The sequence below is a fragment of the Pseudomonas urethralis genome, assembly GCF_021602465.1.
Taxonomy (GTDB): domain Bacteria; phylum Pseudomonadota; class Gammaproteobacteria; order Pseudomonadales; family Pseudomonadaceae; genus Aquipseudomonas; species Aquipseudomonas vlassakiae.
This window is the reverse complement of record NZ_BQIJ01000001.1, coordinates 1-461,373: the sequence shown is the minus strand read 5'-3', so window position 1 is coordinate 461,373 and position 461,373 is coordinate 1. Positions and strand designations below refer to the sequence as shown.

Below are 461,373 nucleotides of genomic sequence, written 5' to 3'. Positions count from 1 at the left end.
CTGGACCCGCCCGGTCACCTGGCCGGCCCTGCAGCCGCTGGTGGCTGAATACGGCCTGGGTTTGGGCTATGACCTCGGCGTGATTCGCAATGACCGCTACAACGGCGAGTACCACGGCCGTGCCAGCAGCCATTCGCTGGAGCTGTTCGCCCGTGGCCAGCACCTGGCCGCCAGCGTGACCTTCGCCCACAGCCTGGAACGCCCCGGCGTGCTGACCGAAAAGGAACGCCCGGTGTACTTCCGCCTGGACTTCTTCATTTAAGCATCTGATTGACGAGACCTGACATGGACGTTCGCCTGTTCGCCTTCCTGGCCCGCCAACGCTCGGCCCGCATTCAGCCGCGCGAGTACTTCTGCGGCCTGCCCAAACGTGCCCTGGCGCTACTGCTGGCCAACGTCATGTTCTGGCAGCCGTTGTGGGCGCAGGCCGAAGGCATCGCGGTCAGCGGGGCCGGTACCAGCCTGGGGCAGGCAGGCAACGGCGTGCCGATCGTCAACATCGCCGCGCCCAACGGCAGCGGCCTGTCGCACAACCAGTTCAGTGACTACAACGTCGGCCAGCAGGGGTTGATCCTCAACAACGCCACCGATCGCACGGCCTCCACGCAGCTGGGCGGGATCATCCTCGGCAACGGCAACCTGCAGGGCAGGGCCGCGCAGATCATCCTCAACGAAGTCAATGGCGCCAATGCCAGCCAGCTGCGCGGCTACACCGAAGTGGCCGGGCAGGGCGCCCATGTCATCGTCGCCAACCCGCACGGCATCAGCTGTGATGGTTGCGGCTTCATCAATACGCCGCGGGCCACACTCAGCACCGGCACACCGGTGATCAGCAACGGCCAGCTCACCGGTTACCGGGTCGACCAGGGCCAGATCGCCATCGAAGGCGCAGGCGTCAACGCCAACAACCTCGACAGCTTCGAGCTGATTGCCCGCAGCGCCAAGATCAACGCCGAGATCCAGGCACGCAACCTGACGATCATTGCCGGGCGCAACGACGTCGATGCGCATACCCTGGCGCCCACCGCGCGGGCCGATGACGGCAGCGCCAGGCCGGCGCTGGCGATCGACTCCAGTGCCCTCGGCGGCATGTATGCCGGTGCGGTGAAACTGGTGGGCACCGAGGCCGGCGTGGGCGTGCGCCTCGATGGCCAGATGATCGCCAGCGGTGGCGACATCCAGCTCGATGCCAACGGTCAGTTGCGCATGAACCAGGCCAGTGCCAGCGGCAATGTACGGGTCCAGGCCCGGGCCATCGATGCGCAGGGCCCCGTGCATGCCGGGCAGCAGTTGCAGATGAGCAGCCAGGGCGACCTGGTCAACCGCCAGGGGCTGACAGCGGCCGGCCAGGTGCAATTGAGCGCGGGTGGCCAGCTGAGCAACCTGGGCGGTATCCAGGCGGGTATTGCAACCGATGGCAGCCGTGTTGCCGGCGCTGACCTGGAGATCTCCGCAGGCGCGGTGGACAACCGCAACCAGAAGCTGATCGCCAGCCGCGACCTGGCGGTGAACGCTGGTAGCCGTCTGGACAACCAGGGCGGCAGCGTCAATGCCGGGCGTAACGTCGTCGCCAATGCTGCGACCGTGGACAACCGCAAGGGCCGCATCGCCAGCCAGGCTAACTTGAGCCTGTCCGGCGGCAGCCTCGACAACAGCAGTGGCCAGCTTTACAGCGACGCCGCGCTGACCGTCCGCCTCGACCAGGTGCTCGACAACCTCGATGGCGTGGTTTCCGGCGAAGGGTTGAATATCCACGCCCTGGCCCTGAACAACCAGCGTGGGGTCGTGACCAGCGACGCGGGCCTGGTATTGGTCACCGGTGCTGGTATCGACAACCAGCAAGGCGAAATTTCCAGCAGCGGCGACAGCCAGCTGCGTGCCGCCAGCCTCGACAACCGCAAGGGTGTTCTCAGTAGCAACCAGACGTTGCAACTGGACCTCAACCAGGCCCTGGACAACCGCAATGGGGTCGTGGCCTCGGGTCAGGCGTTGGCGGTGAATGCCGCCAGCCTCGACAACCGCGAGCAAGGCAAGGTACTGGGCGAAGGCTCCGTGACGGCCAAGGTGGCCGGGCTGCTCGACAACCAGGGCAACGGCCTGATCAGTGGCCAGGGCGCCACCGAGATCGACGCCGGCCAGCTGGACAACCGGGGTGGGCGCCTGGTGGGCAAGGCGCTGCTGACCCTCAAAGGCCAGCAATGGGATAACCGCGGCGGCTGGATCAATGCTGCCGGCGCGCTGACGCTGACCGTCGACCGCCTCGACAACCGCGACCAGGGCCTGGTCAGCGGCCAGGCCCTGGTGCGCTACAGCGGCACCGAACTGCTCAACCGCCTGGGCGTGTTCGGCGCCCAGGGTGACCTGTACTTGCAGGCCGAACACCTGGATAACAGCGGCGGCAGCCTGACCAGTGCTGGCGACCTCGACGGCCGCATCACCCGTGTCGAGCAACTGGGCGGCAAGCTCTCTGCCAATGGTCAACTGAGCCTGCTCGGCAGCTCGCTGGTGAACCAGCAGGGCGGCGTGGTGGGCGCGGGACAAGGCCTGCGCTTGACGGTTGCCAACGTCGACAACCGCGGCGGCGAACTGTCGGCTGCCCAGTCGATCGGCATTGACGGCCAGCAGTTGGACAACAGCGGCGGCCAGGTGCTGGCCGGTACCGACCTGGCGCTGACCGTCGGCCAAGTGATCAACCAGGCCCAGGGCCTGCTGCGTGCCACCCGACAGCTGACCCTCGACGGGCAGGCGCTGGACAACCGCAGCGGGCGCCTGTCCGGTGTGCAGAGCACGCGCCTGCAACTGAGCCAGGCCTTGGACAACGGCAAGGGGTTGATCACCACCGAGGGCAACCTTGCCATCGGCGCGGCCAGCCTCGACAACCGCGACGCCACCTTGACCAGCGCCGGCACACTGACCCTGGAGAGTACCGGTGCGCTCGACAACCAGCGCGGCTCGATCACCGCCGACGGCGCCCTCGACCTGCGCAGTGGCAGCCTCGACAACCGCGCCGGCGAGCTCGGCGCCCAGGGCGCGATCGACCTCGCCACCGGTGCGCTGGACAACCGCGACAATGGTCATGTGGTCAGTAACGACCGCCTGACCCTCAAGGCCGGCCAGGTCAGCAACGCGGGCAGCGACAGCCGTATCGACAGCGTCGGAGCCTTGTCGCTCAGTGCCAGCGGTTTCGACCAGCAGGCCGGGCGCCTGCTGAGCAACACCTCGATCACCCTCGACCTGGGGCAGGGCGCGCTGGTCAACCATGGCCTGATCAAGGCGCCGGTGCTGGTGCTGAACCACCTCGGCAGCGTCGACAACCAGCGCGGTATCATCGCCAGCCCGCAAGCCTTCAGCCTGGCCGCGACCACGCTGGACAACCGCCAGGGCCAGGTGCTCAGCGACGCCGGCCTGACCGTGCGCATCGCCCAGGCCCTGGCCAACGCCAAGGGCCTGGTCTCGGCCAATGGCCTCGATCTGCGCGCCGCCAGCCTGGACAACCAGGGCGGCGTGGTCAGCAGCCGTGGCAACCTGGCCCTGGCCATCGATGGGCGCCTGGACAACCGCCAGGGCACGCTGGTGAGTGATGCCGCCAGCCAGTTCAGCGCCGCAGTGCTGGACAACAGCCAGGGCCAGGTGTCGAGCAAGGGGCGTCTCGATATCGACGCCGGCACGCTGGTGAACACGGCCGGCACGCTGATCGGCCTGGATCAGTTGCAGGTCAAGGGCGCCCAGCTGGACAACCGTGCCGCGGGCCTGCTGGGCAGCAATGGCGCGCTGACCCTGAGCGTAGGCCAGGTCGACAACCGTGGCGGTGAAATCACCGGCAAGGCCGGCGTCGAGGTCACCGGCAGCCTGCTGGACAACAGCGACGGCGGCCTGCTGGTCGCCGGCAGCGGCCTGACCCTGGCCTTGCAGCAACTGCTCAACCGCAACCAGGGCGCCATCGAAGCCCAGGGTGGCCTGACGCTCAGCGGCGCGACACTGGATAACGATGGCGGGCGCCTGACCAGCCAGCAGGACATGACCCTGACCTTGACCGGTGAAGCGCTCAACCGCCTCGGCATGGTCAGTGCCGAGGGCCAACTGGCCCTGATGGCGCAACGGGTGGACAACAGCAGCGGGCAGATGAGCAGCGCCGGCCAGCTTCGGCTGACCAGCCAGGGCGAGCTGCTGAACCTGGGCGGCGAGCTGCTCGGCGACGCCGACATCGTGCTGGCCAGCTCCAGCCTCGCCAACACCGACAAAGGCGTGGTATCGAGCAAAGGCGCGCTGGCCATCAACACCGGCCACCTCGACAACAGCCGCCAGGGCAGCCTCGGCAGCAACCGTACCCTCGACCTGCGCGCCGGCCAGCTGGACAACCGCGACGGCGGCCGCATCGGCAGCCGCGAAGCGCTCACCGCGACGCTGACCGGCCTCGACCAGCAGGGAGGCAAGCTGTTCAGCGACACCTCGGTACACCTGGACCTCAACCAGGGCCAGCTGGACAACCGCGGCGGCCTGATCAACGCCCCGTTGCTGGTGTTGCACAACCTGAACGGAGTGGCCAACCAGGGCGGCGAGATCTCCAGCGCCCAGGCCTTCAGCGTGGACGCCAAGCAGCTGGACAACAGCAACGGTCGGTTGCTCAGCAACCAGGGCCTGATGCTGCGGGTCAAGCAGCGGCTGGATAACCTCAAGGGCCTGATCGGCGCCCAGGCGCTGGATGTTCACGCCGGGTCGCTGGACAACAGCGGCGGCACCCTGAGCAGCCAGGGCGGCATGCAGTTGGCCATCGATGGCCTGTTGACCAACCGCGGCCTGATCGAGGCCCGCGGTGCGCTGGCCCTCTCCAGCCAAGGTCTCGGCAATCGCGACGGCAAGGTACTGGGCAGCGCGATCGACCTGACGCTTGGCGGTGGCGACCTCGACAACACGGGTGGCCTGATTACCACGGCCGGGCAGTTGACCGTCAAGCAACTGGGCACGCTGATCAACCCGAATGGCGAACTCTCGACGGCCCAGGCGCTGCAACTCGATGCCAGTGCCGTGGACAACCGCGCAGGCAAGTTGATCAGCGAGCAAGCGCTGGCGCTTACCAGTGGTGCAATCGACAACCAGGGGGGCCTGATTTCCGGTTGGCAGGGGCTGACGGTCAGCGGCCAGCGTCTCGATAACCGCCAGCAAGGCACCTTGTCGAGCCGCGCGGGGTCAGTGCAGGCCAACATCGCCGGCGCGCTGCGCAATAGCGAGGGTGGCGCCCTGGTCGCCCAGCAGCGCCTGGACGTCAGTGCCGCCAGTCTCGACAACAGCGCCAAGGGCGTGCTGTCCAGTGCCGGTGCGCAACACCTGGCGGTCACTGCTGCGCTGGACAACCATGACGGTGGCCTGATCGATGCGGGCGAGCAGCTCGACATCGATGCCCAGGCCCTCGACAACCGTGGCGGGCGCGTGGCCGCCCAACAGGCGCTGAAGCTGAGCGCTTCACGCCTGGACAACAGCGCCGGCAGCTTCATCGCCCAGGGCGACCTGACCCTCGACCTGCTGGGTGACCTGATCAACCGCCAGGGCAAGCTGGCCAGCGGCAAGGCGCTGCTGATCCAGCGTGCCAACCAAGTTGATAACCAAGGCGGCGAGATCGCCAGCCAGGGCCTGCTGAAACTGCTGGCCGCCAGCGTCGACAACAGCCAACACGGCACCCTGGCCGCCAGCGGCCTGCTCACCCTCACCAGCAACGGGGCGGTGAACAATGCGGCCGATGGCCTGATCTACAGCCAGCAAAGCGATGTGAACCTGCAGGCTGCCAGCCTCGACAACAGTAACGGCACCGTTCAGGCAAGCGGTGCGCTCAGCGTCAAGAGCCTGGGTGATTTCGCCAACCAGCGCGGCAAGCTGATCGCCCAGGACGGCATCCTCGACCTCGGCGCGGCCAACGTCGACAACCGTGGCGGCACCCTGGCCAGCCTCAAACGCTCCCTGGCCGTGCGCACCACCGGCGTGCTGCGCAACGGCAGCGACGCGGCCGGCCAGCGTGGCATCCTCCAGGCCTTGAGCCTGGACCTGCAGAGCGCCAGCCTCGACAACCACGGCGGGCGCATCGCCGCGCTGACGGGCGATGCCCTGATCCGCACCGGCCAGCTCGACAACCGCGACGGCGGCGTATCGGCCGGCGGCCTGCTGAAGGTGACTGGCAGCAGCCTGCTCAACGGCGGCGATGCCCGTGGCGAGATGGTTGGGCAGCGTATCGAGCTGGGGCTCAGCGACGCCCTGGACAACCGTGCCGGCGTGATCGAAAGCTCGACCACTTTCGCCATCAGTGCCGCCAGCCTGGACAACCAGGGCGGCCAACTGCGCGCACTGGGCACCAGCGGCCAGAGCCAGTTCGCCATCGGCGGCCTGTTCGACAATCGCGCCGGCGTGGTGGAAGTCGGCAACACCGACCTGACCCTAGGCGCCGGCGTACTGCAGAACGTTGGGGGCAGGGTGCTGCACGCGGGCAGCGGCGTGTTCGACATCGACACCCTCAACCTAACCCGTGCCGGCGGCAGCCTGATCACCCGCGGCGGCCTGACCTTGACCGCCGACACCTGGACCAATGGCAGCGCGATCCAGGCCGGGCGCCTGACCGTCAACGTCAACAACCTCACCCAGACTGCCGACGGCCAGCTGTTGGCGTTCGACAGCCTGGTGGGCAATGGCGGCAACTGGAGTAACGATGGCCTGATCGCCAGTGACGGTGACCTCCGCCTCAACCTGGGCGGCCTGTACAGTGGCAATGGCCGGGTCAGCAGCCTCGGCACCCTGGGGGTAAGCGCGGCGCAGATGGACTTGGGCAGCAACGCCAGCATCACCGGCGTAGGCAACACCACGGTCAACGTGACCGGCCAGCTGAACAACCAGGGGCGGATGAGTACGGCAGGGGACCTGCTGGTCAATGCCGGCATCCTGAACAACCTCGGTACCCTAGGCGGCAACCAGCTGGTGCGGGTCACCACGGTCAGCCTGCGCAATGATCATGGGTTGCTGTTCAGTGGCCAGGACATGCAGCTGTATACCGGTAGCCTGACCAACTTCTATGGCGATGTGTACAGCCTCGGTGGGCTGACTGTGGCGCGGGATGGGGCGGGTAATCTGGCGGATCTGCTGGACAATGTTTCCGGCAGCCTGGAAAGCGACGGGGACATGCGCCTGAGTGCGACGCGTGTCGACAATCGCAAGGAGTACATCAAGACCTCCAGCAAATTGGTGTCGAGCGCGATCGGTCTGCGTTCAACTGCTGCAACCAGCGGGCATTTCGTGTTGCAGGAGCACTACGAGAACGTGCTGGAAGCGGATTCGCAGGCGGCTAGAATCGCCGCTGGGCAGGATCTGGTAATGAATGGCGGTGATTTCACCAACGATGCTTCGGTGGTCACGGCAGGACGCAATTTGCTGGCTAATTTCGACGACTTCAATAACGTCGGTCGTGCGTTGGGCAGCTACTCGACACTGAGGTCTTTCAACCTCCAGGGCCAGAACCCAGACTTCTGGTCGGAGGCGGTGCACTACAACGCCGCCAACGATCCTGGCTATCGCCTCCAAGTGGTTGACGGGTCTCGTTATCGAGGTGGCGTTGGGACATTTCGACATTGGGATGCAGGTTGGAATGAATCGACCGTTGCTCCTCGGCTGACCAGTTCTCCACAAGCGGGTGAAGAGACCATGAGCGTTGGGTGGTATCGTTCATGGGGTTGGAGAAAAGGTGTTGAGTTCTTCCATGTTGCGCCCTCATACAACAGCGGTGTGCGGGCAGCACTGCCCGCGTCGGTAGCCAATGCCAGCTTCTTCGATACCCGGACTCTTTCCGATCCAAACACGGGCACTGCAATCAATGCCGTGGTCCAGGCCGGCAATCTGGTCCAGATCAACGCTCGACAGAACCTGAGCAACAGTGTCGTGCAGCAGGGCCAGCTGGTCGGCACTCCAACCGGCAGATCATTCGATCCTCAGTTACCAAGTGCTGGCAACAACACGGTCATCACCGTTCACAGCCAACTGCCACCCGACCTGGCACGCCAGCAGGTCAATCCGCTGGACCTGGGCGGTTTCACCTTGCCCATCGGGCAGAACGGCTTGTTCCGCCTCAGCGGGCAAGGTGGTAATGCTGCGACCGTATCGGGCCAGCAATGGGACCTCGGCACGGGCAGTGTCACCACCCAGAGTCGTCAGGGCAACGTACCCGGTTCGATGCCGGGCGGATTGCAAGTGGCAAATGCGGCCGCTTACAACCTGACTGACAGCGACATCGCTAATGTCGCTCACCAAGGCCGGACGGTTGGTGGCCGTGCCAGTGCCCTCGGGGTAAACGCGCCGGGAGATACCGCAGTCGATTTCGCGATGCCGCAGCGGCACGCAAACACCGGTGGCGATCTGGGTATCAATATCCCGGGCGTCACTCGCTTCCCGGCCAGCCAGTACGTCAGCAAACCCCAAAAGTACTTGATCGAGACCAATCCGGTGCTCACCGAACTCAAACAGTTCATGAGCTCCGATTACCTGCTCGGTAGCCTGGGCTACGACCCGGATAACAGCTGGAAACGCCTGGGTGACGGCCTATATGAGCAACGTCTGGTCCAACAGGCAGTGGTGGCCCGTACCGGTCAGCAGTTCATCGATGGCAAGACCTCGGGTGAGCAGCAGTTCAAGTACCTGATGGACAACGCCATCCGTAGCAAGGACGAACTCAACCTGAGCGTCGGCGTAGGCCTGACTGCTGCCCAGGTGGCGGCGCTGACTCACGACATCGTGTGGATGGAGCAACATGTCGTCAACGGTGAAGCAGTCCTGGTGCCGGTGCTCTACCTGGCCAATGCCGACAACCGCTTGGCCCCCAACGGCGCGCTGATCGCCGGCCAGGATGTCGAGTTGATCGCCGGCGAGGACCTGAGCAACGTCGGTACCCTGCGCGCCAGCCGCAACCTCACCGCCACGGCGGGCAACGACCTGGTCAACGGCGGCCTGATAGAGGCCGGCGAGCGCCTGGACCTGCTGGCGGGCAATAACCTGGTCAACAGCGCCGGCGGCATCATTGCCGGGCGCGATGTCAGCCTGACCGCTGTCAACGGTGACATCCTCAACCAGCGTGACCAGCAGCGTCACAGCATGACCTATGGCGGCATCACCAACCAGTGGGGCTATCTCGACAACGCCGCGCGCATCGAGGCCTCAAATTCCCTGGAGTTGAAGGCCGGCCAGGACATCAAGAACATCGGCAGCGTGATCCAGAGCGGGGGGGACTTGTCGCTCAGTGCCGGGCGCGATATCAGCGTTCTTGCGGTGGAGCAGCGTGAAGGCTTCTATTCCGGGTCCCAGCGCAACAGCACCGTGCAGCAGTCGGGCGCGACCCTTGAAGCCGGGCGGGACCTGAGTATCGGTGCCGGACGCGATATCTCCGCAGTCGCCAGCCAGATCGACGCAGGCCGCGACATCGCCATGGCTGCCGGTGGCGACCTGAACCTGACCTCGGCCGCCGACGAAGCGCACAGCTTCAGTCGTAGCAAGAAAGTCACCCAGTCCAAGGACCTGGTCACCCAGGTCTCGACCACGGTCAACGCCGGTGGCGATATCTCGCTCAGCGCCGGCCAGGACATGGCCGTCGTCGCCAGCCAGGTCAAGGGCAAGGGGGATGTCGACATCGACGCCGAGCGCGACCTGACCATCGCGTCCGACCAGGACGAAAGCGCCTCCTACTACCTGAAGAAGAGCAAAGGCTCGTTCGGCCGCAGCAGCTCGACACAGAAGGAGAGCTACCACAGCACCAACGTCGCCTCGGTGATCGAGGCCGGCGGCGACCTTACCGTCAACGTCAGCAAGACCGACAGCGGCGGCATCAGGCTGGACGGCGGCCGCGATGTCAGCGTGATCGGCAGTCAGCTCAAGGCTGGCGGCGACCTGATGCTCGGCGCCACCGGCGATGTGGCGGTGCTGTCTGGGGTCGAGGAGCATGGCGAGTACAGCAAGAAGACCAAGTCCGGCTTCCTCGGCCTGTCGAAGAGCGGCAAGAGCCAGCTCAAGACCAGCGCCACCCAGGTCGGCAGCGAGCTGGACGCCGGCAACGACGTGGTCATCGCCGCCGGCAGCGACGTGCGCCTGCGCGCCAGTGAAGCCAATGCCGGCAACGACGTGGAGTTGCGCGCGGGGCTGATCGACAAGGAAGGCGACATCAACCTGGTGTCGGCCAACGACGCCGCTTATAGCTACAGCGATTCCTATAAGAAAAAAGTCGGCATCTCGGTTTCATCTGGGGCCGTCGTCATTCCTTCGGTATCGGTGGCGTCGGCAAAAAAAGCTGGCCAGGAAGCACGCAGCAGCACCAGTGTCGCCAGCCAGGTCTTAGCCGAGCGTGATGCCACACTGCAGGCCGAGCGCGACATCAACCTGCTGGGCAGTGGTGTCAACGCCGGGCGCAACGTCAGCTTGAATGCCGGGCGCGACGTCAACGTGGCGGCGGCGGAGAACCAGAGCGATACCCGCAACTGGTCGCAGACCTCGAAAGTCGGCCTGAGCACCAGTGCCGATGACAACGGCATCAAGGCCTTCGCCGGTGTCGAAAAGGAAATCGCAAAGGACCGGCTGCGCGAGCAATTGGCGTCGGCCAGCCAGATCAAGGCCGGGCAGGATCTCGACATCAAGGCCGGTCGCGACATCAACCAGACCGGTTCCGACCTGGTGGCCGGGCATGACATCAGCCTGGATGCCGGCCGCAATATCAACATCGACGCAGCGCGCGAAACCCGTGTGCTCGAGCAGGAGCGCGAGTACGCCAGCCAAGGTGTTGGCGGTTCGATCAATCACAACTTCGGTAAAACCAAGGACGCCCTGAGCAACGCTGGCAAGGGCGAGAACGCGGTCAGCCAAGGGTCCAGTACCCTTCAGGCAGTGGACTCGCTCAACCAGTTCCTGGCCGGCCCGACGGGTGATGTCAAAATTGGCAACAGCTCGCAAAAGAGCCAGCAGACCAGTATCGAGCAAAGTAACCGTGGCTCCAGCCTGGACGCCGTCAACGACATCCGATTGCAGGCCGGCAACGATGTCACGATCACCGGCAGCGGCGTCAAGGCTGGGCGTGATATCGACATCAAGGGTCGCGACATCAACATCGATGTCGCCCATGGCAGCAGCAGCCAGTCGAGCCGTGAGTCGCAAAACTGGGCTGGTATCAGTGGTGGTAGCAGTGGCGGGCTCAAGGTCGGTATCGGGGCCAGCCATGGCGCCGCCGGTGCCGATGGCACCCAGGGGACTTCGTCGCCAAGCCAGCTCGAGGCAGGCCGCGATATTCGCCTCGATGCCAGTCACGACCTCAACATCGTAGGTTCCGAGATCAAGGGCGGGCGCGACGTCGACCTGGCCGCCGGTAATGACCTGAACATCCGCGCTGCGCAGAACGATTCCAGGTACGAGCAGAATCGCCACAGCGGGGGCGGTGAAGTGGGGCTGGCGTTTGGCTCGGAAGGTATCGGCGTCTATGCCAGCGTCAATCTGGGCAAAGGCAACCTCGAGCGCGAAGCCCAGCGCCATCAGGAGGCCTATGTCTATGCCGGTGACCAACTGAAATTCACCAGCGGCAAGGACACCAACATCCAAGGTGCCCAACTGCGCGGTGACGAGGTCATCGGCCGGGTCGGCGGCGACCTGAACGTGGCCTCGGCGGTCGATACTGGCAAGGTCAAAGGCAAGGAATTTGATCTCAGCGCGACTGTCACGATCGGCCCCGGCGCAGGCATCAGTGGCTCGGTCGGCTATGGCAAGACCACCGGCAAGACCGAATGGGTCGAGGACCAGACACGTATCACCGGCCGCGACAAGGTCGATATCCGCACCGAGCACCACACCCAGCTCGACGGCGCGTTGATCGCCGCCGACAACGGCAACCTCAAACTCGATACCGGCACCTTGGGCTACAGCGACATAGCCGGCAAGGACCAGGAGCACGGGTACTACCTGAATGTTGGGGGGAGCTGGAAGCAAGGCTCCGGGACGACGCAGCAGGATGCCAGCCAGCAAGGGAAGGGCGAAAAAGGCGAAAACGGCTGGAGCGTCAGCGGTTGGGAGTATGAGAAAGACCGTGAGCAGATCGTGCGGGCGACGGTGGGGGCGGGAGAGATCACCGTTCGCGAGGATGCCGCGACGGGGCAGGATTCTATCGTCGGCCTGAATCGCGACCTGTCCAAAGCCTACGAGATTACCCGCGATAAAGAGTCGCGCACCGATCTCTATGTCACCGGTAGTTCGCTGCATGATGCGTTGAATCCGAAGGAAACGTTACAGAAGTGGAGCGACGGATTGCTCAACTATGACGATACAGCACTGAAGAATTTCGAAGCGGCAAGTGTTGGTATCAATGCCACGCTCAACCGCCTGGATCGCTTGATGGGGCGGCAGTGGGCGCCAGGTGTCATGGGTGTTACAACTCGTGAGTTCGCTGAACAGACCCTGGAGCAATTGATTCTCAGTGGTAAGAGTCGCAGCGAAGCCATGGCGCTGATGGCGGATGAAAACTTTCAGAACAATGTGCTGGGTGAGTTGAGCCGCTTCTGGAACATCAAGCCTGAGACCATAACAGAGGCAAAGGAAATTGTTGACCAGGCCATGAAGCCGATGGGTGTTGCGGGCACCGTTTTACTACCTGAGACAACCGTCTATACAAAGGAATTGACCCTGCTGCAGGACAGCCTGCGCTCGATGTCGTACATCAACGATTACATCGAAAATAATCCGGAAAAAGCCCAAGCGATTGGTATTATTCTGGCTCTGACGCAAGGTCCCAAGGGGGTCGTCCAAGCGGTAGCGATGAGCGCTGCAGAGCAGACTCCGTTGGGCCAGGCACTGATGGAGCGGCTGCAGGGATATCAGGACTATGTAGGACAGAAAATTGCTGAATACATGGAAGGTAAGGATCTTAGTAAAGATGAGAAATTCGATCGGCTGCTGATGGGCGGCGGTAACCTCATTGCCAGCATCATCGGAACGGGCATCTCGTCTATGCACAAAGGGGGCACTGAGAAAGCACCCAATGAGGGGCATGCGCATAAGCCGGACGGGAAGGATAGACCAGAGGCCAAGGGAGGGGAAGCTCCGGATCCCCAGGCGGGAGATACACCAAAGCCACTCTCAAAGCTGGAAAAGCTCGCGAATGAGCGTATGGATGAGATAATTTCGCAGTTTGCGGATAAATCACAGCATCCTAAGGATTTCAAACTGACGATTGATGGTAAAACGCTGAAAACTGATCCTAAGGTTAGTGACAATGCACCCGTATTTATTGGCGCTTCTGACGATATGGTGAAGTCCTACTTCCTGCAGCTTGGTGGAGTAGAGCATTTGCCGCCTGTACAAACGATCAGTATCCGGGGGGAATCAACCAACCTCTATGTGCTGACGCGGGAAGATGGTGTAAAAATTAATCTGCGCGACAGGTCAAGCTCCGGGATGGAGACCGGTGCGAACTGGACTATAGATATTATAAAACATCCAGATCTGAAAGCTAAAAAGGTAGAGGTAAAGTTCAAATGATTTCTTGTTCTCGTGATTCGGAAGAATTTAAAGAAATTGTAGGGCGGAGTGAAGGTTTTGCGGTGGATGCGCTTTGGCTGAATGTGTGTGATATATATTCACATGCAAATTATGAAGACCAAAAAAGAATTTTTCTGCAGGTGCTAAGATATCTTCTCTTAGACAGTCGTGTGTATTTAGCTGCAAAAAAACCTTTGACTGGCACACTTGAGGAACAAATAGCAGAATTTGAGTCGGCTTGGCCTGCTGAGGAGGATATTCACGACGATATTTTCTGGGCAACTAAAGCCGGAGAGTGCTGGGTTCCAGGAGGGCTTGTCTGGGTTTACGAGGATGGCCATGAGGTTCCGACATGATCGAATCGCCCCCCATAGCGGCCTCACGGATCAAGTTATCAACTGGCTGCTTGGCATTCCATTCAACATGCATAACTAAAATGGATGCCACGTTTGGCAGTTTGGATGTCAGCAAATGTGACTGTCGTTTGCGCCTTTGAGCGTTACCTAAGTATAAGTCATTAAACTCTGCCTTCTTCCTCGCGTCCTCCCAGTCCTTGATCCGCTTGCCATGCATGCCGAGGAGCTAGGTGGAGCCAAACGGATATGCACTCAATCCAGCCACCGGTGTGTGGGAAACTATCACGATTTTCCCGGTGAGATGATAGTTATGAATAAATATTCATCAGTTGAAAATGCGCTCGAGTCACTGTTTTCCGTAGAGGTGGGGTTGAGCGACGAAGATGCCTTTACGCTCTTCGATGGAATGTTGGCTAATAAGGACTATCGAGATAATTTCGAGGCAGAGTTGCGGGCGATATTTGCAGATCCGTCGGTCATCATAGATGATGCTTCTAGAAAATCAGCATTACTGTGTTTATCCCGCTGACAATGAGAGCAACGAAAAGATTCTTTATAAATTTGATATGGAGCAGAGTGGTTCCCCCGCAAACTCTGCCTTGAAAATATTTCAGGCGTATAGTTGTTTATCGAGTAGAGGCTCAACAGGGTTGGCTGCTTCAGCAGGTTTTATTAAGCCTGCTGAAACAGTGCTCGCTTGTAGCAGTGGTCCAAAAGCAACGACAGCGGCTGGGGAGCTTGCTGGCGTACCTCCCAAAAACCCCCGTCAGTACCTTTCAAATAAATTTTTCAGGTGAGGTTGTTGTTCCTCGGAGTGCACTTAAGTGAAATTAAATATCGACTTCCCTGAAAACATGATGACGGATGAATTACTCAGACAGGAACGAATACCCTGCTTTTGCAAGGTTTCAAAAGAATTTGAGATTTCGTTTTCGGATACTGTTCCTGAGTCATCGGGGGTGGTATCAGAATGGGATCGTAGAGAGCTGGAATTGAGAGCCGTTGCAGGGGCGGGCGGTCGGTATACGCATTTTGCTAATGGTTTGATTACATTGCAGAAGATTAATGAAAGCATTTACAAGATCCTTGATCTTGAGATGTTTTATAGAAGTTACGGCTGGTGCGCTGTCTTACGTGGTGGGGAGTATGCGCCTCCTGGAAATTTTTGGGATGAAGAGTAAAGATTTTCTGATGAATGCTAGGCTAGGGATTCAATTGCATGAACGGACTCTCCTAGTCGAATTTCGAATCCAGTCATTGATATGGTTTAACTGAAGCTCCCTAACTTTGTACCACGCTAACACCGGCTTTGTGCCGGTGTTTTTGTACCCGGTCTGCACCCCTTTTGCCGCCTTCCTGCACCCATCCTGTAGCCCTTTTGCACTCAAGCTGCACCCTTTCTGCAGTCAAGTTGCACCCCTGTTAGCTGGGCACGCTCGACGGCATCGCAGGTTTTAGCCTTCAGGCCGGTGTCACTGGTGTCGCGTCGGGGGGGACGCAGACCGTCATCAAGGGCGGAAGCCTTGGCGACAACCTGATGCAGAGCCTGGTGTCGCAGGCCGGCAGTGTGGTTGCAGCGGTGGCCTTCAATAGCGTCGGCAGTTATGCCCTGGAGCAGCAGATCAAGGCCGAGGGCCTCGGGGACAGCACCGGGGCGGCCTTCTGGCGCGAAGGTGGCGAGGGCCGGATTGCCCTGCATGCCCTGACCGGTGGCGCGATCTCGGCTGCCACCGGTGGTGACTTCACCACTGGCGCAGTTGCGGCCGGGGCCAACCAGGCCATGGCCAACGTGCTCGACCAGACCTTCAAGAGCCAGCCAGCGTTGCGCCAGGCGTTCTCTCAGCTGGTGGGCGCCGCCGCCGCTGGCTTGGCCGGTGGCGATGTGAACAGCGGGGCGTGGATCGCCCAGATGGCCGACCAGTACAGCCGCCAGGCGCACCCCGACGAAACGCGCCTTATCAAGAAGGAGGCGCAGGCACTGGCCGACGCGGCCGGCATCAGCCCCGCCGAGGCCGAGCAGCGCATGGCCCAGGCGTTCGCCTACTACACCGACAGGCAGTGGCAGGAAGTACTGACCAAGCAAGGCCTGGTGATCGATGCCGTGACCATGGACTACCTGGCCAGGGCGCTGACACCGATGGCTTCCGATTACGATGCGGCGCAAGCGGTGGGCGACGTTCCTGTTGCCGAGGGGGCCAGCAAGCAGTACACCCCTGAACAGACGTTGGCGTTGCTCAAGGGGTATGCGAGCAACCATAGCGGCTACTTCAACGACAACAAGATGTACGGTGAGTACCTGCTGGCGGGCAAGGAGAATGAGGACTACTACAACCGTAACCTGAATTTCGGCAAGCTCGACCCAAATGCCCAGGTGCTGGGCGCGGGGAAGGGCATTGCCGACTCCGTGGTGGAACAGATCAAAGGCCTGTACGGGCTGGGCGAAGGCCTGGTGACGAACCCGGAAGGTACCACCACCGGCGTCTTGCATGAACTGATCAAGTCTGCGAGCAACCCGCAGGATGTGGTCAAGGCGTTCCTGCAGGCCGAGCAGAATGCCGACATCCAGGCACGGCTCTTCCGGCTGCAAGGTGAGCCCGGGAAGGCAGCCGAGGTAGAGGCGAAGTGGGCAACGGATTTCGTTTCGACTTTTGTTGCCGTCAACGGTGCTGCTAAGCTTGGGCAGGTCGCCGAGTCGCTCATGAAGCGGGAAAGTGCGGCGCGGGTGGCTGCGGAAGGTAGCAGTGGTGCAAAAGGGGGAGCTGTTAGCTCCGGCGCTGAAAATGCGGCCTTGTATCCAAAGCTGAAGGATCAACTGATACAAGAAAATCTGAGCAATATTGCGGCCCAGGACTCAAGGTTAGCTGCTGCTGTGAACGGCAGCGGAACGAGAAATCCGAATTTCTCCATAGGTACTGGTTCCGCCGCTGAGGCTGACAGCCTCGGTCAGATATGGGTTGGTGACGGTGCTAGACCTATTTCGGGTGTTCCTGGAGGCTTAATTAGTGCCGATGGAGCCCGTGTGTATAGACCCCCAACGGCAAAACCTAATGCTCCTGCTCAATATAATCCAACAGGGGTGCAGGCTAATTTTCAGACGTTGCAAGACGGAAAAGTTGTTGGTAATGGCCAGTTGAGTGTTACGAACTAATGAAGGCAGTCATAAAATCAATCGACCTGAACGATGCCATTGGTTTTGATCAATACTGGCCCGATGACGAAAAAATCTTTGGGATATGGCTGACAGTTCAAATTGGACCTGATGATCAAGAGGGCGGGCATCTGTTTCAGATACTTGTATGTACTCCCGACTGGATTAAAAACAAGTATTGCTCCCAGGGGGCTGTGTGGGGGCGACATATGCTGATCGTTTTTGAATACGACAAGGATCTGATAGTCAAAGAAATTTCAAACTACGTTGATGGTTGCTCGGGAAAGGAGTTTTGGGATGTAGCCCAAAAACTATCTCGTATCGGGGCATGGGAATTTGAAGATTACGAACCATAGCTAACAAATATATGCATGCATACCTGACACCGGCCCTGTGCCGGTGTTGTTTTATCTGCTTACTGCAAAGTTTCCCTTCCTTCGCTGCTCGCCTTGGTCGTGGCCTGAGCGATCAGGGCATCGAGCATCTGCGCAACAAATTTCTGCTGGCTCTTGGGCAGTTGGTCGATGGCTTCCAGTTGCTGTTGCCATTTTGGAGCCGGGCCACGCTTACGCACAGTGGTTTCCTGCTGCTGACCAAACAGCTCTTCGCATGCTTCAAGATGATTTCCCGTGTTCAGCAGGAGCCCCATATCGATTTGTACTGCTTACGTGATTATTGCATCCGGCCGGTGTACCCGTCTGGTCCGCCTAACGCTTTAACAGAGGGGCCTTGTGGCAGTACTGTCGTGCAAGAAATACTCTGCACTGCTTGAATGTAACTTGGATGCAGAGCTTTATGTTCCTCATTGGGATTAAACTCTGTGATAAAGCTGATTCAGATGGTTGTGTTTATAGTTTTGGAGCCGTTGTGAATTTAGTAGAGCTACAAAGGCTTTCGGATACTATCGCAGCCGATGCCACCCTGCCCTACAAGGCGCCCCGAGACTTGTAAGCGATTTGAGAAGTTCAGGCTACCTATGAGTACAATAGCGCCTCCAAAAACGTGGAAGCAGTCACGATTCTTCCGGTGAGATGATATATGAGTAAATATCCTGCTATTGAGAATATCCTCCAGTCTATATTCTCTGTCGAGGTAGGCATTGGAAAAATGCGAGGCTCTCGACTCTTTAGGGCGTGAACTGGGCAATGAAAGACATAGAAGTCAAATTGAGGAAGAGTTGCTCGCGCTTCTAAAAGATTCTTCCATTTCATGGGTGAAGTTTCTGGACAATGATGGTTACTGCGTATACCCCGCTGACGATGAGGTTGACGCTAAACAATTTTTTATAGAGCTTATCTGGAATAGAGTATTCCCCGAGAAAACTCCGCCTTAATAATAATTTTTCAGGCGTTCTTTAGTTTTTTCGACGGTACCACCACCGGCGTCTTGCATGAACTGATCAAGTCGGCGAGCAACCCGCAGGATGTGGTCAAGGCGTTCCTGCAGGCCGAGCAGAATGCCGACATCCAGGCACGGCTCTTCCGGCTGCAAGGTGAGTCCGGGAAGGCAGCCGAGGTAGAGGCGAAGTGTGCAACGGAATTTTTTGCCGTTAACGGTGCTGCTAAGCTTGGGCAGGTCGCCGAGTCGCTGATGAAGCGGGTAAGTACGGCGTGGGTAGCTGCGGAAGGTAGCAGTGGTGCAAAAGGAACAGGGCAGGCTCTACGCGAAGTAGAGGTTAGCTCTGGTGGCAAGGGTCGTGAACGAAGGAACTCAACAAACCGGAGCCGAACACAATTTATAGTAGGCGGGAACAAGACCTATCAAACCGATAGTCTTGGGCGTATTGATAAGGTTGAGTCCAATCTCTCGCTAACCAGAAATGACAGAAATACATATCAGCAGTGTGTCGCGGGAAAGTGCGGGGTCAGTAGTGATGAAGCCGGTCACTTAATTGCGGTTTTTTTAATGGGTCAGGTGAGAGGCTGAACTTGCTCCCATGAATGGCAACCTGAATAAGGGCGCATGGAAGGCAATAGAGAACACTTGGACATCTGCTCTAAACAAGGCCAGACGGTTGGCGTGAAAATCGAATCAGTCAATTTAGGCTCTTCTGTACGCCCAGATTGATTTACTGTCAGATACTATATTGGTAGTGGGTGTCCAGTGTTTGTTGATTTCAAAAATTTCCCAGGTGGTATCTGATGAGTGATCAAGAGATATATCAGAAAATTGGACAGTTCTTAGTTGATGCGGGGCCGTCCGGTGCTCAAAAATTAATAGTTAGAGCTGAGCTTTTTCCTGAGGGGGATGGAGGGACGTATGAGTTTGACTATGTTAACGGGGTAGGCGAGTTGAACTGGTTTGATCCAGATGGTCGAGCAGTGGGGGATTTGACAGAGTTATTGGTTCGGCTGCGTGAATACTTTGCTACGAATAGTTTGACGGCCGGAGCAGGTACTTGGACTGGCTGTGAGATTAGTTTAAGTGTTGATGAAATGAATCTCGGAATTAAATTTACATATAGTAAGTAGATCAAGTGCCTATTCATTCCGAGCGCGACATCAGTCGAGGCATGAATCGCTAAATTGGGCCGGTATCAGTGGTGGTAGCAGTGGCGGGCTCAAGGTCTGTATCGGTGCCGGCCATGGCGCCGCCGGTGCCGATGGCACTCAAGGGACTTCGTCGCCAAGCCAGCTCGAGGCAGGCTGCGATGTTCGCCTCGATGCCAGTCACGACCTCAACATCGTAGGTTCCGAGGTCAAGGGCAGGCGCGATGTCGAACTTGCTGCCGGTAATGAACTGAACATCCGCGCTGCGCAGAACGATTCCAAGTACGAGCAGAATCGCCACAGCGGGGGCGGTGAAGTGGGGCTGGCGTTTGGCTCGGAAGGTATCGGCGTCTATGCCAGCGTCAATCTTGGCAAGGGCAACCTCGAGCGCGAAGCCCAGCGCCATCAGGAGGCCTATGTCTATGCCGGTGACCAACTGAAATTCACCAGCGGCAAGGACACCAACATCCAAGGTGCCCAACTGCGCGGTGACGAGGTCATCGGCCGGGTCGGCGGCGACCTGAACGTGGCCTCGGCGGTCGATACTGGCAAGGTCAAAGGCAAGGAATTTGATCTCAGCGCGACTGTCACGATCGGCCCCGGCTCAGGCATCAGTGGCTCGGTCGGCTATGGCAAGACCACCGGCAAGACCGAATGGGTCGAGGACCAGACACGTATCACCGGGCGCGACAAGGTCGATATCCGCACCGAGCACCACACCCAGCTCGACGGCGCGTTGATCGCCGCCGACAACGGCAACCTCAAACTCGATACCGGCACCTTGGGTTATAGCGACATAGCCGGCAAGGACCAGGAGCACGGGTACTACCTGAACGTCGGCGGGAGCTGGAAGCAAGGCTCCGGCACGACGCAGCAGGATGCCAGCCAGCAAGGGAAGGGCGAAAAAGGCGAAAACGGCTGGAGCGTCAGCGGTTGGGAGTATGAGAAAGACCGTGAGCAGATCGTGCGGGCGACGGTGGGGGCGGGGGAGATCACCGTTCGCCAGGATGCTGGGACCGGGCAGGACTCCACGGTTGGGTTGAATCGGGATCTGGATAAAGCCTATGAGATCACCCGGGATCATGAGTCGCGTACGGACCTGTACGTCAGTGATAGCTCGATCAAGGGTGCCCTTTCCCCGGTAGAGACGGTGCAAAGGTAGTCTACTGATCTACGCAACTATGACGAGACTTCACGGAAGAATTTCGATCAGGCAGGCAATGCAGTCTATGCTCTGGCCAACCGATTCGATCGCCTTCTCGGATGCGAGCTGAATGCAGGCGCGATGGAAATCGGCGGAGTCGAGCTTGCGCAACAGACCGAAGATGCCTTGATTCTGGCCGGTCTCTTGTCCGACGAAGCCAGGGCGCTGATGGGGGATCATGAGTTCCAGCAATCGATTCTTGTGCAGCTTCACAACATCGAGCAGCTATACGATGAAACGCAGTCTTCGACGAAAGCGTTTGCGGATAAGTGGTCAGCTGTAGAGCTTGATCCGAGCTATGTCTCTGGAGAGCGTGGTCGCGTGCAGATGGCGCTCACGTATGCCTCGTTGATCAATGAGTACTTGAGTTCCGACCCTGAGCGCGCTGAGAAGCTGACGCTGGCATTGGCGATGATCCAAGGTCCCAAAGCCGTAATCCAACTCGCGGTAGCGCAAGCTATCGGCTCGACTGACGTCGGTCAGTACTTTAACGAGCAGGCTGACCGTGTTTTGACTGCGGTAGGGAAAAAGCTTGCGGAGAAGATGGAAGGCGTCGACTCCCTGGATGGGAAAACTGACGACGATAAGTTTTTGATCGGTGGTGGTAAACTGGTCTTCAGCATCATTATGGGGGCCGTCGGTGGTGCAAAAGGTGTAGGAGCCGCAGGCCAAAAGCTGCCATCTGCTTTACCAGATAATTTGACTGGTTATGCGAATCCGAAAGATATCCGGTTCACGCAGACAGCGTTTCGAATACTTTCAAAGATGGCCAAACTCTCCTGTCAACAATTGATGGGCTAAAATCAGGGGAAGTTTCTCCAGATGACTTGCCTCCTATCCGGATATTTGAGAAGGACGGAGCGGTTTAGAGCTTGGATATTAGACGATTGCTTGCTGCGTCAGAGGCGGGCGTTCCAGTCAAAGTTGTTCCGGCTACGCCAGCAGAGGTCGCCAAGGAAGGATGGAAAATGACTACACCCAATAACGGTTCGATTATCTGTGTTCGCGGCGTTTGTAAGTGAGGTTTGTATGAGTTTTGAACGGGTTCGCGATATAAAGACAAAAGAAGATTTTGCAGATTTTATTGGGGAGTTCAGAGAGGGACTGGTGCTTAATCGCGATGACTGGGAGAATCCGGACTTAGAAAGGTTTTTAGCTGCAATGGAAGCCTGGATTAGGTCAATAGATATGTATGCAAAAAGCTCTGGCGATAGTGATGTTACTAGTCCTAGCTGGAGTACTTTTGCAAAAATATTGTGTGCATCGAAAGTTTATGAGTAATTGTTCTGCATAGACCTCACTCAACACCGGCCTCGCGCCGGTGTTGTCTTTTCCGCTTACTGCAAAGCTTCCCTTCCTTCACTGCTCGCTTTAGCAGCGGCCTGAGCGATCAGGGCATCCAACATCTGCGCAACAAATTGCTGCTGGCTCTTGGGCAGTTGGTCGATGGCTTCCAGTTGCTGTTGCCATTTCGGAGCAGGTCCAGACTTACGCACAGTGGCTTCCTGCTGCTGACCAAACAGCTCTTCGAGTGTGGTGCAAAAGACGTTATAAATTCCGTGGAATGTGTTCCTAGTCGTGTACAGTCGCGTATAATAGTTGCTAACGGTCGTACAGAAGCCCCCGTCTACGGGACAATGGCGATCCAGTATCGGCGGGGTTCGGCCATGTTCTTAATGGTCATTTCGGTAGAAAAATTTCCAACTCACGTTCAGTGTTTACGATTGCTCCTGATGAACTGAAAGGAATCTTACAGAGCAGTGATGTCGTCACGTCAGCGCATCGTAGTGGGGAAGGGCGGTGAAATGTATTACACGGCAGATAACTATGAGATAATTATTCCAATTGCACATTGAGGGTTATTAATTTGTTGCCTTTTGAATATTCTGATCAGTCGCCTTCTTGCGATGCGGCTCAAGTTTTCTACGTGCGCATAGATCCTGATGTGGTTGGCGCGGAGGAGCTTTTAAAGTCTTTGTACTATCTTCTCTGGTTTCCAGGTTATTTTGGTTTCAACTGGGATGCTCTATATGACTGTCTGAGGGATTTGGCATGGATTCCTTGCTGTGAGGTTTTTTTGGTTCATCAGGTATTGCCAAAGCTGCCGAAGGAAGATTTGAAGACCTATCTGGAAATCCTCAGAGATGCCGCTCTCGACTGGTCGGATGATTGTGAACATCAGCTGAGAATCTGCTTTAACTCTCATGATCGGTCGACAATAGAGGATATTCTGAATGAGACGGTATAAGCAGGGTTGCTGAACTGTTCCAAAGAATCCCAATTCTACTAGCGCGTTGACTGATGCCGAGGCAGGAACTAGTAGTTTGCCAAAGATCGGTTCTTTGAAAGGGGCGCCTGAGCTCCCACCCAAGAATGCGAGTTCGAAGATGGTGCGATCTATTGATCGGCAGAACGAAGCTGCGAAATCGCTTGCTCAGGCTGGGTATGACATCGAGCAGTTACCAAATATAAAGAAAAACGCAGCGAACCTTGATCTTAAGATAAATAGAGAGTTTGCAGATGTGTTCTCCCCTAGAACCAATAACCCGATTTCAGTACTAATGACTGTTGCTGAAAAAGTCGAGAAGCAGGCTCTGAATATTGTAGTGAACTTGGCAGATTCACAGTTGACCTTCAAGCAGATAGAAAATGCGTTGAGCGCCAGGCCAGTTGATGGTTTGAAAAGTTTGTATCTTCTGAAAGATGGTCAGTTTAAAGTGATTGAGAGTGGGCGATGAGCATAGCGATGACGCTTGAGATTCAAATTGGAGCTACGCTGGAGAGTATAGCTACCACGCTGTCGTCTATAGGGGAAAGCTGCCTTCTAGGCAATGCTAGATTGGACGCAAGCTTCAAGAATTCAGGTTGCCAATTTTTAATTCGTACTTTAGAACATCCTGAGGATATCGTGGCTGAAGGGGGCTCTATGAGCTGGAAAGTTGGGTTGAGAGGGGCCTTTCATTGTCGAGGAAGCAATCTTTCTGAAAGCTGGGTTGATATAAAATTATTTCTTCAGGAGCTCTCTTTGAAAATTGAGTCTGGCTTTGTTTTGTCTTTTCGGTATGAAAGTATTTACGCGGTTAGAAATTTTGATGGGTTGTCTTTCGAGAGGAGCATGATTAATTAAAGCCTGCAAGAGGGGTTATGGCTACCCAATCTCGGCTCTACGGGTGGGTTCGATGATAATGCATGCTTTGACTGCCTCTTTGGCAGAGTAGCCAGTAATCCCATAATGCTTCTCGTTCGAATCAGCTTGCGCTGGAAATGAAGAGGCTTGGTGTTCCTGACAATGCCGCTGGTCGTCAGATGCTAACGGATCACTTGGCGCTTTCGGCTAAAACTGAAGGTAATGTTATACATACTTTCTCAAACCAGTATGAAAAATTCAAGGTTAAGGAGTCATTATTCGTGGGCCCGTCGGGCAAGGCTGCTAGCTTCCAAGGCACGTTCCAGATACTTGGTGATGGAACTCGTAAACTAAGCACGGTCGTACCGCTTCACTGAGGATTCAGTAATGGAATTTCCTAGCGAAAATGATTTTTTAGAGGAGTTTGGTATCGAACCTATAGAGGTTGACCAGGATTTAAACATTTTTGCGTAGACGGTTTTTGCCGAGGTAAGACTGGTTCGTTGCTGCATAAGGCGCAGGAGCCCTCGGATTTGAAAATGCTAATGGTGGGCCAATGGACCCGACAACGGGCAAGCCACCGCAATCATCGAAAAGTCTAAGGCTGAAAGAAAACAGATGGATTAGAGAAAGCACTCATATTGAGCCGGTGGGCTAGTGAATGATTTTTTAAAAAATTGCTGTGTCATTCCTCCTGCTCTCAATAAAAAAGATTGAGGGGGTGGTGACTCCTTGATCCTCTCAGGTGGCGAGTGGAGTTTTGTTATCTGCAGTGCGTGGAGAGTGTCGCAAGATAAAAACTATTGTTTGCATGCCGGGGTAGTCATGAAGATGTATGCATTGATGAGCTGGCGGGTTTTTCAGTTGTCGATATTGCATGGCTCGTCGACGATCAGCCGATAGACCCTTCATTTGCTTTTTCTGATGGTCGAAGAGTGGGTGTATTTTTTTATTCCTCGTCTGAGCCTTGGATTATGAGTTTGCTAGATAATCGCGTTTATGTTGGTAATGCATAGGTACATAAGGCATAGTGGCTGTCTGGGCAACGTTGCCAGAAACATTCATACTGGGCAGCAAGGCAAGCATGTTCTGGAACCGCCATGAAGGGGTGATTATGGAATGGGTTACACTACTTGGCTTGGTGGGCAAGGAGCAGGATGACCAGGCTTTCGTGAATCTGGTCAGCGCACTTGGTGAGGAACCGCAGGTGAGCATGTCACCATTAATCCGTGACGATCCCGATGATCGGACGGTTTATAAAAAATTTCTAAAGAGTGGGATTGAGTTGGGTTTCCGTGCCCGACGCCTCAATCAGATTCATCTTTTCGTACAGCGTCACGAAGGCTACTCTCGATTTACAGGGGAAGTGCTCGATTTGCCTGCTCATCTTTGGACGCGAGATAACCTTGTAAAAGCTCTGGGGAAGCCGAATGCACACGGTGGGGACAAGATGGATGGTCTGTTGGGCTATATCCGGCCTTGGTTACGCTATGAAAAAGTTGGCGTGGCGTTCCATGCTGAATTTTCTCAAGATGGACGGCTCTGGAAGTTTACTCTCATGCTCGAGTAGCGGAGCATCCTTGGTTTAGCGCGTGCTTTTTGCCGCGCCTTTTAAGGGTATCCATTCGACCGGTACTGTTCACCGGCCCGGTCGGCATGGGCGGTGGTCCGTTAACCGGCTTTGTGATCCACCTTTCTCAGTTCTTGATCCGCTTGTCGAACTGACACTTGGGCGCAGCACAGTGCGGTGGCACAGGCGATCCTCAGCAGCAGCTTTATCCTTTCCGCCTCCGGCGGTGGTGTTGCCGATTGAGGCCAACATACGGCGGTTGATCCGGCCACAACGACCGACGGCTATACCTCTGCGTATTATATTTATTACGCTCCCTCCTCGGCTCCGGCCAGTACGATGCTGCTATCGAATAAATGTTAAGGTACGCAGAAACACCTCGATCCCAAGGATTCTATCAAGGGTTGAACTTATGAAACTTACATACTGCGCCCGAAACGGGCTGCAGGTTTTCGCGGGAGTTCGCGCGCGCGACGACGTGAGAGCGAGGCTAGGACTGCCGTATAGGATATTTGCCAAAACCACATTTTCCGAAAATTCGACTGATGCCTTCGGCGGCGTTTTGCTGCAGGCATGGTATGACAAGAATGATTACGTGACAGGCGTGCAGTTGTACGAGCCAGAGGCTAGATTTGAGTTTCGAGGTCAGTCAATTCTTGGCGCTTCAGTGCGTGAGGTGGAAAGGGCGCTGCAAGGCCTCAATGCTCATTACGAATTCGAGGAGGATGGTTCTGGTCTGAAGCTGCTTGCCGATGGTTTGGAATTAGGTCTATATGCTCCGGATGCGAAAGATGATAAAGAAGCCAAAGTAGAAGCAGTTTATATCCCTATTCCCCGCTTGATGGACGATGATGCAGCTTTTTCTACACAACGATAAATCAGGCGAAGCCTCCGTTGAGTAAGACCAGAGGCCTCGCCGCTGCTCTGCATGCGAGGTTCGTTTTTTCCACGTGATGATTACTCACTCAGCCTTCTTCCCTGCCTCCTTCAACTCCTTGATCCGCTTGTCGATCAACTGACACTTGTCCGGCAAATCCCTACTCGCCGTCCCCAGCTCCATCCCCTGGAGCTCATCATTGATCTCCTTGGCCTTCTGCGGGTTCTGCTCGGTCATCTGACTGACCAACCCCGCCAGCTCTTCGCGTTTCTGCGTCGCTTCTTCCGGCGTGCAAGCCCAGGCGGGCAGTGCGCAGCACAGGGCGGTGGCACAGGCGATCGTCAGCAGCGGTTTCATCCTTCCTACCTCCGGCGGTGGTGTTGCCCGGTGGAGGCCCGCATTCGATGGTTGGTTCAGCGCCAATGACCGACGGCTATCCCACTGGGTGCCCTCTAGTCTCGCCCTCAAGCAGAGGATCGAGGGTTGAAGCATTAATGGGCCAGATGCGGTTTTGCAGCCATGTCGATACCCAGAGCCTTCATCACTGCCAGAAAAGATTTCAGTGTAGGGTTGCCGTGCTCGCTGAACGAGCGATAAAGCTGTTCACGTGAAAGGCCAGTCTCTTTTGCCAACTCACTCATGCCCTTGGCCCGTGCCACGACGCCTACGGCTTTTGCAACATAGCCAGCATCGCCTGTCTCCAATGCATCTGTCATGAAATGCGCTATGGCCTCAGGTGTGGTGAGGTAATCCGCTGGATCGAATTCGAAGAATTGTTCAGTCATTTTGCATCCTCCACGAACGCAGAATCTGGTGGGCAGCCCTGATGTCTCTTTGTTGGCTGCTCTTGTCTCCACCACAGAGAGGATCACCCAAGTATCGCCCGATTGGTGAAAGTACACCCGGTAACCCGGACCATAGTGAATCCTGAGTTCACTAACGCCATGGCCAACGGGCAAGACATCGCCAGGCAAGCCTTCAACGAGCCGGTTGATGCGAGAGATGATCCTGAACCTGGCATTGGCATCTCGAAGCCCGACCACCCATTTTCTGAAACTGCTGGATTCGATTTTTTTCATCGGGCGAATGTAGTTTATAAAATACATTCGTGGGATACAGCAAATAGTTTCTACCTTTTGCCACCTGATACACGATGTGAGCGACCTGGTTTCAGCCCACTCCAGTTGCGGACTCAGCCGTAGTCCAATTCGGAACGTTCGTGTCTAGATAACTTTTGGAACACTCCCGCATGCCAACAGGTCCCAACCTGTGTACCCCCTTCGTCCACAGCAGGAGGCCATCTCCATGAGCAGCACCTACGACTGGGACCTGATCGAGCGTTTGCTGCACGAAGTGCAGAACGGCGCCGGTCACAGCTTCACGCCACGCCCCTATGCCGAGCAGCACGCTGCGGCGCTGGCCGCCAAGGGCCAGCCTGTGGGTGACCTGGACCATTTGAAGACCCGTGCGTGCGAATACGAGAAGCTGCTGTTCGAGCGCGGTTTCATAGAAACTCGGCCGCCGGAGGATGGCGGCAATGGCGAAAACTTCGTGCTCACCGAGCGTGGTTCGCGCTTGCTCAGCCTGATCGACAGCAGCATCCCCGGCTTCGAGCACCCGCGCCAAGTGCTGGATGAACAAGAAGACGCACTGGATGAAACCACCTTCGAGCAGGTCTCGGCCAAGGCACAGATCGCTTGAGGTCGTTTTGAGGCTGGCAAGGGCGGGCCGGGAAACCCGATAATCGGTATTCCTTGACCACTGCCGAGCCCTTGCCGATGCCCTCGACCACCCAAAAGGCCCGCCCATGAGCGCGGCCCGCAAGAACCCCGACGCCTTTGCCTTCCAGGTGATGCTGGGCCTGTGCCTGATCTGGGGCTGCCAGCAGGTGCTGATCAAGACGGCGGCGGTGGACATCGCGCCGGTGATGCAGGCGGCCCTGCGTAACTGCATCGCCGCGGTGCTGGTGGGGCTGATGATCTGCTGGCGCGGCGGCTGGGAACAGGTGGGCAGCACCTGGCGGGCGGGGCTCGTGGCCGGTGCGCTGTTCGGCCTGGAGTTCCTGTTCATCGCCGAGGGCCTGAAGTTGACCTCGGCAGCGCACATGTCGGTGTTCCTCTATACCGCACCCGTTTTCACCGCGCTGGGCCTGCACTTCATGCTGCCCAGCGAGCGGCTGCGGTGGTTGCAGTGGCTGGGTATCCTGCTGGCGTTCGGCGGGATAGCCGTGGCCTTTGCCGGCGGCCTGTCGTTCGCTGACATGGATGGGCGAATGTTGCTCGGCGACGCCTTTGGCGTGCTCGCCGGGCTGGCCTGGGGCGCGACTACGGTGGTGGTGCGTGGCTCGCGCCTTTCGGAAGCTCCGGCGACCCTGACCTTGTTCTATCAACTGGCTGTAGGCTTTGCCGGATTGCTGCTGATCGCCCTGGTCAGCGGGCAGATTGGCGATGTGACATTGACGCCGCTGGCGGTGGGCAGCGTGCTGTTCCAGGGGATCGTCGTGTCGTTCGTCAGTTACCTCACCTGGTTCTGGTTGCTGCGTAAGTACCTGGCCTCCAACCTGGCGGTGTTTTCCTTCATCACTCCGTTGTTCGGTGTGACGTTCGGCGTCGTACTGCTGGGTGAGCCGTTGAGTCTGAACTTTGTGCTTGGGGCGGTGATGGTGCTGCTGGGGGTGATCCTGGTCAGTGCCGAGCCATGGGTAAAGCAGCAACTGCGCAAGTTTGTCGGTTAAGCGGCGCTCTGAGGCTCAGCCTGGCAAGCTTGGAGGCTGCGGCCACTGGTCAGTACCAGCGCACCCGCTACCCCCAGGCCCACTGCCGCCAGCACCAGCGCCGGCTGCAAACTCCCGCTGTAGTGGTTGCTCAGCGCCGCCAGCAACGGCCCGCTCAACTGCCCCAACGCAAAGCACGCGGTCAGCAGCCCGGCATTGCGTTGGGTGGCATGCGGCGCCAGTTCCCGCGAGCGCTGCATCACCAGCTGCATGCACGCCAGGAAGGGCCCGCCGCACAGCACTACGCCCAGGGCCAGGCCAACGCCACCCCCCATCAGGCAAGCCAGTACGCCCAACCCTTGCAGCCAAAGTGTGACAGTCAGCCAGGCCGAAGTGCGGCCCGCCCGGCGCAGGCTCACCAGTACCACACCCAGCGCGGCTGCCAGGCCGAACGCTGGCCAGAACAGGTCAGCCATCCAGTGGCCGCGAAACTGCTGGTTGGCCATCTGCGACAGGAAGGTGGCCGGCAGGATGTAACCCACGCCATACAAGGCATAGACCAAACCGAGGCGACCGATGCCGACGCTACGGGTCGGGCCCTGCTGCGCGGCAGTGGGCAGCACGGCAGGCTGCAAGGCGCGAGGCAGCCAGGGGCGCACGGCCAGCAGCATGACCAGCGCTGCAACGGCATAGATCAGCCAGAGTGCCGCCGAGCCAAGCCCCAGCAAATGCGCAGCCAGTGCCAGCAAACCGGTCAGCGCAATGCCCAACCCAGGCCCGGCGAACACCATCGCCCCAAAGCGTTGGCGGTTGTGGGCATTGGCCACTTGCTGGCTGAGGCTGGTGATCATCACCAGTACCCAGGCACTGGCCACGCCCGTGCCGAAGCGCAGCAGCAGGTGGCTCCAGAAGCCATCGGCAGCCCAGGAGGCCAACGTCAGCAGCACGCACAGCCACAGGCCACCATGCAGGCGCAGTTTCACCTGGTTGGGCCGACGGGCGTACATGGCGTCGACGGCGCCGAGGAAGTAACCCAGGTAGTTGGCTGCTGCGACCAGCCCGGCGGCAGTCAGGTCGAACTGCCCTTCGGCGATCAGTTGCGGCAGTTGCGGGGTGAGGGCGAAGCGGCCAATGCCCATGGCCATCATCAGGGCGACGGCGCTGGCCAGCAATTGTACGAGCGGCGACATGAGGACTCTCCTGCGCGAATCGATGCGATGGATGGCAGGTTAGGGCGGATTGACTTTCAATAAAATTGAATAATGATGATCAAGTTGTTCTGTTTTGGAGAATGTCATGGAGTTCAGCCAACTGCGCATCTTCCAGGCCGTGGCCGAGGAAGGTTCGGTGACCCGCGCCGCCGAGCGGCTGCATCGGGTGCCGTCGAACCTGTCGACGCGCCTGCGCCAGCTCGAAGAGCAACTGGGGGTGGATTTGTTCCTGCGCGAACGTCAGCGCTTGCAGCTGTCACCCGCTGGCAAGGTGCTGCTGGATTACGCCAACCGCCTGTCGGCGCTGCGTGATGAAGCGGTGGCGGCGGTGCAGGGCGGCCAGCCGGCCGGTGATTTCGTGCTGGGCACCATGTACAGCACTGCCGCCATCCATTTGCCGGCGCTGTTGGCGCGCTACCACCAGCAATACCCGGCGGTGAACCTGCAGGTACAGGCAGCCCCCAGCGGCGACCTGCTGGAAGGCCTGCTCAGCCATCGCCTGGATGCCGCACTGGTGGACGGCCCGCCAAGCCTGGCCGGGCTGGATGGTGTCCCGCTGTGCGATGAAGTGCTGGTCTTGATCACCAGCCCGGAACACCCAGCGGTGCGCAGTGCCAGGGACGTGGCCGGCAAGGCGGTGTTCACCTTCCGCCAGGGCTGTTCCTACCGTATGCGCCTGGAGGCCTGGTATGCCCATGACCACACGCCGATGGGGCGGGTGATGGAAATCGAGTCGTACCAGAGCATGCTGGCCTGCGTGATTGCGGGTGCGGGCGTAGCCTTGATGGCGCAATCGATGCTAGACAGCCTGCCTGGGCGTGATCGAGTCAGCGCGCATCGGTTGCATTCACCCTTCGATCACGCAGAAACCTGGTTGATGTGGCGCCAGGGCATGCGCGGGGCGAATTTGCAGGCCTGGATCGATCTGCAACAAACCGAAACGATTAACCAGTCGTCGGAATGCGCCGTTTCCGCTTGATCCGCGTCAATCTAGCCCATATCTGTAGGAACAAGAGCATGCGTAGTACAGGACATCGGACTATGATCTGTATGAAACATCGCAAGATTGAATTTGCCGTGAGGCTGACCCGTCAAGGGGGCATTATGAAAAACCCAATGTTCAACTGGCTCCACGACCTGGCCGTCGCCTTGGGGCTGATTCCACCACCTTTGCAGCCGGTGCCGATCCCGACTGATGAAGAGCAGCGCAAGCGCCAGCCGCGTCGTCGCTGACATGCAAAAGGCCGCAGCATCTGTCCGATGCCGCGGCCTTTTCGTTTCTGCAATTTTTGTTTCGCCTGTGCGGGCCTCTTCGCGGGTAAACCCGCTCCCACAGGGGCCGCATCGCCTTCAAGGCCTGTTGCGATCCTGTGGGAGCGGGCTTGCCCGCGAAGAAGCTGACGCGATCGATCAGGCCAGCTTCACTTCACCCAGCGGCTTGCGCGACAGCACGCTCACCAGCACGAAGCTCACCAGGCCAACCGCCAGGCTGTAGTAGATCGGCGTGTTGGCATCCAGCCCGTCCTTGAACATGAAGAACAGTGCGGTGGCAAAGCCCAGCGACATGCTGGCGATGGCGCCTGCGGTGGTTGCACGCTTCCAGAAGATCGCCCCAATCAGCGGGATCAGCATGCCGCCGACCAGCAGGTTGTAGGCCAGGGTCAGGGCGCTGATCACATCGTTCACCGCCATGGCGATGCCCAGCACCACCAGGCCGGTGATCAGGGTGAACAGGCGGCTGACGCCCAGGCTCGACTGCTTGCCGCCACGCAGCTTGGGCAGCAGGTCTTCGGTCAGGGTGGTCGAGGCTGCCAGCAAGCCGGCACTGGCGGTCGACATCATGGCCGCCAGCGCGGCTGCCATCAGCAGGCCACGAATACCTTCCGGCAACTGGCCCTTGATCATCTCGGCAAAGGCATTGTTCGGGTTGGCCAGGTCCGGCATCAGCACATGGGCGGACATGCCGATCAGGGCGCAAGCCAGGCCGTACAGCACGCAGTACACACCGGCGGTGGTGCCGGCGCGCTGGCAGACCTTTTCGTCACGGGCGGTGAATACCCGCTGCCAGATGTCCTGGCCGATCAGGATGCCGAAGAAGTAGATCAGGAAGTAGGTGATGATGGTGTCCCAGCCGATGGTGGTCCAGCTGAAGCTGGCCGCCGGCAACTTGGCCACCAGGGTATCCCAGCCACCGGCCTTGTACAGGCAGATGGGCAGCAGGATGAACATCAGGCCAACGGTCTTGATCACGAACTGGACGATGTCGGTGAGGGTGAGCGACCACATGCCACCGATGGTCGAATAGATCACCACCACACCGCCGCCGAGCAGCAGCGACGCCCAGAAGGGCAGGTCGAGCAGCACTTGCAGCACGGTTGCCATGGCCAGGGTCGAGGTGACGCCGATCATCAGCGCATAGGCCAGCATGATCGCCGCGCTGGCCTGGCGGGCCATGGGGTTGTAGCGGCGCTCCAGCACCTGGGTCACGGTGAAGATCTTCAGGCGCAGCAGGGGTTTGGCCAGGAACAGGTTGAGGGCGATGATGCCCAGGCCCAGGGCGGCACACAGCCAGAAGCCGGAAATGCCGTGGACGTAGCCCAGGCGCACGGTGCCGACGGTGGAGGCGCCGCCGAGCACGGTGGTGGCCATGGTGCCCATGTACAGGGTCGGGCCGAGGTTGCGCCCGGCCACGAGGTAGTCTTCGTGGGTTCTAGCGCGCCGCATGCCATACCAGCCCAGCCCGAGCATGCCGACGGTGTAGATCATTACAACAATGATGTCCAAGGCCATTGGGGGTCTCCCGATTATCTTTATTATGGCGAGATCGACCGCAAGGCGGGTTCACGGCGCCCGGCGGTCTTGTCTTGTGTTGGCGGGCCTCTATGGCCCTCCCTCATGGCTCCTGCCGGGGTACTTCAGGCAAAGCTGATCAGCGACGCACGACGCCCGGCAGCACGCAGAGCATCTCGAACAGCAGGTTGGCGCCAAGCAGCGAGGTGTTGCCGGTGGTGTCGTAAGGCGGGGAGACTTCGACCAGGTCACAGCCGATCAGGTCCAGGCCGTGGCAGCCGCGAATGATCTCCATCGCCTGGATGGTGGTCAAGCCGCCGATTTCCGGGGTGCCGGTGCCTGGGGCCCAGGCCGGGTCGATGCCGTCGATGTCGAACGACAGGTACACCGGGCCACCGCCGACCTTTTCGCGCACTTCGGCCATCAGCGGTTCCAGTGACTTGTGCCAGCACTCTTCGGCCTGCACCACGCGGAAGCCCTGGCGGCGGCTCCAGTTGAAGTCGTCGGCGGTATAGCCCTGGGCGCGCAGGCCGATCTGCACCACACGGTCGCAATCGAGCAGGCCTTCTTCAACGGCGCGGCGGAAGGTGGTGCCGTGGGCGATCTTCTCGCCGAACATGTGGTCGTTGACGTCGGCGTGGGCATCGATGTGCACCAGGCCGATCTTGCCGTGCTTCTTGTGCAGGGCGCGCAGGATCGGCAGGGTGATGGTGTGGTCACCACCCAGGGTCAACGGGATGACGTTATGCTCGACGATCTCATCGTAGGCCTGTTCGATGATGCGCACGGCGTCGAGCAGGTTGAACGTGTTGATCGCCACGTCACCGATGTCGGCCACCGACAGCGAATCGAACGGGGCGGCACCGGTGGCCATGTTGTACGGGCGGATCATCACCGATTCGGCGCGGATCTGCCGCGGGCCGAAGCGGGTGCCGGAGCGCAGCGAGGTACCGATGTCCAGAGGTACGCCGATGAACGCGGCGTCAAGGCCTTCGGCGCTTTGCAGGTGGGGGAGACGGAGCATGGTGGCGATGCCGCCGAAACGCGGCATTTCGTTGCCGCCCAGTGGTTGGTGGAGAACTTTGTCCACGGTGGGCCTCATCAGTCGGTCGATTGTTCTGTTTGTTCGAACCTGTGCCGCCGCACGCCTTTCAGCTTTGTATATGCCGGCGGGCAGGGCCATTTCGGCCAAGTCTGCGCAAGGTAGTGCGTGAGAAAAATCGCTACCGGCAAATACTTACTTCAGGAATTTCTGAACTATCGCCCACAGGAGCGGTTAGACTGCGCGCAGATACCTTGCGGAACCGTTGCCCATGGCCTCGACCTTGCCCGACCTGAAACTGCTGCGCATCTTCGTCAGCGTGGTGCGCCACCAGGGGTTCGCCAATGCCCAGCGCGAACTCAACCTGTCGACCTCGGCCATCAGTACCTACATGAGCCAGCTCGAAGGCGCCCTGGGGATCGTGCTGTGCCACCGTGGCCGGGGCGGCTTCAGCCTGACCAGCAAGGGCGAGCTGTTCCATCAGGAGACCCTGCGCCTGCTGGCCGAGCTGGACGGTTTCGAACAGTACGCCGCAGCGCTCAAGGGCGAGCTGCGCGGCACCCTCAACCTGGGGGTGATCGATTCCACCGTTGGCGACCAGGCGCTGCCCTTGGCCGAGGCCATCGGGGCCTATAGCCAGGAACACCCGGCGGTGCACCTGCACCTGTCGGTGTCCAGCCCCTACGAGCTGCAACTCGGTGTGCAGGACAACCGTCTGGACCTGGCCATCGGTGCGTTTTCCTCGCGCATGAGTGGCTTGCTCTACCTGCCGCTTTACCGCGAACAGCATTGGCTCTATTGCAGCAGCCGCCACTCGTTGTTCGCCGAGCGGCGCATCCCCGAGCAGGTGGTGACGCAGCAACGCATGGTGGGGCGTGGCTACTGGAGTCAGGCCGAACTGGCCCGGCACGGCTTCAAGCACAGTGCGGCGACCGTGGAAAGCATGGAGGCGCAGCTGATCCTGATTCTCTCGGGCGCCTACATCGGCTACCTGCCCGAGCACTACGCCCAGGCTTGGGTCGACAAGGGCGACCTCAGGGTGCTATCGCCGGCGACTTTCGGGTATCAGGCGCCATTCTCGCTGATCGTGCGCAGGGGGCGTAGTCGTGAGCCGCTGATTCAAACATTCCGGGACCTGCTCAAGAGCCAGTTGAATGTCGGTTGAAGGGTGAGCTTCGTAGGACAATCCGACTGAGTGCGCTAAATAAATTTCTAAATTAGCCGCTAACCCCTCCACGCTCTGCTAGATATTTAGTTGCGCTGCACCCTCAATACCCCCTCTGCGAAGGACCGTTCAAGATGCGCATGAACTTGCCCGTCACTGAGCACGAAAGAACCTTTCCCCACGAGCAGCGCCTGATCTCCACCACGGACCTCAATAGCCGCATCACCTACTGCAATGACGCCTTCGTCGCGATCAGCGGTTTCACCTACGACGAACTGGTCGGCCAGCCACACAACCTGGTGCGTCACCCTGACATGCCCCCCGCCGTGTTCGGCCATATGTGGGAGACCATCAAGCAAGGCAAACCCTGGATGGGGGTGGTCAAGAACCGCGCCAAGAACGGCGATCACTATTGGGTCAGCGCCTATGTCACGGCGATCTACGAGAATGGCCGCATCAGTGGCTACGAGTCGGTGCGTTCGGTGCCGACCCGCGGGCAGATCCGCCGTGCCGAAGCCCTGTACGCGCGGCTGCGCGCGGGCAAGTCGCCGGCGCCCTGGGCAGCCCGGTTGGCGCGTGGCGTGGCCCACGGCGGGCCGTTGATCGGCGCCGGCCTGCTGTCGGCTGCCGGCTACCTCTGGTTGCCGCCTCATCTGGCGCTGGGCGTGCTGATGACCAGCTTGCTGGTGGCCTGGTACCTGATCGAACGCCAGCAAGGCCAAACGATCCGCCGCACGCTTGCGGAGCACCCGAAGGCGTTCACCAGCCCTCTGGTGGCCCTGACCTACAGTGACAATCCTGGGCTGCTGGGCCAGCTCGACCTTGCCATCATCAGCGAAGAAGCGCGCCTGCAAACCGCGCTTACTCGCCTGGTGGATGCCGGCGTCGGGGTCAAGTCGCGGGCCGCTCAGTCGGCCGACCTGTCCGATGCCCAGGCGCAGATGCTCGACCGCCAGCGTAGCGAGACCGACCAGTCGGCCACGGCCATCGCCCAGATGGCCGCAACCATCCAGGAGGTCACCCACAACGTACAAAGCACGGCCCATGCCGCCGGTGACGCCGACCAGTTGGCCCAGCACGGCAGCGAGCTGGCGCAGCAGAGCCTGAAGGCCATGGGCAGCATGAACGAGGCGGTCAGTGACATTGGTCAGGCGGTCAACGCCCTGGCCGAGCAGACCCAGTCGATCGGCAGTGTGGTCGATGTGATCACGTCGATTGCCGAGCAGACCAACCTGCTGGCGCTCAACGCCGCGATCGAGGCAGCCCGCGCCGGCGAGCAGGGCAGGGGCTTTGCCGTGGTCGCCGACGAGGTGCGTTCGCTGGCGCAGCGCACACGTGCTTCCACCGACGAAATCCACCAGATCATCGCCTCGCTGCGTGCTGGCGCCGAGCATGCAGTGAGCACTGCCAGCCGCGGCGAGCAGATTTCGCGCGACAGTGTGCAAAGTGTCGAGGCGGTGCAAACGGCGCTGGCCGGCATTGCCCAGGCGGTCAGCCGCATCACCGGCATGAGCCAGCAGATGGCCACGGCGTCGGAGCAGCAGAGCCATGTGGCCGAGGATATCAACCAACAGATCGTGCGCATTGCCCAACTGTGCGACCAGTCGGCGGGGCAGGCCAAACAGGGGGCCGAGATCAGTCAGGACCTGGAACGGATGGCCGAGTACCTGCATAGCCTGGCAGAGCGGTTCAACCGCTGAAGACGTTGGGGCCCGCAAAGCGGGCCCAAATTTCCAGCCTGTGGCAAAATCCCTCCGCCAACGGAGACCCCCATGCCCAGACCCCGCTGCGAACGCTGCCAGCGCCCGCTCGACCATTGCCTTTGCCCGCTGATCCCCAGCCTCGACAGCCGCACCCGCGTGGTCCTGCTGCAGCACCCCAGCGAAACCACCCACGCGCTGAACACCGCCCGCCTGGCCGCCCTGGGCCTGGTCAATGCCGAACTGCGGGTCGGGGAAGTGTTCACTGACCTTGGCGAGCTGTTGGCCAGCCCAGGCTACCGGCCTGTGCTGCTGTTCCCGGGCGAACAGGCGCAAGCGCTGACGGCGTACGGCGAAACGGACGACAGGCCATTGATGCTGATCGTCCCCGACGGCACCTGGCGCAAGGCACGCAAGCTGCTGTACCTGAATCCGCTGCTCGACGCGCTGCCTCGCGTGACCTTGGCCGAGGTGGCGCCTTCACGCTACCGCCTGCGCAAGGCACCGGAGCCGGGGGCGGTGTCGACGATCGAGGCGGTGGTGCAGGCGTTGAACGTGCTGGAACAACCCGTGAATTTCGATGACCTGTTGCGGCCGTTCGAAGCGTTGATCGAAGGGCAGATCAAGGCGATGGGTGTTGATGTATTCGAGCGAAATCACGTTTGCTGAAGCCAGTTGGGCCGCTTTGCGGCCCTTCGCGGGCTCGTCCGCTCCCACATGTACGGCGCTAAACTCAGCAAATGCGCGGTTCCTGTGGGAGCGGGCGAGCCCGCGAAGGGCTGCAAGGCAGCCCCAATCAAGGCGGTATATTTAACTGACCGGCATTAGGCTTCAGCGCATCATTTTTTCAATGCCAGGCTGATGCCCCCATCCTTGCTCTCGTATCGGCAAATGATCGAGGTTGTGGTCTCTTTCTGATTTAGCAGTTTGAATTCATTGGCCTTCGATTCTTCTGCCTCGGGTGTGAAGCCCAACCATTGGCCGTCCGCATTGGTGGCGCTGTAAGCAATCCCGTCCATGTCGTCTTGTGTATCAGCTTTTTGGCTGATGCTAGATGGCTCTGGACATGTAGCTGCAAGTGCGTTCCCCACTCCCAGTACGCTTGCAATACCTACAATCGCAAAAAATCGCATGTGACCTACTCCTTCAGGTAATTGGAGCCGTCAGCATGCAACCCTTCGCGAGTTGGCACTACTGGCAAAAATGCTAGGTCTTCAGCAGCGTGACACTGTGCAAGGCCGCTGCTATTAGAATTGAAAAAGTGCGATTTCCTACATGTTTAATAGGCAATCGAAGTGGTTTCGCCGCTTGCGGTAAAGGCGTTGGAGGGATAAATTCCCTCTGTCGCGGCAAATTCCGCGACCGGGTTTGGCGACCCGGATAACTTGGCGCAACAGCGCCCCACACGATTGCAGGCGCTTTTTTTGTGCCCGCAGCCTCGTGCCATGGCGGCTGTGCGTGGGAGACCTTCGGGTCTGCCGGGTTCCAAGTTCCCGGTTCGCCAACCTGCGTACAGCTGCCACCCAATTGTTTGGCGACGATGTGTGGCAGCTCCAACCTAACTTGGAGTTTCATGCATGCTTACCTTGAGCCCTGCCAGGATCCTCGCATTCGTTCTCCGCCGGCGTGATTTGCCAGCGCTAGATCACCACCGTTTCTGCCCGGTGATCAGTCAATTCTGTTCTGCCTGCGTAGCAAGGAGGAGGATCGATGACTGATCAGGAGCGTTTGCTCAACATACGAAGCTATGCCTGGACACTTGAATTGCTTGGCGAGGCACTCGTTCAGCACGATGAGATGCTGGAGTGTGAGCACAATCCTCAGCTGAGCTTTCGCAACACTGCGGGGATTCATCAGGCAATCCGTATCATCAGTCGATTGGCCAGTGAGCATTGTGGGAAGTTGAGTCAGTTGCAGGAAGACTTTGCTCCGGATTGAACGCCTGTGCGGTGAGGGGAAGAGATTGTGAGAGGGCATGTATGTGCATGCCATGGCATCTTCAGCTGTGAAATCGAGCGCCGCCCGCGCGGCGCTCGATCTCCCAGGCGCTGAAAGTATCAAGGCATCCACCTGGCAACCCAAACGCAATCCAAACCAATCACCGCTCCCGCAACGCCTCGGTCCGTGCCTTGAGCACCGGCTTGAGCAAATAATCCAGCACGCTCTTCTGCCCAGTGATGATATCCACCGTGGCCACCATCCCGGGGATGATCAGCAGCGGCTTGTTGTCCCCGCCCAGGTGGTTCTTCTCGGTCCTCACCTGGATCAGGTAGAACGCATTGCCCTTGTCATCGGTGACGGTGTCGGCGCTGATCAGCTCCAGCTTGGCCTTGAGCCCGCCGTAGATGGTGTAGTCGTAGGCACTGAACTTGACCATCGCCGGTTGCCCCGGGTGCAGGAAGGCCACATCTTGCGGGCGCACCTTGGCCTCGATCAGCAGGTTGTCCTCGATCGGCACGATCTCCACCAGGTCGCTGCCCGGCTGCACCACGCCGCCGATGGTGTTGACCTTGAGCAGCTTGACGATGCCGCGCACTGGCGACACGACCGTGGTGCGGTTGACCCGGTCGTCGATGGCGATGCTGGTGGCGGTGATCTTGGACAACTCGGTGCGCTTGTCGTTGAGCTCCTTGGCAGCATCCGAGCGGAAGCTTGCGTCGGACTCTTCGATCTTGCTCTTGATCTCGGCAATCGCCGCCTCGGCGCGGGGGATGGCCAGGCTGGTGGCATTGAGCTGGCCGCGGGCTTCTACGGTGCGTTGCTTGAGGCGCAGGATCTCCACCGGGGAGATGGCGCCTTTGCTCACCAGCGGCGCCGACATGTCCGTTTCCTGCTGCAGTAGTGCCACGGCCGAGCGGTATTGGTCGACCTTGGAGCGGAACTCGGCCAGCTCCTGGTTCTTCTGCCGCAGTTGTTCGTTGAGGGTCTGTTTTTCGCTGGCCAGGCGCCGCTGGCGCGAACCGTACAGGGCGATCTCGTCTTCGGCGACCTGCGGCGCCTTGGCACGTACTTCATCCGAGGGCACGAACGGGCGGCCCTCGGCTTCCGCCGAAAGGCGCTCGACCTGCACGGTCAGGGCATAACGGTCAGCCTCGCTTTCGCCTTTGTTGGACTTGAAGCGGGTGTCGTCCAGGCGCAGCAACGTGGCGCCTTTTTCGACCATCTGCCCTTCGCGCACGAAAATCTCGGTCACGATGCCGCCTTCGAGGTTCTGCACCACCTGCACCTTGCTCGACGGGATGGCCTTGCCTTCGCCGACCGTCACTTCGTCGAGCACCGCCAGGCTGGCCCAGACCAGCGCCACCAGCAATAGCGCGGCGGCCAGCCACACGGTCAGGCGCGACAGGCGTGGCGAGTCCTGCAGGGTGGCGCCGGCCAGTTCCGGCATGTAGTCGCGTTCGGCCCGTTTGTCGGTACCCTGGCTGCTGCGTACGCTTTGCATGAGAGGCATGGTGAGCTCCTACAGGGCCGAGCCGATACGGCCCTTGCGCAGGGCGTCGACAACCGCATCCTTCGGCCCGTCGGCGACGATCTTGCCGTTGTCCAGCACCACCAGCCGCTCCACCAGGCTGAGCATCGCGGTGCGATGGGTGACCAGCAGCACGGTCTTGCCTGGCACCCAGCTCAGCAGGCGCTGGCGCAGTTGCTCTTCGCTGCTGTTGTCCATGTGGCTGGTGGGCTCGTCGAGGATCAGGATCGGCGGTTCCAGCAGCAGCGCGCGAGCCAGCAGCACAGCCTGGCGCTGGCCGCCGGAGAGCAACTGGCCGCGCTCGCCTACCGGGCGGTCGAAACCATTGGGGTGTTGCCGGGCCAGCTCGCTGACGCCCGTCAGTTCGGCCACTTCGAGCATGCGCGCATCGCTGATGTGGCGGGCGCCGAGGGTCAGGTTGTCGCGCAGGCTGCCGGCCAGCAGTGACAGGTCGTGTGCCACGTAGCCGATCTGGCTGCGCAGGTCGGCGATGTCCAGCTGGCGCAGGTCAAGGTTGTCCAGCAGCACCTGGCCTTCGTCGGGGTGATGGAAGCCCATCAGCAGGCGCCCGAGGGTGCTCTTGCCCGAGCCGCTGCGGCCGATGATGCCGACGCGCTCGCCGGGGGTGATGGTCAGGTTCACATCGTGCAGGGCCGGGCTGACTTGCCCCGGGTAGCGGAAGGTGATGTGGCTCAGCGCCAGGCCGCCCTTGAGCGTGGTGTGCTCCAGGGCCTGCTGATCGAGCTGGCGTTCCTGGGGCAGGGCCATCAGTGCATCGGTACTGCGCATGGTCAGCTGCGCCTGTTGGTAGCGGGTGATCAGCCCGGCGATCTGGCCGAGCGGGGCGAGGACGCGGCTGCCGAGCATGTAGCTGGCGACCAGGGCGCCAACGCTGAGGTTGCCGGCGATGATGCTGTACACCCCGGCAACGATGGTGGCCATGCCGCAGAACTGCTGGATGAACAGCGTGCCGTTGCTGGCCAGCGACGACAGGTTGCGGGCGTGGGCGTCGAGGCGGGCGATGGCGGCGTTGGTGTGCTCCCACTGGTACTGGCGTTCGCTTTCGGCGCCGCAGGCCTTGAGGGTTTCCAGGCCGCCGAGGGTTTCGATCAACAGCGCCTGGCGCACGGCGCCGAGGCTCAGGCTTTTCTGCACGGTGTCGCGCAGGCGGGCCTGGATGGCCAGGGCAAAGCCTACGGCTAGCGGGAAGGCGATCAGCGGGATCAGCACCAGCCAGCCACCGAGCAGGCCGATCACCAGCAGCATCAGCGCCACGAAGGGCAGGTCGATGATGCTGGTCAGGGTGACTGCGGTGAGGAATTCACGCAGGCCCTGAAAGTCATGGATGCTTTGGGCGAAACCACCGATGGTGGCGGGCTTGGCCTTCATCGCCATGCCGGTGATGCGCTCGAACAGGGTAGCGGAGAGGATCAGGTCGGTCTTCTTGCCGGCCTGGTCCAGCAAGTGGGCGCGGACCATGCGCAGCACCAGCTCGAAGGCGGTGCCGATGAACAGGCCAGCGACCAGCACCCACAAGGTCGACAGCGCCTGGTTGGGGACCACGCGGTCGTACGTCTGCATCACGAACAGCGGCACCATCAGGCCGAGCAGGTTGATCAGCAGGCTCGCCAGCAGGGCGTCGCCATACAACCAACGGGAATGGCGCAGGGTGTCGCGGAACCAGGCGTTGACCCGCGGCAACAGCGGTGAGCGCACGTCTTCGAGGGTATGCCGTGGGCGGGCGAACAGGGCGTGGCCGCTGTAGGCCTGCTGCAGTGCTTCGCGCTCGACCCATTGCTCGCCGCCTTCAGCTTCGCAGGGCAGAATCAGCGCGCGGCCGTCATCGCCCCAGCGCTGCAACACCGCGCTGCGGCCATTGTCGAGCAACAGCAGCACTGGCAGGTTGAGCGCCGAGATATCATCCAGCGCCCGCTCCAGCACCCGCGCTTGCAGCCCGGCACGCGCCGCAGCCCGCGGCAGCAAGTCGGCGCCCAGACGTTGCCGGGCCAATGGCAGGCCGCTGCACAGGCTGGCGCGGCTGGCCGGGCGGCCGTGCAACCGGCAGAGGATCAGCAGGCCATCGAGCAGTGGGTCATCGACATCCGGGCGCGGTTGCGCACTTTGCATACTGGTCACGATGGCCTACTCCCGCCAGGTGGATGGTTTTGCTGTGCAGGCGATCCGTGCCAGTGCGGGCGACGCTCAGCGCATGTCGGGCAATCTGGCTTCGGTCCGGACGTCGTTGTTGGCGATAGCCTCTGGTGGTAACGAAATGCGTTGTTTGCTGAGCAGTTCACCCATGGTCGCCAGTACCCGGTACATCGAATACTCTTCGGTATAACGCACTTCGGTGTAACGGCGGTTGGCGTTGTACAGCTCGTTTTCGCTGTCGAGCACGTCGAGCAGGGTGCGCTGGCCCAGGCCGAACTGGTCCTGATAGGCGGCGCGCACGCGCTGAGTGGTCTCGGCGTATTCGCGTGCGGTCGGGGTCTGCTTGCGGGCGTTGTTCATCGCGTTCCAGGACAACCGGAGGTTTTCGGTCAGCTCGCGCAGGGCATTGTTGCGGATGTCCAGGGCCTGGTTGATCTTGTGCGCGTCAGATTGCAGCCGGGCTTTGTCACTGCCGCCACGGAACAGGTTGTAACTGAGCTCGACGCCGGCCTGCCAGTCGTTGTTGCTATGGCCTCGCTCGCCGCCGATGTTGTTGTTGGCACCGGTGGCCAGCACCGCGTCCAGACGCGGGTAGAACGGCGACTTGGCCACTTCGTATTGCTGTTCCGCGGCATTGACGTCGGCCTGGGCCGACTTCAGGTAAGGGTTGTTCTGGCGCATGGCTTCGCGTGCTTCGTCCAGCGTGCCTGGCACATCAACCTTGATCGAGCGTGGCCCTTCCAGTTCGTCTGGCACTCGGCCGACCACACTGTAGAAGTTGGCTTCGGCGTCGGCGAGGTCGACTTCGGCAGTGTCCAGGTTGTTTTCTGCCAGGGCGCGACGGGCGCGGGACTGGTCGAGGTCGGCGGTGCTACCGACACCTCGTTCGCTGCGCAGGCCGATCTGGTCGTTGACGCGCAAATGCGCCTGCAGGTTGTTCTTGGCCAGGTCCACAAGCTCCCGGCGCTTGAGCACTTCCAGATACACCTCCACGGTACGCAGGGCGACATCCTGGGCGATGGCCTGGGTGTAGTAGGCGCGAGAGGTCGCCACCGCCTCGGTGCGGCCCACTTCATTGGCGGTGTTGAAACCGTCGAAGATCATTTGCCGCAGGCGCAGTTCCGACTGTGTGTAGTTGAGGGTTTCCTTGTCGTGGTTGGTCGTGCCGTCCGGGTTGATACCACGGGTGTTGAGGTTGTCCGAGCGCTGACGCCCGTAACCTGCCACCAGATCCACGGTCGGGTAATAACCACCGCGGGCGAATTTGACATCCTCATCGGCCGAAAGCTTGCTGTTGCGATTGGAGCTGATCTGCGGGTGGTAATCCACGGCACTCTGGATGGCTTCGTTGAGGGACATCGCCTCGACGTTCGTGCATGCCATGGCTACCAACATTGCGCTGGCGAGGGGGGTTAAAACGCGCATGGGGCTACTTCTCCCTGGTCACAAAAATTTCCTGCTTTTCGCCAAAAAAATGACGAAATTTATTATCCAAACCGTTTCATGTTTGTAACAACTGAGCTAAGAACATTTGACGCGCGATCTAAGAAGATTTTTTCATAATGGCTATGCGAAAAAAAACTTATGCGGTCTATGGAAAGCAAGACATTGTTTCATCCAAGCGAATTCGCGAGTCGTTACAGAACGCGAGTTACAAGCACTGCAGCAAGTTCCATATTTTTTGCAGCTAAGGACGAAGAGGGGTTAGGTGAAAGCAGTATTTGGCGACAAAAAATTGGCACGGATTGATGGCCAACTTACATTATTACTATCGCCAAAGTAGTGCCTGAGCGTACGCGTCTTACAGTCGAGCGGTTTCGTACCTCATGCCCGCACCTGCCTGCGCAATGTCATTGGCTGATGTAGCCCACCAGTAAGGGGAGGCGTGCGCTCATGGCTAAGTATGTCGGTGTGGTCAGCAAGGTGATTGGCCAGGTATTCGCAGTCGCCAGCGATGGAAGTCGGCGCCCTTTGATCGAAGGTGACCGCCTGTTCGTGGGCGAGCAGCTGAAGACGGGGGCTGCTGGGGCCGTGGCGGTGCGCCTGCAGAACGGTGCCGAGTTGACCCTGGGCCGCGACAGCAGCCTGGAGATGACGCCGGACCTGCTTGCCAACCGGGCGCCCCATGCACCGGCCCACGACGTAGCGCCGAGCGACGCACAATTGAGTGATGTGGAGCGTATCCAGCAGGCGATTGCCGCAGGCGACGACCCGACCCAGAGCGCCGAGGCGACCGCCGCCGGCTCAGGCAGCCCTAGTGTCTCCGGGGCGCTGGGGGGTGGTCACAGTTTCGTCATACTTGATGAAGTCGGCGCCCGTGTCGATCCCGTGGTGGGCTTCCCGACGGCAGGTTTCAATGGTTTTCCCGAACTCGCCAACCGCGAAGTAGGCGGCCTCGACCCCAGCAATGGCGGTACGCTCAACGGTCGGCCTGTGGCAGGTGACAACGGCAATGGCGGCACGGGACTTGCGGAGCCGACCATCCCGTCAGTAGACGAAAATCATCCTGTCACCTTGCTGGGCCTGAACATCGCCCCGGGTGAACTGAGCCTGAACGAGGCGAATCTGCCACTGGGTTCTGCCAGTGATGCGGTGGCACTGACCCAACAGGGCCGCTTTACCGTGGTGGCACAGGATGGCGTGTTCAATCTCAGTGTCGGTGGCATCAATGTGGTGACGGGCGGTGTGGTGACAGGCGTTGGACAGTCGATCGCCACCGGGCTAGGTAACATCCTGACGATTACTGGCTACAACCCTGACACTGGCGAGGTCAGTTACAGCTATACGCTCACTGCATCCGGACAACATATCGAAAATGATGGGGCCAAGTCGTTGACCGAGCATTTGCAGGTGCTCGTCAGTGACAGTGACGGTGATGTCGCCCAAGGCTCGCTCGATGTGATCATCCATGATGATGCGCCGCAGGCTTTCGATGATGGCAACGCGGTGACGGCAACCGAACAGCACGTCGAGCTGACCGGTAACGTGCTGAGCAATGATATCCAGGGCGCTGACCGCGTTGCGGGTGGCCCGGTGATCGCCGGTACTTACACCGGCACCTACGGCACGTTGGTCCTGGCCGCAGACGGATCCTACACCTACACGCTCAACCCCAACGCCCCGGACTTCACGAACCTGGGCGGTGGCGGCGAGGGTGTGGAGCATTTCACCTACACCATCAAGGACGCTGACGGCGACACCAGCACGGCGACCCTGACGTTGAACATCAGCAACCTCAACGACCCGGTGACCCTCAACGGCCTGGACGTGCAGAACGGCGAGCTGAGCGTCTACGAGAAGAACCTGAGCGACGGCACCTCCCCGGATGCGAATGCACTGACCCAGCAAGGCACCTTCAAGGTCACTGCACCGGATGGCCTGCAAAGCCTGAGTGTGGGCGGTATCGCCGTGGTCACCGGCGGCGTGGCCGTCGGCTTCCCGCAATCGGTGGTCACGCCGCAAGGCAACACCCTGACCATCACCGGTTACAACCCGAGCACCGGGGTAGTGAGCTACAGCTACACCCTGACCGACAATGGCAACCACCCAGACGGTGCTGGTACCAACAGCATCAGCGAACACTTCGACGTGGTCGCCAAGGATGTCGATGGCAGCACTGCCACCGGCAGCCTGGACGTGAACATTGTCGATGACGTGCCGAAAGCGGTGGACGACAGCAACGCGGTGACGGCAACCGAACAGCACGTCGAGCTGACCGGTAACGTGCTGAGCAACGATATCCAGGGCGCTGACCGCGTGGCGGGTGGCCCGGTGATCGCCGGTACTTACACCGGCACCTACGGCACATTGGTCCTGGCCGCAGACGGATCCTACACCTACACGCTCAACCCCAACGCCCCGGACTTCACGAACCTGGGCGGTGGCGGCGAGGGTGTGGAGCATTTCACCTACACCATCAAGGACGCTGACGGCGACACCAGCACGGCGACCCTGACGTTGAACATCAGCAACCTCAACGACCCGGTGACCCTCAACGGCCTGGACGTGCAGAACGGCGAGCTGAGCGTCTACGAGAAGAACCTGAGCGACGGCACCTCCCCGGATGCGAATGCACTGACCCAGCAAGGCACCTTCAAGGTCACTGCACCGGATGGCCTGCAAAGCCTGAGTGTGGGCGGTATCGCCGTGGTCACCGGCGGCGTGGCCGTCGGCTTCCCGCAATCGGTGGTCACGCCGCAAGGCAACACCCTGACCATCACCGGTTACAACCCGAGCACCGGGGTAGTGAGCTACAGCTACACCCTGACCGACAATGGCAACCACCCAGACGGTGCTGGTACCAACAGCATCAGCGAACACTTCGACGTGGTCGCCAAGGATGTCGATGGAAGCACTGCCACCGGCAGCCTGGACGTGAACATTGTCGATGACGTGCCGAAAGCGGTGGACGACAGCAACGCGGTGACGGCAACCGAACAGCACGTCGAGCTGACCGGTAACGTGCTGAGCAACGATATCCAGGGCGCTGACCGCGTGGCGGGTGGCCCGGTGATCGCCGGTACTTACACCGGCACCTACGGCACATTGGTCCTGGCCGCAGACGGATCCTACACCTACACGCTCAACCCCAACGCCCCGGACTTCACGAACCTGGGCGGTGGCGGCGAGGGTGTGGAGCATTTCACCTACACCATCAAGGACGCTGACGGCGACACCAGCACGGCGACCCTGACGTTGAACATCAGCAACCTCAATGACCCGGTGACCCTCAACGGCCTGGATCTGCAAAACGGCGAGCTCAGCGTCTACGAGAAGAACCTGAGCGACGGCACCTCCCCGGATGCGAATGCACTGACCCAGCAAGGCACCTTCAAGGTCACTGCACCGGATGGCCTGCAAAGCTTGAGTGTGGGCGGTATCGCCGTGGTCACCGGCGGCGTGGCCGTCGGCTTCCCGCAATCGGTGGTCACGCCGCAAGGCAACACCCTGACCATCACCGGTTACAACCCGAGCACCGGGGTAGTGAGCTACAGCTACACCCTGACCGACAACGGCAACCACCCAGACGGTGCCGGTGCCAACAGCATCAGCGAACACTTCGACGTGGTCGCCAAGGATGTCGATGGCAGCACCGCCACCGGCAGCCTGGACGTCAACATCGTCGATGACGTGCCGCAGGCGAGCGCGGATACCACCAGCGTGGTTGAAGGCGGGACAGCCACAGGCAATGTCTTGTGGAATGACAAACTGGGTGCGGACCAGGCGGGCACCGGCAATGTCGTGGTCGGTGCGCGTGCCGGATCCGATACGTCGACATCGGCCATCGGCAATCTCAATGCCGCGATCGTGGGCCAGTACGGCACCTTGACCATTGATGCGGCGGGTAATGCGGTCTATCACGCCAACCCGAATGCGGTGCTGCCGCAAGGCGCCAGCGACGTTTTCGTCTACACCATTCGCGACACTGACGGTGACGAGAGCACCACGACCATCACGATCAATGTGCAGGACTGCTCGCTCGTTGCCGGCCCCGTGGGCGGGGTAACGGTCCACGAGAGCGCTCTGGATACCCATCAGGATGGCGGTGACCTGGCGGCAGGTAGCGTCACCGGCAGCGACCCGGACTCGACTCATGAAACCGCTTCCGGCAGCTTGGCAGGCTCAGCCAGCGGCGGTGTCGGTGCGTTGACCTACAGCCTGGTGAGCGATGCCACGGGGCAGTACGGCCAGCTTCACCTGAACGCCGACGGCACCTACACCTACACCCTGACCTCGCCGGCCAACTCGCCGACCCACGCCAACGACGGCCCCAACACTGTCACTGAAAGCTTCACCTACGAGGTGAAAGACGCGGTCGGCAATTCGACCACCAGCACCCTTGTCATCACCATCGTCGACGACGTGCCGCAAGCCCACAGCGATTACACCAGTGTGTACAAGGGCGACGTAGTGCGCGGCAATGTGATGTACAACGATGTGGTCGGTGCGGATGTGCGCACTGATGGCAACTATGTGGTCGGTGTGCGCGCTGGCAGCGATACCTCCACCTCGGCCATCGGCCAGCTGAACACCCAGGTGAATGGCCAGTACGGCTACCTGACCCTCGATGAAAAGGGCAATGCGGTTTACCACTCCAACCCGGACGTGGTGTCGCCGCGCGATGCCGTTGACACCTTCGTCTACACCATTCGCGATGCCGACGGTGACGAAAGCACCACGACGATCACCATCAACGTCCACAATTCGCTGATGGCCTGCGAGGACCGTGATGTCACGGTGTACGAAAACGCCCTGGACCTGCACAAGGACGGCAACGACCTGGCCGCCGGCAGTGTCACCGGCAGCGACCCGGACTCGAGCCGCGAAACCGCCTCCGGCACCCTGGTCGGCTCAGCCAGCGGCGGTGTCGGTGCGCTGACCTACAGCCTGGTGGGCGATGCCACGGGCCAGTACGGCCAGCTTCACCTGAACGCCGACGGCACCTACACCTACACCCTGACCTCGCCGGCCAACTCGCCGACCCACGCCAACGACGGCCCCAACACTGCCACCGAAAGCTTCACTTACCAGGTGAAAGACGCGGTCGGCAATTCGACCACCAGCACCCTTGTCATCACCATCGTCGACGACGTGCCGCAAGCCCACAGCGATTACACCAGTGTGTACAAGGGCGACGTAGTGCGCGGCAATGTGATGTACAACGATGTGGTCGGTGCCGATGTGCGCACTGATGGCAACTATGTGGTCGGTGTGCGCGCTGGCAGCGACACCTCCACCTCGGCCATCGGCCAGCTGAACACCCAGGTGAATGGCCAGTACGGCTACCTGACCCTCGATGAAAAGGGCAATGCGGTTTACCACTCCAACCCGGACGTGGTGTCGCCGCGCGATGCCGTTGACACCTTCGTCTACACCATTCGCGATGCCGACGGTGACGAAAGCACCACGACGGTCACCATCAACGTGCATGACCCGCGTATCGAAGTGTGCATGGACGGTGGCGTCACGGTGTTCGAAAAAGCGCTGGACTTGAACAAGGACGGCAGCGATCTCGCCGCAGGTACCGTTACCGGCAGCAACCCGACATCGTCCCTCGAAACCGCGTCTGGCAGCTTGGTCGGCCTGGCCAGTGGTGGTTTGGGCGCGTTGTCCTACAGCCTGGTCAGTAATGCTGTCGGGCAGTACGGCCAGCTTCATCTGAATGCCGACGGCAGCTACACCTATACCCTGACGTCTCCGGCCAACTCACCGACCCATGCCAACGACGGCGCCAACACCGTGACGGAGTCCTTTACCTATCAGGTCCAGGACGCCTATGGCCATTCGGCCACCAGCACCATCGTCATCTCCATCGTCGACGACGTGCCCCAAGCCCATTGCGATTTCGTCAGCGTGTACAAGGGTGACGAGGTGCGCGGCAATGTGATGTACAACGACGTGGTCGGGGCCGATGTGCGCAGCGATGGCAACTATGTGGTTGGCGTGCGTGCCGGTAACGACACCAGTACCTCGGCCATCGGCCAGCTGAACACCCAGGTCAATGGCCAGTATGGCTACCTGACCCTCGATGAAAAGGGCAATGCGGTCTACCACTCCAACCCGGACGTGGTCTCGCCACGGGACGCGGTCGACACCTTCGTCTACACCCTGCGCGATGCCGACGGTGACGAAAGCACCACGACGATCACCATCAACGTGCACGATGCCACCCTCGTGGCCTGCGGGGACCGTGATGTCACGGTGTACGAGAAAGCCCTCGACCTGCACAAGGATGGCAACGACCTGGCTGCGGGCACCACCGTTGGCAGCGATCCGACATCGACCGGCGAAACCGCATCCGGCTCGCTGGTTGGGTCGGTTTCCGGTGGCGTGGGGGGGCTGACGTACAGCCTGGTGGGCAATGCTGTCGGCCAGTACGGGCAGATCAGCGTCAACCCTGACGGCAGCTACACCTACACGCTGACTTCACCCGCCAATACCCCGGGTGCCGTTTCGGCGGTCGAAAACTTCACCTACAAGGCCACCGACGCGCTGGGCCACAGCGTCACCAGCAACATCGCCATCACCATTGTCGACGATGTGCCCAATGCGGTCTGCGCCGAACGCAGCATCACACCGGGCAAGCTGGATTCCAACATCCTGTTGGTGATCGATGTGTCCGGCAGCATGGATTGTGCTTCAGGCATACCCGGCCTGACCCGCCTGGACGCGGCCAAACACGCCATCGCTGCGCTGCTCGACAAGTACGACGGCATGGGCGACACCAAGGTGCAGATCGTCACCTTCAGCGGTGGGGCGCAGATCCAGTCGGCGGAGTGGGTCAGCATCGACGTCGCCAAGTCGATCGTCAGCGGCTTGCAGGCTGGCGGTTCGACCTACTACGACAGCGCGGCTACGGCTGCCCAGACGGCCTTTGCCCAGAATGGCAAGCTGGCCGGTGCACAGAATGTCAGCTACTTCTTCTCCGATGGCGAGCCCAGCTCCGGGCATGCCATGACCGCGTCCCGCGAAACCAGCTGGGAGACGTTCCTCGACAGCAATGGCATCAAATCCTACGCCATTGGCCTGGGCCAGGACATCAACGCGGGCAACCTGAACCCGTTGGCCTATGACGGCAGCAGCCATACCGACACCAACGCGGTAATCGTCAACGACTTCAACCAACTTTATGGCGTGCTGTCGGGCACCGTACAGGGTTCGCCGATTACCGGCAGCCTGCTCAGCGATGGCACCTTCGGCGCCGATGGCGGCTTCATCAAGGCCCTGCTGGTGGACGGCACCACCTACACCTATGACCCGAAAGCCAACGCGGGGCAGGGCGGTTACCTGGCCAGCGGTGGCGCCGACAGCGCCAGCTTCGACACTACCGGCCACACCCTCACCATCAAGACCAGCCTGGGCGGCAGCCTGCTGGTGAACATGGACACTGGCGAGTTCACCTATACGCCACCCAATGGCAATGACAGCAGCCCGCCCGAGCGTATCGGCTTCATGGTCAGCGACAATGACGGTGATACCAGCAGTGCTGACCTGCTGATCATGATCAATGGCAACCATGCACCGGTGGCGGTGGCCGACCATGTCATTACCAACATCACCGGTTCCAGCATCACCTTGCCGTCCGAAGTGCTGCTGGCCAATGACAGTGATCCGGACAACGACCACTTGAACGCGGCGCCGATCACCGTCAACACCCACTTTGCCGACAAGGGAGCCGGCTTCACCCTCGGCAATGGCGTGCCTGCCATCACCTTCGATGGCCAGGGCAATACGCTCGACAACCAGTTCAAGGCCCTGGACCGCAGTGCCTTCACCACTGCCGCCGGCAGCATGACCGCGGCACTCGTGGTGCTCGGCTACCTCGGCAACATCAGCAGCAGCAACGCAAATGGCGAGGACGTGATCACCGTCAGCCTGCGCAAGGGCGAGACCCTGCAGTTGGACCATGATCGCCCGGACGGCAACCTGAGCCTGGAGTGGAAGGATGCCAGTGGCAGCTACCAGCCCATCGCCGATGGCGGCAGCTTCACTGCCAGCCATGACGGGGTGTACAGCATCCATGTGGTCAATCAGGCCAACCCGTCGGACTACAGCAAGGCCGCCGAAAACTACAAGCTGAGCCTGGTGGTCGACTACAGCAATGCCGTGAACGAAGTGCATCAGGCCAGCTATACGGTCAGCGATGGTCATGGCGGCAGTGCTATTGGCGCGGTGGATATCACCTACCACGCCGGCACTACCCTGAATGGCACGGCAGGCAATGATGTATTGATGGCAAGCAACGTCGACACGCTCCTCGATGGTAGTGACGGCCATGATGTGCTGGTAGGCGGTTCGGGCAATGACACCCTGCACGGCGGCACTGGCAATGACCTGTTGATCGGCGGCCTTGGCAACGACCTGCTCGATGGCGGGGCGGGCAACGACACCGCCAGTTATGCCTCGGCCACCGGAGGGGTGACGGTCGACCTGAGCCATATTGGCCCGCAGGATACCGGTGCCGCTGGTATCGATACCTTGACCGGCATCGAGAACCTGATCGGCTCCGACTACAACGACACCCTGACCGGTGATGCCGGCGACAACCTGCTCAACGGTGGCCTGGGCAATGATGTGCTCAAGGGCGGCGATGGCAATGACATCCTCATCGGCGGGCCAGGCGACGACATCATGACCGGAGGCAACGGCAACGACGCCTTCGTCTGGCAAAAGGGCGACACTGGGCATGACACGGTGACCGACTTCACCCCGGGCAGCGACCACCTGGACCTGTCGCAACTGCTGCAGGGTGAGAATGCCACGGCGGCCTCGCTGGATGACTACCTGCACTTCAAGGTCAGCGGCAGCGGTACCAGCGTGGTCTCGACCATCGAAGTGAGCAGTGTGGCAGGGGCGGCGCCGACCCAGACCATCGACCTGGCGGGGGTCGACCTGGCCCAGCATTACGGGGTGACTGCGGGGGCAGGCGGCGTGATTTCGGCGGGGCAGGATACTGCGACCATCATCAACGGCATGATCAATGATCATTCGTTGAAGGTGGATACCGTGTAATAGCTGCCCTCCATGGCCGGCACAGGCGATAGCAGGGCTCAGCCCGGCCTGCGCAAGGTCTTTTGCTTGAGGATATACAGGCTCACCAGCACCGCACTGGTGAGCATGAACGCCCTGGCCCAGAACAGCGGCACCAGGTAGCAGGACAGGCCGATGCTCGCCCACATCAGGCCGATGGCGTAGACCTTGCCCTTGAGCGGTATGCCTTCGCCGCTCAGGTAGTCACGGATCCACGGTCCCAGCTTGGGGTGGTTGACCAGCCAATCGTGAAAGCGCGGCGAGCTGCGGGCGAAACAGGCCGCCGCCAGCAGCAGGAACGGGGTGGTGGGCAACACCGGCAAGAAGATCCCCAGCACCCCCAGCGCAACACTGAGCCAGCCGATGGCCAGCAGCAGGTAGCGCACGGCCGACTCAGTGGTGGCGTGGCTTGAGCAGCGCCGGCTTTTCGTCTGGAGCGTGCAGCAGCAGGAACAGCGCGCTCAGCGCTTCCGGGATTTGCACGATCATGTCGTCCTGCAGGTTGGCATTGCTGGCGATGTCGGCGAACTCAGGCTGTTCGTCGAACAGACCGGAACCGACCATGATCGGCAGCAGCATCTCGCTGACTTCTTCCTCGGCGTCCTCGAACCAGGCCTCTTCGCGCAGGAACACGCCTTCCATGAAGCCGATGCACCAGCCACGCAGGTCGGAATCGTCCGGCTCGTCGGTCAGGTCCAGGTCGCAGGGCAGGTCGAATTCCTCGTCGCTGGCCAGCTGGCGGGCGATGTGGCCTTTGAGGGCCACCAGCGTCGCTTCGATCTCGGTGCGCTGGGCATCGCTGGCGTAATGGGGCTCTTCGGCAAACAGCGCGTCGATCCATTCACGCTCGGGGACGTCCTCGGAGCAGATCGACAGCGCGGTCAGGTAGCCGTGTGCGGCGACGTAGTCCAGCGCTTCTTCGTGCAGCTCATCGGCGTCGAGGAAGGCTTGCAGGCGGGTCAGTTGCTCGGCGAAGGACATTACAGGGCTACCTTGGGGAATAAACGATAGTGAATTCTAGCACCTTGCGGCGGCAGCGGGGCAAAGGGAACGTCTGTCACCGGGCATCCTGTGCGGGCCGTCACTACGGTATACTCCGCCGTTTTTCATCCAGGGCCGGGTTTTCCCCGGCCATCTGGCAAAAGCCGCTTACGCTTTTAGCGTGTGCGGAGCGGGTTTATCGTCCAGCCTGTGTCCAGGATGGTACGGCGATTTGTGGAGTTGCACATGCTCGAACAGGCTCAGCGCGTTCTCAAGGATATCTTCGGTTACGACAGTTTCCGTGGGCGCCAGGCAGCGATCATCGAATGCGTGGCCAATGGCGGCGATGCCTTGGTGCTGATGCCTACCGGCGGCGGCAAGTCCCTGTGCTTCCAGGTGCCTGGCTTGTTGCGCCCGGGCCTGACGGTGGTGGTGTCGCCGCTGATCGCGCTGATGGACGACCAGGTCGCCACCCTCGACGAACTCGGTGTCGCCGCCGCAGCGCTCAACTCCACCCTGAGCCCGGAGCAGCAGCGTGACCTGGCCGGGCGCCTGCGCCGTGGCGAAGTGAAGATGCTCTACCTGGCGCCGGAGCGCCTGGTGCAGCCGCGCATGCTGGACTTCCTGCGCGGCCTTGACATTGCGCTGTTCGCCATCGATGAAGCCCACTGCGTCTCGCAATGGGGCCATGACTTCCGCCCGGAGTACCTGCAGCTCGGGCAACTGGCCGAACTGTTCCCCCATGTGCCGCGCATCGCCCTGACCGCCACCGCCGACATGCGGACCCGCGAGGAGATCGTCCAGCGCCTGCACCTGCAGGGCGCCGAGCGCTTCCTGTCGAGCTTCGACCGGCCGAACATCTTCTACCGCATCGTGCCCAAGGAGGCGCCACGCAAGCAGTTGATGGCCTTCCTCGGCGAGCGGCGTGGCAACGCCGGCATCGTCTACTGCCTGTCGCGCAAGAAGGTCGATGAAACCGCAGCGTTCCTCTGCGAGCAGGGTTTCCCGGCGTTGCCCTACCACGCCGGCCTTGCCGCCGAGACGCGCGCCGCCAACCAGCATCGCTTCCTCAACGAGGAAGGGCTGATCATGGTCGCCACCATTGCCTTCGGCATGGGGATCGACAAGCCCAACGTACGCTTCGTTGCCCACCTCGACTTGCCCAAGTCGCTCGAGGCCTATTACCAGGAAACCGGCCGTGCCGGCCGCGACGGCTTGCCATCGGATGCCTGGATGGCCTACGGCCTGCAGGACATGGTGATGCTCAAGCAGATGCTGCAGAACTCCGAGGGTGACGAGCGCCACAAGCGCATCGAGCAGCACAAGCTCGACGCCATGCTGGCCCTGTGCGAAGAAACCCGCTGCCGCCGCCAGGCACTGCTGGCCTATTTCGACGAGATCCTCGAGCAACCCTGTGGCCACTGCGACAACTGCGTCGACCAGATCCAGACCTGGGACGCCACCGAGCCGGCCCGCCAGGCGTTGTCGGCCGTGTTCCGCACTGGCCAGCGCTACGGCGTTGGCCATCTGGTCGATGTGCTGCTGGGCAAGGACACCGAGAAAGTACGCAACTTCGGCCATGAGAAGCTATCGGTGTTCGGGGTCGGCAAGGGCCTGGCCGAAGCCGAATGGCGTTCGTTGTTCCGTCAGCTGGTGGCACGCGGCCTGGTCGACATCGACCTGGAAGGCTACGGTGGCTTGCGCCTGTCCGACAGCTGCCGGCCGCTGCTGCGCGGCGAGGTTAACCTGCAGCTGCGCCGCGACCTCAAGCCACAGACCGTGGCCAAGACGTCGACCAGCGGCGGCAGCCCGGCCAGCCAGCTGGTACGCACCGAGGAGCGCGAACTGTGGGAGGCGCTGCGCACCCTGCGGCGCAAGCTGGCCGAAGAGCACAGCGTGCCACCCTACGTCATCTTCCCCGATTCCACCCTGCTGGAAATGCTCCGCAGCCAGCCGACCAGCCTCAGCGACATGGCACAGGTCAGCGGCGTCGGTGCGCGCAAGCTGGAGCGCTATGGCCAGGCCTTCCTCGAAGTGCTCAACGGTGCGGGTGGCACCGAAGAGGCGCCGAAGGTGGTGCTCGACCTGCGCCACGAACTGGTCAGCCTGGCCCGCGCCGGCATGACCCCGGCGCAGATCGCCGGGCAGCTCAACTGCAGCGAGAAGAATGTCTACAGCCTGCTGGCCGAGGCCCTGGGCCGCCAGGAGCTGAGCCTGGAGCAGGCGCTGGACTTGCCGGAAGACCTGATGATGGAGGTGCAGGACGCCTTCCTCGACGGCGAGGGCGAGCTGCCGCCGGTATCGGCGATTGCCCCGTTGTTCGGCGCACGGGTGCCGGAAGGCGTGCTGTACTGCGTGCGTGCGGCATTGGCAGCGGAGTTCGAGCTTTGAAGGGCGGCATTTCCGTCAACTGCTGATGTTTGTCATCCTTTTTGACGATTATCAGACGTTTCCGCGGCGGCCAGCCTTGCCTGATGCCCCGGAGCATGGTTAGCTGACTAATAATTAGTTCTAGTCTATGAGTTGCCTATGCCCCTGACTGACAACCAACACCGCTTCGGCATGCAGCTGGCGCAGATGTCCCGCGGCTGGCGTGCCGAGCTGGACCGCCGCCTGGCCGGGCTCAACCTGTCACAGGCACGCTGGCTGGTGTTGTTGCACCTCGCTCGCTTCGAACAAGCGCCCACCCAGCGTGAGCTGGCGCAGAGCGTGGGCGTCGAAGGCCCGACCCTGGCGCGGCTGCTCGACAGCCTGGAAAGCCAGGGGCTGGTGCGTCGCCAGGCGGTGCTGGAGGACCGGCGGGCGAAGAAGATCCTGCTGTGCCCACCGGCCAAACCGCTGATCGAGCAGATCGAGACCATCGCCAATGCCCTGCGCCTGGAGCTGTTCACGGGCGTCGATGAGGCCGATCTTGAAGTGTGCATGCGGGTGCATGCCAAGATCCTCGCCAACCTGGAAAAATCCTGACTCCCGAGGGGGCCGCCAGGCGGCCCCGGCGATCTAGAAGGTATGCCCCAGGTTCAGGTACACCGCCTGCTCGTTCGCCGTGTTGGCCCCATAACTCAGGTTCAACGGCCCCAACGGCGTCTCCAGCCCCAGGAAGATGCTCGCGGCATTGATGTAACCACTGTCGAATTCGTTGTCGTTGTTCCACACCCGCCCACGTTCCAGCGACCCGCCGATATACAGCGGGAAGTCCAGCGGCAGATAGGCCCGCGGAGTCAGGCGCCGGTAGTACACCATCCGCAGCAGGCTCACGTTCTGCCCTGACACCGAGTCCTGGCGGAAGCCGGAGAGTTCCCTCGCGCCGCCCATCACGAAGCTTGAGATCACCACCTCGGTAGCGTCCAGCGTACGCCCATAGCGGCCACCCAGCACGAAGGTGTTCGGGCCAATGCTGAATGCCTTGTCCAGGTTCAGCAGCCACTGGCGGTAGTCCTCGTCCGAATCCAGCGACTTGTCATATTTGCGCACGGTCAGGCCGATGTCCTCACCGTTGTGCGGGAAGTACACGTTGTCGAGGGTGTCGAACGAGTATTTCAGCTCGTAAAAGCCTTCGTTGAAGCTGACCGAGGGCAGGTCCTGATCGCCGATACGCACTTCGGCCTCGCCCCAGGCCTTGCCGACACCCAGGCGCACTTCGCCGGAGGTGCCGATCTGGCGACCCACATTGAGGCCGAAACCGTAGCGCTCGAGCCGGTATTCGGCAATCGGGTCGTTGTCCAGGCTCGCTTCGATGTTCTGTGAGCCAAGGTCCAGGTAAGGCGCGACGAAGTAGCGCGAGCCTACATCCAGCGGCTGGTAGAACTCACTGTAGAGCTCCTGCTGGTCGCCGATCTGGGCGCGTGTCAGCCACTCCGCGCCCAAGCGGTTGATGCCGTTCATGCGGTAGCTGGCGCCGAGGTTGAAGGCACTGTCACCGCGCAGGTCGTCGGACAGGTTCAGGCCCAGGCGCAGGTAGTCGGTGCCGCCGCGCTTGCCGCGGGCATTGATCACCAGGGTGTTGTCATCGCCCTTGTGCACCACGCGGTACTGCACCCGGTCGAAGTAGTCCAGGCCATACAGGGTGCCCATGTCGGTCTGCAGACGGCCCAGCGCCAGCGGCTCGCCGATGGGCTGGCGGATGTAGTAGCGGATCACGTCATCGCTGACTTTCGAGTCGTTCTCTATCCTGATCGCAGTGATCACCGGCGTGCGCTGGCCCGGTGAGCGGGCCACGGCCAGGCTGGCGTCATGCTCCGGTTGGCGCAACGCGGCCAGGCGCGTATCGAGCAGGCGAGTCGCGCGGTAGCCGGCGTCGATCATGTCGTGGGCACGGCCGAAATCGGTGACGCCAAAAGCTGCCAGCTGCGGCTGTATGAGGATGTCGTCGCGGTGCAGGCTGGCCAGCTGCTCCTCGGAGTTGCGCCGGGTCATGAGGGTGATCGACTGGTTGAGCACGTCGACCACCGTGGCCAGTTGCTTGCGGTCACGCAGCGGGGTGCCGATGTCGACCACGATGGCCAGGTCGACGCCCATTTCCCGGGCCACGTCGAGCGGGATGTTGTCGACCATGCCGCCATCCACCAGCAGGCGACCGTCGAGTTCGACCGGGGCGAATACCGCCGGGATCGACATGCTGGCGCGAATCACCTGCGGCAGGTGGCCACGGCTGAACACCACCTTTTCGCCGCTGGCGATGTCGGTGGCCACGGCGCGGAAGGGGATTGGCAGCTTGTCGAAGTCGCGGGTGTCGGCAGTGTGGGCAAGCTTGCTTTCCAGCAGCAGCGCCAGGTTCTGGCCCTGGATCACCCCCAGCGGCAGGCCGAGGCTGCCGTCGTCGCGAAAACTCAGCTTCTGCTTGACCAGGAAGTCACGGTCATCCTGCTTGCGCCGGAACGGCACGTCCCTGCGCGGTGGCGCATCGGACAGCGCCTGTTGCCAGTCCAGCGTGGTGGCGAGTTTCTCCAGTTCCTCGACGCTGTAGCCGGAGGCGTACAGCCCGCCCACCACCGCGCCCATACTGGTGCCGGCGATGGCGTCGATGCGCACGCCCTGTTCCTCCAGTGCCTTGAGCACGCCAATATGAGCCAGGCCACGGGCCGCGCCGCCAGACAGCACCAGGCCGACCTTGGGGCGGGCGGGCTCGGCGGCAAATACGGTGAGGGTGGTGAGCGTCAGCAAAAAGCAGAGCAGCAGGCGGCGCATCGTGAGTCTCAAACCGAAGGCTAAAGACCGCTAGTATAAGCGGCCCCTCACCTGGAGATGCTTCAGCATGGCCGACAACAAGCCGGAAATCGTCATCACTTATTGCACGCAATGCCAATGGCTGCTGCGCGCCGCCTGGCTGGCCCAGGAACTGCTCAGCACCTTCGGCGACGACCTTGGCCGGGTGGCGCTGGAGCCTGGCACCGGCGGCATCTTCCGCATAACCTGCGATGCCGTGCAGATCTGGGAACGCAAGGTTGACGGTGGCTTCCCCGAGGCCAAGGTGCTGAAGCAGCGTGTGCGCGACCAGATCGACCCGCAGCGCGACCTGGGCCATAACGATCGTTGATCAGGCGCCCTCGGCCGCGACCTTGTGCCGCGGCGGTTGCTCGGCGGCCATGCGGCTCGACAGCACGATGGCGAAAATGATCAGCACGCCGCCCAGCAGCATGCGCAGGGTGGGCGTTTCGGCGAACACCGCCCAGGCCACGGCGATGCCGTAGACCGGTTCCATGGCAAAGACCACGGCGGCGGTGCGCGCCTTGATCACCCCCAGGCTGGCCACGAACAGGCTGTGGGCGACGCCGGTGCAGAAGATGCCGAGCAGGGCGATCCACAGCCAGTCCATGCGTTCCACCTGGCTCAAGCCTGGGCCGGCGAAAGGCAGCAGGCACAGGCCGACCACCAGGTTTTGCCACAGCGCTGCCTGCACGGCCGGCAAACGGCCGGAGCCGGCGCGGTTGGTCAGTGACAGCAGCGAGAACAACAAACCGGAGAGCAAGGCCCAGAGCAGGCCACCGGTGGCCTGGCTGGCCAGGTCGAACTGTGGGGTGACCAGTATCAGGCCGATGCTGACCAGCACCACCAGCACACCTTCGTTGCGGCGGATGCGCTCGCGGAACAGCAGGCCTTCGAGGATCACGGTGAACGCCGGGAAGCTGGCGAAACCCAGGGTGGCGATGGCCACGCCGCCGACCTTCACGGCGATGAAGAAGCTGACCCAATGGCCTGCCAGCAGCACGCCGCCGAGCAGCAGGCGGCGTATGTCATGGCCATTCAGGCGTCGCCAGCCGGGGCCGGTGAGGCTGGCGAACAATGCCAGGGCCAGCACGGCAAAGGCGGCGCGGCCGAAGACGATGATCGTCGGGCTGGCACTGGTGGCCAGTTTGCCGAACACCCCGGTCAGGCCGAAGAACAGCGCGCCGATGTGCAGGGCGCCGAGGGCGGTGCGATGGTTCATGCTGAGTCCTTGCTCAAATCTTTAACGGCTGTGCCGGCCTCATCGCGGATAAATCCGCTCCTACACGGTATCTTCAGGCGCGGATTCATCCGCGATACACGGTGCCTTCAGACGCGGGTTTATCCGCGATACACGGTGCCTTCAGGCGCGGATTCATCCCCGATACACCGTACCTGTAGGAGCGGATTTATCCGCGATGAGGCCGGTGCAGCACAGTGTAAGGCCACAGGCGATCCCTTTCTGTCGCCATCCTGTCGTCAGTTGTCGCCAGGCGCTCGCCGCATGGCCAGCGGCGAGCAACCAAACGCCCGCAGCATCGCCGCTGAAAATGCACTCTGCGAGCTGTACCCCACCTGCGCCGCAATTTCCCCCATCGGCAGCAAGGTCTGCGTGACCAGCCGCCTGGCCTTGAGCAGGCGTCGCTGGCGAATGTAGTCCATTGGCGTCATGCCACATTCGGCGCTGAACCGTGCATGCAACCGGGTACTGGACAAGCCGGCGATGCGCGCCAGGTCGGCCACCTGCAATGGGTACGCTGCGTGCTGTTCGATATGCACATCGAACGCGGCGTAGGGCAGGCGACGGCTGGGCGTGACGATGGCCGAAGCGCTGGGGTTGAGGCTGGCCAACAACAGTACCGCGCCTTGCCGGGCAATCAGCGGGTCGTCCATGGGGCTCGCTGCCAGCCAGTCCACCAGTTGCTGCTGGCGCTCGTTCAGCCCGCGTGCGCCAGGCTGGTCGAGCAGGCGCCGGCTGGCATCGGCATGCGCCCCCAGCTGCTCGTGCAGCCAGTGTTCGTCCGGTACATCCAGCACCAGGCAATCGCTGCCGAGGTCACTGCCGCACGTGTGGTGAGCGCCAGCGGGCACCACCACCAGCCCCTGGCGGGCGACCTTGGCGCTGTGGCCCTGCACCTCGAAGTCCAGGCGGCCGTGCAGGCCGAACACCAGCTGCGGGTGTGCGTGACTGTGGGCGATCAGCTCATCGCGGTAATGACGCATGGATAGTATCGGGCCGGCCATGGGGCTTCCTCGTGGGGCTGCCCGCCATTGTGCCGCATTCCTGGCAGACCATCACTCGTCACATCCCTGCCACCAGCCTGTCACCTGCGCCTGCCAGTCTCCAGCAAACAGCGCCGGAGCCTGCCCATGACCCATGTCGAACTTTCTCGCCCGTCACGCAAGCAGCGCGTGCGCACGCTGTGGATATCCGATGTGCACCTGGGCACGCGAGACTGCCAGGCCGAACACCTGTCGCAGTTCCTCAAGGGTTACCAGGCCGACCGTATCTACCTGGTGGGCGATATCATCGATGGCTGGAAGCTGCGCAGCGGCATTTATTGGCCGCAAGCCCACACCAATGTGATCCGCCGCTTGCTGACCATGAGCAAGCGCGGCACCGAGGTGATCTACGTCACCGGCAACCATGACGAATTCCTGCGCCGTTACTCGAAGCTGATGCTGGGCAACATCCAGCTGGTGGACGAGGCCGAGCACCTGACCGCCGATGGCCGTCGCCTGCTGGTGGTGCATGGCGACCAGTTCGACGTGATCACCCGCTATCACCGCTGGCTGGCCTTTCTTGGCGACCGTGCCTACGAGTTCACCCTGGTGCTCAACCGCTGGCTCAACCATTGGCGTGCCCGCTATGGGTATGGCTACTGGTCGCTGTCGGCGTACCTCAAGCACAAGGTCAAGGGGGCGGTGAACTTCATCAGCGACTTCGAGAATGCGATTGCCCATGAATGCACCCGTCGCGGTTTTCACGGGGTGGTGTGCGGGCATATCCACCATGCCGAGATCCGCCAGGTGGGGGAGGTGGAGTACCTCAACTGCGGCGATTGGGTGGAATCGTGCACGGCGCTGATCGAGCATTGGGATGGCAGCATCGCGTTGTATCGGCTGGCCGATGCCCAGGCGCGGCTGGCCGCGCAAGCTGCTGCGGTGCGCGAGCCGGCATGAGCCGGCTGCGCCCTCAGGCTAGAGGCTGATCCTGCCGAGCAGGATGTCGCGGAACATGGCGAAGTCGCCAATCAGGCTGTACCAGGGGTGACTGAAGGTCGCCGGCCGGTTCTTCTCGAAAAAGAAATGCCCCACCCAGGCGAAGCCGTAGCCGCAGATCGGTACCGCCAGCAGCAACAACCACTTGCCACTGCCAAGGGTGTAGGCCAGCAAGGCAATCACCAGGCTGGTGCCGACAAAGTGCAGGCGCCGGCAGGTGGGGTTGCTGTGCTCGCCCAGGTAATAGGGATAGAACTCGGCAAAACTGCGAAACTGCGCTGTGCGGGTCATGGGCAGTGCTCCGGGATTATCACTTTTGGACAGGATACACGGCGTGGAGCCTGAATCGAGTCTAGAGTCATTGGCGGGGCCGGCCAGTGACAATAGGCGCCAAATGAGTATCCTTGAGGTTCACCGCATGAAGCGGTCCGTACAAGAAGCCTGCCATGAGTGAGAGAACCACGTCAGCCAGCTGGGCATCAGGGATTGTGAAGGCGCTGGAGCTCGAAGGGCTCGATTGCCCGGCGATGTTCGAGCAGCTGGGGTTGGATTTCGCCGCACTCGACGATCCGGATGCACGCTTTCCGCAGGACGCCATGACCCGCCTCTGGCAGCTCGCGGTCGAACTGTCGGGCAACGAGGCGATTGGCCTGAACATGGCGCGGGTGGTGCGCCCGGCTTCGTTCCATGTGGTGGGTTACGCGCTGATGTCCAGCCGCACCCTGGCCGAAGGCTTCGAGCGGCTGGTGCGTTACCAACGCATCATTGCCGAAAGCTCCGACCTGAGTTTCACCCTTGGCCCTGAAGGCTATTCGCTGATTCTGACCGTGCATGGCGATCACCTGCCCCCCACCCGCCACAGCGCGGAAGCGTCACTGGCCTGCGCGCTGGCCTTGTGCAAATGGCTCAGTGGCCGGCCGGTGCAGCCGCGGCGGGTGCTGGTACAAGGGCCGCAGCCGAAGGATATCGAGCCGTACAAGGTGGCCTTTCATTCCCCGCTGGTATTCGGCGCTCCGCACGATGCCCTGGTATTCGAACGGGCCGACATGGAAGCGCCATTGCCCACTGCCAACGAAGCCATGGCCATCCTGCATGACCGCTTTGCTGGCGAGTACCTGGCGCGTTTTTCCGAAAGCCGCGTGACCCATAGGGTGCGCCAGGTGCTGTGCCGTATCCTGCCCCAGGGCGAACCCAAGCGTGAAACCCTGGCCCAGGCCCTGCACCTGTCCCAGCGCACCCTGCAGCGCCGTTTGCAGGAGGAGGGCACCAGCTTCCAGGCATTGCTCGACGACACCCGTCGTGAGCTCGCCGAACAGTACCTGGCCCAGCCAGGCATGACCCTGCTGGAGACCGCCTACCTGCTGGGCTTTGCCGACCCGAGCAACTTCTACCGGGCATTCCGCCGCTGGTTCGATGAGACCCCCAGCGAATACCGCGCCCGGCTGGGCGCGGAGCCTGCCGAGGTCAGTGACGCCAGAACGCCGGCATGCACAACACCAGCACGGTGATGATCTCCAGGCGGCCCAGCAGCATACCGGTAGCGAGAATCCACTTGGCGGCATCGGGCAGCGTCGAGTAGTTGCCCGAAGGACCGACCACTTCGCCCAGGCCCGGGCCAACGCCCGACACCGTTCCGGCGGCACCGGTCAGCGCGGTCATCCAGTCCACGCCCAGCAATGACAGCAGCAGCGCCATTACGCAGATGGTGATGGCGAAGAAGAACGAGAAGGTCAGGATCGAGCGCACGATCTCTTCGTCCAGGCGATGGCCGTTGTATTTCTGCTTGATCACCGCGCGCGGGTGGATCAGCTGGTTGAGGCTCGCCTTGAGCAGGATGTAGGCGACCTGGAAACGGAAGATCTTGATGCCGCCGGCCGTCGAGCCAGAGCAGCCACCGACGAAGCCCAGGTAGAAGAACAGCATCAGCGAGAAGTTGCCCCACAGGCTGTAGTCGCCAAGCGCGAAACCCGTGGTGGTGACCACCGAGGTCACGTTCAGTGCCACGTGGCGCAGGGCATCGAGCCAGTGCAGGTTGGTGGTGTACCAGTACCAGGTGCCGAGCACGATCCAGGTCACCACCAGCATGCCCAGCAAGCCCTGCACCTGCTGGTCACGGATCAGCGCCTTGCGGTTGCCGCGCAGGGTTGCCACGTACAGCGTGAAGGGCAGGCTGCCGAGGATCATCACCACCACCGCGACCCAGTGCACGGCGGGGATGTCCCACTTGGCCAGGGACTGGTCAGAGGTGGAGAAACCGCCGGTGGAGATCGCTGACATGGCGTGGTTGATGGCATCGAACGGGCTCATGCCGGCCCACCAGAAGGCCAGTGCGCCAAAGATGGAGAAGCCGACGTACACGCCGACGATCGATTTGGCGACCATGTGCGAGCGCGGCATGACCTTTTCCGAACGGTCCGACGATTCGGTCTGGAACAGGCGCATGCCACCGATGCGCAGCAGCGGCAGGATCGCCACCGCCATGGCGATGAAGCCGATGCCACCGAGCCAGTGCAGCATCGAGCGCCACATCAGGATGCCCGGCGACATGCTGTCCAGCCCGCTGAGCACCGTGGCGCCGGTGGCGGTGATGCCGGACATGCTTTCGAAGAAGGCGTCGGTGTAGCTGATGTGCTGGGTCAGCAGGAAGGGCAGTGCGGCGAAGACGCACACCACCACCCAGCTGCTGACGGTGAGCAGGTACATGTCGCGAGGGCGCAGGTGGACGTGCTCGGGGCGCCCCTGCAGCACCATGGCCAGGCCGGCGATGAAGGTGATCAGGCTCGACCAGAGGAACGACGGCATGTCGCCGGCGCGTTCGAACACCACCAGGGTGGCCATGGGCACGACCATGCTGACCGCCAGGGTGATCAGGAAGATGCCGATGATGAAACCAATGATCCTTAAGGTCGGCAACGCCATGTGAACTGCTCTGACTCGAAACGGAAGGGCGCCATTCTACCTATGGGTCTGGTGATGTAAACGCTAGAATGGCCGCACATTTACCTGCCAGGAGGGTAGCCGATGGAGGCTCTCGACGCATTGCTCAACCGTGTTTCCGTGCCACGCCTGACCGACCCTGCACCCAACGAGGCCCAGCGTGAGGCGCTGTTCCAGGCCGCCTTGCGCGCACCGGACCACGGCCAGCTGCGGCCATGGCGCTTCCTGACCATCGAGGGCCAGGGCCGCGTCAAGCTGGGTGAGCTGTTTGCCGAAGCGTTGCAGCACAAGGGTGATGCCAGCCAGGCTGCACTGGACAAGGCGCGGGCCATGCCGCTGCGCGCGCCATTGCTGATCGTGGTGATTGCCAGGCTGCAGGACCACTACAAGGTACCGAAGTCCGAGCAGCGCCTGGCGGCAGGGTGCGCGGCCCATGGCATCCTGATTGCGGCGCATGCCCAGGGGATCGGTGCGGTTTGGCGCACTGGCGACATGGCGTTCGATGCGCATGTGCACAAAGGCTTGGGGCTGGCGGAGAACGAGGAGCTGATCGGCTACCTGTATGTCGGTACGCCGATGGCCGAGCCGCGCACGGCGCCTATCCTCGAGACTGCCGAGTACGTCAGCGCCTGGGGCGAATAACGCGCCGGATTGTTCGCGGGCAAGCCCGCTCCCACAGGTACAGCGCGGGCTTCGGGCCTGAGGCGATCCCTGTGGGCGGGTTTACCCGCGAAAGGGCCGGTAGCCCGCTGTCACTTCAACTGCCAGTCACAACTGCCAGCGGCAACTCCAGGCGGGCCACGAACCCACCCTGCGGGTGATTCTCCAGTAGCAGGCTGCCGCCATGGCGCTCCGCCGCCTTGCGCGCAATCGCCAGCCCCAGCCCATGCCCTGCCGCTTCCTGCCCCGGCGCCCGGAAGAATGGCTCACCCAACTGCGCCAGGTGCTCCGGCGCCGCCCCCGGCCCATGGTCGCGCACACTCAGCACGATCTTGTCCTGCTCGCGCTGCGCGCTGATCTCGATCGGCTGCCCTTGCGGGGTGAAGCGCAGGGCATTGCGCACCAGGTTGTCCACGGCACGCTCGATCAGCGTCGGCCAGCCTTGCAGCGTCAGCCCCGGCTGCGCCTCCAGCTTCACCTCCTGCTCTGGAGCACTGAGCTGAGCGTCCTTGCGCACGCTGCCGAGCAAGGCGTTGAGGTCGACAGGCTCGGCGTGGGCCTGCTCGGCATCGACCCGGGCCAGCGTCAGGATTTCGCTGATCAGGTCTTCCAGGCGGTCGCATTCACGGGTCAGGCGTGGCCACAGGGCCTGGCGCTGCTCGGTCTCGGCTCGCTCGGCCAGGGCCAGGGCAATGCGCAGGCGCGCCAGCGGCGAACGCAGCTCGTGGGACACGTCACGCAGCAACTGGCGCTGGCTGCCGATCAGGCTCTGCAGGCGCGCACCCATCTTGTTGAAGTCTTTGGCCAGCACACCGAACTCGTCACGCCGGGCAGCCAGGCGGGCCAGGCTGTTCTGTTGGTAGCTGGTTTGGCCAAGGTCGTGCACGGCGCCGCGCAGGCGGTTCAGGGGGCGGGTGATCGACAGGGTCACCAGCAGGCTGAACAAGGTCAGCACCACCAGGGCGATGCCCAGCGCACTCAACGGCCAGAGCAGGCTTTCACGGTGCCAGGCGTCCAGCTCCGGGTGCGGGATGCGGTAGATCAGCAGGTAGGTGTTGCCGGTGTCGGGGCTGGTGTATTCCTCGGTCAGGCGCCGCCACGGCAGGTGGCGCTCGTCATTGTGCTGGCGCGCCTCGAACGCCGCAGCGCGGCGCGGGAACGTACCGGGCACCACCGCATCGCCGCTGTCGTCCAGCACTTGCACATCGATCTTGTAGCGCTGCTTGCGTCGCTCGAGGAAGGCCTGGGCAGACTCCAGGCCCTCTTGCTCGTAATGCTTGGCCCAATGGCTGGCCATGGTCTTGAGGCCCGGGTGGCGGCTGAGGATCCAGGCGTCCTGGTTAAGCACGTGGCCCAGCAGGAGCGACAGGCCCGCGACCAGGGCGATAGCCAGCCAGAAACTGGCCAGGATGCGCCAGAACAGAGAACGCAAGAGCACCTCCTGAAAACGGGAAAAGCCCGGCCCGCTTGAACGCGGGCCGGGCATCGGGATCACAGCTTACTGGGCCTTGCCAGCTTTTTCAGCTTTCCAGGCCTGGAACTCCTTCCATTCAGCCTTGCGTGCTTCGCGTTCTTTCTGCAGTTCATCGAACTTCTTCTGCTGGTCAGGCTTGAGCAGCGCGCGGACTTGGCTGTCGGTCTTGTCGTGGCTGGCCTTGAGTTCGTCTTTCATGGCCTTCTGCTCGGCGGCTGGCAGCTTGTTCAGGTAGCGCTCGGTGATTTCGCGGCGGTTCTGCATCTGCTCGCCCATCAGCTTGCCGATCTGCTGGCGCTGGTCGCGGCTCAGGTCCAGTTGGGCGAAAGGCGCATCACCGCGATGATGCGGGCCGTCGTGACGCGGGCCGCCGTCAGGCATGGCCATGGCCACGGTCGGCAGGGCGGCGGCGAACATCAGGGCGATAAGGGTCTTGCGCATGGTGTCTCTCCTGTCATGGGCCGGTGGTTACCGGATGAGCTCAGTCTAGGGAGATCAAGGTCAAGCGCAGTCAGCTGACGGTAAAGGCAGGGTAAAGATGGGGCGCGGGCGGCCCCATGCTGGCTTACAGGCAGTAGTAGTAACCACGGCTACGCAGCGCGACGATCCGCGCCCGCCCATCGGCATGCGGGCCAATCTTCTTGCGCAGGTTACTGACATGCATGTCCAGGCTGCGGTCGTACAGGGTCAGCTTGCGCCCCAGGGCGATCTGCGCCAGTTCCTGCTTGTCCAGCGGCTCGCCCGGTTGGCGCAGCAGTGCTTCGAGGATGCGGCTTTCGGACAGGGTCAGGCTCATGTCGCGGCCATCGATGCTGACCACGCCGCGCACCGGGCTGAACGCCAGGTCACCGATCTCCAGCTGGGTGGTGGTGGCGGTGGGGTGGCTGCGGCGCAGCACGGCGCGCAGGCGCGCGGTGAGCTCACGGGGGTCGCAGGGCTTGGCCAGGTAATCGTCGGCGCCCAGCTCCAGGCCGAGGATGCGGTCCAGCGGTTCGCCGCGGGCCGACAGCATCAGCACCGGCAGCTCGGCATGCTCGCTGCGCAGTTGCTTGAGTAGCTCCAGGCCACTGCCATCGGGCAGCATCACATCCAGCACCACGGCCGCCGGGGCATGCTCGGCCAAGGCCTGGCGCGCGCTCACGCCATCGTGGCAGGCGCGTACCGCAAACCCTTCCTGGGTCAGCCAGCTGCCGAGCAGCTCGCAGAGTTCCTGGTCATCATCAATCAGTAACAGCTCGCTCATGACTCACTCAATTCAACCATTGACGGCGTCTTCTGTGTCCGCCAGTGGCAAAGATACCGCAGACTGAGGACAAGCGTGCACTTCGAGCCTGCAATTAGAGCGGGGCAGGCCGCGTCGCCGGCTCGATCGGCGACGCGGTGGCAATCAAGGCAGGACTTGCTTGAACGGCTTGACGACGACCTTGTCGTACACGCCGGCGGCGATGTACGGGTCGGCATCGGCCCAGGCCTGGGCGGCGGCCAGGGAGTCGAACTCGGCGACGATCAAGCTGCCGCTGAAGCCGGCTTCACCCGGGTCGTTGCTGTCGATGGCCGGGTGCGGGCCGGCCAGTACCACGCGGCCTTCGGCCTTGAGCTGCTGCAGGCGCTCAATGTGCGCCGGGCGTGCGGCCAGGCGTTTTTCCAGGGAGTTCGCGACGTCGCTGGCGATGATGGCGTAGAGCATGTCAATCCTTGGGTTTGGAGGTGGAGGGGTCGTCGTGCAGGTGACGCGACAGGTAAACACCCTGCGCCACCAGGAAGATCACGGTCATGCCCAGGCTGCCGAACACCTTGAAGTCGACCCAGAAGTCCTGGAAGGTAAAGGCAACGAACAGGTTGGCGGCGCCGCAGAACACGAAGAAGGCGACCCAGGCCACGTTCAGGCGCGACCAGATGGCGTCGGGCAGGGTCAAGGCGTGGCCCATGATGCGCTTGATCAGCACCCGGTCGCCGATGAAGTGACTACCGGCGAAGCCCAGGGCGAACAGCCAGTTGACCACCGGCGCCTTCCACTTGAGGAAGGTTTCGCTGTGAAAGGTCAGGGTCAGGCCACCGAACACCAGGCAGGCGATCAAGGTCAGCCACTGGCCCTTCTCCAGTTTGCGCTGGCGCAGGAACAGTGCGCCGTAAACCACCAGCGAGCTGATGATCAGCATCGCCGTGGCGCTGTAGATGCCGCCGAATTCGAAGCTGTGACCGGCGACGTCCACCGGGCGCGGGTCGAGCTTGTAGACGATGAAGAACAGCAGCAGCGGGATGAAATCGATGAATTGTTTCACAATGGCAGCCAGGATCGGGATGTGACGGCATAATAACAAACATCGATTCCAGCGAAAGCGCTCCTCCATGAATGTTGATCTGCACTGTCACAGCACGGCCTCCGACGGCGCCCTGTCGCCTGCGGACCTGGTCGCCCGGGCCCACGAGCACGGGGTGCAAACGCTGGCCCTGACCGACCACGATACCCTCGAAGGGCTGGCCGAGGCGCGCCTGGCCTGCCACGCGCGTGGCATGCACTGGGTCAGCGGCGTGGAGCTGTCGTGCACCTGGGGGGGCGCGACCATTCACGTGCTGGGCTACAACTTCCCGCTCGAAGCGCCGCCCTTGCTCCAGGCCATCGAGGCCTTGCACCGCGGCCGCTGGTTGCGCGCCGAGGAAATCGACAAACGGTTGGCGGCCAAGGGCATGCCGGGCGCCCTCGACGGCGCACGGGCCGTGCAGCAGGAACTGGGCGACAGCGGCAACGCCCCGGCGCGGCCGCACTTTGCCGAGTTCCTGGTGCGCGCCGGCCATGTCAAGGACCGCGCCGAGGCGTTCCGCAAGTGGCTCGGGGCCGGCAAGCTGGGCGACGTCAAGCAGCACTGGCCGACGCTCGATGAAACTGTCGCCACCCTGCGCCAGTCCAACGCCTGGGTGAGCCTTGCGCATCCCATGCATTACGATCTGACCCGCAGCAAGCGCAGGCGCCTGATTGCCGACTATATTCAGGCAGGCGGGCAGGCACTTGAAGTGGTCAACGGGATGATGCCGGCCGAGCAGGTGGGCACGATGTCCATCCTCACCCGTGAGTTCGGCCTGCTGGCAAGCGCTGGCAGCGATTTCCACGGCCCCGGCACCTGGGGCGAGATCGGTGCCTACCGGCCATTGCCCGAGGACTTGCCACCTCTGTGGCGTCGATTCAGCCATGAACAGCCTATGGCGCTATGAACAGGACGACTTTGTGAGCCAATTTTTCCAGATTCATCCGGAGAACCCACAACCGCGCCTGATCCGCCAGGCGGTGGAGATCATCCGCAAGGGCGGCGTGGTGGTCTACCCGACCGACTCGGCCTATGCCCTGGGTTGCCAGATCGGCGACAAGGCGGCGATCGAGCGCGTGCGCCGCCTGCGCGGCCTGGACAAGACCCACAACTTCACCCTGATGTGCTGCGACATGTCGCAACTGGGGCTGTACGCCAAGGTCGACACCGGCACCTTCCGCCTGCTCAAGGCCCATGTGCCCGGGCCCTACACCTTCATTCTCAACGGTACCCGCGAAGTGCCGCGCCTGCTGCTGCATGAAAAGCGCCGCACCATCGGCCTGCGCGTGCCGGACCACGGCATCACCCTGGCGCTGTTGGCCGAACTGGGCGAGCCGCTGATGAGCGTGAGCCTCATCCTGCCGGGCGACACCGAGCCGATGACCGATCCCTACGAGATCCGCGAGCGCCTGGAGCACCATGTGGACCTGGTCATCGACGGCGGCTTTGGCGACCTCAAGGCCTCGACCATCATCGACCTGTCGGGCGATGAACCTGAGCTGATCCGCGAAGGCTGCGGCGACCCCACGCCGTTCATGGTCAACGCGTGAGTCAGGTGGAAGTCGCCGAGGCGCCGGCCGAGCAGGCCGCTTCGCCCCAGCAGTTGCAACTGGCGCTGGTCTACGGCGAAGCACTCACCGAAATGCCGGTGGACCTGTACATCCCGCCGGACGCCCTGGAGGTGATCCTCGAAGCCTTCGAGGGGCCGCTGGACCTGCTGCTGTACCTGATCCGCAAGCAGAACATCGACATCCTCGACATCCCCGTGGCGGAGATCACACGCCAGTACATGGGCTATGTCGAGCTGATGAAGAGCGTGCGCCTGGAGCTGGCCGCCGAATACCTGGTGATGGCCGCGATGCTCGCCGAAATCAAGTCGCGCATGCTGTTGCCGCGCTCGGCAGAGGTCGAGGAAGAGGAGGGCGACCCGCGCGCCGAGCTGATCCGCCGCCTGCAGGAGTACGAGCGCTTCAAGGCTGCCGCCGAAGGCATCGACGAGTTGCCACGGGTGGGCCGTGAGATCGTCGTGCCGTGTCTTGAGGCCCCCCAGGCCAAGGTGCGCAAGCTGCTGCCGCAGGTCAGCCTGGAAGAGCTGCTGGTGTCCATGGCCGAAGTCATGCGCCGCAACGATCTGTTCGAGAGCCACCAGATCACCCGCGAGACGCTGTCCACCCGCGAGCGCATGAGTGATGTGCTGGAGCGCCTCAAAGGGGGGGCTTTCGTGCCGTTTGTCGAGCTGTTCGCTTCAGACGAGGGTAAGCTTGGCGTGGTGGTGACCTTCATGGCGATCCTCGAGCTGGTGAAGGAATCGCTGGTCGAACTGGTGCAGAATGCGCCCTTTGCGCCGATCCATGTGCGGCTGCGTCCCGAGTCTGTCGAAGAACCTGATGAACCTGAATGAACCCCGCGACCTGGCGTCGCTGATCGAAGCCTTCCTGCTCGCTTCGGGCAAGCCGCAGTCCCTCGAACGCCTCTACGAGCTGTTCGAGGAGGCCGAGCGCCCCGAGCCGAAGGTGTTCAAGAAGGCCCTGGAAGTGCTCGCCAAGTCCTGCGCCGGGCGGGCGTTCGAGCTCAAGGAGGTGGCCACCGGTTACCGCCTGCAGATTCGTGAAGACTTCGCGCCCTGGGTCGGACGGCTGTGGGAAGAGCGCCCGCAGCGATATTCCCGTGCGTTGCTCGAAACCATGGCGCTGATCGCCTACCGCCAGCCGATCACCCGTGGCGAGATCGAGGATGTGCGGGGTGTGGCGGTCAACAGCAACATCATCAAGACGTTGATGGAGCGCGAGTGGATCCGCGTGGTCGGCTACCGCGAGGTGCCCGGGCGCCCGGCGATGTTCGCCACCACCAAGGCATTTCTCGATCACTTCAATCTCAAGAGCCTGGACGAGCTGCCAGCGCTGGCCGAACTGCGCGAGATGGAGCCTCAACCGGTGCTTGATCCGGATGAGGCCCCGGTGCCGGCGCACATACAGGCCCTGGCCGATGCCAGCCTGGGCGAAGAAGAAGAGGTGGGTGAGCCCAAGCAAGAGACCAGCTTCCGCAGCCTGCTGGTGGAACTGGATGCCATGGAGGAGGGGCTGAAGACCGACTTCGACGACCTGCGCGAGGAAGAGCCCGAGGCCTCGGTAGAGGAAGAGGGCAAGTCGCAGCCCTGACTCTTCTGCTGCCTGCGCCGGCCTCTTCGCGGGTAAACCCGCTCCCACAGGGAAATCACAGTGCCTGGATGCGGCACGGTACCTGTGGGAGCGGGTTCACCCGCGAAGAGGCCGGTACTGCCTACTCATCACCATTAGGCAGAATTCACTCCCAAAGCCCACAAAACCCTCTACCCTGCAGTGCGTTCCCCCAGCGAACCGCGTATGATGCGCGGCCCTTTGGCGCGTTCGTCGCCAAGACCCTGATTTCATTCCTACACCGGGAGGTGCCCAGATGAGTGAGCAAGACCTGCAAAATACCGAAATTACCCCACCAGCCGGCGAAAAGCTGCAGAAAGTGCTGGCGCGCATTGGCGTCGGCTCGCGCCGTGACGTCGAAGCCTGGATCAGTCAGGGCCGCATCAAGGTCAACGGCGTCGAGGCCACCCTCGGCCTGCGTGTCGACCTGCACGACGCCATTACTGTCGATGGCAAGCTGATCAAGCGTGAAGAGGCCGCCGAGGCCACGCGCCGGGTAATCATGTACAACAAGCCCGACGGCGAGATCTGCACCCGTGACGACCCGGAAGGCCGCCCGACCGTGTTCGACCGCTTGCCGCGGCCAAAAGAAGGCCGCTGGATCAACATCGGCCGCCTCGACATCAACACCACTGGCCTGCTGCTGTTCACAACCGACGGCGAACTGGCCAACCGCCTCATGCACCCGTCCTACGAGATGGACCGCGAGTACGCCGTGCGTGTGCGTGGTGAAGTCGATGACGAAATGATCGATCGCCTCAAGGCCGGCGTGATGCTCGAAGACGGCCCGGCCAAGTTCACCGACATCCAGAAGGCACCAGGCGGCGAAGGCTTCAACCACTGGTACCACTGCGTGGTGATGGAAGGCCGTAACCGTGAAGTGCGCCGCCTGTGGGAATCCCAGGGCATGGTGGTCAGCCGCCTGAAGCGCGTGCGCTTCGGCCCGGTGTTCCTCAACTCCGACCTGCCGATGGGCCGCTGGCGTGAAATGACCCAGGGCGAAATCGACATCCTCGCCGCTGAAGTCGGCCTGCAGCCGGTTGCGCTGCCAGCCTTGAATCTCAAGGCCAAGGACAAGATGGAGCGCCTGCAGCGCAAGTCGAGCCGCCCGCTGGGGCGCAACGAGCGCGTGCGCAGCCTGCGTCCGGCCCATGAGGGTGCCGCGGCCGAGCGTCCAGCTCGCCAGTCGCGTGACGAAGCACCGCGCAAGGGCAACCGTGGCAGCGCCGTGGCCGAGCGCCCGAGCGAGATGCGCAAGCGCCCAGGCAAGCCTGACGGTGATAAGCCGGCCGGCCGTGGTCGCGGCAAGCCGCGGGGTTGATTGCCCTGTGCAGCCATCAGGAACCAGCCTTCGGGCTGGTTTTTTTATGCCTGTCACAATTCGGGCCGCCAGGCGGCCCCAACCTATTGAACAAAAAGAATTTTTCGGACGACTGGCAAGTTTTCGAACCGTGCTGTAAAGAAAACTATACATAACGGCCCGAATTCTGCCTGCAATTCGGAATTTTCCCGCTCGTGTAAACAGAACTTGCCGCTGCGTCCGCCGCGAGGCCACTGCTCCGATCCCGCCCGGTCTTGCTCAAACCCCCGTACCACGGTGATATAGCGCTCATTGCCATGTGCAAAAGCCCGTCCACAGAGCCGGGCCAACAGAACAACAAATGGAGGCGCCATGTACGCCGATCACTTCGCCTTTTCAGGCTCCTACCACAGGATCGCTGCGTTTTTTCCCAAGGAAACGATGCAACGCGTTGACGCCTGCGCGTTTGCAGGGGTATACAGTGCGCCGCGTTTTACCTGTGACCCTCTTGCGTACCGCGCACTCCTGCCCACACCTGGCTGATCCGCCCCGGCGGTATCCGTTGGCAGGAAACCCAAGGTAACCACCTTGCCCATTCCGCTGCGCCACGAGCGCGGTGGGTCCGATTCCGTCACAGATAAAAACAATGCAGGTGACTTCGTTCATGAGTGGACAAAACATGCATTCAGGCGAGCTCAAGCGGGGCCTGAAGAACCGCCACATCCAGTTGATCGCCCTCGGCGGCGCGATTGGTACCGGCCTGTTCCTCGGCTCGGCAGGCGTGATGAAATCCGCCGGCCCGTCGATGATCCTCGGTTACGCCATCTGCGGCTTCATCGCCTTCATGATCATGCGCCAACTCGGCGAGATGATTGTCGAAGAGCCGGTGGCCGGCTCGTTCAGCCACTTCGCACACACCTACTGGGGCGGCTTCGCCGGTTTCCTGTCGGGCTGGAACTGCTGGGTGCTGTACATCCTGGTGGGCATGTCGGAGCTGTCGGCGGTAGGCAAGTACGTGCATTACTGGTGGCCGGAGATCCCGACCTGGGTCACGGCAGCAGCGTTCTTCGTGCTGATCAACGCCATCAACCTGATGAACGTGAAGTTCTTCGGTGAAGCTGAATTCTGGTTTGCCATCATCAAGGTCGTGGCCATCGTCAGCATGATCGGCCTGGGTGCCTACCTGCTGACCAGCGGCAACGGCGGCCCTGACGCCTCGGTGAGCAACCTGTGGAGCCACGGCGGCTTCTTCCCGCATGGTGTCAGCGGCCTGGTGATGGCCCTGGCGTTCATCATGTTCTCGTTCGGTGGCCTGGAAATGCTCGGCTTCACCGCCGCCGAGGCCGACAAGCCAAAGATCGTGATCCCGAAAGCGATCAACCAGGTCATCTACCGCATCCTGATCTTCTATGTCGGCGCTCTGGTCGTGCTGCTGTCGCTGACCCCATGGGACAACCTAGTCGCCAGCATCGATGCGTCCGGCGGCAGCTATGGCAGCAGCCCGTTCGTCCAGGTGTTCTCGCTGCTGGGCAGCGATGTGGCGGCCAACCTGCTGAACTTCGTGGTGCTGACCGCAGCGCTGTCGGTCTACAACAGCGGCACCTACTGCAACGCCCGCATGCTGCTGGGCATGGCCGAGCAGGGTGATGCCCCGGCCTCGCTGGCCAAGGTCGACAAGCGCGGCGTGCCGGTGCGTTCGATCCTGGTGTCGGCGGGTGTGACCCTGATCGCCGTGCTGCTCAACTACCTGATGCCGCAGAATGCGCTGGAGCTGCTGATGTCGCTGGTAGTGGCAACCCTGGTGATCAACTGGGCGATGATCAGCTACTCGCACCTGAAGTTCCGCCAGCACCTTGACCGCGTTGGGCAGAAGCCGCTGTTCAAGGCGCTGTGGTACCCGTACGGCAACTACCTGGTGCTGGCCTTCGTGGTGCTGATCCTCGGCATCATGCTGATGATTCCGGGCATCCAGGTGTCGGTGTATGCGATTCCGGTGTGGCTGGCGGCGATGCTGCTGGCGTACCTGGCCAAGGGGCGTCGTCGGCCGCTGGCCAATGGCACTGCTGGTACCGTGGCCAAGTAAATCCTTGGCTGCTTGAAGAAACCCGATGTCAGGTGACTGGCATCGGGTTTTTTGTTGCCTGTTCCGGCCTCTTCGCGGGTAAACCCGCTCCCACAGGAAATCACTGGCCTCGAGAAGTGCGCTGTACCTGTGGGAGCGGGTTTACCCGCGAAGAGGCCGGAACAGGATTCAGATCTGTTCCAGCAACCAGCTGCGAAATGCCCTGAGGGAAGGCAGCGCCTCATTGCGCGGCGGATAGATCAGGTAATAACTGCGCTGACTGGCAAACGCCGCCCCAGGGCTGAATAGTTCACCCTTGGCCAACTCTTCTTCCACCAGAATCCGTGGTACCAGGCCAATGCCGATCCCGGCCCGCACCGCCTGAATCAGGTGCGAGGTCAGTTCGAAGCTCGGCCCCAGGCGCATCGCCCGGTGCGCCAGGCCATGGTGGGAAAACCACTCGCCCCAGGCGTGGGGGTTGTTGGCCACGTTCAGCAGCACCTCTTCACTGATCCGCGCCGGGCCCCAGCCTTGGGCATCGCCACACGCTTCAGGCGGCAGGATCACCACCAGCTCCTCGGCATGCAGGCGATGGCAGATCAGCCCGGGCAGGTCGTGGCTGGCCACGCCGATGGCGGCGTCGATCTCGCTGGTGTCGAAGTTGATCGCTTCGATGCGTGAATGAATGTGCACCAGCATGCCCGGGTGGGCACTGTAGAACGCATGCAGGCGCGGCAGCAGCCACTTCGAGCCGAAGGTGGGCAGGGTGGCCAGGCGCAGGGTGCCGACCCCGGACTGGTAGGCCAGCGCCTGCAAGGTGGCGCTGCGTATGCGCCCCAGCGCCTCGCTCAGCTCGCGCTGGTACAGCCGGCCGACGTCGGTCAGCTGCACCTGGCGGCCCTCGCGGCGGAACAGGGTCAGGCCCAGTTGCTGTTCCAGTGCCTGCACCTGACGGCTGACCGCGCTCTGGGTCAGCGACAGTTCGGCGGCGGCGCGGGTGTAGCTTTCATGCCGGGCCGCCGCTTCGAAAGCCAGCAGCAGCGACATGGACGGTGTCAGGTGGCGGTAATTCATTCATAAAAGTCATTGATAGCGGCAGGATTATCCGTTTGCCCCTGAAGCGAAACTACAGGAACATTGGCCTATACGTCATCCCTGCATGAAGCAATGCATGCCGGAGCGACAGGATTCCCGTGAAATAGCCATTATCAAGAGGCCATCCTTCGATGATCGCCCAGCTGTCGACCGTTGCGCCGAGCGCCAACTACCCCGAATTCCTCGAAGCCCTGCGCAACAGCGGCTTCCGTGGCCAGATCAGCGCTGACTACGGCACCCGTACGGTGCTGGCCACCGACAACTCGATCTACCAGCGCCTGCCCCAGGCGGCGGTGTTCCCGCTGGACGCCGATGACGTGGCGCGTGTCGCCACCCTGATGGGTGAGCCGCGTTTCCAGCAAGTCAAGCTGACCCCGCGCGGTGGTGGTACCGGCACCAACGGCCAGTCGCTGACCGACGGTATCGTCGTCGATTTGTCGCGGCACATGAACCAGATCCTCGAAATCAACGTCGAGGAGCGCTGGGTGCGGGTCCAGGCCGGTACCGTCAAGGATCAGCTCAATGCCGCGCTCAAGCCCCACGGCCTGTTCTTCGCCCCTGAGCTGTCGACCTCCAACCGCGCCACCGTCGGCGGCATGATCAACACCGATGCCAGCGGCCAGGGCAGCTGCACCTACGGCAAGACCCGCGACCACGTGCTGGAACTGCACAGTGTGCTGCTCGGCGGCGAGCGCCTGCACAGCCTGCCGATCGACGACGCCGCGTTGGAGCAGGCCTGCGCCGCGCCTGGCCGGGTTGGTGAGGTCTACCGCATGGCCCGGGAGATTCATGAAACCCAGGCCGAACTGATCGAGACCACTTTCCCCAGGCTCAACCGCTGTCTGACCGGCTACGACCTCGCGCACCTGCGTGACGAACAAGGCCGCTTCAACCTCAACAGTGTGCTGTGCGGTGCCGAAGGCTCGCTGGGCTATGTGGTCGAAGCCAAGCTCAATGTGCTGCCGATCCCGAAGTATGCCGTGCTGGTCAACGTGCGCTACAGCAGCTTCATGGACGCCCTGCGCGACGCCAACGCACTGATGGCGCTCAAGCCGCTGTCGATCGAGACGGTCGACTCCAAGGTGCTGATGCTGGCAATGAAGGACATTGTCTGGCACAGCGTTGCCGAGTACTTCCCGGCCGACCCCGAGCGCCCGACCCTGGGCATCAACCTGGTGGAGTTCTGCGGCGACGAGCCGGCCGAGGTCAACGCCCGGGTCCGGGCATTCATCGACCACCTGCAGCGCGATACCAGTGTCGAACGCCTGGGCCATACCCTGGCCGAGGGCGCCGAAGCGGTGACCCGCGTCTACACCATGCGCAAGCGTTCGGTGGGCCTGCTCGGCAACGTCGAAGGCGAGGTGCGCCCGCAACCGTTCGTTGAAGACACCGCCGTGCCGCCAGAGCAACTGGCCGACTACATCGCTGAATTCCGCGCGCTGCTTGACGGCTACGGCCTGGCCTATGGCATGTTCGGCCACGTCGATGCCGGCGTGCTGCACGTGCGCCCGGCGCTGGACATGAAAGACCCGGCCCAGGCTGCGCTGGTCAAGCCGATCTCCGACGCCGTGGCCGCGCTGACCAAACGCTATGGCGGTCTGCTGTGGGGCGAGCACGGCAAGGGCCTGCGCTCGGAATACGTGCCGGAGTACTTCGGCGAACTGTACCCGGCGTTGCAGCGCCTGAAGGGCGCCTTCGACCCGCACAACCAGCTCAACCCTGGCAAGATCTGCACGCCGCCGGACAGCGCCGAAGGCCTGACCAAGGTCGACGGCGTGACCCTGCGTGGCGACCTCGACCGCACCATCGATGAACGCGTGTGGCAGGACTTCCCCAGCGCCGTGCACTGCAACGGCAACGGCGCCTGCTACAACTACGACCCCAACGATGCCATGTGCCCGTCGTGGAAGGCTACCCGCGAACGTCAGCATTCGCCCAAGGGCCGTGCCTCGCTGATGCGCGAATGGCTGCGCCTGCAGGGCGAGGCCAACATCGACGTGCTGGCGGCGGCGCGCAACAAGGTGTCGTGGCTCAAGGGGCTGCCGGCCCGGCTGCGCAACAACCGCGCCCGCGACCAGGGCCAGGAAGACTTCTCCCATGAGGTGTATGACGCCATGGCCGGCTGCCTGGCCTGCAAGTCGTGCGCCGGGCAGTGCCCGATCAAGGTCAACGTGCCGGACTTCCGTTCGCGCTTCCTCGAGCTGTACCACGGCCGCTACCAGCGCCCGCTGCGTGACTACCTGATTGGCTCGCTGGAGTTCACCATTCCGTACCTTGCCCATGCGCCTGGCCTGTACAACGCGGTGATGGGCTCGAAGTGGGTCAGCAAGCTGCTGGCGGACAAGGTCGGCATGGTCGACAGCCCGCTGATCAGCCGTTTCAACTTCCAGTCGACCCTGACCCGCTGCCGCGTCGGCGTGGCCAGCGTGCCGGCGCTGCGCGAGCTGACCCCGGCCCAGCGCGAGCGCAGCATCGTGCTGGTACAGGATGCCTTCACCCGCTACTTCGAAACGCCGTTGCTGGCCGCGTTCATCGAACTGGCCCATCGCCTGGGGCACCGGGTGTTCCTCGCGCCTTACAGCGCCAACGGCAAGCCGCTGCATGTGCAGGGCTTCCTGGGTGCCTTCGCCAAGGCGGCGATCCGCAACGCGACCCAGCTCAAGGCCCTGGCTGACTGCGGCGTGCCGCTGGTGGGGCTGGACCCGGCGATGACCCTGGTCTACCGCCAGGAGTACCAGAAGGTGCCGGGCCTCGGAGAATGCCCGCAAGTGCAGCTGCCACAGGAATGGCTGATGAACGTGCTGCCGGAGCAGGCGCCTGCTGCGCCGGGCAACTTCCGCCTGATGGCGCACTGCACCGAGAAGACCAACGTGCCGGCCAGCACCAAGCAGTGGGAACAGGTGTTTGCCCGCCTTGGGCTGAAGCTGGTGACCGAGGCGACCGGCTGCTGCGGCATGTCCGGTACCTACGGGCACGAAGCGCGTAATCAGGAGACTTCGCGGACCATCTTCGAACAGTCGTGGGCGACCAAACTGGACAAGGAAGGCGAGGCGCTGGCGACCGGTTACTCGTGCCGCAGCCAGGTCAAGCGCATGACCGAGCGGCAGATGCGCCACCCGCTGGAAGTGGTGTTGCAGTACGCCAAGCGCTGACCTTCAGGGCCCCGGGGGGGGGCTGCTTCGCAGCCCACTCGCGACTAAAGCCGCTCCCACAGGAATATCACCGCCCTCAGGCCTGGTGAAATCCCTGTAGGAGCGGCTTTAGCCGCGAGAGGCCCTCAAGGGCGCCACAGCTATCAGTTTTCCAGGCGCCGGCGGGCCTGCTTGTAAAGATACAGGCTCAGCACCAGCCCACAGCACGCCGCCGCTGCCGCAAACAGAAACATCGAAGCAAACCCGAACCCCGACGCCACCGCCCCCACCAGCGGCCCGGTAATGCCCAGCGACAGATCGATGAACAGCGAATACGCTCCCACCGCCGCCCCGCGGTTGGCCGCCGACACCTGGTTCACTGCCTCCACGCCCAGCGCCGGGAACACCAGCGAGAAGCCGAACCCGCTCAGCGCCGCCCCCGCCAATGCCAGCTCGGCATTCGGTGCCAGCCACAGCATCAGCAGCCCCAGCGTTTCCACGGACAGGCAAACGATTGCCACCCGGAACCCACCTATCCGGTTGATCAGGTTGCCAAACAGCAACCGCGCGCAGATGAAACTGGCGCCGAACAGGCTCAGGGTCAGCGCCGCATTGGCCCAGCCGCGGCTGGCGTAATACAGGGTGATGAAGGTGGCGATGGTGCCGAAGCCGATCGAGCCCAGGGCCAGCCCCGAACCATGCGGGAACACCTTGCCCAGCACCTGCATGAACGGCAGGCGCTTGCCGCTGACCACCGGTGCAGCGCGTTTTGGCCAGGCCAGCAGCAGGCCCAGCGCGCACAGCAGGAGGATGCTCGTCCCCATGCTCCACAGCCCCAGGTTTTTGACCATCAGCACGCCCAGTGGCGCACCGATGGCCAGCGCGCCATAACTGGCGATGCCGTTCCAGGAAATGACCTTGGCGGTGTGCTCGGCACCGACCCGGCCGATGCCCCAGCCGATCGAGCCGGAACCCACCAGGCTTTCCGCGCTGCCCAGCACCAGGCGGCCGACCAGCAGGCAGCCGAGGCTGACCCAAGGCAGGTGGGTGAGGAAGGCACAGGCCAGCATGAACACACCGCTCAGGCCGCAGCCTGCCAGGCCATACATGACCGCCTTCTTGCTGCCATGGTTGTCGATGATACGGCTGGCGGTAGGGCGGCTGAGCAGGGTGGCGAGGTACTGCACGCTGATCACCAGGCCCGCGATCACGGCGCTGAAGCCGAGGTCGTTGTGCACATAGCCGGGCAGTACGGCGAGGGGGATGCCGATGTTCAGGTAGCCGATGAAGGTGAACAGGACGATGGAAACGACTTGCAGGGTGACCGCAAGAGGGCGCGGTGAGTCAGGCATGGGGGTCTTCGTGGCAGAGGTTCGTGACGGTGTGAAAACGTGATGACGGGGGTAGCCCGCAGGTCAGCCGTTTTCACACAGTCGGAGGGTTGCGCGGTTTATTCCTGGTCAGCGCTGGATTGGTCGTCACCATCCTGATCGACGGCAGGCGCCGGTTCAGCGTGGACGGTAACGGATGGCTCTTCGGGGTTCAGGCTTGGGAAGGGAAGATTCGGGATTTCATGCATCTCGTCGTTCCTCGCAAGTGTGAGTGAAAAGTCTGCGCCAGGCGCGTTTGGAGCTTCGTGAAGCGTGGGCAGGATACACAAGTCTGGATGACAGTTTGTAACTTTTCCCCGTCACTTGTCGGTTTTGCGGGCGGATACCGGACGGATTGCGGGCAAAAAAACAGGGCCATCAGGCCCTGTCGTTGGGGGTTACTTGCGGCCTTCAGCCGTCTCGGCGACCTTGTCGGTGCGTGCGCACATGATGAAGTCATTGCGGTGCAGGCCCTTGATCGAGTGGCTCCACCAGGTCACGGTGACCTTGCCCCACTCGGTCATCAGGCCAGGGTGGTGGCCTTCGGCTTCGGCGATTTCGCCCACGGCATTGGTGAAGGCCAGGGCCTGCTTGAAGTTCTTGAACAGGAACACGCGCTCCAGTTCCATGTGGCCATCGCGGATTTCGATGTTCCAGTCCGGGATCTCGCGGATCAGTACCGCCAGTTCCTCGTCGGTGACCTTGGGTGCATCAGCGCGGCAGGCTTCACAGTGGGCTTGGTTCAAGGCATTCATGGGTGTGTTTTCCGCTTCGAGTTGTTATCGGCAAGGTGCTCAGGCAGCGACCTTGGGTGGAAATTTCGGTGCGTGCAGCCCCAGTTGCATGGCTTGCTGGACCATGGCCATGATGTCTTCGTGGGCCAGGTCGAACAGGCGCTTCATGTTTGGCAGCACGAAGTACAGCGGCTGCAGGATGTCGATACGGTACGGCGTGCGCATGCACTCGATCGGGTCGAAGGCCTGGTGCTCAGGCTCGCCAGAGAGACTGTAGACGGTCTCCTTCGGCGAGGAGAGGATGCCGCCGCCATAGATCTTGCGGCCCTGCGCGGTTTCCATCAGGCCGAACTCGATGGTCATCCAGTACAGGCGGGCCAGGTAGACGCGTTGTTCCTTGGTCGCGGCCAGGCCGAGCTTGCCGTAGGTGTGAGTGAATTCGGCGAAGAACGGGTTGGTCAGCAGCGGGCAGTGGCCGAAGATCTCGTGGAAGATGTCCGGTTCTTGCAGGTAATCCAGTTCTTCCGGGGTGCGGATAAAGGTGGCGACCGGGAAGCGCTTGCTTGCCAGCAGCTCGAAGAATGTCTGGAAGGGAATCAGCGCCGGTACGCGGGCAACCTGCCAGCCGGTGGTGGCACCCAGCACCTTGTTGATTTCGCCCAGCTGCGGAATGCGCTCATGGGGCAGTTTGAGCTGGTCGATGCCGTCCAGGTATTCCTGGCACGCGCGGCCTTCGATGACGTTCAGCTGGCGGGTGATCAGGGTGTTCCATACCGCATGCTCTTGCTGCGGGTAGTCGATAAAACCATGCGCATCGGGCTCGCGTGCCACGTATTGCGTCTGTTTCATGTGGCTCTCCTGGTGAGGCTTTTCTTGTTATGTCCACGACATGACCTAGGAATATCCCTTCACTGGATGATTTGCACGGGGGTAAGCGCCGCTGCTGGATGCTCCTTGGCCTGCGTCGCGTAACGATTATTTTACAAAATGCCGCGCATGCCGGAAAATCCGGCTCATCGAGCTGCCCTTGATGGGGTTTTTGTCAGCTTATCTTTACGACTTTTCTGTGCGAGGTTGAAAATCTCGCCGCTTCGAGAGCATCCATGCGTATCAAAGTGCACTGCCAGAACCGCATCGGCATTCTTCGCGACATCCTCAACCTGCTGGTGGAATACGGCATCAACGTGCTGCGCGGCGAGGTGGGGGGAGACCATGGCAACGCCATCTACCTGCATTGCTCGAACCTGATCAATCTGCAGTTCCAGGCATTGCGGCCCAAGTTCGAGTCGATCGCTGGCGTATTTGGTGTCAAGCGCGTCGGCCTGATGCCCAGCGAGCGTCGGCATATGGAACTCAACGCACTGCTTGGCGCGCTGGATTTCCCGGTATTGTCGATCGACATGGGGGGCAGCATCGTCGCGGCCAACCGCACTGCGGCGCAGTTGCTCGGGGTGCGCGTCGACGAAGTGCCAGGCATGCCGCTGGCGCGCTATGTCGAGGATTTCGACCTGCCTGAACTGGTGCGTGCCAACAAGTCGCGCATCAATGGCCTGCGCATCAAGGTCAAAGGTGACGTGTTCCTGGCCGATATTGCGCCGCTGCAGTCCGAGCACGATGACAGCGAGGCCCTGGCCGGTGCCGTGCTGACCTTGCACCGCGCCGACCGCATCGGGGAGCGCATCTACAACGTGCGCAAACAGGAATTGCGCGGCTTCGACAGCATCTTCCAGAGTTCGCGGGTAATGGCGGCGGTGGTGCGTGAGGCGCGGCGCATGGCGCCGCTGGATGCGCCCCTGCTGATCGAAGGCGAGACCGGCACCGGCAAGGAATTGCTGGCCCGAGCCTGCCACCTGGCCAGCCCACGTGGCCAAGCGCCTTTGATGGCCCTCAATTGCGCTGGCCTGCCCGAGTCGATGGCCGAGACCGAGTTGTTTGGTTATGGCCCAGGGGCTTTCGAGGGGGCACGTGCCGAGGGCAAGTTGGGGCTGCTGGAGTTGACCGCCGGCGGTACCCTGTTCCTTGATGGGGTGGGGGAGATGAGCCCGCGCCTGCAGGTCAAGTTGCTGCGCTTCTTGCAGGACGGTTGCTTCCGCCGCGTCGGCAGCGACGAAGAGGTGTACCTGGATGTGCGGGTGATCTGCGCCACCCAGGTGGACCTGTCCGAGCTGTGTGCCCGTGGCGAGTTCCGCCAGGACCTGTATCACCGGCTCAACGTGCTGTCGCTGCACATTCCGCCACTGCGCGAGTGCATGGATGGGCTGGAAGGGCTGGTGCAGCATTTCCTCGACCAGGCCAGCCGGCAGATCGGCTGCGCCATGCCACGCCTGGCACCGGCGGCCATGGACAAGCTCAGTCAGTATCACTGGCCGGGCAATGTGCGGCAGTTGGAGAACGTGTTGTTCCAGGCGGTTTCGTTATGCGAAGGCGGGGTGGTGAAAGGCGAGCATATACGCTTGCCGGACTATGGTGTGCGGCAACCGTTGGGCGAGTTTTCGCTGGACGGGGATCTTGCGCAGATTGTCGGCCGATTTGAAAAGGCGGTACTGGAAAGTCTGATGAGCGAGTTTCCCAGTAGCCGGGCATTGGGTAAACGGCTGGGCGTCTCCCACACGACGATTGCCAACAAGTTAAGGGATTATTCCCTGGGCAAGTCGGCAGATTAAATAACTTTTAGTTAATGGCCTGTTAACTTTGCAGGGGCGCAGAAGTTGCGGGGCGGACCAGCACGCGAACGGGGCCCGCAAGGGCCCCGGTTCGAGGTATCAGCCGTTGGAGCAGCCGTTGCCCATCACGCGGTATTCGAGAATGTGCTTCTGGCCCTTGGAGTCCTCGTAGGTCATGCGGGCGGGCACGACTTCACACACGTTGGGCACTTCGCTCATGGAGATGACCCGAGCAATGTCCAGGTGCTGCGAGTAACTGTACTGTTCAACCGGAATCTGCTCGACATTGTTTGCTTCGTCGGCCATCGCCGCGCCGCAAAGACCGCCAAGTACCAATACCAGTAAAGCTTTCATTTTCATTTTACCTGTCTAAGGTCGTGAGGGGGCACGCGACGCTTGTGGCGCCGCGAGTACTGCATAAGTTCAACTATCGGGATGAGAGGGGGATTAACTGATTGCCTTCGTGGGGGCTGTTTCAGTAGTTAATCGCCTTGCCGTTGCTGGCGAGGTGAATCTTATGCCTGGGCAACTAAGGGAAACAGATGGCGTTTTGATAAAGTTTTTTTGCCTTTTTCCATAATCTGTAACAATCCGCTGGCAGGCGTTGTCGCATTTTTCCCTTGCCGGGCCGATAGCTGCGGGCTAGAGCCTTCTGTGCCGTTCGCATGAAGATTTTGCTGTCGCGCTACTACCATCGTCGTATGGTTTTTCCCGCTCTGGTACAGTTACAAACGGTTCCATACAAAAACAACTATTACACCGAGGTAACACAGATGAGTGCGGCTCCACTGTATCCCGTTCGTCCCGAGGTTGCGGCCACTACCCTGACCGACGAGGCCACCTACAAGGCCATGTACCAGCAATCGGTGATCAACCCGGACGGCTTCTGGCGTGAGCAGGCCCAGCGGCTGGACTGGATCAAGCCGTTCACCAAGGTCAAGCAGACCTCGTTCGACGACCACCATGTCGATATCAAGTGGTTTGCCGACGGCACTCTGAACGTCTCCTCCAACTGCCTGGACCGCCACCTCGAAGAGCGCGGCGACCAACTGGCAATCATCTGGGAAGGCGACGACCCTTCCGAGCACCGCAACATCACCTACCGTGAGCTGCACGAGCAGGTCTGCAAGTTCGCCAACGCCCTGCGCGGTCAGGACGTGCACCGTGGCGATGTGGTGACGATCTACATGCCGATGATCCCCGAGGCCGTGGTCGCCATGCTGGCTTGCGCCCGCATCGGTGCGATCCACTCGGTGGTGTTCGGCGGCTTCTCCCCGGAAGCACTGGCCGGCCGCATCATCGACTGCAAGTCGAAGGTTGTCATTACCGCCGATGAGGGCCTGCGTGGTGGCCGTCGTACCCCGCTCAAGGCCAACGTCGACCTGGCGCTGACCAACCCGGAAACCAACAGCGTGCAGAAGATCATCGTGTGCAGGCGCACCGGTGGCGAGATCGCCTGGCACCAGCACCGCGACATCTGGTTCGAAGACCTGATGAAGGTTGCCTCCAGCCACTGTGCGCCGAAGGAAATGGGTGCCGAGGAGCCGCTGTTCATCCTTTATACCTCCGGCTCCACCGGCAAGCCGAAGGGCGTACTGCATACCACCGGTGGTTACCTGGTGTACGCCGCGCTGACCCATGAGCGCGTGTTCGACTACCGTCCGGGCGAAGTCTACTGGTGCACTGCCGATGTCGGCTGGGTGACGGGCCACAGCTACATCGTCTACGGCCCGCTGGCCAACGGCGCCACCACGCTGCTGTTCGAAGGCGTGCCGAACTACCCGGACATCACCCGCGTGTCGAAGATCGTCGACAAGCACAAGGTCAATATTCTCTACACCGCACCGACCGCGATCCGCGCCATGATGGCCGAAGGGCAGGCAGCCGTAGCGGGCGCCGACGGTTCCAGCCTGCGCCTGCTGGGCTCGGTGGGCGAGCCGATCAACCCTGAGGCGTGGAACTGGTACTACAAGACGGTTGGCAAGGAGCGTTGCCCGATCGTCGATACGTGGTGGCAAACCGAAACCGGTGGCGTACTGATCAGCCCGCTGCCAGGTGCCACGGCGCTCAAGCCGGGCTCGGCGACCCGTCCGTTCTTCGGCGTGGTGCCGGCGTTGGTGGACAACCTGGGCAACCTGATCGAAGGGGCCGCCGAAGGCAACCTGGTGATCCTCGATTCCTGGCCGGGCCAGTCGCGTTCGCTGTATGGCGACCATGATCGTTTCGTCGACACCTACTTCAAGACCTTCCGCGGCATGTACTTCACCGGTGACGGCGCACGTCGTGACGAGGATGGCTACTACTGGATCACCGGCCGCGTGGACGATGTGCTCAACGTGTCCGGCCACCGCATGGGCACCGCCGAGATCGAAAGCGCCATGGTCGCCCATGCCAAGGTGGCGGAAGCTGCAGTGGTTGGCGTGCCGCACGACATCAAGGGGCAAGGCATCTATGTCTATGTCACCCTCAATGCCGGCATCGAGCCGAGCGAGCAGCTGCGCCTGGAGCTGAAGAACTGGGTGCGCAAGGAGATCGGCCCGATTGCCTCGCCGGATGTGATCCAGTGGGCGCCGGGGCTGCCGAAAACCCGCTCGGGCAAGATCATGCGGCGTATTCTGCGCAAGATCGCCACGGCCGAATACGATGCCCTGGGTGATATCTCGACCCTGGCCGACCCGAGTGTGGTGCAGCACCTGATCGACACCCACAAAGCGATGAGCCTGGCTTCGGCCTGATAAGCCGCATAGACGATGGATGGTGCAAAACCCCGCCAGGGCAACCGGCGGGGTTTTTGCTTTACTGTTACCCGACAATCATCGGTAACTGTTCTGTCACCGATTTCGCACAGGATCGGGGCGCAGGGAAACAGGTCCGTGTCATTTCGGTGCGTTCGCTTGGCTGTTTTCAGCAAGGTGAAACGCTGCACTTGCCGTATCGCAAGGGTTTGCCAATAATAGGCCCGGTAATTGCTTGGCTTACAGGTTATTTCTCTCGAGCTCTTGCATGTTTTGCAAAAGCTGTCAACATCGCCCGCCGCGATTTCAAGCGCTTCTGTAAGTAGTTGTCGCTTTGAAGAAATATCGACTACCGGGCTGTCGTTAAAATGCCACTCACTCGCTCGTGGTCTGCGACCTTGGTCGAAACCTGCGCGGCTCGCGTTGTACCCATTCGCATATCGGGCAGTTGTTACCCCTGCCTCGTATTGCCCCGTACCGATGGAGTTACCTGATGAAGAAGCTCGCACTGCTTGGCGCCCTGGCGCTTTCTGTGTTTTCCCTGGTGTCGCAGGCCGATGAAAAACCGTTGAAGATCGGCATCGAAGCCGCCTACCCACCGTTCGCCTTCAAGCAGCCAGACGGCAGCATCGCCGGTTTCGACTACGACATCGGCAACGCCCTGTGTGAAGAGATGAAGGCCAAGTGCACCTGGGTCGAGCAAGAGTTCGACGGCCTTATCCCGGCGCTGAAGGTGCGCAAGATCGACGCCATCCTGTCTTCGATGTCGATCACCGACGACCGCAAGAAGTCGGTCGACTTCACCAAGCGCTACTACCTGACTCCAGCACGCCTGGTCATGAAGGAAGGCACCACCGTCAGCGACAGCCTCGACGAACTCAAGGGCAAGAAGATCGGTGTACAGCGCGGCTCGATCCACGACCGCTTCGCCAAGGAAGTGCTGGCTCCCAAGGGCGCCACTGTCGTGCCTTATGGCACCCAGAACGAAATCTACCTGGACGTTGCCGCCGGTCGCCTTGACGGTACCGTGGCCGACGCCACCCTGCTCGAAGACGGCTTCCTGAAAACCGATGCTGGCAAAGGCTTTGCCTTCGTCGGCCCATCGTTCACCGACGTCAAGTACTTCGGTGACGGCGTCGGCATCGCCGTGCGCAAAGGCGACGATGCCAACCGCGAGCGCATCAACAAGGCTATCGACGCCATCCGCGCCAACGGCAAGTACAAAGAAATCGAGAAGAAGTACTTCAACTTCGACATCTACGGTCCAGACTCGAACTAAGGCGTCGGGTTTCACCTGTGCAATGGTGCAAACAGCAGAAGCTCTGAGGTTTGCACCATTTTTCATTCCCAAGCCCTGAGGAATCCCAATCATGTTGAAAGGCTATGGGGCAGTCATCCTCGACGGGGCGTGGCTGACGCTACAGCTCGCCTTGTCGTCGATGGCCCTGGCCATCGTCCTCGGCCTGATCGGCGTGGCGCTGCGCTTGTCGCCGGTGCGCTGGCTGGCCTGGCTGGGGGATCTGTATTCCACGGTGATCCGTGGCATCCCCGACCTGGTCCTGATCCTGCTGATTTTCTACGGCGGCCAGGACATCATCAACCGGGTGGCGCCGCTGCTCGGCTATGACGACTACATCGACCTGAACCCGCTGGTGGCCGGTATCGGCACGCTGGGCTTCATTTTCGGTGCGTACCTGTCGGAAACCTTCCGGGGTGCGTTCCTCGGTATCCCCAAGGGCCAGGCCGAAGCCGGCGTGGCCTATGGCATGAGCGCGCGCCAGGTGTTCTTCCGCATCCAGGTGCCACAGATGATCCGCCTGGCCATCCCGGGCTTCACCAACAACTGGCTGGTGCTGACCAAGGCCACGGCGCTGATTTCGGTGGTCGGCCTGCAGGACATGATGTTCAAGGCCAAGCAGGCGGCCGACGCCACCCGCGAGCCTTTCACCTTCTTCCTGGCCGTGGCTGCGCTGTACCTGGTGATCACCAGTATTTCGCTGCTGGCGCTGAAGTATCTGGAGCGCCGCTACTCGGTTGGCGTCAAGGTGGCTGAACTATGATTTTCGACTACAACGTCGTCTGGGAGGCCATGCCGCTGTATCTCGGCGGCCTGCTGACCACCCTCAAGCTGCTGGCGCTGTCGCTGTTGTTCGGGCTGCTGGCGGCGATTCCGCTGGGCCTGATGCGGGTATCCAGGCAGCCGCTGGTGAACCTGGTCGCCTGGCTGTACACCTACGTGATCCGCGGCACGCCGATGCTGGTGCAGCTATTCCTGATCTACTATGGCCTGGCCCAGTTCGAGACGGTGCGCGAAAGCATCTTCTGGCCGTGGCTGTCCAGCGCGACCTTCTGTGCCTGCCTGGCCTTCGCCATCAACACCAGTGCCTACACCGCGGAAATCATCGCTGGCAGCCTCAAGGCCACGCCCCATGGCGAGATCGAGGCGGCCAAGGCCATGGGCATGTCGCGCATGAAGATGTACCGCCGCATCCTGCTGCCATCGGCCCTGCGCCGGGCCCTGCCGCAGTACAGCAACGAAGTGATCATGATGCTGCAGACCACCAGCCTGGCGTCGATCGTCACCCTGATCGACATCACCGGTGCCGCGCGCACGGTCAATGCCCAGTACTACCTGCCTTTCGAGGCCTATATCACGGCGGGCGTATTCTACCTGTGCCTGACCTTCATCCTCGTGCGCCTGTTCAAGATGGCCGAACGCCGCTGGCTCGGCTACCTGGCGCCGCGCAAGCACTGAACGCTCTGTGAGAACCGACAGCATGTACAAACTCGAAGTCCAAGACCTGCACAAGCGCTACGGCAGCCATGAAGTGCTCAAGGGCGTGTCCCTGGCGGCGAAAGCAGGCGATGTGATCAGCATCATCGGCTCCAGCGGTTCGGGCAAGTCGACCTTCCTGCGCTGCATCAACCTGCTCGAGCAGCCCCATGCAGGCAAGATCCTGCTCAACAATGAAGAGCTCAAGCTGGTACCTGGCAAGGATGGCGCGCTCAAGGCCTCGGACCCGCGCCAGCTGCAGCGCATGCGCTCGCGCCTGTCGATGGTGTTCCAGCATTTCAACCTGTGGTCGCACATGACCGCGCTGGAGAACATCATCGAAGCGCCGGTGCATGTGCTGGGTGTGAACAAGAAGGAAGCCCTGGAGAAGGCCGAGCACTACCTGGCCAAGGTCGGCGTGGCGCACCGCAAGGACGCTTTCCCCGGCCACATGTCCGGCGGTGAGCAGCAGCGTGTGGCGATTGCCCGGGCCCTGGCCATGGAGCCAGAGGTCATGCTGTTCGACGAGCCAACCTCGGCGCTCGACCCGGAGCTGGTGGGGGACGTGCTCAAGGTGATGCAGGCGCTGGCCCAGGAAGGCCGCACCATGGTGGTGGTGACCCACGAAATGGGCTTTGCCCGCGAGGTGTCGAACCAGCTGGTGTTCCTGCACAAAGGCCTGGTCGAAGAAACCGGTTGCCCGCGTGAAGTGCTCGCTAATCCGCAATCGGAGCGGCTCAAGCAGTTCCTCTCCGGCAGCCTGAAGTAAAGGCTGCACCTTTGCACCAGAATAGGGCATGCTGCGCAGCGAGCGCAGTGTGACCCGGCGCCACAGACTCGAACGAACCCAGGTTTCGGACCGCACCCTATGACCACCCAGCGAATCGGTTTTCTCATCTGGCCAAGCACCAAGCCTTTGACCCTGGCGCTGGCTGAGGAAGTGTTGCTGGTGGCCCAGCGGGTGCACCCGGAGGTGGTCTACGAGATCGCCTTCCTTCAGGCGGAGCGCGCCGGGGAGGGCGCCTGGCGCCTGCCGGGCGAGCCGTGGAACGGGCGCCTGGAGGGCTGCCACAAGCTCTTTCTGCTGGCCGACGACCTGCCTCAGCCAGTGGGTTCGGCGCTTTCGGCGGCGCTCAAGCAGCTGGCACGCAGTGGTTGCATGATTGGCGGCCTGTCCGCCGGGGTCTACCCGCTGGCCATGCTCGGCCTGCTCGACGGCTACCGCGCTGCGGTGCACTGGCGCTGGCAGGACGACTTTGCCGAACGATTCCCCAAGGTGATTGCTACCAGCCACCTGTTCGACTGGGACCGTGACCGCCTGACGGCCTGTGGTGGCATGGCGGTGACCGACTTGCTGCTGGCGGTGCTGGCCCGCGATCACGGGGCCGAGCTTGCCGGGGCGGTGTCCGAGGAACTGGTGGTCGAGCGCATTCGCGAAGGGGGCGAGCGCCAGCGCATTCCGCTACAGAACCGCCTGGGGTCGAGCCACCCGAAGCTGACCCAGGCGGTGCTGTTGATGGAGGCCAACATCGAAGAGCCGCTGACCACCGACGAAATCGCCCAGCATGTCTGCGTATCGCGTCGGCAGCTGGAGCGGATTTTCAAGCAGTACCTGAACCGCGTGCCGAGCCAGTATTACCTGGAGCTGCGGCTGAACAAGGCGCGGCAGATGCTGATGCAGACCAGCAAGTCGATCATCCAGATTGGCTTGTCCTGTGGCTTCTCCTCGGGGCCGCATTTTTCCAGCGCCTATCGCAACTTCTTCGGCGCCACGCCGCGGGAAGACCGTAACCAGCGGCGTAGCAGCAGTCCGTTCGAACTGAGCTCGGCGCCTGCCGAGAAGGGCTGAGTTTTCTACTGCCTGTGCCGGCCCTTTCGCGGCTAAAGCCGCTCCCACAGGGACCGCACAAGCTTCAGGGGCGGCACAGGTCCTGTGGGAGCGGCTTTAGCCGCGAAAGGGCCGGCACAGGCAGCCATCTTTGTTAATGTGCACACCCGTTCACCCAGCCCCCTCTCTCCCGTACACTGCGCGATTGCGACAGTGTTTGTCGCATTGCCGAAAGCCTGGGTAAAACTGGGTTTTGCGCTGTAACAAGTTGTCGCTTGGCCGCAAGGACAGGCGCGGTTCAGTCCTTACAATCCCCCCATCGCTCGCCACTTCCAGGCCAGCGTTCCTCTTCAGGAGACTCAGATGTCCGTTGAGCAAGCCCCGGTGCAACGTGCCGATTTCGACCAGGTCATGGTCCCCAACTATTCTCCGGCGGCCTTCATTCCTGTGCGAGGCGAGGGTTCCCGCGTCTGGGACCAGTCGGGCCGCGAACTCATCGACTTTGCCGGCGGCATCGCGGTGAACGCCCTGGGCCATTGCCACCCGGCCCTGGTCAAGGCGCTGACCGAACAGGCCAACACCCTCTGGCACGTATCCAACGTATTCACCAACGAACCAGCCCTGCGCCTGGCGCACAAGCTGGTCGACGCTACCTTTGCCGACCGGGCGTTCTTCTGCAACTCCGGCGCCGAGTCCAACGAGGCCGCCTTCAAGCTGGCCCGTCGCGTCGCCCACGACCGCTTCGGCCCTGAGAAGCACGAGATCATCTCCACCGTGAACAGCTTCCACGGTCGCACCCTGTTCACCGTCAGCGTCGGTGGCCAGCCCAAGTACTCCGACGGCTTCGGCCCGAAGATCACCGGCATCAGCCATGTGCCCTACAACGACCTGGAAGCGTTGAAGGCGCAGATTTCCGACAAGACCTGCGCCGTGGTGATCGAACCGATCCAGGGTGAAAGCGGTGTGGTACCGGCCGACAAGGCTTACCTGGAAGGCGCGCGCAAGCTGTGCGACGAGCACAATGCCCTGCTGATCTTCGACGAAGTGCAGACTGGCGTGGGTCGCACCGGCTCGCTGTACGCTTATCAGCACTTCGGCGTGACCCCGGACATCCTGACCAGTGCCAAGAGCCTGGGCGGCGGTTTCCCCATCGGCGCCATGCTGACCACCACCGACATCGCCAAGCACCTGGCTGTCGGCACCCACGGCACTACATACGGCGGCAACCCGCTGGGCTGCGCCGTCGCCTGCGCGGTGCTGGACGTGGTCAATACCCCGCAAACCCTGGCGGGCATCAAGGCCAAGCACGAGCGCTTCAAGTCCCGTCTGGAAAAGATCGGCCAGCAGTACGGTCTGTTCAGCCAGGTACGTGGCGTCGGCCTGCTGATCGGCTGCGTGCTGTCCGAAGCCTGGAAGGGCAAGGCCAAGGACGTGCTCAACGCTGCTGAAAAAGACGGCGTGATGGTGTTGCAGGCCGGCCCGGATGTGGTCCGCTTCGCGCCAAGCCTGGTGATCGAAGATGCCGACATCGACGAAGGCCTCGATCGCTTCGAACGCGCTGTGGCGCAACTGACCCAGGGCTGATCGGCCTGCGGTCCGTTCACCGGCCGGCGCCGTTCGAGGCCTCGGGCCGGTGAACCTCGAATTCCAGTGCGGGGGCTGATGCGCCCGCCGATTTTCCGTGCCGTCATGAATGGCCCGTTTTTCCAAAGGAGTGACACCATGCTGGTGATGCGCCCCGCGCAAATGGCTGATCTGAACGAAGTGCAGCGCATGGCTGCCGACAGCCCCGTTGGTGTCACCTCGCTGCCGGACGATGCCGCCCGCCTGGGCGACAAGATTGCCGCCTCGGAAACCTCCTTCGCCGCTGAAGTCAGCTTCAACGGTGAAGAAAGCTACTTCTTCGTGCTCGAGGACAGCGAGACGGGCAAGCTTTCGGGGTGTTCGGCCATCGTCGCCTCGGCTGGCTATTCCGAGCCGTTCTACAGCTTCCGCAACGAAACCTTCGTGCATGCTTCGCGTGAGCTGAAGATTCACAACAAGATCCACGTCCTCTCGTTGTGCCACGACCTGACCGGCAACAGCCTGCTGACCAGCTTCTATGTGTTGCCGGAACTGGTGAACAGTGGCTGGGCCGAGCTCAACTCCCGTGGCCGCCTGCTGTTCATGGCCTCGCACCCGGAGCGCTTCGCCGACTCGGTGGTGACCGAGATCGTCGGCTACAGCGACGAACAAGGCGAATCGCCGTTCTGGGATGCCATCGGTCGCAACTTCTTCGACCTCAACTATGCCCACGCCGAGCGCCTGTGTGGTCTCAAGAGCCGCACCTTCCTCGCCGAACTGATGCCGCACTACCCGATCTACGTGCCACTGCTGCCCGACGACGCGCAGGAAGCGATGGGCCAGGTGCACCCGCGGGCACAGATCACCTTCGACATCCTCATGCGCGAAGGCTTCGAGACCGAGCACTACATCGACATCTTCGACGGCGGCCCGACGCTGCATGCGCGTACCTCGGGCATCCGCTCGATCGCCCAGAGCCGCGTGGTGCCGGTCAAGGTGGACGACACCCCGGTCAAGGGCGGTCGTCCTTACCTGGTGTGCAACGGCCAATTGCAGGATTACCGCGCCGTGCTGCTGGAACTGGACTGGGTGCCGGGCAAGCCGGTCAGCCTCAGCAGCCAGGCGGCCGAAGCCCTGGGTGTTGGTGAAGGCGCCAGCGTGCGCCTGGTCGCCGCCTGAGCCACGGTGCGCTAGCCGGGAGAACCGGCAGGTATAGAGAGTCATGCGGCAGGCACTGGCCACCGCACAAGGAGATAGCATGATCGTTCGTCCTGTACGCAGCAGCGATTTACCCGCGCTGATCGAATTGGCCCGCAGCACCGGCACCACCGGGCTGACCACCCTGCCGGCCAACGAGGAGCGCCTTGGCCACCGCGTCGGCTGGGCCGAAAAGAGCTTCCGCGGCGAAGCCGAGCGTGGCGACACCGACTACCTGTTCGTGCTGGAGAACGATGAGGGCCTGGTGGTTGGCATCAGCGCCATCGCCGGCGCCGTCGGCCTGCGTGAGCCTTGGTACAACTACCGGGTCGGCCTCACGGTCAGCGCCTCCCAGGAGCTGAAGATCTACCGCGAAATCCCCACGCTGTTCCTGGCCAACGACCTGACCGGCAACTCCGAGCTGTGCTCGCTGTTCCTGCGCAGCGATTACCGCTCCGGGCTCAACGGCCGCCTGCTGTCGCGTGCGCGCATGCTGTTCATTGCCGAGTTCCCTGAACTGTTCGGCAACAAGATCATCGCTGAAATGCGCGGCATGTCCGACGAGCAAGGACGTTCGCCATTCTGGGAAAGCCTGGGCCGGCACTTCTTCAAGATGGAGTTCAGCCAGGCCGACTACCTCACTGGCGTGGGCAACAAGTCGTTCATTGCCGAGCTGATGCCCAAGTTCCCGCTGTACACCTGCTTCCTGTCCGAAGCTGCGCGCAATGTCATCGGCCGTGTGCACACCGACACCGAACCTGCGCTGGCGATGCTCAAGCAGGAAGGCTTCAGCTACCAGGGCTATGTCGACATCTTCGACGCAGGCCCGGCCATCGAATGCGAGACGTCGAAGATCCGCGCCGTGCGCGAGAGCGAGACCCTCGTGCTGGCCGTGGGCACGCCGGGTGATGACGCGACCCCTTACATCATTCACAACCGCAAGCGCGACGACTGCCGCATCACCGCAGCCCCCGCGCGCCTCGCCGCGGGCACCCTGGTGGTCGACCCGCTGACCGCCAAGCGCCTGCGCATGGGCGCCGGCGACAACGTACGCGCCGTGCCGCTGTCGGCAAGCCGGGAGGCCCAGTAAATGACTACGCATTACATCGCAGGCAGCTGGCTGGCAGGCCAGGGCGAAGCCCTGCAGTCGCTCAACCCGGTGACCCAGGCGGTCGTCTGGCAAGGGCAGGGGGCCGATGCCGGCCAGGTCGACGCAGCCGTCAAGGCGGCCCGCCAGGCATTCCCGGCCTGGGCGCAACTGAGCCTGGACGCCCGCATCGAGGTGCTGGAGAAGTTCGCCGAGCAGCTGAAGCAGCATGCCGAGGCATTGGCACATTGCATCGGTGAGGAAACCGGCAAACCGCTGTGGGAATCGGCCACGGAAGTGACCAGCATGGTCAACAAGGTGGCGATCTCGGTGCAGAGCTACCGCGAACGTACCGGCGAGAAGAGCGGCCCGCTGGCCGATGCCACCGCTGTGCTGCGGCACAAGCCCCACGGCGTGGTGGCGGTGTTCGGCCCGTACAACTTCCCCGGCCATTTGCCCAATGGCCACATCGTGCCGGCACTGTTGGCGGGCAATTGCGTGGTGTTCAAACCCAGCGAGCTGACCCCCAAGGTCGCCGAACTGACGGTCAACTGCTGGATCGCCGCAGGCCTGCCGGCCGGTGTGCTCAACCTGGTGCAGGGGGCTCGTGAAACCGGTGTGGCGCTGGCCGCCAACCCGGGTATCGATGGCCTGTTCTTCACCGGCTCCAGCCGCACCGGCAACCTGCTGCACCAGCAGTTCGCCGGCCGGCCGGAGAAGATCCTTGCCCTGGAAATGGGCGGTAACAACCCGCTGGTGGTGGATGAGGTCAAGGACCTTGATGCCGCGGTGTACACCATCATCCAGTCGGCATTCATTTCTGCCGGCCAGCGCTGCACCTGCGCGCGCCGTCTGCTGGTGCCGCAGGGCGCCTGGGGCGATGCGCTGATCGCGAGGCTGGTCGCGGTGTGCCGCAGCATTACCGTCGGCGCCTTCGACCAGCAGCCGGCACCTTTCATGGGCTCGGTGATCTCGTTGCAGGCCGCGCAGGCATTGATGACGGCCCAGGCCGAACTGCTGGCCAAAGGTGCGGTGGAACTGCTGGCAATGACCCAGCCCCAGGCCAACGCCGCGCTGCTCACGCCGGGTATTGTGGATGTGACTGCGCTGGCCGAGCGCCCGGACGAGGAGTTCTTCGGCCCGCTGCTGCAGGTTATCCGCTACGCCGACTTCGATGCCGCCATCGACGAGGCCAACAATACCCAGTACGGCCTGGCCGCCGGCCTGCTGTCCGATTCCCGGGCGCGCTACCAGTACTTCTGGCTGCGCAGCCGCGCCGGTATCGTCAACTGGAACAAACAGCTGACCGGCGCCGCCAGCAGTGCGCCGTTCGGTGGGGTCGGTGCCAGTGGCAACCACCGCGCCAGTGCCTACTACGCAGCCGATTACTGCGCTTACCCCGTGGCTTCGCTGGAGACCGCCAGCCTTGCCCTGCCGGCGACCCTGACGCCGGGCGTCACTCTATAACAACAGGTCACGGAGCCTAGCCGATGAAATCCTATGAAGTGAATTTTGATGGCCTGGTGGGGCCAACCCACAACTACGGCGGCCTGTCCTACGGTAACGTGGCTTCGCAGAGCAACAGCCAGCAAGGGTCAAACCCGCGGGAAGCGGCGCGCCAGGGCCTGGCCAAGATGAAAGCGCTGGCCGACCTGGGCTTCAAGCAGGGCGTGCTGGCGCCGCAAGAACGCCCGGACGTGGCTGCCCTGCGCCGCCTGGGCTTCAGCGGCAGCGATGCCGAGGTGATTCGGCGTGCCGCCAAGGAGGCCATGCCACTGCTGGTCGCCAGCTGCTCGGCCTCGAGCATGTGGGTGGCCAACGCCGCCACCGTCAGCCCGAGCGCCGACACGGCCGATGGTCGCGTACATTTCACGGCTGCCAACCTCAACTGCAAGTACCACCGCAGCATCGAGCACCCGACCACCAGCCGTGTGCTGGCGGCGATGTTCAACGACGACAAGCACTTCGCCCACCACGAAGCGCTGCCCGCGGTGGCGCAGTTCGGCGATGAAGGCGCGGCCAACCATACGCGCTTCTGCCGCGAATACGGTGAAGCCGGGGTGGAGTTCTTCGTCTATGGCCGCAGCGCCTTCGATAGCCGCTACCCCGCGCCGCAGAAGTACCCGGCCCGGCAAACGCTGGAGGCCTCCCAGGCTGTGGCGCGGCTGCACGGCCTGAGCGAGGACGGTGTGGTCTACGCTCAACAGAACCCGGCGGTGATCGACCAGGGCGTGTTTCACAACGATGTGATTTCGGTCGGTAACGGTGAAGTGCTCTTCTATCATGAGGACGCTTTCCTCGAGACCGACGCGGTGCTTGGCCAGCTGCAGGCTAAACTGGCCAGCAAGGGTGGCAACTTCCAGGCCATCCGTGTGCCGCGTGCGGCGGTGACGGTAGAAGATGCCGTGCGCTCCTACCTGTTCAACAGCCAGCTGCTCAGCCGTGACGATGGCTCGATGCTGCTGGTGGTGCCGGAGGAGTGCCGCAACAACGAGCGGGTCTGGGCCTATCTGCGGCAGTTGACCGCCCAAGGCGGTGCGGTGAAGGAGGTCAAGGTGTTCGACCTCAAGCAGAGCATGCAGAACGGCGGTGGCCCGGCTTGCCTGCGGTTGCGCGTGGCATTGAAGGAATCGGAACTGGCAGCGGTCAATCCAGGCGTTATCATGACCGCCCCGCTGTACGACACTCTGCTGCAGTGGGTCGACAAGCACTACCGCGATCGCCTTGGCGAAGCCGACCTTGCCGACCCGCAGCTGCTGCTGGAGTGCCGCACCGCACTGGATGAATTGACCCAGATCCTGAAGTTGGGCTCGGTGTACCCGTTCCAACGCCAACCTTGAAGAGAGAATTTGCAATGACCGACGCCCTGCGCCTGATCCTCGAAGATGTAGACGGCACCCAGCTGGAAACCTCCTGCACCCGTTTTGCCATTGTCTGGCAAGGCAAGGAAGTGTGGGTCCAGCAGGACGGCCGTGGCCAGCTGCTGATCGGCGTGGATGTCGAGGAAGGCGATGTCGAATACGCCAACCTGCTGCTGCGTCCGATGGCCACCAACCTGGTCAGCCTGCAGCTGGAAATGGAGCCGGCGGAAGTCGGCGAAGAGGACGATCATGTCCATGGCCCTGACTGCGGCCACCACCACTAAGGAAGCGCCTATGCTCGCCCTTGGCAAATTGCTCGAGCTGACCCTGACCGATCACGAACCGGCCGAGAAGACCCAAGTGACAACCAAGGGCGTGCGCTTGCGCTGGTTGGGGGAGGGCGCACTGGAGGTGCGTCCGCCCGAAAACGAGGATTGTGGGCTCGACCTGCTGCTTTCGGCCGGTATTCACGGTAACGAAACAGCACCGATCGAACTGCTCGAAAGGCTCCTGCATGGCGTGGCCAACGGCAAGATCAAGCCGCGTGCGCGGATTCTGTTCCTGTTCGGCAACCCGGTCGCCATCCGCAAAGGCGAGCGTTTTGTCGAGCAGGATATCAACCGGCTGTTCAACGGTCGCCATGAGCTCTCCAGTGGGTTCGAGGCATTGCGTGCCGCCGAGCTGGAACAGTTCGCCCGGGTGTTCTTCGGCAAGCCTGGGCGCACCCGCCTGCATTACGACCTGCATACCGCCATCCGTGGCTCGAAGATCGAGCAGTTCGCTCTTTATCCTTACAAGGAGGGGCGCAAGCATTCCCGTCGCGAGCTGGCCCGCCTGGCTGCTGCCGGCATGGAGGCGGTGCTGTTGCAAAGCAAGTCATCCATCACCTTCAGTGCCTTCACCTACGAGCAACTGGATGCCGAGGCGTTCACCCTGGAGCTGGGCAAGGCGCGGCCGTTCGGGCAGAACGAGCACGTCAACCTCGACAGGCTCGAAGAACGGTTGATTCATATCATCGAGGATACCGAGCCTGAAATCGACGGCTCGCTGGACGGCCTCAAACTGTTCAGCGTCGCCCGCGAGATCATCAAGCACAGCGACAGCTTCCACCTGCACCTGCCGGCGGACATCGAAAACTTCTCCGAGCTGAGCAAAGGGTACTTGCTGGCCGAAGACCTGGCGGAGATGCGCTGGGTGGTCGAGGAGGAGGGGGCGCGGATCATCTTCCCCAACCCCAGGGTCAAGAATGGCCTGCGCGCCGGCATCCTGATCGTGCCTGATTCGGGGCAGCGCCTGGGCTGAGACCGTGGCCGCCGCTGAAAACGGCGGCAGGTTTTCGGATCCGATCGCTGATGAAAACCTTTTAATTCACCGCCTGTTCCATTTTCCCTTCCCTTGGGCGGTAATTGGCTTGCCAGTGGCGAAAGGCTGCAATTAGCATCCGCTCATGTCATTTTCGTTTGCAAGCGCCTTAAAAGCCGTCCAATCGACGCTTTCTATCGCATAAACACACTGCACCTTGCTTGCAGGACCGATATAATGCGGCCCTTTGCCGTCGTTTCGTCGACGTGTTTGCCCCCAAGGGCCGCCGTTTCCGTGGAAGAACCTATGAAAAGCGCAGAAATCCGTGAAGCCTTCCTCCGCTTCTTCGAAGAGCAGGGCCATACCCGAGTCGCCTCCAGTTCGCTGATCCCGAACAACGACCCGACCCTGCTGTTCACCAACGCTGGCATGAACCAGTTCAAGGACTGCTTCCTCGGTGCCGAGAAGCGTGCCTACACCCGCGCTGTCAGCAGCCAGAAGTGCGTGCGTGCCGGTGGCAAGCACAACGACCTGGAAAACGTCGGCTACACCGCGCGTCACCACACCTTCTTCGAAATGCTGGGTAACTTCAGCTTCGGCGACTATTTCAAGCGCGATGCGATCACCTTCGCCTGGACCTTCCTGACCTCCGAGCAGTGGCTGAACCTGCCCAAGGAAAAGCTCTGGGTCACCGTCTACGCCTCCGACGACGAAGCCTACGACATCTGGACCAAGGAAGTCGGCGTGCCGGCCGAGCGCATGGTGCGCATCGGCGACAACAAAGGCGCCCCATACGCCTCCGACAACTTCTGGACCATGGGTGACACCGGCCCGTGCGGCCCTTGCACCGAGATCTTCTACGACCACGGCGCCGACATCTGGGGCGGCCCACCCGGCTCGCCGGAGGAAGACGGCGACCGCTACATCGAGATCTGGAACAACGTCTTCATGCAGTTCAACCGCACCGCCGACGGCGTGCTGCACCCGCTGCCAGCGCCGTCGGTGGACACCGGCATGGGCCTGGAGCGCATCAGTGCGGTGATGCAGCACGTGCACTCGAACTACGAGATCGACCTGTTCCAGAACCTGCTGACTGCCGCGGCCAAGGCCATCGGCTGCAGCAACGACGGCCAGGCTTCGCTGAAAGTGGTTGCCGACCACATCCGTTCCTGCGGTTTCCTGATTGCCGACGGCGTACTGCCGTCCAACGAAGGCCGTGGCTACGTGCTGCGCCGCATCATTCGCCGCGCTTGCCGTCACGGCAACAAGCTGGGCGCCAAGGGCAGCTTCTTCTACCAGATCGTCGCTGCCCTGGCCGCCGAGATGGGCGAGGCCTTCCCCGAGCTGAAGAGCCAGCAGGCGCATATCGAGCGCGTGCTCAAGGCCGAGGAAGAACAGTTCGCCAAGACCCTGGAGCAGGGCCTGCGCATCCTCGAGCAGGACCTGGCCCAGCTCAAGGGCGACGTGGTCCCGGGCGACGTGGTGTTCAAGCTGTACGACACCTACGGGTTCCCGATGGACCTGACCGCCGACATCGCTCGCGAGCGCGAGCTGACCATCGACGAAGCCGGCTTCGAGCGTGAAATGGAAGCCCAGCGCGAGCGTGCCCGCTCTGCCAGCAGCTTCGGCATGGACTACAACAGCCTGGTCAAGATCGACAGCGCCACCGAGTTCCTCGGCTATGACGCCACCGAAGGCCAGGGCAAGATCATCGCCCTGTACAAGGACGGCCAGTCTGTCGACCAGTTGGGTGAAGGCGAGCAGGGCGTCGTGGTGCTCGACCGCACCCCGTTCTATGCCGAATCCGGTGGCCAGGTCGGCGACAGCGGCTTCCTGCAGGCCGGCGCTGCACGCTTCGACGTGCGCGACACCACCAAGACCGGCGGTGCCTTCCTGCACCACGGCGTGGTCGCCAGCGGTGCGCTGGTCATCGGCTCGCCTGTCGAGGCCAAGGTCGATGCCGACGTGCAGCACGCCACCTCGCTGAACCACTCGGCCACTCACCTGCTGCACGAAGCGCTGCGCCAGGTGCTGGGCGAGCACGTACAGCAGAAGGGCTCGCTGGTCGACAGCCAGCGCCTGCGTTTCGACTTCAGCCACTTCGAGGCGGTCAAGCCGGAGCAGATCAAGGCCCTGGAAGACATCGTCAACCGTGAAGTGCGCAAGAACACCCCGGTTGAAACCGAGCTGACCGATATCGAAACCGCCAAGGCCAAGGGCGCCATGGCCCTGTTCGGCGAGAAGTACGGTGACACCGTGCGCGTGCTGAGCATGGGCGGCGATTTCTCCGTCGAGCTGTGCGGCGGTATCCATGCCAAGCGCACCGGCGATATCAGCCTGTTCAAGATCATCAGCGAAGGCGGCGTGGCCTCGGGTGTGCGCCGTATCGAAGCGGTTACCGGTGCCGCTGCGCTGGACTACCTGAACGCTGCCGAAGAGCAGGTCAAGGAAGCCGCGCAACTGGTCAAGGGCAACCGTGACAACCTGATCGACAAGCTGTCGGCTGTGCTCGAGCGCAACCGCCAGCTGGAAAAGCAGCTCGAGCAGCTGCAGGCCAAGGCCGCCAGCGCCGCCGGGGACGATCTCTCCAACGCGGCCGTTGAGGTCAAAGGTGCCAAGGTGCTTGCCGCCCGCCTGGATGGGCAGGATGGCAAGGCACTGCTGGCGCTGGTCGATCAGCTGAAGAACAAGCTCGGCCACGCAGTGATCCTGCTGGGCAGCGAGCATGAGGGCAAGGTCGTGCTGGTGGCCGGCGTGACCAAGGACCTCTCCAGCCAACTCAAGGCTGGTGACCTGATGAAACAAGCCGCTGCGGCAGTGGGTGGCAAGGGCGGTGGCCGTCCGGACATGGCCCAGGGTGGTGGCGTCGACGTCGCTGCACTGGACCAGGCGCTGGCGCTGGCCGTGCCGTTCGCAGAGCAGGGACTTTGAGATGAAGGGGCCGGCGGTCTAGTCGCCGGCTCCTTCATGTTGGATGTTTTTTTTGAGGCCCGGTACGGGCTGAGGCACCATTGAAATGGCGTTGATCGTACAGAAATTTGGCGGCACCTCTGTCGGTTCCATCGAGCGGATCGAGCAGGTAGCCGAAAAGGTCAAGAAACACCGTGAAGCGGGCGACGACCTGGTGGTTGTGCTGTCGGCCATGAGCGGTGAAACCAATCGCCTGATCGATCTGGCCAAGCAGATCACCGATCAGCCGGTTCCGCGTGAGCTGGATGTGATCGTGTCGACCGGTGAGCAGGTCACCATTGCCCTGTTGACCATGGCCTTGATCAAGCGTGGTGTGCCAGCGGTGTCCTACACCGGCAACCAGGTGCGCATCCTCACCGACAGCGCGCACAACAAGGCGCGCATCCTGCAGATCGACGACCAGAAGATCCGTGCCGACCTCAAGGAAGGCCGCGTGGTCGTGGTGGCCGGTTTCCAGGGTGTCGACGAGCACGGCAGCATCACTACCCTCGGCCGCGGTGGCTCCGACACCACCGGCGTGGCCCTGGCGGCTGCGCTGAAGGCAGACGAGTGCCAGATCTACACCGACGTCGATGGCGTCTACACCACCGACCCGCGCGTTGTGCCGCAAGCGCAGCGCCTGGAGAAGATCACCTTCGAAGAGATGCTGGAAATGGCCAGCCTTGGTTCCAAGGTGTTGCAGATCCGCTCGGTGGAGTTCGCCGGCAAGTACAACGTTCCGCTGCGCGTGCTGCACAGCTTCAAGGAGGGTCCAGGTACCCTCATTACCATTGATGAAGAGGAATCCATGGAACAGCCGATCATTTCCGGTATCGCCTTCAACCGTGATGAGGCCAAGCTGACCATTCGTGGCGTACCGGACACCCCGGGCGTTGCCTTCAAGATCCTCGGCCCGATCAGCGCTTCGAACATCGAGGTGGACATGATCGTGCAGAACGTTTCCCACGATAACACCACCGACTTCACCTTCACCGTGCACCGCAACGAGTACGAGAAGGCCTACAGCGTGCTGGAAAACACCGCGCGTGAAATCGGTGCCCGTGAAGTGATCGGCGACACCAAGATCGCCAAGGTGTCGATCGTCGGCGTTGGCATGCGCTCCCACGCGGGCGTTGCCAGCCGCATGTTCGAAGCCCTGGCCAAGGAGAGCATCAACATCCAGATGATCTCCACCTCCGAAATCAAGGTCTCGGTGGTCATTGAAGAGAAGTACCTGGAGCTGGCCGTACGCGCGCTGCACACCGCGTTCGAACTTGACGCTCCGGCCCGACAGGGCGAGTAACGCCTTGCCTGGAGGGCGCGGCTTAGCCGCGCCCTTCGCGTTTCTGGTCGCCACGCAGGCCTTGTCCTGCCAGCGGGGCGATCATCCAGGCCATGTGCGTCGTCCGCGCTCAGGCCTGACATCCCAAGACTGTAACCCCTGAATGTTTTGCGTAAGGAGAAAGCTATGTTGATTCTGACTCGTCGGTGCGCCGAGAGCCTGATCATTGGAGACGGCGAGATCACCGTGACGGTGCTCGGCGTGAAAGGCAACCAGGTGCGTATTGGTGTCAGCGCCCCTAAAGAAGTGGCCGTTCACCGCGAAGAAATCTACCTGCGGATCAAGAAAGAGAAGGACGAGGAGCCAAGCCTTTAATTTTTTTGAAGTTTTTTTCAAAAAAAGGGTTGCAAACGAGGAAGAGCCTGTTTAATATTCGCCTCGTGTTGCGGTGAGGTGGCCGAGTGGCCGAAGGCGCTCCCCTGCTAAGGGAGTATACCTCATAAGGGTATCGGGGGTTCGAATCCCCCCTTCACCGCCATTATTTGCGTAGGGCGCTGTAAACGGTAAGAACGCTAAGTCGTTGAAGTTAAACGAAAAAGTTCTTGCAAAAATGTTTCAGCGAACTATCATGCGCGGCAAGACACGGACTCATAGCTCAGCTGGATAGAGTACTCGGCTACGAACCGAGCGGTCGCAGGTTCGAATCCTGCTGAGTCCGCCACTTTTGAAGTGGCTTTGCATGCAAGGCTGCTTCAAATCACCAGTGGTAACCTGGTCTAAAATTACCAATCGCGGACTCATAGCTCAGCTGGATAGAGTACTCGGCTACGAACCGAGCGGTCGCAGGTTCGAATCCTGCTGAGTCCGCCACTTTTTGAAGTGGCTCTGCTTGCAAAGTCGCTTCATTCACCAGCGGTATCTGGTTTGAAACTGCCAACCACGGACTCATAGCTCAGCTGGATAGAGTACTCGGCTACGAACCGAGCGGTCGCAGGTTCGAATCCTGCTGAGTCCGCCACTTTTGAAGTGGCTCTGCTTGCAAAGTCGCTTCATCACCAGCGGTATCTGGTTTGAAACTGCCAACCACGGACTCATAGCTCAGCTGGATAGAGTACTCGGCTACGAACCGAGCGGTCGCAGGTTCGAATCCTGCTGAGTCCGCCATACACGATAAGAAGCCCGCTCATTTGAGCGGGCTTTTTGTTTTTCTCTTTCACTGTTTTGTCAGTGATGCCTGACTAGACTGCACAGTAACCAGCCCGACAGACTTTTGCGCGGTGAATGTGTTCTTTATCACGCGCATGCCGTCGCACAGGTGGCATCGAGCGTTGTCCCAGCTTTATCTCGCAAACGATTGTTCTGGCCGAAATTTTAAGCGATCTGACAGCTTAGGCAGTGTATGATTGCGCCCGTCAGCCCCGCCGGGGCTTGTGGAAAACCACCATGGACTTACCCAGTAGTTACTCCCTAACAAGATTCATACAGCTAGATCTGACTGATTGATTCTCCCGGCGTGCTCCGCTGCTGGGAGTGGAGTTCGCCTATGACTGAAGTAGAAGTAAAGAAAGCTCAAGAGAGCCTGCAGGATCGCCTGGCCCAGGTGGTCGAACTGCTGCAGCGCCAACGTGTGGTGGAAGACCTGACCCATCGTCAGGAAGGTCAGCACAACGACCTGGTGGAAAACCTCGTCCACCGCCAGAACCTGGTCGACCTGCAGCGCAAGCTGGACGACCTGCACCCAGCCGACGTCGCCTACATCCTCGAAGCCTTGCCCTTGCAAGACCGTCTGACGGTCTGGCAGCTGGTGCGCTCGGACCGTGACGGCGACATCCTCCTCGAAGTATCCGACTCTGTTCGTCAGTCGCTGATCGCCGACATGGACGATCACGAGATCCTGGCTGCCGCCAAGGAAATGGACGCCGACGAACTGGCCGACCTGGCGCCAGAGCTGCCGCGTGACGTGGTTCACGAGCTGATGGAAAGCCTCGATGCCCAGCAGCGCGAGCGGGTCCGCTCGGCACTGAGTTACGACGAGGAGCAGGTCGGTGCGCTGATGGACTTCGAGATGGTCACCATCCGCGAAGACGTCAGCCTGGAAGTGGTGCTGCGCTACCTGCGCCGCCTGAAAGAGCTGCCCAACCATACCGACAAGCTGTTCGTGGTCGACTATGAAGGCATTCTCAAGGGCGTATTGCCAATCAAGCGCCTGTTGGTCAACGACCCAGAGAAGAAAGTGGCGGAGGTCATGGCGACCGACCCCGTGTCTTTTCATCCTGAGGAAGATGCCTACGACGCCGCTCAGGCCTTCGAACGTTATGACCTGGTTTCGGCGCCAGTGGTCGACAAGGGTGATCGTCTGATCGGCCGTCTGACAATTGACGAGATGGTTGACCTGATCCGTGAGGAGAGCGAAAGCGAAGTCCTCAACATGGCGGGTCTGCGTGAAGAGGAAGACATCTTCGCCTCGGTCTGGCGTTCGCTGCGCAACCGTTGGGCCTGGCTGGCGATCAACCTGATTACCGCCTTTGTCGCCTCGCGGGTGATCGGCTTGTTCGAAGGATCGATCGAGAAGCTGGTGGCGCTGGCTGCGCTGATGCCCATCGTTGCCGGTATTGGTGGCAACTCGGGCAACCAGACCATCACCATGATCGTCCGTGCCATGGCACTGGACCAGGTGTCGCCGGGCAATACCAGCCGGCTGATGCGCAAGGAGTTGGCGGTGGGGCTGCTCAATGGCCTGGTCTGGGGCGGGGTTATCGGCGCGGTGGCCTTCTGGCTCTATGGCAGCTGGTCTCTGGGCGTGGTGATGACCGCCGCCATGACGCTGAACCTGTTGCTGGCGGCCTTCATGGGCGTGCTGATTCCCATGACCCTGACGCGCCTGGGGCGCGATCCGGCCATGGGCTCGAGCGTGATGATCACCGCCGTGACCGACAGCGGCGGCTTCTTCATCTTCCTGGGCCTGGCGACACTGTTCCTGCTCTGAAGCGCCAGCAGAAAAACAAGCCCAACCAAAAAAGCCAGCATACGCTGGCTTTTTCGTGTCTGCTCGCTGTCGGCCTCAGGAGGCGTCGGCGGCCATTTCCACATCGTGAGCGATGAGGGCCACCAGCGCATTCTGCTGGCGGTGCGACAGCTGGCGGAAACGTTGCAGGAGCTCGCGCTCATGCAGCGACAGCTCCGGGCTGTCCAGGCGCATGCTCAGCTCGTCGCCCAGCGCACCTTCCTGGATAAGGCTCTGCTCCAGGCGCGCGATGATCTCGGAGTTCATGCTGCGGTGATGGTTGCGCGCTACCTCGGCAATGCGCTCACGCATCCCGTCTGGCAGGCGGACGACGAACTTGTCAGCGGTGCGGCTCGAATAAATAGCCTGTTTCATTGGGCGCATATAAATTGACCGGATTTACTGGTTCAGGGGAAGCGGTTCTCAAATTGGCCGCACGGGGTGGAAGTACGACCGTGGCGACGACAAAATGTTCAACCGTCATGAATATTTGGAAGGTCATCTTGCCTCATGGTCGCCGTTTCCTTGGCGTCAATTCTGTGACAAATAGTGAGCCGGATAAAGGCTTTTTGCCAGTACCAATTATCAGAAATGAGTACTGGTTTGAAAAGTTTTACATCATCCGGCCCGTCGCACCGTCAGCCTTTTGCCGCCAAAAACCTGTAAAACGCAGCAAAGGACGCAGAAAACACCTAGAATGCGCAGGTTTCCTTCCATAGAGCATAGTGGCTATGCAACATGACGCAAGCGCCCGAGATGGAGCCTCAGGCCGCCTGATATTCCTGATAGGACCCTCCGGTTCGGGAAAAGATTCCCTGATCGATGCCGCTCGTGCGCAATTGTCTGCGGCAGGCGTTGAAATAGCCCGTCGCATCATTACCCGTTCCGCCGAAGCCAAGGGTGAAGCGGCCCATGGCGTCAGCGCGGAGCGGTTCGCGCAGCTGCGCGAAGAGGGCGCGTTCGCCATGCACTGGCGAGCCAATGGCCTGGAATACGGGATACCGGCCCAGGTGGACGCGTGGCTGGCGCAGGGGCGCTCGGTGCTGGTCAATGGTTCCAGGGCTTATTTGCCAGAAGCCCAGGCGCGTTACCCTGGTCTTTTGGCCGTGTGCCTGGACGTGCAGCCCGCCGTGCTGCGTGAACGCTTGCTGGCCCGTGGGCGAGAGACCCCGGAGCAAGTCGACCAGCGCCTGGCGCGCAATGCGCTGCTGCAACTGAACGCTGGGCCATCGCTGCACCACCTCGACAATTCAGGGGCGTTGGCCACGGCGGTGGCGGCCTTGCTCGATCTGCTGCGCCAGGAAAAGTTGCTTGGCTGAACGGCTTTCAGAAACACCCTACGTGCAAAAAGCCCGATTCAGGCATGACAAACGGTGGCGCGCTGGTTAACATGCTCGCCGTCCCGCTGCTGCTGCATTCAGTCAGCACATGGCTGGCGGGTTTCAGTCCCTGTAGTTTAATGGATAGAACGGGGTCCTCCTAAGACTCTGGTGCAGGTTCGATTCCTGCCGGGGACGCCATCCACGCTAAATCCCACCCTCTGCCCCTCGTTTCCTTTGCACAAGGCCGACGTGCGCCGTACGCGCCACCGGAGCTTGCTGTCTTTTCATCGAGGGTCGAAGGATGCTTGCCGCCATTTGTTTCAAGGCCAGCCAGGTGCTGCCTGTTGCCAATCAGTTGCTGCTCAACCCGCTGCGGCCAGCTGCCGCGAGGGGGAGGCCATGAGTGCCATACTGGAACTGCTGGCCCGGCCCCTGCTGCCAGGCCAGCGCAGCCTGCCCTTACTGGTCGAGGCACCCCATGCCGGCCTGGACCTCAACGAGGCGCTGGAGCCGATCCGTGCGTTGGTAGACCGCCATTTGCTCGATGCCGGTGGCATCCTTTTTCGCGGTTTCGACGTGGGCGGCGCCGAGGCTTTTCGCAGCTTTGCCGGCGGCTTTGGCCACCCGCTGCTGAACTATGAGTTCGGCTCTACCCCGCGCAGTAACGTTACCCAGGGCGTGTACACCTCTACCGAATACCCGCCGCACCAGAAAATCCCGTTGCACAACGAGCAGGCCTACACCCGTGAATGGCCGATGAAGATCTGGTTCTACAGCATGATCGCCGCCCAGAGCGGCGGGGAAACGCCCATCGCCGACAGCCGCGAAGTGTTCCGCCGGATCGCCCCGCGTATCCACGAGCGTTTCAATCGTCATGGGCTGATGTACGTGCGCAACTTCGGCAATGGCCTGGATGTGCCTTGGGAGCAGGTGTTCAACAGTGACGACCCGGCAGTGGTGCAAGCCTACTGCCAACGCCATGCGATCACCTGCGAATGGAAGGACGACGGCGAACTGCGGACTCGCCAGACCTGCCAGGCCGTGGCCCGCCACCCGCGAACCTTTGAGGATGTGTGGTTCAACCAGGCGCACCTGTTCCATGTGTCCAACCTGCCGCCTGAGGTGCGCGAGAGCTTGCTGGAAATCGTCGACGAGCAAGACCTGCCTCGTAATGTCTATTACGGCGACGGGTCACCGATCGAAGACTCGATCCTCGACGAAGTACGCGGTGTGCTGGATGAGTGCACCATCGCCTTCCCCTGGCAGGAAGGCGATGTGCTGATGCTCGATAACATGCTCGCCGCCCACGCCCGCAGCAGCTTCACCGGCAAGCGCAAGGTCATCGTGGCCATGGCCGAGGGGCACGGCGCAGGTTGAGCCGCGCAGCGCGGCCGTCAGCGCAGGCGCGCTGCCGCAAAAGCGCTGCGACGGTTTTACCAACAGCACCTAAATGCAAGCCGGAACCATTCGTTCAACAGGTATCGCGGAGCCCAGGGCGGCTCCCATCACCGGTTCGGACGACCTATGAGTACCCTCGATCAATCCCTGAAGCTGGCGCGCCGCTTCATTGAACTGCCGCTGGAAAAACGCCGTGTCTTCTTCGCCGCCCTGCGCGACGAGCAAGTCGATTTCACTCAATACCCCATCCCCGACTGCAGCGGCATTACCGGTCGCGACCAGCTCTCCTATGCCCAGCAGCGCATGTGGTTCCTCTGGCAGCTGGAACCCGGCAGCGCTGCCTACAACCTGCCAGGGGCCGTGCGCCTGCGAGGCCGCCTCAACCACCAGGCGCTGGACCTGGCCTTTGCCGACCTGGTGCAGCGCCACGAGTGCCTGCGCACCACCTTCGAGGAAGTCGACGGCCAGGCCGTGCAGTGTGTGGGTGACGGTGCGCAGGTGCGGGTGCGCCATGTCGACCTGTCCACGCTGGATGCCGATCAGCGGTTGCAACAGACGCGTGAGGCGGTCGCCCGCGAAGCCGCACAGCCGTTCGACTTGCGACATGGCCCGCTGCTGCGGGCCGCGCTGCTGCAACTGGCTGCGGATGACCATGTGTTGCTGCTGACCATGCATCACATCATTGCCGACGGCTGGTCGATGAACATCCTGATCGACGAGTTCATGCGTTGCCTGGACGCCCGCAGCGCCGGAAACCAGGCCCAGTTACCGGCGCTGGCCGTGCAGTACCGTGACTACGCCCTGTGGCAGCGCAGCTGGATGGAAGCCGGTGAGCAGGCCCGTCAGCTCGACTACTGGCGAGCTCAGCTGGGCGAGGAGCATGAACCCCTGGAATTGCCCACCGACCGGCCACGCCCGGCACAGCCGAGCCATGCCGGTGCGCGCCTTGAATTCGCCATCGACGCCGAGCTGCGCAGCGGCCTGAAGGCGCTGGCCCAACGTCAGGGTACGACCTTGTTCGTGGTGCTGCTGGCAGCCTTCAAAACCTTGTTGTACCGCTACAGCGGGCAGGGTGACATCCGCGTCGGAGGCCTGATTGCCAACCGCAACCGCGGCGAGGTCGAGGGACTGATCGGTTTCTTCGTCAATACCCAGGTGCTGCGCAGTCAGCTGGATGGGCAGCAGACGTTCGAGCAGCTACTGGCAGCGCTGCGTCAGACCGCCCTCGGCGCCCAGGCCCATCAGGAGCTGCCATTCGATGCGCTACTGGAGGCGCTGCAGCCCAACCGCAGCCAGAGCCACAACGCGCTGTTCCAGGTCATGTACAACCATCAGCCGCTGGTCACCGACATCCAGGGCATGCGCCTGGGTTGCGGCTTGCAATTGGCGCATCTGGACGCTGAACAGAGCGCGGCCGGCGCCCGCAGCCATGCCGCTGCCAGCGACCTGATGCTGGAAACCCGCGAGGAAGGCGAACGCCTGCTGGCTGCCTTCACCTACGCCACGGATCTGTTCGATGCCGCCACCGTCGAGCGCATGGCCGGCCACTGGCGCAACCTGCTGCGCAGCGTGCTGGCCGACCCGCAACGTCGAATCGGCGAGCTGGAATTGCTCGATGCGGCTGAATCCCGCCAACTGCAGGCTTGGGCACTGCAAGCACCTGCACCTCAGGCAGCGGCGTTGGCCCACCAGCGCTTTCAGGCCCAGGCAGCGCGTACGCCCGAAGCGGTCGCGCTGGTACTGGCTGGCGAAGGGCAGGGCGCCAGCCTGAGCTATGCCGAGCTGGAGCGTCGCAGCAACCGCCTGGCCCAGCGCCTGGTGCAGGCGGGTGTCGGCCCCGAGGTGCTGGTCGGTGTGGCGCTTGAGCGTTCGCTGGACATGGGGGTCGCCCTGCTGGCGGTGCTCAAGGCCGGCGGTGCCTATGTGCCGCTGGACCCGCAAGCGCCCAGCGAGCGCATCGCCCAGGTGTTCGCCGACAGCGGCCTGCGTCTGCTGTTGACCCAATCGACCCTGCTGAGCCAACTGCCTGAAGCCGGCGGTATCGAGGTCGTCTGCCTGGACCACGCGCAGGGCGAGCAACCTGAGCATGCACCGCAGGTATCACTGCAGCCGGGCAACCTGGCCTATGTGATCTACACCTCCGGCTCCACCGGCCGTCCCAAGGGCGTCGCCATCAGCCACGGCGCGCTGGCCGAGTTCTGCGAACTGGCCAGCGACTATTCGCGCCTGACCGCCGATGATCGCGTGCTGCAGTTCGCCACCTGCAGCTTCGACGGTTTCGTCGAGCAGTTCTACCCACCGCTGTGCGTCGGTGCCCGTGTGGTGCTGCGCGACCGGCACCTGTGGGACAGCACCCGCTTCCTGCACGCACTGCAACGGCACGGCATCACTGTCGCCGACCTGCCGGCTGCCTATTGGCACATGCTGGTGCAGGACTACGCGCGCGACACGCCACCGGCATTTGCCGCATTGCGCCAGGTGCATGTTGGCGGCGAAGCCATGGCGGTGGACGGGCTCGACCTGTGGCGCCGCGCCGGCCTGGCCGGTGTGCGCCTGCTCAACACCTATGGCCCGACCGAGGCCACGGTGGTGTCCAGCATCCACGACTGCACGACGCTGGCCTCGCGGGATGTGTCCTGGCGCGGTATCCCCATCGGCCAGGGGCTGGCCGGCCGGCGCCTGTGCATCCTCGACGGCGAGATGCAGCCCGTACCGGCTGGCGCCATTGGCGAGCTGTACATCGGTGGCCCGGGCCTGGCGCGCGGTTACCACGGCCAGCCCGCACTCAGCGCCGAACGCTTCCTGCCCGACCCAGGCGTGCCCGGTGCGCGCTTGTACCGCACGGGCGACCGTGCCCGTTTCGACGCCAATGGCGCCATCGAGTACATCGGCCGGGTCGATCATCAGGTGAAGGTGCGCGGCTTCCGTATCGAGCTTGGCGAGATCGAGATGCGCCTGCAGCAATGCCCCGGCGTGCGCGAAGCGGCGGTGCTGGCCCTGGACATGGCCGGTGGGCGGCAACTGGTTGCCTATGCGGTCACCGACGCCGACGGCACCGATGCCGAGGCACAGCGCCAGGCGATCCGCCAGGGCCTGCGTGCGACGCTGCCGGACTACATGGTGCCGACGCATCTGGTGCTGCTGGGCCGCCTGCCGCTGACCCCCAGCGGCAAACTCGACCGCAAAGCCCTGCCCGCGCCTGACCCGAGCCAGTTGCAGGCCGGCTTCCGTGCGCCAGTCAGCCAGCCGCAGCAACGCCTGGCGGCAATCTGGATGGAAGTCTTGCAGGTGCCCCGCGTCGGCCTCGACGACAGTTTCTTCGACCTGGGCGGGCATTCGCTGCTGGCAGCCCAGGTCATTGCCCGGATCAAGTCCGAACTGGGCGTCGCGCTGCCCATGCGCAGCCTGTTCGAACGCCCGCACCTGGCTGCCCTGGCCGAAGAGCTGGAGGCCCTGGGCGGTACCGCCGACGAGGACTGGGCCGACATGGAAGCGTTCATGAATTCACTGGAGGAGGTTTGAGCATGACCCGCAACACGACGCTGCGTATCGCCGAGAAGTTCATCGGGTTGCCGCTCGAACAACGCCGCCAGTTCCTCGCCAGGCTGCGCCAGGATGGCAAGGACTTCGGCCTGCTGCCGATCCCGGTCAGCCGCCACGGCCATGAAGCCATTGCGCTGTCCTACGCCCAGCAGCGCCTGCTGTTCCTCTGGCAGCTCGATCCGCAGAGCGCGGCCTATAACATGGCTGCCGGCCTGCGCATGCGCGGCGATCTGGACCAGAGCCGTCTGCAAGGCGCTTTCGACGCCCTGATCGAGCGCCACGAAGCGCTGCGTACGGTGTTCCAGGTCGACGGCGAGCAGCCGCTGCAACGGGTGCTGGCGGCCGAGCCCCTGGCCTTGCGGCATGTCGACCTTGGCAGCGCCGGCGAGGCTGAGTTGGCCCGACAGGTAGAAGAGGAAGTCAGTCGCCCGTTCGACCTGCTCAAGGGCCCACTGCTGCGCGCCAGCCTGTTCTGCCTGGGCCAGGACGAATACGTGCTGGTGGTGTGCATGCACCATATCGTCTGCGACGGTTGGTCGATGGACGTGATGGTCCGCGAGTTCGTCCAGTGCTACCAGGCCGGGCCTCAGAGCCTGCCAGCGTTGCCGTTGCAGTATGCCGACTATGCCGTGTGGCAGCGCCGCTGGCTGGAAGCCGGCGAGGGCGAGCGGCAGTTGCAGCACTGGCGCGAGCAGCTCGGCGATGACCACCCCTTGCTCGAGGTGGCGGCCGACTTCCCGCGCCCGCCAGTGCAGAGCCTGCAAGGCGAGACCCTCAGGTTCGATTTCGGCGGGCCGCTGTCACAGCGCCTGCGCGACGCCGCCCGGGCGCAGGGGGTGACGCTGTTCATGCTGATGCTGACCGGTTACGCCGTGTTCCTCTCGCGCCACTCCGGCCAGCGCGACATCCGCATCGGCGTGCCCAACGCCAACCGCGGGCGCGAAGAGGTGGAGGGGTTGATCGGCTTCTTCGTCAACACCCAGGTGTTGCGCTGCGTGGTCGACGAGCGCCTGTCGCTGAGTGAACTGCTGGTGCAGGTGCGCGAAGCGACCTTGGCCGCCCAGGCCAATCAGGAGCTGCCCTTCGAGCAGTTGGTGGAGGTGCTCGCGCCCGAGCGTAGCCTTGGCCATAACCCGCTGTTCCAGGCCAAGTTCAACCAGAACGTCGGCGTGCAGAAGCAGACCGCCTTGCAATTGCCGGGGCTGACCGTCAGCGAGTATCCGCTGCGCAAGGAGGGCACCCACTTCGATCTGGCTCTGGACATCACCGACGACGGCAGCCTGGTGCACGGCGAGATGACCTACGCCAGCGATCTTTACCAGCGCGCTACCATCGAAGGGTTCATCGTTGCCCTGCGCGAGCTGTTCGAGACGCTGCTCGATGCGCCCGATACGCCGCTGCATGCCCTGGTCAAGGCGCCTGACGCAGAGGTTGCCAGCCAGCGTGCGCAACCGGCCCTGGTCCTGCAGCGTTGGGACGAGCAGGTCCGTCGCCAGCCTGATGGCATTGCGCTGGCTTGTGCCGGGCAGCGCCTCAGCCATGCCGAGTTGGACCACCAGGCCAATCGCCTGGCCCACCACCTGCGCGACCTGGGCGTCGCTGCGGGGCAGCCGGTCGCGGTGCTGATGGAGCGCTCGCTGGGCTGGCTGGTGTGCCTGTTGGGCATTCTCAAGGCGGGTGGCGTGTACATGCCGCTGGACACCAAGGCGCCAACCGAGCGCCTGCACGGCATGCTGCAGCGCAGTGGCGCGCAGGCGCTGCTGTGCGATGCGGCTGAGCCGCGCCAGCAGGCGCTGGCATCGTCCGGCTGCCAGGTTCAGCCTTACGCACCGGAGCGCTGGGCCGCCTTGCCGGGCGATGCGCCACCTATCCGGATGCTGCCGGGTGCACCGGCCTATGTGATCCACACCTCCGGTTCCACCGGCCAACCGAAGGGGGTGGTGGTCAGCCATGGCGCGCTGGCCAGCTATGTCGACGGCCTGCTGCAACGCCTGGATCTGGCCACGGACGCGAGCATGGCGCTGGTCTCCACCATCGCCGCCGACCTTGGTCACACGGTAGTGTTCGGCGCCCTGTGCTCCGGGCGCACGCTGCACGTGTTGCCAGAGACGCTGGGCTTCGACCCGGATGCCTTCGCCGCCTACATGGCCGAGCAGCGCATCGGCGTGCTGAAGATCGTCCCCAGCCACCTCAACGGCTTGCTGCAGGCGGCCAATGCTGCCGACGTGTTGCCCGAACACGCGCTGATCGTCGGTGGCGAGGCCTGCTCACCCGCGTTGTACCAGAAAGTGCGCGAGCTCAAGCCAGGCTGCCGCTTCATCAACCACTACGGCCCCAGCGAAACCACGGTCGGTGTACTGACCCATGAGCTGCAAGGTGCAGTGACCCAGGCGGTGCCGTTGGGCACTGTGCTGCCGGGGGCCAGCGTGCGGGTGCTGGACGATGTGCTCAACGGGGTGCCGGCGCGGGTCGCTGGCGAGCTGTACATTGGCGGCGACAGCCTGGCGCAAGGCTATCTTGGCCAGGCGGCACTCACCGCCGAGCGTTTCGTGCCCGACCCGTTCGGCGCGCCGGGCACGCGCCTGTACCGCAGCGGTGACCGGGTGCGTTGCGACAGCGCCGGCTTGCTGTACTTCCTCGGGCGCGCCGACGACCAGGTGAAGATCCGTGGTTATCGTGTCGAGCCCGGGGAAGTCGGCCGCGTGCTGCGTGGCCTGGCCGGGGTGCATGACGCGGTGGTGCTGGCCGTCCCGCAAGGGGACGACGCGGCGCAACTGCAACTGGTCGGCTGGTGCGTGCCGGGTAACCCCGCGCCGAGCGTCGAGGCCCTGCGCGAGCAGTTGCAGGCGCTGCTGCCAGACTACCTGGTGCCGGCCCATCTCATGCTGCTGGAGCGCCTGCCACTAACCGCCAACGGCAAGCTGGACCGCCGGGCGCTGCCGCAGCCGCAGGTACACCTCAAGCGCCATGTCGCCGCCAGCACACCACTGGAGGAGCAACTGCTGCACATCTGGCAAGCGGTGCTCAAGCGTGAAGACATCGGCGTCGAGGACAACTTCTTCGAGCTCGGGGGCGATTCCATCCTCAGCCTGCAGATCATCGCCCGGGCCAAGCGCCAGGGCATCAGGCTGAGCCCGCGCCAGCTGTTCGAGAGGCAGACCATCGCCCAGCTGGCCCAGGTCGCCAAGCTGATCACTGCAGCGGCCAAGCCTGCCGCTGTCGCGCAGGTCAGCGGCGGCATGCCGCTGCTGCCGGTGCAGGCGCGCTTCTTCGAACTGGCGCTGGTTCAGCCTGGGCATTACAACCAGGCGGTCATGCTGCAGCCGCGCCAGGCGCTGACGGCGAGCATCGTCGAACAGGCCCTGGCGTTGCTGGTCAGCCAGCACGACGCACTGCGCCTGGCATTCAACAGGGTGGACGGCAGCTGGCATGCCGAGCACCGCACCAGCGTGCCAGGTGGGCTGCTCTGGCACCGTCAGGCGGCCGATACCGCGCAACTGCTGGCCATCGCCGAAGAGGCCCAGGGCAGTCTCGATCTCGCTCAGGGGCCGCTGCTGCGCGCCGTGCTGTGCGACCTCGCCGAAGGTGGGCAGCGCCTGCTGCTGGTGATTCATCACCTGGTGGTCGACGGTGTGTCCTGGCGGGTGCTGCTGGACGACCTTGAGCAGGCTTGCCTGGCCCAGCTGGCCGGGCGCACGCCCGCGCTGGCGGAAAAGAGCACGGCGTTCAAGGCCTGGGCCGAACGCCTGGTGGGCTGGGCCGCGGAGCCTGCCCGCGAGGCAGAACTGGCCTACTGGCAAGCGACCCTCGCCGGGCTGAGCGGTGACCTGCCGACGGCACGCCGCGACGCCGGGTTGCAGGTGCGTCACGCCCGCACCGTGCACTGCCGCCTGGATGCCGACACCACGCATAACCTGCTGCAGCAGGCGCCAGCGGCCTATCGCACGCAGGTCAACGATCTGCTGCTGACCGCCCTGGCACGGGTGCTGTGCCGCTGGACCGGGCAGGGCAGTGTGCTGGTCCAGCTGGAAGGCCACGGCCGCGAAGACCTGTTCGACGGCGTGGACCTGAGCCGCACGGTGGGTTGGTTCACCAGCCTGTTCCCGGTAGCGCTGACCCCGACCGACGCCCTGGGCGGCTCGCTCAAGGCCATCAAGGAGCAGTTGCGTGGCGTGCCCGGGCGCGGCATCGGCCATGGCGCGCTGCGTTACCTTGGCAGCCCGGCGCAGCAGGCGGCGCTGCAGGCGCTGCCGCAAGCGCGGGTAACATTCAACTACCTCGGCCAGTTCGACCAGGGCTTTGCCGAGGACCGCTTGTTCGCACCCGCCCTGGAAAGTGTGGGCGCCACCCAGGCGGCCGATGCGCCGCTGGGCAACTGGCTGAGCATCAACGGCCAGGTGCTGGGGGGCGAGCTTGAACTGGGCTTCACCTTCAGCCACGCGATGTTCGACGAGCCGGTGATCGCTAGCCTGGCTGATGACTACGCCCAAGAGCTGGCCGCGCTGGTCACCCATTGCCTCGACGAACAGGCCGGCGGTGCCACCCCGGCCGACTTCCCGCTGGCCGGCCTGACTCAGGCCCAGCTGGATGCGCTGCCGGTCGACCTGCGCCAGGTCGAGAACATCTACCCGTTGGCACCGATGCAGGAAGGCATGCTGTTCCACAGCTTGTACGACGGCCAGGCCAGCAGCTACGTCAACCGCCTGCGCCTGGACCTCGACGACCTCGACCCGCAACGTTTCATCCAGGCCTGGCAGCAGGCACTGGACCAGCATGAGTCGCTGCGCGCCGGTTTTGTCTGGGAGCAGGGCCTGGAGGCGCCGCGCCAGGTGGTGCTGCGCCATGTCGAGCTGCCGGTGGAGCGCTTCGACTGGGCAGGCGAGGCTGATATCGACGCACGCCTGGAAACCCTGGCGCAGGCCGAGCAGGCACGCGCCTTCGACCTCGGCCAGGCACCGCTGCTGCGCCTGGTGCTGGTGCGCACCGGGCCGCAGCGCCATCACCTGATCTACACCAGCCACCACATTCTCATGGACGGCTGGAGCAATTCGTTGCTGTTCGCGACGGTGATGCAGGCCTACGCGGGGCAGCCGGCCGCGCTGGCGCAGACCACGCGCAGTGATTATCTCGACTGGTTGCAGCAGCAGGATCGCGCGGGTGCCGATGCCTTCTGGAAAGCCCAACTGCTCGACCTGGACGGCCCGACACTGCTCGGTGGCACACGCGATGCCAAGCCGTCCGGGCAGGGCGCGCTGGTGCTGGAACTGGGTGAAGCATTGAGCCAAGCCCTGAAGCACTTTGCGCAGGCCCAGCAAGTCACCCTCAACAGTGTGCTGCAGGCCGCCTGGGCACTGCTGTTGCAGCGTCGCACCGGTCAACCTCGGCCGTGCTTCGGTGCTACCGTGTCCGGGCGCCCGGCGGAGTTGTCGGGTATCGAGCAGCAACTGGGCCTGTTCATCAATACGCTGCCGGTGGCCGCCGAGCCGCAAGGGCACATACCGGTCGCCGACTGGGTGCGTGAAGTGCAGTCACTCAACGTACGCCTGCGCGATTACGAATACCTGCCGCTGTACGCTATTCAGGCAGCAGCAGGGCGCCCTGGCGAGGCGCTGTTCGACAGCCTGCTGGTGTTCGAGAACTATCCGCTGGCGCAGAGCCTGTCGCAGAGCTGTGCTGGTCTGCGTTTGTCCGGCCTGGATTATCAGGAATACAGTGGTTACCCGCTGACCCTGATTGCTGAAGCACGGGATCAGGTGCAGCTGACCTTCGCCTACCAGCGCCAGGCCTTCGATCACGAGCAGGTGCAGCAGATTGCGGCCGAGCTGCGTCATCTGCTGCAGGGCTTCGCCAGCACGCCGCAAGCCTTGCTGGGCAGCTTCGGGTTGGTCGATGCAGCGGTTTATTCGCGAATCGTGAACGGCTGGAACGCCACGGCACGCGACTACCCGGGCACGCCGTACGTGCATCAGCTGTTCGAACAGCAAGCCGCCCGTCAACCGCAGGCGCCGGCCGTGACCTTTGCCGAGCGTACCTTGAGCTATGGCGAACTCAATGCCGAGGCCAATCGCCTGGCTGAGTATCTGCGTGGCCTGGGCGTGGGCCCGGACGTGCTGGTCGGTATCGCCGCCGAGCGCTCGGTGGAAATGGTCGTCGGCCTGCTGGCGATCCTCAAGGCTGGTGGCGCCTATGTGCCGCTCGACCCGGAATACCCGCAGGACCGTCTGGCCTACATGTTCGAGGACAGCGGCATCGCCTTGCTGCTGACCCAGTCGCACCTGCGCGATGGCCTGCCGATCCCTGAAGGGCTGGCCGTGCTCGATCTGGACCGGGCCGAGGCGTGGCGTGCCCTGGACGCGCGCAACCCTGAAGTCCAGCTGCACCCGGAAAACCTCGCCTACGTCATCTACACCTCGGGTTCCACCGGCAAACCGAAAGGCGCCGGCAACCGCCATGTCGCCTTGCACAACCGCCTGGCCTGGATGCAGGAGGCTTACCCACTCACTGCCGATGACAGCGTGCTGCAAAAGACACCGTTCAGCTTCGACGTCTCGGTGTGGGAGTTCTTCTGGCCCTTGATGGAGGGCGCATGCCTGGTCATGGCGCTGCCGGGTGACCACCGCGACCCGGCGCGCCTGGCCGAGCTGATCAGCCGCGAGCAGATCAGCACGCTGCACTTCGTCCCGTCGATGCTGCAAGCCTTCGTCGGCGACGAAAACGCCGCCCGCTGCACCTCGCTGCAACGGATCATCTGCTCCGGCGAAGCGCTGCCGGTGGAACTGCAACGCCAGACCCTGGCGCTGCTGCCACAGAGTGGCCTGTACAACCTTTACGGCCCGACCGAAGCGGCCATCGACGTCACCCACTGGACCTGTGTCGAGGAAGGCAAGGACAGCGTGCCGATCGGCCAGCCGATCGCCAACCTGCAAACCTACGTGCTGGACGGCGAACTGAACCCGGTCAGCCCCGGCGTGACCGGTGAACTGTACCTGGGCGGTATCGGCCTGGCGCGCGGTTATCACCGTCGCCCGTCGCTGACCGCCGAGCGTTTCGTCACCAGCCCGTTCGGCGCAGGCCAGCGGCTGTACCGCACCGGCGACCTGGCGCGCCAGCGCGAGGACGGGGTGATCGAATATGCCGGGCGCATCGACCATCAAGTGAAGATCCGCGGCCTGCGCATCGAACTGGGCGAGATCGAAGCCCGTCTGCAGGAGCTGGAGGCGGTACGCGAAGCCGTAGTGGTAGCCGGCGAAGGTCAGCTGGTGGCGTATCTGGTAGCTGAGCAGGCCGACAGCCTGGCGGCGATCAAGGCTCATCTGGCCGCTGTACTACCGGACTACATGGTGCCGAGCCAGTGGCAACTGCTCGAGCGCATGCCGCTGTCGCCCAACGGCAAGCTCGACCGCAAGGCCCTGCCGAAACCGGAGCTGGGCCAGTCGCGGCGCGAGTACGTGGCGCCGCAGAACGAACTGGAGCAACGTCTGGCCGCGATCTGGCAGGAGGTGCTGCAGGTCGAGCGGGTCGGTCTCACTGACAACTTCTTCGAACTGGGCGGGCACTCGCTGCTGCTGGTGCGCCTGGTGTCCCGAATCAAGACCGAGTTTTCCGTGGAATTGCCGATCCAGGACGCCTACCTCGCCGACGACCTCGGTGCCCTGGCCGCCCTGGTGACGCGTAACGCGAGCCCGGCGGAACAAGACTACGACGCCATTTTTGACGCCTTGGACGAACTGGAGGCATTTGATGCTTAAGCAAGGGACCCAACAGGGCAATGAGCTGGTCCAGCGGATCAGCGGGCTGAGCCACGACAAGCGCGTGGCCCTGTTCAAGCGCCTGCTGGAGAAAGGCGTCGATCCGGGCCGGCTGCCCATCGTGCCAATGGCTGAAGGCGAAGTGCCGCACCTTTCCCATGCCCAGCAGCGTCAGTGGTTCCTCTGGCAGTTGGACCCGCAGAGTGCCGCCTACAACATGCCGGCAGCGCTGCGCCTGGAAGGCACGCTGAACCTTGCCGCGTTGCAGAGCAGCTTCGATGCCCTGGTAGCGCGGCACCCGCCGCTGCGCACCACCTTCGAGGCAGGTACAGGTGAGCCCCAGCAGCGGATCCACCCAGCAGGCCCGGTGGCGATCGAGCGCGTGGCCTTGCCCGGTGCCGACGACCTGGCCATTGCCGAGGCTGTGAGTCGTGAAGTGGTGCGCCCCTTCGACCTGCAGCGTGGCCCGCTGCTGCGGGTACTGCTGCTGGAAATCGGCGCGACGGACCGGGTGCTGGTCATGACCCAGCACCACATTGTCTCCGATGGCTGGTCAATGCAGGTCATGATCGCCGAACTGATCCAGCTCTATCAGGCAGCCTGCGCGGGGCGTGAGGCCAGACTCCCGGCATTGGCCATCCAGTACGCCGACTTCGCCGCCTGGCAGCGCCAAGTGCTCGAAGCGGGCGAGGGACCGCGACAGCTGGCCTATTGGACCGAGCAACTGAGCAATGCCCCTGCGGTACTGGAACTGCCCACCGACCGGCCACGCCCAGCGGTACCAAGCCACCGTGGCCAGGCAGTGAGCGGCACGCTCGACGCGCCGCTGCGCCAGCGCCTCGTCGCGCTGGCACAGGCGCACGGTTGCACGCTGTCGATGGTGCTGCTGGCGTCGTTCCAGCTGCTGCTGCGCCGCTACAGCGGCCAGAGCGATGTGTGCGTAGGCATGCCGTCGGCGGGGCGCAACCGGCCGGAGGTGCAGCCCCTGACGGGTTTCTTCGTCAACACCCTGGTGTTGCGCGGCCGGCTTGAAGATGGCCTGAGCACCGTGCAGCTGCTGCAGCACACACGCACCACCTTGCTTGCCGCCCAGGCCAACCAGGACCTGCCGTTCGAAGCGCTGGTCGATAGCCTGGTGGCGCACCGCGACCTCAGCCACAATCCGCTGTTCCAGGTCATGTTCAACCACCAGGTCCTGGGCGATGGCCTGGGCACCTCGGCGCTTGCCGGCTTGTCGCTGAGCCTGTTGCCAGCGCCGACATCGCGAGCCAAGTTCGACCTGGCGCTGGACACGCAGGAGCATGGCGGCCAGCTCAGTGCCAGCCTGACTTACGCCACTGATCTGTTCGATACGGACACCGCCGTGAAGATGTTCGCGCACTGGCAGAACCTCTTGCGGCGCATGAGCGCCCAGCCTGACCAACCGATCGCCGAGTTGTGCATGCTCAGCGAAGACGAGCGCCATTGGCAGCTTGTGGCCTTGAATCCAGGCCTCGGCCAGCCGGCCGAAACGCGCACCGTGCATAGCCTGATCCAGCAACAGGCCCAACTGCGCCCGACCGCCCCGGCCCTGATCGTGGCAGGCAGGCAGCTTGATTACCAGCAGCTCAACCAGTGGGCCAACCGGCTGGCGGCGCGCCTGCATGAAGCGGGCGTAGGCCCGGAAGTGCGCGTGGGGATCGCGCTGGAGCGCTCCGTCGAAATGCTGGTCGGGTTGCTGGCCGTGCTCAAGGCGGGCGGTGCCTATGTGCCGCTGGACCCGACCCACCCGCATGAGCGGTTACGCTACATGCTCGAGGACAGCGGCGTTGCCCTGGTGCTGGCCCAGCCACATCTGCTGGCCGCACTGCCGCTACCGACGGGCGTCGAGGTCTTGCCGGTGAGCGCTGATGGCGCCGAATTGCAAGGCTACCCCGCGCACGATGCCCACTACCCGGTGGCAGCGGACAACCTGGCCTATCTGATCTACACCTCTGGCTCTACCGGCCGGCCAAAGGGGGTGGCGGTCACCCATGGCCCGCTGGCCATGCACTGCCTGGCGATTGCCGAACGCTACGGCATGACGCCTGAAGATCGCGAGCTGCAGTTTGCCTCGATCAACTTCGACGGCGCCCACGAGCGCTGGCTGGTGCCACTGGTTTCCGGTTCGATGCTGATGCTGCGCGACAACGATGCCTGGGATGTCGAGCGCAGCGCCCGCGAGATTGCCGAGCATGGCATCACCATCACCTGCTTCACCCCAAGCTACCTGCAGCAGTTGGCCGAGCATCTGGGCGATGATGGGGCAGGCTTGCCCATCCGTTCCTACACCGTGGGCGGGGAAGGCACCAGCCGCGCCACCTTCCAGCAAATCCAGCAGGTGTTGCGCCCGCCGCGCATCATCAATGGCTATGGCCCGACCGAGACCGTGATTACGCCGCTGCTGTGGGCGGCCCACCTCGGCAGCAGCTTCGATGCGCAGTACATGCCGGTGGGCACTCCGGTCGGTGCGCGCTCGGCCTATGTGCTGGGCAGCGATCTGCAACTGTTGCCGGCGGGCGTGCCCGGCGAGCTGTATATCGGCGGTGAGGGGCTGGCACGCGGCTATCACCAGCGCCCGGGCTTGACCGCCGAGCGCTTCGTCGCCGACCCGTTCGGGCCACCGGGTGGCCGCCTTTATCGAACCGGCGACCTGGTGCGCCTGCGTCAGGATGGCGTGGTCGAATACCTTGGCCGGGTCGATCACCAGGTCAAGGTGCGTGGCTTCCGCATCGAACTGGGCGAGGTGGAATCGTGCCTGATGGGCATGGAGGAAGTGCGCGAGGCGGTGGTCGCCGTGGCAGGCGAAGGGCGAGGTTCGCGCCTGGTGACCTACCTGGTGCTGGCGCCGGAGATGCAGTGGGATGCCGCGTTGCGTGGCCAGGTGCTCGCCCGGCTGCGCCAGGCCTTGCCCGAGTACATGGTGCCCGCGCACTTGCTGGTGCTGCCGACCATGCCATTGAACCCCAACGGCAAGCTCGACCGGCATGCCTTGCCAGCCCCGGTGCTGGACCGTTCCGAGCACTATCGGGCGCCGGTCACGCCGCTGGAAGTGAGCCTGGCGAAGCTCTGGGGTGAGCTGCTGGAAGTGGAAGAGGTCGGGCTCGATGATAGTTTCTTCGAACTGGGCGGCAACTCGCTGCTGGCCATGGAGCTGGTGCGCCGGGTACGGTTGGCAGCGCTGGACGGCTTCACCATGACCCTTCGCGATCTGATGACCACGCCGCGTATTGGCGAGTTGGTCGGGCGCCTGCAAAGCGCTGCCAGCCAGGCCCCGGTACTCTTGCTGAACACCCCGGCACAGGGCGCCACACCGCTGTTCTGCCTGCACGGCGTGCATGGCTCGGTGTTCGATTACCTGCCGCTGGCCAGGCGGCTGCAGCCGCAGTGGGCGGTGCATGGGATCCAGTGCCGGATGCTGTTCAATGCCGCCTGGGTCGACGTGGATGTCGAGTCCATGGCCGTCGACTACTGTGATTACATCCGCGCCGTGCAGCCGCAGGGGCCGTATTTCCTGCTCGGTTGGTCGCTGGGTGGCGCCTTGGCGTTGCAGGTGGCCAGCGAGCTGGAGGCCCAGGGGCAGGTGGTGGCCTTCGTCGGGCTCCTGGACAGCTACTTGCCACAGGCCGATCAACAACAGCAATGGGATGAGCGCTTGCTGAGCCTGCTGCTGGCGCTGGGGGCCGATGAGGGCGCCAGTCGGGCGCTTTGCAGTGGATGGCAGGGGCCTGAAATGGATGAACGACTGTTGTTTGGTGAGCCAATGGTGGCCGTCCTGAGCAACCTGTCGGCGCCGGTGCTGGCCAACCTTGCCATTGGCGAGCGGGTGGCTTTCGTGCGGACCACGTTGCAGTTGGACCGGGTGGCGATGGCTATGAAGGGGCTGCCAGGCACTCAAGTGAAGCCGACCTGCTGGTGGGCGGTAGGGCGCGAAGTGTCGGCGCAGTCGAGCCTTGATAGTCACTACGGTGCGGCACTGCGGCACCTGAGCAGCGACCGTGGCCATTTCGACCTGCCGCAGGATGCCCAACTGATCGAGACGGTGGCCGGGCAGCTGGAGGGTATCGGCGCCATGTGCCAGGAGGCTCTATTCGAAGTTTGACTTAGTTGCGTGGTATTGCGCACTGCTATTGCGGGCACGTCCGTTGAGCATAATTTTCTTTACGCCATTTTCCCCCCGTTATAAGTGATGGCAAAATGATATATACAAGGAAGTTACCACCCTGAGGGGCGATGTAATCAACGAGCGTTCGGACCAGCCAGGTCACCGACGCTTCCCGCCTGCACATGCGTACCGACTACGTCGACAGCGCCGCGCGCATCGAGGCCGCCAACGACCTGAGCATCAACGCCGGGCGAGATTTCGTCAGCGCCGGCGGGGTACTGCAGAGCGGTCGCGACACCTCGATCGAGGCCGGTCGCGACATCCTGCTGGGTTCCGCCGAGGCCATTGACAGCGCCGCCTATGGGCGCACCACCACCCAGACGGTGACGCAGAACGGCTCCAGTGTCAGTGCCGGGCGCGATTTCACCGCCGTGGCAGGGCGCGACCTCAGCGCAGTGGCCAGCCAGATCGAGGCGCAGCGCGCCATCGATATCAGCGCCACGGGTGACGTGACCTTGATGTCCGCGGCGGACGAGAGCCATTCGGCATACACCTCGAAGAAGCTCAAGACCCAGCAAGACCATGTCAGCCAGGTGTCCACCGTGCTGACAGCCGGTGCCGATGTCTCCATCAGCGCCGGTAAGGACCTGGCCCTGAGCGCCAGCCGCATCAGTGCCGGCGATGAAGCCTACCTGGTGGCCGGCGGCCAGCTTGCCTTGCTGGCGGCGGAGGATCTGGACTACTCGCTGTACGACAAGAAAAAGAAGGGCAGCTTCGGCAGCAAGTACACCAAGCGCGATGAAGTCACCCAGGTCACCAACATCGGCAGTGCGATCAGCACAGGTGGCGACCTGACGCTGGTCAGCGGGGGCGACCAGCTGTACCAGGCGGCCAAGCTCGACAGTGGTGCAGACCTGGTGCTGAGCAGTGGTGGTGAAATCACCTTCGAAGCGGTCAAGGACCTGCATCAGGAGAGCCACGTCAAGAGCAAGACCAGTCTTGCCTGGAACAGCGCCAAAGGCAAAGGCAACACCGATGAGACACTGCGTCAGAGCCAGTTGCTGGCCAGTGGTGATGTGCTTATCAAGGCCGCCGATGGCTTGAAGATCGATATCAGGCAGGTCGATCAGACGAGCGTGAGCGAGACCATCGATCTGATGGTCCAGCAAGACCCACAGCTGGCTTGGCTCAAGGAGGCAGAGGCTCGAGGTGATGTTGGTTGGCGGCAAGTCAAGGAAGTGCACGATTCCTTCAAGTACAGCCAGTCGGGTATGGGGGTTGCGGCACAGTTGGTCGTTGCGATCATCATCACTTACCTTACTGCAGGCGCAGCCAGCGCTGCCCTGGGTTCTGCGGCGGGTGCGACTGCCGGATCCGGTACGGCCATGGCGGCAAGTGGAACGGCGACCGCCAGTGCCGTGGCGAGTGGCGCCGCGACAGCCGGTTCAACCGTAGCGGCGGGATGGGCTAACGTCGCGCTGACGTCAGTGGCGACCAGTGCTGCAAGCGGTGCAGCGATCAGTACCATCAACAATCGTGGCAACTTGGGCCTCGTGCTGAAGGATGTCACCTCGGTAGATGCGCTTCGTAATTATGCGGTTAGTGGGGTTACCGCAGGGCTGACCACCGGCGTGTTCGATGACTGGACAGCGACCGAAACGGGAACTTCAAGCGCGCTGCCTAATAGTGGCGCCGTATTGCCAGCGGGAGGGCTTTCCACCTGGGACGGCATTGGTCGCTTTGCAGGCAATCAGCTGCTTCAGAATGGTACTTCGACCGTGCTGGACCGTGCCCTCGGTGGCGACAGCGCATTGAGTGATGCGCTGCGAAGCAGCCTCGCCAGTACATTCGCAGCTGCTGGGTTCAACCTGGTTGGCGATTTGGGTAGCCGCTTCGAACTTCAGCCGGGAGGCGCCGCCAAAGTTGCACTGCATGCGATGATGGGCGGGCTGGCCGCGGAGGCGGCTGGAGGCGATTTCAAAACCGGTGCAGTTGCAGCCGGGCTCAATGAGGCGCTAGTGGATACGCTTGCGCAGCACTATGCCGAAATGCCGCCTGAGAAGAAGCAGCAGTTGCTGATAATGAATTCACAGTTGCTGGGTGTTATGGCCGCTGCTGCGGTCAACGGTGATGGCGACAGTTCGCAGATGGGCGCGTGGGTCGCGAGCTACTCGACGCAATATAATTACCTTACACATGAAGAAGTTAAAAATAAGGACGCGGAAGAAAAAGCCTGCCTGGATGAGGGGTGCGTTCAGGATACGAGAGAGAAATATGCACAGTTGGATGAGACTCGCAATAAAGAGTTGGCCGACGTGTGTCGTAATAACCCTGGGCGGTGCGAGGACATTTCCGCGAAGCTCAGTGCCGACGAACCGAAACTCAGAGCGTTGGCTAAAGAAGCATCTGCTCGAGGTGAATTTGGCGCGTCCGTTGTCATCGGGTATGTGATTAGCAGTAGTAATCAAGACGCGCAGAATACCATCGCCAGTGAACTGAGCGCACTCAAGGGAGGGGATGGGGGTCGGTTCCTTTCCGTGTTAGGCTCGACGTTGCTGAGTGCGACCATGGGCGGTCGCTCGGTTGTCACTAAACAACCGGTGTACAGGACGACCAAGGAGGCTAAAGTAGCGGCAGAGGAGTTAGGTTATCAGAAAATAAGCGAAACAGTTCATGGCGGCCAAGCCGTATTCCGCAAGGGCAAATCTTACATCACCCGAGACCTGGATGGGCACAACGGAGGTGCATGGAAAATGGCCAGTTCAGTCAAAGCTTTGGAAAGTAGAACAACACGTGACGGGACTTTTGACAAGAATTTGAATCGTATCGGTGATTGAATGAGCAAGAGAGTAGACTGGGAGCGTCGAGGCAAGACAGTGGCGGAGCTTATCGCTGAACTTAAGACGTTTGGCGATCAGCACCTTAAGGTGGAAATGTCCTTTGATGAAGGGCAAACAGCGAAGCCCATTAGTCTCGTTGTTAAACGGGATGGTAAATGTCTTTTGTTGCATATAGATTCATCGGGTGATTGATGATAGGGGTGATGGTTTATCGTAAGTAGGGTGATGTAATACTGATTTATGAAGTTTCCCGGCAAGCTCACTTTATTTCATTCAAGGTCAACGGCGATGGTGTCTATTTAAAAATACGTGGGCTCCATTGCCTTGATCATTAGGCTCCGGTGATGGGCGGGCTGGCCGCGGAGGCGGCTGGAGGCGATTTCATAACCGGTGCAGTTACAGCCGGGCTCAATGAGGCGGCAGTGATACGCTTGCACAGCTATGCCGAAATGCAGCCTGAGAAGAAGCGGCAGTTGTTGATAATGAACATACAGTTGCTGGATCTTATGGCCGCTGCTGCGGGCAACGGTGATGGCAACAGTTCGCAGATGGGCGCGTGGGTGGCAAGCTACTCGACGTAATTACCTTCCAGAATAAACAATGACTAGTATTTCGGAGTTGAATGACTTGCTTGTCGCTCATAATTGCTTGCATGCAATCAGTATTCAGTTGAGTGGGGAAGGAATGGCTTATGACTTGTCTCTGTCAATTTCATCCTCTGAAGAGGTAGGGTTTGATGTCTTGCGTATCAGATTCCTTGACATAGCCCAATTCGCGTGCCGTGATTTTGGCGGCGGATTGACTCAGCTGATGCACATGAGCGTGGATAAGCTGGATTCCGGCTTTGACAGAATACGTTATCAATTGAGCGATCTTGAGGAAAATAAGTTATCGTTTTGTTTTTCATCATTTTCAGTTGATTAAATGCTGCCTAAGGAGGTCCGCTGGGTCTCCATGATAGTGACGGTGGTTCGTATGTCACAACCGCATGAAAAAAGCCCCCAGGTGCATCACGCCAGGGGGCTTTTTCATACCGTCAGCGTCAGAAGTCGGCTTTGAGCGTCACCGTGTAGTTGCGCGGTTCGCCATACACGTTGCTCGCGTTCAACCAGCCGATGGAGGAGTAGTACTTCTTGTCGAACAGGTTGTTGCCGTTGAGGGCGACGCTGAAGTTCTGGTTGATCTGGTAAGCCACGCGGGCGTTCCAGATGGCGTAGCCGGCCTGCTCGATCTTGTCGATGCCGTTGGTGCCACCCTGGTTGGTGTTGTGGTTCTTGCTCTGGATGCTGGCGCCGGCGCCGACGGTCCACTGGTTCAGCTCGCCAGGCAGGTTGTAGTCACCCCAGAAGCGCAGCAGGTGGCGTGGCGTGTAGCTGTTGAAGGTGGCGCCGGACGCCGTGCTGCCATCACCCGGGTCGTTGAGAAACTTGGTCGAGGTGTAGGTGTAGCCGGCAAACAATTGCAGGCCGGCCAGCACTTCGCCGCTGATTTCCGCATCGAAGCCTTCGGCGCGTACCTTGCCGCCTGCCACGTAGCAGTTGGTTTCACCGTCCTGCCCGCATACCGACGAGTAATCGTATTGGGCGCGGTTTTTCTGGTCGACGCGGAACACCGCGAAGCTGGTGTTGACCCGGCCATCCATCAGCTCGCCTTTCAGGCCGATCTCGTAATTGGAGCCTTCGATCGGCTTGAGTGGGGCGAGGTCTTCGGTCAGTTCGGTCTGCGGCTTGAAGATGTCGGCATAGCTGACGTAGGCAGACCATTGATCGTTCAGTGCGTAGATCAGGCCGCCGTACGGGGTGACTTCGCCGGTTTCCTTGGCATGTGACGGGTCCGGCGATGCCGTGGTGAAGCGCGTCAGTTCATAGTCGTACTTGTAGTTGCTGACCCGTGCGCCGAGCACCAGGGTCAGCGGGTCGATCAGCTTGTAGCGCATCACGCCGTACACGCCGTTCTGGCGAATCTTGGCCTTGGAAACACCGGCGTAGGTGGTGCTGAGCATTTCATCCAGGGTGGGTTCGCGAGGCGAGACCGGGTCGTAGATGTTCATCGGGCCGAGGTTGAGCAGGCCGCCTTGCAGGTCGTCGGTGCGCAGGTCGCTGGCGTTGGCACCCACCACCACCTCGTGCTCCAGGCCGAAGGCGCGCCATTTGCCGGTGAGGTTGATGTCGGCGCCCTGGTTGATGTTCTCGAAGTCGTACAGGTAGGCACGCGACTGCATGCCGCTGCCGGTGGCCGGGTCGACGGCGCCGCGGCCGAAGCTGTAGAAAATGTCGTTGGTTTCGCGGATGTAGCTGCCAGAGGCTTTCAGGCGCCAGTCTTCGTTGAAGTCGTGGGTGATATCGGCGAAGTAGGTGGTCTGCTTGTTGTTCCACTTGTTCCAGTCGGCACCGGTGAAGGTGGAGCGGCTGACGTTCACCGCACTGCCATCCTTGTTGCGCGGCAGGCCGCCGAAGTAGGGCGTCGAGTGCAGGTCTTCGACACTGGCGCCGGCGGCGACCGTGGTGGAGTCGCTGAGGTCGTATTCGAGAATCCCGTACAGCACGTTCTTGCGGCTTTCTGCCGTGTCGTAGAAGTAGTCGCGGTCTTCATGGCCGGCGACCAGGCGCCCGCGCAGCCGGCCATCGGCAGTCAGTGGACCGCTGGCGTCGAGGGTCTGGCGATAGGTGTCCCACGAGCCTGCGCTGGCGGTGATCGACAGGGACGGCTCGGCTTTCGGACGTTTGCGCACCAGGTTGATCGCCGCACCGGGGTTGCCGCTGCCTTGCAGCAGGCCGTTGGCGCCGCGCAGGATCTCGACGCGGTCGTACAGCAGGGTGTCGGAGGTGAAACTGCTGCCGATGCCATAGTAGCGGCGGTCCAGCGGCACGCCGTCGTACTGGATGGTCTCCACCTCGAAGCCGCGCGAATAGATGTACTTGCCGCCAGACGGGCTCTGGTAGGTGGTGATGCCGGTGGTCTTCTCCAGCACCTGGTCGAGGGTGTCGAGGCGCTGGTCGTCCATCGCCTTGCGGGTGACCACGCTGACCGACTGCGGGATGTCCTTGAGGCGGTGGGTGCCCTTGCCGATGGTCACCGCATTGGACGTGTAGCTCCCCGAGTCCTCGGTGGTGGCATCGAACTGGCGCCCGGAAATGTTCACCGGCTCCAGGTTCAAGGCGGAAGTGTCTGCTGGCCCGCTCAAGGTGATGGTGTGGCCATCGAGCTGGTAGGTCAGGCCGCTGTCGCGCAGCAGCAGGCGCAGTGCCTGCTCGGGCTCCATGTTGCCCCTGACCGCCGGTGCCGGGGTGTTGTGCACTGCGTCCGGGCTGTACAGCAGCTGCAGATTGGCCTGCTTGGCCAGGGTAGTCAGTGCCCCCACCAGCCCTTGCGAAGGGATATCCAGCGCGACCGGCTCGGCGTGCGCTGCCATGGACGCCGCCAGGGCACAGGCCAGCAGCGACGGTGGGAGAATGGCCAGTGTCTTCCTGCGTACCGCCCGGGCGAGCGGCGTAAGCGTGGTAATGGTCATGCGGATACTCAGTGTTGGCAGATAGATTACTTATGAGATTTATTTGCATTTATGTAACGTGCCGGCCGCCCAGAACCGGAAAGATCACAGTGAAAATTCTGTAATTTCTTGTTCCACCCGCTTGCCGTCATGCAGGCGCAGCAGGTGATCGGCCACATCGAAGTAGCGGTCGTCGTGGCTGATGACGATGATGGTCTTGCCCAGGCGCTTCAGTTCCGGCAGCAGTTCGGTGTAGAAAATGCGTCGGAAGGTCGGGTCCTGGTCGGCGGCCCATTCGTCGAACACCAGCACCGGGCGTTTCTCCAGCCAGGCATTGACCAGCGCCAGGCGCTTGCGCTGGCCGGTGGACAGGTCGGTGGTGGTGAAGGCGCCATCGCGGATCTGCACCTTGTGGGCGATCTCCAGCCGTTGCAGGTACTTGCCGGCATCCTCGGGCAAGGCCTCGCCGCCCTGCAGCAGGTCATCGAACAGGTAGTAGTCGGCGAACACCGTGGTGAACAGCTGGCGGTAGTCGTCGCGGTTGCTGGCGGTGACAGGTTCGCCATCGAGCACGATCTCGCCTTCATGGGGGGCGTACAGGCCCAACAGCAGCTTGATCAGCGTGGTCTTGCCGCAGCCGTTCTCGCCGACGATGAACAGGATGTCACCCCGCGCGACGCGCAGGTTGATCGGCCCCAGGGCAAACGGCGCGGCACCGTCCACCGGCGGGAACGCGAAGCGCACGTTACGCAGCTCGAGGCTGCGGATCTGCCGGTCAGGGACTTCAGGGGCGTCGAGCAGCAGGTGCGGCTCGGGCGACGAGAACTGGGTCGACAGCTCGGCGATGCGGCGGAAGGCGATTTGTGCGCGGCTGACAATGGGCAGCGTCGAGACCAGGTGTTCCAGCGGCCCTTTCATGAACAGCAGCACCAGTACGAAACCGCTGGTGACCTTGGGGTCGGTGATCAGCCCGGCCTGTTGCAGGGCCAGCACCAGGCCGATGACCACGAAGAACAACATCGAGCCAAGGCTCTTGGCGACCACGAAGATGTTGATCGAGCGGATATGAGTGTCGCGAATGAAATTGGCGGTGCGGCTGATGCGCTCGTCGAACATGCGCTGGCGACGTGGGCGGCTGATGCGCAGCTCCTTGGCCCCGGAGGCGACACCGCTGTAGTGCCGCTGCATTTCGTCTTCGGCCTCGCGGGCGGCATGGAAACCGCGGATGCCGCGCACGCGGGCGATGTACTGCACGGCGGTGCCGATCAGGATGGCGCAGGCGGTGATCAGGAACATCGGCCAGGACAACTGGGCCAGGTAGCCGAGGCAGCCCAGGGTCACCGACAGGGAAATGGCCAGCGGTGCGAAGGCGAAGGCGAAGTCGCTGATGGTGTCGACATCGTGGGTCAGTACCGGGATCAGGCGGTGGCTGCGGTAGCGTTCGATCTGTTCTATGGGGGCGCTCAGCACCTTTGCGCCGAGGTCGCGACGCAGCTTGGCGATCACATGCTGGCCGACATGGTTGGTGCCGATGTCCGAGGCGATGGAGGCGCACAGGGCGAGCAGGCAGATGCCGGCGAACGCAAGCACCACGCCCCAGGTGATGGTGCCGGGGGCATGCAGCAGGTTGTTGATGTTGGCGAGCAGCAAGGTGATGCACAGGCCGCCGACGATCCCCAGCACGACGGCCAGGGAGACGATCAGTCGGTAAGGCTTGAGCAGGCCGAGGAGTTCGCGGAGTGCGCCAGGGGTCGATCGGTTCATGGTGAGTTCCTGGTGGGTACGCGGATGCGGTTCTGGCGCTGCGCGCGGCGAGCACCGTGTGGGCGGGTTGCCCAGTGAAAAGACGTGTGAGGGGGGCTGTGATTTAGCCGGCCCGGGCCGTGTGCCCGGGCCAGTCAGGTAGTGCGCAGAGGGGTGTCGCTCAGAGCTCGCGGGCTACCCGGAAGCCCAGCCAGTCGCCGCGTACATAAGGTTCGCGGTAGTTGCGGTTGCCGGAGCGGGAGAACACCGGGGCTTCGCTGTAGTCGTTGCCGCGGATGTGGTTGTATTCGCAGCTTGCTTCCATCCACGCGCTGCCATCGGTGGGGGCACCGACATAGTTGTCGTGCCGGCAGTCGGCGACCCATTCGTAGACGTTGCCGTGCATGTCGTACAGGCCGAACGCGTTGGCCGGGAAGCTGCCGGCGGGCGAGGTGTAGTTGTAGCCGTCGGCGGCGCCGTAGGTGTTGGCGTGCTGGGCGATGCTGTAGTCCTTGCCTTCATCGAAGGGGAACGGGAACGGGCCGCTGGAGCCTGCGCGGGCGGCGTACTCGCGCTCGGCTTCGCTGAGCATGCGGTAGTGCTTGCCGGTCTTCTTCGACAGCCAGGCGACGTAGGCCTTGACCTCGTCGTAGCTGATGCACACCGCCGGTTGGTCGGGGCCCTGCGGGTAGCTGGGCTTGCCGTTGGTGCAGCGCCGGCCGGGGCGGTCGTCGCCGTCGGGGAGGGTGACCTTGGCGTCGCGCTGCCAGGCCTGCAGCTGTTTGGCTTGCACCTGGAACTGGCTGATGGCGAAGGGTTTGGCGAAGGTCACGGTGTGCATTGGGCCTTCGTCCGGCTGGCGGCCGACTTCATCGTCAGGCACGCCCATGGTGAAGCTGCCAGCGGGCAGCACCACCATGGGCGGGCAATCCTTGCAGTCCTTGAACGTCTGGCCGGGTGCGTGGGCATCGGCGGCCAGGGCCGGGGCGCTGGCGAGCAGGGCGGCCACCAGGGCCAGGGGGGGGAACGTGTGCATGGCGGTTCTCTTGAAAGGCAAAAGGTCAGGCGAGTTGCGGGGCGAGAATGGTCATCACCCGATCGATCTCGGCCTCGTCGTTGAGCAGGCTCGGGGCCAGGCGCACTACCGGGCCGACGTCACGGTCGACGGCGTCGCTGATCACCTTGTTGGCCATCAGGTGACGGGCGACGGCATCGCAGTCGCGGCCCTCGACGCGGAAGAAGGTGAAACCGGCAGAAAGCTGGCTGCTGCGCGGCGTCACCAGCTGCACCTTGGGGTGCTCGGCGAGGCGCTGCTTGAGGTAGCCGTTGAGCTGGTGCACGCGGGCCTGGACATCGGCCTTGCCCAGTTGCAGGTGCAGTTCGAACGCTTTGCCCAAGGCCAGGCGATGGTCGAAGGCGTGGTAGCCACCGGGGGTCATCACGGTGCCGAAGTTATCGCCCTTGGTGAAGGTCGGCAGGCTCGGCACCAGGTAGGGCTGGGGCTTGGCTTCGCGAGCGATGATCACGCCGGTGCCGCGTGGGCCGAACAGCCATTTGTGGGTGCCGGCGATGAAGTAGTCGCAGTGGAAGTCGGCGAAGTTCACGTCCTCGATGCCGAAGCCGTGCACGCCGTCGACCACGTAGATGATCTGGTCCTGCTCGTCACGGCTTTGGTTAAGCGTTTTGACCAGTTCACCGACCTCGCGGATCGGCAGCTTGACGCCGCTGCCGGATTGGACCCAGGTCATGCCAAGCACGCGGGTTTCCGGGCGGATGGCCTGGCGGAGGTTGCCGAGCATTTCGTCCACCGAGGCCAACTGCGGCTCCTTGAACAGCGTCACGCGGCGCACCTGGGTGCCCATCAGCCGCTCGCGGTAGGCGAGGCGGGTATTGGTGGAGTAGTGCTCGTGGGCGCTGACCAGGATCTCCTTGCCTGGCGCCACCTGCAGGCCGCCGTAGATCATCGACAAGCCTTCGGTGGTGCTGCCGGTCAGGGCCACCTGGCCTGGCTGCACGCCGAAGTAGCGGCCGGCCCAGTTGCGCACTTCATCTTCATAGCCCCAGAGCTCCTCGCGGTCCCAGTCGACCATTTCGCCCGGGTTCTGGTCCAGCCGCGCACGGAAGCGGGCAATGGCCTCGCTGACCACACGGGGGTGGGAGGCGAGCAGGAAATTGCAGAAGTGCAGGTAGGCCGGGTCGAGGTCGAACTGCTGGCGCAAGGCCTGCCATTTGTTCAGGCCGGTTGTTGCCACAGGCGCGGCCGCCATGGCGGTCTGGGCAAAACTGCCGGTCAGGGGCAGGGCGGCGGCGAGCAGGCCGGCCTGCTTGAGAAAGCTGCGACGGTCGTTCATCAGCCACGCTCCGCTTGGCGGTTGCCACCAGGCTTGGCGAGGCGTTGCACCTCTTCCCACACCCGCAGGAAGTTGCCACCCCACAGCTTGGCGATGTCAGCGTCGGAGTAACCGCGCTGGATCAGCTCGGCGGTGACATTGCGCGACTCGCCGACGTTCATCCAGCCGGTGACGCCGCCACCGTCGTTGAAGTCGGAAGCAATGCCGACATGGTCGATGCCGATCTTGCGCACGGTGTAATCGATGGCGTCGACCAGGTCCTTGACCGTGGCGCGGGGCTCTTCGTCGAGGATGGCGTACAGCGCGCTGGCGTACTCGCCGAACTTTTTCTCGGGCCAGATCGAGATGATCGCGTCACCGGGCATCAAGGCATTGGCCAGGCCATTGAGCGGCTGCAGGTCGAAGCGCTTGCGCAGGGCATTGAGCTTGTCCAGGGTGGCCTGGCTCAGCGGCTTGAGGTAGGCCGGGAAGCCTACTACCTGCACCACGCCGCCGCTGTGCTTGATCGTTTGCAGCTCGTGGTCGCTGAGGTTGCGCGGGATGTCCACCAGCGCCCGCGGTGCCGAGTGGGAGGCGACCATCGGCGCGCGGCTCAGGCGGGCGACGTCTTCCAGGGCCAGGGTGGACATCTGTGACACGTCGATGATCACCCCCAGGTCGTTGAGCCGGCCCACCGCCTGCTCGCCCAGCGGCGACAGGCCACCAAGGGCATCCGGGGTGTCGTTGAGGAACGGCAGCGGGCGCGAGGAGTCGGCCCAGGCGTTGTTGCCCACGTAGCTGAAGCCGAACATGCGCATGCCGCGTGCGGCCCAAGTGTCCAGGGCATCGAGGTCGTGGCCCAGCGGGTAGGCATTGAGCATGCTGAGGAAGATCGCGAACTTGCCTTCGCCATGCAGGCGGCGGAAGTCGGCGGGGGTGTAGGCGATGGCGACCTGATTTGGGTAGTCGCGGACCATGCCGGTGAGGATCTTGTAGCGCATCTCCTGCTGCTGGCGTGCTTCGTCGACGAAAGCGGCGGTCGGGCGATGGGGGGCGTTCGCGCCGTTCCAGATTTCCGGCCAGCCGAAGATCGTCAGCGCCGCGCCCGAGAGCCGGCCGCGGCCGGCCTTGACCAGGTCGAACTGGCCGCTGCCATCCTTGTCGGCTTCCTTGCCTTCGGTGCCGAAGTTCAGCGGCACGGTGATATGGCTGTCGAAGGAGAGGATGCGCTCCTGAAGTTCTTCGGCATGTTTCACCACCTCACGCGGGTAACCGGCCGGCAGGTAGATGAAGAAGTACCAGGCCGCGGCGCCCGCGAGCGCGAGGATCAGCGCCAGGGCAGCGAGGTAGGGGGCCTTGCGCAAGCGTGTCGTGTTCATTGCCATCCCGTTGGTTGCAGGGTCGATGCGGTTGCGGCAGCCGCGATCACGGGGCTTGCCTGTCACGGAGGGACGAGAGCGGCAGGGGGAAATTTAGCGGCGCGCCGCCGGTAAATTTGCCGGGCAGCGTCTCGTTCTAGCTCGATAGGCGTGGCTGACACGGATACGGATGTGGCGATGAGGTTTTCCAGGCGTGGGTTCATGGTGGGGCTGGCGGTGGCCGGGGCAGCGGGTTCGGCAGCGTGGTATGCGCGCCAGCCGCGCGACCATGATGAACAACTCAACAAAGACGAAGTGGAGACCCCCGGCGAAGCCACGGTAGAGGCTGCCGCAGGGAACGGCGTGCGCATCGCCGACAAGCTGCGCGGCATCTGGGATGTGCGCTTCAGTGGTGCCGATGCCGGCCTGGACGGCCTGGCGCTGCAGGGCCTGCAGATGCTGCTCGATGTCGGCCCGACCGGCCGCTCGCTGCGTGGCTGCATCGACGTGGCTGAGCGCCTGCGTGGCAATGATCAGCCGCGCTACCGAGTGCTCGGCGAGCTGGTCGCCGCCGATGTCGGCAAGGTCCGCTGGCGCCTGGTGCCGGCCGGGGCATCAGCGCCGAGCCATGAACTGGAGGCGACCCTCGACGAAGTCTGGGCGTCCTGGGGCAACGCGGGTGCCGGCACCCTGACCGGGCGCATCCGTCGCCTCGACCGGCCATTGTTGATGACCGAACCGGACAATCACTTCGTCGCCAGCAAGCGCGCCTTCCCCGAGGCCCGCCAGGTCGCGCCGCTGGCGCCGGCGCTGATGGCCTGGCTGAACTCGCCCGAGCACCGTCTGTTCCACCAGGTGTGGCATGCCACCCGGGACAAGTGGCACCGCCTGGACGATGACAAGCGTGATGCCCTGCGTGGTGCCGGCTGGCAACCCGGCCCGCGTGACGCCGAGCGCGGCGCACGTGGGCGGCGCAAGCACCTCAATGGCTCAGGCGAGGACTTCTTCTTCATGCACCGGCACATGCTGGGGCACGCCCGCGGCCTGCAGCCTGACCTGCCGAACTGGACGCAACTGCCGCTGCCGTCACCGCAACTGGAATACGACCGGCTGGGCTTCATCCGCTATCAGGAGAACCATGACGGCAATTCGGTACCGCCTGCCTGGGTCGCGGCCGATGATGAAGAACTGAGCCAATGGCTGCATGGCATCAAGGCGGCGGAAACGTTCTTCAGCAACTTCCAGGTCTGGGAGTCGCAATACCAGGACCCGGACTACCTCAGCCGCCTGACCTTGGGGCAGTTCGGCTCGGAAGTGGAGCTGAACATCCACGACTGGCTGCACATGCGCTGGGCGACCGTCACTCGCGACCCCTCCAACGGCGCGCCGGTGATGGGCGATCGCAACCAGACGGACTACGCGGCGCGCTGGTTCCGCGAGGAAAACGACTTTCTCGGTGATCCGTTCTCGTCACACGTCAACCCGGTGTTCTGGCGCTTTCATGGCTGGATCGACGACCGCATCGAGGACTGGTACCGAGCCCACGAGCGCGCCCACCCGGGTGAGGTGCAGCGTCGCGAAGTCAACGGTGTGTCGTGGTTTGCTCCGGGGCGCTGGGTGCAGGTTGGCGACCCTTGGCTTGGGCCGATGACCCATGGCTGCGGGGGGATTTCCGATGCCGGCGGCGGGGCGGGGGAGATGGAGGTGGAGGCGATGAAGCTGGCGTTGCGCATTGCCTTCAGTGGCGAGCGGGATGTTGATGAGCTGCTGCGGCGTACGCCGCGCAGGCCTTGGTATGCGCGGCATATGAAATTGCCGGAGGGGGCGTGATTTTTGGGCGGGAGGTTGTGTAATGGCTTACAGGTGCTCGCCATGACAGGTGCAGCGCCTGTGAGATCGAGCGCCGCCCGCGCGGCGCATCGCGGGTAAACCCGCTCCCACATCTGTTTCGGGCCATTCACTCCTGTGCCGCCAACAGGGACTGCCTTGTTGGCATGGCGATGCATCTCGGTGGAAGCCATCAGGGGCATGGCGATGCATCTCGGTGGAAGCCAACAGGGGCATGGCGATGCATCTCGGTGGAAGCCAACAGGGGCATGGCGATACATTTCGGTCGGCGCTTATGCTGCTCCACCTGTCTCCAGTCATGCACCAAAGCGGTCCCTGTTGGCAGGTCAGGAGTGACTGGCCCGAAACAGATGTGGGAGCGGGCTTGCCCGCGATGCGCCGCGCGGGCGGCGCTCGATCTCACAAGCGCAGATGCTCTTATGGCGAACACCTCCCGGCCCTCACACAACCTTCATTCCGTTACTTACAATTCCCCGCCTTGCGATACCCAGCCGCCTGCGCCTCGGCCTCACTACCAAACGCCACCTGGTTCTTCTGCGAAACCTGGCTGTACCCCGGGCAACCGCTGGCCAGGTGATACACATGGCTATTGCGGTTTCCCAGCACCGCACCGCCAGCCGCCGTGCTGGCCAGCGTCGGCTTTGCCGCTTCTTTCACCGCCGTTGCCGGCACCGCAGCCGCGCCCTGCGGCGTATACCCCAGCGCCCACTTGCGCTCACCGGTCACGAACGGGTTGTTGTGCCCCATGATCGCGGCAATGCGCTGGTCACGCTGCTTCTCCCAGGCCGTCACCGGGTGCTGCTTGTCCCAAGCCATCAGCACCTGCTGCTGCTGGCGCGACATGCTCAGCTTGTAGCGATCGAACATGTAGAACGTGGTGCGTGCCACCAGCCCCTTCACCTCGTCGCGTGGCTCGGCGGTTTTCTGCTGGAAGTCGATCCTGGTGGTGCACTGGCCGTACTGCGGCGCAACGCCAGAGACCATGCCGTAGTTGAAGTTGCTGCGGTCTCCGTTCACTTCGCCCACGGACGGGTAGAGGTTGAACAGGTCGGCCTCCATGGCGCGGAAGGTCGGGTCGCTGTCGACGCACTGCTCGCGCCCGCCGTTCTGCCAGCACTGGCGCTGGTGGCCGAAGGTCCAGGCCGGGACGATGTGCTCCCACTCGGTACGTTCGGCGCGGGTCTGCAGCTTGCGGGTTTCATAACCACAGGATTTCAGGTCGACCCGGCCGCCAGACTTGCCCACCCAGGTCCATTTGCAGCCACAGTACAGCTCGCCCATGGCGCTGTTGCCCTGGTCCTGGTAGATCTTCTGTTTGGCGACCACCTTGGCTTCGGTGAAGGTGGCGGGTGGGGTAGCGAAGGCGGCGGGGATGGCAGCGAAGGCGAGGGCGACGGCGCAAAGCAGTTTCTTCATGAAATACGTCTTAGGCTTACAAAAAGACGCGATTATACGGCTTGCGCAATTTCATAGAAGAGATGAAAGGCTTGCACTTGAGCGCTGCGGCGCTATCGATTGCGGGTCATGATCTAGTCGAGCGCGTTGTCATGCAAATTGCCCCGTCGCCTCTCAATGAGGCAGCCCGCCTGTGTTTCCTCGAGAGCCTGAACATTCTCGATACCCCGGCCGAGGAAACCTTCGACCGCATTACCCGGTTGGCCAGTGTACTGATCAATGTGCCCATGGCCCTGGTGTCGCTGATCGACATGAACCGCCAGTGGTTCAAGTCGCGCCAGGGCATCGATGTCGCCGAGACCACGCGCGATGTGGCGTTCTGTGCCCATGCCCTGCATGCCGAAGACATCCTGGTGATCCCGGATGCCAGCGCCGACCCGCGTTTCGAAAACAACCCGCTGGTGACCGGTGGGCCGTGCATCCGCTTCTATGCCGGTGTGCCGCTGCGCTTTGCCGGCGAGCTGACCGTGGGCACGCTGTGCGTGCTGGACTCGCGCCCCCGCCAGGTGTCGGATACCGAACTGGCGCACCTGCGCGACCTCGCGCGGATCGTCGAGCGCGAGATGTTGCACCGCAGCCTGGCCATCGACTCGGGCAGCGCAGTTCAGCAGGCGGAGCAGGGCGCCCTGGCGTCTTCCGAGGCGCGTTTTCAACGGGTGTTCGACAGTAGCCCGACGAGCAAGGCGCTGGTGGGCCTTGACGGGCGCATCCTCGAGCCCAACCGGGAATTCTGCCAGTTGCTGGGCAGGGCCAAGGAGTGGCTGGTGCTGACCCGGTTGGGCGAGCTGATCGACCCTCAAGACCTGGCCAAGCTGGACGAGCCCTGGCAGCAGATCGTTGCCGGCGAGCAGGATTCTCTGGTCATCGAGGTACGGCTGATGACCCCCGGCAATGCCGCGCTGTGGAGCGAGCTGAGCGTGTCGGCGCTGCGCAACGAGCGTGGCGTTACCGAGCAATTGGTGGTGTTCGTGCGCGACATCAGCGAGCGCAGGCGCCGCCAGCAGCAACTGCAGCGCTACCAGGCGACCCTGGAGCAACAGGTGGCGCAGCGCACCGAAGAGCTGGCACGCAGCCAGGAAACCCTGCAAGCCATCGCCGACAATATCCCGGTGCTGATCGCGCATATCGGCCCCAACCTCGAATACCGCTTCAACAACGCCGTGTACCGGCAGATCTTCGACGTCGAGCCGACCCAGCTCAAAGGCCGCAAGGTGCAGGATGTGCTGCCGGCGGATGTGTATCAGCAGCTGTTGCCTTGCTTCCAGAAAGCGCTGGCCGGCGAGCGGGTGGAGGTTGACAACGTGCGTTACAGCCTCGACGACCCGCGGATCTGGCACGCCACGTACGTGCCCGATATCCGCAACGGCAAGGTCGAGGGCTTTTTCGTCATGTCGCTGGATGTGACCGAACGCAAGCGCAAGGAAAAGACCCTGCTCGATCAGGCCACGCTCGACCCGCTGACCGGGCTACCCAATCGCGCGGCATTGCATGAGGAGCTGGACTTCGCCTTGAAACAGCGGACGGCGTTTGCCTTGTTCTTCATCGACCTGGATGGCTTCAAGCAAGTCAACGACCAGCATGGCCACGAAGCGGGCGATGCCGTGCTGCAGACGGCTGCGGGGCGCATGCTGGCGGCCATGCGCGCTGATGACACGGTGGCCAGGCTGGCCGGTGACGAATTCGTGGTCATCGCCCAGGCCGTGAGCAACCAGGCGTCAGCCCGTGATATCGCGGGTAAACTGTGTGATGTGCTGTCGGCACCGATCACGGTGGAAGGGGCTGAGGTGGCCGTTGGCGCCAGCATTGGCGTGTACCTCAACCATTCCGGGCATGACCCGCAAACGGCCGAGGATGCCCTGGCGCTCGCCGACAAGGCCATGTACGAGGCCAAGCGCGGCGGGCGCAACCGCTTCAGTATGGTGCCCGACCGCTAGAAGCCCCAATGCTGCAGCGCCCATAGCCCGCCCATGCCCACCGCCAGGGTCAGCAGTGTGCTGCGCGTGCGCCAGGCGACCAGCCCGGCCACGATCGCGGCCGGTATCTGCGGGTTGCCCCAGTCGATCCCGGGCTGGCCGGCCTTGAACACCACGGCCGGCAGCACCAGCGCGGCCAACACACTGGCCGGCACATACACCAGCGCGCGGCGTAACATCGGTGGAATGCGCAACGTACCGTAGAACTCGATGAACGACAGCCGTATCGCAAAGGTGCCCAGGCCGATCAGGGCGAAGGTGATCCATGGGTTGATGTCGGTCATGGCGCCTCCGTTGCCACGGCTGCGTCTTTGCGCAGCTGTTCGATGCACAACCCACTGAGCACACCGCCCAGCGAGGCGACCAGCAAGCCCAGGTTGTAGGGCAGGTCGTGAGCCAGTACGGCCAGCGCGCCGCCGACCACCGCTGCGCCCAGCATTGCCGGGTTTCGGATGCCCGGCACCAGCAGTGCCAGGAATGACAGAGGAATGGCAAAGCCCAGTGACCAGGACTCCGGAATGCCGGTCCCCAGGTACACACCCGCCAGCACCGCCAGGTTCCAGCCGAGCCACATCGGCAAGGCGGTGCCCAGGTAGTACGGGAAAGCGAATCGGCCGAGGTCGCCAGCGCCGAACTTCAGGCTGCACAGGGCGAACGACTGGTCGGATAGCAGGTAGGACAGTGGCCAGGTCTTGCGCCGTGGCAGGCTGCTCAGATGCGGGGCCAGGGCTGCGCTGTACATCAGGAAGCGCAAGTTGATCACCAGCGCGGTGGCCACCATGGTCAGCGGTAGCGCGCCGCTCTGCATCAGCTGCAGCACCACCATTTGCGCAGAGCCGGAATAGAACAGCAGGGTCATGCCCATCGCTTCGAACGGGGACATGCCCACGCCGATGGCAGTCACCCCGGTAATCAGACCGAACGGCAACATGCCGGTGGTCAGCGGTAGAACGGCGCGGACTCCGTCGTTGAAAGCGTGCATCCCGCTTTTGTAGTGCATGAGGGCTCCTTGAAGGTTCATCAGCCATGCCGGCGCGCAAGTGGAAATACAATGCCCGTACTATTCCAGTGGTCAGCCGCGCGGCCTATGCTTGGCTGTCTGAGAAGCACGTTGCCGTTTGCGGCAAACACAAGCACTGTCGGCAGCACCTTGTTCGGGGCGCAGTTGCTGGACATCAGGGAGAGCGTCCATGAATCAGGAAGCACAGCCGGCTCCGGCCGGTTTCAGTGAACAGCAGATCGCCACGCTGTTCAATTTGATCAGCGATGGGATCTGGGACTGGAATGCCAATACCGGTTACGTCTATCGCAACCCCGGCTGGTACGCGATGCTCGGTTACCCAAGCCATTCCAAGGCCAACACCGTGCTGACCTGGGAAAGCATCATCCATCCTGAAGACTATCCACGCGTGATGGCGCACTTCGAAGCCTACATCAACCAGCACAGTGAGCACTATCTCATCGAGTACCGTTGCCGTTGCGGCGACGGCAGCTACCTGTGGGTGGAAGACCGTGGCCACATCATCGATCGCAATGAGGACGGCTCGGTGGCGCGCGTGCTGGGTGCGCACCGCAACATCGATGCGGGCAAGCGCCTGGTGGCGCAGCTGGAGCAGAGAAACCTTTCGCTGGAAGCCTTGGTGGCCGAGCGCACCCGCGAGCTGTCATGGGTCAACCAGCAGCTGCAGCGCCAGCTGGACGAGAACCGCATCCTGGCCGAGCGCGACGCGCTGACGCGGCTGGCCAACCGTTACCGGCTGGAGAAGACCTTGCAGGATGAATGCGAGCGGGCCAGGCGCTTCCGCCAGCCGCTGTCGCTGATTGCCATGGACCTGGATGATTTCAAGCCGATCAATGATCGCCATGGCCACGCCCGAGGTGATGCGGCACTGATCCAGGTGGCGGACAACCTGCGTGCCTGCCTGCGCGAGCCCGACCTGCTGGCGCGCTGGGGCGGCGACGAGTTCGTCATGGTGCTGCCACAGACCACCCTGGGCGATGCGCTCGACCTGGCGAGGCAGTTGCGCCAGGTGATGGAGCGGCTCGAACCGGTGGCTGAATGCCGGCTGACCATGAGCTATGGCGTGGTGCAATGGCAGCAAGGCGAAGGCCAGGAAGCGCTGCTGGCCCGGGCTGACAAGGCGTTGTACCGGGCCAAGGAGGCGGGCAAGAACACGATTTCCGAATGAGCGGCAACTGATGAAAAAAGACCCGCGGCGCCAGGGGCGCAGCGGGTCAAATCGGCCTCGGCCGCTTCAGTGTCAGATATGCAGTGCGTGGCCCAGTGCGCGAAGTGCCGCTTCCTGCACCGCCTCGCCCAGCGTCGGGTGAGCATGGATGGTGCTCGCCACATCTTCCAGCCGTGCGCCCATCTCCAGCGACTGGGCAAACGCCGTGGACAGTTCCGAAACCGCCACGCCAACCGCCTGCCAGCCGACGATCAGGTGGTTGTCACGCCGCGCCACCACCCGCACGAAACCGCTTTTCGATTCCAGGCTCATGGCCCGGCCATTGGCGGCGAACGGGAACTGCGCGACGATGCAGTCCAAGCCTTGCTGGCTGGCTTGCTCCGGCGTCTTGCCCGCGACCACGACCTCCGGGTCGGTGAAGCACACCGCGGCAATCGCTGCGGGTTCGAAACGGCGGGTCTTGCCGGCAATGATTTCGGCAACCATCTCGCCTTGGGCCATGGCGCGGTGGGCGAGCATCGGCTCGCCGGCCACGTCACCGATGGCCCAGACGTTGCGCATGCTGGTCTGGCAGCGCTCGTCGATGGCGATGGCGGCGCCGTTCATTTTCAGGTCCAGGCATTCCAGGTTGAAGCCTTGGGTCCGTGGCCGGCGGCCGACGGCCACCAATACCCGGTCGGCCTCCAGGCGCAGTTGCCCGCCCTGGCCATCGCTGGCCAGCAGGCAGCCGTCCTCGTAGCCTTCGACGCTGTGGCCCAGGTGCAGGGCGATGCCCAGCTTCTTCAACGATTCGGCCACCGGCGCGGTCAGTTCACTGTCATAGGTCGGCAGAATGCGCTCGCGCGCTTCCACCACACTGACCTGCGCGCCCAGCTTGCGATAGGCGATGCCCAGCTCCAGGCCGATGTATCCGCCGCCCACCACCACCAGGTGCTTGGGCAGGGCCTTGGGCGCCAGGGCTTCGGTGGAGGAGATGATCGGCCCGCCGAGCGGCAGCATCGGCAGTTCGACGCTGTTCGAGCCGGTGGCCAGCAGCAGGTGTTCGCACTGGATGCGCTGGCCGTCGACCTCGACCTGCTTGCCGTCGAGAATATTCGCCCAACCGTGAATCACCTTGACCCCATGCTTTTTCAGCAAGGCGGCCACGCCGGTGGTCAGGCGGTCGACTATGCCGTCCTTCCAGGCCACGCTCTGGCCGAGGTCCAGGCGTGGGCTATCGACGCTGATGCCCAGCGGCGACTGCCCGGCAAAGCGAGTGGTCTGGTGGAACTGCTCGGCCACATGGATCAGCGCCTTGGACGGGATGCAGCCAATGTTCAGGCAAGTGCCGCCCAGAGCCTGGCCTTCGACCAGTACGGTGGGGATGCCCAGTTGCCCGGCGCGGATGGCGGCGACGTAGCCGCCCGGGCCGCCGCCGATGATCAGCAGGGTGGTGTCGATTTTCTGTGACATGCTCACTCCGGCTCCTTACAGAAAAAGACAGGCAGGTTGTTCGAGCAGGCCACGCACGGCCTGGATGAACTGCGCGGCATCCATGCCATCGACCACCCGGTGGTCGAACGAGCTGGACAGGTTCATCATCTTGCGCACCACGATCTGGCCATCGATCACCACCGGCCGCTCGACGATGCGGTTGACGCCGACGATCGCCACTTCCGGGGTGTTGACCACCGGGGTGCTGACGATGCCGCCGAGTGCGCCGAGGCTGGTCAGGGTGATGGTCGAGCCACTCAGTTCTTCACGGCTGGCTTTGTTGCTCCGTGCGGCGTTGGCCAGGCGCGAAATTTCGCTGGCATTGGCCCACAGGCTGCCAGCCTCGGCATGGCGCAGCACCGGCACCATCAGGCCGTTGTCGCCCTGGGTGGCGATGCCCACATGCACAGCACCATGGCGGGTGATGACCTGGGCTTCGTCGTCATAGGTGGCGTTGATCTGCGGGAAATCGCGCAACGCCACGACCATGGCGCGGACCAGGAACGGCAGCAGGGTCAGCTTGCCCCGCGTGTTGCCGTACTGGGCATTGAGCTGCTGGCGCAAGGCCTCTACGGCGGTGACGTCGATCTCTTCCACGTAGCTGAAGTGCGCGACACGACGCTTGGCGTCCTGCATGCGCTGGGCGATCTTGCGGCGCAGGCCGATCACCGGCACCTGCTCGCTGTCGGTGCGCTTGGCATAGCCCCCCGGCGCCTGGCCGGCAGGGCTGTGCGGCTTGCTCATGAAGGCGTCGAGGTCTTCGTGCAGGATGCGCCCGGCCGGGCCACTGCCATGCACGTAGCGCAGCTCGATGCCGACATCCAGGGCGCGCTTGCGCACCGCTGGCGAGGCCAGCGGCTTGTCGCCCGGCTGGCGCGGCACGATCGCCGCTTCGACGTGATGCTCGGGGGCCTGGTAGGCCGCCGGCTGCGGCGCTGGCGCTGCTGGCTTGGGTACAGCAGGCGCAGCGGGCGCGCTGTGCGCTTCCACCGGCTTCGCCTGTGGCGCATCGACATGGTTGCCGCTGCCTTCCACCTCGATGCGGATCAGCTCGCTGCCAACCGCCATCACTTCACCTGGCTGGCCGCCCAGGGCCAGCACCTTGCCGCTGACCGGCGAAGGGATTTCCACGGTGGCCTTGTCGGTCATGACATCGGCTACCACCTGGTCTTCGGCGATCACGTCGCCGACCTTGACGAACCATTCCACCAACTCGACCTGCGCGATGCCTTCGCCAATGTCCGGCATCTTGATGACGTGCGTGCCCATTCAGACCTCCATGACCCGTTTCAATGCCGCGCCTACCCGCGAAGGGCCTGGGAAGTAGGCCCATTCCTGTGCGTGGGGGTAGGGGGTGTCCCAGCCGGTGACGCGCTCGATCGGCGCTTCGAGGTGATGGAAACAGTGCTCTTGCACCAGCGCCACCAGTTCGGCGCCGAAGCCGCAGGTGCGGGTCGCTTCATGCACGACCACGCAGCGGCCGGTCTTCTTCACCGACGCGACGATGGTCTCCAGGTCCAGCGGCCAGAGGCTGCGCAGGTCGATCACTTCGGCGTCGACGCCGGTCTCCTCGGCGGCTACCTGAGCCACGTAGACCGTGGTGCCATAGGTCAGCACGGTGACATCGTTGCCCGGGCGGGTGATCGCCGCCTTGTCCAGCGGCACGGTGTAGTAGCCGTCCGGCACGGCGCTTTGCGGGTGCTTCGACCAGGGCGTGACAGGGCGGTCGTGGTGGCCGTCGAACGGGCCGTTGTACAGGCGCTTGGGCTCGAGGAAGATCACCGGGTCGTCGCATTCGATCGAGGCGATCAGCAGGCCCTTGGCGTCATACGGGTTGGATGGCATCACGGTGCGCAGGCCGCAGACCTGGGTGAACATCGCTTCCGGGCTCTGGCTGTGGGTCTGGCCACCGTAGATGCCGCCGCCGCAGGGCATGCGCAGGGTCAGCGGGGCGATGAACTCGCCGGCCGAACGGTAGCGCAGGCGGGCCATCTCCGAGACGATCTGGTCCGAGGCCGGGTAGAAGTAGTCGGCGAACTGGATTTCCACCACCGGGCGCAGGCCGTAGGCACCCATGCCGACGGCAGTGCCGACGATGCCGCTTTCCGAGATCGGGGCATCGAACACCCGCGATTTGCCGTACTTGCTCTGCAGGCCCTCGGTGCAACGGAACACGCCGCCGAAGTAACCGACGTCCTGGCCGTAGATCACCACATTGTCGTCGCGCTCGAGCATGACATCCATGGCTGAGCGCAGGGCCTGAATCATGGTCAGTGTGCTGGTGGCCATGGCGGTTTCCGGGTTGATGCTGTTGTTGTGATCGTTCATCTCAGACCCCCAGTTCCTGGCGCTGACGGCGCAGGTGATCAGGCATTTCCTTGTACACGTCCTCGAACATCGAGGCCGCGCTCGGGATATGGCCGTTGGCCAGGGTGCCGTACTGTTCCGCTTCCTTCTGCGCAGCGATGACCGCGGCTTCGAACTCGGCAGTGGTGGCCTGGTGTTCTTCCTCGGACCAGTGGCCGATCTTGATCAGGTGCTGCTTCAGGCGGGCGATCGGGTCGCCCAGCGGGAAGTGGCTCCAATCATCGGCCGGGCGGTACTTGGACGGGTCGTCCGAGGTCGAGTGCGGGCCGGCGCGGTAGGTGACCCACTCGATCAAAGAGGGGCCGAGGCCGCGGCGGGCGCGTTCGGCGGCCCAGCGCGAGGCGGCGTAGACAGCGACGAAATCGTTGCCGTCGACCCGCAGCGACGCGATGCCGCAACCCACGCCACGGCCGGCGAAGGTGGTCTGCTCGCCACCGGCGATGGCCTGGAAGGTGGAGATCGCCCACTGGTTGTTGACCACGTTGAGGATCACCGGGGCGCGGTAGACGTGGGCGAAGGTGAGGGCGGTGTGGAAGTCCGACTCGGCGGTGGCGCCGTCGCCGATCCAGGCCGAGGCGATCTTGGTATCGCCCTTGATCGCCGAAGCCATGGCCCAGCCGACCGCTTGGACGAACTGGGTCGCCAGGTTGCCGCTGATGGTGAAGAAACCGGCTTCGCGCACCGAATACATGATGGGCAACTGGCGGCCCTTGAGCGGGTCGCGCTCGTTGGACAGCAGTTGGCAGATCATCTCGACCAGCGACACGTCGCGGGCCATGAGGATGCTCTGCTGGCGATAGGTGGGGAAGCACATGTCGGTGCGGTTGAGCGCCAGCGCCTGGGCGCTGCCGATGGCTTCTTCGCCCAGGCTCTGCATGTAGAACGACATCTTCTTCTGGCGCTGGGCAACCACCATGCGGCTGTCGAAGATGCGCGTCTTGAGCATTGCGCGCATGCCCTGGCGGAGGATTTGCGGGTCGATGTCCTCGGCCCAGGGGCCTTGGGCGTTGCCTTGCTCGTCGAGCACGCGGACCAGGCTGTAGGACAGGTCGGCAGTGTCGGCAGCGTCGACATCGATCGGCGGTTTACGGACTTGCCCTGCGTCGTTCAGGCGCAGGTAGGAGAAATCGGTCTGGCAGCCTGGCCGGCCGGTGGGCTCGGGCACATGCAAACGCAGGGGGGCGTACTCGTTCATGCTTTTTACGCTCGCTCGGATGTTGTTTTTGTGAGCTCTGAAGCGGCCGCCGCTGAGTACCGGCTTGTGACTGGCAGGTCAGCGTCATCTACATCTTAGTGGCAGGGCAGGAGAATTTTTCTCTCAAGTTGATTGCCTTTGCCTGGCGGTGGAGATAAACATTCCGGATAAACACAAAAATCCGGTGAATTTGTCTCATGCGCAAGCTCGATCGTACCGATATCGGCATTCTCAACAGCCTCCAGGACAATGCCCGCATCACCAACGCGGAACTGGCGCGCTCGGTGAACCTGTCGCCGACGCCCTGTTTCAACCGGGTCAAGGCCATGGAAGAGCTGGGCGTGATCCGCCAGCAGGTGACCTTGTTGTCCCCGGAAGTGCTGGGGCTGGATGTGAATGTGTTCATCCATGTCAGCCTGGAGAAGCAGGTCGAGCAGGCGTTGCACCGCTTTGAAGAAGAAATCGCCGAACGGCCCGAGGTGATGGAGTGCTACCTGATGACCGGGGACCCGGACTATCTGCTGCGCGTGCTGTTGCCGAGCATCCAGGCGCTGGAGCGGTTTCTCGATTACCTGACGCGGTTGCCGGGGGTGGCCAATATCCGCTCCAGCTTTGCCCTCAAGCAGGTGCGCTACAAGACGGCGTTGCCGTTGCCTTCGAATGGCATGACCTTGCGCGAATAGCTTTCACCCGTACCGGCCCTTTCGCGGGTAAACCCGCTCCCACAGGTACAGCGCAAGCCTCACACAGGGTGTGATTCCTATGGGCGCGGGCGAGCCGGCGAAGAGGCCGGCGCTGCCATACACAGGGTGCTTGATATTTTAAACACCCTCAGCCTATGTTGTTGTCAGCCTATAACAACAAGGACAAGCGTCATGACCACCGCCGCCCACCGCTCGCCTGCCGAGCTCCTCCAGGGCATCGACCAGATCGAATGCGTCACTCCCGACCTCAACGGCGTTCCCCGCGGCAAGGTGATGACCGCCGAGGGCTTCCTCGAAGGCCGCCGCCTGCAAATGGCCCGGGGGGTGCTGTTGCAATGCATCATGGGCGGCTACCCGCCGGCGCGTTTCTATGGCAGTGATGACGGCGACCTGGCGCTGGTGGCGGAGCCCTCGCAGATTCACCGGCTGCCCTGGAGCGAAGAAGGGCTGGCGCTGGCCATCTGTGACGCCAATGAGCTGGATGGCCGGCCCTCGGCGCTGTCCACCCGTGGTCAACTCAAGGCGGTGATCGCCCGTTACGCCGCCTTGGGCCTGGCACCAGTGGTGGCGACCGAACTGGAGTTCTTCGTCTTCGCCCCCAACACCGACCCGCAGCAACCCTTCCTGCCACCGGTTGGCAAGGATGGCCGCCGCGAGCTTGGCCATTCGGCATTCAGCGTCAGCTCCAACAATGGCCTGCGTGCGTTTTTCCAGGAGGTCTACCAGTGCATGGCGGCCTTGGGCCTGCCACGTGACACCTTCATGCATGAAATGGGCGTGAGCCAGTTCGAGATCAATTTATTGCACGGCGACCCCTTGCTGCTGGCCGACCAGACTTTCCTGTTCAAGCACCTGCTCAAGGAGGTGGCGCTCAAGCACGGTCTGAGCGTGGTGTGCATGGCCAAGCCATTGGCGCACACCCCGGGCAGCTCCATGCACATTCACCAGAGCGTCGTGGAAATCGCCAGTGGGCGTAATGTGTTCAGCGACGAGCAAGGCCAGCCGACCGATGCCTTCTACCACTTCATCGGCGGCCAGCAGGCGTGCATGGCCGACTTCACCGCGCTGTTCGCGCCCAACGTCAACTCCTACCAGCGTCTGTGCCACCCCTACGCTTCGCCGAACAATGCCTGCTGGTCCGAAGACAACCGCGCGGCCGGCCTGCGCATTCCGGCCAGTGCCCCGGTGGCGCGGCGGGTCGAGAACCGCCTGCCGGGTGCCGACGCCAACCCCTACCTGGCCATTGCGGCCAGCCTGGCCGCCGGCCTGCACGGTATCGAGCAGCGCCTGCAGCCTGCCCCGGCGATCCAAGGCGAGTTCGAGGTGCCGCAAGCCCTGAGCCTGCCGTGCACCCTGCATGCGGCGCTCGAACGTCTCAAGCGCAGCGCCTTGGCGCGGGAACTGTTCGGCAGCGAGTTCATCGAAGGCTACATTGCCAGCAAGACCCTGGAACTGACCGACTTCTTCAACGAGATCACTCCCTGGGAGCGGCGCGTGCTGGCAGCACAGGCCTGATCGCGACACAATCGGCACTGGACGCGCCCCTGTCCGCTTATTTGGCGGGTAGGGGCCTGCGCCGTGGCCATTTTGCTTTTATGCTTGCCAGCAAGCCAACGCCACCTGATCACGGAGCTCGACGGGACGTATGCGAAACATCTGGAAGCCCTTTCAGTCGTTGTATTTCGCCGCCTTGATGATGTTGATCGGCTCGGGCCTGCTCAGTACCTACCTGGCGCTGCGCCTGGCGGCCGATCATGTCGATAGCCTGTGGGTCGGTGCCTTGATGGCTGCCAACTACTTCGGCCTGGCCGTGGGCGGCAAGGTCGGCCACCGGCTGATCGGCCGGGTAGGGCACATCAGGGCCTATGCCACGTGCGCTGGCATCGTCTGCGCGGCGGTGCTGGGGCATGGCATGACCAGCTGGTTGCCGGTGTGGGTCGGGCTGCGGATGATCGTTGGCCTGGGGATGATGTGCCAGTACATGGTGATCGAGAGCTGGCTCAATGAGCAGGCCGAGGCCAAGCACCGAGGGGCGGTGTTCAGTGGCTACATGATTGCCTCCTACCTTGGCCTGGTGCTTGGCCAGCTGATCCTGGTGGTGCACCCGCAACTGGGCCCGGAACTGCTGATGCTGGTGGCCATGTGCTTCGCCCTGTGCCTGGTGCCGGTGGCGATGACCCGGCGCATCCACCCGGCGCCCCTGCGTCCGGCACCGATGGAGCCCAAGTTCTTCATCAAGCGGGTACCACAGTCGCTCAGTACGGTGCTGGGGTCAGGCCTGATCGTCGGTTCGTTCTATGGCCTGGCGCCGCTCTACGCCTCCAGCCAGGGCTTGTCGACCGAGCAGATCGGTCTGTTCATGGGTTGCTGCATCTTTGCCGGGCTGCTGGTGCAGTGGCCTTTGGGCTGGTTGTCCGACCGCTACGACCGGGCGGTGTTGATCCGCAGCGTTGCGATAGGCCTGGCGCTGGCTTCGGTGCCGCTGGCGTTGCTGCCAAGCGTGCCGCTGGAGGTGCTGTTCAGCATTGGCTTCGTGATTTCATTGTTGCAGTTCTGCCTGTACCCGCTGGCCGTGGCGTTTTCCAATGACCATGTGGAGAGCGAGCGGCGGGTGTCGCTGACGGCCATGCTGCTGGTCACCTATGGCGTCGGTGCCTGTATCGGGCCGCTGGCGGCGGGGGTACTGATGAAGGTGCTGGGCGCGCAGATGCTCTATGCGTTCTTCGCGTTCTTCGCGTTGGTACTGGTGTGGCGCATCCGGCCGAAGGCGGTGACCGGGCTGCACCAGGTGCAGGATGCGCCGTTGGGGCACGTGGCGATGCCGGCGGCGGGTTCGCCATTGTCGGCAGCGCTTGACCCGCGGGTGGATGAGCAGACCGTGCAGGACGTGATGCAGGCGCCGGTGGCGGCTGAGGATACCGAGGATGAGCAGAAGGCTGAGCCGGTGGTAGAGGCTCGGCCTGAGGATGAGGTCAGCAAGTCGGTTTGAGCGTTGTACTGACCTGTACCGGCCTCTTCGCGGGTAAACCCGCTCCCACAGGGACCGCACCGTTTTTTGAAACTTGTATGCAACCTGTAGGAGCGAAGAGGCCGCTCCTGCAAACCTCAAACAAAAACGCCACCCGGTGGGTGGCGTTTTGCATTCAAGGGCCGATCAGTAGTCGTCCTTGTCGAACCGCCGCGCCTCACGTTGCAGCTGGTAGACAAAACTCTCGACCTTGCGCTGTGCCTGGCCATTGAGATTGTGGAAACGCACACCGGCGAAGGTCGTGTTGATCCGCTCTTCATAGTGCAGATGGCGCAGCTCGACCATGGTGTCTACCAGGCCCAGCGGGTTGCTGGCCTTGAAACGCTCGTACACCTGGCCCAGTTGCAGACGGTCCTCGACATCGCCCTCGAAGCGCAATTTGCAGCCGGTGGCAGAGATGTCCAGCAGCTTGCCGCGCAAGGCGCCGTTACCCTTGAGGTAGCTGCCGTCGAGAATGATGTCGACCAGTTGCGACAGCTTCAGCGCGGCGCGGAAGGCATTGCGACGCTGGTGGTAGGTCATCTCTTCGGGCATCGCGCCACGGTAGCAGCGGTGGCCGTCGACTTCGCTGATCTTCAGTTCATGGTTGCACTCCCACGCGATGCGCACACCGTCATGGAAGCCTTCGACGCGGAACGGTTCGCCGTTCTCGATGAATTTTTCGCCGTCGCGCGGGATCATTTCGTCCAGCGCCAGGACATTGCTGTCACGGTCCACATGCACCACATAGCTCTGGAACCGCTGGCTGCGCTCGTGGAAGGTGATGATCAACGGATCATGGCTTTCTTGTAGCTGGCGCAGGTTGGCCGCGATCTCCAAGGGCGTGTTCAGCACCTTCGGCGGTTGCGGGGCATCGGTTTCATTGAACACGGGTTTTCAATCTCCAGGCAAAAACGACACACGCAAGTAACGGCATTTTGCCAGTATGTTCCGTGCCTTGATAGAAGTAATCACACTTGGCTGAGCGCCCGGGGCTTGGCAAGTGGAGAAGTGGCGCCACGGCTGTCGTAGAGCGACGGTGCTTCGCCACCCTGAAGGATTCTGATCTGGTTGGCCGTGACGTGTTGCTGCACCTGGATGATCCGGCCATTGGTCTCGTTGACCTTCTGGCAGGCATCCATCAGCTGGGTCAGCACATCGAGCTGCTGCATGATCAGCTCGCCGTTGTCCGATTGTGCCGCCAATGCCTGCACGCCGGCACGGTTGGCGCTCAGGCCAAGGCTGGCAAGCAGGTTGTTGCGACGCATGCCTTGCTGCTCGAGCAGAACGATCAGCGACTGCTTGCGGGCGAGGATGCCCTCCAGCGGCGCCATGTCGCGACCGTGCAACGCCACTGACTCCTGCTGGAGCAGGTCGAGCAGTTCCTGGGTCGGAGCGATGTCGTCTTCGATCAGTTGCAGCAAAGTGATGTCGTGCATGGCTAACTCTTGGCTTTACATAGCGTCCGTGAAGTCAGCGCGCCGAACGGTCAGCGCTGGGCTTCGAAATCGAGCAGTTTGCTGGCGACGCGGCCGGCATCGACCTGGTAGCTGCCGTCGGCGATCGCCTGCTTCAACTGGGCCACCCGGGCACTGTTGACGACGGGCTGGTCGCGCAGCTTGTCGCTCACCTTTTGCAACTGCTGGGCCTCTTGGCTGAGGTGTACCGCTTCTCCGCTGGCGCTGGCGCTTTTTGGCGCTTCTTGGGTTTCGCCGGTTTTCTCGGCGTTGCCGGACGTGGTGTTGCCACGAACGCCGCCCGTGATGGACGGAGAATTATTCAAACGACTGAAGTCGATGACCATGATCAGAAACCTCTGGGTATTTGGACGCTTGCCTTGTTTTCGGCCAACCCGAAAGAAACTTTAGGCGTAAATGCATAGCCGCCTGTCAGCAAGCTCGCGAACCCGTGTTCTGACACAGTTTAGGAAAAGCGGTTCCTCACCGCCAGCGCAATCTACATGGCGACCTCGACCTGCCCGGGGCCGGTGACACGGGCTTTTACCACGCGCTGCGAATTGAGGTTGCGCACGCGGATCTGTTCGCCCTGGCCACCCTTGGCCAAGGCTTCGCCAGGCATGCGCACGCTCAAGGTGCCGCTGCGCGCGGTGATCACCACATGATCGCCTTTACGCACCACTTCGGCTTGCTCCAGGTGCTGCGGCGTGAGGACCTGGTCGAGTACGGTCGGGCGCAGCATCTTCATGCCGACCGCCTGGTCGAGGTCGGTGAGAAAGCCTTGGGGCAGCGTGCCGACGTCACGCTCGCGCAGGGCCACGTCAGCTTCGCCAACGACGTTGTCGCGCTTGAGCGGGCGGGTCACCACCACCACATCGCGGAACAGCTTCACGGTTGCCGGCACAAAGATGGTCCACGGCGCGCTGCCGTCACAGCGGACCCGCACGGTGACCCGGCCCAGCGGTTGCGCCGGGCTCTCCAGCGAGGCGTCCAGCTGCTGGCTGCACAGTGGCATGCGCAGACGCGGATCGAGCGGGTTGACCTGGATTTCGTAGCGCCCGGGCGTCTGGGTGGTGGCCAGGTAATCCTCGACACTGAATTCAAGAAACCCTTGGGTGACACCGATAAGCTGTTCAGGCAAGGTAACCGCATCCGCCAGCGTGCGAACGCCGGGTGCCAGCAGGCACAGCACGGCGAGCGTGCCGCTCAGCAGGCGCGTCAGTCGTCGGAAATTTGTCGTTTTCGTGTACATGGCGCTCAAAAAAGCAAAGCCCGTGCCGACTTGGTGGTCATGTAGCACCAAAAAGGCAGAACGCATAAGGAGTCAGGCATGGCGGGGGTAATGGATTCAGTCAACCAGCGCACGCAGCTGGTTGGGCAGAATCGCCTGGAATTGCTGCTGTTCCGTCTCAACGGGGCGCAGCTATACGGCATCAACGTGTTCAAGGTTCGCGAAGTGCTGCAGTGTCCGGAGCTGACCGTGCTGCCCAAGTCGCACCCGGTGGTGCGAGGCGTGGCCAACATTCGCGGGGCGACCATTCCGATCCTCGACCTGTCGATGGCGACCGGCCTGCCGGGGTTGCAGGAAGACACGCGCAACAGCTTCGTGATCATCACCGAGTACAACACCAAGACCCAAGGCTTCCTGGTGCACTCGGTCGAGCGCATCGTCAACATGAACTGGGAAGAGATCCATCCGCCACCCAAGGGCACGGGCCGCGACCACTACCTGACCGCCGTCACCCGGGTCGACAACCGAATGGTCGAGATCATCGATGTGGAGAAGGTGCTGGCCGAAGTGGCGCCATCGTCCGAGTCGGTGTCTGCCGGCGTGGTCGACGCCGAGGTGCAGGACAAGGCCACGCTGCTGCGGGTGCTGACCGTCGACGATTCGTCGGTGGCGCGCAAGCAGGTCAGCCGCTGCCTGCAGACGGTGGGGGTGGACGTGGTGGCGCTCAACGATGGCCGACAGGCGCTCGACTACCTGCGCAAGCTGGTGGAGGAGGGCAAAAAGCCGGAAGAAGAGTTCCTGATGATGATCTCCGACATTGAAATGCCGGAAATGGATGGCTATACGCTTACCGCAGAGATCCGCAGCGATCCGCGCATGCAAAAATTGCACATCTGCCTGCATACTTCGCTGTCCGGGGTATTCAACCAGGCGATGGTCAAGAAGGTCGGGGCGGATGATTTCCTGGCCAAGTTCAAGCCGGACGACCTGGCCCAGCGCGTGGTCGACCGGATCAAGGCAGCGAATTGAAGCAGCCGGGGCATGTTTCCGGCACCAGTGATTTAAAAGAGGCGGCAGTAGTGTCTACGGGTAATTTGGAGTTCGAACAGTTCAGGGTCTTCCTGGAAAAAGCCTGTGGCATCCTGCTGGGCGAGAATAAGCAGTACCTGGTTTCCAGCCGTCTCAACAAGTTGATGGAGCAGCAGGGCATCAAGAGCCTGGGCGAGCTGGTGCAGCGGATCCAGACCCAGCCGCGGGGTGGCCTGCGCGAACAGGTAGTGGATGCGATGACCACCAACGAAACCCTGTGGTTTCGCGATACCTACCCGTTCGAAGTGTTGAAGAACAAGGTCATTCCCGAGTTCATCAGGAACAACCCCGGGCAGCGCCTGCGCATGTGGTCGGCGGCTTGCTCGTCGGGGCAGGAGCCGTACTCGATCTCGATGGCCATCGATGAGTTCGAGCGCAGCAACCTGGGCCAGTTGAAGATGGGGGCCCAGATCGTTGCCACCGACCTGTCCGGCTCGATGCTGACCAACTGCAAGACCGGTGAGTACGACAGCCTGGCCATCGCCCGTGGCCTGTCCCAGGAGCGTCTGCAGCGTTACTTCGACGCCAAGGGGCCGGGGCGCTGGGCAGTCAAGCCGGCAATCCGAAGCCGCGTCGAGTTCCGCTCGTTCAACCTGCTCGACAGCTATGCGAGCCTGGGCAAGTTCGACATCGTGTTCTGTCGCAATGTGCTGATCTACTTCTCGGCGCAGGTGAAGAAGGACATCCTGATGCGTATCCATAGCACCCTGAAGCCTGGGGGCTACCTGTTCCTCGGCGCTTCGGAAGCGCTGAACGGGTTGCCGGACCATTACCAGATGGTCCAGTGCAGCCCGGGGATCATCTACCAGGCCAAGTGAATGGGTGGGTCGAGCGCCGCTCGCGCGGCGCATCGCGGATAAATCCGCTCCCACAAGCCATGCGCCGAGGCAGGCGACCGTGGCGTAACAGGTTCGGCGCGTTGCAACAAACTGTAGGAGCGGATTTGTTCGCGAAGCGCCGTGCGGGCGGCGCTCGATTTGTGCCTCACCGTAAAACTGAAGGCAGTCTCCCGCGCTGACGTCAATTTTTTGTTTTGCCGCTTTTGCCGCCCGGCAATTGCCGCTTTCGCTTCGCCAGGCGGAAGCAGTTTGCCGCTTTTCTGGCATCACGCCATCAGCTAGCAGCGTCGAAGCCCAGCATTTCCGGGCTTTCGGAATTCTGGCACAGCCCTTGCTATACCTTGCTCAACGAAATTCCGGCCAACCTTCGAAGGTTCCCCGACATGAGCATCAGTTTCGACAAGGCGCTTGGCATTCACGAAAAGGCACTGGGCTTCCGCGCCCAGCGCGCCGAAGTGCTGGCCAACAACATCGCCAACGCCGACACGCCCAACTACAAGGCGCGTGACATGGACTTCTCGTCGGTGCTCGCCGCCGAGAGCCAGAAGCAGCAAAGCGGCCGCTTCGCCATGGACCGCACCAACAGCCGCCACATCGAGGCCGAAGGCCTGGCAATGGCCGACGACACCTTGCAATACCGCGTGCCGACCCAGCCATCGATCGACCAGAACACCGTGGACGCCCAGATCGAGCAATCGAACTACACGGAGAACGCCATCGGTTTCCAGGCCAGCTTCACCTTGCTCAACAGTAAATTCAAAGGGCTGGTTTCGGCCCTGCGCGGAGAGTAATTCATGTCCCTTTCCAGTGTTTTCAACATTGCCGGCAGTGGCATGAGCGCGCAGAACACCCGCCTCAACACCGTCGCCTCGAACATCGCCAACGCCGAGACCGTGTCGTCGAGCATCGATCAGACCTACCGTGCGCGCCACCCGGTGTTCGCCACCACCTTCCAGAACGCGCAAAGCGGCGTCAGCCAGTCGCTGTTCGAGGACCAGGGCGAAGCAGGGCAGGGTGTGCAGGTCAAGGGTATCGTCGAAGACCAGAGCAACCTGGAAGCGCGCTACGAGCCGAATCATCCGGCGGCGAACAAGGACGGCTACGTCTATTACCCGAACGTCAACGTGGTCGAGGAGATGGCTGACATGATCTCCGCCAGCCGTGCGTTCCAGACCAACGCCGAGCTGATGAACACCGCCAAGAACATGATGCAGAAAGTACTGACCCTGGGTCAGTGATAAGGAATCCAGACCATGGCAGTCGATAGCACCAGCGGTGTGAACCTCAACGACGTCATCGCGGCGTCCGGTGTCAGCTCCAGCACCAAGAAAACCACCGCGACCAATTCTGCGACCAGCTCCGCGACCGGTGGGCAGGCCCTCGGCAAGGATGCGTTCCTGCAGTTGCTGGTCACCCAGATGCAGCACCAGAACCCGCTGGATCCGCAGGACAACAGCGAATTCGTCGCCCAGTTGGCGCAGTTCAGCAGCCTCGAAGGCATCACCTCGCTGAACCAGTCGGTCAGTGCGATCACCGGCGCCATGGCGTCGTCCCAGGCACTGCAGGCGTCCTCGCTGGTCGGCCGCTCGGTGATCGTGCAGAACGACAAGGCGATCGTCGATACCGCCGACAGCTTCAACGCACAGTTCGTGGTGCCGCAGGCGATCAGCGAGGCCAAGATCACCATCACCGACAAGGATGGCAACACGGTCAAGACCATCGAACTGGGCGAGCAGAAAGCCGGTTACAGCGACTTCATCTGGGACGGTACCAACAACAAGGGCGAGAAGGTCGACCCGGGTACCTATACCTTCGCAGCCACCACCACGGTGGACGGCAAGGCGGTGCAGATGAACACCCTGCTGCCGGCCAAGGTCACCAGCGTCAGCTTCAACACCACCGGCGAGATGGTGCTGAACCTGGCCGGCGTGGGCAAGGTATCCCTGTCCGACGTACAAACCATCGGTATCTAAGGCCGACAGAACGGCAAAAGGAGCAACAGCATGTCTTTCAATATCGGCCTTAGCGGTCTGTACGCAGCCAACAAGCAGCTGGACGTTACCGGCAACAACATTGCCAACGTCAACACCACCGGCTTCAAATCCTCGCGCGCCGAGTTCGCCGATGTCTACGCCGGCGCCAACCGCCTGGGTGTGGGCAAGAACCAGGTCGGCAACGGCGTGCGCCTGGCGGCGATTTCCCAGCAGTTCAGCCAGGGTGACGTCAACAACACCGGCAACGTGCTGGACATGGGTATCCAGGGTCAGGGCTTCTTCGTGCTGTCGGACAACGGTGCGCGCGTATACACCCGTGCCGGTGCCTTCCAGAACAGCAAGGACAACTACGTGGTGACCTCTGACGGCTTGCGCCTGCAAGGCTATGCCGCCGACGAGAACGGCAACATCAAGCGCGGCGCGCTGACTGACCTGAAGATCGATACTTCGGCACTCGCGCCCAAGGCCACCACACTCATCGACCAGGGCATCAACCTCAACTCCGAGGCGACTATCATCCCGCTGCCGAGCGCCACGCCAGCCGGTCCGACGTTCGACCCTGCGGATGACACCACCTACACCAAGTCCTTCCCGACCAAGGTGTATGACAGCCAGGGCAACGAGCACACCATGGAGCAGTTCTACCGCAAGACCGGTACGAACCAGTGGACCATGTACACCCTGATCGATGGTCGCAACCCGATGGATCCGACTTCCACCGCACCGCTGGAAGCGTCCATGACCTTCAACTCCGACGGTAGCGTGGCGTCCATGGCCACCGACCCGGCGAGCATCCCGGTGGGTGCCCCGGCGGGTGCGCAGTGGGATGTGACCAACAACACCTTCACCCTCAAGGGCTGGATCCCTGCCGCCAAGGATGCCTCGGGCAACTGGGCCTCCAATGGCTCGGCGGAAAACACCGCTGGCATGCGCCTGTCGATGAACAGCACGACCTCCTACAACACCGAGACCGCGCGCATGTCGCAGTCCCAGGATGGTTATGCCACCGGCATCCTGTCGAGCCTGTCGATCGACTCCACCGGGGTGATGTTCGCCAGTTTCAGCAACCAGCAGTCCCGCGCGATCGGTCAGGTGGCCCTGGCCAGCTTTGCCAACGAGCAAGGGCTGCAGCAGATCGGCGGCACGCGCTGGACCGAGACCTACTCCTCGGGGATTCCGGGTATCGACTCGCCGAAGACCGGCACCTTGGGCAGCGTCGAGTCCAACTCGCTGGAGGCCTCGAACGTCAACCTGACCCAGGAGCTGGTCGAGCTGATCAAGGCGCAGAGCAACTACCAGGCGAACGCCAAGACCATCTCCACCGAAAGCACCATCATGCAGACCATCATCCAGATGACTTGATGGTCGCTGGCTGAGCGTGTGTGGACTGACCCCTTTCCTGGAAAGGGGTCAGTCGTATTTGCAGGAGGGATCATGAAAAGGCTGGTTGTCACATTGATCGCCGCTTTCTGTCTGTACCAGGCCCACGCCGGCACCGCGCCCTGGTGGCGCTGGGAGAGTCAGGCGGATGGCCGGCTGGTGTGCTCGCAATGGTCGCCGGGCGATGGCTGGAAAAAATTCGCCGGCCCATTCAGCAATGGCGGTTGCCGCGAGCCCTGAATCTTGCCGCCAGCGGCAATCCGGCGCCGGATATCCGGCGTCCACCCTTTGGCAAAACCCCGAAAAAGCCCGTAATCACGGGCTTTTTCATCAATTCAGAAAGTTGGTTCGGAACTTGCTTTAGAGCCTGCACAGCAACGGCGAGCGGCAAACGATCGTCAGTGCAGCGGAGGATGACTGTGGACAAGATGCTTTACGTGGCCATGACCGGCGCCAGCCAGAACGCGCTGGCGCAAAAGGCCCACGCCAACAACCTGGCGAACGTTTCCACCAATGGTTTCCAGCGCGACCTGGAGCAGGCGCGCTCGATGCCGGTGTTTGGTGACAGCTTTCCGTCGCGGGCGTTTGCCATGACTGAACGCCCGGCTACCGACTTCAGCGAAGGGCCGATGGTCGAGACCGGGCGTGACCTGGACGTGGCCGTGTCCGGGCAGGGCTTCATTGCCGTGCAGGCGCCCGATGGCAGCGAAGCCTACGTGCGCACCGGCAGCCTGAACATCGACGCCCTCGGCGTGCTGCGTGCCGGCAACGGCATGCCGGTGATCGGCAATGGTGGCCCGATCGCCATTCCACCAGAGCAGAAGGTTGAAGTGGGTGCCGACGGCACCATCAGCATCCGCTCGATGGGTGAAGACCCACGGGTGATGGCCGAGGTCGACCGCATCAAGCTGGTCAACCCGGACATCAAGAGCATGACCAAAGGCCTGGACGGGCTGATCCACACCCAGAACGGCCAACCGGCTGCTGCCGACGTCAATGTGCGGGTGGTGTCGGGCTTCCTCGAAGGCAGCAACGTCAACGCCGTTGAAGAAATGACCTCGGTGCTGGCGCTGTCCCGCCAGTTCGAGCTGCACGTGAAAATGATGAACGCGGCCAAGGAAGGCGATGAAGCCATGGCGCGTGTTTTGCAAATCGGCTAACCAACTATGAACGGGTGCCGTAAAACAGGCGCACGAGGAGAATACTGATGCTTCCGGCTCTTTGGGTCGCTAAAACCGGCCTGTCCGCCCAGGACACCAACCTGACTGTCATTTCCAACAACCTGGCCAACGTCTCGACCACCGGCTTCAAGCGTGATCGTGCCGAGTTCGCCGACCTGCTGTACCAGATCAAGCGTCAGCCAGGCGCGCAGTCGACCCAGGACAGCGAGCTGCCGTCGGGCCTGCAGGTCGGTACCGGTGTGCGCATCGTCGGCACCCAGAAAAACTTCCAGACCGGCAGCCTGCAGACCACCGAGAACCCGCTGGACATGGCGGTCAATGGCCGTGGTTTCTTCCAGGTGCTGCAGCCGGACGGTACCGTCTCGTACACCCGTGACGGTACCTTCCACCTGAACTCCGACGGCCAGATCGTCACCGCCCAAGGCTTTGCCCTGGAGCCGGCGATCGTCGTGCCGAACGATGCCCAGACCTTCACCGTCGGCCAGGACGGCACCGTGTCGATCACCACCGCCGGCAACCCGGCTGCACAGGTGATCGGCAACCTGCAGACCGCCGACTTCATCAACCCGGCAGGCCTGCAGGCGATCGGAGACAACCTGTTCCTGGAAACCGCTGCCAGCGGCGCGCCACAGGTCGGCACTCCAGGCCTGAACGGCTTCGGCACCACCCTGCAGCAGACCCTGGAAAACTCCAACGTCAGCACCGTGGAAGAGCTGGTGAACATGATCACCACCCAGCGTGCCTACGAGATGAACTCCAAGGTCATCTCGACCGCCGACCAGATGCTGTCGTTCGTGACTCAGCAGCTCTAAAAGCCCAAGTTCAGGTTCTACTCCCGTTACACCGTGAGGTAAGTGTCATGAAGCGTCTGTTGTCTGTATTCGCCCTGGGGGGGGCGTTTGTGCTGGCTGGTTGCGTCGCGCCGACGCCCAAGCCGAACGACCCGTATTACGCGCCGGTTCTGCCGCGTACCCCGCTGCCGGCTGCAGCCAACAACGGTTCGATCTACCAGGCCGGTTTCGAGCAGGGCCTGTACACCGACCGCAAGGCGTTCCGCGTGGGTGACATCATCACCATCACCCTCAACGAACGCACCTCGGCGAGCAAGAACGCGGGTTCGCAGATCCAGAAGAACAGCAAGGCCGACATTGGCCTGACCTCGCTGTTCGGCTCCAACCCGAACACCAACAACCCGTTCGGCAGCGGCGATCTGTCGCTGGAAGCCGGCTACAGCGGTGACCGCACCACCAAGGGCGACAGCAAGGCCACCCAGGGCAACACCCTGACCGGCTCGATCACCGTCACCGTGGCCGAGGTGCTGCCCAACGGCATCATTGCCGTGCGCGGTGAAAAGTGGATGACCCTCAACACCGGTGAAGAGCTGGTGCGTATCGCCGGCCTGATCCGTGCCGACGATATCGCCACCGACAACACCGTGCCGTCGACTCGCGTGGCCGATGCGCGCATCACCTATTCGGGCACCGGTTCGTTCGCCGATGCCAGTCAGCCCGGCTGGCTGGACCGCTTCTTCATGAGCCCGCTTTGGCCCTTCTGAGTACGGATGAACATGTTCAACGTTAGGCAGCTGATAGCCGCGACCCTGCTCTTGTCCTGCGCGTTCGGTGCCCATGCCGAACGCCTCAAGGACATTGCCAGCATCTCCGGCGTGCGTTCCAACCAGTTGATCGGCTATGGCCTGGTGGTGGGGCTCAACGGCACGGGTGACCAGACCACCCAGACCCCGTTCACCCTGCAGACCTTCAACAACATGCTGTCGCAGTTCGGCATCAAGGTGCCGGCCGGCTCCGGCAACGTGCAGTTGAAGAACGTCGCGGCGGTGTCGGTGCATGCCGACCTGCCGGCCTTCGCCAAGCCGGGCCAGGTGGTGGATATCACCGTTTCGTCGATCGGCAACTCCAAGAGCCTGCGCGGCGGCAGCCTGCTGATGACCCCGCTCAAGGGGATCGACGGCAACGTCTACGCGATCGCGCAAGGTAACCTGGTGGTCGGCGGCTTCGATGCCGAGGGCCGTGACGGTTCGAAGATCACCGTCAACGTTCCGTCGGCCGGCCGTATTCCCGGCGGCGCCTCGGTCGAGCGCGCCGTGCCGAGCGGCTTCAACCAGGGCAACAGCCTGACCCTGAACCTCAACCGCCCGGACTTCACCACGGCCAAGCGCATCGTCGACAAGGTGAACGACCTGCTCGGCCCGGGTGTGGCGCAGGCCGTTGATGGCGGCTCGGTGCGGGTCACCGCGCCGATGGACCCGAGCCAGCGGGTCGACTACCTGTCGATCCTCGAGAACCTCGAGATCGACCCGGGCCAGGCGGTGGCCAAGGTCATCATCAACTCGCGTACCGGTACCATCGTCATCGGCCAGAACGTCAAGGTCTCGCCGGCGGCGGTGACCCACGGCAGCCTGACCGTGACCATCACCGAAGACCCGATCGTCAGCCAGCCGGGGCCGTTCTCCAATGGCCAGACCGCAGTGGTTCCGCGTTCGCGGGTCAATGCCGAGCAGGAAGCCAAGCCGATGTTCAAGTTCGGCCCTGGGACCACGCTGGATGAGATCGTTCGCGCGGTGAACCAGGTCGGCGCGGCACCGGGCGACCTGATGGCCATCCTCGAAGCACTGAAACAGGCCGGCGCCTTGCAGGCCGACCTGATCGTGATCTGAGGACGCCACGGATGAATTCGAAAAGCCTGGTCTCCAGCCACGCCGACAGTGGTGCCTACACCGACCTCAATCGCCTGAGCTCGCTCAAGCACGGTGACCGCGACAGCGATGCCAACGTGCGCAAGGTGGCCCAGGAGTTCGAGTCGCTGTTCATCAGCGAGATGCTCAAGGCCTCGCGCAAGGCCAGTGAGGTGCTGGCCGACGACAACCCGATGAACAGCGAGACGGTCAAGCAGTACCGCGACATGTATGACCAGCAGCTGGCCGTGAGCATGTCCCGCGAGGGCGGCGGTATCGGCCTGCAGGATGTGCTGGTGCGCCAGCTGTCGAAGCACAAGAGCACCCCGGCCAACACCAGCCCGTTCCCGCGTATCGACGGCAGTGCGCCGACGCTGTGGGGCAACAAGGTGGCCGACCCGGTGCAGGCTACCCAAACCACGGCCACGCGCAACGACGTCGCCGCGCTCAACTCGCGGCGCCTGGCGTTGCCGGGCAAGCTCACCGACCGCCTGCTGGCCGGTATCGTGCCCTCGGCCACCAGCCCCGCTGCGACCACCAATAGCGCCGCCGTGCCGGCCCGTGACGGGCAGCAGGTGGCCAAGGCCATCGCCATCCCGGACAACGGCCTGCGCATCACCGGCCGTGCCGTGGCGCAGCCGCCGCTGGCGCCGAAGAAGGCCTTTGCCGACAGCGACGAATTCGTCGCCACCATGTTGCCCATGGCCGAGCAGGCCGCCAGGCGCATTGGTGTCGACCCACGTTACCTGGTGGCCCAGGCCGCCCTGGAAACCGGTTGGGGCAAATCGGTCATGCGCAACAGCGATGGCAGCAGCAGCCACAACCTGTTCGGCATCAAGGCCAGCAGTAACTGGCAAGGTGATTCGGCGCGGGCGATCACCAGCGAATTCCGCGACGGCCAGTTCGTCAAGGAGACGGCGGCGTTTCGTTCCTATGACTCGTACCAGGACAGTTTCCACGACCTGGTGAGCCTGTTGCAGAGCAATTCGCGCTATCAAGATGCGGTGAAGTCGGCCGATAACCCAGAACAATTCGTGCGAGAACTGCAAAAGGCCGGGTACGCCACCGACCCGAACTACGCCAGCAAGATCTCGCAGATCGCAAGACAGATGAAGTCGTACGAGAGCTACGCAATGCTCGGTACCACAACGAAACTTTAAGGGTATGGAACCATGGCGAGTCTGATCAATATTGGTATGTCGGGGCTTGGCGCCGCGCAGTCGGGGATGTACACCCTCGGTAACAACATTGCCAACGCCGATGTCGAGAGCTACTCGCGCCAGCAGAACGTGCAGAAGACCAAGGGCGGCCAGCAGGTCGGCCAGGTGTTCATCGGCACCGGCACCACCCTGGCCGACGTGCGCCGGGTGTACAACGCGTTCCTCGAGAACCAGCTGCGCACCACGACCTCGCTGAGCAGCGACGCCACTTCCTACCTGAACCAGATCACCCCGCTGGACACCGCGCTGTCGAGCAGCGACACCGGTATCACCGCCGCGCTGCAGAGCTTCTTCAGTGCCCTTCAGGACGCCTCGGCCAAGCCGACCGAAGACGCTTCGCGCCAGCTGTTGCTGACCAGCGCCCAGTCCCTGGCCAAGCGTTTCAACACCCTGTCCTCGCAGCTCAACCAGCAGAACAGCAACATCAACAGCAACATGGCCTCGATTGCCGAACAGGTCAATGCGCTGTCCAAGACCATCGCCGACCTGAACGGCCAGATCTCCAAGGTAGGCGCGGTGACCGGCCAGCCCAACGACCTGCTCGACCAGCGCGACGGCGCGGTGCGCAAGCTGTCGGCGCTGATCGGTGCCGACGTGGTCGAGCAGAAGAACGGCAACTACGACATCTACCTGAAGAACGGCCAGGCCCTGGTGCTGGGCAACACCACCCAGACCATCGGCGTCGAGGCAAGCGCCACCGACCCGACCCGCATGAGCCTGATCCTCAACCGCGGCTCGACCAAGATGGACATCACCAACAGCACCTCCGGTGGTGAGCTTGGCGGGCTGATCCGCTACCGCAAGGACACCCTGGACCCAGCGCTCAACGAGCTCGGCCGGGTGGCGCTGGTGGTGGCCGATGCCATCAACAGCCAGCTGGCACAGGGTATCGACAAGAACGGTGAGTTCGGCTCGGCAATGTTCGCCGACATCAACAGTGCCGCCGCCATCGGCCAGCGCAGCATCGCCAAGTCCGGCAACAGCGCAGGTTCCGGCAACCTCGACGTGACCATCAAGGACACGGGCAAGCTGACCACCAGCGACTACCAGGTCACCTTTACCAGCGACAAGCAGTACACCGTGCGCAAGCTGCCAGACGGCACCGACATGGGCAGCTACAGCCTGGACGATGACCCGGCACCGGTCATCGATGGCTTCAGCCTGTCGCTCAATGGCGGTGCCCTGAGCGCCGGCGACAGCTTCAAGATCATCCCGACGCGCAATGCCGCTGCCGGCATCGAAGCCACCCTGACCGATCCCAAGCGCCTGGCCATGGCCGCGCCGCTGACCGGTACCAGTGCCTCGGGCAACAAGGGCACCGGCACCATCACCCAGCCGACCCTGACTTCGAAGCTGGATATCTATGATGCCGCCCAGCGTGCCGACCTGCAGACCGGCATCAAGTATTCGACCCCGGTCAAGCTGGTGTTCGGCGACGATACCGCCTCGCCGCAGGCGTACACCCTGTACGACTCGAAGGGCACGGCCATCGGCAGCGGCACCATCGTGCCCGGCCAGGACAACAAGCTGCAGCTGTCGGTGCCCATGGTCGATGCCAGTGGCAACCCGATCATGGACGGCGCCACGCAGAAGACCTTTACCTTCGAGATGGATGTATCCGGCTCGCCGAAGAATGGCGACAGCTTCACCGTGGCCATGACCGCATCCGGCTCTGCAGACAACCGCAACGCCCAATCGGTGCTTGACCTGCAGACCAAGTCCACGGTCGAGGTCGGAGCCGATGGCAAGGGCATCAGCTTCACCGACGCCTACGCCAAGCTGGTTTCCAATGTCGGCGGCAAGGCCGGCCAGGCGCAGATGGACAGCGATGCCACCGGCGCGCTGCACACCTCCGCCCTGGACAGCCGCAATGGGCTGTCGGGGGTGTCGGTCGATGAGGAGGCCGGCAACCTGATCAAGTTCCAGCAGTACTACACCGCGTCGTCGCAGATCATCAAGGCGGCCCAGGAAACCTTCGCCACCCTGATCAACAGTCTTTAAGGAGCCGTAGATCGTGAGCGTACGCATCTCCACTTCGCAGTTCTACTCGACCACCCAATCCAACTATCAGAAGAATTTCGCCAATGTGGCGAAATCGCAGCAGGACGCCAGCGACAATATCCGCGTGCGTTCCGCCAAGGACGACCCGGTTGGCGCGGCGCGCCTGCTGCAGCTCGAGCAGCAGCAGAACCTGCTCGATCAGTACAACGGCAATGTCACCAGCATTCGCAATGCCCTGGGTACTACCGAAAGCACCCTGAATGCCATCGGTACCATCCTGCAGCGGGTCAATGAACTGGCGGTCAGTTCCGGCAACGCCGGCTTCACCGACGCCGACCGCAAGGCCAATGCCGCCGAGCTGGACTCGCTGGAGAAGCAGCTGTTCACCTTGATGAACAGCAGGGACGAGAATGGCAAGTACCTCTTCTCCGGCTCCAAGGGCGACACTCAGCCCTACGTGCGCAACGCTGACGGTACCTACACGTACCAGGGTGACCAGTCGCAGCTCAAGCTGCAGGTTGGCGACATGCTCAGCCTGGCCGCCAACGAGACCGGCTACGATGCCTTCGAGCAGGCCTTGAACACCAGCCGCAGTGAGACCCGCCTGACCGCACCGGCTACCGATGACGGGCGTGTCAGCCTGTCCAATGGCCAGGTATCGGGCAGCGCCACCTACAACGACCGCTTCCGCAGTGGCGAGCCTTACAGCATCGAATTCACCAGCAGCACCGAATTCAAGATCACCGATGCCAGTGGCAACGACGTGACCCTCGAAGCGACCCAGGGCGGCAAGTTCGACCCCAAGGGGGAAAACACCCAGATCTCCTTCCGGGGTGTCGACCTGCGCCTGGAAATCAGCTTCCAGGCAGGTGATTCGGCCGACCCGGACGCGGCCATCGCCGGTCACACTTTCAGCCTGTCTTCCAAGCCGGACCAGATCAGCGGCACGCGCAGCCCGGGCAACAGCTCATCGGCCCAGGTCACCGGGGCCACTGTAGTCGACCAGTCGGCGTACAAGGCCGCCTTCCCTGAAGGTGCGGTGCTCAAGTTCACCAGCGCCACCGATTTCGAATTGTATGCGGCACCGGTCAGCGCCAACAGCAAGCCGATCTCCACCGGTACCCTCAGTGGCACCACGGCCACGGCCATGGGCGTGCAGTTCGACCTCTCGGGCGCGCCGAATGCGGGTGATTCCTTCGCGGTCAAGGTCGACACCCACCAGACCCAGAACATCCTCGACACCATCGGCCAGTTGCGCGCCGCGCTGAACACGCCTGTCGACGGCGATCCGGCGGCCCGGCAGAACTTCAAGGCGGCGCTGGATTCGGCAATCGGCAACATCGCCAGCGCCAGCAACCAGGTGACAGCGTCGATCGCTTCGATCGGTGGCCGTGGCCAGGCGCTGGACGTGCAGGCGGAAACCAACTCGGCGTTGAGCGCAGAGAACACCAAGACCCAGAGTTCGATCCGCGAAAGCGACCCGGCCGAGGTGATGATCCGCCTGACCATGCAGACCAACATGCTGCAGGCCTCGCTGCAGGCTTATGCCAAGGTCGCCGGCCTGTCGCTGATCAACTACATGTGATCACGCTTCTGGCGTAGTCAACCGTGCGCCGCCACCGTCAGGTGCGGCGCACATTTTTTTTGCAAGGTCGTCACCGTGAACCAAAAGCCGCTCGTCAGTATCGTCATTCCTGCCTTCAATCCCCGGTTCTTCGCCATGGCCCTGCACAGTGCCCTGGGCCAGACCTATGACGCCCTCGAAGTGCTGGTCTGCGACGACAGCGAGGGTGACGAGATCGAGGCGATCGTCAATGCCATAGACGCCGAGCCTCGCCTGCGCTATGTGCGCAACGCCCGGCGCCTGGGGTTCGTCGGCAATCTCGTGCAGGCGGTCGGGCAGGCGCGTGGCGAGCTGGTGAAGGTGCTGTGCGACGATGATCGCCTGTTCCCGCAGTGCCTGGCACATCAGGTCCAGGCGCTGCAGGGCCACGAGGAAGTCGGCCTGGTGCTGTCGCAACGGGTGCTGTGCGACGAGAACAATTTCATCCTGCCGATGCGCATTGCCAATGCGCGCTTCGCCAACGTCGACAGCCTGTTCAAGGGCGAAGACATGCTGGCGATGCTCGACGGCCGGCCAGTGAACTTCCTCGGCAACTTCTCGGCTGCGCTGATGCGCCGCGAGCAGGCGCTGCAGTGGCTGCAAGCGCTGACCGGCGATGGCCTGAGCTTTGTCGCGCTGCTTGACCTTGCGCTGTTCGCCTGCCTGATGCGCCGTGGCAACATGATCATGCTCAGCGAGCCCGGCCTGATCGAGCGCCTGCATCCGCAGCGCCTGAGCAAGCAGGATGCGGTGGTGCAAGGGGCGCCGCAGGAATGGCGCTGGATGATGCAGATGCTCGCCGCACGCAGCGGTGAAGCGGCACCGGCCAGCGGCTGGGTGCGCTATGTACCGCTGACCGAGGCGCAGGAGCAGCCGCGCCAGTGGCAGGAATTATGCGTGGCGCGGATCATCAGCAACTGGCAGACCCGCCTGGGCGGCCGGGTCGGTAGTGACTGCGAGAGCTATGCCGAGCTGTACCAGCAATGGCTGGCGGCGCGCCGCTTCAGTGACGTGCAGCGCGGCCTGCTGCCGCAGGCGATCGCCGCCTGGCCGCAGCAGCCGCGCATCGTGCCGCTGGTGCTGGATGTCGCAGGCGATGCCGGGGCGCTGGAGCAGACCCTGCAAAGCCTGGCACGGCAGTTGTACCCGGTGCACGCCTGCGTGGTCCTGAGCGATACCGCGCCCGCCAGCACGCTAGCGCTGGTGCAGCAACCGCTGCAGGCCGACTGGCCGCAGCAGCTCAACCAGCTGCTGGCCTCGCTGCAGGATGCCGACTGGGTCTACCTGCTGCGTGCTGGCGACCGCCTGAGCGAGTCGGCCACGTTACTGCTGGCCGAGCGCGCGGCCGTGTTCCCGAGCCTGGCCTGTGCCTACAGTGACGAAGGGGCCTGGCTGGATGGCTTGCCGGGTGAGCCGGTCTTCAAGCCGGACTTCAACCTCGATCTGCTGCGCAGCTACCCCTACGTTGGCCGTACCCTGGCCTTTGCCCGCGAGGCGATTCTCGACCTGGGCGGCTTCGATGCCGGCTTCACCGAGCTGGCACCGCATGACCTGCTCTGGCGCCTGGTCGAGACCCGCGGCCCGCAGGTCATCGAACACATTGCCGAAATCCAGGTGCAGTCGAGCTTGAGCTTTGCGCAGTGGTTGTCGCTGCCTGAGGTGATCACCCAGAGTGAGGCGGTGGTTGCCGCGCACCTGCGGCGCCTGGGTGTGGCGCACCGCATTCAGCACGACGACCTGGCGCTGCTCAATCGCGTCCACTACCTGCACGGCGACACCACTTTGACCTCGATCATCGTTCCGGTGGGCCGCGACCTGGCCAGCTTGCAGTCGTGCGTCGAAGGCCTGATCGAGCGTACCGCCCAAGGGCGATACGAAGTGCTGATGGTGGCGGGGGCTGCCGCCGAGGGTGACATGGCTGCCTGGCTGCAGGCCATGGACGAGCTGGGGGCCGACATGCTGCGGGTGATCCGCAGCGCTGGCGATTCCCGCATCCAGTTGATCGACGCTGCCGCCGCGCAGGCGCGTGGTGACTACCTGCTGTTGCTCGACCCCAGCGTGCAGGTGCTCGACGGCCATTGGCTGGACGAGATGCTGCAACACGCTCAGCGCCCGGAAGTAGCGGTGGTCGGTGCCCGGCTGGTCGAGGGCCAGGGGCGGGTGGTCGAGGCGGGCTGGGTGTTGGGGGCGTCCAGCGTGGCCGGCCCGGCGTTTGCCGGCGAGGACATGCAGTCGCGCGGCTACCTGCAGCGTTTGCAGGTGGCACAGAACTGGAGCGCCGTCGGCGGTGCCTGCCTGATGGTGCGCAAGCGCGTCTTCGATGACCTCGGTGGCTTGGCTGCGCAGCCGCTCGGCCAGGGCATGGCTGAGCTCGACCTGTGCCTGCGTGCTGGCGCCCAGGGCTATCTGGTGGTGGGCACGCCGTATGCCACCCTGCTCAAGCGCGAGGTGCCGGCCGAGTCCGACGGCCTCGACCGGCAAGTGCTGCTGGAACAGCAACAGGTGTTCTGCGAGCGCTGGCTGAGCAAGGTGATCCGTGACCCGGCCTACAACCCGAACCTTGGGCTGGCTGCCGCCGACTTCAGCCTCGAACCGAGCCTGCGCGGCAGCTGGAGCCCGCTGTGCGCCCGTGCCCTGCCGTCGGTGCTGGGCTTGCCGATCAACGACAGCGCCGTTGGCCACTACCGTGTCGAGCAGCCGTTCAAGCAGCTGGAAGCGGCCGGGCGTGTAGTCGGACGGGTAGTCTACGAGTCGCCAACCGTGGTCCAGTTGGCACGCATGGACCCGGATGTGATTATCCTGCAATTGCGGCACAACGATGACTCGGTCCGCGACATCGAGCGCATCGCCCGTTTTTCCAATGCCCGACGCATCTTCGAGATCGACGACTACGTGCTCAGCGCCCCGCAGAAGAACACCCATGCGCGCAACAAGCCGGCCGACATCGAGCAGCACCTGCGCCGCGGCATCAGCCTGTGCGACCGTGTCGTGGTGACCACCCAGGCGCTCGCCAACGCGCTGTCGGACATGCACCACGACATCCGCGTGGTGCCGAACATGCTCGCCCCGCACCTGTGGACCCAGCTGCCGGCCAGCCGCCGGGGCACCTCGAGCAAGCCGCGGGTGGGCTGGGGAGGCGGCACCAGCCACAGTGGCGACCTGGAAATCATCGCCGACGTGGTGCGCGAGCTGGCCGACGAGGTGGAGTGGGTGTTCTTCGGTATGTGCCCGGATGTGCTCAGGCCGTACATCCACGAATACCACCCGGGCGTTCCGCTGGCGCTGTACCCGGCCAAGCTGGCCAGCCTCAACCTCGACCTGGCCCTGGCGCCGCTGGAGTTCCACATCTTCAACGACTGCAAGAGCAACCTGCGCTTGCTGGAATATGGCGCCTGCGGCTACCCGACCATCTGCACCGACACCGAGGCCTACCGGGGCTACCTGCCCTGCACGCGGGTCTATGGCAATGGCACCGAGGAATGGCTGCGGGCGATCCGTTCGCACCTGGCCGACCCGGTGGCCAGCTACCGCATGGGTGACGAGTTGCGCGAGGCGGTGATGCGCGACTTCGTGTTGCGCGACGACAACCTGCGTCATTGGGAATGGGGCTGGTTGGCCGACTGATAGACGCCAAAGAACTTTCGGGGCCGCCAAGCGGCCCCTTTATTTTGCAGATTGGCGCATTTCCTGCAGTAGCCCTCGATATCGCCATAAATCCTTCGCCCTGGCGTTGCCGGGGGCGCGAAGTACATGAGGAAATCGATGAAGGCAGTCATTCTGGCGGGTGGGCTCGGCACGCGGATCAGCGAAGAGTCGCATCTGAAGCCCAAACCGATGATCGAAATCGGTGGCAAGCCAATTCTTTGGCACATCATGAAGCAGTATTCGGCGCACGGTATCCACGACTTCGTGATCTGCCTGGGCTACAAGGGCTACGCGATCAAGGATTTCTTCGCCAACTACTTCCTGCACACCTCCGACGTCACCTTCGACATGCGCGCCAACCGCATGGATGTCCATCAGAACTACAGCGAGCCATGGCGCGTGACACTGGTCGACACCGGCGAGGAGACCATGACCGGCGGCCGGCTGCGCCGCGCGGCCCGTTACCTGGAAGGTGAAAAGGCGTTCTGCTTCACCTACGGCGACGGGGTTTCCGACATCGACATCGGTGCGCTGGTCGACTTCCACCATGCCCACGGCCGGTTCGCCACGGTCACTGCCGTGCAGCCGCCGGGGCGTTATGGCGCCCTGCAGCGCGACGGTGACCAGGTGCTGGGCTTTACCGAAAAACCACGCGGCGATGGCGGCTGGATCAACGGCGGGTTCTTCGTGCTGTCCCCTGAGGTGCTGCCCTATATCGACGGCGACGCCACCTCTTGGGAAGCCGAGCCGCTGTCGCGGTTGGCCAGCGAGGGGCAGTTGCATGCCTTCACCCATGAAGGTTTCTGGCATCCGATGGACACCCTGCGCGACAAGAATCACCTCGAACAGCTGTGGAGCAGCGGGGAGGCACCATGGAAGCAATGGGCCTGAGCCCTGCGTTCTGGGCGGGCAAGCGCGTCCTGGTCACGGGCCACACCGGTTTCAAGGGCAGCTGGCTGGTGCTCTGGCTGCAGAGCCTGGGTGCCAAGGTGACCGGCTTCGCCCTGGATCCGGCGACCGAGCCAAGCCTGTTCGAACTGGCCCGGGTCGGCGAGGGCATCGATGACCGCCGTGGCGACGTACGTGATCTGGGCGTGTTGCTGGAATTGATCGCCGAGGTGCAACCGGAAATCGTCCTGCACCTGGCGGCCCAGCCGCTGGTCCGGGAAGGCTACCGGGACCCGCTGGGGACCTACTCCACCAATGTCATGGGCACCCTCAACCTGCTGGAGGCGATCCGCCAGGTCGGGGGTGTGCGTGCCTGCGTGGTGGTCACCACCGACAAGGTCTACGCCAACCAGGAATGGGCCTGGCCCTATCGCGAGAACGAAGCGTTGGGCGGGCACGACCCCTATAGCAGCAGCAAGGCCTGCTGCGAGCTGCTGGCCCAGTCCTACGCGGCTTCGTTCTTTCCACTCGATAAGCATGCCGAGCACGGCCTGAGCCTGGCCACCGCCCGCGCCGGCAATGTGCTGGGCGGCGGCGACTTCTCCCCTGAGCGGCTGATCCCCGATGTGCTCAAGGCGTGGTCCGCCGGGGAGCCGGTGACGCTGCGCCTGCCCCAGGCGGTACGCCCCTGGCAGCACGCCCTGGAGCCGCTGGCGGGCTACCTCGCGCTGGCGGCTGGCCTGTATCAGCAAGGCCCGCGCTTTGCCGGCGCGTGGAATTTCGGCCCCGGTGACGACGACATGTGCAGTGTCGGCGAGGTCGTCCAGTTGCTCGCCGGGCAATGGCCGCAGGCGCCGGGGGTGGAACTGCAGAAAAGCGAGATGCACGAAGCCGGGCTGCTGCGCCTGGACAGCTCGCGCGCACGCCAGCTGCTTGGCTGGCGCCCGCGCTGGACACTCGGCGAATGCCTGGAGCAAACCCTGAACTGGCACCTGGCCTGGCGCAAGGGCATGGACATGCGCGCGGTCTGCCTGACCCAGCTGAGCCTTTATCAGGAGTCGCTGTGAGTCAGTACAGCTTGCATGCCTTGCCGCTGTCGGGCCTTGCCCGCATCGAGCACCGCCGCGCTGAAGACGCCCGTGGCGCCTTCTCGCGGTTGTATTGCGAAGACAGCCTGGAGCGCTTCGGCGCGCCGTTCCACATCCGCCAGATCAACCGTTCGCTGACCCGCCAGCGAGGCAGCGTGCGTGGCCTGCACTACCAGGCCGGACCGCAGCCGGAGAGCAAGTACATCACCTGCCTGCGCGGTGAGGTATGGGACGTGGTAGTCGACCTGCGCGCCGGTTCGCCGACGTTCCTGCACTGGCACGCCGAGCATCTGCAGGCCGGCGACGCGAGCAGCCTGCTGGTGCCGGCAGGCTTCGCCCACGGCTTCCAGGCCCTGAGCGACGATGCCGAGCTGCTGTACCTGCACAGCGCCGACTATGCCCCCGAGCATGAGGGCGGGCTGTCGGTGTTCGACCCGCGCCTGGCGATCGCCTGGCCGTTGCCCGTGATCAACCTGTCGGCCCGGGATGAGCTGCATCCTTGGCTGGACGACTGCTTTACCGGAGTGACCGTATGAATTGCCGTGGTTGTGGCAGCGCCTTGCACCTGCCGTTGATCGACCTGGGAACCTCGCCGCCTTCGAACGCCTACCTGCGTCCCGAGCAACTGGCCGAGGCTGAACAGTGGGTGCCGCTGAAGGTGGCGGTGTGCGAACAGTGCTGGCTGGTGCAGACCGAAGACTACACGCGCGCCGAGCAGCTGTTCGACGCCGATTATGCTTATTTCAGCTCCTACTCCAGTTCCTGGCTGGCGCATGCCGAAACCTACGTGGCGGGCATGGTCGAGCGCTTCGCACTGGGCCAGGATAGCCGCGTGGTCGAGATCGCGGCCAATGACGGTTATCTGCTGCAGTACGTGGCGGCACGTGGCATTCCGTGCCTGGGCGTCGAGCCGACCCGCAGCACGGCTGCGGCGGCGCGGGCCAAGGGCCTGGAGATCCGTGAAGTGTTCTTCGGCCGCGAGGTGGCCGCGCAGCTGGCCGCCGAAGGCTGGAGCGCCGACCTGATGGCGGCCAACAACGTGCTCGCCCATGTGCCGGACATCAACGATTTCCTCGGGGGCTTCGCGACCTTGCTCAAGCCAGCCGGGGTCGCCACCTTCGAATTTCCCCACCTGCTGTCGCTGATTGCCGAGCACCAGTTCGACACCCTGTACCACGAGCATTACTCCTACCTGTCCCTGACCGCAGTGCAGGGCCTTTGCCAGCGCAATGGCCTGGAGATTTTCGACGTGCAGGAACTGCCCACCCATGGCGGTTCGCTGCGGGTATTCGTGCAGCGCGCCGACGGCCAGCGCCGGACTGCGGAAGCGGCCGTCGCCAGCCTGCTGGCCCTGGAAGAGGATGTGGGCGTGCGCAGCGCCGGGTTCTATTCGAGCCTGGCGCCGGCCGCCGAGCGCATAAAGCTGCAGCTGTTGCGATTCCTGCTCGATGCCAAGGCCGCGGGCAAACGCGTGGTCGGCTATGGGGCGGCCGCCAAGGGTAACACCTTGCTCAACTACGCCGGTGTCAAGGCTGACCTGCTGGCTTGGGTGGCCGATGCCAACCCGCACAAACAGGGCAAGTTCCTGCCGGGCAGCCGTATACCCGTGGTGGCGCCGGCGCGCCTGGCCGAAGAGCAGCCGGACTATGTGCTGGTGCTGCCGTGGAACCTGCTGCGCGAGGTCAGCGAGCAGCAGGCCGGCATTCGCGAGTGGGGCGGCAAGTTCGTGATCGCCGTGCCTGAGCTGACCGTGCTATGACCGGTCTGCATGTGCTGGTGACAGGCGCCACCGGGTTCGTTGGCCGCCACCTGGTTGCCGAACTGCTGGCCCGTGGCTGCCGGGTGCGCGCCATGGCCCGCGACGTGCAGCGCGCACGCAGCATGCCGTGGTTCGACCAGGTGCAGTTCGTCGCCGGCGACCTGCACCTGGCCGATGCCGAGCAAGTGGGGGGCTGGGTCGAGGGCATCGATGCCCTTGCCCACCTGGCCTGGCCAGGGTTGCCCAACTATCAGGCGCTGTTCCATCTGGAGCAGAACCTGATGGCCGACTACCGCTTCATCAAGTACGCGGTCGAGGCGGGTGTGCGCCAGGTGCTGGTCACCGGCACCTGCTTCGAGTACGGCATGCAGAATGGCCCGCTGGACGAGCAGTGCCCGGCGCGCCCGAGCAATCCCTACGGGCTGGCCAAGCACAGCCTGCATCAGTTCCTCCAGGCGTTGCAGTTGCACATGCCGTTTGTCCTGCAATGGGCGCGGCTGTTCTACCTGCATGGCCAGGGGCAGAACCCCAGCAGCCTGCTGGCCGCCCTCGACCGCGCCATCGACAGCGGTGCGACGGCCTTCGACATGTCTGCCGGCGAGCAGCTGCGCGATTTCCAACCCGTCACCGAGGCCGCGCGGCAGCTGGCCGGGCTGCTGCACTGCCGGGCATTCTCCGGCGTGGTCAACTGTGCCAGCGGCCAGCCGCTGGCGGTGCGCAGCCTGGTCGAGCAGCGCCTGCGCGAGCGCGGCGCCAAGCTGGCGCTCAACCTCGGCCATTACCCCTATCCAAGCCACGAGCCGATGGCATTCTGGGCCGTGACCGAGCGCCTCACGCAACTGCTGGCCGCCCAAGGAGAACCTGATGGCCTATGAACTGTATCGTGCGGTCGGCTTGCCCGTGCTGCAGAATCGTACCTTCGCCGATGCCGCCAGCGCGCAGGCATCCGCCAGCGGCGACCTGTGCCTGGTTCAGGACGAGCGTACCGGTCTGGTCTACAACCAGGCCTTCGACGCGTCCCTGCTCAGCTACGACAGCGACTACCAGAACGAACAGGCCCTGTCGCCGGCGTTCCAGCGTCACCTGGACGCGGTGGAGCGCCTGGTGGCCCGGCACTTCGCCGGCCAGCGCCTGATCGAGGTGGGGTGTGGCAAGGGCTACTTTCTCGAACTGCTGCGCCAGCGTGGCCACCAGGTGACCGGCATCGACCCGGCTTACGAGGGCGATAACCCGGACGTGATCAAGGCGCCGTTCACCCGCGCCCTGGGGCTTGCCGCCGATGCGGTGGTGCTGCGTCACGTACTGGAGCATATCGCCGACCCGCTGGCCTTCCTCGGCGCTATCGCCGACGCCAACCAGGGCGGCCTGATCTACATCGAAGTGCCATGCCTGGATTGGATACTCGAGCACCGTGCCTGGTTCGACCTGTTCTACGAGCACGTCAACTACTTCCGCCTGGACGACCTGCGCCGCTGCTTCGGCAAGGTGCTCGAATCCGGGCACCTGTTCAACGGCCAGTACCTGTACATCGTCGCTGACCTGGCCAGCCTGCGCGAGCCGGCCTTCGATGGCCAGCGCCTGCAACTGCCGTCTGGCTTCAGCGCCAGTCTCGAACGTGGCCAGGCCCTGGTGCGCGAACACGCCGGGCGCGGCGCGGCGATCTGGGGCGCCTCGTCCAAAGGGGTGATCTATTCGCTGTACCTGCAGCGCGCTGGCGTACAGGTCGACCATGTGATCGATATCAACCCGGCCAAGCAAGGCCGCTATCTGCCGCTGAGCGGCCTGCGCGTGTCCTCGCCTGAGGAAGCGCTGGCCAGCCTGCCCGATGGTGCGCAGGTGTTCGTGATGAATTCCAACTACCTGGACGAGATCCGCCGTGACACCGGCAACCGTTTCGTCTACCACGCGGTCGATGACGCCGCGTTCCAATGACCTTTGCAGAGACCGCCTCCATGACTGACACCAACGTCCACCAGGCCTTCGTCGCCGAGTGCAACGAGCAGATCGCCGCCCAGGGCCAGGACCAGAAGCTCCAGGGCCTGGCACGCGACCTGTTCAACGAATCGGCCAAGCACAAGTACAGCTACCACTTCTCGTGGATGGGCCGGCCGATCATCCAGCTGCCGCAGGACATGGTCGCCATGCAGGAACTGGTGTGGCGGATCAAGCCGGACCTGATCATCGAGTGCGGCATCGCCCACGGCGGTTCGATCATCTACTACGCCTCGCTGCTGCAGCTGCTGGGCCATGGCGAGGTGCTCGGCATCGACGTCGACATCCGTCCGCACAACCGCAAGGCCATCGAGGAGCACCCGATGGCGCACCGCATCAGCATGCTCGAAGGGTCGAGCATCGCGCCGGACATGATCGCCAAGGTGCGCCAGTTGGCCGAAGGCAAGAAGGTCATCGTCGTGCTCGACTCCAACCATACCCACCAGCACGTGCTCGACGAGCTGCGGGCCTATGCGCCGCTGGTATCGGTGGACAGCTATTGCGTGGTGATGGATACCGTGGTCGAGGACATGCCGGCCGACTTCTTCCCGGACCGCCCCTGGGGCCATGGCGACAACCCCAAGACTGCCGTGTGGCAATACCTGAAAGAGAACAGCGACTTCGAGATCGACCGCCAGGTGCAGGACAAGCTGTTGCTGACCGTCGCGCCGGACGGCTATCTGCGCCGCGTGCGCTGATTCTTCCTCAAGGTCCCCAGGAACACCCTTATGCAGCTTGAAAAGAACACGCCCATCGACAGCGGCCTGCGCGAGCGCTTCACGCTGGTGTTGATCACCCATAACCGCCCGGCGTTCCTGCGCCGGACCTTGCATTACTACCGCGACTTCCCGGCGAGCATCCTGGTGCTCGACTCGTCGAACCAGGCCGATGCCACGCTGCAGGCGGACTACCCGCAGGTGGATTACCGCCACCTGCCGCAGTACACCTATCGCGGCCTGCAGGAGAAGCTCAGCTATGGCGTGAACGAAGTGCGCACGCCGTTCATGACCTTTGCCGCGGACGACGATTTCCTGTTGTTCGATGCCATGGCGCAGTCGGTGGAGTTTCTGACGCAGAATCCGGACTACGGCGTCTGCCATGGTTACGGCATGATGTACGTGGCGCACGGTACCGAGGTGCATTTCTATCGTCGGGACAAGCGTGTGCAGGAGGATTATTGCAGCGACGATCCGGCTCAGCGCCTGGTCGAGTTCATGGGCCAGTTCCTGCCACCGTTCTACGCGGTCACCCGTACCGACCTGCTGCAGCAGTGGTATGCGCTGTTGCCGCCGGGCACCAGCTTCGAATGGCAGGAGATTGGCCACACCTTCTATCTGCTGGCCAACGCCAAGGCGCGCATCCTGCCGATCCCCTACGCGGTGCGGGAGGCCAACCTGGGCGGCTCGGACCACAACACCAATGTGCTCACCGTGCTGGCCAACCGCGATGAGCGCAGTTGCCAGGAGCGCGAGCAGTTTGCCGAATTCCTCGCCTCGGTTCCCAGTGCGCTCGGCGCGCTGGGCGTCGAACAGGCCAAGCAGGTGGCCCTGGCCGGCTTCCAGGCCATGAGCGAAGGCCTGCTCAGTGGCCGGGCCCTGCACGGTTGCATGATCGTCACCTCGCGCTGGAATGTGCCGACCCCTGAGCCGCAGCGGATCTTCGGCAAGCAGCAGTTCGTCGAGATGCCGTTCTACAACCAGCCGATGTTCGACCTGCTGGCAGAGCTGGAATTTCTTATCCATGCCATGCCGTGCGGGCGCCTGCAGCTGCGTGAGCTGGAGGCCATTCTGGTGCGCCAGCAGGCGCTGCTGCAGGTCAACGACAACGACAACGACCGCACGCTGCGCGCACGGCTCTGGCAGGCGCTGGCGCTGAGCCCGTTCAACCGGGTGGTGGTGCAGCGTCTGCTGGCCTCGCTCGAGGCCGCCGGTGACGAGGCCGAGGCCGCGCCCTTGCGCCCTTGGCTGGCGCGTCTGGAGGCCCTGCCGAGCTACGACAGCCAGGCGTTGCTCGATGCGCTGCCGTCCGGCCAGCTGCTGACCTGGCTGGCGGCACGTGCGCCGGATGGCGTTCAACTGAACCTGGCCAGGCAACGCCTGGCCGCCGCCAACGGCGGGCCGAGCTTCGGCATCGTGCTGCTCGATCTGGATGCGCAGATGGACAAGCTGCAGGCTACTTTCGACAGCCTGATGGCCGGGCCATGCCGTCATTTCAAGGTCGTGGTGCTGACCAGCGGCGACCTGCCGATGGCCACCCATGCGGGGCAGACCGTGCATTTCGTCAAGGCCGACGGCAAGGACTACGTGCGCATCATCAACCAGGCGGTTGCCGAGCTGGGCAGCGACTGGGTCATCCTCGCCGAGGCCGGCGATCGCTTTACCGCCAGCGGGCTGCTGCGAGCCAGCCTGGAGCTGCTGGAGGTCGAGGGTATTCGTGCGGTGGCCATGGATGAGGTGCAAGTACAGGCCGATGGCCGCCTGCGCGAAGTGCTGCGCCCGGGTACCAGCCTCGACCTGTTGCAGAGCGTGCCAGGGGCGATGGCGCGGCACTGGCTGCTGCGTCGTGATCTGGTGCTGGCCGCCGGCGGGTTCGACAGCCAGTATCCGTTGGCACTGGAGTTCGACCTGCTGCTGCGCCTGATCGGCGATGAGGGCCTGGCCGGCCTGGCGCACCTTGCCGAACCGCTGCTGATCTGCGCCGCGCCAAGCGCCGACAGCCAGGACCAGGAGCGCGCGGTGCTGACCCGGCGCCTGGCCGAGCGCGGCTATACCGCCACCGTCGGCTCGGTGCATCCGGGCACTCACCAGATCGACTACCGTCATCCTGAACGGCCCGTGGTGTCGGTGCTGTTGCACTGCCAGGACAATGCCGATGAGCTGCAGCGCTGCCTGGTCAGCGTCCTGCAGCGCACCCGTTACCAGAACCACGAAATCGTCATCGCCGACAACGCCAGCCAGTCGCCACCGCTGCGCGAGTGGCTGGCCAGCCTGGCGGCCGCTGGCAGCCGCGTGCGGGTGGTCCGCAGCGAACAGCCGCTGGCACCTGTGGCCATGCTCAACCTCGCCAGCCGTGAGGCCCGGGGCGAGTACCTGGTCCTGCTCGACAGCGCGGCCGAGGTGCTCAACGCCAATTGGCTGGAAGGCCTGCTCAACCAGGCTCAGCGCCCCGAGGTCGGGGTGGTCGGCGGCAAGCTGCTGGGGGCCGATGGCAAGGTGGTCGAGGCCGGGCTGGTGCTGGCGGGACAGGCGGGCATCCGCCCGGCGTTCCAGGGTGCGGCCAAGGATGCGCCGGGTTACTTGCAACGCCTGCAGGTGGAGCACAACGTGGCGGCGGTCTCCGGCTGCCTGATGGTGCGCACGCAGGTGCTGCACGCTCTGGGTGGCCTGGATGAGCAACTGGCCACCCTCCGCGCCGCGCAGGTGGACCTGTGCCTGCAGGTTGCCGGGGCGGGTCTGCTGGTCGTCTGGACCCCGCAGGCTCAGGTGGTGCGCCATGGTGACGTGGAGCAACTGGCGGCCCCGGCGCATGCGCAGGATCCGTTCTACAACGCCGCCCACAGCCGCTGCGCGGCATTGTTCACCCTGGATCCGCACAGCCGGGTGGAGTGGCAGGCGCTGTGCAGCTGAACGCTGCCTGCTGAGCGATGAACGCCATGGGCGCCCCCGCGCCCATGGCGTTTTCGTTTGCGTCAGCCAGGCGCTTTGCCCATTCGACAAAAAGAGCGTGACTTGAGAGTCAGAACGCGCATCTTCACTGTATATTGTCGAAACCGGGAACCGCCGCGTCGCCCCCGGACAAACCGCCAAGGATCGGATCAACCGTATCGCTTGGCGTTTTGCCGTTCGGCCCAGGCGGGTATTTCGCTGTTACTGAATTGGGAAGCCATATGATTGGCATTAAAAGCATCGCCAGTTACGTGCCGGTTGAAGGCGTGGACAACTACGCCCAAGGCGCGAAATTCGGCAAGGACCAGGATTTCATCTTTGGCAAGATCGGTTCGACCTTCTTGCCACGCAAGGAAGCCGCGCAGGAAACCTCCGACCTCTGCGTAGAGGCCGTGAACAACCTGTTCGCCGCCAATCCGTCGCTGGACCCGGCAAGCATCGATGCGGTGATCGTGGTCACCCAGAACGGGGATGCCGAAGGGCTGCCGCACACTGCGGCAATCGTCCAGCACAAGCTCGGCCTGTCGACGGCCGTCGCCGCTTTCGATATCTCCCTGGGTTGCTCGGGCTACGTGTATGGCTTGTATGCCATGAAAGGCTTCATGGAAGCCGCTGGCCTGAAGAACGGCTTGCTGATCACTGCCGACCCCTATTCGAAGATCGTCGACCCCGAAGACCGCAACACCACCATGCTGTTCGGTGATGCCGCCACCGCCACCTGGATGGGCGAGGGCGCAGCCTGGCAACTGGGCAAGTCGCTGTTCGGCAGCGACGGTGGTGGTGCCGAGCATCTGCGTACCACCGATGGCAAGTTCTTCATGAATGGTCGCCAGGTCTACAACTTCGCCCTGGTCAAGGTACCGGCGCACCTGCAGCAACTGCTCGAAGCCAGCGAGCTGCAGGCCGGCGACATCGACCTGTACTGCCTGCATCAGGGCAGCGCGGCGATCGTCGATGCGGTGTCGGCGCGCTTCATCGAAGGCGAGCACAAGCAGAAGTTCGTCAAGGACATGGTCGAGACCGGCAATACCGTGTCGTCGAGCATTCCGCTGCTGCTGGAAAAGCACGTGCTCGGCTCCCAGCACAAGCGCGTGGCCCTGAGCGGTTTCGGCGTCGGTCTGTCCTGGGGCTCGGCAATCATCGAGCGCCGCGATTGAGCGAACAGTGCTGAAGCAGGCGCCGCCGTTTCCAGGCGGCGTTTTCTTTTCTGCGTGGCTGCCGCCAGTGCCTGCATTCTGGCGTCAAGACCTTGATTTCATTGAGCTGGCAGGATGCCAGCAAATTTTTTCGAAAATCCGCTAAAGAAACCCGCCCTGACGAAGATAACTATTACGAAGGTTCTCTGTGCCACACCCGGCGAATTGCCAAGGCCGGAAGCCGTAGTACCCAATCCAACGAGGAATTCGTCATGGCTTTGACCGTTAACACCAACACCACCTCTCTGGGCGTTCAGAAAAACCTGAACCGTGCTTCCGATGCTCTGAGCACCTCGATGACCCGTCTGTCTTCCGGCCTGAAAATCAACAGCGCCAAAGACGACGCCGCCGGCCTGCAGATCGCTACCCGTATGACCTCGCAGATCCGCGGTCAGACCATGGCAATCAAGAACGCCAACGATGGTATCTCGGTTGCCCAGACCGCTGAAGGCGCGATGCAAGAGCAGACCAACATCCTGCAGCGTATGCGTGAACTGGCCGTCCAGTCGCGTAACGACACCAACAGCAAGGACGACCGCGACGCTCTGAACAAAGAGTTCGCCCAGATGTCCGACGAACTGAGCCGTATCGCCAAGTCCACCCAGTTGAACGGCAAGAACCTGCTGGACGGCAGCGCTGGCGTACTGACCTTCCAGGTCGGTTCCAACTCCGGTGCCAACAACCAGATCAGCATCCGTCTGGACAGCGGTTTCGATGCCCAGACCCTGAGCGTCGACTCGGCCGCCATCGCCATCACCGGTTCGACCAGCGCCGAAGCTGAAGCCAGCATGAACGCTGCGCTGGACGCGATCGACAAGGCTCTGCAGACCATCAACACCACTCGTGCCGACCTGGGTGCTTCGCAGAACCGTCTGACCTCTACCGTCAACAACCTGCAGAACATCAACGAGAACGCCGAAGCCGCTCGTAGCCGTGTTCAGGACACCGACTTCGCTGCTGAAACTGCTCAGCTGACCAAGCAGCAGACCCTGCAGCAAGCTTCGACTTCGGTTCTGGCCCAGGCCAACCAGCTGCCTTCCGCTGTACTGAAGCTGCTTCAGTAATCGCTGATGGCGACCGGCGGGGGAGTGCACGTTGAGGCGCTTCCCCGCCTTTTCATTGCGAGGTGGTAAGTCATGGACATGAGCGTCAAGCTGAACCTGTCCTACCCGACTGCTCGTCCGGCCGAACCGGCCGCCGACAAGCCGGTTGCGCGCACGGCTGAAGCGCCGCGTGGCAGTGGTATGCTGGAGGACAAGGCAGTCACGGCTGCCGAGCAGGCACACGATGCCGAAAAGGTGAAAAACGCCGTTTCGGAAATCGAGAAGTTTCTCAGTTCGACCCGACGCAACCTGGAGTTCTCCACTGATGAGGAATCCGGCAAGATCGTGGTCAAAGTCATCGCCAGCGAGACTGGAGAGCTGATTCGCCAGTTGCCCTCGGAAGAGGCCCTGCGAATCGCCCACAGCCTGAGCGATGTAAACAGTCTTTTGTTCGACGCCAAAGCCTGACCGGCGGCGAATGCCGGAAGGCGAGATTCATGTCAGTCTTGCAGGAGCAGGGCTGACGCTTCGAAAAGAGGGATAACGTTATGGCGAGCACACTCGTTTCCAGTATCGGCCAAGGTACTGGTCTGAACATCACTGACATGGTCACTGCATTGGTCACCGCCGATACTGCCGCCAAAAAGGCGCAGATCACCCGGCAGACCAGCAACAACTCGGCCATGATTTCGGGTGTGGGCTCGCTGCGCAGTGCCCTCACCGCGTACCAGGACGCGATGAAGAAGCTCAACGACCCGAAAGCGCCGTCGTTCAATGCTTATGCAGCGAAGTCGGCCAACGAGTCGGTGGTCAAGGTAACCGCAGGCAACACGGCAGTCGCCGGCAGCTACGACATCATGGTCAACAAGTTGGCCACTGGCTCCAAGGTGGCCAGCCAGTCGTTCGCCGGGGGCTCGACCTCGGCCATCAGCGCCGGCCAGCTCAGTGTCAGCCAGGGTGGCAACACCTGGAAGCTCGACATTGCCAGTGGTGCGACCCTGGAAAGCGTGCGCGACCAGATCAACAAGGAGCTTGGCGTCCAGGGTATCTCGGCCAACATCGTCAACGGCGAAGGTGGTGCGCGCCTGGTGCTGAGCTCGACCACCACCGGTGCTGGCTCCGACCTGTCGCTCACCGGGATCCCCGAGCTGGAGATCGATGGCACCCAGCAGATGACCGCTGCCGGTGGCGCGGGCTACATCACTGGCCTGGCTCAGGATGCCGAGCTGACCATCGACGGGCTGAAGGTGACCAGTGCCAAGAACACCGTCGACAGCGCCATCAGCGGCATGACCCTGGAACTCACCGGTACCACGCCGGTTGGCAGCACCACCGGGACCAGCGTCACGGTGTCGGCGGACAACGATGGTTTGCAGAAGTCGATCCAGTCGTTCGTCGATGCTTACAATACCTTGCAGAAGGCGATCACTTCGCTGACCTCGACTTCCAAAGATGACAACGACAACCTGGTGCTCGGCCCGCTGACCAACGACCCTACCACCCGTTCGTTGGTCAACGATATCCGCAAGGTGCTCTCGGAAGTGGGGGCGGGCAGCCAACTGACCACCCTGAGTCAGCTGGGCATCAACACCACCAAGGATGGCACCCTGGAGTTCAACTCGACCAAGTTCACGGCCGCGATGAGCGACAAGAAGCTGGGTTCGGAAGTGCAGGAGCTGTTCACTGGCACCAACGGCATCTTCGATCGCATGAACAAGGCCATCGATCCCTACAACTCCAGCGATGGCAGCCTTGCCACGCGCAAGGCCAGCCTGGACAAGGTCGCCAAGAACCTGGCTGACCAGCAGCTGGCATTGGACCGTCGCACCGAGTCGCTGACCGAGTCGCTGACCAAGAAGTTCGTGGCAATGGACACTGCGGTGGCCAAGCTCAATGCCCAGGCCAATCAGATCAAGTCGGTGTTCGATGCGCTGAACGCCCAGGCGAAGAACTCCTGATCGGCATCGCGACGCGAAATCACGAGCAAAGCGACAAAAGCCCGGCAGCGCCAGCAAGCGCGCCGGGCTTTTCGTTTTGCCGCTAAAGTTTTTTGACGTCTCGGCGATACACAGGGTACAAGCAACCTTTTTCGCAGCAACGAGGTAGATCCATGAACCCGATGTTGGCCCTTCGGCAATACCAGAAAGTCAACGGCGTGGCCCAGACATCCGAAGCCAGTCCTCACCGCCTGGTGCAGATGCTCATGCAGGGCGGGCTGGACCGCATGGCACAGGCCAAGGGTGCGATTGCGCGCAACGATATCGCCCAGAAAGGCATCCTGATCGGCAAGGCCATCGACATCATCGGCGGCCTGCGCGAGGGCCTGGATCTGGAAAACCACGCCGACAGCCTGGCCGAACTGGACAGCCTGTACACCTACATGAGCCGCCGCCTGATCGAAGCCAACGCCAAGAGTGACCCGGCCATCATCGATGAAGTGGCGCGCCTGCTGATTACCGTCAAGGAAGGTTGGGACGCCATCGGCGAGCAGTCGTCGGCTTCCTGAGCCAGGAGGAGGGTGCCATGAGCGATGTAATCGCCCGAATCGAACAGACCCGCCGGTTGTTGCTGACGGCGCTGGAGAAGCGCGACTGGGATGCAGTGGGTGAACTGGATCTCGACTGCCGCTTGCGCATCAACGATGTGCTGGGCGAGGCGCACGGCCAGGAAGCCGACGTTCGCGACAGTCTTGAGCAATTGTTGGCCGTTTACCGGCAACTGATTGAAGTTGCAAGTGGGGAGCGTCAATCAATAGTCGACGAGATGACACAAATCCGTCAGGCGAAAAATGCCGCTAAGGTATACCATCTGTTCAGCTGACCACAGATGTGCAAAAAGCCGGGCGCCATTAATTTGACTGCATCGGCTTTTTTGACTTTACTAGTGGCTGTTTTCGAATTCCAGACGTCCGAACACTGACCATTCAGTCGGAGATGTCGAGCATGCCCTGAAAAGGGCGCCGATATGACTAGGGAAGTTGCTATTGCATGTGGCGTGAAACCAAGATTCTCCTGATCGATGACGACAGTGCACGCCGCCGCGATCTGGCGGTGGTCCTGAACTTTCTCGGCGAAGAAAACCTCCCTTGCTCCAGCCAGGACTGGCAGCAAGTCGTAGGGAGTCTGTCTTCGAGTCGTGAAGTGCTCTGCGTGCTGATCGGTACCGTCAATGCCCCGGGCAGTGTCCTTGGGTTGCTTAAGACAGTGGCTGGGTGGGATGAGTTCCTTCCGGTTTTGCTGATTGGTGAAATTTCTTCTGTGGAGTTCCCGGAAGAGCTGCGCCGTCGGGTCCTGTCCAACCTCGAAATGCCGCCGAGCTACAGCCAGTTGCTCGATTCGCTGCACCGTGCCCAGGTCTATCGCGAGATGTACGACCAGGCCCGGGAGCGCGGTCGTCAGCGCGAGCCCAACCTGTTCCGCAGCCTGGTTGGCACCAGCCGTGCCATCCAGCACGTGCGGCAGATGATGCAGCAGGTGGCCGATACCGACGCCAGCGTGTTGATCCTTGGCGAGTCCGGCACTGGCAAGGAGGTGGTCGCGCGCAACCTGCACTACCACTCCAAGCGCCGCGAAGCGCCGTTCGTGCCGGTCAACTGCGGGGCGATCCCTGCCGAATTGCTGGAAAGCGAACTGTTCGGCCATGAGAAGGGCGCCTTTACCGGCGCGATCACCAGCCGTGCCGGGCGCTTCGAGCTGGCCAATGGCGGTACGCTGTTCCTCGACGAGATCGGCGACATGCCGTTGCCGATGCAGGTCAAGCTGCTGCGTGTGCTGCAGGAGCGTACCTTCGAGCGCGTGGGCAGCAACAAGACCCAGAGCATCGACGTGCGCATCATTGCGGCGACCCACAAGAACCTGGAAACCATGATCGAGGGTGGGACGTTCCGCGAAGACCTGTATTACCGCCTCAATGTGTTCCCGATCGAGATGGCGCCACTGCGCGAGCGTGTGGAAGACATCCCGTTGCTGATGAACGAGCTGATCTCGCGCATGGAGCACGAGAAGCGCGGTTCGATCCGCTTCAACTCCGCCTCGATCATGTCGCTATGCCGGCATGGCTGGCCGGGCAACGTGCGGGAGCTGGCCAACCTGGTCGAGCGCATGGCGATCATGCATCCGTATGGGGTGATCGGGGTGTCGGAGCTGCCGAAGAAGTTCCGTTACATCGATGACGAGGACGAGCAGCTGGTCGACAGCCTGCGCAGCGACCTCGAAGAGCGCGTGGCGATCAATGGCCATGCGCCGAACTTCAGCAATCATGCGATGTTGCCGCCGGAGGGCCTGGACCTGAAGGACTACCTCGGTAGCCTCGAGCAGGGCCTGATCCAGCAGGCGCTGGACGATGCCAACGGTATCGTTGCGCGGGCGGCTGAACGTTTGCGCATTCGCCGGACCACCCTGGTCGAGAAGATGCGCAAATACGGCATGAGCCGCCAGGGCGGCGAGGATCAGGCGGAAGACTGATTGCGCTTGGGGTGCAGGGCTTGAGGTTGATGTTGAGGCGTAGATCGAGCGCCGCCCGCGCGGCGCATCGCGGATAAATCCGCTCCTACATCTGTTTCGGGCCAGTCACTCCTGTGAAGCCAACAGGGACCGCCTTGTTGGCATGGCGATGCATCTCAGGGGGCGCTGATGCCGCTCCACCTGTCTCAAGTCATGTGCCAAGGCTGATCCTGTTGGCGGCACAGGACAGACTGGCCCGAAACAGATGTGGGAGCGGGCTTGCCCGCGATGCGCCGCGCGGGCGGCGCTCGATCTACGCCTCGCCACAGGGCTAAAGCCATCCACTCTCAGCCAATCCCCCATCCCCGGCACGGCTATTGCTACACCGCTGGCAACACACCGTTTTTATGACGGTCAGCCACGCGAGAGAGCACGATGCCCCAGGCCGCCCACTTTTCCCGAGTCCCTGATCCGCAGGGGCGTACCCCGGTCGAACAGGAGAGTCGACAGGGGCTGGACCAGGCATTCGCCCTGTTCGATCAGGTGTCCACCCAGCTCAACCAGTCCTACAGCATGCTCGAAGCCCGCGTCAGCGAGCTCAAGGGCGAGCTGGCGGTGGTCGGCCAGCAGCGCATGGCCGAACTGAACGAGAAGGAGCGCCTGGCCAACCGCCTGCAGAACCTGCTCGACCTGCTGCCGGGCGGGGTGATCGTGATCGACGACCAGGGCCTGGTGCGAGAAGCCAACCCGGCAGCCTGTCAATTGCTCGGCGAGCCCCTGGTCGGCCAGCTGTGGCGCCAGGTGATTGCCCGCAGCTTCGCCCCGCGCAAGGATGATGGCCATGAGGTCTCGCTGCGTGATGGTCGGCGCCTGTCCATTGCCACGCGCTCGCTGGACGCTGAGCCCGGCCAGCTGGTGTTGCTCAACGACCTGACTGAAACCCGTCGCCTGCAGGATCAGCTGGCGCGCCATGAGCGCCTGTCGTCGCTGGGGCGCATGGTCGCCTCGCTGGCGCATCAGATCCGTACGCCGTTGTCGGCGGCCATGCTCTATGCCAGCCATCTGGCCGACAGCGAGCGTGAACTTGCGCCAGAAACCCGCCAGCGCTTCGCCGGCAGCCTCAAGGAGCGCTTGCACGAACTGGAGCACCAGGTACGCGACATGCTGGTGTTTGCCCGCGGCGAGCTGCCATTGAGTGATCGGTTGACCCCGAAGGGCCTGTTCCAGGCCCTGCAGCAAGCTGCCCAGGCCCATGTGCAAGGCCACGCGGTGCGCTGGCAGTGTGACTGCCATCTGGGTGAGTTGCTGTGCAATCGCGACACCCTGGTGGGCGCCTTGCTCAACCTGATCGAGAACGCTTTGCAGGCCAGCGACAGCCCGGCGCGGCTCAAGGTGCACCTGTTCCGTCGTCAGCACACCTTGCATCTGACCGTCAGCGATGCCGGCAGCGGTATCGATGCGCAGCTGCTGGGGCGCCTGGGTGAACCGTTCCTGACCACCAAGGCCACCGGTACCGGGCTCGGCTTGGCGGTGGTCAAGGCCGTGGTGCGTGCGCACCAGGGCACGCTTGCGCTGCGTTCGAAAGTCGGGCGTGGCACCTGTGTAAAGGTGGAGCTGCCGTTGATAAGCGGGCAGGCAGCGGAGGTCGTGTGATGGCAATCAAGGTGCTGCTGGTCGAGGACGACCGCGTGTTGCGCCAGGCGCTGGGCGATACCCTGGAAATCGGCGGGTTTGCCTTCGATGCGGTCGGCAGCGCCGAAGAGGCGCTGGAAGCGGTGGCGGGCGAGGCTTACAGCCTGGTGGTCAGCGACGTGAACATGCCGGGCATGGACGGCCATCAGTTGCTGGCCCAGCTGCGACGGCAGCAGCCACAGTTGCCTGTGCTGTTGATGACCGCCCACGCGGCCGTCGAGCGCGCGGTGCAGGCCATGCGTGAGGGGGCTGCGGATTACCTGGTCAAGCCGTTCGAGCCCAAGGCGTTGCTGAGCCTGGTCGAGCGGCATGCCGCCGGGCGCCTGATTGCAGCCGACAGCGAGGGGCCGGTGGCGTGCGAGGCCGCCAGCCGGCAGCTGCTGGAGCTGGCAGCGCGTGTGGCCCGCAGCGACTCGACTGTGCTCATTTCCGGCGAATCGGGCACCGGCAAGGAAGTATTGGCGCGCTACATCCATCAGCAGTCGCCGCGGGCGGCGCAGCCATTCGTTGCGATCAACTGCGCGGCGATCCCGGACAACATGCTCGAGGCCACGCTGTTCGGCCACGAGAAGGGCGCCTTCACCGGGGCCATCGCTGCCCAGGCCGGCAAGTTCGAGCAGGCCGAGGGCGGCACCTTGCTGCTCGACGAGATCTCCGAAATGCCCCTTGGCCTCCAGGCCAAGTTGTTGCGGGTGCTGCAGGAGCGCGAGGTGGAGCGGGTCGGTGGGCGCAAGCCGATCGCCCTGGACATCCGCGTGCTGGCTACCAGCAACCGCGACATGGCGGGCGAAGTGGCGGCGGGGCGCTTCCGCGAAGACCTGTATTACCGCCTTTCGGTGTTCCCGCTGGCCTGGCAGCCACTGCGCGAGCGTGCTGGCGATATCCTGCCGCTGGCCGAGCGCTTGCTCGCTCGCCACGTGGCGAAGATGAAGCATGCGCCGGTGCGGCTGTCGGCCGGGGCGCGTGCCTGTCTGCAGGCGCATGCCTGGCCGGGCAACGTGCGCGAGCTGGACAATGCTGTGCAGCGGGCGTTGATCCTGCAGCAGGGCGGGGTGATCGAGGCGGCAGATTTTTGTCTGGCAGGCGCCATTCCATTGTCGGCTGCAGGGGTGACCGCAGTTTCGCCATCGCCTGCACAGGTGACGCAGGACTCCGGTGGCCTGGGTGACGACATGCGTCGTCATGAATTTCAGATGATCATCGACACCCTGCGCGCCGAGCGGGGGCGGCGCAAGGAAGCTGCCGAAAAACTGGGCATCAGCCCGCGTACCTTGCGCTACAAGCTGGCGCAGATGCGTGATGCCGGGCTCGATGTGGAAGCCAGCCTGTTCGGCTGAAACAGTCATTTATAGGTTTGCGGGGCGGGCTGGCACATGAGTTGCTAGTTCAGCGCTATCCGCCGCATGAGTGTCAAAAAAATGCGGCCGCCGGAGAGAGAAGGTCATGAGCCAAGGTGTTGAATTCAATCGTCTGATGTTGGACATGCGGGCCATGCAGGCCGATGCCATGTCGTTGCCCAAAGCCACTGTCGCCCCCGAACTGGCGCCTGGCCAAAGCAGCTTTGCCGACATGCTTGGCCAGGCCATCGGCAAGGTCAACCAGACCCAGCAGGCGTCGACCCAGCTCGCCAATGCCTTCGAGATCGGCAAGAGCGGCGTCGACCTGACCGACGTGATGATTGCCTCGCAGAAAGCCAGTGTATCCATGCAGGCATTGACCCAGGTACGCAACAAGCTGGTCCAGGCGTACCAGGACATCATGCAGATGCCGGTTTGAGGGCGGAAGTAAGTCATGGCTGAAGCAGTCGTCGAAAACGCCCCCGCCAAGAGCGGTGCGCCAGGTTCCAAGCCACCGTTCCTGAACATGGCGTTCCTGGAGAATATCTCGCAGATGCCCATGCTGCGTCAGGTCGGCCTGCTGGTCGGCTTGGCAGCCAGCGTGGCGATCGGCTTCGCCGTGGTGCTGTGGTCGCAACAACCGGATTACCGGCCGCTGTACGGCAGCCTGGCTGGCATGGACACCAAGCAGGTCATGGACACCCTGGCCTCGGCAGACATCCCCTATCACGTCGAGCCCAACTCCGGTGCTCTGCTGGTCAAGGCCGACGACCTCTCCCGTGCGCGCCTGAAGCTGGCGGCTGCCGGCGTGGCGCCGAGCGATGGCACTGTCGGTTTCGAACTGCTCGACAAGGAGCAGGGGCTGGGCACCAGCCAGTTCATGGAAACCACCCGTTATCGCCGCAGCCTGGAAGGTGAACTGGCGCGAACCGTTTCCAGCCTGAACAACGTCAAGGCCGCCCGCGTGCACCTGGCGATCCCGAAAAGCTCGGTATTCGTGCGTGACGAGCGCAAGCCCAGTGCCTCGGTACTGGTCGAACTGTACCCGGGCCGTTCGCTGGAAGCGGGCCAGGTCATGGCTATCGTCAACCTGGTCGCCACCAGTGTGCCCGAGCTGGACAAGTCGCAAGTGACCGTCGTCGACCAGCGCGGCAACCTGCTCTCCGAGCAGTTGCAGGACACCGCGCTGACCATGGCCGGCAAGCAGTTCGACTACAGCCGCCGCATGGAAGGCATGCTGACCCAGCGTGTGCACAACATCCTGCAGCCGGTGCTGGGCAATGACCGTTACAAGGCCGAGGTCTCCGCCGACCTGGACTTCAGTGCGGTCGAGTCGACCTCCGAACAGTTCAACCCGGACCAGCCGGCGCTGCGCAGCGAACAGGCAGTCAATGAACAGCGCGCCAGCAGCCAAGGCCCGCAGGGCGTGCCGGGCGCGCTGAGCAACCAGCCGCCAGGGCCGGCGTCGGCGCCGCAAACCACCGGGGGGGCCGCCGGGGCGGCCGCTGCCATCCAGCCTGGCCAGCCGCTGGTGGATGCCAACGGTCAACAGATCATGGACCCGGCCACCGGCCAGCCGATGCTGGCGCCGTACCCGTCGGACAAGCGTGAGCAGACCACCAAGAACTTCGAGCTGGACCGTTCGATCAGCCACACCCGTCAGCAGCAGGGTCGCCTGACCCGCCTGTCGGTGGCGGTGGTGGTCGACGACCAGGTCAAGGTCGATGCCAATGGCGAAACCACGCGTGCGCCTTGGGGGGCCGAAGACCTGGCGCGCTTCACGCGCCTGGTGCAGGACGCGGTGGGCTTCGATGCCAGCCGTGGCGACAGTGTGACCGTGATCAACGTGCCGTTCGCCGCCGACCGTGGCGAAGAGATCGCCGATATCGCGTTCTACCAGCAGCCGTGGTTCTGGGACATCGTCAAGCAGGTGCTGGGCGTGCTGTTCATCCTGGTGCTGGTGTTCGGCGTGCTGCGTCCGGTGCTCAACAACATCACCGGTGGCGGCAAGCAGGCTGCTGCGGACAGCGACATGGAACTGGGCGGGATGATCGGTCTGGATGGCGAACTGGCCAACGACCGTGTCAGCCTCGGTGGCCCGTCAAGCATTCTGTTGCCGAGCCCGACCGAGGGTTACGAAGCACAGCTCAACGCAATCAAGGGCCTGGTGGCCGAAGACCCGGGCCGTGTAGCCCAGGTCGTCAAAGAGTGGATCAACGCCGATGAGTGACAATCGAGCCATTACCGCCAAGCTGAGCCGTGTCGACAAGGCAGCCATCCTGCTGCTGTCGCTCGGTGAGACCGATGCAGCACAAGTGCTGCGACACATGGGCCCGAAGGAAGTGCAGCGGGTCGGTGTGGCGATGGCGCAGATGGGCACCGTGCACCGCGAGCAGGTCGAGCAGGTGATGAGCGAGTTCGTCGAGATCGTCGGCGACCAGACCAGCCTGGGCGTCGGCTCTGACGCCTATATCCGCAAGATGCTCAACCAGGCCCTGGGCGAGGACAAGGCCAACGGCCTGGTCGACCGCATCCTGCTCGGTGGCAACACCAGCGGCCTGGACAGCCTCAAGTGGATGGAGCCACGTGCCGTGGCCGATGTGATCCGCTACGAGCACCCGCAGATCCAGGCCATCGTGGTCGCCTACCTCGACCCCGACCAGGCCGGTGAAGTGCTGAGCAACTTCGACCACAAGGTGCGCCTGGACATCGTCCTGCGCGTGTCGTCGCTCAATACCGTGCAGCCGGCGGCGCTCAAGGAGCTGAACCAGATCCTCGAGAAGCAGTTCTCGGGCAACTCCAACGCTGCGCGCACCACCCTGGGTGGCATCAAGCGCGCCGCCGACATCATGAACTTCCTCGATAGTTCGGTGGAAGGTGCGCTGATGGACGCGATCCGCGAGATCGACAGCGACCTGTCGGAGCAGATCGAAGACCTGATGTTCGTCTTCAACAACCTGGCCGACGTCGACGACCGTGGCATCCAGGCACTGCTGCGCGAGGTCTCTTCCGACGTGCTGGTGGTGTCGCTCAAGGGCGCCGACGAGCGGGTCAAGGACAAGATCTTCAAGAACATGTCCAAGCGTGCCTCCGAGCTGCTGCGCGACGACCTCGAGGCCAAGGGCCCGGTGCGCGTGAGCGACGTGGAAACGGCGCAGAAGGAAATCCTCACCATCGCCCGCCGCATGGCCGAGGCCGGCGAGATCGTACTCGGCGGCAAGGGTGCCGAGGAAATGATTTAAGGTCAGCGAGTTCTCCCGGCCGACGCTGCCCTCTGTGGGAGCGGGTTTGCCCGCGAAGGCGTCAGCCTGGGAGAGTCCGGTTGCCGCTGCCGACGCATTCGCGGGTAAACCCGCTCCCACAGGGATCGCGTTGGCTGAACAGGGTTTTGAGAACAGCACAGCATGCCCAGCAGAGAATCCCACCCCAGCGACCTGATCCGCGCCCGCGACCTCGAGGGGTTCGATGTCTGGGCGTTGCCCAGCTTCGACCCGGAGCCTGAGTCGGAACCCGAGCCAGAGCCGGAAGTCATCGAGGAAGAAGTCGAGGAAGTACCGCTGGAAGAAGTCCAGCCCCTGACCCTCGAAGAACTCGAAGCGATCCGCCAGGAGGCCTACAACGAAGGCTTCGCCACCGGCGAGCGCGAGGGCTTCCACAGCACCCAGCTGAAAGTGCGCCAGGAGGCCGAGGAAGCGCTTGCCGTCAAGCTGGCCAGCCTGGAGCAGCTGATGGGGCATTTGCTGGAGCCGATCGCCGAGCAGGACACGCAGATCGAACGCAGCCTGGTGCATCTGGTTGCGCATATGGCGCGGCAGGTCATCGGCCGTGAACTGCGCAGCGACTCCAGCCAGATCACCCAGGTGCTGCGTGAGGCGCTGAAGCTGCTGCCGATGGGCGCCGACAACATTCGCATCCACCTCAACCCGCAGGACTTCGAGCAGGTCAAGGCGTTGCGCGAACGCCATGAGGAGCGCTGGAAGCTGCTCGAAGACGAGGCCCTGCTGCCGGGCGGCTGCCGCATCGAGACCTTGCACAGCCGCATCGACGCGACCATGGAGACGCGCATCGAGAAAGCCGTGGCGCAACTGTTCGACCAGCTGCACGACCAGGCCCTGCACCCGGCGACACCAGACCTGTCGATCGAACTGGACGCCCGCGATGCGCCTTGACCGCACCAGCTTCGGCAAGCGCCTGGGTGGCTACGCCGAGGCGATCGGGCTGCCGGTGCAGCCGGTGGTCGAAGGCCGCCTGTTGCGCATGGTCGGCCTGACCCTCGAAGCCGAAGGGCTGCGCGCTGCGGTGGGCGGGCGTTGCCTGGTGATCAACGACGACAGCTACCACCCGGTGCAGGTCGAAGCCGAGGTGATGGGCTTTGCCGGCAACAAGGTATTCCTGATGCCGGTGGGCAGCATTGCCGGCATCGCACCGGGTGCCCGCGTGGTGCCGCTGGACGACAGCGGCCGCCTGCCCATGGGCATGAGCATGCTCGGCCGGGTGCTCGATGGTGCCGGCCGCGCCCTCGATGGCAAGGGCGGCATGCGCGCCGAGGACTGGGTGCCGATGGACGGCCCGGTCATCAACCCCCTCAACCGTGACCCGATCAGCAAGCCGCTGGACGTGGGCATTCGCAGCATCAACGGCTTGCTCACCGTCGGTCGTGGCCAGCGCCTGGGCCTGTTCGCCGGTACCGGCGTGGGTAAATCGGTGTTGCTGGGCATGATGACCCGCTTCACCGAGGCGGACATCATCGTGGTCGGGCTGATTGGCGAGCGGGGGCGCGAGGTCAAGGAATTCATCGAGCACATCCTCGGCGAGGAAGGGCTCAAGCGCTCGGTGGTGGTGGCATCGCCTGCTGACGATGCGCCACTGATGCGTTTGCGTGCCGCCATGTACTGCACACGCATTGCCGAGTACTTCCGCGACAAGGGCAAGAACGTCCTGCTGCTGATGGACTCGCTGACCCGTTTCGCCCAGGCCCAGCGCGAAATTGCCCTGGCCATCGGCGAACCGCCGGCCACCCGTGGCTACCCGCCGTCGGTGTTCGCCAAGCTGCCCAAGCTGGTCGAGCGCGCGGGTAACGGCGAGCCCGGTGGCGGCTCGATCACGGCGTTCTACACCGTGCTGTCCGAGGGTGACGACCAGCAGGATCCGATCGCCGACTCGGCGCGGGGTGTGCTCGACGGCCACTTCGTGCTGTCCCGGCGCCTGGCCGAGGAAGGCCATTATCCGGCCATCGACATCGAGGCCTCGATCAGCCGGGTCATGCCGCAGGTGGTCGATGCCGACCACCTGCGCCAGGCCCAGAAATTCAAGCAGCTGTGGTCGCGCCTGTCGCAAAGCCGTGACCTGATCAATGTGGGCGCCTACGTCGCCGGTGGCGATCCGGAAACCGACCTGGCCATTGCCTTGCAGCCCAAGCTGGTGGATTTCCTGCGCCAGGGCCTGGACGAGAATGTCGGCATGGGCCAGAGCCGCGACGAGCTGGGGGCGATCTTCACGCCCCCGGCCAAGGGCTGATAGCCCATGAGCCAGCCCGGTCGCGCAGCGCGCCTGGCCCCGGTGGTCGACATGGCCGAAGAGGCTGAGCGCAAGGCTGCCCAGCGGGTGGGGCACTTCCAGCAGCTGGTGGTCCAGGCCCAGGCCAAGCTGGCCGAGCTGGAATCGTTCCGCGAGGGGTATCAGGCGCAGTGGATCAATCGTGGCGGGCAGGGCGTGAATGGCAGCTGGCTGCTCAACTATCAGCGCTTCCTGGCCCAGCTGGAAACGGCCATGACCCAGCAGCGGCAGAGCCTGGCCTGGCATGAGAACAACCTGAAGAATGCCCGTGGCGCCTGGCAGCAAGCCTATGCCCGGGTGGAAGGGCTGCGCAAGCTGGTGCAGCGCTACATGGACGAGGCACGGCGGGCCGAAGACAAGCGTGAGCAGCGCTTGCTGGACGAGTTGTCGCAGCGCTTGCCGCGGCAAGGCCATCTATAGCCTGCACTGGCCTTTTCGCGGCTTTACCCGCGAAGAGGCCAGTGCAGGCTTACCTTGATAGTCCAGCCCCGGGCTGCTAAACCTTGAAGAGTTGCATTCGCCATCATCGAAGGAATCGCTAGCATGGCAGTCGAGACTGATTTTTCGCAGGACGGGAAAAAGCTCACGATCAAGGTCAAGGGGCGCTTCGATTTTGGCAAGCATCAGGAATTCCGTGATGCCTACGAGCGCCAAGAGAACAAGCCCGATTCGGTAGTGGTCGACCTGAAGGAGGCGACCTACCTGGACAGCTCTGCGCTGGGCATGCTGCTGCTGTTGCGTGATCATGCCGGGGGTGACGATTCGGACGTGCGCGTGGTGCATGCCAACTCCGACGTGCGCAAGATCCTGGCCATTTCCAATTTCGAAAAACTGTTCGATATCAGTTGAGTGTCCAGATGCCGGCCGAGCATGCGTTGACCGTACTGGTGGCGGAGGACAGTGCGGTCGACCGCTTGCTGCTGGCGCAGATTGTACGTCGCCAGGGCCACCACGTGTTCACTGCGGAAAATGGCGAGCAGGCCGTGGCGCTGTTTGCCGAGCAGCGTCCGCAACTGGTGTTGCTCGACGCCTTGATGCCGGTGATGGATGGTTTCGAGGCGGCGCGGCAGATCAAGGCACTGGCCGGCGAGGCGCTGGTGCCGATCATCTTCCTCACCTCGCTGAGTGAAGAGGATGCCCTGGTGCGTTGCCTGGAGGCCGGCGGTGACGACTTCATGGCCAAGCCCTACAGTGCGGTGATCCTCGCGGCCAAGATCCGCGCCATGGACCGCCTGCGCCGTTTGCAGGCGACCGTGCTCGAACAGCGTGACCAGATCACCCGCCACCATCACCACCTGCTCAACGAGCAGCGGGTGGCCAAGGCGGTGTTCGACAAGGTCGCGCATTCCGGCTGCATCACCGCGCCGAACATCCGTTACCTGCAGTCTCCCTATGCGCTGTTCAATGGTGACCTGCTGCTGGCTGCGTTTACCCCGGCCGGTGACATGCATGTGCTGCTGGGGGATTTCACCGGCCATGGCTTGCCGGCGGCAGTGGGGGCGATGCCGCTGGCGGAAGTGTTCTACGGGATGACCGCGAAGGGCTATGGCTTGGCGCAGATGCTGCGCGAGATGAATGCCAAGCTCAAGCGCATCCTGCCGGTGGACATGTTTTGCTGTGCGCTGCTGCTCAACCTGAGTGTGCAGCGCGGGGCGGTGGAAGTGTGGAATGGCGGCATGCCGGATGGCTACCGGCTGTCGGTAGACGGCGAAGTGCTCGGCAGGCTCAGGTCGCGTCATCTGCCGCTGGGCATCCTCGCGCCGGAGCGCTTCGATGACAGCACCGAAGTGCTGCCGATGGCGGCGGGGGAGCGGCTGTTGCTGCTGTCCGATGGCGTGGTCGATACCGCAGACGAGCACGAGCGCCTGTTTGGTGTCGAGCGCTTGCGCGAGGTGCTGGCCGCCAATCGTGACCCGGCGCAGTTGTTCGATGAGGTGATGCAGGCCCTGGCGCGTTTTGGCGGCAGCCCCCGGGATGACATCAGCCTGTGCGACATACGCATGTTCAGTGGCGATGACCGGGTGCCCGCGCCGACCCTGTACTCCGACAGTGGGCGCTCCAGTCCGCTGGACTGGGCGTTGGCGTTCGAATTGCGCGGTGAAAGCCTCAAGCGATTCAACCCGGTGCCTTACCTGGTGCAGTTGTTGCAGGAGATTCACGGCCTGCGGCCGCGCACTGGCGCTTTGCACAACGTGCTCAGTGAACTCTTCACCAATGCACTGGAGCATGGTGTGTTGGGCCTGGATTCGCAGCTCAAACGGGATGTGCAAGGTTTTGCCGACTACTATGAGGAGCGCGCCCGGCGCCTGGTGACACTGGCCGATGGCTTCGTGCGTATCGACCTGAAGGTTGAACCCTCAGGGCCGGGCGGGCGTCTCACCATCGAGGTCCGTGACAGTGGCGCGGGGTTCGATGTGCAGCGTGTGTTGTCGCGTCCGTCGGTGGAGCAGGAGTTGAGTGGGCGCGGGCTACACCTGGTGCGGCGGCTTGGCAGCCATGCCGAGTGGTGCGAAGGTGGCCGCTGCGCCCGCGTGCGGTTTGATTGGTGAGGTGTCTGGAGGGCCGCAGGGCGGCTCAGGCATAATCCGGCTTGATCAAGGAGTGAGCAAGTGACTGACATGCATATTGACCACAAGGTACTCAGCGACCTGCAGGAGGTCATGGAAGATGGCTACCTGCAGCTGCTGGACACCTTCCTGGAAGACTCCGAACAGCGTTTGAACCAGCTGCATGAGGCCAAGAGCGCCGATGAGCTTGGCATGGCCGCGCACAGCTTCAAGGGCAGCAGCAGCAACATGGGGGCCATTGGCCTTTCCCGCTTGTGCCAGCAATTGGAGGAGCGGGTCAAAGAGCGGCCGCTGTATGGCATCGAAGACCTGATCAACCGGATCGACCAGGAATACCTGGAGGTGAAAGGCTTCTATCGTGGCGAGCGTGAGCGCGTTTCGGCGAGCTGATGGCAAGTTGGCGCGACTTTTGCCTCTCAGTGTCCAGATGATATTCCAGTTTCTGGCGCGGAGACCGCTCAATGCCTGTCGCATCCAACCCTTTGTTGCAAGCCAACACCCTGAGCAAGCCGTCGAGTGCGAGCTCCTCGCGGGTGGACAAGCCGCTGCAGGCGGCGGGCGGGCAAGGCGCCGGCTTCGATCAGGTCATGGCTGGGCAGGGGCGTGACAAGGTACCTGCACGCAACGACAAGGCGGCCCAGCCCGTCGCGAAGGACAAGCCTGACGTTGCCCAGGGCGGCAAGAAGGAGGCCGCCGACAAACCGGCGGTTGCCGATGACGGCAACCTATTGCCAGCAGACGATGCGCCACCTGCCACTGCCGACACTACCGTGCCCAGTGACGTGGGGTCGCTCGATGCCAGCCTGGTGGCGGGCCAGGTGACCGACGCGCAGCCCGGCGCGCAGTTGCTGCAGGCCCAGGCCGAAGCCGTGGCGCCGGTGTTGCAGGCGGCTATCCAGCAGCCGCCCGTGGCCGAGGTTGCCAAGCCACTGCCGGAACAGCCGGAGACCGAGGCGTTTGATCCGGATGCCGACCCTCTGGCCAACCTGCCGACGTTGCGTCTGGCCCTGGAGCAGAGCGCCCAGGCCAAAGGCACGACGTCGACGCACGCTGCAGAGCCAGGCAAAACCCAGTCCGATGACAGTCAGGCAGCCGTCAATCCATTGGCGACCCTGATCGACAAGGTCGAGGGCGAGGCCGGCAAGTCCGAGACCGGCGACAAGGCCTTCGGTGCCTTGCTCGAAGACGGGCTCAAGGACACCAAGAGCGCCAGCAGCGACACCCGCGTCGATGACTTTGCCAATCGGCTGGCCAGCCTGACCCAGGCGGTGACTGCCAAGACCGCCAATGCCGTGCCGGTCAATGCCAATCCGTTGCATCAGCCGCTGCACATGAACCAGGGCGCATGGGCCGAAGGCCTGGTCAACCGGGTCATGTACCTGTCCAGCCAGAACCTCAAGTCGGCGGATATTCAGCTGGAGCCGGCTGAGCTCGGCCGCCTCGATATTCGCGTCAATGTGGCGACTGACCAGTCCACGCAAATCACCTTTGTCAGTGGTCATGCCGGTGTGCGCGATGCGCTGGACAGCCAGGTGTATCGGCTGCGCGAGCTGTTTGCCCAGCAGGGGTTGGCGCAGCCGGACGTCAACGTGGCCGACCAGTCGCGTCAGCAACAGCAACAGGCGCAGCAGGACGGCTCGCAGTTGTCCGGGGTAGCTGCGCGCCGGGCGCAGGAGGGTGGGGGCGAGCCAGGTGAGCCAAGCGAGATGTCCCGGCCTGTCGAGCAGCAGGTGGTGATTGGCGACAGTGCTGTCGATTACTACGCCTGATGGTCCTGTCCTGGGATTTTCAGCGCCTGTGAGATCGAGCGCCGCCGGCGCGGCGCTCGATCTCACAGGCGCCACACCTCTCCAGCCAAACATGGCATAACACTTGCTCAAGCCACGTCATCCTTCTTTGAAACCCCGATGGACGACGGATTATTGGCATGGCGAAGAGCGACGCAGTGAAAGACCCCGCCGCAAAAGGCAAACTCAAGCTGATCCTGCTGCTGGTGCTGGCCCTGTTGCTGGCAGTCGGCCTGTCGGTGGGCGCCACCTGGTTCATCATGCACAAGACTGAATCGGCACCCGCCCCGGAAGCAGCTGCCACCAACGGCAAGGCTCCCGCGATCTACGTGCCGCTGGCGCCCGCCTTTGTGGTCAACTTCAACCAGAACGGCCGCCAGCGCTACATGCAGCTGAGCATCACGATGCAAGGCCGTAGCCAGGCCGACCTGGACGCGCTCACGGTGCACATGCCGGTGATCCGCAACAACCTGGTGATGATGTTCTCCGGGCAGGGCTTCGACACCCTGGCGGCCAGTTCGGTGGGCCAGGAGATGCTGCGTCAGAAAGCCACCGCGGTGGTTCAGGAAGTGGCGCAGAAGGAAGTCGGCAGGCCGGTGGTCGACCAGTTGCTGTTCACCAATTTCGTATTGCAGTAGGAGTCCGCAATGGCCGTACAGGACCTGCTGTCCCAGGATGAGATCGATGCCCTGTTGCATGGCGTCGACGATGGGCTGGTACAGACCGAGAGCGCTGCCGAGCCTGGCAGCATCAAAAGCTACGACCTGACCAGCCAGGATCGGATCGTGCGGGGTCGCATGCCGACCCTGGAAATGATCAACGAGCGTTTCGCCCGCTACACCCGCATCAGCATGTTCAACCTGCTGCGCCGCTCGGCCGACGTGGCTGTCGGCGGCGTGCAGGTGATGAAGTTTGGCGAGTACGTGCATTCGCTGTACGTGCCGACCAGCCTCAACCTGGTGAAGATCAAGCCATTGCGTGGCACTGCGCTGTTCATCCTTGACGCCAAGCTGGTGTTCAAGCTGGTGGACAACTTCTTTGGTGGTGACGGCCGTCACGCCAAGATCGAGGGCCGCGAATTCACCCCCACCGAGTTGCGCGTGGTGCGCATGGTGCTGGACCAGTGCTTCGTCGACCTCAAGGAGGCCTGGCAAGCGATCATGCCGGTCAACTTCGAGTACATGAACTCTGAGGTCAACCCGGCCATGGCCAACATCGTCGGCCCGAGCGAGGCGGTGGTGGTGTCGACCTTCCACATCGAACTGGACGGCGGTGGCGGCGACCTGCATGTGACCATGCCGTACTCGATGATCGAGCCGGTGCGGGAGATGCTCGACGCCGGCTTCCAGTCCGATCTCGACGACCAGGACGAGCGCTGGGTCAAGGCCCTGCGCGAGGACGTGCTGGACGTCGCCGTGCCGCTGACCGCCACGGTTGCCCGCCGCCAGCTGAAGCTGCGCGACATCCTGCACATGCAGGCCGGTGACGTGATCCCGGTCGAGCTGCCCGAGCACCTGGTACTGCGCGCCAATGGCGTGCCGTCGTTCAAGGCGCGCCTGGGTTCGCACAAGGGCAACCTGGCCCTGCAGATCATCGACCCGATCGAACGCCGCTGAGCGCGTGCCGGTCGCTCTCTACGAATTGAATGCCTGTCGAGGACATCATGGCTAACGAAAACGAGATCACTTCCCCGGAAGACCAGGCTTTGGCCGATGAATGGGCTGCGGCCCTGGAAGAAACCGGTGATGCCGGCCAGTCCGACATCGATGCACTGCTCGCCGCTGACAGCGGCAAGCCAAGTGCCGGTCGCCTGCCGATGGAGGAGTTCGCCAGCTCGCCGCGGCCAAACGAGAACGTCAGCCTCGAAGGGCCGAACCTGGATGTGATCCTGGATATTCCGGTGAGCATTTCCATGGAAGTGGGCAGTACCGAAATCAACATCCGCAACCTGCTGCAGCTCAACCAGGGCTCGGTGATCGAACTCGACCGGCTGGCCGGTGAGCCGCTCGATGTGCTGGTCAACGGCACGCTGATCGCCCACGGTGAAGTGGTGGTGGTCAACGAGAAGTTCGGCATCCGCCTGACGGACGTGATCAGCCCCAGCGAACGTATCAAGAAGCTGCGCTGAGTGAAGGGCACGATGCGGGCCGTGTTGGCCCTGGCCACACTGCTGGTCAGTGACCTGGCCATCGCCGCTGCCACGCCTGCTGCCACTCCGGCTACGGTACAGGCCACTGCGCCCGGCAGTTTGGGCGGGCAGTTGGCGCAGATGGTGTTCGGCCTGTTGCTGGTGGTGGGGCTGATCTTCTTCCTGGCCTGGGCGCTGCGCCGCATGCAGGGTGCCACGCCCAAGGGTGGGCAGGTGATCGAGATCGTCGGTAGCCGCGCCATCGGCCCGCGTGACCGGCTGCTGCTGGTGCAGGTCGGCAAGGAGCAGATCCTCATAGGCCACACGCCAGGCAGCATCGAAGCCCTGCATGTCATGGCCGAACCCGTCGAAGTGCCCGCCAGCGCCCGCCAGGCGACGCCGGAATTTGCCCAGCGGCTGATGGAGCTGATGGGCAAGGATCAGAAGGACAAGAAGTGATGAATGGCGCGTTGCGCATTTTGTTGAGCACCTTGTTGCCAATCGCGCTGCTGCTGGCAGCGCCGCTGGCCCAGGGCGCGGACCCGCTGTCGATCCCGGCCATCACCCTGTCCAACACTGCGGACGGGCAGCAGGAGTATTCGGTCAGCCTGCAGATCCTGCTGATCATGACGGCGCTGAGCTTCATCCCGGCGTTCGTCATCCTGATGACCAGCTTCACCCGCATCATCATCGTGTTCTCGATCCTGCGTCAGGCCCTGGGCCTGCAGCAGACGCCGTCGAACCAGGTGCTGACCGGCATGGCCCTGTTCCTGACGATGTTCATCATGGCGCCGGTGTTCGACCGGGTTAACCAGGATGCCCTGCAGCCGTACCTGAGCGAGAAGATGACCGCCCAGCAAGCCATCGACAAGGCCCAGGGCCCGCTCAAGGACTTCATGCTGGCGCAGACCCGGCAAAGCGATCTCGACCTGTTCATGCGCCTGTCCAAACGCACCGACATCGCCGGCCCCGAGCAGGTCCCGCTGACGATCCTGGTGCCGGCATTCGTTACCTCGGAATTGAAGACCGCGTTCCAGATCGGCTTCATGATCTTCATCCCGTTCCTGATCATCGACATGGTCGTGGCCAGCGTGCTGATGGCCATGGGCATGATGATGCTGTCGCCGCTGATCATCTCGCTGCCGTTCAAGATCATGCTGTTTGTCCTGGTCGATGGCTGGGCGCTGATCATGGGCACCTTGGCCGGCAGTTTCGGCGGCGTGTGACGCTGCCAGGGAGAGCCTACGCATGACACCTGAAGTCGCTGTCGACCTGTTCCGTGACGCACTGTGGCTGACCACCCTGATGGTTGCCATCCTGGTGATACCGAGCCTGCTGGTTGGCCTGGTCGTGGCGATGTTCCAGGCTGCCACGCAGATCAACGAACAGACCCTGAGCTTCTTGCCACGCCTGCTGGTGATGCTGGTCACGCTGATCGTCGCCGGGCCCTGGCTGGTACAGAAGTTCATGGAGTACATCACCGGCCTGTACACCAGCATCCCGCAGCTGATCGGTTGAGCCTGCCATGCTGGAGCTGACCGACGCGCAGATCGGCACCTGGGTCGCCACCTTCATCCTGCCGCTGTTCCGGGTGACGGCGGTGCTGATGACCATGCCGATCTTCGGCACCCGCATGCTGCCGGCGCGGATTCGCTTGTATGTGGCGGTGGCGATCACCGTGGTGATCGTGCCGGCCCTGCCGCCCCTGCCGGAATTCGACCCGCTGAGCTTGCGCGGCCTGCTGCTGTGTGGCGAGCAGGTCATCGTTGGCGCGTTGTTCGGGTTTTCCCTGCAGCTGCTGTTCCAGGTCTTCGTCATCGCCGGGCAGATTGTCGCCGTGCAGATGGGCATGGCCTTTGCCTCCATGGTCGACCCGGCCAACGGGGTCAACGTGGCCGTGATCAGCCAGTTCATGACCATGCTGGTCAGCGTGCTGTTCCTGCTGATGAACGGCCACCTGGTGGCGTTCGAAGTGCTGACCGAAAGCTTTACCACCTTGCCGGTAGGCAACGCCCTGGTTGTCAGTCACTTCTGGGAGCTGGCCGGGCGCCTGAGCTGGGTGTTCGGTGCCGGATTGCTGTTGATCCTGCCGGCCATCACCGCGCTGCTGGTGGTGAACATCGCGTTTGGCGTGATGACCCGCGCAGCGCCCCAGCTGAACATCTTTTCCATCGGTTTTCCGCTGACGCTGGTACTGGGCATGGGCATCTTCTGGGTCGGTTTGGCCGACATTCTCTCCCACTACCAGGCGTTGGCCAGTGACGCGTTGCAGTGGCTGCGTGAACTGGCAAGGGCGCGCTGAGCATGGCTGAAAGCGAGAGTGGGCAGGACAAGACGGAAGACCCCACCGACAAACGCAAGCGCGATGCGCGCGAGAAAGGTGAGATTGCCCGTTCCAAGGAGCTCAACACCGTAGCCTCTACCCTGGCCGGTGCCGGCGCGCTGCTGGCCTTTGGCGGCAACCTGGCGGAAACCTTGATGACGCTGATGCGGATGAACTTTTCCCTGACCCGGGAAGTGCTGACCGACGAGCGCTCGATGGGCATGTTCCTGCTGGCGTCGGGCAAGATGGCCATATGGGCGGTGCAGCCGGTGCTCATGCTGCTGTTCGTGATCGCCTTCGTGTCACCCATCGCCCTTGGCGGGTTCATCTTTTCCGGGAGCCTGTTGCAGCCCAAGTTCAGCCGGATGAACCCGTTGTCAGGTATCAAGCGGATGTTTTCGCTCAACTCGCTGACCGAGTTGCTCAAGGCGATGGCCAAGTTCTTCGTGATCCTGATCGTTGCGCTGGTGGTGCTGGGCAATGATCGCCAGGCGTTGTTGGCGATCGCCAACGAGCCGCTGGAGCAGGCGATCATCCACAGCGTCCAGGTGGTCGGCTGGAGTGCCTTGTGGATGGCGGCCGGGTTGCTGTTGATCGCGGCGGCGGACGTGCCGTTCCAGCTCTGGCAGACGCACAAGAAGCTGAAGATGACCAAGCAGGAGGTCAAGGACGAGTACAAGGACAGCGAAGGCAAGCCCGAGGTCAAGCAGCGCATCCGCCAGTTGCAGCGCGAGGTGTCGCAGCGGCGCATGATGGCGGCTGTGCCCGAGGCCGACGTGATCATCACCAACCCGACGCACTATGCCGTGGCCCTGCAGTACGACCCGGAGAAGGGCGGGGTAGCGCCGTTGCTGGTGGCCAAGGGAACTGACTTCATTGCCTTGAAGATTCGTGAGATTGGTGTCGAGCACAAGGTGCAGATCCTCGAGTCGCCGGCGCTGGCGCGGGCGATCTACTACTCCACCGAAGTCGAGGGGGAGATCCCGGCGGGGCTTTACCTGGCGGTGGCGCAGGTGCTGGCTTATGTGTTCCAGATTCGTCAGTACCGCTCGGGCAAGGGCAAGCGGCCGGAGCCTTTGAAGGAAGATCTGCCGATTCCGCCGGATCTTCGGCGTGATAGCTGACAGGCGCTAAATCCCTCAAGGCGAACAAAGTTGGAAAGCTTCTTGCAAAGCCACGCCCAAGCGCCCCTTGGGCGTCAAAGTTTTGCATCAAGAGGACTCGCGGTGGATCGCACTCAGTTAATCAGCAACGCCCGCAACAACCTGGCCGGGCTCGGCCGGGGCAACCTGGGCGTGCCGTTGCTGCTGCTGGTGATGTTGGCAATGATGATGTTGCCGATACCGCCGTTCCTGCTCGACGTGTTCTTCACCTTCAACATCGCCCTGTCAATCGTGGTCCTGCTGGTCTGCGTGTACGCCCTGCGCCCGCTGGACTTTGCCGCGTTCCCGACCATCCTGCTGGTGGCAACCTTGCTGCGCCTGGCGCTGAACGTGGCCTCCACGCGGGTGGTGATGCTCCATGGTCAGGAGGGCCATGGCGCTGCCGGTAAAGTGATCCAGGCGTTTGGTGAGGTGGTGATCGGCGGCAATTACGTCGTGGGTGCGGTGGTGTTCGCCATCCTCATGATCATCAACTTCGTGGTGGTGACCAAAGGTGCCGGGCGTATTTCCGAGGTGAGCGCGCGCTTTACCCTCGACGCCATGCCGGGCAAGCAGATGGCCATCGACGCCGACCTCAATGCCGGCCTGATCGACCAGGCCCAGGCCAAGGCGCGTCGTGCCGAGGTGGCCCAGGAGGCCGAGTTCTACGGCTCGATGGACGGTGCCAGCAAGTTCGTCCGGGGTGACGCCATCGCTGGCCTGCTGATCCTGTTCATCAACCTCATCGGCGGCATGCTGATCGGTATGCTGCAACACAACATGTCGTTCAGCGATGCGGGCAAGGTCTACGCCTTGCTGACCATCGGTGACGGTTTGGTGGCGCAATTGCCATCACTGCTGCTGTCCACCGCCGCCGCGATCATGGTGACCCGTGCCTCGGGTTCCGAGGACATGGGCAAGCTGATCAACCGCCAGATGTTCGATTCGCCCAAGGCGCTGGGGGTGTCGGCGGCGCTGATGATCATCATGGGCCTGGTGCCGGGCATGCCACACATTGCCTTCCTCAGCCTCGGCCTGCTGGCCGGTGGCGGCGCCTACCTGGTATGGAAGAAGCAGCAGAAGGCCAGGCTCGACGCACAGAAGGAGGCGCAGCGCCAGCAGGACTTGCTGCCGTCGCCGCAGCGCGCGCTGGAGACCAAGGAGCTGGGCTGGGATGACGTGACGCCGATCGACATGATCGGCCTGGAAGTGGGCTACCGCCTGATTCCGCTGGTCGACCGCAACCAGGGTGGGCAACTGCTGGCGCGGATCAAAGGGGTGCGCAAGAAACTGTCGCAGGACCTGGGTTTTCTCATGCCGACCGTACACATCCGCGATAACCTCGACCTGCAGCCCAGCGCTTATCGCCTGACGCTGATGGGGGTGATCCTGGCGGAGGCCGAGATCTATCCGGACCGCGAACTGGCGATCAACCCCGGCCAGGTGTTTGGCACGCTCAACGGTATCGCCGCGCGCGACCCGGCATTCGGCCTTGAGGCGGTATGGATCGATATCGGCCAGCGCGCGCAGGCCCAATCGCTGGGGTACACCGTGGTCGACGCCAGCACCGTGGTTGCCACCCACCTCAACCAGATTCTGCAGAAGCACTGCCACGAGCTGATCGGCCATGAGGAGGTCCAGCAACTGTTGCAGGTGTTGTCCAAGGCATCGCCTAAACTTGCAGAAGAGTTGGTGCCGGGTGTCATTTCCTTGTCGGGGCTGCTCAAGGTCCTGCAGGCATTGTTGTCCGAGCAAGTGCCGGTGCGTGACATCCGCAGTATTGCCGAGGCCATCGCCAACAATGCCAGCAAGAGTCAAGATACCGCCGCGCTGGTGGCAGCGGTGCGCGTCGGATTGTGTCGCGCCATCGTCCAAAGCATTGTCGGCGTTGAGTCCGAGCTTCCCGTGATCACCCTTGAACCAAGGTTGGAACAGATTTTGCTCAATAGTTTGCAAAGGGCCGGGCAGGGCCAGGAAGACGGTGTTCTTCTTGAGCCGAGCATGGCCGAAAAGCTGCAGCGCTCGTTGATCGACGCCTGCCAGCGCCAGGAAATGCAAGGCCAGCCGGCCATTCTCCTGGTCGCTGGCCCGATCCGTGCCATGCTGTCGCGCTTCGGCCGCCTGGCTGTACCGAATTTGCATGTTCTGGCGTATCAGGAAATACCGGATAACAAGCAAGTCACCATCGTTGCCACAGTGGGCCCCAACGGCTGAGGTAGTGGGTTATGCAAGTCAAGCGTTTTTTCGCCGCCGATATGCGTCAGGCCATGAAGCTGGTCCGTGATGAGCTGGGCTCCGATGCCGCCATCATTGGCAACCGCCGCATCGCCGGGGGTGTCGAGCTGACCGCCGCGCTGGACTACAAGCTGTCTGCGCTGGCCCCCCGCGTGCCCAACGTCGCGCTGGAAGAAGAGCTGCGCAAGACCCAGTCGCGTATCGCCACAGCCCAGGCCGAGCTGGACAACCGCGCCGAAGCCAGCGAAGGCAACCGCCAATTGTTCGCCGGCCAGTCGCTGACCGCGGCCGAGCCGTTGATCGAGCCGCACGTGGAGGCGCCGGCACCCGCTGCCGCGCCCGCCCCGGCGCCGGTCGACCCGCGCCTGTTCGACGCCATGCGCTCGGAGCTCTCGGGCCTGCGCGAACTGCTCGAAGTGCAGCTCGGCTCGCTGGCCTGGAACCAGCTGCAGGGCAGCAAACCGGCTCAGGCCAACCTCTGGCGTCGCCTGCAGCGCATCGGCCTGTCCGGCCCGATCGCCCGCGAGCTGCTCGACCTCACCCAGGAGATCGAAGAACCGCGTCAGGCCTGGCGCATGCTGCTGGCGCACCTGGCGCGGATGATCGAAGTGCCGCAGATCGAGCCGATCGAAGAGGGCGGGGTCATCGCCATGGTCGGCCCTGCCGGCATGGGCAAGACCACCACCCTGGCCAAGCTGGCGGCACGCTATGTGCTCAAGTACGGCCCGCAGAACCTGGCCCTGGTGAGCATGGACAGCTTCCGCATCGGTGCCCAGGAACAGCTCAAGACCCTGGGGCGCATCCTCAATGTGCCGGTGACCTACGTCGACCCTGGCCAATCGCTGGCTGCAGCGCTGGAGCCGCTGCTGCGCAAGCGTGTGGTACTGATCGACACCGCCGGCCTGCAGGCCAGCGACCCGGCCCTGCGCATGCAACTGGAAAGCTTGGCCGGGCGTGGCATCGCCGCGAAGAACTACCTGGTACTGGCCACCACCAGCCAGAAGCAGGTGCTGACCGCCGCCTACCATAGCTACAAGCGCTGCGGCCTGGCCGGCTGCATCCTGACCAAACTCGATGAAACGGCGAGCCTCGGCGATGTGCTGAGCCTGGCCATCAGTCATGAACTGCCCGTGGCCTACCTCACCGATGGCCCGCGTATTCCTGACGACCTGCACCTGCCACGCCCGCACCAACTGGTGACCCGCGCGGTCAATGTGCAGTTGCAGGACGAGCCCAGCGAAGAGGCGATGGCCGACATGTTCGCTGATCTCTACCACAACCCGCGGCGCGCGGGTTGAGGATGAAGCGTATGCAAAGTACCTACATTCCGGGGTTGGCAGTCTTGCCCCGCGTGTGGCTTGGGTCCAAGCGAGACAAGGTAAACAACGAACATGGGTAGCATGCATCCCGTACAGGTGATCGCCGTCACCGGTGGCAAAGGTGGCGTCGGCAAGACTAACGTTTCAGTGAACTTGTCCCTGGCGCTGGCTGAACTCGGCCGCCGGGTGATGTTGCTGGACGCCGACCTTGGCCTGGCCAATGTCGACGTATTGCTGGGCCTCACCCCGAAGCGCACCCTGGCCGATGTCATCGAAGGGCGCTGCGAGCTGCGCGACGTGCTGTTGCAGGGGCCTGGCGGTGTGCGCATCGTGCCGGCCGCCTCCGGCACGCAGAGCATGGTGCACCTGGCCCCGGCGCAGCATGCCGGGCTGATCCAGGCCTTCAGCGAGATCGGCGACAACCTCGATGTGCTGGTGATCGACACCGCTGCGGGTATCGGTGACTCGGTAGTCAGCTTCGTGCGCGCCGCCCAGGAAGTGCTGCTCGTGGTGTGCGACGAGCCGACCTCGATCACCGACGCCTACGCGCTGATCAAGCTGCTCAACCGCGACTACGGGATGAACCGTTTCCGCGTGCTGGCCAACATGGCGCAAAGCCCGCAGGAAGGGCGCAACCTGTTCGCCAAGCTGACCAAGGTCACCGACCGCTTCCTCGACGTCGCCCTGCAATACGTCGGTGCCGTGCCTTACGACGAAAGCGTGCGCAAGGCGGTGCAGAAGCAGCGCGCGGTGTACGAGGCCTTCCCACGCTCCAAGTGCGCCCTGGCGTTCAAGGCCATTGCGCAGAAGGTTGACAGCTGGCCGCTGCCTGCCAACCCGCGCGGCCACCTTGAGTTCTTCGTCGAGCGCCTGGTGCAACCCACCAGCGCAGGGCCCGTGCTATGAACGCGAGCGGCTTCAAGATGTACAGCAAGGCGTCGAAAGACGCCCAGTTCGAGCTGGTGGAGCGCTATGCACCGCTGGTCAAGCGCATTGCCTACCACTTGCTGGCGCGCCTGCCGGCCAATGTCCAGGTCGAAGACCTGATCCAGGCCGGCATGATCGGCCTGCTGGAAGTGGCCAACAAATACGACGCCAGCAAGGGCGCCAGCTTTGAAACCTACGCGGGTATCCGCATCCGCGGGGCGATGCTCGACGAGGTCCGCAAGGGCGATTGGGCACCGCGTTCGGTGCACCGTAATACGCGCATGGTCAGTGACGCGATGCGCGCCGTGGAAGCAAGAACTGGCCGCGACGCTAAAGATCATGAAGTTGCTGCCGAACTCCAATTGAGTCTCGATGATTACTACGGGATCTTGAACGATACCTTGGGCAGCCGCCTGTTCAGTTTCGACGACCTGTTGCAGGACGGCGAGCACGAAGGGCTGCACGAGGACGGCGCCAGTAGCCAGGTCGAGCCGTCACGCGATCTGGAAGACGAGCGCTTCCAGGCCGCCCTGACCGATGCGATCGCCAACCTGCCGGAGCGTGAGCGCCTGGTGCTGGCGCTGTACTACGACGAAGAGCTGAACCTCAAGGAAATCGGTGAGGTGCTGGGGGTCAGCGAATCGCGTGTCAGTCAGTTGCACAGCCAGTGTGCCGCGCGCCTGCGCAGCCGCCTGGGGGAATGGCGGGCGCGTTGAGCCGGGGGTCGTTGCAGTCGTTTTCCACGTTGTACCGAATTGAATGAATACGCGCGCTCGGGGCCGAGCGCGTTTGAGACTGCTTGGAGGTCTACTTGAACAAAGACATGAAAATCCTCATCGTTGACGACTTTTCGACGATGCGGCGGATCATCAAGAACCTGTTGCGTGACCTGGGCTTCACCAACACCGAAGAAGCCGACGACGGCACCACTGCGCTGCCGATGCTCGAAAGCGGCCACTACGACTTCCTGGTGACCGACTGGAACATGCCGGGCATGTCCGGTATCGACCTGCTGCGCAAGGTACGTGCGCACGAGCGCTTGAAGACCATGCCGGTGCTGATGGTGACCGCCGAAGCCAAGCGCGACCAGATCATCGAAGCGGCCCAGGCCGGCGTGAATGGTTATGTGGTCAAGCCGTTCACTGCCCAGGTGCTGAAAGAAAAGATCGAGAAGATCTTCGAGCGCGTCAACGGCTGAGTCACGTCAGGGGGGCGCCATGGAATCATCAAATACGTCATTGGGGGAGTTCGAGTCGACCCTCAAGAAGCACGCGCAAGAATTGGTCTCGAGCCTGGAGAAGGGCCACTTCGGCGATGCCGTGCAACTGATCCACCAGCTCAACCAGACCCGAGACCGTGGCCTGTACCAGGAGGTCGGCAAGCTCACCCGTGAGCTGCACAGCGCGATCGTCAGCTTCCAGATCGACCCGCGCATGCCGCAGGCCGAGGAAGTCTCGCAGATCACCGATGCCACCGAGCGCCTGTCCTATGTGGTCAAGCTCACCGAGGGTGCGGCCAACCGCACCATGGACCTGGTGGAGGAGAGCACCCCGGTGCTCAACGAGCTGGCAGCCGAGGCACAAGGCCTGAGCGTCGACTGGCAGCGCTTCATGCGCCGTGAAGTCGCAGCGCCGGAGTTTCGCGAACTGGTCAAGCGTGTCGACAGTTTCCTGACGCACAGCGCCGAGGGCAACCGCAAGGTCGCCGGCCACCTCAACGACATACTGCTGGCCCAGGACTACCAAGACCTGACCGGCCAGGTGATCAAGCGCGTCACTGCGCTGGTGACCGAAGTGGAAAGCAATCTGCTCAAGCTCGTGCTGATGGCCAGTCAGGTCGACCGTTTTGCCGGTATCGAACATGACCACCAGCAGCTGCGCGCTGAAAAAGATCAAGAAAAACATCCGACTCGGGGTGAAGGTCCGCAGATTCATGCCGATAAGCGTGAAGACGTTGTGTCCGGTCAGGACGACGTCGACGATCTGCTGTCCAGCCTGGGTTTTTAAGGAGCACGTTTAATGAGCTTCGGCGCCGATGAAGAAATCCTTCAGGATTTCCTGGTAGAAGCCGGCGAAATTCTTGAGCAACTGTCCGAGCAACTGGTCGAGCTGGAAAGCCGGCCCGACGATGCCGACCTGCTCAATGCGATCTTTCGCGGTTTCCACACTGTAAAAGGGGGCGCCGGCTTCCTTCAGCTGAATGAGCTGGTGGAGTGCTGCCACATCGCCGAGAACGTGTTCGACATCCTGCGCAAAGGTGAGCGCCGGGTCGACGCGGAACTGATGGACGTGGTGCTCGAAGCACTGGACACGGTCAACAGCATGTTCGGCCAGGTGCGTGAGCGCAGTGCAGTCACCCCGGCCACCCCGGAGCTGCTGGCGGCCCTGTCGCGCCTGGCAGAGCCTGCCAGCGCCGATGCCCCTGCGCCGGTGGTCGAGGCAGCGCCCGAGCCTGTGGCGGCCGAGGCGGACATCACCGACACCGAGTTCGAACAGCTGCTCGACTCGCTCGATGCGGTCAAGGCAGAAGCTGCCGCTGCCCAAGCGCAAATGCAGGGCGAGAGCCTGAGCGGCTCGGGTGACGACATCACCGACGCCGAGTTCGAATCGTTGCTCGACCAGTTGCATGGCAAGGGCCAGTTCTCGCCCGAAGTCGCCGCCGCCGAAGCGGGGGGCGATGCCAGTGCGCCGGTGAGCGACGAGATCACCGACGAAGAATTCGAGTCGCTGCTCGACCAGTTGCATGGCAAAGGCACCTTCCAGGCCGACGCCTTGCCGGCTGCCGCCGCTACGGTGGAAAACGTGGCCGCGCCCGCCAGCAGTGACGAGATCACCGAACACGAGTTCGAAGCGTTGCTCGACCAGTTGCACGGCAAGGGCAAGTTCACCGGTGAAAGCGCTGCCAGCGAAGCAGCGGTTGCCGCGCCAGCGCCGGTTGCGGCGGTGGCCGAAAGCAAACCGACCGCCAAGCCTGCAGCAGCACCGGCAGCCGCTGCACCGGCAGCCGCTGCACCGGCTGCGGCTGCCAGGCCAGCGGCGCCAGCCCGTACGCCGGCCCCGGCCGCGGAAAAGCCTGCCAGCGAAGCGGAAACCACCGTGCGCGTCGATACTGCGCGCCTGGACGAGATCATGAACATGGTCGGCGAACTGGTGCTGGTGCGTAACCGTCTGGTGCGCCTGGGCCTGAACAGCGGCGACGAGGCCATGTCGAAGGCGGTGTCCAACCTCGACGTGGTCACCGCCGACCTGCAGACCGCGGTGATGAAAACCCGCATGCAGCCGATCAAGAAGGTGTTCGGCCGCTTCCCGCGCCTGGTCCGCGACCTGGCTCGGCAGTTGAAGAAAGAGATCAACCTGGAGCTGGTCGGTGAAGAGACCGACCTCGACAAGAACCTCGTCGAGGCCTTGGCCGACCCGCTGGTGCACCTGGTGCGCAACGCCGTCGACCACGGTGTCGAGATGCCGGACGAGCGTGAAGCCGCCGGCAAGGCCCGCACCGGCCGCGTGGTGCTCTCGGCCGAGCAGGAAGGTGACCACATCCTGCTGTCGATCTCCGATGATGGCAAGGGCATGGACCCGAGCATCCTGCGCGCCAAGGCCGTGGAAAAGGGCCTGATGGACAAGGACGCTGCCGACCGCCTCAGCGAGTCGGACTGCTACAACCTGATCTTCGCCCCGGGCTTCTCGACCAAGACCGAGATCTCCGACGTGTCTGGCCGCGGCGTCGGCATGGACGTGGTGAAGACCAAGATTTCCCAGCTCAACGGCTCGATCAACATTTTCTCGGCCAAGGGCCAGGGTTCCAAGATCGTCATCAAGGTGCCGCTGACCCTGGCGATCATGCCCACCCTGATGGTGATGCTGGGCAACCAGGCATTCGCCTTCCCGCTGGTCAACGTCAACGAGATCTTCCACCTCGACCTGTCGCGCACCAACGTGGTCGACGGCCAGGAAGTGGTGATCGTGCGCGACAAGGCGCTGCCGCTGTTCTACCTCAAGCGCTGGCTGGTTCAGGGCCAGGTGCACGAGGAGCAGCATGAGGGCCATGTGGTGATCCTCTCGGTCGGCACCCAGCGCATCGGTTTCGTGGTCGACCAGCTGGTCGGCCAGGAAGAGGTGGTGATCAAGCCGCTGGGCAAGATGCTGCAGGGCACCCCGGGCATGTCTGGCGCCACCATCACCGGTGACGGCCGCATCGCGCTGATTCTCGACGTGCCGAGCATGCTCAAGCGTTACGCGGCACGGCGTATCTGATTTTCGGCGGCGCACCCTGGCGGGTTGCGCCGCCTAATGGAGTGTTTATGGCAGTCAAGGTCCTGGTGGTGGATGATTCCGGTTTCTTCCGCCGCCGCGTTTCGGAAATCCTCTCGGCGGACCCGACGATCCAGGTGGTTGGTACCGCGACCAACGGCAGGGAAGCGATCGACCAGGCACTGGCGCTCAAGCCCGATGTCATCACCATGGACTACGAAATGCCCATGATGGATGGCATCACTGCAGTGCGGCACATCATGCAGCGCTGCCCGACGCCCGTTTTGATGTTCTCCTCGCTGACCCATGAAGGCGCCCGCGTCACCCTCGACGCGCTGGATGCCGGTGCAGTGGATTACCTGCCGAAGAACTTCGAAGACATCTCGCGCAACCCAGAGAAGGTCAAGCAGCTGCTGTGCGAGAAGGTGCATACCATCTCGCGCAGCAACCGCCGTTTTGGAAGCTACGCCAGCCACGCGCCGGTCAGCGCACCTGCGCCGGCCGGCAGCCATGCACCCGCCAGCAGCCTGGCCAGCGCCGCGCCGGTGCGTGCTGCTGCGCCTGCCCGTGTGCCAACGCCGGCACCGGCTGCATCACATGCGCCGGCGCCCAAGCGCAAGCCTTACAAGCTGGTGGCGATCGGTACCTCCACTGGCGGCCCGGTGGCCCTGCAGCGGGTGCTGACCCAGTTGCCGGCCAGCTTCCCGGCGCCGATCGTGCTGATCCAGCACATGCCCGCTGCCTTCACCAAGGCATTTGCCGAACGCCTCGACAAGCTGTGCAAGATCAGCGTCAAGGAAGCCGAGGATGGCGACGTGCTGCGCCCGGGCCTGGCGCTGCTGGCCCCTGGCGGCAAGCAGATGATGATCGACGGTCGTGGCACGGTGAAGATCCTGCCAGGCGACGAGCGCCTGAACTACAAGCCGTGCGTGGACATTACCTTCGGCTCGGCCGCCAAGTCCTATGGCGACAAGGTGCTGTCGGTGGTGCTCACCGGCATGGGCGCCGATGGCCGTGAAGGCGCACGCCTGCTCAAGCAGGGCGGCAGCACCGTGTGGGCCCAGGATGAAGCCAGTTGCGTGATCTATGGCATGCCCATGGCCATCGTCAAAGCCAACCTGGCCGACGCGGTGTACAGCCTGGATGAAATCGGCAAACACCTGGTCGAGGCTTGCGTCTGATGGATGTGCTCAGCCTGATTGGCCTGATCCTGGCGTTTGTCGCCATCGTCGGTGGCAACTTCCTCGAAGGTGGCCACGTGGGGGCCTTGCTCAACGGCCCGGCCGGCCTGATCGTGCTCGGTGGCACCCTGGCGGCGGCCTTGCTGCAGTCGCCGCTGCCGGCATTCAAGCGCGCTTTGCAGATCTTGCGCTGGATTTTCTTCCCGCCGCGGGTCGACCTCGCCGGTGGTATCGACCGTGTGGTCAACTGGAGCCTGACGGCGCGCAAGGAAGGCCTGCTCGGCCTGGAAGGCGTGGCCGATGCCGAACCTGACCCATACGCGCGCAAGGGCCTGCAACTGTTGGTCGACGGTGCCGAGCCGGAATCGATCCGCAGCATCCTCGAAGTCGACTTCCTGACCCAGGAAAGCCGTGATATCCAGGCCGCCAAGGTGTTCGAGAGCATGGGCGGCTATGCCCCGACCATCGGTATCATCGGTGCGGTCATGGGCCTGATCCACGTCATGGGCAACCTGGCTGACCCGTCGCAGCTGGGCAACGGCATCGCCGTGGCCTTCGTCGCCACCATCTACGGTGTGGCCAGTGCCAACCTGATCCTGCTGCCGATCGCCAACAAGCTCAAGGCCATCGTCCTGCGCCAGTCGCGCTACCGCGAGATGCTGCTCGAAGGCCTGCTGTCGATTGCCGAGGGTGAAAACCCGCGCTCGATCGAGCTGAAGCTACAAGGCTTCATGGAGTAAGCCATGCGCCGTCGCCGTCATACCGAGGAGCACGAGAATCACGAACGCTGGCTGGTGTCGTACGCCGACTTCATCACCTTGCTGTTCGCCTTCTTCGTGGTCATGTATTCGATCTCCTCGATCAACGAGGGCAAGTACAAGGTCATCTCGCAAGCGCTGCTCGGGGTGTTCAACGACCCTGAGCGCAGCATGAAGCCGATCCCGATCGGGGATGAGCAGCCGCTCAGCGTGAAACCGGCGCAGCCGCTGATCAAGGACAGCGAGCAGACCGATGCCGGCCTGGCGCAGACCAACGTCGACCCCTTGAAAACCATCAGCGACGATGTGCGCGATGCCTTCGGCGATTTGATCAAGTCCGACCAGATGACCGTGCGCGGCAATGAGCTGTGGGTGGAGATCGAGCTTAATTCATCGCTGCTGTTCGGCAGTGGCGATGCCATGCCCAGCGACCAGGCGTTCGCCATCATCGAGAAGGTCGGCAAGATCCTCAAGCCGTTCGCCAACCCGGTGCATGTCGAGGGCTTCACCGACAACCTGCCGATCCGCACGGCGCAGTACCCGACCAACTGGGAGCTGTCGGCAGCGCGGGCAGCGAGCATCGTGCGGCTGCTGGCCATGGAAGGGGTCAACCCGGCGCGCATGGCCTCGGTGGGCTATGGCGAGTACCAGCCGGTGGCCAGCAACGACAGCGCCGAAGGGCGTGCGCGCAATCGTCGGGTGGTGCTGGTGATTTCCCGTAACCTCGAAGTGCGCCGCAGCCTGACCGGCTCGGGCAGTGCCAACGCCACTGCGGATGCTGCGCTGCGTCGTGCTGGCACACAAAGTGCACCGCCAGCCCCAGCAGCGACGACGGCGAGGTGAGCCGTCAATTCTCCGTCACCGCATGCCTTGGGGCAGCTGGCGACACCAATGAGACAAGAGTTGTCCTATGAGAGTCTGGGCAGTAGCCAATCAAAAAGGTGGCGTGGGCAAGACCACCACCACTATCGCCCTGGCCGGCCTGCTGGCCGAGGCGGGCAAGCGCGTGGTCGTCGTCGACCTCGACCCGCATGGCTCGATGACCAGCTATTTTGGGCACAACCCGGATGCCCTGGAGCACAGCTGCTACGACCTGTTCCTGCACAAGGGCAGCGTGCCCGAGGGCCTGCCGGGGCAGTTGCTGTTGCCGACCAGCGATGAGCGTATTTCGCTGCTGCCTTCGAGCACGGCGCTGGCGGTGCTGGAGCGTCAGTCGCCAGGGCAGAGTGGCTTGGGGCTGGTGATCGCCAAGAGTCTGGCGCAGTTGTGGCAGGATTTCGACTTTGCGCTGATCGACAGCCCGCCATTGCTTGGCGTGCTGATGGTCAACGCCCTGGCTGCGAGCCAGCAGCTGGTGATTCCCGTGCAAACCGAGTTTCTTGCAGTGAAGGGCCTGGAACGCATGATCGGCACCTTGGCCATGGTCAACCGTTCGCGCAAGCAGGCGTTGCCGTACCAGATCGTGCCGACCCTGTTCGACCGCCGCACCCAGGCCTCGCTGGGCACGCTGAAGGTGCTGCGCGATACCTACGAGCATCAGGTGTGGCAGGGCTACATCCCGGTCGACACGCGCCTGCGCGATGCCAGCCGCAATGGCGTCACGCCGTCGCAGTTCGATGGCAAGAGCCGCGGGGTGATCGCCTATCGGGCACTGCTCAAACATATGCTGACCTACAAGCCCGCCGCGCAGGTGGCCACATGAACCGACCTGTCGGCACCAAGCCGCAACTGGCCCTGCAGTCCTACCTTGACGGGTTGCTGCAGGAAGCCACCGAGGCCGAGGATATCCTCGAATTGCCAGGCTCGGCTGCAGAGCCCGTAGCGGATGATGAGTTCGCCGCCGCCGTGCGTGAAGAGCAGGCACGCGACGCGCACACGCAAACACTTGCCGCCAGGCCTTTTGCCGAGCCGCAGGTGAAGGTGCTGCCCGCCGTGCTGCCGGTCGAGCAGCCTGTGGTGGCGGTGGTCGAGGCGCAAGTGGTGGCTGAAGCCAGCATCCCGGTGCTGACCGAAGCCCCCACGCCGGAGCCGGTAGCACCGTTGGTGGACGTGCACCTGCCAGCGGCGAGCATGGCTGACATACCGACACCGCCGGCCAGCGTAGATGGCCGCCCGGCCTGGGCGGCCGAGCCGTTCGAGTGCCTGCTGTTCGACGTTGCCGGGTTGACCTTGGCAGTGCCGCTGGTATGCCTGGGCTCGATCTACAGCCTGGAGGGCCAGGAGTTGACGCCGCTGTTCGGTCAGCCGGACTGGTTCCTCGGCATCCTCACCTGCCAGGCCGGCAACCTCAAGGTGCTGGACGCCGCGCGCTGGGTGATGCCCGACCGCTACCGCGACGACTTCCGTCAGGGCTTGAACTACGTGATTTCCGTCCAGGGCTACGAATGGGGCCTGGCGGTCCATCAGGTCAGCCGCTCGCTGCGCCTGGACCCGGCCGAGATCAAGTGGCGCAGCCAGCGTGGCCAGCGCCCCTGGTTGGCTGGCACGGTCATCGAACACATGTGTGCACTGCTCGACGTCGCCGAACTGGCCGAGCTGATCGCCAGCGGTGCGGTCAAGCAGTTGCATGGCAAACAGAAATAACACCGAACACAACCGCCAACAGCGGATTTAGAGGGCTAGGGGAATGAAAAAGTCGTCTGCGCAAGGTTCTGAAGATCCGATCCTGCAGTGGGTAACCTTCCGTCTGGACAACGAGTCCTACGGCATCAACGTCATGCAGGTACAGGAAGTGCTGCGCTACACCGAGATCGCTCCGGTGCCGGGCGCGCCAAGCTACGTGCTGGGTATCATCAACCTGCGTGGCAACGTGGTGACGGTGATCGACACCCGCCAGCGCTTTGGCCTGATGCCATCGGATGTAACCGACAACACCCGTATCGTCATCATCGAGGCTGACAAGCAAGTGGTCGGCATCCTGGTCGACAGCGTCGCCGAGGTGGTGTACCTGCGCCAGTCGGAAATCGAAACGGCGCCGAACGTGGGCAACGAAGAGTCGGCCAAGTTCATCCAGGGCGTGTGCAACAAGAACGGCGAACTGCTGATCCTGGTCGAGCTGGACAAGATGATGACCGAAGAAGAGTGGTCCGAGCTGGAGAACATCTGAGTTGATCTTCGAGGTGGCGGTAATCTTGCTGGCGTTGCTGTGGGCCCTGAGCCTGTGGTTTTTCCTGAACTACAGCAAGCGCCAGCGCGAACTGGCGGCGCAGCAGGCCGTGGGCGATGCCCTGCGCGACCAGCGCATCAAGGACCTGGCCAAGCGGCTGGATGACTACCAGAACGGCACCGTGCGCATGGGTGAGGCGCTCCATGAATTGCGCGCGACCGTGGCACCGCTGCCCGAGAGGCTTCAGCAACTGGAGCAGCGCGACCCCAACAGCGTGACCTTTACCCAGGCCGCCAAGCTGGTGGGAATGGGCGCCAGCGTAGCGGAGCTTACCGAAACCTGTGGCCTGACCCAGGCTGAGGCGGAGTTGATGAGCAAGCTGCACCGCGGCGAGTGATGAAGAAGGCGACCCCAGGGTCGCCTTTTTTCATCTAGTGGGTCAGGGGCGCGCCCAGGCGTTGAAGCTGCCGACACGGGCGAAGCGGTTCAGCGGCAGCAGTTGACCCAGCGCCGCTTGGTAATGCTCGACGTTGATGAACTGCCAGGAGTTGATGCGCGGCACGGCATAGAGGATGGTGACCTGGCGCAGGGTATGCAGGGCCGGCAGGTGCTGGTCGACCACGGCAGTGAGCAGCGCCGGCCCGGTGAGCCGGCTGAGGCGGCTGGCATATTGGTAGAAGCCTCGCGGATCCTCCTGGCGGTTCGGCCGGTGGTCGTAGAAGTCCGGTTCGTTCAGGTAGCGGGTACGCATTTCCTCGGAGATCGCCAGTAATGTGGGGTTGCCCGGGTGGCTGCCGATGATGCTGGTGTTGTAGAGGCAATTCATGCTGAGCGCTTCATTGGACTGCGGCGGTGCCAGCAGCAGGCCATTCGGCGTGGCGAGCAGTGGCACCTGATCGATGTGTTCGCCGGGCTCGCCAGGTGCCAGCAAGGTATCGTCGACATCCATGTACAGCCCCCCCTCATGGTGCAACATCGGATAGCGCAGCACATCCGACGCCGAAGAGAAGTTACTGGCGACCCCGCCGTTGCCGTCCAGGGCTGCCTGATACTGGGCATGGTAAGGGCCCAGGCGGAAATCACGGAAGAATGGCTGTTCCTCAAGCGGCAGCACCTGCAGGCCTGGCGCGTGCTCGGTGAGCAAGCGCAGGTTCTCAGCGTAGGCGGCGGGCGATGCGTTGGACAGAAACAGGCGTATGCCATAGTCACTGTCGGCCAGGCGAGCGGCATTGTTGGCCAGGTTATTGATCAGGCTCTGGCTGATCACCCGGTCGCCAACCCACAGGCAGCTGATCTGTCGGCGTATCGGCGTGCTCTGCGGCGCCAGGCCAGGCAGCTCGACCGGTAACGGCAACTCGACGCCCAGGGCGCGCAGGCTGCTGGTACGCATGGCGTCGTCGACTGCGCGCGGGGTCGCCAGGGGATACAGCTGGGCGCTCCCCGGGCGGGCAACGTAAGCCACGGGATCGACATCATTGATATCGCGGTCGTTGATGAATACGTCCGCCTCCATGTCGTAGATCACCTGGGCTTGGTAGCCGTCGATGGCCGTGTTGAGCAAATCCGGGCCGCCATCGTAACGAGGGACGCGGATCACCGAACCGGCAATCGCCTGATCACCACCGGGCAGGGGCGCGATTGGGTCATGGATGTGGAAGTAAGGCGCCACATCGATGTCCGGCAGGTGCGGCGCCATCATCGGGCTCAACGGATAACCGATCTGCTCGTTGATGCGGCTGGGTGTTACGAAGCGCTCGCTTTTGGTTTCGAAAAGCACTTTGCCTCTGGCTGCGCCATGCACGATCAGGGGCACGGCGTTGAGCAGGCCCCAGGTGATGTTGGCGACACCGTCCTGTTTGTCCTGCAGGTGCTTGCCGTTGATTGCCTGGTCCAGGCCAAGGCCGAGCTGGGCAATGCCACCCAGGGCAAGCAGCGGTGCCAGGCCTGGCACCACCAGGCTCAGCGGTGCCACCAGATTGAGCGTGGTGGCCAGGTAGCCGCGCCAGCGTGCCTTGGTGATCTCGCTGTCGGCGGTGATGATGAAGTCGGCATCGTCGTAGCTGCGCTGGCGTTGCCGCTCGGCCAGCGCCTGGAACAGGTCACCGGTAATCCTGGGGTTGTACTTGCCCGGTCGGTAGTTCACATAAGTCTGCGGTGACCAGACGCCATCGTCGTTGAAAAAGCCATGTTCCGGCGGCAGGCGATGGCTATGTGGGTACTCGGCCAGGCCCGCCAGAGCGGTGTCCAGGCCACTGAAATCCAGGCCTTGAGGGCCATCGGCCAATCTGAAATGCTGCCTTAGCGCCTGGCGCCGGGCGGGGTCCTTGCATTGCTGGCCGACCCAGTCCTTGAGCAGCGCTTCGCTGGCGAACTCCAGTAGCGGTGCGCTGTTGCCCGGGGCGTAGAGCAGTGTCAGGTCGGTGTTGGCGTCGTTGATGTAGAGCAGGTCGGTAGCTGCGTAGCCATAGATGCTCAGCGTGCTCAGGCGCAGGCCGTTGCCTCGCGGCAGCAGGTCGGCGGCGCGCCAGGCCAGCTGGCGTGCGGCGTCGCTGAGGCTGCCCTGCTCGACTTGAAGGTTGCAGGCGGCGACGAAACTGAGCTTGCAGGACAACCGATAGGCCTGCAGATGGTTGCTCCAGTAGCGGTCAAGCATCGCCTTGAACGGCGCCTGGAAGTCCAGTTGCTCGATGAACTGCTGGAACGCCTCTGCGCTGATCGGCAGGTGTGTCGAGGCGTCATAACGGGCCGGCTCGGTGCGCCTGAACAGGCCATTGAACACGGCATGGTCGGCACCATAGTGATTGAACCCGGGGGCAGGGAGGGTCTCGACGAGGCGAATCGACCCATTGGGCAGGGTGCCGGCCCAAGGCGCGGCAAACAGCGCACCGAACAGATCGTTGTTCGATTCGCCTTGCCAGTTGCCCAACAGGGCCTGGACCAGGTCCAGTCGTTGGGTGACGGCGGCCAGGTGACCGCCCTCGCCATCGGCGCGGTAGTGCAACGTCACCACGTCGATCTCTTGCGGGTCCAGGTCGAAGCCGCGTTGCGCGAGCCATGCGCGGATCAGACGGTTGGCCTCGCGATCAGGGCGAGGCAGGTTGCTCAGGTGGTCGCGGACGTACTGCACGCCGCTGGCATTGATGTTTCCGGACATGGGTATGGCCTTGCTTGGCGGAGGAGCTGGCAAGGCTGCTGCGTTGTAACCGGCTAACGGTGGTAGATATCTAGGCTTTGTACGTAAAGTGCCTGCGCGACGATCATGCTGCGTTGAAAACAGGCTCGGAATGCTCATTTACAACCCGTAAAGTCGTGCGCGACTCCGACCGTTCCTCGCCTGTTTTCGCCTTGCCTGATCGCCGCTCGGCGACTTTTCGTACAAAGCCTAGCGAGCCTGGCCTGGCGGCAGGTGCAGCAGTTCGGGGGTGATGTCGCGTTCGCCCGCTGGCTCGTCGTTGAAGCCAACCGGCACCTTGCCGCGCAATTGCCAGGCAAAGGCGATGATTTCGGCAATGGTCAGGTACAGCGCTTCGGGGATCTGCTCGCCCAGTTCAAGCCGCGCCAGCAATCGCACCAGCTCGGCGTTTTCGTAGATCGGCACTTCGTGCTCGCGGGCCAGGGCCAGAATCGTCTCGGCCAGTTCGTCGTCACCCTTGGCCGTCAGCGTGGGGGCCTGCTGGCCGTCGTAGTTCAGGGCGACGGCCTGACGCGGTGGCTTGCTGCTCATGCGGTTTCATCCACCCAGCGTTGTTCCACCCGCGTGCGCGGGCCCTGTGGCGGAATGCCGGGGTGGCATTCCAGGTCGCCGACTTCCAGGCCACGGGCCAGCAGGCGTTCGCGCAGCGCACCGAGCTGGCTGTCGATCAGCCGAGCGGTCTGTTCGCGCTCGGCCCACAGCTGACCGGACAGCCGCCCCTGGAGCAGCTGCGCCTGCACCTGCAAAGGCCCCAGTGGCGCCAGGTCGAATGCCAGGTCGATGCGCCACAGCGCTTGCAGCGGATCCTGCTGTTCGCGCTGCTGGCGTTCGGCCTGTTGTTCCGGGGTTTCCTCGCGCTGCAGTTTGACTTGCAGGGGAACGAACTCCTGGCCGTGGCGGATCGGTACTTCGGTCTGCCAGGTGGTCTGCAGGTTGCCGTTTTCCAGCGTGCCGGATTGCTGCAGGCTGCTCAGGGCGTGGCTCTGCAAGCGCGAGATGGCGGCGGCGGCCAGGCGCAGCAGCTGTTGCAGGTCACCTTCGTTTTCCATGGCCTGCAACAGCCTCGAGGGCAGGGGAAAGGGCCCTGGCGGTGTCCTTGGGCTGACCCGGTCGAGCATGCCCAAGGCACTGCGGGCCATGGCCGGTAGTGCCTGGGCCAGGGTGGCGGAGGCGATCATCGGGCCGCTGGGGGCACTGATCGAAGCCTGCGCCACCAGCCTGACCAGCTGCGCCTTGAGGTCAGTGACCACGCTGGCGCCAAGGCCGCCGAGCAGCTTGGCCTCAAGGAACGCCCCACTGTTGTTCAGGGCCTGGGCGAGGGCCTTGCCGTCACTGAGTTGGCGGGCATCCGGCAGGGTGGCCAGCAGGCTGTTGGCGGTGTTGCGCAGCTCGCTGTCGCTGCTCGGGCTGTTGGCGATCTGCTGCAGCGCACTGAGCAGGCCGGGCAAGGAAGCCTGGCGGCCTTGCTGGGCAAGCAGCTGCTGGGCGATGTTCAATTGCTCCTGGCGCCCGCTGAGCGGCACGAACCGCAGCGACTGGTCGCCTTGCACCAGGGCGCTGAGCAGGCTGCCGATCGGCAACGGGCGCGGACTGTCGACAGTCAACGTGGCGCCGGCCTGAGCGGTATTGAGCAAGCTGACCAGCGAGCGGAAGGTGGCCGCTTCCCCCACGGTCTGGGGCAGCGCCTGGCTGGTCAGGACCTTGCCCTGCAGCAGGGTACCGACCGGCACCTTGCCGGTGTCCAGTTGGGTGAGGGTGGCGATGTTGCTGGCGTTGGCTTGTTGCACCATGACGGCCAGGCGATTGCTCTGCGGCTGGCTGACGGTGAACTGGCTGCCTGGCAGGATCGGCTGGTTGGCAGTGGCCTGGACCTGTGTGCGGCTGCCGCTGCCCTGGATCACTTGCAACACCAGCTGGAAGGTGCTGCCGCTCTGGCGCATCGTCAGCACTTCGGCCTGAGCGGTTTCGCCTGGCTTGAGCAGGCCCGGCTGCGCCTGGGTCAGGTTGAGCAGTTCACCGGTCAGCTGGGCCTTGATCGCTTGCGCAGTGATCGCGGTTTGTGCGCCGAGACTATTGATTTCAGTCATGATTGTATACAACCTGTGGAACCCGCCCTCTTGGCAGCGTGGCAGCACATGTAATAATGCCTGCCGCCTGTCACTGCCAGTATAACGGCAGCGAGGTGGGCGACTTGAGAAGCTATAGATAAGGCGAACCCGTGACCCTTCACCTCCAAGCCGTGGGCCTGGCCTGCGAGCGCGACTGGCGCCTGCTGTTCGAGCAACTCGATTTCCAGCTGCGCCCCGGCGACATGCTGCAGATCAGCGGCCCCAACGGCAGTGGCAAGACCAGCCTGCTGCGCCTGTTGGCCGGGCTGATGCAGCCGACTGCCGGGCAGATCCTGCTGGGTGGCCAGCCGCTTGGCGACCAGCGCCATGCCCTGGCCAGTATCCTGCTGTGGATCGGCCACGCTGCGGGTATCAAGGACCTGCTCACGGCGCAGGAGAATCTCACCTGGCTCTGCGCCTTGCATCAGCCGGCTACCCCTGAGGCCATCTGGTCGGCGCTCGAAGCGGTCGGCTTGCGCGGTTTCGAAGACGTTCCCTGCCATACCCTGTCCGCTGGCCAGCAGCGCCGCGTGGCCCTGGCCCGGCTGTATCTGCACAGCCCGCCGCTGTGGATCCTCGACGAACCCTTCACTGCCCTCGACAAGCAGGGCGTGGCCCAGCTCGAAGCGCACCTGGCCGCTCACTGTGAACAGGGCGGCACGGTGGTGCTGACAACGCACCACACGCTGGAACGCAAGCCGTCCGGCTACCGCGAACTCAACCTGGGGCAATGGGCGGCATGAGCGTATTCATCCTGTTGCTGCGCCGTGAAGCACGCCTGCTGTTCCGCCGCCCGGCGGAGCTGGCCAACCCGCTGGTGTTCTTCGCCATCGTCGTGGCGCTGTTCCCGCTGGCGGTTGGCCCGGGAAGCCAATTGTTGCAAACCTTGTCGCCTGGCCTGGTCTGGGTCGCGGCCTTGCTCGCCGTGCTGCTGTCGCTGGACGGCCTGTTCCGCAGCGATTTCGAGGACGGTTCGCTGGAGCAGTGGGTGCTGTCGCCGCACCCGCTGGCCATGCTGGTGCTGGCCAAGGTTTTGGCGCACTGGATCTTTTCCGGGCTGGCGCTGGTATTGTTGGCGCCGTTGCTGGCGCTGATGCTGGGCTTGCCCAGCCACTGCCTGCCGGTGCTGCTCGGTTCACTGCTGCTGGGCACCCCGGTGTTGAGCCTGCTGGGCGCTGTTGGCGCCGCGCTGACGGTCGGCCTCAAGCGCGGTGGTTTGTTACTGGCGCTGCTGATTCTGCCGTTGTATATCCCTGTATTGATCCTGGGCAGTGGTGCGTTGCAGGCGGCGTTGCAGAATATGCCTGCCACCGGCCATTTGCTCTGGCTCGCCAGCCTGACGGCCCTGGCGGTTACCCTGGCACCCTTTGCGATCGCGGCCGGGCTGAAGATCAGCGTCGGCGAATAACGAGTCCCGGGCTCTCAAGCCCGGCTAATACCCTGGATGTACCTGATGAAAATGAGCTGGACGTGGTTCCACAAACTGGGTTCGCCGAAATGGTTCTATGCCATCAGCGGCCGCATGCTGCCATGGCTGGCCGTTTCCGCCGTGCTGCTGCTGGTGACCGGCGTGGTCTGGGGCCTGGCCTTCGCCCCTGAGGACTACCAGCAGGGCAATAGCTTCCGCATCATCTATATCCACGTGCCGGCGGCGATGCTGGCGCAGTCCTGCTATGTGCTGCTGGCGGTGGCCGGTGTGGTGGGGCTGGTGTGGAAGATGAAGCTGGCCGATGTCGCCCTGCAATGCGCAGCGCCCATCGGCGCCTGGATGACCGCCGTGGCGCTGGTCACCGGGGCCATCTGGGGCAAGCCGACCTGGGGCAGCTGGTGGGTCTGGGATGCACGGCTGACGTCGATGCTGATCCTGCTGTTCCTGTACTTCGGCATCATTGCCCTGGGCCAAGCCATCAGTAACCGCGACAGCGCGGCCAAGGCCTGCGCGGTGCTGGCCATCGTCGGCGTGATCAACATCCCGATCATCAAGTATTCGGTGGAGTGGTGGAACACGCTGCATCAGGGCGCGACCTTCACCCTTACCGAAAAACCGGCGATGCCGGCCGAGATGTGGCTGCCGCTGCTGTGCACGGCGCTGGGCTTCTACTGTTTCTTCGGTGCCGTGCTGCTGCTGCGCATGCGCCTTGAAGTGCTCAAGCGCGAGGCACGCGCCAGTTGGGTCAAGGATGAAGTGTTGAACAGCCTTGGGCGGAGGGCCACGCGATGAGTTTCGCTTCCTTCGGCGATTTTCTCGCCATGGGCCACCATGCCCTGTACGTCTGGTCGGCCTACGGCATCTGCCTGGCGGTGCTGGCGCTGAATGTCGCTGCACCGGTGCTGGCCCGCCGTCGCTACCTGCAAGATGAGGCGCGCCGTTTGCGCCGGGAGAACAACCAGTGAATCCGCAGCGCAAGAAACGCCTGTTCATCATCCTCGGCCTGCTGGCCGGGGTAGCGGTTGCCGTCGGCTTTGCCTTGAGCGCGCTGCAGCAGAACATCAACCTGTTCTACACACCGACCCAGATCGCCAACGGCGAAGCGCCGCTGGACACGCGCATTCGCGCCGGTGGCATGGTCGAGAAGGGGTCGGTGCAGCGTTCCTCCGATTCGCTCGACGTGCGTTTCGTGGTCACTGATTTCAACAAGTCGGTGCCAATCACTTACCGCGGCATCCTGCCTGACCTGTTCCGTGAAGGGCAGGGCATCGTCGCCCTTGGCAAGCTCAACGGCGACGGCGTGGTAGTGGCCGACGAAGTGCTGGCCAAGCACGACGAGAAGTACATGCCACCGGAGGTCACCAAGGCCTTGAAGGAAAGCGGCCAGGCGGCCAGCGGTGCGGAGGCCAGGCCATGAATGCAGCCCTGGTGATCCCCGAGCTCGGCCAGCTGGCGATGATCCTGGCAATCTGCTTCGCTGCCGTGCAGGCCACGCTGCCGCTGCTCGGTGCCTGGCGTGGTGACAGCCTGTGGATGAGCCTGGCACGCCCGGCCGCCTGGGGCCAGTTCAGCTTCCTGGCCTTTGCCTTTGCCTGCCTGACCCATGCGTTCATGACCGACAACTTCTCGGTCGCCTACGTGGCCAGCAACTCCAACAGCGCCTTGCCGTGGTACTACAAGTTCAGTGCGGTGTGGGGTGCCCACGAAGGCTCGCTGCTGCTGTGGGCGCTGATCCTCGGTGGCTGGACCTTTGCCGTGTCAATCTTCTCGCGCCAGTTGCCGCAGGTGATGCTGGCCCGCGTGCTGGCGGTGATGGGCATGATCAGCGTCGGTTTCCTGAGCTTCCTGATCATCACTTCCAACCCGTTCCAGCGCCTGCTGCCGCAGGTGCCGACCGATGGCCGTGACCTCAACCCGTTGTTGCAGGACTTCGGCCTGATCGTCCACCCACCGATGCTGTACATGGGTTATGTGGGCTTCTCGGTGGCCTTCGCCTTTGCCATTGCCGCGCTGCTCGGCGGGCGGCTGGACGCAGCCTGGGCGCGCTGGTCGCGGCCCTGGACCATCGTCGCCTGGGCCTTCCTCGGCGTGGGTATCACCCTGGGTTCGTGGTGGGCCTATTACGAACTGGGCTGGGGTGGCTGGTGGTTCTGGGACCCGGTGGAGAACGCCTCGTTCATGCCCTGGCTGGTGGGTACCGCGCTGATCCACTCGCTGGCAGTGACGGAAAAACGCGGGGTGTTCAAGAGCTGGACCGTGCTGCTGGCGATTGCCGCGTTCTCGCTGAGCCTGCTGGGGACCTTCCTGGTGCGTTCCGGGGTGCTGACCTCGGTGCATGCGTTCGCTGCCGACCCTGCGCGTGGCGTGTTCATCCTGATCTTCCTGCTGTTCGTGGTCGGTGGCTCGCTGACCCTGTTCGCCCTGCGCGCCCCGGTGGTCAAGAGCCAGGTCGGCTTTGCCCTGTGGTCGCGGGAGACACTGCTGCTGGCCAACAACCTGATCCTGGTGGTGGCCGCTTCGATGATCCTGCTGGGCACCTTGTATCCGCTGGTGCTCGATGCCCTGACCGGTGCCAAGCTGTCGGTCGGCCCACCTTACTTCGATGCCCTGTTCCTGCCGCTGATGGCGCTGCTGATGGGGGTGCTGAGCGTGGGTGTGGTGGTGCGCTGGAAGGACACCCCCGGCAAATGGCTGGCGAACATGATGACCCCGGTGCTGATCGGCAGCGCGGTGCTGGCGCCGATCGCTGGCTTGATCGTCGACGATCTCGACTGGCCGGTCCTGAGCGCCTTCGCCCTGGCGGCCTGGGTGGTGCTGGGCGGGCTGCGCGACATCGTCGACAAGACCCGCCACAAGGGCCTGGCCAAGGGTGTGCGTGGCCTGACCCGCAGCTACTGGGGCATGCAATTGGCGCACCTGGGCCTGGCGGTGTGTGCCCTGGGCGTGGTGCTGTCGAGCAACAACAGCGCCGAGCGTGACCTGCGCATGGCGCCGGGCGAGAGCGTCGAGCTGGGTGGTTATCACTTCCTGTTCGAGGGCGCCAAGCACTTCGAGGGGCCGAACTTCATTTCTGACAAGGGCACCATCGTCGTCACCCGCGATGGCCGTGAAGTGACGACCTTGCACCCGGAGAAACGCCTGTACACCGTGCAGCAGTCGATGATGACCGAGGCCGGCATCGATGCCGGCTTCACCCGTGACCTGTACGTTGCCTTGGGCGAGCCGTTGGAAAACGGCGCCTGGGCAGTGCGCGTACACATCAAGCCTTACGTCCGCTGGATCTGGCTGGGCGGTCTGCTGACCGGCCTGGGTGGGTTGCTGGCGGCCTTCGACCGGCGCTACCGCGTCAAGGTCAAGACCCGGGTGCGTGAAGCCCTGGGCGTGTCTGGAGCTGCTGCATGAAGCGTTGGATCATGGTCGTGCCACTGGCGGTATTCCTGCTGATGGCGGTTTTCCTCTACAAGGGGCTGTTCCTCAAGCCCGACGAGCTGCCGTCTGCGATGATCGGCAAACCGTTCCCCGCGTTCGCCCTGGCGTCGACCCAGGGTGACCGCAACCTGACCCAGGCTGACCTGCATGGCCGGCCGGCGTTGGTCAACGTGTGGGCCACCTGGTGCCCGTCGTGCAAGATCGAGCACCCGTATCTGAACCAGCTGGCCCAGCAGGGCGTGGTGATCCACGGCATCAACTACAAGGATGACAACGCGGCCGCGCAGAAGTGGCTGGCCGAGTTCCACAACCCCTACCAGCTGGATATCCGTGACGAGCAGGGCAGCCTGGGGCTGGACCTGGGCGTGTACGGTGCGCCGGAAACCTTCCTCATCGACGCCAAGGGCATCATCCGCTACAAGCACGTCGGCATCGTCGACGCCGACGTCTGGCGCCAGCAGCTGGCGCCGCTGTACCAGGGGCTGGTCGACGAGGCCACGCCATGAGGCGCTGGGTGGCAGCCGCCGTGCTGGGCATGAGCCTGGCCGGTGTGGCCAAGGCGGCTATCGATACCTACCAGTTCCGTGATGACGCCGAGCGCGAGCGTTACCAGCAACTGACCAAGGAACTGCGCTGCCCCAAGTGCCAGAACCAGGACATCGCCGATTCCAACGCACCGATCGCCGCCGACCTGCGCCGCGAGATCTTCCGCATGCTCGGCGAAGGCAAGAGCAACCAGCAGATCGTCGATTTCATGGTCGACCGCTATGGCGACTTCGTGCGCTACAAGCCGGCGCTCAGTGGCCGCACCTGGCTGCTGTGGTTCGGCCCGGGCATCTTGTTGGCCGGTGGTTTCGTGGTGCTGGCGGTGATTGTCCGCCGTCGCCGTGGCCCGGCGGCCCAGGCTGCCGAGGAACTGTCCGTCGAAGAACGCGAGCGTCTCGCCAAACTGCTGGAAAAAGAACAGACCCATGACTGAATTCTGGCTTAGCGCGGGCCTGCTGCTGCTCGCCGCCCTCGGCTTCTTGCTGATTCCGATCCTGCGCGGCCGTCGCCAGCAGCAGGAAGAAGACCGCACCGCATTGAATGTCGCGCTGTATCAGGAACGCGTCGCAGAGCTGGCCGCCCAGCAGGCGGCCGGCGTGCTCGACGAGGGGCAGATGGCCAAGGGCCGCGATGAGGCTGCCCGTGAGCTGCTGGCTGACACAGAGGGGGCGGAACCCGTGCGTCAGGGCCACCTGGGCAAGGCCCTGCCATTGCTGGCGGCAGTGCTGGTGCCTTTGCTGGCACTGGGGCTGTACCTGCACTTCGGTGCGGCGGACAAGGTCGAGCTGACCCAGGAATTCGCCGCCGCACCGAAGACGATGGACGAAATGACCACGCGCCTGGAGCGTGCCGTGAAGGCGCAGCCCGACTCGGCTGAAGGCCTGTACTTCCTTGGCCGGGCCTATATGGCCCAGCAACGTCCGGCCGACGCGGCACGCGCCTACGAGCGCGCTGTCGCCCTGGCCGGTCGCCAGCCCGAGCTGCTGGGCCAGTGGGCCCAGGCACTGTATTTCGCGGCAGACAAGAAATGGAGCCCGCAGGTGCAGGCGCTGACCGACGAAGCACTCAAGGCCGACCCGAATGAAGTCACCAGCCTTGGCCTGCGCGGTATCGCCGCCTTTGAAGGTGAGCGCTACCAGGCAGCCATCGACTACTGGAACCGCCTGCTGGCGCAGCTGCCAGAGGGCGATGCCTCGCGGGCGGCACTGCAAGGCGGCATCGACCGTGCGGCAGAGCGCCTGGGCAGCACCGGCGGCAAACCGCAGGCCACAGCGGTAGCCCGGTTGAAGGTGCGGGTGGAGCTGGCGGCGGCGCTCAAGGACAAGGTCAAGCCTGACGACACCGTGTTCATCTTCGCCCGTGCCAGCAACGGCCCGCCCATGCCGCTGGCGGCCAAGCGGGTCACCGTGGCGCAATTGCCGCTGGAAGTGGAATTGTCCGACGCTGACGCTATGCTGCCGCAGATGAAACTGTCACAGTTCGCCGAAGTCCAACTGGTCGCACGTGTATCCCGCGCCGGCCAGCCGACCCGCGGCGAATGGGTCGGCCAGGGCGCACCCCTGGCCAATACCACCCAGGCCACCCAGCACTTGACCATCGACAGCCCCGACCAGTAAGAGAACAACACCATGCATAGCACCGTCCGCCTGACCCTGATCACCCTGGCCCTGGGTTTGTCCGCGTGTACGGTGCAGCAGCCGTACGAGCAGCCGTCGCCGCCGGTCGAGAGCGTGCCACCGCACCAGGGGCCAGCGGTGAAGCCGCTGCCGGGTGGCCAGCCGTCGAAGCCGAGCAAGCCAGCGGCGATACCCAAGCCAATGCCACGGACCTCCGCCAGCTTCGCACCACCGCCGGGTGGCGCCAGCCACTGGGACCCGAAGCTTGGGGTGTATGTGCTGGAGAACAAGACCAATGTCTTTTACCGGCAGCGTACCTACTACCGCTATGACAATGGCTGGAGCTGGTCGCTGAACCCGGATGGGCCATGGCAGGAGACTGACAGCAGTGGTGTGCCGGGTGGGTTGGGGCGAGCCTACGGGCAGTAACTTTTAGGCCGGTACAGTACAGTTTCAGCTGGATATTTCAGTTGACTGTACTGGCTGGTGACTCCGCATAATGCCCCTTCGAATTGACTCGGAGGTGGCATGCGCAAGACTGTCCTGGTACTGGTAGAAACCGTCGACGATTATCTGCCGTTGCTCGAACAGGCCGGCTACCGCCTGATTCGTGCCCCGTCCCCGCAGATGCGCAGCGACGCCATCCAGCGCCATGCCGGCGAGATTGACGCCGTGCTGACCCGGGGGCCGTTGGGCCTGACCGCCGCTGAAATCGCCGCCTTGCCCAAGCTACAGATCATCTGCGTGATCGGTGCTGGTTACGAGCAGGTCGACCTGGCCGCCGCTGCCGCCCGTGGCATCACCGTCACCAATGGCGCCGGCGCCAATGCCGCGGCTGTTGCCGACCACACCATGGCCATGCTGCTGGCGCTGTTGCGCGATATTCCTCGCGCCGACGCCAGCACCCGTCGTGGCGAGTGGAACCGGGTGATCAGCCCTTCGGTCAGCGGCAAACGCCTGGGCCTGCTGGGCCTCGGCGCGGTTGGCCAGGCCATCGCCAAGCGCGCCAGCCTGGGCTTCGACATGAACATCAGCTACCACAGCCGCACCCCACGTACGGACGTGCCTTACACCTGGTACGACAGCCCGTTGCACCTGGCCGAGGCCATCGACATCCTGGTCGTGGCCACCCCCGGTGGCGCCAATACCCGCCATCTGGTCGATGCCCCGGTGCTCGAGGCGCTGGGCGCGCAGGGGTACCTGGTGAATATCGCCCGGGCCAGCGTAGTCGACACCCAGGCCCTGGTATCAGCCCTTGAACAAGGCCGCCTGGCGGGCGCCGCGCTCGATGTGTTCGATGACGAGCCGGCCGTGCCAGATGCCCTCAAGGCCCTCGGCAATACCGTGCTCACGCCCCATGTGGCCGGCCAGTCGCCCGAGGCCGCACGCGACACCGTGACCTTGGTGTTGCGCAACCTGCAGGCCTTCTTTGCCGGCGAACCGGTACTCACGCCAGTCCGCGCATGACCCTTCAATACCCCGGCATGGCCGGACCACAAGGAGTGTTTGATGCAACTCGATATTTTTCAGGTCGATGCCTTCTCCGCCGAGCCTTTTGGTGGCAACCCGGCGGCGGTGATCCCGTTGCAAAGCTGGCTGCCGGACGATGTGCTGCAACGCATCGCCGAAGAAAACAACTTGTCTGAAACAGCCTACTTCGTACGCAATGGCGCCACCTTCGACCTGCGCTGGTTCACCCCTGCCGTCGAAGTCGACCTGTGCGGCCATGCCACGCTGGCCGCAGCCTACGTACTGTTCGAGCAGCTGGGTGAGCAAGCCGAAGTGCTGCGCTTCAACACCCGCAGTGGCGAGCTGCGGGTCAGCCGCGGCGCCGACGGGCTGCTGGCGATGGACTTCCCGGCCAAGCAGCCGCAAGCCGTGGACGTTCCAGCCGGGTTGCTGGAGGCGCTTGGCCTGAGTGCGGCCAAGGCGGTGTATCGCTCCGACGACTATGTGGTGGTGGTCGATGACGCCACGCTGCTCGCGCCGCTGAAGCCCGATTTCGTTGCCTTGTCGGCATTCGACGTGCGTGGCATCGCGGTCACTGCCGCTGGCCGTGGTTTCGACTTCGTCACCCGCTGGTTCGGCCCGCGGGTCGGCGTCAATGAAGACCCGGTTACCGGCTCGGCACACACCTCGCTGGCGCCGGTGTGGGCCGAGCGGCTGGGCAAGACGTCGCTGAGCTGCGAACAGGGTGGGGCACGCAAGGGGCAGCTGCACTGTGAGGTGCCTGGCAATGGCCGGGTGATCATCAGCGGGCGTGCGGCGCTGTACCTGCGCGGCAGCGTGTTCATCTGATCGAACGCGTGGGGCTGCTCGCTCTGTGGCATGGGGCCCGATCTATACTTGCAGGCCCAACCTGCAAGGAGCCCCAACATGACCCTGGAAAAAAGCGGTAGCTGCCTCTGCGGTGAGACCCGCCTGCGCGCCACAGTCGACAATACCCATATCAGCGCCTGCCATTGCAGCATGTGCCGCAAGTGGACCGGCGGTCCGCTGCTGGTCGTGGACTGCAGCCAGGCGCCGTTCTTCGAGGGGCGGGCGCCGGCAGTCTACGACTCGTCCGAATGGGCCCAGCGTGGATTTTGCAGCCGTTGCGGCACGCACCTGTATTACCGCCTCAAGGACAAGGACCATTATGCGGTCCCGGTAGGCCTGCTGGACGGCGACGAGGCCTGGGATTTCGACCTGCAGATCTTCGTCGAGCAGAAGCCCGCCTGGTATTGCTTCGCCAACCAGACCAAGGAGCTGACCGGCGAGCAGGCGTTCGAGCAGCTTGGCTGAGCCATTGCTCATGCGAGCTTGCCAAACCGGTGCATTCCTGAGAAAAGGGCGCCCTTGAATTTCAGCGTTGGAGCATGCCCATGAGCAGCGAACTGCAGATCACCGACCTCGTCGAAGGCGACGGCAAGGCCGCCGTCAAAGGCGCCCTGATCACTACCCAGTACACCGGCTGGCTGGCCGACGGCAGCGAGTTCGACTCGTCGTGGTCGCGCGGCAAACCCTTCCAGTGCGTGATTGGTACCGGGCGTGTCATCAAAGGCTGGGACCAGGGCCTGATGGGCATGCGCGTGGGTGGCAAGCGCAAGCTCCAGGTGCCGTCGCACCTGGGTTATGGCGAGCGCAGCGTGGGGGCGATACCGCCGAATTCGGACCTCACCTTCGAGATCGAGTTGCTGGAAGTGCTGACGCGGGATGACTGAGGCGTCCGAGTCCTACAGCGGGCGGAAAAGGACTACACAATTTGTCGGCTTGCATCTGATTGTGGTGTTTTCAGCTGACGACTACCCTTGCAGCTCTCAACGAGTCAAGAGGGTGGCATGCCCATGAAATCGCATTTTTCCTCAAAGGTTATTCGCGAAGCGAACGCTCTGCTGGTGGCTTCGGGTGGACGATTGGAAATCCCCTTGCCAAGGGAGCTTGCAGGCGTCGTAACCAGTACCCGGAAAACCCGTTCAGAGCTGAATGCTGCATTTGAAAGCGCATACATGCGTTTACGCAAGGACTAGCAGCCTTCATGGCCGATGGCTGCTACAACCACATCTACTCGGTCCTTGTGGAGAATGACCAGGATACGCTCGGGATCATTGCCTACTCGCTGTACAAGCGGCAGAAAATCGAGTTTATCCAGTCGTTCAAGGTCAAGCATGACAGAGAACCCAAAGACACAGACCTGGCGCCGTTTCACGATGTCAGTAACAGCCCTACACAGCTGGAAAGCTATCGCAATCAGGCGAGCCAGCTTGTTCAGGGGTTCCTGGACGCATCGATTGCCACCCAGGCTGCTGAACTCGATCGCTACTACTCCGAAAAGGCCAGCAATGAAATCAAAAATGCCAGGCCTGGATTTTGGTTGGGCGTCGCTCAGAGTCTCGTCGGCTCTGTACTCTTCGTCTTCTTGCTCGGGTTTCTCGTGTTTTTTACCTGGAGTCTGAACCAAGGGCCGAAACAAGTGATCGAGCAGGTCTTCGATGTGGTCATCACCGATTCGCACTCGACATAATTCCGCAACACGCCTGCTCTAGCGTATTCCTTGCCTAGGGAACGGCATCCACACTCAGGGAGGAACCAAACGGGTTGAGGACACTCTGAGTCCTGCTCGTTGCCAGGGATGGCAATCACCAACACGGATGCCCTGCGGCATGGGCCGCTGGGCAATGTGGCGGGTACCCAGATACCTTTTGCTACAAGAGCCTCCTACATGAAGTTGCCATCTTTCATCCGACGTCGCCGCCGCCTGATGCTCAGCCTGGCCCTCGTCGCTGCGGCTGTGCCGCTGGCACTGGAAGTGGTCGAAAGCCGCGCGCAACCGGTCGATGGCACCCAGACGCTGGTATTCCTGCGCCATGCCGAGAAGCCTGGTGAAGGCCTGGGGCAATTGAACTGCCAGGGGCTCAACCGCGCGCTGGACCTGGCCACCTTGTTGCCAGAGCGTTTCGGCAAGGCGGATTACGTGTTTGCGGCCAACCCCTCGCGGCATGTCGAGGAAGGCAGCCAGGACCAGAGCTACAGCTACATTCGCCCGCTGATGACCATCACCCCGAGCGCCATCCGCCTGGGTTTGCCAGTCAACATCGACTTCGCTGCCAACGACACCGACGAACTTGCCGATGAACTGCTCAGCGACAAGTACCGCAATGCCACGGTTTATACCGCCTGGTCCCATGGCTATCTGCCGGAATTGATCAACACCGTGGCCGGCAAGGCGTTGGGCGATGAGCGGGTGATCACCGAAGACTGGAATGGCGACGATTTCGACACCCTCTACGTCCTGACCCTGACCTGGCATGACGGCAAAGCCAGCCTGCTCAGCCGTAACGTTCGTCAGGGCCTGGATGGCGGTGCCCATAGCTGCCCGACCTGATCCGCTGTTACTGTCGTGGCAGGGCAGTCAGACAGGGATGAACAATGACCCAGCGGGTGACGGTGATTGGCGGTGGCGTGGTAGGCCTGGCGACGGCTTATGCGCTGGTGCGCGAAGGCATGTCGGTGGTGCTGGTCGAGGCGCGAGACCAGTTGGCCTCGGCGACCAGCTTCGCCAATGGCGGGCAGCTTTCCTATCGGTATGTAGCGCCGTTGGCCGATGCCGGTGTGCCGTGGCAGGCACTTGGCTGGCTCTTGCGCGGCGACTCGCCGCTGCGCCTGCGCTTGCGCCTGGACCCTGCCCAATGGCGCTGGTTGCTGCAGTTCGTGATGGCTTGCCGCAGCAGTGTCAATCGGCGTAACGCGGCGCAGCTGCTGGACTTGGCCTTGCACAGCCAGGCCACCCTGGAACGCTGGCGTGAAGACGACGGGCTGAGTGACTTCGCCTGGCGGCAGAACGGCAAGCTGGTGGCATTTCGCAGTGAGCGGGCGTTCGCCCATGGCCGGGCGCATCTGCTCGACCCCGATCGTCAACGGGTGCTCGGTGCCAGCGAAGTCAGGGCGTTGGAGCCGGCGTTGGCCGACGCGCCCTTTGTTGGCGGCGTGCTGACTGCGGATGAAGAAGTCGCCGACTGCCATCGCTTCTGCGAGCGGCTGGCAGAGCGTCTGCGCGCATCCGGGCAGTGCCGGTTCCTGCTCGGCAGCCCGGTCACGCGCCTGATCAGCCGTGATGACCAGGTGATGGCAGTGCAACTGGGGCGTGAGCAGGTGGACGTCGAGCGCCTGGTACTGTGCGCCGGCCATCGAAGCGCCGGGTTGGCACTACCGGGGTTGCGGCTGCCGGTCTACCCGCTCAAGGGCTACAGCCTGACGGCACCGATCGCCACGGCGCACCGGGCGCCGGAGATCAGCATCACGGACTACGAGCGCAAGATCGTCTATGCACGGCTTGACCAGCGGCTGCGGGTAGCGGCGATGGTGGATATCGTTGGCTATGACGAAACAGTGGATGCGCGCCGGCTCGACAGCATGCGGCGGCAGGCGCTGGAGACCTTGCCACAGGCAGCGGACTATACCAAGGCGGTGGAGTGGGCGGGAATGCGGCCTGCGACACCGACCGGGGTGCCCATCATCGGGGCTTCAGCTTATCGCAACCTGTGGTTGAACCTCGGGCATGGGGCCTTGGGGTTTACCTTGGCGTGTGGCAGCGGGGAGCGACTGGCTCGGATGCTGTGTTGACGGGGCCGGCCCTTTCGCGGGTAAACCCGCTCCTACAGGTATCGTGTACCACTGTAGGAGCGGGTTTACTCGCGAAGAGGCCGGCACAGTCAACACAGCACTAGCGCCCGAATTTCATCGGCCAGCCCACCACTTTCTTCGTCCGCGGAGTTGCATAGGTTCGCACCTTGGAGGTGCTGAGCCCCATCCGCACCAGCGACTCGGCAATGGTCACCGCCGCGCTCACCCCATCGACCACCGGCACCCCGGTGCGCTGGCGGATCTGTTCATCCAGCCCGGCCATGCCGCCACAGCCCAGGCAGATCACCTCGGCCTTGTCGTCACGCACGGCACGCTCGGCCTGCTCGACGATCGCCGCCACGGCACGTTGCGGGTCTGCTTCGAGCTCCAGCACGGCCAGGCCACTGGCGCGCACGGAGGCACAACGGTCATACAGCCCGGACAGCTTCAGGCGGTCTTCGATCAGCGGCACGGTGCGGTCCAGGGTGGTCACTACCGAATAGGCGTGGCCCAGGTACAGGGCGGTACTGGCGGCGGCATCGGTGATATCGATCACCGGCACGTCGAGCAGTTCCTGCAGGCCTTCGCGGCCATGTTCGCCGTAGCCGGCCTGGATCACCGCATCGTACGGGCCGTCATAGGCCAGCACGCGGTCCATCACGGCGATGGCGGCCAGGTAGCTCTCGAAATTGCCCTCCACCGACTCGGCGCCGAACCAAGGGGTCAAGCCGATGATTTGCGTGCCCGGCGCGGCGACGCTGCGCGCCTGTTCGGCAATGGCTTCGGTGATGGCTTCGGTGGTATTGACGTTGGCAATCAGAATACGCATGGGCAATCCTCCTTGATCAATGGCTGCTGTGGTCGACGGCGATGCACTCGCCGCTGATATCGTGGTATTGGCGGTTACGCGGGGCGATCAGCAGGTATACCGCGGCCGCGATGCCGGCGCCGATCAGCCAGGAAAACGGCGCAATGCCGTGGAAGTTCGGCACCAAGGCCAGGATGATGGCCAGCAGTGCTGCCGGTACGAAGGCGGCCACGGCACGCAGGTTGATGCCTTTGCTGTAGTGGTAGGCGCCGGCCGGGTGCTCGGTGTACAGCTCCGGCACGTTGATGCGGCCTTTGCGCAGCAACCAGTAGTCGGCCATGATCACCCCGTACAGCGGGCCGAGCAGGGCGCCCAGGCCAGACAGGAAGTACACGATCACCAGCGGGCTGTTGTAGAGGTTCCACGGCAGGATCAGCACCGCCAGGGTCGCGCTGATCAGGCCGGCGCGGCGGAAGTTGAGGTGGCGTGGCGCCAGGTTGCTGAGCACGAAGGCGGGCGCGACGAAATTGGCCATGATGTTCACCGCCACGGTGACGATCAGAAACGCCAGGCAGCCAAGCACCAGGAATGGCGTGCTGGGGATGCTGGCGACGATCTGGGTCGGGCTGTCGATGATCTGGCCGTTGATCTGGAACTGCGCACCGCACAGCACCACGGTGATCATGGCGAACACCAGGATGTTCACCGGCAGGCCCCAGAAGTTGCCGACGCGGATGGTCTTGCGGCATGGCGAGGAGCGGGCGAAATCACAGAAATTCAGCACCAGGGTGCCGTAGATCGCCAGCCACAGGGCGCCACCGGCGAAGATGTTGCGCCACATCTCATAGCCGGATAACGGTTCGGCTACCGACCAGGCGATGCGTGCGTCGGCCTGGACGAACATGAACACTGCCAGGCTGGCCACGGTCAGCAGGATCACCGGGCCGGCGAAGGCCTCGTAACGGCGCACCATCTCCATGCCGTAGGCGAGGATCACCAACTGCACCAGCCAGATCGCCACGAAACACACCCAGCCCAGGCTCGACAGGCCGAGGATGCTGTCGTGGTCGTAGCCGGCCACTTGCGGCCACACGGCGGTGAGCAGCACGCGCAGTACCACCGATGCCAGGTAGGTCTGGATACCGAACCAGGCGATGGCGATCACCGCGCGGATCAACGCCGGAATCTGTGCGCCATGGATGCCGAAGGCGATGCGGCTGATGACCGGGAATGGCACGCCGGTCTTCTGCCCCATGTAGCCGGACAGGTTCATGAAGAAGTACACCAGTGCCGCGCCGATCGCCAGCGACAGCAGGATCTGCCAGCCACCCAGGCCAAGGGCGAACAAGCCCATGGCGAAGGAGTAGTTGGCGATGTTGTGCACATCGTTGGTCCACAGCGCAAAGATGCTGTAGCGGCCCCAGCGGCGGCCTTCGATACGGGTGGGCGCGAGGTCGCGGTTATGCAGGCGTGGGCTGAGGCCCAGTGGCGGCATATCGCCTGCAAGGGTGGAAGACGGGGTGGTGCTGGCGACGGATAGTTCAGGGGCAAGGTCGAGGCTGGTACTCATTCCGGCAGGCTCCTGATGCACGTGGACTGCGATGAGCGGGCATGCGCACGGGCTCGCCATCTCGTCGGTGCAGCTTGGCATCACTGGGTTCTGGGCGCGGCGGGCGGCGTTGGGCCGGCGTCGCGAGTTCTTGTGTATTTATGTTTCGTATAATTTGTATACAAAACACGAACACACAAAAGCGAGTTCCATGCCAGAGAAAAACGAAATTCAGAGTGCCACTAATTTGAATCTAAGCAGTTGAAAATTAAGTTTATGAAATGAAGGGAATATAAGTTGACCAATTGAACAGGTTTAATTTTTTAGTTGGATTATTAGTTGATCATATGGTCAGAATTAGTGGCGCGGGATGTGTAACGTATTGGGGCGTTACCCGGAAAAGTGCACACAAAAATGGCACCTATGGTGACATTCTTGTGTACAAAAAATAGCCAATTAGCCATGTGAGTGGATACATTCAGTCCATCGGCGGCAACCGCCGCTTCACCGGACTTTTCTTGATGATTGCGGTGTTGGTTTCGGCCAGCACATTGATCCGGTCGAGCAAGGTGTCGAGTTGCTCCATCGAGCGCACATGCAGCCGCGCGATGAAACAGTCCTCGCCCGTGACCTTGTCGCATTCGGTGAACTCAGGGATGGCGATGATCTGTCGCTCCACTTCCTGCAATTGCCCCGGCAGCGGGCGAATGCGTACGATCGCCTGCAGCTGGTAGCCGAAGCTGCGCGGATCGATCTCCACCGTGTAGCCGCGCAACACACCGCGTTCCTCCAGGCGGCGCAGGCGCTCGCTGACGCTGGGGGCTGAAAGGCCGCTGATCTGCGCCAACGCCTTGAGCGAGCGGCGGGAGTCTTCCATCAAGGCATTGATCAGCAGCTGGTCGATAGCGTCGGTCATGCGTACCTCGTCAGGCAAATCGGGAATGTTGCCTTGATAGTAAAGGCGAACTGGCTGATATGCCTTCGATATCCGCTGGAAGGCTTGCGGCGACCCTCCGCATACTATGACCATCATCCAAAAAGGAGGTGTGAGATGGACAGTTCACTACGCCGGGGCTCGCTGGAAATGATCGCGGCCATGCTGATTTCCGGGACCATTGGCTGGTTCGTGCTGGTCTCGGGGCAGCCGGTGCTGGAAGTGGTGTTCTGGCGCTGCGTGTTCGGTACCGGCACGCTGCTGGCGATCTGCGCGGCGTTCGGTTTTCTCAAGCCAGGCGTGATAACCCGTAGCGCATTGCTGCTGGCCATTGCCAGTGGCGTGGCCATCGTCGGCAACTGGGTATTGCTGTTCGCCTCGTATTCGAAGGCATCGATCGCCATCGGCACAGCGGTGTACAACGTTCAGCCGTTCATGCTGGTGGGGCTGGCGGCGCTGTTTCTGGGCGAGAAGATCACCCTGGCCAAGGTCACCTGGCTCAGTGTGGCGTTCCTCGGCATGCTGGCCATCGTCAGCGCCCATGGCGCGGGGCAGGCCAGTGGCGAGGACTACCTGCAAGGCATCGCCCTGGCGCTGGGCGCAGCGTTTCTCTATGCGATTGCGGCGTTGATCATCAAACGCCTGAAAGGCACGCCACCCCACCTGATCGCACTGGTCCAGGTCGCCACCGGGGTAGTGCTGCTGGCGCCCTGGGTGAAGCTGGGCGGGCTGCCCGGCGAGCCGTCGGCGCTGGCCAGCCTGGTGACCCTGGGCATGGTCCACACCGGGTTGATGTATGTGCTGCTGTACAGCGCCATCCAGCGCCTGCCCACGGCGTTGACCGGTGCGTTGTCGTTCATCTACCCGATTGCCGCGATCCTGGTCGACTGGGTGGCCTTCGGGCACCGCCTGGCGCCGTTGCAGTGGCTGGGGGTAGTGTTGATCCTGCTGGCGGCAGCAGGCATGCAGCAAGGCTGGTGGTTCCGATCTGCACAAGTACCGGCCAAGGGGTAGAATGGCGGCCTTTTCACTTGCTTGCGACCCGCCATGACCTCGCCGATGCACACCCTCGAACAGCACCTGCTCGCTGCCCTTGACCCTGCTCCTGCCGAAACCCGCCGCTTGTTCCACGGCCGCGGCCGCTGCTGGGAGGGCCTGGAGCAGGTCACGGTGGACTGGCTGCAGGGTGTGCTGTCGGTGGCGCTGTTCCGCGAACCGCCAGAGGGCCAACTGGCCGAACTGCAAGCCATGCTGCGCAACCTGGCCGAACGCCCACAATGGACTGGCCAGGCGATCCTCATCCAGCACCGTTACCTGCCTGACAGCCCGGGCCAGTGGCTGCTGGGCGAGCCCTGCCAGCAGCGCGAGGTGGTCGAGGACGGCCTGACTTATCTGCTCGACCTGGGTGTACGCCAGAACAACGGCTTGTTCCTCGACATGCGCTACGGCCGGCGCTGGGTGCGCGAGCAGGCGACGGGCAAGCGGGTATTGAACCTGTTCGCCTACACCTGCGGCTTCTCGGTCGCGGCGATTGCTGGCGGTGCCGAGCAGGTGGTGAATCTGGACATGGCCAAGTCGGCGCTGTCGCGCGGGCGCGATAACCACCGGCTGAACGGGCACGATGCCTCGCGGGTCGCCTACCTGGGGCATGAGCTGTTCAAGTCCTGGGGCAAGGTGCGCAAGTACGGGCCGTATGACCTGATCATCATCGACCCGCCGACCTTCCAGCGCGGCAGCTTCGTACTGACCCAGGACTACGCCAGGATCCTGCGGCGCTTGCCGGAGTTGCTCAGTGACGGCGGGACGGTTTTGGCGTGCGTCAACGACCCGGGGATCGGGCCGGAGTTTCTGATCGAGGGGATGGCGGAGCAGGCGCCTGAGCTGGCGTTTGTCGAGCGGCTGGAGAATCCACCGGAGTTTCCTGATGTGGACCCGGCGGGCGGGCTGAAGGCCCTGGTGTTCCGCCAGCTGTGATGTCACCTGTGCCGGCCTCTGCGCGGCTGTAGGAGCGGATTTATCCGCGAGAGGCCGGTCCTGCCTACATCAATTACTGTTGATTGGTGTAGATCTGGTCAAACACCCCACCATCGTTGAAGTGGGTCTTCTGCACGGTGCGCCAGTCACCAAAGGTTTTCTCCACCGACAGGAAGTCAACTTTCGGGAAGCGGTCAGTGTACTTGGCCAGCACTGTCGCATCACGCGGGCGCAGGTAGTTCTGCGCGGCGATTTCCTGGGCCGCCGGCGACCACAGGTATTTCAGGTATTCCTCGGCCACGGCCTGGGTACCTTTCTTGGCCACCACCTTGTCGACCACGCTCACCGGCGGTTCAGCCTCGGCCGACACGCTCGGGTAGACCACTTCGAACTGGTCGCGGCCGAACTCGCGGGCGATCATCTCGGCTTCGTTCTCGAAGGTCACCAGCACGTCGCCGATCTGGTTGGTCATGAAGGTGGTGGTGGCGGCACGGCCACCGGTGTCGAGCACTGGCGCCTGCTTGAACAGTTTGCCGACGAATTCGCGGGCCTTGGTTTCATCGCCACCTTGCTTGAGCACATAGCCCCAGGCCGACAGGTAGGTGTAGCGGCCGTTACCCGAGGTCTTGGGGTTGGGCACGATCACCTGCACGCCGTCCTTGAGCAGGTCGGGCCAGTCCTTCAGGGCCTTGGGGTTGCCCTTGCGCACGATGAACACGGTGGCCGAGGTGAACGGCGCGCTGTTGTTCGGCAGGCGGGTCACCCAGTTGTCTGGCACCAGCTTGCCGTTGTCGGCCAGGGCGTTGATGTCGGTGGCCATGTTCATGGTGATGACATCGGCCGGCAGGCCATCGATCACCGCACGCGCCTGCTTGCTCGAGCCGCCGAAGGACATCTGCACATTGACCTTCTCTTTGTGCTCGGCGTCCCAGTGCTTCTGGAATGCCGGGTTGTAGTCCTTGTAGAAATCGCGCATCACGTCGTAGGAAACGTTCAGCAGGGTCGGGGCAGCCTGGGCCAGGTTGCCGAGCGTCAGGCCGGCGGCGAGCAGCGAGGCGGTGAAGAGTTTTTTCACGTTGCGTCCTTGTGATTGTTGGCAGTTTGCCTGCGACTATAGCGGGTGGGTTTGTAGGGAATAAAGAACAAAAAAGACTTTGGTTATGCCGAGAGGTCGAGATTGGCGAGCCTATCAAAATTGCCAGGTTTCGCATCTGGAAAATGGAGGCAGACTCATGCACACCGTCTTTCAAGAGCTGCTCAAATGGAAAATCTCGGCCTGGGTCATCATGTTACGGTCTATTCACCTTACGGTTTTTCGTCCCATGCTGAAACGCTATTTCTAGGTTTCAATGGAGGTTGGGTTGAGACCTGCATCAGGGCTTATGCGCTTGGAAATGGGTACCGTTTTTATCAACCTCGATTGTCACGTTTCATCTCTGCGGACAGTTCAAGCCCTTTTGGAAAGGGCGGTGTCAATGCGTACTGTTATTGCCTGGGAGACCCGATCAACCGGCACGACCCGTCGGGGCGCGCCTCAGCGCTCTGGACGCGCGCCATGGATGCATTCCGCAGATCAAGGATCCAGCGGTTGCCGAATGAGCTACTTGAGCATGTGGCTAAGCAACTTCCGGGGCGAGATCTTGCAGCTTTTTCGCAAAGTTCGAAACGTTTGAAAGGAGTGGTATCGCCGCTGCTGGAGAAGTCTCAAGACCGATTCTGGCACAAGCTCCTCAATGAGCCCGATACTCAGGACAAGATGGTATTCGCGCTGAAAGTGAGTTTTGGATTGGAGGAAGATATTCATCCAGGTGCGGCGAACCGCTTAGGGATCACGAGGCCGCAGATGAACGATTTGATTCTGGAGTCCAATAGAAACTATTACCAGCCTCAAGTCGCCGCAATTACTGCACGTCAGGCCACCGAGGCTGCCAACCAGGCGGCGCTTCTGCGGCAGGCGCTTTTGCAACATCGGCCTATTGGGGGGATCCGCTAGAGTGCTTTCGAAATAGCGCATTTCCACACCTCGAGCAAAACGCTGCGCCAGGTTCATGCGTCTTCTTGTGGCAGGTCGGACAGGCATGTTGCAGCTGCTCGCCGCGCATGGCATTGGCCAATTCTGCAGTAAAGATCCCGGTCGGTACGGCAATGATCGAATAACCGGTGATCATCACCAGCGACGACAGCACCTGGCCCAGCGGCGTCTTCGGCACGATGTCGCCGAAGCCCACCGTGGTCAGCGTGACGATCGCCCAGTAGATGCCTTTCGGGATGCTGGTAAAGCCATGCTCGGGGCCTTCTATGACGTACATCAAGGTACCGAACACGGTGACCAGGGTCGACACGCTGACCAGGAACACGATGATCTTCTGCTTGCTGCCGCGCAATGCGTCCAGCAGGTAATGCGCCTGCTTGAGGTAGGGGCTGAGCTTGAGCACGCGGAAGATCCGCAGCATCCGGATCACCCGGATCATCAGCAGGTACTGGGCGTCGCTGTAGTACAGGGCGATGATCCCCGGCACGATCGCCAGCAGGTCGACCAGGCCGTAGAAGCTGAACGCATAGCGCAACGGCTTGGGCGAGCAGTACAGGCGGGTGAGGTATTCGGCCAGGAAGATCGCGGTGAAGCCCCACTCGATGGCGGCCAGCAGGCCGGCGTAGCCCTGGTGGACCTCGTCGATGCTGTCGAGGATGACCGTGACCAGGCTGGCCAGGATGATCAGCAGCAGGATCTTGTCGAAGCGCCGGCCGGCTACGGTGTCGGTCTGGAAGACCATGATGTAGAGGCGTTCGCGCAGGGATTGTCGAGTACTCATGGGCGTTGTTCCGAAAGCTTGGATGGCAAGACTAGATCGTCAGGAGTGGCGACAGGAAGGCTTGAGTTCAGCCTGATAAAAATGCCAGTACCGTATTGGGCAATACCTCCTCAAGATGCATGAAAACCATCACGTGGAAAAGAAGATGAATGACGTCATGCCGCATGGGGGGCAAAGAACACTTGCCTACTCAGTTTATGGCTATGTGGAGCAGAGGAAGAGCGGTTTATTGTGGTTCAACGGCCAGTTCCTGGAGAGAGGCGTGCAAGGGTATCTGCTGGGGAATGGCTATCGGCTTTATAGCCCAGTTTTGATGCGCTTTTTAAGCCCTGACAGCTTCAGCCCCTTTGCTGAAGGCGGCTGCAACGCCTATGCATACTGTAACGGCGATCCGGTAAACAAGATTGATCCGACTGGGCGGGCAGGGGGCAAGACCGGCCTGACCAAGCTGCTCAAGACCTATGGATTACCCAAAAAAGACCTCAAGCCTCACTTGAAGATGCTGACCGACCCTCGTATGAGTAAAAAGTCCATCGAAGTGGTCAGAGTACACGAACAGCAGGCAACGACTTTTGTATTTTCTTTTGATGCCGGGCGGTTCAAGGCAACAGTTGTTTCCGAAGCTCCATTTGGTGAGATCTCGGGGCACCACTTCGTAAAAGGACACATTTATGTGCCAGCCCCGCCAGGAGCAACCTATCCATTGTTGCAGTTGAGAGGGTTCACCGAGGTCGATCTGATACCTGATACCCACGCCATTTTGCCAATGCCATCATCAGTTGATCCTTCGGCAAGTTCCAGCAGCACGAGAGGCGGTACAGGTGGCTATCTGAATCTCTCTGACGCGATTTCGGGTACTCGACAGAACAGGTAAAGGCTTATCCTCGTAGATCTGCTGCGCCGTGTTTATGGGCTCGTTGTAGTAGGTGACTGCCCAAGTGCATCAGCCAGCAGGTAGCGACGAAGGGCGCGGTCAGGCCGGCCACCGGCATTAGCTTGAACAGCGGTTGCAGTAGCAGGGCCAGTGCGATTGCCAGCAACGTCACCCAAGGTTTTTCACCTTGCCTGCTGAACGCCAGCGCTGCCAACGCGGCATTGAAGCCGAACAAACCCAGCCAAGCAGCTTGCGCCTGGTCGGCGAGCAGTGCCACACCGCCGCCAATGGCCGAGCCGAGCACGGCCCACATTGCGGCATAGGGGTTGGCAATGAACATCCCGATAATGATCAGCAACCCGGCCAGCGGCTGGTCGAGCAAAAAGATCTGCCCCACGCCACGCGCCAGGGCATACGCCGGTTCTGCCTCGACGAAACCGCTGGGCGCGGGGCTTGCGAATAGCAGGACAGCCCAGCCGAGCAGCACGAACGGCGCGGTATAGGCAACCAACAGCTTGCCGCCGCGCTTGCGCCATTGGTGGGTGATGATGCTCGACAGGCCGCCGGCGGCGATGATCAGCGGCGGCAGGATCGCCGACCAGGGCAGCACGGCGCTGATCAGGATGCCGATCAGCACGCCGTTGTAGCAATACAGCCCGGCCTGGCGGTCGGCGCGGTCGTAGCCGCGGCGTTGGGCAGTGAGCAGGCCGGCGAGGGCGCCGAGCAGGGCGCCGCCGACCAGGTCGGGGGCGGTCAGCAGGATGGCCAGCAGGCAGCACAGGCCGCACAGGGGGTTGCGCAGCAGCAGCACCTGGCTGAAGCCGTTGAGCAGCGCCGTGGCCCAGTCGGGGCACGGGTTGACGAAATTCTTGGTGTACATGGGCAGTCAGCAAGGTTGATGGGGGAGCGGTGGGCCTCTTTGGGCCTCGATTTTCCGCAGTGATGTGTCACACCACCGACCCTGTTGGAGCGGGCATGCCCGCTCCAACAGGAAAGGGGTGGTGGCTTAGATCAAGTTCTCGATCCGCAGCGTGTTAGTCGAGCCCGGCTTGCCGAAAGGCACACCGGCGGTGATCAGCAGCGTGTCGCCCCGGCTGGCCATGCCTTGCGCCTGGGCGATCTCCAGGGCGGTGGACACCACCTCGTCGACCTGGCGCAGGCGGTCGTTGACCACCGAGTGCACGCCCCATGCCACGCTCAGGCGGCGGGCAGTGGCCAGGTTCGGTGTCAGGTTGAGGATCGGCGCCCGTGGCCGCTCACGCGCGGCACGCAGGGTCGATGCGCCTGACTCGCTGTAGTTGACCAGCACCGCCACCGGCAGGATGCCGCTGATACGGCGGATCGCGCAGCTGATGGCGTCCGACACAGTGGCCTCGGCCTTTGGCCGGCCGACGTCGAGCTGGGCCTGGTAGTCCGGGCCGTTCTCCACCTGGCGGATGATCTTGCTCATCATCTGCACGGCTTCCAGCGGGTAGTCACCGGAGGCGGTCTCCGCCGACAACATCACCGCATCGGCGCCTTCGGCCACCGCGTTGGCCACGTCGGTGACTTCGGCACGGGTCGGCGCTGGCGAGAAGCGCATGGATTCGAGCATCTGGGTGGCCACCACCACCGGTTTGCCCAGCTGGCGGCAGGTGCCGATGATGCGCTTCTGGATCTGCGGCACGCTTTCGGCCGGCACTTCCACGCCCAGGTCGCCACGGGCCACCATGATCGCATCGGCCAGTTCCGCGATGGCTTGCAGTTGTTCGACGGCCGATGGCTTCTCGATCTTGGCCATCAGGTAGGCGCGGTCACCGATCAGCTGGCGCGCTTCGACGATGTCTTCCGGGCGCTGCACGAACGACAGGGCCACCCAGTCCACACCCAGCTCCAGGCCGAAGGCCAGGTCGCGGCGGTCTTTCTCGGTGAGCGGGGAGAGGTCGAGCACCGCTTGCGGCACGTTGACGCCCTTGCGGTCGGACAGCTCGCCACCGTTGAGCACTTCGGTATCGATGGCGTCTGCGTGCTTGGCGGTTACCCGCAGGCGCAGCTTGCCGTCGTCGAGCAGCAGGTCCATGCCCGGCTCCAGCGCCGCGATGATTTCCGGGTGGGGCAGGTTGACCCGGCGGCTGTCACCCGGGGCCTTGTCCAGGTCCAGGCGCAGGGCCTGGCCGCGTTGCAACTGGACCTTGCCCTCGGCGAAGCGGCCGACGCGCAGCTTCGGCCCTTGCAGGTCCATGAGGATGCCCAGCGGGTAGTTCAGCTGCTGCTCGACTTCGCGGATCCACTGGTAGCGCAGGGCGTGGTCGGCGTGTTCGCCGTGGCTGAAGTTGAGGCGGAAGATGTTCACACCGGCTTCGACCAGCTGGCGGATGTCGTCGATGCCTTTGATCGCAGGGCCGAGGGTGGCGAGGATCTTTACTTTTTTATCAGGCGTCATGGTTGGGCAGTCTCGAGGATCAGGATGGCGCGGAAGTCGTTGACGTTGGTACGGGTCGGCTCTGTGACGATCAGGGCATCGAGCGCGGCGAAGTAGCCATAGCCGTTGTTGTTGTCCAGCTCATCGCTGGCCGACAGGCCCAGGGCTTCGGCGCGTGCGTAGCTGCTCGGGGTCATGTAGGCGCCGGCATTTTCCTCTGAACCGTCGATGCCGTCGGTATCACCGGCCAGGGCATACACGCCGGGCAGGCCTTTGAGGCTTTCGGTGAGGCTGAGCAGGAACTCGGCATTACGCCCGCCACGGCCATTGCCGCGCACGGTGACGGTGGTTTCACCGCCCGAGAGGATCACGCAGGGCGCCTTCAGCGGCTGGCCGTGCAGCACGATCTGCCGGGCAATGCCGGCGTGCACCTTGGCCACTTCGCGCGATTCACCTTCCAGGTCACCGAGGATCAGCGGGCTGAAGCCGGCCTGGCGGGCTTTGACCGCCGCGGCTTCGAGCGATTGCTGCGGTTTGGCGATCAGCTGGAAGTGGCTGCGGGCCAAAGCCGGGTCATCGGCCTTGACGGTTTCCGAAGCGGGGTTGTTGAGCCAGTCGATGACGGCTTTCGGCGCTTCGATGTCGTAGCGCTTGAGGATTGCCAGGGCATCGGCCGAGGTGCTCGGGTCGGCCACGGTCGGGCCGGACGCGATGACGGTGGCCAAATCACCAGGCACATCGGAAATGGCATAGGTGTAGACGGTGGCAGGCCAGCAGGCCTTGGCCAGGCGGCCGCCCTTGATCGCCGAGAGGTGCTTGCGCACGCAGTTCATCTCGCCGATGGTGGCGCCGGATTTGAGCAGCGCCTTGTTGATCTGTTGCTTGTCAGCCAGGGTCAGGCCTGCGGCTGGCAGTGCCAGCAGGGCGGACCCACCGCCGGACAGCAGGAAGATGACGCGGTCTTCTTCATTAAGGTTGCTGACCAGCTCCAGCACGCGCTTGGCCACGGCCAGGCCGGCGGCGTCGGGGACCGGGTGAGCGGCTTCGACCACCTCGATCTTCTGGCAGTTGGCGCCGTGACCGTAGCGGGTCACGACCAGCCCGGAGACGTCGCCCTGCCAGCTTTTTTCGACCACTTCGGCCATGGCGGCTGCGGCCTTGCCGGCGCCGATGACGATGACCCGGCCGCTACGGTCGGCGGGCAGGTAGGGTTCGAGCACCTGGCGTGGGTGGGCGGCGGCGATGGCTGTGTCGAACAGGTCGCGGAGAAGTTTTTGCGGATCGACCGACATGGCAGGCTCCCATTTATTGTTGTTCTGCAGAATCAAAAACGCCCCTGGAACTGCCTCCGTGCAGGCCGAACCAGGGGCGGGTGTTGCTCGGTACCACTGATGGGCCTGTGGTCGCAGGTTCATCAGTGCTGGCTGCTTCGCGGGTGAACCCGCTCCCACAGAATGACCGCAGCCCTCAGGCCTGTAGAGCACCTGTAGGAGCGGGTTTACCCGCGAAGTGGCCAGTAAGGCTTGACGATTATTTGTCGTCGCGGATCGAGAAGTTGGCCATGTGCTCCAGGCCTTTGATCAGCGCCGAGTGGTCCCAGTTGCCGCCACCCAGGGCCTGGCAGGTGTTGAACACTTGCTGGGCATTGGAGGTGTTGGGCAGGTTGATGCCCAGTTCCTTGGCGCCTTGCAGGGCCAGGTTGAGGTCCTTCTGGTGCAGGTTGATGCGGAAGCCTGGGTCGAAGGTGCCTTTGATCATGCGCTCGGCGTGCACTTCGAGGATCTTCGACGACGCGAAGCCGCCCATCAGGGCTTCACGCACCTTGGCTGGGTCGGCGCCGTTCTTGGCGGCGAACAACAGGGCTTCGGCAACGGCCTGGATGTTCAGGGCGACGATGATCTGGTTGGCAACCTTGGCGGTCTGGCCGTCACCGTTGCCACCGACGCGGGTGATGTTCTTGCCCATGGCTTCGAACAGCGGCAGGGTGCGCTCGAAGGCTTTCGGGCAGCCGCCGACCATGATGCTCAGGGTCGCGGCCTTGGCCCCGACTTCGCCGCCGGACACCGGGGCGTCCAGGTAGGCAGCGCCAGTGGCTTTGATCTTCTCGGCGAAGGCTTTGGTGGCGGTAGGGGAGATCGAACTCATGTCGATCACTACCTTGTTCGGGCCCACGCCTTCGGCGACGCCGTTTTCACCGAACAGGACGCTTTCGACCTGTGGGGTATCCGGCACCATGATGATGATGAACTCGGCTTCCTGGGCCACTTCCTTCGGGTTGGCCAGGGCCACGGCGCCAGCGGCGATCAGGTCGGCCGGTGCCGCGTCGTGGTGGGTGGAAACGAAGATGCTGTGGCCTGCTTTCTGCAGGTTCTGCGCCATGGGCTTGCCCATGATGCCAGTGCCGAGGAAACCGATTTTAGCCATGAGAAATTACCTCTTTTGTATTTGTTGAATCTCGATTGAGCAAGCGGTGCAGGCCCTTTGTGGGAGCGGGTGTCTCACAGAGGCTGTCGCTTGGCGCTCAGATCGCGTTGTGCGTTTTCAGCCAGCCCAGGCCCGCTTCGGTGGTGGTCAGCGGCTTGTATTCCGCGCCCACCCAGCCTTGGTAGCCGATGCGGTCCAGGTGCTCGAAGAGGAAGCGGTAGTTGATCTCGCCGGTGCCGGGTTCGTTGCGGCCCGGGTTATCGGCCAGCTGGATGTGGTTGATCAGTTTCAGGTTGGCTTCCATGGTGCGAGCCAGGTCACCTTCCATGATCTGCATGTGGTAGATGTCGTATTGCAGGAACAGGTTGTCGCTGCCGACTTCGGCCTGGATTTCCAGCGCCTGTTTCGTGGTGTTCAGGTAGAAGCCAGGGATGTCGCGGGTGTTGATCATTTCCATGACCAGGCGGATACCCGCAGCTTTCAGCTTGTCGGCGGCGTAGCGCAGGTTTTCCACGAAGGTCTTGCGCACGTCGGCGCACTGCAGGCCTTGTGGACGAATGCCGGCCAGGGCGTTGACCTGGGTGTTGCCCAGGACCTTGGCGTATTCGATGGCCTTGTCTACGCCGGCGCGGAACTCTTCGACGCGGTCTGGGTGGCAGGTGATACCACGCTCACCTTTCGACCAATCGCCGGCCGGCAGGTTGAACAGCACCTGAGTCAGGCCATTGGCGTCCAGTTGCTGCTTGATTTCGGCAGCACTGAAATCGTATGGGAAGAGGTATTCGACACCGCTGAAACCAGCGTCGGCGGCAGCCTTGAAGCGGGCCAGGAAGTCCTGTTCGGTGAACAGCATGGACAGGTTGGCAGCGAAGCGAGGCATGGGTTGTCTCCTTGCGATGAAGGCCCCCGGGGCAAGCCTGGGGGCGTCAGGCGATCAGTCCAGCAGCGAGATGGCGGTTGGCGCGTCGTTACCGACCAGGGCCAGGTCTTCGAACTCGTTGACCGCATTGATCTCGGTGCCCATGGAAATGTTGGTCACACGTTCGAGGATCACTTCGACCACGACCGGTACGCGGAACTCTTCGGCCATCTTCTGTGCCTTGAGCAGGGCTGGGGCGATCTCAGCCGGCTCGAACACACGGATGGCCTTGCAGCCCAGGCCTTCGACCACGGCGACGTGGTCGACACCGTAGGTGGCAGCGTCGGTCGAGTTGATGTTCTCGAACGCCAGTTGTACACAGTAATCCATGTCGAAGCCACGCTGTGCCTGACGGATCAGGCCCAGGTAGGCGTTGTTCACCAGCACGTGAACGTACGGCAGGTTGAATTGCGCACCGACGGCCAGTTCTTCGATCATGAACTGGAAGTCATAGTCACCCGAGAGCGCGACCACCTTGCGCTTAGGATCGGCTTTGACCACGCCCAGCGCGGCAGGGATGGTCCAGCCCAGCGGGCCGGCTTGGCCGCAGTTGATCCAGTGGCGTGGCTTGTACACGTGCAGGAACTGCGCACCGGCGATCTGCGACAGGCCGATGGTGCTGACGTAGCAGGTGTCCTTGCCGAACACCTGGTTCATCTCTTCGTACACGCGCTGCGGCTTGACCGGCACGTTGTCGAAGTGGGTCTTGCGCTGCAGGCTCGCCTTGCGCTGCTGGCAGTCTTCCAGCCAGGCCTTGCGGCACTTCAGCTTGCCAGCGGCTTTCCATTCGCGGGCCACTTCGAGGAACACGTCCAGGGCCTTGCCAGCGTCGGAAACGATACCCAGGTCCGGCGTGAACACGCGGCCAATCTGGGTCGGTTCGATGTCCACGTGCACGAACTTGCGGCCTTCGGTGTAGACGTCGACGGAACCGGTGTGGCGGTTGGCCCAGCGGTTACCGATACCGAACACCAGGTCGGATTTCAGCAGGGTAGCGTTGCCGTAGCGGTGCGAGGTCTGCAGGCCGACCATGCCGACCATCTGTGCGTGGTCGTCCGGGATGGTGCCCCAGCCCATCAGGGTCGGGATTACCGGTACGCCGGTCAGTTCGGCGAACTCGACCAGCTTGTCGCTGGCGTCGGCATTGATGATGCCACCACCGGCTACCAGCAGCGGGCGCTCGGCGTCATTGAGCAGGGCCAGGGCTTTTTCGGCCTGTACACGGGTGGCGGACGGCTTGTTGATTGCCAGTGGCTCATAGGCGTCGATGTCGAATTCGATTTCGGCCATCTGCACGTCGAACGGCAGGTCGATCAGCACCGGGCCTGGGCGGCCGGTGCGCATTTCATAGAAGGCCTTCTGGAAGGCGTAGGGCACTTGGCCCGGCTCCAGAACGGTGATGGCCCATTTGGTGACTGGCTTGACGATATTGGTGATATCGACCGCCTGGAAGTCTTCCTTGTGCAGGCGGGCACGGGGTGCCTGGCCAGTGATGCAAAGGATCGGGATGGAGTCGGCCGAGGCGCTGTACAGGCCGGTGACCATGTCGGTGCCGGCTGGGCCGGAGGTACCGATGCACACGCCGATGTTGCCTGGGTTGGCCCGGGTGTAGCCCTCGGCCATGTGCGAGGCGCCTTCGACGTGACGAGCGAGGACGTGATCGATGCCACCGACTTTCTTCAGGGCCGAATACAGCGGGTTGATGGCAGCCCCCGGGATGCCGAACGCGGTATCTACACCTTCACGGCGCATGACCAGAACGGCTGCATCGATTGCTCTCATTTTGCTCATGGTTTGTGCCTCATTGATTTTGTAATTGTATACAACTTGCTTTGTGCCAGAGTGTATTCATGGCTGACCGCTCAGGTCAACGGGTTTTCGTCGGACACGATTCCTTTCGTTCGAGCGCCCGTGAAAACGATGGTTTGCGGTCTCGCATACGATCGTTTCAATTTATTGTATACAAAAAATAATCCAGTTGTGTTCTATTGGCTCATCGATTTTTCACCTGCCCTCAGGGCTTCTCACAACAAGAAGAGGACCTTTCCATGAACGCTTTGAACCTGAAAGTCGCTGTCAGCCTGGTGAACGCCGCGTTGGCGGCGGGCCGCGCGATCAATGCCGCACCCCTGACCGTGGCCGTGCTGGATGCCGGCGGGCACCTGCTGGCCTTGCAGCGCGAGGACGGCGCCAGCTTGATTCGCCCGGAAGTGGCCACCGGCAAGGCCTGGGGTGCGATTGCCCTGGGCAAGGGCTCGCGCCTGCTGGCGCTGGATGCGCAGCAACGGCCGGCGTTTTTCGCCGCGTTGAACGGCTTGGGCGAGCGGCCGGTGGTGCCGGCGCCGGGTGGCGTGCTGATTCGTGATCAGGATGGCAAGGTGCTGGGCGCTGTGGGGATCAGCGGCGATACATCGGATATCGACGAGCAATGCGCGATCAGTGCGATCGAAGAGGTGGGGCTGAAGGCGGATGCGGGGGTAGCGGCTTAATTCTCTGCTGCCTGTTCCGGCGTATCGCGGATAAATCCGCTCCTACAGGCCTGCTCGGGCGTATCGCGGATGAATCCGCTCCTACAGGCCTGTTCCGGCGTATCGCGGATGAATCCGCTCCTACAGGCCTGTTCGGGCATATTGCGGATAAATCTGCACCTACAGGCTGTGGTGATTCTTGTAGGAGCGGATTTATCCGCGATGAATCCAGCGCCGTCTTTCAGGCTGCCTCAGGCTCACAGCCCTTGAGCACCATGCGAATGATGGTATCGGCCGCAGCATCGTAATCGCTGTCGGCCAGCCTGGCCTTGCCGGTCACCGCCGAAATCTGCCAATCGAAATCGGCATAGGTCTGGGTCGCGGCCCAGATGCTGAACATCAGGTGGTGGGCATCGACATGGGCGATCTGCCCGCGGTCGATCCAGCGCTGGATGCACTCGATGTTGTGCCGGGCTTGCTCGTTCAACTGTTCCACCTGGCTTGGCGACAGGTGCGGTGCGCCATGCATGATTTCGCTGGCGAACACCTTCGAGGCATGGGGCAGGTCACGCGAAATGCGGATCTTCGAGCGGATGTACGCACTCAATACTTCTTTCGGATCACCGTCGGCATTGAACGGCGTCGATGCCTGCATGATCGGCGCGATGATGCTCTCCAGGACCTCGCGGTAGAGATTGTCCTTGGATTTGAAGTAGTAATACACGTTCGGCTTGGGCAGGCCGGCCTTGGCGGCGATGTCACTGGTCTTGGTGGCGGCGAAGCCCTTGTCGGCGAATTCTTCACTGGCTGCGCGCAGGATCAGTTCCTTGTTGCGCTCGCGAATGGTGCTCATGGTCAGGGATCTTCCTCGTGTCTGGCCACCTCTAAGAGGGATCGGGCATGGTAGCACCGCGCCCGACGGGCGCTCAAGGCAGGGGCTTTGGGCTAGAATCCGGCAAATCGACTCATTCGGATGCAAAAAAATGGCAGGAAGCAGTTTACTGGTACTGATCGACGATATCGCCACGGTGCTCGACGATGTGTCGGTGATGACCAAGGTTGCGGCGAAGAAGACCGCAGGCGTGCTGGGCGACGACCTGGCCCTCAATGCCCAGCAGGTCACCGGTGTGCGCGCCGATCGCGAGCTTCCGGTGGTTTGGGCGGTGGCCAAGGGCTCGTTGGTGAACAAGGCGATTCTGGTGCCGGCGGCGCTGTTGATCAGCGCGTTCATCCCTTGGGCGGTGACGCCACTGCTGATGCTTGGCGGCGCCTACCTGTGCTTCGAAGGCTTCGAGAAGCTGGCGCACAAGTTTCTGCACAGCAAGGAAGAGGACGCGCTGCATCACGAGGCACGCAAGGAGGCTGTGGCCGATGCCGCTGTCGACCTCGTAGCGTTCGAGAAAGCCAAGGTCAAGGGCGCGGTGCGTACCGACTTCATCCTCTCCGCCGAAATCATCGCCATTACCCTGGGTATCGTCGCTGACACGCCGCTGACGCAGCAAATCATCGTGCTGTCGGGCATCGCGGTGGTCATGACCATCGGTGTGTATGGCCTGGTGGGGGGGATCGTCAAGCTGGACGACCTGGGGCTGTGGATGACCCAGAAGTCTTCAGCGCTGTCTCGTTCGATCGGCAATGGCATCCTGCGAGCCGCGCCCTACATGATGAAGAGCCTCTCGGTGATCGGTACTGCGGCGATGTTCCTGGTCGGCGGCGGGATTCTGGTACACGGCGTGGTGCCCCTGCACCATGCGATCGAGGCCTTCAGCGAGGGGCGCGGTGGGTCGCTGACCAGCGGTTTGCTCAACGGCCTGGCCGGTGTGCTGGCCGGGGGTGTGGTGCTGGCGGTGGTGGCTGTTGCGGGTAAACTGTGGCGGGCGCTGCGGCCCGCCACATGAGGGCTCACTTGCCGGCAGCGATGCCTTGCTCTTCGGGTTTCCAGGTCAGCAGGCCCTGGCTGAAGCCGTAGGCCGCACTCTGGTAATAGGCGATTGCCCGGCGGATCAGAGGGTTGTCGCTGGCAACCATGGTTTCCCGGCTCTTGCCAAGCGCGTCTTCATGCACACGCATGCCGCCACGCGGGCTGAGAATGGCCAGGTCGTTGCCGTCGAATAGCCCCAGGTGCTGGTAGTTGCCGATCAGCACCCGTGGTGGCAGGTCATCTTGCTTGAGCAGGTCGCGGCCGAAGAAGGTCGAGGTGTAGTCGAAGTTGAGCAGGCCCAGCAGGGTCGGGGCCAGGTCGATCTGGCTGGCCAGCTTGCTGTCTTCGCGGGGCTCGATCATTTTTGGCGCATAGATCCACAGCGGGATCTGGTAGTTGTTCACCGGCAGGTCCTCGACCCCGGCACTGCCGGCCGTGTGGTCGGCGACAAACACGAACAATGTGTTGTCGAACCATGGCTTGCCCTTGGCTTCCTTGAGGAACTGAGCGATGGCATGGTCGGTGTACTTCACCGCGCCTTCGCGGCCGTCGCCTGACGGAATGTCGATGCGGCCGTCCGGGTAGGTGTAGGGGCGGTGGTTCGAAGTGGTCATCAGCTGCAGGAAGAACGGCTTCTGCCGGGCGTAATCGGCATCGGCCAGCTTGAGGGTCTGCCGGTACAGGTCCTCGTCGGCCATGCCCCAGGCATTCTTGAAACTGATTTCGCTTTCATCGACGCTGCTCTGGTCGACGATGCGGTAGCCGTTGCCGCTGAAAAACGCATTCATGTTGTCGAAGTAGCCGCGCCCGCCGTAGACGAATACTGCGTCATAGCCTTTGGCGGTCAGTTGCTGGCCAAGACTGGCGTAGCCGCTTTCGCGGCCGATGCGCTTGACGATCGAGCGGCCCGGGGTAGGCGGGATCGACAGGGTGATGGCTTCCAGGCCGCGGTCGGTACGGGTGCCAGTTGCATAGAAATTGTTGAAGTACAGGCTCTCGCGGCGCAGGGCATCGAGGTTCGGCGTGAGGTTGCGCGCATCACCGTTGCTGCCCATGTACTTGGCGCTGAAGCTTTCGATGGTCACCAGGATGATGTTGGGCGTGCGCTGTTCACCGTTGGCATTGATGTGGCGGCGGATGTCCTGGGGTTCCTGGCCCTGGAACTGTGCATGGGGTTCGGCCAGCTCCTGGTGCATCTGCGCGCCGACTTCACCGGCGCCGAGGCTGGCGTAGAACTGGCTGTAGTCCAGTTCGTTGTTACGGAAGGCGGCGAAGAACTGGTACGGGCCGTTGCTGGCCAGCTCGCGCTGATAGGCATTGCCGCCCTGGCCGCGTGGGAACTGCTGGTCGATCACCACGATGTTCAGGCCGACCAGTACGGCCAGCACAGCCAGCCCGGACACGCGCTGGCGCGAGGTGGCGGCGGGTCCGGCGAGGGCCTGGGCCAATGGCTTGCGCAACACCAGGGCAAGCAGGACCGCAGCCACCGCGATGCCGCTGAGCAATGCGGGCAGTGGGTAGGATTCGCGGATGTTGTCCAGCACTTCCTTGGAATAGACCAGGTAGTCGACAGCGATGAAGTTGAAGCGTACGCCGAATTCGTCCCAGAACAGCCACTCGGCCACGGCAACGAACAGCATCACGAACAGGCTGACCGCCAGCAAGCCGCGAAGCAGCCAATGGTGGGCACGCGAGCGCCACAATCTGTTTGGGCACAGCGCCAGGTACAGGCCCAGCGGCAAGGCCGTGTAGATGAGGAAGCTCAGGTCGTAGATCGCCCCGTCAAAGAAGATCGAAAAATAGTTGCCGCTGAACTCATTCATATGAGTGAACAGCAATAACAAGCGTGTCAGCAGGAAGATGCCGAACCAGGTTGAGCAAAGCAACAGCAGATAGCGCCAGGGCGCAGGTAGGGGAGTACGCATCTAGTTAACCTGTTTTCTTTCTTGGGGGTGCGAGGTCAACTAGTCTAGTGGAAAAATTGCAAAAATATTGTCAAAAATTCTTCGTGCAGGCGAAAGCGATGGCTTTATAGTCGTAACTTGCGATTTCAGAGTTGATGGGAAGGAAAACACATGTTTGGTGTGCTGACTTACGACGCCTATCACCTGGCCCTGTACCTGCTCACGGCGCTTGCCTGGGGGGCTCTGGGGCTTGGCGTTCAGGCGCTTTGGAAGTGTTGCGCGATGCTCGGCTTGGTCTTGGCGATCAAGTCGATAGTGCTGTTGCTGGATATCTCCAGGGTCATACCGCACCACCACGTGGAGTTGGTATTGCTGGTATTTGGAATCGTGCTGCCGGTGGGAATTTTTCTGACCTGTAAGGCAATTTCTATTTTAAGTAAGACAGTGCTGAAAAGATTGTAAGTTAAAGCTTACAAATCAGGACTATGACGGCGCCGTCAGGTAACGGCGCGGTCACGTTTCAGCCGATCAGAAGTGCACTTTCACCAGGAAACTCATGGTGTTCTGGTCGGTGGTGAAGCCATCACTGTCCTTGATGCCGTACTTGTCTTTCCAGTAATCGTATTCGACACCGACATACAGCTGCTTCTCGCCCAGGTGCAGGGCCTTGCCCAGGTCGTACTTGATCTGCGGGTTGAAGTGCAGGTTGGCGTGGTAAGTACCGTGACGGTTCTCGTCGTTGTCGACGACCCAGTCCATGAAACCGTCGATCAGCACATCGGAGTCACCGACCGGAATGGTGTAGGACCAGACCGGAGTGATCTGCCAGACATTGTTACCCGCGCGGCTGCCTTCAGGCATGCGGTTGTAGAAGTTGAGCTGGAAATAGTCGAAGCCCGGAATGTTCAGGTCGAAGCCCGGGCCGATCAGGTACGACTCGACGTCACCCTCACCAAACTCGTAGGTCGCGGCCAGCAGCACGTCCTTGACCGGGCCAAACTCAAGCTTCTGGTCGAAAATCTTGCCAAACGACAGGCGCGGGCTGAATTCGCCGTAGTAGCTGTTGGGGCCGTTGTTGGCGTCCTTCTTGCCCTGGTAGAAAATCTTGTCGACGAAGAAGAAATTGTCGCCGTACTTCCAGCCATCGGCATGCTCGAAGGTGAAGGTTTGCTGGATCTCTGGGTTGACCTTGAAGTTCTTGCCCCACAGGTAGGTCAGGCTGTTGTTCTGCCACTGCAGCAGGTCGCCGGCGAAGGTGGTGCCGCAGGCCAGCAGGCCGCCCGCGAGAATCAGGCTGTTGATGGTACGCATTGCGAGTGTCGCTCCCTTGATTGATCTGTTGTCAGCGCTCGTTGGCGCTTTTTTGTCTTTTGAGTCAGCTTTTTTCGATTGGCCACAACTGTTTGGCAAGAGCTGCGCCAACTTTTCGGGGTTAGCTGCTACCTTCCTGCTCGACTCGTTCTGAACGGATGAAAATGGGTATTTCAGGCTGGCAACACGTCGGCCAACCGCCCGAATTCATTGACTGAGCGGTCAGTAAACGCCGGCAGAATCCCTTGTGCCGTGATCGAGGGGGCGCGCAGATTACTGGCTTGCGCGCCGCGCCTCAAGTGCTCCGTCCTGGAGCACGGTGATTCAAACTTGGGCGTTTGGTCAGATTTTCAGAAGTGTACTTTGATCAGCGCGCTGGCGACACTTTGATTACTGTCCAGATTGCCGCGGCTGTCGATGCCGTACTTGTCTTTCCAGTAGCTGTATTCGAAGCCGACGTAGAGCTGTTTGGCACCGATATTCAGGGCCTTGCCCAGGTCATACTTGACCTGCGGGTTGAAGTGCAGGTTGGCATGGTAGGTGCCACGTTTGTTCTGGTCGTTGTCGGTGACCCAGTCCATGTAACCGTCGATCAGAATGTCGGATTTGCCCACAGGGATGGTGTAGGACCAGCCGGGGGTAATCTGCCAGACGTTGTCACCGGGGCGGCTGCCTTCGGTGTTGCGCACATAGAAATTCAGGGTGAAGTAGTTGAAGCCGGGAATGTCCAGGTCGAAGCCGGGGCCGATCAGGTAGGCCTCGTTGTCGCCTTCGCCGCGTTCGTAGGTCATGGCCAGCAGCACGTCCTTGACCGGGCCAAAGGCGAGCCTCTGGTCGAAGATCTTGCCGAACGACAGGCGCGGGCTGAACTCACCGTAGTAGGTGGTCACGCCTTTGCCGGGGTCGGGTTTGCCGTTGTAGAAGATCTTGTCGACGAACATGAACGTGTCGCCGTACTTCCATTTGTTGGCATGCTCGAAGGTGACGGTCTGCTGGATGCTCGGGTTGACCTTGAAATCCTTGCCATACAGGTAGGTCAGGCTTTCGCCGTGCCACAGCAGCCAATCGCCTGCATGGGCGGGGAGGGTGGCCAGCAGGCTGCTGCCCAGCAGCAGGCTTGATGCGATGCGCTTCATGTCGTGATTCCCGGACTTATTGTTTTTGTTGGCGGTTTATTCGGCGCGCAGGCGCCCCGAGCGGCCCATTCCGGCGGGCCGACGGTGAAACGGTTACTACGGAATGTGAGCAGGGGCGGCACACTGCGCCGCCCCGCTCAGGGCTCAATGCTGGTGGCAGGCGTCGTTATGCACGGCGCGCTCGGCACCACCCAGGATGTTGAACAGCACGTTGAGCACCAGGGCACTGACCGTGGCCATGGCGATCCCGCTGTGGGTGATGGGTTCCATCCACTGCGGCATTTGTGCGAAGAACTCCGGCTTGACCACGGGGATCAGGCCAAAGCCGACGCTCACCGCCACCAGCAGCTGGTTGCGGCGGTCGCCGATGTCGGCTTCCTGGAGGATCTTGATCCCGGTGGCGGTGACCATGCCGAACATGGCGATGGACGCGCCGCCCAGCACCGCAGGCGGGATCGAGGCGATCAGGAAGGCCGCCTTGGGCAGCAGGCTGAGCATGATCAGCAGGGCACCGGCCATTACTGTGACGTAACGGCAACGCACGCCGGTCATCTGCACCAGGCCGATGTTCTGGGCGAACGATGAGTGGGTGAAGGTGTTGAAGAAGCCGGCGACGAACGACGCACCGGCATCGCACAGCAGGCCGCGACGCAGCATCCCAGGTGTCACTTCGCGGTCTGTCACCTTGCCCAGGGCGAGGAACATGCCCGTCGACTCGACGAAGATGATCACCACCACCAGGCACATCGACAGGATCGGCGCCAGGCTGAAGGTCGGCATGCCGAAGTGCAGTGGCGTCACCACTTGCAGCCACGGCGTGTCGCCCAGGCCCGACAGGTCGACCATGCCGATGGAGCCAGCCAGGATGTAGCCAAGGCCCATGCCCACCAGCACCGACACGTTGACCCAGAAGCCGCGCATGAAGCGGTTGATCAACAGGATGACTGCCAGCACCAGGCCAGCCACCAGCAGGTAGATCGGCGAACCGAAGGTGGTGGCGTCCTGGCCACCACCGGCCCAGTTGACCGCTACGGGGAACAGCGACAGGCCAATCGAGGTGATCACCGTACCGGTGACCAGGGGCGGGAAGAAGCGTACGACCTTGGACATGAACGGCGCGATCAGCATGCCGAAGAACCCGGCAGCGATGGTCGCGCCGAAGATCCCTTGCAGGCCGACGCCCGGCATGCCGGCCATGGCCACCATGCTGCCGACGGCAGCAAAACTGGCACCCATCATCACCGGCATGCGGATCCCCACCGGGCCGATACCGAACGACTGGATGATGGTAGCGACACCGGCCACCAAAAGGTCGGCGTTGATCAGGAAAGCAACTTCTTCACGGGACAAACCAGCGGCCTGGCCGATGATCAGAGGGACGGCGATCGCCCCCCCGTACATCAGCAACACATGTTGCAGGCCAACCAGGATCAGTTGGAACAGGGGCAGAGGCTGTCGCGGCGGCGCAACTGGGATGTACGCCTTGCGTGACTCGGACATGCAGCACCTCGAGTTTTGTTTTTATTCTCGGATCCAAGCGCCGGTCGCAAGCGGCGGGCCAAGGCAGCCCGGGTTTCCCGCCAGCAGTCGAACGCTCGATGCTTGCTTGTTGCGTATGTCTTGAAGCAGAGGCCGGGTCAGCCGGCCTCTTCGCGGGCAAGCCCACCCCCACAGGGGGAGCGGGCTGCCCGATGGATCAGTTGACCTGAGCGCCTTTGGCGATCCAGTCACCGACGAGCTTGCGCTCTTCGGCGGTCATCTGGGTGATGTTGCCCAGCGGCATGATCTGGCTGGCGACCGCTTGCGCCTGAATGCGCGCGGCCTGGGCCTGGATCTGCTGCGGGGTGTCGAACATCACGCCGGCCGGTGCTGCGCTGAACAGTGGGCTGGTCGGTTTAGACGAGTGGCACACGCTGCAGCGTTCCTGGATGACTTTATGGATCTTCTCGAAGTCGCCACCGGCGGCCTGAGCCGTTGCCTGGACCGGGGCCTCGGCGGGTGCGGCTGGCGCTTCGGCGGCCTTGGCGGCTTCCTCGGCACGCAGTTCGGCGGCGGTCTTGCCCCCGACGGCGGTGGCTGGCAGTGGCTGGTACTCGACCTTCGCTGCGGCCTGCTCAGGGCTGACGGCCATTGGCTTGGGACCGGTGACGTAGGCCAGGCAGATCATCGCCAGGGCACCGACCGGCAGGGTCCAGGCGTACTTGTTGCTGTCGTGGCGGGTGTTGAAGTAGTGGCGGATCAGAACCGCGGCTACTGCGATACCGGCCAGGATCAGCCAGTTGTACTGGCTACCGTAGGTGCTCGGGAAGTGGTTGCTGATCATGATGAACAGCACCGGCAGGGTGAAGTAGTTGTTGTGACGCGAGCGCAGCAGGCCCTTGGCCGGCAGTACCGGGTCCGGTGTCTGGTTGTTCTCGATCGCCGCTACCAGCTGGCGCTGGGCCGGCATGATGATGCGGAACACGTTGCCGACCATGATGGTGCCGATGATCGCGCCGGTGTGCAGGTACGCACCACGGCCGCTGAACACCAGGCTGAAGCCGAAGCAGGCGGCAATGATCAGAACGAACAGCACGGCGCCGAGCAGGGCAGGGTGCTTGCCCAGCGGCGAGTCGCACAGGAAGTCGTAGATGAACCAGCCGGCGACCAGCGAACCGATACCAATGGCCACGCCTTCGGCACCGCTCAGGGTGCTGCCGGGTGCCAGCAGGTATAGGCTCGGGTTCCAGTAGAACACCACGCACAGCAGGGCGATACCGGACATCCAGGTGAAGTAGGCTTCCCATTTGAACCAGTGCAGGTTCTCGGGCATTTTCGGGGGGGCGAGCTTGTATTTCTCCAGGTGGTAGATACCACCGCCGTGAATCGCCCAGAGATCACCCGACAACCCATCGCGCGGGTTGCTTCGGTTCAGGTGGTTCTCCAGCCAGACGAAGTAGAACGATGCACCGATCCAGGCCACGCCGGTGATCATGTGAACCCAGCGAATGCTCAGGTTCAGCCATTCGTGAAGGTGTGCTTCCACAGTATGTACCTCTGCCGATCACCGTGAACGATGACCGACCTTTTCTTATTGGTGGGGATTGAGGATCAGCATCTGTTCCTCGGTGAAGTAATGCTCATCGCAGTTGTTGCCAGAACCGCTGCGATCAACCACCAGGAAGTCATCCCGCTTTTCGATCGTCAGCACCGGGTGGTGCCAGACGCCGCGATGGTAATTAACGCCCTGCCTGCCGTTACTACGGAAGGCACGGACCAAGCCTGATACAGGTGCATCGCCAACGGGCGCGACCACGATCAGAAAGGGGTTGCCGAGCAGCGGGATGAAAGCCTGGCTGCCCAGCGGATGGCGTTCCAGCATGCGCACGGTCAACGGCATGTCCTGCGCGTCGGCGCGGAAGATGCTGATGATCGCCTTGTCTTCGGGCTCGGCGGTCTCGACCGTGGCGAGCTTGTGGAAGCGCATGGTCGAGCCGTTGTTGATCATGAAGTGATCGCTGCCGTCGGTTTCGATCACGTCTCCGAATTCGGCGAAGGCTTCTTTGGTCAGGGGCTCGATCATCAGGGTGCGCATGCGGATATCTCTTCTATTGTTCGATGTGCTGAATAAGGTTCGGCGGTTGCTTACAGCTGCAACAGGCGGAACAGGGCGATCAGGTTGATCTGCGCCAGGGCTTCCTTGAATTCGGCATCGGCATCGTTATGGATGCGTTTTTCGAAGGAGGCGAGGATCTGGTGCCGGTTGCTGCCTTTCACTGCCATGATGAACGGGAACTGGAACTTGGCTTTGTAGGCGTCATTCAGCTCGGTGAAACGGGCGAACTCTTCGGCGGTGCACTGGTGGATACCGGCGCCGGCCTGCTCATTGGTGCTCGATTCGGTCAGCTCGCCCTGGATGGCGGCCTTGCCGGCCAGGTCCGGGTGAGCGTTGATCAGCGCCAGCTGATCAGCGTGGTTGGCGCTGAGCAGAATGTCGCTCATGCGCTGGTGCAGCGCCTCGATCTCGTCCAGTTCGCCCAGCTGGCCCAGGTCGTAGGCTTTTTCGGCGACCCATGGCGAGTGCTCATAGATGTCGGCGAACGCCGCGACGAAGGCGTCACGGGACAGCGTGGAGGGCTTGAGGGTCTTGAAGGCGGTCATCAGGCGTTCTCTTTCTTGTACGGGTGGGTTGCATGCCAGTGGCGGGCGATGTCCACGCGGCGGGCGAACCAGACCTGGTCGTGGCTCTTGGCGTAGTCGACGAAGCGCTTGAGCGCAGCCAGGCGCGCCGGGCGGCCGACCAGCCGGCAGTGCAGGCCGATGGACAGCATCTTCGGCGCTTCGGCGCCTTCGGCGTACAGCACGTCGAACGCGTCTTTGAGGTACTGGAAGAACTGCTCGCCGCAGTTGAAGCCCTGCACCTGGGTGAAGCGCATGTCGTTGGTGTCCAGGGTGTACGGGATCACCAGGTGCGGCTTGCCGGTCGGGTTGTTCGGCTCCCAGTACGGCAGGTCGTCGTCATAGGTGTCGCTGTCATAAAGGAAGCCACCTTCCTCCATGACCAGGCGGCGGGTGTTCGGGCCGGTGCGGCCGGTGTACCAGCCCAGAGGGCGCTCGCCGGTGATTTCGGTGAGGATGCGGATGGCTTCGAGCATGTGCTCGCGCTCCTGGGCCTCGTCCATGTTCTGGTAGTCGATCCAGCGGTAGCCGTGGCTGCAGATCTCGTGGCCGGCTTCGGCCATGGCGCGGATCACATCGGGGTGGCGCTGGGCGGCCATGGCCACGGCGAAGATGGTCAGCGGCACACCGCTGTCCTTGAACAGCTTGAGCAGGCGCCAGACGCCAGCGCGGCTGCCGTACTCGTACAGCGATTCCATGCTCATGTTGCGCTGGCCCTGCAACGGCTGGGCAGCGACCATTTCGGAGAGGAAGGCTTCGGACTCTTTGTCACCGTGCAGAATGTTGCGTTCGCCACCTTCCTCGTAGTTGAGGACGAAAGACAGCGCGATGCGAGCGTTGCCCGGCCATTGCGGGTGAGGAGGGTTGTTGCCGTAACCGATCAGGTCGCGAGGATAGTCAGCGCTCACTGCAGTCTTCCTTCTTGTGTGTTAGTGCGGGGTGGGCGGGCCGCGTCGGGATGTCGCACCACCGGATGGGCTGATTGTATACAACTTCTGAAATCTTTTGTAAGCCTGTTTTTCCGCATTTCTTCCCATTTGTCGCTTGAACGCTCTAGTGAAGACTGTTGCAAGAAACCTGCCTGTTTGGTCAGTTAATGCGGTTGGGCTCTGCACGGTGCCTGTAGTTGCGACTGATGGCCGGTTTGCCGGGGCTGAGACGGAAGGGATCAAAAAAATTGTGTACAATCTGAAGTTGAAATGTCTTAATAGCCTTCATTCCCCGCACAGTGCGGGCCCCATCCTGGGGCGGCTGTGTATTTTTTGCCCATAGAGTGAACAAGAGGCGACAAGCAGATGGGACGTTTGACCACACACGTACTGGATGCCGCGCATGGCTGCCCAGGCAGCTCGATCAAGGTCGAGCTGTACCGCGTCGAAGGCCAGCAGCTGGAGCTGGTGAACACTGCCCTGACCAACAGCGATGGCCGCGTCGACGCCCCGCTGCTGCAAGGTGACGATTACCGTACCGGCGTCTACCAGCTGCAGTTCAGTGCTGGCGCCTACTACCGTGCTCGCGGCGTGCAGCTGCCGGACACGGCGTTTTTGGATGTTGTCGTACTGCGTTTCGGCATCGATGAAAAGCAGGAGCACTACCACGTGCCGCTGCTGATCTCGCCGTACAGCTATTCAACCTATCGCGGAAGCTAGTTGGTCGCTAGAAGAATCTTCGTAGGTCCTTTGGCCCGCTCTCACACTGGCGGGCTTTTTTTCGTCTGCTGTTTTTGTAATGCCTGCACCGGCCTCCTCGCGGATGAACCCGCTCCCACAGGATCTGCGCTGCCCTTGGAAGGGGGCGCCCGCGAAGAGGCCGGATCAGAGTGAATGAAGAAAGGGCGCCGAAGCGCCCTTGGTTGGTGCGGTGAGAGTCAGAGGAACACAAACTTGGCAATGAAGATCGCGCACAGCACCCACAGGCTGGCGGAGATTTCCTTGTACTTGCCGGTACCCGCCTTCAACGCCACGTAGCTGATGAAGCCCAGGGCAATACCATCGGCTACCGAAAAGGTCAGCGGCATCATGATCACCGTGACGATCGCTGGAATGCTGTCGGTGGCTTCGTCCCAATGGATGTGCGCCATGCTGCCCATCATCAGCATCGCCACATAGATCAGCGCACCGGCAGTTGCGTAAGCCGGGATCATGCCGGCCAGTGGCGCGAAGAACATCGCCGCCACGAACAGAATGCCCACCACCACAGCCGTCAAGCCGGTTCGGCCACCCGCAGCCACACCTGCAGCGCTCTCTACATAGCTCGTTACCGGTGGTACGCCGACCACCGCGCCAAACACGCTCGACGCACTGTCCGCCTTCAATGCCCGCGACAGGTTCTCGATGCGCCCGTCCGGTGCCACCAGGTTGGCCCGCTGGGCCACGCCCATCAAGGTGCCGGCGGTGTCGAACATGTGCACGAACAGGAACGCCAGCACCACGCTGATCATGCTGACGTTGAACACGCCTGCAACATCCATGGCCATCCAGGTCGGTGCCAGGCTCGGCGGCATCGACATCACCCCGCCGAACTTGACCAGGCCCAGGCCCCAGCCCGCCACGGTGACGCCGATGATGCTGATCAGGATCGCACCGAATACCCGCTTGTAGCTGAGGATGGCAATCAGCAGGAAGCACAGCGCGGCCAGCAGTGGCCCTGGTTCATGCAGCGAGCCCAGCTTGATCAGGGTGGCCGGGCTATCAACGATGATGCCGGCCGTCTTCAGGCCGATCAGCCCGAGAAACAATCCGACGCCGGCCCCCATGGCATGGCGCAGGCTTACCGGGATGCTGTTGAGCAGCCACTCGCGCACGCGGGACAAGGTCAGGAACATGAACAGCACACCGGAGACGAACACGGCCCCCAGCGCGGTTTCCCAGTTGTAGCCCATGGTGCCGACCACGGTGTAGGTAAAGAAGGCATTGAGCCCCATGCCCGGCGCCAGGCCCACCGGCCAGTTGGCGTACAGGCCCATCAGCAGGCAGCCCAGCGCGGCGGCGATGCAGGTGGCGACGAAGGCGGCGCCGTGGTCGATGCCGGCGTCGGCCATGATGTTGGGGTTGACGAAAATGATGTAGGCCATGGTGATGAAGGTGGTCACCCCGGCGATCAGTTCGGTTTTGACGGTGCTGCCGTGTTGCTTGAGTTTGAAAATCCGCTCCAGCCAACTCGTTTCGAGCGGTGGCGCGAGATCCAGCGTAGGGGCTTCGGATTTGCGGCTTTCCACAGCGAGTACTCCTCAAGTCTTTCTTGTTGTTGTGGGAGCCAGGGTCCTGAGCAATGCACTTGGTGGCTCCTCGAGGGAAGGCAGACGTCTGACGCGCTTTGTTGACTTACGGGTCAAGAAGTTGCTCGGTGGATTATGCTTTTGTGTACAAAGAATGCAAATAATGTTTTATGTTTTGTACGCGCAATGCGTCGTACAACGGCTATATAGGTAAAACGCCCCCTGCGGAATCGCCTCAGCCTGTGTACAATGGCGCCATACTTTCTCTTCGTGCCTCGAGAGCCCATGAACGAACAGCTGCAACCTCTGAAAAAACCTGCGCGCACTGGCAAGGCCGGCCGCAGTGGTACCCAGGACGACATCGTCTACGCGCATATCTTCGAGGCTATCCTCGAGCAGCGATTGGCGCCGGGCACCAAGTTGAGCGAGGAAGCGCTGGGCGAGATCTTTGGCGTCAGCCGCACCATCATCCGCCGCGCCCTGTCGCGGCTTGCTCACGAAAGCGTGGTGCTGCTGCGGCCCAATCGCGGTGCGGTGGTGGCCAGCCCGACGGTGGAAGAGGCCCGCCAGGTGTTCTTCTCGCGGCGCATGGTCGAACGCGCCATCACCGAGCTGGCGGTGCAGCATGCCACCCTTGAGCAGCTCAACGAACTGCGCCAGATGGTGCGCGAAGAGCGTGACAGCTTCTCCCGTGGCGACCGCGGTGCCGGTATCCGCCTTTCCGGCGAGTTCCACCTCAAGCTGGCCGAGGCAGCTGGCAATGCACCCTTGGTGAGCTTCCAGCGCAGCCTGGTCTCGCAGACCTCGCTGATCATTGCCCAGTACGAAACCGGTACCCGTTCGCATTGCTCGTATGACGAGCACATGCAGCTGATCGATGCCATCGAGGCGCGCGATGCCGAGCAGGCAGTCAGCTTGATGATGCATCACATGGACCACATCGACAGCAAGCTGAACCTTGACGAGGAAAGCGCCTCGGACGACCTGCACGCGGTGTTCTCGCACCTGCTGAAGAAACCAAAGGTATCGGCCAAGGGCTGATCCTGTCCCAGGTACTGAAAGGGCCGCTCTGCGGCCCTGCTTGGTTACTGGCCAATAGCCAAACCTCTGCTAGATTCTTGTGAGCAAACCTTCATCAAGCAGTTGGGCTTGCGCATCCATTGCGTTCCACTTCTTGAGGATAGGTCGATGACCATGTCTCTGGGTACACGGATGGGGGCCGAACTGGTCGGCACCTTCTGGTTGGTTCTGGGTGGTTGTGGCAGTGCCGTACTCGCAGCCAGTTCTCCGGTCGGCATCGGTGTGCTCGGTGTCGCCTTCGCCTTCGGTCTCACCGTCCTGACCATGGCCTTCGCCATCGGTCATATCTCCGGTTGTCATCTCAACCCCGCCGTGTCGTTCGGGCTGGTGGTCGGTGGCCGCTTCCCAGCCAAAGAGCTGTTGCCCTACGTGATTGCCCAGGTGGTCGGTGCCATCCTTGCTGCGGGCGTCATCTACCTGATCGCCAGCGGCAAGGCCGGCTTCGAGCTGTCCTCGGGCCTTGCCTCCAACGGCTACGCCGACCATTCGCCCGGTGGCTACACACTGGGCGCGGGCTTCATCAGTGAAGTGGTGATGACCGCCATGTTCCTGGTGGTGATCATGGGGGCCACCGATGCGCGCGCCCCGGCAGGCTTCGCGCCGATTGCCATCGGCCTGGCCCTGACCCTGATCCACCTGATCTCGATCCCGGTGACCAATACCTCGGTCAACCCCGCGCGCAGCACGGGGCCGGCCCTGTTCGTCGGTGGTTGGGCCCTGCAGCAGCTGTGGCTGTTCTGGGTGGCGCCGCTGATCGGGGCTGCGATCGGCGGCGCGCTATACCGGGGCCTGGCGAAAGAACCTTAGGCTTTGTACGAAAAGTGCCTGCGCGACGATCATGCTGCGTTGAAAACAGGCTCGGAATGCTCATTTGCAACCAGCAAAGTCGTGCGCGACTCCGACCGTTCCTCGCCTGTTTTCGCCTTGCCTGATCGCCGCTCGGCGACTTTTCGTACAAACCCTAGCGCTGATGCACGCAACGCCCGGCGGCGTAGGTTTCGCGTACGGTGCGGTCGTCGCCCAGGGTGGTCAGCACGAACAGGGTTTCCTCGATGCTGTTGGCCTGCTGAATGCGGTAGTCCAGCAGCGGCGTGGCCTTGTAGTCGAGCACCACGAAGTCGGCATCGTTGCCTGGGCGCAGGCTGCCGATACGGTCGTCCAGGCGCAAGGCGCGAGCGCCACCGAGGGTGGCCAGGTACAGCGATTTGTACGGGTGCAGGCGCGCGCCTTGCAGCTGCATCACTTTGTAGGCCTCGTTCAAGGTGTTTAGCAGCGAGAAGCTGGTGCCGGCGCCGACGTCGGTGCCCAGGCCCACGTTGACCTTGAAACGCTCAGCCTGGGGCAGGTTGAACAGGCCGCTGCCGAGGAACAGGTTGGAGGTCGGGCAGAAAGCCACGGCCGAACCGGTTTCGGCCAGGCGCTGGCATTCGCTGTCGCACAGGTGCACGCCATGGGCGAACACCGAGCGCTCGCTGAGCAGCTCGAAGTGGTCGTAGACGTCCAAATAGCCCTTCTGCTCGGGGAACAGCGCTTTCACCCAGTCGATTTCCTTGAGGTTCTCGGACAGGTGGGTGTGCAGGTACAGGCCCGGATACTCCTTGAGCAACTGCCCGGCCAGGGTCAGCTGCTCCGGCGTACTGGTCGGGGCGAAGCGTGGGGTTACGGCATAGTGCAGGCGGCCCTTGCCGTGCCAGCGCTCGATCAGCTGCTTGCTCTCGGTGTAGCCGGACTCGGCGGTGTCGGTCAGGTAGTCCGGGGCGTTGCGGTCCATCATCACCTTGCCGGCAATCATCCGCAGGTCCAGGCGCTCGGCTTCTTCGAACAGGGCATTGACCGACTGCGGATGCACGCTGCCGAACACCAGGGCAGTGGTGGTGCCGTTGCGCAGCAGCTCCTTGAGGAAGATCTTCGCCACCTTGTCGGCGTGATCCTTGTCGGCGAACTGCTTTTCGCAAGGGAAAGTGTAGGTATTGAGCCAGTCCAGCAGTTGCTCGCCGTACGAGCCGATCATGCCGGTCTGCGGGAAGTGGATATGGGTATCGATAAAGCCTGGGGTGATCAGCGCGTCCTGGTAATGCACCACTTCGATGTCGGCTGCCAGGCTCGGCAGCAGCTCGCTGGCTGGGCCGACGGCGCTGATGCGGCCATCGTCGATCACCAGCAGGCCGTCCTCGAAGTACTCATGGGAAGCGTCCAGGCCTACCTCGGCCGGGTCGGCGATGCTGTGCAGGATGGCGGCACGGTAGGCTTTGCGGGTCACGGTCATAACATACTCGTCAAATGGCTTGGCTGCGCCGGGAGGGCGGCAGCAACTGGGCAATGGGGCCGGCATTGGCGGCAGCGTCGTGCTGGCCGAAGCAGGCGTTGTAGGTGGCAATGATTTCGCCAGCGATGGACACGGCAATCTCGATCGGCAGCTTGCCCTTGACCTCGGGCAGGCCCATCGGGCAGCGCATGCGAGCCAGCTGCGCATCGTCGTAGCCGCGCTCGCGCAGGCGGTGCTCGAACTTGACCCGCTTGGTCTTCGAGCCGATCAGGCCGAACCAGGCGAAGTCGTTGCGCTTGAGAATGGCGGCGGTCAGTTCCAGGTCGAGCTGGTGGTTGTGGGTCATGACGATGCAGTAGCTGCCCGGCGGCAGGTCCGCGACTTCGTCGACCGGTTCCTCACTGACGACCTTGCTCACCCCGTTGGGGATGAGTTCGGGGAATTCCTGTTCACGCGAGTCGATCCAGCGCACCCGGCAGGGCAGCGCGGCGAGCAAGGGTACCAGAGCGCGGCCGACATGGCCCGCGCCGAACACGGCGATCTGCGCCTGTACGGCAGCCATGGGCTCGAACAGCAGCACGGTGGCGCCACCGCAGCACTGGCCGAGGCTGGCACCGAGGCTGAAGCGCTCCAGGTGCGGGGTGTTGCGGTGCGCCTCCAGCATCTGCCGGGCGATGTGCAGGGCCTTGTATTCGAGGTGGCCGCCGCCGATGGTGTCGAACAGGCCGGTGGCGCTGACGACCATCTTCGAACCGGCGTTGCGCGGGGTCGAGCCGCGCTCCTCGATGATGGTCACCAGCACGCAGGCTTCGCCACGAGACTGGTGGTCGGCGAGGGCGTTGATCCATTGGTGCATGATTCAGATCCTCTTCAGATCAACCCGGTCCGCTTTCTGTGGGAGCGGCCTTGCGTCGCGAAAGGGCTGCGCAGCAGCCCCAAAACTCTATGTTGCAGCACAGATCCTGGGGCCGCTTCGCGACCCTTTCGCGACACAAGGCCGCTCCCACAAAAGAGCGGCCTTGCGTTGTTACTGGGTGACGGTTTCCAGTTCCTGTTCAGTCGGTTGCTGCTGGGCCACCGCCTTGCGCATCTGTTCACAACCCCACAACACCCGCTCCGGCGTTGCCGGCGCATCCACCTGGGGCTGCACACGGTAGTCGGCGATGCTGGCCACGGCGTCCTTGAGCGCGCACCAGGCGGCAATGCCGAGCATGAACGGCGGCTCGCCCACGGCCTTGGAGTGGAACACGGTGTCTTCCGGGTTCTTGCGGTTCTCCACCAGCTTCACCCGCAGGTCCAGCGGCATGTCGGCCACTGCCGGGATCTTGTAGCTGGCCGGGCCGTTGGTCATCAACTTGCCCTTGGCATTCCATACCAGTTCTTCGGTGGTCAGCCAGCCCATGCCCTGGATGAAGCCGCCTTCGACCTGGCCGATGTCGATGGCCGGGTTCAGCGAGTCGCCCACGTCATGCAGGATGTCGGCGCGCAGCATCTTGTACTCGCCGGTCAGGGTGTCGACGATCACTTCCACACAGGCAGCGCCGAAGGCGAAGTAGTAGAACGGCCGGCCGCGTGCCTGGCTGCGGTCGTAGTAGATCTTCGGCGTGCGGTAGAAGCCGGTGGACGACAGCGATACCTGGGCGAAGTACGCCTGCTGCACCAGTTGCTCGAAGCTGACGATCTGGTCGCGCACGCGGACGTGGCCGTTGCGGAACTCGACATCTTCCTCGGTCACCTGGTAGTGCCGCGCAGCAAATTCGGTGAGGCGCTTCTTGAGGATTTCGGCGGCGTTCTGGGCGGCCTTGCCATTCAGGTCGGCGCCACTCGAAGCTGCGGTTGGCGAGGTATTGGGTACCTTGTCGGTATTGGTGGCGGTGATCTGGATGCGGCTGAAGTCGACCTGGAATACTTGCGCCACCACTTGTGCCACCTTGGTGTTAAGGCCCTGGCCCATCTCGGTGCCGCCGTGGTTCAGGTGAATGCTGCCGTCGGTATAGATGTGGATCAGCGCACCGGCCTGGTTGAGGAACGTGGCGGTGAACGAAATACCGAACTTGACCGGGGTCAGCGCCAGGCCCTTCTTCAGGACCGGGCTGTTGGCATTGAAGCGGCGGATCGACTCGCGGCGCTCGGCGTAGTCGCTGCTGGCTTCGAGTTCGGCAGTCATCTCCTCGAGCATGTTGTGCTCGACGGTCTGGTAGTAGTGGGTGACGTTGCGCTCGGTCTTGCCGTAATAGTTGGCCTTGCGCACGGCCAGCGGGTCGCGGCCGAGGTGGCGGGCGATGTGGTCCATCACCTGCTCGATGGCGACCATCCCCTGCGGGCCACCGAAGCCCCGGTAAGCGGTGTTGGAGGCGGTGTTGGTCTTGCAACGGTGGCCGTGCACGGTGGCATCGCCCAGGTAGTAGGCGTTGTCGGCGTGGAACATGGCACGGTCGACGATCGAACCGGACAGGTCGGGCGAATAGCCGCAATTGCCGGCCAGGTCGAGGTTGATGCCGTGCAGCCGGCCGTCGTCATCGAAGCCGACGTCGTATTCCACGTAGAACGGGTGGCGCTTGCCGGTCATGGTCATGTCTTCGACCCGGGGCAGGCGCATCTTGGTCGGTTGGCCAGTCAGGCGGGCGATCACCGCGCACAGGCAGGCCGGGCTGGCCGCCTGGGTTTCCTTGCCGCCGAAGCCGCCGCCCATGCGGCGCATGTCCAGTACTACCTTGTTCATTGGCACGTCGAGCACTTCGGCGACCAGCTTCTGCACTTCGGTGGGGTTCTGCGTGGAGCAGTAGACGATCATGCCGCCGTCCTCGGTGGGCATCACCGAGGAAATCTGGGTTTCCAGGTAGAAGTGCTCCTGGCCGCCTATGTGCAGGGTGCCTTGCAGGCGGTGCGGGGCGCTGGCCAGGGCCGCGGCCGAGTCGCCGCGCTGGTGGGTATGGCTGTCGAGCACGAAGTGCTTCCTGCGCAAGGCATCGACCACGTCCAGTACCGGCTCCAGGTCTTCGTATTCGACGATGGCGGCCATGGCCGCTCGGCGGGCGGTGTCGAGATCGCGGGCCGCCACGGCGAGCACCGGCTGGCCGAAGAACTCGACCTTGTCGATGGCCAGCAGCGGGTCGCCGGCCACCACCGGGCCAATGTCCTTCAACCCTGGAATGTCTTCGTGGGTGATGGCGATGCGCACGCCTTCGAAGGCGTAGCAGGGCGAGGTGTCGATGCGCAGGATGCGCGCATGGGCACGGTCTGCGGTGCGCGCGTAGACGTGCAATTGATTGGGGAATTCCAGGCGGTCGTCGATGTACAGCGCTTCGCCCGACACATGCTTGTCGGCACTGTCGTGCTTGACGCTGCGGCCGACCCCGGTGGTCAGGTCCTGGCTGAACAGTTCGGCCATCTCGGCCTGGCTCTTGGCTGCGTGATGGTTAGACATAGTCGGTCACCCGGGTCTCGATGTAGGGCGTTTGCTGTTCGATGAAGTACTTGCGCAACAGGTTCTGCGCGGTCAGCAGGCGGTATTCCTTGCTGGCGCGGAAGTCGCTGAGCGGGGTGAAGTCTTCGGCCAGGGCCTGGCAGGCACGCTCGATGCTGGCCTGGTTCCACGGCTTGCCGCGCAGGGCGGCTTCGCAGGCGCGGGCGCGCTTGGGGGTGGCCGCCATGCCGCCGAAGGCGATACGCACGCCGCTGACCACACCGTCTTCGATGCTCAGGTTGAAGGCGCCGCATACGGCGGAAATGTCGTCGTCCAGGCGTTTGGACACTTTATAGGCGCGGAAGGCCCAGTCGTTGCTGGCGCGTGGCACGATGATCTTCTCGATGAACTCGCTGTCCTGGCGGGCAGTGATGCGGTAGTCGATGAAGTAGTCTTCCAGTGGTATCACCCGCTGGCGCTCGCCCTGGCGCAGCACTACCTGCGCATCCAGAGCGATCAGCAGGGGCGGCGAATCGCCAATCGGCGAGGCGTTGCCGATGTTGCCGCCGAGGGTGCCCTGGTTGCGGATCTGCAGCGAGGCGAAGCGGTGCAGCAGGGCGCCGAAGTCGGGGTATTCCTCGTTGAGTGCGCCGTAGCAGTCGGTGAGCGGGGTGGCGGCGCCGATTTCCAGGTGGCTGGCGGTCTTGTCGATGCGCTTGAGTTCGGCGACGTGGCCAACGTAGATCATCACCGGCAGGGTCTTGTGGAACTGGGTGACCTCCAGCGCCAGGTCGGTGCCACCGGCCAGCAGGCGGGCTTCCGGGTGCGAGCTGTACAGGTCGGCCAGGTCGGCCACGGTCAGCGGCACCAGGCAGCGTTTGTCGCCACTGTTGAGTTCGCCGGTATGGGTCGGCGCAATAGCCTTGAGACGGGCGATGGTCTGCTCTTGCTGGGCGTCGAACTGGTCGCGGCAGGGCTGGCGGCAGCTTTGCTCGGCGGCGTCGAGGATCGGGCGATAGCCAGTGCAGCGGCACAGGTTGCCGGCCAGGGCTTCCTGGGCCTGATGCAGGTCGGCGCCCTGGCTGTTCTTCTGCAGGGCGAACAGCGACATGACGAAACCAGGGGTGCAGAAGCCGCATTGCGAGCCATGGCAATCGGCCATGGCCTGCTGCACGCTGTGCAGCTGGCCGTTGTGCTTGAGGCCTTCGACGCTGATCAGTTGCTTGCCGTGCAGGGATGAAACGAAGGTCAGGCAGGCGTTCAGGCTGCGGTAGCGCAGGCTGTCCTCGCCCTGTTCGTCCTGGACGAGTTCGCCAACCACCACGGTGCAGGCGCCGCAGTCGCCACTGGCGCAGCCCTCCTTGGTGCCGGGTTTGCCCAGGTGCTCACGCAGGTACTGCAGCACCGTCATGTTTGGGTCCAGGGCATGCTCACTACGCAGCTCCTGGTTGACGAGAAACTGGATCACGGGGATGGCCTCGCAATGGTTTTATTGTTGTTGGGCGGACAATAAGCAGACCTGTCGCAGTGGTCAATATTTTTCTGACTCAAAGGTCAGGAAATTGCGCATGTCAACGCCCAGCCGAACGCAGCGCCCATATCACAAGCATAGATCGCGCCGTGTCACTGACGGCCTGGCAGGGTAAATAAAGCGCCGCGCCCCTCTGCGCGTGCGCCGGGCAAGTGCGCTACAATCGCTCCCTTGTGCCCAGTTCAATGATTTTGAAGGAAAACCATGACGTTCAAGGCGCCGGACAGCCTCTCCGAGCAGATTGCCGACTACCTGGCCGAACGCATCATCCGCGGCGAACTTGCGCCGGGTGAGCGTATCCAGGAGCAGAAGGTCACCCAGGCCCTCAGCGTCAGCCGCGGCTCGGTGCGCGAAGCGTTGTTGATCCTCGAACGTCGCCATCTGGTGGCGATCCTGCCGCGACGTGGTGCTCATGTCACTGAGCTGGACGAGCGCAGCGTGCGCAGCCTGTGCACCTTGATGGGCGAGTTCTACATCCTGCTGGGCAACGCTGTTGCCCAGCAATGGCGCCTGGAAGCCGACCTGCGCCCGTTTCTGGACATCCAGCAACGCCTGCAGCAGGCGCGCGAGCGCCAGGACATCAAGGTGTTCGTCGCCGAGAGCTTCGCGGTGATGCGCGCTGCCTATCCTTTTGCTGACAACCCCTATCTGCAGGAAACCGTAGAAAACCTTCAGCCGGCCATGAGCCGTGCCTACTACCTGGCCCTGGATCAGCGCCAGGCCAGCATGGACGACTACCTCGACCTGTTCGCCCGCCTGCTCGAAGCCGTGGTGGCGCGTGACCTGCCGCGCATCCGCGAGGTGCTCACCGCCTATGGCCAGCGCAGTTGCGAACTGGTGCTGGCGGCGTTGGCCCGAGGCTGACCGATGCGCCTGAAGTGCATTCGCCTGGCCGGGTTCAAGTCGTTCGTCGACCCGACCACGGTCAACTTCCCCAGCAACATGGCGGCCGTGGTCGGCCCCAACGGCTGCGGCAAGTCCAATATCATCGACGCAGTGCGTTGGGTGATGGGCGAAAGTTCGGCGAAGAACCTCCGTGGCGAGTCGATGACCGACGTCATCTTCAACGGCTCCACCAGCCGCAAGCCGGTGAGCCAGGCGAGCATCGAGCTGGTGTTCGACAACAGTGAAACCACCTTGGTCGGCGAATATGCCGCCTACGCCGAAATTTCCATCCGCCGCAAGGTCACCCGCGACGGGCAGAACAGTTATTACCTGAACGGCACCAAGTGTCGCCGTCGGGACATCACCGACATTTTCCTCGGCACCGGCCTGGGGCCGCGCAGCTACTCGATCATCGAGCAGGGCATGATCTCCAAGCTGATCGAGGCCAAGCCCGAAGAGCTGCGCAACTTCATCGAAGAGGCGGCCGGCATCTCCAAGTACAAAGAGCGCCGCCGCGAGACCGAAAGCCGCATCCGCCGCACCCAGGAGAACCTGGCGCGCCTGACCGACCTGCGCGAAGAGCTGGAACGCCAGCTCGAGCGCCTGCACCGCCAGGCCCAGGCCGCCGAGAAGTATCGCGAATACAAGGCTCAGGAACGCCAGCTCAAGGCGCGCCTGTCGGCCTTGCGCTGGCGTGACCTGGACGAGCGTGTGCGCCAGCGCGAGGCCGTGATCGGCGATCAGGAGGTCGCTCATGAGGCGCTGGTTGCCGAGCAGCGCAATGCCGATGCCAGCATCGAGCGGCTGCGCGACGGCCATCATGAGTTGTCCGAGCGCTTCAACCAGGTGCAGGGCCGCTTCTATTCGGTGGCGGGTGACATCGCTCGGGTAGAGCAGAGTATCCAGCACGGCCAGCAGCGCCTGCGCCAGTTGCAGGACGACCTCATGGAAGCCGAGCGCACGCGCCAGGAAACCGAATCGCACCTGGGCCATGACCGCACGCTGCTGGCCACCCTGGGTGAGGAGCTGGCCATGCTCGAACCGGAGCAGGCGTTGACCCTGGCCGCCGCCGAAGAGGCTGCCGCCACCCTCGAAGAGGCCGAGCTGGGCATGCACGGCTGGCAAGAGCAATGGGACAGTTTCAATACCCGTTCTGCCGAGCCGCGGCGCCAGGCCGAAGTGCAGCAGGCGCGCCTGCTGCAGCTGGAGGCCAGCCTGGAACGCATTGCCGAGCGCCAGCGCAAGCTGGTCGAGGAGGGCGAGCAGTTGGGGGCAGAGCCACAGGATGCCTCCCTGCTTGAACTCTCCGAGCGACTGGCCAGCAGCGAGATGCTGCTGGAAGAGTTGCAGTTATCGGAAGAGCAGGTGGTCGAGCGCCTGGAAAGCGTGCGTGAGCAACTGCAGCAGGCGACCAGTGCCCAGCAACAGCAGCAGGGCGACCTGCAGCGCCTCGGCGGCCGCCTGGCCTCGTTGGAGGCGCTGCAGCAGGCCGCGCTGGAGCCGGCGGGGGGTGCCGCCGACTGGCTGCACGAGCAAGGCCTGCAGCAACGCCCGCGCCTGGCTGAGGGCCTGCGCGTGGAGCCGGGTTGGGAGCTGGCAGTGGAAACCGTGCTGGGTGCCGACTTGCAGGCTGTGCTGCTGGACGATTTTGCCGGGCTGGACTTTGCCGGCCTGGAGCAGGGCGAGCTACGCCTGTTGCTGGCGGCTGGTGGTCGTGAGCGTCACCCCGGCAGCTTGCTCGACAAGGTCGAGGGGAGTACCGATCTGAGTCCGTGGCTGGGCAGGGTGCAGCCGGTCGAAGACCTCGCCGAGGCCCTGGCACGGCGCGCCGCACTGGGCGAAGGGCAGAGCCTGGTCAGCCGCGATGGCTACTGGGTTGGCCGCCATTTCCTGCGCGTCAGCCGCGGTGGCGAGGCGCAGGGTGGGGTGCTCGCCCGTGGCCAGGAAATCGAACGCCTTGGGCAGCAGCAGCTGGAGCTTGAGGCCGCGCTGGAGCAGCTGGAGCAGCAGCTTCAGGCCGCCCGCGAGCAGCAGCTGGGCCTGGAAGAGCAGCGTGAGCAGCTGCGCCGGCGCAGCCAGGAAGAAAACCGCCAGCAGGGTGAGCTCAAGGCCAGCCTCTCCGCCAATCGTGCCCGCGCCGAGCAGGTAGCGCTGCGTCGCGGCCGCTTGCAGGAGGAGCTGGCCGAGCTTCTGGAGCAGCGTGCCCTGGAGCAGGAGCAGTTGGGTGAGGCGCGGCTGGTGCTGCAGCAAGCCCTGGACCTGATGGCCCAGGACACCGAACAGCGCGAACAGCTGATGGCGCGCCGCGACACCCTGCGCGAAGGCCTTGACCGTATCCGCCAGGAAGCCCGTCAGCACAAAGACCACGCCCACCAGCTGGCCGTGCGGCTTGGGTCGTTGCGTGCCCAGCACGACTCCACTCGCCAGGCCCTGGAGCGCCTGGAACAGCAGGCCGCACGCCTGAGCGAGCGCCAGGAGCAGCTGAGCCTGAACCTCGAAGAAGGTGAGGCGCCGCTGGAAGAATTGCGCCTGAAGCTCGAGGAGCTGCTGGAGCGGCGCATGAGCGTCGACGAGGAAATGCGCCTGGCGCGCCTGCACATGGATGAAGCCGACCGCGCACTGCGCGATGCCGAAAAGCGCCGCACCCAGGCCGAGCAGCAAGCCCAGTTGCTGCGCGGCCAGCTGGAGCAGATGCGCCTGGAAAACCAGGGCCTGGACATTCGCCGCAAGACCTTGCAGGAACAATTGCTGGCCGACGGCTACGATTTGCAGGGGGTGCTCGCCACTGTCGAGGCCGATGCCAGCGAGCAGGGCACCGAGCAGGAACTGGAGCAGATGGAAGGCCGCATCCAGCGCTTGGGTGCAATCAACCTGGCGGCCATCGAAGAGTACGAGCAGCAGTCCGAGCGCAAGCGTTACCTCGACGCCCAGGACGCCGATCTGGTCGAGGCCCTGGACACCCTGGAAAACGTCATCCGCAAGATCGACAAGGAAACCCGCAACCGCTTCAAGGATACCTTTGATCAGATAAATGCCGGATTACAGGCACTTTTTCCAAAAGTTTTCGGTGGTGGCAGCGCTTATCTGGAACTGACGGGCGAAGATCTACTCGATACAGGGGTGACGATCATGGCGCGCCCGCCGGGCAAGAAGAACAGCACCATCCATCTGCTGTCCGGCGGCGAGAAGGCACTGACCGCATTGGCGCTGGTGTTTGCCATCTTCAAGTTGAACCCCGCACCGTTCTGCATGCTCGACGAGGTCGATGCGCCGCTGGACGATGCCAACGTCGGGCGGTACGCCCGTCTGGTCAAGGAAATGAGTGAAAGCGTGCAGTTCATCTACATCACCCATAACAAGATTGCCATGGAGATGGCGGATCAATTGATGGGGGTGACCATGCATGAGCCCGGTTGTTCACGTCTTGTTGCAGTCGATGTGGAGGAGGCCCTGGCCATGGTGGAGGCCTGATGAGCGATGATAGGGCGAAAACAACAGGCAAATGCCCCTGTCATGTGCGACAGACGGTGTAAAGTTGTCTTTGGTCGTGCTAGCTTAATGTCACTCGTTTTTTGCGTGGGTAAAACGCCTGTCAGAACATAGAGTTGGCGCCACGTGTTAAAGGGCTTTGAACCCTTTGTTTTCAAGCATATTTTTATAGAGGCACGGGATTACATGGAAATCGGTCTGCGCGAGTGGCTGATCGTCATCGGCGTCATTGTCATCGCCGGTATTCTTTTCGACGGCTGGCGCCGCATGCGCGGCGGAAAAGGCAAGCTGAAATTCCGTCTGGATCGCAGTTATTCCAACCTGCCGGACGAAGAAGGCAGCGCTGAAGTGCTCGGCCCGTCGCGGGTGCTGGAAACCCACAAGGAGCCTGAACTGGACGAAACCGACCTGCCTTCGGTCAGTGCGCCAGCACGTGAGCGTGAGCGTGAGCCCAAGCCGGCCAAGGCCAGCAAGCGCGGCAAACGTGTGGCAGAAGCGCAGCAGCAGGGTGACTTGAACCTGGCTGCCGAACCGCGCGAGCCCGACCTGTTCGCCGATGCCGACGAAGATCTCGCCGCCGACACCACCCGCAACAGTGGCTTCGCTGCCACCGGCAACGCAGCCAAGGAGCTGCCACCGGTCGAGGAAGTGCTGGTGATCAGCGTGATTTCCCGCGACGAAGGTGGTTTCAAAGGCCCGGCCCTGCTGCAGAACATCCTTGAAAGCGGCCTGCGTTTTGGCGAAATGGATATCTTCCATCGTCACGAAAGCATGGCCGGTCATGGTGAAGTCCTGTTCTCCATGGCCAACGCGGTCAAGCCGGGCATCTTCGACCTGGACGACATCGACCATTTCAGCACCCGTGCGGTGAGCTTCTTCCTCGGCCTGCCAGGCCCGCGTCATCCGAAGCAAGCCTTCGACGTGATGGTGGCGGCAGCGCGCAAGCTGGCCCACGAGCTCAATGGCGAACTGAAGGACGACCAGCGCAGCGTGCTGACCGCCCAGACCATCGAGCACTACCGCCAGCGCATCGTCGAATTCGAGCGCCGTGCGCTGACCCAGAAGCGCTGATATGCCCAAGTGGGCGGACCTGGCCTCGGTCTCGCCCACCCTGTTTCAAGTGCAAGAGCAGCCCTGGGCTGCTCTTTTGCTTTGCAAGAGAACCTGAAAATGACCGCCGAAACCCGAATCCACGAACTGCGCGCCGAGCTGGACCAGCACAACTATCGCTACTACGTGCTCGACGAGCCGAGCGTGCCCGATGCCGAGTACGACCGCCTGTTCAATGAGCTCAAGGCGCTCGAGGCCGAGCACCCGCACCTGGTAACCCCTGACTCGCCTACCCAACGTGTCGGCGGCGCTGCCCTGGCTGCCTTCAGCCAGGTTCGTCACGAAGTGCCGATGCTCAGCCTTGGGAACGCTTTCGAAGAGGCCGACCTGCGCGAGTTCGGTCGCCGTGTGGTGGACGGGCTCGACCAGCCCGGCACGGTGGACTTCAGTTGCGAGCCGAAGCTCGATGGCCTGGCGGTGAGCCTGCTCTACCGTGACGGCCAGCTGGTGCAGGGTGCCACCCGTGGTGATGGCACCACTGGCGAGGACATCAGCGCCAACGTGCGCACCGTGCGCAACATCCCGCTCAGGCTGCAGGGCGAGGGCTGGCCTGCCGTGCTCGAAGTGCGTGGCGAGGTATACATGAGCAAGGCCGGCTTCGACCGCCTCAATGCTGCCCAGGCGCAAGCTGGCGGCAAGACTTTCGCCAACCCGCGCAACGCCGCTGCCGGCAGCCTGCGCCAGCTCGATTCGAAGATCACTGCCGGGCGCCCGCTGGAGTTCTGCTGCTACGGCGTCGGGCAGGTTTCCGCGAGCATCGGCGAGAGTCACATCGGCATCCTTGAACAGCTCAAGCAGTGGGGCCTGCCCATCAGCCGCGAGCTCAGGCATGCGGCCGGTATCGAAGAATGCCTGGCCTACTACCGCGACATCGGCGAGCGCCGCAACAGCCTGCCGTATGAAATCGACGGCGTGGTATTCAAGGTCAACAGCCTGGCTGCCCAGCGCGAGCTGGGCTTCCGCGCACGTGAGCCACGCTGGGCCATCGCCCACAAGTTCCCGGCGATGGAAGAACTCACCGAAGTGCTGGACGTGGAATTCCAGGTCGGCCGAACCGGCGCGGTCACGCCGGTGGCTCGCCTGAGGCCGGTCAAGGTGGCGGGCGTGACAGTGTCCAACGCCACCCTTCACAACATGGACGAAATCGCCCGGCTGGGGCTGCGCATCGGTGACACGGTGATCATCCGCCGTGCCGGTGATGTGATCCCGCAGGTCATGCAAGTGGTGCTCGAGCGCCGCCCCGAAGATGCGCGCCCGGTGCATGTGCCGAGCGAATGCCCGGTGTGCGGTTCACAGGTCGAACGAACCCAGCTGGTCAAGCGCAGCAAGGGCAAGGAAACCACCAGCGAAGGTGCGGTGTACCGCTGCGTCGGCCGCCTGGCCTGCGCTGCCCAGCTCAAGCAGGCGATCATTCACTATGTCTCCCGTCGTGCCATGGACATCGATGGCCTGGGCGAGAAGAGTGTCGAGCAGCTGGTGGATGAAGGGCTGATCAGCTCGCCGGCCGATTTGTACCAGCTGGAGTTCGATCAGATCGTCGGCCTGGAGGGCTTTGCCGAGGTTTCCAGCAAGAAATTGCTGGACGCCATCGAAGCCAGCAAGCGCCCGAGCCTGGCGCGCTTCATCTATGCCCTGGGCATTCCGGATGTCGGCGAGGAAACCGCCAAGGTCCTGGCTCGCTCGTTGGGCAGCCTGGATCGTGTGCGACAGGCGCTGCCACAGGTGCTGACTTATCTGCCGGACATCGGCCTGGAAGTCGCCCACGAGATCCACAACTTTTTCCAAGACGAGCACAACCGCAAGGTCATCGAGCAGTTGTTGGCCTGCGGCATGCAGCTGCAGGATGAAGGCGAGCTGGCTGCCGAGTTCGCCGCCAGCACCACCCTTGCCGGCATGATCGCCAAGCTGGATATCGCTTCGGTCGGCCCGACCGGTGCCGAGAAGCTGGTGGCCAAACTCGATAGCCTGGACAAGATCATCGCCGCTGACGGCATCGACCTGCGCCAGGCCCTGGCGGCGAAACAGGCCGACGCGGTACGCGAGTTCTTCAAGGATGAGGCCAACCAGAAGCTGGCCCGTGATATCGAGGCCCAGTTGTTGGCCTTTGGCATGCACTGGAGCAGCCAGAAGAAGGTGGCCGAAGGCCTGCCACTTGCTGGCCAGACGTGGGTGCTGACGGGGTCCCTGGAGCGCTTCAGCCGCGACATCGCCAAGGAGAAGCTGGAAGGCCTTGGCGCCAAGGTGGCCGGCTCGGTGTCTGGCAAGACCCACTGCGTGGTCGCAGGCCCTGGCGCCGGGTCCAAGCTGGCCAAGGCCAGTGAGTTGGGCGTGAAGGTACTGGATGAGGAAGCCTTCGTGGCCTTCCTGGCGGAGCAGGGCATCACTGTCTGACCCTGTGCGGTGCTTGCAGGGGCGGACTTATCCGCGAAGAGGCCGGCCCTGCCACGCTCAATCCGGACAAGTCATTGAGAAATGATGACTTTTTCTTGCGCAGAGGTTGTATCTTCGCCCCAGACCGGTACAATGGCGCGGCTCGCTGCTTGGCGAGCCGCGTAGTGGTGGCCCCATCGGTCCCCCCGCATTGATTACCCGTTAACCTGGTCAGGCCCGGAAGGGAGCAGCCATAGCGGGAACATCGAGTGCCGGGGTGTGGCTGGTGGGGCCGCCTCCATTTCCGGGGTCGGAAAATTGCAGTCGGCCCTGCGCATCACCTCCCCCATCTTTTGATCATTGTTACAGCTGTCGCATGATCCAGGTGCCGACAACGATCACGATCAACGAAAACCCCGCTCCCATGCCAAGCGGTATCAGCACTTCCCAAGGGGAGGCGTTCCTGGCTTTACGCATGTCTTCTTGCAGCGCCTCGATCTCAAGGTACATTTCCTCGCGGATTTCCTGAATGGAGCGTCGCATGGTTGTTCCTCTGCGTGATTATTTGACCAGAAGGCTGATGATTCCGCTCAGGGCTGCCAATGTGGTAGAGCCGACGATAAAGGGATAGCAGAATGTCTCGCGGTTGAGCTTGTTCACCTCAGCGGAAAATTTTCGGGCTTCAGCGCTGAGTCTTTGCTTTTCGATCAGCAGTTTATCGAGTTCGAGGTTGTCGCGTTCGTCCTGACGCATGAGGCTTCCTTGTGCGATAGCGAAAACGTCTGTGCGCTATTTTGTTCCGTTTCCTGGTCTATGGAAATCGTTCGCTTCGAATGTTGTTGTAGTCTCGGTGGCTTTGATTTTCCGATATTTCAAGGGCTGCAGCGTGCGCCTGGAATTCTCCTTGGTTAAAAAGAGAAATCTCCTACACGCATTCCTTTGCTGAAGAAATATCCTACGCAACCTGTCGCCACCCGTCTGATTGTCCCTGAGAAGCCCGCCCCTTAGCATTTTTTGGTCGCTGTCAGTTCAGCGATCGGGTGTGGAAGCCCAGCGGTGTGACGTATGTCGTTATGACAGTTGTGGCGGGAGGCTCTCAGCCTGCCGGGCTCGCCGTACCCTGGTCTTCCACCTCGCGTACAACTGTGACCCTATCGCGTGGAAGCGAAAGGGGGGGCACCAACTCGGTACGGTGACCTATGAAAAAGATTGTTCCAGATCCACCCCACGACCTCGATCCTCAGCCAGGCAAAGCCTTGTCTCGCGCCATCAGCGAGGGCATTGTCCCGATGGAATACGTGCTGATGAACGTCGCCCATTATCTGATGTTCGCCTACAGCGACAGTCGGCGGGCGCTGGAGCGCATCGAGGATGAAGAGACGAGGCAATTTCTCCAGCACGGCTTGCGGGCGATGCAGATTGCCTGTGGGCAGGCGGATGCGTTGGTGGCGGCTGTGGAGCGGAAGTGATTGTGTGAGGGCTGGCAGGTGCTTGGCGGGCTTTCGCGTCAGGGCCGCCAAGTGCTTGCCACAACAGCTTCAACGCCTGCAAGATCGAGCGCCGCCCGCGCGGCGCATCGCGGATAAATCCGCTCCTACATCTGTTTCGGGCCAGTTATTTCTGTGCCATTGGCGCGCGCACCTTGGGGCATGGCAGGAGTTTGGTGGAGCAACAGCAGCGATTCCTTCGATATCGAAGAGGACAAACAAGGCGAACAGTGGTGATTTCACAGGAAGGACTGGCCTGAAACAGATGTAGGAGCGGATTTATCCGCGATGCGCCGCGCGGGCGGCGCTCGATCTCACAGGCGCTGAAACTGTTGTGGCAGGCACCTAGAGGCCCAGATGCTCTATTCAGGCGGGCACCCACCGGCCCGGACTAAACTCAAGGCCGAACCCCCAAAACCTCCCCCGAATACCCTGTCGCCCCATACCGCTGCACAATCCGCTCAATTTCCCCCGACTGCCTCATCCGCACCAAGGCCCGTAAAACCCCCTGGGTCGGTATCGCCGGGTCATTCCTCACCATGCACCCCAGCGCCTGTTCCTCCAGCACCGCCTGCACCTGCAGGCGCTGCCCGGCTGGCAGGCCCTGGTTGAACCACTGCAGCGACAGCTCATTGCTCACCGCATGCTGATACCGTCCGATCTGCAGCTTCTGCAGCGCCAGTTGCTGGCTGCGGCTGTCTTCGCGCTGCAGGCGCCCCTGGGCAAACAGCGGCTCCAGCGTGCCGTAGGCATACCCCAGCACCGTGCCGATCGCCTGGGGTGGCAGCTGTTCGGGGAGGGCAGAGGCGGCGTCGCCGGGTCGCCCGACCAGCACATCACGTTGCTGAATCAACGGAATGCTCCAGACGAAATTGCCCGGCCGATCATTGAACCACTGGCTGCTTACATAGCAGCGCACATCGATATCGCCAGCGTCCATCGCCTGCTGCATGCGCAGGCGGGCCATCACGTGATACTCCGGGCGCACGCCGGCCTCCCGGGCCAATGCCTGGATAAGGTCGAACACCAGGCCCTCCACCGGCTGGCCGCCTTCGACCCGCACCAGCGGCATGCTCCAGCTCTCGGCCACGGAAAAGCGCAGCACCGGCAGGTCCGCCAAGCTGTGAGTGCTCCAGAGCAAGAGCAGGGCCAGCAGTCGTCGCAATGCACATCCTCCTTGAACAGCGCGCCAGTTGCTTAGCTTAGACGAGCCGCGCAGGGTGCAATTTTGCCCCCGCTCCGCTAGCATTAGCGATCTTCCGCTCGATCAGGCTGCGATGGTTTTTCGATGAGTTATCAGGTTCTTGCACGTAAATGGCGTCCGCGCTCGTTCCGCGAAATGGTCGGCCAGGCCCATGTGCTCAAGGCCTTGATCAATGCCTTGGACAACCAACGGCTGCACCATGCCTATCTGTTCACCGGCACGCGGGGTGTGGGCAAGACCACCATTGCACGAATCATAGCCAAATGCCTCAACTGCGAGACCGGTATCACGTCCACGCCCTGCGGCACGTGTTCGGTATGCCGGGAGATCGACGAGGGCCGCTTCGTCGACCTGATCGAGATCGACGCCGCGAGCCGCACCAAGGTCGAAGATACCCGCGAACTGCTCGATAACGTGCAGTACGCGCCAAGCCGTGGTCGCTTCAAGGTCTACCTGATCGACGAAGTGCACATGCTCTCCACCCACTCGTTCAACGCCCTGCTCAAGACGCTGGAAGAGCCGCCGCCCTACGTCAAGTTCATCCTTGCCACCACCGACCCGCAGAAGTTGCCTGCGACCATTCTGTCGCGCTGCCTGCAGTTCTCGTTGAAGAACATGAGCCCGGAGCGGGTGGTCGAGCACCTGAGCCATGTGCTGCAGGCCGAGAATGTGCCGTTCGAGCCAGATGCCCTGTGGTTGCTCGGCCGTGCTGCCGACGGCTCGATGCGTGATGCCATGAGCCTGACTGACCAGGCCATTGCCTTTGGTGAAGGCAAGGTGCTGGCGGCCGATGTGCGTGCCATGCTCGGCAGCCTCGATCACGGCCAGGTCTATGGTGTGCTGCAGGCGCTGCTCGAAGGTGATGCGCGTGCGCTGCTCGAAGCCGTACGCAACCTTGCCGAGCAAGGGCCGGACTGGGGCGGCGTACTGGCCGAAATGCTCAATGTACTGCACCGCGTTGCCATCGCCCAGGCGCTGCCCGAGGCGGTGGACAACGGCCAGGGCGATCGCGACCGGGTGCTGGCACTGGCCTCGGCGTTGCCCGCTGAAGATGTGCAGTTCTACTACCAGATGGGCCTGATCGGCCGCCGCGACCTGCCGTTGGCGCCGGACCCGCGGGGCGGTTTCGAAATGGTCCTGCTGCGCATGCTGGCGTTTCGCCCGGCAGATAGCGACGACGCGCCGAAGCCGGTGCTAAAGCCGGTGGGGATCAGCCAGGCCACAGCTGATCCGGCAACCACGGTGGCAGCGCCAGCCGTTGCTGTCGCGGCGCCTGCCGTAGCGCCGGCGCAACCTGCGCCCGTGGCGTCGGCCCCGCAGGCCGAGGTCGCGCCGGTCGTGGAGCCGGCTCCTGAACCTGAACCTGAACGTGAGGTTGTAGCGCCTGAGCCGCCGGCGGTGGAGCAGGTCATCGATCTACCCTGGGAAGAGCCCGCTGCGCCGCCCGCGCCCGTTGCCGCTCCAGCCCCAGCCCCGGTAGTTGCCGCGCAAAACGCCCAGCCCTCGTATGACGAGCCACCGTTCGACCCATCCGCCTACGCTTCGGCGGGTATGGAGCGTGACGACGAGCCGCCGATGGATGAGGACTATTACGGTGGCGAAAGTGACCCGGTAGGCTTCAGCTACCTGGACGAGCTGGCGGAACACGTTCAGGAAGATACCCCGGCAGTCGCACCCGAGCCGCTGCCAGCTGCCCGGCCGGCGACCGGCCTGGCCCTGCAATGGCTGGAATTGTTCCCACAGTTGCCTGTGTCCGGGATGACAGGCAACATCGCTGCAAACTGTACGCTCATGGCTGTCGACGGTGATGACTGGCTGCTGCACCTGGACCCTGGCCAGGGTGCGCTGTTCAATGCCACCCAGCAACGCCGGTTGAACGAGGCGCTCAACCAGCACCTGGGGCGCACCTTGAACCTGCGGATCGAACTGATCCGTCCCGAGCAGGAAACCCCGGCCCAGGCGGCCTCGCGCAAGCGTGCCGAGCGCCAGCAGGACGCCGTGCTGTCGATCGAGCAGGATCCGTTGATCCAGCAGATGATCAAGCAGTTCGGTGCCACGGTGCGACAGGATACTATTGAGCCTGTAGAAGCCCTGGTCAGCCAGGGCCAGTAATCGATAACCATGCGGCCGGCCCCTCGCCGGGCCGCATCACATGACCCAATCGAGGTATACCCCATGATGAAAGGTGGCATGGCCGGCCTGATGAAGCAGGCCCAGCAGATGCAGGAAAAGATGCAGAAGATGCAGGAAGAGCTGGCCAACGCCGAAGTCACCGGCCAGTCCGGTGGTGGCCTGGTGAGCGTGGTCATGACCGGGCGTCACGACGTCAAGCGTGTCAGCATCGACCAGAGCCTGATGTCGACCGACGAGGACGACAAGGAAGTGCTGGAAGACCTGATCGCCGCTGCGCTGAACGACGCCGTGCGCAAGATCGAGCAAAACAGCCAGGACAAGATGGGCAGCATGACTGCCGGCATGCAATTGCCGCCGGGCTTCAAGATGCCGTTCTAAGGCTTCTGCAATCGCAAAGCCGCCACTGGGTGCCAGCGGCGGCTTTTTTTTGCGTTGAACTCCAGCGATTTGACGGCAATGCCCTTGGTGGGTATAAACCGGCTCTTATTGATTTGTCAGGCCTTACCCATGAGCTTCAGCCCCCTGATCCGCCAACTGATCGACGCCCTGCGCACCCTCCCGGGCGTCGGCCAGAAAACCGCCCAGCGCATGGCCCTGCAGCTGCTCGAGCGTGACCGCAGCGGCGGCCTGCGCCTGGCCCAGGCGTTGAGCCAGGCCATGGAAGGGGTAGGGCATTGCCGCCAGTGCCGCACCCTGACCGAGCAGGAGCTGTGCCCGCAGTGCAGTGACCCGCGCCGTGACGACACGCAGCTGTGCGTGGTGGAGGGGCCGATGGATGTATATGCGGTGGAGCAGACCGGCTACCGCGGGCGTTACTTCGTGCTCAAGGGGCACCTCTCACCACTCGATGGCCTGGGGCCTGAAGCGATCGGTGTACCGCAGCTGATGGCGCGGATCGAGGAGCAGGGCAGCTTTACCGAGGTGATCCTGGCGACCAACCCGACCGTGGAAGGTGAGGCGACCGCGCATTACATCGCCCAGTTGCTGAACGAGAAAGGGCTGGTGGCGTCGCGGATCGCCCACGGTGTGCCGTTGGGCGGGGAACTGGAGCTGGTCGATGGCGGCACCCTGGCTCATGCTTTTGCCGGGCGCAAGCCGATCTCGTTGTAAATCGCCGGGGGCGCAAAGCGCCCCGGCAGCAATCAGTACTCGCTCAGCGAGAACTCGGTCAGGCAGAAGGTCGGCACCCCGGCCGCCTGCAGCCGGCGCGAACCATCCAGCTCCGGCAGGTCGATGATCGCCGCCGCCTCGAACACCTGCGCCCCGGTACGACGCACCAGGTTGGCGGCCGCCAGCAGGGTGCCACCGGTGGCAATCAAGTCATCGAAGATCAATACCGAATCGCCTTCGCACAGGCTGTCGGCATGCACTTCCAGGAAGGCTTCGCCGTACTCGGTCTGATAGCCCTCGCTCAATACGTCAGCCGGCAGCTTGCCCTGTTTGCGGAACAGGATCAGCGGCTTGTTCAGTTGGTGGGCAATGATCGAGCCGATCAGGAAGCCGCGTGCGTCCATGGCGCCGATGTGGCTGAACTCAGCCTCGACATAACGCTCGATGAACTGGTCGGCCACGTAACGCAGCCCGCGCGGCGACTGGAACAGCGGGGTGATGTCGCGGAAGATCACGCCGGGCTTGGGGAAGTCCACTACCGGGCGGATCAGGGCTTTGAGGTCGAAGGCGTCGCTGTGCATTGTTGCGGGTATCCTGGGAAAACGAATGCCCAAGTATACCCGCTAAACGCCGGCCTCAGGCCTCGATTGCACCCCCGGCCAGCGCGCACAGCTGGATCGGGTCGAGGATGTGCACTTCCTTGCCTTCGGCGCGAATCAGGCCGTTCTGCTGGAAGCGGGTGAATACCCGCGACACGGTTTCCACTGCCAGGCCCAGGTAGTTGCCGATTTCGTTGCGCGACATGCTCAGGCGGAACTGGTTGGCCGAGTAACCGCGGGCACGGAAGCGTGCGGAAAGGTTGACCAGGAACGTGGCGATGCGTTCATCGGCGGTCTTCTTCGATAACAACAGCATCATCTGCTGGTCGTCGCGAATTTCGCGGCTCATCACCCGCATCAACTGGCGACGCAGTTGCGGCAGTTGAACGGAGAGCTCATCGAGGCGCTCGAAGGGGATTTCGCAGACCGAGGTGGTTTCCTGGGCCTGGGCCGACACCGGGTAGGCCTCGGTGTCCATGCCGGACAGGCCGACCAGTTCGCTGGGCAGGTGGAAACCGGTGATCTGTTCTTCACCGCCGTCGCTCAGGCTGAAGGTCTTGAGGGCGCCGGAGCGAACGGCATAAACCGAGCCGAAATTGTCACCCTGGCGGAACAGGAACTCGCCTTTCTTCAGCGGGCGTCCGCGTTTGACGATTTCATCCAGTGCATCCATGTCTTCGAGGTTGAGCGAAAGAGGCAGGCACAGGGGGGCCAGGCTGCAGTCCTTGCAATGGGCCTGGTTGTGGGCGCGCAGTTTGACTGGCTCGGACATTTGAATCGATCCTTGTGGGAAAACACACATAAGTCGTAAGGGTAACTCACGACCGAGGGTGTAGGCCAGCCTGCGCTACTTTGAAGCGAGCTGGCGAAACCCCGGCGGATAACTGCCGGGAGTCCTTGTCAGCCCATAGTGTGCCTGCCCTGGGGGGCTTGTCCATGTGGTCGATTGACTCCGTGATCAGATTACCCGTGAGAAGCGCTGGCGATTGTGCATCGCCAGGTAGGCATCGAACACCATGCACACCGAGCGCGCCAGCAGGCGCCCGGCCGGAAGGATACGGATGCCCTTGTCGTCCAGGCTGATCAGGCCATCGCGCTGTAGAGCCTGCAGTGCTGGCCAGAGGTCGTTGAAATAGCCGCGAAAATCGATGGTGAAGGCTTCTTCGATCGGTGCGAAGTCCAGTTCGAAATGGCAGATCAGCTGCTGGATCACGGCCCGCCGCAGGCGGTCGTCGTGGTTGCAGACCAACCCGCGCTGGGTCGCCAGCTGGGCATTGGACAGGGTGTCCTGGTAGGTACTGAGGTCGCTGCTGTTCTGGCAGTAAAGGTCGCCGATCTGGCTGATCGCCGATACGCCCAGGCCGATCAGGTCACAATGACCGTGGGTGGTGTAACCCTGGAAGTTACGCTGCAGGGTGCCTTCTTCCTGGGCAATCGCCAGTTCGTCGTCAGGCAGGGCGAAGTGATCCATGCCGATGTAGCGATAGCCGGCGGCCGTCAGCTGTTCGATGGTGTTGCGCAGCATCTCGAGTTTGACTGGCGGTGCCGGCAGGTCGTTGCTGTCGATGCGCCGCTGCGGCATGAAGCGCTCGGGCAGGTGGGCGTAGTTGAACACCGACAAACGGTCGGGTTGCAGGCGGATCACCTCGTCGACCGTGCGGGCAAAGCCCTCCACGGTCTGCTTGGGCAGGCCGTAGATCAAGTCGAGGTTGACCGAGCGAAACTGCAGGGTGCGCGCTGCCTCGATCAGGGTGCGGGTCTGCTCCAGGCTCTGCAGGCGGTTGACCGCACGCTGAACGGCCGGGTCGAGGTCCTGCACGCCGAGGCTGACACGGTTGAAACCCAGTTCGCGGAGCAAGCCCATGGTCGACCAGTCGGCTTCGCGCGGGTCGATCTCGATGCCATAGTCGCCGGAGTCGTCATCCAGCAGGCTGAAGTGCTGGCGCAGGGTGGCCATCAACTGGCGCAGTTCGACGTGGCTGAGGAAGGTCGGCGTGCCGCCGCCGAAATGCAGCTGCTCGACACGCTGTTTAGGGGCCAGGTGGCAGGCGATCAGCTGGATCTCCTGCTCCAGGCGTTGCAGGTAGGGCGCAGCGCGGCCGCGGTCCTTGGTGATGACCTTGTTGCAGGCGCAGTAGTAGCAGATGTTGGCGCAGAACGGCACGTGCACGTACAACGACAGCGGGCGCACGGCCCGGCGGCTCTCGCGCAGGGCGTGGAGCAGGTCGAACGAACCTACCTCGCTGTGCAGTTGCACGGCGGTCGGGTAGGAGGTGTAGCGTGGGCCGGCGAGATCGTAACGGCGGATCAGGTCGGCATCCCAACGTAGGTCGGCGAGCATGTGGGCGGTCCCCGGATGATGCAGCAGTGTCCGGAGTCTATGGCCGTCTGTAGGAAACTGTGTTGATTTGTATCAAGGCATGCAGGGGCGGCAAAGCGGCCCCCGTCAGTGGCCCATGAGCCAGTGCTGGTGCGGGCCGGGCAAGGTCCACATGCCAAACAGGATCACCAGCACCCCGCCGGCCATGCGCACGCTGCGCCGTCTCAACAAGGCGTTTACCCGCTCCGCCGCCAGCCCCGTGGCCAGCAATACCGGCCAGGTCCCCACGCCGAATGCCAGCATCAATGCCGCACTGTAGCCGGCATTGCCCTGGCTGGCCGCCCACAGCAATGTGCTGTAGACCAGGCCGCACGGCAACCAGCCCCACAGTGCCCCCAACAGCAGGGCGCGCGGCACGCTGGACACAGGCATCAGGCGCGAGGCGAGCGGCTGGATATGCCGCCACAGCCCACGGCCCAGTGCTTCGATACGGGTCAGCCCGCTCCACCAGCCGGCCAGGTAAAGCCCCATGACGATCAGCAGCAGCGCGGCCACCACGCGCAAGGCCATGGCCGCCGGGCTGCTGGCCAGTGCCCAGCCTGCCAGGCCGAGCAGCAGGCCGGCGCAGGCATAGCTGAGGATGCGGCCCAGGTTGTAGGCCACCAGCAGGCGCAGGCGCCGGCCCCGTTGCTCGGCAGGGATGGCCAGGGTCAGCGCGCCCATCAGGCCGCCGCACATGCCCAGGCAGTGGCCGCCGCCGAGCAGGCCCAGGACCAGTGCCGAGCCGAGCAGGGGAACCAGGTCAGGCACGGGGTGGCGCTGCCTTGTCGTCTGGCGCTGCGCCTTCTTCGGGGTTGACGGCGGCCTGGTGGCGCGGGTCCTGGTCATCGAACAGGATGCTGTGGGCCGGGCTTTCGAGGTCGTCGTACTGGCCGCTGTCCACCGCCCAGAAGAAGATATAGACGGCCACGCCCACCAACAGCAGGGCGGCAGGGATCATCACATAGAGGGCGGGCATGGCGACTTCCTTCCGTAAGCGGCTGTGTCGTTCGCCGCCAGGCCTGCCACCGCCGGCAGGCGGGTCAGGCGCAGGGCATTGAGCACCACGATCAGCGAACTGACCGACATGCCGATGGCCGCCCAGACCGGGGTGATCCAGCCAAGCGCGGCGAACGGCAACATGAGGCCATTATACAGGGTCGCCCAGAGCAGGTTCTCGAGGATGTTGCGGCGGGTACGGCGGGCCAGGTCGAAGGCCTGCACCAGTGCCTGCAGGCGGTTGGACAGCAGCACCGCATCGGCGCAGGTCTTGGCCAGGTCGGTGGCGCTGCCCATGGCGATGCTGATGTCGGCAGCCGCCAGCACGGGTACGTCGTTGACCCCGTCGCCGAGCATCAGCACCTTGCGCCCGGAGGCCTGCAGTGCCTTGAGCCGATCGAGCTTGTCATCCGGGCGCAGGCCACCGATGGCCTGGTCGATGCCCAATTGGGCGGCCACCTCGGCAACCATCGGCGAGCTGTCACCGGACAGCAGCAGGGTACGCCAGCCTTTTGCCTGGCAGGCAGCGAGCAGGGCGGGGGCATCCTCGCGCAGGCGATCATCGAGGCCGAACCAGGCGAGTGGCCCTTGGCGGTCGCCCAGTAGCAACCATTGGCCACGCGGTTCTGGCACGGTGGGGATCTCGGCGCCGCTCAGGGCGCAGACGAACGTGGCCTGGCCAATGCGCAACGGTTGGCCGTCGACCCGGCCTTCAAGGCCGAGCCCGGCGACTGTCTGCACATCATCGGCGGCGGTGGCGGTGCGGCCGAAGGCGCGCGCAATCGGGTGCTCTGAGCGGTTTTCGAGGGCGGCGGCCAGGGCCAGGCAACGGTCGGCCGGCAGTGCCGCGAGTGGGCGGATGCTGCGCAGGGTCAGGCGGCCTTCGGTGAGGGTGCCGGTCTTGTCGAAAATCACCGTGTCGATCTGGTTCAGGCCCTCCAGTACATGGCCACGGGTCACCAGCAGGCCGAGCTTGTGCAGGGTGCCGGTGGCGGCAGTCAGCGCAGTCGGGGTGGCCAGCGAGAGGGCGCACGGGCAGGTCGCCACCAGCATGGCCAGGACGATCCAGAATGCCCGCGCCGGGTCCAGATACCACCACCACAGGCCAATGGCCACGGCGGCCAGGAGCGAGAACAGAAGGAAGTACTGCGAGGCGCGGTCGGCAATTTCCGCCAGCCGTGGCTTTTCCGTCTGCGCACGTTCCAGCAGGCGAACAATGGCCGACAGGCGCGAGTCCTGGCCGAGGGCTTCGACTTCCACGTTCAGTGTGCTCTCGACGTTCAGCGTGCCGCCGGTGACGCGGTCGCCGGCCCGTCGTGGCTGCGGCAGGTATTCGCCGGTCAGCAGCGATTCGTCGACACTGGAGCGCCCCTCGACGATTCGTCCATCAGCGGGTACCACCGCACCGGGCAGCACCTGTACGGTGTCGCCACGCTGCAGTTCGCCAAGCAGGATGCGTTCGGCCTGCCCGCAGCTGTCCAGGCGCAGGCACGAGGCCGGTAGCAGGTTGACCAGCTGTGCGGTGGCTGCGGCCGTGCGTTCGCGGGCGCGGCGTTCGAGGTAGCGGCCAGTGAGCAGGAACAGGGCGAACATGCCGACGGTATCGAAATACAACTCGCCGCTGCCGGTGATGGCCGTCCAGATGCCAGCACCGAAGGCCAGGCCGATGGCCAGCGACACCGAGACGTCCATGGTCAGGTGGCGAGTGCGCAGGTCGCGCGCGGCGCCCTTGAAGAACGGCGCGCAGCTGTAGAAGACGATGGGAATGGTGAGGAACAGCGCGATCCAGCGCAGGATGGTGTGCATCTCCGGCGACAGGTCGATGTTGAACTCCGGCCAGGTGGCCATGGTCGCCATCATCGCCTGGAACCATAGCAGGCCAGCCACGCCCAGCCGGCGCAGGGCGCTGCGGTTGTCCCTGGCAAGCTGTTCGGCGGCCTGGTCGGGCTGGTACGGGTGGGCGGCGTAGCCGATCTGGCGCAGTTCAGCGAGCAGCCGCGACAGCGGCAGCTGGTGGTCGTCCCAGTTGAGCAGCAGGCGATGGTTGGACAGGTTCAGGCGGGCTTCGGCGACGCCCGGTAGATTGCGCAGGTGTTTTTCGATCAGCCAGCCGCAGGCGGCGCAGCTGATGCCTTCGACCAGCAAGGTCGCCTCGGCCAGTTCGCCGGCATGGCGGACGAAGTTCTGCTGGACATCACTGCGGTCGTACAGCGCCAGTTCGTCTTGCAGTTGTTTCGGCAGCGCCTCGGGGTTGGCACTGCTGTCGCTGCGGTGCTGGTAGTAGTGCTCAAGGCCACCGGCGACGATGGATTCGGCCACCGCCTGGCAGCCGGGACAGCAGAATTGCCGGGGCTCGCCGAGAACCACGGCAGTGAAGCGGCTGCCGGCGGGGACGGGCAGGGCGCAGTGGTAGCAAGGGGTGGGCTGGGTCATAAGGCAGGCACGGCTGGTGGGGCAGATGACAATCGCTGAGGGGGCGGGCTTGCCTGCCCCTTCAGCGAATGATGATGTGGCTACTGTTGGTGTTCGGCGCCCTGGAGCGCTTCGTCACCCAGCTGCAAGGTCACGCCATGCGCGACCTTTTCCTCCTCGAACAGCCGCCACACGTGCTCGTCCTGGCTACCGAGCAGTTCGACGAAACGTCGCCCGTCGACCTTGTCTTCCAGCTGCCCCACGTAACGCCCGCTCGCAACCTTGCCGAGCAGTACCTTGCGGTCCTTGTCCGGCTGGGTCGGCGAAATCAGGTTGAGCTCCAGGCTTTGCGGGTCGCTATTGCCGCTCAGGCGCACCTCTACCTCGCCGGTCAGCTCATCCAGGTGCACGCTGGCCTTGAGGTTGAGGGTCTGGGCCAGCAGCTCGCGGTCCAGCGAGCGGTTGATGCCTTTGCCCGCTTCGTAGTAGTTGTCGTTGACCAGGTTGTCCGGGTTGTGCACGGCGATGCTGACCATGGTCAGGCTCAGGCACACCGAGGTGGTCAGAATGCCGATGATGATCCAGGGCCAGAGGTGCTTGTACCAAGGGCTGGCGGCGGTGGCGGCAGGCATTGTCAGTGTTCTCTCGGTCAGCGGATCTGTGGGCCGATGAAGCGGCTCTTGGCTTCAACCTTGGCAGCGCTGTCGTCGGCGCTGTGGAGGGTGAAGGTGATTTCGTTGGTGGTGGATGGCAGCTTCTCAGGCGCAATCGACAGCTGTACCGGCAGGCTGACGATATCGCCGGCGGCCACGCGGATTTCGCGCTGGCCTTCCAGGCGCAGGTCAGGCAGGCCGGTGGCGTCCAGTACGTAGACGTGGTCGCGCTGGTCCTTGTTCATGACCTTGAGACTGTATACGTTCTCGATCCGGCCCTGGGCGTTCTCGCGGTACAGCACGCGGTCCTTGCTGACGTCGAAACCGACCAGCGAACGGGTGGCGAAGGCCGTGCCCAGGGCGATGATCATCACCAGCAGCACCACCGCATAGCCGACCAGGCGAGGGCGCAGCATGTGGGTCTTCTGGCCCGAAAGGTTGTGCTCGGTGGTGTAGCTGATCAGGCCTTTGGGGTAGTTCATCTTGTCCATGATGCTGTCGCAGGCATCGATGCACGCCGCGCAGCCGATGCATTCGATCTGCAGGCCGTCGCGGATGTCGATGCCGGTGGGGCAGACCTGCACGCACAGGGTGCAGTCGATGCAGTCGCCCAGGCCCTTGGCCTTGTAGTCGCTGTCTTTCTTGCGCGGGCCGCGGGTTTCGCCACGGCGCGGGTCGTAGGAGACGATCAGGGTGTCCTTGTCGAACATCACGCTCTGGAAGCGCGCATAGGGGCACATGTACACGCACACCTGCTCGCGCAGCCAGCCGGCGTTGCCGTAGGTGGCCAGGGTGAAGAAGCCGACCCAGAAGTAGGCCCAGCCATCGGCTTCGCCGGTGAAGAATTCGGTGAGCAGTTCGCGGATCGGCGAGAAGTAGCCGACGAAGGTCATGCCGGTGACGAAGCCGATCAGCAGCCACAGGCTGTGCTTGGCGAACTTGCGCAAAAACTTGTTGCCGCTCATGGGCGAGCGGTCGAGCTTCATGCGCTGGTTGCGGTCACCCTCGGTGACTTTTTCGCACCACATGAAGATCCATGTCCACACGCTTTGCGGGCAGGTGTAGCCGCACCACACGCGGCCGGCGAATACGGTGATGAAGAACAGGCCGAAGGCGGCGACGATGAGAATGCCCGACAGCAGGATGAAGTCCTGGGGCCAGATGGTGGCGCCGAAGATGTAGAACTTGCGTTCCGGCAGGTTCCACCACACGGCCTGGTGGCCACCCCAGTTCAGCCACACGGTGCCGAAATAGAGCAGGAACAGCACGGCCCCGCCGACCATCCTCAGCCTGCGGAAGATGCCGGTGAAGGCGCGGGTATAGATTTTTTCGCGTGAGGCGTAGAGGTCGACGGAATCCTTCCCTTTGTTGGCAGGCGGGGTGACGTCATGTACCGGAATTTGCTTGCTCATCATCAAGTCCCACGGCAGTGGAAAAACGCTGCGGCCAGTGCGTGCCGGCCGCAGTCTCGCGCATGCTGCTAGCGCTATGCGATCAATGATACGCCGCTGGTGGCGGTATGGGATCGCGCTGCGACCTTTAGTCGCGTTGGGTTCGTGGTATGAATCGTGTTAGAGCGGGTGTCAATTGATCCAGGTCATCTTGTGCTGCATTTGCCGGCCTCATCGCGGATAAATCCGCTCCTACAGGGGCCGCGTGTGTGTAGGAGCGGATTTATCCGCGATGGGGCCAGGCCTGCCTTACTCAGCCTGCTGGGCCGCCTCAGCCTGGTGCGACAGGCTGTAAACATAAGCCGCCAGCAAGTGCACCTTGTCATTGCCCTGCAACTGTTCCTGCGCCGGCATCTGCCCTTGGCGGCCATAGCGAATGGTCTGCTGCAGCTGGGCAAAGCTCGAACCGTAGATGAACGCCTGCGGGTGGGTCAGGTTCGGCGCGCCCATGGCCGGGGTGCCTTTGCCTTCAGGCCCGTGGCAGGCCACGCAATTGGCAGCGAACAGCTTCTGGCCGTTGTCGGCATCGGCCTTGGCCCCTTCTGGCAGGCTGCGGCCATCGAGCTTGCTGGTAACGAATGCGGCGACATCGGCAACGCCCTGTTCGCCCAGCACTTCACCCCAGGCTGGCATCACACCGTGGCGGCCGCCCATGATGGTGGTCTTGATGGTTTCCGGCTCGCCGCCCCAGCGCCAGTCGTTGTCGGTCAGGTTGGGGAAGCCATAGGCGCCCTTGGCATCGGAGCCGTGGCACACCGAGCAGTTCGAGGCGAACAGGCGTGCGCCCATCTTCAGCGCTTGCGGGTCCTTGGCCACCTCTTCGATCGGCATCGCCGCGAACTTGGCGAAAATCGGCCCGAAGCGTGCGTTGGCCTTGGCCATTTCCTTTTCCCACTCGTGCACGCCGGTCCACCCCGGCTGGCCGTTGGAGAATTCGGTCTGCTTGTCGTTGTCCAGGTACGAATAGCCGGGCAGGATGCCTTTCCAGTTGCCCAGGCCTGGGTACAGCACCAGGTAGCCGAGGGCGAAGACGATGGTGCCGACGAACAGCCAGAACCACCATTTCGGCAGCGGGTTGTCGTACTCCTCGATGCCATCGAAGGCATGCCCGACGGTTTCGTCGGTGACCTCTTCGCGCTGGCCCTTGCGGGTCGACAGCAGCAGCCAGGTCAGCGAGAAGATGGTGCCCAGGGTCAGGACGGTAACGTACAGACTCCAGAAGGTTGTCATTGTTGTTTGCTCCCAGAAGCTTTTGCTTGCTCGACGTGCTTGCTGGCCTCGGGATCATCCGCGAAGGGCAGCCGGGTGGCTTCGTCGAAGTCCTTCTTGCGCCGTGGGTTGAACACCCACAGTGCCAGGCCCACGAAGGCCACCATCACCACGACGGTGCCCAGGCCGCGAATCATCCCGATATCCATCAGCGTCACCGTTTGCTTTTGATGATGGTGCCAAGACCCTGCAGGTACGCGACCAGTGCGTCCATTTCGGTCTTGCCCTTGACCGCATCGCGGGCGCCGGCGATGTCGGCGTCGCTGTATGGCGTGCCCAAGGTACGCAATACTTCCAGCTTCTTCGCGGTGTCCTTGCCATCGAGCTTGTTCTCGACCAGCCACGGGTAGGCCGGCATCTTCGATTCCGGCACCACGTTGCGCGGGTTGTACAGGTGCGCGCGGTGCCAGTCATCGGAGTAGCGGCCACCGACGCGGGCCAGGTCCGGGCCGGTGCGCTTGGAGCCCCACAGGAACGGGTGGTCCCAGACGCTTTCGCCAGCGACCGAGTAATGGCCGTAGCGTTCGGTTTCGGCGCGGAACGGGCGGATCATCTGCGAGTGGCAGCCAACGCAGCCTTCACGGATGTAGATGTCGCGGCCTTCGACTTCCAGCGCGGTGCGCGGCTTCATGCCTTCGACCGGCTTGTTGGTGACGTCCTGGAAAAACAGCGGGACGATCTGGGTCAGGCCACCGACGCTCACGGCGATGACCATGAAGAAGGCCAGCAGGCCTATGTTCTTCTCGACGGCTTCATGCTTCATCAGTGCGCTCCCACGACGACGATCTTGGCGGCTTCCTCGGCCTGTACCGGGTTGGCGGCACGCACGGTACGGAACACGTTGTAGGCCATCAGCAGCATGCCGGTGGCGAAGAACGCACCGCCCAGGGCGCGGACGATATAGCCAGGGTGGCTGGCCTGCAGGGCTTCGACGAACGAGTAGGTGAGCGTGCCGTCATCGTTGATGGCGCGCCACATCAGGCCCTGGGTGATGCCATTGACCCACATCGAGGCGATGTACAGCACGGTACCGATGGTCGCCAGCCAGAAGTGCGCGTTGATCAGGCCGACGCTGTGCATCTGCTCGCGGCCGTAGAGTTTCGGGATCATGTGGTAGACCGCGCCGATCGAGATCATCGCCACCCAGCCGAGCGCGCCGGCATGCACGTGGCCGATGGTCCAGTCGGTGTAGTGCGACAGCGAGTTGACGGTCTTGATGGCCATCATCGGGCCTTCGAAGGTGGACATGCCGTAGAACGCCAGCGACACCACCAGAAAGCGCAGGATCGGGTCGGTGCGCAGTTTGTGCCAGGCGCCCGACAGGGTCATCATGCCGTTGATCATGCCGCCCCAGCTCGGCGCCAGGAGGATGATCGACATCACCATGCCCAGCGATTGCGCCCAGTCCGGCAGCGCGGTGTAGTGCAGGTGGTGCGGGCCTGCCCAGATGTACAGGGTGATCAGTGCCCAGAAGTGGACGATCGACAGGCGATAGGAGTAGATCGGCCGTTCAGCCTGCTTGGGCACGAAGTAGTACATCATCCCGAGGAAGCCGGTGGTGAGGAAGAAGCCCACCGCGTTGTGGCCGTACCACCACTGGATCATCGCGTCGGTGGCACCGGCATAGGCCGAGTACGACTTGAACAGGCTCACCGGCAGCGAGATATGGTTGACGATGTGCAGCATCGCGGTGACCACGATGAAGGCGCCGTAGAACCAGTTGCCGACATAGATGTGCTTGGTCTTGCGCTTGACGATGGTGCCGAAGAACACCAGCCCGTAGGTGACCCAGACAATGGCCAGGAGGATCGCCAGCGGCCATTCGAGCTCGGCGTATTCCTTGGTGGTGGTGAAGCCCATCGGCAGGGTGATCAGCGCGCCGACGATCACCGCCTGCCAACCCCAGAAGGTGAAGGCGGCCATGCTGTCGGAGATCAGCCGGGTCTGGCAGGTGCGCTGCACCACGTAGTAACTGGTGCCGAACAGCGCGCAGCCACCGAAGGCGAAGATGACCAGGTTGGTGTGCAGCGGGCGCAGGCGGCCGAAGCTGGTCCAGGGCAGGTCCAGGTTCAGTTGTGGCCACACCAGCTGCGAGGCGATGAAGACGCCCAGGCCCATGCCAAGGATCCCCCAGACCACCGTCATGATGGCGAACTGGCGGACGACCTTATAGTTATAAGCAGTCGGACTGATTGCTGTGCTCATGCTAAGGTTCCACGGTTTTGGTGTTCTTGTTGGTCGAAAAATCGGCGCCAGTATCGATAACCGCGTGGGTTATGACAACGCAAGGATCCGTGCGCCGACCCGTGTCCGGGCCCTCTCGCCGGTGTCCCGCGGCGCTAGGGTCAGAACGATTGTACACAAATAAATATTTGTAATGTGTACCGTTTTTCACCTTTTTCTGATCGATTGGTCAAGCTTTTTCTGCGGGCGGCACCAGGCTGTGCGCCGCGTCTGCTTCGGACCTTTGGGAGCGAAGCCGCTGTGGCAACAAGCTTAGTTCTGTTCGGAGGGGGTGCAAGGGCGGGGGTAGAGCGGGGAGAGGGGCCGCAAGGCGGCCCCGAGGGTTTTACTGGGCGGTCAGCTTTTCGGCGGCATCGTTCTGCGACAGGCTGTACACATAGGCAGCCAGCAAGTGCACCTTGTCATTGCCCTGGATCTCCGCCTGGGCCGGCATCTGCCCCTGGCGCCCATAGCGAATGGTCTGCTGCAACTGGGCAAAGCTCGACCCATAGATGAACGCCTGCGGATGGGTCAGGTTCGGCGCGCCCATGGCTGGGGTGCCTTTGCCTTCAGGCCCGTGGCAGGCCACGCAGTTGCCGGCGAAGATTTCCTTGCCCTTGACCGGGTCGGCCTTGACCCCTTCCGGCAGGCTGCGGCCATCGAGGTTGGTCAGCACGAAGGCGGCGACATCCGCCACACCCTGCTCGCCGATCACCTCGGCCCACGCCGGCATCACGCCATGGCGGCCATTCATGATCGAAGCCTTGATGGTCTCCGGCTCGCCGCCCCAGCGCCAGTCGTTGTCGGTCAGGTTGGGGAAGCCATAGGCGCCCTTGGCATCCGAGCCGTGGCACACCGAGCAGTTGGAGGCGAACAGGCGGCCGCCCATTTTCAGCGCTTGAGGGTCCTTGGCGACTTCCTCTACCGGCATGGCTGCGTACCTGGCAAAGATCGGGCCGAACTTGGCGTCGGCCTTTTCCATCTCCTTCTGCCACTCGTTGGCACCGGTCCAGCCATTCTCGTAGCCGGGCAGGATGCCTTTCCAGTTGCCCAGGCCCGGGTACAGCACCAGATAGCCGGCGCCGAACACCAGGGTGCCGACGAACAGCCAGAACCACCACTTGGGCAGCGGGTTGTCGTACTCCTCGATACCGTCGAAGCTATGCCCCATGGTCTGGTCGGTGGTGCTGTTGCTCTGGCCCTTGCGGGTCGACAGCAACAGCCACGCCAGGCCGATCAGGCTACCAATGGTCAGTACGCTGATATAGGTACTCCAGAAGGTGGTCATTGCGCTTTGCTCCTCACAGCCGCAGTCATGGCAGCAGGTTCCTGCCCGGCAGGGGGCAGGCGGTCGTCGACGAAGGGCAGCAGGCGCGCTTCGGCGAAATCATGGTCGCGGCGTCGGTTGAACACCCACAGTGAGAGGCCGATGAAGGCGATCATCACCACCAGGGTGCCCAGGCCACGGATCATGCCGATGTCCATTTCCATGGTGGTTTACCTCTTGTTCTTGATGGCGGTGCCAAGCACCTGCAGGTAGGCGACCAGCGCGTCCATCTCGGTCTTGCCCTTGACCGCGTCACGGGCGCCGGCAATGTCCTCGTCGGTGTACGGCACGCCCAGGGTGCGCAGGGTGCGCATCTTGGTGTCGGTGTGGCTGTTGTCGACCTTTTCGGCAACCAGCCACGGGTAGGACGGCATCTTCGATTCCGGTACCACGTTGCGCGGGTTGTACAGGTGCGCGCGGTGCCAGTCATCGGAGTAGCGGCCACCAACGCGGGCCAGGTCCGGGCCGGTGCGCTTGGAGCCCCACAGGAACGGGTGGTCCCAGACGCTTTCGCCAGCGACCGAGTAGTGGCCGTAGCGTTCGGTTTCGGCGCGGAACGGGCGGATCATCTGCGAGTGGCAGCCAACGCAGCCTTCGCGGATGTAGATGTCGCGGCCTTCCAGTTGCAGCGCGGTGTAGGGTTTCATGCCTTCGACCGGCTTGTTGGTGACGTCCTGGAAGAACAGCGGGACGATCTGGGTCAGGCCGCCGATGCTTACGGCAAACACCATCAGCAAGGCCAGGAGGCCTACGTTTTTCTCGATGACTTCATGTTTCATCAGTCAGGTCTCCTCAAGCCAGCTGGGCATTCGCAGGGGCGGCGTCGAGCGCCGGCGAACGCACGGTGCGCCAGGTGTTCCAGGCCATCAGGAACATGCCGCTGAGGAAGATCGCGCCGCCGACGAAGCGCACGATGAAGCCTGGGTGGCTGGCCACCAGGGTTTCCACGAACGAGTAGGTGAGCGTGCCGTCGCTGTTGACTGCGCGCCACATCAGGCCCTGGGCGATGCCGTTGACCCACATCGAGGCGATGTACAGCACGGTGCCGATGGTCGCCAGCCAGAAGTGCGCGTTGATCAGGCCCAGGCTGTGCATCTGCTGCTTGCCGAACACTTTCGGGATGGTGTGGTACAGCGCGCCGATCGAGATCATCGCCACCCAGCCGAGGGCGCCGGCGTGCACATGGCCGATGGTCCAGTCGGTGTAGTGGGACAAGGCGTTGACCGTCTTGATGGCCATCATCGGGCCTTCGAAAGTGGACATGCCGTAGAAGGCCAGCGACACCACCAGGAAGCGCAGGATCGGGTCGCTGCGCAGTTTGTGCCAGGCCCCCGAGAGGGTCATCATGCCGTTGATCATGCCGCCCCAGCTCGGCGCCAGGAGGATCAGCGACATCACCATGCCCAGCGACTGCGCCCAGTCCGGCAGGGCGGTGTAGTGCAGGTGGTGCGGGCCTGCCCAGATATACAGGGTGATCAGTGCCCAGAAGTGGACGATCGACAGGCGATAGGAATACACCGGGCGCTCGGCCTGCTTGGGCACGTAGTAGTACATCATCCCGAGGAAGCCGGCGGTGAGGAAGAAGCCTACCGCGTTGTGGCCGTACCACCACTGCACCATGGCGTCGGTGGCGCCGGCGTAGACCGAGTACGACTTGGTCAGGCTGACCGGCAGTTCCAGGTTGTTGACGATGTGCAGCAGCGCCACGGTGAGGATGAAGGCGCCGAAGAACCAGTTGCCGACGTAGATGTGTTTGGTTGTGCGTTTCATCAGCGTACCGAAGAACACGATGGCGTAGCTGACCCAGACGACGGTGATGAGGATGTCGATCGGCCATTCCAGCTCGGCGTATTCCTTGGAGCTGGTGTAGCCCAGCGGCAGGGTGATGGCCGCCAGCAGGATCACCAGCTGCCAGCCCCAGAAGCTGAACGCCGCCAGTTTTGGCGCGAACAGGGTGGTCTGGCAGGTGCGTTGCACCGAATAATAGGAGGTGGCGAACAGTGCGCAGCCGCCGAAGGCAAAGATCACCGCATTGGTATGCAGCGGTCGCAGGCGGCCGAAGCTGGTCCAGGGGAGGTCGAAGTTGAGGGAAGGCCAGGCGAGCTGGGCGGCGATGAAGACGCCGAGCCCCATCCCGACGATTCCCCACACCACCGTCATGATGGCGAATTGGCGGACCACCTTGTAGTTATAGGCGGTACTGCTGGTTGTGTTCATGTATGGGTTCCCATCCACGGTTATTGGCAGGCTTTACAGCGAGGCAAGCATGAGTAATGGGCAAAGTGCCGGTATTGACGGGGATCAATGGGCGCAAGTCGGAAATGTCCCAGGCTTGCGCTGCGATCCCCCGCGAAATGGGGGCGAGGGGAGTGTTTCTGCGAGCCTGATCCTGGCCCATGGCGCGGGTGCGCCGATGGACAGCGGTTTCATGGACGAAATTGCGCAAAAGCTGGCGGCGCTTGGCGTCGGGGTGGTTCGCTTCGAGTTCCCCTACATGGCCGAGCGGCGCAACGGCGGCGGCAAACGGCCGCCCAATCCACAGAAGGTGCTTCTGGAAAGCTGGCGCGAGGCGTACCGCCAGGTGCGACCTTTGGTCACGGGCAGGCTGGCCATTGGCGGCAAGTCGATGGGCGGGCGCATGGCCAGCCTGCTGGCCGATGAACTGGGGGCGGATGCACTGGTGTGCCTTGGCTACCCGTTCTACGCGGTGGGCAAGCCGGAGAAGCCGCGGGTCGAGCACCTGGCCGAACTGAAGACGCCCACGTTGATCGTGCAGGGCGAGCGCGATGCGCTGGGCAATCGGCAGGCGGTGGAGGGGTATGCGCTGTCACCGGCGATCGAGGTGAGCTGGCTGGTGGCAGCGGATCATGACCTGAAGCCCCTGAAGGCTTCGGGGTTCAGCCATGAGCAGCACTTGCAGGCGGCGGCTGAAAAGGTGGCGGCTTTCCTGAAACGATAGTGTTGTGTTCTTCGCGGGCTGACCCGCGAAGAGGCCGCTACAGGCTGACGCTTAGTCGCGGTACTCGCACAGGTAAGCGGTATCCACCTTCACCTGCAGCTGGAACTTGCTGTCGGCCGGTACATTGAACGTGTCGCCAGCATTGAAGGTTTCCCAGTTGTCGCTACCCGGCAGTTTCACGGTCAGGGCGCCGGACACCACGTGCATGATCTCGCGCTTGGCGGTGCCGAACTCGTATTCGCCCGGGGCCATCACGCCCACAGTGGCAGGGCCTTCAGCGCCTGCGAAGGCGATCGACTTGACGGTGCCGTTGAAGTACTCGTTGACCTGGAACATGGGCGACTCCTGAACAATGGGGTGAAAAAGGGCTGGCCAGTATGCCCAAGCCCATTCGCCCCGTCATCTGCTTTCAGGTGCCGTTCGCGGGCAGGCTCAAGGGCAGCAGGCGTGCGGTGTTGCGTGCGTCTTCCAGGGCCCGGTGCTGCTGCCCGCAAAAGTGCATGCCCGCCAGTTGCAACGCGCCATTGAGCCCGGCCGGGCGCTGCAGGTGGCGAGCCTTGGCGAAGCGCTGCTTGAGGTTGATGTGTGGCAGTTCGCGCAGCAGGCTGTCGACCTCATGCTGGCGCCATTCCTGCAACAGCTGCTGGCGGTCGTAGTCGCCCCAGCTGACCCAGGCCTGCAACTGCTCGCGGTGGTGCCCCAGCCAGCGTTCGAAACGCTCCCACACCTCTGGGAATGCTGCGGCGCTGTCGACGCTGGCCTGGCTGATGTGCGTAAGCTCGCGGCAGAACGGTGTCAGCTGCGGCCGACGCCTTGGCCGCACGAAGCGCTGGAAGTGGTCCACTTCGCGGCCTTCGCGGGTCACCAGGCTGGCGCCGATTTCAATGATTTCCATCTCCGTGACCGGCCAGCCACCGTCATCGGTGGTGGCTTCCAGGTCGATCACCAACCAGTGGCCCATACCAGGCTCCCTCGCCATACATGCCAAAGCAGCGTAGCCAATGTCTGGCCACACGGCATCCCCTGGCAAAATGCCCTCACTTTGGCATAACCGGCAGTTGTGCCTTGTCGGGAAAACGCCTAGCTTAGGCGCATCCTAGGTATGAACCGTGATGAGCGACCGCTTTGACTCCAGCGTCCGGCCTGAAGTTGATCTCCACCTTGATGATGCTGGCTGCGGCTTGGCTGACGGCGCCGGCGTGGGCCGACGACGCCATCGACGTGAAGATCGGCGCTGCGCATTTCCCACCTTATACCGTGCGCCCGGAGCAGGGCGCCGATACCGGTTTGCTGCCCCAGCTGGTCGAGGCGTTGAACCGCTTGCAGCCGAACTATCACTTCGTCCTGGTGCCCACCTCCATCCAGCGGCGCTTTGGTGATTTCCAGCAAGGTCGCACAGACATGGCGATCTTCGAGAACCCTGAATGGGGTTGGCAGCAGATCCCTCACCAGACGGTGGACATGGGCCTGGAGGATGCCGAAGTGTTCGTCGCCAGGAAGGCCAGCGGCCGCGATCAGCGTTATTTCGACAATTTGAGCGGTAAGCGTCTGGCGCTGTTCAACGGCTATCACTATGCATTTGCCAACTTCAATTCCGACCCCAACTACCTGCGCAAGACCTACAACGCAACGCTGACCTATTCCCACGACAGCAACCTGCTGATGGTCCAGGCCGGCCGCTCCGACATTGCCCTGGTGACGCGCTCCTACCTGAGCGACTTCCTGGCCCGCAACCCCGACAGCCTCGACCAGCTGGTCGCCTCGCAGCGCATCGACCAGGTCTATCACCACTATGCGTTGCTGCGTCCCGGTGCCCCGATCACCGAGCAGAAGTTCGCCGAATTGCTGCGTCGATTGCGCGACAGCGGCGAACTGACGCGCATCTTCCAGCCTTACCGGATCACCGTCGCCGCGCCGAACGACTAAATTCCCCGGTCATGGCCACGTCCTGACAAGTGAGCCTTTCTTTCGTCATTTCGTGAGCCAAGACCATGCCGTTCGATGCCGCTTCGCAGCCCCTGTCCCTCCCACGCTGGCGCAGCCTCGATGCCGAGGAGGATGACTGCCGGTTGAGCCTGTCCCTTGAAGGGCGACCATTGATCCAGCTGCGTCTGGAGCCGGGTGATCCGCTGCACGTGCATGTGCAGAGCCTGTGTCCGGAGCGCCCACAGCAGGCGTTGTGGGCTGCCTGCTATTGGCTGCTGTCGCGCGATCCGGCTCGCCAGCGCCTGGCCGTGCATCTCGCTACCCGCGTGCCGGAGGCGCAAGCCAGCGGTTTGTTGCTGGGCGGCGAAGTGGCCGGCGTCTACCTGTGCGAGCGTGCGCTGTTCTGGCAGTTGCCGCAGCCGTGGCTGGGTGCATCGAACGAGGGTGCCTACCCGCAGCAGATGCAGTTCAGCAATGGCAAGCGCCACCCGCGCCGGGCACCCAAGCCGCACGGCGAGGTGTACCGCCGTTTCGATGCGCGCCTGGGGGCCTGGGTGTCGCTGCGTACCCTGGAGGTCGACCAGGACCTTGAGCGTTTCCATCGCTGGCAGAACAACCCCCGGGTCGAGCAATTCTGGCAGGAGGCGGGCTCGCTGGAGCAGCACCGCGAATACCTGGCCAAGCTCGAAGCCGACCCGCACACCCTGACCCTGATCGGCTGCTTCGATGATCAGCCGTTCGCCTACTTCGAGGCGTACTGGGCCAAGGAGGATCGCATTGCGCCGTTCTATCCAGCCGACGATTACGACCGTGGCATCCACATGCTGGTGGGCGAAGAGGCGCACCGGGGCCCGCACAAGGTCGCCAGCTGGCTGTCGGCCTTGGTGCACTACCTGTTCCTGGACGACCCGCGCACCCAGCGGGTGGTGGCTGAGCCCCGTGCCGACAATGGCAAGATGATCGGTTACCTGCACGATCAGTGTTTCCATTGCGACAAGGAATTCGATTTCCCGCACAAGCGTGCGGCACTGATGATTCTGGGGCGCGAGCGGTTCTTCGAGCGCTGCAAGCTGGCCTGAACCGGCGTCGCCTGCGCAGCAGGCGACGCTGTGCTATCAGGCCTGCCGGCTGGCCGTCTTGCGGCAATGCACCAGGGCATCGCGAATCATGAAGTTGACCAGGGTCGGTGAAACCCCCAGTTCCTTGGCAATGTCCTTCTGCGGCACGCCGTGCAGGCGGTACATCTCGAAGGCATAGCGGGTGCGCTGGGGCAGTTCGTTGAGTGCCTCGGCGATGTGCTCGAGCGCCGCCAGGTTGATGTGCGTGGCTTCGGGCGAAGCGTTCGGGATGACCACGTTCAGGCCTTCCTCCTCGCTGCCGGAGTACTTCAGCTCCATCGCCTGCTTGCGGTAGTGGTCGATGGCCAGGTTGCGCACGATCTGGAACAGGTAGCTGAGCTGCGCCTTGAACGACGAGGTGATCTGCGGGGCGGCGCTGAGCCGGAAGAAGGCATCCTGCACCACGTCCTCGGCGCGCGAGCGGCAGCCGGTAATGCGCGCCGCGATCTTGACCAGGATGCTGCGGTTGTCGACGAATGCCTGGAGTAATGGTGAATCGCACTTACTTGTGGATAGTTGTTCCGCCATGGAAATCACCTTGTCTCGAAGGGGGAAGGGAGCACCCCTTGAGGGGAAGCTTCCTACGACGTGCGACAAACTATTCAGAATGATAATGATTGTCAAATACGAAAGTTAATGAGTTTCTATTAGTTTCAGTTCTAAGGCGAGCGACGTGATGCCGTTCACCTTGCACCCCCGCTGACCCTGCTAATTTCCCGCCGCGCCCATCCGTTCCCCTGTGTACATCCGGCCGCTGCCCGCCAGCTTCGTGCGCTGCAGCCAGCCCGACTTAACCAGACACTGGCAGGAACCTCCCCCCATGACGGACGCCTTCGAACTCCCGCTCTCGCTGGTCCAGGCCCTGGCGCAACGCGCTGCGCAGACCCCGGACCGCATCGCCCTGCGCTTTCTGGCCGATGCCCCTGGCGAGCAGGCCGTGCTCAGCTATCGCGACCTGGATGCGCGTGCGCGCACCATCGCTGCGGCGCTGCAGGCCCGCGCCAGGGTCGGCGAGCGGGCGGTGCTGCTGTTCCCCAGTGGCCCGGACTACGTGGCGGCGTTCTTCGGTTGCCTGTACGCCGGGGTCATTGCCGTGCCGGCCTATCCTCCGGAGTCGTCACGCCGCCATCATCAGGAGCGCCTGCTGTCGATCATCGACGACGCCGAGCCGCGCCTGCTGCTGACCGTCGGTGCGCTGCACGACAGCCTGCAGGATCTCGAAGCCCTGACCGGCGACCACGCCCCCGAACTGCTGGCAGTGGATGCGCTCGATCCGGCCTTGGCCGCGCGCTGGCGCGAGCCGCAACTGAAGGCGGACGACATCGCCTTCCTGCAATACACCTCCGGTTCCACCGCCCTGCCCAAGGGCGTGCAGGTCAGCCACGGCAATTTGGTGGCCAACGAGCAATTGATCCGCGCAGGCTTCGGCATCGACCTCAACCCGGACGATGTGATCATCAGTTGGCTGCCGCTGTACCACGACATGGGCTTGATCGGCGGGCTGCTGCAGCCGATCTTCAGTGGCGTGCCGTGCGTGCTGATGTCGCCGGGCTACTTCCTCGCTCGGCCGCTGCGCTGGCTGCAGGCGATCAGCGAGTATGGCGGCACCATCAGCGGCGGGCCGGATTTCGCCTACCGGCTGTGCAGCGAACGGGTCAGCGAGGCGGCCGTGGCAGGCCTCGACCTGAGCCGCTGGCGCGTGGCCTATTCCGGCTCCGAGCCGATTCGCCAGGACAGCCTCGCCACCTTTGCCGACACGTTCGCCGCCTGCGGCTTCCAGCCGAGCAGCTTCTTTGCCAGCTATGGCCTGGCCGAAGCCACCTTGTTCGTCAGTGGCAGCCGCCGTGGCCAGGGCATCGGTGCGCTGGAGCTGGACGCCGAAGCCCTCGCTGGCAACCGTGCCGAAGCCGGTCAGGGCAGTGTGCTGATGAGCTGCGGCTACCCGCAGCCAGGCCATGCGGTGCGTATTGTCGAGCCGCAGCGCCTGGAGGTGTTGGGCGACAATCAGGTGGGCGAAATCTGGGCCGGCGGCCCGAGCATCGCCCTGGGTTACTGGCGCAACCCAGAAGCCACTGCACGTACCTTCGTCGAAATGGACGGCCAGACCTGGTTGCGCACCGGCGACCTGGGCTTCATGCGCGACGGCGAAGTGTTCGTCACCGGGCGTCTTAAGGACATGCTGATCGTCCGCGGCCAGAACCTATACCCGCAAGACCTGGAAAAAACCCTGGAACGTGAGGTCGAAGGGCTGCGCAAGGGGCGGGTAGCGGTGTTCGCGGTCGACGATCAGGGCGAGGAGGGCATCGGCGTGGCGGTGGAAATCAGCCGCAACGTGCAGAAGGCGGTCAAACCCGAGGCGCTGATCAAGACCCTGCGCCAGGTGATCGCCGATGCCTGTCGCCAGGCGCCGGCCGTGGTCCTGCTGCTCAATCCGGGGGCATTGCCGAAGACCTCCAGCGGCAAGCTGCAGCGTTCGGCCTGCCGCCTGCGCATGGATGATGGCAGCCTGGATTGCTATGCGCGTTTCCCAGTGGCTGCCACTCCGGTGGCAGGCGCAGCAAGCGACGACGACCTGCAGACACGTATCGCCGGTGTCTGGTGCGAAATCCTCAAGGTCGAGGCGATTGCCGCTGACGATCACTTCCTGCTGCTGGGCGGCAACTCCATCGCCGCCGCCCAGGTCACTGCGCGGCTGGCCGAGGAGCTAGGTATCCCGCTGAGCCTGCGCACCCTGTTCGAGGCGCCGACGCTGGCCGAATACTGCGCCGAGGTGGCCACCCTGCTGGCTGATGGTGCTGGTGGGCCCACCGCTATCACGGCGCTGGCGCGTGGCCAGGCCTGGCCGCAGTCGCTGGCACAGAACCGCCTGTGGCTGACCTGGCAGCTAGAGCCGCAGACTGCGGCCTACAACATTCCTGCCGGCCTGCACCTGCGCGGCGAGCTGGACGAAGCCGCACTTGAAGCCGCGTTCCAGGCGCTGGTCGCGCGCCACGAATCGCTGCGCACAGTGTTCAGCGAAGCCGACGGGCAGGCCTTGCAGCGTGTCCTGCCGGAGCAGCCGTTCGCCCTTCAGCGCCTGGGCCTGGAAGGGCTGGCGCCCGAGCAAGTGGTGTCACGCCGCGAGCAAGAGGCGCAACAGCCATTCGACCTGACCCAAGGCCCATTGCTGCGCGTGACCCTGGTGCGCCTTGCTGACGAAGACCATCAGCTGTGGGTGACCTTGCACCACATCGTCGCCGATGGCTGGTCGCTGAATATCCTGCTCGACGAATTCGCCAGACTGTACGCCGCCCGTTGCCAGGGCCTGGACGCCCAGCTGCCGGCGCTGACATTGGGTTACGCCGACTACGGCAACTGGCAGCGGCAGTGGCTGGCTGAGGGCGAAAGCGCCCGTCAGCTGGCGTACTGGAAAGCCGCATTGGGCGACGCCTTGCCGGTGCTCGACCTGTACCCGGACCAGCCGCGCTCCAGCCAGCAGCACAACCGCGCCGCCCGCCTGAGCGTGAAAGTGACGGCCAAGCTGGCCGACGCCCTCAAGGCCCTGGCCCGCGAACAGCAGGCCAGCCTGTTCATGGTCCTGCTGGCCGCCTGGCAAGGGCTGCTGCACCGCTATACCGGCCAGGGCGACATCCGCGTCGGCGTACCCAACGCCAACCGCCCGCGCCAGGAAACCCAGGGTATGGTCGGCTTCTTCGTCAACACCCAGGTGCTGCGCGTGCAGCTGGATGGCCGCCTGCCGTTCGCCCAGTTGCTGGCCCAGGTGCGCGGCGCGACCCTCGACGCCCAGGCCAACCAGGACCTGCCGTTCGAGCAATTGCTCGAAGCCCTGCCCGACGCGCGCGAGCAGGGCCTGTTCCAGGTCATGTTCAACCACCAGCAGCGTGACCTTTCAGCGTTGCGCCGCCTGCCGGGTTTGCTCGCCGAAGAACTGCCGTGGCACAGCCGCGAAGCCAAGTTCGACCTGCAACTGCACAGCGAAGAAGACCACCAGGGCCGCCTGAGCCTGGCCTTCGACTACGCTGCCGAGCTGTTCGATGCCAGCACCATCAAGCGTCTTGCCCAGCACCTGCTGGCACTGCTCGAGCAAGTCTGCGCGCAACCGCTACTGCCGCTGGGCGATGTGCAACTGCTGGACGAGCCGGGGCGTGAACAACTGCTGGCCTGGGGCGAGGCGCCGGTGCCCGCCGCGCAGCGCTTGCTGGTCGAGCAGCTCAACGAGCAGGCGCGCCTGACCCCTGAACGTACCGCCCTGGTCTGGGACGGTGGCAGCCTCGGCTATGCCGAACTGCATCAGCAGGCCAACCGGCTGGCGCACTATCTGCGCGACAAAGGCGTCGGCCCCGACACGTGCGTGGCCATCGCGCTGGAGCGTTCGCCGCAGCTGCTGGTCGGCCTGCTGGCGATCCTCAAGGCGGGCGGCGCCTATGTGCCGCTGGACGTCGACTACCCGGCCGAGCGCCTGGCCTACATGCTCGGCGATTGCCAGGCTGGCCTGCTGCTTAGCCACAGCAGCCTGCTGGGTACGCTGCCGCAGGTCGACGGCGTCAGCGCCATCGCCGTTGATCAACTGCACCTCGGCAGCTGGCCCAGCCAGGCACCGGGCCTGCAGTTGCATGGCGACAACCTGGCCTATGTGATCTACACCTCTGGTTCTACCGGCCAACCGAAGGGCGTGGGCAACACCCATGCGGCGCTGGCCGAGCGCCTGCAGTGGATGCAAGCCCGCTATGCGCTGGACGCCAGCGATGTGCTGATGCAAAAGGCACCGATCAGCTTCGACGTCTCGGTGTGGGAGTGCTTCTGGCCGCTGATCACCGGCTGCAAACTGGTTCTGGCCGGCCCTGGCGAGCACCGCGACCCGCAGCGCATCGCCACGCTGGTGCAGCAGCATGGCGTGACCACGCTGCACTTCGTACCGCCGCTGCTGCAGGTGTTCGTGCAAGAGCCACTGGCCGCTGGCTGCAGCAGCCTGCGCCGGCTGTTCTCCGGTGGTGAAGCGCTGCCTGCGCAGCTGCGTGACCGTGTGCTGCAGCTGTTGCCACAGGTGCAGTTGCACAACCGCTACGGCCCGACCGAAACCGCCATCAACGTCACACACTGGCATTGCCAGGCAGCCGATGGCGAGCGTTCGCCGATCGGCCGCCCGCTGGGTAACGTGCTCTGCCGGGTGCTGGACGATGAACTCGAACTGGCTGCGCCTGGCGTACCGGGTGAGCTGTATCTGGGCGGTGCCGGCCTGGCCCGCGGTTACCTGGGCCGCCCGGGCCTGACAGCCGAACGTTTCGTGCCCCAGGCTGACGGCAACGGCGCGCGCCTGTACCGCAGCGGCGACCGCGCCCGCTGGCAGGTGCAAAGCGAGGCCCTGGAATACCTCGGACGCCTCGATCAGCAGGTCAAGGTGCGTGGCTTTCGCGTCGAGCCTGAAGAAGTGCAGGCGTGCCTGTTGGCGCAGGCGGGTGTCGAGCAGGCGCTGGTGCTGATCCAGCAGGACGCGGTCGGTGCGCAACTGGTGGGTTACTACAGCGGCAACGCACCGGCCGAGGTGTTGCAGGCCGCACTGGCGAGGCAATTGCCGGCATACATGGTGCCGGCTCAGCTGATCGGCCTGGAGCACCTGCCGCTGGGCCCGAGTGGCAAGGTCGACCGCAAGGCACTGCCTGCACCGGTCTGGCAGCAGCGCGCCCATGTCGAGCCGCAGACCGCATTGCAGCAGGAGGTAGCGGCCATCTGGCGCGAGGTGCTGAACCTGCCGCAGGTCGGCCTGCACGACGATTTCTTCGCCCTCGGCGGTCACTCGCTGCTGGCCACCCAGATCGTCTCGCGTACCCGTCAGGTGTGTGATGTCGAGCTGCCGCTCAAGACGCTGTTCGAGGCCAGCGAGCTGGTTGCGTTCTGCGAGGCAATCGCCCGGGTCCGCGCTGCCGGTGCACGCAACCAGCAAGGGGAAATCGCCCGGGTCGACCGCCGCCAGGCCGTGCCGCTGTCCTATTCGCAGCAGCGCATGTGGTTCCTCTGGCAGATGGAGCCGGACAGCCCGGCCTACAACGTTGGCGGCATGGCGCGTTTACGGGGCGTGCTGCATGTGGATGCCTTCGAACGCGCCCTGCAGGCGCTGATCGTGCGCCACGAGACCCTGCGCACCACCTTCCCCAGCATCGACGGTGTGCCGTACCAGTGCGTGGCCGATGACAGCGCCCTGCAACTGGACTGGCAGGACTTCACGGCCTTGCCGGCCGACATCCGTCAGCAGCGCCTGCAGCAACTGGCTGACGACCAGGCCCACCAGCCATTCGACCTGGAGCGCGGGCCGCTGCTGCGCGCCTGCCTGGCCAAGACCGAGGACCGTGAACACTACTTCGTGCTGACCCTGCATCACATCGTCACCGAAGGCTGGGCGATGGACATCTTCGCCCGCGAACTGGGCGAGCTCTATGAAGCCTTCGTCGATGAGCGCGAGTCGCCACTGGCGCCGCTGCCGGTGCAGTACCTGGACTACAGCGTGTGGCAGCGGCAATGGCTGGAAAGCGGCGAAGGCGCACGCCAGCTTGCCTACTGGAAAGACCGCCTCGGCGATGAGCACCCGGTACTGGCGCTGCCCACCGACCGCCCGCGCCCCGCCGTGCAGAGCCACCGCGGTGAACTCTACCGCTTTGAACTCGACCCGGCATTGGTCGCCCGCGTGCACGCCTTCAACAACCAGCGTGGGCTGACGCTGTTCATGACCATGACCGCGACCTTGGCCGCGTTGCTGCACCGCTATAGCGGTCAGCGTGACCTGCGCATCGGCGCGCCGGTGGCAAACCGTATCCGCCCGGAAAGCGAAGGCCTGATCGGCGCCTTCCTCAATACCCAGGTGCTACGTTGCGAGCTGGACGGGCAAATGACCGCCGCCGCCTTGCTCGAGCAGGTCCGCCAGGCCGCCATCGAAGGCCAGTCGCACCAGGACCTGCCGTTCGACCAGTTGGTCGAGGCCCTGCAGCCGCCGCGCAGCAGCGCCTACAACCCGCTGTTCCAGGTGATGTGCAACGTGCAGCGCTGGGCCTTCCAGCAGAGCCGCACACTCGCAGGCATGCAGGTGGATTACCTGGTCAACGACGCCAGCGCCACCAAGTTCGACCTGTACCTGGAGGTCACCGACCTCGACGGCCGCCTGGGCTGCTGCCTGACCTACAGCCGCGACCTGTTCGACGAGCCGCGCATCGCACGCATGGCCGAGCACTGGCAGCAGCTGCTGGTCGGCCTGCTCGACAACCCGCAGCAGCGCCTGTGCGAGCTGCCGATGCTGGCCACTGCCGAGCAGCAAGTGCTGATCGGCCAGTTGCAGGGCGAGCGGGGCTACGCCCTCGACCAGACGATCCACGGCTTGTTCGTCGCCCAGGCTGCGCGTACGCCAGATGCGGGTGCATTGACCTTCGCCGGCCAGCACATGACCTACGCTGAGCTCGACCAACAGGCCAATCGCCTGGCCCGTGCCCTGCGTGATCGCGGGGTCGGCCCGCAGGTGCGGGTGGGCCTGGCGTTGGAGCGCTCGCTGGAGATGGTGGTCGGCCTGCTGGCCATTCTCAAGGCCGGTGGCGCCTACGTGCCGCTCGACCCGGAGTATCCGCTCGACCGCCTGCGCTACATGATCGAGGACAGCCGCATCGGCCTGCTGCTAAGCCAGCGGGCACTGCTCGAAAACCTCGGTGGATTGCCCGGCGGGGTAGCACGCTGGAGCCTGGAGGACGATGCCGCGAGCCTCTCGGCCTACAGCGATGCGCCTCTGGATAACCTCAACCTGCCGCAGCATCAGGCCTATTTGATCTACACGTCCGGCTCCACCGGCAAGCCCAAGGGCGTGGTGGTCAGCCATGGCGAAATCGCCATGCACTGCCAGGCGGTGATCGACGCCTTCGGCATGCGCAGCGATGACTGCGAACTGCACTTCTACTCGATCAATTTCGACGCGGCCAGCGAGCGCCTGCTGGTGCCGCTGCTGTGCGGCGCCCGAGTGGTGCTGCGCGCCCAGGGCCAATGGGGCGCCGAGGACATCTGCCAGTTGGTGCGCGAGCAGCGGGTGAGCGTGCTCGGCTTCACCCCGAGCTATGGCAGCCAGCTGGCCCAGCACCTGGCCGGGCAGGGTGAACAGCTGCCGGTGCGGCTGGTGATCACCGGCGGCGAAGCGCTGACCGGCGAGCACTTGCAGCGCATCCGCCAGGCGTTCGCCCCGCAGCAGTTCTTCAACGCCTACGGGCCCACCGAAACCGTGGTCATGCCGCTGGCTTGCCTGGCGCCGCAGGTCATGCCTGCCGACGCTGGCAGCGTGCCGATCGGCCGGGTGATCGGTGCCCGCACCGCCTACATCCTCGACGAGGACCTGGCCCTGCTGCCGCAAGGGGGGATCGGCGAGCTGTACGTCGGCGGTGCCGGCCTGGCCCAGGGCTACCACGACCGCCCGGGCCTGAGCGCCGAGCGTTTTGTCGCCGACCCGTTCAGCCGCGACGGTGGGCGCCTGTACCGCACCGGCGACCTCGTGCGCCTGCGTGCCGATGGCCTGGTGGAGTATGTCGGCCGTGCCGACCAGCAGGTGAAGATCCGAGGCTTCCGTATCGAGCTGGGCGAAATCGAAAGCCGCCTGCAGGAACATGCCGATGTCGACGAGGCGGTGGTGCTGGCCCTCGACCTGCCGGGGGGCAAGCAGTTGGTCGGTTACCTTGTTTGCCAGCAGGCCACCGCCGACAGCGAGGCTCAGTCCAGGCTGCGTGAAGCAGTCAAGGCTGATGCCTGTCAGCACCTGCCGGACTACATGGTGCCTGCGCACCTGGTGCTGCTCGACCGCCTGCCGCTGATGGGCAACGGCAAGCTCGACCGCCGCGCCTTGCCGGCACCGGACCTGGAGCAGGCGCGTCAGCACTACCAGGCACCAGCCAATGAGCTGGAGGAGCAACTGGCACAAGTCTGGCGCGAAGTGCTCAACACGTCCCGCGTGGGTGTGCAGGACAACTTCTTCGAACTGGGCGGCGACTCGATCCTGTCGATTCAGGTGGTCAGCCGTGCGCGCCAGCTGGGCCTGCAGTTCACCCCGCGCGACCTGTTCCAGCACCAGACCATCCAGACCCTGGCTGGCGTGGTCAGCCGCAGCGCGGCGCCGAGCGACATCGAGCAGGGCGCGCGCGAGGGGCGCAGCGGCCTCACGCCGATTCAGCACTGGTTCTTCGGCAGCGACGTCGTCCAGCCGCAACACTGGAACCAGGCCGTGCTGCTGGAAGCGCGCCAGCCGCTGGAGCGGGCCACCCTTGAGCAGGCCTTGGCCGGGCTGGTGACGCAACACGACAGCCTGCGCCTGCGCTTCGTTCAGGGGCAGGCGGCCTTTGCCGCGGTATCTGCCGAGCAATTGTTGTGGACCGCCACGGTCGCCGACTTCGACGACTGTCAGGCGCTTTATACCGACGTGCAACGCAGCCTCGACCTGGAACGCGGCCCGCTGCTGCGCGCCGTGCTGGTCAGTGACGGGCAGGGCGCCCAGCGCCTGCTGCTGGTGATCCACCACCTGGTGGTCGATGGCGTGTCCTGGCGCGTGCTGCTTGAAGACCTGCAGGCGCTGTATCGCGGCCAGCCGCTGGCGGCCAAGACCCATGCCATGGCCGACTGGGCGGCGCGCCTGGCCAGCTACGCCGGCAGCGATTCGCTGCGTGACGAACTGGGCTGGTGGCAAGGCCAGCTCGGCAGCGTACGCCATGAACTGCCGTGCGACCACCCGCAAGGCGGCAACCTGCATCGGCATGCCGAAACGCTGGCCATCGCCCTGGACACCGAGCAGACCCGGCAGTTGCTGCAACAGGCGCCGGCGGCCTACCACACCCAGGTCAACGACCTGCTGCTGACCGCGCTGGCCCGCACCCTGTGCCGCTGGAGCGGTGACCAGGAAGTGCTGGTGCAGCTCGAAGGCCACGGCCGCGACGGCCTGTTCGAGGACATGGACCTGACGCGCAGCGTCGGCTGGTTCACCAATGCCTACCCGCTGCGCCTGAACCCGCAGGCTGGCGACGACGATGCTGCGCGTGCCACCTCTATCAAGCGCATCAAGGAACAACTGCGGCAGGTTCCGCACAAGGGGCTGGGCTACGGCGTGCTGCGTTACCTGGGCGATGCTGCCAGCCGCGAAAGCATGGCGGCGCTGCCCCAGGCGCGCATCACTTTCAATTACCTGGGCCAGTTCGACCAGCAGTTCGATGAGGCCGCCTTGTTCCAGCCTCTGGATGCACCGGCAGGCCTGGCTCATGATCTGGATGCACCGCTGCCGAACTGGCTGAGCATCGACGGCCAGGTCTATGCCGGTGCCTTGCAACTGCGCTGGAGCTACAGCCGTGAACGCTACGACTCGCGGACCATCGCGCAGTTGGCCGAAGCCTATCGCCAGGAGCTGCTGGCACTGGTCAGCCATTGTCTGGCCGATGGCAACGGCAGCTTCACCCCCTCGGACTTCCCGCTGGCGCACCTGAGCCAGCAGCAGATCGACGCGCTGCCGGTGCCCGCCGCGCAGATCGAAGACGTCTACCCGCTGACGCCGATGCAGGAGGGCATGCTCTTGCATACCCTGCTGGAGCCGGGCACAGGCCTGTATTACATGCAGGACCGCTACCGCATCAACAGCGCCCTCGACCCGCAACGTTTCGCCCAGGCCTGGCAGGCCGTGGTGGCGCGTCACGAAGCCCTGCGCGCCTCGTTCAGCTGGAATGCCGGCGAGACCATGCTGCAGATCATCCACAAGCCGGGCAGCACGCCGGTGGACTATCAGGACTGGCGCGGCCTCGATGAAGCCGCCCAGGAGGCGCGCCTGCAGGCCCTGCACAAAGAAGAGCGGGAAGCCGGCTTTGCCCTGTTGCAGGAGGCGCCGTTCCACCTGCGCCTGGTGCGGGTCGATGACGAACGCTACTGGTTCATGATGAGCAACCACCACATCCTCATCGATGCCTGGTGCCGTTCGTTGCTGATGAACGATTTCTTCGAAATTTACCAGGCGCTCGGCGAAGGCCGTCAGGCGAAGTTGCCGGTACCGCCGCGCTACCGCGACTACATCGGCTGGCTGCAACGCCAGGACATGAATGAAGCGCGCAATTGGTGGCAGGCCAACCTGGCCGGTTTCGAGCGTGCCACGGCGCTCCCCAGCGACCGCCCGTTGCGCAACGATCACGCTGGCGACGGTATGGTCGTAGGCGATTGCTACACCCGGTTGGAGGTGAGCGACGGCGTGCGCCTGCGCGAACTGGCCCAGGCCCATCAGCTGACCATCAACACCTTCGCCCAGGCGGCTTGGGCATTGGTGCTGGCGCGCTACAGCGGTGACCGCGACGTAGCCTTTGGCGTGACCGTGGCCGGGCGCCCGGTGAGCCTGCCGCAGATGCAGCGCACCGTCGGCCTGTTCATCAACAGTATCGCCCTGCGCGTGCAACTGCCCGAACCGGGCCAGCGCCGCAGCGTGCGCCAGTGGCTACAGGGCGTGCTGGAACGCAACATGGAGCTGCGCGAATACGAGTACCTGCCGCTGGTGGCGATCCAGGAATGCAGCGAGCTGCCCAAGGGCCAGCCGCTGTTCAACAGCCTGTTCGTGTTCGAGAACGCCCCGGTGGAAACGGCGGTACTCGACCATGCCCAGCACCTCAATGCCAGCTCCGACTCGGGCCGTACCCACACCAACTTCCCGCTGACGGCGGTGTGCTACCCGGGCGATGACCTGGGCCTGCACCTGTCATTCGACCAACGCTACTTCGACTACCCTACTGTCGAGCGCCTGCTGGCCGAGTTCAAGCGCCTGTTGCTGGCGCTGGTGCAAGGCTTTGAAGGGGAGGTGAGCGAGTTGCCGTTGCTGAGCGAGGACGAACAGCGCTTCCTGCTCGACGACTGTAACCGCACCGAGCACGCCTACCCGCTGGAGCAGAGCTATGTGGCACTGTTCGAAGCGCAGGTGGCTGCTCACCCGCAGCGCACAGTCGCTCGCTGCCTCGAAGCGTCCTATGACTATGCCGGGCTGAACCTGGCTGCCAACCGCCTGGGCCATGCCCTGGCCGCCGCAGGTGTGGCCATCGACCAACCGGTTGCCTTGCTGGCCGAGCGCGGCTTGCCATTGCTGGGCATGATCGTCGGCAGCTTCAAGGCTGGCGCCGGCTACCTGCCGCTGGATCCGGGCCTGCCGTCAGCGCGGCTGCAGCGTATCGTCGAACTGAGCCGCACCCCGGTGCTGGTGTGCAGCGCGGCCTGTGCCGGGCAGGCGCGCCAGTTGCTGGATGAGCTGGCTAGTGCGGCGCGGCCGCAGTTGCTGGTGTGGGAAGACGTACAGGGCAGCAGCATCCCTTGCCACAACCCAGGTATTCACAGCGGGCCGGGCAACCTGGCCTACGTGATCTACACCTCTGGTTCCACCGGGCTGCCCAAGGGCGTGATGGTCGAGCAGCGCGGGATGCTCAACAACCAGCTGAGCAAGGTGCCGTACCTGGCCTTGAGCGAGCATGACGTGATCGCCCAGACCGCCTCGCAGAGCTTCGACATCTCGGTCTGGCAGTTCCTTGCCGCGCCGTTGTTCGGCGCCCGGGTGGAGATCGTGCCGAACGCCATCGCCCATGACCCACAAGGCTTGCTGGCGCATGTGCAGGCCACTGGCATCACCGTGCTGGAAAGCGTGCCATCGCTGATCCAGGGCATGCTGGCCAATGATCATCAGGCGCTCGATGGCCTGCGTTGGATGCTGCCGACCGGCGAGGCGATGCCGCCGGAACTGGCTGCGCAATGGCTGCAACGTTACCCGCAGATCGGCTTGGTGAATGCCTACGGGCCGGCGGAGTGCTCCGATGACGTGGCGTTCTTCCGCGTCGACATGGCCTCGACCCGTGGCAGTTACCTGCCGATCGGCACGCCGACCGACAACAACCGGCTGTACCTGTATGGCGAGGACCAGGCGCTGGTACCGCTGGGTGCGGTGGGTGAGTTGTGTGTGGCCGGTACCGGCGTCGGCCGTGGCTATGTCGGCGACCCGGTGCGCACGGCACTGGCTTTCATCCCGCACCCGCACGGAGCGCCAGGCGAACGCCTGTACCGTACCGGTGACCTGGCGCGGCAGCGCCCGGATGGGGTGCTGGAGTATGTCGGTCGCATCGACCACCAGGTGAAGATCCGCGGTTACCGTATCGAGCTGGGCGAGATCGAGGCGCGTTTGCATGAGCAGGCCGAGCTTCGCGATGCGGCGGTGGGTGTGCTGGAGGGGGCCAATGGCAAGCACTTGGTGGGCTATCTGGTGGCGCACCAGGGTGTACTGGCCGACGCCGCGCTGCTGGAGCTGGTCAAGCAGCGCCTACGTGCGCAGCTACCGGAGTACATGGTCCCGCAGCACTGGGGCTGGTTCGCCAGCCTGCCGCACAACGCCAACGGCAAGCTCGACCGCAAGGCGTTACCGGCCATCGACATCGGCGGCCAGCACAGCCAGGCCTACCTGGCGCCGCGGGATGAACTGGAGCAGGTGCTGGCCGGTATCTGGGCCGATGTGCTCAAGGCCGAGCGGGTCGGGGTGCATGACAACTTCTTCGAGTTGGGCGGGCATTCGCTGCTGGCCACGCAGATCGCTTCGCGGGTGCAGAAGCAGTTGCAGCTGAACGTGCCGTTGCGGGCGATGTTCGAGTGCAGCACGGTGGAGGAATTGGCCGAGTATGTGCGTGGGTTGCAGGGGAGCGAGGTGGATGAGGCGAAGGCTGATCGGCTTAGTGATCTGATGGCCGAGCTCGAAGGGCTTTAAGTTGATTGGCTAGCCTGTGCTGGCCCTTTCGCGGGTAAACCCGCTCCCACAGGTATTCCACTTCATTCAAGAGCAGTGGGGGTCTTGTGGGAGCGGGTTTACCCGCGAAAGGGCCGGAACAGGCAACCGAGGTATCAGCACTTGCCTAGAATCTTGCCAAGAAACTTCCGCCGCGGCGCCCCCATGCTGGCTCTGCAGTTTGCCCTGTCAATCCTCATGAGAGGACGCTTTGATGAATGCCTCATCGAGTGATGAAGCGTTGTAGCGCGACATGAATTCCCCGCCGCTATCAAACGCCTCAAGCCGCTGGTTCGCAAGCATGTAGAAGCGGTCGCAATTTGCCGATATCTCTTCGGTGTAATGGGATGATACCAGCACGCTTGCACCTTCTTGGCGCGCACTATTAATGGCAAGCCAGATGTAATGCCTGAACTCCGCGTCCACACCTGCAGTCGGTTCGTCGAGGATGATCAAATCACTCTCTAGCAGTAATAGCGTAAGCGTGAAGTAGCTGCGGATCTCGCCGTAGCTGCAGCGAGCGACTTTTTTTTGGGATATTGAGGTGTACCTTTTGTAAAGTGACGGCGACCATTTGGCCAGGCGGGCCATGATTTCGTTTTGCGGCAGTGGCACCGTAGAGCTCAAATGCCTGATCAGTTCTCCCGTTTCGCTCATGCGCAATAAGGGAGGCGGCGTCAGAATTTGGGTAAGATAGGCTTGACTTCTTGCTGAGTTGAGGATCTGTCCGCTCGAAGGCTTTTTTATTTTGCAGATAAGGTCGAACAGTGTTGTTTTACCGGCCCCATTGCTGCCTAGAATGCCTACCAGTTCGCCTGCTTCGAGGTTGAGTGTCACATTTTTCATGAGCGGCAGATTTTCATGGCTGAAACTCAAATCTGTCAGGTTGAGTATGTTCATTAGTATCTGCTCCAGACAGGTTGGGTTCTAAAATGTCGCCCAGTAATGTAAAGGCCGGTGAGCAACGTCGCGAGCGCGATGGAGAAGGCCGCCGGTAAAGGTATTTCATTGTTGAAGATTTTGCTGCTCAGTTGCAGCGGGTTTAATGCAAACACGTTATGAGGTACAGGGTAAGTTTGCAGTGTGCTCAAGTAGCCTGAGAGCAGCATGAGATACGAAAGGAGTGAAAGCAAAGTGCTGGCGGTATTGAATTTGATGGGGAGTGCAGTGACCACGAGACCCATACAGCTAAAAATCAGAAAGCTGGTGTAAAAGTATGCAGTCAGGTGTGCCCACTCGGTAATCCGGTAGTCCCCGTGTAATGGCTTGGTAGTCAAGTAAAATAACACAGCGTAGAGCACGCTTACTGCGGAGTAGCTAAGGAAATGCGATGCCAAGAGACGCCCGATGGCGCTTTTTTGGTAGATAAAAGACCTTGTAAAGCCGCTCTCTCTTCTTTCAATCAAATAAAAGCTGAAACCAAAAAATGCAACGCTTGCAGAAATGTACGAATAGAACCACGATGCGGACACAATGTAAGTATCACAGTGGGTGGGCTGTGCTGCTGCATAATTCTGTGTCAACAGGAAAAGCAGGCAGGGTGCTAGGGCTGACCATATGAAAGCAGTGGGCTCTCTAAGGTGCTCCAGGGTCAAGATACGCGCGATGCACAAGATTTTTTGGGTATTTCTGATTATGAGGGTTAGGTGGTTGGGCATGTAAAATGTACCAATTGTGAAAGTGGGTATGTGTTGATGAGAGTGTCGGCAGGCGTGTAATGGTTTTGGTGCCGTATTGAGCTTTCATGAAGGCTCCTTGATTGTGCGGCGCTCTATCGCCGCTTGCGGGTTTCTACAGGTTTAGAAGTTTGACTTTTCATTGTCAATACGGCGACGAGGCTTGCGTGGGTGTGCAGGCCTAATAATTATGTTTGGTTTGAAAAGGCGTGTGTAGGAGCGTTCCTATGGAAAATTCCTACTTCGGCGAATTGTTTCTTGCTACTTACGCGGTGAGCTTAATTTTTGTAAGCTTTATAATCAATTCTCGTAAGAAAATTCTCTTTGTGATACCGGAGGATTCTTTCCTTCACGTCTCTCGGTTTTTGAGTATCAAAGGGAGAGGCGCGATATTTAGCCGATATTCTTTGCGGCAGATTGTTTCAAGATGTTTGGTCTCGCTCTCATGCACGATTGCAGTTTGTTGAGAGTGGATGGAACGGCTTCTTTTCACTAGATAGCCTCGGCCTGATTTCGCACGACACCCAGCAAGCTCGACCGCAAGGTATTGCCGACCATCGAGATTGGCGGGCAGCACAGCCAGGCCTACCTGGGGCGATGTTCGAATGCAGCACGGTGGAGGCGTTGGCCGAGTACGTGCGTGGGTTGCAGGGGAGCGTGGTGGATGAGGCGAAGGCTGAACGGCTAAGCGACCTGATGGCTGAGCTCGAAGGGCTTTAAGTTGATTGGCTAGCCTGCACTGGCCTCTTCGCGGGTAAACCCGCTCCCACAGGGTGAGGCGCACCTCAAGGATAACGCAGTACCTGTGGGAGCGGGTTTACCCGCGAAGAGGCCGGCACAGAAAACCCGGAAGTCAGCGCTTACCGAGAATCTTGCCAAGCAACTCCGGCCGCGGCGCGCCTTGCTGGCTCTGCAGGTTGCCCTGCTCATCCTGATAGAAAATCGCCGGGGTCGCCTGCAGCCCCATCTCTTCCATCAGCGCCATGTTCGCTGCCAGCTTCTGTTGCACGGCATCGGGCACCTTGTCCAGCGGCTTCAGGCTGCTTGCCTTGCCCGCTTTCTCATGCTCATGCAGGGCCTTGGCCGGGTCCTTGGCTGCCAACAATGCCGCCGATTTGCCCGGGCTGTCTTCGCGGATGATGCCGACCATGATATGGCGCAACTGCACCTTGCCCGAGTCGACCCACGGCCGTGCCTGCTCCCAGAACATGTTGCAGTACGGGCAGTTAGGGTCGCTGAACAGGTACACCTTGCGCGGCGCGCTGTCCTTGCCGTCGGCGATCCAGGCGGTTTTCTCCATCTTCGCCCAGATCTCCTTGCTCATCGGCGCATACACCAGCTTTTGCAGGGGCTCGGCGCTGAGGTCCTTGCCTTGTTCGTCGAACAGGCTGCCGACCAGTACGTGCTTGCCATCCGGGGTCAGGTACAGGGCCAAGGCGTTGTTCTGGTATTCGGCAGCATAGCCGCGCAGGCCGTTGGGCGCATCGAAGCTGCCCTTGATCTCGGCGCCTTTGGCTTGCAATTGCTGGATCGCCTTGGGCAGGTCTTCGGCCTGCACCAGCGGGGCGGCCAGCAGGGCCAGGGACAGGGGCAGCAGGGCAGTCAATCGCATGTCAGTTTCCTTGTGCGGCAGGGGCGGGCGCCTTGGCCCGCTCGAAAGGTTCCAGGGCATGACGCAGGCTGGCCCGCGACAGCTCGCCGAGGTGGCTGCCGATCAGGCGGCCGTCGGCGTCGTAGAACAGGGTGGTGGGCAGGGCCATCGAACCGACCCGCTGAGCCAGCACGCCAGTGCCGTCGAACAGCACATGGGTCAGGCTCAGCCCGGTGGTGGCGAGGAAGGTCGTGACGATTTCCGGCGTCTCGCCCTGGTTGACGAAGATGAAGGTCACGTGCGGGTATTCGCCCTGGGCCTGTTGCAGCACTGGCATTTCCCGGCGGCATGGCGGGCACCAGGTGGCCCAGATATTGACTACCAGCGGCTTGCCCCGGTAGCTGTGCAGGGCCACCGACTGGCCAGTGGCATTGCGCAGGCTCAGGTCGGGCAGCGCGGTGCCCTTGCCGTACAGGTGGCTGCCCAGGCTGCTCAGGCCCCAGAACAGCGCACCGCTGAACAGTGCCCAGCCCAGCGGGCGTCGCAGGCCAGGCTGGCGCCAACCCTGCCAGAGCGTCGCGAGGACGATGCCGACCAGGCCCGACCCGAGCAGGAAGCCGCCGTCACGGATGTCGATGACTTGCACCAGGTCGTCGCGGTACATCGGCCAGTACGCCAGCACGAAACCCAGGCGGGCGCACAGCAGGCCGACCAGGAACAGGTTGAACAGCGCCGATTCCGGGCTTTCGCCGCCACGCCGGGCGACCCACCAACCGACCAGGCAGGCCACGCCGAGGGCGGCCAGCATCAGCAGGTGGTTCAGGGCCATGGTCAGCGGCCCGAGGGTTACCGTCAGCATCAGCCTTGGCTCCGGGTCTGGGTCCAGTGTTGCAGGAACGCGGCGGCATCCACCTCACCGGTGATGCGCCGTGCGCGGCGCTCTTCGCCTTCCGGGCCGAGCCAGATGATGCTGGGCGGGCCGGGCACCTGGTAGCGCTGCAGCAGGGCGCGGCTGGCGGCAGAGTCGGCGGTCACATCCAGGCGCAGCAGGTGCACGCCCGCCAGGCTGGTTTGCACATCGGGGCGGGTGAATACCTGTTTCTCCATGACCTTGCACGACACGCACCAGTCGGCGTAGTAATCGACCATGACCCACTGGCCTCGAGCCCTGGCGGCATCCAGTTCACGCTGCAGGGCTTCAGGGCTGCTGACCGTGACGAAGTGCTGATCGGCCGTTTGCCCTGTGGCGGGGGCAGGGCCGCCAGCAAATGGCCGCAACGGTTGCCACAGATCGTCGCCTCCTGCAGCCGCGCCGACCAGCAGCAGGCCACCCCACAAGGCACCCAGCAGCGGTACCGCACGCAGCGCCGGCAAACGCTGCAGGGCCGGCCAGGCGGCCCAGCCCAGGGCAATCAGCCAGGCACCGCTCAGGGCCAGCACCACGGGTGCGGCGAGCAGCCCGCGCACGGTGTAAAGGGCCATGGCCAGGAACACGAAGCCGAACACACCCTTGACCCGGTTCATCCATGCGCCCGGGCGCGGCAGGTAGCGGTTGCCCAGAGTCACCAGCAACAGCAGCGGCATGCCCATCCCCAGGCCCAGGCTGAACAGTACCAGAGCCCCTTGCAGCACATCGCCGCTTTGCGCGATGAACAGTAGCGCACCCGCCAGCGGCGCGGTCATGCATGGACCCAGCAGCAGCCCCGAAAGGGCACCCAGCAGCGCCGCGCCATACAGGTTGCCTCCACGGGTACCTTGGCCGGCGCGGTCGAGGCGATCGCGCAGGGCGGCCGGCAGTTGCAGCTCGAAAGCGCCGAACATGGGCAGGGCGAGAAGGATGAACAGGCCGGCCAGGCTGCCCAGCAGCCAGGGTTGCTGCAACCATGCCTGCAGGCTGGCCCCCAGCAGCGCCGCGACCACACCCAGCGCCGCATACACCAGCGCCATGCTCAGCACGTATACCCCGGCCAGCAGCCAGCCACGCCGGGCGCTGGCACCATTGCCCATGACCAGGCCGGCGAGGATCGGCAGCATCGGCAGCGAGCAGGGGGTGAACGCCAGCAGCAGGCCGAGGCCGAAGAACGCCAGCAGGCTCCAGGCCAGGCTGGCGCTTTGCAGGCCGCTGGCCAGTGCCTGGTCGCTGGCTTGTTCGGCGGCCGGCGTCGCGCTGCCGCCCAGGTCGATGGCGGTGGTCTGCGGTGGGTAGCACAGACCGGCATCGGCACAGCCCTGCCAGCCCAGGCGCAACTGGCCCTGGGCATTGGCCGGGATGAGTAGTTCGAGCTGGTCGCGGTATACCGCGCTGTCACCAAAGAATTCGTCATGGTGATTCAGGGCGGGGGGCAGTTGCGGCTGCTGTTCGGCAGGCAAGCCGTCGAATTTCAGGCGCTTCTGGTACAGGTAGTAACCCTGCTTGATCTGGAAGTACAGGCGCATCTGGCCATCGGCCTGGCGGTCATGAGTCAGCACGAACGCCTGGTCGACCGGGAGGAAGTCGGGTTTGGCGTCGAACGGGTTGGCCTTCAACGGGCCGGCCAGAAGGAATGTCAGGAAGAGCAAAAGGATGCGCATGTCTTCGCCTTGGCAGTTCGGAATGAGGGCCATGCTGGCTGGGGTCGATTAACCCAAGGTTAACCGTTGCTGCCGACGCTGTTGTCGCGGCACGGTGCCGCTCTTCGACACGCCGCGACATATTGTCGACTTGACTTTGCTTATGCCCATATTCTTGTTGTAAAGTTGACGTAGAAGTCAGTTTTTTCTGACTTGCGTGACAAGGTTCTTACCCTTCCGAGTCCCCCGCACAAGAATCGAAAAGACATGGGCAGAAATTCTTCTGCCCAGAGGATCAAGCATGTCCAACCGTGATATTTCCCGGCGCGCCTTCTTGCAAGGCGGCCTGATCGCTGGTGTCGGCGTGACCATGGCGCCGCTCGGCAGCCAGGCGTTCGCCGCCCTGATGGAGGAGCGTGTCACCACCTCGCCGCAAAAGTGGATGAACCATGACGGCAAGGCGCGATTTCGCAACGACGCCCTGTCCAAGGTCTGCGGCAACAAGGTCTTTGCCCGCGACATCCGCGCCAAGGACATGCCCGGCTGGCCGACCCGGCAAGGCCACGCGCTGCTGCTCAAGGCGACCAAGGTCGATCGCATCTATGCCGGCCATGACCTGAGCCTGCTCGGCGCCGAGCTGCAGCCGGACCGTATCGTCACCGCCGCCGACCTGGCCAAGGACGGCATCGCCTGGCCCGAGGCTCATTCGCCCGACCCACTGTTGCCGCCCGGCCAGGTGCCGATGTTCATCGGCCACCCGGTGGCGATTCTGATCTGGCACGACTTCGAGCGCTTCCGTCAGGCCAAGCGCAAGCTGCAGTTCAACGACAAGGCGATCCAGTACGGCGCTCAGGCCCCGTTGTATCAGCGCGACCCCTACGGCAGCTTCCGTTTCGTGCGGGTGGGCGGTGCCACGCCGTTCGACGACGATGAATTCTCCAGCCTGAAGAATTCCATGCTGTTCCCGACCATCCTCAACCGCAAGCCGGTGTGGTCCAAGCAGCCCAACCAGCACGGCGATCTGACCGAGCAGGGCCTGTTCTACGCCAAGCGCATGGCTGAACAGCTGGACAACCCGCCTGAGGACTGGCTGGTGTTCGACGAGCGCTACAAGACGCCCTCGATCGAGCCTGCCGCACTGGAGCCGGACAACGGCAACGGCTGGTACGACCCGGCGACCGGCACACTGCACTTCGTGGTCGCCACCCAGTGCCCGTTCGAAGTGGCGCAGGAATGCGTGCACATGATCAAGCCGTCGCGCTTCGCCCTGAATACGCTGAACATGCACCCGGGCTACACCGTGGGTTACGGCTCCAAAGACAACAACATCTTTGTCTTCTACGCCGCCGTGGCCGCCCTGTATGGCGCGGGTGTGCCGATCCGCCTGGCCAACGACCGCTACGAGCAGTTCCAGAGCGGCATCAAGCGCCATGCCTTCGACATCCGCTACCAGCTGGCGGTGGACAAGAAGGACAACCGCTTCAAGATCTTCCGTGCCGACATGAGCTGCGACGGCGGCGGGCGCATCAACTACAGCCCATCGGTGGCTGCGGTGGGCGCCACCGCGGCGCAGTCGATCTACTACATGCCGCAGAACGACCTGTCGGTGACCGCCTACTTCTCCCGCGGTGTCGAGGCTGGCTCCATGCGCGGCTACGGTACCCTGCAGAGCATGGCTGCCACCGAGATGATGGTGGATGAAATCGCCGGTCGCCTGGGCGTCGATGCCATCGACCTGCGCCGCGCCAATGCGCTGAAGTCGGGCATGAAGAACACCCAGGGTGCGGTCCCCGCTGGCGCGCTGCGCCTGTACGAGATCCTCGACAAGGCTGCCGTGCACGACTGGTGGCGCAACCGTGATGCGCGCAAACAGCAAATGGACGCCAAGGACCCGGACCACTGGTACGGCGTCGGCTTCGCCATCTGCCAGAAGGACTTCGGCACCGGCTCCGAAGCGCCGATGGCCAGCATCGAGTTCAGCGCCGATGGCCGCATCAACCTGCGCCACATCGGCACTGAACTGGGCACTGGCATGTCCACCTCCCAGGCCCTGGTGGTCAGCGACTTCCTCGGCCGCTCGGCCGACGAGGTCAAGACCGCGGTCACCGAATGGCCGGAGCTACAGCTGACCACCAGCGGCAACCCGTACCTGATCAGCCAGCCTGAGCAGGACAGCGCGCTGCGCAATCCACGCTGGGTCGGCAAGCTGGCCTCGCCGTCGTCGGCGACCAACTCGGCGTTCTACTTCAGCCACGCCACCCGCGAAGCGGCCCGCGTGCTGTTCAACCACGGCCTGTGGCCAGCAGCCATGGCCATCTGGAGCCAGGGTCCGCACGGCGGCCAGGCCAACCCGCTGGTGGTACGCCGCGAGAACGCAGTGTGGGTCAACGGTGAGCTGACAGGCAACGGCCTGGCGCCGATCCCGTTCGCCCAGTTGGCGCAGAAGGCTCACGAGATGGGCCTGGTCACGGGCGTCAGCGTGCACGGTTTCAACCGCTGGAGCTGGGCCGAGGCCGACTTCGTCATCGACGGCGTACGCGAGCGCTTGCCGCTCGATGCCCTGGCGGTGAAGTACGGCGATGGCGCGGTGAATGCCAAGAAAGCGCAGATGAGCAGTCATGGCTACCACCTGCTCGACCGGCAGAACGCCGCCTACCCGGATACCCAGCTGAACAACGCCATGGTCACCTACTACAGCCCGGTGGCGACCATTGTCGAGGTCAAGGTCAACAAGGGGACTCACGAGGTGCAGGTGCTCAACCACCACAGCTGGGTCGAGTGCGGCAGGGTGCTGGTACCGGAGCTGGTCAAGGGCCAGCTCGAAGGCGGTATCGCCATGGGCATCGGCCATGCGCTGACCGAAGAAATGCCATTGTACGAAGGTGGGCCCGGGGAGGGCGACTGGAACTTCAACCGCTACCGCCTGCCGCTCGCACGCGATGTGGCGGTGTGGAAGCAGACCAGCGAAATCCTCCCGCCGCTGTCACCGACCGACCCGTCCAAAGGCATCGCCGAAGTGGTGATGATCCCGGTCGTCGGTGCCATCGGCAACGCCGTGGCGCATGCCATTGGCAAGCGCGTGCGCGATCTCCCCATCACCCCAGCCCGTATCAAGGAGGCCCTCAATGGCTAACCGTCCACTGCAACTGACCCTCAACGGTCAACCGGTCGGCCCGGTCGAGATCCCTGATGACCTGGCGATGATCGACTACCTGCACGAGCACCAGAACCTCACCGGGTCCCGCCTGGGCTGCGGCCAGGGCATCTGCCATGCCTGCGTGGTGATCGTCGACAACCCCGACGGCACCAGCGAGGAAGTGCGCACCTGCATCACTGGCGCGCATTATTTCGAGGGCAAGAAGGTCCGCACCATCGAAGGCCATGCCAAGCAGGACGAGGCCGGCAACCTGACGCTGAACCCGATCCAGCAGAAGTTCGTCGACCTGTTCGCCTTCCAGTGCAGCTATTGCGCGCCGGGCTTCGTCAACGCCGCCACGGTGCTGGTGGAAACCGCCCAGCGCCAGCCGCTCAAGCAGAGCGAAGTGGAAGAGCGCATCGAGGCCAGCCTCGGCCACCACATCTGTCGCTGCACCGGGTACGTGCGTTACTATGACGCCACCCGCACGGTGCTCAACGACCTCGGCCTGGTCAAGGAGGGTTGAGCATGGGCGTTGTTCGCAGCACTTTTGCGCTGGCCCTCGGCCTTGCCGTCTTTTCGCAGGCCCAGGCGGCCGACCAGGCGCAGGTCAAGCGGGGTGAATACCTGGCCCGCGCAGCCGACTGCATGGCCTGCCACACGGCCGAAGGCGGCGCGCCGTTCGCCGGTGGCCTGCCGATCCATTCGCCGTTCGGCACTATCTATGGCAGCAACATCACCCCGGACAAGCACTACGGCATCGGCAACTACACGGCCGACGAATTCTTCGCCGCGGTCACCGAGGGCAAACGCAAGGATGGCGCCAACCTCTACCCGGCGATGCCGTACACCTCGTACCACCTGATCAAGCGCGAGGACTCCGATGCCATCCTCGCCTACCTGATGACCGTGCCACCGATCAACCGCCCGGCACCGCAGACGGCGTTGAGCTTCCCGTTCAACGTGCGCCTCGGGCTGAGCGGCTGGAACATGCTCTATGGCAAGAGCGTGCAACTGCAGCCGACCGAAGGCAAGAGCCCGGCCTGGCAGCGCGGGCAGTACATGGTCGAGGTCATGGGGCATTGCGGCGAATGCCACACCCCGCGCAACGCCATCGGCGCCCTGCAACAGGACCAGCGCTTCACGGGCGGCCTGCTCGGCGGCTACCTGGCACCGAGCCTGCTGGCCCAGGACCTGGCCGACCGTGGCTGGACCCAGCCGGACCTGACCACCTTCCTCAAGCACGGCATCAGTGCCCAGGGCAGCATGTTCAACGAGATGTTCCCGGTGGTGCACCACAGCACCCAGCACCTGGAAGATGCCGACCTGGCGGCCATGGCTACCTACCTGCTCGGCGACCAGCCGCCGCCCGCCAAGGCGATCAAGCCGGTTGCTCTGGAGCAGATGAGCGATAGTGCCAAGCGCGGCCAGCAGCAATACCTCAACGTCTGCGCCGGTTGCCACGGCGTCGAAGGCGAGGGCAAGCCGCACATCGCGGTGGCCATGCGCGGCAACACGGTGCTGCGCCAGGGCGACTCGCGCAATCTGGTCAAGGCCATCCGCGACGGCATCCGTGAGCAGCAGTTCACCGGTTTCGAGCGCATGCAGCCAATGCCGGGCTTCGCCGACAAGCTCGACGACCAGCAGGTGACAGACATGGTCAACTACCTGCGCCAGGCCTGGGGTGGATTGCCCGGCGACCTTACCGTACAGCAGCTCGCCGAAATGAAGGCGGAATAAACCGTGCAGCATCTCGATCTCCAGGTGATCAGCCAGGCGCTGCAGTGGTCGTGCAATGGCCAGCGGGTGTGGTTGTGCACGGTGCTCGCCACCTACGGCTCGGCGCCGCGCGCGCCGGGCTCGCTGCTGGCGGTCAACGCCAGCGGCCAGTGGCTGGGTTCGCTGTCGGGCGGCTGCGTCGAGGAAGATTTCCTCGAACGTGTGGGGCGGGGCGAGTTCCCCGAGCCGATTGCCATCGTGCGCTATGGCGATGGCAGTGACCCGCGTTCGAACATTCGCCTGCCTTGTGGCGGCGTGCTCGAGGTACTGGTGGAGAACCTGCCGGCCGGCTGTGAGGTGCAGGCCCACCTGCGTGCGCTGGAGGGTGCGCTGCGAGGCCAGCGCCGACTGCTGCGTGAGGTGAGCCTGGCGCAAGGGGATCGTCAGCTGCGCGACGACCACAGCCAGGGGCCACGTGTGGAGCGTGAAAGCGGGCGCGTGCGCTTGCGTGTCGGCGCCGCCCAGCGGTTGCTGCTGGCCGGGTATTCCAGTGTCGCGCACTTCTGTGCCGAGTTCGCCAAAAGCATGGGCTTTGAAGTCATCCTCTGCGACCCGCGAGACGAGGTGCTCGACGGCGTGGTGCTGGACGGTATCGAGGTGCGCCGTGAGCTGCCTTCGGAGTTCATCGCTAACGGCGGTTGCCATGCTGACACGGCAGTGGTTGCATTGACCCATGATCCGAAAATCGATGACCTGGCCATGCTTGAAGCGGTGCGTACCGAAGCGTTCTACATTGGCGTGATGGGCTCGAAGGCCACCTCCGACAAGCGTCGCGAACGCTTGCAGCGCATTGGCGGCCTGGGCCATGACGAGCTGGCGCGGATCCATGCGCCGATCGGCCTCAACCTGGGCAGCAAGACCCCGGCCGAGATCGCCCTGGCGGTACTCGCCGATATCCTGCGCTTGCGCAATGGCATCGGGCGGGGTGCGTTGTGATAGTGGCGGCGCTGGTGTTGGCGGCCGGCAGCAGCGTGCGCTTCGGTGCTGACAAGCGGCGGGCGCTGATGGCCGATGGGCGTAGCTTGCTGGTGCACAGCGTCGAGCGTGCCTGCACGGTTTTCGATGATGTGCGGGTGGTGCTGCGTGACGGCGAGCGGGGCGAGGAGCTAGGGTTGCCAGCGGCGTGCCGAGTCATCTGCAGTGCGGACTTTGCGCTGGGAATGGGCCATAGCCTGGCGGCCGGTGCCGCCTCGCTGGTCGACTGCGAGGCGCAGGCGGTGGCGATTCTGCTGGGTGACATGCCCTGGGTGCAACGCGAGACCCTGGGTTTGCTTGCACGCGAGGCCAGTGGGTCGAAGATAGTGTTGCCTTGTCATGCCGGGCAGCAGGGCCATCCGGTGCTGTTCGGGCGTGATTTCTGGCCAGCGCTGGCGCGGCTGACCGGCGATGAAGGGGCGCGTTCGGTGGTGAAGGCCCATCCTCACAGTTGCGTCAGGCTGGCAGTCGAGGATGCCGGTGTGCTGCGGGATGTCGATACGCCCGATGCGCTGCGCCAATGAGCTTTGCTGTCACGCATCGTCCTCACCCTCAAGCTCATGAGGTTCTAGTTCGCTTAGCTGGGACAGCAGAATCAGATGGACGTCGGCCTTGAGCCGCTGGAGATTGGCCAGATCTGCGGGGCCGCCCAGCATCAACGCCGGAACAAAGCCATACATCTCGTCTGGTGCCAACGTCCCCAGAGTTTCCCTGGCCGAGTCGAACAGGCCCAGGTCGATCCCCTCAGTCATTACCCACATGAGCAGCCCCTGGATCTTCGCGTCTCGCTCTTCTTCGGTCGAGCTGTTGGCACCCGCGATGTAGCGGGAAGCGTAGGCAGTGATGGTCAGCACCGAGCCGGTTTTTTCGCCCCAGAGGTACAGCTCGCCGAACGCACTGCGGGCAATGAGGTGGTAGGTGTCGTGGGTCTCGAAGTGCGTACCGGCCAGCCAGGAAGCTACGACATCTTCGTATTCCTGCGGGTTGACCATCCACAACAGACCACCGCCGTAGCCGCACCAGCCGTGGTCTTGCCAGTAGGTCAGGAGTTGGTTTGGGAGTTTGCCTTGGTAGTGATCCAGCGTGGCAGGGGGAACGGGCTTGTGGCCGACGGGATTGTTGAAGGTTTCGAGAAAGATGGAGAAGAGTACGCTCATTTCTTTGTGCCTATCGGTGGGGTTAGAAGTCAGAAAAGCTATAGGGTGTGAGGGGGCAGATTTGGGAGAGCAGTATCAAGTGCTCCAAGGTCTTGACTTTCTCAAGGTGGGAAAGCTCGCATGGCCCACCGAATGCCAAGGCGGGAACGAAACCATACATTTCATCGTGTTTTAGTACGCCTAGTTTGCTCTTTGCAGATTCGAACATGTCATCGAAGTCAACAGATGCTTTCTCCTTGCTTAGGAAAAAGCTTTGGACTTCGGTGTCCATGTCAGCTGCCGTCAACTCATATTCGCTACCTCTGTATCGCGAGAGGTGAGCCAGGATTTTTACGGAAAAGCCTGTGTTCTCCCCAAATAAAAACAGATCGCCGAACGCGCCGCGAGCGATGATGTGATATCGGTCTCTTTTTTCTAATGGTGTGCCTCCAATGAGCGAGGCCGTTACTCCTTCATATTCTTGAGGGTTGACGATCCAGAATATGCCGTCGCCGTATCCCCCCCAGCCGTGCTCTATCCAATACTCCAACAATTTATCGGGGAGTACTCCTTTATATCGCTCTATGCTTGAAGGGGGAACTTCTTGTCGGAATACAGGCTCCCCGACTTGCTCAATAAAGAGTGAGAAAATTTCATCCATGGCATCATCCTCAATGATCAACATTTGTGCAGTTTTACGTTTAGCAGGCTTGAAGCGGCTCCAGATTTCGACGCTTTTTCGGCGGCTGCTTTCATGCTATCAACTTTGCTTCTCCATTGTGGGCCTATAGTGGAATTAACCTGCCTGTCACCAAAGTCGGTAATGGAATCTCGACCGCCGGCTACAAGGTCAGGGTTGTGAAGAGCAGCTAAGGACGACAGGGTTTCCTTTGCTTGCTTCACTGAGAGCTTTCTCGCTTCAATGGGACTCATGGTCTTCAAAAGGTCTTTCTGAATCCTCTCTTGCAACTCAGCGTAGAGCTCCTTTCTCGCTTGCTTTGCAAGGCGAGGATTTCGTTTGGCTGGATTAGCGAGGTTGTTAAGGAACTCTTCGACTGTCAGCCGATTAAGTCCGTCCTGTTGTCCCTTCAACTGCCGTTCAAACTCGCCATGCTTCGACGCCGGCAACTTGTCCGCCTTGAAACATGCCACCGTATGCAACGGCATGCTACCGGGCTTGCCCTTGGATGGCTCCTTGTCTTTCCCCGCAGGCCGGTCAGGCTGCGCAGGTTGGGGCTCCCCCGCCGCGCCCTTGCGTCGCTCCGGCAGTTGCAGGTCAGGCCGTTTCTTCAAAGCCTCTTCGTGCTTGAGCATCCACTGCCCAATCCGCGAGCCTTTCTTGCTGGCGGCCATCTCCTGGGCCAGCACACCCGCATTGCCACCGCCACGGGTGAGGTAGGACACCATGGCGCCCAACAGCAGCATCACCACTTCCACATGCCCAGTGGCAATGAAATGCGCCGCTTGATCGATGGCATACGGGTTGTCCTGGCTGAACGCGTTCAGCCCTTCTTCACCGCGTGTGCCTTCCCAGGCGATGCCGATGCCTTGCAGGTAGTACTCGCCAATGCGCGGCAAGCCGTCGACGAAGAACTCGGCGAGCGAGGCGATGCCCAGCACGCCGAGGATCCAGCCGCTGACCTTGAAGCCGATCGCGGTGCCGGCTACGCCGCCGGGAATGGCACCGGCACCGCCGGCGAAGGCGCCGATGCCGGCGCCGAGCAGGCCGCCGGTGAGGGCAGTGCCAGCGACGATCATCGCCATTTGCTCGGCGACGCCGAGCAGGTCGTTGAGGATGCTTTTGATATCGAGGTCGGCGAAGCGCTGGCGCAGCAGCTGGCCGGCTTTCGATTCGGCCTCGTAGAAAGCGCGCCGCACGCTGTCCACGCGGCGCAGGTTGAGGGCCAGTGACGGCACTGCTTCGTTGAGGTAAGTACGGAAATGGGCACCTCCTTGATAGCCCATTTCATCGGTGATGCGTGTCTCGATATCGCGCCAGGTGGGCACGATGTGCCAGAGCAGCATAAGGCGTCTCCCTGCCAGTTTTTGTGCAGGGGAAATCACATCATGGAGTGGATGTGGGACGTTCCTGAGTCAGCTGTAGGAAAAGTCTATTTCGTTGTTGATGGGGGGAGACGGGGCGGGATTGAGGTGTTTTTGCGATGGGTAGGGCTGGAGGGATTTGTTGCCTGTGCGATCGAGCGCCGCCCGCGCGGCGCTCGATCGCACAGGCGCTGAAAGCAGCAAGGCAAACACAAAAAGGTCCATAATCCCCCCATAGTGCAATGCCGCCACACCACTCCGGGAGCCACCACCATGCACGTTCTGCTCTGCGAGGACGACGACCTGATCGCCAGCGGCATCTGCGCCGGCCTCACCGCCCAGGGCCTGACCGTCGATCGCGTGGCCAATGCCGCCAGCGCCCGGGCTCTGCTGCAGGCAGCGCAGTTCGACGTGATGATCCTCGACCTCGGCCTGCCCGACGAAGACGGCCTGAAACTGCTGCGCCGCCTTCGCCAGCAAGGTGTGGACCTGCCCGTGCTGGTGCTGACCGCGCGCGACGCCGTCACCGATCGCGTCGACGGCCTGCAGGCCGGTGCCGACGACTACCTGCTCAAACCCTTCGACCTGCGCGAGCTGGCTGCGCGCCTGCATACTCTGCTGCGCCGGGTGGCGGGGCGGGCGGTGAATGTGATCGAGCACGGCCCGCTGCGCTACGACCCGAGCAGCTGCGAAGCGTCCCTGGCCGGCCAGCCGGTAGACCTTTCGCGGCGCGAGCAGGCGCTGCTCCAGGCGCTGTTGCAGAACCCCGGCCGGGTGCTGTCCAGCGAACAACTCAAGGACTGTGTGTACGGCTTCAGCGACGAGGTCGAGAGCAACGCGTTGAACGTCCATATCCACCACCTGCGCCGCAAGCTTGGCAACAGCATTGTCGAAACCGTGCGCGGTCTGGGTTATCGCCTGGGGCCGGCACAGGCGCCAGAGGAAGCAGCTTCATGAGCCTGCGGGTACGCCTCAGCCTGATTCTCGGCACCGCCTTCATCATCATCTGGGCGCTGGCAGCCGCGTGGATGTTGCGCGACCTGCGCCAACAGATGATGTTCTCCCTCGACCAGCGCCTGGTGGCGTCGGCGCGCATGGTCGCCGGGCTGATCGACCAGCTGCCGCAACCGTTGGCAGCCAAGGGCGAGGATGCTCATTTTTCCGCCGACCAGTTGAGTGTGCCCGACGGTATGGCCTGCCAGGTGACTTCCCTGCGCGGCGAGATCCTTGCCAGCAACCACAAGCACGACGGCGCCATGGATGACCAGCGCAGCGGCTTCCGCGACCAGACCATCGATGGTGCGTTGTGGCGCACCTTCACCTACAACCACGGTGACGTGCGCATCACCACCGCCGATCGGCACATGGAGCGCGAGGCGCTGAACCAGTCGATTCTGCTCGCCGCCTCGGCGCCGGTGCTGATGGCCTTGCTCGGCAGCCTCGGGCTGCTGTGGATCGGCTTGGGCAAAGGCCTGGAACCGCTCAATCGGATGCGCGACGCTTTGCGCCGACGGCGTGCCGACAGTGTCGAGCCGTTGCAGGTGGCCGGCTTGCCCAGCGAGCTGCAACCCTTGCTCGATACGCAGAACCAGCTGTTCCTGCGTATCGCCCAGACCATCGAGCGTGAACGGCGCCTGACGGATGATGCCGCGCACGAACTGCGCAGCCCGCTGACGGCGATCAAGACCCACCTGCAGGTGGCGCGCATGACCGACGGTGCGGTGCGCGAGCAGGCGCTGGAGCATGCCGAACAAGGCGCCGACCGCATGCATCGGACCCTGGAGCAGTTGTTGATGCTGGCGCGGGTCGAGGGCAGCCTGTCGTTCGACGACGGCGTGCAGTGCAGCGCCGAGCAGGTTGCCCGTCAGGCAGTGCAGGACGCCGGCGGCGGCGACAACCGGCGTATCGTTTTGCACCTGCCGCAGGAGGCTGCACAGATCTACCTGGGCATGCCTGCGCCGCTGGCGGTGGCGGCCTTGCGCAACCTGCTGGACAACGCCCTGCGCCATGGCGGCGATACCGAGGTGGAGCTGGAAGTGCAGATGGCCGATGGGCAGGTGGGGTTCATGGTGCGCGATCATGGCCCGGGGATTGCCGAAGCCGATCTGCAACACCTGACCGAGCGTTTCTGGCGCAACGGGCAGAGCGGTGGCTGTGGGTTGGGGCTGGCGATCGTTCAGGCGATCGTGCAGCGCTGTGCTGGCAGCCTCAAGTTCGACAGCCGCAGTGATGGGCTGCGGGTGGTGCTACAGGTGCCAGCGCGTGCGGCAAGCTGATCTTTATTGCCTGTACCGGCCCTTTCCCGGGTAAACCCGCGAAAGGGCCGGTACAGGCTAGCGAATTTCCCGTAACAACCGCTAAATCCTCCCCGCACTCAAGCGTTTTCCAAGCGATAACTGCCCATTCGCTTGCTTGCGAGGATTCACCCATGTCCACCGCTACCAGCCTTGCCCAGGTCCCGCCGGCCAGCGTGCCGCAACCGTTGTACGAATTCACTGAATCGCCCTTGCTGCAGCGCCAGCAGCAACAGGAATCCAATGCCCGCAGCTACCCCCGGCGCATTCCGCTGGCGCTCAAGCGTGCCCGTGGCATCTATGTCGAGGACGTCGAGGGCCGCCCGTTCATCGACTGCCTGGCCGGTGCTGGAACTCTGGCCCTGGGCCACAACCATCCGGTGGTGATCGAAGCGATCCAGCGTGTGCTGGCTGACGAACTGCCGCTGCACACGTTGGACCTGACCACGCCGGTCAAGGACCGCTTCGTCCAGGACCTGTTTGGCATCCTGCCCGACGCCTTGCGCCGCGAGGCCAAGGTGCAATTCTGCGGCCCGACCGGCACCGATGCGGTGGAGGCGGCGCTCAAGCTGGTGCGCGGCGCCACCGGGCGCAGCACCGTGCTGGCGTTCCAAGGCGCCTACCACGGCATGAGCCAAGGCGCGCTGAGCCTGATGGGCAGCCACGGCCCCAAGCAGCCACTGGGGGCATTGCTGAGCAACGGCGTGCAGTTCATGCCGTACCCCTATGACTACCGTTGCCCGTTCGGCCTGGGCGGAGAAGCCGGGGTCAAGGCCAACCTGCATTATCTGGAAAACCTCCTGCTGGACCCGGAAAGCGGCGTACCGCTGCCGGCGGCGGTGATCCTTGAAGTGGTGCAGGGCGAAGGCGGGGTGATCCCGGCCGATATCGAATGGCTCAAGGGTGTGCGGCGTATCACTGAAACGGCTGGTGTGGCGCTGATCGTCGACGAAATCCAGAGCGGCTTTGCCCGTACCGGGCGGATGTTCGCCTTCGAACATGCCGGCATCGTGCCGGACGTGGTCACGCTGTCCAAGGCCATCGGTGGCAGCCTGCCGCTGGCGGTGGTGGTGTACCGCGACTGGCTGGATACCTGGAAGCCAGGTGCCCACGCTGGCACCTTCCGCGGCAATCAGATGGCCATGGCGGCCGGTTCGGCGGTGATCGACTACCTGGTCGAGCACCGTCTGGCCGAACACGCCGAGGCCATGGGCCTGCGCTTGCGAGGGCATCTGCAGCGGCTGCAGCGGGATTATCCGCAACTGGGTGATATCCGTGGCCGGGGCCTGATGCTTGGGGTGGAGCTGGTCGATCCACAGGGGCAGACCGATGCATTGGGCCATCCGCCTGCCAACCGGGTGCTGGCACCGAAGGTCCAGCGCGAATGCCTCAAGCGTGGCTTGATCCTTGAACTGGGCGGGCGCCATGGCGCCGTGGTGCGCTTCCTGCCGCCGCTGATCATCAGCGCCCAGCAGATCGACGAGGTGGCGCAGCGCTTTGCCGAGGCCGTGGCCGCCGCTGTGTGAGCCCGGAAGGGCCGCGTTGCGGCCCTCCTGTCAGGCCTGTTCATGCCCAGGCTGAATCAGCCCTTGTCCGCATGCGTCAGCTGCCAACCACCCCCTAGTGCCTTGTACAACGCCACGCTGCCCTGCAGGCGAGCCAGGCGCAGCCGCGCTTGCTGGTCCTGGGCGAGATAAAGCGTGCGCTGGGTTTCGAGCACGCTCAGCAGGGTCTCGGCGCCGGCCGCGTAGCGCCGTTGAGCCAGGTCGAAGGCTAGCTGTGCTTGCTCGACCTCCCGGTCCTGCCACTGGCGCTGCTGTTCAACGCCGTGGATGGCATTGAGGGCCTTTTCGACATCGGCGAAGCCGGCCAGGATACTGCTGCGGTAGCGTTCCAGCAGCTCGTCCTGCTCGGCTTCGGCCAACTGCTGAGCCGCCCGCAGCCGGCCGTTGTTGAAGATCGGCGCGACCAGGCCGGCAGTCAACGTGTAATAGGTACTGTCGAAGACCTCGGGCAGGGTGCGTGCGCCGGTGCCGAGGTTGGCGCCCAAGGTCACTTTCGGTAGCAGGGCGGCCCTGGCGACTTGCACATTGGCGCTGGCGGCGGCCAGGCGAGCTTCGGCCGCGGCGATGTCCGGGCGCCGGGCAAGCAGCTCGCTGGGCACGCCGCTGCCAATTGGCGGCCAGTTCACGGTGGCCAACGTTTCGCGGGCGGTGGGCAGGGCCTGGACCGGGTCGCCCAGCAGTGTAGCCAGGGTAACGCGGTTGTCCTGCCACTGTTGTTCGAGCAGCGGCACTTGCCGTTCCTGGGCGGCGACCAGGCTGCGCTGCTGGGCCAGTTCCAGGCGTGTCGCCGAGCCGGCGCGCTGACGTGTTTCGACCAGCGCCAGGACATCACGGGCGTTACGCAGGTTGAGGCGGGCAATGCGCAGTTGTTCTTCCAGGGCCAGGCCCTGCAGGTAACTGTTGGCCACGCTGCTGACCAGCGTCAACTCGACCGTCTGGCGATCGAAGCGGCTGGCGTCGAGACTGTGCAGGGCGCTTGCGCGGGCCGCACGCAGGCCGCCCCAGAAGTCGATCTCGTAGCTGGCGACCAATTGCATGCCGAACGACGTGCTGGTCCGTTCGTATTGGCTGACATCGAGCTGGTCATAGCCCTCGCCGTGCAGCAGGCGCTGGCGGCTGCCGTCGAGCTCGAACCTGAGTTCCGGCAGCAGCGGCGCTCCGGCGATCACCGCCCGTGCCTGAGCCTGGCGCACGCGCGCCGTGGCGGCGGCAAGGTCGTGGGCATTGGACCGGGCGCGTTCGACCAGGCGGCCCAGCTCGGCGCTGTCAAAGCCCTGCCACCACTGTGCCGAGGGCAGGCTGGCAGCAGGTTGGAGAGTTGTGCTTTGCCAGACCGAAGGTGCAGCGATGCCGCTGGGTGGTACGGGCGGCAGGCTGCAGGCGGCGAGGCCCAGGCTCAGGGACAACAGGCTGATGCGGCTTGGCAGGGTCATGGGTTATTCGCTGGTGAGGGCTTTGACCGGGTCGAGTCGGGCGGCTTTGCGGGCCGGCATGAAGCCGAACACGATGCCGGTGAGAACGGCGCAGGAGAACGCACCGAGCATGGCGGGCAGGGTGAAGGCCACGGCAACCTGGCCCAGCATCAAGGCGCCGCCGATCAGCAGGGCCAAGCCGATGCCGGCCATGCCGCCGACCATCGACAGCATCACCGCTTCGCTGAGGAACTGGCGCAGGATGTCGTGCTGGCGTGCGCCGGTGGCCATGCGGATGCCGATTTCGCGGGTGCGTTCGCGCACGGTCATGAGCATGATGTTCATCACCCCGATGCCACCGACCAGCAGCGAGATCGCGGCAATCGCCCCGAGCATCAGCGACAGGCTGTTCTGGGTGCGTGCCTCGGCCTGGATCAGCGCGGCCGAGTTGGTCAGTTCGAAATCGTGACGGCCCTGGTGACGCTGGCGCAGCAGGCGGTCGACGGCAGCTTCGGTTTCATCGACCCGCGCCGCGTCGGCGGCGGCGACGGTGATGTAGTCGGGGGCCCGCTGGCCGAACAGGCGGATCGCCGCGGCCGAGTAGGGCACCACGATGCGTCCGTCGGCATCCTGGTCGCCGGAACTCGCGCCTTTGCCGGCGAGTATGCCAATGACCTGGAAGGGTACGTTGCCTATCAGCAGGTACTGGCCAAGCGGGTCGCGGTCTGGCTCGAGCATTTTCTCCCGGACTTTCTGGCCGATCACCGCCACCGCTGCGCCACTGGCTTCGTCGGCATCAGTGAAGAACGCCCCTTCCACCGCTGGCCAGTTGAAGATCAGCGGGAACTGGTTGTTGTTGCCGCCCACGTAGAACTGCTGGCTGTTGTTGCCATGGCGCACCATCACCTTTTCGCCCAGCACCGGCATGATCTGCCGGACCTGCGGTAGCTGGCCAATGGCGGCGACGTCGTCGAGGGTGATCGTGCCGGCAGGTTCGCCCAGTGTGGCGGGCTTGCTGTTGAGGTAGAGGATGTTCGAGCCGAAGGCGGCCATCTGCGCCATGACCTGGCGCTTGCTGCCTTCGCCGACGGCCAGCATGACCACCACCGACGCGACCCCGATGACGATACCGAGCAGGGTCAGGGCGGTGCGAAAGCGGTTCACCCACATCACCCTCCAGGCAGCCTGCAAGGCTTCGAGCAGCTCGCCTTTCCAGGCCCCGCGCAGGGTCGCGCCACGGTCCAGGCGCTGACGCAGGTCGTCGGCTTGCAATGTCTGGCGGGCAGGGCAAGGCGCCTGGTCGGTCGCGCTGTCGCTGATCATCCGGCCGTCGCGGATCTCGATCACCCGCTGGGCACGCGCCGCCACCTGGTGGTCGTGGGTGATCAGGATGATCACATGGCCCTGGCTGGCCAGTTCGTCGAGCAGCGCCATGACTTCGGTGCCGCTGTGGCTGTCGAGCGCCCCCGTGGGTTCGTCGGCGAGGATGATATGGCCGCCGTTCATCAGTGCCCGGGCGATCGATACCCGTTGCTGCTGGCCGCCCGAGAGCTGGTGCGGGCGGTTGGCGCTGCGGCTGGCCAGGCCCAGGCGGGCGAGCAGGGCGGCGGCACGGGCGTGCCGCTCGCTGGCGGGCGTACCGGCATAGATGGCCGGCATCTCGACGTTTTCCTGGGCCGAGCCGGAGGGGATCAGGTGGTAGCCCTGGAACACGAAGCCGAACGCCTCGCGGCGCAACCAGGCCAGTTCGTCGTTACCCAGCTCGGCCACGTGCTTGCCAGCGAAGCGGTAGATGCCCGACGTCGGGCGATCGAGGCAGCCAAGTATGTTCATCAATGTCGACTTCCCGGACCCGGACGCACCCACGATGGCAACGAACTCGCCCGGCTGGATGCTCAGGCTGATGCCGCGCAGCACATCGACCTTGGGGCTGTCCTGGCCGCCGTAGGATTTGCGGATATCGACCAGCTCGATCAGCGGCGCAGTCATTCAGCCTCCGCTGGCGCTGTGGGCGCCCATCAGCAGTTGCTCACCTTCGCTGAGCCCGTCCAGCACCTGGACGCGCAGGCGGTCGCTGAGACCGGTGCGCACCTGGCGCTGCACCACCTTGCCGTGTGGGTCGAGCACGCGCGCGATGGACAGGCCGCCGTTGTCGTCCAGCGCGGCCAGTGGCACGGTCAGGACCTGGCTGGCCTGGCCGGCAACGAAGAATACCTGGGTGGTCATGTCGGCCATCAGCGCGCCATCCGGGTTGTCGACGTCGAGCAACACGGTGTATTGCACCACTTGATTGGCAGCATTCACCGGGCTGCCGCCACCCTGACTGGTCTGTTCCAGTGGTTTGGGTGGAATCGGCAGGATTTGCCGCACCTTGCTGTTCCAGCGGCGTTTGCCTCCGGACAGCGTGGTGAAGTAGGCGGTCATGCCGGGTTTCACCTTGCCGATATCCGCTTCCGAGACTTGCGCCCACACGGTCATGGGCGACAACTTGGCAATGCGCAGGATCAAGGGGGTCTGTTGCTGGGCGTTGAGGGTCTGGCCTTCACGGGCGTCGACGGCGACCACCGTGCCATCCATCGGCGCATAGATACGCGTGTAGCCCAGTTCCGCCTCGGCGCTGCGCAGGCTGGCCTGAGCCTGGCGGATCTGCGCCTGAAACATGTCGATTCGCGCCTGGGTGACCTTGAGCTGGGCGGCAGCGGCCTGGATGTCCTCATCGCGGGTGGCGCCGGCGGCGGCAAGCTCGCGCTGGCGCTTGAGCTGTCGGTCGGCCAGCTCGAACTGCGCTCGCTGTTCGGCGAGCTGGGCCTTGAGGTTGTCGATCGAGAAGCGCCCGGCGTCCAGCCGCGCCTGCTGGGTGGAAGGGTCGATTTCGACCAGCAGCTGGCCCTTGCGCACTGGGTCGCCGGCTTCCACGTGCAAGGTGCGGATCTGCCCCGAGGCCTGGGCGCCCACATCGACATAACGCCGAGGCTGCAAGGTGCCCAGGGCCGTGACGCTGCTTTCGATGTCCGCCCGGGTGACCGTGACGGTAGCGAGCGGTTGCGCCCCCATGGGCAGGGTTTGCCAGGCCAGCAGGCAGCCCAGGCTAAGCAGGCCCAGGCCAGCGAGAATGAACTGGCGGCGGGGGGAGGTTGAACGGCTCATGCGGACTTCCAGCCAGGGTAGTGGTCACGCGCTGCCAATCGTGGCACGCACCGAAGTCCCAGATAAACGAAGGCTGGCCGGGTGGATTTAGCCTGAACGAGAGGGTAGAGGGTGTGTTGCTGAGAATAGTTATAATTTGTACTATCACAGCCCGGTATCACTCAGTCCCGCACGTGGGTTGCAAGGACGATTTCAGGTGCTGTTGTGGAACATTATTATCGCGAACTGGTGAGCTTCCTGAGTGCGCGCCTGGGCAATCGCCAGGCAGCGGAGGACGTTGCCCACGATGCCTATCTGCGAGTGCTGGAACGTACCGACAGCGGGCAGATCGAGCATCCGCGAGCGTTCCTTTACCGAACCGCGCTCAACCTGGTGATCGACCGGCACCGGCGCCACCAGGTGCGCCAGGCCGAATCCCTGGATGCGCTGGATACCGATGGGCGCTTGCTCAGCGCGGAATTGCAGCAGGACCTGCAGCTCGACCAGCGCCTGGCCATGATGCAAAAGGCCCTGGATGAGCTGAGCAGCGTGTGCCGGGAGTGCTTTCTGTTGCGTAAGCTCGATGGTCTGTCCCACCAGCAGATTGCCGAGCGCCTGGGTATTTCCCGCAGCCTGGTGGAGAAGCATATCGTTAACGCCATGAAGCACTGCCGTGTGCGCATGCGGCTGTGGGAGTCCTGAATCCGCAGTGAAGGGCAGGTGAAAATTCTGTGTGATGGCCACTTGATTTCTCCCCGTTTCCCGACAACTATCTAGATTGACCCCTCCAGGTGCAGCCCTGGTGGTTGCCTGTTGCTGGCGCAGTTCGGTCAGGGAGCTGTCCCTCATTCACCTGACGGCCCAGGTCCGACAATGACAAACAAGACCCTGCGCATCCTGATAGCCGACGAGCACCCGCACCAGCGCCTGCAGCTGGAAAAACTGCTCAATGGCCTTGGCTACTACCGGATTGCCCCGGTCGAGTCCTTTGAAGAGTTGCAGCGGCTGGTGCAGTGCGCCTTGCAACCGTTCAACCTGCTGCTGGGCAATATCGAGCTGGCCAGCCATGCCGGCGTCGACCTGGCACGCTTCTGCCGGGTCAATGCGCAGATTCAGCATGCCTTGCTTTACCATTCGCAACACCTGAAAGTGCCTGTCGTGCCGCAGACCGAGCGCCAGGCTGTCAGTGTGAGCCTGCCCCAGGTACCGGATAACGAGGCGCTGCAATCCTTCATGGCAATCATCGACAGCCCCGTGCTGGTCGGCAAGATTGCCCTGCCTTCCGGGCTCAAGGGTGGCCCGGTACCGCCGCGCAAGCCGAGGAACTTCGGCCACACCGTGTTCAGCCGTTAGGGGCGTTGCTGAGGCAAGGCGGCGAGCATTTGCTATCCTCTTGCCCTTTGCCGATCTGCGGACCCCTGCCATGACTGCCATCGATACCGCTCGCCCGCCCCGGTTCAGCCGTAGCGACCACCGGACCCTGGGCCTGGCGGCGCTGGGCGGCGCACTGGAAATCTACGATTTCATCATCTTCGTGTTCTTTGCCCTGACCCTCAGCCAGCTGTTCTTCCCGCCTCAGATGCCCGAGTGGCTGCGCTTGCTGCAGAGCTTCGGCATTTTCGTCACCGGTTACCTGGCACGGCCGCTGGGCGGCATCCTGATGGCCCACTTCGCCGACCACCTCGGGCGCAAGCGGGTGTTCAGCCTGAGCATCCTGATGATGGCCCTGCCATGCCTGCTGATCGGGGTGATGCCGACCTATGCCGACATTGGCTATGCGGCACCGCTGATCCTGTTGGCGCTGCGCATCCTGCAGGGTGCCGCCGTAGGGGGTGAGGTGCCGAGCGCGTGGACCTTCGTCGCCGAGCATGCGCCAAACGGACGTCGTGGTTATGCGTTGGGTTTCCTGCAGGCGGGGCTGACCTTTGGCTACCTGCTGGGGGCGCTGACGGCGACAGCGCTGGCGCAAGTGTTCACGCCGCAGGAGATTCTCGATTACGCCTGGCGTTACCCCTTCCTGCTCGGTGGGGTGTTTGGCGTGATCGGTGTGTGGCTGCGCCGCTGGCTCAGTGAGACCCCGGTGTTCCTGGCCTTGCGCACGCGCCAGGAGCAACCGGTCAAGTTCCCCCTGCGGCAGGTGTTGGGCGAGTACCGCTCGGCGTTGATCCCGGCGGCACTGCTGACCTGCGTACTGACCTCCGCGGTAGTGGTTCTGGTAGTGATTACCCCGACAGTGATGCAGCAACGCTTCGGCATGACGGCGGGGCATACCTTCGCCTTGAGCAGCGTGGGCATCGTCTTCCTCAATATCGGCTGTGTGCTGGCCGGTTTGCTGGTCGACCGCCTGGGCGCCTGGCGCGCGCTGATGATCTACAGCCTGCTGCTGCCACTGGGCATCGGTGCGCTGTATGCCAGCCTGGTGGGGCAGTGGGGCATGACCTGGCTGGCCTATGCGCTGGCCGGGCTGGCCTGTGGCGTAGTGGGGGTGGTGCCGTCGGTGATGGTCGGGCTGTTCCCGGCTGAAATCCGTGTTTCGGGGATTTCCTTCACCTACAACGTGGCGTATGCGCTGTGGGCCAGTACCACGCCGCTGGCGCTGATCGCACTGATGCCGTGGAGCCCGTGGGTGTGTGTCGGCTTTTGTCTGATCATGGGCACGGTGGGGTTGCTGACTGCCTTGTATTTTGGGCGTCGTGAGTCGTTGGCGTTTGCGACTGAGCCGCTGCCGATCATGTGCGCTGACAAATAGCCGTAGCTGATACAAAAAGCCCCCGGTTCTCACGAGCCGGGGGCTTTTTGTTAGCGCAAGGCGGGCACCTTACATGTTCGGGTAGTTCGGGCCGCCGGCGCCTTCAGGGGTGACCCAGGTGATGTTCTGGGCCGGGTCCTTGATGTCGCAGGTCTTGCAGTGCACGCAGTTCTGCGCGTTGATCTGGAAGCGCTTGCTGCCATCTTCCTGACTGACCACTTCGTACACGCCTGCCGGGCAGTAGCGCTGGGCGGGTTCGTCGTACAGCGGCAGGTTGCTGGCGATCGGTACGTTCGGGTCGGTCAGCTTCAGGTGGCAGGGTTGTTCCTCTTCGTGGTTGGTGCTGGAGAGGAATACCGAGCTGAGCTTGTCGAAGCTGAGCTTGCCGTCCGGTTTCGGGTAGTCGATCTTTTTCGACTCGGACGCAAGCTTGAGGCAGGCATAGTCCGGCTTGGTGTCGTGCAGGGTGAACGGCAGCTTGCCGCCGAACCAGTTCTGGTCGACATAGTTGAACGCACCGCCCAGCAGTGGCCCGAACTTGTGCAGCGCAGGGCCGAAGTTGCGGCTGGCGAACAGTTCTTCATACAGCCAGCTGGCCTTGAAGGCGCTGACGTAACCGTTGAGCTGGTCACCGCCCTCGCTGCCGGCGATCAGTGCATCGGCCACCGCGTCGGCGGCGAGCATGCCGGACTTCATCGCGGTATGGCTGCCCTTGATCTTGGAGAAGTTCAGGGTGCCGAGGTCGCAGCCGATCAGCGCGCCGCCATTGAACACCATTTTCGGCAGCGAGTTCAGGCCGCCCTTGCAGATGGCACGGGCGCCGTAGCTGATGCGCTTGCCGCCTTCGAGGTACTGGCTCATCACCGGGTGGTGCTTGAGGCGCTGGAATTCATCGAACGGCGACAGATACGGGTTGGCGTAGGAGAGGTCGACGATCAGGCCGACGACTACCTGGTTGTTTTCCAGGTGATAGAGGAACGATCCGCCGGTGTTGTCCTTGCTGGTCACGTCCAGCGGCCAGCCTGCGGTGTGCACGACCAGGCCCTGCTCGTGCTTGGCCGGGTCGATTTCCCAGATTTCCTTCAGGCCGATGCCATAGTGCTGGACGTCGGATTCGCTGTCGAGGTTGAAGCGCTTGATCAGTTGCTTGCCGATATGGCCACGGCAGCCCTCGGCAAACAGGGTGTATTTGGCACGTAGTTCCATGCCCGGGGTATACAGGCCATCCTTCGGGTTGCCTTCGCGGTCGACACCCAGGTCGCCGGTGATGATGCCGCGGACCACGCCGTTTTCGTCGAACAGCGCTTCCTGGGCGGCGAAGCCTGGGTAGATTTCCACACCCAGGTTTTCGGCCTGCTGGGCCAGCCAGCGGCACAGGTTGCCCAGGGAGATGATGTAGTTGCCCTGGTTATGCATGGTCTTGGGCACGAACAGGTCAGGGACCTTGGTCGAGCTGCCCGCATCCTTGAGCACATAGATATCGTCGCGTTTCACTTCGGTGTTGAGCGGTGCGCCGAGTGCTTTCCAGTCGGGGAACAACTCGTTCAGGGCGCGGGGCTCGAACACCGCGCCGGAGAGAATATGAGCACCTACTTCGGAGCCTTTTTCCACCACGCAGACGCTGATCTCGCTACCGGCTTCGGCGGCCTTCTGCTTCAGTCGGCAGGCGGCGGACAGGCCGGCAGGGCCTGCGCCGACGATGACCACGTCGAATTCCATGTATTCGCGTTCCACAGGTTCTCTCCTACTCATCAAGGCTCGTGCTGTTGCTATGTCTTATGGGTGCTTGCGTGCGGCGGCGCTTTACTGGCGCGAAACTGTAGCTACGCAATGGATGGACTACACCGTTTTGTCTTGGCGCGCATTATATCTACACCACTTGGCGGGTCCAATACAAACGTTTGTTTGAATTTGCCGGAGCCCAGTAAAATCACAGGAGCGCGGCTGGAAGGTGACCGATTTGCCGTATTGACCGGATTGGGTGTTACGGTCAAGATACGAGCGGTTTTACGTTCGCCGTAGGCTTGCAGCCGGGCGCAGGTACACCTCTAAAGACCAGGTGTGGAGCAGGGTTGTCGGCATGAATGCCGATTTGTAGTGGAGTTTACACGCCACGACAGAAAATGACCCGTGGGTATTTGCCGCAACAGTCGCGACAAGACTGTCCGGTCACCCTGAAGTATGCCCGTTCCGGTACGTTTTTAGAGGTGCCCTTGTACCCACGCGCATCGCAGGGCTCTGCCCCAGGCGACTATCTATTCACCGGAGAGTAACGAGGAATCCATGAAGGTTCTTGTAGCTGTCAAACGAGTGGTCGACTACAACGTCAAGGTTCGCGTCAAGGCGGACAACTCCGGCGTCGACCTTGCTAACGTCAAGATGTCCATGAACCCCTTCTGCGAGATCGCCGTGGAAGAAGCCGTACGCCTGAAGGAAAAGGGCGTCGCCACCGAGATCGTTGTTGTCTCCGTCGGCCCGGCCACTGCCCAGGAGCAGCTGCGTACTGCCCTGGCCCTGGGTGCCGACCGCGCCATCCTGGTCGAAGCCGCTGACGAGCTGAATTCCCTGGCCGTGGCCAAGGCGCTGAAAGCCGTTGTCGACAAGGAGCAGCCTCAGCTGGTCATCCTCGGCAAGCAGGCCATCGACAGTGACAACAACCAGACCGGCCAGATGCTGGCCGCGCTGACCGGCTTCGCCCAGGGCACCTTCGCCTCCAAGGTCGAAGTCGCTGGCGACAAGCTGAACGTCACTCGCGAGATCGACGGCGGCCTGCAGACCGTTTCGCTGAACCTGCCGGCCATCGTCACCACCGACCTGCGCCTGAACGAGCCACGCTATGCGTCGCTGCCGAACATCATGAAGGCCAAGAAGAAGCCGCTGGAGACCCTCACTCCAGACGCGCTGGGCGTTTCCCTCGCCTCCACCAACAAGACCCTGAAAGTCGAAGCGCCGGCTGCCCGCAGCGCTGGCATCAAGGTCAAATCGGTGGCCGAACTGGTCGAGAAGCTGAAGAACGAAGCGAAGGTAATCTAAATGACTATCCTGGTTGTCGCTGAATACGAGAACGGTGCCGTAGCCCCGGCCACCCTGAACACCGTCGCCGCTGCCGCCAAGATCGGTGGTGATATCCATGTACTGGTCGCAGGCGCCAACGTCGGTGGCGTCGCCGAAGCCGCTGCCAAGATCGCTGGCGTAGCCAAGGTGCTGGTTGCCGATAACGCCGCCTACGCCCATGTGCTGCCGGAAAACGTCGCGCCGCTGATCGTCGAGCTGGCCAAGGGTTACAGCCATGTACTGGCTCCGGCCACCACCAATGGCAAGAACATCCTGCCACGCGTGGCTGCGCTGCTGGACGTGGACCAGATCTCCGAGATCATCTCGGTCGAGTCCGCCGATACCTTCAAGCGCCCGATCTACGCCGGTAACGCCATTGCCACCGTGCAATCGAACGCCGCCATCAAGGTCATCACGGTGCGTACCACTGGTTTCGACGCCGTGGCCGCCGAAGGTGGTTCGGCTGCCGTGGAGGCTGTCGGCGCTGCGCACAACGCGGGTATCTCGGCCTTCGTTGGCGAAGAGCTGGCCAAGTCCGACCGCCCAGAGCTGACCGCTGCCAAGATCGTCGTGTCCGGCGGCCGTGGCATGGGCAACGGTGACAACTTCAAGCACCTGTACAGCCTGGCCGACAAGCTCGGCGCTGCCGTCGGTGCCTCGCGCGCCGCGGTCGACGCAGGCTTCGTGCCGAACGACATGCAGGTCGGCCAGACCGGCAAGATCGTCGCGCCTCAGCTGTACATCGCCGTCGGTATCTCCGGCGCGATCCAGCACCTGGCGGGCATGAAGGACTCCAAGGTGATCGTCGCGATCAACAAGGATGAAGAAGCACCGATCTTCCAGGTGGCCGATTACGGCCTGGTTGCCGACCTCTTCGAGGCCGTTCCAGAGCTGGAAAAGCTGGTCTGATCCGCCTGCTTCACTTATAAAGAAGCCCGGCCCTCGCACTGAGGGCCGGGCTTTTTTGTTGCAGGGCAAGGAGTGAAGGATGGTAATGCGCGAAGCGGGCAGGGTGCTGGCATGCATGGTGGCGCTGCTGTCGCCGGCGGTGATGGCGGCAGGCAAGTGCGAGCGCCTGGTGGCCACTGGCAGTCCGGACGCACCACCCTATTCCTGGCAGGACCCGCTCGACCCGAAACACCTGGTTGGCGCCAATGTCGACCTGTTGCGCCAGGTCCTCGGCGAATTGGGCGTGAAAGTCGAGGTGCTCAGTGCCGGTCGGCGCGATCAGGCGCTGGAGGAGGTGCGCAGCGGGCGCATGGATTTGCTGCTCGACACCCCCATGCAAGTGCAGCAGTTGACTGCGTTGGACTACATCCACCCGCCGTTGCAACTCAATGAATACCTGGTCTGGACCCGTCACGATGCCACGCTGGAGTTCGACGGCCCGGCAGACCTGGCCAAGTATCAGGGCAGCCTCTCCGAGCGCGCGCGCCTGACGCCGGCATTCACCGCTTTCGCCAAGGCTCAGCTGAAGCTGGATCCGGCGCAGAACCTCACCCAGGCCTTTCAGAAACTGGTGCTGGGCCAGGTCGATTATGTGCTGGCCGGGCGCTACTCGGGCATGGCAATGACCCAGAGCCTGGGCATGAGCAACAACCTCATCGCCCGCGGCTTGCCGGTCGACCGCCCAGGCCTGTACCTGGCCGTGTCGCATAATTCGGCTTGCAATGATGCGTGGTTGCGTGGGCAACTGGCGAAAAAGCTGACAGAATTGCCGGTCTCCGGTGCGTCCGAAGCCGTGCTGCAGCGTAATGTCGAGCGCTGGAAAGCGCAGATGCAAGTGCAGGCGGACGCCCCAAAACATTAGGAAGAATGCGTGAGAACCCGATCCCTTATCCTGGCCGTGGCCATGCTCGGCCTGGCAGGCTGCGCCAACGACCCGGCGCCCAATGAGCAGATGCGAATCACCGAGCAGGCGCTGGAACAGGCCAAGGCAGTTGGTGCCAGCGACCAGGTCGAGGCGCTCAAGCTGGCCGAAGACAAGTTCGCCCGGGCCAAGACCAACATGCTGACCGAAGACTACCGTGACGCACGCATGCGTGCCGAGCAGGCCGAACTGGACGCCCGCCTGGCCGAGGCCCAGGTGCTGAACCAGAAGAGCGAAGAGCAGCTTCAGTTGCTGCAATCGCGGGTCAAGCGCCTGCGCAAGCAGTTGGAGGTGCAGCCATGATCAGCCTCAATGCGAAAACCGTACTGGCGCTGCTGGTGCTGTCGGCCGGCTTGCAGGGCTGTGCCAGCCAGCGCAGTTCGGCGGCGCTGGATGATGCGACGGTGGCCTTCCAGAAGGTCAAGGACGATGCCGACGTACTGCGCAGCGCCCCGCGTGACGTGCTTCGTGCCGGTGAATCGCTGTCCCGCGCCGAGCGCCTCTCCGGCTACATTGGTACGGGCAGCGACGTGCGCCACTATGCCTACCTGAGCCAGCGCTACAGTGAGATCGCCAGCGAGCACGCCAAGCTGGCGCTGAGCGAGGAGCGTCGGACCAAGCTCGACCTTGAGCGCCAGCGTCTCCAGCTTGCCTTGCGAGAGGCCAAATTGGCCAGTGTGCAGCAGCAGGGCAAGTGGGTGGAGAACCAGATTGCCGCGTTGGCCTCGGAGCAGGCCGACCGAGGTCTGGTGATGACCCTGAGCGATGTGTTGTTCGATACCGGCAGTGCCGACCTGAAGAACTCGGCCAGCCGCACCGTGCTCAAGCTGGTGCAGTTCCTCCAGCTCAATCCGCGCCGCGTGGTGCGGATCGAGGGCTATACCGACAGCACTGGCGCGCCTGAGGACAACCTCAAGCTGTCGCGCGATCGTGCCCAGTCGGTGGCTGACATGCTGGTCGACCTGGGGATCGATGAGAAGCGCATGCAGGTCGAGGGTTACGGTGACCAATACCCGATCGAGGCCAATGCGTCGGAGCGGGGCAGGGCGCAGAACCGCCGGGTGGAAATCGTTTTCTCTGACGATAAGGGCAGGCTTGCCCCGGCACGCTGACTTCGAAACACCAGGGGCCGCTTAGCGGCCCTTTTCGATAGGGCGGAGCGGCCCGCGGTTAATCATTTAGATGGCGGTCACACACTGTATTGTTGACTAACTTGCCATCTGTCCCAGTACACTTTGCAACTGTTACGGTATGCTCTACCGTCAGTAAAGTCGTACAAGAACAACAGGCCGCCTGCGCATCGAGATACCGCCATGACCAACCTGCTGCTGTACCAGCGTATCGCCCAGCAACTGGCCGATGACATCCGTCGCGGTGTCTATCAGCCAGGTGAGCGCGTACCGTCCGTGCGCAAGATGAGCGCCCAGCTCAACGTCAGCCATGCCACGGTGTTGCAGGCCTACGCCAATCTCGAGGATCAGGGCTTGATCCGGGCCCGGCCGCAGTCGGGCTACTATGTGCACCAGACTCCCGCCCTGACCGCGCAGACCCCGGATATCGCTCGCGTGGAGCGCCCTGGGCTGGTTACGCGGGCCAGCATCATTCAGCAGGTGCTGACCGAGGCGCGTCGCGATGGCGTGTTCCCGTTCGGCGCCGCCGTGCCGCACGTCGACTACCTGCCGGTGCGTGCGCTGCATCAGCAGATCGCCAAGGTCACCCGCTTTCACAGCCCACGTGCCTTCAGCTATATGTTCAGCCCTGGCTTCGAGCCACTGCGCAGGCAGATCGCAATCCGCATGCGCGATGCCGGTGTGCTGGTCGACCCGCGCGAGGTGATCGTCACACATGGCTGTGTCGATGCCTTGCAGATGTCGCTGCGGGTGCTGACCCGCCCGGGAGACCTGATCGCAGCCGAGTCGCCGACCTATTACGGGCTGTTGCAATTGGCGGACCTGCTGGGGCTGAAGGTCATCGAAATCCCCAGTGACCCATCCACTGGGATCAGCCTTGAAGCTTTGCAATTGGCCGCCAACCAGTGGTCGATCAAGGCCTTGGTGCTCACCACGCGCCTGAGCAACCCTCTGGGTGGCACGGTGCCTGAGGAGCGACAGAAGCAGTTGCTGCGCCTGGCGTCGGACTTCGATATCCAGATCGTCGAAGACGATATCTATGGCGAATTGATGTTCGAGCAGGGCAAGACCAAGGCGCTCAAGGCCTTCGACCGGCTGGACCGGGTCATCTATTGCTCGAGCTTTTCCAAGACCCTTTCGCCCGGGGTGCGGGTTGGCTGGATGGTGGCAGGGCGTTACCAGGATGAAATCCAGCGCCTGCAGACCTTCACCACTCATTCGGCGTGCAGCGTGACGCAGATGGGCGTGGCGGCGTACCTGGAGAACGGTGGCTACGACCGGCACCTGCGCTATATCCGCCAGGAGTACCGCAAGAACCTCAGCGCCTACCAGCTGGCGGTGCAGCAGCACTTCCCGGAAGGTACCCAGATGACCCGGCCAACCGGCGGTTTCATCCTTTGGGTCAGCCTGCCGGGGCGGGTCAATACCCAAGAGTTGCATGTGCGTGCGCTGGAGCAGGGCATCAGTATCGCGCCCGGGTTGATCTTCAGTAACACCGAACAGTTCAACCACTGCATCCGGCTCAACTGTGGCATTCCATGGAACAAGGAGGCCGAGCGCGCGGTTATCACGCTTGGCCTGTTGGCCCAGCAATTATGCAGAGAATCGCAGTCCTCGCTTTTGTAGGCTTGCCAGCCGCGGGCGGAACGGGGAGCATACGCACTTTTCCAGCCCCGTCTGCCTGTCGATGTCCATGAACCTGTTGCGTAGTGCTGCCCTGTGTATCTGTATTGCCCCGTTCTACCTGCCTTGCGGTGTGGTTCAGGCTGCCCAGCCTGCTGGCCAGGTGCAGGCGGGGCATGACAAGGCAGCAGGCAAGGCGCCAGCGAAGCCGGTAGCGAAGGCCAAGCCGGCCGCCAGCAAGGCCAAAGCCAAAGTCAAAGCCAAGCCGGTCAGCAAGGCGGTCACGCAGCCGTTGCCCAAGGCCAGGCTGGACTTGAGCCTGCCGGCAGACATGGTCAACAATCTCGAGCCTGAGGTCGGCGACCCAACGACTCGTCGCAAGCCGTTGCTACCCGCCATGTTCGCCGAAAAACCGGAATCCAGCGACAGTCCGTTCCAGCTCAACGGCCGTTTGATCAGCAACGAGATGCAGCTGCAGCTGCGCAACGACAGTCGCCACGATGTGGAAGGTGCGGCAATCGATTTCCAGTTCCGCAATTGAGCAGGCTCAACTGACTGCCGGGTCACGGCAGATTTCATCGGGCCAGCAATTTCAAACGTATGTTTGAGCGGTTACTATCCAGGGACGTTCGTCCCGTTTTGTTCCAGGGAGTCCTGATTCAGCCATGAAGTGTCGTGAGGGTTGTGGTGCCTGCTGCATCGCCCCATCCATCAGCTCGGCGATGCCGCGCATGCCACAGGGCAAGCCTGCGGGCGAGCGCTGCCTGCACCTGACGCCTGAAAACCTCTGTGACCTGTTCGGCAAGCCCGAGCGGCCGGCGGTGTGCGGTGGGTTCAAGGCGGATATCGAGGTGTGCGGCAGCAACCGCGACGAGGCAATCAGGATTCTTGGCTGGTGGGAGCAGATGACGGCGGCGTGAGAGGCTGGATCTTCGACAACAAGGATAAACATGATGAGATCGTTCAAGCGTATTGCACTGCTGTGTGGCATGGGTGTCCTGCTGGCGCCGGCTGCCTGGGCCGAGAACTGGCAGGTGGCCAAGGACGAAGAGGGGATCAAGGTCTCGCTCAGTGAGGTGCCGGGCTCCAAGAACAAGGCCTACCAGGGCGTGACCGTCATCAAGGCGCCATTGGCCAAGGTGCAGGCGCTGCAGGAGGATGTGGCAGGGGCCTGCTCGTGGATTCACGAATGCAAGTCGCAAAAGCTGCTCAAGCACGAAGGCGACCAGAGCTGGACCTACACCCAGTTCAATACGCCGTGGCCGGTGACGCCCCGGGACTCGGTGTTGCGCGTGACCACTGTCAAGGGTGCGGATGGCAGCTTGACGCGAAACCTCAAAGAAGAGCCAACGTATATCCCGGAAGAAAAGGGCTTTGTGCGGGTGGCGAAGGTGGAAGGTTTCTGGAAGCTGGTGCCCAAGGGGGACAGTACCGAAGTGACTTACCAGGTGCACACCGAGCCGGGCGGCAGCGTGCCCTCGATGATCGCCAACAAGTTCGTGGTCGATTCGCCGTTCAATACCCTCAAGGCGTTGCGCGAGCGGGCCGAGAAGAACTGAGGTCGACTCGCCGGCAAGGCAATAAAAAAGGCTGCCCGAGGGCAGCCTTTTGCGTTCGGCGGGTAAGGCTTACTTGCGGTCCTTCAGCTCGACGATGTCGCGCTGCAGTTCGCCGGTGTAGAGCTGGCGAGGGCGGCCGATCTTGTACGGGCTGGAGAGCATTTCTTTCCAGTGCGAGATCCAGCCGACGGTGCGTGCCAGGGCGAAGATCACGGTGAACATGCTGGTCGGAATGCCGATCGCCTTCAGGATGATGCCCGAGTAGAAGTCGACGTTCGGGTACAGCGAGCGCTCGATGAAGTACGGATCGGTGAGGGCGATCTCTTCCAGGCGCATGGCCAGTTCCAGCTGCGGATCGTTCTTGATGCCCAGCTCGCCCAGGACTTCGTCGCAGGTCTTCTTCATCACGGTGGCGCGCGGGTCACGGTTCTTGTAAACCCGGTGACCGAAGCCCATCAGCTTGAACGGGTCGTTCTTGTCCTTGGCCTTGGCGATGTACTTGTCGATGTTGGAAACATCGCCAATTTCATCGAGCATGGTCAGCACCGCTTCGTTCGCGCCGCCGTGGGCCGGGCCCCACAGTGCGGCGATGCCGGCAGCGATACAGGCGAACGGGTTGGCACCCGACGAGCCTGCCAGGCGCACGGTCGAGGTGGAGGCGTTCTGCTCGTGATCGGCGTGGAGGATGAAGATCCGGTCCATTGCCTTGGCCAGTACCGGGCTGATCGGTTTGATCTCGCACGGGGTGTTGAACATCATGTGCAGGAAGTTTTCCGCGTACGACAAGTCGTTGCGCGGGTACATCATCGGCTGGCCCATGGAGTACTTGTAAACCATTGCGGCCAGGGTCGGCATCTTGGCGACCAGGCGCACCGCGGAGATTTCGCGGTGTTGCGGGTTATTGATGTCCAGGGAGTCGTGGTAGAACGCCGACAGGGCGCCGACCACGCCGCACATCACCGCCATCGGGTGTGCGTCGCGGCGGAAACCATTGAAGAAGGACTTCAGCTGTTCGTGAACCATGGTGTGGTTCTTGACGGTGCTGACGAACTGGGCCTTCTGCTCGGCATTCGGCAATTCGCCGTTGAGCAGCAGGTAGCAGGTTTCCAGGTAATCCGATTGCTCGGCGAGCTGTTCGATCGGGTAGCCGCGGTGCAGCAGCACGCCCTTGTCGCCGTCGATGTAGGTGATCTTCGACTCGCACGAGGCAGTCGCCATGAAACCAGGATCGAAGGTGAAGTGACCAGTGGCCCCCAACCCGCGGACGTCGATTACATCAGGACCAACGGTGCCGGTTAAAATGGGCAGCTCGACGGGGGCAGCGCCCTCGATGACCAACTGCGCTTTTTTGTCAGCCATGTGGCCTCCTATTAATGCTTGAAATCATCAGACAGCCCCCCACGCAGGGCCCGCACCACTATAGAGAAGTAAATTCGAATGTCAATTTGCCTAAAGGCTGGTTGAAACGGCCTTCGAGGCCTGATTTTTCACGAAATTCTCGCCCATTTACGCCTTTTGCTCGCTAAAGGCAATCCGCTATTTGGGCTACCCCGTCACGTTGTCATAAGCAGCCTAACTGTCTATACTCGGCACCCGACTCCCATGGGCTTGCAAGCCCGAACTGCTGGGGTCGCCGTTCCCTGGGTGGTGGGTACCTGACCAGTACACTTACCAACAACTTTGCCCTGATTCGCTAGGGGCTCTTCAGTGTGAAAAAAGCCGTGAAAAGCCAACGACCTGTAAACCTAGACCTAAGGACCATCAAGCTTCCTGTCACTGCGTACACGTCCATTCTGCACCGTATCTCCGGCGTCATCCTGTTCCTCGGCCTTGCCATCATGCTTTATGCACTGGGCAAGTCGCTGGGTTCCGAGGAAGGCTTCGGTGAGGTGAAGGCGTGTCTGACCAGCCCGCTGGCCAAGTTCGTGACCTGGGGCCTGCTGTCCGCCCTGCTTTATCACCTCGTGGCAGGTGTACGCCACCTGATCATGGACATGGGCATCGGTGAGACGCTGGAAGGCGGCAAGCTGGGCTCGAAAATCGTGATCGTCATCTCCGTGGTGCTGATCGTTCTGGTGGGAGTTTGGGTATGGTAACCAATGTCACGAACCTGTCGCGTTCGGGCCTCTATGACTGGATGGCGCAGCGCGTATCGGCGGTCGTTCTCGCGGCTTACTTCATTTTCCTGATCGGCTACGTGGTCTGCCACCCAGGCATCGACTACACCCAGTGGCATGGTCTGTTCTCCAACAACGCGATGCGGATCTTCAGTCTGCTGGCCCTGGTTGCCCTTGGCGCTCACGCCTGGGTCGGCATGTGGACCATCGCCACCGACTACCTGACGCCGATGTCGTTCGGCAAGTCGGCGACTGCGATTCGTTTCCTGTTCCAGGCGGTATGCGGCGTTGCGATGTTCGCTTACTTCGTCTGGGGTGTGCAGATTCTCTGGGGTATCTGATCCATGGCTAGCATTCCAACCATTTCCTTCGACGCCATCATCATCGGTGGCGGCGGTGCCGGCATGCGCGCAGCGCTGCAGCTGGCCCAGGGCGGTCACAAGACTGCCGTAGTCACCAAGGTCTTCCCGACCCGTTCGCACACTGTATCCGCCCAAGGCGGCATCACCTGCGCCATCGCTTCGGCCGACCCGAACGACGACTGGCGCTGGCACATGTACGATACCGTCAAGGGTTCCGACTACATCGGTGACCAGGACGCTATCGAATACATGTGTCAGGAAGGCCCGGCTGCGGTCTTCGAGCTGGACCACATGGGCCTGCCGTTCTCGCGTACCGAAACCGGCCGCATCTACCAGCGCCCGTTCGGTGGCCAGTCCAAGGACTTCGGTAAAGGTGGCCAGGCCGCCCGTACCTGTGCCGCATCCGACCGTACCGGTCACGCGCTGCTGCACACCCTGTACCAGGGCAACCTCAAGGCCGGCACCACCTTCCTCAACGAGTACTACGCCGTTGACCTGGTGAAGAACCAGGACGGCGCATTCGTGGGTGTGATCGCGATCTGCATCGAAACCGGCGAAACCCTGTACATCAAGTCCAAGGCCACCGTACTGGCCACTGGCGGTGCCGGCCGTATCTACGCCTCCACCACCAACGCCCTGATCAACACCGGTGACGGTATCGGCATGGCCCTGCGTGCAGGCGTACCGGTACAGGACATCGAAATGTGGCAGTTCCACCCGACCGGCATCGCCGGCGCCGGTGTACTGGTCACCGAAGGTTGCCGCGGTGAAGGTGGCTACCTGATCAACGCCCACGGCGAGCGCTTCATGGAGCGTTACGCGCCGAACGCGAAGGACCTGGCCGGCCGCGACGTGGTTGCCCGTTCCATGGTCAAGGAAATCATCGCCGGCAACGGCGTGGGCCCGAACAAGGACCACGTACTGCTGAAGCTGGACCACCTGGGCGAGGAAGTGCTGCACAGCCGCCTGCCAGGTATCTGCGAACTGTCCAAGACCTTCGCCCACGTCGACCCGGTCGTTGCGCCGGTGCCGGTCGTTCCGACCTGCCACTACATGATGGGTGGTGTTGCCACCAACATTCATGGCCAGGCCATCACCATGGACGCCGAAGGCAAGGACCAGATCATTCCAGGTCTGTTCGCCGTGGGTGAAGTGGCGTGCGTATCGGTACACGGTGCCAACCGCCTGGGCGGCAACTCGCTGCTCGACCTGGTGGTGTTCGGCCGCGCCGCCGGCCTGCACCTGGAGAAGTCGCTGAGCGAAGGCGTGGAATACCGCGACGCCAGCGATACCGATATCGATGTCGCCCTGAACCGCCTGAACAAGCTCAACGAGCGTACTTCCGGTGAAGACGTTGCCAGCCTGAAGCGTGAGCTGCAGAGCTGCATGCAGAACTACTTCGGTGTATTCCGTACTGGCGAATACATGCAGAAGGGTATCGAACAGCTGGCTGGCCTGCGTGAGCGCATCGCCAACGTCAAGATCAACGACAAGTCCAAGGCCTTCAACACCGCGCGTATCGAAGCGCTGGAGCTGCAGAACCTGCTGGAAGTCGCCGAAGCTACCGCCATTGCGGCCGAAGCCCGTAAAGAGTCCCGCGGCGCTCACGCCCGTGAAGACTTCGAAGACCGTGACGACGAAAACTGGCTGTGCCACACCCTGTACTACCCGGGTGAGAAGCGCGTCGCCAAGCGTGGTGTCAACTTTGCGCCGAAGACTGTTCCAGCCTTCGAACCAAAAGTCCGGACTTACTAAGGGTGGCTGCTATGTTGAAAGTCGAAGTTTATCGTTACAACCCGGACACCGACTCGGCGCCCAAGATGGAGTCGTTCGACGTCGATACCGGTGGCAAGGACCTGATGGTGCTGGACGTGCTGGCGCTGATCAAGGAAAAGGACGAGGGCTTCTCGTACCGTCGCTCCTGCCGCGAAGGCGTTTGCGGTTCCGATGGCATGAACATGAACGGCAAGAACGGCCTGGCCTGCATCACCCCGCTGTCGGGCGTGGTCAAGGGCAACAAGCTGGTCCTGCGTCCGCTGCCAGGCCTGCCGGTCATTCGTGACCTGGTGGTCGACATGAGCATCTTCTACAAGCAATACGAGAAGGTGAAGCCGTTCCTGCAGAACGATACGCCGGCTCCGGCCATCGAGCGCCTGCAGTCGCCGGAAGACCGCGACAAGCTGGACGGTCTGTACGAGTGCATCCTGTGCGCTTGCTGCTCGACCTCCTGCCCGTCGTTCTGGTGGAACCCGGACAAGTTCCTGGGCCCGGCCGCTCTGCTGCAAGCCTACCGTTTCCTGGCCGACAGCCGTGACACCAAGACCCAGGAGCGCCTGGCGTCCCTGGATGACCCGTTCAGCGTATTCCGCTGCCGCGGGATCATGAACTGCGTCAACGTTTGCCCGAAGGGTCTGAACCCGACCAAGGCAATCGGTCACGTACGTAACATGCTGCTGCAAAGCGGCACCTGATACAAAGCGTTGTAACTGCAGTAAGCCGAGGTGCGGGCGCTGAGCCCGCACTGAGGTAAAACCTGAGCAAGGACCCAAAAAGCCCGCGCTCGATACCTATGAAGATATGAGACCAGCAGGGGCTTTCCGGGCTGGTACCCGGAAAATCAGCAGGATCCAAGTGGCGTGGTTCAGTCGCTTTATTCGGACTTTTCCAGGTTTGCTGTGGCTCTCGCCGATCAGTCCCCTAACCGAGGGTGACCAAGCATGCAAGAAAGCGTGATGCAGCGCATGTGGGATAGCGCCCACCTTTCAGGTGGTAACGCTGCATATGTGGAAGAGCTCTACGAGCTCTACCTGCACGACCCTAACGCTGTGCCAGAAGAGTGGCGCACTTACTTCCAGAAGTTGCCAGCCGACGGCAGCACCGCTACCGATGTATCGCACTCGACGATCCGCGACCATTTCGTACTGCTGGCAAAGAACCAGCGCCGCGCACAACCGGTTTCCGCCGGGAGCGTGAGCACAGAACACGAGAAGAAGCAGGTTGAAGTTCTGCGACTGATCCAGGCCTATCGTATGCGCGGCCATCAGGCTGCCAAGCTCGACCCGTTGGGGTTGTGGCAGCGACCTGCGCCTGTAGACCTGTCGATCAATCACTACGGCTTGACCAATGCCGATCTTGATACGACCTTCCGTGCCGGCGACCTGTTCATCGGCAAAGAGGAGGCGAGCCTACGCGAGATCTTCGAGGCGCTCCAGAAGACATATTGTCGCACCATTGGCGCCGAGTTCACCCACATCGTCGATTCCGAGCAGCGCAGCTGGTTCCAGCAGCGCCTGGAAAGCGTGCGCGGCCGTCCGGAATTCTCGGTCGACGTGCAGACGCACCTGCTCGAGCGCGTGACCGCCGGTGAAGGTCTCGAGAAGTACCTGGGCACCAAGTATCCAGGCACCAAGCGTTTCGGCCTCGAGGGCGGCGAAAGCCTGATCCCGATGCTGGACGAGATGATCCAGCGCTCCGGTTCCTACGGCACCAAGGAAGTCGTGATCGGCATGGCCCACCGCGGCCGTCTGAACGTGCTGGTCAACACCTTCGGCAAGAACCCGCGCGAGCTGTTCGACGAGTTCGAAGGCAAGAAGATGAACGAGCTGGGCTCCGGTGACGTGAAGTATCACCAGGGCTTCTCCTCCAACGTGATGACCCCGGGTGGCGAAGTGCACCTGGCCATGGCGTTCAACCCGTCCCACCTGGAAATCGTCTCGCCAGTGGTGGAAGGTTCGGTGCGCGCCCGTCAGGACCGTCGCAACGACACCGTGGGTGACAAGGTTCTGCCGATCTCGATCCACGGCGACGCCGCGTTCGCTGGCCAGGGCGTGGTCATGGAAACCTTCCAGATGTCGCAGACCCGCGGTTTCAAGACCGGCGGTACCGTGCACATCGTGATCAACAACCAGGTCGGTTTCACCATCAGCAACCCGCTGGACGCACGTTCCACCGAGTATGCAACCGACGTCGCCAAGATGATTCAGGCGCCGATCCTGCACGTCAACGGTGACGATCCGGAAGCCGTGCTGTTCGTGACCCAGCTGGCTATCGATTACCGCATGCAGTTCAAGCGTGACGTGGTCATCGACCTGGTCTGCTACCGTCGTCGCGGCCACAACGAGGCCGACGAGCCGAATGGCACCCAGCCGCTGATGTACCAGCAGATCTCCAAGCAGCGCACCACCCGTGAGCTGTATGCCGATTCGCTGATCCAGGCCGGTCGCATCGACGCCGAGCGCGCTCAGGCCAAGATCGACGAGTACCGCAACGCCCTGGACAACGGCCTGCACGTGGTGAAGAGCCTGGTCAAGGAGCCGAACCGCGAGCTGTTCGTCGACTGGCGTCCGTACCTGGGCCATGCCTGGACTGCCCGTCACGATACCCGCTTCGACCTCAAGACCCTGCAGGACCTGTCGGCCAAGCTGCTGGAGCTGCCGGAAGGCTTCGTCGTCCAGCGTCAGGTCGCGAAGATCTACGAAGATCGCCAGAAGATGCAGGCCGGTGGCTTGCCGATCAACTGGGGTTATGCAGAGACCATGGCTTACGCCACGCTGCAGTTCGAAGGTCACCCGATCCGCATGACCGGCCAGGACATCGGCCGTGGTACCTTCTCGCACCGTCATGCGGTGCTGCACAACCAGAAGGACGCCAGCACCTACGTACCGCTGAAGAACCTGTTCCCGGGCCAGCCGCGTTTCGAACTGTACGACTCCTTCCTGTCGGAAGAGGCGGTATTGGCGTTCGAATACGGCTACTCGACCACCACGCCGAACGCGCTGGTGATCTGGGAAGCTCAGTTCGGCGACTTCGCCAACGGTGCCCAGGTGGTGATCGACCAGTTCATCACCAGCGGCGAGCACAAGTGGGGCCGCCTGTGCGGTCTGACGATGCTGCTGCCACACGGTTATGAAGGGCAGGGGCCGGAGCACTCCTCCGCGCGTCTGGAGCGTTACCTGCAGCTGTGCGCCGAGCACAACATCCAGGTCTGCGTACCGACCACCCCGGCACAGATCTACCACCTGCTGCGTCGTCAGGTCATTCGCCCGCTGCGCAAGCCGCTGATTGTCCTCACGCCGAAGTCGCTGCTGCGCCACAAGCTGGCCGTCTCGACCCTGGAAGATCTGGCCGAAGGCTCGTTCCAGACCGTGATCCCGGAAATCGACAGCCTCGATCCGGCCAAGGTCGAACGCCTGATCCTGTGCGGCGGCAAGGTCTACTACGACCTGCTGGAAAAACGCCGTGCCGAAGGCCGCGAAGACATCGCGATCCTGCGTCTGGAACAGCTGTATCCGTTCCCTGAGGACGACCTGGTCGAAATCCTGGCGCAATACACCAACCTCAAGCATGCGGTCTGGTGCCAGGAAGAACCGATGAACCAGGGCGCCTGGTACAGCAGTCAGCACCACATGCGCCGGATCCTGGGCCGCCACAACAAGGCACTGGTCCTGGAATACGCCGGCCGCGACGCTTCCGCCGCGCCAGCCTGTGGTTACGCATCGAAGCACGCCGAGCAGCAGGAAAAACTGCTGCAAGACGCCTTCACTGTCTAATGCCTTCGCGCACCTGAAACCGAATTTAAGGAAACACAGATAATGGCTATCGAGATCAAAGCCCCAACCTTCCCGGAATCGGTTGCCGATGGCACCGTTGCCACCTGGCACAAGCAGCCGGGCGAGGCCGTCAAGCGTGACGAGCTGATCGTCGACATCGAGACCGACAAGGTCGTCCTGGAAGTGCTGGCCACCGCTGACGGCGTGCTGGGCGCCATCGTCAAGGGCGAGGGCGACACCGTCCTGTCCGACGAAGTGCTGGGTTCGATCGTTGAAGGTGGTGCTGCTGCCGCTGCCCCAGCAGCTGCTCCGGCCGCTGCTGCCCCGGCTGCCGCTGCTGCTGCCGACGCTGGCGAAGATGACCCGATCGCTGCACCTGCCGCACGCAAGCTGGCCGAAGAGAACGCTATCGACCTGGCTACCGTTGCCGGCACCGGCAAAGGCGGGCGCATCACCAAGGAAGACGTCGTCGCCGCCGTCGCCAACAAGAAGTCGGCCCCGGCCCCGGCGGCCAAGCCGGCTGCCGCCGCCGCCGCTGCCCCGGTTGTCGTTGCCGCTGGCGACCGCACCGAGAAGCGCGTGCCGATGACCCGTCTGCGCGCCAAGATCGCCGAGCGTCTGGTCGAAGCCCAGTCGAACATGGCCATGCTGACCACCTTCAACGAAGTCGACATGACCGAAGTCATGGCCCTGCGTTCGAAGTACAAGGACCTGTTCGAGAAGACCCACAACGGCGTACGCCTGGGCTTCATGTCGTTCTTCGTCAAGGCCGCCACCGAAGCCCTGAAGCGCTTCCCGGCGGTCAACGCCTCGATCGACGGCAACGACATCGTCTACCACGGCTTCGCCGACGTCGGCGTTGCCGTGTCGAGCGACCGTGGCCTGGTGGTTCCGGTGCTGCGTAACGCCGAGTCGATGAGCCTGGCTGAAATCGAAAACGGCATCGCCACCTTCGGCAAGAAGGCCCGTGACGGCAAGCTGTCGATCGAAGAGATGACCGGTGGTACCTTCACCATCACCAACGGCGGTACCTTCGGCTCGATGATGTCGACCCCGATCGTCAACCCGCCACAGGCTGCCATCCTGGGCATGCACAACATCATCCAGCGTCCGATGGCCATCAACGGCCAGGTGGTTATCCGCCCGATGATGTACCTGGCACTGTCCTACGATCACCGCCTGATCGATGGCAAGGAAGCGGTAACCTTCCTGGTCACCATCAAGAACCTGCTGGAAGATCCGTCTCGCCTGCTGCTGGACATCTAACCCTCTGGCTGCGTACCGTGCCGGGCCTGGCTTCGCAAGAAGCCACGCCGCGCGGTCCGCGGCCTGTAGCTTGTAGCTGATAAGGAATCTTTTATGACCCAGAAATTCGACGTAGTGGTAATCGGTGCAGGTCCTGGCGGCTATGTTGCTGCCATCAAGGCCGCACAACTTGGTCTGAAGACTGCCTGTATCGAGAAGTACACCGACGCCGAGGGCAGGCTGGCCCTGGGCGGCACCTGCCTGAACGTAGGCTGCATTCCGTCCAAGGCGCTGCTGGACAGCTCCTGGAAGTACAAGGAAGCCAAAGAGAGCTTCAACGTCCACGGTATCTCCACTGGCGAAGTGAAGATGGACGTCGCCGCGATGGTTGGCCGCAAGGCCGGCATCGTGAAAAACCTGACCGGTGGCGTCGCCACCCTGTTCAAGGCCAATGGCGTGACCTCGATCCAGGGCCACGGCAAGCTGCTGGCTGGCAAGAAGGTCGAAGTCACCAAGGCCGACGGCACCACTGAAGTCATCGAAGCCGAGAACGTGATTCTGGCTTCCGGCTCGCGTCCGATCGACATTCCACCGGCTCCGGTCGACCAGAACGTCATCGTCGACTCCACCGGCGCACTGGAGTTCCAGAGCGTACCGAAGCGCCTGGGCGTGATCGGTGCTGGTGTCATCGGCCTTGAGCTGGGCTCGGTATGGGCTCGCCTGGGTGCTGAGGTCACTGTCCTGGAAGCCCTGGACACCTTCCTGATGGCTGCTGACACCGCGGTGTCGAAAGAAGCCCAGAAAACCCTGACCAAGCAAGGCCTGGACATCAAGCTGGGCGCTCGCGTCACCGGCTCGAAAGTCAACGGCAACGAAGTCGAAGTGACCTACACCAACGCCGAAGGCGAGCAGAAGATCACCTTCGACAAGCTGATCGTCGCGGTCGGCCGTCGCCCGGTGACCACCGATCTGCTAGCTGCAGACAGCGGCGTGACCATCGACGAGCGTGGCTACATCTATGTCGATGACTACTGCGCTACCAGCGTACCGGGCGTCTACGCCATTGGTGACGTGGTGCGTGGTCTGATGCTGGCCCACAAGGCTTCGGAAGAGGGCATCATGGTCGTCGAGCGCATCAAGGGCCACAAGGCCCAGATGAACTACGACCTGATCCCTTCGGTCATCTACACCCACCCGGAAATCGCCTGGGTCGGCAAGACCGAACAAGCCTTGAAGGCCGAGGGTGTTGAGGTTAACGTAGGCACCTTCCCGTTCGCGGCCAGCGGCCGTGCGATGGCGGCCAACGATACCGGTGGTTTCGTCAAGGTCATCGCTGACGCCAAGACCGACCGCGTTCTGGGTGTTCACGTGATTGGCCCATCGGCTGCCGAACTGGTACAGCAGGGCGCGATCGCAATGGAATTCGGCACCAGTGCCGAGGATCTGGGCATGATGGTCTTCAGCCATCCAACCCTGTCCGAAGCGCTGCATGAAGCAGCGCTGGCAGTGAATGGCGGCGCCATTCACGTGGCCAACCGTAAGAAGCGTTAATTATAAGAAACCACGGCGGGCTGCCCGTCGTGAGTCTTGCGTGCATGACTCACCGCGGAACGTCCGCCGGACCGGACAACACGGGAAAACCCGGGGTCAATGGTCACAGGTGGTGCGGCGCCAGCAATGGCGCAGCGCCGAAGCGCAGTACCTAACGAAGACGGTAAAAAGCATGAATCTTCACGAGTATCAGGGTAAGCAGCTGTTCGCTGAGTACGGCCTGCCAGTTTCCAAGGGTTTCGCAGTCGACACCCCTGAAGCTGCAGCAGAAGCCTGCGACAAGATCGGCGGGAACGAGTGGGTAGTCAAAGCCCAGGTTCACGCAGGTGGTCGCGGCAAGGCGGGCGGCGTCAAGCTGGTTCGCAGCAAGGAAGACGCCAAGGCGTTCGCTGCACAGTGGTTGGGCAAGAATCTGGTTACCTACCAGACTGATGCCAACGGTCAACCCGTCTCCAAGATTCTGGTCGAATCCTGCACTGACATCGCCAAAGAGCTGTACCTGGGCGCTGTAGTGGATCGTTCGAGCCGCCGTATCGTGTTCATGGCTTCCACCGAAGGTGGCGTGGACATCGAGAAAGTGGCGCACGACACGCCTGAGAAGATCCTCAAGGCTACCATCGACCCACTGGTTGGCGCTCAGCCGTTCCAGGGTCGTGAGCTGGCGTTCCAGCTGGGCCTGGAAGGCAAGCAAGTTCAACAGTTCGCCAAGATCTTCGTGGGCCTGGCCAAGCTGTTCAAGGATCACGATCTGGCCCTGCTGGAAGTGAACCCGCTGGTGATCAAGGCCGATGGCGACCTGCACTGCCTCGATGCCAAGATCAACATCGACGCCAACGCCATGTACCGTCAGCCTAAGCTGAAGACTTTCCACGACCCGTCGCAGGACGACGCCCGTGAAGCCCACGCTGCCAAGTTCGAACTGAACTACGTTGCCCTCGAAGGCAACATCGGCTGCATGGTCAACGGTGCCGGCCTGGCCATGGGTACCATGGACATCGTCAACCTGCACGGCGGCAAGCCAGCCAACTTCCTCGACGTGGGCGGCGGCGCTACCAAAGAGCGCGTTACCGAAGCGTTCAAGATCATTCTGTCCGACACCAACGTCGCGGCCGTTCTGGTCAACATCTTCGGCGGCATCGTTCGCTGCGACATGATCGCCGAAGGCATCATCGGTGCAGTGAAAGAAGTCGGCGTTAAAGTTCCGGTTGTCGTTCGCCTTGAAGGCAACAACGCCGAACTGGGCGCTAAAGTACTGGCAGAAAGCGGTTTGAACATCATTGCGGCCACCAGCCTGACCGACGCTGCTCAACAAGTTGTCAAAGCTGCGGAGGGCAAGTAATGAGCGTCCTGATCAATAAAGATACCAAAGTCATCTGCCAGGGCTTCACCGGCTCGCAGGGTACTTTCCACTCCGAACAGGCCATCGCCTACGGCACCAAGATGGTCGGCGGCGTTACGCCAGGCAAGGGTGGCACCACCCACCTGGGCCTGCCGGTGTTCAACACCGTCAAGGAAGCCGTGGAAGCCACCGGCGCTGACGCTTCGGTCATCTACGTTCCGGCTCCTTTCTGCAAGGACTCGATCCTGGAAGCAGCCTTCGGCGGCATCAAGCTGATCGTCTGCATCACCGAAGGCATTCCTACCCTGGACATGCTGGATGCCAAGGTCAAGTGCGACGAACTGGGCGTGACCCTGATTGGCCCTAACTGCCCAGGCGTGATCACTCCGGGCGAGTGCAAGATCGGCATCATGCCAGGCCACATCCACCTGCCAGGCAAGGTCGGCATCGTTTCGCGTTCCGGCACCCTGACCTACGAAGCGGTCAAGCAGACCACCGACGCCGGCTTCGGCCAGTCGACCTGCGTGGGCATCGGCGGCGACCCGATCCCGGGCTCCAACTTCATCGACATCCTGAAGCTGTTCCAGGAAGACCCGAAGACCGAAGCGATCGTCATGATCGGTGAGATCGGCGGTTCGGCTGAAGAAGAAGCGGCGGCCTACATCAAGGCCAACGTCACCAAGCCAGTCGTTTCCTACATCGCCGGTGTTACTGCCCCGGCGGGCAAGCGCATGGGCCACGCTGGCGCCATCATTTCCGGCGGCAAAGGCACCGCGGACGAGAAGTTCGCCGCGCTGCAGGACGCTGGTGTGAAGACCGTGCGTTCCCTGGCTGACATCGGCAAGGCCCTGGCCGAGCTGACTGGCTGGGAAGTCAAGAAGTAATACCTGCTATACCCCCCACGCGCACAGAGGCCACCTTCGGGTGGCCTTTGTCGTTTTTGCGGTTCGAACAGGCAGTTAGGTTTTTCGATAGATTTGATAGGAATTTTCGCGCAGACGAATGTTTCAATCAGAGGATAATTCCTACTGTTCACGGTCACACAGACGACAAACATGTACGCACATCGGACAAGCAGCACTGTGCCAGTGCGTTTGCCGGGTAAAACGGTTAATCTACGCGTTCACTCTGTGCCCGTACCCCAAAAGGGAACGACACGCTAAACGGGTCTGGCCTATCAAGCCGGGCAGCATTTCCCTCATCCAAAGGGAAATCCCCTCTCGAATCCCGATTTCAGCAGTGTGGTACTACCTTAAATGAAAGTTCTCAAAGGCCAGGATATCCTGGCGCTTGGCTTTATGACGTTTGCGCTTTTCGTAGGCGCGGGCAACATCATCTTCCCGCCTATCGTTGGCCTGCAGTCTGGCCCGCACGTGTGGATGGCGGCCCTGGGCTTCCTGGTCACCGCCGTGGGCCTGCCGGTCATTACCGTGGTCGCCTTGGCCAAGGTCGGTGGCGGCATGGATGCCCTGAGCAGCCCGATCGGCAAGTTCTTCGGTGGCCTGCTGGCTGCCGTGTGCTACCTGTCGGTCGGCCCGCTGTTCGCGACGCCGCGAACCGCGACCGTGTCGTTCGAAGTGGGTGTGGCGCCGCTGACCGGTGAAAGCCCGACAGCGCTGTTCATCTATAGCCTGGTGTACTTCGCCGTGGTACTGGCTGTGTCGATGTATCCGGGCAAACTGCTCGACACCGTCGGTCGCTTCCTCGCGCCACTGAAGATCATTGCCCTGGCGGTGCTGGGCATCGCTGCCTTCGCGCTGCCGGCCGGAACCATCGGTGAAGCTCAGCCGGCCTATGCGGCCGCTGCGTTCTCCAAGGGCTTCTCCGATGGCTACCTGACCATGGACACCCTCGGTGCCCTGGTATTCGGTATCGTCATCGTCAATGCCATCCGCTCGCGCGGTGTCGAATCGCCAAAGTTGATCACTCGGTATGCCATCATCGCTGGCCTGATCGCTGGTGTTGGCCTGGCGCTGGTGTACATCAGCCTGTTCCGCCTGGGTGCCGGCAGCCATGAGATTGCCGCCGGTGCCACCAACGGTGCCGCTGTCCTGCATGCCTATGTGCAGCACACCTTCGGCTCGCTGGGCAGTGGCTTCCTCGCCGTGCTGATCGCGTTGGCGTGCCTGGTGACTGCGGTCGGCCTGACCTGTGCCTGTGCCGAATACTTCAGCCAGGTCCTGCCGCTGTCGTACCGTGCTCTGGTGGTGATCCTGGCAGGCTTCTCGTTGCTGATCTCCAACCTGGGCCTGACCAAGTTGATCATGTTCTCGATCCCGGTACTGACCGCCATCTATCCCCCATGCATCGTGGTGGTGGGGCTGAGCTTCGTGAAGGAGCTGTGGCATTCGCCGACCCGTATCCTGGCCCCGGTGATGCTGGTGTCGCTGGTGTTCGGTATCGTCGACGCGATCAAGGGCAGCGAGATTGCCCATGTCTTGCCAGACGTTCTGGCGCATTTGCCGCTGAGCGATCAAGGCCTGGCCTGGCTGGTACCTTCGGTGGTAACGCTGGTTGGCGCAGTGGCCTGCGACCGCCTGCTCGGCAAGCCGCGCGAAGCCTTGGCCTGATGGCATAGGTCGAAGCCTGAGGGCAGCACCGGTCACGAGCCGCAGGGTGCTGGCCAAGGGTTGAAACCCGCAAGCCCCGAATCCGTATGGATGCGGGGCTTTTTCGTTTCAGGTTGTGCCTTTTGCCGCTTGTGGGCGTCGAAACCCGGTCACTATCCTTTGTGCACCTGGCTCTCGGGAATCCTGCATGAACTTCATCCAAAGCAATCTACACAACCTCCTGGCCGTCTGCTGGTTCGCCCTCTGCTGGGGCGGCTACACCCGCTATGCCATCTGGAAAGGCCGAGACACCGCCTGCCTGGCCAGCGTGCTGCATCTATACCGGGAAGACTGGATGCGCCGCATGCTGCTGCGCGACAACCGCATCGCCGACGCCAGCGTGATTGGTAACCTGGAGCGCAACGCCTCGTTTTTCGCCTCCAGCACGCTGATCATCCTTGCCGGTATTCTCACCGTGCTAGGTGCTTCGGATCGCGCCCTGTCGCTGCTTGCAGACCTGCCGCTGGTACAGCAGGCATCCCAGGGTATGTCGGAAACCAAGCTGCTGTGCCTGGCGATGGTCTTCGTCTACGCCTTCTTTACCTTCAGCTGGTGCATGCGCCAGTACAACTTTGCCGCGGTATTGGTGGGGTCCGCGCCAATGATTGGTGAACGCCAGGTCAACGAACTGGAGCGCAAGGCGTTTGCCTCGCGGGCGGCGCGGGTGCTCTCGCTGGCGGCCAACCAGTTCAACTTCGGCCTGCGCTCTTATTACTTCGGCATGGCCATGCTCACGTGGTTTATCAGCCCGTGGCTGTTCATGATCGTGAGCGTCGGGGTAGTGCTGATTCTGTATCGCCGAGAGTTCCATTCCGACGTATTGGACGTCATGGTGTTCACCCCCACCGAAAGTGTCCCGACAGAAGTGCCCAATACCAAGACTGAAACGATTAACTCGTAAGACGCAGGCACAAAAAAACCCGACAATGTCGGGTTTTTTTGTGCCTGTCGTTTACTGCTTGGCAGGTTCGGCAGGCGCGGTGGTCGGTGCCGGAGTAGTCGGGGCGGCCTCTTCGGCGGCCTTCTGCTCGGCTTCGGCCTGATCTTTGGCGGCTTCGGCGTTTTCCTTGGCGGCGTCGTTCATCTTATCCTGAGCATCACCCATCTTTTCCTGGGCTTGTTCACGGTGTTCTTGTGCGTCCTGGGCTTTGTCTTCGCTCGCTTTATCGCAAGCAGCCAGGCCCATGGCAGCAGCCAGCATCAGAGCAAAAGCAAAAGGTTTACGCATGGGGGTGTTTCCTCTTGGTGAATAACTGAGTTGTTCCTTCGAGTTCGGCGGTGTGGAATTAGTTCCACGTTTTTTACAGATATATAACGCCGTGTTCTATATGGACTTTTTACTGTTTTTGTGCCGTAACGGCAGTGATCCTGGGAACTGCATATGAACGCATCAAGCTTGCAGGCCATGGCCGAACGCTTTCTTTCAGCATTGAAGCATTGCCAGTTGTTACAGATGCGTGTGGTCCATGCCGACCGCGACGGCATGACGCTGATGTTGCCTTGGTCAGCGTCGATTGTCGGCAACCCGCAGACCGGCGCGGTGCATGGCGGCGCCCTGACCACGCTGATGGATACCACCTGCGGCATGGCCACCCTGTGCGTGCTGCCGCGCTTCGAGGTGTGCCCGACCCTCGACCTGCGCATCGACTACATGCACCCGGCCGAAGCGGGTAAGCCCATCTATGGCCATGCCCAATGCTACCGGGTCACCCGCGATGTGATCTTCACCCGCGGTAGCGCCTACCAGGACGACCCGGATCAGCCGATCTGCCAAGTGGTCGGCACCTTCATGCGTCTGGGCCAGCAGATCAAAGGCGGCATCGGTTTCGCCAACACCCTGAAGGAGGGCGGGGCATGATTCCTGAGAGCATTCGTCAGCAGTTGAATGCGGCCCACGCTGTCGGTGATTACCGCCCGTTACTGGCCTTGATCCCTTATGCAGGCCTGATTGGCATCGAGTGCGAGCGTGAGGGCGATGACCTGCTGTTTCGCCTGCCGGCCAACCAGGACAACATCGGCAACCCCTTGCTGCCGGCCATCCATGGCGGCGTGATCGCCGGGTTCATGGAGTTGTCCGCAGCGCTCTACCTACTGATCTACAGCGAAAGCGCGAGTATTCCGAAGATCATCGATTTTTCCATCGACTACCTGCGCGCCGGATACTTGCGCGACACCTACGCCCAGTGCCAGCTCTGGCGTCAGGGGCGGCGGGTCACCAACGTCGCCATCACTGCCTGGCAGGCTGACCGCCAGTCACCGATCGCCACCGCCCGCGCGCACTTCAAGATCGAACCGGAAAAGCCCTTGAAATCGTCTGGGCAGCCCCCATCTGCATGACATCCGCCGTTAACGCTGGCCATGTCGGCCGCGGGGCGCCACTGCCATCAGATCGGAGTTTTGAAGACCATGAGTGTGGAGACTCAAAAAGAAACGCTGGGCTTCCAGACCGAGGTAAAGCAGCTGCTGCACCTCATGATCCATTCGCTGTACTCGAACAAGGAGATCTTCCTGCGTGAGCTGATCTCCAACGCCTCCGACGCCGCCGACAAGCTGCGCTTCGAGGCCCTGGCCAAGCCAGAACTGCTCGAGAACGATGCCGACCTGAAGATCCGCCTGAGCTTCGACAAGGACGCCGGTACCGTGACCCTCGAAGACAACGGCATCGGTATGAGCCGCGAGGATGTCATCGCCCACCTGGGCACCATTGCCAAGTCCGGCACCGCCGACTTCATGAAGAACCTCACCGGTGACCAGAAGAAGGACTCGCACCTGATCGGTCAGTTCGGTGTCGGCTTCTACTCGGCCTTCATCGTTGCCGACAAGGTCGATGTATACAGCCGCCGCGCTGGCCTGCCAGCTGCCGAAGGCGTGCACTGGTCGTCCAAGGGCGAAGGTGAATTCGAAGTTGCCACCATCGACAAGCCGCAGCGTGGCACCCGTATCGTCCTGCACCTTAAGAAGGGCGAGCTGGAGTTCGCCGATGGTTGGCGCCTGCGCAATGTGGTCAAGAAGTACTCCGACCATATTGCCCTGCCGATCGAACTGCCCAAGGAGCAGGCTCAAGCCGCTGAAGGCGAAGAAAAGCCCGCGCAGGAATGGGAAACCGTCAACCGCGCCAGCGCCCTGTGGACCCGTTCGCGCTCCGAGGTGAAGGACGAGGAATACCAGGAGTTCTACAAGCACATCGGCCATGACTTCGAGAACCCGCTGGCCTGGAGCCACAACAAGGTCGAAGGCAAGCTTGAGTACAACTCGCTGCTGTACGTGCCGGCCCGTGCGCCGTTCGACCTGTACCAGCGCGAAGCGCCACGTGGCCTGAAGCTGTACGTTCAGCGCGTGTTCATCATGGACCAGGCCGAGTCGTTCCTGCCGCTGTACCTGCGCTTCATCAAGGGTGTGGTGGATTCCAACGACCTGTCGCTGAACGTGTCCCGCGAGATCTTGCAGAAAGACCCGATCATCGACTCGATGAAAACTGCGCTGACCAAGCGCGTGCTGGACATGCTGGAGAAGTTGGCCAAGAACGAGCCTGAGCAGTACAAGAGCTTCTGGAAGAACTTCGGCCAGGTGCTGAAGGAAGGCCCGGCTGAAGACTTCGCCAACAAGGAAAAGATCGCCGGCCTGCTGCGTTTTGCCTCCACCCAGGACGACAGCGGCGAGCAGAGCGTTGCCCTGGCCGATTACCTGGCACGCGCCAAGGAAGGTCAGGACAAGATCTACTACCTCACCGGCGAATCCTACGCTCAGGTCAAGAACAGCCCGCACCTGGAAGTCTTCCGCAAGAAAGGCATCGAGGTCCTGCTGCTGACCGACCGTATCGACGAGTGGCTGATGAGCTACCTCAACGAGTTCGATGGCAAAGCATTCGTCGACGTCGCCCGTGGCGATCTCGACCTGGGCAAGCTGGACTCGGAAGAGGACAAGAAAGCCCAGGAAGAAGTGGCCAAGGACAAGGAGGGCCTGGTCGAGCGTCTGAAAGGTGCCTTGGGTGACAGCGTCGCCGAAGTCCGCGTCTCGCACCGCCTGACCGACTCGCCGGCGATCCTTGCCATTGGCGAACAGGACCTGGGCCTGCAAATGCGCCAGATCCTCGAAGCCAGCGGCCAGAAGGTGCCGGAATCGAAGCCGATCTTCGAATTCAACCCGACTCACCCGCTGATCGAGAAGCTGGACAACGAGCAGAGCGAAGACCGCTTTGCCGAACTGTCGCACATCCTCTTCGATCAGGCCGCGCTGGCGGCCGGTGATAGCCTGAAGGATCCGGCAGCTTACGTTCGTCGCCTGAACAAGCTACTGGTCGAGCTGTCTGCTTGAGTTGATGCACAGGAAAGCCCGCTTCGGCGGGCTTTTTTATAGTCAGTGCCTAAGGAGTGCTTGATGAGCAAGGTAATCGTCGAATCGCTGGTCTATCACCTGTCCGGCAAGACCTATGAAAGCCGCCTGGTCTACGAGCCAGGTGCGCTGGGTCGCCCGGGCCTGGTGATGGCGCCGAACTGGATGGGTATTGGTGACGGCGCCGAGCGTATCGCCAAGGAAGTGGCCGAGAAGGGGTATGTGGTTCTGATTGCCGACCTGTACGGGCAGTCGGTGCGTCCGTCCAATGCCGATGAGGCCGGGGCGGCAATGATGCCGCTGAAAAATGACCGGGGCGAACTGCGCAAGCGCATGAAGGAAGCGCTGGATCAACTGTTGGGGCAATCCAAGGCGCTGCTTGAGCCGGGCAAGGTAGCCACCTTCGGCTTCTGTTTCGGTGGCTGCTGTGCGCTGGAGCTGGCCCGTAGCGGTGCCGACCTGAAGGCTGCGGTGTCGTTCCACGGCACACTGGATACCCCGAACCCTGAGGATGCCAAGCGTATCAGGGGCTCGGTGCTGGTCTTGCATGGTGCCTCCGACCCGCTGGTACCCAAGGAGCAATTGCCTGCGTTCGAGGACGAAATGAACGCCGCCAAGGTGGACTGGCAATTGCTGAGCTACGGTGGAGCGGTGCATTCGTTCACCGACCCGAGCGCCAATGTGCCGGGCAAGATGCAGTACGACCGTCGCACCTCGGAGCGGGCGTTCCGCGCGATGCACAACCTGCTTGCTGAAGTGTTCCAGCGTTGATGTTCTGAGGGGCTGCTTTGCAGCCCATTCGCGGGTAAACCCGCTCCTACAGGTGCTGCGCTGCCTCTGAAAGCAACGCGCTCCCTGTAGGAGCGGGTTTACCCGCGAATGGGCCGCAACGCGGCCCCGATTCAGCGAGGCAACTCGATTCTTGAGGTTTCCCCCGGCACCGTCGGCCAATCCCCGGCAGCCCACCTGGCCCTGGCCCGCTCGATCAGCTCCCCATCACTGGCCACAAAATTCCAGTTCATCCGCCGCGGCCCATCCAGTGGCTCGCCGCCAATCAGCACCAGCTGGCATTCTTCCTCCGCATACAGCGTGACCTCTTCCCCCTCCGGCAGCACGACCAGGCTACAGGCTTCGACTGCTTCGTCGTCCATCAGCAGCTCACCATCGAGCAGATACAGCGCACGTTGCACATGTTCGGCCGGCACCACCAGCGTGGTAGCGGGCTGCATGAGCACATGGGCATAGAGGGTAGGGGAGAGCACCGGCACCGGTGACTTCAGGCAGAACCCACTGCCAGCAATCATGCAGATGCGCACGCCCAAACTGTCGCTGACCGGCAGGCTTGCCGCTGGATGGTGGCTGTAGCTCGGCTCGCCCTGTTCCAGCGCCTTTGGCGCGGCCAGCCACACCTGCAGCCCGTGCAAGCGTGAGCCATGGGCCAGGGCGTCCGCAGGCGTGCGCTCGACATGCGCTACCCCTCTGCCGGCGGTCATCCAGCTTACGTCTCCAGGCAGGACGCGCTGCTCCGAGCCCAGGCTGTCCTTGTGCAGGATCGCGCCTTCGAACAGGTAGGTGAGGGTGGAAAGGCCAATATGCGGATGCTGGCGAATATCCATGCCATGGCCCGGCGCATAGTCGGTTTCGAGCATATGGTCGAAGAACACGAAGGGGCCGACACTGCGGCACTGTGCCGAGGGCAGCGGGCGCAGGATCGGCTGGCCCTCGACCGATTCGGCGCGTGGGCGGATGATCAGGGGGCTGCTCATGGCGGGCTCCAGGCGAGGGGGAAATGCCCCAAGCATAGCGGTTTGCCGAGCAATGCTGAACCGTTGCGCTGGCTACCCGGTCTACCCTGCTGATGCCCGGAGAAGGAGGTTGCCCATGATTGCCAGAGCGCTGGCCTGCATGCTGTTGTCAGGCTGGCTGTGCCAGGCGGCCCAGGCCCGTGACTATCGCTACAGCGATGCCCATCTGCACTACGTGGACTTCTTCCAGGAGACCGAGGGCATGTCAGCGCTGATCAAGGCCATGGATGATGCCGGTGTCGAGCATTCGATGATTTCCGGCATTCCGGTGGCCAAGAAATGGCACGAAGATGAGCCAAAGCGCCCACGCTATTACGCAGGAGACGACGCCGATGCTTATTGGTACAGCGCGACCGATACCTATGTGGCTGCGGCGCTGGAAAAACTACCGGTCGAACAGCGAAAGCGTTTCCATCCGTTTCTGACCGGTTTCAACCCGGTGGACAAGAATGCCGTCAGCCATATCGAGCGCATGCTCGAACTGAACCCGGGGTTGTGGCAGGGGATCGGTGAGGTGTTCACCCGCCATGACGACCTGACCGCGCTGACCAGTGGCGATACACCGCGCGCCAACAACGAAGCGATGACCCGTATCTATCACTTGGCGGCCGAACGCGACATGCCGGTGTTGCTGCATTCGAACATCACCTCCAAGCGCGAGCGCAATCCGCTGTACCTCGCCGAACTCGAAGAGCCCCTGCGTAATCATCCGCATACCCGCTTCATCTGGGCGCATGCGGGTAGCAGTGCGGAGATCCATCGGCATCAGACCCGGATGGACTTCCTCTTGCCTGTGTTGACGCGATTGCTGGCGGACCATGCGAATTTGTATGTGGACTTGTCGTGGAGTGTGCTGGAACCTTATCTGCTGGACGAGCAGGGCGTACCGCGCCAGGAATGGGTGGCGCTGGTCGAGCGCTATCCGGACCGGTTCATGCTGGGGTCGGATGTGGTGGGGCGGTTTGGCAGCCTTGGCGAGCAGATGCATGGCTTCAGGCCGTTCCTGGATGCGTTGCCTGAAGAAGTCGCCAGCAAGGTGGCTCGGGATAACTTCCTGGCGGTGTTGCCCAAGGGGAAGAAGTAGCTGCCCGTATAAGCAATACAAATGAAAACGCCCCGAACCAGTCGGGGCGTTTCACTTACCGCAGCAGCGTCTTACTTGCCTTCCCAGCGCTTGAGCACCAGGGTGGCGTTGGTGCCACCGAAGCCGAAGCTGTTGCTCATCACGGTGGTGAGCTTGGCGTCTTCGGTCTTGCGCACGATCGGCAGGTCCGCGACTTCAGGGTCCAGCTCGTCGATGTTGGCGGAGCCGGCGATGAAGTTGTTTTCCATCATCAGCAGGCAGTAGATCGCCTCGTGTACGCCTGCGGCACCCAGCGAGTGGCCCGACAGGCTCTTGGTCGAGCTGATCTTCGGCGCCTTGTCGCCGAACACTTCGCGAACACCCTTCATTTCTGCCACGTCACCGACCGGGGTCGAGGTGCCGTGGGTGTTCAGGTAGTCGATCGGGGTGTCGACGGTGGACAGCGCCTGCTGCATGCAGCGGATGGCGCCTTCGCCGCTTGGTGCGACCATGTCGTAGCCATCGGAAGTGGCGCCGTAGCCGACGATTTCGGCGTAGATCTTGGCGCCACGGGCCAGGGCGTGCTCCAGTTCCTCGACCACCACCATGCCGCCGCCGCCAGCGATGACGAAGCCGTCACGGTCGGCGTCGTAGGCGCGCGAAGCCAGTTCCGGGGTTTCGTTGCGCTTGGTCGACAGGGCGCCCATGGCATCGAACAGGAACGACTGGCTCCAGTGCTCTTCTTCACCGCCGCCGGCGAAGACGATGTCCTGCTTGCCCCACTGGATCTGCTCCAGGGCGGTGCCGATGCAGTGTGCGGAAGTGGCGCAGGCCGACGAGATCGAGTAGTTGATACCCTTGATCTTGAACGGGGTCGCCAGGCACGCCGAAACGGTGCTGCCCATGGTCCGGGTGACGCGATACGGGCCGACGCGCTTGACGCCTTTTTCGCGCAGGGTATCCAGCGCTTCCATCTGGTTCAGGGTCGAGGCGCCGCCCGAGCCGGCTACCAGGCCGGTACGCGGGTTGGAAATCTGCTCTTCGGTCAGGCCGGCGTCCTTGATCGCGTCCTGCATCGCCAGGTAGGCATAGGCAGCGGCGTGGCCGACGAAGCGGTAGACCTTGCGGTCGATCAGTTCTTCGAGGTTGAGGTCGATGGAACCGGAAACCTGGCTACGCAGCCCCATTTCCTTGTATTCCGGGTTGTAACGGATACCCGGACGGCTGTTGCGCAGGTTTTCGGTGACGGTAGCTTTGTCATTGCCCAGGCACGATACGATGCCCAGACCAGTGATAACGACGCGGCGCATGCGAATAACCCTTAGAAATTGTCAGTGGAGGTGAACACGCCGACCCGCAGGGCCTCGGCGGTGTAGATCTCGCGGCCATCGACGCTGACCGAACCATCGGCGATGGCCATGTTCAGCTTGCCCTTCAGGACGCGCTTGATGTGGATGTTGTAGGTGACTTTCTTGGCGGCAGGCAGCACCTGGCCGAAGAACTTCACTTCGCCCGAACCCAGCGCACGGCCACGGCCCGGCAGGCCCTGCCAGCCGAGGAAGAAACCGACCAGCTGCCACATGGCGTCAAGGCCCAGGCAGCCCGGCATCACCGGGTCGCCTTCGAAGTGGCAGGCGAAGAACCACAGGTCCGGGGTGATATCCAGCTCGGCGACCAATTCACCTTTGCCGTACTTGCCGCCTTCTTCGCTGATGTGGGTGATGCGATCGACCATCAGCATGTTCGGCGCGGGCAGTTGCGCATTACCTGGGCCGAACAGCTCACCGCGACTGCAGCGCAGCAGGTCTTCCCGAGTAAAGGCGTGTTGTTTGGTCATGCGAGCTCCTCAATAACCCCCTGTGGCAGGGGATGAATCTTCCCGGCCGACCCTTCTGCTTCTGGGACGGCAGCCTACAGGTAGACTATTGCGTTGTGGTGAAAGTCACAGCGCACCTGGTGAAAGAAGTACAGGTGTGCACTGAAACGCTATTTTCAGGTCCGAACAAGGTCCTGTCCAGTACTTAAGACTGCCGCAATTTAGCATTTATCGCCAGTCGCATCGCCAGTTGCAGCTGTCCGTCCGGGCAACCAGCGCTGCAATACCCGCTGCAACTCGGTGCGGCGGAACGGTTTGCTCAGGTAATCATTCATGCCGGCGGCCATGCAGCGCTCGCGGTCACCCTGCAGGGCATTGGCGGTCAAGGCGATGATCGGTAACTGCGCGCAAGCCGGCAACAGGCGGATACGCCGGGTCGCTTCGTAGCCATCCAGCTGCGGCAGGCGGCAATCCATCAGCACGGCGGCGAACGGCTGCTGGCTGACCAGCTCCACCGCTTGAAGCCCGTCGTGGGCCACGCTGACCTCCATCCCCAGGCTGCGCAACATGGCTTCGATGACGCTCTGATTGACCGGATTGTCCTCCACCAACAGGATGCGCTTGCCGACCTGGAGTGGCGCGCTGGCCGCCGAGTTGCCGGGCAGCGTTGCGGGCACGGTGCTGGCCAGCGGCAGCGGCATTTCCAGGGTAAAGGTCGAACCCAGCCCCTCGCGGCTTTCTCCGCGCAACTTGCCGCCCATGCGTTCGGCCAGGGTGCGGGCGATCGACAGGCCCAGGCCGGTGCCGCCATAGCGCCGGGAAATCGAACTGTCGGCCTGCTGGAAGGCAACGAACATCATTTCCAGGCGTTCGCTGTCGATGCCGATGCCGGTGTCACGCACGCTGCAGGTGAACCACAGTGATTGCCGGTCCAGCGACTGCCAGCGCGCTTCGACCTGAACCTGGCCGCGCTCGGTGAACTTCAAGGCGTTGCCGATCAGGTTGAGGAGGATCTGGCGGATGCGCGTCGGGTCGCCGATCACGTGTGGCTGTGCGCCGTCTGCCGGCAGTTGCAGGCGCAGTTCCAGGCCGCGCTGCTGTGCGCTGTGCTGGAACGACTGCACGCTGCTGGTGATCAGCTCACCCAGGTTGAACTCGATGTGCTCCAGTTCCAGCGCAGTGCGTTCGATCCGCGAGAAATCGAGGATGTCATTGATGACCTTGAGCAGGTGCCCGGTGGACTCGCTGGCCACGGCGGTGTAGTCGGCCTGCTCGCTGGTCAGCTGGGTGGTCTCCAGCAGTTGCAGCATTCCCAGCACGCCGTTCATGGGGGTGCGCAGTTCATGGCTCATCATTGCCAGGAACTCCGACTTGGCGCCGTTGGCCTGCTCGGCTTCCTCGCGCGCCTGGATCAGCTGGGCGATGGCCCGTTTCTGTTCGGCGCTGGCCTGCTCCAGGGCATTGGCGAGGTTGTTGATATGGCGCGCCAGGTGGCCGAGTTCGCTGTCGTCGACGACCGGCAGCGGAGCGTTGTATTCGCCCTGCTGGATGGCCTTGACCGCATGGCCCATGTCACTGATCGGCTTGGCCAGGCTCATGGCCAGGCGGCGGGCCAGGAGAAAGGTGAACAGCAGGGCGAACAGCGCGAGAATGCCGGCCTTGATCACGATTTCCTGTTGGCGCTGGCTGAAGGCATCGTCCGACATGCCGACGATCACCCGCCCCAGGTAGTCGTCACCGATGGCCGGTGTCGGCGCCTTGCCCTGTTGCAGGAAGTCGCTGTCCAGGCGGATTTGCTGGAGGCGGATCGGCGCCTGAAACACTTCTACCTGCTGTGCCCGGTTGTTGCTTTCGTCCTGCTGCTCGACGTACACCAGGATGTGGTTACGGCTGTCCTGCACCTCGAGGAAGCGCACGTGCGGGATGCTCAGGGTGGCGCGCATCAGGCCTTCGAGGACCTCATTGTTACCGGAGATGACGCCGTATTCGGATGCCGGGGCCAGCTGGTTGGCAATCAGCTGCCCGGTGTGGTTCAGCTCCTGGCGCAGATCCTGGATCCGCACGAAGGTGAAAAAACTGATCAGCAGCAGGGTCAGCAACAGTGCCGGGCCGAGGCTGATGATCTGGGTGCGGGTGTGGATGTCCCAGCTCAGGCGTTTGCTCATGGGGTGGGTTCTCCTTCGGCCAGGGCCTTGGCAGTGGCGTTCGGATCGATCGGTTCAAGGCCCAGGGCACGGGCTACCTGCTGGTTGCCGCTGACCCCATAGCGTGCCGGATACAGGCTGCGGGGCCAACGTGCTGGCGGCTGGTCGAGCAACTGGTCGAGCACGGCCAGCCAGTCGTCCTGGTCGCTGTAGGTACTGGCCAGGGCGCCGGCGCGAACGAAGCCGGCGTTCGGGCCGATCAGTGCCATTTGCCGGCCGTAGCTGCTGAGCAAGAGGTTTTTCGCGGTCTTGGAGTTGTACAGATCGGGGTCATCGAGGCCTAACAGTACGTCGCTGCTGGCCAGCAGATGTTGCAAGGGCCGGCTGTCGCGTTGGTCTGGCCAGTCCTGGGCGACGATCTCAAGGCCCAGTGGGCGCGCCGCCTGGCGTAGCTCGTCCAGCAGGAAGTGGCTGTGCTCACCGTACAGTACGCCGATGCGCTGGGCCTGTGGCAACAGGTAGCGGGCCAGGCGCAGTTGCCGCGCCAGCGGCGGGTCGCTCCACAGCAGGGTCAGGTAAGCAGGGCGCGACTTTCCCAGGCGTTGTTCAGCCTGTACCCGGCTGATACGCATGGCCAGCGCAGGCGGCCCGCTGCTTTCGCTCAGGCGCCAGTCCAGCGCGCTGGCGTCGAGCAGCACCAGGCGCACGTCAGCCTTGAGCTGAGCGGGGCGGGGCAACGCGGCGGTGCTCTGGAAACGCACCTGGTCGTGGCCGCGGCGGCCTTGCAAGGCTTCGACGAAGCTGCGCACGCCGGGCTGCTCTTCGCCGCCGACCAGCAGGATTTCGCTGGCGGACAGCGTACCCACAGGCCACAGGCAGAACAGCAGCAGGCGCAGCAGCCGGGCCATCAGAACTCCAGCTCCGCGCTGACGCTCAGGCGGTGGCGGCTGTCATAACGGTTCTGTTCCACCGTGGTGGGCTGGTCGTCAAGGCGTTGCTGCCACAGTGCGGCAAGCTCCAGGGTGCTGCCCTGGATGCGGAAGCGCTTGGCCACGCGCAGGTCGATGCGTTCGTAGCGATACTGGTTGAGGGCGTCATCGCCGTAATAGAACAGTGCGCTTGACCAACCCTCGCCCCATTCGCGCATCCACCCGGCCGAGCCACTGTTGCGTGCGCTGAGGCGACGGTCGGCAGGGTTGCTGGCCCAGGCATCGACATAGGCATAGGTCAGGCGCAGGCGGTCACGCGGTGCCAGGCGCCAGTCGAGTTGCGCCTCGCTACCGCTGAAGCGGGCCTTGTTGGCATTGCTGGCGATGTACTGGTTGTTCTTCAGGGGTTCGCTGATCATTCCGGTGATCTCGTCGTAGAACAGCTTCACATCCATGTTCAGGTCGAAGTCGCTGAAGTAGCCGTTATAGCCCAGCTCGCGCGAGCGCATGCGTTCCTGTTCGAGGTCTCCCGGACCGCGGGTCTTGACGAAGTATTCGGCGTTGCGCTGGCCGAAAGCGGCCGGGCTGAGGTTCTTGACCGTGTAGCTCCAGTTGACGTTGTTCTCGAACATATCTGGCGAACGCACGGCTTCGGAATACACCGCACGCAGGCCGTGGCGCGGGGTGATCAGGTAGTTGACCGCCATGCGCGGCGTCAGCGAGCTGCCGGACAGTTGCGAGTTCTCGAACATCGCGCCGCCCTGAACGATCCAGTGCTCGTCAGCGCGCCACTCCAACTGGCCGAACAGGCGCCAGGTCTGGTCGTCGATACTGCCGTTGAAGTAGGTCTGCGAATCGGCGCGATCATAGCGGTAGTTCATGCCGCTCAGCAGGCGCAGGCTGTCGGTCAGGCTGAGCGTGTCCTGGACTTCCAGGTCGTACCGGGTCTCACGGGTGCTCTGGTCGACATCGCCGCAGACCACATTTTTGCCGCCCTGGTTGTTCCACTGGTCCTTGATCGCATCGACCAGCGCCTGTTCTTCGGGGTTGCTGCTGCTTGGTGGGTTGTTCGCCCCGCGGGCGACCTTTTCGGCGAAGTCGGGGTTCATCTGCCACAAGCGGGTCAGCTCGGGGCTGAACGACAGCGCCGCGTCGCAGGCGCGCCAGACCTGCTGGCGGTCGAATTGTTGGGCCGAGCCCTGCACATACAGGCTGTGCTCGGGGTTGAAGTCGATGTTCCAGCGTACCGAGCCGGCATAGTCCTTGGCGTTGACGTCGGCGTTGTTGCCGGTCTGGGTGACGTAGGGGAAGACCGGCTGATAGGTATACGGCCGCTGGTTGCTGCCCTCCTTGGCTGCCAGTTGCCATTCCAGGGTCTGGTCTGGCGCAAGGACGTGGCTGACACTGAGGTTGAAGCGGTTCAGGCGGCGGCTGTCGCGGTAATCCTGGCCGAACTGGTTCTCGTCGAAGCCATCGTCCTGCTGACCGGACACCGACAGGCGCAGGTCGCCGCCATCCCAGCCGAAACCATGGCTGAGGTAATAGTCGTTGATGCCATCCTGGCCGCGGGTCAGTTTCATCCGCGTGCCGTGGCTGTCGGCCGGGTTGCGGGTGAGGATGTTGACCACCGCCATCAATGCGTTGGCGCCGTAGCTGACGGTGTTGGGGCCGCGGAACACCTCGATGCGCTCGATGTCTTCGATGGCGACCGGGATGTCGCTCCAGTCCACCGTGGCCAGGCCGGCCCGGTACACCGAGCGGCCGTCGATCAGTACCTGCATGCGTCGCGCATCGTTGACGTTGCTGCCGTGGTAGTTGACCGTCGGTTGGTTGCCGGCGCCGTAGCCGATCATCATGCCCGGTACCAGGCGCAGCAGTTCGGGGATGTCACGGGCACCGCTGGCGCGGATCAGCTCGTTGTCGAGCACGGTCATGCTGCCCGGTACCGCAGCGGGGGATTGTTTCAGCCGCGTGGCGGTCAGAACCTGCGGCAGGTCGGTGTTGTCGATGAACAAGTCATCGGCCATGGCCGAGCCGCCGAGCAAGGCAGTCAGCAACAGCAGGCGAGGGTAAGGGGGCGGGCCGGGGAACACAGGACTGCCTTGTCTCAGGATTGAAACAGGCATGTTAACTGACCGACAAGGTTTTGCCAGTGATCCAGGGTGGATTTGCCTTTCATTGCGAAGCGGACAAGGCGGACAGCGGTGACCTCACAGGAGGGACTGGCCAGAAACAGACGGTAGGAGCGGGTCGATCCGCGATGCGCCGCGCGGGCGGCGCTCGATCTCACAGGCGCCAAAAATCCCCCGCCGAACCCAAAGGAACCCGCCACTGGCTCTGTGGCAAGCGACCCGTATAATGTTCAGGTCGCCACTTAACTTAATGGCTTTAACGGATTGATTATGACTGAACAGCAACCTGTTGCAGTTCTGGGAGGCGGCAGCTTCGGCACCGCCGTGGCGAACCTGCTGGCCGAAAATGGCGTGCCGGTGCGCCAATGGATGCGCGACCCCGAGCAGGCCGAGGCGATGCGGGTCAACCGCGAGAACCCGCGCTACCTCAAGGGTATCCGCCTGCAGGACGGTGTCGAACCGGTCAACGACCTGCTGGCCACCTTGCAAGCCAGCGACCTGATCTTCGTCGCGCTGCCGTCGAGTGCCCTGCGCAGTGTGCTGGCGCCCCATGCCGAGCTGCTGCGCGGCAAATACCTGGTCAGCCTGACCAAAGGCATCGAGGCGCAGAGCTTCAAGCTGATGAGCCAGATCCTCGAGGAGATCGCCCCCGAGGCCCGCATCGGCGTGCTTTCCGGCCCCAACCTGGCCCGCGAGATCGCCGAACACGCCCTGACCGCAACCGTGGTCGCCAGTGAAGACGAACACTTGTGCCAGCAGGTGCAGGCCGTGCTGCATGGGCGCACCTTCCGGGTCTACGCCAGCAGTGATCGCTTCGGTGTCGAGCTGGGTGGCGCGCTGAAGAACGTCTACGCGATCATCGCCGGCATGGCCGTGGCCCTGGGGATGGGCGAAAACACCAAGAGCATGCTCATTACCCGTGCCCTGGCCGAGATGACCCGCTTCGCCGTGAGCCAGGGCGCCAACCCCATGACCTTCCTTGGCCTGGCCGGTGTCGGTGACCTGATCGTCACCTGTTCCTCGCCCAAGAGCCGCAACTACCAGGTCGGTCACGCCCTGGGCCAGGGCCTTAGCCTGGAGCAGGCCGTCAGCCGCCTGGGCGAGGTGGCCGAAGGGGTCAATACGCTCAAGGTGCTCAAGGCCAAGGCCCAGGAGGTGCAGGTCTACATGCCGCTGGTGGCCGGCCTGCACGCCATCCTCTTCGAAGGGCGCACGCTGAACCAGGTGATCGAGCACCTGATGCGCGCCGAACCAAAGACCGACGTCGATTTCATTTCCATCAGTGGTTTCAATTAAGCGAAGGAGCAGCACATGAACGATACCCCCGAGCGCGCCCAGCGCGAGTCGATCATCCTGCGGGTGCTGTGGATGCTGGTGTTCCTGGTGGTGTGGCAACTGGCCGAGCTGCTGCTCGGCGGCCTGGTACTGGTGCAGCTGATCTACCGCCTGGTCTATGGCGCACCGAGCGCCAGCCTGATGAACTTCGGTGACAGCCTCAGCCAGTACCTGGCGCAGATCGGCCGTTTCGGGACCTTCCACACTGACCAGAAGCCTTGGCCGTTCGCCGATTGGCCGACTGCGCGTGCCCCGGATGGCGAGGCGCCCCACATCGTGGCCCCGGCGCCGCACCCGGTGCGTGACGAGGAGCCCAAGCTGTGAAGCTGTGGGTGCTGCGCCACGGTGAGGCCGAGCCACGCGCCAATACCGATGCCGAGCGGCGCCTGACCGGCCATGGCCGCGAGCAGGTGCTGCACAGTGCAGCCCGGCTGCTTGGCCAGCCGTTGCAGGCGATCATTGCCAGCCCATATGTCAGGGCACAACAGACAGCGGCCCTGGTGCATGACACCCTGGGCTTCGCTGAACCCGTGCGCACCGTGCCGTGGCTGACACCTGACAGCGAGGTGCGGCTGGTGATCGGCGAGGTCGAGCGCCTGGGCCTGGAGCATGTGTTGCTGGTCAGCCACCAGCCATTGGTAGGTTCGCTGGTCGGCATGCTCGAGCATGGCCACCTGCAGCAGCCGGCGCCCATGAGCACTGCCAGCCTGGCGGAACTGGAAGGCGACTGGCCGCTGGCAGGGCTGATGACATTGCGCGCGCTCAATTCCCCTGAGTGAGCGAAAGCAACTGGCATTTTTGCCAGTTGCCTGCCATGTGCCGCCGACGGATGCTTGGCACCAGGTTGTTCAGCAGGTGACAGGGCAAGGAGCGTTGGATGAGTGGTTTGATGCACGAGCTTCTGCGCTCCCTGGATCTGCAACCCACGATTGAAGCCGTACAGCGTGACAACCCCCTCGATTTCGCCCGGCACGCCCTGTTGCGCGAGGCCGCCGACGCCAAGCTCCGGCACCTGCGGCGCAAAATCCGTAGCCAGGCAGTGCCCCCTCCGCAAAACAACCTGGTACTCGAACAGGACCTGCTCGAACTGCAACAGTCGTGCATGCGCATGTCCCAGCTGCTGCAAACCAGCTGCCTGGCCTTGCGCCGGCTGCAGCTGGATGTCCATGACCAACGCCTGGCCCGTGAGGCGCTGGAAAGCCAGATCGCCTACATGCAAGCCTGTCTGCGCCGCTCGCTGGCGAGTTTCGACGAGTCGGCATGACCTGATTGCCGTCGGCGATGACAGTTACAGACGTTGCCGAGAACCGGTGCGATGCCGACAATGGGCCATCATCCCGTCCGGACCAGGCGCCATGTCGCAGCAGATCTTCTTCGCCCATGCCAACGGTTTTCCCTCGGCCACCTACGGCAAGCTGTTCGCCGCCCTGGCGCCGGATTATCAGGTCAGTCACCTGGCCCAGCATGCCCATGACCCGCGATTTCCGGTCAACGACAACTGGCAGAACCTGGTCGACGAACTGCTGCATCACCTGGCGCAGCAGGCGGCGCCGGTGTGGGGTGTCGGCCATTCGCTGGGCGGCGTGCTGCACCTGCACGCCGCCTTGCGCCGGCCTGAGCTGTACCGCGGCGTGGTAATGCTCGACTCGCCGGTATTGACCCGTGCTGACCAGTGGTTGCTGCGCACCGCCAAGCGCTTTGGCTTCATCGACCGCATCACCCCCGCTGGCCGGACGCTCGGGCGGCGTGAAGCCTTCGCCGACCGTGACAGCGCACGTGACTACTTCGCCAGCAAATCGTTGTTCCGCCACTTCGACCCGGATTGCCTGGAGGCCTACCTCGAGCATGGCCTGCAGCCGGCCGAGCAGGGCTTGCGCCTGCGCTTCGACCCGGCCACCGAGATCAGCATCTATCGCAGCATCCCGCACGCCAGCCCGGCGCCCGCGCGCCAGTTGCAGGTACCCTTGGCGATGGTGCGTGGCGAGCGCAGCAATGTCATCCGCCGGCACCACGCACTGGCGGTGCGCGGCATGGCTCGGGGCGAATACCACAGTGTGCCGGGCGGGCATATGTTCCCGCTGGAACGGCCGACCGACACGGCCAGCCTGATCAAGGGCCTGTTCGACCGCTGGAGCCAGGCATGAGCGCGCAGGTCGAGGAAATCCGCCTGAGCCTGGGCCATATCGAGCTGGCTGCGCACCTGTTCGGACCGGCCGATGGCCTGCCGGTGATCGCTCTGCACGGCTGGCTGGACAACGCCAACAGTTTCTCCCGCCTGGCCCCGCAGTTGAAGGGGCTGCGCATCGTTGCCCTCGACCTGGCCGGGCACGGTTATTCCGAGCACCGCCCAGTGGGCGCGGGTTACGCCTTGGCCGATTACGCCCATGATGTGCTGCGGGTGGCCGAACAGCTGGGTTGGCAACGGTTTGCCCTGCTCGGGCATTCGTTGGGCGCGATCATTTCGGTGCAGCTGGCCGGTGCCTTGCCCGATCGGGTCAGCCACCTGGCTTTGATCGACGGTGTCATTCCTCCGACCGGCGCCGAGCAGGATGCCGCCGAGCGCCTGGGCATGGCCCTGCAGGCTCAGCTGCGCCTCGATGGCAAGCGCAAGTCGGTTTACCCGACCCTGGAGGAGGGCGTGCAGGCGCGCATGAAAGGCATGGTTGCGGTCAGCCGCGATGCTGCCGAGCGGCTGGCCCAGCGCGGCCTGATGCCAGTGCCCGGCGGTTACAGCTGGCGCAGCGACAGTCGCCTGACCTTGCCATCGCCCGTGCGCCTGAGCCAGGCCCAGGCCATGGCCTACGTGCGGCGGGTGAGCTGCCCAGCGAGCCTGGTGGTGGCGGCCGACGGCATGCTGGTGCGTCACAGCGAACTGCTGGAGCAGCTACCCTTTGAACAGACGGTGCTGCCCGGCGGGCATCACCTGCACCTGAACGACGAACAGGGCGCGGCCCTTGTCGCAGACTGTTTCAATCGCTTCTTTGGCTTTACTTGACTTGCACCGGACAAGTGTCGAGGCTTGGCGGGTTGAACAGGGAGACAACCATGCAACTGCCAGACATCCTGGAGCTTCAATCCGGCGCGCTGCGCCCCCTGGTTCGCCGATGAGCGCGCCTGTTTCCATCCGTGCCGCCGTTGCCGCCTGCCTTGCACTGGCCAGCCCCTTGCTGTGGGCCGGCAGCCTGCCTGTACCCGTGGACGCCAAGGTGGTCGACCAGCGCCCGGCCGTGGAGCAGGAGCGCGTCTACCCCATGGGCCCGCTGCGCAAGATCAGTGGCCGCCTGCGCGTCGAAGACAAAATCGAAAGCCGTGGCCAGGTCAGCTCGGTCACCTATGAACTGCCGGTCGAGCGTAGCGCCCGCGAAGCCTTCACCAGCGCCCGTGAAGCGCTGCAGCACGATGGCGGTTATCCGTTGTTCTGGTGCCAGGGCCGCGATTGCGGCGAAGGCAGCCTGTGGGCCAACGACGTGTTCGCCAATGCCCGGCTGAACGGCGGCGACGAACAGCAGGCGTTCATCCTGCTGCGCCGCTCGGCCGAAGAGGCCGACACCCTGGTGGCGCTGTACAGCGTCACCCGTGGCAACCGCCGTGCCTACCTGCATGTGGAAGAATTCGTCGCCAGCAGCCCGCTGGGCGAGAGACTGCCCACAGCCGCCACGGTGCTGCGTGAAATGCGCGATACCGGCAAGCTTGACTACCCTGACCTGGCCGCGCCGCAGGCAAGCTGGGTGACCTTGCTGGCGCGCAGCCTGAACCTCGACAGCACCTTGCGGGCAAGCCTGAGCGGCGCCCAGGCCGAGGCGTGGCGCGAGCAACTGGTCAAGGCTGGCGTGCGTGATGGCCGGCTCGAACTCGGCAGCGCAGCCACCGACGGCCTGCACCTGGAACTGATCCGTTGAGTGAGCGCCACCATGGCTAACAATGACCGCCTGCTGATCCAGATTCTGCTGCTGACGCTGCTGGGTGCTGCCCTGTGGGTCATGGCGCCGTTCATGTCCGCGTTGCTGTGGGGCGCCATCCTGGCCTTCGCCAGCTGGCCACTGATGCGCTTGTTGACGCGTGTGCTGGGCGGGCGTGAAACCCTGGCCGCCAGCCTGCTGACCACGGCCTGGATCCTGATCGTGGCCTTGCCGCTGGTGTGGCTGGGCTTCAACCTGGCCGACCACATCCGCGACGCCACCGCTTTTGTGCGTGACGTGCAGGTCGATGGCCTGCCCGATGCACCTGACTGGCTCGGCGGTATTCCCTTCGTCGGCGAACGCCTGGTCAGCGGGTGGCAATCGCTCGATCAACAGGGCGCGGCCTTGCTGGCGTCAGTCAAGCCGTATCTGGGGCAGGTCGGCAACTGGTTGCTGGCTCGCAGTGCGCAGATCGGCAGTGGTGTGCTGGAGCTGACCCTGAGCCTGGTATTCGTGTTCTTCTTCTACCGCGACGGGCCGCGCCTGTCGGCCTTCGTGCTGCGGCTGCTGAACCGGCTGGTGGGCGAGCGGGCCGATTACTACCTGGAACTGGTGGCCGGTACCGTGCAACGGGTGGTCAACGGCGTGATCGGCACGGCGGCGGCCCAAGCCCTGCTGGCACTGATCGGCTTCCTGATCGCCGGGGTACCCGGGGCGATCGTGCTGGGGCTGGTAACCTTCATGCTCAGCCTGATCCCGATGGGGCCACCGCTGGCGTGGATTCCGGCGACCGGCTGGCTGGTGTGGAAGGGCGAATACGGCATGGCCGTGTTCCTGGGGATCTGGGGTACGTTCGTGATCAGCGGCGTGGACAACGTGCTCAAACCGTACCTCATCAGCCGCGGCGGCAACCTGCCGCTGGTGATCGTGTTGCTTGGCGTGTTCGGTGGCTTGCTTGCCTTTGGCTTCATCGGCCTGTTCATCGGGCCGACCTTGCTGGCGGTCGGTTACAGCCTGCTGCTGGACTGGAGCCGTAACGCCGGGCAGGCCCCGCAGTAAACCTGCACGGGCCTCTTCGCGGGTAAACCCGCTCCCACAAGGGTCAGGTGATCCCTGCAGGAGCAGGTTTACCCGCGAAAGGGCCGGTGCAGGCAGTCGATACACCTCATATTTACGCATTCTTTATTCCCATCCCCACCCCCTGATCTCGCCCCTTTACGCCCCTCCCCCGGACAATTCCCTCAAAGCGGCCCAGGCCGCACCACGGGGGAGTCTCACTCATGTACATGCTCGACGGGTTGTCACTGCTGCTGGCAGTGGCCTTGGCGGTTTACCTGCTGGTATCGCTGCTGCGCGCCGATCGCAGCTAGGGAGCGGCCATGCACAGTTACGATTACCTTTTGCTGTTGGCCTTCTTCGCCATCGTGCTGTTGCCGGCACCCTGGCTCGGGCGTTTTTACTACAAGGTCATGGAAGGGCAGCGCACCTGGCTGAGCCCCGCGCTCGGGCCGTTGGAGCGTGGCTGCTATCGTCTGGCCGGCGTGCGCGCCGATCAAGAGCAGAACTGGAAGCAGTACACCCTGGCCCTGCTGGCCTTCAACCTGGCAGGTTTCCTGCTGCTGTTCAGCGTGCTCCTGCTGCAGGGCTACCTGCCACTCAACCCGCAGCACCTGCCCGGCCAGGAATGGTCGCTGGCATTCAACACGGCGGTGAGCTTCGTCACCAACACCAACTGGCAGGCCTACAGCGGTGAGGCTTCGGTCAGCTACCTGAGCCAGATGCTCGGCCTGACCGTGCAGAACTTCGTCAGTGCCGCCACTGGCCTGGCCGTGCTGGTTGCGCTGTGCCGTGGCATCGCCCGGCGCTCCACCACAAACCTGGGCAACTTCTGGGTCGACATGACCCGCGCCACCCTCTACGGCCTGCTGCTACTGTGCCTGCTGCTGGCGCTGCTGTTGGTGTGGCAGGGCGTGCCGCAGACCTTCGCCGACTACGCCCACGCCGTGACTCTGCAAGGCGCTGACCAGACCATCCCGCTGGGCCCGGCCGCCAGCCAGATCGCCATCAAGCAGCTGGGCACCAATGGCGGTGGCTTCTTCGGCGTCAACTCGGCACACCCATTCGAAAACCCTACGGCCTGGAGCAACCTGTTCGAGGTGGCCTCGATCATCCTGATCCCGGTGGCGCTGGTGTTCACCTTCGGCCACTACGTCAAGGACCTGCGCCAGAGCCGCGCGATCATCGCCTGCATGCTTGGCCTGTTCCTGCTTGGCGGCGCTACGGCGCTGTGGTCGGAATACCAGGCGAACCCAGCGCTGGAGAGCGCCCAGGTGCAGCAGAGCGCGCCCATGGAGGGCAAGGAAAGCCGTTTCGGCACCACCGGCTCGGTGTTGTGGACGGTGACCACCACGGCGGCCTCCAATGGCTCGGTCAACGCCATGCACGACAGCCTCAACCCGCTGACCGGCATGGTCGCGATGGTCAACATGATGGTTGGTGAAGTGATCTTCGGCGGTGTCGGCGCCGGGCTCTACGGCATGCTGCTGTTCGTGCTGATCGCTGTGTTTCTGGCCGGGTTGATGATCGGTCGGACGCCAGAATACCTGGGCAAGAAACTGCAGGCGCGAGAAGTGCAACTGCTGGTGGCTACCTTGCTGGTGATGCCGGTCGGCGTGCTGGTGCTCGCGGCCATCGCCGCCAGCCTGCCAGGGCCTGCCAGCGCGGTCAGCAACCCAGGCGCCCATGGCTTCAGCCAGCTGCTTTATGCCTATACCTCGGCCACTGCCAACAACGGCTCGGCGTTCGCCGGGTTTGGCGCCAACACGGTGTTCCACAACGTAATGATCGGCCTGGCCATGCTGATCGGCCGCTTCGGCTACATCCTGCCGATCCTGGCCCTGGCCGGCAGCCTGGCGGCGAAGAAGAGCGCGCCGCAGGGCAGCAACAGTTTCCCCACCCACGGCCCGCTGTTCGCCTGCCTGTTGCTGGTGACCATCCTGCTGGTCGGTGGCCTGACCTTCCTGCCGACCCTGGCCCTCGGGCCGATCGCCGAACAACTGAGCCTGGGTTTCTGAGGAATCATCCATGAACATGCCCATTCCTGAAGTGAAAGCCTCACACAGCGCCAAGGATCAGACCCGTTTCGCGGCCCTGTGGCGCCCGGCGCTGGTACAGGCCTTCGTCAAGCTCGACCCGCGCCAGCTGAAGCGGGCACCGGTGATGCTGGTGGTCGCCCTGACGGCCATCCTCACCACCGCATTGTGTTTCGCGCCTGGCAATGGCGTCAGCAGCGGCGTTGCCGCGCAGATTGCCTTGTGGCTGTGGTTCACCGTGCTGTTCGCCAACTTCGCCGAAGCCCTTGCCGAAGGCCGTGGCAAGGCCCGCGCCGACAGCCTGAAGGCGGGTAGCCAGGGGCTGACGGCACAGCGCCGCAAGCGCGATGGCAGTTTCGAAAGCGTCGCCGCCACCGCGCTGCGCAAGGACGATGTGGTGCGGGTGGTGGCTGGCGAGATGATCCCTGGCGACGGCGAGGTGCTCGAAGGCATCGCGGCGGTCAACGAAGCGGCCATCACCGGCGAATCCGCACCGGTCATCCGCGAATCCGGCGGCGACCGCTCGGCCGTGACCGGCAACACCCGGCTGGTCTCCGACTGGCTGCTGATCCGTGTTACCAGCAACCCCGGCGAGTCGACCCTGGACCGCATGATTGCCCTGGTCGAAGGCGCCAAACGGCAGAAGACCCCCAACGAAATCGCCCTCGATATCCTGCTGATCGGCCTGACCCTGATCTTCCTGATCGTGGTGGTGACCCTGCAACCGTTCGCGCACTTTGCCGGAGGCAGCCTGCCGCTGATCTTCCTCGCTGCGCTGCTGGTGACGCTGATCCCCACTACCATCGGCGGCCTGCTCTCGGCCATCGGCATCGCCGGCATGGACCGCCTGGTGCGCCTGAATGTGATCGCCCGCTCCGGCCGCGCGGTCGAGGCGGCCGGCGACGTGCACACGTTGATGCTCGACAAGACCGGCACCATTACCTTCGGCAACCGCCGCTGCAGCGCCCTGCATGCGGCCCCGGGCGTGACCGCCAAGGAGCTGGGGGAGGGTGCCTTGCTCGCTTCGCTGGCCGACGACACCGCCGAAGGCAAGTCGATCGTCGAGTACCTGCGCCAGTTGCACGACTTCGTCGAACCGCCAGCCGGGCAGTACCAGGCCATCGCCTTCAGTGCCGAGACCCGCCTGTCGGGCATCGACTTCCAGCAGCGCCGCTACCGCAAGGGTGCCGTCGATGCCGTGTTGGCCTTCGTCGGCATGCAGCGCCTGGACTTGCCTGCCGCGCTGGCCCGTGAAGTGGAGCGCATCGCCCAGAGCGGTGGCACCCCGCTGCTGGTGTGCCTGGACAAACGCCTGCTCGGCGTGATCCACCTCAAGGACGTGGTCAAGCCGGGCATCCGCGAACGTTTCGCCGAGCTGCGCAAGCTGGGCATCCGCACCGTGATGGTGACCGGGGACAACCCGCTGACCGCCGCCGCCATCGCGGCCGAGGCCGGGGTGGACGACGTGCTCGCCGAAGCCACGCCGGAGAAGAAGCTGGCACGTATCCGCCAGGAGCAGAACGATGGCCGCCTGGTGGCGATGTGCGGCGACGGTGCCAACGACGCCCCGGCGCTGGCCCAGGCCGACGTCGGCATGGCCATGAACGATGGCACCCAGGCCGCGCGCGAGGCGGCCAACATGGTCGACCTGGACAGCGACCCGACCAAGCTGCTGGACGTGGTACAGGTGGGCAAGGAGCTGCTGGTGACCCGCGGTGCGCTGACCACTTTCTCCATTGCCAACGACGTGGCCAAGTACTTCGCCATCCTGCCGGCGCTGTTCGCCGCCATCTACCCGCAGCTTGGCGTGCTCAACCTGATGCACCTGGCCAGCCCGCAGAGTGCGATCCTCTCGGCGATCGTGTTCAACGCGCTGATCATCATCGCGCTCATTCCGCTGGCCCTGCGCGGCGTGCGCGTGCAGGCGGCGAGCGCGGCGCACCTGCTGCGGCGCAACCTGCTGATCTATGGGCTGGGCGGCATCCTGGTGCCGTTTGCCGGGATCAAGCTGATCGACCTGCTGCTCACTGCCCTGCACCTGGTCTGAGGAGGCCATCATGAATCGTTACGTACGCCCGGCGCTGAGCCTGATCCTGCTGATGACCGTGGTCACTGGCGCCCTTTACCCGCTGGCGGTGACCGGGGTTGCCCAACTGGCGTTCCCCGAGCAGGCCAATGGCAGCCTGGTGCGCGATGAGCGCGGGCAAGTGCGGGGTTCGGCCTTGATCGCCCAGGATTTCCAGGGTGATGGCTGGTTCCATTCACGGCCTTCGGCCGGTGCCTTTGCCACTGTCGCCAGTGGTGCGAGCAACCTGGCACCGAGCAACCCGGCGCTGGCCGAACGGGTCAAGGGCGATGCGGCGACGCTGTACCAGGCGCAGCTGGGGCCGGTGCCCCAAGCGTTGCTGACCACCTCGGGCAGCGGCCTGGACCCGCACTTGCCACCGCAAGCCGTGGCCTACCAGATTCCTCGGGTAGCGGCAGCGCGGCAGGTGCCGGTAGAGCGCTTGCAAGCCTTGCTGGAAGAGGCCACCCTCCACCCATTGATCGGGCCACCGGTGGTCAATGTGCTGGCCCTGAACCAGGCGCTGGAACATCTTTGACCGTGGCCTGCTCTGCAGGCCCAGGGAATACGCAATGGCGCAACTTCTGAAGGATGATAAATGAGTGACTCCACCCGCGCAGACGCGCTGTTGGCCACCCTCCCACGCAGCGGTCGCGGCCGGCTCAAGGTTTTCCTTGGCGCCGCCCCGGGCGTGGGCAAGACCTTCGCCATGCTCCAGGCCGCCCACGCCCAGCAACGCCAGGGCGTGCAAGTGTTGGCCGGGGTGGTCGAAACCCACGGCCGCAGCGAAACCGAAGCGCTGCTCGGCGGCCTGCTCCAGCAACCCCTGCTGCGCAGCGAATACCGTGGCGTCACCCTCGAGGAAATGGACCTCGACGGCCTGCTCAAGGCTGCCCCGACCTTGGCCCTGGTCGACGAACTGGCCCACACCAACGCCCCCGGCAGCCGCCACGCCAAACGCTGGCAGGACGTGCAGGAACTGCTCGCCGCCGGTATCGACGTGTACACCACGGTCAATGTCCAGCACCTGGAAAGCCTCAATGACAAAGTCCGCGGCATTACCGGCGTACAGGTGCGTGAAACCCTGCCTGACTGGGTGCTGCAGGAAGCCTTCGAACTGGTGCTGATCGACCTGCCGCCACGCGAACTGCTCGAACGCCTGCGCGAGGGCAAGGTGTACGTACCGGAGCAGGCGCGCGCCGCCATCGACGCCTATTTCTCGCAAACCAACCTCACCGCCCTGCGCGAGCTGGCCATGCAGACCGCCGCCGCCCAGGTCGATGCCGACCTGGCCCACGGTTACCGCCTGCGCGGCGAAGCGGCTCCGGCCTTGCGCGGGCGCCTGCTGGTGGGCGTGGATGGCGATGAGCAGGCCGAGCGCCTGGTGCGCCACGCCAGCCGCGTTGCCCAGCGTCGCCACCTGCCATGGAGCCTGGTGCACGTCGACAACGGTCGGCTGCGTGACGAAACCGCCCGCCAGCGCCTGCAGGCGGCCCAGCAACTGGCCGAGCGCCTGGGCGGCGAGGTGGTGCTGCTGCGTGCCGGCGAAGTGGCGCGGACCTTGATCCAGCACGCCGCCGAGCGCCGTGCCAGCCTGGTGCTGGTCGGGCAATCCCGTGACCGGCTGCGGCGGCGCCTGTTCGGCGCCGGTGTGGCCACCCGGCTGCTGCGTGAAAGCCATGGTCTGGAAATCAACGTGCTCGACCGCGACAGCCAGGCACGGCCGGCACGTGCGGCGGTGAGCCGGGTGTGGGTGTGGCGCCATTACCTGCTGGCGCTGGTGGCGACCGTGCTGGCAGCGGGCCTCGCCTGGGGCGTGTCGAGCGTGCTGGCGCTGCCCAACATCTCGCTGGTGTTCCTTGCCGCCGTGCTGCTGGTGGCCGTGCGCAGCAGCCTGGGCCCGGCGCTGGCCTGTGCGGCGCTGTCGTTCCTGACCTACGACTTCCTGTTCATCCCGCCGAATTTCTCGTTTGCCATCCAGCGAGAGGAGGATGTGCTGACGCTGGTGTTCTTCCTGCTCATGGCAGCCCTCACCGGCAACCTCGCGGCCCGCCAGCGCAGCCAGTTGCAGGCCCTGCGCGAAACCCAGGCGCAGACCAACCAGTTGCTCGACCTGTCGCGTCGGCTGACCGTGGCCACCGACCGCCAGGCGGTGTTCAACGCTGCCGGTCGCCACCTCAATGGCTGGAAAGACGTACAGGTCTGCCTGCTGGAGCGCAACAGCGAAGGCCTGCTGCAGGTGGCGAGTGGCGAAGCCCAGGCGTTGAGCGACAACGAACGGGCCGCCGCCGAATGGGCCTGGCAGCATGGCCAGGCTGCTGGGCACGGCAGCGATACCTTGCCCAATGGCCGCTGGTGGTGGTGGCCGTTGGCGGTTGACGACCGGCCACTGGCCCTGCTCGGTGTGCGCCCGCGCTCCGGCGAGCCACTGAGTGCCCAGCGCCGGCGCCTGTTGATGGCCCTCGGCCAACCCCTGGCCCAGGCCCTGGCCCGTGCCCGGCTGGCCGAACAGCTCGAAGCCGCCCGCCTGCACGGCGAAACCGAGCAATTGCGCAGCGCCCTGCTGGCCTCGGTGTCGCACGACCTGCGCACCCCGCTGACCGCCATGCGCGGCAGCATCGACAGCCTGCTGGCGCTGGGCGAGGCGATCCCCGTCGAAGACCGCCGCGAGCTGCTCGAAGGCACGCGTAACGAAGCGGAACGCCTGGACCGCTACATCCAGAACCTGCTGGACATGACCCGCCTCGGCCACGGCGGCCTCAAGCTGGCCCGCGACTGGGTGGCCCCGGCCGACATCGTCGGCAGCGCCCTCAACCGCCTGCGCGCGGTACTGGCGCCCTTGCAGGTACACACCGAGGTGCCCGGCGAGCTGCCACTGCTGTTCGTGCATGCGGCGTTGATCGAGCAGGCGCTGGTCAACGTGCTGGAAAACGCCGCACGCTTCTCGCCCGCACAAGGTCGCCTGGACCTGCAGGTCTCGGTACACGATGAGCAGCTGCACTTTGCCGTCAGCGACCAAGGCCCCGGCATCCCGCTGGCCGAACGCGAAAAGATCTTCGACATGTTCTACACCGCTGCCCGTGGCGATCGCGGCGGGCAGGGCACCGGCCTGGGCCTGGCGATCTGCCAGGGCATGATCGGTGCTCACGGCGGGCAGATCCTGGTCGGTGAAGGCATCGATGGCCACGGCACCTGCATCACTCTATGCTTGCCGCTGCCCCAGCAACCAGAAGCCGAAAGCGAAACCCCATGAGCCAGTCCGCCACCCTGTTGGTCATTGACGATGAACCACAGATCCGCAAGTTCCTGCGCATCAGCCTCAGTTCCCAAGGCTACAAGGTGATCGAAGCCGCCACCGGCAGCGAAGGCCTGGCCCAGGCCGCGCTGGCCAAGCCCGACCTGGTGGTGCTCGACCTGGGCCTGCCCGACATGGACGGCCAGCACGTGCTGCGCGAGTTGCGCGAGTGGAGCGCGGTACCGGTGCTGGTGCTGTCGGTGCGGGCCAGTGAGGTGCAGAAGGTCGACGCGCTGGATGGCGGCGCCAATGACTACGTGACCAAGCCTTTCGGCATCCAGGAATTCCTGGCCAGGGTGCGTGCGTTGTTGCGCCAGGTGCCGCAGTCCGGTGGTAGCGAAGTGACGGCAAGCTTCGGGCCGCTGGTGGTGGATTTCGCCTTTCGCAAAGTGACCCTGGAGGGGGTGGAGATCGCGCTGACGCGCAAGGAGTACGCACTGCTGGCGCAGCTGGCGGGGCATCCAGGGCGGGTGATTACCCAGCAGCAATTGCTCAAGGACATCTGGGGGCCGACCCATGTCGACGACACCCATTACCTGCGGATCGTGGTGGGGCATCTAAGGCAGAAGCTTGGCGATGACCCGACCGCGCCGCGGTTCATCATTACCGAGGCCGGGGTCGGCTACCGCCTGGTGGCACCCCAGCACTGAGGTGATCGTGCATTTCACGCCCTTGGGGGTTCCTTTTCGAACAGCTGGCGCATGACTTCCAGGTAGCGCCTGGCGCCCAAACCCAACGGCCTTGGCTTCAGCCAGATGATGTCTACCCACAACCGCAACCGACTGGCCATGTTGTCAAAGCGCACCTCGGCCAGCGCACCCGAGGCAATCAGGGGCTCCACCAGCGGCTGCGGCAAGTAGGCCCAGCCCAGGCCGGACTGCACCAGGTCGAGCGTTGCCAGGTAGCTGTCGGTCAACCAGATCCGCCGCGACAGCACCATGCGCGGGTCCGAACCGGTGGCCTTGCCAGAGGCGACGATGATCTGCCGCTGTTCGGCAAACGCTTCCTCAGGCAGCGGCGTGCCACTGTTGCTGCCAGCCGGATGACGCGGTGACGCGACGGCCACCAGCAACTGGCTGCCTGCTTCGAGAAAGGACTCGCGCTCATCGATCCCCGGGCGTTCGAACACCAGTGCCAGTTGCACGCTGCCTTCATGCAGCAAGCGCACCGCCTCGGTCTGGGTCGCCGAGCGTACTTCGATCTCCAGGCTGGGAAATTCCTTCGCCAAGGTTTCCAGCGGCTGGCTCCAGCGGCCGGTCTGCAGCTCCGGGGCCATGGCGATGCTCAGGCGCTTTTCCAGCCCTTGGTGCAACTGCAGGGCCTGGGCGTCGAGCAGGTTGAGCTGGCAGATCACCTGCCGCGCCTGGGGCTCCAGGGCCAGGGCGGCGCTGGTTGGCAAGGCCTTGCGGGTGGCGCGGTCGAACAGGGCCAGGTCCAGTTCGGCCTCCAGTTGCGCGATGGCCATGCTCACGGCCGACGGTACACGCCCCAGCTTGCGGGCGGCGGCAGAGAACGAACCCGCTTCCAGCACCGCGAGGAAAATTGCCAGGGAGTCGCTGCTGAAGGCCATGTCCGCAAACCTGAGGAAGAGGCCGGAAAGTATGAACACTCGCCGGCCCGGTTGATAGCCCTTACAAGCCTTCGCCAAGCACCCGGTCAATGCTGTCGACGAAGTAGTCGACGCTGGCCCGGGTGGTGCACATTGGCGGCTTGATCTTGAGGATGTTCAGGTAGTCGCCAGTTGGTTGCATGAAGATCCCCAGCTCACGCAAGCGGTCGCACAGCAGCATGGTTTCCTCGGTGGCCGGCTCCAGGGTCGCGCGGTCGCGCACCAGCTCCAGCCCCAGGTAGAAGCCCGAGCCATGTGCCGCGCCAGCCAGTGGGTGTTTGTCGACCAGTGCCTGCAGGCGCGCCTTGAAATAGCGCCCGGTGTCGCGAGCGTTGTCCCACAGGCCTTCCTCCTGCATCACGTCCAGCACCGCCATGCCGATGCGGCAGCTGACCGGGCTGCCACCGGCCGAGGAGAAGAAGTAACCCTCGGCTTCCAGGGCCTCGGCGATCTCGCGGCGGGTAATCACTACCCCCAGCGGCTGGCCGTTGCCCATGCCCTTGGCCATGGTGATGATGTCAGGCACCACGCCCTGTTCCTCGAAGCCCCAGAAGTACTCGCCCAGGCGGCCATAACCGACCTGCACCTCGTCGGCGATGCACACGCCGCCGCGGGCACGGACCTTGGCATACGCCTCGCGCAGGTAACCGGCCGGCAGCGAAATACCCCCGGCGTTGCCGTACACCGGCTCGCAGATGATGCCGGCCAGCTGGCGCCCGCGGGCATCGAGCTCGGCCAGCTTGGTGTCGACGTCGCGCAGGTAGTCGGCGGCCGTGTCGGCACCGCGGAAGCGGCCGCGGAAGGTGTTCGGTGCCTCCACCGGGTGCACCCAGTCCGGGCGGGTTTCGAGGGCCTGCGGGTTGTCGGCGATGGAGGTGGAAATGGCATCGGTGGCCACCGACCAGCCGTGGTAGGCCTCCAGCACACTGAGCAGGTCACGGCCACCGCTGTAGGCCCAGGCCAGGCGGATCGCCAGGTCGTTGGCCTCGGTGCCGCTGTTGACCATGAACACCCGGTCGAAGCCTTCGGGCGCGAGGGCGAGCAGGCGCTCGGAGAACTCGGTGATGGCGGCGTAATGGAAGCGTGAGTTGGTGTTGAGCAGCGACCACTGGCGCGCCGATTCGGCGACCATGCGCGGGTGGCCGTGGCCCAGCACGGCGACGTTGTTGAGCATGTCCAGGTATGACCGGCCCTGCAGGTCGATCAGGTAGTTGCGCCATCCGCGTTCGATCTGCGGCGGTTGTGCGTAGTAGTGCTTCTGTGAACGGGCGAAGCTGGCGTCGCGACGGGCCAGCAGGTCCTGCGGGTCGGGTAATGGTTCGGCATCGCAATCGAACCCCAGCAGCGCGGCAGGCGACGGGCACAGGGCCAGCCAGGCGGCAGCCTGGGACGGTGTGGCGAAGAATGGCGGCTGGATGCGGGTGTCCAGGCACAGCTGGACACTGAGGTAGCCGCAGCTGCTGCCCAGTGATTGCCCTTTTGCCAACGCCTGGCCATCGGCCGGGGCATCTTCCAGGCCTTGCAACCACAAGGCCCAATAGGGCGTGCGCAGGCAGCCGCGGCCGTCGCCATCGCCGTGCCAGATGCCCGCGTCGGGCGCCTGGACCGTACTGCCATTGGGCACATGCAGCTCTACGCCCAGCGCGCAGGTTGCCGGTTCTTCGGGGCGATCGATTTGGGTCTGTGACAGCCGGTACTGGCCATGCAGGCTGCAGGCCGGCGCCGGTTGTGCGCTCAGCAGGCGCTGGTCGAAGCCCGGCTGTTCCCAGTTGCCGGCGTCGCAATGCACGCTGAGCACGCCCAGGTCGACGCGCTTGACCGGCAGCCCTGCCAACTCGGGTAGTAGCGGCGCACAGTCCGTCAGCTCGGCAGCGTCGACTGGCAAGCCGGCCGCCTGGAGAATGGCCGCCTCCATCAAGGCGAATGGCACGGCCGTAGCGGTATCGAAGATCTCCCATTCATGGGCGACGTTGTCACGGGTGTAGTGGTTGTCCGGGTCCACCGCCAGTTGCTGCGCGCTGCTCAGCACCAGCACCGCTGCACGGTTGAGTACCAACGGCCACAGGGCACGCAGTTCTGCTTCGGTTAGCGGGTTGAGGGCCTGGTAGGCGCTGACCGCCGGCAGGATGCGCAGCGGGTCGCCTTCGGCATGGTGCAGCAGCGCAGCGCAGGTCACCGAGAGGTCGGCGATGCGCCAGGTGCGCGACAGGTCGCCGAAGTCGATCACGCCCTGCAGCTGCCACTGGCGCTGCTCGTCGCGGGCCCACACGGTGTTGTCGTCGGTGATGTCCAGGTGCACGGCCTGGGTTGGCAGCTGGTCCGCCAAGGGGGCCAGGCGCTCGCTGGCCAGGCGCGTGGCCTGCTCGATGCGGGCGCGTTGAGCGGCGTCCTGCAGCACCGGCAGCAGGTGCGCGATAAGCGCCTGGGCATGTCGCGGGTCCCATTGCAGGGTTCGCTCGAGGCCTGGGTGGTCGAAATCGACCAAGGCCTTGTCGAGCCGTGCGCACAACCTGCCCAGTTCAGCCATCAGGCGTGGCGGCAGGTGCTTGAGGCGGGTCACCGGCTGGCCGTCGATGTAGTCGAGCAGGCGCACCCGCAGCGGTTGCCCGTCGATGTCCACTGCCAGCAAGGTTTCGCCACTTTGCGCAGCTTGCACGGCGGGCACTGGCAAGCCCTGCTCACGCAGGTAGACCAGGGCGGCATGCTGCGCCTGCAGTTCGACCTGGGCGTAGCTGCCGTGGCAGGCCTTGAGCACGAAGCGCCCTTGTGGCGCATCCACGCGGAAGTTCAGGTCTTGCTGGCTGCCCAGCGCCGACAAGTCGCCATCCAGGCCGTAATGCGTCTGCAGCAGCGCATGCGCCTGGGCTTCGCTGAGCGCAGGGCTGGGCAGGGCGGAGCGCTGGATCAGCGTGTCGAGGGCAGGGGAGGCGGTTTTTTGTTGTGGGCTGGACATGGGCTCTACCGTTGTTGCTGGAGTTGACTAAAGCGAATCTATTCCCCCTCTGGCTGATGATGAAAGACGATCGTGATCAGAATTTCTGACGATGGTGGCACTTGGCCTTGCTAATAGGGTTGATGGATGGATATAGGAAGCATTAACATTTGCGCTTATTTTCTCAGTTCATCGCTATCAGGGCTCCCACCATGTCGTCCCGTTTTCCGTCGCGCCCCGCATTACTGGCGATTTGCTGTTCCGTCACCCTGATGGCGCAAGCTGCCGAGCCGATCCAGCTGGAGGCGACCGACGTCAATGCCGATGCCCTGAAAGCGCGGCCAGACGCATTGCCTGAGGCGTTCGCAGGCGGCCAGGTGGCCCGCGGTGGTCAAATGGGCGTGCTGGGTAACCAGGACTACATGGACGTGCCGTTCACCATGACCAGCTACACGTCCCAGCTGATCGAGGACCAGCAGGCCGAGGACATCGGCGACGTTCTGGCCAACGACCCGTCAGTGCGGGAGTCGTTCGGCTTCGGCAACCAGTCCAAGGTCTTCATCATTCGCGGCCTGCCGCTGGCGGGGGACGACATTTCCTTCAATGGCCTGTACGGCATCCTACCGCGCCAGATCATGTCCACCGATGGGGTCGAACGGGTTGAAGTGTTCAAGGGCCCCAATGCCTTTCTCAACGGCGTCAGCCCGACCGGTACCGGCCTGGGCGGTAACGTCAACCTGCAGCCCAAGCGTGCCGGTGATGAGCCGACCCGTCGCTACACCCAGGACATCAGCTCAGATGGGCGTATCGGCGAGCACCTGGACATCGGCCAGCGCTTTGGTGAAGACAACCGCTTCGGCGCCCGCCTGAACCTCAGCCAGCGCGAAGGCGAAACCGCCGTCGACGATCAGGACCAGCGCACCAAGCTGTTCACCGCAGGCCTGGATTACCGTGGTGACAACTTCCGCGTTTCGACCGACATCGGTTACCAGAAACAGCGCATCAACCACCTGCGTAACTCGGTGCGCCTAGGGGTTGCAACAGCAGCCAATCCCGCCAACGCGACCACCAAGGCTCCCACCGCGCCGGACGCGAACCACAACTACGGCCAGAGCTGGAGCTACAGCGAGTCGGAGGACACCTTCGGCATGATGCGTGGCGAGTGGGATCTGAACGACAGCTGGACTGCCTACCTCGCTGGCGGCGCCCGGCATACCCGCGAGCACGGCACATACGGCACACCGGTACTGAACGGCAACAGCGGCGCCGCGACCATGACCCCATCCGACATCGTTCACGGGGAAGACAACAGCAGTTTCAGTGCAGGCCTGAACGGCCGTTTTCAGACCGGCCCCATCAGCCACCAGGTCGCCGTGGGTGCCAACACGATGTGGACCCAGGCCGAGAACGCCTATACGTTCTATTCGCCGATCAGCACCAACATCTACGGCACGGTGCAGCAGCCAAAACCCACCAACGTTACCAGCTGGGGCGGTGATATGGGCGACCCGGGCGTGACCGGCAAGACCCGCGCCCGCAGCATCGCGGTGTCCGACACGTTCGGCCTGTTCGACGACCGCCTGCTGCTGACCTACGGCTTGCGTCGCCAGCAGTTGCGCGTGGAAAACTACTTCTACGACGGCACCTCCAAGCTCCCGAGCGCGGATGGCAGCCGTAACGGCGACCCGTACGACAAGTCGATCACCACACCGGTGTACGGCATCGTGTTCAAGGCCACCGACAGCATCTCGTTGTACGCCAACCGCATCGAAGGCCTGGCGCAGGGCCCGACGGCGGCAGCAGGTACGTTAAACGCCGGTACCCTGTTCCCGCCTGGCCGCACCAAGCAACTCGAGGCCGGTATCAAGTTCGACCGCCAGACCTATGGCGCGAACCTGGCTGTGTTCCGCATCGAAAAACCGTCGGACGGCTACACCTTGAACGACGTCTTCATCCGCGATGGCGAGCAGGTCAACAAAGGCCTGGAGCTGAGCCTGTTCGGCGAGCCCGTTGAAGGCCTGCGCCTGATGGCCGGTGGCACGCGCATGACGTCGGAGCAGAAGAACACCGCCAACGGCACCAACGACGGCAACCACGCCATCGGTGTGCCGACCTTCCAGCTCAATGCCAGCGTCGACTGGGATGTGCCGGGCGTGCCGGGGCTGGCGCTCAACGCGCGGATGCTGCGCACCGGTGGCCAATTCGTCGATGCGGCGAACAACGTCAGCCTGCCGACCTGGAACCGCTTCGATGCCGGCGCCCGCTACAAGCTGAAAGTGGCGGAGAAGGACCTGACCCTGCGGGTCAACGTCGAGAACCTGACCGACAAGAACTACTGGGCTTCGGCCAACGGCGGCTACCTGACCCAGGGTGATCCGCGTCTGGTGAAGTTCTCTGGCACCATCGATTTCTGATAACCCAGGTCTACGCAGTTCCCTGTGGGAGCGGGCATGCCCGCGAAGCAGGCGACGCGATGGGATGGCACCGGCTTTGCCGGTGCCATCCACCTCCAGCGCAAAGTCCACCTGCGCCTCTAGCCGCGCAGGGTCGAACCAGATCACGTCGATGTCCTCAGGCAGTGGCGAAACGGGGCGCTGATGCTGCTGCATCGGTCTTCAGTCATGCGCATAGGCGTATCCTGTTGGCGGCACAGGACGGACTGGCCCGAAACAGACGTAGGAGCGGATTTATCCGCGATGCGCCGCGCGGGCGGCGCTCGATCTGACAGGCGCTGCAAATCTCTTGGCAGGCACCTGCTGGCCCCGCCCCGGCAATCACGCCGTCAAAAACGCCGCCTCCAACAATTGTTTCGTATAAACATGTTGCGGCGCATTAAAGATCTCCCGCGCATCCCCTTGCTCCACCACATGCCCATGCTTGATCACCATCAACTGGTGACTCAGCGCTTTCACCACCGCCAGGTCATGGCTGATGAACAGGTACGTCAGGTTGTACTTGGCCTGCAGGTTGCGCAGCAACTCCACCACCTGCCGCTGCACCGTACGGTCCAGCGCCGAGGTCGGTTCATCCAGCAGAATCAGTGCCGGCTTCAACACCAGCGCCCGGGCAATGGCGATGCGCTGGCGCTGGCCACCGGAAAACTCATGCGGGTAGCGATGGCGGGTGCGCGGGTCCAGCCCCACTTCCTCCAGCGCCGCAATGATCGCTGCCTCTTGTTCCGCCGGCGTGCCGATCTTGTGTATCCGCAACCCCTCGCCAACGATATCCGCCACGCACATGCGCGGGCTCAGGCTGCCGAAAGGGTCCTGAAACACCACCTGCATTTCCCGCCGCAGCGGCCGCACTTGCTTCTGGTTCATCCCTTCGAGCTGTTGCCCATGAAAGCGGATCCCACCCTGGCTGGAGATCAACCGCAGAATCGCCAGGCCCAGTGTCGATTTGCCCGACCCGGACTCGCCGACGATGCCCAGCGTCTGCCCCTGGGGCAGGCTGAAGTTGATGCCGTCCACCGCCTTCACATGGTCCACCGTCTTGCGCAGCAGCCCCTTCTTGATCGGGAACCACACCTTCAGGTCATTCACCTCCAGCAGCGGCGCCCCTACCGGGTTATGCGCCGGCAGCCCGCTGGGCTCGGCGTTGATCAGCATCTGCGTGTAGTGATGCTGCGGTGCGCTGAACAGCGTGGTGCACTCGGCCTGTTCGACGATCTGCCCGCGCTGCATCACGCACACACGATGGGCGATGCGGCGCACCAGGTTGAGGTCGTGACTGATCAGCAGCAGGGCCATGCCCAGCTTCGCCTGCAGTTTTTTCAGCAGGTCGAGGATCTTCAACTGCACGGTCACATCCAGCGCCGTGGTCGGCTCATCGGCGATCAACAGCTCGGGCTCGTTGGCCAGCGCCATGGCGATCATCACCCGCTGGCGCTGGCCGCCGGACAGCTCATGGGGCAGGGCCTTCAGGCGCTTGCGCGGTTCGGGGATGCCGACCATTTCCAGCAGCTCCAGCGTTCGCGCAGTGGCTTGCTTGCCAGTCAGGCCCTTGTGCAGCAGGAGGATTTCATTGATCTGTTTCTCGATGCAGTGCAACGGGTTCAGCGAGGTCATCGGTTCCTGGAAGATCATCGCGATGCGGTTGCCGCGAATGCGCTGCAGGGCCTTTTCGTTCTGCTGCAGCAGGTCCTTGCCCTCGTAGCGGATGCTGCCACTGGGGTGGCGCGCCAGTGGGTAGGGCAGCAGCCGCAGTATCGAGTGAGCGGTGACGGATTTGCCCGAGCCGCTTTCGCCGACCAGGGCCAGGGTTTCGCCCTTGCGGATGTCGAAGCTGATGCCGTCGACCACTCGGTTGACTTGTTCGCCGGTGACGAACTCCACGGCCAGGTCACGCACTTCGATCAGGTTCTGTTCGCTCATTTCACTTCCTCGGGTCGAAGGCATCGCGGGCGGATTCGCCGATGAACACCAGCAGGCTTAGCATGATCGCCAGCACGGCAAAGGCGCTGATGCCCAGCCACGGGGCTTGCAGGTTGGACTTGCCTTGCGCCACCAGTTCACCCAGCGACGGCGCGCCAGGGGGCAGGCCGAAGCCGAGGAAGTCCAGCGCGGTCAGGGTGCCGATGGCACCGGTGAGGATGAACGGCATGAAGGTCATGGTCGAGATCATCGCGTTGGGCAGGATGTGCCGATACATGATCGCGCCGTTGCGCATCCCCAGGGCGCGGGCCGCGCGAACGTATTCCAGGTTGCGCCCACGCAGGAACTCGGCACGTACCACGTCCACCAGGCTCATCCACGAGAACAACAGCATGATGCCCAGCAACCACCAGAAGTTGGGCTGCACGAAGCTGGCGAGGATGATCAACAGGTACAGCACTGGCAGGCCGGACCAGATTTCCAGGAAGCGCTGCCCGGCCAGGTCGACCCAGCCGCCGTAGAAGCCTTGCAGGGCGCCGGCAATGACGCCGACGATTGAACTCAACACCGTCAGGGTGATGGCGAACAGCACCGACACACGGAAACCGTAGATCACCCGTGCCAGCACGTCGCGGCCCTGGTCGTCGGTGCCCAGCCAGTTGTCGGCCGAGGGTGGCGCCGGGGCCGGTACGCGCAGGTCGTAGTTGATGCTCTGGTAACTGAACGGGATCGGCGCCCAGACCACCAGGCTGTCCTTCTTCTGCAGCAGGTCGCGGATGTACGGGCTCTTGTAGTTGGCCTCCAGCGGGAATTCACCGCCGAAGGTGGTTTCCGGGTAGCGCTTGAACGCCGGGAAGTACCACGAGCCTTCGTAGCGCACGGCAATCGGTTTGTCGTTGGCGATCAGCTCGGCGCCCAGGCTCAGGCCGAACAGGATCAGGAACAGCCACAGCGACCACCAGCCTCGGCGGTTGGCCTTGAAACGCTCGAAGCGCCGGCGGTTGAGGGGGGACAGGGCCATGTCAGTGCTCCCGGCTGGCAAAGTCGATGCGTGGATCGACCAGGGTATAGGTCAGGTCGCCGATCAGTTTCACCACCAACCCGAGCAGGGTGAAGATGAACAGGGTGCCGAAGACCACCGGGTAGTCGCGGTTGATCGCCGCTTCGAAACTCATCAGGCCCAGGCCATCGAGGCTGAAGATCACCTCGATCAGCAGGGAGCCGGTGAAGAAAATGCCTATGAATGCCGACGGGAAGCCGGCGATCACCAGCAGCATGGCGTTGCGGAACACATGCCCGTACAGCACGCGTGGCAGACTCAGGCCCTTGGCCTTGGCGGTGACCACGTACTGCTTGTTGATCTCGTCGAGGAAGCTGTTCTTGGTCAGCAAGGTCATGGTGGCGAAGTTGCCGATCACCAGGGCGGTGATCGGCAACACCAGGTGCCAGAAGTAGTCGAGCACCTTGCCGGTGGTGGACAGCTCGTCGAAATTGTTGGAGGTCAGGCCGCGCAGCGGGAACCAGTCGAAATAGCTGCCGCCGGCGAACAGCACGATCAGCAGGATGGCGAACAGGAACGCAGGGATGGCGTAGCCGACGATGATCGCCGAGCTGGTCCAGACGTCGAAGTGGCTGCCGTGGCGTACCGCCTTGGCGATGCCCAGCGGAATCGACACCAGGTACATGATCAGCGTGCTCCACAGCCCCAGCGAAATCGACACCGGCATCTTCTCGGCGATCAGGTCGATGACCTTGGCGTCGCGGAAGAAGCTGTCACCGAAGTCCAGCGTGGCGTAGTTCTTGATCATGATCCACAAGCGTTCGGGCGCCGACTTGTCGAAGCCATACATGTGCTCGATTTCGGCGATCAGCGCCGGGTCCAGGCCCTGGGCGCCGCGGTAGTTGGAACCGGCCACCGAGACCTCGGCGCCGCCGCCGGCAATGCGGCTGGTGGCGCCCTCGAAGCCTTCGAGCTTGGCGATCATCTGTTCCACCGGGCCGCCGGGGGCAGCCTGGACGATGATGAAGTTGATGATGAGGATGCCGAACAGGGTCGGAATGATCAGCAGCAGGCGACGCAGGATGTAGGCCAGCATGTCAGTTGGCCTCGTCTGCAGGGGTTTCGCTCACGGCAGGGGTGACGTTGGGCTTGATCCACCAGGTGTCGATGCCGACGTCGTACTTGGGCGAAACCTTGGGATGGCCGATGTGGTTCCAGTAGGCCACGCGCCAGGTCTTGATGTGCCAGTTGGGAATCACGTAGTAACCCCACAGCAACACGCGGTCCAGCGCCCGGCAGTGGTCGATCAGGCTCTGGCGCGAATCGGCGTTGATCAGCTGCTCCACCAGCTGGTCGATGGCCGGGTCGCGCAGGCCGATGAAGTTGCGGCTGCCCGGGTTGTCGGCGGCGCTGCTGCTCCAGTACTCGCGCTGCTCGTTGCCCGGCGAGTTGGACTGCGCGAAGCCGCTGACGATCATGTCGTAATCACGCGAGCGCAGGCGGGTGATGTACTGCGAGACATCGACGCGGCGAATGTTGAGGTCGATGCCCAGGTCGGCAAGGTTCCGCTTGAATGGCAGCAGGATGCGCTCGAACTCGGTCTGCGCGAGCAGGAACTCGATCACCACCGGCTTGCCCTGGGCGTCGACCATCTTGTCGTCGACGATCTTCCAGCCGGCTTCCTGCAACAGCTTGTAGGCCTTGCGCTGTTGCTCGCGGATCATGCCGCTGCCATCGCTGACCGGGTTGTGGAAGGCCTCGCTGAAGACCTGATCAGGAACCTTGCCGCGCAGCGGCTCGAGGATCTTCAGCTCATTGGCGCTGGGCAGGCCGCGGGCAGCCATTTCCGAGTTCTCGAAGAAGCTGCCGGTGCGGGTGTAGGCGCCGTTGAACAACTGCTTGTTGGTCCATTCGTAGTCCAGCAACTGGCTCAGCGCCTCGCGCACGCGCACGTCCTGGAACAGCGGGCGGCGGATGTTGAAGACGAAGCCCTGCATCCCGGTGGGGTTACCGTTGGGCAGCTCTTCCTTGATCAGGCGGCCTTCACGAACGGCCGGCACGTTGTAGGCGCTGGCCCAGTTCTTTGCGCTGACTTCAAGGGCATAGTCGAAGGCACCGGCCTTCAAGGCTTCCAGGGCGACGGCGGTGTCGCGGTAGGCGTCGAAAGTCATGGCGTCGAAGTTATAGAAACCGCGGTTGATCGGCAGGTCCTTGGCCCAGTAGTCCTTGACCCGCTCGTAACGGATGCTGCGCCCGGCCTTGACCTCGGCGACCTTGTAAGGCCCGCTGCCCAGCGGGATTTCCATGTTGCCGCGGTTGAATTCGCGGTTTTCGTACCAGTGCTTGGGCAGCACTGGCAGCTGGCCGAGAATCAGCGGCAGCTCGCGGTTGTTCTTGTGCTTGAACCTGAACAGCACCCGCAGCGGGTCTTCGGCAACCACTTCGGCGACGTCGCCGTAGTATTGGCGGTAGAGCGGGGCGCCATCCTTGATCAGGGCGTTGAAGGTGAACACCACATCCTCGGCGCGCATCGGGTGGCCATCGTGGAAGCGCGCTTCGGGGCGCAGGTAGAAACGCACCCAGCTATTGTCCGGGGCTTTCTCGATCTTGCCGGCGACCAGGCCGTACTCGGTGAACGGCTCGTCCTGGCTCTGACGCATCAGGGTGTCGTAGATGATGCTGATGTTTTCGGCTGACACGCCTTTGTTGATGAACGGGTTGAGGCTGTCGAAACCACCGAAGCTGGACTGGCGGAAGGTACCACCTTTGGGCGCGTCGGGGTTGACGTAGTCGAAGTGCTTGAAGTCGGCCGGGTATTTCGGCGGCTCGTCATACAGGGTCAGCGCGTGTTGCGGCGCCGCCAGCGCGGGCAGGCTCAGGCAGGCGAACAGCAGGCTGCAGGCCAGGCGATGCGTCGGCTTCATTGGGCTTTCTCCGAAGGCTTTAGCCACCAGGTATTCAGCCCGAGGGTATAGGGCGGTGTGGTGACGAAGGCGAACCGGTTACGGTAGGCCAGGCGGTGATTGTCGAGGTACCAGTTGGGAATCATGTAGTACTGCCATGAGAGCACGCGGTCCAAGGCGCGGGCGGCGGCGACCTGGTCATCACGGGTGCGCGCTGCCAGCAGGGTATCGAGCAGGTGGTCGACCACCGGGTCCTTGACCCCCGCATAGTTCTTGCTGCCCTTGGTCGAGGCCTGGCTGGAATGGAAGTACAGCCACTGTTCCAGGCCCGGGCTCAAGGTCTGGTTCAGGGTCATCAGGATCATGTCGAAGTCGAACTGGTCCAGGCGTTGTTTGTACTGGGCACGGTCCACGGTGCGCAAGCGCGCCTCGATGCCGATGCTGGCCAGGTTTTCGACATAGGGTTGCAGGATGCGTTCGAGGCTCGGGTTCACCAGCAGCAGTTCCATGCGCAATGGCTGGCCCTTGGCGTTGACCAGGCGCTGGCCGTCGAGCTTCCAGCCGGCCTGGTTCAGCAGGCCCAAGGCCTGGCGCAATGTCTGGCGGCCGATGCCGCGCCCATCGGTGTGGCTGACCTGAAAGGGCTGGGTGAACAGCTTGTCGGGCAACTGGTCGCGGAACGGCGCCAGCAGCAGCCATTCCTTGCCGGTGGGGACGCCGCTGGCCGCGAACTCGCTATTGGGATAGTAGCTGCTGGCGCGGCGGTAGGCGCTGCTGAACAGCGCACGGTTGGTCCACTCGAAGTCGAGCATCAGGCCCAGCGCCTGGCGCACCCTTGGGTCGCTGAAGGTAGCCCGGCGGCTGTTCATGAACAGGCCTTGGGTCTGGGTGGGGATGCGGTGCGGGATCTGCGCCTTGATCACTTCGCCACGGCGCACAGCCGGGAAGTTGTAACCGTTGGCCCAGTTCTTGGCCTGGTGCTCGATATAGATGTCGAACTCACCGGCCTTGAACGCTTCGAAGGCCACGGTGGCATCGCGGTAGAACTCGAATTCGACGCGGTTGAAGTTGTACTTGCCGCGGTTTACCGCCAAGTCCTTGCCCCAGTAGTGCTTCACCCGCTCGAACACCAGGCGGCGGCCAGGCTCGACCTGGGTGATGCGATACGGCCCGCTGCCCAGCGGCGGCTCAAAGGTGGTGGCCTCGAAGTCACGCTGTTGCCAGTAGTGCTTGGGCAACACCGGCATCTCACCCAGGCGCAGGATCAACAGCGGGTTGCCGGCACGCTTGAAGACGAAGCGGATGCGCAGCGGGCCGAGGATATCGACCCGCTGCACTTCCTGCAGGTTGGTGCGGTAGATCGGGTGGCCTTGCTTGAGCAGGGTGCGGTACGAGAAGGCCACATCGGCTGCGGTGATCGGCACGCCGTCGTGCCAGCGCGCCTCCGGGCGCAGATTGAACACTACCCAGCTGCGGTCTTCGCTGTACTCCACCGAGCGGGCGATCAGGCCATAGCTGGAGGTGGGCTCGTCACCGGACGGGTCGTACTGGCCGGTGCCGACCATCAGCGTTTCGTTCAGCTCGCTGACGCCGTATTGCAGGAAGTTCGGCGTGGTGACCGGGCTGGTGCCCTTGAAGGTATAGGGGTTGAGCGTATCGAAGGTGCCGAATGCCATGGCCCGCAACGTGCCGCCCTTGGGCGCTTGCGGGTTGACCCAGTCGAAGTGGGTGAATGTGGCTGGGTACTTGAGCGTGCCGAACTGCGCGTATCCGTGGCTTTCGCTCACCATCGCGACGGCGGGGAAGCTCAAGGCCAGGCTGAGTGACAGCAGGAGGGGACGTATCAAGTCGGCATCCGATCCAGAGGCGTTGGGCTTTGGTCGGGGTACAGTAACAGCTTGCCGGGTATGGAAAAAGAGAAGGAGCAGGGGAATTACCGTGGGCCTTTTTTCAGGTCCATTCGCGAGTAGACCCGGTCCTGCAGATATTGCACTGGCTTCGAATCGTGCGCTGCACCTGTGGCAGCGGGTTTACCCGCGATGGGGCTGCAAGGCAGCCCCAGCCTCACCTCAGTGGGACAGGTAGACGGTCAGCGTCTGGCCTGGCTTGAGTGCATGCCCGCTGCGTGGGTTCCAGCGCTTGAGGTGCTGCATCTCGACATTGAAACGTTTGGCTACAAGATACAGCGAATCACCCTTGCGTACCTTGTACTGGGTGGAGCGCTGCCCCGAGGCTGCCACGCGGTTGCCCGCAGCGCTCGGTGCGCTGCCGCCGCGCAGGGCCAGGACCTGGCCCGCTTTCACACGGTTGCCCGGCAGTTTGTTCCAGCGCTGGATGTCCTTGACCGCAACGCGATTGGCCTTGGCGATGCTGCTCAGGCTGTCGCCACGCTTGACCCGGTAGCTGCGCGCGGCAGGTGCGTTGGCTTCGGCCACGGCGGCGGCGAACACGGCCTTGTTCGGTTGCAGGCTGACCAGTTGCTCGGGCTTGAGGTTGGACAGGCTGTCGCTGAGCAGTTGCGCCTTGGCGGTCGGAACCAGCAGCTGCTTGGGGCCATCGACGGTCATGCGTTTCTTGAAGGCCGGGTTGAGCTGGATCAGTTCGTCTTCGTCGATGTTGGCGAAGGCGGCGACCCGCGACAGATCGAGGCGGTCGTTGATCGCCACGGCTTCGAAGTAGGGTTCGTTGGCGATCGGCGTAAGGTTCACGCCATAGGCTTCAGGTGTGGAGACCACCTGCGACAGCGCCAGCAGCTTGGGCACGTAGTCACGGGTTTCCTGCGGCAATGGCAGGTTCCAGTAATCGGTGGGCAGGCCAAGCTTCTCGTTGCGCTCGATGGCGCGGCTGACGGTGCCTTCGCCGGCGTTGTAGGCCGCCAGTGCCAGCAGCCAGTCACCGTTGAACATGTCGTGCAGACGGGTCAGGTAGTCCAGCGCGGCGTTGGTCGACGCGGTGATGTCGCGACGGCCGTCATAGAAGTTGGTCTGGCGCAGGTTGAAATGACGACCGGTGGCGGGCATGAACTGCCACATGCCCGCTGCACTGGCGCGCGAGTAGGCCATGGGGTTGTAGGCGCTCTCGATCGCCGGCAGCAGAGCGAGCTCCAGCGGCATGTCGCGTTCTTCGAGGCGTTCGACGATGTAGTGCAGGTACAGGCTGCCGCGCTCGCCGGCGCTTTCGAGGAACGTCGGGTTGCTGGCGAACCACAGGCGTTGCTGCTCGATGCGCGGGTTGACGTCGATGTTGTCCTGCAGGGCGAAACCCTGACGCATGCGCTCCCACACATCCTGCGGCGGTTCGGCAGGCTTGACCGCCAGCGGCGAGGGCTTGTGCTTGATCCGGGCCTGGTAGTTGTGCGCGCGAACGCTGTCGGTTTCATCGAGCTGACGGGTGCTCTGGCAACCCACCAGTGTGGCGGCCAGCGCCAGCGCACTGATTTGGGCCAGGCGCGTCAGGGCGACTGAATGAGCGGTTCTGCGGCTACGGGAAGACATCGGCTGACACGGGTTTCCGAGCGAAAAATTTCGGCGATTCTAGAAACCGCTCCCGCCTGGGTCAACCGTTGCGAACCCTCTGCGATATATCTTGAGGTTATCAGAAGCGGTCCTTCCAAGACCTCAAGGCAGCAAAAACAGTGACCTGCGAGTCGTTTGAATGTCCCTTCCATTCGTCTGCTTTTTGTTTAACTAATGTTTCAGCGGTACGCAGGAATGGGTTGGTCAGGCGCTCGAGGCCGATCGTTGAAGGCAGGCTGATGCGATTTTCGGCGCGCAACCGGGTAACGTCTTCGAAACGCTGCAGAACGTGGGGGTTTGCAGGCTCCACCGCCTTGGCGAAGCGCAGGTTGCTGAGGGTGTATTCGTGGGCACAGTAGACTTCGGTCTGCTCCGGCAGCGCTGCCAGGCGGGCGAGGGCAGGCTGCATCTGCTCTGGAGTGCCTTCGAACATGCGCCCGCAACCGGCGGCGAACAAGGTGTCGCCACAGAACAGTAGGGGTGTCGCTGGCTGGTCACTGAAGTAGGCGATATGCCCCAGGGTGTGGCCAGGCACGGCCAGAACCTGGAAGGCCACGCCCAGGACGCTGACCTGATCGCCCTCGTCCAGCGCCAGGTCGCGGCCCGGGATCTGCTCGTGGGCCGGGCCGCAGACGCGGGCACCGGTCTGTTGCTTGAGCCGTTCGACACCCCCGACATGGTCGTGGTGGTGGTGGGTCACCATGATGGTGTCCAGCGCCCAGCCGGGGTTGGCAGCCAGCCAGGCTTCCACCGGGCCGGCATCACCCGGGTCGACCACCGCGCAGCGGCGTTTGGCAGTATCCTGTAACAACCAGATGTAGTTGTCGGAGAAAGCGGGGAGAGCGTCGATCTGTATCATGGTGCGGATCCGTATCGCCATGGGTGGCACATGAGGGCATCTTAGCCACGATGGCGCGGTGCGGGAACCTTCGAGGGAGAGCGCAATGACCGACCAAGCCTTTGCCCAGGCCGATCCGGAATGGGTCGAACTGATCAGCCTGGCCCGTGAGTGGTTCAACGGCCCACTCGGCCAGCTGATGCTGAAGGAAGAGGAAAAACTGCTGGAAGAAGAGCTCGGGCGCTTCTTCGGTGGCTACCTCGTGCACTATGGCCCTTGTGCCGAGGCGCCGCCCAGCGCGCCGCAGGTGCAGCGCAACGTGCGCCTTGGCGCGCCGTTGCCGGGGGTGGAGATCGTCTGCGAGGAGCAGGCCTGGCCATTGGGCGAGCACGCCGCCGACGTGGTGGTGCTGCAACATGGGCTGGACTTCAGCCTTTCGCCACACGGCCTGCTGCGTGAGGCGGCCAGCGCGGTGCGCCCCGGTGGGCACCTGCTCATTGTCGGCATCAACCCCTGGAGCGGTTGGGGCCTGCGCCATTTCTTCAGCCAGGGTGCCCTGCGCAAGGCCCGCTGCATCTCGCCGTCACGGGTCGGCGACTGGCTCAACCTGCTGGGCTTTGCGCTGGAGAAACGCCGCTTCGGGTGCTATCGTCCGCCGCTCACTTCGCCGGCCTGGCAGCAACGCCTGGCAGGCTGGGAACGGATGGCGGGTGGCTGGCAGAGTGCCGGCGGCGGGGTCTACCTGCTGGTGGCGCGCAAGATGGTGGTTGGCCTGAGGCCGTTGCGCCAGGTGCGCCGCGAACCGATGGGCAAGCTGCTGCCGCTGCCACTGGCCAAGGTCAACCGCACCGCCGTCAGGCCAAATACCGAAAAGCACTGAACATGAGTGGTACATGAGCGATAGCGTCGAGATGTATACCGATGGCGCCTGCAAGGGCAACCCTGGCCCCGGTGGCTGGGGCGTCCTGCTGGTCTTCAAGGGCGTCGAAAAGGAACTGTGGGGCGGCGAGCGCGAAACCACCAACAACCGCATGGAACTGATGGCCGCGATCCAGGGGCTGATGGCGCTCAAGCGTGAGTGCGAAGTGGTGCTGACCACCGACTCGCAGTATGTGATGAAGGGCATCAACGAGTGGATGGCCAACTGGAAGAAACGCGGCTGGAAGACGGCGGCCAAGGAACCGGTGAAGAACGCCGACCTGTGGCAACTGCTCGACGAGCAGGTCAACCGCCACAAGGTCACCTGGAAGTGGGTGCGCGGGCATATCGGCCACCCCGGCAACGAACGCGCCGACCAGCTGGCCAACCGTGGCGTCGAGGAAGTGCGCGCCACGCGTTGAGCTGCGGTACAATCGCCGCCTTTGTCACTGATGCAAGTTGGAGCGCCCCGCGTGGAGCAGCAGCAAGATAAACGCCTGGTAATTCTCGATACCGAAACCACCGGTATGCCGGTCACTGAAGGCCACCGCATCATCGAGATCGGCTGTGTCGAGGTCATTGGCCGGCGCCTGACCGGGCGGCACTTCCACGTCTACCTGCAGCCCGACCGCGAGAGTGACGAGGGCGCGATCAACGTCCACGGCATCACCGATGCGTTCCTGGTCGGCAAACCGCGCTTCGCCGATGTGGCCGAAGAGTTCTTCGAATTCATCCAGGGCGCCACCCTGGTCATCCACAACGCCGCGTTCGACGTCGGTTTCATCAACAACGAGTTCGCGCTGCTGGGGCAGAGCGACCGCGCCGACATCGCCAACCATTGCACCGTCCTCGACACCCTGCTGTTGGCCCGTGCCCGCCACCCGGGGCAGCGCAACAGCCTCGATGCGTTGTGTAAACGCTACGACATCGACAACTCCGGCCGTGAATTGCACGGCGCATTGCTCGACGCCGAATTGCTGGCCGACGTCTACCTGGCGATGACCGGCGGCCAGACCAGCCTGTCGCTGGCCGGGCACGGCGCCGACAGTGACGGTGATGGACAGGGCGCTGGCGGCAGCGAGATCCGCCGCATCGTCGGGCGTGCACCGGGGCGGGTGATCATGGCCAATGCCGCAGAACTGGAAGCCCACGCCGAACGACTGGCGGCGGTGGCCAAATCGGCGGGCGGGCCTTCGCTGTGGCAGACGCTGACCGAGGCACCTGCCAGCTAACAGGCCGGCACAGGCAGCACAAGGCCTACTACCCTCAATAGGACAACAAGTCCAGCGGAGGTAGTTGCCGGATGTACAAGGACCTCAAGTTCCCGATCCTCATCGTCCACCGTGCGATCAAGGCCGACAGCGTCGCCGGCGAGCGCATCCGCGGCATCGCCGAGGAACTGAGCCAGGACGGTTTCGCCATCATCAAGGCTGCCGATCACACCGAAGCGCGGCTAGTCGCCACCACCCACCATGGGCTGGCCTGCATGCTGATCGCCGCCGAGGGCGTCGGCGACAACACCCACTTGCTGCAGAACATGGCCGAGCTGATACGCCTGGCCCGGTTGCGTGCGCCCAACTTGCCGATCTTCGCCCTGGGCGAACAGGTCACCCTGGAAAACGCGCCGGCCGAGGCCATGGGCGAACTCAACCAGCTGCGCGGCATTCTCTACCTGTTCGAGGACACCGTGCCGTTTCTCGCCCGCCAGGTGGCGCGTGCTGCGCACAACTACCTTGATGGCCTGCTGCCGCCGTTCTTCAAGGCCCTGGTGCAGCACACTGCACAATCCAACTATTCCTGGCACACCCCCGGCCACGGCGGCGGGGTGGCCTACCGCAAGAGCCCGGTTGGCCAGGCATTCCACCAGTTCTTCGGCGAAAATACCCTGCGCTCGGACTTGTCCGTGTCGGTGCCGGAGCTAGGCTCGCTGCTCGACCACACCGGCCCCTTGGCCGAGGCCGAGGCACGGGCCGCGCGCAACTTTGGCGCCGACCACACGTTCTTCGTCATCAATGGCACTTCCACCGCCAACAAGATTGTCTGGCACGCGATGGTCGGCCGCGATGACCTTGTGCTGGTGGACCGCAACTGCCACAAGTCGGTGGTCCACGCCATCATCATGACCGGCGCCATCCCCCTCTACCTGTGCCCCGAACGCAATGAGCTGGGCATCATTGGCCCGATACCGCTCAGCGAGTTCAGCCCCGAGTCGATCAAGGCCAAGGTGCTGGCCAATCCCCTGGCCAAGGGGCGTGAGCCGCGGATCAAGCTGGCGGTGGTGACCAACTCCACCTACGACGGGCTGTGTTACAACGCCGGGTTGATCAAGCTGGCACTGGGCGCCAGCGTCGAGGTGCTGCATTTCGACGAGGCCTGGTTCGCCTATGCGGCGTTCCACGCATTCTTCGAGGGCCGCTACGCCATGGGTACCGTGTGCAGCGAGGGCAGCCCGCTGGTGTTCAGTACCCATTCCACTCACAAGCTGCTGGCCGCCTTCAGCCAGGCCTCGATGATTCACGTGCAGGATGGTGCCCAGCGTCAGCTGGATCGCGACCGCTTCAATGAAGCGTTCATGATGCATATCTCCACCTCGCCGCAATACAGCATGCTCGCCTCGCTGGATGTGGCTTCGGCCATGATGGAGGGCCCGGCTGGCCATTCGCTGCTGCAGGAGATGTTCGACGAAGCCTTGAGTTTCCGCCGTGCGCTGGCCAATCTGCGCGAGCACATCGCCGCCGAAGACTGGTGGTTCAGCATCTGGCAGCCGCCAGCGGCGGAGGGTATCCAGCGCCTGTCGGCGCAGGACTGGCTGCTGCAACCCGGCGCCGAGTGGCATGGTTTTGGCGACGTGGCGGACGACTATGTCCTGCTCGACCCGCTGAAGGTGACCTTGGTGATGCCCGGGCTGAGCGCGGACGGCGTATTGGGCGAGCACGGTATTCCGGCGGCGGTGGTCAGCAAGTTTCTTTGGGAGCGCGGGCTGGTGGTGGAGAAGACCGGCCTGTACAGCTTCCTGGTGCTGTTCTCGATGGGAATCACCAAGGGCAAGTGGAGCACGTTGCTCACCGAGCTGCTGGAGTTCAAACGCCATTACGACGGCAACACAGCGCTGAGTCGCTGCCTGCCGAGCATCGTTGCGGTCGATGCCGCTCGTTACCAGGGGCTGGGCCTGCGCGACTTGTGCGACCAGCTGCATGACTGCTACCGCGCCAATGCCACGGCCAAGCAGCTCAAGCGGTTGTTCACGCGGTTGCCGGAGGTGGCCGTGAGCCCGGCGCGAGCTTATGACCAGATGGTGCGCGGGGAGGTAGAGGCAGTGCCGATAGAGGCCCTGCTGGGTCGTGTGGCAGCAGTGATGCTGGTGCCGTACCCACCGGGAATCGCGCTGATCATGCCGGGTGAGCGGTTCACCGAAGCAACCCGCTCGATCCTCGACTATCTGGCGTTTGCCCGGGCGTTCAACAGCGGTTTCCCGGGCTTCGTCGCTGATGTGCATGGCCTGCAGAATGAGAGCGGCCAATACACGGTCGACTGCATCAAGGAATGCGAATGATCTCGACGCCGGTCTGTGCCAGTTCGAAGCGGTTTTCACCCAAGTGGTTGACGCGATCGCCGATCGCCAGGCGGTAGGTGGTGATCGGGGCACCCAGTGCGCTGCCGTCCGCCTGGAGGGTGGACTCCTGGAACTCGTGCACGGGGTAGATACGGCCTTCGGCGTCACGGGCGTGGAACTGGCCGACCATTACTGCTGCCATTTGGGTGAAAACCTCTGAATTACGTAGGAAATGTCTGCAGGGATAGACCGTAAAAGGTACCTGGAAGTTTTCACAGCCTGGAAAAAAATCCGGGCCGCCGAGGAACGGTCATCTATAACTACAGACGTCCCTTTCTCCAGCAACGGATGGATAACGCCATGAGCCAGGTGTATTCGGTAGCGGTTGTCGTCGGCAGCTTGCGCAAGGACTCCTACAACCGCAAGGTTGCCCGCGCACTTTCGGAGCTGGCACCGTCCAGCCTTGCCCTTAAGATTGTCGAGATCGGCGACCTGCCGCTGTACAACGAGGACGTCGAGGCCGAGGGCGTGCCCGAGGCGTGGAAGCGGTTTCGCGATGAGATCCGCCGCAGCGATGCGGTGCTGTTCGTCACCCCGGAATACAACCGTTCGGTGCCAGGCTGTTTGAAGAATGCCATCGACGTGGGTTCTCGGCCGTATGGGCAAAGCGCGTGGAGCGGCAAGCCGACGGCGGTGGCCAGTGTGTCGCCCGGGGCCATTGGCGGGTTTGGTGCCAATCATGCGGTGCGCCAGTCGCTGGTGTTCCTCGACATGCCATGCATGCAGATGCCCGAGGCGTATATCGGCGGGGCGGCGAGCCTGTTCGATGAGGCGGGCAAGCTCAGTGACAAGACCCGGCCATTCCTGCAGGGCTTCATCGACAAGTTCGCTTCCTGGGTGAAGTTGAACCGCGCGGTCTGATCCATTGCTGTTGCCTGATGTATGACGCATTCGCGGATAAACCCGCTCCTACAGGGGAATGCATAAACCTGTGGAAGCGGGTTTACCCGCGAATGGCCAGGCACCGATCTGTCAGAAGGCCTGCGGCATCTCACCCTTGGCCAGGCGGCGGTTGATGTCGGCTACCACCTCCGGCAGTTGGTTGATGGTGTCGATCAGGTAGTGCGGCCGCGAGCCGGCAAACAATTGGTGAATGCGCTTGCGCTCGCTTTCCAGTTTTTCTGAGCTCAACGCCTGATAACCCTCCCAGGTCAGCCCCAGAGCGTTGCCCGAGCACACCAGGGCCACGGTCCACATCCCGGCGCGGCGGCCTTCGAGAATGCCCGGCACGGTGTCGTCGACCTTCACGCACGCCGCCACATCATCGATCCCCAGGGCAATCACGTTGGCCAGGGCCTGGGCCGGCCACGGGCGGCCATTCGGGGTTTCGTCGGTGGCCACCACGTGGTCGGCGACGTAGCCGTTCTGCGCCGCCAGTTCCACCACTTTGTCCATCACCACCTTCGGGTAGCCCGAGCACGAACCGATCTTCAGGCCGCCCTGGCGCAGGCCGGTGAGGGTGTCCAGGGCGCCGGGGATCAATGCCGAGTGCACGGCGATTTTCTCGATCTGCAGTGGCATGAAGCGGTTGTAGATGGCGGTAACGTCATCGTCGGTCGGGGTGCGGCCGAACACCTTGCGGTAGCGCTCGGCGATTGCTGGCACATCGCACAGGGTGCGGATGTGGTCCCACTTGCCCATCCCCATCGGGCCCCGGGCTTCCTCGATGGAGACCTGCACATCGAACTCGGCGAAGGCTTCGACGAAGATCTGGGTCGGGGCGAAGGAGCCGAAGTCGACCACGGTGCCAGCCCAGTCGAGGATGGCGGCTTGCAGCTGGGTAGGATTGCTGTAGTTCATGTGAGCGGGTTCCTGAAATTGGGTGGGCAAAGGGTTAGATGTCCAGCACTTCCATTTCCCGCAGCACTTCGGCCACGGCATTGACGGCAGCCTGCATGCCGTCGGCACCGACCACGCCGATGCAGCCGACGCGGAACGTTTCGACCTGGGTCAGTTTGCCCGGGTAAAGGATGAAGCCCTTGGCCTTGACCCGCTCGTAGAAGTCCTTGAACTGGTAGCGGGCATCGTTCGGCGCATGGAAAGTGACGATGATCGGCGCCTGGATGTCGGCCGGCAGGAAGCTGCGCAGGCCGATGGCGGCCATGCCGGCGAGCAGGGTCTTGCAGTTGTCGGCGTAGCGCTGGTGGCGGGCGGGCAGGCCGCCTTCCTCGCCGTACTGTTGCAGCGCTTCGTGCAGGGCGGCGACCACGTGGGTCGGCGGGGTGAAGCGCCACTGGCCGGTCTTGGCCATGTAGGCGTGCTGGTCGTGCAGGTCCATGGCCAGCGAGTGGGCGTTGCCTTCGGCGGCGGCCAGGGCGCGTTTCTCGGCAAACACGAAGCCCATGCCGGGCACGCCTTCGAGGCATTTGCCGGACGCAGCGATCAGCGCTTCGAAAGGAATCTCGCGGGCATCGATGGGCAGTGCGCCGAACGAACTCATGGCATCGATGATCAGGCGCTTGCCGTGGCCTTTGACCACCTGGGCGATTTCCGCCAGGGGGTTGAGGATGCCGGTGCTGGTTTCACAGTGGATCAGCGCCACGTGGGTGACGGCCGGGTCGGCGGCCAGCAGGCGGTCGACATCGGCGGCGGTGGTCGGTTGGTCTTCGGCGGTCTCGAAGGTGCTGTAGGTGCGGCCCAGCACTTTGCAGATCTTCGCCAGGCGCTGACCATAAGCGCCATTGATCAATACCAGGACCTTGCCGTCACGCGGCACGAGGGTGCCAATGGCTGCCTCCACGGCGAAGGTGCCGCTGCCTTGCAGGGGCACGCAGTGGTGGCTGGCGCTGCCGTCGATGATCGCCAGCAGTTGTTCGCAGACACTGGCGGTCAGCTGGTTGAAGTCGCGGTCCCACGAGCCCCAGTCCACCAGCATGGCTTGGCGGGTGCGGATTGAAGTGGTCAGTGGGCCAGGGGTCAGCAAGATCGGGGCATTGCTCATTCCGTTATTCCTCACAAGCAGTGGGCTGAAACTACCGGGCCTAGGTTGCAATTGGCGCTGCCATCAATCAAATTGTTTGTTGTTATCCGAGCTATAAGTCAGGCCGATACTCATGAACCTATTTCAACTGCGCGCCTTCGATGCCGTTGCCCGTGAAGGCAGCTTCACCCGTGCCGCCGCGCGGCTGTTCATCAGCCAGCCGGCAGTGACCGGGCACGTCAAGGCACTGGAGGAGCATTACCAGATCACGTTGCTGCGGCGCACCGCACGGCGGGTGGAGCTGACCGAAGAGGGCACCCGCCTGGCGGCGATCACGCGGGCCATGTTCAGCCTGGCCGAAGAGGCGCAGACCATGCTCGAGGCCAATCGGCAGTTGCTGACCGGGCGCCTGGAGGTGGCGGCCGATGGCCCGCACCGGGTCATGCCGATGCTGGCGCTGCTGCGCGAGCGCTACCCGGGCATCACCGTCAACCTGCGCCTGGGCAATGCCCAGGAAACCCTGGCGGCGTTGCTCAGCGAGCACGCCGACGTCGCCGTGCTGACCGAGATCGCGCCGCGCAAAGGGCTGCACCTGCAGAGCCTCTGCGAGTCGCGCCTGTGCGCGCTGCTGCCAGCGGGCCACGCCTGTGCGCGCTGCTGCCAGCGGGCCACGCCTGGGCGCAGGCTGGGCAAGACCTGCCGTTGGCCGAGTTGCACCAGCAGATCATGGTGCTGCGCGAGCCCAGCTCCACCACCCGGCGCACCTTCGACAAGGCCTGCAGCATGGCCGGCGTGCAGCCGCGGGTGTTGCTGGAGCTGGACAGCCGCGAAGCGGTGACCGAGGCGGTGGCGTCCGAGCTGGGCATTGGCGTGGTGTCGTCGACCGAGGTGGCCAACGACCCACGAGTGGTGGCGCGGCCCCTGGCTGGCCAGGGCCTGCGCAACCAGCATATGGTTGGCTGCCTGGAACGGCGCCGCGAGCTGCGCTTGATCCAGGCATTCCTCGGCCTGGCGTCGAGCCTTTGAGCCAGCCTAAGATGCCTGCATCAGCGAATGGATCGGCAATGAGCGAGAAAGACACCATCTCCATGCAACTGGTGCGCGAAGCCCTGTTGCAGACCTGCCCGGCGGGCGAGCCGGATGCCGCACTGCTGGCCCTTGCCGGGATCGATGCCGGGCAATTGCAGGCGCCTGCCGCGCGGGTCAGCGCCGGGGCCTATGCACGGCTGTGGCGGCTGTTGGCGCGTCGCTGCAACGACGAGTTCTTCGCCATGGACCCGCGCGGCCTGCGCAGCGGCAGCCTGGCCTTCATGTGCCGGGCGAGCATGGCCCAGCCGACCCTGGGGGCAGGGCTGGACACGGCCCTGGAGTTCCTGTCGCTGATGCTTGAAGACCTGCAACCGAGCCTGGTGCGCCAGTACGAGCTGGCCGAAATCGTCATCAACGAACCTCGCGACCAACCGCGTCGCGCCTTCACCTATTTCACCTTCTGGATGATCGTCCATGGCCTGGCCTGCTGGCTGGCAGGGCGGCGCATCCCGATCCTGGCCATCGAGCTGCGCTGCGCCGAACCCTTGTTTTGCGACGACTACCGGGTGATGTTTTCGCAAAACCTGCAGTTCGAGCGCCCGCGTACACGCATGATCATCAGTGCTGATAGCCTCGACCTGCCACTGCGGCGCACACCGGAGGAACTGCAGCGCTTTCTGGCCGAGGCACCTGGTAACATCCTGGTCAAATACCGTGATGCCGCCAGCCTGGGGCGGCGCATCCGCCACGACTTGCTCCATCAGGACCCCAATCACTGGCCTGATGGCGATGCGTTGGCGCGGCAATTATGCCTGTCGCCTTCCACCCTGCGTCGGCGCCTGGCAGAAGAGGGGCAGACCTATCAAGGGCTCAAGGACAGCGTGCGGCGGGAGCTGGCAATCGCCTGGCTGAGCCAGGCAGAGCCTGGCATGGGCGAAATTGCGGCGCGGCTGGGCTTTGCCGACAGCAGCTCCTTCTACAAGGCGTTTCGCAAATGGTTCGGTTGCAACCCTGGGCATTATCGCGCGCTGGCTCATGCACGCGAACAGGGGTAGGTCAGTTCCTTCTGAATCGGGCAGGCAGGCAATGAAACAGTGTGCGCTTCCATTGCATAGGAGACGCCCGTGCTCAATCGTAAATTTCCCGACGTTCAAGACCCGCATGAAGTCGCGGCCGACCCGCCTGTCAGCGAATCTGCACTCAGCCAGAAGATAACCGATACCTTCATCCATCAGCGGACGCCGCAATGGATCAAGGCGGCCTCTGTGGCAGATATCCGCACGTTGCGAAAGCTGTACCTCCAGCACAAGACCACCCAGCAACAGGTGAGTGCCGCGACGGCGGCCGCCGTGACCCCCCATGCGTTTGCAGACACTGCGTTTTCTGAAGCCTTTGCCAATCTTCTGCCAGACGATCAGCCGTTGAAGCAGTTGTTGTGGCAGGACAAGGTGTACAAGCTGGAAGGCTTCTCGGTGCCTCGTCTGGAGCCCGAAGACAAAACACAGCCTGCGCTGGCGCGTCTGATGCAGAACTTTGCCGAAAATGCCACGCCGCTGGATGGCAGTGGCCTGGTCGCTGTGGGTAGCAACACGGTATTGTCGGGCGACGTGGGGACCTTTATCGCAACCTGCCGCCGGCTGGATGTGGGGGCCCGCTATCAGACCGAGCAGGACAGCATCTTTGAAAAAAACGCTGCTCTGCTCATGGAAGACAAGCTGGCGGGCTTCAAGCTGGCTGTGCAGATCGCGTTCCTCAAAGGTGCCATCAAGGCTGACGTCAGGGATGCCTTGCTTGCGAGTGTCAGCGACTCTGCACAAGCCAATGGCGAGACCACAACTGCCGCCACAGCCGTGCCCGCTCGGCCAGGCGATGCGCCAGTGCTCACGGCCTATCCTGGGCTGATGTCGATGTTGGGCGTCCGCGTGCATGAAGCATTGTTTGCCCAGCTCCGCGGCGTCGATGACCAGGATGACGGCATTGTCGTCTACTTGCCCGGCCAGCCAGAACCGCTGCGCTGGTTCGCCTCAAAGCTGGACTGGGTCAAGGAAATGGCCGGTTCACTCAAGCACGATGACCAGCTCGCAGCCTTCATTCAGTTGATCGCCCTGGAGGACCGTGCGGCCTTCTTCGCTACATTGCAATTGCGGCTCAAGGATGACGAACCAGACCTGGAAGTGGAGGGTGATACGCACCACGAGCCAGTTTTCAAACGTTGGGTCGACGAGCAGATCGAGCGCGTCAAGGCGGATGCCAGGTTACTTCTGGTGCCCACCGCCGATGCCGATGCCAAGGCCAGCCGTGAACGTCTGGAAGCCTGGGCTTCGCTGGGATGGGGCTTGGCCAGCTTGGCCGGGTTCTTCATACCGGTGGTTGGGGCGCTGTTGCTCGCCCACCTGGTCACGCATGTGTGCAAAGACGTGTTCGAGGGTGTCGAGGACTGGGCGCAGGGGCACGATCACGAAGCGTTGCAGCATGTCCTGAACGTTGCCGAGACAGTGGCGGCGGCTGCAGTCACCACTGCAGTAGCGGCAGGAGCAGGCGCTGCTGCCAGCGCATTCGTGCGCAGTGCTTTTGTCGATGGCCTTGAGCCTGTTGGTGTCGGGCCTGACACCCAGCGTTTGTGGAGCGATGACTTGACGCCCTATCAGACCTCGGGGGAGGGGGCCACGCTGGAGGATGATGGCCTCTACCACAGCGGGGCACGGCGCCTGTTGCGTATTGACGAGCACTATTACGAGGTTCATCAGGCTGAGGAGCAGGGGCCCTGGCGCCTCCAGCATCCGTTGCGCCCGACCGCCTATGGCCCCGTGGTCGAAGGTAATGGTGAGCGATTCTGGCGAGTGCGTGGCGAGCTCCCGCAAGCCTGGAACGATGAAGCAAAGTTGCTCGATCGGCTCTGGCCCCAGGAGCGTCCGCTCGATCCTCAGCAAGCGCGGCGAGTGCTGCAAGCGGCCTGCAGTGATGTCGATGAATTGCGTGGCATTGCCGTGGAAAACCGTGCCCTGCCAGCCAACTTGCGTGATACGTTGCGCCGTTTCGAGGCTGACGAGCGTATCGAGCGCTTCTTCGGCAAGCTTCCCGCTGGGGCGCCTTTCGAAGATCAGGTACTGCTTGAGTGGTGCAAACAGCGCCCGGAGTTCGCGGGGATGGACGGCGAGCCTTTGCATGTTGCGCTTGAAGAAAACGCAAGCCACCTGCGTTCGGCGCTGTTTAGGCATCTGACCGAGACCCAGCCATCCACCGATCAGGCTGCGCAGGTGATCCGGCGTGAGTTTGCCGGTTTGCCCCATGACTATGTCAGCGATTTGGTGAATACACTGAGCGCCTCCGAACGGGAGGTGATCGAGATACGGCGGCGGCTGCCATTGAGCGTGTCGCAAAGAGCCCGCTCATTGTTGCAGTTGGCCAGGCTAAACCGAGCCCAGCAAGGCCTGATGTTGCGCAATGCCTACGTCGACGGGGCGGGTGAGCTGGCATTCAACCTGTTTGCGCGGGTCGATCATTGGCCGTTGAATACGCGCCTGGAACTGCGCAAGGGCTCTTCGTCGGGGCGATTGCTGGCGGTGCTCAACCCGCAATCGCCTGAAGCGACTCAGCACATCCTGGTGCATCTCGACGGTCAGTTTCGCCTTTATGACCACCGTGGCCTGGAGCTTGAGGCGCAACCGGCAGAGCCTGACGATTTCTTCCAGGCCATCCATCACCTGCTGACACCCTCGCAGCGTGATCGTCTTGAGCTTGACCAGGCGCATCCTGTCGATGCCTTGCGGCAACGGGTATTGAGCAAACTGCCAGGCGAGCGTCAGCGGCTCGTGGCCCTGCTGGGGCAGGTTGAGCGCAAAGGCTGGTTCAATCCTGGCCAACGTCTGCCCGATGGCCGTGTCGGCTATCCGCTCGGGGGTGGCACTTCGAACCAGAGCGGGGCATATCGGCAACTGAGGCGTCGACTGGCGGCGCTTTACCACGGCGACTCGCCTGAACGGATCCAGGATCACATGGAGAGAGTGCTGGATACCGAGGACCCTTTCGAGCAACTGGTCTACGAAGAGCAGAACTTGCAAATGCTCGAGAGCCGCCTGAGCCAGTGGGTTTCTGCTGCACCAGAGCCTGAGCTGGCTGCGCGCCGCCAAGTGTCAGAGCGGCTGCGAGCGGCTTGGCGCAGGCAACTGGATATCGACATGGAGCATCAGGCTTTCCATGGGCGCATCCTGGATCTGAGTGGTTGCCCGGTCAGTACATTGCCTGAACTGACCCGGGAGCTTGACTTCCATTTCGTGACTTCAATGGTGATGGTCAACACACCGCTGCAGGTGGTGCCGGAATCGTTCTTCAGCTGCTTTGCCGAGCTGCAACGGCTGAATCTTTCGAGGAACGGTCTTCAGGCGTTACCTGCAGGCATCCGGCAGCTGGGTCAGCTAAGGCGCCTGCAACTGTCCTACAACCGCATCCGGTGGAATGATGCAGCGACCAGTATTCTTGGGGAGCTTCACAACCTCGTCTCGCTGGACCTGAGCTTCAACCCACTGCGCACAATGGCGCTGCGCTTTGCCCGGGTGCCTGCGTTGCGGCGGCTGCAGTTGATGCATTGTGGACTGCTAGAGTGGCCTGAAGGGTTGCAGCAGTGCAGCCAGCTTCGCATCGTCAACCTGAATTCCAATGTGCTGAGCGACATTCCCGATGCGATCATGCAGATGCCGTATGAATTTCGCGCGTCCATCCAGCTGGAACGCAATGCCATTCAGCGTAGGCGCCTGGAGCTTCTTTACGCGCGCCCGGCACATCCGATGCATGACCCGTACGTGGCGGAAGGCTTGGTACCCTCTGCCAGGGCACTGTGGGTGACGGGGGAGCAGGCTGAAGCGCGCGGAGCTCGTTGGGACCGTTTGTTTCCAGGCCACGCAGACGCTGAGCAACAAGACAGCGTTCTGCGCATTCTGAGCGATCTGCGGGAAAGTGCCGACTTCCGCAACATGGCTTACCGAGAGGTGCTGACCCGCCAGGTATGGAGCGTTCTCGATGCCATGGATGCTGATGCGCAGCTGGCGCAGGAGCTGCATTCGATTGCCGACGATCCTGTCACCTGCGCAGACAGTGTTGCCGAGCGTTTCGCCGACTTACAACTACGGGTGCTGGTGGCGAACGCTGAACGTGCGGCGCCAGGTCAGCGTGATGAGCTGCTGAAGCTTGGTTCAGGCATGTTTCGCCTGCAGACGCTCGAGGCCTTCATTCACGAGGATATCGAGCAACGCCTGCAAGCAACGCCCGACCTGGATCAGATCGAAGCCAGGCTGTACTACATCGTCAACCTCGCAGCGGAGCTGCAACTCCCTGGCCAGCCGGCGTCGATGAGGTTTTCGAATATCAGTGGCGGTAACGCGTACCAGCTCGCCAAAGCGCTCGCCTATGTAAACGCCGCCGAAACCGTCGAAGCCAAGGCACGTTTCCTCAGTGAGCAGGCATTCTGGACCACCTGGCTGCAGTCACACTATCCCGACGAGTTCGCGGCCGTAACCGATGAACTCGACACGCTTGGGGTCGAACTGGATGAGGCTCGGGAAACGCTCAGTGACGGGGAGTACAAGGACAGATGGGACGCGTTGGCAGCTGACCGGGCTGCCCGTCTGTCGCGCCTGAAGATACTGCTGACCACACAAGTGCTGGGAACCGGCCAAACCAGTCATCCAGATTGACGACTTAGGCCATTGCCGCCGTGCTTTAGCGGCGCGAACATCGTCGGACCGATGGTTCAACTCCAAAAACAAGAAACCAGGAATCCGACGATGCGCGATTACGCCGAGGCCGTTCGTGCGTTCGACCATGCCCAGGCCGCCGCTGCGGCGCTGCATGGCGAGCTCACCGCCCTCAATGCCTGTGTCGAATGCTGTGACCGCCATGCCGGAGCCGGCAAGTTGGCGTTGGTCTGCGAAGACCGTGACGGCAACAGTGCCCACTACAGTTTCGACCAGCTTAAAACTCAGGCCGCCCGCTTCGCCAATGTACTCAGGGCGCAGGGTGTGCAACCGGGTGACCGGGTGGCCGGCCTGATGCCACGCACCGCCGAATTGCTGGTGACGATTCTCGCCACCTGGCGCCTGGGGGCGGTGTACCAGCCGCTGTTCACCGCCTTCGGTCCCAAGGCCATCGAGCATCGCCTGGAGCAGTCCGGCGCCCGCGTGGTCGTCACCGACGCGCCGAACCGCGCCAAGCTCGACGACGTGCACGGCTGCCCGACGATCATCACGGTCAAGGCGCGCGAGGGCGAACTGGATTTCCAGCAGTGCCTGGATGCGGCGGCTGATGGGTGTGAGCCCGTGATGCGCTGCGGCGACGACCCTTTCCTGCTGATGTTCACCTCCGGTACCACAGGCCCCGCCAAGCCGCTGGAAGTGCCGCTGCGCGCCATCGTTGCGTTCCAGGGTTACATGCGCGACGCCATCGACCTGCGTCCCGATGATCACTTCTGGAACCTGGCCGATCCGGGTTGGGCCTATGGCCTGTACTACGCGGTCACCGGGCCGCTGGCGTTGGGCCACGCTACCACCTTCTACGATGGCCCGTTCAGCGTCGACAGCTGCGCGCGGGTGATCGACAAGCTGGGAATCACCAACCTCGCGGGTTCACCTACGGCGTACCGTTTGCTGATCGCCGCTGGCAAAGGCTTCTCGGCACCGATCAAAGGCCGTCTGCGGGTCGTCAGCAGCGCCGGCGAACCACTCAATCCCGAAGTGATCCGCTGGTTCGCCGACGAACTGGGCGTGACCATCCACGACCATTACGGCCAGACCGAACTGGGCATGGTGCTGTGCAACCATCATGGCCTGCGACACCCGGTGCACCCGGGTTCGGCCGGCTTCGCCATCCCCGGTCATCGCATCGTCGTACTGGGTGAGCAGGGCAACGAATTGCCGGCTGGCCAGCCGGGCATCCTGGCGGTGGACCGCGAGCAGTCACCGCTGTGCTGGTTTGGCGGCTACCTTGGCGCGCCGACCAAGGCCTTCGTCGGCAAGTACTACCTCAGTGGCGACACCGTCGAACTGAACCAGGACGGCAGTATCAGCTTCGTTGGCCGCAGCGATGACGTGATCACCACGTCAGGTTACCGCGTGGGGCCATTCGATGTGGAAAGCGCGTTGATCGAGCACCCAGCGGTGATCGAAGCGGCAGTTGTCGGCAAGCCGGACCCCGAGCGCACCGAGCTGATCAAGGCCTTCGTCGTACTGGCCGACGGATACCAGGGCAGCGCCGAACTGGAGGAAGCCCTGCGTCAGCACGTACGCCAGCGCCTCTACGCGCATGCCTACCCCCGAGAAATCGAATTTGTCAGCGAGCTGCCCAAGACCCCGAGCGGCAAGCTGCAACGCTTCATCCTGCGTAATCAGGAAGTCGCCAAACAACAAGCGCAACAGGCCACCCCTGTCAGCGCCTGAAAAGGAAGCAGATCATGCAGATAGCCAACAAACACTTCATCGTCAGCGGCGCTGCCTCCGGGCTGGGAGCTGCCACCGCGCAGATGCTGATCGAGGCCGGCGCCAAGGTCATGCTGGTCGATCTCAATGCCCAGGCGGTCGAGGCCAAGGCCCGCGAACTGGGTGACAACGCCCGCTTCGCGGTGGCCGACATCAGCGACGAGCAGGCCGCCCAGGCGGCGGTCGATGCGGCTGTTACGGCCTTCGGCAGCCTTCACGGGCTGGTCAACTGCGCCGGCATCGTCGGCGCCGAGAAAGTGTTGGGCAAGCAAGGTCCGCACGGGCTGGCCAGCTTCGCCAAGGTTATAAACGTGAATCTGGTCGGCAGCTTCAACCTGTTGCGCCTGGCAGCGGCAGCCATGGCTGAAGGGCCGGCCGATGAGGGCGGGGAGCGTGGGGTCATCATCAATACCGCGTCCATCGCCGCCTATGACGGCCAGATTGGCCAGGCCGCCTACGCGGCATCCAAGGGCGCGATTGCCAGCCTGACCTTGCCAGCCGCGCGCGAACTGGCGCGGTTCGGTATTCGCGTGATGACCATTGCCCCAGGCATTTTCGAAACGCCGATGATGGCCGGCATGACCGAGGAAGTGCGTGCATCGCTGTCGGCTGGCGTACCGTTCCCGCCGCGCCTGGGCCGCCCGCAGGAATACGCCGCTCTGGCCCGCCACATTATCGAGAACAGCATGCTCAACGGCGAGGTGATCCGCCTCGACGGCGCACTGCGCATGGCTGCCAAGTAAGGAGACCGATCATGACCTTCGCCAATGACCCGATCGTTATCGTAAGCGCTGTGCGCACGCCCATGGGCGGCCTGCAGGGCGACCTCAAGAGCCTGACCGCGCCACAACTGGGCAGCGCCGCGATCCGTGGTGCCGTCGAGCGTGCCGGGATCGATGCCGCCAGTGTCGAGCAGGTGCTGTTCGGCTGCGTGTTGCCCGCAGGCCTCGGCCAGGCCCCGGCCCGCCAGGCGGCACTGGGTGCCGGGCTGGACAAGCACATCACCTGCACCACCGTGAACAAGATGTGCGGCTCGGGCATGCAGGCGGCGATCATGGCCCATGACCTGCTGCTGGCAGGTACTGCCGACGTGGTAGTGGCCGGCGGCATGGAAAGCATGACCAACGCGCCTTACCTGCTGGACAAGGCCCGTGGCGGCTACCGCATGGGCCACGGCAAGATCATCGACCATATGTTCATGGATGGCCTGGAGGACGCTTACGACAAGGGGCGTCTGATGGGTACCTTCGCCGAAGATTGTGCCCAGGCCAACGCCTTCAGTCGCGAAGCGCAGGACCAGTTCGCCATCGCCTCGTTGACCCGCGCCCAGGACGCGATCAAGCGCGGCCGTTTCGCCGCCGAGATCGTGCCGGTGGAGGTCACCGAGGGCAAGGAGAAGCGCGTCATCAAGGACGATGAGCAGCCGCCCAAGGCGCGTCTGGACAAGATCCCGCAGCTCAAGCCGGCCTTCCGCGAAGGCGGCACGGTGACAGCCGCCAACTCCAGTTCCATCTCCGACGGTGCCGCAGCCCTGGTGTTGATGCGCCGCTCCGAAGCTGAAAAGCGGGGCCTCAAGCCGCTGGCGGTGATCCACGGCCATGCTGCCTTCGCCGATGCTCCCGCGCTGTTCCCGACGGCGCCGATCGGTGCCATCGACAAGCTGATGAAGCGTACGGGCTGGAACCTTGCTGATGTCGACCTGTTCGAGATCAACGAAGCATTTGCCGTGGTTACCCTGGCGGCCATGAAGCACCTCGACCTGGCGCACGACAAGGTCAACATCCACGGCGGCGCCTGCGCCCTGGGCCACCCGATCGGTGCTTCGGGCGCGCGCATCCTGGTGACCCTGCTGTCGGCCTTGCGCCAGAACAACCTGCGCCGTGGCGTGGCGGCCATCTGCATCGGCGGTGGTGAGGCCACGGCCATGGCCATTGAATGCCTGTACTGAGGTGAACCATGCTGGTAACTGACGAGCAACAACAGATCGCCGATGCGGTGCGCGCCTTTGCCCAGGAGCGCCTCAAGCCGTTCGCCGAGCAATGGGACAAGGAACACCGGTTCCCGAAAGAGGCCATCGAGGAAATGGCCGGGCTCGGTCTGTTCGGCATGCTGGTGCCGGAGCAGTGGGGCGGCAGTGACACCGGTTACGTGGCGTATGCCATGGCGCTGGAAGAGATCGCTGCGGGTGATGGCGCCTGCTCGACCATCATGAGCGTGCACAACTCGGTAGGTTGCGTGCCGATCCTGCGCTTTGGCAACGAACAGCAGAAGGAGCAGTTCCTCAGGCCCCTGGCCATGGGTTCGATGCTCGGCGCATTCGCCCTGACCGAACCGCAAGCCGGTTCCGACGCCAGCAGCCTGAAGGCCCGGGCAAGGCTTGAGGGGGAGCACTATGTGCTCAATGGCAGCAAGCAGTTCATTACCTCTGGGCAGAATGCCGGTGTCGTGATTGTCTTCGCCGTGACTGACCCGGATGCCGGCAAGCGCGGCATCAGTGCCTTCATCGTGCCTACCGATTCGCCGGGCTACCAGGTGGCGAGGGTCGAAGACAAGCTCGGCCAGCACGCCTCCGACACCTGCCAGATCGTCTTCGACAATGTGCGCGTGCCGGTGGCCAACCGCCTGGGCGCGGAAGGCGAGGGCTACAAGATCGCGCTGGCCAACCTCGAAGGTGGCCGGATCGGTATCGCTTCGCAGGCAGTGGGCATGGCCCGTGCGGCCTTCGAAGTGGCACGCGACTACGCCCATGAGCGTCAGAGCTTCGGCAAACCGCTGATCGAACACCAGGCGGTGGCCTTTCGCCTGGCCGACATGGCGACCAGGATTGCCGTGGCCCGGCAGATGGTGCTGCATGCCGCCGCACTGCGCGATGCCGGGCGCCTGGCGCTGGTGGAAGCGTCGATGGCCAAGCTTTTTGCCTCGGAAATGGCCGAAAAGGTCTGTTCGGATGCCTTGCAGACCCTGGGCGGATATGGCTATCTGAGTGACTTCCCGCTGGAGCGGATCTACCGCGACGTTCGGGTCTGCCAGATCTACGAAGGCACCAGCGACATTCAGCGCATGGTCATTGCGCGCAATCTTTGAAGGAGCAGACTGCATGGCATTCGAAACCATCCTGTTGGACATCCACGGCAAGGTCGGCCTGATCACCCTCAACCGCCCGCAGGCGCTGAACGCACTCAACGCGCAGATCGTCAGCGAGATCAACCAGGCCTTGGACCAGCTCGAGCGCGACCCGAACATCGGCTGCGTGGTGCTGACAGGTTCCGCCAAGGCCTTTGCCGCTGGCGCCGACATCAAGGAAATGGCCGAGCTGCAGTATCCGCAGATCTACGTCGAGGACCTGTTCAGCGATTCGGACCGCATCGCCAACCGTCGCAAGCCGATCATTGCTGCCGTGTCCGGTTTTGCCCTGGGCGGTGGTTGTGAGCTGGCGATGATGTGTGACTTCATCCTGGCAGCCGACAACGCCAAGTTCGGCCAGCCGGAAATCAACCTCGGCGTACTGCCAGGCATGGGTGGCACCCAGCGCCTGACGCGGGCCGTGGGCAAGGCCAAGGCCATGGAACTGTGCCTGACCGGCCGCCTGATGGGGGCTGAGGAAGCCGAGCGTGCCGGCTTGGTGGCGCGTATCGTGCCGCAGGCAGAGCTGGTGGAAGAGGCATTGAAGGTGGCAGCGACCATCGCCAGCAAGTCGGTGCCGGTCAGCATGATGGTCAAGGAAAGCGTCAACCGAGCGTTCGAGGTCACCCTCAGTGAAGGCGTGCGCTTCGAACGTCGAGTATTCCATGCTGCGTTTGCCACCGAGGACCAGAAGGAAGGGATGGCGGCTTTCATCGCCAAACGCGAGGCACAGTTCAAAGACCGTTGACAGGGGCAGGGCACCGTCCTGCTGCAAGGTTGAGCTTAATGTCGCCACGGCATCCCTCGGGATACCGTGGCGCGTTCGCATTTATGGCGGGCAAGGGTGCCAGCGGGCGGATTCCAAGCCATTTCGGGCAATTTCTCCCCTGATTGCTGTTGCTCATGACGGCTTGGCGCCTTAGACTGCCGCCCCCTGTAAAAGAGTGCCGGTTGGCGCTTGAAGAATTCCGCTGCCGATGCGAAGGCGTCGGCGGCACCCGAATCGCCCAAATGCACATTTTTTCATAGAGAATTCGATGACCAAGGAACAGTTGCTGGCCATGTCGGCCGATGACTACATGAACGCTGACCAGCTGGCTTTCTTTGCTGGCCTGCTGCAGGCGATGAAAGTCGAAACCCATGAGCGCATCGAGCTGAGCCGTGCCACCATCGAAGGCCTGGACACCCCGTCAGACCCTGCCGACGTGGCATCGGTCGAGGAAGAGCGCAGCTGGCTGGTGAATGCCATCGACCGCGATCAGCGCTTGCTGCCGCAGCTGGAAATGGCGCTGGACCGCATCGCCGAGGAAAGCTTTGGCTGGTGTGATGATAGCGGTGAGCCGATTGGCCTGAAGCGCCTGCTCATCAGTCCGACCACCAAGTATTGCATCGAAGCCCAGGAGCGCCACGAGCAGCTCGACCGCCACCAGCGTCAGGTCTGACCGGCCGGCTTGCGCCAGCCCCATGGAGTAATCCCTGGGGCTTTTTGCGTTTTTGCGTCGAAGGCGCTGGCAGGTTTTGTTGCTCGGAACGTAACACTGCTGTACCGGGATGTGCTGTTTCAGGGCAGTCGGCGGGCGTATCATGACCTCATCGTTAGGGTGCTATCAAAGTGCCGGAGGGAATGATGAACAGCCGAGTCGATGTCGCCGTGATGATCGGTTCAGGTGTGCCAGCAGGCTTGCAGGCACTGGGCAAGCGGGTGTGCTGGGTGGTCCTGGTCAATGGCGAGCGCCGTGGTACGGCGTTCGCCACCCGTCGCGAGGCCATGGAATGCCAAGCCGCCTGGTTGCAGATCCTGCAGGATGGCCACGCCGCCTGAGGTCATTCAGGCTTCCAGGCTGCGGGCCAGTGCGCAGGCATCGCGGTGCAGTCGGCGAAAACCCTTGACCCTGCCAGTGGCACTTTCGGTGACGTGGAAGAATTCGATACCGGCGGGTATGACGACGTAGCGTGGCCTGTTGCTGACGTATGCGTGGTAAGAAATGCTCTTTACCTCTCGACGGATTTCGGTGTTTTCGTGCATATTCATTCCCCGGTAATGCGTTGATTGGATAACTGAGCCCGTTGTGCCAAGGGGCTTGCAGTTATCTATTGCACCTTTTCTGGCGGGTTTGTTGTCAGACATTACGCTTCCCTGACAGGGAATATGCCGAAAGCCTGTTTTGAGGCCACGTCTGGCAAGCCAGAGTAAAGTTTCCTGCGAGCTACATCGCCAGCAGGCACAGACGTTTCGCGCATCACTTTATTATTCTTTTCGCCTATCGAATTGAAATGGCCGCGCCTCACCGACTCCGAGTGAGGGCGGATGTCACCGGTTTGAGGATTACTTCATTGGCAGTCAGTACACTGGATACCCACGCCTTGTTTGCCCTGGGCGATTTGCGCGGCAAATTGGCCAAGCTGTTTCAGGGCCGTTTCATCTATGTCACCGAACAGAACCCCGAAGGCCTTTACATGGCCGAGATCGATACCGAGAGCGCCTTGGTAGTCGATGACAAGCAACGCCTGGAACTGAAGGTCGGCGATCACTTCCGTGCCGCAGTGTTGCCTAGCCGCGAAGGCGGCAAACTGGAAATGCGCTTTCGCGACATCAAGCTGAATGTCTACGGTGTAGGCGACTACGCATTTGTTTCGGTGCCGGAAGGTGAGGGCATCGTATTCCGCGAGGGCCACGGCGTGATGCTGGTGTTCGCCGCGCAACAACAGGTTCAGGAAGGCCTGGGCAAGCTGCTCAAGGCAGTGACCGGCAAGGTCGCGAAGTGGCGCAAAGGCGAGCTGACCACCTTCAAGGCCAGTGAATGAACGAAGGTGACGAAGCGCCAGGAACCCGTGCCGGGTTTCATCGGCAATACCAGGCCCAAGCCATGGCCGAGGCCCGGCGCCTGCTTGCGCAACGAGAGGCGATGGGCTTGGGCTGGCTGACCTGGGTGGCGGCCCAGCTGTATCAGCTGAGCCCTCCGCCGTATGCCGCCATGGTACGTCGCGAGTTGCAGCGCCTGACCCAAGGCTGAGCACAGCCGCTTCAGTTGCCGCGATCCCGGCCGCTGCTGACTTCTTCCGGTACGGCTTCGTTCGCCATGCGTTTGCGGAACAGCGCCGCCCTGGCCAGCAACAGGGTAGTGACCGGCACGGTGATCGACAGCAGGATCGGAATCAGCCAGGCGTGCAGCACCGGGCTGTCCTTTAGCCAGGAAAAGTAGATGATCGATGCCAGGGCCACGCACCAGGCGCCGATGGTCGATGCCAGGGCCGGTGGGTGCATGCGCTGGAAGTAGTCTTTCAGGCGCAGCAGGCCAATGGCGCCGATCAGCGCGAAGAGGCTACCGATCAGCAGCAGGACTGCAGTCACCAGCTCCAGCCAGAACGGCAGTTCAAGGGTTTCGGTCATTCGATCACCTCACCGCGCAACAGGAACTTGGCCAAGGCGAACGACCCGACAAAGCCGAACAGGGCAATCAGCAGTGCACCTTCGAAATAGGTGTCGCTGGCATAGCGGATCCCCAGTACCAGCATCGTCAGCATGCCCAGGATGTACAGGTAGTCCAGTGCCAGCACCCGGTCCTGTGCGGAGGGGCCGCGGAACAGCCGGATCAACGCCAGGCCCATGGCCAGGGCAAAGATGAACAGGCTGGCGAGGACTGCGTTGGCGAGCAGGCCTGTCATTCGAAAATCTCCATCAGCGGGCGTTCGTAGGTGAGCTTGAAGTGCTCGATGAAGGCGGCTTCGTCGTCGAGGTCGAACACATGCAGCAGCAGTACGCTGCGGTCCAGGGCCAGCTCCGACCATACGGTGCCGGGTACCACCGTGGTGATCATCGACAGTGCCGCGAGGCCGTGGGCGTCGCGCAGGTCCAGTGGGATGTGCACGAATGCCGAGCGAGGTGGGCGTTGCCCGGCGCGTAGCACGCCAATGGCCACCAGCAAGTTGGATTGGATGACATCGATGCCGACCCGGCCAATCAGCCTTGCCACCACCCAGGGTTTGCGCACATGCGCGTGCTGCGGGCGCAACGGTGCCATCAGCAGCGGGGCCAGCACGCCAAGCGCTGCGCCCAGCAACAGGTTGCCGGGGCTGACCGACAGGTTCAACAGCAGCCACAGCACGAACAAGGCCATGGACAGCAGAGGTGCGGGGAACAGTCGGCTCATGGCTGCACCTGTACGTCGAGTGTGGTCGGGCCGGGAATGGGCCGGGCCGCCATCACCGCTTCGATGTAGGCTTCCGGTGCCTGGAGGCTGGCCGCCGTGTCCTGGGTATAGCGCAGCAGCGGTTCGGCCCTGAAACTGAGGATGATACACAGGCCGAGCAGGATCACGATCGGCAGGCACTCGTAGCCGCGCAGTACCGGCGATGGGCGCTCTTCGGGCTTCCAGAAACGCTGGATGCCGACCCGGCCAAAGGCGATCAGCGAGGCCATGCCCGAGACAATGAGCAAGGCCACCAGCACCCAGCCTGCCACCGATAGCGGTTGTTCGGCGGGCATGCCCAGGCCTTGTGGATTGAACAGCGCGCTGATCAGGTTGAGCTTGCCAACGAACCCGGATAGCGGCGGCATGCCGATGATCAGCAGGGCGCAGGCGATGAAGCTCAGGCCAAGGAACGCCATGGTCCAGGGAATGATCTGGCCGATGACCACCTTCTGCTCGTCGTCGAGGTTGATGCCCTTGGGTGGGTGCAGCGACTCGAGCGGTGAAGGCATGGCGTCTTCTTCTTCATCCAGTGGCGCTTCGTTGGCCGAGCGCGAGCGCTCGACCAGTTCGGCCAGCAGGAACAGCGCGCACAGCGCCAGGGTCGAGTTGACCAGGTAGAACAGCGCGGCGCCCGTAAGCGCCGGCTGGGCGAAACCGACCGCGCCGAGCAAGGTGCCGGCGGAAACCAGGATGCTCAGTGCGGCCATGCGCTCCAGGCGCTGCGCGGCCAGTATCGACACCGCTGCCACGGCGAGGGTCGCCAGGCCGCCGTAGATCAGCCATTGCCCGCCAAAGTGCGCCGAGGCCCCTGCCTGCCCGGAGAACAGCAGGGTCCACAGGCGCAGCACGGCGTACAGGCCGACCTTGGTCATGATCGCAAACAGCGCCGCGACTGGCGCACTGGCCGAGGCGTAGGCGGGCACCAGCCAGAAATTCAGCGGCCAGATGCCGGCCTTGGCCAGGAAGGCCATGGCCAGGATCGCTGCACCTGCATGCAGCAGGCCACGGTCGGCTTCCGGCACCAGAGGGATTTTCAGGGCGAGGTCGGCCATGTTGAGGGTGCCGGTGACGCCATACAGCATCGCTGCCCCGACCAGGAACAGCGAGGAGGCGAACAGGTTTATGGCGATGTAGTGCAGCCCGGCACGCACCCTAGCACGGCCCGAACCATGCAGTAGCAGGCCGTAGGAGGCGGCCAGCAAGACTTCGAAGAACACGAACAGATTGAACAGGTCGGCGGTGAGGAAGGCGCCATACAGGCCCATCAGCTGAATCTGGAACAACGCGTGGAAGCTGGCGCCGGCGCCGTCCCAGCGGGCGCGGGCGAACAGCAGGGCGCTGATGCCGATGACACCCGTCAGGGTCAGCAGCAGTGCGGAAAGATGATCCACCACCAGCACGATGCCAAAGGGCGCGGGCCAGTTGCCTGGGAGGTAGACGCCGATCGATTCGGCCTGCCCCTGGGTGCGTACCCATAGCAGCAGGCTCACGGCGATGGCCAGGCCGGTGAAGGTCGAAAGCAGGTTCAGGCGCGCCTTGATCCGCCGATGCTTTTCGCCAAGCAGCAGCATCACTGCGGCAGTCAGCAGCGGTAGCAGGATAGGCGCGACGATCAGTTGACTCATGCCACTCATTCGTCACGCTCCCGGCCATCCACATGGTCGGTGCCGGTCAGGCCACGGGATGCCAGCAGCACTACCAGGAACAGTGCGGTCATGGCAAAGCTGATGACAATGGCGGTGAGCACCAGCGCCTGTGGCAGCGGATCGGTGTAGTGCAGCAGGTCCTGAGTCACGCCTTGCTTGATGATCGGCTCCTTGCCGATGAACAGGCTGCCCATGCTGAAGATGAACAGGTTGACCCCATACGACAGCAGGCACAGGCCCATGATCACCTGGTAGGTCCGAGGGCGCAGGATCAACCACACCCCCGAGGCGGCCAGTACACCGATGGCGACTGCGATGACTTCTTCCATCAGGCGGCTCCTGCTTGGCTGGATTTCGACGGGCTGCCCGGGCGGTAGGCGCGCACCGACTGGTGCGCGAGGGCGGTGAGGATCAGCAGGGTCGAGCCGACCACCACGGTGAACACGCCGATGTCGAAGAACAGCGCGCTGGCCACGTGCACATCGCCGAGCAGGGGCAGGTGCAGGTGGGCGGTATGGGTGGTGAGGAACGGATAGCCGAGCAGCATGGCGCCAGCCCCGGTCAGGGTTGCACAGAGTAGCCCGGTGCCCATCCAGCGCAGCGGCCGCAGGCTCATTTGCGCCTCGACCCACTGGGTGCCGGCCACCATGTACTGAAGGATGAACGCCACCGACATCACCAGGCCAGCGACGAAACCGCCGCCCGGTTGGTTATGGCCACGCATGAACAGGTACATCGATACCAGCAGGGCGATCGGCAGCAGCAGGCGCACCAGCACCGCCGGCACCATCATGAAGCCCAGAGCGGTGTCGGTGGCATGCCGCGGGTTGATCAGGTCGGTGACCACGTCCGGCGCCAGCTGACGCTGCTGCGCGGGTAACTGCATGCTCTCTTTCGGCGGGCGGAAGCGCCGCAGCAGGGCGAACACCGTCAGCGCCACGGCCACCAGCACGGTGATCTCGCCGAGGGTGTCGAAGCCGCGGAAATCCACCAGCATCACGTTGACCACGTTGGTGCCACCGCCTTGTGGCAGGGCGCGGCTGAGGTAGAACGAAGAGATGTCGTTGGGTGTCGGCCGGGTCAGCATGGAGTAGGACAGCACGGCCATGCCGCCGCCGACCAGTATCGCCAGCAGCAGGTCGCGCAGGCGGCGAACACGGGCACGGTCGAGGCTGCCAGGTAGCGGCGACACACCTTCGATCCGCCGTGGCAACCAGCGCAGGCCAAGCAGGATCAGCACCGTGGTGACCACTTCGACCACGAGTTGGGTCAGGGCCAGGTCAGGGGCGGAGAACCAGACGAAGGTGATGCAGGTCATCAGGCCGCAGACACCGACCATGATCAGCGCGGCCAGGCGATGGTACTTGGCCTGATAGGCAGCCCCGATGGCACAGGCGATAGCGATCAGCCACAGCGCGACGAACACCCCGGAGCCCGGGATCTTCGGCCGGTCACCCCAGCTCAGGCCGCTGTACAGCATCGGCGAGAGGCCGGCGATGAAGGCGGCCAGTACCAGCATGAACAGTTGCGACTGCAGGCGGCGGCTGGTCAGCAACCGCTCGATGCGCCGCGCCAGCAGCATCAGCCGGACCTGACCGTGTTCGAACAGGCGCTTGCCATTGAAGCGCTCGATCAGCGGTGGATAGGGGAAGCGCCCGAGACGCAGCTGGTTGCGCAACAGCAGGTAGAGCACGATACCGCCGCACATGGCCATCAGGCTCATGATCAGCGGGGCATTCCAGCCGTGCCAGATGGCCAGGCTGTATTCCGGCAGCGTGCCACCCACCACCGGCAGTGCAGCGGCGGCCAGCAGCGGGCCGACCGACTGGGCCGGGAAGATGCCCACTACCAGGCAGGTGAGTACCAGCAGTTCGACCGGTGCGCGCATCCAGCGAGGTGGTTCGTGCGGCGTGTGTGGCAGGTCCTCTGCCGTAGGCCCGAAAAATACATCGACAGTGAAGCGCAGGGCATAGGCGACGCTGAAGGTCCCGGCGAGGGTGGCGATCACCGGCAGGATCGCTTCGACCCAGGCGGTGGAGCTGATGAACACGGTTTCGGCGAAGAACATTTCCTTGGACAGGAAGCCGTTCATCAGCGGCACGCCGGCCATCGAGGCGCTGGCCACCATGGCCAGGGTCGCGGTATAGGGCACCAGGCGGACCAGGCCGCTCAGGCGGCGGATGTCACGGGTGCCGCTTTCATGGTCGATGATGCCGGCGGCCATGAACAACGAGGCCTTGAAGGTGGCGTGGTTGAGAATGTGGAACACGGCGGCGACCGCTGCCAGCGGGCTGTTGAGGCCCAGCAGCAGGGTGATCAGGCCCAGGTGGCTGATGGTCGAATAGGCCAGCAGGCCCTTGAGGTCGTTCTGGAACATCGCGGCGAAGGCGCCGAGCAACAGGGTAATGGCACCCGCGCCGCCCACTATCCAGAACCATTCTTCGGTGCCCGACAGCACTGGCCAGAGGCGTGCCAGCAGGAACACGCCGGCCTTGACCATGGTCGCCGAGTGCAGGTAGGCGGAAACCGGAGTGGGTGCTGCCATGGCATGGGGCAGCCAGAACTGGAAGGGGAATTGCGCACTCTTGCTCAATGCGCCGATCAGGACAAGGGGCAGCAACACCGGGTACAGGGCGTGCTGGCGGATGGTTTCGCCGGCAGCCAGGACCTTGTCCAGGTCGTAGCTGCCGACCACATGGCCAAGCAGCAGGGCCCCGACCAGCAGGCACAGGCCACCGGCCCCGGTGACCATCAAGGCCATGTAGGCGCCACGGCGGGCGTCGGCGCGGTGATGCCAGTAACCGATCAGCAGGAACGAGAACAGGCTGGTCAGTTCCCAGAAGAACACCAGCTGGATCAGGTTGCCGGAGATCACCAGGCCGAGCATGGCACCCATGAATGCCAGGAAGAAGGCGAAGAAGCGCGGCACCGGATCTTGCGGCGACATGTAGTACCGCGCATACAGCGACACCAGCGCGCCGATACCCAGTACCAGCAGAGAGAACAGCCAGGCGAAACCGTCCATGCGCAGGACCAGGTTCAGGCCCAGGCTGGGCAGCCACAGCAGTTCTTCGCGGATAACCCCGCCATCGACAACCTGAGGGTACAGCAGTGCTACCTGGACGGTGCCGACCAGGGCCACGAGCCCAGCCAGGATGGACTCGGCGTTACGTGCGTTGTGCGGCAGCGCAGCTGCCAGGCAACTGCCCAGGAACGGCAGAAGCAGTAGCACTATCAATGACATAGCGTTCTATTCTGGAAAGGTTTGCAAGGATCATACGTGCCGGGCCGTTGATCACCAACACGCAAGCTGTCGCAGAATCCTACAAAAGCGCTGTGACAAGCTGTTTTTTTATAACAGTTTTTTACACAGCATAGACGCTGCCGGGCGCTTCACAGGCCGGCTTCAGTTTCGCGCGGGGCTGGCGCCTCGAGGGCATCGCTGCTTTCACGGCTGCGCCGGATCTTCAGTTCGCTCACCACCACGGCAATGACGATCAGCAACCCGCCGATCAGTGCGATGCCTGGCAAGCGCTCGCCAGCGATGCGCCCAACGATGCCGGCCCACACCGGCTCGCCCGCGTAGATCAGCGTGGCGCGGGTGGGTGAAACCGACTTCTGTGCCCAGTTCATCGCCACCTGGATCACCGCGCTCATGGCGCCAAGGCCCAACGCGCTGAGCAACAGCAACCAGGAAAAGTCGGGCAGACGCTCCTGGGTCGGCACGATCATCAGAAACGCCAGCAGCGAAGCGGTCGCCAACTGCACCACGGTGACCCGGCGCACATCGACCTGGCCGGCGAAGCGGCTGATCAGGATGATCTCGGCGGCGATGGCCACGGCGCTCACCAGGGTCACCACTTCTCCTTCGCTGAAGTGCAGCGCGCCGCCTTCCGGGCCGGCCAGCAGCATCAGGCCGACGAACGCCAGGCAGATGCCGATGCTCGGCATCAGCCCTGGGCGGCGGCCCAGCACCAGCCATTGGAGCAATGGCACGAACGGCACATAAAGCGCCGTGATGAAGGCCGACTGGCTGCTGCTGATGGTTTGCAAGCCCATGGTCTGCAGGCCGTAGCCCAGCATGATGGAGACGCCGATCAGCACGCCGGCTTTCAATTCGGTGAAGGTCAGGCCGGACAATGCACGCGCCGATGCCAGGCCGACGAACAGCGCCGCTGCGGCGAAGCGCAGGCCGACGAAGAACATCGGGCCGCTCACGGTCATGACGTTGTGCACCAGCAGGAAGGTACCGCCCCACAGCATGGTGATGAACACCAGCACCATTTCGGCCTTACTCAGGCGAAAAGAGACTGCGGTTTGTGGGCTGCTGGTCGGTCGGCTCATGGTCTTGCGCACTCGGAGGGAGCGGCGCACAATCGCCGCAAAGTGGGCAGTATACTGCGCAAATTCGTACAAGTGAGCAATATAGTGCACAAAGATTCCACGCACCGTGCCTCGGTGCTGCAGCATGTCAGCCTTAATGTCCGCAGCCTGCGCAATGCGACCGGGCTGAGCCAGAGCGCCCTGGCCGAACGCTCAGGGGTCAGCCGGCGAATGCTCGTGGCGATCGAGGCGGGCGAGAAGAATGTGAGCCTGACGACCCTCGACCTGATTGCCGAAGCCCTGGGTGTCGCCTTCAGCACCCTGATCCAGGCTCCCGGTCAGCGCGACCCCAGCCGCATCGACGAACTGGCCTGGACGGGCAGGCACCCGCAGAGCAAGGCCGTGCTGCTGGCCAGCAGCAGTGCCCGGCGCGAAGTGGAAATCTGGGAATGGACCCTCGCGCCTGGCGAGTGCTACACCAGCGAAGCCGATGCCGAGGGCTGGAGTGAGCAGATCTATGTGGCCGAAGGCCAGTTGACGCTGATTATCGAAGGCGCCGAGCACTGTCTGCAGGCCGGGCAGTTCCATGTGTTCCCCAGCAACTGCCGCTATGCCTATCGCAATGATGGGACAGTGCCCGTGCGCTTTGTGCGTAATGTGGTGATCTGATGCCTTTGAAGGTCAACCGTTGAGCAATTCGTCGGTCTTCACCACCTTGGCATAGGCGAACGCCAACGCCGCCATGGCCGAGTCGTGCACATGGGCGGCCGGTACCTGCTTGCCCTCGAACTCCAGCGGCAAGGTGGCGCAGGCATCGTGGGCCACGGTGACGTCGAAGCCGAAGTCGGCGGCGGCGCGGGAGGCGGCATCGATGCACATGTGGCTCATGCTGCCGACGATGGTCACAGCCTTGACCTGATGCCGGTCCAGCGTCTGCTTGAGATCGGTACCGAGGAACGCGTTGACCTTGTGCTTGAGCACGACCGGCTCGCCTGCTGCAGGGGCCACCTTGTCGTGGATGGCTGCGCCCTCGGAGCCAGGCGCGAAGAACGGCGCATCGGCGCTCTCGAACTCATGCTTCACATGCACCACCAGATCACCCTTGGCGCGCGCTGCAGCGAGCAGGCGTGCGGCGTTGTCAGCTGCCTGGTCGGCCCCCTCGAGGGCCCATTTGCCGCCGGGGAAATAGTCGTTCTGGATGTCGATGATGATCAGGGCCTGCTTGCTCATGCTGCCTCCTGTGGCAGTAGTCGTTGGATGACGATAGTTATAGGCTGTGGGCATCGACTTGAGGATTGGCGCGATCGACACAATGACGGCAAAAACTGACAGCCCCGGCATCCTGGAGATCGGCCTGCTGCACTACCCGGGCGCGCAGCGCGCGGCGTTGCATGGCCTGGGCGACGTGTTCAGCGTGGCCAATCGCATGGTCGCCGAGCTGGGCGCCGTCGGGCTGCCGCAGATCCGGGTCAGCCACTGGCAGCTCGATGAGGCAGGGCTGTTGCAGCGTATTGAGGACGGCCTGGGCGCGGCGAGCCAGCCGCTGCGTGTGTTGATCATCCCGCCGAGCCTGGAGGCGACCCCACCCCCGGACCTGCTCGAACGTCACCGGCAGCCGTTGTGCCAATGGCATGGCCAAGGCACGGTGATGGCGTCGGTGTGTATCGGCGTGTTCTTCATCGCCGCCAGTGGCCTGCTCGATGGGCGGGCAGCCAGTTCTCACTGGAATTACGCACAAACCCTTGCCGAGCGTTACCCCAAGGTCCATGTGGAGGCCAATCTGCCGCTGCTGGATGACGGCGACATCATCACCTCCGCTGGGCTGATGGCATGGACCGAACTGGGGTTGCGCCTGCTGGAGCGCTATCTCGGCGCGTCGGTGGCCTGGGAGACTGCGCGCTACCTGTCCGTCGAGCCGGTCAGCAGGCCATTGCCGGGGTCGCTGTTCAGCCCGCGCCTGGATCATGGCGACGAGGCGGTGCTGAAAGTTCAGCACTGGTTGCAGGCAGCGGGTGCGCAAGACGCCGACCTCGCCGGCATGGCCACTTGTGCCGGGCTAGAGGTGCGCACATTCCTCCGGCGCTTTCGTGCGGCCACCGGCCTGAAGCCTACCGAGTACTGCCAGCAAGTAAAGGTGGGGCGCGCCTGCCGAATGCTGGAGTTGACCCGGCGCACGGTCGAGCAGATTGCCTGGGGGGTCGGTTATCAGGACCCGGGGGCGTTTCGCAAGGTGTTCCAGCGCATTACCGGGCTGACGCCCAGCGAGTATCGGCAGCGCCTGGCCTTGCCTGGCTCAGGGTAGATGCGGCCCCGGCCCCTCATCAGCCAGATGATCCTGGCGATTGCGCAGCGGGCATTCCTTCAGCGACATGCAACCGCAGCCGATGCAGCCGTCGAGCTGGTCGCGCAGCCTGACCATTTCATCGATCCGGTGGTTCAGATCCTCACGCCAGCGTGCCGATAGGCGCCGCCAGTCTTCGGCGGTCGGGGTGTGGTCGTTGGGCAGGGTGGCCAGCGCCGAGGCAATCTCGGCCAGCGCAATGCCCAGGCGCTGGGCCATCTTGATCACCGCGACCCGGCGCAGCATTGCCCTTGGGTAGCGCCTTTGGTTACCCGCATTACGGGTGCTCTGGATCAGGCCCTTGGTTTCGTAGAAATGCAATGCAGTCACCGCCACGCCGCTGCGCGCGGCCAACTGGCCAACGCTGAGCAGTTTTTCCGCGGCAGTGGGAGATGGCTTGGGCATGGGAAAAACGCTTGACCTTGAGTTAACTGGAGGTTTTACCCTGCTGGCGATTCCGAATCAAGCACTCGCAGCAAGGAGACACGCGATGACTGCCACCCCGCATTCCCTATGGTTCACCCAGATGATCGAATATGAAGTGCCCGTTTCCCGCCAGGTGGCACTGGCGGAGGCACTGGTTGCGCGCAGCGAGGAGTTGGCTGCGCGATGCCAAGGTTTGCAAAGCGTCAGCATCCAGGCCAGTGACGATGGCAGCCGGGTCTTGCAATACCTGCAATGGCAATCACGCCAGGCCTGGAAGGTGGCGGCGGAGTGTTTTGCCGAGGAGCCCTTTTTCGAACTGCTTAGCCGCCATCAGGCGCGTGGTGTCAACTTTTCCGCGTATCAGGCGATGCGCAGCCTGATACGCGGGGCTGATGGCGGGCTGCATTGCCAGGTTGGCGACCTTCAGGCGTACCAGGGGGCGTAGTGCGGGTAGCGGTCCAGGCGTGCGCCGATCACCATCTCGCTGACCCACGCGGCCAGGATCGAGCTGTAGGCCTTCTGGCTTTGCTCACTCGATAGGGCGTGATCGGCACCGTCGACGATGCGATGGGTCAGCGAATGAGCGCTGACGAATGCCGAGCGGTAGCTCATCAGTGTGGCGTGGGGCACGTAGTCATCCTGCTCCGATTCGACCAGCAGCACATCTCCGGAAAACTCGGCACAGGCCGCCAGCGCACGGTTGTCGGAAGGGCCGAGCAGGCGCATGCGGTAATCGTTCAGGCGCTGGCGATCGAGCGCCTGTTTGGGCATGTTCCATTCGTCATCCCAGTACATCGCTGGCACGCGCAACGCCAGCCATTTCACCGGCCGCTGCAAGGTCAGCAAGGTGGCCAGATAGCCACCGTAGCTGCTGCCAATGATGGCGATGGCACTGCTGTCCACCGCCGGGTGACTGACCAGCCGATCGTAGGCAGCCAGCAGGTCCTGGAGATTCTGCTCGCGGGTGACGGTCAGGCGCTGGCTTTCGGTTTTCGCGTGGCCGCGCAGGTCGAAGGTCATGCACACGCAGCCCAGGCCAGTGATGTGCCGAGCGCGTGCCAGGTCGCGCTGCTGGCTGCCGCCCCAGCCGTGGACGAAGAGAATGCCGGGCATCTTGCTGCCGGGGCTGACCAGCGTGCCGACGATGCTGTCATCCTCGACCTGCAGTTCCACGGTTTCACTCTGAATGCTCATGCCGGCGAATCCGCGCGTATTTGCTGAGTTGTCCGAGTTCACTGTCGTTTCCTTGATAGAAGAGGGTGGCGTCAGCGGGCAAGTCGGGCGTGCCGAACACTTCATGGGTGGAGGCGCATACCCGCTGCAGTGCCGGGTCGTCGGCAAATGCCTGCAGTGCCAGGAGCTCTGCGCTGCTGGCTCCCCCCAGACGCCAGGATTGTTCGAGCACGCCACTGCGCAGATGGCCGTCGGCCGTAGTGCCGCGAGCGATGTCGTAGTTGCGCCGCGATGCGATGAAACCTGGGAAGTGCTGCTCGGCGGCTTGTTCGTAGGCCATGGCCTGGTTGATCGCAAGGCGCAGGTGATCTTCCAGAGCCAGCTGCAGCAGGGCAGGGTAGTCACCCCGCACCACGACCAGTTCGGAGCCACCGTAGACCTCGGTACCTTGGTGGTCACGGGTCAGTTGCTGGGTGCCGTGATAGCTGCAGGTCAGGCCGCCGACGCGGACCTGGCCAACGCTGAAGGTCTCGACATTGGCCAGATCTTCTTCCAGCACCAGGCCCCAGAGGGCCAGGTCCCGTTCATCGACGTTGGTCAGGAGCGGGTCCAGTTGATCCGCATCGGTGATGACGTGCTGGCCCCGGCCCGCACTGGCCAGCACCGGCTTGATGCGCACCGGGCCATCAAGCAGCAGCAACTGGGCGGCGCGCCGGGCATCGGCCTTGCTGAAAACGGTGTAGCCGCGGAGCAGTGCGTCGCTTGCCTGACGAGCGAAGGCATCGGTCCAGCCCGGCGGGAATTGGGCATTGGCCGGTAGCGGGTGGGAAATGGCCTTGGTAGCCATGTAAGGGTGGCTGACCAGTCCGCCGAACAGGTCCTGCTCGCTGCGAATGCCCATGGCGGCATAACGTTCGGGGCCGACCAGGGTTTCGGTAGGCAAGTAATAGTAGTGCGTGTCTTTGTTGGCCGGTACGTCGGGCAGCACGGCATGACAACCCAGCAACCGGGCCAACCGGTCAGCCAGGTTCAGGTGCACGGCATGTTCGTGTTCCGGGGTGTGCTGGCGGGTGTCTAGCAATACCACGGCGGTCTTCGGGTGACGGGCACTGGGCATGGGCACCTGCCTGTGTGCAATGAATGTACAGGTTGTGAAGCCCCAGTCAGCGGTAAGTTCAGCTGGAAGTGACTGATGGTCCCGGCCTGGTTGCAGAAAGCGTCTGGTCTGCAGGTGGTTGGATGGGCATAGCCTGCCGTGAGTCGGCCGCGGCGATTGCGGCACCGTGGCAGCTGTTCCATTATTCTCAACCTGGAATAACCCCGATGTGACCGCAGGAGTGCGCATGAACCTTCAGACCACGATTGAGCAAAGTGTGCCGGAGCGCTTGGCGCGTGTGCGTGCAGTGATGGCCCGGGAGGGGGTCGATGCCCTGCTGGTGCCGTCGGCCGACCCGCACCTTTCCGAGTATTTGCCCGGCTACTGGCAGGGGCGTCGGTGGCTGTCGGGTTTTGATGGTTCGGTAGGCACGCTGGTGGTTACCGCCGACTTTGCCGGTGTGTGGGCTGACAGCCGTTACTGGGAACAAGCCGAGAAAGAGCTGGCCGGTAGCGGCATCGTCTTGATGAAGCTTCTGCCGGGCAAGCCGGGTGCGCTGGAATGGCTGGGTGACAATGTTCGGTTCAAAGGTACTGTAGCCGTAGATGGTGCAGTCATGGCGCTGGCTTCGGCCCGCCAGCTCGAAGAGCGGCTCAAGGCCCGCGAGGCGCACCTGGCAACCGATCGGGACTTGCTCGCCGAGGTGTGGGAAGGCCGCCCGGCGCTGCCTGCCAACCCGATCTATCAGCACCTGCCGCCCTACGCCACGGTCAGCCGGGCCGAGAAGCTTCGCCAGCTGCGGGCAACGCTGCAGGAAAAGGGCGCTGATTGGCACTTCATCGCGACGCTGGACGACATCGCCTGGCTGTTCAACCTGCGCGGCAGTGATGTGTCCTACAACCCGGTCTTCGTGTCCTTTGCATTGGTCGGCAAGGACCAGGCGATGCTGTTCGTCGGCGCCGGAAAGCTCGATGAGCACTTGCGCCATGTACTTGAGGTCGACGGCATCGAGGTGCGCGATTACAGCAAGGTTGCGCAGGCGTTGGCTGAACTGGCCCCGCATAGCCGACTGCTGGTCGACCCGGCTCGCGTGACCTGTGGCTTGCTGAAGCATCTGGATGCCCAGGTTCAGCTGATCGAAGGGCTGAACCCGACCACCCTGAGCAAATCACGCAAAGGTGAAGAGGAGCTGGTGCACATCCGCCAGGTCATGGAGCAGGATGGCGCGGCCTTGTGCGAATTCTTCGCCTGGTTTGAGGCGCATCAGGGCCAGGAGGCCATCACCGAACTGACGGTCGATGAGCAGTTGAGCGCTGCGCGTGCTCGTCGACCAGGTTTCGTCTCGCTGAGCTTTTCGACCATTGCGGCGTTCAACGGCAATGGCGCGATGCCGCATTACCGCGCTACCGAGGAATCCCACGCGGTCATCGAAGGTGATGGCCTGCTGCTGATCGATTCCGGGGGGCAGTATCTGGGCGGCACCACCGACATCACCCGGATGGTTCCGGTGGGCACGCCGAGCGTGGAGCAGAAGCAGGATTGCACGCGCGTTCTCAAAGGCATGATCGCCTTGTCGCGTGCCAGCTTTCCGCGGGGCATCCTGTCACCTTTGCTCGATGCCATTGCACGGGCGCCGATCTGGGCAGACCAGGTGGACTATGGTCACGGTACCGGGCATGGCGTTGGCTACTTCATGAACGTGCACGAAGGTCCCCAGGTGATTGCCTACCAGGCGGCAACCTCGCCTCAGACGGCAATGCAGGTGGGCATGATCAGCTCGATCGAGCCGGGGACCTACCGGCCGGGCGCCTGGGGTGTGCGCATCGAGAACCTGGTGGCGAACCGCGAGGCGGGCAAGAGCGCGTTCGGTGAGTTCCTATGCTTCGAGACGCTGACGCTCTGCCCTATCGACACGCGCTGCTTGCTTCCCGAAATGCTGACCAATGAAGAGCGGGATTGGTTGAACCAGTATCACGCCACGGTACACGAGCGCTTGGCTCCCTTGCTGCAAGGTGCTGCGCTGGATTGGCTGAAGGCGCGCACGGCGCCGCTTTGACGGATGCTGGCAATCGGTAAATAAAAGAAGGGCAGCTCGCAGGCTGCCCTTCTTTTATTTACAGATGACGATCATGCTGCGGCTGGTGTAGCCGGCCGGGTTGATGCCGAACAGGTAGTCCCCGGGCTCCTCGTCGGTGTCTCCGGAGCGGGCGATCACCTTGTAACCGCGCGTGCTGCAGGAAGTGGCCGCTTTGCTGTAGCACTTGTCCCACGACGAAGACAGGCCAGAGCAATTGATATGCAGGCCTTTCTTCCCCTTTTTGACCTCAGTCTTGGCCGTTGCGGCGCATCCGGCCATGGCCAAGACGGCCAGGATGAGCAAAATACGTTTCATTCCTGTCCTTAAATGCTTGGGCCGAACAGCTGTCGGGCCCAGTCGTTATCGCTTCGGTCTTCCTGAATCTTCCTCGGCTTCCGTGTCCGCTCAAGTAGATAGCGTAAAGATTATGATTTTGTGACAGCTTAATCAGCGAGGCGAGCGGGGACAATCATTAATCTTGTCTCAAATGAAAATACTTCTCAAATCAGTCTGCTGCAACTGCAGGGCTTGCCTCACGGCGCATGGACAATGTCGCGCCTGCGGAGGCTGCGATGATCGCAAGAATGGCCAGCCACTGGGTGGTGCTGAGTACCTCGCCGAGGAATAGCAGGCCTGACAGCGCGCCAATCGCCGGTTCGATACTCATCAGCGTGCCGAAGGTCCGGGCTGGCATGCGGGTCAGGGCGACCATTTCCAGGCTGTAGGGCAGGGCGGTCGAAAGCACGGCGACACCCAGTGCTAGAGGGATAACGGCAGGGGTGAGCAGCGCACTACCGGCATGTACGATGCCGACAGGCGCGACAAACAGCGCCGCGACCACTACGCCGAGGGCCGCACTCTGGATGCCATGCTCGGCGCCGGCACGTTGGCCAAACAGAATGTACAGTGCCCAGCACACACCCGCGCCCAGTGCATAGGCCGCACCCTGCAGGTCCAACGGCTGACCAGCGTGCCCGACCGGCAGCAGCAACAACAGGCCCGCGACGGCCAGGGCAATCCACACGAAGTCCAGCGCACGGCGCGAGGCAAACAGCGCTACTGCCAGGGGGCCGGTGAACTCCAGGGCGACAGCGATGCCCAGCGGTGTGGTCTGCAGGGACATATAGAAGAGGAAGTTCATGCCGCCCAGTGACATGCCGTAGATCACCACGTTGCGCAGGGTGCTGGCGGTCAGGCGTACCCGCCATGGCCGCAGGATCAGCAGCATGATGATGCTGGCGAAGATCAGGCGCAGGGTGGTGGTGCCTTGAGCGCCAATGATAGGGAACATGCTTTTGGCCAATGAGGCGCCGGACTGGATCGAGGCCATGGCAATCAGCAGCAGGCCGATCGGGAAGAGGGTGGCGGCCAGGCTGCGGGGCTGGGTGTTCATTTCTGCGCGGCTATCCTTGGGAGGTATGCGGGGGTGTGCAATATAGTGCGCAATTGCTTGGGTGGGGTGCAAGGCGCATCGCGGATAAATACGCTCCCCTAGTCATGCCCTGGGCAGGCAACACTGGCGTGACAGGTTCGGCACGTTGCAACAAATCGTAGGAGCGGATTTATCCGCGATGCGCCGCGCGGGCGGCACTCGGTCTCCCAGGCGATGAATGCGTTGTGGCGAGCACCTGCTGGCCCTGACACGGTGTCTCCTCCATTATTTCAATTTCTTGAAATTAAAGGTTGACGGGGTCTCGAATCCCCTTATAATGCGCCCCACTTCCAGCGACATCGGAACGACAAACTCCTTGAAATTCAACGAGTTAGGTAGTTGCGGCGAGGTTGGGAGCGCTTCGATCGAATGATCGATGGCGGTTGAGATGAAGGTTGACAGCGGTTTTAAACGCTGTATTATTCGCCTCCCGCTACGAGAGATCGCAGCGAGTCAAGTGTTTGAAGCTAAACGAGTTTCTCGCAAAAAACTTCAAAATAAACGCTTGACAGCAAATGAGGAAAGCGTAGAATGCGCGCCTCGGTTGAGACGAAACGCTCTTGGCCAAACGCTCTTTAACAAATCGAATCAAGCAATTCGTGTGGGTGCTTGTGAGTACGGACTGATAGTCACAAAGATTATCAGCATCACAAGTGGCCATGCGAGAAATCACATAGTCATTTGAGATTGCTGAGCCAAGTTTAGGGTTTCTTAAAAACCCAAGCAGTATTGAACTGAAGAGTTTGATCATGGCTCAGATTGAACGCTGGCGGCAGGCCTAACACATGCAAGTCGAGCGGATGACGGGAGCTTGCTCCTTGATTCAGCGGCGGACGGGTGAGTAATGCCTAGGAATCTGCCTGGTAGTGGGGGACAACGTTTCGAAAGGAACGCTAATACCGCATACGTCCTACGGGAGAAAGCAGGGGACCTTCGGGCCTTGCGCTATCAGATGAGCCTAGGTCGGATTAGCTAGTTGGTGGGGTAATGGCTCACCAAGGCGACGATCCGTAACTGGTCTGAGAGGATGATCAGTCACACTGGAACTGAGACACGGTCCAGACTCCTACGGGAGGCAGCAGTGGGGAATATTGGACAATGGGCGAAAGCCTGATCCAGCCATGCCGCGTGTGTGAAGAAGGTCTTCGGATTGTAAAGCACTTTAAGTTGGGAGGAAGGGCAGTAAGCTAATACCTTGCTGTTTTGACGTTACCGACAGAATAAGCACCGGCTAACTCTGTGCCAGCAGCCGCGGTAATACAGAGGGTGCAAGCGTTAATCGGAATTACTGGGCGTAAAGCGCGCGTAGGTGGTT

387 protein-coding genes, 6 tRNA genes, 1 rRNA gene, 1 other RNA gene and 3 pseudogenes (1 of these 398 only partly in view) are annotated in these 461,373 nt (G+C 63.1%); 256 read left to right on the top strand and 142 right to left on the bottom strand.

Annotation, left to right across the window (positions count from 1 at the left end; translation table 11 throughout):
* From L6D64_RS01980 to L6D64_RS01950, 7 genes are all read left to right on the top strand, one after another.
* On the top strand, positions 1–262 hold the 3' portion of the coding sequence (locus tag L6D64_RS01980; RefSeq protein WP_176507892.1) for a ShlB/FhaC/HecB family hemolysin secretion/activation protein. It extends 1,448 nt beyond the left edge of the window; the window shows 262 of its 1,710 coding nt (coding positions 1,449–1,710); its start codon lies off the left edge, out of view; its stop codon occupies positions 260–262.
* Between the two features lie 23 nt (positions 263–285).
* Positions 286–13,527, top strand: a complete 13,242-nt coding sequence (locus L6D64_RS01975) for a hemagglutinin repeat-containing protein (RefSeq protein WP_176507893.1) — start codon at positions 286–288, stop codon at positions 13,525–13,527.
* Complete coding sequence (locus tag L6D64_RS01970) at positions 13,524–13,883, top strand: DUF596 domain-containing protein (RefSeq protein WP_176507894.1); 360 nt, start codon at positions 13,524–13,526, stop codon at positions 13,881–13,883. Before L6D64_RS01975 ends, L6D64_RS01970 begins: the two co-directional genes overlap by 4 nt.
* 211 nt (positions 13,884–14,094) lie before the next feature.
* Entirely contained in the window at positions 14,095–14,412 is a 318-nt protein-coding gene (locus tag L6D64_RS01965; protein WP_176507895.1) for a hypothetical protein, read from the top strand.
* A gap of 295 nt (positions 14,413–14,707) precedes the next feature.
* Positions 14,708–15,064: a hypothetical protein gene (locus L6D64_RS01960; protein WP_236192303.1), complete on the top strand. Its 357-nt coding sequence runs from the start codon at positions 14,708–14,710 to the stop codon at positions 15,062–15,064.
* Between the two features lie 245 nt (positions 15,065–15,309).
* Complete coding sequence (locus L6D64_RS01955; RefSeq protein ID WP_219824756.1) at positions 15,310–17,031, top strand: DUF637 domain-containing protein; 1,722 nt, start codon at positions 15,310–15,312, stop codon at positions 17,029–17,031.
* A complete protein-coding gene (locus L6D64_RS01950; protein WP_176507896.1) occupies positions 17,031–17,387 on the top strand; it encodes an immunity 8 family protein in 357 nt (118 codons plus the stop codon). The genes L6D64_RS01955 and L6D64_RS01950 overlap by 1 nt, the downstream gene beginning before the upstream one ends.
* A gap of 59 nt (positions 17,388–17,446) precedes the next feature.
* Here the strand turns inward: L6D64_RS01950 and L6D64_RS01945 are convergent, their stop codons facing one another.
* Complete coding sequence (locus L6D64_RS01945; protein ID WP_176507897.1) at positions 17,447–17,680, bottom strand: C2 domain-containing protein; 234 nt, start codon at positions 17,678–17,680, stop codon at positions 17,447–17,449.
* Between the two features lie 737 nt (positions 17,681–18,417).
* Between L6D64_RS01945 and L6D64_RS01940 the strand changes: the two genes are divergently transcribed.
* The 5 genes and pseudogenes from L6D64_RS01940 to L6D64_RS01920 all read left to right on the top strand — a co-directional run bounded on the left by L6D64_RS01940 (position 18,418) and on the right by L6D64_RS01920 (position 22,005).
* Positions 18,418–18,957 (top strand): DNA/RNA non-specific endonuclease, encoded by a 540-nt coding sequence (locus L6D64_RS01940; protein ID WP_219824754.1) that lies wholly within the window; start codon positions 18,418–18,420, stop codon positions 18,955–18,957.
* A gap of 215 nt (positions 18,958–19,172) precedes the next feature.
* A complete protein-coding gene (locus L6D64_RS01935) occupies positions 19,173–19,502 on the top strand; it encodes a hypothetical protein (protein WP_176507898.1) in 330 nt (109 codons plus the stop codon).
* A gap of 31 nt (positions 19,503–19,533) precedes the next feature.
* Positions 19,534–20,676 (top strand): annotated as a pseudogene (locus L6D64_RS01930) (hemagglutinin repeat-containing protein); the annotation flags it as partial.
* Positions 20,677–20,805: 129 nt separating this feature from the next.
* Complete coding sequence (locus tag L6D64_RS01925; protein ID WP_176507899.1) at positions 20,806–21,525, top strand: hypothetical protein; 720 nt, start codon at positions 20,806–20,808, stop codon at positions 21,523–21,525.
* 228 nt (positions 21,526–21,753) lie between these two features.
* Positions 21,754–22,005, top strand: a complete 252-nt coding sequence (locus L6D64_RS01920) for a DUF7660 family protein (RefSeq protein ID WP_176507900.1) — start codon at positions 21,754–21,756, stop codon at positions 22,003–22,005.
* Between the two features lie 56 nt (positions 22,006–22,061).
* Here the strand turns inward: L6D64_RS01920 and L6D64_RS01915 are convergent, their stop codons facing one another.
* Positions 22,062–22,220 carry a hypothetical protein gene (locus tag L6D64_RS01915; RefSeq protein WP_176507901.1) on the bottom strand — a complete coding sequence of 53 codons (159 nt, stop codon included), beginning with the start codon at positions 22,218–22,220 and terminating at the stop codon, positions 22,062–22,064.
* A gap of 431 nt (positions 22,221–22,651) precedes the next feature.
* On the opposite strand from L6D64_RS01915, the gene L6D64_RS01910 reads away from it, so the two are divergent.
* The 5 genes from L6D64_RS01910 (at position 22,652) to L6D64_RS01890 (ending at position 26,298) form a co-directional block, all read left to right on the top strand.
* Positions 22,652–22,972: a barstar family protein gene (locus L6D64_RS01910; RefSeq protein WP_309295814.1), complete on the top strand. Its 321-nt coding sequence runs from the start codon at positions 22,652–22,654 to the stop codon at positions 22,970–22,972.
* A 76-nt stretch (positions 22,973–23,048) separates the two neighbouring features.
* Entirely contained in the window at positions 23,049–23,462 is a 414-nt protein-coding gene (locus L6D64_RS01905) for a CdiA C-terminal domain-containing protein (protein WP_176507903.1), read from the top strand.
* A gap of 8 nt (positions 23,463–23,470) precedes the next feature.
* Positions 23,471–23,851 carry a hypothetical protein gene (locus L6D64_RS01900; RefSeq protein ID WP_176507904.1) on the top strand — a complete coding sequence of 127 codons (381 nt, stop codon included), beginning with the start codon at positions 23,471–23,473 and terminating at the stop codon, positions 23,849–23,851.
* A 1,084-nt stretch (positions 23,852–24,935) separates the two neighbouring features.
* Positions 24,936–25,421 (top strand): hypothetical protein, encoded by a 486-nt coding sequence (locus L6D64_RS01895; RefSeq protein WP_176507905.1) that lies wholly within the window; start codon positions 24,936–24,938, stop codon positions 25,419–25,421.
* 412 nt (positions 25,422–25,833) lie between these two features.
* Entirely contained in the window at positions 25,834–26,298 is a 465-nt protein-coding gene (locus L6D64_RS01890; protein WP_176507906.1) for a hypothetical protein, read from the top strand.
* 84 nt (positions 26,299–26,382) lie between these two features.
* Here L6D64_RS01890 and L6D64_RS01885 read toward each other — a convergent pair whose 3' ends face one another.
* From L6D64_RS01885 to L6D64_RS01875, 3 genes and pseudogenes are all read right to left on the bottom strand, one after another.
* The gene (locus L6D64_RS01885) at positions 26,383–26,655 is read right to left on the bottom strand and encodes a hypothetical protein (protein ID WP_176507907.1); all 273 of its coding nucleotides are present in this window, start codon (positions 26,653–26,655) and stop codon (positions 26,383–26,385) included.
* Positions 26,656–26,789: 134 nt separating this feature from the next.
* Positions 26,790–27,083, bottom strand: a complete 294-nt coding sequence (locus L6D64_RS01880; RefSeq protein WP_186603692.1) for an addiction module antidote protein — start codon at positions 27,081–27,083, stop codon at positions 26,790–26,792.
* Positions 27,076–27,377: pseudogene (locus tag L6D64_RS01875) on the bottom strand (type II toxin-antitoxin system RelE/ParE family toxin). Before L6D64_RS01875 ends, L6D64_RS01880 begins: the two are co-directional and overlap by 8 nt.
* A gap of 226 nt (positions 27,378–27,603) precedes the next feature.
* On the opposite strand from L6D64_RS01875, the gene L6D64_RS01870 reads away from it, so the two are divergent.
* Both L6D64_RS01870 and L6D64_RS01865 read left to right on the top strand, forming a co-directional pair.
* Positions 27,604–27,999 (top strand): transcriptional regulator, encoded by a 396-nt coding sequence (locus L6D64_RS01870; protein WP_176507909.1) that lies wholly within the window; start codon positions 27,604–27,606, stop codon positions 27,997–27,999.
* Between the two features lie 106 nt (positions 28,000–28,105).
* The gene (locus L6D64_RS01865) at positions 28,106–29,032 is read left to right on the top strand and encodes a DMT family transporter (RefSeq protein ID WP_176507910.1); all 927 of its coding nucleotides are present in this window, start codon (positions 28,106–28,108) and stop codon (positions 29,030–29,032) included.
* Here L6D64_RS01865 and L6D64_RS01860 read toward each other — a convergent pair.
* Positions 29,029–30,201, bottom strand: a complete 1,173-nt coding sequence (locus tag L6D64_RS01860) for an MFS transporter (RefSeq protein WP_176507911.1) — start codon at positions 30,199–30,201, stop codon at positions 29,029–29,031. The two genes, L6D64_RS01865 and L6D64_RS01860, sit on opposite strands and share 4 nt — an antisense overlap.
* A gap of 106 nt (positions 30,202–30,307) precedes the next feature.
* On the opposite strand from L6D64_RS01860, the gene ptrR reads away from it, so the two are divergent.
* Together ptrR and L6D64_RS28350 are read left to right on the top strand one after the other, a co-directional pair.
* On the top strand, positions 30,308–31,201 hold the full coding sequence (gene ptrR / locus L6D64_RS01855) for a putrescine utilization regulator PtrR (RefSeq protein WP_176507912.1): 894 nt from the start codon (positions 30,308–30,310) through the stop codon (positions 31,199–31,201).
* A 125-nt stretch (positions 31,202–31,326) separates the two neighbouring features.
* Positions 31,327–31,455: a PA1414 family protein gene (locus tag L6D64_RS28350; protein WP_302468944.1), complete on the top strand. Its 129-nt coding sequence runs from the start codon at positions 31,327–31,329 to the stop codon at positions 31,453–31,455.
* A gap of 177 nt (positions 31,456–31,632) precedes the next feature.
* On the opposite strand, the gene L6D64_RS01850 is transcribed toward L6D64_RS28350, so the two are convergent.
* Both L6D64_RS01850 and speB read right to left on the bottom strand, forming a co-directional pair.
* Positions 31,633–33,012, bottom strand: a complete 1,380-nt coding sequence (locus L6D64_RS01850) for a sodium:solute symporter family protein (protein ID WP_176507913.1) — start codon at positions 33,010–33,012, stop codon at positions 31,633–31,635.
* 139 nt (positions 33,013–33,151) lie between these two features.
* Positions 33,152–34,102 (bottom strand): agmatinase, encoded by a 951-nt coding sequence (speB, locus tag L6D64_RS01845; RefSeq protein ID WP_054885670.1) that lies wholly within the window; start codon positions 34,100–34,102, stop codon positions 33,152–33,154.
* Positions 34,103–34,325: 223 nt separating this feature from the next.
* Here speB and L6D64_RS01840 point away from each other — a divergent pair, with 223 nt between their 5' ends.
* From L6D64_RS01840 to L6D64_RS01830, 3 genes are all read left to right on the top strand, one after another.
* Positions 34,326–35,219, top strand: a complete 894-nt coding sequence (locus L6D64_RS01840; RefSeq protein ID WP_152953938.1) for a LysR family transcriptional regulator — start codon at positions 34,326–34,328, stop codon at positions 35,217–35,219.
* A 134-nt stretch (positions 35,220–35,353) separates the two neighbouring features.
* Positions 35,354–36,919 carry a methyl-accepting chemotaxis protein gene (locus L6D64_RS01835; RefSeq protein WP_176507914.1) on the top strand — a complete coding sequence of 522 codons (1,566 nt, stop codon included), beginning with the start codon at positions 35,354–35,356 and terminating at the stop codon, positions 36,917–36,919.
* A gap of 72 nt (positions 36,920–36,991) precedes the next feature.
* On the top strand, positions 36,992–37,588 hold the full coding sequence (locus L6D64_RS01830; protein ID WP_176507915.1) for a tRNA-uridine aminocarboxypropyltransferase: 597 nt from the start codon (positions 36,992–36,994) through the stop codon (positions 37,586–37,588).
* Between the two features lie 170 nt (positions 37,589–37,758).
* Here L6D64_RS01830 and L6D64_RS01825 read toward each other — a convergent pair whose 3' ends face one another.
* A complete protein-coding gene (locus L6D64_RS01825) occupies positions 37,759–38,052 on the bottom strand; it encodes a DUF3757 domain-containing protein (protein ID WP_176507916.1) in 294 nt (97 codons plus the stop codon).
* Between the two features lie 577 nt (positions 38,053–38,629).
* On the opposite strand from L6D64_RS01825, the gene L6D64_RS01820 reads away from it, so the two are divergent.
* The gene (locus L6D64_RS01820) at positions 38,630–38,857 is read left to right on the top strand and encodes a hypothetical protein (RefSeq protein WP_176507917.1); all 228 of its coding nucleotides are present in this window, start codon (positions 38,630–38,632) and stop codon (positions 38,855–38,857) included.
* Between the two features lie 160 nt (positions 38,858–39,017).
* Here L6D64_RS01820 and L6D64_RS01815 read toward each other — a convergent pair whose 3' ends face one another.
* From L6D64_RS01815 to L6D64_RS01805, 3 genes are all read right to left on the bottom strand, one after another.
* Complete coding sequence (locus L6D64_RS01815; protein ID WP_476748438.1) at positions 39,018–40,361, bottom strand: HlyD family type I secretion periplasmic adaptor subunit; 1,344 nt, start codon at positions 40,359–40,361, stop codon at positions 39,018–39,020.
* Between the two features lie 18 nt (positions 40,362–40,379).
* Positions 40,380–42,515: a type I secretion system permease/ATPase gene (locus tag L6D64_RS01810; RefSeq protein ID WP_176507948.1), complete on the bottom strand. Its 2,136-nt coding sequence runs from the start codon at positions 42,513–42,515 to the stop codon at positions 40,380–40,382.
* Positions 42,516–42,590: 75 nt separating this feature from the next.
* Positions 42,591–43,964, bottom strand: a complete 1,374-nt coding sequence (locus L6D64_RS01805) for a TolC family outer membrane protein (RefSeq protein ID WP_176507919.1) — start codon at positions 43,962–43,964, stop codon at positions 42,591–42,593.
* 468 nt (positions 43,965–44,432) lie between these two features.
* On the opposite strand from L6D64_RS01805, the gene L6D64_RS01800 reads away from it, so the two are divergent.
* On the top strand, positions 44,433–53,051 hold the full coding sequence (locus tag L6D64_RS01800) for a retention module-containing protein (RefSeq protein WP_236192301.1): 8,619 nt from the start codon (positions 44,433–44,435) through the stop codon (positions 53,049–53,051).
* A 38-nt stretch (positions 53,052–53,089) separates the two neighbouring features.
* On the opposite strand, the gene L6D64_RS01795 is transcribed toward L6D64_RS01800, so the two are convergent.
* Both L6D64_RS01795 and L6D64_RS01790 read right to left on the bottom strand, forming a co-directional pair.
* On the bottom strand, positions 53,090–53,455 hold the full coding sequence (locus tag L6D64_RS01795; protein ID WP_054886970.1) for a YbaN family protein: 366 nt from the start codon (positions 53,453–53,455) through the stop codon (positions 53,090–53,092).
* Between the two features lie 7 nt (positions 53,456–53,462).
* Positions 53,463–54,050: a YecA/YgfB family protein gene (locus L6D64_RS01790; RefSeq protein WP_054886969.1), complete on the bottom strand. Its 588-nt coding sequence runs from the start codon at positions 54,048–54,050 to the stop codon at positions 53,463–53,465.
* 246 nt (positions 54,051–54,296) lie between these two features.
* Between L6D64_RS01790 and recQ the strand changes: the two genes are divergently transcribed.
* Both recQ and L6D64_RS01780 read left to right on the top strand, forming a co-directional pair.
* Positions 54,297–56,441: a DNA helicase RecQ gene (recQ, locus tag L6D64_RS01785; protein ID WP_176507921.1), complete on the top strand. Its 2,145-nt coding sequence runs from the start codon at positions 54,297–54,299 to the stop codon at positions 56,439–56,441.
* Positions 56,442–56,579: 138 nt separating this feature from the next.
* On the top strand, positions 56,580–57,017 hold the full coding sequence (locus L6D64_RS01780; RefSeq protein ID WP_054886967.1) for a MarR family transcriptional regulator: 438 nt from the start codon (positions 56,580–56,582) through the stop codon (positions 57,015–57,017).
* Between the two features lie 33 nt (positions 57,018–57,050).
* On the opposite strand, the gene L6D64_RS01775 is transcribed toward L6D64_RS01780, so the two are convergent.
* Positions 57,051–59,237, bottom strand: a complete 2,187-nt coding sequence (locus tag L6D64_RS01775; RefSeq protein ID WP_176507922.1) for a patatin-like phospholipase family protein — start codon at positions 59,235–59,237, stop codon at positions 57,051–57,053.
* A gap of 67 nt (positions 59,238–59,304) precedes the next feature.
* Between L6D64_RS01775 and L6D64_RS01770 the strand changes: the two genes are divergently transcribed.
* Entirely contained in the window at positions 59,305–59,586 is a 282-nt protein-coding gene (locus L6D64_RS01770; protein WP_176507923.1) for an Rdx family protein, read from the top strand.
* Here the strand turns inward: L6D64_RS01770 and L6D64_RS01765 are convergent, their stop codons facing one another.
* Both L6D64_RS01765 and L6D64_RS01760 read right to left on the bottom strand, forming a co-directional pair.
* Positions 59,587–60,477, bottom strand: a complete 891-nt coding sequence (locus L6D64_RS01765) for a DMT family transporter (protein ID WP_176507924.1) — start codon at positions 60,475–60,477, stop codon at positions 59,587–59,589. It abuts the gene before it with no gap.
* Positions 60,478–60,734: 257 nt separating this feature from the next.
* Entirely contained in the window at positions 60,735–61,499 is a 765-nt protein-coding gene (locus L6D64_RS01760) for a helix-turn-helix domain-containing protein (RefSeq protein ID WP_176507925.1), read from the bottom strand.
* Positions 61,500–61,625: 126 nt separating this feature from the next.
* Between L6D64_RS01760 and L6D64_RS01755 the strand changes: the two genes are divergently transcribed.
* Entirely contained in the window at positions 61,626–62,438 is an 813-nt protein-coding gene (locus tag L6D64_RS01755) for a UDP-2,3-diacylglucosamine diphosphatase (protein WP_176507926.1), read from the top strand.
* Positions 62,439–62,456: 18 nt separating this feature from the next.
* On the opposite strand, the gene L6D64_RS01750 is transcribed toward L6D64_RS01755, so the two are convergent.
* Entirely contained in the window at positions 62,457–62,768 is a 312-nt protein-coding gene (locus L6D64_RS01750; protein WP_176507927.1) for an Mpo1-like protein, read from the bottom strand.
* A 155-nt stretch (positions 62,769–62,923) separates the two neighbouring features.
* Here L6D64_RS01750 and L6D64_RS01745 point away from each other — a divergent pair, with 155 nt between their 5' ends.
* Positions 62,924–63,985 (top strand): AraC family transcriptional regulator, encoded by a 1,062-nt coding sequence (locus L6D64_RS01745; protein WP_176507928.1) that lies wholly within the window; start codon positions 62,924–62,926, stop codon positions 63,983–63,985.
* Here the strand turns inward: L6D64_RS01745 and L6D64_RS01740 are convergent.
* Positions 63,942–65,396 (bottom strand): TrkH family potassium uptake protein, encoded by a 1,455-nt coding sequence (locus L6D64_RS01740; protein WP_176507929.1) that lies wholly within the window; start codon positions 65,394–65,396, stop codon positions 63,942–63,944. The genes L6D64_RS01745 and L6D64_RS01740 overlap by 44 nt on opposite strands.
* A gap of 102 nt (positions 65,397–65,498) precedes the next feature.
* On the opposite strand from L6D64_RS01740, the gene L6D64_RS01735 reads away from it, so the two are divergent.
* Positions 65,499–66,056 (top strand): nitroreductase family protein, encoded by a 558-nt coding sequence (locus L6D64_RS01735; protein WP_176507930.1) that lies wholly within the window; start codon positions 65,499–65,501, stop codon positions 66,054–66,056.
* Positions 66,057–66,171: 115 nt separating this feature from the next.
* Here L6D64_RS01735 and L6D64_RS01730 read toward each other — a convergent pair whose 3' ends face one another.
* The 5 genes from L6D64_RS01730 to L6D64_RS01710 form a co-directional block, all read right to left on the bottom strand.
* Entirely contained in the window at positions 66,172–67,512 is a 1,341-nt protein-coding gene (locus L6D64_RS01730) for a sensor histidine kinase (protein WP_176507931.1), read from the bottom strand.
* Between the two features lie 60 nt (positions 67,513–67,572).
* Entirely contained in the window at positions 67,573–67,989 is a 417-nt protein-coding gene (locus L6D64_RS01725) for a Spy/CpxP family protein refolding chaperone (RefSeq protein ID WP_176507932.1), read from the bottom strand.
* 124 nt (positions 67,990–68,113) lie between these two features.
* Positions 68,114–68,791, bottom strand: a complete 678-nt coding sequence (locus L6D64_RS01720; protein WP_176507933.1) for a response regulator transcription factor — start codon at positions 68,789–68,791, stop codon at positions 68,114–68,116.
* 144 nt (positions 68,792–68,935) lie between these two features.
* Positions 68,936–69,235, bottom strand: coding sequence for a YciI family protein (locus L6D64_RS01715; protein WP_015271283.1), 300 nt, complete (start codon positions 69,233–69,235; stop codon positions 68,936–68,938).
* 1 nt (position 69,236) lies between these two features.
* Complete coding sequence (locus tag L6D64_RS01710) at positions 69,237–69,830, bottom strand: septation protein A (RefSeq protein ID WP_186604467.1); 594 nt, start codon at positions 69,828–69,830, stop codon at positions 69,237–69,239.
* Between the two features lie 67 nt (positions 69,831–69,897).
* Here L6D64_RS01710 and L6D64_RS01705 point away from each other — a divergent pair, with 67 nt between their 5' ends.
* From L6D64_RS01705 to L6D64_RS01680, 6 genes are all read left to right on the top strand, one after another.
* Positions 69,898–70,758, top strand: coding sequence for a PHP domain-containing protein (locus L6D64_RS01705; RefSeq protein WP_176507935.1), 861 nt, complete (start codon positions 69,898–69,900; stop codon positions 70,756–70,758).
* Positions 70,759–70,771: 13 nt separating this feature from the next.
* Positions 70,772–71,401 (top strand): L-threonylcarbamoyladenylate synthase, encoded by a 630-nt coding sequence (locus L6D64_RS01700; protein WP_176507936.1) that lies wholly within the window; start codon positions 70,772–70,774, stop codon positions 71,399–71,401.
* A 125-nt stretch (positions 71,402–71,526) separates the two neighbouring features.
* On the top strand, positions 71,527–72,252 hold the full coding sequence (locus L6D64_RS01695; RefSeq protein WP_176507949.1) for a segregation and condensation protein A: 726 nt from the start codon (positions 71,527–71,529) through the stop codon (positions 72,250–72,252).
* A complete protein-coding gene (gene scpB, locus L6D64_RS01690) occupies positions 72,239–73,009 on the top strand; it encodes an SMC-Scp complex subunit ScpB (RefSeq protein ID WP_176507937.1) in 771 nt (256 codons plus the stop codon). Before L6D64_RS01695 ends, scpB begins: the two co-directional genes overlap by 14 nt.
* Before the next feature lie 274 nt (positions 73,010–73,283).
* Positions 73,284–74,348 (top strand): 23S rRNA pseudouridine(2605) synthase RluB, encoded by a 1,065-nt coding sequence (rluB, locus tag L6D64_RS01685; protein ID WP_176507938.1) that lies wholly within the window; start codon positions 73,284–73,286, stop codon positions 74,346–74,348.
* Positions 74,349–74,991: 643 nt separating this feature from the next.
* Positions 74,992–76,410 carry an amino acid permease gene (locus L6D64_RS01680; RefSeq protein WP_176507939.1) on the top strand — a complete coding sequence of 473 codons (1,419 nt, stop codon included), beginning with the start codon at positions 74,992–74,994 and terminating at the stop codon, positions 76,408–76,410.
* A gap of 168 nt (positions 76,411–76,578) precedes the next feature.
* Here L6D64_RS01680 and L6D64_RS01675 read toward each other — a convergent pair whose 3' ends face one another.
* Positions 76,579–77,463 (bottom strand): LysR substrate-binding domain-containing protein, encoded by an 885-nt coding sequence (locus L6D64_RS01675; protein ID WP_236192298.1) that lies wholly within the window; start codon positions 77,461–77,463, stop codon positions 76,579–76,581.
* Between the two features lie 152 nt (positions 77,464–77,615).
* On the opposite strand from L6D64_RS01675, the gene ydiJ reads away from it, so the two are divergent.
* On the top strand, positions 77,616–80,636 hold the full coding sequence (ydiJ, locus tag L6D64_RS01670; protein WP_176509057.1) for a D-2-hydroxyglutarate dehydrogenase YdiJ: 3,021 nt from the start codon (positions 77,616–77,618) through the stop codon (positions 80,634–80,636).
* Positions 80,637–80,779: 143 nt separating this feature from the next.
* Here the strand turns inward: ydiJ and L6D64_RS01665 are convergent, their stop codons facing one another.
* From L6D64_RS01665 to phhA, 3 genes are all read right to left on the bottom strand, one after another.
* Entirely contained in the window at positions 80,780–81,967 is a 1,188-nt protein-coding gene (locus tag L6D64_RS01665; protein ID WP_176509056.1) for an MFS transporter, read from the bottom strand.
* A gap of 416 nt (positions 81,968–82,383) precedes the next feature.
* Positions 82,384–82,740, bottom strand: coding sequence for a 4a-hydroxytetrahydrobiopterin dehydratase (locus tag L6D64_RS01660; protein ID WP_054887059.1), 357 nt, complete (start codon positions 82,738–82,740; stop codon positions 82,384–82,386).
* A gap of 39 nt (positions 82,741–82,779) precedes the next feature.
* A complete protein-coding gene (gene phhA, locus L6D64_RS01655; protein ID WP_054887058.1) occupies positions 82,780–83,568 on the bottom strand; it encodes a phenylalanine 4-monooxygenase in 789 nt (262 codons plus the stop codon).
* Positions 83,569–83,822: 254 nt separating this feature from the next.
* Between phhA and L6D64_RS01650 the strand changes: the two genes are divergently transcribed.
* Positions 83,823–85,382 (top strand): sigma-54-dependent transcriptional regulator, encoded by a 1,560-nt coding sequence (locus L6D64_RS01650; protein ID WP_176509055.1) that lies wholly within the window; start codon positions 83,823–83,825, stop codon positions 85,380–85,382.
* A 99-nt stretch (positions 85,383–85,481) separates the two neighbouring features.
* Here the strand turns inward: L6D64_RS01650 and L6D64_RS01645 are convergent, their stop codons facing one another.
* Entirely contained in the window at positions 85,482–85,736 is a 255-nt protein-coding gene (locus L6D64_RS01645; protein WP_176509054.1) for a DUF2790 domain-containing protein, read from the bottom strand.
* 419 nt (positions 85,737–86,155) lie between these two features.
* Between L6D64_RS01645 and acs the strand changes: the two genes are divergently transcribed.
* The 22 genes from acs to mgtE all read left to right on the top strand — a co-directional run bounded on the left by acs (position 86,156) and on the right by mgtE (position 107,945).
* Positions 86,156–88,117, top strand: a complete 1,962-nt coding sequence (gene acs / locus L6D64_RS01640) for an acetate--CoA ligase (protein WP_176509053.1) — start codon at positions 86,156–86,158, stop codon at positions 88,115–88,117.
* Between the two features lie 493 nt (positions 88,118–88,610).
* The gene (locus L6D64_RS01635) at positions 88,611–89,396 is read left to right on the top strand and encodes an ABC transporter substrate-binding protein (RefSeq protein WP_054887054.1); all 786 of its coding nucleotides are present in this window, start codon (positions 88,611–88,613) and stop codon (positions 89,394–89,396) included.
* Between the two features lie 91 nt (positions 89,397–89,487).
* Positions 89,488–90,177 (top strand): ABC transporter permease, encoded by a 690-nt coding sequence (locus L6D64_RS01630; RefSeq protein ID WP_027921088.1) that lies wholly within the window; start codon positions 89,488–89,490, stop codon positions 90,175–90,177.
* Entirely contained in the window at positions 90,174–90,872 is a 699-nt protein-coding gene (locus L6D64_RS01625) for an ABC transporter permease (RefSeq protein WP_176509052.1), read from the top strand. Before L6D64_RS01630 ends, L6D64_RS01625 begins: the two co-directional genes overlap by 4 nt.
* A 22-nt stretch (positions 90,873–90,894) precedes the next feature.
* Entirely contained in the window at positions 90,895–91,659 is a 765-nt protein-coding gene (locus L6D64_RS01620; protein WP_176509051.1) for an ABC transporter ATP-binding protein, read from the top strand.
* A 99-nt stretch (positions 91,660–91,758) separates the two neighbouring features.
* Positions 91,759–92,739 (top strand): transcriptional regulator ArgR, encoded by a 981-nt coding sequence (gene argR, locus L6D64_RS01615; RefSeq protein ID WP_176509050.1) that lies wholly within the window; start codon positions 91,759–91,761, stop codon positions 92,737–92,739.
* 342 nt (positions 92,740–93,081) lie between these two features.
* A complete protein-coding gene (locus L6D64_RS01610; RefSeq protein ID WP_176509049.1) occupies positions 93,082–94,302 on the top strand; it encodes an aspartate aminotransferase family protein in 1,221 nt (406 codons plus the stop codon).
* A 138-nt stretch (positions 94,303–94,440) separates the two neighbouring features.
* Positions 94,441–95,460: an arginine/ornithine succinyltransferase subunit alpha gene (gene aruF, locus L6D64_RS01605; protein WP_054886211.1), complete on the top strand. Its 1,020-nt coding sequence runs from the start codon at positions 94,441–94,443 to the stop codon at positions 95,458–95,460.
* 79 nt (positions 95,461–95,539) lie between these two features.
* Complete coding sequence (gene astA / locus L6D64_RS01600) at positions 95,540–96,568, top strand: arginine N-succinyltransferase (protein WP_176509048.1); 1,029 nt, start codon at positions 95,540–95,542, stop codon at positions 96,566–96,568.
* Positions 96,569–98,032: a succinylglutamate-semialdehyde dehydrogenase gene (gene astD, locus L6D64_RS01595; protein WP_176509047.1), complete on the top strand. Its 1,464-nt coding sequence runs from the start codon at positions 96,569–96,571 to the stop codon at positions 98,030–98,032. It begins immediately after the preceding gene.
* Between the two features lie 23 nt (positions 98,033–98,055).
* Positions 98,056–99,405, top strand: a complete 1,350-nt coding sequence (gene astB / locus L6D64_RS01590; RefSeq protein WP_176509046.1) for an N-succinylarginine dihydrolase — start codon at positions 98,056–98,058, stop codon at positions 99,403–99,405.
* Positions 99,406–99,419: 14 nt separating this feature from the next.
* Positions 99,420–99,710 (top strand): hypothetical protein, encoded by a 291-nt coding sequence (locus L6D64_RS01585; RefSeq protein ID WP_054886207.1) that lies wholly within the window; start codon positions 99,420–99,422, stop codon positions 99,708–99,710.
* Positions 99,711–99,720: 10 nt separating this feature from the next.
* Positions 99,721–100,728, top strand: a complete 1,008-nt coding sequence (gene astE / locus L6D64_RS01580; RefSeq protein WP_176509059.1) for a succinylglutamate desuccinylase — start codon at positions 99,721–99,723, stop codon at positions 100,726–100,728.
* A gap of 306 nt (positions 100,729–101,034) precedes the next feature.
* Positions 101,035–103,659 carry an alanine--tRNA ligase gene (gene alaS / locus L6D64_RS01575; RefSeq protein WP_176509045.1) on the top strand — a complete coding sequence of 875 codons (2,625 nt, stop codon included), beginning with the start codon at positions 101,035–101,037 and terminating at the stop codon, positions 103,657–103,659.
* Positions 103,660–103,744: 85 nt separating this feature from the next.
* Positions 103,745–104,980, top strand: coding sequence for an aspartate kinase (locus tag L6D64_RS01570; RefSeq protein WP_099815407.1), 1,236 nt, complete (start codon positions 103,745–103,747; stop codon positions 104,978–104,980).
* Positions 104,981–105,145: 165 nt separating this feature from the next.
* Entirely contained in the window at positions 105,146–105,334 is a 189-nt protein-coding gene (csrA, locus tag L6D64_RS01565) for a carbon storage regulator CsrA (protein ID WP_003254503.1), read from the top strand.
* Between the two features lie 72 nt (positions 105,335–105,406).
* Positions 105,407–105,497: transfer RNA gene (locus L6D64_RS01560), tRNA-Ser, on the top strand.
* Positions 105,498–105,603: 106 nt separating this feature from the next.
* A tRNA-Arg gene (locus L6D64_RS01555) sits at positions 105,604–105,680 on the top strand.
* Between the two features lie 72 nt (positions 105,681–105,752).
* Positions 105,753–105,829, top strand: a tRNA-Arg gene (locus tag L6D64_RS01550).
* Positions 105,830–105,900: 71 nt separating this feature from the next.
* Positions 105,901–105,977: transfer RNA gene (locus tag L6D64_RS01545), tRNA-Arg, on the top strand.
* A gap of 69 nt (positions 105,978–106,046) precedes the next feature.
* Positions 106,047–106,123 (top strand) — tRNA-Arg (locus L6D64_RS01540).
* A 379-nt stretch (positions 106,124–106,502) separates the two neighbouring features.
* Positions 106,503–107,945, top strand: coding sequence for a magnesium transporter (gene mgtE, locus L6D64_RS01535; RefSeq protein WP_176509044.1), 1,443 nt, complete (start codon positions 106,503–106,505; stop codon positions 107,943–107,945).
* 75 nt (positions 107,946–108,020) lie between these two features.
* Here the strand turns inward: mgtE and L6D64_RS01530 are convergent, their stop codons facing one another.
* Positions 108,021–108,347, bottom strand: coding sequence for an Arc family DNA-binding protein (locus L6D64_RS01530; RefSeq protein WP_003254499.1), 327 nt, complete (start codon positions 108,345–108,347; stop codon positions 108,021–108,023).
* A gap of 347 nt (positions 108,348–108,694) precedes the next feature.
* Here L6D64_RS01530 and phnN point away from each other — a divergent pair, with 347 nt between their 5' ends.
* From phnN to L6D64_RS01485, 9 genes are all read left to right on the top strand, one after another.
* The gene (phnN, locus tag L6D64_RS01525; RefSeq protein ID WP_176509043.1) at positions 108,695–109,282 is read left to right on the top strand and encodes a phosphonate metabolism protein/1,5-bisphosphokinase (PRPP-forming) PhnN; all 588 of its coding nucleotides are present in this window, start codon (positions 108,695–108,697) and stop codon (positions 109,280–109,282) included.
* A 126-nt stretch (positions 109,283–109,408) separates the two neighbouring features.
* Positions 109,409–109,483: transfer RNA gene (locus L6D64_RS01520), tRNA-Arg, on the top strand.
* Between the two features lie 201 nt (positions 109,484–109,684).
* On the top strand, positions 109,685–110,662 hold the full coding sequence (locus tag L6D64_RS01515; protein WP_176509042.1) for a TauD/TfdA family dioxygenase: 978 nt from the start codon (positions 109,685–109,687) through the stop codon (positions 110,660–110,662).
* A 147-nt stretch (positions 110,663–110,809) separates the two neighbouring features.
* Positions 110,810–114,205 carry a non-ribosomal peptide synthetase gene (locus L6D64_RS01510; RefSeq protein WP_176509041.1) on the top strand — a complete coding sequence of 1,132 codons (3,396 nt, stop codon included), beginning with the start codon at positions 110,810–110,812 and terminating at the stop codon, positions 114,203–114,205.
* Positions 114,206–114,207: 2 nt separating this feature from the next.
* A complete protein-coding gene (locus tag L6D64_RS01505) occupies positions 114,208–121,974 on the top strand; it encodes a non-ribosomal peptide synthetase (RefSeq protein WP_176509040.1) in 7,767 nt (2,588 codons plus the stop codon).
* Positions 121,967–126,094: a non-ribosomal peptide synthetase gene (locus tag L6D64_RS01500; RefSeq protein WP_176509039.1), complete on the top strand. Its 4,128-nt coding sequence runs from the start codon at positions 121,967–121,969 to the stop codon at positions 126,092–126,094. The genes L6D64_RS01505 and L6D64_RS01500 overlap by 8 nt, the downstream gene beginning before the upstream one ends.
* Positions 126,095–126,279: 185 nt before the next feature.
* Positions 126,280–128,934 carry a DUF637 domain-containing protein gene (locus tag L6D64_RS01495; RefSeq protein ID WP_178126647.1) on the top strand — a complete coding sequence of 885 codons (2,655 nt, stop codon included), beginning with the start codon at positions 126,280–126,282 and terminating at the stop codon, positions 128,932–128,934.
* A gap of 347 nt (positions 128,935–129,281) precedes the next feature.
* Positions 129,282–129,518 (top strand): hypothetical protein, encoded by a 237-nt coding sequence (locus tag L6D64_RS01490; protein ID WP_176509038.1) that lies wholly within the window; start codon positions 129,282–129,284, stop codon positions 129,516–129,518.
* Positions 129,519–129,537: 19 nt separating this feature from the next.
* Complete coding sequence (locus L6D64_RS01485; protein WP_176509037.1) at positions 129,538–129,861, top strand: hypothetical protein; 324 nt, start codon at positions 129,538–129,540, stop codon at positions 129,859–129,861.
* Positions 129,862–129,979: 118 nt separating this feature from the next.
* Here L6D64_RS01485 and L6D64_RS01480 read toward each other — a convergent pair whose 3' ends face one another.
* The 5 genes from L6D64_RS01480 to pvdM all read right to left on the bottom strand — a co-directional run bounded on the left by L6D64_RS01480 (position 129,980) and on the right by pvdM (position 137,879).
* The gene (locus L6D64_RS01480; protein ID WP_176509036.1) at positions 129,980–132,448 is read right to left on the bottom strand and encodes a TonB-dependent siderophore receptor; all 2,469 of its coding nucleotides are present in this window, start codon (positions 132,446–132,448) and stop codon (positions 129,980–129,982) included.
* An 84-nt stretch (positions 132,449–132,532) separates the two neighbouring features.
* On the bottom strand, positions 132,533–134,191 hold the full coding sequence (locus L6D64_RS01475) for a cyclic peptide export ABC transporter (RefSeq protein ID WP_176509035.1): 1,659 nt from the start codon (positions 134,189–134,191) through the stop codon (positions 132,533–132,535).
* A gap of 160 nt (positions 134,192–134,351) precedes the next feature.
* The gene (pvdO, locus tag L6D64_RS01470) at positions 134,352–135,206 is read right to left on the bottom strand and encodes a dihydropyoverdine dehydrogenase (protein ID WP_176509034.1); all 855 of its coding nucleotides are present in this window, start codon (positions 135,204–135,206) and stop codon (positions 134,352–134,354) included.
* A 25-nt stretch (positions 135,207–135,231) separates the two neighbouring features.
* Positions 135,232–136,521 (bottom strand): pyoverdine-tailoring periplasmic protein PvdN, encoded by a 1,290-nt coding sequence (pvdN, locus tag L6D64_RS01465; protein ID WP_176509033.1) that lies wholly within the window; start codon positions 136,519–136,521, stop codon positions 135,232–135,234.
* Positions 136,521–137,879 carry a pyoverdine-tailoring dipeptidase-like protein PvdM gene (pvdM, locus tag L6D64_RS01460; protein ID WP_176509032.1) on the bottom strand — a complete coding sequence of 453 codons (1,359 nt, stop codon included), beginning with the start codon at positions 137,877–137,879 and terminating at the stop codon, positions 136,521–136,523. Before pvdM ends, pvdN begins: the two co-directional genes overlap by 1 nt.
* A gap of 177 nt (positions 137,880–138,056) precedes the next feature.
* On the opposite strand from pvdM, the gene pvdP reads away from it, so the two are divergent.
* Positions 138,057–139,688: a pyoverdine maturation tyrosinase PvdP gene (gene pvdP / locus L6D64_RS01455; protein WP_236192296.1), complete on the top strand. Its 1,632-nt coding sequence runs from the start codon at positions 138,057–138,059 to the stop codon at positions 139,686–139,688.
* A gap of 477 nt (positions 139,689–140,165) precedes the next feature.
* On the opposite strand, the gene L6D64_RS01450 is transcribed toward pvdP, so the two are convergent.
* The gene (locus L6D64_RS01450) at positions 140,166–141,122 is read right to left on the bottom strand and encodes an endonuclease (RefSeq protein ID WP_176508743.1); all 957 of its coding nucleotides are present in this window, start codon (positions 141,120–141,122) and stop codon (positions 140,166–140,168) included.
* Positions 141,123–141,253: 131 nt separating this feature from the next.
* Between L6D64_RS01450 and L6D64_RS01445 the strand changes: the two genes are divergently transcribed.
* On the top strand, positions 141,254–143,095 hold the full coding sequence (locus L6D64_RS01445; RefSeq protein ID WP_176508744.1) for a bifunctional diguanylate cyclase/phosphodiesterase: 1,842 nt from the start codon (positions 141,254–141,256) through the stop codon (positions 143,093–143,095).
* On the opposite strand, the gene L6D64_RS01440 is transcribed toward L6D64_RS01445, so the two are convergent.
* Together L6D64_RS01440 and L6D64_RS01435 are read right to left on the bottom strand one after the other, a co-directional pair.
* Positions 143,092–143,418 (bottom strand): AzlD domain-containing protein, encoded by a 327-nt coding sequence (locus tag L6D64_RS01440; protein ID WP_176508745.1) that lies wholly within the window; start codon positions 143,416–143,418, stop codon positions 143,092–143,094. The genes L6D64_RS01445 and L6D64_RS01440 overlap by 4 nt on opposite strands.
* A complete protein-coding gene (locus L6D64_RS01435; protein ID WP_176508746.1) occupies positions 143,415–144,134 on the bottom strand; it encodes an AzlC family ABC transporter permease in 720 nt (239 codons plus the stop codon). Before L6D64_RS01435 ends, L6D64_RS01440 begins: the two co-directional genes overlap by 4 nt.
* A gap of 190 nt (positions 144,135–144,324) precedes the next feature.
* Between L6D64_RS01435 and L6D64_RS01430 the strand changes: the two genes are divergently transcribed.
* Complete coding sequence (locus tag L6D64_RS01430) at positions 144,325–145,323, top strand: sensor domain-containing diguanylate cyclase (RefSeq protein ID WP_176508747.1); 999 nt, start codon at positions 144,325–144,327, stop codon at positions 145,321–145,323.
* A gap of 72 nt (positions 145,324–145,395) precedes the next feature.
* Here the strand turns inward: L6D64_RS01430 and lpdA (L6D64_RS01425) are convergent, their stop codons facing one another.
* The 4 genes from lpdA (L6D64_RS01425) to L6D64_RS01410 are packed head-to-tail and all read right to left on the bottom strand — an operon-like array spanning position 145,396 to position 150,358.
* On the bottom strand, positions 145,396–146,775 hold the full coding sequence (gene lpdA, locus L6D64_RS01425; RefSeq protein ID WP_176508748.1) for a dihydrolipoyl dehydrogenase: 1,380 nt from the start codon (positions 146,773–146,775) through the stop codon (positions 145,396–145,398).
* Between the two features lie 15 nt (positions 146,776–146,790).
* Positions 146,791–148,065, bottom strand: coding sequence for a dihydrolipoamide acetyltransferase family protein (locus L6D64_RS01420; protein WP_176508749.1), 1,275 nt, complete (start codon positions 148,063–148,065; stop codon positions 146,791–146,793).
* On the bottom strand, positions 148,066–149,124 hold the full coding sequence (locus tag L6D64_RS01415) for an alpha-ketoacid dehydrogenase subunit beta (protein ID WP_176508750.1): 1,059 nt from the start codon (positions 149,122–149,124) through the stop codon (positions 148,066–148,068). It abuts the gene before it with no gap.
* A 1-nt stretch (position 149,125) separates the two neighbouring features.
* Positions 149,126–150,358, bottom strand: coding sequence for a 3-methyl-2-oxobutanoate dehydrogenase (2-methylpropanoyl-transferring) subunit alpha (locus L6D64_RS01410; protein ID WP_054886333.1), 1,233 nt, complete (start codon positions 150,356–150,358; stop codon positions 149,126–149,128).
* Positions 150,359–150,555: 197 nt separating this feature from the next.
* Between L6D64_RS01410 and bkdR the strand changes: the two genes are divergently transcribed.
* The 3 genes from bkdR to L6D64_RS01395 all read left to right on the top strand — a co-directional run bounded on the left by bkdR (position 150,556) and on the right by L6D64_RS01395 (position 154,051).
* A complete protein-coding gene (gene bkdR, locus L6D64_RS01405; protein WP_012315571.1) occupies positions 150,556–151,041 on the top strand; it encodes a Bkd operon transcriptional regulator BkdR in 486 nt (161 codons plus the stop codon).
* A gap of 294 nt (positions 151,042–151,335) precedes the next feature.
* Complete coding sequence (locus tag L6D64_RS01400; protein ID WP_176508775.1) at positions 151,336–152,577, top strand: glutamine synthetase family protein; 1,242 nt, start codon at positions 151,336–151,338, stop codon at positions 152,575–152,577.
* A 130-nt stretch (positions 152,578–152,707) separates the two neighbouring features.
* Complete coding sequence (locus L6D64_RS01395; protein ID WP_176508751.1) at positions 152,708–154,051, top strand: MFS transporter; 1,344 nt, start codon at positions 152,708–152,710, stop codon at positions 154,049–154,051.
* A 165-nt stretch (positions 154,052–154,216) separates the two neighbouring features.
* Here L6D64_RS01395 and L6D64_RS01390 read toward each other — a convergent pair whose 3' ends face one another.
* The 4 genes from L6D64_RS01390 to flgA form a co-directional block, all read right to left on the bottom strand.
* A complete protein-coding gene (locus L6D64_RS01390; protein ID WP_176508752.1) occupies positions 154,217–154,960 on the bottom strand; it encodes a flagellar brake protein in 744 nt (247 codons plus the stop codon).
* Positions 154,961–155,040: 80 nt separating this feature from the next.
* Positions 155,041–155,508 carry a flagella synthesis protein FlgN gene (locus L6D64_RS01385; RefSeq protein WP_176508753.1) on the bottom strand — a complete coding sequence of 156 codons (468 nt, stop codon included), beginning with the start codon at positions 155,506–155,508 and terminating at the stop codon, positions 155,041–155,043.
* 50 nt (positions 155,509–155,558) lie between these two features.
* Positions 155,559–155,873 carry a flagellar biosynthesis anti-sigma factor FlgM gene (gene flgM, locus L6D64_RS01380; protein WP_176508754.1) on the bottom strand — a complete coding sequence of 105 codons (315 nt, stop codon included), beginning with the start codon at positions 155,871–155,873 and terminating at the stop codon, positions 155,559–155,561.
* Positions 155,874–156,025: 152 nt separating this feature from the next.
* Positions 156,026–156,778 carry a flagellar basal body P-ring formation chaperone FlgA gene (gene flgA / locus L6D64_RS01375; RefSeq protein WP_054886327.1) on the bottom strand — a complete coding sequence of 251 codons (753 nt, stop codon included), beginning with the start codon at positions 156,776–156,778 and terminating at the stop codon, positions 156,026–156,028.
* 78 nt (positions 156,779–156,856) lie between these two features.
* Here flgA and L6D64_RS01370 point away from each other — a divergent pair, with 78 nt between their 5' ends.
* From L6D64_RS01370 to L6D64_RS01055, 64 genes are all read left to right on the top strand, one after another.
* Positions 156,857–157,786 carry a chemotaxis protein CheV gene (locus L6D64_RS01370; protein ID WP_054886326.1) on the top strand — a complete coding sequence of 310 codons (930 nt, stop codon included), beginning with the start codon at positions 156,857–156,859 and terminating at the stop codon, positions 157,784–157,786.
* 50 nt (positions 157,787–157,836) lie between these two features.
* On the top strand, positions 157,837–158,664 hold the full coding sequence (cheR, locus tag L6D64_RS01365) for a protein-glutamate O-methyltransferase CheR (protein ID WP_054886325.1): 828 nt from the start codon (positions 157,837–157,839) through the stop codon (positions 158,662–158,664).
* 404 nt (positions 158,665–159,068) lie between these two features.
* A complete protein-coding gene (gene flgB / locus L6D64_RS01360) occupies positions 159,069–159,476 on the top strand; it encodes a flagellar basal body rod protein FlgB (protein WP_054886324.1) in 408 nt (135 codons plus the stop codon).
* A gap of 3 nt (positions 159,477–159,479) precedes the next feature.
* Entirely contained in the window at positions 159,480–159,923 is a 444-nt protein-coding gene (gene flgC / locus L6D64_RS01355; protein WP_027921143.1) for a flagellar basal body rod protein FlgC, read from the top strand.
* A gap of 15 nt (positions 159,924–159,938) precedes the next feature.
* Positions 159,939–160,658 carry a flagellar hook assembly protein FlgD gene (gene flgD, locus L6D64_RS01350; protein WP_176508755.1) on the top strand — a complete coding sequence of 240 codons (720 nt, stop codon included), beginning with the start codon at positions 159,939–159,941 and terminating at the stop codon, positions 160,656–160,658.
* A 30-nt stretch (positions 160,659–160,688) separates the two neighbouring features.
* Positions 160,689–162,041 (top strand): flagellar hook protein FlgE, encoded by a 1,353-nt coding sequence (flgE, locus tag L6D64_RS01345; RefSeq protein WP_176508756.1) that lies wholly within the window; start codon positions 160,689–160,691, stop codon positions 162,039–162,041.
* Between the two features lie 72 nt (positions 162,042–162,113).
* Positions 162,114–162,299, top strand: coding sequence for a hypothetical protein (locus L6D64_RS01340; protein ID WP_176508757.1), 186 nt, complete (start codon positions 162,114–162,116; stop codon positions 162,297–162,299).
* 179 nt (positions 162,300–162,478) lie between these two features.
* A complete protein-coding gene (flgF, locus tag L6D64_RS01335; RefSeq protein WP_085677753.1) occupies positions 162,479–163,219 on the top strand; it encodes a flagellar basal-body rod protein FlgF in 741 nt (246 codons plus the stop codon).
* Between the two features lie 47 nt (positions 163,220–163,266).
* Entirely contained in the window at positions 163,267–164,052 is a 786-nt protein-coding gene (flgG, locus tag L6D64_RS01330) for a flagellar basal-body rod protein FlgG (RefSeq protein WP_027921148.1), read from the top strand.
* Between the two features lie 47 nt (positions 164,053–164,099).
* Complete coding sequence (gene flgH / locus L6D64_RS01325) at positions 164,100–164,795, top strand: flagellar basal body L-ring protein FlgH (RefSeq protein ID WP_176508758.1); 696 nt, start codon at positions 164,100–164,102, stop codon at positions 164,793–164,795.
* Between the two features lie 12 nt (positions 164,796–164,807).
* On the top strand, positions 164,808–165,917 hold the full coding sequence (locus L6D64_RS01320) for a flagellar basal body P-ring protein FlgI (RefSeq protein ID WP_176508759.1): 1,110 nt from the start codon (positions 164,808–164,810) through the stop codon (positions 165,915–165,917).
* An 11-nt stretch (positions 165,918–165,928) separates the two neighbouring features.
* Positions 165,929–167,095, top strand: coding sequence for a flagellar assembly peptidoglycan hydrolase FlgJ (gene flgJ, locus L6D64_RS01315; protein ID WP_176508760.1), 1,167 nt, complete (start codon positions 165,929–165,931; stop codon positions 167,093–167,095).
* 12 nt (positions 167,096–167,107) lie between these two features.
* Positions 167,108–169,156 (top strand): flagellar hook-associated protein FlgK, encoded by a 2,049-nt coding sequence (flgK, locus tag L6D64_RS01310; RefSeq protein WP_176508761.1) that lies wholly within the window; start codon positions 167,108–167,110, stop codon positions 169,154–169,156.
* A 13-nt stretch (positions 169,157–169,169) separates the two neighbouring features.
* Positions 169,170–170,741, top strand: coding sequence for a flagellar hook-associated protein 3 (locus L6D64_RS01305; RefSeq protein WP_176508762.1), 1,572 nt, complete (start codon positions 169,170–169,172; stop codon positions 170,739–170,741).
* A gap of 75 nt (positions 170,742–170,816) precedes the next feature.
* Positions 170,817–174,383, top strand: a complete 3,567-nt coding sequence (locus L6D64_RS01300; RefSeq protein WP_176508763.1) for a glycosyltransferase — start codon at positions 170,817–170,819, stop codon at positions 174,381–174,383.
* Between the two features lie 138 nt (positions 174,384–174,521).
* The gene (rfbF, locus tag L6D64_RS01295) at positions 174,522–175,295 is read left to right on the top strand and encodes a glucose-1-phosphate cytidylyltransferase (protein ID WP_176508764.1); all 774 of its coding nucleotides are present in this window, start codon (positions 174,522–174,524) and stop codon (positions 175,293–175,295) included.
* Complete coding sequence (gene rfbG / locus L6D64_RS01290; protein ID WP_176508765.1) at positions 175,277–176,359, top strand: CDP-glucose 4,6-dehydratase; 1,083 nt, start codon at positions 175,277–175,279, stop codon at positions 176,357–176,359. Before rfbF ends, rfbG begins: the two co-directional genes overlap by 19 nt.
* Positions 176,356–176,916: a dTDP-4-dehydrorhamnose 3,5-epimerase family protein gene (locus tag L6D64_RS01285; protein ID WP_176508766.1), complete on the top strand. Its 561-nt coding sequence runs from the start codon at positions 176,356–176,358 to the stop codon at positions 176,914–176,916. Before rfbG ends, L6D64_RS01285 begins: the two co-directional genes overlap by 4 nt.
* Positions 176,913–178,139, top strand: coding sequence for a class I SAM-dependent methyltransferase (locus tag L6D64_RS01280; RefSeq protein WP_176508767.1), 1,227 nt, complete (start codon positions 176,913–176,915; stop codon positions 178,137–178,139). Before L6D64_RS01285 ends, L6D64_RS01280 begins: the two co-directional genes overlap by 4 nt.
* On the top strand, positions 178,136–179,014 hold the full coding sequence (locus tag L6D64_RS01275) for an NAD-dependent epimerase/dehydratase family protein (protein WP_176508768.1): 879 nt from the start codon (positions 178,136–178,138) through the stop codon (positions 179,012–179,014). The genes L6D64_RS01280 and L6D64_RS01275 overlap by 4 nt, the downstream gene beginning before the upstream one ends.
* Complete coding sequence (locus L6D64_RS01270) at positions 179,004–180,071, top strand: class I SAM-dependent methyltransferase (RefSeq protein WP_176508769.1); 1,068 nt, start codon at positions 179,004–179,006, stop codon at positions 180,069–180,071. Before L6D64_RS01275 ends, L6D64_RS01270 begins: the two co-directional genes overlap by 11 nt.
* Positions 180,072–180,091: 20 nt before the next feature.
* A complete protein-coding gene (locus tag L6D64_RS01265) occupies positions 180,092–180,829 on the top strand; it encodes a cephalosporin hydroxylase family protein (RefSeq protein ID WP_176508770.1) in 738 nt (245 codons plus the stop codon).
* 30 nt (positions 180,830–180,859) lie between these two features.
* Positions 180,860–183,757, top strand: coding sequence for a TIGR00180 family glycosyltransferase (locus tag L6D64_RS01260; protein ID WP_176508771.1), 2,898 nt, complete (start codon positions 180,860–180,862; stop codon positions 183,755–183,757).
* Positions 183,758–184,017: 260 nt separating this feature from the next.
* Positions 184,018–184,953, top strand: a complete 936-nt coding sequence (locus L6D64_RS01255) for a ketoacyl-ACP synthase III (protein WP_176508772.1) — start codon at positions 184,018–184,020, stop codon at positions 184,951–184,953.
* A gap of 251 nt (positions 184,954–185,204) precedes the next feature.
* Positions 185,205–186,056 (top strand): flagellin domain-containing protein, encoded by an 852-nt coding sequence (locus tag L6D64_RS01250; protein ID WP_054886307.1) that lies wholly within the window; start codon positions 185,205–185,207, stop codon positions 186,054–186,056.
* 72 nt (positions 186,057–186,128) lie between these two features.
* Complete coding sequence (locus tag L6D64_RS01245) at positions 186,129–186,503, top strand: flagellar protein FlaG (RefSeq protein ID WP_054886306.1); 375 nt, start codon at positions 186,129–186,131, stop codon at positions 186,501–186,503.
* 80 nt (positions 186,504–186,583) lie between these two features.
* Positions 186,584–187,993, top strand: a complete 1,410-nt coding sequence (fliD, locus tag L6D64_RS01240) for a flagellar filament capping protein FliD (RefSeq protein WP_176508773.1) — start codon at positions 186,584–186,586, stop codon at positions 187,991–187,993.
* Between the two features lie 152 nt (positions 187,994–188,145).
* Positions 188,146–188,541, top strand: coding sequence for a flagellar export chaperone FliS (fliS, locus tag L6D64_RS01235; protein WP_054886304.1), 396 nt, complete (start codon positions 188,146–188,148; stop codon positions 188,539–188,541).
* Positions 188,542–188,558: 17 nt separating this feature from the next.
* A complete protein-coding gene (locus tag L6D64_RS01230; RefSeq protein ID WP_099814208.1) occupies positions 188,559–188,855 on the top strand; it encodes a flagellar protein FliT in 297 nt (98 codons plus the stop codon).
* Positions 188,856–189,022: 167 nt separating this feature from the next.
* Complete coding sequence (fleQ, locus tag L6D64_RS01225) at positions 189,023–190,498, top strand: transcriptional regulator FleQ (protein ID WP_099814207.1); 1,476 nt, start codon at positions 189,023–189,025, stop codon at positions 190,496–190,498.
* Between the two features lie 414 nt (positions 190,499–190,912).
* Positions 190,913–192,130, top strand: a complete 1,218-nt coding sequence (locus L6D64_RS01220; RefSeq protein WP_176510396.1) for a sensor histidine kinase — start codon at positions 190,913–190,915, stop codon at positions 192,128–192,130.
* Positions 192,130–193,506 carry a sigma-54-dependent transcriptional regulator gene (locus L6D64_RS01215; protein WP_176510397.1) on the top strand — a complete coding sequence of 459 codons (1,377 nt, stop codon included), beginning with the start codon at positions 192,130–192,132 and terminating at the stop codon, positions 193,504–193,506. Before L6D64_RS01220 ends, L6D64_RS01215 begins: the two co-directional genes overlap by 1 nt.
* A 106-nt stretch (positions 193,507–193,612) precedes the next feature.
* A complete protein-coding gene (gene fliE / locus L6D64_RS01210) occupies positions 193,613–193,945 on the top strand; it encodes a flagellar hook-basal body complex protein FliE (protein WP_176506615.1) in 333 nt (110 codons plus the stop codon).
* Positions 193,946–193,960: 15 nt separating this feature from the next.
* Positions 193,961–195,736: a flagellar basal-body MS-ring/collar protein FliF gene (fliF, locus tag L6D64_RS01205; protein WP_176506614.1), complete on the top strand. Its 1,776-nt coding sequence runs from the start codon at positions 193,961–193,963 to the stop codon at positions 195,734–195,736.
* On the top strand, positions 195,729–196,748 hold the full coding sequence (gene fliG / locus L6D64_RS01200) for a flagellar motor switch protein FliG (RefSeq protein WP_054887156.1): 1,020 nt from the start codon (positions 195,729–195,731) through the stop codon (positions 196,746–196,748). The genes fliF and fliG overlap by 8 nt, the downstream gene beginning before the upstream one ends.
* 162 nt (positions 196,749–196,910) lie before the next feature.
* Positions 196,911–197,675 (top strand): flagellar assembly protein FliH, encoded by a 765-nt coding sequence (gene fliH / locus L6D64_RS01195; protein WP_176506613.1) that lies wholly within the window; start codon positions 196,911–196,913, stop codon positions 197,673–197,675.
* The gene (gene fliI / locus L6D64_RS01190; protein ID WP_176506612.1) at positions 197,665–199,023 is read left to right on the top strand and encodes a flagellar protein export ATPase FliI; all 1,359 of its coding nucleotides are present in this window, start codon (positions 197,665–197,667) and stop codon (positions 199,021–199,023) included. Before fliH ends, fliI begins: the two co-directional genes overlap by 11 nt.
* Positions 199,024–199,029: 6 nt before the next feature.
* On the top strand, positions 199,030–199,482 hold the full coding sequence (fliJ, locus tag L6D64_RS01185) for a flagellar export protein FliJ (protein ID WP_176506611.1): 453 nt from the start codon (positions 199,030–199,032) through the stop codon (positions 199,480–199,482).
* A 123-nt stretch (positions 199,483–199,605) separates the two neighbouring features.
* The gene (locus L6D64_RS01180) at positions 199,606–199,911 is read left to right on the top strand and encodes an STAS domain-containing protein (RefSeq protein ID WP_176506610.1); all 306 of its coding nucleotides are present in this window, start codon (positions 199,606–199,608) and stop codon (positions 199,909–199,911) included.
* Between the two features lie 8 nt (positions 199,912–199,919).
* The gene (locus L6D64_RS01175) at positions 199,920–201,611 is read left to right on the top strand and encodes a fused response regulator/phosphatase (protein WP_176506609.1); all 1,692 of its coding nucleotides are present in this window, start codon (positions 199,920–199,922) and stop codon (positions 201,609–201,611) included.
* A 60-nt stretch (positions 201,612–201,671) separates the two neighbouring features.
* Positions 201,672–202,019: an Hpt domain-containing protein gene (locus L6D64_RS01170; RefSeq protein WP_176506608.1), complete on the top strand. Its 348-nt coding sequence runs from the start codon at positions 201,672–201,674 to the stop codon at positions 202,017–202,019.
* Between the two features lie 71 nt (positions 202,020–202,090).
* Positions 202,091–203,398, top strand: a complete 1,308-nt coding sequence (locus L6D64_RS01165; protein ID WP_176506607.1) for a flagellar hook-length control protein FliK — start codon at positions 202,091–202,093, stop codon at positions 203,396–203,398.
* 158 nt (positions 203,399–203,556) lie between these two features.
* Positions 203,557–204,054 carry a flagellar basal body-associated protein FliL gene (gene fliL / locus L6D64_RS01160; protein WP_176506606.1) on the top strand — a complete coding sequence of 166 codons (498 nt, stop codon included), beginning with the start codon at positions 203,557–203,559 and terminating at the stop codon, positions 204,052–204,054.
* 9 nt (positions 204,055–204,063) lie between these two features.
* The gene (gene fliM / locus L6D64_RS01155) at positions 204,064–205,032 is read left to right on the top strand and encodes a flagellar motor switch protein FliM (RefSeq protein WP_176506605.1); all 969 of its coding nucleotides are present in this window, start codon (positions 204,064–204,066) and stop codon (positions 205,030–205,032) included.
* 47 nt (positions 205,033–205,079) lie between these two features.
* Positions 205,080–205,544 (top strand): flagellar motor switch protein FliN, encoded by a 465-nt coding sequence (gene fliN / locus L6D64_RS01150; RefSeq protein ID WP_054884198.1) that lies wholly within the window; start codon positions 205,080–205,082, stop codon positions 205,542–205,544.
* A gap of 12 nt (positions 205,545–205,556) precedes the next feature.
* Positions 205,557–206,003 carry a flagellar biosynthetic protein FliO gene (fliO, locus tag L6D64_RS01145; protein ID WP_176506604.1) on the top strand — a complete coding sequence of 149 codons (447 nt, stop codon included), beginning with the start codon at positions 205,557–205,559 and terminating at the stop codon, positions 206,001–206,003.
* Positions 206,003–206,770 (top strand): flagellar type III secretion system pore protein FliP, encoded by a 768-nt coding sequence (gene fliP / locus L6D64_RS01140; protein ID WP_176506603.1) that lies wholly within the window; start codon positions 206,003–206,005, stop codon positions 206,768–206,770. The genes fliO and fliP overlap by 1 nt, the downstream gene beginning before the upstream one ends.
* A 22-nt stretch (positions 206,771–206,792) precedes the next feature.
* Positions 206,793–207,062 (top strand): flagellar biosynthesis protein FliQ, encoded by a 270-nt coding sequence (gene fliQ, locus L6D64_RS01135; protein WP_054884188.1) that lies wholly within the window; start codon positions 206,793–206,795, stop codon positions 207,060–207,062.
* A gap of 7 nt (positions 207,063–207,069) precedes the next feature.
* Entirely contained in the window at positions 207,070–207,846 is a 777-nt protein-coding gene (gene fliR, locus L6D64_RS01130; protein ID WP_054884187.1) for a flagellar biosynthetic protein FliR, read from the top strand.
* A gap of 2 nt (positions 207,847–207,848) precedes the next feature.
* The gene (flhB, locus tag L6D64_RS01125) at positions 207,849–208,991 is read left to right on the top strand and encodes a flagellar biosynthesis protein FlhB (protein ID WP_176506602.1); all 1,143 of its coding nucleotides are present in this window, start codon (positions 207,849–207,851) and stop codon (positions 208,989–208,991) included.
* A gap of 102 nt (positions 208,992–209,093) precedes the next feature.
* Positions 209,094–211,223, top strand: coding sequence for a flagellar biosynthesis protein FlhA (flhA, locus tag L6D64_RS01120; protein WP_176506601.1), 2,130 nt, complete (start codon positions 209,094–209,096; stop codon positions 211,221–211,223).
* 11 nt (positions 211,224–211,234) lie between these two features.
* Entirely contained in the window at positions 211,235–212,542 is a 1,308-nt protein-coding gene (flhF, locus tag L6D64_RS01115; protein WP_176506600.1) for a flagellar biosynthesis GTPase FlhF, read from the top strand.
* Positions 212,543–212,635: 93 nt separating this feature from the next.
* Positions 212,636–213,469 carry a flagellar synthesis regulator FleN gene (fleN, locus tag L6D64_RS01110; protein ID WP_054884183.1) on the top strand — a complete coding sequence of 278 codons (834 nt, stop codon included), beginning with the start codon at positions 212,636–212,638 and terminating at the stop codon, positions 213,467–213,469.
* Positions 213,466–214,206 carry an RNA polymerase sigma factor FliA gene (gene fliA / locus L6D64_RS01105; protein ID WP_054884182.1) on the top strand — a complete coding sequence of 247 codons (741 nt, stop codon included), beginning with the start codon at positions 213,466–213,468 and terminating at the stop codon, positions 214,204–214,206. Before fleN ends, fliA begins: the two co-directional genes overlap by 4 nt.
* Positions 214,207–214,313: 107 nt before the next feature.
* Positions 214,314–214,688, top strand: coding sequence for a chemotaxis response regulator CheY (locus L6D64_RS01100; protein WP_176506599.1), 375 nt, complete (start codon positions 214,314–214,316; stop codon positions 214,686–214,688).
* A 19-nt stretch (positions 214,689–214,707) separates the two neighbouring features.
* Positions 214,708–215,496, top strand: coding sequence for a protein phosphatase CheZ (locus L6D64_RS01095; protein ID WP_176506598.1), 789 nt, complete (start codon positions 214,708–214,710; stop codon positions 215,494–215,496).
* A 12-nt stretch (positions 215,497–215,508) separates the two neighbouring features.
* Positions 215,509–217,743, top strand: a complete 2,235-nt coding sequence (locus L6D64_RS01090) for a chemotaxis protein CheA (protein ID WP_176506597.1) — start codon at positions 215,509–215,511, stop codon at positions 217,741–217,743.
* Positions 217,744–217,790: 47 nt separating this feature from the next.
* Entirely contained in the window at positions 217,791–218,921 is a 1,131-nt protein-coding gene (locus L6D64_RS01085; protein WP_176506596.1) for a protein-glutamate methylesterase/protein-glutamine glutaminase, read from the top strand.
* Positions 218,921–219,661: a flagellar motor protein gene (locus tag L6D64_RS01080; protein ID WP_054884177.1), complete on the top strand. Its 741-nt coding sequence runs from the start codon at positions 218,921–218,923 to the stop codon at positions 219,659–219,661. The genes L6D64_RS01085 and L6D64_RS01080 overlap by 1 nt, the downstream gene beginning before the upstream one ends.
* 3 nt (positions 219,662–219,664) lie before the next feature.
* A complete protein-coding gene (gene motD / locus L6D64_RS01075) occupies positions 219,665–220,522 on the top strand; it encodes a flagellar motor protein MotD (protein ID WP_176506595.1) in 858 nt (285 codons plus the stop codon).
* 67 nt (positions 220,523–220,589) lie between these two features.
* Entirely contained in the window at positions 220,590–221,381 is a 792-nt protein-coding gene (locus L6D64_RS01070) for a ParA family protein (RefSeq protein ID WP_176506594.1), read from the top strand.
* Entirely contained in the window at positions 221,378–222,262 is an 885-nt protein-coding gene (locus tag L6D64_RS01065) for a CheW domain-containing protein (RefSeq protein ID WP_176506593.1), read from the top strand. The genes L6D64_RS01070 and L6D64_RS01065 overlap by 4 nt, the downstream gene beginning before the upstream one ends.
* A 43-nt stretch (positions 222,263–222,305) precedes the next feature.
* Positions 222,306–222,785, top strand: a complete 480-nt coding sequence (locus L6D64_RS01060; protein WP_016393802.1) for a chemotaxis protein CheW — start codon at positions 222,306–222,308, stop codon at positions 222,783–222,785.
* Position 222,786: 1 nt separating this feature from the next.
* Positions 222,787–223,182: a DUF2802 domain-containing protein gene (locus tag L6D64_RS01055; RefSeq protein ID WP_176506592.1), complete on the top strand. Its 396-nt coding sequence runs from the start codon at positions 222,787–222,789 to the stop codon at positions 223,180–223,182.
* Positions 223,183–223,224: 42 nt separating this feature from the next.
* Here the strand turns inward: L6D64_RS01055 and L6D64_RS01050 are convergent, their stop codons facing one another.
* The 3 genes from L6D64_RS01050 to fliK form a co-directional block, all read right to left on the bottom strand.
* Positions 223,225–225,939, bottom strand: coding sequence for a dermonecrotic toxin domain-containing protein (locus L6D64_RS01050; protein ID WP_176506591.1), 2,715 nt, complete (start codon positions 225,937–225,939; stop codon positions 223,225–223,227).
* 228 nt (positions 225,940–226,167) lie between these two features.
* Positions 226,168–226,509 carry an EscU/YscU/HrcU family type III secretion system export apparatus switch protein gene (locus L6D64_RS01045; RefSeq protein WP_176506590.1) on the bottom strand — a complete coding sequence of 114 codons (342 nt, stop codon included), beginning with the start codon at positions 226,507–226,509 and terminating at the stop codon, positions 226,168–226,170.
* A complete protein-coding gene (gene fliK / locus L6D64_RS01040; protein WP_176506589.1) occupies positions 226,506–228,065 on the bottom strand; it encodes a flagellar hook-length control protein FliK in 1,560 nt (519 codons plus the stop codon). The genes L6D64_RS01045 and fliK overlap by 4 nt, the downstream gene beginning before the upstream one ends.
* 131 nt (positions 228,066–228,196) lie before the next feature.
* Here fliK and ccmA point away from each other — a divergent pair, with 131 nt between their 5' ends.
* From ccmA to L6D64_RS00950, 18 genes are all read left to right on the top strand, one after another.
* A complete protein-coding gene (gene ccmA, locus L6D64_RS01035) occupies positions 228,197–228,829 on the top strand; it encodes a cytochrome c biogenesis heme-transporting ATPase CcmA (protein ID WP_176506588.1) in 633 nt (210 codons plus the stop codon).
* The gene (gene ccmB / locus L6D64_RS01030) at positions 228,817–229,494 is read left to right on the top strand and encodes a heme exporter protein CcmB (RefSeq protein WP_371870292.1); all 678 of its coding nucleotides are present in this window, start codon (positions 228,817–228,819) and stop codon (positions 229,492–229,494) included. Before ccmA ends, ccmB begins: the two co-directional genes overlap by 13 nt.
* A 45-nt stretch (positions 229,495–229,539) precedes the next feature.
* Positions 229,540–230,307 carry a heme ABC transporter permease gene (locus tag L6D64_RS01025; protein ID WP_054884196.1) on the top strand — a complete coding sequence of 256 codons (768 nt, stop codon included), beginning with the start codon at positions 229,540–229,542 and terminating at the stop codon, positions 230,305–230,307.
* The gene (gene ccmD, locus L6D64_RS01020; protein ID WP_079229104.1) at positions 230,304–230,480 is read left to right on the top strand and encodes a heme exporter protein CcmD; all 177 of its coding nucleotides are present in this window, start codon (positions 230,304–230,306) and stop codon (positions 230,478–230,480) included. Before L6D64_RS01025 ends, ccmD begins: the two co-directional genes overlap by 4 nt.
* Positions 230,477–230,932 carry a cytochrome c maturation protein CcmE gene (ccmE, locus tag L6D64_RS01015; protein ID WP_176506586.1) on the top strand — a complete coding sequence of 152 codons (456 nt, stop codon included), beginning with the start codon at positions 230,477–230,479 and terminating at the stop codon, positions 230,930–230,932. The genes ccmD and ccmE overlap by 4 nt, the downstream gene beginning before the upstream one ends.
* Positions 230,933–230,943: 11 nt before the next feature.
* Positions 230,944–232,917, top strand: coding sequence for a heme lyase CcmF/NrfE family subunit (locus L6D64_RS01010; RefSeq protein WP_176506621.1), 1,974 nt, complete (start codon positions 230,944–230,946; stop codon positions 232,915–232,917).
* Entirely contained in the window at positions 232,914–233,450 is a 537-nt protein-coding gene (locus L6D64_RS01005) for a DsbE family thiol:disulfide interchange protein (protein WP_054884165.1), read from the top strand. Before L6D64_RS01010 ends, L6D64_RS01005 begins: the two co-directional genes overlap by 4 nt.
* Positions 233,447–233,923, top strand: a complete 477-nt coding sequence (locus tag L6D64_RS01000; protein WP_176506585.1) for a cytochrome c-type biogenesis protein — start codon at positions 233,447–233,449, stop codon at positions 233,921–233,923. Before L6D64_RS01005 ends, L6D64_RS01000 begins: the two co-directional genes overlap by 4 nt.
* Positions 233,916–235,106, top strand: a complete 1,191-nt coding sequence (gene ccmI, locus L6D64_RS00995; protein WP_176506584.1) for a c-type cytochrome biogenesis protein CcmI — start codon at positions 233,916–233,918, stop codon at positions 235,104–235,106. Before L6D64_RS01000 ends, ccmI begins: the two co-directional genes overlap by 8 nt.
* Before the next feature lie 12 nt (positions 235,107–235,118).
* Positions 235,119–235,535, top strand: coding sequence for a hypothetical protein (locus tag L6D64_RS00990; RefSeq protein WP_176506583.1), 417 nt, complete (start codon positions 235,119–235,121; stop codon positions 235,533–235,535).
* Positions 235,536–235,634: 99 nt separating this feature from the next.
* Positions 235,635–236,573, top strand: coding sequence for a 2-hydroxyacid dehydrogenase (locus L6D64_RS00985; protein ID WP_176506582.1), 939 nt, complete (start codon positions 235,635–235,637; stop codon positions 236,571–236,573).
* Positions 236,574–236,615: 42 nt separating this feature from the next.
* Positions 236,616–237,404, top strand: coding sequence for a PhzF family phenazine biosynthesis protein (locus L6D64_RS00980; RefSeq protein WP_176506581.1), 789 nt, complete (start codon positions 236,616–236,618; stop codon positions 237,402–237,404).
* A gap of 78 nt (positions 237,405–237,482) precedes the next feature.
* On the top strand, positions 237,483–237,890 hold the full coding sequence (locus L6D64_RS00975; protein WP_176506580.1) for a GFA family protein: 408 nt from the start codon (positions 237,483–237,485) through the stop codon (positions 237,888–237,890).
* A gap of 80 nt (positions 237,891–237,970) precedes the next feature.
* Positions 237,971–238,309, top strand: a complete 339-nt coding sequence (locus L6D64_RS00970) for an FKBP-type peptidyl-prolyl cis-trans isomerase (protein ID WP_176506579.1) — start codon at positions 237,971–237,973, stop codon at positions 238,307–238,309.
* A gap of 117 nt (positions 238,310–238,426) precedes the next feature.
* Positions 238,427–238,615, top strand: a complete 189-nt coding sequence (locus L6D64_RS00965) for a hypothetical protein (RefSeq protein ID WP_176506578.1) — start codon at positions 238,427–238,429, stop codon at positions 238,613–238,615.
* 8 nt (positions 238,616–238,623) lie between these two features.
* Positions 238,624–239,109: a hypothetical protein gene (locus L6D64_RS00960; protein WP_176506577.1), complete on the top strand. Its 486-nt coding sequence runs from the start codon at positions 238,624–238,626 to the stop codon at positions 239,107–239,109.
* A 198-nt stretch (positions 239,110–239,307) separates the two neighbouring features.
* A complete protein-coding gene (locus L6D64_RS00955) occupies positions 239,308–239,970 on the top strand; it encodes a histidine phosphatase family protein (protein WP_099814188.1) in 663 nt (220 codons plus the stop codon).
* Positions 239,971–240,014: 44 nt separating this feature from the next.
* The gene (locus L6D64_RS00950; protein ID WP_176506576.1) at positions 240,015–241,208 is read left to right on the top strand and encodes a D-amino acid dehydrogenase; all 1,194 of its coding nucleotides are present in this window, start codon (positions 240,015–240,017) and stop codon (positions 241,206–241,208) included.
* 100 nt (positions 241,209–241,308) lie between these two features.
* Here the strand turns inward: L6D64_RS00950 and L6D64_RS00945 are convergent, their stop codons facing one another.
* The 3 genes from L6D64_RS00945 to L6D64_RS00935 form a co-directional block, all read right to left on the bottom strand.
* Positions 241,309–242,037, bottom strand: a complete 729-nt coding sequence (locus L6D64_RS00945) for an aspartate/glutamate racemase family protein (RefSeq protein WP_176506575.1) — start codon at positions 242,035–242,037, stop codon at positions 241,309–241,311.
* Between the two features lie 16 nt (positions 242,038–242,053).
* Positions 242,054–243,586: an NCS1 family nucleobase:cation symporter-1 gene (locus tag L6D64_RS00940; RefSeq protein WP_176506574.1), complete on the bottom strand. Its 1,533-nt coding sequence runs from the start codon at positions 243,584–243,586 to the stop codon at positions 242,054–242,056.
* Positions 243,587–244,043: 457 nt separating this feature from the next.
* Complete coding sequence (locus L6D64_RS00935; protein ID WP_054884153.1) at positions 244,044–244,481, bottom strand: Lrp/AsnC family transcriptional regulator; 438 nt, start codon at positions 244,479–244,481, stop codon at positions 244,044–244,046.
* A 135-nt stretch (positions 244,482–244,616) separates the two neighbouring features.
* Here L6D64_RS00935 and L6D64_RS00930 point away from each other — a divergent pair, with 135 nt between their 5' ends.
* Both L6D64_RS00930 and L6D64_RS00925 read left to right on the top strand, forming a co-directional pair.
* Positions 244,617–245,513: a DMT family transporter gene (locus L6D64_RS00930; protein ID WP_176506573.1), complete on the top strand. Its 897-nt coding sequence runs from the start codon at positions 244,617–244,619 to the stop codon at positions 245,511–245,513.
* A 33-nt stretch (positions 245,514–245,546) separates the two neighbouring features.
* A complete protein-coding gene (locus L6D64_RS00925; RefSeq protein ID WP_176506572.1) occupies positions 245,547–246,473 on the top strand; it encodes a class I SAM-dependent methyltransferase in 927 nt (308 codons plus the stop codon).
* Between the two features lie 73 nt (positions 246,474–246,546).
* On the opposite strand, the gene L6D64_RS00920 is transcribed toward L6D64_RS00925, so the two are convergent.
* Positions 246,547–247,548 (bottom strand): sulfate ABC transporter substrate-binding protein, encoded by a 1,002-nt coding sequence (locus tag L6D64_RS00920; protein ID WP_176506571.1) that lies wholly within the window; start codon positions 247,546–247,548, stop codon positions 246,547–246,549.
* A gap of 186 nt (positions 247,549–247,734) precedes the next feature.
* On the opposite strand from L6D64_RS00920, the gene L6D64_RS00915 reads away from it, so the two are divergent.
* Positions 247,735–248,466 (top strand): RHS repeat-associated core domain-containing protein, encoded by a 732-nt coding sequence (locus tag L6D64_RS00915; RefSeq protein ID WP_176506570.1) that lies wholly within the window; start codon positions 247,735–247,737, stop codon positions 248,464–248,466.
* On the opposite strand, the gene L6D64_RS00910 is transcribed toward L6D64_RS00915, so the two are convergent.
* Entirely contained in the window at positions 248,447–249,286 is an 840-nt protein-coding gene (locus tag L6D64_RS00910) for an ion transporter (RefSeq protein ID WP_176506569.1), read from the bottom strand. The two genes, L6D64_RS00915 and L6D64_RS00910, sit on opposite strands and share 20 nt — an antisense overlap.
* Positions 249,287–249,431: 145 nt before the next feature.
* Between L6D64_RS00910 and L6D64_RS28385 the strand changes: the two genes are divergently transcribed.
* Positions 249,432–250,160, top strand: a complete 729-nt coding sequence (locus tag L6D64_RS28385; RefSeq protein ID WP_371870291.1) for an RHS repeat-associated core domain-containing protein — start codon at positions 249,432–249,434, stop codon at positions 250,158–250,160.
* Between the two features lie 4 nt (positions 250,161–250,164).
* Here L6D64_RS28385 and L6D64_RS00900 read toward each other — a convergent pair whose 3' ends face one another.
* The 6 genes from L6D64_RS00900 to gcl form a co-directional block, all read right to left on the bottom strand.
* Complete coding sequence (locus L6D64_RS00900; protein WP_176506568.1) at positions 250,165–251,040, bottom strand: urea transporter; 876 nt, start codon at positions 251,038–251,040, stop codon at positions 250,165–250,167.
* Between the two features lie 126 nt (positions 251,041–251,166).
* Positions 251,167–252,582, bottom strand: coding sequence for a pyruvate kinase (pyk, locus tag L6D64_RS00895; protein ID WP_176506567.1), 1,416 nt, complete (start codon positions 252,580–252,582; stop codon positions 251,167–251,169).
* On the bottom strand, positions 252,579–253,853 hold the full coding sequence (locus L6D64_RS00890) for a glycerate kinase type-2 family protein (protein ID WP_176506566.1): 1,275 nt from the start codon (positions 253,851–253,853) through the stop codon (positions 252,579–252,581). Before L6D64_RS00890 ends, pyk begins: the two co-directional genes overlap by 4 nt.
* A 238-nt stretch (positions 253,854–254,091) precedes the next feature.
* Entirely contained in the window at positions 254,092–254,985 is an 894-nt protein-coding gene (locus L6D64_RS00885) for a 2-hydroxy-3-oxopropionate reductase (RefSeq protein ID WP_176510460.1), read from the bottom strand.
* Between the two features lie 97 nt (positions 254,986–255,082).
* Positions 255,083–255,865: a hydroxypyruvate isomerase gene (gene hyi / locus L6D64_RS00880; RefSeq protein ID WP_186603290.1), complete on the bottom strand. Its 783-nt coding sequence runs from the start codon at positions 255,863–255,865 to the stop codon at positions 255,083–255,085.
* Positions 255,866–255,919: 54 nt separating this feature from the next.
* Entirely contained in the window at positions 255,920–257,695 is a 1,776-nt protein-coding gene (gene gcl / locus L6D64_RS00875) for a glyoxylate carboligase (protein WP_236192293.1), read from the bottom strand.
* A gap of 257 nt (positions 257,696–257,952) precedes the next feature.
* On the opposite strand from gcl, the gene L6D64_RS00870 reads away from it, so the two are divergent.
* Positions 257,953–258,393 (top strand): GlcG/HbpS family heme-binding protein, encoded by a 441-nt coding sequence (locus L6D64_RS00870; RefSeq protein ID WP_054884141.1) that lies wholly within the window; start codon positions 257,953–257,955, stop codon positions 258,391–258,393.
* Between the two features lie 220 nt (positions 258,394–258,613).
* On the opposite strand, the gene L6D64_RS00865 is transcribed toward L6D64_RS00870, so the two are convergent.
* A complete protein-coding gene (locus L6D64_RS00865; RefSeq protein WP_054884140.1) occupies positions 258,614–259,225 on the bottom strand; it encodes a TetR/AcrR family transcriptional regulator in 612 nt (203 codons plus the stop codon).
* Positions 259,226–259,355: 130 nt separating this feature from the next.
* Between L6D64_RS00865 and L6D64_RS00860 the strand changes: the two genes are divergently transcribed.
* Positions 259,356–260,270 (top strand): DUF808 domain-containing protein, encoded by a 915-nt coding sequence (locus L6D64_RS00860; protein WP_236192292.1) that lies wholly within the window; start codon positions 259,356–259,358, stop codon positions 260,268–260,270.
* A gap of 4 nt (positions 260,271–260,274) precedes the next feature.
* Here the strand turns inward: L6D64_RS00860 and L6D64_RS00855 are convergent, their stop codons facing one another.
* Positions 260,275–262,218, bottom strand: coding sequence for an LTA synthase family protein (locus L6D64_RS00855; RefSeq protein ID WP_236192289.1), 1,944 nt, complete (start codon positions 262,216–262,218; stop codon positions 260,275–260,277).
* Positions 262,219–262,368: 150 nt separating this feature from the next.
* Here L6D64_RS00855 and L6D64_RS00850 point away from each other — a divergent pair, with 150 nt between their 5' ends.
* On the top strand, positions 262,369–262,659 hold the full coding sequence (locus L6D64_RS00850; protein ID WP_236192288.1) for a hypothetical protein: 291 nt from the start codon (positions 262,369–262,371) through the stop codon (positions 262,657–262,659).
* 66 nt (positions 262,660–262,725) lie between these two features.
* Here the strand turns inward: L6D64_RS00850 and L6D64_RS00845 are convergent, their stop codons facing one another.
* From L6D64_RS00845 to puuE, 7 genes are all read right to left on the bottom strand, one after another.
* A complete protein-coding gene (locus L6D64_RS00845) occupies positions 262,726–263,508 on the bottom strand; it encodes an outer membrane protein OmpK (RefSeq protein WP_054884136.1) in 783 nt (260 codons plus the stop codon).
* Positions 263,509–263,858: 350 nt separating this feature from the next.
* A complete protein-coding gene (locus L6D64_RS00840) occupies positions 263,859–264,644 on the bottom strand; it encodes an outer membrane protein OmpK (protein ID WP_236192287.1) in 786 nt (261 codons plus the stop codon).
* Between the two features lie 144 nt (positions 264,645–264,788).
* Positions 264,789–266,144 (bottom strand): nucleobase:cation symporter-2 family protein, encoded by a 1,356-nt coding sequence (locus L6D64_RS00835; RefSeq protein ID WP_054884135.1) that lies wholly within the window; start codon positions 266,142–266,144, stop codon positions 264,789–264,791.
* A 196-nt stretch (positions 266,145–266,340) separates the two neighbouring features.
* Positions 266,341–267,669, bottom strand: a complete 1,329-nt coding sequence (locus L6D64_RS00830) for a urate hydroxylase PuuD (RefSeq protein ID WP_176510348.1) — start codon at positions 267,667–267,669, stop codon at positions 266,341–266,343.
* Positions 267,670–267,714: 45 nt separating this feature from the next.
* On the bottom strand, positions 267,715–268,218 hold the full coding sequence (locus tag L6D64_RS00825; protein ID WP_054884133.1) for an ureidoglycolate lyase: 504 nt from the start codon (positions 268,216–268,218) through the stop codon (positions 267,715–267,717).
* A 50-nt stretch (positions 268,219–268,268) separates the two neighbouring features.
* Positions 268,269–268,784 (bottom strand): 2-oxo-4-hydroxy-4-carboxy-5-ureidoimidazoline decarboxylase, encoded by a 516-nt coding sequence (gene uraD / locus L6D64_RS00820; RefSeq protein ID WP_176510347.1) that lies wholly within the window; start codon positions 268,782–268,784, stop codon positions 268,269–268,271.
* Entirely contained in the window at positions 268,784–269,710 is a 927-nt protein-coding gene (gene puuE / locus L6D64_RS00815) for an allantoinase PuuE (RefSeq protein WP_054884131.1), read from the bottom strand. Before puuE ends, uraD begins: the two co-directional genes overlap by 1 nt.
* A 387-nt stretch (positions 269,711–270,097) precedes the next feature.
* Between puuE and uraH the strand changes: the two genes are divergently transcribed.
* Positions 270,098–270,451 carry a hydroxyisourate hydrolase gene (gene uraH, locus L6D64_RS00810; protein WP_054884130.1) on the top strand — a complete coding sequence of 118 codons (354 nt, stop codon included), beginning with the start codon at positions 270,098–270,100 and terminating at the stop codon, positions 270,449–270,451.
* A gap of 218 nt (positions 270,452–270,669) precedes the next feature.
* Here the strand turns inward: uraH and L6D64_RS00805 are convergent, their stop codons facing one another.
* Positions 270,670–272,019 carry an NCS2 family permease gene (locus L6D64_RS00805; RefSeq protein WP_176510346.1) on the bottom strand — a complete coding sequence of 450 codons (1,350 nt, stop codon included), beginning with the start codon at positions 272,017–272,019 and terminating at the stop codon, positions 270,670–270,672.
* A gap of 285 nt (positions 272,020–272,304) precedes the next feature.
* Between L6D64_RS00805 and L6D64_RS00800 the strand changes: the two genes are divergently transcribed.
* Both L6D64_RS00800 and aqpZ read left to right on the top strand, forming a co-directional pair.
* Complete coding sequence (locus tag L6D64_RS00800) at positions 272,305–273,060, top strand: GntR family transcriptional regulator (protein ID WP_110636686.1); 756 nt, start codon at positions 272,305–272,307, stop codon at positions 273,058–273,060.
* Between the two features lie 147 nt (positions 273,061–273,207).
* Positions 273,208–273,906, top strand: coding sequence for an aquaporin Z (gene aqpZ, locus L6D64_RS00795; RefSeq protein WP_176510345.1), 699 nt, complete (start codon positions 273,208–273,210; stop codon positions 273,904–273,906).
* Between the two features lie 154 nt (positions 273,907–274,060).
* Here the strand turns inward: aqpZ and guaD are convergent, their stop codons facing one another.
* The 4 genes from guaD to xdhA all read right to left on the bottom strand — a co-directional run bounded on the left by guaD (position 274,061) and on the right by xdhA (position 280,239).
* Entirely contained in the window at positions 274,061–275,365 is a 1,305-nt protein-coding gene (gene guaD, locus L6D64_RS00790) for a guanine deaminase (RefSeq protein WP_176510344.1), read from the bottom strand.
* A gap of 10 nt (positions 275,366–275,375) precedes the next feature.
* The gene (gene xdhC / locus L6D64_RS00785; RefSeq protein WP_176510343.1) at positions 275,376–276,221 is read right to left on the bottom strand and encodes a xanthine dehydrogenase accessory protein XdhC; all 846 of its coding nucleotides are present in this window, start codon (positions 276,219–276,221) and stop codon (positions 275,376–275,378) included.
* 171 nt (positions 276,222–276,392) lie between these two features.
* Positions 276,393–278,792: a xanthine dehydrogenase molybdopterin binding subunit gene (gene xdhB / locus L6D64_RS00780; RefSeq protein WP_176506756.1), complete on the bottom strand. Its 2,400-nt coding sequence runs from the start codon at positions 278,790–278,792 to the stop codon at positions 276,393–276,395.
* Positions 278,785–280,239 carry a xanthine dehydrogenase small subunit gene (xdhA, locus tag L6D64_RS00775; RefSeq protein ID WP_176506757.1) on the bottom strand — a complete coding sequence of 485 codons (1,455 nt, stop codon included), beginning with the start codon at positions 280,237–280,239 and terminating at the stop codon, positions 278,785–278,787. Before xdhA ends, xdhB begins: the two co-directional genes overlap by 8 nt.
* Positions 280,240–280,506: 267 nt before the next feature.
* Between xdhA and L6D64_RS00770 the strand changes: the two genes are divergently transcribed.
* The 5 genes from L6D64_RS00770 (at position 280,507) to ffs (ending at position 288,448) form a co-directional block, all read left to right on the top strand.
* Entirely contained in the window at positions 280,507–281,166 is a 660-nt protein-coding gene (locus tag L6D64_RS00770; protein ID WP_054884122.1) for a GntR family transcriptional regulator, read from the top strand.
* Positions 281,167–281,169: 3 nt separating this feature from the next.
* Positions 281,170–284,658, top strand: a complete 3,489-nt coding sequence (smc, locus tag L6D64_RS00765) for a chromosome segregation protein SMC (RefSeq protein WP_176506758.1) — start codon at positions 281,170–281,172, stop codon at positions 284,656–284,658.
* A 204-nt stretch (positions 284,659–284,862) separates the two neighbouring features.
* Positions 284,863–285,747 carry a cell division protein ZipA gene (gene zipA / locus L6D64_RS00760; RefSeq protein WP_176506759.1) on the top strand — a complete coding sequence of 295 codons (885 nt, stop codon included), beginning with the start codon at positions 284,863–284,865 and terminating at the stop codon, positions 285,745–285,747.
* Positions 285,748–285,846: 99 nt separating this feature from the next.
* Entirely contained in the window at positions 285,847–288,177 is a 2,331-nt protein-coding gene (ligA, locus tag L6D64_RS00755) for an NAD-dependent DNA ligase LigA (protein WP_176506760.1), read from the top strand.
* 174 nt (positions 288,178–288,351) lie between these two features.
* Positions 288,352–288,448, top strand: an RNA gene (ffs, locus tag L6D64_RS00750) — signal recognition particle sRNA small type.
* A 71-nt stretch (positions 288,449–288,519) separates the two neighbouring features.
* Here the strand turns inward: ffs and L6D64_RS00745 are convergent.
* Together L6D64_RS00745 and L6D64_RS00740 are read right to left on the bottom strand one after the other, a co-directional pair.
* Positions 288,520–288,699, bottom strand: coding sequence for a hypothetical protein (locus tag L6D64_RS00745; protein WP_176506761.1), 180 nt, complete (start codon positions 288,697–288,699; stop codon positions 288,520–288,522).
* Positions 288,700–288,717: 18 nt separating this feature from the next.
* Positions 288,718–288,909, bottom strand: coding sequence for a hypothetical protein (locus L6D64_RS00740; RefSeq protein ID WP_176506762.1), 192 nt, complete (start codon positions 288,907–288,909; stop codon positions 288,718–288,720).
* Positions 288,910–289,355: 446 nt separating this feature from the next.
* On the opposite strand from L6D64_RS00740, the gene L6D64_RS00735 reads away from it, so the two are divergent.
* Complete coding sequence (locus L6D64_RS00735) at positions 289,356–289,625, top strand: hypothetical protein (protein WP_176506763.1); 270 nt, start codon at positions 289,356–289,358, stop codon at positions 289,623–289,625.
* A 415-nt stretch (positions 289,626–290,040) separates the two neighbouring features.
* On the opposite strand, the gene L6D64_RS00730 is transcribed toward L6D64_RS00735, so the two are convergent.
* Positions 290,041–290,808 (bottom strand): substrate-binding periplasmic protein, encoded by a 768-nt coding sequence (locus L6D64_RS00730; protein WP_176506764.1) that lies wholly within the window; start codon positions 290,806–290,808, stop codon positions 290,041–290,043.
* A 123-nt stretch (positions 290,809–290,931) separates the two neighbouring features.
* Between L6D64_RS00730 and dnaX the strand changes: the two genes are divergently transcribed.
* The 3 genes from dnaX (at position 290,932) to recR (ending at position 294,090) form a co-directional block, all read left to right on the top strand.
* Entirely contained in the window at positions 290,932–292,959 is a 2,028-nt protein-coding gene (dnaX, locus tag L6D64_RS00725) for a DNA polymerase III subunit gamma/tau (RefSeq protein ID WP_176506765.1), read from the top strand.
* Positions 292,960–293,022: 63 nt separating this feature from the next.
* Positions 293,023–293,358: a YbaB/EbfC family nucleoid-associated protein gene (locus tag L6D64_RS00720; protein ID WP_028692865.1), complete on the top strand. Its 336-nt coding sequence runs from the start codon at positions 293,023–293,025 to the stop codon at positions 293,356–293,358.
* Positions 293,359–293,427: 69 nt separating this feature from the next.
* Positions 293,428–294,090: a recombination mediator RecR gene (gene recR / locus L6D64_RS00715; RefSeq protein ID WP_371870294.1), complete on the top strand. Its 663-nt coding sequence runs from the start codon at positions 293,428–293,430 to the stop codon at positions 294,088–294,090.
* 32 nt (positions 294,091–294,122) lie between these two features.
* On the opposite strand, the gene L6D64_RS00710 is transcribed toward recR, so the two are convergent.
* From L6D64_RS00710 to ccoN (L6D64_RS00635), 16 genes are all read right to left on the bottom strand, one after another.
* A complete protein-coding gene (locus L6D64_RS00710; RefSeq protein ID WP_009683910.1) occupies positions 294,123–294,671 on the bottom strand; it encodes an adenine phosphoribosyltransferase in 549 nt (182 codons plus the stop codon).
* Positions 294,672–294,726: 55 nt separating this feature from the next.
* Positions 294,727–295,461, bottom strand: coding sequence for a Crp/Fnr family transcriptional regulator FnrA (gene fnrA / locus L6D64_RS00705; RefSeq protein WP_110636726.1), 735 nt, complete (start codon positions 295,459–295,461; stop codon positions 294,727–294,729).
* Between the two features lie 186 nt (positions 295,462–295,647).
* Positions 295,648–297,030, bottom strand: coding sequence for an oxygen-independent coproporphyrinogen III oxidase (gene hemN, locus L6D64_RS00700; protein WP_176506767.1), 1,383 nt, complete (start codon positions 297,028–297,030; stop codon positions 295,648–295,650).
* Between the two features lie 105 nt (positions 297,031–297,135).
* On the bottom strand, positions 297,136–297,819 hold the full coding sequence (locus L6D64_RS00695) for a sulfite exporter TauE/SafE family protein (protein ID WP_176506768.1): 684 nt from the start codon (positions 297,817–297,819) through the stop codon (positions 297,136–297,138).
* Positions 297,812–298,027, bottom strand: coding sequence for a cbb3-type cytochrome oxidase assembly protein CcoS (gene ccoS / locus L6D64_RS00690; protein ID WP_176506769.1), 216 nt, complete (start codon positions 298,025–298,027; stop codon positions 297,812–297,814). Before ccoS ends, L6D64_RS00695 begins: the two co-directional genes overlap by 8 nt.
* The gene (locus tag L6D64_RS00685) at positions 298,009–300,480 is read right to left on the bottom strand and encodes a heavy metal translocating P-type ATPase (RefSeq protein ID WP_176506770.1); all 2,472 of its coding nucleotides are present in this window, start codon (positions 300,478–300,480) and stop codon (positions 298,009–298,011) included. Before L6D64_RS00685 ends, ccoS begins: the two co-directional genes overlap by 19 nt.
* 80 nt (positions 300,481–300,560) lie before the next feature.
* Positions 300,561–301,091 carry a FixH family protein gene (locus tag L6D64_RS00680; protein ID WP_176506771.1) on the bottom strand — a complete coding sequence of 177 codons (531 nt, stop codon included), beginning with the start codon at positions 301,089–301,091 and terminating at the stop codon, positions 300,561–300,563.
* A gap of 17 nt (positions 301,092–301,108) precedes the next feature.
* Complete coding sequence (gene ccoG / locus L6D64_RS00675) at positions 301,109–302,524, bottom strand: cytochrome c oxidase accessory protein CcoG (RefSeq protein WP_176506772.1); 1,416 nt, start codon at positions 302,522–302,524, stop codon at positions 301,109–301,111.
* Between the two features lie 288 nt (positions 302,525–302,812).
* Entirely contained in the window at positions 302,813–303,793 is a 981-nt protein-coding gene (ccoP, locus tag L6D64_RS00670; protein WP_176506773.1) for a cytochrome-c oxidase, cbb3-type subunit III, read from the bottom strand.
* On the bottom strand, positions 303,790–303,981 hold the full coding sequence (locus L6D64_RS00665) for a cbb3-type cytochrome oxidase subunit 3 (protein ID WP_176506774.1): 192 nt from the start codon (positions 303,979–303,981) through the stop codon (positions 303,790–303,792). The genes ccoP (L6D64_RS00670) and L6D64_RS00665 overlap by 4 nt, the downstream gene beginning before the upstream one ends.
* Before the next feature lie 5 nt (positions 303,982–303,986).
* Complete coding sequence (gene ccoO / locus L6D64_RS00660) at positions 303,987–304,595, bottom strand: cytochrome-c oxidase, cbb3-type subunit II (RefSeq protein WP_054884105.1); 609 nt, start codon at positions 304,593–304,595, stop codon at positions 303,987–303,989.
* Entirely contained in the window at positions 304,595–306,037 is a 1,443-nt protein-coding gene (gene ccoN, locus L6D64_RS00655) for a cytochrome-c oxidase, cbb3-type subunit I (RefSeq protein WP_159411429.1), read from the bottom strand. Before ccoN (L6D64_RS00655) ends, ccoO (L6D64_RS00660) begins: the two co-directional genes overlap by 1 nt.
* A 364-nt stretch (positions 306,038–306,401) precedes the next feature.
* Positions 306,402–307,343: a cytochrome-c oxidase, cbb3-type subunit III gene (ccoP, locus tag L6D64_RS00650; protein ID WP_176506775.1), complete on the bottom strand. Its 942-nt coding sequence runs from the start codon at positions 307,341–307,343 to the stop codon at positions 306,402–306,404.
* A complete protein-coding gene (locus L6D64_RS00645) occupies positions 307,340–307,546 on the bottom strand; it encodes a cbb3-type cytochrome oxidase subunit 3 (RefSeq protein ID WP_054884102.1) in 207 nt (68 codons plus the stop codon). The genes ccoP (L6D64_RS00650) and L6D64_RS00645 overlap by 4 nt, the downstream gene beginning before the upstream one ends.
* Positions 307,547–307,552: 6 nt before the next feature.
* Positions 307,553–308,161, bottom strand: a complete 609-nt coding sequence (gene ccoO / locus L6D64_RS00640) for a cytochrome-c oxidase, cbb3-type subunit II (RefSeq protein ID WP_054884101.1) — start codon at positions 308,159–308,161, stop codon at positions 307,553–307,555.
* A 13-nt stretch (positions 308,162–308,174) separates the two neighbouring features.
* A complete protein-coding gene (gene ccoN, locus L6D64_RS00635) occupies positions 308,175–309,599 on the bottom strand; it encodes a cytochrome-c oxidase, cbb3-type subunit I (protein WP_054884100.1) in 1,425 nt (474 codons plus the stop codon).
* 49 nt (positions 309,600–309,648) lie between these two features.
* On the opposite strand from ccoN (L6D64_RS00635), the gene L6D64_RS00630 reads away from it, so the two are divergent.
* Complete coding sequence (locus L6D64_RS00630) at positions 309,649–310,341, top strand: alpha/beta family hydrolase (protein WP_176506776.1); 693 nt, start codon at positions 309,649–309,651, stop codon at positions 310,339–310,341.
* 51 nt (positions 310,342–310,392) lie between these two features.
* Here L6D64_RS00630 and ppnP read toward each other — a convergent pair whose 3' ends face one another.
* Both ppnP and L6D64_RS00620 read right to left on the bottom strand, forming a co-directional pair.
* The gene (ppnP, locus tag L6D64_RS00625; RefSeq protein WP_176506777.1) at positions 310,393–310,677 is read right to left on the bottom strand and encodes a pyrimidine/purine nucleoside phosphorylase; all 285 of its coding nucleotides are present in this window, start codon (positions 310,675–310,677) and stop codon (positions 310,393–310,395) included.
* Between the two features lie 73 nt (positions 310,678–310,750).
* Positions 310,751–311,302, bottom strand: a complete 552-nt coding sequence (locus tag L6D64_RS00620; RefSeq protein ID WP_054884095.1) for a 3'-5' exonuclease — start codon at positions 311,300–311,302, stop codon at positions 310,751–310,753.
* A gap of 164 nt (positions 311,303–311,466) precedes the next feature.
* On the opposite strand from L6D64_RS00620, the gene L6D64_RS00615 reads away from it, so the two are divergent.
* Positions 311,467–312,267, top strand: a complete 801-nt coding sequence (locus L6D64_RS00615) for a substrate-binding periplasmic protein (protein ID WP_176506778.1) — start codon at positions 311,467–311,469, stop codon at positions 312,265–312,267.
* 65 nt (positions 312,268–312,332) lie between these two features.
* Positions 312,333–313,346 carry a GNAT family N-acetyltransferase gene (locus tag L6D64_RS00610; protein WP_176506779.1) on the top strand — a complete coding sequence of 338 codons (1,014 nt, stop codon included), beginning with the start codon at positions 312,333–312,335 and terminating at the stop codon, positions 313,344–313,346.
* 36 nt (positions 313,347–313,382) lie between these two features.
* On the opposite strand, the gene L6D64_RS00605 is transcribed toward L6D64_RS00610, so the two are convergent.
* Positions 313,383–313,913 (bottom strand): RNA polymerase factor sigma-70, encoded by a 531-nt coding sequence (locus L6D64_RS00605; RefSeq protein WP_054884092.1) that lies wholly within the window; start codon positions 313,911–313,913, stop codon positions 313,383–313,385.
* A gap of 292 nt (positions 313,914–314,205) precedes the next feature.
* Here L6D64_RS00605 and L6D64_RS00600 point away from each other — a divergent pair, with 292 nt between their 5' ends.
* Complete coding sequence (locus tag L6D64_RS00600) at positions 314,206–327,147, top strand: non-ribosomal peptide synthetase (RefSeq protein WP_176506780.1); 12,942 nt, start codon at positions 314,206–314,208, stop codon at positions 327,145–327,147.
* Positions 327,148–327,354: 207 nt separating this feature from the next.
* Here L6D64_RS00600 and L6D64_RS00595 read toward each other — a convergent pair whose 3' ends face one another.
* Together L6D64_RS00595 and L6D64_RS00590 are read right to left on the bottom strand one after the other, a co-directional pair.
* A complete protein-coding gene (locus tag L6D64_RS00595) occupies positions 327,355–328,065 on the bottom strand; it encodes an ATP-binding cassette domain-containing protein (protein ID WP_176506781.1) in 711 nt (236 codons plus the stop codon).
* Positions 328,065–328,823, bottom strand: coding sequence for a hypothetical protein (locus L6D64_RS00590; protein ID WP_176506782.1), 759 nt, complete (start codon positions 328,821–328,823; stop codon positions 328,065–328,067). The genes L6D64_RS00595 and L6D64_RS00590 overlap by 1 nt, the downstream gene beginning before the upstream one ends.
* Positions 328,824–329,438: 615 nt before the next feature.
* Here L6D64_RS00590 and L6D64_RS28275 point away from each other — a divergent pair.
* Positions 329,439–329,561 (top strand): hypothetical protein, encoded by a 123-nt coding sequence (locus L6D64_RS28275; protein WP_276575092.1) that lies wholly within the window; start codon positions 329,439–329,441, stop codon positions 329,559–329,561.
* 133 nt (positions 329,562–329,694) lie between these two features.
* Here L6D64_RS28275 and dsbG read toward each other — a convergent pair whose 3' ends face one another.
* Genes dsbG through dsbD form a run of 3 tightly spaced genes read right to left on the bottom strand, consistent with a single transcriptional unit; the run spans position 329,695 to position 333,003 of the window.
* Positions 329,695–330,453, bottom strand: a complete 759-nt coding sequence (gene dsbG / locus L6D64_RS00585; protein ID WP_054884085.1) for a thiol:disulfide interchange protein DsbG — start codon at positions 330,451–330,453, stop codon at positions 329,695–329,697.
* Between the two features lies 1 nt (position 330,454).
* A complete protein-coding gene (locus L6D64_RS00580) occupies positions 330,455–331,291 on the bottom strand; it encodes a TlpA family protein disulfide reductase (RefSeq protein ID WP_176506783.1) in 837 nt (278 codons plus the stop codon).
* Positions 331,291–333,003 (bottom strand): protein-disulfide reductase DsbD, encoded by a 1,713-nt coding sequence (dsbD, locus tag L6D64_RS00575; RefSeq protein ID WP_176506784.1) that lies wholly within the window; start codon positions 333,001–333,003, stop codon positions 331,291–331,293. The genes L6D64_RS00580 and dsbD overlap by 1 nt, the downstream gene beginning before the upstream one ends.
* A gap of 280 nt (positions 333,004–333,283) precedes the next feature.
* Here dsbD and L6D64_RS00570 point away from each other — a divergent pair, with 280 nt between their 5' ends.
* Genes L6D64_RS00570 through L6D64_RS00550 form a run of 5 tightly spaced genes read left to right on the top strand, consistent with a single transcriptional unit; the run spans position 333,284 to position 339,396 of the window.
* Entirely contained in the window at positions 333,284–336,115 is a 2,832-nt protein-coding gene (locus tag L6D64_RS00570) for a xanthine dehydrogenase family protein molybdopterin-binding subunit (RefSeq protein WP_176506785.1), read from the top strand.
* The gene (locus L6D64_RS00565) at positions 336,108–336,644 is read left to right on the top strand and encodes a (2Fe-2S)-binding protein (protein ID WP_176506786.1); all 537 of its coding nucleotides are present in this window, start codon (positions 336,108–336,110) and stop codon (positions 336,642–336,644) included. The genes L6D64_RS00570 and L6D64_RS00565 overlap by 8 nt, the downstream gene beginning before the upstream one ends.
* Before the next feature lie 2 nt (positions 336,645–336,646).
* On the top strand, positions 336,647–337,858 hold the full coding sequence (locus L6D64_RS00560) for a cytochrome c (protein ID WP_176506787.1): 1,212 nt from the start codon (positions 336,647–336,649) through the stop codon (positions 337,856–337,858).
* A 3-nt stretch (positions 337,859–337,861) separates the two neighbouring features.
* Positions 337,862–338,833 (top strand): XdhC family protein, encoded by a 972-nt coding sequence (locus tag L6D64_RS00555; protein WP_176506788.1) that lies wholly within the window; start codon positions 337,862–337,864, stop codon positions 338,831–338,833.
* Positions 338,830–339,396, top strand: coding sequence for a nucleotidyltransferase family protein (locus tag L6D64_RS00550; RefSeq protein ID WP_176506789.1), 567 nt, complete (start codon positions 338,830–338,832; stop codon positions 339,394–339,396). Before L6D64_RS00555 ends, L6D64_RS00550 begins: the two co-directional genes overlap by 4 nt.
* A gap of 9 nt (positions 339,397–339,405) precedes the next feature.
* On the opposite strand, the gene L6D64_RS00545 is transcribed toward L6D64_RS00550, so the two are convergent.
* The 3 genes from L6D64_RS00545 to L6D64_RS00535 are packed head-to-tail and all read right to left on the bottom strand — an operon-like array spanning position 339,406 to position 342,033.
* Entirely contained in the window at positions 339,406–340,029 is a 624-nt protein-coding gene (locus L6D64_RS00545; protein WP_176506790.1) for a GAD-like domain-containing protein, read from the bottom strand.
* 22 nt (positions 340,030–340,051) lie between these two features.
* Positions 340,052–340,669 carry a GAD-like domain-containing protein gene (locus L6D64_RS00540; RefSeq protein ID WP_176506791.1) on the bottom strand — a complete coding sequence of 206 codons (618 nt, stop codon included), beginning with the start codon at positions 340,667–340,669 and terminating at the stop codon, positions 340,052–340,054.
* Between the two features lie 17 nt (positions 340,670–340,686).
* Complete coding sequence (locus L6D64_RS00535; protein WP_176506792.1) at positions 340,687–342,033, bottom strand: DUF6861 domain-containing protein; 1,347 nt, start codon at positions 342,031–342,033, stop codon at positions 340,687–340,689.
* 291 nt (positions 342,034–342,324) lie between these two features.
* On the opposite strand from L6D64_RS00535, the gene L6D64_RS00530 reads away from it, so the two are divergent.
* The 3 genes from L6D64_RS00530 (at position 342,325) to L6D64_RS00520 (ending at position 345,871) form a co-directional block, all read left to right on the top strand.
* Entirely contained in the window at positions 342,325–343,008 is a 684-nt protein-coding gene (locus L6D64_RS00530; RefSeq protein ID WP_027921299.1) for a response regulator, read from the top strand.
* Positions 343,005–344,327, top strand: coding sequence for an ATP-binding protein (locus tag L6D64_RS00525; protein WP_176506516.1), 1,323 nt, complete (start codon positions 343,005–343,007; stop codon positions 344,325–344,327). The genes L6D64_RS00530 and L6D64_RS00525 overlap by 4 nt, the downstream gene beginning before the upstream one ends.
* Before the next feature lie 152 nt (positions 344,328–344,479).
* Positions 344,480–345,871: an aspartate aminotransferase family protein gene (locus L6D64_RS00520; RefSeq protein ID WP_176506515.1), complete on the top strand. Its 1,392-nt coding sequence runs from the start codon at positions 344,480–344,482 to the stop codon at positions 345,869–345,871.
* Between the two features lie 56 nt (positions 345,872–345,927).
* Here the strand turns inward: L6D64_RS00520 and L6D64_RS00515 are convergent, their stop codons facing one another.
* Genes L6D64_RS00515 through L6D64_RS00505 form a run of 3 tightly spaced genes read right to left on the bottom strand, consistent with a single transcriptional unit; the run spans position 345,928 to position 350,469 of the window.
* Complete coding sequence (locus L6D64_RS00515; RefSeq protein ID WP_176506514.1) at positions 345,928–347,343, bottom strand: efflux transporter outer membrane subunit; 1,416 nt, start codon at positions 347,341–347,343, stop codon at positions 345,928–345,930.
* Between the two features lie 3 nt (positions 347,344–347,346).
* Positions 347,347–349,311, bottom strand: a complete 1,965-nt coding sequence (locus L6D64_RS00510) for a MacB family efflux pump subunit (RefSeq protein ID WP_176506513.1) — start codon at positions 349,309–349,311, stop codon at positions 347,347–347,349.
* On the bottom strand, positions 349,312–350,469 hold the full coding sequence (locus L6D64_RS00505) for an efflux RND transporter periplasmic adaptor subunit (RefSeq protein WP_176506512.1): 1,158 nt from the start codon (positions 350,467–350,469) through the stop codon (positions 349,312–349,314).
* 204 nt (positions 350,470–350,673) lie between these two features.
* On the opposite strand from L6D64_RS00505, the gene L6D64_RS00500 reads away from it, so the two are divergent.
* From L6D64_RS00500 to L6D64_RS00490, 3 genes are all read left to right on the top strand, one after another.
* A complete protein-coding gene (locus tag L6D64_RS00500) occupies positions 350,674–351,150 on the top strand; it encodes a sigma-70 family RNA polymerase sigma factor (RefSeq protein ID WP_176506511.1) in 477 nt (158 codons plus the stop codon).
* A gap of 171 nt (positions 351,151–351,321) precedes the next feature.
* On the top strand, positions 351,322–351,801 hold the full coding sequence (locus L6D64_RS00495) for a response regulator (RefSeq protein WP_054884073.1): 480 nt from the start codon (positions 351,322–351,324) through the stop codon (positions 351,799–351,801).
* Between the two features lie 70 nt (positions 351,802–351,871).
* Complete coding sequence (locus tag L6D64_RS00490; protein WP_176506510.1) at positions 351,872–353,197, top strand: MFS transporter; 1,326 nt, start codon at positions 351,872–351,874, stop codon at positions 353,195–353,197.
* A gap of 69 nt (positions 353,198–353,266) precedes the next feature.
* On the opposite strand, the gene L6D64_RS00485 is transcribed toward L6D64_RS00490, so the two are convergent.
* Positions 353,267–354,949: an electron transfer flavoprotein-ubiquinone oxidoreductase gene (locus L6D64_RS00485; RefSeq protein ID WP_176506509.1), complete on the bottom strand. Its 1,683-nt coding sequence runs from the start codon at positions 354,947–354,949 to the stop codon at positions 353,267–353,269.
* 531 nt (positions 354,950–355,480) lie between these two features.
* Here L6D64_RS00485 and L6D64_RS00480 point away from each other — a divergent pair.
* The 9 genes from L6D64_RS00480 (at position 355,481) to L6D64_RS00440 (ending at position 362,433) form a co-directional block, all read left to right on the top strand.
* Complete coding sequence (locus L6D64_RS00480) at positions 355,481–356,230, top strand: electron transfer flavoprotein subunit beta/FixA family protein (RefSeq protein WP_176506508.1); 750 nt, start codon at positions 355,481–355,483, stop codon at positions 356,228–356,230.
* Positions 356,231–357,160, top strand: a complete 930-nt coding sequence (locus L6D64_RS00475; protein WP_176506507.1) for an electron transfer flavoprotein subunit alpha/FixB family protein — start codon at positions 356,231–356,233, stop codon at positions 357,158–357,160.
* A gap of 79 nt (positions 357,161–357,239) precedes the next feature.
* The gene (locus L6D64_RS00470) at positions 357,240–358,061 is read left to right on the top strand and encodes a substrate-binding periplasmic protein (protein WP_176506506.1); all 822 of its coding nucleotides are present in this window, start codon (positions 357,240–357,242) and stop codon (positions 358,059–358,061) included.
* Between the two features lie 9 nt (positions 358,062–358,070).
* Entirely contained in the window at positions 358,071–358,424 is a 354-nt protein-coding gene (locus L6D64_RS00465; protein WP_176506505.1) for a DUF4398 domain-containing protein, read from the top strand.
* The gene (locus L6D64_RS00460) at positions 358,421–359,233 is read left to right on the top strand and encodes an OmpA family protein (RefSeq protein ID WP_176506504.1); all 813 of its coding nucleotides are present in this window, start codon (positions 358,421–358,423) and stop codon (positions 359,231–359,233) included. Before L6D64_RS00465 ends, L6D64_RS00460 begins: the two co-directional genes overlap by 4 nt.
* 201 nt (positions 359,234–359,434) lie before the next feature.
* Positions 359,435–360,877, top strand: coding sequence for an aminotransferase-like domain-containing protein (locus tag L6D64_RS00455; RefSeq protein ID WP_054884063.1), 1,443 nt, complete (start codon positions 359,435–359,437; stop codon positions 360,875–360,877).
* Between the two features lie 67 nt (positions 360,878–360,944).
* A complete protein-coding gene (locus tag L6D64_RS00450; RefSeq protein ID WP_176506503.1) occupies positions 360,945–361,415 on the top strand; it encodes a hypothetical protein in 471 nt (156 codons plus the stop codon).
* Positions 361,416–361,539: 124 nt separating this feature from the next.
* Positions 361,540–361,794, top strand: coding sequence for a YkgJ family cysteine cluster protein (locus L6D64_RS00445; protein WP_176506502.1), 255 nt, complete (start codon positions 361,540–361,542; stop codon positions 361,792–361,794).
* 33 nt (positions 361,795–361,827) lie between these two features.
* On the top strand, positions 361,828–362,433 hold the full coding sequence (locus tag L6D64_RS00440; RefSeq protein ID WP_176506520.1) for an START domain-containing protein: 606 nt from the start codon (positions 361,828–361,830) through the stop codon (positions 362,431–362,433).
* A 69-nt stretch (positions 362,434–362,502) separates the two neighbouring features.
* On the opposite strand, the gene gltA is transcribed toward L6D64_RS00440, so the two are convergent.
* Positions 362,503–363,792 (bottom strand): citrate synthase, encoded by a 1,290-nt coding sequence (gene gltA, locus L6D64_RS00435; RefSeq protein WP_054884059.1) that lies wholly within the window; start codon positions 363,790–363,792, stop codon positions 362,503–362,505.
* A 350-nt stretch (positions 363,793–364,142) separates the two neighbouring features.
* Here gltA and sdhC point away from each other — a divergent pair, with 350 nt between their 5' ends.
* The 11 genes from sdhC (at position 364,143) to L6D64_RS00380 (ending at position 378,106) form a co-directional block, all read left to right on the top strand.
* Positions 364,143–364,529, top strand: coding sequence for a succinate dehydrogenase, cytochrome b556 subunit (sdhC, locus tag L6D64_RS00430; RefSeq protein ID WP_012315350.1), 387 nt, complete (start codon positions 364,143–364,145; stop codon positions 364,527–364,529).
* The gene (gene sdhD, locus L6D64_RS00425; RefSeq protein ID WP_027921320.1) at positions 364,523–364,891 is read left to right on the top strand and encodes a succinate dehydrogenase, hydrophobic membrane anchor protein; all 369 of its coding nucleotides are present in this window, start codon (positions 364,523–364,525) and stop codon (positions 364,889–364,891) included. Before sdhC ends, sdhD begins: the two co-directional genes overlap by 7 nt.
* Positions 364,892–364,894: 3 nt before the next feature.
* Positions 364,895–366,667: a succinate dehydrogenase flavoprotein subunit gene (gene sdhA / locus L6D64_RS00420; RefSeq protein WP_176506501.1), complete on the top strand. Its 1,773-nt coding sequence runs from the start codon at positions 364,895–364,897 to the stop codon at positions 366,665–366,667.
* An 11-nt stretch (positions 366,668–366,678) separates the two neighbouring features.
* On the top strand, positions 366,679–367,383 hold the full coding sequence (locus tag L6D64_RS00415; protein WP_012315348.1) for a succinate dehydrogenase iron-sulfur subunit: 705 nt from the start codon (positions 366,679–366,681) through the stop codon (positions 367,381–367,383).
* A gap of 246 nt (positions 367,384–367,629) precedes the next feature.
* Complete coding sequence (locus L6D64_RS00410; RefSeq protein ID WP_054884057.1) at positions 367,630–370,461, top strand: 2-oxoglutarate dehydrogenase E1 component; 2,832 nt, start codon at positions 367,630–367,632, stop codon at positions 370,459–370,461.
* A gap of 42 nt (positions 370,462–370,503) precedes the next feature.
* Positions 370,504–371,727 (top strand): 2-oxoglutarate dehydrogenase complex dihydrolipoyllysine-residue succinyltransferase, encoded by a 1,224-nt coding sequence (gene odhB / locus L6D64_RS00405; protein ID WP_176506500.1) that lies wholly within the window; start codon positions 370,504–370,506, stop codon positions 371,725–371,727.
* 93 nt (positions 371,728–371,820) lie between these two features.
* A complete protein-coding gene (gene lpdA, locus L6D64_RS00400) occupies positions 371,821–373,257 on the top strand; it encodes a dihydrolipoyl dehydrogenase (RefSeq protein ID WP_176506499.1) in 1,437 nt (478 codons plus the stop codon).
* Between the two features lie 172 nt (positions 373,258–373,429).
* Positions 373,430–374,596 carry an ADP-forming succinate--CoA ligase subunit beta gene (sucC, locus tag L6D64_RS00395; RefSeq protein ID WP_054884054.1) on the top strand — a complete coding sequence of 389 codons (1,167 nt, stop codon included), beginning with the start codon at positions 373,430–373,432 and terminating at the stop codon, positions 374,594–374,596.
* A complete protein-coding gene (gene sucD / locus L6D64_RS00390; protein ID WP_004376004.1) occupies positions 374,596–375,480 on the top strand; it encodes a succinate--CoA ligase subunit alpha in 885 nt (294 codons plus the stop codon). The genes sucC and sucD overlap by 1 nt, the downstream gene beginning before the upstream one ends.
* A gap of 372 nt (positions 375,481–375,852) precedes the next feature.
* Positions 375,853–377,166, top strand: a complete 1,314-nt coding sequence (gene brnQ, locus L6D64_RS00385; RefSeq protein WP_054884053.1) for a branched-chain amino acid transport system II carrier protein — start codon at positions 375,853–375,855, stop codon at positions 377,164–377,166.
* Positions 377,167–377,353: 187 nt separating this feature from the next.
* On the top strand, positions 377,354–378,106 hold the full coding sequence (locus tag L6D64_RS00380; protein WP_176506498.1) for a DUF599 domain-containing protein: 753 nt from the start codon (positions 377,354–377,356) through the stop codon (positions 378,104–378,106).
* Positions 378,107–378,157: 51 nt separating this feature from the next.
* Here L6D64_RS00380 and L6D64_RS00375 read toward each other — a convergent pair whose 3' ends face one another.
* Positions 378,158–378,433: a hypothetical protein gene (locus L6D64_RS00375; RefSeq protein ID WP_060512806.1), complete on the bottom strand. Its 276-nt coding sequence runs from the start codon at positions 378,431–378,433 to the stop codon at positions 378,158–378,160.
* Between the two features lie 153 nt (positions 378,434–378,586).
* Here L6D64_RS00375 and L6D64_RS00370 point away from each other — a divergent pair, with 153 nt between their 5' ends.
* The 4 genes from L6D64_RS00370 to L6D64_RS00355 all read left to right on the top strand — a co-directional run bounded on the left by L6D64_RS00370 (position 378,587) and on the right by L6D64_RS00355 (position 382,308).
* Positions 378,587–379,063 carry a PaaI family thioesterase gene (locus L6D64_RS00370; RefSeq protein WP_176506497.1) on the top strand — a complete coding sequence of 159 codons (477 nt, stop codon included), beginning with the start codon at positions 378,587–378,589 and terminating at the stop codon, positions 379,061–379,063.
* Positions 379,060–379,542 (top strand): PaaI family thioesterase, encoded by a 483-nt coding sequence (locus tag L6D64_RS00365; protein WP_176506496.1) that lies wholly within the window; start codon positions 379,060–379,062, stop codon positions 379,540–379,542. The genes L6D64_RS00370 and L6D64_RS00365 overlap by 4 nt, the downstream gene beginning before the upstream one ends.
* Before the next feature lie 69 nt (positions 379,543–379,611).
* Complete coding sequence (gene htpG / locus L6D64_RS00360; RefSeq protein ID WP_054884048.1) at positions 379,612–381,519, top strand: molecular chaperone HtpG; 1,908 nt, start codon at positions 379,612–379,614, stop codon at positions 381,517–381,519.
* A 63-nt stretch (positions 381,520–381,582) separates the two neighbouring features.
* Positions 381,583–382,308 carry a dienelactone hydrolase family protein gene (locus L6D64_RS00355; RefSeq protein ID WP_176506495.1) on the top strand — a complete coding sequence of 242 codons (726 nt, stop codon included), beginning with the start codon at positions 381,583–381,585 and terminating at the stop codon, positions 382,306–382,308.
* A gap of 131 nt (positions 382,309–382,439) precedes the next feature.
* Here L6D64_RS00355 and L6D64_RS00350 read toward each other — a convergent pair whose 3' ends face one another.
* Positions 382,440–383,303: a pirin family protein gene (locus tag L6D64_RS00350; RefSeq protein WP_176506494.1), complete on the bottom strand. Its 864-nt coding sequence runs from the start codon at positions 383,301–383,303 to the stop codon at positions 382,440–382,442.
* Between the two features lie 115 nt (positions 383,304–383,418).
* Here L6D64_RS00350 and L6D64_RS00345 point away from each other — a divergent pair, with 115 nt between their 5' ends.
* Positions 383,419–384,426: an amidohydrolase family protein gene (locus L6D64_RS00345; RefSeq protein WP_176506493.1), complete on the top strand. Its 1,008-nt coding sequence runs from the start codon at positions 383,419–383,421 to the stop codon at positions 384,424–384,426.
* Positions 384,427–384,497: 71 nt separating this feature from the next.
* On the opposite strand, the gene fabB is transcribed toward L6D64_RS00345, so the two are convergent.
* The 5 genes from fabB to L6D64_RS00320 form a co-directional block, all read right to left on the bottom strand.
* Positions 384,498–385,715, bottom strand: a complete 1,218-nt coding sequence (fabB, locus tag L6D64_RS00340) for a beta-ketoacyl-ACP synthase I (RefSeq protein WP_054884044.1) — start codon at positions 385,713–385,715, stop codon at positions 384,498–384,500.
* A gap of 11 nt (positions 385,716–385,726) precedes the next feature.
* Positions 385,727–386,242, bottom strand: coding sequence for a 3-hydroxyacyl-[acyl-carrier-protein] dehydratase FabA (fabA, locus tag L6D64_RS00335; RefSeq protein ID WP_176506492.1), 516 nt, complete (start codon positions 386,240–386,242; stop codon positions 385,727–385,729).
* A gap of 200 nt (positions 386,243–386,442) precedes the next feature.
* Positions 386,443–388,386, bottom strand: coding sequence for an ATP-binding protein (locus L6D64_RS00330; protein WP_176506491.1), 1,944 nt, complete (start codon positions 388,384–388,386; stop codon positions 386,443–386,445).
* Complete coding sequence (locus L6D64_RS00325; protein ID WP_176506490.1) at positions 388,383–389,273, bottom strand: ABC transporter substrate-binding protein; 891 nt, start codon at positions 389,271–389,273, stop codon at positions 388,383–388,385. The genes L6D64_RS00330 and L6D64_RS00325 overlap by 4 nt, the downstream gene beginning before the upstream one ends.
* Positions 389,273–391,420: a TonB-dependent receptor plug domain-containing protein gene (locus L6D64_RS00320; protein ID WP_176506489.1), complete on the bottom strand. Its 2,148-nt coding sequence runs from the start codon at positions 391,418–391,420 to the stop codon at positions 389,273–389,275. Before L6D64_RS00320 ends, L6D64_RS00325 begins: the two co-directional genes overlap by 1 nt.
* Positions 391,421–391,696: 276 nt before the next feature.
* Here L6D64_RS00320 and L6D64_RS00315 point away from each other — a divergent pair, with 276 nt between their 5' ends.
* The 14 genes from L6D64_RS00315 to L6D64_RS00250 all read left to right on the top strand — a co-directional run bounded on the left by L6D64_RS00315 (position 391,697) and on the right by L6D64_RS00250 (position 405,762).
* Positions 391,697–392,722: an NAD(P)H-dependent glycerol-3-phosphate dehydrogenase gene (locus L6D64_RS00315; protein ID WP_176506488.1), complete on the top strand. Its 1,026-nt coding sequence runs from the start codon at positions 391,697–391,699 to the stop codon at positions 392,720–392,722.
* A gap of 15 nt (positions 392,723–392,737) precedes the next feature.
* Entirely contained in the window at positions 392,738–393,085 is a 348-nt protein-coding gene (locus tag L6D64_RS00310) for a DUF4389 domain-containing protein (RefSeq protein ID WP_176506487.1), read from the top strand.
* Positions 393,082–393,540: a phosphohistidine phosphatase SixA gene (gene sixA / locus L6D64_RS00305; RefSeq protein ID WP_176506486.1), complete on the top strand. Its 459-nt coding sequence runs from the start codon at positions 393,082–393,084 to the stop codon at positions 393,538–393,540. Before L6D64_RS00310 ends, sixA begins: the two co-directional genes overlap by 4 nt.
* Before the next feature lie 98 nt (positions 393,541–393,638).
* Complete coding sequence (locus L6D64_RS00300) at positions 393,639–394,025, top strand: hypothetical protein (RefSeq protein ID WP_371870290.1); 387 nt, start codon at positions 393,639–393,641, stop codon at positions 394,023–394,025.
* A 91-nt stretch (positions 394,026–394,116) separates the two neighbouring features.
* A complete protein-coding gene (locus L6D64_RS00295; RefSeq protein ID WP_176506485.1) occupies positions 394,117–394,905 on the top strand; it encodes an alpha/beta fold hydrolase in 789 nt (262 codons plus the stop codon).
* On the top strand, positions 394,902–395,756 hold the full coding sequence (locus L6D64_RS00290; RefSeq protein WP_176506484.1) for an alpha/beta hydrolase: 855 nt from the start codon (positions 394,902–394,904) through the stop codon (positions 395,754–395,756). Before L6D64_RS00295 ends, L6D64_RS00290 begins: the two co-directional genes overlap by 4 nt.
* A 109-nt stretch (positions 395,757–395,865) precedes the next feature.
* The gene (locus tag L6D64_RS00285) at positions 395,866–396,660 is read left to right on the top strand and encodes a DUF4892 domain-containing protein (protein ID WP_176506483.1); all 795 of its coding nucleotides are present in this window, start codon (positions 395,866–395,868) and stop codon (positions 396,658–396,660) included.
* Positions 396,661–396,672: 12 nt separating this feature from the next.
* Positions 396,673–397,719 carry an AI-2E family transporter gene (locus tag L6D64_RS00280; RefSeq protein ID WP_176506482.1) on the top strand — a complete coding sequence of 349 codons (1,047 nt, stop codon included), beginning with the start codon at positions 396,673–396,675 and terminating at the stop codon, positions 397,717–397,719.
* Between the two features lie 221 nt (positions 397,720–397,940).
* Positions 397,941–398,030 (top strand): K(+)-transporting ATPase subunit F, encoded by a 90-nt coding sequence (gene kdpF / locus L6D64_RS00275; protein ID WP_176506481.1) that lies wholly within the window; start codon positions 397,941–397,943, stop codon positions 398,028–398,030.
* Positions 398,031–398,039: 9 nt separating this feature from the next.
* Positions 398,040–399,734: a potassium-transporting ATPase subunit KdpA gene (gene kdpA / locus L6D64_RS00270; RefSeq protein WP_176506480.1), complete on the top strand. Its 1,695-nt coding sequence runs from the start codon at positions 398,040–398,042 to the stop codon at positions 399,732–399,734.
* A 10-nt stretch (positions 399,735–399,744) separates the two neighbouring features.
* A complete protein-coding gene (gene kdpB, locus L6D64_RS00265; protein WP_176506479.1) occupies positions 399,745–401,799 on the top strand; it encodes a potassium-transporting ATPase subunit KdpB in 2,055 nt (684 codons plus the stop codon).
* Between the two features lie 10 nt (positions 401,800–401,809).
* Positions 401,810–402,355: a potassium-transporting ATPase subunit KdpC gene (kdpC, locus tag L6D64_RS00260; protein WP_176506478.1), complete on the top strand. Its 546-nt coding sequence runs from the start codon at positions 401,810–401,812 to the stop codon at positions 402,353–402,355.
* A 60-nt stretch (positions 402,356–402,415) separates the two neighbouring features.
* Positions 402,416–405,070 (top strand): sensor histidine kinase, encoded by a 2,655-nt coding sequence (locus L6D64_RS00255; RefSeq protein ID WP_176506477.1) that lies wholly within the window; start codon positions 402,416–402,418, stop codon positions 405,068–405,070.
* Positions 405,067–405,762, top strand: coding sequence for a response regulator (locus L6D64_RS00250; protein WP_176506476.1), 696 nt, complete (start codon positions 405,067–405,069; stop codon positions 405,760–405,762). The genes L6D64_RS00255 and L6D64_RS00250 overlap by 4 nt, the downstream gene beginning before the upstream one ends.
* Before the next feature lie 14 nt (positions 405,763–405,776).
* Here L6D64_RS00250 and L6D64_RS00245 read toward each other — a convergent pair whose 3' ends face one another.
* Both L6D64_RS00245 and L6D64_RS00240 read right to left on the bottom strand, forming a co-directional pair.
* A complete protein-coding gene (locus L6D64_RS00245; protein WP_054884028.1) occupies positions 405,777–406,682 on the bottom strand; it encodes a LysR family transcriptional regulator in 906 nt (301 codons plus the stop codon).
* A gap of 61 nt (positions 406,683–406,743) precedes the next feature.
* The gene (locus L6D64_RS00240) at positions 406,744–409,674 is read right to left on the bottom strand and encodes an aminotransferase (protein WP_176506475.1); all 2,931 of its coding nucleotides are present in this window, start codon (positions 409,672–409,674) and stop codon (positions 406,744–406,746) included.
* Between the two features lie 191 nt (positions 409,675–409,865).
* Between L6D64_RS00240 and L6D64_RS00235 the strand changes: the two genes are divergently transcribed.
* Complete coding sequence (locus L6D64_RS00235; RefSeq protein WP_176506474.1) at positions 409,866–412,067, top strand: TonB-dependent receptor; 2,202 nt, start codon at positions 409,866–409,868, stop codon at positions 412,065–412,067.
* Positions 412,068–412,427: 360 nt separating this feature from the next.
* Here the strand turns inward: L6D64_RS00235 and L6D64_RS00230 are convergent, their stop codons facing one another.
* The 7 genes from L6D64_RS00230 to gloB all read right to left on the bottom strand — a co-directional run bounded on the left by L6D64_RS00230 (position 412,428) and on the right by gloB (position 422,303).
* Positions 412,428–414,026: an ABC transporter ATP-binding protein gene (locus tag L6D64_RS00230; protein ID WP_176506473.1), complete on the bottom strand. Its 1,599-nt coding sequence runs from the start codon at positions 414,024–414,026 to the stop codon at positions 412,428–412,430.
* 1 nt (position 414,027) lies between these two features.
* A complete protein-coding gene (locus L6D64_RS00225) occupies positions 414,028–415,047 on the bottom strand; it encodes an ABC transporter permease (protein ID WP_054884024.1) in 1,020 nt (339 codons plus the stop codon).
* Between the two features lies 1 nt (position 415,048).
* Entirely contained in the window at positions 415,049–416,122 is a 1,074-nt protein-coding gene (locus tag L6D64_RS00220; RefSeq protein ID WP_176506472.1) for a microcin C ABC transporter permease YejB, read from the bottom strand.
* 1 nt (position 416,123) lies between these two features.
* The gene (locus L6D64_RS00215; protein WP_176506471.1) at positions 416,124–417,950 is read right to left on the bottom strand and encodes an extracellular solute-binding protein; all 1,827 of its coding nucleotides are present in this window, start codon (positions 417,948–417,950) and stop codon (positions 416,124–416,126) included.
* The gene (locus tag L6D64_RS00210) at positions 417,947–419,719 is read right to left on the bottom strand and encodes an extracellular solute-binding protein (protein WP_176506518.1); all 1,773 of its coding nucleotides are present in this window, start codon (positions 419,717–419,719) and stop codon (positions 417,947–417,949) included. The genes L6D64_RS00215 and L6D64_RS00210 overlap by 4 nt, the downstream gene beginning before the upstream one ends.
* Positions 419,720–419,998: 279 nt before the next feature.
* Entirely contained in the window at positions 419,999–421,423 is a 1,425-nt protein-coding gene (locus L6D64_RS00205) for a lytic transglycosylase domain-containing protein (protein ID WP_176506470.1), read from the bottom strand.
* Positions 421,424–421,523: 100 nt separating this feature from the next.
* Positions 421,524–422,303 carry a hydroxyacylglutathione hydrolase gene (gene gloB, locus L6D64_RS00200; protein WP_176506469.1) on the bottom strand — a complete coding sequence of 260 codons (780 nt, stop codon included), beginning with the start codon at positions 422,301–422,303 and terminating at the stop codon, positions 421,524–421,526.
* A gap of 85 nt (positions 422,304–422,388) precedes the next feature.
* Here gloB and L6D64_RS00195 point away from each other — a divergent pair, with 85 nt between their 5' ends.
* From L6D64_RS00195 to L6D64_RS00180, 4 genes are all read left to right on the top strand, one after another.
* Positions 422,389–423,162, top strand: a complete 774-nt coding sequence (locus L6D64_RS00195) for a class I SAM-dependent methyltransferase (protein WP_176506468.1) — start codon at positions 422,389–422,391, stop codon at positions 423,160–423,162.
* A gap of 13 nt (positions 423,163–423,175) precedes the next feature.
* On the top strand, positions 423,176–423,622 hold the full coding sequence (gene rnhA / locus L6D64_RS00190; RefSeq protein WP_176506467.1) for a ribonuclease HI: 447 nt from the start codon (positions 423,176–423,178) through the stop codon (positions 423,620–423,622).
* 51 nt (positions 423,623–423,673) lie between these two features.
* Positions 423,674–424,432 carry a DNA polymerase III subunit epsilon gene (gene dnaQ, locus L6D64_RS00185; protein WP_176506466.1) on the top strand — a complete coding sequence of 253 codons (759 nt, stop codon included), beginning with the start codon at positions 423,674–423,676 and terminating at the stop codon, positions 424,430–424,432.
* A 71-nt stretch (positions 424,433–424,503) separates the two neighbouring features.
* Positions 424,504–426,753 (top strand): Orn/Lys/Arg family decarboxylase, encoded by a 2,250-nt coding sequence (locus L6D64_RS00180; protein WP_176506465.1) that lies wholly within the window; start codon positions 424,504–424,506, stop codon positions 426,751–426,753.
* On the opposite strand, the gene L6D64_RS00175 is transcribed toward L6D64_RS00180, so the two are convergent.
* Entirely contained in the window at positions 426,737–426,955 is a 219-nt protein-coding gene (locus L6D64_RS00175) for a hypothetical protein (RefSeq protein ID WP_027919089.1), read from the bottom strand. The two genes, L6D64_RS00180 and L6D64_RS00175, sit on opposite strands and share 17 nt — an antisense overlap.
* A gap of 158 nt (positions 426,956–427,113) precedes the next feature.
* On the opposite strand from L6D64_RS00175, the gene L6D64_RS00170 reads away from it, so the two are divergent.
* Positions 427,114–427,674, top strand: coding sequence for an NADPH-dependent FMN reductase (locus tag L6D64_RS00170; RefSeq protein ID WP_176506464.1), 561 nt, complete (start codon positions 427,114–427,116; stop codon positions 427,672–427,674).
* Positions 427,675–427,785: 111 nt separating this feature from the next.
* Here L6D64_RS00170 and phnX read toward each other — a convergent pair whose 3' ends face one another.
* Together phnX and L6D64_RS00160 are read right to left on the bottom strand one after the other, a co-directional pair.
* Positions 427,786–428,613 (bottom strand): phosphonoacetaldehyde hydrolase, encoded by an 828-nt coding sequence (phnX, locus tag L6D64_RS00165; RefSeq protein WP_176506463.1) that lies wholly within the window; start codon positions 428,611–428,613, stop codon positions 427,786–427,788.
* A gap of 34 nt (positions 428,614–428,647) precedes the next feature.
* Positions 428,648–429,754 (bottom strand): 2-aminoethylphosphonate--pyruvate transaminase, encoded by a 1,107-nt coding sequence (locus L6D64_RS00160; RefSeq protein WP_176506462.1) that lies wholly within the window; start codon positions 429,752–429,754, stop codon positions 428,648–428,650.
* 112 nt (positions 429,755–429,866) lie between these two features.
* Here L6D64_RS00160 and L6D64_RS00155 point away from each other — a divergent pair.
* From L6D64_RS00155 to L6D64_RS00110, 10 genes and pseudogenes are all read left to right on the top strand, one after another.
* Positions 429,867–430,759 (top strand): annotated as a pseudogene (locus tag L6D64_RS00155) (LysR substrate-binding domain-containing protein).
* 38 nt (positions 430,760–430,797) lie between these two features.
* Positions 430,798–431,817: an AraC family transcriptional regulator gene (locus L6D64_RS00150; protein ID WP_176506461.1), complete on the top strand. Its 1,020-nt coding sequence runs from the start codon at positions 430,798–430,800 to the stop codon at positions 431,815–431,817.
* Between the two features lie 69 nt (positions 431,818–431,886).
* On the top strand, positions 431,887–436,452 hold the full coding sequence (locus L6D64_RS00145; protein WP_176506460.1) for an NEL-type E3 ubiquitin ligase domain-containing protein: 4,566 nt from the start codon (positions 431,887–431,889) through the stop codon (positions 436,450–436,452).
* A gap of 90 nt (positions 436,453–436,542) precedes the next feature.
* Positions 436,543–438,189, top strand: coding sequence for an acyl-CoA synthetase (locus tag L6D64_RS00140; RefSeq protein ID WP_176506459.1), 1,647 nt, complete (start codon positions 436,543–436,545; stop codon positions 438,187–438,189).
* Positions 438,190–438,203: 14 nt separating this feature from the next.
* Positions 438,204–438,971, top strand: coding sequence for an SDR family NAD(P)-dependent oxidoreductase (locus L6D64_RS00135; RefSeq protein WP_176506458.1), 768 nt, complete (start codon positions 438,204–438,206; stop codon positions 438,969–438,971).
* 11 nt (positions 438,972–438,982) lie between these two features.
* The gene (locus tag L6D64_RS00130; protein WP_176506457.1) at positions 438,983–440,176 is read left to right on the top strand and encodes an acetyl-CoA C-acyltransferase; all 1,194 of its coding nucleotides are present in this window, start codon (positions 438,983–438,985) and stop codon (positions 440,174–440,176) included.
* Between the two features lie 8 nt (positions 440,177–440,184).
* Entirely contained in the window at positions 440,185–441,312 is a 1,128-nt protein-coding gene (locus L6D64_RS00125; protein ID WP_176506456.1) for an acyl-CoA dehydrogenase, read from the top strand.
* 13 nt (positions 441,313–441,325) lie between these two features.
* Complete coding sequence (locus tag L6D64_RS00120; RefSeq protein ID WP_176506455.1) at positions 441,326–442,099, top strand: enoyl-CoA hydratase; 774 nt, start codon at positions 441,326–441,328, stop codon at positions 442,097–442,099.
* 289 nt (positions 442,100–442,388) lie between these two features.
* Positions 442,389–442,793, top strand: a complete 405-nt coding sequence (locus tag L6D64_RS00115; RefSeq protein ID WP_176506454.1) for a TraR/DksA family transcriptional regulator — start codon at positions 442,389–442,391, stop codon at positions 442,791–442,793.
* A 185-nt stretch (positions 442,794–442,978) separates the two neighbouring features.
* Positions 442,979–443,173 (top strand): hypothetical protein, encoded by a 195-nt coding sequence (locus L6D64_RS00110; RefSeq protein WP_176506453.1) that lies wholly within the window; start codon positions 442,979–442,981, stop codon positions 443,171–443,173.
* Between the two features lie 6 nt (positions 443,174–443,179).
* On the opposite strand, the gene L6D64_RS00105 is transcribed toward L6D64_RS00110, so the two are convergent.
* Entirely contained in the window at positions 443,180–443,377 is a 198-nt protein-coding gene (locus tag L6D64_RS00105; RefSeq protein ID WP_082433444.1) for a hypothetical protein, read from the bottom strand.
* A 308-nt stretch (positions 443,378–443,685) separates the two neighbouring features.
* Between L6D64_RS00105 and L6D64_RS00100 the strand changes: the two genes are divergently transcribed.
* Positions 443,686–444,156, top strand: coding sequence for a hypothetical protein (locus L6D64_RS00100; protein ID WP_054884001.1), 471 nt, complete (start codon positions 443,686–443,688; stop codon positions 444,154–444,156).
* Positions 444,153–444,365, top strand: coding sequence for a hypothetical protein (locus L6D64_RS00095; protein ID WP_176506452.1), 213 nt, complete (start codon positions 444,153–444,155; stop codon positions 444,363–444,365). The genes L6D64_RS00100 and L6D64_RS00095 overlap by 4 nt, the downstream gene beginning before the upstream one ends.
* Positions 444,366–444,376: 11 nt before the next feature.
* Here L6D64_RS00095 and L6D64_RS00090 read toward each other — a convergent pair whose 3' ends face one another.
* The 7 genes from L6D64_RS00090 to L6D64_RS00060 form a co-directional block, all read right to left on the bottom strand.
* Positions 444,377–444,742 carry a Na+/H+ antiporter subunit G gene (locus L6D64_RS00090; protein ID WP_176506451.1) on the bottom strand — a complete coding sequence of 122 codons (366 nt, stop codon included), beginning with the start codon at positions 444,740–444,742 and terminating at the stop codon, positions 444,377–444,379.
* The gene (locus L6D64_RS00085; protein ID WP_103446664.1) at positions 444,739–445,017 is read right to left on the bottom strand and encodes a K+/H+ antiporter subunit F; all 279 of its coding nucleotides are present in this window, start codon (positions 445,015–445,017) and stop codon (positions 444,739–444,741) included. The genes L6D64_RS00090 and L6D64_RS00085 overlap by 4 nt, the downstream gene beginning before the upstream one ends.
* Entirely contained in the window at positions 445,014–445,502 is a 489-nt protein-coding gene (locus tag L6D64_RS00080; protein WP_176506450.1) for a Na+/H+ antiporter subunit E, read from the bottom strand. The genes L6D64_RS00085 and L6D64_RS00080 overlap by 4 nt, the downstream gene beginning before the upstream one ends.
* Complete coding sequence (locus tag L6D64_RS00075; RefSeq protein ID WP_176506449.1) at positions 445,499–447,178, bottom strand: monovalent cation/H+ antiporter subunit D; 1,680 nt, start codon at positions 447,176–447,178, stop codon at positions 445,499–445,501. The genes L6D64_RS00080 and L6D64_RS00075 overlap by 4 nt, the downstream gene beginning before the upstream one ends.
* Positions 447,175–447,519 carry a Na+/H+ antiporter subunit C gene (locus tag L6D64_RS00070; protein ID WP_176506448.1) on the bottom strand — a complete coding sequence of 115 codons (345 nt, stop codon included), beginning with the start codon at positions 447,517–447,519 and terminating at the stop codon, positions 447,175–447,177. The genes L6D64_RS00075 and L6D64_RS00070 overlap by 4 nt, the downstream gene beginning before the upstream one ends.
* Positions 447,519–450,434 carry a monovalent cation/H+ antiporter subunit A gene (locus tag L6D64_RS00065; RefSeq protein WP_176506447.1) on the bottom strand — a complete coding sequence of 972 codons (2,916 nt, stop codon included), beginning with the start codon at positions 450,432–450,434 and terminating at the stop codon, positions 447,519–447,521. Before L6D64_RS00065 ends, L6D64_RS00070 begins: the two co-directional genes overlap by 1 nt.
* 149 nt (positions 450,435–450,583) lie before the next feature.
* Positions 450,584–451,534 (bottom strand): DMT family transporter, encoded by a 951-nt coding sequence (locus L6D64_RS00060; RefSeq protein ID WP_176506446.1) that lies wholly within the window; start codon positions 451,532–451,534, stop codon positions 450,584–450,586.
* A gap of 84 nt (positions 451,535–451,618) precedes the next feature.
* On the opposite strand from L6D64_RS00060, the gene L6D64_RS00055 reads away from it, so the two are divergent.
* Positions 451,619–452,182: a helix-turn-helix domain-containing protein gene (locus L6D64_RS00055; RefSeq protein ID WP_176506445.1), complete on the top strand. Its 564-nt coding sequence runs from the start codon at positions 451,619–451,621 to the stop codon at positions 452,180–452,182.
* A gap of 12 nt (positions 452,183–452,194) precedes the next feature.
* Here the strand turns inward: L6D64_RS00055 and L6D64_RS00050 are convergent, their stop codons facing one another.
* Positions 452,195–452,743, bottom strand: coding sequence for a cysteine hydrolase family protein (locus L6D64_RS00050; protein ID WP_176506444.1), 549 nt, complete (start codon positions 452,741–452,743; stop codon positions 452,195–452,197).
* 82 nt (positions 452,744–452,825) lie between these two features.
* On the opposite strand from L6D64_RS00050, the gene L6D64_RS00045 reads away from it, so the two are divergent.
* Entirely contained in the window at positions 452,826–453,815 is a 990-nt protein-coding gene (locus tag L6D64_RS00045) for a GlxA family transcriptional regulator (protein WP_176506443.1), read from the top strand.
* Here L6D64_RS00045 and soxR read toward each other — a convergent pair.
* Positions 453,807–454,259: a redox-sensitive transcriptional activator SoxR gene (gene soxR / locus L6D64_RS00040; protein ID WP_176506442.1), complete on the bottom strand. Its 453-nt coding sequence runs from the start codon at positions 454,257–454,259 to the stop codon at positions 453,807–453,809. The two genes, L6D64_RS00045 and soxR, sit on opposite strands and share 9 nt — an antisense overlap.
* An 85-nt stretch (positions 454,260–454,344) precedes the next feature.
* Here soxR and L6D64_RS00035 point away from each other — a divergent pair, with 85 nt between their 5' ends.
* Positions 454,345–454,725: an antibiotic biosynthesis monooxygenase gene (locus tag L6D64_RS00035; RefSeq protein ID WP_176506517.1), complete on the top strand. Its 381-nt coding sequence runs from the start codon at positions 454,345–454,347 to the stop codon at positions 454,723–454,725.
* Here the strand turns inward: L6D64_RS00035 and L6D64_RS00030 are convergent.
* The gene (locus tag L6D64_RS00030) at positions 454,704–455,474 is read right to left on the bottom strand and encodes an alpha/beta hydrolase family protein (RefSeq protein WP_176506441.1); all 771 of its coding nucleotides are present in this window, start codon (positions 455,472–455,474) and stop codon (positions 454,704–454,706) included. The two genes, L6D64_RS00035 and L6D64_RS00030, sit on opposite strands and share 22 nt — an antisense overlap.
* A complete protein-coding gene (locus L6D64_RS00025) occupies positions 455,458–456,576 on the bottom strand; it encodes a DUF3182 family protein (protein WP_176506440.1) in 1,119 nt (372 codons plus the stop codon). Before L6D64_RS00025 ends, L6D64_RS00030 begins: the two co-directional genes overlap by 17 nt.
* 220 nt (positions 456,577–456,796) lie before the next feature.
* Between L6D64_RS00025 and L6D64_RS00020 the strand changes: the two genes are divergently transcribed.
* Positions 456,797–458,605, top strand: a complete 1,809-nt coding sequence (locus L6D64_RS00020) for an aminopeptidase P family protein (RefSeq protein ID WP_176506439.1) — start codon at positions 456,797–456,799, stop codon at positions 458,603–458,605.
* 54 nt (positions 458,606–458,659) lie between these two features.
* Here L6D64_RS00020 and L6D64_RS00015 read toward each other — a convergent pair whose 3' ends face one another.
* Positions 458,660–458,941: a hypothetical protein gene (locus L6D64_RS00015; protein ID WP_176506438.1), complete on the bottom strand. Its 282-nt coding sequence runs from the start codon at positions 458,939–458,941 to the stop codon at positions 458,660–458,662.
* Between the two features lie 190 nt (positions 458,942–459,131).
* The gene (gene rhtA, locus L6D64_RS00010; protein WP_176506437.1) at positions 459,132–460,019 is read right to left on the bottom strand and encodes a threonine/homoserine exporter RhtA; all 888 of its coding nucleotides are present in this window, start codon (positions 460,017–460,019) and stop codon (positions 459,132–459,134) included.
* Between the two features lie 770 nt (positions 460,020–460,789).
* Here rhtA and L6D64_RS00005 point away from each other — a divergent pair.
* Positions 460,790–461,373 (top strand): 16S ribosomal RNA (locus tag L6D64_RS00005); the annotation flags it as partial.

Excerpts from the sequence above, each read along its gene's own strand:
- L6D64_RS01975 (WP_176507893.1), top strand. The coding sequence starts at position 286 with ATGGACGTTCGCCTGTTCGCCTTCCTGGCCCGCCAACGCTCGGCCCGC.
- L6D64_RS01970 (WP_176507894.1), top strand. The coding sequence starts at position 13,524 with ATGATTTCTTGTTCTCGTGATTCGGAAGAATTTAAAGAAATTGTAGGG.
- L6D64_RS01965 (WP_176507895.1), top strand. The coding sequence starts at position 14,095 with ATGCATGCCGAGGAGCTAGGTGGAGCCAAACGGATATGCACTCAATCC.
- L6D64_RS01950 (WP_176507896.1), top strand. The coding sequence starts at position 17,031 with ATGAAGGCAGTCATAAAATCAATCGACCTGAACGATGCCATTGGTTTT.
- L6D64_RS01945 (WP_176507897.1), bottom strand. The coding sequence starts at position 17,680 with ATGGGGCTCCTGCTGAACACGGGAAATCATCTTGAAGCATGCGAAGAG.
- L6D64_RS01935 (WP_176507898.1), top strand. The coding sequence starts at position 19,173 with ATGAGTGATCAAGAGATATATCAGAAAATTGGACAGTTCTTAGTTGAT.
- L6D64_RS01925 (WP_176507899.1), top strand. The coding sequence starts at position 20,806 with ATGGAAATCGGCGGAGTCGAGCTTGCGCAACAGACCGAAGATGCCTTG.
- L6D64_RS01920 (WP_176507900.1), top strand. The coding sequence starts at position 21,754 with ATGAGTTTTGAACGGGTTCGCGATATAAAGACAAAAGAAGATTTTGCA.
- L6D64_RS01900 (WP_176507904.1), top strand. The coding sequence starts at position 23,471 with ATGACGCTTGAGATTCAAATTGGAGCTACGCTGGAGAGTATAGCTACC.
- L6D64_RS01895 (WP_176507905.1), top strand. The coding sequence starts at position 24,936 with ATGTTCTGGAACCGCCATGAAGGGGTGATTATGGAATGGGTTACACTA.
- L6D64_RS01890 (WP_176507906.1), top strand. The coding sequence starts at position 25,834 with ATGAAACTTACATACTGCGCCCGAAACGGGCTGCAGGTTTTCGCGGGA.
- L6D64_RS01885 (WP_176507907.1), bottom strand. The coding sequence starts at position 26,655 with ATGAAACCGCTGCTGACGATCGCCTGTGCCACCGCCCTGTGCTGCGCA.
- L6D64_RS01880 (WP_186603692.1), bottom strand. The coding sequence starts at position 27,083 with ATGACTGAACAATTCTTCGAATTCGATCCAGCGGATTACCTCACCACA.
- L6D64_RS01870 (WP_176507909.1), top strand. The coding sequence starts at position 27,604 with ATGAGCAGCACCTACGACTGGGACCTGATCGAGCGTTTGCTGCACGAA.
- L6D64_RS01865 (WP_176507910.1), top strand. The coding sequence starts at position 28,106 with ATGAGCGCGGCCCGCAAGAACCCCGACGCCTTTGCCTTCCAGGTGATG.
- L6D64_RS01860 (WP_176507911.1), bottom strand. The coding sequence starts at position 30,201 with ATGTCGCCGCTCGTACAATTGCTGGCCAGCGCCGTCGCCCTGATGATG.
- ptrR (WP_176507912.1), top strand. The coding sequence starts at position 30,308 with ATGGAGTTCAGCCAACTGCGCATCTTCCAGGCCGTGGCCGAGGAAGGT.
- L6D64_RS28350 (WP_302468944.1), top strand. The coding sequence starts at position 31,327 with ATGAAAAACCCAATGTTCAACTGGCTCCACGACCTGGCCGTCGCCTTG.
- L6D64_RS01850 (WP_176507913.1), bottom strand. The coding sequence starts at position 33,012 with ATGGCCTTGGACATCATTGTTGTAATGATCTACACCGTCGGCATGCTC.
- L6D64_RS01840 (WP_152953938.1), top strand. The coding sequence starts at position 34,326 with ATGGCCTCGACCTTGCCCGACCTGAAACTGCTGCGCATCTTCGTCAGC.
- L6D64_RS01835 (WP_176507914.1), top strand. The coding sequence starts at position 35,354 with ATGCGCATGAACTTGCCCGTCACTGAGCACGAAAGAACCTTTCCCCAC.
- L6D64_RS01830 (WP_176507915.1), top strand. The coding sequence starts at position 36,992 with ATGCCCAGACCCCGCTGCGAACGCTGCCAGCGCCCGCTCGACCATTGC.
- L6D64_RS01825 (WP_176507916.1), bottom strand. The coding sequence starts at position 38,052 with ATGCGATTTTTTGCGATTGTAGGTATTGCAAGCGTACTGGGAGTGGGG.
- L6D64_RS01820 (WP_176507917.1), top strand. The coding sequence starts at position 38,630 with ATGACTGATCAGGAGCGTTTGCTCAACATACGAAGCTATGCCTGGACA.
- L6D64_RS01815 (WP_476748438.1), bottom strand. The coding sequence starts at position 40,361 with ATGCAAAGCGTACGCAGCAGCCAGGGTACCGACAAACGGGCCGAACGC.
- L6D64_RS01810 (WP_176507948.1), bottom strand. The coding sequence starts at position 42,515 with ATGCAAAGTGCGCAACCGCGCCCGGATGTCGATGACCCACTGCTCGAT.
- L6D64_RS01805 (WP_176507919.1), bottom strand. The coding sequence starts at position 43,964 with ATGCGCGTTTTAACCCCCCTCGCCAGCGCAATGTTGGTAGCCATGGCA.
- L6D64_RS01800 (WP_236192301.1), top strand. The coding sequence starts at position 44,433 with ATGGCTAAGTATGTCGGTGTGGTCAGCAAGGTGATTGGCCAGGTATTC.
- L6D64_RS01790 (WP_054886969.1), bottom strand. The coding sequence starts at position 54,050 with ATGTCCTTCGCCGAGCAACTGACCCGCCTGCAAGCCTTCCTCGACGCC.
- recQ (WP_176507921.1), top strand. The coding sequence starts at position 54,297 with ATGCTCGAACAGGCTCAGCGCGTTCTCAAGGATATCTTCGGTTACGAC.
- L6D64_RS01780 (WP_054886967.1), top strand. The coding sequence starts at position 56,580 with ATGCCCCTGACTGACAACCAACACCGCTTCGGCATGCAGCTGGCGCAG.
- L6D64_RS01775 (WP_176507922.1), bottom strand. The coding sequence starts at position 59,237 with ATGCGCCGCCTGCTGCTCTGCTTTTTGCTGACGCTCACCACCCTCACC.
- L6D64_RS01770 (WP_176507923.1), top strand. The coding sequence starts at position 59,305 with ATGGCCGACAACAAGCCGGAAATCGTCATCACTTATTGCACGCAATGC.
- L6D64_RS01765 (WP_176507924.1), bottom strand. The coding sequence starts at position 60,477 with ATGAACCATCGCACCGCCCTCGGCGCCCTGCACATCGGCGCGCTGTTC.
- L6D64_RS01760 (WP_176507925.1), bottom strand. The coding sequence starts at position 61,499 with ATGGCCGGCCCGATACTATCCATGCGTCATTACCGCGATGAGCTGATC.
- L6D64_RS01755 (WP_176507926.1), top strand. The coding sequence starts at position 61,626 with ATGACCCATGTCGAACTTTCTCGCCCGTCACGCAAGCAGCGCGTGCGC.
- L6D64_RS01750 (WP_176507927.1), bottom strand. The coding sequence starts at position 62,768 with ATGACCCGCACAGCGCAGTTTCGCAGTTTTGCCGAGTTCTATCCCTAT.
- L6D64_RS01745 (WP_176507928.1), top strand. The coding sequence starts at position 62,924 with ATGAGTGAGAGAACCACGTCAGCCAGCTGGGCATCAGGGATTGTGAAG.
- L6D64_RS01740 (WP_176507929.1), bottom strand. The coding sequence starts at position 65,396 with ATGGCGTTGCCGACCTTAAGGATCATTGGTTTCATCATCGGCATCTTC.
- L6D64_RS01735 (WP_176507930.1), top strand. The coding sequence starts at position 65,499 with ATGGAGGCTCTCGACGCATTGCTCAACCGTGTTTCCGTGCCACGCCTG.
- L6D64_RS01725 (WP_176507932.1), bottom strand. The coding sequence starts at position 67,989 with ATGCGCAAGACCCTTATCGCCCTGATGTTCGCCGCCGCCCTGCCGACC.
- L6D64_RS01720 (WP_176507933.1), bottom strand. The coding sequence starts at position 68,791 with ATGAGCGAGCTGTTACTGATTGATGATGACCAGGAACTCTGCGAGCTG.
- L6D64_RS01715 (WP_015271283.1), bottom strand. The coding sequence starts at position 69,235 with ATGCTCTACGCCATCATCGCCAGCGACGTCGCGAACTCCCTGGAAAAA.
- L6D64_RS01705 (WP_176507935.1), top strand. The coding sequence starts at position 69,898 with ATGAATGTTGATCTGCACTGTCACAGCACGGCCTCCGACGGCGCCCTG.
- scpB (WP_176507937.1), top strand. The coding sequence starts at position 72,239 with ATGAACCTGAATGAACCCCGCGACCTGGCGTCGCTGATCGAAGCCTTC.
- rluB (WP_176507938.1), top strand. The coding sequence starts at position 73,284 with ATGAGTGAGCAAGACCTGCAAAATACCGAAATTACCCCACCAGCCGGC.
- L6D64_RS01680 (WP_176507939.1), top strand. The coding sequence starts at position 74,992 with ATGAGTGGACAAAACATGCATTCAGGCGAGCTCAAGCGGGGCCTGAAG.
- L6D64_RS01675 (WP_236192298.1), bottom strand. The coding sequence starts at position 77,463 with ATGAATTACCGCCACCTGACACCGTCCATGTCGCTGCTGCTGGCTTTC.
- ydiJ (WP_176509057.1), top strand. The coding sequence starts at position 77,616 with ATGATCGCCCAGCTGTCGACCGTTGCGCCGAGCGCCAACTACCCCGAA.
- L6D64_RS01665 (WP_176509056.1), bottom strand. The coding sequence starts at position 81,967 with ATGCCTGACTCACCGCGCCCTCTTGCGGTCACCCTGCAAGTCGTTTCC.
- L6D64_RS01660 (WP_054887059.1), bottom strand. The coding sequence starts at position 82,740 with ATGAATGCCTTGAACCAAGCCCACTGTGAAGCCTGCCGCGCTGATGCA.
- phhA (WP_054887058.1), bottom strand. The coding sequence starts at position 83,568 with ATGAAACAGACGCAATACGTGGCACGCGAGCCCGATGCGCATGGTTTT.
- L6D64_RS01650 (WP_176509055.1), top strand. The coding sequence starts at position 83,823 with ATGCGTATCAAAGTGCACTGCCAGAACCGCATCGGCATTCTTCGCGAC.
- L6D64_RS01645 (WP_176509054.1), bottom strand. The coding sequence starts at position 85,736 with ATGAAAGCTTTACTGGTATTGGTACTTGGCGGTCTTTGCGGCGCGGCG.
- acs (WP_176509053.1), top strand. The coding sequence starts at position 86,156 with ATGAGTGCGGCTCCACTGTATCCCGTTCGTCCCGAGGTTGCGGCCACT.
- L6D64_RS01635 (WP_054887054.1), top strand. The coding sequence starts at position 88,611 with ATGAAGAAGCTCGCACTGCTTGGCGCCCTGGCGCTTTCTGTGTTTTCC.
- L6D64_RS01630 (WP_027921088.1), top strand. The coding sequence starts at position 89,488 with ATGTTGAAAGGCTATGGGGCAGTCATCCTCGACGGGGCGTGGCTGACG.
- L6D64_RS01625 (WP_176509052.1), top strand. The coding sequence starts at position 90,174 with ATGATTTTCGACTACAACGTCGTCTGGGAGGCCATGCCGCTGTATCTC.
- L6D64_RS01620 (WP_176509051.1), top strand. The coding sequence starts at position 90,895 with ATGTACAAACTCGAAGTCCAAGACCTGCACAAGCGCTACGGCAGCCAT.
- argR (WP_176509050.1), top strand. The coding sequence starts at position 91,759 with ATGACCACCCAGCGAATCGGTTTTCTCATCTGGCCAAGCACCAAGCCT.
- L6D64_RS01610 (WP_176509049.1), top strand. The coding sequence starts at position 93,082 with ATGTCCGTTGAGCAAGCCCCGGTGCAACGTGCCGATTTCGACCAGGTC.
- aruF (WP_054886211.1), top strand. The coding sequence starts at position 94,441 with ATGCTGGTGATGCGCCCCGCGCAAATGGCTGATCTGAACGAAGTGCAG.
- astA (WP_176509048.1), top strand. The coding sequence starts at position 95,540 with ATGATCGTTCGTCCTGTACGCAGCAGCGATTTACCCGCGCTGATCGAA.
- astD (WP_176509047.1), top strand. The coding sequence starts at position 96,569 with ATGACTACGCATTACATCGCAGGCAGCTGGCTGGCAGGCCAGGGCGAA.
- astB (WP_176509046.1), top strand. The coding sequence starts at position 98,056 with ATGAAATCCTATGAAGTGAATTTTGATGGCCTGGTGGGGCCAACCCAC.
- L6D64_RS01585 (WP_054886207.1), top strand. The coding sequence starts at position 99,420 with ATGACCGACGCCCTGCGCCTGATCCTCGAAGATGTAGACGGCACCCAG.
- astE (WP_176509059.1), top strand. The coding sequence starts at position 99,721 with ATGCTCGCCCTTGGCAAATTGCTCGAGCTGACCCTGACCGATCACGAA.
- alaS (WP_176509045.1), top strand. The coding sequence starts at position 101,035 with ATGAAAAGCGCAGAAATCCGTGAAGCCTTCCTCCGCTTCTTCGAAGAG.
- L6D64_RS01570 (WP_099815407.1), top strand. The coding sequence starts at position 103,745 with ATGGCGTTGATCGTACAGAAATTTGGCGGCACCTCTGTCGGTTCCATC.
- csrA (WP_003254503.1), top strand. The coding sequence starts at position 105,146 with ATGTTGATTCTGACTCGTCGGTGCGCCGAGAGCCTGATCATTGGAGAC.
- mgtE (WP_176509044.1), top strand. The coding sequence starts at position 106,503 with ATGACTGAAGTAGAAGTAAAGAAAGCTCAAGAGAGCCTGCAGGATCGC.
- L6D64_RS01530 (WP_003254499.1), bottom strand. The coding sequence starts at position 108,347 with ATGCGCCCAATGAAACAGGCTATTTATTCGAGCCGCACCGCTGACAAG.
- phnN (WP_176509043.1), top strand. The coding sequence starts at position 108,695 with ATGCAACATGACGCAAGCGCCCGAGATGGAGCCTCAGGCCGCCTGATA.
- L6D64_RS01515 (WP_176509042.1), top strand. The coding sequence starts at position 109,685 with ATGAGTGCCATACTGGAACTGCTGGCCCGGCCCCTGCTGCCAGGCCAG.
- L6D64_RS01510 (WP_176509041.1), top strand. The coding sequence starts at position 110,810 with ATGAGTACCCTCGATCAATCCCTGAAGCTGGCGCGCCGCTTCATTGAA.
- L6D64_RS01505 (WP_176509040.1), top strand. The coding sequence starts at position 114,208 with ATGACCCGCAACACGACGCTGCGTATCGCCGAGAAGTTCATCGGGTTG.
- L6D64_RS01500 (WP_176509039.1), top strand. The coding sequence starts at position 121,967 with ATGCTTAAGCAAGGGACCCAACAGGGCAATGAGCTGGTCCAGCGGATC.
- L6D64_RS01495 (WP_178126647.1), top strand. The coding sequence starts at position 126,280 with ATGCGTACCGACTACGTCGACAGCGCCGCGCGCATCGAGGCCGCCAAC.
- L6D64_RS01490 (WP_176509038.1), top strand. The coding sequence starts at position 129,282 with ATGGGCGGGCTGGCCGCGGAGGCGGCTGGAGGCGATTTCATAACCGGT.
- L6D64_RS01485 (WP_176509037.1), top strand. The coding sequence starts at position 129,538 with ATGACTAGTATTTCGGAGTTGAATGACTTGCTTGTCGCTCATAATTGC.
- L6D64_RS01480 (WP_176509036.1), bottom strand. The coding sequence starts at position 132,448 with ATGACCATTACCACGCTTACGCCGCTCGCCCGGGCGGTACGCAGGAAG.
- L6D64_RS01475 (WP_176509035.1), bottom strand. The coding sequence starts at position 134,191 with ATGAACCGATCGACCCCTGGCGCACTCCGCGAACTCCTCGGCCTGCTC.
- pvdO (WP_176509034.1), bottom strand. The coding sequence starts at position 135,206 with ATGCACACGTTCCCCCCCCTGGCCCTGGTGGCCGCCCTGCTCGCCAGC.
- pvdN (WP_176509033.1), bottom strand. The coding sequence starts at position 136,521 with ATGAACGACCGTCGCAGCTTTCTCAAGCAGGCCGGCCTGCTCGCCGCC.
- pvdM (WP_176509032.1), bottom strand. The coding sequence starts at position 137,879 with ATGAACACGACACGCTTGCGCAAGGCCCCCTACCTCGCTGCCCTGGCG.
- pvdP (WP_236192296.1), top strand. The coding sequence starts at position 138,057 with ATGAGGTTTTCCAGGCGTGGGTTCATGGTGGGGCTGGCGGTGGCCGGG.
- L6D64_RS01450 (WP_176508743.1), bottom strand. The coding sequence starts at position 141,122 with ATGAAGAAACTGCTTTGCGCCGTCGCCCTCGCCTTCGCTGCCATCCCC.
- L6D64_RS01445 (WP_176508744.1), top strand. The coding sequence starts at position 141,254 with ATGCAAATTGCCCCGTCGCCTCTCAATGAGGCAGCCCGCCTGTGTTTC.
- L6D64_RS01440 (WP_176508745.1), bottom strand. The coding sequence starts at position 143,418 with ATGACCGACATCAACCCATGGATCACCTTCGCCCTGATCGGCCTGGGC.
- L6D64_RS01435 (WP_176508746.1), bottom strand. The coding sequence starts at position 144,134 with ATGCACTACAAAAGCGGGATGCACGCTTTCAACGACGGAGTCCGCGCC.
- L6D64_RS01430 (WP_176508747.1), top strand. The coding sequence starts at position 144,325 with ATGAATCAGGAAGCACAGCCGGCTCCGGCCGGTTTCAGTGAACAGCAG.
- lpdA (WP_176508748.1), bottom strand. The coding sequence starts at position 146,775 with ATGTCACAGAAAATCGACACCACCCTGCTGATCATCGGCGGCGGCCCG.
- L6D64_RS01420 (WP_176508749.1), bottom strand. The coding sequence starts at position 148,065 with ATGGGCACGCACGTCATCAAGATGCCGGACATTGGCGAAGGCATCGCG.
- L6D64_RS01415 (WP_176508750.1), bottom strand. The coding sequence starts at position 149,124 with ATGAACGATCACAACAACAGCATCAACCCGGAAACCGCCATGGCCACC.
- L6D64_RS01410 (WP_054886333.1), bottom strand. The coding sequence starts at position 150,358 with ATGAACGAGTACGCCCCCCTGCGTTTGCATGTGCCCGAGCCCACCGGC.
- bkdR (WP_012315571.1), top strand. The coding sequence starts at position 150,556 with ATGCGCAAGCTCGATCGTACCGATATCGGCATTCTCAACAGCCTCCAG.
- L6D64_RS01400 (WP_176508775.1), top strand. The coding sequence starts at position 151,336 with ATGACCGCCGAGGGCTTCCTCGAAGGCCGCCGCCTGCAAATGGCCCGG.
- L6D64_RS01395 (WP_176508751.1), top strand. The coding sequence starts at position 152,708 with ATGCGAAACATCTGGAAGCCCTTTCAGTCGTTGTATTTCGCCGCCTTG.
- L6D64_RS01385 (WP_176508753.1), bottom strand. The coding sequence starts at position 155,508 with ATGCACGACATCACTTTGCTGCAACTGATCGAAGACGACATCGCTCCG.
- flgM (WP_176508754.1), bottom strand. The coding sequence starts at position 155,873 with ATGGTCATCGACTTCAGTCGTTTGAATAATTCTCCGTCCATCACGGGC.
- flgA (WP_054886327.1), bottom strand. The coding sequence starts at position 156,778 with ATGTACACGAAAACGACAAATTTCCGACGACTGACGCGCCTGCTGAGC.
- L6D64_RS01370 (WP_054886326.1), top strand. The coding sequence starts at position 156,857 with ATGGCGGGGGTAATGGATTCAGTCAACCAGCGCACGCAGCTGGTTGGG.
- flgB (WP_054886324.1), top strand. The coding sequence starts at position 159,069 with ATGAGCATCAGTTTCGACAAGGCGCTTGGCATTCACGAAAAGGCACTG.
- flgC (WP_027921143.1), top strand. The coding sequence starts at position 159,480 with ATGTCCCTTTCCAGTGTTTTCAACATTGCCGGCAGTGGCATGAGCGCG.
- flgD (WP_176508755.1), top strand. The coding sequence starts at position 159,939 with ATGGCAGTCGATAGCACCAGCGGTGTGAACCTCAACGACGTCATCGCG.
- flgE (WP_176508756.1), top strand. The coding sequence starts at position 160,689 with ATGTCTTTCAATATCGGCCTTAGCGGTCTGTACGCAGCCAACAAGCAG.
- L6D64_RS01340 (WP_176508757.1), top strand. The coding sequence starts at position 162,114 with ATGAAAAGGCTGGTTGTCACATTGATCGCCGCTTTCTGTCTGTACCAG.
- flgG (WP_027921148.1), top strand. The coding sequence starts at position 163,267 with ATGCTTCCGGCTCTTTGGGTCGCTAAAACCGGCCTGTCCGCCCAGGAC.
- flgH (WP_176508758.1), top strand. The coding sequence starts at position 164,100 with ATGAAGCGTCTGTTGTCTGTATTCGCCCTGGGGGGGGCGTTTGTGCTG.
- L6D64_RS01320 (WP_176508759.1), top strand. The coding sequence starts at position 164,808 with ATGTTCAACGTTAGGCAGCTGATAGCCGCGACCCTGCTCTTGTCCTGC.
- flgJ (WP_176508760.1), top strand. The coding sequence starts at position 165,929 with ATGAATTCGAAAAGCCTGGTCTCCAGCCACGCCGACAGTGGTGCCTAC.
- flgK (WP_176508761.1), top strand. The coding sequence starts at position 167,108 with ATGGCGAGTCTGATCAATATTGGTATGTCGGGGCTTGGCGCCGCGCAG.
- rfbF (WP_176508764.1), top strand. The coding sequence starts at position 174,522 with ATGAAGGCAGTCATTCTGGCGGGTGGGCTCGGCACGCGGATCAGCGAA.
- rfbG (WP_176508765.1), top strand. The coding sequence starts at position 175,277 with ATGGAAGCAATGGGCCTGAGCCCTGCGTTCTGGGCGGGCAAGCGCGTC.
- L6D64_RS01280 (WP_176508767.1), top strand. The coding sequence starts at position 176,913 with ATGAATTGCCGTGGTTGTGGCAGCGCCTTGCACCTGCCGTTGATCGAC.
- L6D64_RS01275 (WP_176508768.1), top strand. The coding sequence starts at position 178,136 with ATGACCGGTCTGCATGTGCTGGTGACAGGCGCCACCGGGTTCGTTGGC.
- L6D64_RS01270 (WP_176508769.1), top strand. The coding sequence starts at position 179,004 with ATGGCCTATGAACTGTATCGTGCGGTCGGCTTGCCCGTGCTGCAGAAT.
- L6D64_RS01265 (WP_176508770.1), top strand. The coding sequence starts at position 180,092 with ATGACTGACACCAACGTCCACCAGGCCTTCGTCGCCGAGTGCAACGAG.
- L6D64_RS01260 (WP_176508771.1), top strand. The coding sequence starts at position 180,860 with ATGCAGCTTGAAAAGAACACGCCCATCGACAGCGGCCTGCGCGAGCGC.
- L6D64_RS01255 (WP_176508772.1), top strand. The coding sequence starts at position 184,018 with ATGATTGGCATTAAAAGCATCGCCAGTTACGTGCCGGTTGAAGGCGTG.
- L6D64_RS01250 (WP_054886307.1), top strand. The coding sequence starts at position 185,205 with ATGGCTTTGACCGTTAACACCAACACCACCTCTCTGGGCGTTCAGAAA.
- L6D64_RS01245 (WP_054886306.1), top strand. The coding sequence starts at position 186,129 with ATGGACATGAGCGTCAAGCTGAACCTGTCCTACCCGACTGCTCGTCCG.
- fliD (WP_176508773.1), top strand. The coding sequence starts at position 186,584 with ATGGCGAGCACACTCGTTTCCAGTATCGGCCAAGGTACTGGTCTGAAC.
- fliS (WP_054886304.1), top strand. The coding sequence starts at position 188,146 with ATGAACCCGATGTTGGCCCTTCGGCAATACCAGAAAGTCAACGGCGTG.
- L6D64_RS01230 (WP_099814208.1), top strand. The coding sequence starts at position 188,559 with ATGAGCGATGTAATCGCCCGAATCGAACAGACCCGCCGGTTGTTGCTG.
- fleQ (WP_099814207.1), top strand. The coding sequence starts at position 189,023 with ATGTGGCGTGAAACCAAGATTCTCCTGATCGATGACGACAGTGCACGC.
- L6D64_RS01220 (WP_176510396.1), top strand. The coding sequence starts at position 190,913 with ATGCCCCAGGCCGCCCACTTTTCCCGAGTCCCTGATCCGCAGGGGCGT.
- L6D64_RS01215 (WP_176510397.1), top strand. The coding sequence starts at position 192,130 with ATGGCAATCAAGGTGCTGCTGGTCGAGGACGACCGCGTGTTGCGCCAG.
- fliE (WP_176506615.1), top strand. The coding sequence starts at position 193,613 with ATGAGCCAAGGTGTTGAATTCAATCGTCTGATGTTGGACATGCGGGCC.
- fliF (WP_176506614.1), top strand. The coding sequence starts at position 193,961 with ATGGCTGAAGCAGTCGTCGAAAACGCCCCCGCCAAGAGCGGTGCGCCA.
- fliG (WP_054887156.1), top strand. The coding sequence starts at position 195,729 with ATGAGTGACAATCGAGCCATTACCGCCAAGCTGAGCCGTGTCGACAAG.
- fliH (WP_176506613.1), top strand. The coding sequence starts at position 196,911 with ATGCCCAGCAGAGAATCCCACCCCAGCGACCTGATCCGCGCCCGCGAC.
- fliI (WP_176506612.1), top strand. The coding sequence starts at position 197,665 with ATGCGCCTTGACCGCACCAGCTTCGGCAAGCGCCTGGGTGGCTACGCC.
- fliJ (WP_176506611.1), top strand. The coding sequence starts at position 199,030 with ATGAGCCAGCCCGGTCGCGCAGCGCGCCTGGCCCCGGTGGTCGACATG.
- L6D64_RS01180 (WP_176506610.1), top strand. The coding sequence starts at position 199,606 with ATGGCAGTCGAGACTGATTTTTCGCAGGACGGGAAAAAGCTCACGATC.
- L6D64_RS01175 (WP_176506609.1), top strand. The coding sequence starts at position 199,920 with ATGCCGGCCGAGCATGCGTTGACCGTACTGGTGGCGGAGGACAGTGCG.
- L6D64_RS01165 (WP_176506607.1), top strand. The coding sequence starts at position 202,091 with ATGCCTGTCGCATCCAACCCTTTGTTGCAAGCCAACACCCTGAGCAAG.
- fliL (WP_176506606.1), top strand. The coding sequence starts at position 203,557 with ATGGCGAAGAGCGACGCAGTGAAAGACCCCGCCGCAAAAGGCAAACTC.
- fliM (WP_176506605.1), top strand. The coding sequence starts at position 204,064 with ATGGCCGTACAGGACCTGCTGTCCCAGGATGAGATCGATGCCCTGTTG.
- fliN (WP_054884198.1), top strand. The coding sequence starts at position 205,080 with ATGGCTAACGAAAACGAGATCACTTCCCCGGAAGACCAGGCTTTGGCC.
- fliO (WP_176506604.1), top strand. The coding sequence starts at position 205,557 with ATGCGGGCCGTGTTGGCCCTGGCCACACTGCTGGTCAGTGACCTGGCC.
- fliP (WP_176506603.1), top strand. The coding sequence starts at position 206,003 with ATGAATGGCGCGTTGCGCATTTTGTTGAGCACCTTGTTGCCAATCGCG.
- fliQ (WP_054884188.1), top strand. The coding sequence starts at position 206,793 with ATGACACCTGAAGTCGCTGTCGACCTGTTCCGTGACGCACTGTGGCTG.
- fliR (WP_054884187.1), top strand. The coding sequence starts at position 207,070 with ATGCTGGAGCTGACCGACGCGCAGATCGGCACCTGGGTCGCCACCTTC.
- flhB (WP_176506602.1), top strand. The coding sequence starts at position 207,849 with ATGGCTGAAAGCGAGAGTGGGCAGGACAAGACGGAAGACCCCACCGAC.
- flhF (WP_176506600.1), top strand. The coding sequence starts at position 211,235 with ATGCAAGTCAAGCGTTTTTTCGCCGCCGATATGCGTCAGGCCATGAAG.
- fleN (WP_054884183.1), top strand. The coding sequence starts at position 212,636 with ATGGGTAGCATGCATCCCGTACAGGTGATCGCCGTCACCGGTGGCAAA.
- fliA (WP_054884182.1), top strand. The coding sequence starts at position 213,466 with ATGAACGCGAGCGGCTTCAAGATGTACAGCAAGGCGTCGAAAGACGCC.
- L6D64_RS01100 (WP_176506599.1), top strand. The coding sequence starts at position 214,314 with ATGAAAATCCTCATCGTTGACGACTTTTCGACGATGCGGCGGATCATC.
- L6D64_RS01095 (WP_176506598.1), top strand. The coding sequence starts at position 214,708 with ATGGAATCATCAAATACGTCATTGGGGGAGTTCGAGTCGACCCTCAAG.
- L6D64_RS01090 (WP_176506597.1), top strand. The coding sequence starts at position 215,509 with ATGAGCTTCGGCGCCGATGAAGAAATCCTTCAGGATTTCCTGGTAGAA.
- L6D64_RS01085 (WP_176506596.1), top strand. The coding sequence starts at position 217,791 with ATGGCAGTCAAGGTCCTGGTGGTGGATGATTCCGGTTTCTTCCGCCGC.
- L6D64_RS01080 (WP_054884177.1), top strand. The coding sequence starts at position 218,921 with ATGGATGTGCTCAGCCTGATTGGCCTGATCCTGGCGTTTGTCGCCATC.
- motD (WP_176506595.1), top strand. The coding sequence starts at position 219,665 with ATGCGCCGTCGCCGTCATACCGAGGAGCACGAGAATCACGAACGCTGG.
- L6D64_RS01070 (WP_176506594.1), top strand. The coding sequence starts at position 220,590 with ATGAGAGTCTGGGCAGTAGCCAATCAAAAAGGTGGCGTGGGCAAGACC.
- L6D64_RS01065 (WP_176506593.1), top strand. The coding sequence starts at position 221,378 with ATGAACCGACCTGTCGGCACCAAGCCGCAACTGGCCCTGCAGTCCTAC.
- L6D64_RS01060 (WP_016393802.1), top strand. The coding sequence starts at position 222,306 with ATGAAAAAGTCGTCTGCGCAAGGTTCTGAAGATCCGATCCTGCAGTGG.
- L6D64_RS01050 (WP_176506591.1), bottom strand. The coding sequence starts at position 225,939 with ATGTCCGGAAACATCAATGCCAGCGGCGTGCAGTACGTCCGCGACCAC.
- L6D64_RS01045 (WP_176506590.1), bottom strand. The coding sequence starts at position 226,509 with ATGAGCAGCAAGCCACCGCGTCAGGCCGTCGCCCTGAACTACGACGGC.
- fliK (WP_176506589.1), bottom strand. The coding sequence starts at position 228,065 with ATGACTGAAATCAATAGTCTCGGCGCACAAACCGCGATCACTGCGCAA.
- ccmB (WP_371870292.1), top strand. The coding sequence starts at position 228,817 with ATGGGCGGCATGAGCGTATTCATCCTGTTGCTGCGCCGTGAAGCACGC.
- L6D64_RS01025 (WP_054884196.1), top strand. The coding sequence starts at position 229,540 with ATGAAAATGAGCTGGACGTGGTTCCACAAACTGGGTTCGCCGAAATGG.
- ccmD (WP_079229104.1), top strand. The coding sequence starts at position 230,304 with ATGAGTTTCGCTTCCTTCGGCGATTTTCTCGCCATGGGCCACCATGCC.
- L6D64_RS01005 (WP_054884165.1), top strand. The coding sequence starts at position 232,914 with ATGAAGCGTTGGATCATGGTCGTGCCACTGGCGGTATTCCTGCTGATG.
- L6D64_RS01000 (WP_176506585.1), top strand. The coding sequence starts at position 233,447 with ATGAGGCGCTGGGTGGCAGCCGCCGTGCTGGGCATGAGCCTGGCCGGT.
- ccmI (WP_176506584.1), top strand. The coding sequence starts at position 233,916 with ATGACTGAATTCTGGCTTAGCGCGGGCCTGCTGCTGCTCGCCGCCCTC.
- L6D64_RS00990 (WP_176506583.1), top strand. The coding sequence starts at position 235,119 with ATGCATAGCACCGTCCGCCTGACCCTGATCACCCTGGCCCTGGGTTTG.
- L6D64_RS00985 (WP_176506582.1), top strand. The coding sequence starts at position 235,635 with ATGCGCAAGACTGTCCTGGTACTGGTAGAAACCGTCGACGATTATCTG.
- L6D64_RS00980 (WP_176506581.1), top strand. The coding sequence starts at position 236,616 with ATGCAACTCGATATTTTTCAGGTCGATGCCTTCTCCGCCGAGCCTTTT.
- L6D64_RS00975 (WP_176506580.1), top strand. The coding sequence starts at position 237,483 with ATGACCCTGGAAAAAAGCGGTAGCTGCCTCTGCGGTGAGACCCGCCTG.
- L6D64_RS00970 (WP_176506579.1), top strand. The coding sequence starts at position 237,971 with ATGAGCAGCGAACTGCAGATCACCGACCTCGTCGAAGGCGACGGCAAG.
- L6D64_RS00965 (WP_176506578.1), top strand. The coding sequence starts at position 238,427 with ATGCCCATGAAATCGCATTTTTCCTCAAAGGTTATTCGCGAAGCGAAC.
- L6D64_RS00960 (WP_176506577.1), top strand. The coding sequence starts at position 238,624 with ATGGCCGATGGCTGCTACAACCACATCTACTCGGTCCTTGTGGAGAAT.
- L6D64_RS00955 (WP_099814188.1), top strand. The coding sequence starts at position 239,308 with ATGAAGTTGCCATCTTTCATCCGACGTCGCCGCCGCCTGATGCTCAGC.
- L6D64_RS00950 (WP_176506576.1), top strand. The coding sequence starts at position 240,015 with ATGACCCAGCGGGTGACGGTGATTGGCGGTGGCGTGGTAGGCCTGGCG.
- L6D64_RS00945 (WP_176506575.1), bottom strand. The coding sequence starts at position 242,037 with ATGCGTATTCTGATTGCCAACGTCAATACCACCGAAGCCATCACCGAA.
- L6D64_RS00940 (WP_176506574.1), bottom strand. The coding sequence starts at position 243,586 with ATGAGTACCAGCCTCGACCTTGCCCCTGAACTATCCGTCGCCAGCACC.
- L6D64_RS00935 (WP_054884153.1), bottom strand. The coding sequence starts at position 244,481 with ATGACCGACGCTATCGACCAGCTGCTGATCAATGCCTTGATGGAAGAC.
- L6D64_RS00930 (WP_176506573.1), top strand. The coding sequence starts at position 244,617 with ATGGACAGTTCACTACGCCGGGGCTCGCTGGAAATGATCGCGGCCATG.
- L6D64_RS00925 (WP_176506572.1), top strand. The coding sequence starts at position 245,547 with ATGACCTCGCCGATGCACACCCTCGAACAGCACCTGCTCGCTGCCCTT.
- L6D64_RS00915 (WP_176506570.1), top strand. The coding sequence starts at position 247,735 with ATGGAAAATCTCGGCCTGGGTCATCATGTTACGGTCTATTCACCTTAC.
- L6D64_RS00910 (WP_176506569.1), bottom strand. The coding sequence starts at position 249,286 with ATGAGTACTCGACAATCCCTGCGCGAACGCCTCTACATCATGGTCTTC.
- L6D64_RS28385 (WP_371870291.1), top strand. The coding sequence starts at position 249,432 with ATGAATGACGTCATGCCGCATGGGGGGCAAAGAACACTTGCCTACTCA.
- L6D64_RS00900 (WP_176506568.1), bottom strand. The coding sequence starts at position 251,040 with ATGTACACCAAGAATTTCGTCAACCCGTGCCCCGACTGGGCCACGGCG.
- pyk (WP_176506567.1), bottom strand. The coding sequence starts at position 252,582 with ATGACGCCTGATAAAAAAGTAAAGATCCTCGCCACCCTCGGCCCTGCG.
- L6D64_RS00890 (WP_176506566.1), bottom strand. The coding sequence starts at position 253,853 with ATGTCGGTCGATCCGCAAAAACTTCTCCGCGACCTGTTCGACACAGCC.
- L6D64_RS00885 (WP_176510460.1), bottom strand. The coding sequence starts at position 254,985 with ATGGCTAAAATCGGTTTCCTCGGCACTGGCATCATGGGCAAGCCCATG.
- hyi (WP_186603290.1), bottom strand. The coding sequence starts at position 255,865 with ATGCCTCGCTTCGCTGCCAACCTGTCCATGCTGTTCACCGAACAGGAC.
- gcl (WP_236192293.1), bottom strand. The coding sequence starts at position 257,695 with ATGAGCAAAATGAGAGCAATCGATGCAGCCGTTCTGGTCATGCGCCGT.
- L6D64_RS00870 (WP_054884141.1), top strand. The coding sequence starts at position 257,953 with ATGAACGCTTTGAACCTGAAAGTCGCTGTCAGCCTGGTGAACGCCGCG.
- L6D64_RS00865 (WP_054884140.1), bottom strand. The coding sequence starts at position 259,225 with ATGAGCACCATTCGCGAGCGCAACAAGGAACTGATCCTGCGCGCAGCC.
- L6D64_RS00860 (WP_236192292.1), top strand. The coding sequence starts at position 259,356 with ATGGCAGGAAGCAGTTTACTGGTACTGATCGACGATATCGCCACGGTG.
- L6D64_RS00855 (WP_236192289.1), bottom strand. The coding sequence starts at position 262,218 with ATGCGTACTCCCCTACCTGCGCCCTGGCGCTATCTGCTGTTGCTTTGC.
- L6D64_RS00850 (WP_236192288.1), top strand. The coding sequence starts at position 262,369 with ATGTTTGGTGTGCTGACTTACGACGCCTATCACCTGGCCCTGTACCTG.
- L6D64_RS00845 (WP_054884136.1), bottom strand. The coding sequence starts at position 263,508 with ATGCGTACCATCAACAGCCTGATTCTCGCGGGCGGCCTGCTGGCCTGC.
- L6D64_RS00840 (WP_236192287.1), bottom strand. The coding sequence starts at position 264,644 with ATGAAGCGCATCGCATCAAGCCTGCTGCTGGGCAGCAGCCTGCTGGCC.
- L6D64_RS00835 (WP_054884135.1), bottom strand. The coding sequence starts at position 266,144 with ATGTCCGAGTCACGCAAGGCGTACATCCCAGTTGCGCCGCCGCGACAG.
- L6D64_RS00825 (WP_054884133.1), bottom strand. The coding sequence starts at position 268,218 with ATGCGCACCCTGATGATCGAGCCCCTGACCAAAGAAGCCTTCGCCGAA.
- uraD (WP_176510347.1), bottom strand. The coding sequence starts at position 268,784 with ATGACCGCCTTCAAGACCCTCAAGCCCTCCACGCTGTCCCGTGACGCC.
- uraH (WP_054884130.1), top strand. The coding sequence starts at position 270,098 with ATGGGACGTTTGACCACACACGTACTGGATGCCGCGCATGGCTGCCCA.
- L6D64_RS00800 (WP_110636686.1), top strand. The coding sequence starts at position 272,305 with ATGAACGAACAGCTGCAACCTCTGAAAAAACCTGCGCGCACTGGCAAG.
- aqpZ (WP_176510345.1), top strand. The coding sequence starts at position 273,208 with ATGACCATGTCTCTGGGTACACGGATGGGGGCCGAACTGGTCGGCACC.
- guaD (WP_176510344.1), bottom strand. The coding sequence starts at position 275,365 with ATGACCGTGACCCGCAAAGCCTACCGTGCCGCCATCCTGCACAGCATC.
- xdhC (WP_176510343.1), bottom strand. The coding sequence starts at position 276,221 with ATGCACCAATGGATCAACGCCCTCGCCGACCACCAGTCTCGTGGCGAA.
- xdhB (WP_176506756.1), bottom strand. The coding sequence starts at position 278,792 with ATGTCTAACCATCACGCAGCCAAGAGCCAGGCCGAGATGGCCGAACTG.
- L6D64_RS00770 (WP_054884122.1), top strand. The coding sequence starts at position 280,507 with ATGACGTTCAAGGCGCCGGACAGCCTCTCCGAGCAGATTGCCGACTAC.
- smc (WP_176506758.1), top strand. The coding sequence starts at position 281,170 with ATGCGCCTGAAGTGCATTCGCCTGGCCGGGTTCAAGTCGTTCGTCGAC.
- zipA (WP_176506759.1), top strand. The coding sequence starts at position 284,863 with ATGGAAATCGGTCTGCGCGAGTGGCTGATCGTCATCGGCGTCATTGTC.
- ligA (WP_176506760.1), top strand. The coding sequence starts at position 285,847 with ATGACCGCCGAAACCCGAATCCACGAACTGCGCGCCGAGCTGGACCAG.
- L6D64_RS00745 (WP_176506761.1), bottom strand. The coding sequence starts at position 288,699 with ATGCGACGCTCCATTCAGGAAATCCGCGAGGAAATGTACCTTGAGATC.
- L6D64_RS00740 (WP_176506762.1), bottom strand. The coding sequence starts at position 288,909 with ATGCGTCAGGACGAACGCGACAACCTCGAACTCGATAAACTGCTGATC.
- L6D64_RS00735 (WP_176506763.1), top strand. The coding sequence starts at position 289,356 with ATGAAAAAGATTGTTCCAGATCCACCCCACGACCTCGATCCTCAGCCA.
- dnaX (WP_176506765.1), top strand. The coding sequence starts at position 290,932 with ATGAGTTATCAGGTTCTTGCACGTAAATGGCGTCCGCGCTCGTTCCGC.
- L6D64_RS00720 (WP_028692865.1), top strand. The coding sequence starts at position 293,023 with ATGATGAAAGGTGGCATGGCCGGCCTGATGAAGCAGGCCCAGCAGATG.
- L6D64_RS00710 (WP_009683910.1), bottom strand. The coding sequence starts at position 294,671 with ATGCACAGCGACGCCTTCGACCTCAAAGCCCTGATCCGCCCGGTAGTG.
- fnrA (WP_110636726.1), bottom strand. The coding sequence starts at position 295,461 with ATGTCCGAGCCAGTCAAACTGCGCGCCCACAACCAGGCCCATTGCAAG.
- hemN (WP_176506767.1), bottom strand. The coding sequence starts at position 297,030 with ATGCTCGCCGACCTACGTTGGGATGCCGACCTGATCCGCCGTTACGAT.
- ccoS (WP_176506769.1), bottom strand. The coding sequence starts at position 298,027 with ATGCCCGCCCTCTATGTGATGATCCCTGCCGCCCTGCTGTTGGTGGGC.
- L6D64_RS00685 (WP_176506770.1), bottom strand. The coding sequence starts at position 300,480 with ATGACCCAGCCCACCCCTTGCTACCACTGCGCCCTGCCCGTCCCCGCC.
- L6D64_RS00680 (WP_176506771.1), bottom strand. The coding sequence starts at position 301,091 with ATGCCTGCCGCCACCGCCGCCAGCCCTTGGTACAAGCACCTCTGGCCC.
- ccoG (WP_176506772.1), bottom strand. The coding sequence starts at position 302,524 with ATGAGCAAGCAAATTCCGGTACATGACGTCACCCCGCCTGCCAACAAA.
- ccoP (WP_176506773.1), bottom strand. The coding sequence starts at position 303,793 with ATGACAACCTTCTGGAGTCTGTACGTTACCGTCCTGACCCTGGGCACC.
- L6D64_RS00665 (WP_176506774.1), bottom strand. The coding sequence starts at position 303,981 with ATGGATATCGGGATGATTCGCGGCCTGGGCACCGTCGTGGTGATGGTG.
- ccoO (WP_054884105.1), bottom strand. The coding sequence starts at position 304,595 with ATGAAGCATGAAGCCGTCGAGAAGAACATAGGCCTGCTGGCCTTCTTC.
- ccoN (WP_159411429.1), bottom strand. The coding sequence starts at position 306,037 with ATGAGCACAGCAATCAGTCCGACTGCTTATAACTATAAGGTCGTCCGC.
- ccoP (WP_176506775.1), bottom strand. The coding sequence starts at position 307,343 with ATGACCACCTTCTGGAGTACCTATATCAGCGTACTGACCATTGGTAGC.
- L6D64_RS00645 (WP_054884102.1), bottom strand. The coding sequence starts at position 307,546 with ATGGAAATGGACATCGGCATGATCCGTGGCCTGGGCACCCTGGTGGTG.
- ccoO (WP_054884101.1), bottom strand. The coding sequence starts at position 308,161 with ATGAAACATGAAGTCATCGAGAAAAACGTAGGCCTCCTGGCCTTGCTG.
- ccoN (WP_054884100.1), bottom strand. The coding sequence starts at position 309,599 with ATGAACACAACCAGCAGTACCGCCTATAACTACAAGGTGGTCCGCCAA.
- L6D64_RS00630 (WP_176506776.1), top strand. The coding sequence starts at position 309,649 with ATGAGTAATGGGCAAAGTGCCGGTATTGACGGGGATCAATGGGCGCAA.
- ppnP (WP_176506777.1), bottom strand. The coding sequence starts at position 310,677 with ATGTTCCAGGTCAACGAGTACTTCAACGGCACCGTCAAGTCGATCGCC.
- L6D64_RS00620 (WP_054884095.1), bottom strand. The coding sequence starts at position 311,302 with ATGGGCCACTGGTTGGTGATCGACCTGGAAGCCACCACCGATGACGGT.
- L6D64_RS00610 (WP_176506779.1), top strand. The coding sequence starts at position 312,333 with ATGCCGTTCGATGCCGCTTCGCAGCCCCTGTCCCTCCCACGCTGGCGC.
- L6D64_RS00605 (WP_054884092.1), bottom strand. The coding sequence starts at position 313,913 with ATGGCGGAACAACTATCCACAAGTAAGTGCGATTCACCATTACTCCAG.
- L6D64_RS00600 (WP_176506780.1), top strand. The coding sequence starts at position 314,206 with ATGACGGACGCCTTCGAACTCCCGCTCTCGCTGGTCCAGGCCCTGGCG.
- L6D64_RS00595 (WP_176506781.1), bottom strand. The coding sequence starts at position 328,065 with ATGAACATACTCAACCTGACAGATTTGAGTTTCAGCCATGAAAATCTG.
- L6D64_RS00590 (WP_176506782.1), bottom strand. The coding sequence starts at position 328,823 with ATGCCCAACCACCTAACCCTCATAATCAGAAATACCCAAAAAATCTTG.
- L6D64_RS28275 (WP_276575092.1), top strand. The coding sequence starts at position 329,439 with ATGTTCGAATGCAGCACGGTGGAGGCGTTGGCCGAGTACGTGCGTGGG.
- dsbG (WP_054884085.1), bottom strand. The coding sequence starts at position 330,453 with ATGCGATTGACTGCCCTGCTGCCCCTGTCCCTGGCCCTGCTGGCCGCC.
- L6D64_RS00580 (WP_176506783.1), bottom strand. The coding sequence starts at position 331,291 with ATGCTGACGGTAACCCTCGGGCCGCTGACCATGGCCCTGAACCACCTG.
- dsbD (WP_176506784.1), bottom strand. The coding sequence starts at position 333,003 with ATGCGCATCCTTTTGCTCTTCCTGACATTCCTTCTGGCCGGCCCGTTG.
- L6D64_RS00570 (WP_176506785.1), top strand. The coding sequence starts at position 333,284 with ATGTCCAACCGTGATATTTCCCGGCGCGCCTTCTTGCAAGGCGGCCTG.
- L6D64_RS00565 (WP_176506786.1), top strand. The coding sequence starts at position 336,108 with ATGGCTAACCGTCCACTGCAACTGACCCTCAACGGTCAACCGGTCGGC.
- L6D64_RS00560 (WP_176506787.1), top strand. The coding sequence starts at position 336,647 with ATGGGCGTTGTTCGCAGCACTTTTGCGCTGGCCCTCGGCCTTGCCGTC.
- L6D64_RS00545 (WP_176506790.1), bottom strand. The coding sequence starts at position 340,029 with ATGAGCGTACTCTTCTCCATCTTTCTCGAAACCTTCAACAATCCCGTC.
- L6D64_RS00540 (WP_176506791.1), bottom strand. The coding sequence starts at position 340,669 with ATGGATGAAATTTTCTCACTCTTTATTGAGCAAGTCGGGGAGCCTGTA.
- L6D64_RS00535 (WP_176506792.1), bottom strand. The coding sequence starts at position 342,033 with ATGCTGCTCTGGCACATCGTGCCCACCTGGCGCGATATCGAGACACGC.
- L6D64_RS00530 (WP_027921299.1), top strand. The coding sequence starts at position 342,325 with ATGCACGTTCTGCTCTGCGAGGACGACGACCTGATCGCCAGCGGCATC.
- L6D64_RS00525 (WP_176506516.1), top strand. The coding sequence starts at position 343,005 with ATGAGCCTGCGGGTACGCCTCAGCCTGATTCTCGGCACCGCCTTCATC.
- L6D64_RS00520 (WP_176506515.1), top strand. The coding sequence starts at position 344,480 with ATGTCCACCGCTACCAGCCTTGCCCAGGTCCCGCCGGCCAGCGTGCCG.
- L6D64_RS00515 (WP_176506514.1), bottom strand. The coding sequence starts at position 347,343 with ATGACCCTGCCAAGCCGCATCAGCCTGTTGTCCCTGAGCCTGGGCCTC.
- L6D64_RS00510 (WP_176506513.1), bottom strand. The coding sequence starts at position 349,311 with ATGACTGCGCCGCTGATCGAGCTGGTCGATATCCGCAAATCCTACGGC.
- L6D64_RS00505 (WP_176506512.1), bottom strand. The coding sequence starts at position 350,469 with ATGAGCCGTTCAACCTCCCCCCGCCGCCAGTTCATTCTCGCTGGCCTG.
- L6D64_RS00495 (WP_054884073.1), top strand. The coding sequence starts at position 351,322 with ATGACAAACAAGACCCTGCGCATCCTGATAGCCGACGAGCACCCGCAC.
- L6D64_RS00490 (WP_176506510.1), top strand. The coding sequence starts at position 351,872 with ATGACTGCCATCGATACCGCTCGCCCGCCCCGGTTCAGCCGTAGCGAC.
- L6D64_RS00485 (WP_176506509.1), bottom strand. The coding sequence starts at position 354,949 with ATGAGTAGGAGAGAACCTGTGGAACGCGAATACATGGAATTCGACGTG.
- L6D64_RS00480 (WP_176506508.1), top strand. The coding sequence starts at position 355,481 with ATGAAGGTTCTTGTAGCTGTCAAACGAGTGGTCGACTACAACGTCAAG.
- L6D64_RS00475 (WP_176506507.1), top strand. The coding sequence starts at position 356,231 with ATGACTATCCTGGTTGTCGCTGAATACGAGAACGGTGCCGTAGCCCCG.
- L6D64_RS00470 (WP_176506506.1), top strand. The coding sequence starts at position 357,240 with ATGGTAATGCGCGAAGCGGGCAGGGTGCTGGCATGCATGGTGGCGCTG.
- L6D64_RS00460 (WP_176506504.1), top strand. The coding sequence starts at position 358,421 with ATGATCAGCCTCAATGCGAAAACCGTACTGGCGCTGCTGGTGCTGTCG.
- L6D64_RS00455 (WP_054884063.1), top strand. The coding sequence starts at position 359,435 with ATGACCAACCTGCTGCTGTACCAGCGTATCGCCCAGCAACTGGCCGAT.
- L6D64_RS00450 (WP_176506503.1), top strand. The coding sequence starts at position 360,945 with ATGAACCTGTTGCGTAGTGCTGCCCTGTGTATCTGTATTGCCCCGTTC.
- L6D64_RS00445 (WP_176506502.1), top strand. The coding sequence starts at position 361,540 with ATGAAGTGTCGTGAGGGTTGTGGTGCCTGCTGCATCGCCCCATCCATC.
- L6D64_RS00440 (WP_176506520.1), top strand. The coding sequence starts at position 361,828 with ATGAGATCGTTCAAGCGTATTGCACTGCTGTGTGGCATGGGTGTCCTG.
- gltA (WP_054884059.1), bottom strand. The coding sequence starts at position 363,792 with ATGGCTGACAAAAAAGCGCAGTTGGTCATCGAGGGCGCTGCCCCCGTC.
- sdhD (WP_027921320.1), top strand. The coding sequence starts at position 364,523 with ATGGTAACCAATGTCACGAACCTGTCGCGTTCGGGCCTCTATGACTGG.
- sdhA (WP_176506501.1), top strand. The coding sequence starts at position 364,895 with ATGGCTAGCATTCCAACCATTTCCTTCGACGCCATCATCATCGGTGGC.
- L6D64_RS00415 (WP_012315348.1), top strand. The coding sequence starts at position 366,679 with ATGTTGAAAGTCGAAGTTTATCGTTACAACCCGGACACCGACTCGGCG.
- L6D64_RS00410 (WP_054884057.1), top strand. The coding sequence starts at position 367,630 with ATGCAAGAAAGCGTGATGCAGCGCATGTGGGATAGCGCCCACCTTTCA.
- odhB (WP_176506500.1), top strand. The coding sequence starts at position 370,504 with ATGGCTATCGAGATCAAAGCCCCAACCTTCCCGGAATCGGTTGCCGAT.
- lpdA (WP_176506499.1), top strand. The coding sequence starts at position 371,821 with ATGACCCAGAAATTCGACGTAGTGGTAATCGGTGCAGGTCCTGGCGGC.
- sucC (WP_054884054.1), top strand. The coding sequence starts at position 373,430 with ATGAATCTTCACGAGTATCAGGGTAAGCAGCTGTTCGCTGAGTACGGC.
- sucD (WP_004376004.1), top strand. The coding sequence starts at position 374,596 with ATGAGCGTCCTGATCAATAAAGATACCAAAGTCATCTGCCAGGGCTTC.
- brnQ (WP_054884053.1), top strand. The coding sequence starts at position 375,853 with ATGAAAGTTCTCAAAGGCCAGGATATCCTGGCGCTTGGCTTTATGACG.
- L6D64_RS00380 (WP_176506498.1), top strand. The coding sequence starts at position 377,354 with ATGAACTTCATCCAAAGCAATCTACACAACCTCCTGGCCGTCTGCTGG.
- L6D64_RS00375 (WP_060512806.1), bottom strand. The coding sequence starts at position 378,433 with ATGCGTAAACCTTTTGCTTTTGCTCTGATGCTGGCTGCTGCCATGGGC.
- L6D64_RS00370 (WP_176506497.1), top strand. The coding sequence starts at position 378,587 with ATGAACGCATCAAGCTTGCAGGCCATGGCCGAACGCTTTCTTTCAGCA.
- L6D64_RS00365 (WP_176506496.1), top strand. The coding sequence starts at position 379,060 with ATGATTCCTGAGAGCATTCGTCAGCAGTTGAATGCGGCCCACGCTGTC.
- htpG (WP_054884048.1), top strand. The coding sequence starts at position 379,612 with ATGAGTGTGGAGACTCAAAAAGAAACGCTGGGCTTCCAGACCGAGGTA.
- L6D64_RS00355 (WP_176506495.1), top strand. The coding sequence starts at position 381,583 with ATGAGCAAGGTAATCGTCGAATCGCTGGTCTATCACCTGTCCGGCAAG.
- L6D64_RS00350 (WP_176506494.1), bottom strand. The coding sequence starts at position 383,303 with ATGAGCAGCCCCCTGATCATCCGCCCACGCGCCGAATCGGTCGAGGGC.
- L6D64_RS00345 (WP_176506493.1), top strand. The coding sequence starts at position 383,419 with ATGATTGCCAGAGCGCTGGCCTGCATGCTGTTGTCAGGCTGGCTGTGC.
- fabB (WP_054884044.1), bottom strand. The coding sequence starts at position 385,715 with ATGCGCCGCGTCGTTATCACTGGTCTGGGCATCGTATCGTGCCTGGGC.
- fabA (WP_176506492.1), bottom strand. The coding sequence starts at position 386,242 with ATGACCAAACAACACGCCTTTACTCGGGAAGACCTGCTGCGCTGCAGT.
- L6D64_RS00330 (WP_176506491.1), bottom strand. The coding sequence starts at position 388,386 with ATGAGCAAACGCCTGAGCTGGGACATCCACACCCGCACCCAGATCATC.
- L6D64_RS00325 (WP_176506490.1), bottom strand. The coding sequence starts at position 389,273 with ATGGCCCGGCTGCTGCGCCTGCTGCTGTTCTGCCTGTGGCCTGTGGGT.
- L6D64_RS00320 (WP_176506489.1), bottom strand. The coding sequence starts at position 391,420 with ATGCCTGTTTCAATCCTGAGACAAGGCAGTCCTGTGTTCCCCGGCCCG.
- L6D64_RS00315 (WP_176506488.1), top strand. The coding sequence starts at position 391,697 with ATGACTGAACAGCAACCTGTTGCAGTTCTGGGAGGCGGCAGCTTCGGC.
- L6D64_RS00310 (WP_176506487.1), top strand. The coding sequence starts at position 392,738 with ATGAACGATACCCCCGAGCGCGCCCAGCGCGAGTCGATCATCCTGCGG.
- L6D64_RS00300 (WP_371870290.1), top strand. The coding sequence starts at position 393,639 with ATGAGTGGTTTGATGCACGAGCTTCTGCGCTCCCTGGATCTGCAACCC.
- L6D64_RS00295 (WP_176506485.1), top strand. The coding sequence starts at position 394,117 with ATGTCGCAGCAGATCTTCTTCGCCCATGCCAACGGTTTTCCCTCGGCC.
- L6D64_RS00290 (WP_176506484.1), top strand. The coding sequence starts at position 394,902 with ATGAGCGCGCAGGTCGAGGAAATCCGCCTGAGCCTGGGCCATATCGAG.
- L6D64_RS00285 (WP_176506483.1), top strand. The coding sequence starts at position 395,866 with ATGAGCGCGCCTGTTTCCATCCGTGCCGCCGTTGCCGCCTGCCTTGCA.
- L6D64_RS00280 (WP_176506482.1), top strand. The coding sequence starts at position 396,673 with ATGGCTAACAATGACCGCCTGCTGATCCAGATTCTGCTGCTGACGCTG.
- kdpF (WP_176506481.1), top strand. The coding sequence starts at position 397,941 with ATGTACATGCTCGACGGGTTGTCACTGCTGCTGGCAGTGGCCTTGGCG.
- kdpA (WP_176506480.1), top strand. The coding sequence starts at position 398,040 with ATGCACAGTTACGATTACCTTTTGCTGTTGGCCTTCTTCGCCATCGTG.
- kdpB (WP_176506479.1), top strand. The coding sequence starts at position 399,745 with ATGAACATGCCCATTCCTGAAGTGAAAGCCTCACACAGCGCCAAGGAT.
- kdpC (WP_176506478.1), top strand. The coding sequence starts at position 401,810 with ATGAATCGTTACGTACGCCCGGCGCTGAGCCTGATCCTGCTGATGACC.
- L6D64_RS00255 (WP_176506477.1), top strand. The coding sequence starts at position 402,416 with ATGAGTGACTCCACCCGCGCAGACGCGCTGTTGGCCACCCTCCCACGC.
- L6D64_RS00250 (WP_176506476.1), top strand. The coding sequence starts at position 405,067 with ATGAGCCAGTCCGCCACCCTGTTGGTCATTGACGATGAACCACAGATC.
- L6D64_RS00245 (WP_054884028.1), bottom strand. The coding sequence starts at position 406,682 with ATGGCCTTCAGCAGCGACTCCCTGGCAATTTTCCTCGCGGTGCTGGAA.
- L6D64_RS00240 (WP_176506475.1), bottom strand. The coding sequence starts at position 409,674 with ATGTCCAGCCCACAACAAAAAACCGCCTCCCCTGCCCTCGACACGCTG.
- L6D64_RS00235 (WP_176506474.1), top strand. The coding sequence starts at position 409,866 with ATGTCGTCCCGTTTTCCGTCGCGCCCCGCATTACTGGCGATTTGCTGT.
- L6D64_RS00230 (WP_176506473.1), bottom strand. The coding sequence starts at position 414,026 with ATGAGCGAACAGAACCTGATCGAAGTGCGTGACCTGGCCGTGGAGTTC.
- L6D64_RS00225 (WP_054884024.1), bottom strand. The coding sequence starts at position 415,047 with ATGGCCCTGTCCCCCCTCAACCGCCGGCGCTTCGAGCGTTTCAAGGCC.
- L6D64_RS00220 (WP_176506472.1), bottom strand. The coding sequence starts at position 416,122 with ATGCTGGCCTACATCCTGCGTCGCCTGCTGCTGATCATTCCGACCCTG.
- L6D64_RS00215 (WP_176506471.1), bottom strand. The coding sequence starts at position 417,950 with ATGAAGCCGACGCATCGCCTGGCCTGCAGCCTGCTGTTCGCCTGCCTG.
- L6D64_RS00210 (WP_176506518.1), bottom strand. The coding sequence starts at position 419,719 with ATGGTGAGCGAAAGCCACGGATACGCGCAGTTCGGCACGCTCAAGTAC.
- L6D64_RS00205 (WP_176506470.1), bottom strand. The coding sequence starts at position 421,423 with ATGTCTTCCCGTAGCCGCAGAACCGCTCATTCAGTCGCCCTGACGCGC.
- gloB (WP_176506469.1), bottom strand. The coding sequence starts at position 422,303 with ATGATACAGATCGACGCTCTCCCCGCTTTCTCCGACAACTACATCTGG.
- L6D64_RS00195 (WP_176506468.1), top strand. The coding sequence starts at position 422,389 with ATGACCGACCAAGCCTTTGCCCAGGCCGATCCGGAATGGGTCGAACTG.
- rnhA (WP_176506467.1), top strand. The coding sequence starts at position 423,176 with ATGAGCGATAGCGTCGAGATGTATACCGATGGCGCCTGCAAGGGCAAC.
- L6D64_RS00180 (WP_176506465.1), top strand. The coding sequence starts at position 424,504 with ATGTACAAGGACCTCAAGTTCCCGATCCTCATCGTCCACCGTGCGATC.
- L6D64_RS00175 (WP_027919089.1), bottom strand. The coding sequence starts at position 426,955 with ATGGCAGCAGTAATGGTCGGCCAGTTCCACGCCCGTGACGCCGAAGGC.
- L6D64_RS00170 (WP_176506464.1), top strand. The coding sequence starts at position 427,114 with ATGAGCCAGGTGTATTCGGTAGCGGTTGTCGTCGGCAGCTTGCGCAAG.
- phnX (WP_176506463.1), bottom strand. The coding sequence starts at position 428,613 with ATGAACTACAGCAATCCTACCCAGCTGCAAGCCGCCATCCTCGACTGG.
- L6D64_RS00160 (WP_176506462.1), bottom strand. The coding sequence starts at position 429,754 with ATGAGCAATGCCCCGATCTTGCTGACCCCTGGCCCACTGACCACTTCA.
- L6D64_RS00150 (WP_176506461.1), top strand. The coding sequence starts at position 430,798 with ATGAGCGAGAAAGACACCATCTCCATGCAACTGGTGCGCGAAGCCCTG.
- L6D64_RS00140 (WP_176506459.1), top strand. The coding sequence starts at position 436,543 with ATGCGCGATTACGCCGAGGCCGTTCGTGCGTTCGACCATGCCCAGGCC.
- L6D64_RS00135 (WP_176506458.1), top strand. The coding sequence starts at position 438,204 with ATGCAGATAGCCAACAAACACTTCATCGTCAGCGGCGCTGCCTCCGGG.
- L6D64_RS00130 (WP_176506457.1), top strand. The coding sequence starts at position 438,983 with ATGACCTTCGCCAATGACCCGATCGTTATCGTAAGCGCTGTGCGCACG.
- L6D64_RS00125 (WP_176506456.1), top strand. The coding sequence starts at position 440,185 with ATGCTGGTAACTGACGAGCAACAACAGATCGCCGATGCGGTGCGCGCC.
- L6D64_RS00120 (WP_176506455.1), top strand. The coding sequence starts at position 441,326 with ATGGCATTCGAAACCATCCTGTTGGACATCCACGGCAAGGTCGGCCTG.
- L6D64_RS00115 (WP_176506454.1), top strand. The coding sequence starts at position 442,389 with ATGACCAAGGAACAGTTGCTGGCCATGTCGGCCGATGACTACATGAAC.
- L6D64_RS00110 (WP_176506453.1), top strand. The coding sequence starts at position 442,979 with ATGAACAGCCGAGTCGATGTCGCCGTGATGATCGGTTCAGGTGTGCCA.
- L6D64_RS00105 (WP_082433444.1), bottom strand. The coding sequence starts at position 443,377 with ATGCACGAAAACACCGAAATCCGTCGAGAGGTAAAGAGCATTTCTTAC.
- L6D64_RS00095 (WP_176506452.1), top strand. The coding sequence starts at position 444,153 with ATGAACGAAGGTGACGAAGCGCCAGGAACCCGTGCCGGGTTTCATCGG.
- L6D64_RS00090 (WP_176506451.1), bottom strand. The coding sequence starts at position 444,742 with ATGACCGAAACCCTTGAACTGCCGTTCTGGCTGGAGCTGGTGACTGCA.
- L6D64_RS00085 (WP_103446664.1), bottom strand. The coding sequence starts at position 445,017 with ATGACAGGCCTGCTCGCCAACGCAGTCCTCGCCAGCCTGTTCATCTTT.
- L6D64_RS00080 (WP_176506450.1), bottom strand. The coding sequence starts at position 445,502 with ATGAGCCGACTGTTCCCCGCACCTCTGCTGTCCATGGCCTTGTTCGTG.
- L6D64_RS00075 (WP_176506449.1), bottom strand. The coding sequence starts at position 447,178 with ATGAGTGGCATGAGTCAACTGATCGTCGCGCCTATCCTGCTACCGCTG.
- L6D64_RS00070 (WP_176506448.1), bottom strand. The coding sequence starts at position 447,519 with ATGGAAGAAGTCATCGCAGTCGCCATCGGTGTACTGGCCGCCTCGGGG.
- L6D64_RS00065 (WP_176506447.1), bottom strand. The coding sequence starts at position 450,434 with ATGTCATTGATAGTGCTACTGCTTCTGCCGTTCCTGGGCAGTTGCCTG.
- L6D64_RS00060 (WP_176506446.1), bottom strand. The coding sequence starts at position 451,534 with ATGAGCCGACCGACCAGCAGCCCACAAACCGCAGTCTCTTTTCGCCTG.
- L6D64_RS00050 (WP_176506444.1), bottom strand. The coding sequence starts at position 452,743 with ATGAGCAAGCAGGCCCTGATCATCATCGACATCCAGAACGACTATTTC.
- L6D64_RS00045 (WP_176506443.1), top strand. The coding sequence starts at position 452,826 with ATGACGGCAAAAACTGACAGCCCCGGCATCCTGGAGATCGGCCTGCTG.
- soxR (WP_176506442.1), bottom strand. The coding sequence starts at position 454,259 with ATGCCCAAGCCATCTCCCACTGCCGCGGAAAAACTGCTCAGCGTTGGC.
- L6D64_RS00035 (WP_176506517.1), top strand. The coding sequence starts at position 454,345 with ATGACTGCCACCCCGCATTCCCTATGGTTCACCCAGATGATCGAATAT.
- L6D64_RS00030 (WP_176506441.1), bottom strand. The coding sequence starts at position 455,474 with ATGAGCATTCAGAGTGAAACCGTGGAACTGCAGGTCGAGGATGACAGC.
- L6D64_RS00020 (WP_176506439.1), top strand. The coding sequence starts at position 456,797 with ATGAACCTTCAGACCACGATTGAGCAAAGTGTGCCGGAGCGCTTGGCG.
- L6D64_RS00015 (WP_176506438.1), bottom strand. The coding sequence starts at position 458,941 with ATGAAACGTATTTTGCTCATCCTGGCCGTCTTGGCCATGGCCGGATGC.
- rhtA (WP_176506437.1), bottom strand. The coding sequence starts at position 460,019 with ATGAACACCCAGCCCCGCAGCCTGGCCGCCACCCTCTTCCCGATCGGC.